General features: G+C 55.1%; 433 protein-coding genes, 13 tRNA genes, 3 pseudogenes and 1 riboswitch (2 of these 450 only partly in view). Of the genes and pseudogenes, 213 read left to right on the forward strand and 236 right to left on the reverse strand.

Annotated elements, in window-relative coordinates; translation table 11 throughout:
* From JY391_RS13715 to JY391_RS13725, 3 genes are all read left to right on the forward strand, one after another.
* Window positions 1-224: the 3' portion of a transketolase gene (locus JY391_RS13715; RefSeq protein WP_211934468.1), read on the forward strand. Its footprint begins 577 nt before the window's first position; 224 of the gene's 801 nt are visible here — the last part of the coding sequence; its start codon lies off the left edge, out of view; it ends in the stop codon at window positions 222-224.
* On the forward strand, window positions 221-1,132 hold the full coding sequence (locus JY391_RS13720; protein WP_211934469.1) for a transketolase family protein: 912 nt from the start codon (window positions 221-223) through the stop codon (window positions 1,130-1,132). The genes JY391_RS13715 and JY391_RS13720 overlap by 4 nt, the downstream gene beginning before the upstream one ends.
* 75 nt (window positions 1,133-1,207) lie before the next feature.
* A complete protein-coding gene (locus JY391_RS13725; RefSeq protein WP_205611848.1) occupies window positions 1,208-1,645 on the forward strand; it encodes a PTS sugar transporter subunit IIA in 438 nt (145 codons plus the stop codon).
* A gap of 42 nt (window positions 1,646-1,687) precedes the next feature.
* Here the strand turns inward: JY391_RS13725 and JY391_RS13730 are convergent, their stop codons facing one another.
* Entirely contained in the window at window positions 1,688-2,836 is a 1,149-nt protein-coding gene (locus JY391_RS13730) for an MFS transporter (protein WP_181821595.1), read from the reverse strand.
* Between the two features lie 313 nt (window positions 2,837-3,149).
* On the opposite strand from JY391_RS13730, the gene ycaC reads away from it, so the two are divergent.
* Complete coding sequence (gene ycaC / locus JY391_RS13735) at window positions 3,150-3,776, forward strand: isochorismate family cysteine hydrolase YcaC (RefSeq protein WP_042288161.1); 627 nt, start codon at window positions 3,150-3,152, stop codon at window positions 3,774-3,776.
* Window positions 3,777-3,849: 73 nt separating this feature from the next.
* Here ycaC and JY391_RS13740 read toward each other — a convergent pair.
* From JY391_RS13740 to lrp, 8 genes and pseudogenes are all read right to left on the reverse strand, one after another.
* Window positions 3,850-4,711, reverse strand: a pseudogene (locus JY391_RS13740) (dimethyl sulfoxide reductase anchor subunit family protein).
* 1 nt (window position 4,712) lies between these two features.
* A complete protein-coding gene (dmsB, locus tag JY391_RS13745; RefSeq protein WP_181821597.1) occupies window positions 4,713-5,330 on the reverse strand; it encodes a dimethylsulfoxide reductase iron-sulfur subunit DmsB in 618 nt (205 codons plus the stop codon).
* Between the two features lie 10 nt (window positions 5,331-5,340).
* Window positions 5,341-7,786 (reverse strand): annotated as a pseudogene (gene dmsA, locus JY391_RS13750) (dimethylsulfoxide reductase subunit A).
* Window positions 7,787-8,020: 234 nt separating this feature from the next.
* The gene (gene serS, locus JY391_RS13755; RefSeq protein WP_042288170.1) at window positions 8,021-9,313 is read right to left on the reverse strand and encodes a serine--tRNA ligase; all 1,293 of its coding nucleotides are present in this window, start codon (window positions 9,311-9,313) and stop codon (window positions 8,021-8,023) included.
* 91 nt (window positions 9,314-9,404) lie between these two features.
* Window positions 9,405-10,748, reverse strand: coding sequence for a replication-associated recombination protein RarA (gene rarA / locus JY391_RS13760; protein WP_042288172.1), 1,344 nt, complete (start codon window positions 10,746-10,748; stop codon window positions 9,405-9,407).
* An 8-nt stretch (window positions 10,749-10,756) separates the two neighbouring features.
* Window positions 10,757-11,368 carry an outer membrane lipoprotein periplasmic chaperone LolA gene (lolA, locus tag JY391_RS13765; RefSeq protein ID WP_042288173.1) on the reverse strand — a complete coding sequence of 204 codons (612 nt, stop codon included), beginning with the start codon at window positions 11,366-11,368 and terminating at the stop codon, window positions 10,757-10,759.
* Window positions 11,369-11,513: 145 nt separating this feature from the next.
* The gene (gene ftsK, locus JY391_RS13770) at window positions 11,514-15,440 is read right to left on the reverse strand and encodes a DNA translocase FtsK (RefSeq protein ID WP_211934470.1); all 3,927 of its coding nucleotides are present in this window, start codon (window positions 15,438-15,440) and stop codon (window positions 11,514-11,516) included.
* Between the two features lie 134 nt (window positions 15,441-15,574).
* Window positions 15,575-16,069: a leucine-responsive transcriptional regulator Lrp gene (gene lrp / locus JY391_RS13775; protein ID WP_000228469.1), complete on the reverse strand. Its 495-nt coding sequence runs from the start codon at window positions 16,067-16,069 to the stop codon at window positions 15,575-15,577.
* Between the two features lie 544 nt (window positions 16,070-16,613).
* On the opposite strand from lrp, the gene trxB reads away from it, so the two are divergent.
* From trxB to infA, 5 genes are all read left to right on the forward strand, one after another.
* Window positions 16,614-17,582, forward strand: coding sequence for a thioredoxin-disulfide reductase (trxB, locus tag JY391_RS13780; RefSeq protein WP_042288179.1), 969 nt, complete (start codon window positions 16,614-16,616; stop codon window positions 17,580-17,582).
* Window positions 17,583-17,696: 114 nt separating this feature from the next.
* Complete coding sequence (cydD, locus tag JY391_RS13785) at window positions 17,697-19,463, forward strand: heme ABC transporter permease/ATP-binding protein CydD (protein ID WP_211934471.1); 1,767 nt, start codon at window positions 17,697-17,699, stop codon at window positions 19,461-19,463.
* Window positions 19,464-21,185, forward strand: coding sequence for a heme ABC transporter ATP-binding protein/permease CydC (cydC, locus tag JY391_RS13790; protein ID WP_211934472.1), 1,722 nt, complete (start codon window positions 19,464-19,466; stop codon window positions 21,183-21,185).
* Between the two features lie 42 nt (window positions 21,186-21,227).
* A complete protein-coding gene (gene aat / locus JY391_RS13795) occupies window positions 21,228-21,932 on the forward strand; it encodes a leucyl/phenylalanyl-tRNA--protein transferase (protein WP_042288185.1) in 705 nt (234 codons plus the stop codon).
* A 295-nt stretch (window positions 21,933-22,227) separates the two neighbouring features.
* Complete coding sequence (infA, locus tag JY391_RS13805) at window positions 22,228-22,446, forward strand: translation initiation factor IF-1 (RefSeq protein ID WP_001040187.1); 219 nt, start codon at window positions 22,228-22,230, stop codon at window positions 22,444-22,446.
* Between the two features lie 73 nt (window positions 22,447-22,519).
* Here infA and JY391_RS13810 read toward each other — a convergent pair whose 3' ends face one another.
* Window positions 22,520-23,428: a LysR family transcriptional regulator gene (locus JY391_RS13810; RefSeq protein ID WP_211934473.1), complete on the reverse strand. Its 909-nt coding sequence runs from the start codon at window positions 23,426-23,428 to the stop codon at window positions 22,520-22,522.
* Window positions 23,429-23,537: 109 nt separating this feature from the next.
* On the opposite strand from JY391_RS13810, the gene JY391_RS13815 reads away from it, so the two are divergent.
* The 3 genes from JY391_RS13815 (at window position 23,538) to JY391_RS13825 (ending at window position 25,327) form a co-directional block, all read left to right on the forward strand.
* Window positions 23,538-24,398, forward strand: coding sequence for a pirin family protein (locus tag JY391_RS13815; protein WP_042288191.1), 861 nt, complete (start codon window positions 23,538-23,540; stop codon window positions 24,396-24,398).
* 16 nt (window positions 24,399-24,414) lie between these two features.
* Window positions 24,415-25,092 carry an isochorismatase family protein gene (locus JY391_RS13820; RefSeq protein WP_042288194.1) on the forward strand — a complete coding sequence of 226 codons (678 nt, stop codon included), beginning with the start codon at window positions 24,415-24,417 and terminating at the stop codon, window positions 25,090-25,092.
* 147 nt (window positions 25,093-25,239) lie between these two features.
* Window positions 25,240-25,327: transfer RNA gene (locus tag JY391_RS13825), tRNA-Ser, on the forward strand.
* 367 nt (window positions 25,328-25,694) lie between these two features.
* Here JY391_RS13825 and clpA read toward each other — a convergent pair.
* The 3 genes from clpA to JY391_RS23790 form a co-directional block, all read right to left on the reverse strand.
* The gene (clpA, locus tag JY391_RS13830) at window positions 25,695-27,971 is read right to left on the reverse strand and encodes an ATP-dependent Clp protease ATP-binding subunit ClpA (RefSeq protein WP_042284842.1); all 2,277 of its coding nucleotides are present in this window, start codon (window positions 27,969-27,971) and stop codon (window positions 25,695-25,697) included.
* A gap of 30 nt (window positions 27,972-28,001) precedes the next feature.
* Window positions 28,002-28,322 carry an ATP-dependent Clp protease adapter ClpS gene (clpS, locus tag JY391_RS13835; protein ID WP_042284844.1) on the reverse strand — a complete coding sequence of 107 codons (321 nt, stop codon included), beginning with the start codon at window positions 28,320-28,322 and terminating at the stop codon, window positions 28,002-28,004.
* A gap of 98 nt (window positions 28,323-28,420) precedes the next feature.
* Complete coding sequence (locus tag JY391_RS23790; RefSeq protein ID WP_217968143.1) at window positions 28,421-28,495, reverse strand: hypothetical protein; 75 nt, start codon at window positions 28,493-28,495, stop codon at window positions 28,421-28,423.
* A 149-nt stretch (window positions 28,496-28,644) separates the two neighbouring features.
* On the opposite strand from JY391_RS23790, the gene cspD reads away from it, so the two are divergent.
* Window positions 28,645-28,866 (forward strand): cold shock-like protein CspD, encoded by a 222-nt coding sequence (gene cspD / locus JY391_RS13840; protein ID WP_042284847.1) that lies wholly within the window; start codon window positions 28,645-28,647, stop codon window positions 28,864-28,866.
* A 106-nt stretch (window positions 28,867-28,972) separates the two neighbouring features.
* Here the strand turns inward: cspD and macB are convergent, their stop codons facing one another.
* Together macB and macA are read right to left on the reverse strand one after the other, a co-directional pair.
* Window positions 28,973-30,919 (reverse strand): macrolide ABC transporter ATP-binding protein/permease MacB, encoded by a 1,947-nt coding sequence (macB, locus tag JY391_RS13845; protein ID WP_042284850.1) that lies wholly within the window; start codon window positions 30,917-30,919, stop codon window positions 28,973-28,975.
* Window positions 30,916-32,034, reverse strand: coding sequence for a macrolide transporter subunit MacA (gene macA, locus JY391_RS13850; protein ID WP_060569857.1), 1,119 nt, complete (start codon window positions 32,032-32,034; stop codon window positions 30,916-30,918). The genes macB and macA overlap by 4 nt, the downstream gene beginning before the upstream one ends.
* 145 nt (window positions 32,035-32,179) lie before the next feature.
* Here macA and JY391_RS13855 point away from each other — a divergent pair, with 145 nt between their 5' ends.
* Window positions 32,180-33,130: a VirK/YbjX family protein gene (locus JY391_RS13855; protein ID WP_211934474.1), complete on the forward strand. Its 951-nt coding sequence runs from the start codon at window positions 32,180-32,182 to the stop codon at window positions 33,128-33,130.
* Here JY391_RS13855 and JY391_RS13860 read toward each other — a convergent pair.
* On the reverse strand, window positions 33,127-34,785 hold the full coding sequence (locus JY391_RS13860; RefSeq protein ID WP_042284856.1) for an ATP-dependent endonuclease: 1,659 nt from the start codon (window positions 34,783-34,785) through the stop codon (window positions 33,127-33,129). The two genes, JY391_RS13855 and JY391_RS13860, sit on opposite strands and share 4 nt — an antisense overlap.
* 403 nt (window positions 34,786-35,188) lie before the next feature.
* Between JY391_RS13860 and aqpZ the strand changes: the two genes are divergently transcribed.
* The 8 genes from aqpZ to JY391_RS13900 all read left to right on the forward strand — a co-directional run bounded on the left by aqpZ (window position 35,189) and on the right by JY391_RS13900 (window position 45,167).
* Window positions 35,189-35,884: an aquaporin Z gene (gene aqpZ, locus JY391_RS13865; protein WP_211934475.1), complete on the forward strand. Its 696-nt coding sequence runs from the start codon at window positions 35,189-35,191 to the stop codon at window positions 35,882-35,884.
* A 167-nt stretch (window positions 35,885-36,051) separates the two neighbouring features.
* The gene (locus JY391_RS13870; protein ID WP_181821610.1) at window positions 36,052-36,951 is read left to right on the forward strand and encodes a LysO family transporter; all 900 of its coding nucleotides are present in this window, start codon (window positions 36,052-36,054) and stop codon (window positions 36,949-36,951) included.
* Between the two features lie 142 nt (window positions 36,952-37,093).
* A complete protein-coding gene (hcp, locus tag JY391_RS13875) occupies window positions 37,094-38,746 on the forward strand; it encodes a hydroxylamine reductase (protein WP_042286186.1) in 1,653 nt (550 codons plus the stop codon).
* A gap of 10 nt (window positions 38,747-38,756) precedes the next feature.
* Window positions 38,757-39,725 (forward strand): NADH oxidoreductase, encoded by a 969-nt coding sequence (gene hcr / locus JY391_RS13880; protein WP_181821612.1) that lies wholly within the window; start codon window positions 38,757-38,759, stop codon window positions 39,723-39,725.
* 131 nt (window positions 39,726-39,856) lie between these two features.
* A complete protein-coding gene (gene poxB / locus JY391_RS13885) occupies window positions 39,857-41,575 on the forward strand; it encodes a ubiquinone-dependent pyruvate dehydrogenase (protein WP_211934476.1) in 1,719 nt (572 codons plus the stop codon).
* 38 nt (window positions 41,576-41,613) lie between these two features.
* The gene (gene ltaE / locus JY391_RS13890; RefSeq protein ID WP_211934477.1) at window positions 41,614-42,615 is read left to right on the forward strand and encodes a low-specificity L-threonine aldolase; all 1,002 of its coding nucleotides are present in this window, start codon (window positions 41,614-41,616) and stop codon (window positions 42,613-42,615) included.
* 10 nt (window positions 42,616-42,625) lie between these two features.
* A complete protein-coding gene (locus JY391_RS13895; RefSeq protein ID WP_060569863.1) occupies window positions 42,626-44,062 on the forward strand; it encodes an SDR family oxidoreductase in 1,437 nt (478 codons plus the stop codon).
* Window positions 44,063-44,153: 91 nt separating this feature from the next.
* Window positions 44,154-45,167: a 3-beta-hydroxysteroid dehydrogenase gene (locus JY391_RS13900; protein WP_042284871.1), complete on the forward strand. Its 1,014-nt coding sequence runs from the start codon at window positions 44,154-44,156 to the stop codon at window positions 45,165-45,167.
* A gap of 83 nt (window positions 45,168-45,250) precedes the next feature.
* Here the strand turns inward: JY391_RS13900 and JY391_RS13905 are convergent, their stop codons facing one another.
* The 15 genes from JY391_RS13905 to gspC form a co-directional block, all read right to left on the reverse strand.
* Window positions 45,251-47,092 carry a chitinase gene (locus tag JY391_RS13905; protein WP_042284873.1) on the reverse strand — a complete coding sequence of 614 codons (1,842 nt, stop codon included), beginning with the start codon at window positions 47,090-47,092 and terminating at the stop codon, window positions 45,251-45,253.
* A gap of 133 nt (window positions 47,093-47,225) precedes the next feature.
* The gene (gene iagB / locus JY391_RS13910; RefSeq protein ID WP_211934478.1) at window positions 47,226-47,666 is read right to left on the reverse strand and encodes a type III secretion system invasion protein IagB; all 441 of its coding nucleotides are present in this window, start codon (window positions 47,664-47,666) and stop codon (window positions 47,226-47,228) included.
* Window positions 47,667-47,790: 124 nt separating this feature from the next.
* Window positions 47,791-50,511: a glycosyl hydrolase family 18 protein gene (locus JY391_RS13915; protein ID WP_060569866.1), complete on the reverse strand. Its 2,721-nt coding sequence runs from the start codon at window positions 50,509-50,511 to the stop codon at window positions 47,791-47,793.
* A 256-nt stretch (window positions 50,512-50,767) separates the two neighbouring features.
* Window positions 50,768-51,565, reverse strand: a complete 798-nt coding sequence (locus JY391_RS13920) for a prepilin peptidase (protein WP_205611828.1) — start codon at window positions 51,563-51,565, stop codon at window positions 50,768-50,770.
* Complete coding sequence (locus JY391_RS13925; protein ID WP_042284884.1) at window positions 51,562-52,047, reverse strand: type II secretion system protein M; 486 nt, start codon at window positions 52,045-52,047, stop codon at window positions 51,562-51,564. The genes JY391_RS13920 and JY391_RS13925 overlap by 4 nt, the downstream gene beginning before the upstream one ends.
* Window positions 52,044-53,180 (reverse strand): type II secretion system protein GspL, encoded by a 1,137-nt coding sequence (gene gspL, locus JY391_RS13930; RefSeq protein WP_211934479.1) that lies wholly within the window; start codon window positions 53,178-53,180, stop codon window positions 52,044-52,046. The genes JY391_RS13925 and gspL overlap by 4 nt, the downstream gene beginning before the upstream one ends.
* A 15-nt stretch (window positions 53,181-53,195) precedes the next feature.
* On the reverse strand, window positions 53,196-54,203 hold the full coding sequence (gene gspK / locus JY391_RS13935) for a type II secretion system minor pseudopilin GspK (RefSeq protein WP_042284888.1): 1,008 nt from the start codon (window positions 54,201-54,203) through the stop codon (window positions 53,196-53,198).
* On the reverse strand, window positions 54,200-54,877 hold the full coding sequence (locus JY391_RS13940; protein WP_042284891.1) for a type II secretion system protein GspJ: 678 nt from the start codon (window positions 54,875-54,877) through the stop codon (window positions 54,200-54,202). Before JY391_RS13940 ends, gspK begins: the two co-directional genes overlap by 4 nt.
* Window positions 54,874-55,254 (reverse strand): type II secretion system minor pseudopilin GspI, encoded by a 381-nt coding sequence (gene gspI, locus JY391_RS13945; protein WP_042284893.1) that lies wholly within the window; start codon window positions 55,252-55,254, stop codon window positions 54,874-54,876. The genes JY391_RS13940 and gspI overlap by 4 nt, the downstream gene beginning before the upstream one ends.
* The gene (gene gspH, locus JY391_RS13950; RefSeq protein ID WP_042284895.1) at window positions 55,247-55,732 is read right to left on the reverse strand and encodes a type II secretion system minor pseudopilin GspH; all 486 of its coding nucleotides are present in this window, start codon (window positions 55,730-55,732) and stop codon (window positions 55,247-55,249) included. Before gspH ends, gspI begins: the two co-directional genes overlap by 8 nt.
* Window positions 55,732-56,181, reverse strand: a complete 450-nt coding sequence (gene gspG, locus JY391_RS13955; RefSeq protein ID WP_082636807.1) for a type II secretion system major pseudopilin GspG — start codon at window positions 56,179-56,181, stop codon at window positions 55,732-55,734. Before gspG ends, gspH begins: the two co-directional genes overlap by 1 nt.
* Before the next feature lie 2 nt (window positions 56,182-56,183).
* The gene (gene gspF, locus JY391_RS13960; RefSeq protein ID WP_200033939.1) at window positions 56,184-57,392 is read right to left on the reverse strand and encodes a type II secretion system inner membrane protein GspF; all 1,209 of its coding nucleotides are present in this window, start codon (window positions 57,390-57,392) and stop codon (window positions 56,184-56,186) included.
* Window positions 57,392-58,870 carry a type II secretion system ATPase GspE gene (gene gspE, locus JY391_RS13965; RefSeq protein ID WP_060569872.1) on the reverse strand — a complete coding sequence of 493 codons (1,479 nt, stop codon included), beginning with the start codon at window positions 58,868-58,870 and terminating at the stop codon, window positions 57,392-57,394. The genes gspF and gspE overlap by 1 nt, the downstream gene beginning before the upstream one ends.
* A 12-nt stretch (window positions 58,871-58,882) precedes the next feature.
* Window positions 58,883-60,811: a type II secretion system secretin GspD gene (gene gspD, locus JY391_RS13970; protein WP_199956276.1), complete on the reverse strand. Its 1,929-nt coding sequence runs from the start codon at window positions 60,809-60,811 to the stop codon at window positions 58,883-58,885.
* Between the two features lie 13 nt (window positions 60,812-60,824).
* Window positions 60,825-61,556 carry a type II secretion system protein GspC gene (gspC, locus tag JY391_RS13975; protein ID WP_042286188.1) on the reverse strand — a complete coding sequence of 244 codons (732 nt, stop codon included), beginning with the start codon at window positions 61,554-61,556 and terminating at the stop codon, window positions 60,825-60,827.
* A 302-nt stretch (window positions 61,557-61,858) separates the two neighbouring features.
* Here gspC and JY391_RS13980 point away from each other — a divergent pair, with 302 nt between their 5' ends.
* Window positions 61,859-63,436, forward strand: coding sequence for an ExeA family protein (locus JY391_RS13980; RefSeq protein WP_060569874.1), 1,578 nt, complete (start codon window positions 61,859-61,861; stop codon window positions 63,434-63,436).
* Entirely contained in the window at window positions 63,436-64,029 is a 594-nt protein-coding gene (locus tag JY391_RS13985; RefSeq protein WP_211934480.1) for a type II secretion system protein GspB, cryptic system variant, read from the forward strand. The genes JY391_RS13980 and JY391_RS13985 overlap by 1 nt, the downstream gene beginning before the upstream one ends.
* Window positions 64,030-64,115: 86 nt before the next feature.
* Here JY391_RS13985 and JY391_RS13990 read toward each other — a convergent pair whose 3' ends face one another.
* From JY391_RS13990 to JY391_RS14000, 3 genes are all read right to left on the reverse strand, one after another.
* On the reverse strand, window positions 64,116-64,739 hold the full coding sequence (locus tag JY391_RS13990; RefSeq protein ID WP_042284916.1) for a helix-turn-helix domain-containing protein: 624 nt from the start codon (window positions 64,737-64,739) through the stop codon (window positions 64,116-64,118).
* Between the two features lie 281 nt (window positions 64,740-65,020).
* Window positions 65,021-65,851, reverse strand: coding sequence for an N-acetylmuramoyl-L-alanine amidase (locus tag JY391_RS13995; protein WP_211934481.1), 831 nt, complete (start codon window positions 65,849-65,851; stop codon window positions 65,021-65,023).
* Window positions 65,848-66,171 (reverse strand): heavy metal-binding domain-containing protein, encoded by a 324-nt coding sequence (locus JY391_RS14000; RefSeq protein WP_042284921.1) that lies wholly within the window; start codon window positions 66,169-66,171, stop codon window positions 65,848-65,850. The genes JY391_RS13995 and JY391_RS14000 overlap by 4 nt, the downstream gene beginning before the upstream one ends.
* Window positions 66,172-66,326: 155 nt before the next feature.
* Here JY391_RS14000 and JY391_RS14005 point away from each other — a divergent pair, with 155 nt between their 5' ends.
* From JY391_RS14005 to artJ, 6 genes are all read left to right on the forward strand, one after another.
* Complete coding sequence (locus tag JY391_RS14005) at window positions 66,327-66,842, forward strand: lipoprotein (RefSeq protein WP_042284925.1); 516 nt, start codon at window positions 66,327-66,329, stop codon at window positions 66,840-66,842.
* A gap of 274 nt (window positions 66,843-67,116) precedes the next feature.
* A complete protein-coding gene (gene artP / locus JY391_RS14010; RefSeq protein ID WP_042284928.1) occupies window positions 67,117-67,845 on the forward strand; it encodes an arginine ABC transporter ATP-binding protein ArtP in 729 nt (242 codons plus the stop codon).
* Between the two features lie 17 nt (window positions 67,846-67,862).
* Window positions 67,863-68,594, forward strand: coding sequence for an arginine ABC transporter substrate-binding protein ArtI (gene artI / locus JY391_RS14015; RefSeq protein ID WP_060569877.1), 732 nt, complete (start codon window positions 67,863-67,865; stop codon window positions 68,592-68,594).
* A 6-nt stretch (window positions 68,595-68,600) separates the two neighbouring features.
* Entirely contained in the window at window positions 68,601-69,317 is a 717-nt protein-coding gene (gene artQ, locus JY391_RS14020) for an arginine ABC transporter permease ArtQ (RefSeq protein WP_199956287.1), read from the forward strand.
* Window positions 69,317-69,985, forward strand: a complete 669-nt coding sequence (gene artM, locus JY391_RS14025; protein ID WP_042284936.1) for an arginine ABC transporter permease ArtM — start codon at window positions 69,317-69,319, stop codon at window positions 69,983-69,985. The genes artQ and artM overlap by 1 nt, the downstream gene beginning before the upstream one ends.
* A 172-nt stretch (window positions 69,986-70,157) precedes the next feature.
* Entirely contained in the window at window positions 70,158-70,889 is a 732-nt protein-coding gene (artJ, locus tag JY391_RS14030) for an arginine ABC transporter substrate-binding protein ArtJ (protein WP_042284939.1), read from the forward strand.
* Window positions 70,890-70,919: 30 nt separating this feature from the next.
* On the opposite strand, the gene rlmC is transcribed toward artJ, so the two are convergent.
* The 9 genes from rlmC to nfsA all read right to left on the reverse strand — a co-directional run bounded on the left by rlmC (window position 70,920) and on the right by nfsA (window position 79,439).
* Window positions 70,920-72,050 (reverse strand): 23S rRNA (uracil(747)-C(5))-methyltransferase RlmC, encoded by a 1,131-nt coding sequence (gene rlmC, locus JY391_RS14035; RefSeq protein WP_211934482.1) that lies wholly within the window; start codon window positions 72,048-72,050, stop codon window positions 70,920-70,922.
* A 77-nt stretch (window positions 72,051-72,127) separates the two neighbouring features.
* Complete coding sequence (locus JY391_RS14040) at window positions 72,128-72,649, reverse strand: YbjO family protein (protein WP_120714883.1); 522 nt, start codon at window positions 72,647-72,649, stop codon at window positions 72,128-72,130.
* Window positions 72,650-72,666: 17 nt separating this feature from the next.
* Entirely contained in the window at window positions 72,667-73,512 is an 846-nt protein-coding gene (potI, locus tag JY391_RS14045; RefSeq protein WP_042284946.1) for a putrescine ABC transporter permease PotI, read from the reverse strand.
* Entirely contained in the window at window positions 73,509-74,462 is a 954-nt protein-coding gene (gene potH / locus JY391_RS14050; RefSeq protein WP_181821651.1) for a putrescine ABC transporter permease PotH, read from the reverse strand. Before potH ends, potI begins: the two co-directional genes overlap by 4 nt.
* Window positions 74,463-74,471: 9 nt before the next feature.
* Window positions 74,472-75,605 carry a putrescine ABC transporter ATP-binding subunit PotG gene (gene potG / locus JY391_RS14055; RefSeq protein ID WP_211934483.1) on the reverse strand — a complete coding sequence of 378 codons (1,134 nt, stop codon included), beginning with the start codon at window positions 75,603-75,605 and terminating at the stop codon, window positions 74,472-74,474.
* 106 nt (window positions 75,606-75,711) lie between these two features.
* Window positions 75,712-76,824: a spermidine/putrescine ABC transporter substrate-binding protein PotF gene (gene potF, locus JY391_RS14060; protein WP_211934484.1), complete on the reverse strand. Its 1,113-nt coding sequence runs from the start codon at window positions 76,822-76,824 to the stop codon at window positions 75,712-75,714.
* A gap of 364 nt (window positions 76,825-77,188) precedes the next feature.
* On the reverse strand, window positions 77,189-77,665 hold the full coding sequence (locus JY391_RS14065; protein WP_042284958.1) for a YbjN domain-containing protein: 477 nt from the start codon (window positions 77,663-77,665) through the stop codon (window positions 77,189-77,191).
* Between the two features lie 88 nt (window positions 77,666-77,753).
* Window positions 77,754-78,656 carry a 30S ribosomal protein S6--L-glutamate ligase gene (rimK, locus tag JY391_RS14070; protein ID WP_042284962.1) on the reverse strand — a complete coding sequence of 301 codons (903 nt, stop codon included), beginning with the start codon at window positions 78,654-78,656 and terminating at the stop codon, window positions 77,754-77,756.
* A gap of 60 nt (window positions 78,657-78,716) precedes the next feature.
* Window positions 78,717-79,439 (reverse strand): nitroreductase NfsA, encoded by a 723-nt coding sequence (gene nfsA / locus JY391_RS14075; protein ID WP_042284964.1) that lies wholly within the window; start codon window positions 79,437-79,439, stop codon window positions 78,717-78,719.
* A gap of 189 nt (window positions 79,440-79,628) precedes the next feature.
* On the opposite strand from nfsA, the gene JY391_RS14080 reads away from it, so the two are divergent.
* Window positions 79,629-79,892, forward strand: a complete 264-nt coding sequence (locus tag JY391_RS14080) for a GrxA family glutaredoxin (protein WP_042284966.1) — start codon at window positions 79,629-79,631, stop codon at window positions 79,890-79,892.
* A 47-nt stretch (window positions 79,893-79,939) separates the two neighbouring features.
* On the opposite strand, the gene JY391_RS14085 is transcribed toward JY391_RS14080, so the two are convergent.
* A complete protein-coding gene (locus tag JY391_RS14085; RefSeq protein ID WP_042284968.1) occupies window positions 79,940-80,317 on the reverse strand; it encodes an inner membrane protein YbjM in 378 nt (125 codons plus the stop codon).
* A 268-nt stretch (window positions 80,318-80,585) separates the two neighbouring features.
* Between JY391_RS14085 and JY391_RS14090 the strand changes: the two genes are divergently transcribed.
* A complete protein-coding gene (locus JY391_RS14090; protein ID WP_042284971.1) occupies window positions 80,586-82,271 on the forward strand; it encodes an aspartate:alanine antiporter in 1,686 nt (561 codons plus the stop codon).
* Window positions 82,272-82,829: 558 nt separating this feature from the next.
* Window positions 82,830-83,621, forward strand: a complete 792-nt coding sequence (locus JY391_RS14095) for a DUF6216 family protein (RefSeq protein ID WP_211934485.1) — start codon at window positions 82,830-82,832, stop codon at window positions 83,619-83,621.
* A gap of 176 nt (window positions 83,622-83,797) precedes the next feature.
* Here JY391_RS14095 and JY391_RS14100 read toward each other — a convergent pair whose 3' ends face one another.
* The gene (locus JY391_RS14100) at window positions 83,798-84,340 is read right to left on the reverse strand and encodes a TetR/AcrR family transcriptional regulator (RefSeq protein ID WP_042284976.1); all 543 of its coding nucleotides are present in this window, start codon (window positions 84,338-84,340) and stop codon (window positions 83,798-83,800) included.
* An 85-nt stretch (window positions 84,341-84,425) separates the two neighbouring features.
* On the opposite strand from JY391_RS14100, the gene JY391_RS14105 reads away from it, so the two are divergent.
* Window positions 84,426-85,634, forward strand: a complete 1,209-nt coding sequence (locus tag JY391_RS14105) for an MFS transporter (protein WP_060569885.1) — start codon at window positions 84,426-84,428, stop codon at window positions 85,632-85,634.
* A complete protein-coding gene (locus JY391_RS14110) occupies window positions 85,635-86,447 on the forward strand; it encodes a Cof-type HAD-IIB family hydrolase (protein WP_211934486.1) in 813 nt (270 codons plus the stop codon).
* A 93-nt stretch (window positions 86,448-86,540) separates the two neighbouring features.
* Here JY391_RS14110 and JY391_RS14115 read toward each other — a convergent pair whose 3' ends face one another.
* Entirely contained in the window at window positions 86,541-87,773 is a 1,233-nt protein-coding gene (locus tag JY391_RS14115) for an MFS transporter (protein ID WP_211934487.1), read from the reverse strand.
* Window positions 87,774-88,072: 299 nt separating this feature from the next.
* Between JY391_RS14115 and ybjG the strand changes: the two genes are divergently transcribed.
* Together ybjG and deoR are read left to right on the forward strand one after the other, a co-directional pair.
* Window positions 88,073-88,681 carry an undecaprenyl-diphosphate phosphatase gene (gene ybjG / locus JY391_RS14120; RefSeq protein WP_211934488.1) on the forward strand — a complete coding sequence of 203 codons (609 nt, stop codon included), beginning with the start codon at window positions 88,073-88,075 and terminating at the stop codon, window positions 88,679-88,681.
* A 71-nt stretch (window positions 88,682-88,752) separates the two neighbouring features.
* On the forward strand, window positions 88,753-89,511 hold the full coding sequence (deoR, locus tag JY391_RS14125) for a DNA-binding transcriptional repressor DeoR (protein WP_042284989.1): 759 nt from the start codon (window positions 88,753-88,755) through the stop codon (window positions 89,509-89,511).
* 39 nt (window positions 89,512-89,550) lie between these two features.
* Here deoR and dacC read toward each other — a convergent pair whose 3' ends face one another.
* On the reverse strand, window positions 89,551-90,753 hold the full coding sequence (gene dacC, locus JY391_RS14130) for a serine-type D-Ala-D-Ala carboxypeptidase (RefSeq protein WP_060569946.1): 1,203 nt from the start codon (window positions 90,751-90,753) through the stop codon (window positions 89,551-89,553).
* A gap of 248 nt (window positions 90,754-91,001) precedes the next feature.
* Here dacC and JY391_RS14135 point away from each other — a divergent pair, with 248 nt between their 5' ends.
* Window positions 91,002-91,628 (forward strand): glutathione S-transferase family protein, encoded by a 627-nt coding sequence (locus JY391_RS14135; protein ID WP_042284991.1) that lies wholly within the window; start codon window positions 91,002-91,004, stop codon window positions 91,626-91,628.
* A gap of 18 nt (window positions 91,629-91,646) precedes the next feature.
* On the opposite strand, the gene JY391_RS14140 is transcribed toward JY391_RS14135, so the two are convergent.
* Window positions 91,647-92,684: a LacI family DNA-binding transcriptional regulator gene (locus JY391_RS14140; RefSeq protein WP_181821670.1), complete on the reverse strand. Its 1,038-nt coding sequence runs from the start codon at window positions 92,682-92,684 to the stop codon at window positions 91,647-91,649.
* A gap of 143 nt (window positions 92,685-92,827) precedes the next feature.
* Between JY391_RS14140 and JY391_RS14145 the strand changes: the two genes are divergently transcribed.
* Both JY391_RS14145 and JY391_RS14150 read left to right on the forward strand, forming a co-directional pair.
* The gene (locus JY391_RS14145; protein WP_042284995.1) at window positions 92,828-93,919 is read left to right on the forward strand and encodes a glycoside hydrolase 5 family protein; all 1,092 of its coding nucleotides are present in this window, start codon (window positions 92,828-92,830) and stop codon (window positions 93,917-93,919) included.
* Between the two features lie 22 nt (window positions 93,920-93,941).
* Window positions 93,942-95,228, forward strand: a complete 1,287-nt coding sequence (locus JY391_RS14150) for an ABC transporter substrate-binding protein (protein ID WP_211934489.1) — start codon at window positions 93,942-93,944, stop codon at window positions 95,226-95,228.
* Here JY391_RS14150 and JY391_RS14155 read toward each other — a convergent pair.
* Together JY391_RS14155 and bssR are read right to left on the reverse strand one after the other, a co-directional pair.
* Window positions 95,225-96,340: a PQQ-dependent sugar dehydrogenase gene (locus tag JY391_RS14155; RefSeq protein WP_042284998.1), complete on the reverse strand. Its 1,116-nt coding sequence runs from the start codon at window positions 96,338-96,340 to the stop codon at window positions 95,225-95,227. The two genes, JY391_RS14150 and JY391_RS14155, sit on opposite strands and share 4 nt — an antisense overlap.
* 128 nt (window positions 96,341-96,468) lie before the next feature.
* Window positions 96,469-96,852, reverse strand: coding sequence for a biofilm formation regulator BssR (bssR, locus tag JY391_RS14160; RefSeq protein WP_042285000.1), 384 nt, complete (start codon window positions 96,850-96,852; stop codon window positions 96,469-96,471).
* Window positions 96,853-97,116: 264 nt separating this feature from the next.
* Between bssR and rimO the strand changes: the two genes are divergently transcribed.
* Window positions 97,117-98,451: a 30S ribosomal protein S12 methylthiotransferase RimO gene (rimO, locus tag JY391_RS14165; RefSeq protein WP_042285002.1), complete on the forward strand. Its 1,335-nt coding sequence runs from the start codon at window positions 97,117-97,119 to the stop codon at window positions 98,449-98,451.
* A 72-nt stretch (window positions 98,452-98,523) separates the two neighbouring features.
* Here rimO and gsiD read toward each other — a convergent pair whose 3' ends face one another.
* The 5 genes from gsiD to iaaA are packed head-to-tail and all read right to left on the reverse strand — an operon-like array spanning window position 98,524 to window position 104,766.
* Window positions 98,524-99,435, reverse strand: a complete 912-nt coding sequence (gsiD, locus tag JY391_RS14170; RefSeq protein WP_042285003.1) for a glutathione ABC transporter permease GsiD — start codon at window positions 99,433-99,435, stop codon at window positions 98,524-98,526.
* A gap of 2 nt (window positions 99,436-99,437) precedes the next feature.
* Window positions 99,438-100,358 (reverse strand): glutathione ABC transporter permease GsiC, encoded by a 921-nt coding sequence (gene gsiC, locus JY391_RS14175; protein ID WP_060569892.1) that lies wholly within the window; start codon window positions 100,356-100,358, stop codon window positions 99,438-99,440.
* A 17-nt stretch (window positions 100,359-100,375) separates the two neighbouring features.
* Entirely contained in the window at window positions 100,376-101,914 is a 1,539-nt protein-coding gene (gsiB, locus tag JY391_RS14180; protein ID WP_060569893.1) for a glutathione ABC transporter substrate-binding protein GsiB, read from the reverse strand.
* Between the two features lie 28 nt (window positions 101,915-101,942).
* Window positions 101,943-103,814, reverse strand: coding sequence for a glutathione ABC transporter ATP-binding protein GsiA (gsiA, locus tag JY391_RS14185; RefSeq protein WP_211934490.1), 1,872 nt, complete (start codon window positions 103,812-103,814; stop codon window positions 101,943-101,945).
* Complete coding sequence (iaaA, locus tag JY391_RS14190; protein ID WP_211934491.1) at window positions 103,801-104,766, reverse strand: beta-aspartyl-peptidase; 966 nt, start codon at window positions 104,764-104,766, stop codon at window positions 103,801-103,803. The genes gsiA and iaaA overlap by 14 nt, the downstream gene beginning before the upstream one ends.
* 184 nt (window positions 104,767-104,950) lie before the next feature.
* On the opposite strand from iaaA, the gene moeA reads away from it, so the two are divergent.
* Together moeA and moeB are read left to right on the forward strand one after the other, a co-directional pair.
* Window positions 104,951-106,186, forward strand: a complete 1,236-nt coding sequence (moeA, locus tag JY391_RS14195) for a molybdopterin molybdotransferase MoeA (RefSeq protein ID WP_211934492.1) — start codon at window positions 104,951-104,953, stop codon at window positions 106,184-106,186.
* Window positions 106,186-106,935, forward strand: coding sequence for a molybdopterin-synthase adenylyltransferase MoeB (gene moeB / locus JY391_RS14200; RefSeq protein WP_211934493.1), 750 nt, complete (start codon window positions 106,186-106,188; stop codon window positions 106,933-106,935). The genes moeA and moeB overlap by 1 nt, the downstream gene beginning before the upstream one ends.
* A 146-nt stretch (window positions 106,936-107,081) precedes the next feature.
* Here the strand turns inward: moeB and fsa are convergent, their stop codons facing one another.
* Complete coding sequence (fsa, locus tag JY391_RS14205; protein ID WP_211934494.1) at window positions 107,082-107,744, reverse strand: fructose-6-phosphate aldolase; 663 nt, start codon at window positions 107,742-107,744, stop codon at window positions 107,082-107,084.
* Window positions 107,745-107,876: 132 nt separating this feature from the next.
* On the opposite strand from fsa, the gene JY391_RS14210 reads away from it, so the two are divergent.
* The 4 genes from JY391_RS14210 to JY391_RS14225 all read left to right on the forward strand — a co-directional run bounded on the left by JY391_RS14210 (window position 107,877) and on the right by JY391_RS14225 (window position 113,606).
* On the forward strand, window positions 107,877-108,776 hold the full coding sequence (locus JY391_RS14210; RefSeq protein ID WP_211934495.1) for a glycyl-radical enzyme activating protein: 900 nt from the start codon (window positions 107,877-107,879) through the stop codon (window positions 108,774-108,776).
* Between the two features lie 4 nt (window positions 108,777-108,780).
* On the forward strand, window positions 108,781-111,213 hold the full coding sequence (locus JY391_RS14215) for a formate C-acetyltransferase/glycerol dehydratase family glycyl radical enzyme (RefSeq protein WP_211934496.1): 2,433 nt from the start codon (window positions 108,781-108,783) through the stop codon (window positions 111,211-111,213).
* A gap of 172 nt (window positions 111,214-111,385) precedes the next feature.
* Complete coding sequence (locus JY391_RS14220) at window positions 111,386-112,201, forward strand: Cof-type HAD-IIB family hydrolase (RefSeq protein WP_211934497.1); 816 nt, start codon at window positions 111,386-111,388, stop codon at window positions 112,199-112,201.
* A gap of 142 nt (window positions 112,202-112,343) precedes the next feature.
* Window positions 112,344-113,606: a DUF1479 domain-containing protein gene (locus JY391_RS14225; RefSeq protein ID WP_211934498.1), complete on the forward strand. Its 1,263-nt coding sequence runs from the start codon at window positions 112,344-112,346 to the stop codon at window positions 113,604-113,606.
* A gap of 55 nt (window positions 113,607-113,661) precedes the next feature.
* On the opposite strand, the gene JY391_RS14230 is transcribed toward JY391_RS14225, so the two are convergent.
* Both JY391_RS14230 and JY391_RS14235 read right to left on the reverse strand, forming a co-directional pair.
* Entirely contained in the window at window positions 113,662-114,576 is a 915-nt protein-coding gene (locus JY391_RS14230) for a DUF4019 domain-containing protein (protein WP_229264054.1), read from the reverse strand.
* Between the two features lie 121 nt (window positions 114,577-114,697).
* On the reverse strand, window positions 114,698-116,290 hold the full coding sequence (locus tag JY391_RS14235; RefSeq protein WP_042285031.1) for an ABC-F family ATPase: 1,593 nt from the start codon (window positions 116,288-116,290) through the stop codon (window positions 114,698-114,700).
* A gap of 219 nt (window positions 116,291-116,509) precedes the next feature.
* Between JY391_RS14235 and ldtB the strand changes: the two genes are divergently transcribed.
* Window positions 116,510-117,430, forward strand: a complete 921-nt coding sequence (gene ldtB, locus JY391_RS14240; RefSeq protein WP_042285033.1) for a L,D-transpeptidase — start codon at window positions 116,510-116,512, stop codon at window positions 117,428-117,430.
* 88 nt (window positions 117,431-117,518) lie between these two features.
* Here ldtB and JY391_RS14245 read toward each other — a convergent pair whose 3' ends face one another.
* Both JY391_RS14245 and mntR read right to left on the reverse strand, forming a co-directional pair.
* The gene (locus JY391_RS14245; protein WP_211934499.1) at window positions 117,519-118,628 is read right to left on the reverse strand and encodes an anion transporter; all 1,110 of its coding nucleotides are present in this window, start codon (window positions 118,626-118,628) and stop codon (window positions 117,519-117,521) included.
* Entirely contained in the window at window positions 118,625-119,098 is a 474-nt protein-coding gene (gene mntR, locus JY391_RS14250) for a manganese-binding transcriptional regulator MntR (RefSeq protein ID WP_042285036.1), read from the reverse strand. Before mntR ends, JY391_RS14245 begins: the two co-directional genes overlap by 4 nt.
* Before the next feature lie 186 nt (window positions 119,099-119,284).
* Between mntR and mntS the strand changes: the two genes are divergently transcribed.
* Both mntS and JY391_RS14260 read left to right on the forward strand, forming a co-directional pair.
* Complete coding sequence (gene mntS, locus JY391_RS14255) at window positions 119,285-119,413, forward strand: manganase accumulation protein MntS (RefSeq protein ID WP_072014953.1); 129 nt, start codon at window positions 119,285-119,287, stop codon at window positions 119,411-119,413.
* A 277-nt stretch (window positions 119,414-119,690) separates the two neighbouring features.
* The gene (locus tag JY391_RS14260; protein WP_211935805.1) at window positions 119,691-121,271 is read left to right on the forward strand and encodes a phosphoethanolamine transferase; all 1,581 of its coding nucleotides are present in this window, start codon (window positions 119,691-119,693) and stop codon (window positions 121,269-121,271) included.
* Window positions 121,272-121,330: 59 nt separating this feature from the next.
* Here the strand turns inward: JY391_RS14260 and ompX are convergent, their stop codons facing one another.
* Window positions 121,331-121,846, reverse strand: a complete 516-nt coding sequence (gene ompX, locus JY391_RS14265) for an outer membrane protein OmpX (protein WP_042285041.1) — start codon at window positions 121,844-121,846, stop codon at window positions 121,331-121,333.
* Window positions 121,847-122,258: 412 nt separating this feature from the next.
* Here ompX and rhtA point away from each other — a divergent pair, with 412 nt between their 5' ends.
* The 6 genes from rhtA to ybiO all read left to right on the forward strand — a co-directional run bounded on the left by rhtA (window position 122,259) and on the right by ybiO (window position 128,912).
* Entirely contained in the window at window positions 122,259-123,146 is an 888-nt protein-coding gene (rhtA, locus tag JY391_RS14270) for a threonine/homoserine exporter RhtA (RefSeq protein ID WP_042285043.1), read from the forward strand.
* 309 nt (window positions 123,147-123,455) lie between these two features.
* Window positions 123,456-123,959, forward strand: coding sequence for a DNA starvation/stationary phase protection protein Dps (dps, locus tag JY391_RS14275; RefSeq protein ID WP_042285046.1), 504 nt, complete (start codon window positions 123,456-123,458; stop codon window positions 123,957-123,959).
* Between the two features lie 364 nt (window positions 123,960-124,323).
* Complete coding sequence (glnH, locus tag JY391_RS14280; RefSeq protein WP_042285049.1) at window positions 124,324-125,070, forward strand: glutamine ABC transporter substrate-binding protein GlnH; 747 nt, start codon at window positions 124,324-124,326, stop codon at window positions 125,068-125,070.
* Between the two features lie 105 nt (window positions 125,071-125,175).
* Window positions 125,176-125,835 (forward strand): glutamine ABC transporter permease GlnP, encoded by a 660-nt coding sequence (gene glnP / locus JY391_RS14285; RefSeq protein WP_042285051.1) that lies wholly within the window; start codon window positions 125,176-125,178, stop codon window positions 125,833-125,835.
* Window positions 125,832-126,554 (forward strand): glutamine ABC transporter ATP-binding protein GlnQ, encoded by a 723-nt coding sequence (glnQ, locus tag JY391_RS14290; RefSeq protein ID WP_042285053.1) that lies wholly within the window; start codon window positions 125,832-125,834, stop codon window positions 126,552-126,554. Before glnP ends, glnQ begins: the two co-directional genes overlap by 4 nt.
* Before the next feature lie 117 nt (window positions 126,555-126,671).
* Complete coding sequence (gene ybiO, locus JY391_RS14295) at window positions 126,672-128,912, forward strand: mechanosensitive channel protein (protein ID WP_181821698.1); 2,241 nt, start codon at window positions 126,672-126,674, stop codon at window positions 128,910-128,912.
* On the opposite strand, the gene rlmF is transcribed toward ybiO, so the two are convergent.
* Complete coding sequence (rlmF, locus tag JY391_RS14300; RefSeq protein WP_200033836.1) at window positions 128,909-129,835, reverse strand: 23S rRNA (adenine(1618)-N(6))-methyltransferase RlmF; 927 nt, start codon at window positions 129,833-129,835, stop codon at window positions 128,909-128,911. The genes ybiO and rlmF overlap by 4 nt on opposite strands.
* Window positions 129,836-130,119: 284 nt before the next feature.
* Between rlmF and mcbA the strand changes: the two genes are divergently transcribed.
* From mcbA to ybiJ, 3 genes are all read left to right on the forward strand, one after another.
* A complete protein-coding gene (gene mcbA, locus JY391_RS14305) occupies window positions 130,120-130,380 on the forward strand; it encodes a DUF1471 family periplasmic protein McbA (protein ID WP_181821700.1) in 261 nt (86 codons plus the stop codon).
* Window positions 130,381-130,492: 112 nt separating this feature from the next.
* Window positions 130,493-130,759, forward strand: coding sequence for a DksA/TraR family C4-type zinc finger protein (locus JY391_RS14310; protein ID WP_042285063.1), 267 nt, complete (start codon window positions 130,493-130,495; stop codon window positions 130,757-130,759).
* Between the two features lie 285 nt (window positions 130,760-131,044).
* Complete coding sequence (gene ybiJ / locus JY391_RS14315; protein ID WP_042285065.1) at window positions 131,045-131,305, forward strand: DUF1471 family protein YbiJ; 261 nt, start codon at window positions 131,045-131,047, stop codon at window positions 131,303-131,305.
* Between the two features lie 116 nt (window positions 131,306-131,421).
* Here ybiJ and ybiB read toward each other — a convergent pair whose 3' ends face one another.
* Window positions 131,422-132,390, reverse strand: coding sequence for a DNA-binding protein YbiB (gene ybiB, locus JY391_RS14320; RefSeq protein WP_060569908.1), 969 nt, complete (start codon window positions 132,388-132,390; stop codon window positions 131,422-131,424).
* 252 nt (window positions 132,391-132,642) lie between these two features.
* On the opposite strand from ybiB, the gene JY391_RS14325 reads away from it, so the two are divergent.
* The 5 genes from JY391_RS14325 (at window position 132,643) to JY391_RS14345 (ending at window position 138,006) form a co-directional block, all read left to right on the forward strand.
* Window positions 132,643-133,179: a fimbrial protein gene (locus JY391_RS14325; RefSeq protein ID WP_211934500.1), complete on the forward strand. Its 537-nt coding sequence runs from the start codon at window positions 132,643-132,645 to the stop codon at window positions 133,177-133,179.
* A gap of 66 nt (window positions 133,180-133,245) precedes the next feature.
* The gene (locus JY391_RS14330; protein ID WP_181821704.1) at window positions 133,246-133,920 is read left to right on the forward strand and encodes a fimbrial biogenesis chaperone; all 675 of its coding nucleotides are present in this window, start codon (window positions 133,246-133,248) and stop codon (window positions 133,918-133,920) included.
* Window positions 133,921-133,949: 29 nt separating this feature from the next.
* Window positions 133,950-136,490 carry a fimbria/pilus outer membrane usher protein gene (locus tag JY391_RS14335; protein WP_211934501.1) on the forward strand — a complete coding sequence of 847 codons (2,541 nt, stop codon included), beginning with the start codon at window positions 133,950-133,952 and terminating at the stop codon, window positions 136,488-136,490.
* 17 nt (window positions 136,491-136,507) lie between these two features.
* Complete coding sequence (locus tag JY391_RS14340) at window positions 136,508-137,497, forward strand: fimbrial protein (RefSeq protein ID WP_200033830.1); 990 nt, start codon at window positions 136,508-136,510, stop codon at window positions 137,495-137,497.
* A 5-nt stretch (window positions 137,498-137,502) separates the two neighbouring features.
* On the forward strand, window positions 137,503-138,006 hold the full coding sequence (locus tag JY391_RS14345) for a fimbrial protein (protein ID WP_042285076.1): 504 nt from the start codon (window positions 137,503-137,505) through the stop codon (window positions 138,004-138,006).
* Here the strand turns inward: JY391_RS14345 and dinG are convergent.
* The 6 genes from dinG to JY391_RS14375 form a co-directional block, all read right to left on the reverse strand.
* Window positions 137,993-140,170, reverse strand: coding sequence for an ATP-dependent DNA helicase DinG (gene dinG / locus JY391_RS14350; protein WP_211934502.1), 2,178 nt, complete (start codon window positions 140,168-140,170; stop codon window positions 137,993-137,995). The two genes, JY391_RS14345 and dinG, sit on opposite strands and share 14 nt — an antisense overlap.
* A gap of 164 nt (window positions 140,171-140,334) precedes the next feature.
* Entirely contained in the window at window positions 140,335-141,693 is a 1,359-nt protein-coding gene (gene rhlE / locus JY391_RS14355) for an ATP-dependent RNA helicase RhlE (RefSeq protein WP_042285081.1), read from the reverse strand.
* 266 nt (window positions 141,694-141,959) lie between these two features.
* Entirely contained in the window at window positions 141,960-142,958 is a 999-nt protein-coding gene (locus tag JY391_RS14360) for a transketolase family protein (protein ID WP_211934503.1), read from the reverse strand.
* Window positions 142,958-143,803 carry a transketolase gene (locus JY391_RS14365; protein ID WP_211934504.1) on the reverse strand — a complete coding sequence of 282 codons (846 nt, stop codon included), beginning with the start codon at window positions 143,801-143,803 and terminating at the stop codon, window positions 142,958-142,960. The genes JY391_RS14360 and JY391_RS14365 overlap by 1 nt, the downstream gene beginning before the upstream one ends.
* Window positions 143,804-143,817: 14 nt before the next feature.
* A complete protein-coding gene (locus tag JY391_RS14370) occupies window positions 143,818-144,567 on the reverse strand; it encodes an SDR family NAD(P)-dependent oxidoreductase (protein ID WP_060569914.1) in 750 nt (249 codons plus the stop codon).
* Window positions 144,568-144,617: 50 nt separating this feature from the next.
* On the reverse strand, window positions 144,618-145,946 hold the full coding sequence (locus JY391_RS14375; RefSeq protein WP_060569915.1) for an MFS transporter: 1,329 nt from the start codon (window positions 145,944-145,946) through the stop codon (window positions 144,618-144,620).
* Between the two features lie 322 nt (window positions 145,947-146,268).
* On the opposite strand from JY391_RS14375, the gene JY391_RS14380 reads away from it, so the two are divergent.
* The 6 genes from JY391_RS14380 (at window position 146,269) to JY391_RS14405 (ending at window position 152,985) form a co-directional block, all read left to right on the forward strand.
* Window positions 146,269-147,192 (forward strand): LysR substrate-binding domain-containing protein, encoded by a 924-nt coding sequence (locus JY391_RS14380; RefSeq protein WP_042285092.1) that lies wholly within the window; start codon window positions 146,269-146,271, stop codon window positions 147,190-147,192.
* 71 nt (window positions 147,193-147,263) lie between these two features.
* The gene (cecR, locus tag JY391_RS14385; protein ID WP_060569917.1) at window positions 147,264-147,938 is read left to right on the forward strand and encodes a transcriptional regulator CecR; all 675 of its coding nucleotides are present in this window, start codon (window positions 147,264-147,266) and stop codon (window positions 147,936-147,938) included.
* Window positions 147,938-148,933 carry a secretion protein HlyD gene (gene hlyD, locus JY391_RS14390; RefSeq protein WP_042285099.1) on the forward strand — a complete coding sequence of 332 codons (996 nt, stop codon included), beginning with the start codon at window positions 147,938-147,940 and terminating at the stop codon, window positions 148,931-148,933. The genes cecR and hlyD overlap by 1 nt, the downstream gene beginning before the upstream one ends.
* Complete coding sequence (locus JY391_RS14395) at window positions 148,926-150,662, forward strand: ATP-binding cassette domain-containing protein (protein WP_199956394.1); 1,737 nt, start codon at window positions 148,926-148,928, stop codon at window positions 150,660-150,662. Before hlyD ends, JY391_RS14395 begins: the two co-directional genes overlap by 8 nt.
* Window positions 150,655-151,788 (forward strand): ABC transporter permease, encoded by a 1,134-nt coding sequence (locus tag JY391_RS14400; RefSeq protein ID WP_042285106.1) that lies wholly within the window; start codon window positions 150,655-150,657, stop codon window positions 151,786-151,788. Before JY391_RS14395 ends, JY391_RS14400 begins: the two co-directional genes overlap by 8 nt.
* Before the next feature lie 90 nt (window positions 151,789-151,878).
* Window positions 151,879-152,985, forward strand: coding sequence for an ABC transporter permease (locus JY391_RS14405; RefSeq protein ID WP_042285108.1), 1,107 nt, complete (start codon window positions 151,879-151,881; stop codon window positions 152,983-152,985).
* Here the strand turns inward: JY391_RS14405 and JY391_RS14410 are convergent.
* Window positions 152,947-153,357 carry a YbhQ family protein gene (locus JY391_RS14410; RefSeq protein WP_042285112.1) on the reverse strand — a complete coding sequence of 137 codons (411 nt, stop codon included), beginning with the start codon at window positions 153,355-153,357 and terminating at the stop codon, window positions 152,947-152,949. The genes JY391_RS14405 and JY391_RS14410 overlap by 39 nt on opposite strands.
* 131 nt (window positions 153,358-153,488) lie before the next feature.
* Between JY391_RS14410 and JY391_RS14415 the strand changes: the two genes are divergently transcribed.
* From JY391_RS14415 to JY391_RS14425, 3 genes are read left to right on the forward strand one after another with little or no spacing between them, the layout of a single operon-like run.
* Window positions 153,489-154,250 (forward strand): endonuclease/exonuclease/phosphatase family protein, encoded by a 762-nt coding sequence (locus JY391_RS14415; protein ID WP_042285115.1) that lies wholly within the window; start codon window positions 153,489-153,491, stop codon window positions 154,248-154,250.
* On the forward strand, window positions 154,247-155,488 hold the full coding sequence (gene clsB, locus JY391_RS14420) for a cardiolipin synthase ClsB (protein WP_042285117.1): 1,242 nt from the start codon (window positions 154,247-154,249) through the stop codon (window positions 155,486-155,488). The genes JY391_RS14415 and clsB overlap by 4 nt, the downstream gene beginning before the upstream one ends.
* Entirely contained in the window at window positions 155,488-156,450 is a 963-nt protein-coding gene (locus tag JY391_RS14425) for a lysylphosphatidylglycerol synthase domain-containing protein (protein WP_181821724.1), read from the forward strand. The genes clsB and JY391_RS14425 overlap by 1 nt, the downstream gene beginning before the upstream one ends.
* Before the next feature lie 51 nt (window positions 156,451-156,501).
* Here the strand turns inward: JY391_RS14425 and JY391_RS14430 are convergent, their stop codons facing one another.
* From JY391_RS14430 to moaA, 6 genes are all read right to left on the reverse strand, one after another.
* Window positions 156,502-157,206 (reverse strand): Bax inhibitor-1/YccA family protein, encoded by a 705-nt coding sequence (locus tag JY391_RS14430; protein WP_042285122.1) that lies wholly within the window; start codon window positions 157,204-157,206, stop codon window positions 156,502-156,504.
* Between the two features lie 50 nt (window positions 157,207-157,256).
* Complete coding sequence (gene moaE / locus JY391_RS14435; RefSeq protein ID WP_060569922.1) at window positions 157,257-157,709, reverse strand: molybdopterin synthase catalytic subunit MoaE; 453 nt, start codon at window positions 157,707-157,709, stop codon at window positions 157,257-157,259.
* A gap of 1 nt (window position 157,710) precedes the next feature.
* Entirely contained in the window at window positions 157,711-157,956 is a 246-nt protein-coding gene (moaD, locus tag JY391_RS14440) for a molybdopterin synthase sulfur carrier subunit (protein WP_042285128.1), read from the reverse strand.
* On the reverse strand, window positions 157,949-158,434 hold the full coding sequence (gene moaC, locus JY391_RS14445; RefSeq protein WP_042285132.1) for a cyclic pyranopterin monophosphate synthase MoaC: 486 nt from the start codon (window positions 158,432-158,434) through the stop codon (window positions 157,949-157,951). The genes moaD and moaC overlap by 8 nt, the downstream gene beginning before the upstream one ends.
* A gap of 2 nt (window positions 158,435-158,436) precedes the next feature.
* On the reverse strand, window positions 158,437-158,949 hold the full coding sequence (gene moaB / locus JY391_RS14450) for a molybdenum cofactor biosynthesis protein B (protein WP_042285136.1): 513 nt from the start codon (window positions 158,947-158,949) through the stop codon (window positions 158,437-158,439).
* 19 nt (window positions 158,950-158,968) lie between these two features.
* Window positions 158,969-159,958 (reverse strand): GTP 3',8-cyclase MoaA, encoded by a 990-nt coding sequence (gene moaA / locus JY391_RS14455; protein ID WP_042285138.1) that lies wholly within the window; start codon window positions 159,956-159,958, stop codon window positions 158,969-158,971.
* A riboswitch (molybdenum cofactor riboswitch) is annotated at window positions 159,946-160,095 on the reverse strand. It overlaps the preceding gene by 13 nt.
* A 267-nt stretch (window positions 160,096-160,362) precedes the next feature.
* On the opposite strand from moaA, the gene yvcK reads away from it, so the two are divergent.
* Window positions 160,363-161,271 (forward strand): uridine diphosphate-N-acetylglucosamine-binding protein YvcK, encoded by a 909-nt coding sequence (gene yvcK / locus JY391_RS14460; protein WP_181821728.1) that lies wholly within the window; start codon window positions 160,363-160,365, stop codon window positions 161,269-161,271.
* Between the two features lie 74 nt (window positions 161,272-161,345).
* On the opposite strand, the gene uvrB is transcribed toward yvcK, so the two are convergent.
* The 5 genes from uvrB to bioB all read right to left on the reverse strand — a co-directional run bounded on the left by uvrB (window position 161,346) and on the right by bioB (window position 167,543).
* The gene (uvrB, locus tag JY391_RS14465; RefSeq protein WP_181821730.1) at window positions 161,346-163,367 is read right to left on the reverse strand and encodes an excinuclease ABC subunit UvrB; all 2,022 of its coding nucleotides are present in this window, start codon (window positions 163,365-163,367) and stop codon (window positions 161,346-161,348) included.
* A 563-nt stretch (window positions 163,368-163,930) separates the two neighbouring features.
* Window positions 163,931-164,617 carry a dethiobiotin synthase gene (bioD, locus tag JY391_RS14470; RefSeq protein ID WP_211934505.1) on the reverse strand — a complete coding sequence of 229 codons (687 nt, stop codon included), beginning with the start codon at window positions 164,615-164,617 and terminating at the stop codon, window positions 163,931-163,933.
* Complete coding sequence (bioC, locus tag JY391_RS14475; protein ID WP_211934506.1) at window positions 164,610-165,365, reverse strand: malonyl-ACP O-methyltransferase BioC; 756 nt, start codon at window positions 165,363-165,365, stop codon at window positions 164,610-164,612. Before bioC ends, bioD begins: the two co-directional genes overlap by 8 nt.
* Window positions 165,349-166,506 (reverse strand): 8-amino-7-oxononanoate synthase, encoded by a 1,158-nt coding sequence (gene bioF / locus JY391_RS14480; RefSeq protein ID WP_211934507.1) that lies wholly within the window; start codon window positions 166,504-166,506, stop codon window positions 165,349-165,351. Before bioF ends, bioC begins: the two co-directional genes overlap by 17 nt.
* A complete protein-coding gene (gene bioB / locus JY391_RS14485) occupies window positions 166,503-167,543 on the reverse strand; it encodes a biotin synthase BioB (protein ID WP_211934508.1) in 1,041 nt (346 codons plus the stop codon). Before bioB ends, bioF begins: the two co-directional genes overlap by 4 nt.
* Before the next feature lie 76 nt (window positions 167,544-167,619).
* On the opposite strand from bioB, the gene bioA reads away from it, so the two are divergent.
* Together bioA and JY391_RS14495 are read left to right on the forward strand one after the other, a co-directional pair.
* Window positions 167,620-168,909: an adenosylmethionine--8-amino-7-oxononanoate transaminase gene (bioA, locus tag JY391_RS14490; protein WP_181821736.1), complete on the forward strand. Its 1,290-nt coding sequence runs from the start codon at window positions 167,620-167,622 to the stop codon at window positions 168,907-168,909.
* Between the two features lie 56 nt (window positions 168,910-168,965).
* Entirely contained in the window at window positions 168,966-169,442 is a 477-nt protein-coding gene (locus JY391_RS14495; RefSeq protein WP_211934509.1) for a kinase inhibitor, read from the forward strand.
* A gap of 45 nt (window positions 169,443-169,487) precedes the next feature.
* Here JY391_RS14495 and hutH read toward each other — a convergent pair whose 3' ends face one another.
* From hutH to hutI, 5 genes are all read right to left on the reverse strand, one after another.
* On the reverse strand, window positions 169,488-171,008 hold the full coding sequence (hutH, locus tag JY391_RS14500; RefSeq protein ID WP_211934510.1) for a histidine ammonia-lyase: 1,521 nt from the start codon (window positions 171,006-171,008) through the stop codon (window positions 169,488-169,490).
* Window position 171,009: 1 nt separating this feature from the next.
* Window positions 171,010-172,695, reverse strand: a complete 1,686-nt coding sequence (gene hutU / locus JY391_RS14505) for a urocanate hydratase (protein ID WP_205611789.1) — start codon at window positions 172,693-172,695, stop codon at window positions 171,010-171,012.
* A 168-nt stretch (window positions 172,696-172,863) separates the two neighbouring features.
* Window positions 172,864-173,589 (reverse strand): histidine utilization repressor, encoded by a 726-nt coding sequence (locus JY391_RS14510; protein WP_211934511.1) that lies wholly within the window; start codon window positions 173,587-173,589, stop codon window positions 172,864-172,866.
* 54 nt (window positions 173,590-173,643) lie between these two features.
* Entirely contained in the window at window positions 173,644-174,585 is a 942-nt protein-coding gene (gene hutG, locus JY391_RS14515) for a formimidoylglutamase (protein ID WP_181821740.1), read from the reverse strand.
* On the reverse strand, window positions 174,582-175,805 hold the full coding sequence (gene hutI / locus JY391_RS14520; protein ID WP_211934512.1) for an imidazolonepropionase: 1,224 nt from the start codon (window positions 175,803-175,805) through the stop codon (window positions 174,582-174,584). Before hutI ends, hutG begins: the two co-directional genes overlap by 4 nt.
* Before the next feature lie 222 nt (window positions 175,806-176,027).
* Here hutI and JY391_RS14525 point away from each other — a divergent pair, with 222 nt between their 5' ends.
* Window positions 176,028-177,311 (forward strand): putative acyl-CoA thioester hydrolase, encoded by a 1,284-nt coding sequence (locus JY391_RS14525; protein WP_060569934.1) that lies wholly within the window; start codon window positions 176,028-176,030, stop codon window positions 177,309-177,311.
* Between the two features lie 87 nt (window positions 177,312-177,398).
* Here the strand turns inward: JY391_RS14525 and JY391_RS14530 are convergent, their stop codons facing one another.
* From JY391_RS14530 to JY391_RS14540, 3 genes are all read right to left on the reverse strand, one after another.
* Complete coding sequence (locus tag JY391_RS14530; RefSeq protein WP_211934513.1) at window positions 177,399-179,663, reverse strand: hydratase; 2,265 nt, start codon at window positions 179,661-179,663, stop codon at window positions 177,399-177,401.
* Between the two features lie 26 nt (window positions 179,664-179,689).
* A complete protein-coding gene (locus tag JY391_RS14535; RefSeq protein WP_211934514.1) occupies window positions 179,690-181,123 on the reverse strand; it encodes an anion permease in 1,434 nt (477 codons plus the stop codon).
* Between the two features lie 83 nt (window positions 181,124-181,206).
* A complete protein-coding gene (locus tag JY391_RS14540) occupies window positions 181,207-182,259 on the reverse strand; it encodes a 4-oxalomesaconate tautomerase (RefSeq protein ID WP_211934515.1) in 1,053 nt (350 codons plus the stop codon).
* 177 nt (window positions 182,260-182,436) lie between these two features.
* Between JY391_RS14540 and JY391_RS14545 the strand changes: the two genes are divergently transcribed.
* The gene (locus JY391_RS14545) at window positions 182,437-183,360 is read left to right on the forward strand and encodes a LysR family transcriptional regulator (RefSeq protein ID WP_211934516.1); all 924 of its coding nucleotides are present in this window, start codon (window positions 182,437-182,439) and stop codon (window positions 183,358-183,360) included.
* A gap of 89 nt (window positions 183,361-183,449) precedes the next feature.
* On the opposite strand, the gene pgl is transcribed toward JY391_RS14545, so the two are convergent.
* Window positions 183,450-184,445 (reverse strand): 6-phosphogluconolactonase, encoded by a 996-nt coding sequence (gene pgl, locus JY391_RS14550; protein ID WP_181821746.1) that lies wholly within the window; start codon window positions 184,443-184,445, stop codon window positions 183,450-183,452.
* Window positions 184,446-184,587: 142 nt separating this feature from the next.
* On the opposite strand from pgl, the gene JY391_RS14555 reads away from it, so the two are divergent.
* On the forward strand, window positions 184,588-185,406 hold the full coding sequence (locus JY391_RS14555) for a pyridoxal phosphatase (protein WP_060569938.1): 819 nt from the start codon (window positions 184,588-184,590) through the stop codon (window positions 185,404-185,406).
* Here JY391_RS14555 and modC read toward each other — a convergent pair whose 3' ends face one another.
* The 4 genes from modC to JY391_RS14575 all read right to left on the reverse strand — a co-directional run bounded on the left by modC (window position 185,407) and on the right by JY391_RS14575 (window position 188,244).
* Window positions 185,407-186,465 carry a molybdenum ABC transporter ATP-binding protein ModC gene (gene modC / locus JY391_RS14560; protein ID WP_211934517.1) on the reverse strand — a complete coding sequence of 353 codons (1,059 nt, stop codon included), beginning with the start codon at window positions 186,463-186,465 and terminating at the stop codon, window positions 185,407-185,409.
* Between the two features lie 2 nt (window positions 186,466-186,467).
* Window positions 186,468-187,157, reverse strand: a complete 690-nt coding sequence (gene modB / locus JY391_RS14565) for a molybdate ABC transporter permease subunit (protein WP_042285202.1) — start codon at window positions 187,155-187,157, stop codon at window positions 186,468-186,470.
* Window positions 187,157-187,930 carry a molybdate ABC transporter substrate-binding protein gene (modA, locus tag JY391_RS14570; protein ID WP_042285204.1) on the reverse strand — a complete coding sequence of 258 codons (774 nt, stop codon included), beginning with the start codon at window positions 187,928-187,930 and terminating at the stop codon, window positions 187,157-187,159. The genes modB and modA overlap by 1 nt, the downstream gene beginning before the upstream one ends.
* 164 nt (window positions 187,931-188,094) lie before the next feature.
* Window positions 188,095-188,244 (reverse strand): AcrZ family multidrug efflux pump-associated protein, encoded by a 150-nt coding sequence (locus JY391_RS14575; RefSeq protein ID WP_000891513.1) that lies wholly within the window; start codon window positions 188,242-188,244, stop codon window positions 188,095-188,097.
* Window positions 188,245-188,372: 128 nt separating this feature from the next.
* Between JY391_RS14575 and modE the strand changes: the two genes are divergently transcribed.
* From modE to gpmA, 7 genes are all read left to right on the forward strand, one after another.
* Window positions 188,373-189,161 (forward strand): molybdenum-dependent transcriptional regulator, encoded by a 789-nt coding sequence (gene modE, locus JY391_RS14580; protein WP_211934518.1) that lies wholly within the window; start codon window positions 188,373-188,375, stop codon window positions 189,159-189,161.
* Window positions 189,162-189,283: 122 nt separating this feature from the next.
* The gene (modF, locus tag JY391_RS14585; RefSeq protein WP_042285212.1) at window positions 189,284-190,756 is read left to right on the forward strand and encodes a molybdate ABC transporter ATP-binding protein ModF; all 1,473 of its coding nucleotides are present in this window, start codon (window positions 189,284-189,286) and stop codon (window positions 190,754-190,756) included.
* 206 nt (window positions 190,757-190,962) lie between these two features.
* Window positions 190,963-191,979: a UDP-glucose 4-epimerase GalE gene (gene galE / locus JY391_RS14590; RefSeq protein ID WP_211934519.1), complete on the forward strand. Its 1,017-nt coding sequence runs from the start codon at window positions 190,963-190,965 to the stop codon at window positions 191,977-191,979.
* A 9-nt stretch (window positions 191,980-191,988) separates the two neighbouring features.
* Window positions 191,989-193,035 carry a galactose-1-phosphate uridylyltransferase gene (gene galT / locus JY391_RS14595; protein ID WP_042285218.1) on the forward strand — a complete coding sequence of 349 codons (1,047 nt, stop codon included), beginning with the start codon at window positions 191,989-191,991 and terminating at the stop codon, window positions 193,033-193,035.
* A gap of 2 nt (window positions 193,036-193,037) precedes the next feature.
* On the forward strand, window positions 193,038-194,186 hold the full coding sequence (gene galK, locus JY391_RS14600; protein WP_042285221.1) for a galactokinase: 1,149 nt from the start codon (window positions 193,038-193,040) through the stop codon (window positions 194,184-194,186).
* The gene (galM, locus tag JY391_RS14605; protein ID WP_211934520.1) at window positions 194,180-195,220 is read left to right on the forward strand and encodes a galactose-1-epimerase; all 1,041 of its coding nucleotides are present in this window, start codon (window positions 194,180-194,182) and stop codon (window positions 195,218-195,220) included. The genes galK and galM overlap by 7 nt, the downstream gene beginning before the upstream one ends.
* 221 nt (window positions 195,221-195,441) lie before the next feature.
* Window positions 195,442-196,194 (forward strand): 2,3-diphosphoglycerate-dependent phosphoglycerate mutase, encoded by a 753-nt coding sequence (gene gpmA, locus JY391_RS14610; RefSeq protein WP_042285226.1) that lies wholly within the window; start codon window positions 195,442-195,444, stop codon window positions 196,192-196,194.
* Between the two features lie 129 nt (window positions 196,195-196,323).
* Here gpmA and aroG read toward each other — a convergent pair whose 3' ends face one another.
* On the reverse strand, window positions 196,324-197,376 hold the full coding sequence (aroG, locus tag JY391_RS14615; protein WP_042285227.1) for a 3-deoxy-7-phosphoheptulonate synthase AroG: 1,053 nt from the start codon (window positions 197,374-197,376) through the stop codon (window positions 196,324-196,326).
* A 316-nt stretch (window positions 197,377-197,692) separates the two neighbouring features.
* On the opposite strand from aroG, the gene JY391_RS14620 reads away from it, so the two are divergent.
* Window positions 197,693-198,085 (forward strand): YbgS-like family protein, encoded by a 393-nt coding sequence (locus JY391_RS14620; RefSeq protein ID WP_060569942.1) that lies wholly within the window; start codon window positions 197,693-197,695, stop codon window positions 198,083-198,085.
* Window positions 198,086-198,197: 112 nt separating this feature from the next.
* Window positions 198,198-199,139, forward strand: coding sequence for a CDF family zinc transporter ZitB (zitB, locus tag JY391_RS14625; RefSeq protein WP_042285230.1), 942 nt, complete (start codon window positions 198,198-198,200; stop codon window positions 199,137-199,139).
* Here zitB and pnuC read toward each other — a convergent pair.
* The 20 genes from pnuC to mngA all read right to left on the reverse strand — a co-directional run bounded on the left by pnuC (window position 199,136) and on the right by mngA (window position 216,381).
* Window positions 199,136-199,855, reverse strand: a complete 720-nt coding sequence (pnuC, locus tag JY391_RS14630; protein ID WP_211934521.1) for a nicotinamide riboside transporter PnuC — start codon at window positions 199,853-199,855, stop codon at window positions 199,136-199,138. The two genes, zitB and pnuC, sit on opposite strands and share 4 nt — an antisense overlap.
* Window positions 199,856-199,880: 25 nt before the next feature.
* Window positions 199,881-200,924: a quinolinate synthase NadA gene (gene nadA / locus JY391_RS14635; RefSeq protein WP_211934522.1), complete on the reverse strand. Its 1,044-nt coding sequence runs from the start codon at window positions 200,922-200,924 to the stop codon at window positions 199,881-199,883.
* Window positions 200,925-201,201: 277 nt separating this feature from the next.
* Window positions 201,202-201,277 (reverse strand) — tRNA-Lys (locus JY391_RS14640).
* 130 nt (window positions 201,278-201,407) lie between these two features.
* Window positions 201,408-201,483 (reverse strand) — tRNA-Lys (locus JY391_RS14645).
* 145 nt (window positions 201,484-201,628) lie between these two features.
* Window positions 201,629-201,704, reverse strand: a tRNA-Lys gene (locus tag JY391_RS14650).
* Window positions 201,705-201,707: 3 nt separating this feature from the next.
* Window positions 201,708-201,783: transfer RNA gene (locus JY391_RS14655), tRNA-Val, on the reverse strand.
* A gap of 130 nt (window positions 201,784-201,913) precedes the next feature.
* Window positions 201,914-201,989: transfer RNA gene (locus JY391_RS14660), tRNA-Lys, on the reverse strand.
* A 164-nt stretch (window positions 201,990-202,153) separates the two neighbouring features.
* Window positions 202,154-202,948, reverse strand: coding sequence for a cell division protein CpoB (gene cpoB / locus JY391_RS14665; protein WP_211934523.1), 795 nt, complete (start codon window positions 202,946-202,948; stop codon window positions 202,154-202,156).
* 9 nt (window positions 202,949-202,957) lie between these two features.
* A complete protein-coding gene (pal, locus tag JY391_RS14670; RefSeq protein ID WP_012905064.1) occupies window positions 202,958-203,479 on the reverse strand; it encodes a peptidoglycan-associated lipoprotein Pal in 522 nt (173 codons plus the stop codon).
* A gap of 34 nt (window positions 203,480-203,513) precedes the next feature.
* The gene (tolB, locus tag JY391_RS14675; RefSeq protein ID WP_211935806.1) at window positions 203,514-204,806 is read right to left on the reverse strand and encodes a Tol-Pal system beta propeller repeat protein TolB; all 1,293 of its coding nucleotides are present in this window, start codon (window positions 204,804-204,806) and stop codon (window positions 203,514-203,516) included.
* Window positions 204,807-204,937: 131 nt separating this feature from the next.
* Window positions 204,938-206,125, reverse strand: coding sequence for a cell envelope integrity protein TolA (gene tolA / locus JY391_RS14680; RefSeq protein WP_042285245.1), 1,188 nt, complete (start codon window positions 206,123-206,125; stop codon window positions 204,938-204,940).
* A gap of 61 nt (window positions 206,126-206,186) precedes the next feature.
* A complete protein-coding gene (gene tolR, locus JY391_RS14685; RefSeq protein ID WP_042285249.1) occupies window positions 206,187-206,615 on the reverse strand; it encodes a colicin uptake protein TolR in 429 nt (142 codons plus the stop codon).
* A 3-nt stretch (window positions 206,616-206,618) separates the two neighbouring features.
* Complete coding sequence (tolQ, locus tag JY391_RS14690) at window positions 206,619-207,311, reverse strand: Tol-Pal system protein TolQ (protein ID WP_082636750.1); 693 nt, start codon at window positions 207,309-207,311, stop codon at window positions 206,619-206,621.
* Window positions 207,308-207,712, reverse strand: coding sequence for a tol-pal system-associated acyl-CoA thioesterase (ybgC, locus tag JY391_RS14695; protein WP_042285256.1), 405 nt, complete (start codon window positions 207,710-207,712; stop codon window positions 207,308-207,310). Before ybgC ends, tolQ begins: the two co-directional genes overlap by 4 nt.
* A gap of 274 nt (window positions 207,713-207,986) precedes the next feature.
* Window positions 207,987-208,280, reverse strand: a complete 294-nt coding sequence (ybgE, locus tag JY391_RS14700) for a cyd operon protein YbgE (RefSeq protein WP_120714852.1) — start codon at window positions 208,278-208,280, stop codon at window positions 207,987-207,989.
* On the reverse strand, window positions 208,277-208,390 hold the full coding sequence (cydX, locus tag JY391_RS14705; RefSeq protein ID WP_042285261.1) for a cytochrome bd-I oxidase subunit CydX: 114 nt from the start codon (window positions 208,388-208,390) through the stop codon (window positions 208,277-208,279). Before cydX ends, ybgE begins: the two co-directional genes overlap by 4 nt.
* Window positions 208,391-208,405: 15 nt before the next feature.
* Window positions 208,406-209,545: a cytochrome d ubiquinol oxidase subunit II gene (gene cydB, locus JY391_RS14710; RefSeq protein ID WP_042285264.1), complete on the reverse strand. Its 1,140-nt coding sequence runs from the start codon at window positions 209,543-209,545 to the stop codon at window positions 208,406-208,408.
* Between the two features lie 15 nt (window positions 209,546-209,560).
* Entirely contained in the window at window positions 209,561-211,129 is a 1,569-nt protein-coding gene (gene cydA / locus JY391_RS14715; protein WP_042285266.1) for a cytochrome ubiquinol oxidase subunit I, read from the reverse strand.
* Between the two features lie 683 nt (window positions 211,130-211,812).
* Window positions 211,813-214,446 carry a mannosylglycerate hydrolase gene (gene mngB, locus JY391_RS14720; protein ID WP_211934524.1) on the reverse strand — a complete coding sequence of 878 codons (2,634 nt, stop codon included), beginning with the start codon at window positions 214,444-214,446 and terminating at the stop codon, window positions 211,813-211,815.
* 12 nt (window positions 214,447-214,458) lie between these two features.
* A complete protein-coding gene (gene mngA / locus JY391_RS14725) occupies window positions 214,459-216,381 on the reverse strand; it encodes a PTS 2-O-a-mannosyl-D-glycerate transporter subunit IIABC (RefSeq protein WP_211935807.1) in 1,923 nt (640 codons plus the stop codon).
* 172 nt (window positions 216,382-216,553) lie between these two features.
* On the opposite strand from mngA, the gene JY391_RS14730 reads away from it, so the two are divergent.
* From JY391_RS14730 to cobO, 11 genes are all read left to right on the forward strand, one after another.
* Entirely contained in the window at window positions 216,554-217,273 is a 720-nt protein-coding gene (locus JY391_RS14730) for a GntR family transcriptional regulator (RefSeq protein ID WP_060568867.1), read from the forward strand.
* A 485-nt stretch (window positions 217,274-217,758) separates the two neighbouring features.
* Complete coding sequence (glmS, locus tag JY391_RS14735; RefSeq protein WP_042285273.1) at window positions 217,759-218,208, forward strand: methylaspartate mutase subunit S; 450 nt, start codon at window positions 217,759-217,761, stop codon at window positions 218,206-218,208.
* Window positions 218,208-219,596 carry a methylaspartate mutase accessory protein GlmL gene (gene glmL / locus JY391_RS14740; protein WP_060568868.1) on the forward strand — a complete coding sequence of 463 codons (1,389 nt, stop codon included), beginning with the start codon at window positions 218,208-218,210 and terminating at the stop codon, window positions 219,594-219,596. Before glmS ends, glmL begins: the two co-directional genes overlap by 1 nt.
* 18 nt (window positions 219,597-219,614) lie before the next feature.
* Window positions 219,615-221,060 (forward strand): methylaspartate mutase subunit E, encoded by a 1,446-nt coding sequence (locus JY391_RS14745; RefSeq protein ID WP_042285278.1) that lies wholly within the window; start codon window positions 219,615-219,617, stop codon window positions 221,058-221,060.
* Window positions 221,060-222,301, forward strand: a complete 1,242-nt coding sequence (locus JY391_RS14750; RefSeq protein ID WP_042285281.1) for a methylaspartate ammonia-lyase — start codon at window positions 221,060-221,062, stop codon at window positions 222,299-222,301. The genes JY391_RS14745 and JY391_RS14750 overlap by 1 nt, the downstream gene beginning before the upstream one ends.
* A 3-nt stretch (window positions 222,302-222,304) precedes the next feature.
* On the forward strand, window positions 222,305-223,675 hold the full coding sequence (locus tag JY391_RS14755) for an acyclic terpene utilization AtuA family protein (RefSeq protein ID WP_060568869.1): 1,371 nt from the start codon (window positions 222,305-222,307) through the stop codon (window positions 223,673-223,675).
* Window positions 223,672-223,992 (forward strand): DUF4387 domain-containing protein, encoded by a 321-nt coding sequence (locus tag JY391_RS14760; RefSeq protein WP_060568870.1) that lies wholly within the window; start codon window positions 223,672-223,674, stop codon window positions 223,990-223,992. The genes JY391_RS14755 and JY391_RS14760 overlap by 4 nt, the downstream gene beginning before the upstream one ends.
* A gap of 163 nt (window positions 223,993-224,155) precedes the next feature.
* Complete coding sequence (locus JY391_RS14765) at window positions 224,156-225,469, forward strand: dicarboxylate/amino acid:cation symporter (RefSeq protein ID WP_042285290.1); 1,314 nt, start codon at window positions 224,156-224,158, stop codon at window positions 225,467-225,469.
* A 117-nt stretch (window positions 225,470-225,586) separates the two neighbouring features.
* Window positions 225,587-226,588 carry a glutaminase A gene (gene glsA, locus JY391_RS14770; RefSeq protein ID WP_042285293.1) on the forward strand — a complete coding sequence of 334 codons (1,002 nt, stop codon included), beginning with the start codon at window positions 225,587-225,589 and terminating at the stop codon, window positions 226,586-226,588.
* A gap of 103 nt (window positions 226,589-226,691) precedes the next feature.
* Window positions 226,692-228,344: a class I fumarate hydratase gene (locus JY391_RS14775; protein ID WP_060568872.1), complete on the forward strand. Its 1,653-nt coding sequence runs from the start codon at window positions 226,692-226,694 to the stop codon at window positions 228,342-228,344.
* A 9-nt stretch (window positions 228,345-228,353) separates the two neighbouring features.
* Window positions 228,354-228,956 carry a cob(I)yrinic acid a,c-diamide adenosyltransferase gene (cobO, locus tag JY391_RS14780; RefSeq protein WP_042285298.1) on the forward strand — a complete coding sequence of 201 codons (603 nt, stop codon included), beginning with the start codon at window positions 228,354-228,356 and terminating at the stop codon, window positions 228,954-228,956.
* A 95-nt stretch (window positions 228,957-229,051) separates the two neighbouring features.
* Here the strand turns inward: cobO and JY391_RS14785 are convergent, their stop codons facing one another.
* Entirely contained in the window at window positions 229,052-229,978 is a 927-nt protein-coding gene (locus tag JY391_RS14785; protein ID WP_211934525.1) for a LysR family transcriptional regulator, read from the reverse strand.
* A gap of 291 nt (window positions 229,979-230,269) precedes the next feature.
* Between JY391_RS14785 and JY391_RS14790 the strand changes: the two genes are divergently transcribed.
* Window positions 230,270-230,557, forward strand: a complete 288-nt coding sequence (locus JY391_RS14790) for a hypothetical protein (protein WP_211934526.1) — start codon at window positions 230,270-230,272, stop codon at window positions 230,555-230,557.
* Between the two features lie 89 nt (window positions 230,558-230,646).
* On the opposite strand, the gene sucD is transcribed toward JY391_RS14790, so the two are convergent.
* The 8 genes from sucD to sdhC form a co-directional block, all read right to left on the reverse strand.
* Window positions 230,647-231,516 carry a succinate--CoA ligase subunit alpha gene (sucD, locus tag JY391_RS14795; RefSeq protein ID WP_042285336.1) on the reverse strand — a complete coding sequence of 290 codons (870 nt, stop codon included), beginning with the start codon at window positions 231,514-231,516 and terminating at the stop codon, window positions 230,647-230,649.
* Entirely contained in the window at window positions 231,516-232,682 is a 1,167-nt protein-coding gene (gene sucC, locus JY391_RS14800) for an ADP-forming succinate--CoA ligase subunit beta (protein WP_042285338.1), read from the reverse strand. Before sucC ends, sucD begins: the two co-directional genes overlap by 1 nt.
* A gap of 117 nt (window positions 232,683-232,799) precedes the next feature.
* The gene (gene odhB / locus JY391_RS14805; RefSeq protein WP_042285342.1) at window positions 232,800-234,020 is read right to left on the reverse strand and encodes a 2-oxoglutarate dehydrogenase complex dihydrolipoyllysine-residue succinyltransferase; all 1,221 of its coding nucleotides are present in this window, start codon (window positions 234,018-234,020) and stop codon (window positions 232,800-232,802) included.
* A gap of 14 nt (window positions 234,021-234,034) precedes the next feature.
* On the reverse strand, window positions 234,035-236,836 hold the full coding sequence (sucA, locus tag JY391_RS14810) for a 2-oxoglutarate dehydrogenase E1 component (protein ID WP_042285345.1): 2,802 nt from the start codon (window positions 236,834-236,836) through the stop codon (window positions 234,035-234,037).
* A gap of 261 nt (window positions 236,837-237,097) precedes the next feature.
* A complete protein-coding gene (gene sdhB, locus JY391_RS14815; protein WP_042285348.1) occupies window positions 237,098-237,814 on the reverse strand; it encodes a succinate dehydrogenase iron-sulfur subunit SdhB in 717 nt (238 codons plus the stop codon).
* Window positions 237,815-237,829: 15 nt separating this feature from the next.
* On the reverse strand, window positions 237,830-239,596 hold the full coding sequence (gene sdhA, locus JY391_RS14820) for a succinate dehydrogenase flavoprotein subunit (RefSeq protein WP_042285351.1): 1,767 nt from the start codon (window positions 239,594-239,596) through the stop codon (window positions 237,830-237,832).
* A complete protein-coding gene (gene sdhD / locus JY391_RS14825) occupies window positions 239,596-239,943 on the reverse strand; it encodes a succinate dehydrogenase membrane anchor subunit (protein ID WP_211934527.1) in 348 nt (115 codons plus the stop codon). The genes sdhA and sdhD overlap by 1 nt, the downstream gene beginning before the upstream one ends.
* Complete coding sequence (gene sdhC / locus JY391_RS14830) at window positions 239,937-240,341, reverse strand: succinate dehydrogenase cytochrome b556 subunit (protein WP_042286197.1); 405 nt, start codon at window positions 240,339-240,341, stop codon at window positions 239,937-239,939. The genes sdhD and sdhC overlap by 7 nt, the downstream gene beginning before the upstream one ends.
* Before the next feature lie 749 nt (window positions 240,342-241,090).
* On the opposite strand from sdhC, the gene JY391_RS14835 reads away from it, so the two are divergent.
* Window positions 241,091-242,374 (forward strand): citrate synthase, encoded by a 1,284-nt coding sequence (locus tag JY391_RS14835; protein ID WP_042285358.1) that lies wholly within the window; start codon window positions 241,091-241,093, stop codon window positions 242,372-242,374.
* Window positions 242,375-242,555: 181 nt separating this feature from the next.
* Window positions 242,556-243,608: an AbrB family transcriptional regulator gene (locus JY391_RS14840; protein WP_200033734.1), complete on the forward strand. Its 1,053-nt coding sequence runs from the start codon at window positions 242,556-242,558 to the stop codon at window positions 243,606-243,608.
* A gap of 26 nt (window positions 243,609-243,634) precedes the next feature.
* On the opposite strand, the gene nei is transcribed toward JY391_RS14840, so the two are convergent.
* From nei to ybgI, 8 genes are all read right to left on the reverse strand, one after another.
* Window positions 243,635-244,426, reverse strand: a complete 792-nt coding sequence (gene nei / locus JY391_RS14845) for an endonuclease VIII (protein WP_211934528.1) — start codon at window positions 244,424-244,426, stop codon at window positions 243,635-243,637.
* 22 nt (window positions 244,427-244,448) lie between these two features.
* The gene (pcp, locus tag JY391_RS14850; protein WP_181821771.1) at window positions 244,449-245,093 is read right to left on the reverse strand and encodes a pyroglutamyl-peptidase I; all 645 of its coding nucleotides are present in this window, start codon (window positions 245,091-245,093) and stop codon (window positions 244,449-244,451) included.
* 9 nt (window positions 245,094-245,102) lie between these two features.
* Window positions 245,103-246,098, reverse strand: coding sequence for a DUF979 domain-containing protein (locus JY391_RS14855; RefSeq protein ID WP_042285370.1), 996 nt, complete (start codon window positions 246,096-246,098; stop codon window positions 245,103-245,105).
* Entirely contained in the window at window positions 246,095-246,823 is a 729-nt protein-coding gene (locus JY391_RS14860; protein WP_042285372.1) for a DUF969 domain-containing protein, read from the reverse strand. Before JY391_RS14860 ends, JY391_RS14855 begins: the two co-directional genes overlap by 4 nt.
* Window positions 246,824-246,898: 75 nt before the next feature.
* Window positions 246,899-247,633 carry a 5-oxoprolinase subunit PxpA gene (gene pxpA / locus JY391_RS14865; RefSeq protein WP_181821773.1) on the reverse strand — a complete coding sequence of 245 codons (735 nt, stop codon included), beginning with the start codon at window positions 247,631-247,633 and terminating at the stop codon, window positions 246,899-246,901.
* A complete protein-coding gene (gene pxpC / locus JY391_RS14870; protein ID WP_042285378.1) occupies window positions 247,623-248,555 on the reverse strand; it encodes a 5-oxoprolinase subunit PxpC in 933 nt (310 codons plus the stop codon). The genes pxpA and pxpC overlap by 11 nt, the downstream gene beginning before the upstream one ends.
* Window positions 248,549-249,205: a 5-oxoprolinase subunit PxpB gene (gene pxpB, locus JY391_RS14875; protein WP_211934529.1), complete on the reverse strand. Its 657-nt coding sequence runs from the start codon at window positions 249,203-249,205 to the stop codon at window positions 248,549-248,551. Before pxpB ends, pxpC begins: the two co-directional genes overlap by 7 nt.
* A gap of 21 nt (window positions 249,206-249,226) precedes the next feature.
* Entirely contained in the window at window positions 249,227-249,970 is a 744-nt protein-coding gene (gene ybgI / locus JY391_RS14880; protein WP_042285382.1) for a radiation resistance protein YbgI, read from the reverse strand.
* Window positions 249,971-250,236: 266 nt separating this feature from the next.
* Between ybgI and JY391_RS14885 the strand changes: the two genes are divergently transcribed.
* Entirely contained in the window at window positions 250,237-251,718 is a 1,482-nt protein-coding gene (locus tag JY391_RS14885; RefSeq protein WP_211934530.1) for an MFS transporter, read from the forward strand.
* Here JY391_RS14885 and JY391_RS24100 read toward each other — a convergent pair.
* The 3 genes from JY391_RS24100 to JY391_RS14895 all read right to left on the reverse strand — a co-directional run bounded on the left by JY391_RS24100 (window position 251,673) and on the right by JY391_RS14895 (window position 253,711).
* Window positions 251,673-251,816 carry a hypothetical protein gene (locus JY391_RS24100; protein ID WP_508617246.1) on the reverse strand — a complete coding sequence of 48 codons (144 nt, stop codon included), beginning with the start codon at window positions 251,814-251,816 and terminating at the stop codon, window positions 251,673-251,675. The two genes, JY391_RS14885 and JY391_RS24100, sit on opposite strands and share 46 nt — an antisense overlap.
* Before the next feature lie 124 nt (window positions 251,817-251,940).
* Complete coding sequence (gene phrB / locus JY391_RS14890) at window positions 251,941-253,362, reverse strand: deoxyribodipyrimidine photo-lyase (protein ID WP_211934531.1); 1,422 nt, start codon at window positions 253,360-253,362, stop codon at window positions 251,941-251,943.
* Between the two features lie 142 nt (window positions 253,363-253,504).
* Window positions 253,505-253,711: a YbfA family protein gene (locus tag JY391_RS14895; protein ID WP_211934532.1), complete on the reverse strand. Its 207-nt coding sequence runs from the start codon at window positions 253,709-253,711 to the stop codon at window positions 253,505-253,507.
* A 308-nt stretch (window positions 253,712-254,019) separates the two neighbouring features.
* Here JY391_RS14895 and kdpF point away from each other — a divergent pair, with 308 nt between their 5' ends.
* The 9 genes from kdpF (at window position 254,020) to potE (ending at window position 265,944) form a co-directional block, all read left to right on the forward strand.
* Complete coding sequence (gene kdpF / locus JY391_RS14900) at window positions 254,020-254,109, forward strand: K(+)-transporting ATPase subunit F (RefSeq protein WP_042285393.1); 90 nt, start codon at window positions 254,020-254,022, stop codon at window positions 254,107-254,109.
* Entirely contained in the window at window positions 254,109-255,788 is a 1,680-nt protein-coding gene (kdpA, locus tag JY391_RS14905; protein ID WP_211934533.1) for a potassium-transporting ATPase subunit KdpA, read from the forward strand. Before kdpF ends, kdpA begins: the two co-directional genes overlap by 1 nt.
* 17 nt (window positions 255,789-255,805) lie before the next feature.
* Window positions 255,806-257,854: a potassium-transporting ATPase subunit KdpB gene (gene kdpB, locus JY391_RS14910; RefSeq protein ID WP_211934534.1), complete on the forward strand. Its 2,049-nt coding sequence runs from the start codon at window positions 255,806-255,808 to the stop codon at window positions 257,852-257,854.
* Window positions 257,855-257,861: 7 nt separating this feature from the next.
* Window positions 257,862-258,428: a potassium-transporting ATPase subunit KdpC gene (gene kdpC / locus JY391_RS14915; protein WP_042285401.1), complete on the forward strand. Its 567-nt coding sequence runs from the start codon at window positions 257,862-257,864 to the stop codon at window positions 258,426-258,428.
* Entirely contained in the window at window positions 258,428-261,115 is a 2,688-nt protein-coding gene (gene kdpD / locus JY391_RS14920; protein WP_211934535.1) for a two-component system sensor histidine kinase KdpD, read from the forward strand. Before kdpC ends, kdpD begins: the two co-directional genes overlap by 1 nt.
* Complete coding sequence (gene kdpE, locus JY391_RS14925; RefSeq protein ID WP_042285405.1) at window positions 261,112-261,789, forward strand: two-component system response regulator KdpE; 678 nt, start codon at window positions 261,112-261,114, stop codon at window positions 261,787-261,789. Before kdpD ends, kdpE begins: the two co-directional genes overlap by 4 nt.
* 279 nt (window positions 261,790-262,068) lie before the next feature.
* The gene (gene speFL / locus JY391_RS14930) at window positions 262,069-262,173 is read left to right on the forward strand and encodes a leader peptide SpeFL (RefSeq protein WP_106875989.1); all 105 of its coding nucleotides are present in this window, start codon (window positions 262,069-262,071) and stop codon (window positions 262,171-262,173) included.
* Between the two features lie 256 nt (window positions 262,174-262,429).
* Window positions 262,430-264,628 (forward strand): ornithine decarboxylase SpeF, encoded by a 2,199-nt coding sequence (speF, locus tag JY391_RS14935; protein ID WP_211934536.1) that lies wholly within the window; start codon window positions 262,430-262,432, stop codon window positions 264,626-264,628.
* Window positions 264,625-265,944 (forward strand): putrescine-ornithine antiporter, encoded by a 1,320-nt coding sequence (gene potE, locus JY391_RS14940; protein WP_211934537.1) that lies wholly within the window; start codon window positions 264,625-264,627, stop codon window positions 265,942-265,944. The genes speF and potE overlap by 4 nt, the downstream gene beginning before the upstream one ends.
* Before the next feature lie 70 nt (window positions 265,945-266,014).
* Here the strand turns inward: potE and pgm are convergent, their stop codons facing one another.
* Window positions 266,015-267,655: a phosphoglucomutase (alpha-D-glucose-1,6-bisphosphate-dependent) gene (gene pgm / locus JY391_RS14945; protein WP_060568893.1), complete on the reverse strand. Its 1,641-nt coding sequence runs from the start codon at window positions 267,653-267,655 to the stop codon at window positions 266,015-266,017.
* Between the two features lie 23 nt (window positions 267,656-267,678).
* A complete protein-coding gene (gene seqA / locus JY391_RS14950) occupies window positions 267,679-268,224 on the reverse strand; it encodes a replication initiation negative regulator SeqA (RefSeq protein ID WP_042285411.1) in 546 nt (181 codons plus the stop codon).
* Between the two features lie 189 nt (window positions 268,225-268,413).
* Here seqA and ybfF point away from each other — a divergent pair, with 189 nt between their 5' ends.
* The 9 genes and pseudogenes from ybfF (at window position 268,414) to JY391_RS14990 (ending at window position 276,045) form a co-directional block, all read left to right on the forward strand.
* Window positions 268,414-269,187, forward strand: coding sequence for an esterase (ybfF, locus tag JY391_RS14955; RefSeq protein WP_211934538.1), 774 nt, complete (start codon window positions 268,414-268,416; stop codon window positions 269,185-269,187).
* Between the two features lie 128 nt (window positions 269,188-269,315).
* On the forward strand, window positions 269,316-269,609 hold the full coding sequence (ybfE, locus tag JY391_RS14960; RefSeq protein ID WP_042285416.1) for a LexA regulated protein: 294 nt from the start codon (window positions 269,316-269,318) through the stop codon (window positions 269,607-269,609).
* Window positions 269,610-269,759: 150 nt separating this feature from the next.
* A complete protein-coding gene (fldA, locus tag JY391_RS14965; protein ID WP_042285419.1) occupies window positions 269,760-270,290 on the forward strand; it encodes a flavodoxin FldA in 531 nt (176 codons plus the stop codon).
* A gap of 203 nt (window positions 270,291-270,493) precedes the next feature.
* Window positions 270,494-270,579, forward strand: a pseudogene (locus tag JY391_RS23995) (fur leader peptide).
* Entirely contained in the window at window positions 270,572-271,018 is a 447-nt protein-coding gene (fur, locus tag JY391_RS14970) for a ferric iron uptake transcriptional regulator (RefSeq protein WP_042285420.1), read from the forward strand. The pseudogene JY391_RS23995 and the gene fur overlap by 8 nt, the downstream one beginning before the upstream one ends.
* A gap of 130 nt (window positions 271,019-271,148) precedes the next feature.
* On the forward strand, window positions 271,149-272,075 hold the full coding sequence (gene tcuR / locus JY391_RS14975) for a tricarballylate utilization LysR family transcriptional regulator TcuR (RefSeq protein WP_042285423.1): 927 nt from the start codon (window positions 271,149-271,151) through the stop codon (window positions 272,073-272,075).
* Window positions 272,076-272,171: 96 nt separating this feature from the next.
* A complete protein-coding gene (gene tcuA / locus JY391_RS14980) occupies window positions 272,172-273,575 on the forward strand; it encodes an FAD-dependent tricarballylate dehydrogenase TcuA (protein ID WP_211934539.1) in 1,404 nt (467 codons plus the stop codon).
* On the forward strand, window positions 273,562-274,701 hold the full coding sequence (gene tcuB, locus JY391_RS14985; RefSeq protein ID WP_211934540.1) for a tricarballylate utilization 4Fe-4S protein TcuB: 1,140 nt from the start codon (window positions 273,562-273,564) through the stop codon (window positions 274,699-274,701). The genes tcuA and tcuB overlap by 14 nt, the downstream gene beginning before the upstream one ends.
* Window positions 274,702-274,755: 54 nt before the next feature.
* A complete protein-coding gene (locus tag JY391_RS14990; protein WP_211934541.1) occupies window positions 274,756-276,045 on the forward strand; it encodes an MFS transporter in 1,290 nt (429 codons plus the stop codon).
* A gap of 39 nt (window positions 276,046-276,084) precedes the next feature.
* Here the strand turns inward: JY391_RS14990 and JY391_RS14995 are convergent, their stop codons facing one another.
* The 4 genes from JY391_RS14995 to nagE all read right to left on the reverse strand — a co-directional run bounded on the left by JY391_RS14995 (window position 276,085) and on the right by nagE (window position 282,129).
* Window positions 276,085-276,417 (reverse strand): ChiQ/YbfN family lipoprotein, encoded by a 333-nt coding sequence (locus JY391_RS14995; protein ID WP_042285432.1) that lies wholly within the window; start codon window positions 276,415-276,417, stop codon window positions 276,085-276,087.
* Between the two features lie 50 nt (window positions 276,418-276,467).
* Window positions 276,468-277,874 carry a chitoporin ChiP gene (gene chiP / locus JY391_RS15000; protein WP_042285435.1) on the reverse strand — a complete coding sequence of 469 codons (1,407 nt, stop codon included), beginning with the start codon at window positions 277,872-277,874 and terminating at the stop codon, window positions 276,468-276,470.
* A gap of 424 nt (window positions 277,875-278,298) precedes the next feature.
* Entirely contained in the window at window positions 278,299-279,966 is a 1,668-nt protein-coding gene (gene glnS / locus JY391_RS15005) for a glutamine--tRNA ligase (RefSeq protein ID WP_042285437.1), read from the reverse strand.
* A gap of 210 nt (window positions 279,967-280,176) precedes the next feature.
* A complete protein-coding gene (gene nagE, locus JY391_RS15010) occupies window positions 280,177-282,129 on the reverse strand; it encodes a PTS N-acetyl glucosamine transporter subunit IIABC (protein ID WP_060568899.1) in 1,953 nt (650 codons plus the stop codon).
* 341 nt (window positions 282,130-282,470) lie between these two features.
* Here nagE and nagB point away from each other — a divergent pair, with 341 nt between their 5' ends.
* The 13 genes from nagB (at window position 282,471) to JY391_RS15075 (ending at window position 290,060) form a co-directional block, all read left to right on the forward strand.
* Window positions 282,471-283,271: a glucosamine-6-phosphate deaminase gene (gene nagB, locus JY391_RS15015; RefSeq protein WP_042285441.1), complete on the forward strand. Its 801-nt coding sequence runs from the start codon at window positions 282,471-282,473 to the stop codon at window positions 283,269-283,271.
* A 59-nt stretch (window positions 283,272-283,330) separates the two neighbouring features.
* Window positions 283,331-284,479 carry an N-acetylglucosamine-6-phosphate deacetylase gene (gene nagA / locus JY391_RS15020; RefSeq protein ID WP_211934542.1) on the forward strand — a complete coding sequence of 383 codons (1,149 nt, stop codon included), beginning with the start codon at window positions 283,331-283,333 and terminating at the stop codon, window positions 284,477-284,479.
* An 8-nt stretch (window positions 284,480-284,487) separates the two neighbouring features.
* Window positions 284,488-285,708 (forward strand): DNA-binding transcriptional regulator NagC, encoded by a 1,221-nt coding sequence (nagC, locus tag JY391_RS15025; protein WP_042285445.1) that lies wholly within the window; start codon window positions 284,488-284,490, stop codon window positions 285,706-285,708.
* Between the two features lie 46 nt (window positions 285,709-285,754).
* Complete coding sequence (nagD, locus tag JY391_RS15030; protein ID WP_042285447.1) at window positions 285,755-286,507, forward strand: ribonucleotide monophosphatase NagD; 753 nt, start codon at window positions 285,755-285,757, stop codon at window positions 286,505-286,507.
* Between the two features lie 252 nt (window positions 286,508-286,759).
* Window positions 286,760-288,424, forward strand: coding sequence for an asparagine synthase B (gene asnB / locus JY391_RS15035; RefSeq protein ID WP_199956448.1), 1,665 nt, complete (start codon window positions 286,760-286,762; stop codon window positions 288,422-288,424).
* 221 nt (window positions 288,425-288,645) lie between these two features.
* Window positions 288,646-288,722, forward strand: a tRNA-Met gene (locus JY391_RS15040).
* Between the two features lie 8 nt (window positions 288,723-288,730).
* A tRNA-Leu gene (locus JY391_RS15045) sits at window positions 288,731-288,815 on the forward strand.
* 23 nt (window positions 288,816-288,838) lie between these two features.
* Window positions 288,839-288,913 (forward strand) — tRNA-Gln (locus JY391_RS15050).
* A 36-nt stretch (window positions 288,914-288,949) separates the two neighbouring features.
* Window positions 288,950-289,024: transfer RNA gene (locus JY391_RS15055), tRNA-Gln, on the forward strand.
* A gap of 15 nt (window positions 289,025-289,039) precedes the next feature.
* Window positions 289,040-289,116 (forward strand) — tRNA-Met (locus JY391_RS15060).
* 44 nt (window positions 289,117-289,160) lie between these two features.
* Window positions 289,161-289,235, forward strand: a tRNA-Gln gene (locus tag JY391_RS15065).
* 44 nt (window positions 289,236-289,279) lie between these two features.
* A tRNA-Gln gene (locus tag JY391_RS15070) sits at window positions 289,280-289,354 on the forward strand.
* A 121-nt stretch (window positions 289,355-289,475) separates the two neighbouring features.
* Window positions 289,476-290,060, forward strand: coding sequence for a hypothetical protein (locus JY391_RS15075; protein ID WP_211934543.1), 585 nt, complete (start codon window positions 289,476-289,478; stop codon window positions 290,058-290,060).
* 7 nt (window positions 290,061-290,067) lie between these two features.
* Here JY391_RS15075 and ubiF read toward each other — a convergent pair whose 3' ends face one another.
* Window positions 290,068-291,243, reverse strand: a complete 1,176-nt coding sequence (ubiF, locus tag JY391_RS15080; RefSeq protein ID WP_211934544.1) for a 3-demethoxyubiquinol 3-hydroxylase — start codon at window positions 291,241-291,243, stop codon at window positions 290,068-290,070.
* A gap of 145 nt (window positions 291,244-291,388) precedes the next feature.
* Here ubiF and miaB point away from each other — a divergent pair, with 145 nt between their 5' ends.
* The 10 genes from miaB (at window position 291,389) to rihA (ending at window position 301,665) form a co-directional block, all read left to right on the forward strand.
* Window positions 291,389-292,813 carry a tRNA (N6-isopentenyl adenosine(37)-C2)-methylthiotransferase MiaB gene (miaB, locus tag JY391_RS15085; protein ID WP_042285454.1) on the forward strand — a complete coding sequence of 475 codons (1,425 nt, stop codon included), beginning with the start codon at window positions 291,389-291,391 and terminating at the stop codon, window positions 292,811-292,813.
* A gap of 154 nt (window positions 292,814-292,967) precedes the next feature.
* Window positions 292,968-294,014: a PhoH family protein gene (locus JY391_RS15090; protein WP_042285455.1), complete on the forward strand. Its 1,047-nt coding sequence runs from the start codon at window positions 292,968-292,970 to the stop codon at window positions 294,012-294,014.
* Entirely contained in the window at window positions 294,011-294,478 is a 468-nt protein-coding gene (ybeY, locus tag JY391_RS15095; RefSeq protein ID WP_060568904.1) for an rRNA maturation RNase YbeY, read from the forward strand. Before JY391_RS15090 ends, ybeY begins: the two co-directional genes overlap by 4 nt.
* Before the next feature lie 118 nt (window positions 294,479-294,596).
* Entirely contained in the window at window positions 294,597-295,475 is an 879-nt protein-coding gene (gene corC / locus JY391_RS15100; RefSeq protein ID WP_042285457.1) for a CNNM family magnesium/cobalt transport protein CorC, read from the forward strand.
* Between the two features lie 23 nt (window positions 295,476-295,498).
* A complete protein-coding gene (gene lnt / locus JY391_RS15105) occupies window positions 295,499-297,037 on the forward strand; it encodes an apolipoprotein N-acyltransferase (protein ID WP_211934545.1) in 1,539 nt (512 codons plus the stop codon).
* Window positions 297,038-297,401: 364 nt separating this feature from the next.
* Window positions 297,402-298,310: an amino acid ABC transporter substrate-binding protein gene (locus tag JY391_RS15110; protein WP_042285462.1), complete on the forward strand. Its 909-nt coding sequence runs from the start codon at window positions 297,402-297,404 to the stop codon at window positions 298,308-298,310.
* A gap of 162 nt (window positions 298,311-298,472) precedes the next feature.
* Window positions 298,473-299,213: a glutamate/aspartate ABC transporter permease GltJ gene (gene gltJ, locus JY391_RS15115; RefSeq protein ID WP_042285465.1), complete on the forward strand. Its 741-nt coding sequence runs from the start codon at window positions 298,473-298,475 to the stop codon at window positions 299,211-299,213.
* Complete coding sequence (gene gltK / locus JY391_RS15120; RefSeq protein ID WP_042285468.1) at window positions 299,213-299,887, forward strand: glutamate/aspartate ABC transporter permease GltK; 675 nt, start codon at window positions 299,213-299,215, stop codon at window positions 299,885-299,887. The genes gltJ and gltK overlap by 1 nt, the downstream gene beginning before the upstream one ends.
* The gene (gene gltL, locus JY391_RS15125) at window positions 299,887-300,612 is read left to right on the forward strand and encodes a glutamate/aspartate ABC transporter ATP-binding protein GltL (RefSeq protein WP_042285471.1); all 726 of its coding nucleotides are present in this window, start codon (window positions 299,887-299,889) and stop codon (window positions 300,610-300,612) included. Before gltK ends, gltL begins: the two co-directional genes overlap by 1 nt.
* Before the next feature lie 117 nt (window positions 300,613-300,729).
* Window positions 300,730-301,665, forward strand: a complete 936-nt coding sequence (gene rihA, locus JY391_RS15130) for a pyrimidine-specific ribonucleoside hydrolase RihA (protein WP_211934546.1) — start codon at window positions 300,730-300,732, stop codon at window positions 301,663-301,665.
* A 39-nt stretch (window positions 301,666-301,704) separates the two neighbouring features.
* Here rihA and JY391_RS15135 read toward each other — a convergent pair whose 3' ends face one another.
* The gene (locus tag JY391_RS15135; protein ID WP_042285476.1) at window positions 301,705-302,187 is read right to left on the reverse strand and encodes a zinc ribbon-containing protein; all 483 of its coding nucleotides are present in this window, start codon (window positions 302,185-302,187) and stop codon (window positions 301,705-301,707) included.
* 213 nt (window positions 302,188-302,400) lie between these two features.
* On the opposite strand from JY391_RS15135, the gene leuS reads away from it, so the two are divergent.
* Genes leuS through nadD form a run of 4 tightly spaced genes read left to right on the forward strand, consistent with a single transcriptional unit; the run spans window position 302,401 to window position 307,262 of the window.
* The gene (leuS, locus tag JY391_RS15140) at window positions 302,401-304,983 is read left to right on the forward strand and encodes a leucine--tRNA ligase (protein ID WP_042285478.1); all 2,583 of its coding nucleotides are present in this window, start codon (window positions 302,401-302,403) and stop codon (window positions 304,981-304,983) included.
* A 14-nt stretch (window positions 304,984-304,997) separates the two neighbouring features.
* A complete protein-coding gene (gene lptE, locus JY391_RS15145) occupies window positions 304,998-305,588 on the forward strand; it encodes an LPS assembly lipoprotein LptE (protein ID WP_060568908.1) in 591 nt (196 codons plus the stop codon).
* Entirely contained in the window at window positions 305,588-306,619 is a 1,032-nt protein-coding gene (gene holA, locus JY391_RS15150) for a DNA polymerase III subunit delta (protein ID WP_211934547.1), read from the forward strand. Before lptE ends, holA begins: the two co-directional genes overlap by 1 nt.
* A 1-nt stretch (window position 306,620) precedes the next feature.
* The gene (gene nadD, locus JY391_RS15155; RefSeq protein ID WP_082636759.1) at window positions 306,621-307,262 is read left to right on the forward strand and encodes a nicotinate-nucleotide adenylyltransferase; all 642 of its coding nucleotides are present in this window, start codon (window positions 306,621-306,623) and stop codon (window positions 307,260-307,262) included.
* Here the strand turns inward: nadD and cobD are convergent.
* On the reverse strand, window positions 307,237-308,322 hold the full coding sequence (cobD, locus tag JY391_RS15160) for a threonine-phosphate decarboxylase CobD (protein WP_211934548.1): 1,086 nt from the start codon (window positions 308,320-308,322) through the stop codon (window positions 307,237-307,239). The genes nadD and cobD overlap by 26 nt on opposite strands.
* A 96-nt stretch (window positions 308,323-308,418) precedes the next feature.
* On the opposite strand from cobD, the gene JY391_RS15165 reads away from it, so the two are divergent.
* The 11 genes from JY391_RS15165 to lipA all read left to right on the forward strand — a co-directional run bounded on the left by JY391_RS15165 (window position 308,419) and on the right by lipA (window position 319,122).
* Window positions 308,419-309,030, forward strand: coding sequence for an adenosylcobalamin/alpha-ribazole phosphatase (locus tag JY391_RS15165; protein WP_042285494.1), 612 nt, complete (start codon window positions 308,419-308,421; stop codon window positions 309,028-309,030).
* Window positions 309,031-309,290: 260 nt separating this feature from the next.
* Window positions 309,291-309,608, forward strand: coding sequence for a ribosome silencing factor (gene rsfS / locus JY391_RS15170; RefSeq protein WP_012904988.1), 318 nt, complete (start codon window positions 309,291-309,293; stop codon window positions 309,606-309,608).
* A gap of 3 nt (window positions 309,609-309,611) precedes the next feature.
* Complete coding sequence (gene rlmH, locus JY391_RS15175) at window positions 309,612-310,079, forward strand: 23S rRNA (pseudouridine(1915)-N(3))-methyltransferase RlmH (protein WP_042285498.1); 468 nt, start codon at window positions 309,612-309,614, stop codon at window positions 310,077-310,079.
* A gap of 29 nt (window positions 310,080-310,108) precedes the next feature.
* A complete protein-coding gene (gene mrdA / locus JY391_RS15180) occupies window positions 310,109-312,010 on the forward strand; it encodes a peptidoglycan DD-transpeptidase MrdA (RefSeq protein WP_211934549.1) in 1,902 nt (633 codons plus the stop codon).
* Window positions 312,011-312,012: 2 nt separating this feature from the next.
* Window positions 312,013-313,125: a peptidoglycan glycosyltransferase MrdB gene (mrdB, locus tag JY391_RS15185; RefSeq protein WP_042285504.1), complete on the forward strand. Its 1,113-nt coding sequence runs from the start codon at window positions 312,013-312,015 to the stop codon at window positions 313,123-313,125.
* Window positions 313,126-313,135: 10 nt separating this feature from the next.
* Window positions 313,136-314,230: an endolytic peptidoglycan transglycosylase RlpA gene (rlpA, locus tag JY391_RS15190; RefSeq protein WP_211934550.1), complete on the forward strand. Its 1,095-nt coding sequence runs from the start codon at window positions 313,136-313,138 to the stop codon at window positions 314,228-314,230.
* A gap of 149 nt (window positions 314,231-314,379) precedes the next feature.
* Complete coding sequence (gene dacA, locus JY391_RS15195; protein ID WP_200033682.1) at window positions 314,380-315,591, forward strand: D-alanyl-D-alanine carboxypeptidase DacA; 1,212 nt, start codon at window positions 314,380-314,382, stop codon at window positions 315,589-315,591.
* Window positions 315,592-315,698: 107 nt separating this feature from the next.
* Window positions 315,699-315,962, forward strand: coding sequence for a DUF493 family protein YbeD (gene ybeD / locus JY391_RS15200; RefSeq protein WP_004100153.1), 264 nt, complete (start codon window positions 315,699-315,701; stop codon window positions 315,960-315,962).
* Between the two features lie 97 nt (window positions 315,963-316,059).
* Window positions 316,060-316,701, forward strand: coding sequence for a lipoyl(octanoyl) transferase LipB (gene lipB / locus JY391_RS15205; protein ID WP_042285513.1), 642 nt, complete (start codon window positions 316,060-316,062; stop codon window positions 316,699-316,701).
* A 294-nt stretch (window positions 316,702-316,995) separates the two neighbouring features.
* Entirely contained in the window at window positions 316,996-317,949 is a 954-nt protein-coding gene (locus JY391_RS15210) for a YbeF family transcriptional regulator (RefSeq protein WP_181821797.1), read from the forward strand.
* Between the two features lie 207 nt (window positions 317,950-318,156).
* A complete protein-coding gene (lipA, locus tag JY391_RS15215) occupies window positions 318,157-319,122 on the forward strand; it encodes a lipoyl synthase (protein WP_042285520.1) in 966 nt (321 codons plus the stop codon).
* Window positions 319,123-319,221: 99 nt separating this feature from the next.
* On the opposite strand, the gene tatE is transcribed toward lipA, so the two are convergent.
* Together tatE and JY391_RS15225 are read right to left on the reverse strand one after the other, a co-directional pair.
* A complete protein-coding gene (gene tatE, locus JY391_RS15220) occupies window positions 319,222-319,425 on the reverse strand; it encodes a twin-arginine translocase subunit TatE (RefSeq protein WP_042285523.1) in 204 nt (67 codons plus the stop codon).
* Between the two features lie 128 nt (window positions 319,426-319,553).
* Window positions 319,554-320,342, reverse strand: a complete 789-nt coding sequence (locus JY391_RS15225) for a deaminated glutathione amidase (RefSeq protein ID WP_211934551.1) — start codon at window positions 320,340-320,342, stop codon at window positions 319,554-319,556.
* A 91-nt stretch (window positions 320,343-320,433) separates the two neighbouring features.
* On the opposite strand from JY391_RS15225, the gene crcB reads away from it, so the two are divergent.
* The gene (crcB, locus tag JY391_RS15230) at window positions 320,434-320,817 is read left to right on the forward strand and encodes a fluoride efflux transporter CrcB (RefSeq protein ID WP_042285528.1); all 384 of its coding nucleotides are present in this window, start codon (window positions 320,434-320,436) and stop codon (window positions 320,815-320,817) included.
* Window positions 320,818-320,871: 54 nt separating this feature from the next.
* Here the strand turns inward: crcB and cspE are convergent, their stop codons facing one another.
* Entirely contained in the window at window positions 320,872-321,081 is a 210-nt protein-coding gene (gene cspE / locus JY391_RS15235) for a transcription antiterminator/RNA stability regulator CspE (RefSeq protein ID WP_000034826.1), read from the reverse strand.
* A gap of 173 nt (window positions 321,082-321,254) precedes the next feature.
* Window positions 321,255-321,818: a lipid IV(A) palmitoyltransferase PagP gene (pagP, locus tag JY391_RS15240; RefSeq protein WP_042285534.1), complete on the reverse strand. Its 564-nt coding sequence runs from the start codon at window positions 321,816-321,818 to the stop codon at window positions 321,255-321,257.
* Between the two features lie 458 nt (window positions 321,819-322,276).
* On the opposite strand from pagP, the gene dcuC reads away from it, so the two are divergent.
* A complete protein-coding gene (dcuC, locus tag JY391_RS15245) occupies window positions 322,277-323,662 on the forward strand; it encodes an anaerobic C4-dicarboxylate transporter DcuC (protein WP_211934552.1) in 1,386 nt (461 codons plus the stop codon).
* A gap of 120 nt (window positions 323,663-323,782) precedes the next feature.
* Here the strand turns inward: dcuC and dpiA are convergent, their stop codons facing one another.
* Both dpiA and dpiB read right to left on the reverse strand, forming a co-directional pair.
* Entirely contained in the window at window positions 323,783-324,460 is a 678-nt protein-coding gene (gene dpiA, locus JY391_RS15250) for a two-component response regulator DpiA (RefSeq protein ID WP_042285538.1), read from the reverse strand.
* A complete protein-coding gene (dpiB, locus tag JY391_RS15255; RefSeq protein WP_211934553.1) occupies window positions 324,429-326,090 on the reverse strand; it encodes a sensor histidine kinase DpiB in 1,662 nt (553 codons plus the stop codon). Before dpiB ends, dpiA begins: the two co-directional genes overlap by 32 nt.
* 388 nt (window positions 326,091-326,478) lie before the next feature.
* On the opposite strand from dpiB, the gene citC reads away from it, so the two are divergent.
* The 10 genes from citC to yldA all read left to right on the forward strand — a co-directional run bounded on the left by citC (window position 326,479) and on the right by yldA (window position 335,054).
* Window positions 326,479-327,555 (forward strand): [citrate (pro-3S)-lyase] ligase, encoded by a 1,077-nt coding sequence (gene citC / locus JY391_RS15260; protein ID WP_181821801.1) that lies wholly within the window; start codon window positions 326,479-326,481, stop codon window positions 327,553-327,555.
* Window positions 327,552-327,848, forward strand: coding sequence for a citrate lyase acyl carrier protein (gene citD / locus JY391_RS15265; RefSeq protein WP_042285548.1), 297 nt, complete (start codon window positions 327,552-327,554; stop codon window positions 327,846-327,848). The genes citC and citD overlap by 4 nt, the downstream gene beginning before the upstream one ends.
* Window positions 327,845-328,753 (forward strand): citrate (pro-3S)-lyase subunit beta, encoded by a 909-nt coding sequence (gene citE / locus JY391_RS15270; RefSeq protein ID WP_211934554.1) that lies wholly within the window; start codon window positions 327,845-327,847, stop codon window positions 328,751-328,753. Before citD ends, citE begins: the two co-directional genes overlap by 4 nt.
* Before the next feature lie 10 nt (window positions 328,754-328,763).
* Window positions 328,764-330,296: a citrate lyase subunit alpha gene (citF, locus tag JY391_RS15275; RefSeq protein WP_042285554.1), complete on the forward strand. Its 1,533-nt coding sequence runs from the start codon at window positions 328,764-328,766 to the stop codon at window positions 330,294-330,296.
* Window positions 330,297-330,299: 3 nt separating this feature from the next.
* Window positions 330,300-330,851, forward strand: a complete 552-nt coding sequence (citX, locus tag JY391_RS15280; protein WP_211934555.1) for a citrate lyase holo-[acyl-carrier protein] synthase — start codon at window positions 330,300-330,302, stop codon at window positions 330,849-330,851.
* A complete protein-coding gene (gene citG, locus JY391_RS15285) occupies window positions 330,823-331,731 on the forward strand; it encodes a triphosphoribosyl-dephospho-CoA synthase CitG (RefSeq protein WP_211934556.1) in 909 nt (302 codons plus the stop codon). Before citX ends, citG begins: the two co-directional genes overlap by 29 nt.
* 24 nt (window positions 331,732-331,755) lie before the next feature.
* On the forward strand, window positions 331,756-333,219 hold the full coding sequence (gene citT, locus JY391_RS15290) for an anion permease (protein WP_205611749.1): 1,464 nt from the start codon (window positions 331,756-331,758) through the stop codon (window positions 333,217-333,219).
* Between the two features lie 115 nt (window positions 333,220-333,334).
* Entirely contained in the window at window positions 333,335-334,141 is an 807-nt protein-coding gene (gene rna / locus JY391_RS15295) for a ribonuclease I (RefSeq protein ID WP_211934557.1), read from the forward strand.
* A 182-nt stretch (window positions 334,142-334,323) separates the two neighbouring features.
* Window positions 334,324-334,734, forward strand: coding sequence for a nucleoside diphosphate kinase regulator (gene rnk / locus JY391_RS15300; RefSeq protein ID WP_060568920.1), 411 nt, complete (start codon window positions 334,324-334,326; stop codon window positions 334,732-334,734).
* A 230-nt stretch (window positions 334,735-334,964) separates the two neighbouring features.
* Window positions 334,965-335,054, forward strand: coding sequence for a small membrane protein YldA (yldA, locus tag JY391_RS23910; RefSeq protein ID WP_275477531.1), 90 nt, complete (start codon window positions 334,965-334,967; stop codon window positions 335,052-335,054).
* A gap of 3 nt (window positions 335,055-335,057) precedes the next feature.
* On the opposite strand, the gene JY391_RS15305 is transcribed toward yldA, so the two are convergent.
* Window positions 335,058-336,296, reverse strand: a complete 1,239-nt coding sequence (locus JY391_RS15305; protein ID WP_211934558.1) for a zinc-dependent alcohol dehydrogenase — start codon at window positions 336,294-336,296, stop codon at window positions 335,058-335,060.
* Window positions 336,297-336,520: 224 nt separating this feature from the next.
* Here JY391_RS15305 and uspG point away from each other — a divergent pair, with 224 nt between their 5' ends.
* Window positions 336,521-336,949, forward strand: coding sequence for a universal stress protein UspG (uspG, locus tag JY391_RS15310; RefSeq protein WP_042285573.1), 429 nt, complete (start codon window positions 336,521-336,523; stop codon window positions 336,947-336,949).
* A gap of 76 nt (window positions 336,950-337,025) precedes the next feature.
* On the opposite strand, the gene ahpF is transcribed toward uspG, so the two are convergent.
* Entirely contained in the window at window positions 337,026-338,591 is a 1,566-nt protein-coding gene (ahpF, locus tag JY391_RS15315) for an alkyl hydroperoxide reductase subunit F (RefSeq protein WP_042286200.1), read from the reverse strand.
* Between the two features lie 241 nt (window positions 338,592-338,832).
* Entirely contained in the window at window positions 338,833-339,396 is a 564-nt protein-coding gene (gene ahpC / locus JY391_RS15320; RefSeq protein ID WP_000052802.1) for an alkyl hydroperoxide reductase subunit C, read from the reverse strand.
* A 375-nt stretch (window positions 339,397-339,771) separates the two neighbouring features.
* On the opposite strand from ahpC, the gene dsbG reads away from it, so the two are divergent.
* The 4 genes from dsbG to JY391_RS15340 all read left to right on the forward strand — a co-directional run bounded on the left by dsbG (window position 339,772) and on the right by JY391_RS15340 (window position 343,601).
* Window positions 339,772-340,518 (forward strand): thiol:disulfide interchange protein DsbG, encoded by a 747-nt coding sequence (gene dsbG, locus JY391_RS15325; protein WP_200033671.1) that lies wholly within the window; start codon window positions 339,772-339,774, stop codon window positions 340,516-340,518.
* 204 nt (window positions 340,519-340,722) lie between these two features.
* Window positions 340,723-341,625 carry a DNA-binding transcriptional repressor CitR gene (gene citR / locus JY391_RS15330; RefSeq protein ID WP_200033663.1) on the forward strand — a complete coding sequence of 301 codons (903 nt, stop codon included), beginning with the start codon at window positions 340,723-340,725 and terminating at the stop codon, window positions 341,623-341,625.
* Between the two features lie 150 nt (window positions 341,626-341,775).
* On the forward strand, window positions 341,776-342,999 hold the full coding sequence (locus tag JY391_RS15335) for a phosphoadenosine phosphosulfate reductase (protein ID WP_211934559.1): 1,224 nt from the start codon (window positions 341,776-341,778) through the stop codon (window positions 342,997-342,999).
* Complete coding sequence (locus JY391_RS15340) at window positions 342,984-343,601, forward strand: IbrB-like domain-containing protein (RefSeq protein WP_042285588.1); 618 nt, start codon at window positions 342,984-342,986, stop codon at window positions 343,599-343,601. The genes JY391_RS15335 and JY391_RS15340 overlap by 16 nt, the downstream gene beginning before the upstream one ends.
* Window positions 343,602-343,675: 74 nt before the next feature.
* Here JY391_RS15340 and JY391_RS15345 read toward each other — a convergent pair whose 3' ends face one another.
* Together JY391_RS15345 and cstA are read right to left on the reverse strand one after the other, a co-directional pair.
* The gene (locus JY391_RS15345) at window positions 343,676-343,873 is read right to left on the reverse strand and encodes a YbdD/YjiX family protein (RefSeq protein ID WP_042285592.1); all 198 of its coding nucleotides are present in this window, start codon (window positions 343,871-343,873) and stop codon (window positions 343,676-343,678) included.
* A gap of 55 nt (window positions 343,874-343,928) precedes the next feature.
* Entirely contained in the window at window positions 343,929-346,034 is a 2,106-nt protein-coding gene (gene cstA, locus JY391_RS15350; RefSeq protein WP_211934560.1) for a pyruvate/proton symporter CstA, read from the reverse strand.
* Between the two features lie 301 nt (window positions 346,035-346,335).
* Here cstA and JY391_RS15355 point away from each other — a divergent pair, with 301 nt between their 5' ends.
* Genes JY391_RS15355 through JY391_RS15365 form a run of 3 tightly spaced genes read left to right on the forward strand, consistent with a single transcriptional unit; the run spans window position 346,336 to window position 348,646 of the window.
* Window positions 346,336-347,055 (forward strand): nucleoside recognition domain-containing protein, encoded by a 720-nt coding sequence (locus JY391_RS15355; protein ID WP_042285602.1) that lies wholly within the window; start codon window positions 346,336-346,338, stop codon window positions 347,053-347,055.
* Window positions 347,055-347,519, forward strand: a complete 465-nt coding sequence (locus JY391_RS15360; RefSeq protein WP_042285605.1) for a YjiG family protein — start codon at window positions 347,055-347,057, stop codon at window positions 347,517-347,519. Before JY391_RS15355 ends, JY391_RS15360 begins: the two co-directional genes overlap by 1 nt.
* A gap of 14 nt (window positions 347,520-347,533) precedes the next feature.
* A complete protein-coding gene (locus tag JY391_RS15365) occupies window positions 347,534-348,646 on the forward strand; it encodes a M20 family metallopeptidase (protein WP_042285608.1) in 1,113 nt (370 codons plus the stop codon).
* A 37-nt stretch (window positions 348,647-348,683) separates the two neighbouring features.
* On the opposite strand, the gene entH is transcribed toward JY391_RS15365, so the two are convergent.
* The 5 genes from entH to entC are packed head-to-tail and all read right to left on the reverse strand — an operon-like array spanning window position 348,684 to window position 353,518.
* Entirely contained in the window at window positions 348,684-349,097 is a 414-nt protein-coding gene (gene entH / locus JY391_RS15370; RefSeq protein WP_211934561.1) for a proofreading thioesterase EntH, read from the reverse strand.
* A gap of 2 nt (window positions 349,098-349,099) precedes the next feature.
* Window positions 349,100-349,855, reverse strand: coding sequence for a 2,3-dihydro-2,3-dihydroxybenzoate dehydrogenase EntA (entA, locus tag JY391_RS15375; RefSeq protein ID WP_042285615.1), 756 nt, complete (start codon window positions 349,853-349,855; stop codon window positions 349,100-349,102).
* On the reverse strand, window positions 349,855-350,712 hold the full coding sequence (locus JY391_RS15380; RefSeq protein ID WP_211934562.1) for an isochorismatase: 858 nt from the start codon (window positions 350,710-350,712) through the stop codon (window positions 349,855-349,857). Before JY391_RS15380 ends, entA begins: the two co-directional genes overlap by 1 nt.
* 13 nt (window positions 350,713-350,725) lie before the next feature.
* Window positions 350,726-352,333, reverse strand: a complete 1,608-nt coding sequence (gene entE / locus JY391_RS15385; RefSeq protein ID WP_211935808.1) for a (2,3-dihydroxybenzoyl)adenylate synthase EntE — start codon at window positions 352,331-352,333, stop codon at window positions 350,726-350,728.
* 9 nt (window positions 352,334-352,342) lie between these two features.
* The gene (gene entC / locus JY391_RS15390) at window positions 352,343-353,518 is read right to left on the reverse strand and encodes an isochorismate synthase EntC (RefSeq protein ID WP_211934563.1); all 1,176 of its coding nucleotides are present in this window, start codon (window positions 353,516-353,518) and stop codon (window positions 352,343-352,345) included.
* A gap of 159 nt (window positions 353,519-353,677) precedes the next feature.
* Between entC and fepB the strand changes: the two genes are divergently transcribed.
* On the forward strand, window positions 353,678-354,649 hold the full coding sequence (gene fepB, locus JY391_RS15395) for a Fe2+-enterobactin ABC transporter substrate-binding protein (RefSeq protein WP_374197232.1): 972 nt from the start codon (window positions 353,678-353,680) through the stop codon (window positions 354,647-354,649).
* 31 nt (window positions 354,650-354,680) lie between these two features.
* Here fepB and entS read toward each other — a convergent pair whose 3' ends face one another.
* Window positions 354,681-355,916 carry an enterobactin transporter EntS gene (entS, locus tag JY391_RS15400; protein WP_042285620.1) on the reverse strand — a complete coding sequence of 412 codons (1,236 nt, stop codon included), beginning with the start codon at window positions 355,914-355,916 and terminating at the stop codon, window positions 354,681-354,683.
* 107 nt (window positions 355,917-356,023) lie between these two features.
* Between entS and fepD the strand changes: the two genes are divergently transcribed.
* The 3 genes from fepD to fepC are packed head-to-tail and all read left to right on the forward strand — an operon-like array spanning window position 356,024 to window position 358,817.
* Window positions 356,024-357,028 carry a Fe(3+)-siderophore ABC transporter permease gene (fepD, locus tag JY391_RS15405; protein WP_181821813.1) on the forward strand — a complete coding sequence of 335 codons (1,005 nt, stop codon included), beginning with the start codon at window positions 356,024-356,026 and terminating at the stop codon, window positions 357,026-357,028.
* Complete coding sequence (gene fepG / locus JY391_RS15410) at window positions 357,025-358,017, forward strand: iron-enterobactin ABC transporter permease (protein ID WP_211934565.1); 993 nt, start codon at window positions 357,025-357,027, stop codon at window positions 358,015-358,017. Before fepD ends, fepG begins: the two co-directional genes overlap by 4 nt.
* Window positions 358,014-358,817: an iron-enterobactin ABC transporter ATP-binding protein gene (gene fepC / locus JY391_RS15415; protein ID WP_211934566.1), complete on the forward strand. Its 804-nt coding sequence runs from the start codon at window positions 358,014-358,016 to the stop codon at window positions 358,815-358,817. Before fepG ends, fepC begins: the two co-directional genes overlap by 4 nt.
* A gap of 57 nt (window positions 358,818-358,874) precedes the next feature.
* Here fepC and entF read toward each other — a convergent pair whose 3' ends face one another.
* The 3 genes from entF to fes are packed head-to-tail and all read right to left on the reverse strand — an operon-like array spanning window position 358,875 to window position 364,222.
* A complete protein-coding gene (entF, locus tag JY391_RS15420; RefSeq protein WP_211934567.1) occupies window positions 358,875-362,774 on the reverse strand; it encodes an enterobactin non-ribosomal peptide synthetase EntF in 3,900 nt (1,299 codons plus the stop codon).
* Window positions 362,771-362,989, reverse strand: coding sequence for an MbtH family protein (locus tag JY391_RS15425; protein ID WP_042285631.1), 219 nt, complete (start codon window positions 362,987-362,989; stop codon window positions 362,771-362,773). Before JY391_RS15425 ends, entF begins: the two co-directional genes overlap by 4 nt.
* 30 nt (window positions 362,990-363,019) lie before the next feature.
* Window positions 363,020-364,222: an enterochelin esterase gene (gene fes, locus JY391_RS15430; protein WP_211934568.1), complete on the reverse strand. Its 1,203-nt coding sequence runs from the start codon at window positions 364,220-364,222 to the stop codon at window positions 363,020-363,022.
* 243 nt (window positions 364,223-364,465) lie between these two features.
* Here fes and JY391_RS15435 point away from each other — a divergent pair, with 243 nt between their 5' ends.
* Window positions 364,466-366,739: a TonB-dependent siderophore receptor gene (locus JY391_RS15435; protein WP_211934569.1), complete on the forward strand. Its 2,274-nt coding sequence runs from the start codon at window positions 364,466-364,468 to the stop codon at window positions 366,737-366,739.
* Between the two features lie 47 nt (window positions 366,740-366,786).
* Window positions 366,787-367,410: an enterobactin synthase subunit EntD gene (gene entD, locus JY391_RS15440; RefSeq protein WP_211934570.1), complete on the forward strand. Its 624-nt coding sequence runs from the start codon at window positions 366,787-366,789 to the stop codon at window positions 367,408-367,410.
* On the opposite strand, the gene JY391_RS15445 is transcribed toward entD, so the two are convergent.
* Together JY391_RS15445 and JY391_RS15450 are read right to left on the reverse strand one after the other, a co-directional pair.
* Window positions 367,407-368,348 carry a transketolase family protein gene (locus tag JY391_RS15445; RefSeq protein WP_042285642.1) on the reverse strand — a complete coding sequence of 314 codons (942 nt, stop codon included), beginning with the start codon at window positions 368,346-368,348 and terminating at the stop codon, window positions 367,407-367,409. The two genes, entD and JY391_RS15445, sit on opposite strands and share 4 nt — an antisense overlap.
* Window positions 368,341-369,171 carry a transketolase gene (locus tag JY391_RS15450; protein WP_042285644.1) on the reverse strand — a complete coding sequence of 277 codons (831 nt, stop codon included), beginning with the start codon at window positions 369,169-369,171 and terminating at the stop codon, window positions 368,341-368,343. Before JY391_RS15450 ends, JY391_RS15445 begins: the two co-directional genes overlap by 8 nt.
* Window positions 369,172-369,553: 382 nt before the next feature.
* Between JY391_RS15450 and JY391_RS15455 the strand changes: the two genes are divergently transcribed.
* From JY391_RS15455 to JY391_RS15490, 8 genes are all read left to right on the forward strand, one after another.
* Window positions 369,554-370,504, forward strand: coding sequence for a sugar-binding transcriptional regulator (locus JY391_RS15455; RefSeq protein WP_042285648.1), 951 nt, complete (start codon window positions 369,554-369,556; stop codon window positions 370,502-370,504).
* 342 nt (window positions 370,505-370,846) lie between these two features.
* The gene (locus JY391_RS15460; protein WP_211934571.1) at window positions 370,847-372,367 is read left to right on the forward strand and encodes an FGGY family carbohydrate kinase; all 1,521 of its coding nucleotides are present in this window, start codon (window positions 370,847-370,849) and stop codon (window positions 372,365-372,367) included.
* A 127-nt stretch (window positions 372,368-372,494) separates the two neighbouring features.
* Window positions 372,495-373,430 (forward strand): D-ribose ABC transporter substrate-binding protein, encoded by a 936-nt coding sequence (locus JY391_RS15465; protein WP_042285653.1) that lies wholly within the window; start codon window positions 372,495-372,497, stop codon window positions 373,428-373,430.
* Window positions 373,431-373,473: 43 nt separating this feature from the next.
* Complete coding sequence (locus JY391_RS15470; RefSeq protein WP_042285655.1) at window positions 373,474-374,094, forward strand: DUF2291 family protein; 621 nt, start codon at window positions 373,474-373,476, stop codon at window positions 374,092-374,094.
* A 1-nt stretch (window position 374,095) separates the two neighbouring features.
* A complete protein-coding gene (locus JY391_RS15475) occupies window positions 374,096-375,661 on the forward strand; it encodes a sugar ABC transporter ATP-binding protein (RefSeq protein WP_211934572.1) in 1,566 nt (521 codons plus the stop codon).
* Window positions 375,658-376,725, forward strand: coding sequence for an ABC transporter permease (locus JY391_RS15480; RefSeq protein WP_042285659.1), 1,068 nt, complete (start codon window positions 375,658-375,660; stop codon window positions 376,723-376,725). The genes JY391_RS15475 and JY391_RS15480 overlap by 4 nt, the downstream gene beginning before the upstream one ends.
* 52 nt (window positions 376,726-376,777) lie before the next feature.
* Entirely contained in the window at window positions 376,778-377,575 is a 798-nt protein-coding gene (locus tag JY391_RS15485) for a glucose 1-dehydrogenase (RefSeq protein ID WP_211934573.1), read from the forward strand.
* 33 nt (window positions 377,576-377,608) lie between these two features.
* Window positions 377,609-378,394: an SDR family oxidoreductase gene (locus tag JY391_RS15490; RefSeq protein ID WP_211934574.1), complete on the forward strand. Its 786-nt coding sequence runs from the start codon at window positions 377,609-377,611 to the stop codon at window positions 378,392-378,394.
* Between the two features lie 164 nt (window positions 378,395-378,558).
* On the opposite strand, the gene JY391_RS15495 is transcribed toward JY391_RS15490, so the two are convergent.
* On the reverse strand, window positions 378,559-380,589 hold the full coding sequence (locus JY391_RS15495) for a choline transporter (RefSeq protein ID WP_211934575.1): 2,031 nt from the start codon (window positions 380,587-380,589) through the stop codon (window positions 378,559-378,561).
* A gap of 126 nt (window positions 380,590-380,715) precedes the next feature.
* Here JY391_RS15495 and betI point away from each other — a divergent pair, with 126 nt between their 5' ends.
* The 5 genes from betI (at window position 380,716) to JY391_RS15520 (ending at window position 386,016) form a co-directional block, all read left to right on the forward strand.
* Entirely contained in the window at window positions 380,716-381,309 is a 594-nt protein-coding gene (gene betI, locus JY391_RS15500) for a transcriptional regulator BetI (protein ID WP_042285669.1), read from the forward strand.
* A gap of 13 nt (window positions 381,310-381,322) precedes the next feature.
* Window positions 381,323-382,795: a betaine-aldehyde dehydrogenase gene (betB, locus tag JY391_RS15505; protein WP_042285671.1), complete on the forward strand. Its 1,473-nt coding sequence runs from the start codon at window positions 381,323-381,325 to the stop codon at window positions 382,793-382,795.
* 13 nt (window positions 382,796-382,808) lie between these two features.
* Window positions 382,809-384,485 carry a choline dehydrogenase gene (gene betA, locus JY391_RS15510; RefSeq protein WP_199956474.1) on the forward strand — a complete coding sequence of 559 codons (1,677 nt, stop codon included), beginning with the start codon at window positions 382,809-382,811 and terminating at the stop codon, window positions 384,483-384,485.
* Window positions 384,486-384,582: 97 nt separating this feature from the next.
* Window positions 384,583-385,698, forward strand: coding sequence for a YbdK family carboxylate-amine ligase (locus tag JY391_RS15515; protein WP_042285676.1), 1,116 nt, complete (start codon window positions 384,583-384,585; stop codon window positions 385,696-385,698).
* Window positions 385,699-385,767: 69 nt separating this feature from the next.
* The gene (locus JY391_RS15520; protein ID WP_042285680.1) at window positions 385,768-386,016 is read left to right on the forward strand and encodes a DUF1158 domain-containing protein; all 249 of its coding nucleotides are present in this window, start codon (window positions 385,768-385,770) and stop codon (window positions 386,014-386,016) included.
* Here the strand turns inward: JY391_RS15520 and JY391_RS15525 are convergent.
* From JY391_RS15525 to JY391_RS15535, 3 genes are all read right to left on the reverse strand, one after another.
* Entirely contained in the window at window positions 385,945-387,570 is a 1,626-nt protein-coding gene (locus tag JY391_RS15525; RefSeq protein WP_211934576.1) for an alpha/beta hydrolase-fold protein, read from the reverse strand. The genes JY391_RS15520 and JY391_RS15525 overlap by 72 nt on opposite strands.
* 109 nt (window positions 387,571-387,679) lie before the next feature.
* Window positions 387,680-388,027, reverse strand: coding sequence for a RamA family antibiotic efflux transcriptional regulator (locus tag JY391_RS15530; RefSeq protein ID WP_042285684.1), 348 nt, complete (start codon window positions 388,025-388,027; stop codon window positions 387,680-387,682).
* The gene (locus tag JY391_RS15535) at window positions 388,024-389,157 is read right to left on the reverse strand and encodes an MBL fold metallo-hydrolase (protein WP_042285686.1); all 1,134 of its coding nucleotides are present in this window, start codon (window positions 389,155-389,157) and stop codon (window positions 388,024-388,026) included. Before JY391_RS15535 ends, JY391_RS15530 begins: the two co-directional genes overlap by 4 nt.
* Before the next feature lie 189 nt (window positions 389,158-389,346).
* On the opposite strand from JY391_RS15535, the gene JY391_RS15540 reads away from it, so the two are divergent.
* The 5 genes from JY391_RS15540 to JY391_RS15560 all read left to right on the forward strand — a co-directional run bounded on the left by JY391_RS15540 (window position 389,347) and on the right by JY391_RS15560 (window position 394,260).
* A complete protein-coding gene (locus JY391_RS15540; RefSeq protein WP_042285688.1) occupies window positions 389,347-389,928 on the forward strand; it encodes a TetR/AcrR family transcriptional regulator in 582 nt (193 codons plus the stop codon).
* Window positions 389,928-390,296, forward strand: coding sequence for an MmcQ/YjbR family DNA-binding protein (locus JY391_RS15545; protein WP_042285689.1), 369 nt, complete (start codon window positions 389,928-389,930; stop codon window positions 390,294-390,296). Before JY391_RS15540 ends, JY391_RS15545 begins: the two co-directional genes overlap by 1 nt.
* Window positions 390,297-390,395: 99 nt before the next feature.
* Window positions 390,396-391,049 (forward strand): oxygen-insensitive NAD(P)H nitroreductase, encoded by a 654-nt coding sequence (gene nfsB / locus JY391_RS15550; RefSeq protein ID WP_211934577.1) that lies wholly within the window; start codon window positions 390,396-390,398, stop codon window positions 391,047-391,049.
* 290 nt (window positions 391,050-391,339) lie between these two features.
* Entirely contained in the window at window positions 391,340-392,911 is a 1,572-nt protein-coding gene (locus JY391_RS15555) for a PglL family O-oligosaccharyltransferase (RefSeq protein ID WP_211934578.1), read from the forward strand.
* A gap of 101 nt (window positions 392,912-393,012) precedes the next feature.
* Window positions 393,013-394,260, forward strand: coding sequence for a mechanosensitive ion channel family protein (locus JY391_RS15560; RefSeq protein WP_060568947.1), 1,248 nt, complete (start codon window positions 393,013-393,015; stop codon window positions 394,258-394,260).
* Between the two features lies 1 nt (window position 394,261).
* Here JY391_RS15560 and JY391_RS15565 read toward each other — a convergent pair whose 3' ends face one another.
* The 8 genes from JY391_RS15565 to JY391_RS15600 all read right to left on the reverse strand — a co-directional run bounded on the left by JY391_RS15565 (window position 394,262) and on the right by JY391_RS15600 (window position 404,026).
* On the reverse strand, window positions 394,262-395,233 hold the full coding sequence (locus tag JY391_RS15565) for a LacI family DNA-binding transcriptional regulator (protein WP_181821829.1): 972 nt from the start codon (window positions 395,231-395,233) through the stop codon (window positions 394,262-394,264).
* Window positions 395,234-395,308: 75 nt separating this feature from the next.
* Window positions 395,309-396,451 carry a Gfo/Idh/MocA family protein gene (locus JY391_RS15570; RefSeq protein WP_211934579.1) on the reverse strand — a complete coding sequence of 381 codons (1,143 nt, stop codon included), beginning with the start codon at window positions 396,449-396,451 and terminating at the stop codon, window positions 395,309-395,311.
* Window positions 396,444-397,469 (reverse strand): sugar phosphate isomerase/epimerase family protein, encoded by a 1,026-nt coding sequence (locus JY391_RS15575; RefSeq protein WP_211934580.1) that lies wholly within the window; start codon window positions 397,467-397,469, stop codon window positions 396,444-396,446. Before JY391_RS15575 ends, JY391_RS15570 begins: the two co-directional genes overlap by 8 nt.
* Window positions 397,470-397,484: 15 nt before the next feature.
* Window positions 397,485-398,720 carry an MFS transporter gene (locus JY391_RS15580; protein WP_211934581.1) on the reverse strand — a complete coding sequence of 412 codons (1,236 nt, stop codon included), beginning with the start codon at window positions 398,718-398,720 and terminating at the stop codon, window positions 397,485-397,487.
* A 195-nt stretch (window positions 398,721-398,915) separates the two neighbouring features.
* Window positions 398,916-399,875 carry a fimbrial protein gene (locus JY391_RS15585; protein WP_211934582.1) on the reverse strand — a complete coding sequence of 320 codons (960 nt, stop codon included), beginning with the start codon at window positions 399,873-399,875 and terminating at the stop codon, window positions 398,916-398,918.
* A 122-nt stretch (window positions 399,876-399,997) separates the two neighbouring features.
* On the reverse strand, window positions 399,998-402,619 hold the full coding sequence (locus JY391_RS15590) for a fimbrial biogenesis usher protein (protein ID WP_211934583.1): 2,622 nt from the start codon (window positions 402,617-402,619) through the stop codon (window positions 399,998-400,000).
* A gap of 19 nt (window positions 402,620-402,638) precedes the next feature.
* A complete protein-coding gene (locus JY391_RS15595) occupies window positions 402,639-403,343 on the reverse strand; it encodes a fimbria/pilus periplasmic chaperone (protein WP_211934584.1) in 705 nt (234 codons plus the stop codon).
* 137 nt (window positions 403,344-403,480) lie between these two features.
* Window positions 403,481-404,026, reverse strand: a complete 546-nt coding sequence (locus JY391_RS15600) for a fimbrial protein (RefSeq protein ID WP_211934585.1) — start codon at window positions 404,024-404,026, stop codon at window positions 403,481-403,483.
* A 271-nt stretch (window positions 404,027-404,297) separates the two neighbouring features.
* On the opposite strand from JY391_RS15600, the gene JY391_RS15605 reads away from it, so the two are divergent.
* The 3 genes from JY391_RS15605 to JY391_RS15615 all read left to right on the forward strand — a co-directional run bounded on the left by JY391_RS15605 (window position 404,298) and on the right by JY391_RS15615 (window position 406,371).
* A complete protein-coding gene (locus JY391_RS15605) occupies window positions 404,298-404,978 on the forward strand; it encodes a fimbrial biogenesis chaperone (RefSeq protein ID WP_229264055.1) in 681 nt (226 codons plus the stop codon).
* A gap of 4 nt (window positions 404,979-404,982) precedes the next feature.
* Window positions 404,983-405,522: a fimbrial protein gene (locus JY391_RS15610; protein ID WP_229264056.1), complete on the forward strand. Its 540-nt coding sequence runs from the start codon at window positions 404,983-404,985 to the stop codon at window positions 405,520-405,522.
* A gap of 240 nt (window positions 405,523-405,762) precedes the next feature.
* Entirely contained in the window at window positions 405,763-406,371 is a 609-nt protein-coding gene (locus tag JY391_RS15615) for a helix-turn-helix domain-containing protein (protein ID WP_211934586.1), read from the forward strand.
* 72 nt (window positions 406,372-406,443) lie between these two features.
* Here JY391_RS15615 and pheP read toward each other — a convergent pair whose 3' ends face one another.
* From pheP to JY391_RS15635, 4 genes are all read right to left on the reverse strand, one after another.
* Entirely contained in the window at window positions 406,444-407,838 is a 1,395-nt protein-coding gene (gene pheP, locus JY391_RS15620) for a phenylalanine transporter (protein ID WP_211934587.1), read from the reverse strand.
* 102 nt (window positions 407,839-407,940) lie between these two features.
* Window positions 407,941-409,914, reverse strand: coding sequence for a PhoX family protein (locus tag JY391_RS15625; RefSeq protein ID WP_211934588.1), 1,974 nt, complete (start codon window positions 409,912-409,914; stop codon window positions 407,941-407,943).
* 122 nt (window positions 409,915-410,036) lie between these two features.
* Window positions 410,037-412,220: a TonB-dependent receptor gene (locus tag JY391_RS15630; RefSeq protein ID WP_211934589.1), complete on the reverse strand. Its 2,184-nt coding sequence runs from the start codon at window positions 412,218-412,220 to the stop codon at window positions 410,037-410,039.
* A gap of 58 nt (window positions 412,221-412,278) precedes the next feature.
* Window positions 412,279-413,364 (reverse strand): YncE family protein, encoded by a 1,086-nt coding sequence (locus JY391_RS15635; protein ID WP_060568954.1) that lies wholly within the window; start codon window positions 413,362-413,364, stop codon window positions 412,279-412,281.
* Between the two features lie 300 nt (window positions 413,365-413,664).
* Here JY391_RS15635 and JY391_RS15640 point away from each other — a divergent pair, with 300 nt between their 5' ends.
* Complete coding sequence (locus JY391_RS15640) at window positions 413,665-414,840, forward strand: coiled-coil domain-containing protein (protein ID WP_211934590.1); 1,176 nt, start codon at window positions 413,665-413,667, stop codon at window positions 414,838-414,840.
* Between the two features lie 189 nt (window positions 414,841-415,029).
* On the opposite strand, the gene JY391_RS15645 is transcribed toward JY391_RS15640, so the two are convergent.
* From JY391_RS15645 to JY391_RS15675, 7 genes are all read right to left on the reverse strand, one after another.
* Entirely contained in the window at window positions 415,030-415,794 is a 765-nt protein-coding gene (locus JY391_RS15645) for an EAL domain-containing protein (RefSeq protein ID WP_211934591.1), read from the reverse strand.
* Window positions 415,795-415,887: 93 nt separating this feature from the next.
* Window positions 415,888-416,475 carry a helix-turn-helix transcriptional regulator gene (locus tag JY391_RS15650; protein ID WP_060568957.1) on the reverse strand — a complete coding sequence of 196 codons (588 nt, stop codon included), beginning with the start codon at window positions 416,473-416,475 and terminating at the stop codon, window positions 415,888-415,890.
* A 26-nt stretch (window positions 416,476-416,501) separates the two neighbouring features.
* The gene (locus JY391_RS15655; RefSeq protein WP_211934592.1) at window positions 416,502-417,197 is read right to left on the reverse strand and encodes a flagellar brake protein; all 696 of its coding nucleotides are present in this window, start codon (window positions 417,195-417,197) and stop codon (window positions 416,502-416,504) included.
* 526 nt (window positions 417,198-417,723) lie between these two features.
* Window positions 417,724-420,873, reverse strand: a complete 3,150-nt coding sequence (locus JY391_RS15660) for a CusA/CzcA family heavy metal efflux RND transporter (protein ID WP_211934593.1) — start codon at window positions 420,871-420,873, stop codon at window positions 417,724-417,726.
* A gap of 11 nt (window positions 420,874-420,884) precedes the next feature.
* Complete coding sequence (locus JY391_RS15665; protein WP_211934594.1) at window positions 420,885-422,147, reverse strand: efflux RND transporter periplasmic adaptor subunit; 1,263 nt, start codon at window positions 422,145-422,147, stop codon at window positions 420,885-420,887.
* 32 nt (window positions 422,148-422,179) lie between these two features.
* Window positions 422,180-422,512, reverse strand: a complete 333-nt coding sequence (gene cusF, locus JY391_RS15670; RefSeq protein WP_211934595.1) for a cation efflux system protein CusF — start codon at window positions 422,510-422,512, stop codon at window positions 422,180-422,182.
* 87 nt (window positions 422,513-422,599) lie between these two features.
* Window positions 422,600-423,982: an efflux transporter outer membrane subunit gene (locus tag JY391_RS15675; protein ID WP_181821841.1), complete on the reverse strand. Its 1,383-nt coding sequence runs from the start codon at window positions 423,980-423,982 to the stop codon at window positions 422,600-422,602.
* 170 nt (window positions 423,983-424,152) lie between these two features.
* On the opposite strand from JY391_RS15675, the gene cusR reads away from it, so the two are divergent.
* From cusR to JY391_RS15690, 3 genes are all read left to right on the forward strand, one after another.
* Window positions 424,153-424,836, forward strand: a complete 684-nt coding sequence (gene cusR, locus JY391_RS15680) for a copper response regulator transcription factor CusR (protein WP_042285734.1) — start codon at window positions 424,153-424,155, stop codon at window positions 424,834-424,836.
* Window positions 424,826-426,256, forward strand: a complete 1,431-nt coding sequence (locus JY391_RS15685; RefSeq protein WP_211934596.1) for a Cu(+)/Ag(+) sensor histidine kinase — start codon at window positions 424,826-424,828, stop codon at window positions 426,254-426,256. Before cusR ends, JY391_RS15685 begins: the two co-directional genes overlap by 11 nt.
* Before the next feature lie 714 nt (window positions 426,257-426,970).
* Window positions 426,971-427,516, forward strand: a complete 546-nt coding sequence (locus JY391_RS15690) for a bactofilin family protein (protein ID WP_157845128.1) — start codon at window positions 426,971-426,973, stop codon at window positions 427,514-427,516.
* A 242-nt stretch (window positions 427,517-427,758) separates the two neighbouring features.
* Here the strand turns inward: JY391_RS15690 and JY391_RS15695 are convergent, their stop codons facing one another.
* Complete coding sequence (locus JY391_RS15695) at window positions 427,759-428,148, reverse strand: HumD family translesion DNA polymerase (RefSeq protein WP_211934597.1); 390 nt, start codon at window positions 428,146-428,148, stop codon at window positions 427,759-427,761.
* A gap of 113 nt (window positions 428,149-428,261) precedes the next feature.
* Between JY391_RS15695 and JY391_RS15700 the strand changes: the two genes are divergently transcribed.
* Genes JY391_RS15700 through JY391_RS15710 form a run of 3 tightly spaced genes read left to right on the forward strand, consistent with a single transcriptional unit; the run spans window position 428,262 to window position 430,965 of the window.
* Complete coding sequence (locus tag JY391_RS15700; protein ID WP_211934598.1) at window positions 428,262-428,624, forward strand: GtrA family protein; 363 nt, start codon at window positions 428,262-428,264, stop codon at window positions 428,622-428,624.
* Window positions 428,621-429,538: a glycosyltransferase family 2 protein gene (locus tag JY391_RS15705; protein ID WP_211934599.1), complete on the forward strand. Its 918-nt coding sequence runs from the start codon at window positions 428,621-428,623 to the stop codon at window positions 429,536-429,538. Before JY391_RS15700 ends, JY391_RS15705 begins: the two co-directional genes overlap by 4 nt.
* On the forward strand, window positions 429,535-430,965 hold the full coding sequence (locus JY391_RS15710; RefSeq protein ID WP_211934600.1) for a glucosyltransferase domain-containing protein: 1,431 nt from the start codon (window positions 429,535-429,537) through the stop codon (window positions 430,963-430,965). The genes JY391_RS15705 and JY391_RS15710 overlap by 4 nt, the downstream gene beginning before the upstream one ends.
* A gap of 45 nt (window positions 430,966-431,010) precedes the next feature.
* Here the strand turns inward: JY391_RS15710 and JY391_RS23795 are convergent, their stop codons facing one another.
* The 46 genes from JY391_RS23795 to JY391_RS15940 all read right to left on the reverse strand — a co-directional run.
* Window positions 431,011-432,918, reverse strand: coding sequence for a tail fiber/spike domain-containing protein (locus JY391_RS23795; RefSeq protein WP_229264057.1), 1,908 nt, complete (start codon window positions 432,916-432,918; stop codon window positions 431,011-431,013).
* Window positions 432,919-432,973: 55 nt separating this feature from the next.
* The gene (locus tag JY391_RS15720) at window positions 432,974-435,475 is read right to left on the reverse strand and encodes a host specificity factor TipJ family phage tail protein (protein WP_211934601.1); all 2,502 of its coding nucleotides are present in this window, start codon (window positions 435,473-435,475) and stop codon (window positions 432,974-432,976) included.
* A complete protein-coding gene (locus tag JY391_RS15725) occupies window positions 435,435-435,854 on the reverse strand; it encodes an NlpC/P60 family protein (protein WP_211934602.1) in 420 nt (139 codons plus the stop codon). Before JY391_RS15725 ends, JY391_RS15720 begins: the two co-directional genes overlap by 41 nt.
* Complete coding sequence (locus JY391_RS15730) at window positions 435,847-436,317, reverse strand: hypothetical protein (protein WP_046401571.1); 471 nt, start codon at window positions 436,315-436,317, stop codon at window positions 435,847-435,849. The genes JY391_RS15725 and JY391_RS15730 overlap by 8 nt, the downstream gene beginning before the upstream one ends.
* Complete coding sequence (locus JY391_RS15735; protein ID WP_211934603.1) at window positions 436,317-436,811, reverse strand: hypothetical protein; 495 nt, start codon at window positions 436,809-436,811, stop codon at window positions 436,317-436,319. The genes JY391_RS15730 and JY391_RS15735 overlap by 1 nt, the downstream gene beginning before the upstream one ends.
* Window positions 436,811-439,753 (reverse strand): coiled-coil domain-containing protein, encoded by a 2,943-nt coding sequence (locus tag JY391_RS15740; protein ID WP_211934604.1) that lies wholly within the window; start codon window positions 439,751-439,753, stop codon window positions 436,811-436,813. The genes JY391_RS15735 and JY391_RS15740 overlap by 1 nt, the downstream gene beginning before the upstream one ends.
* Before the next feature lie 12 nt (window positions 439,754-439,765).
* Complete coding sequence (locus JY391_RS15745; protein WP_211934605.1) at window positions 439,766-440,437, reverse strand: DUF6246 family protein; 672 nt, start codon at window positions 440,435-440,437, stop codon at window positions 439,766-439,768.
* A 57-nt stretch (window positions 440,438-440,494) separates the two neighbouring features.
* Window positions 440,495-441,238 carry an Ig-like domain-containing protein gene (locus JY391_RS15750; RefSeq protein ID WP_211934606.1) on the reverse strand — a complete coding sequence of 248 codons (744 nt, stop codon included), beginning with the start codon at window positions 441,236-441,238 and terminating at the stop codon, window positions 440,495-440,497.
* A gap of 64 nt (window positions 441,239-441,302) precedes the next feature.
* Window positions 441,303-441,854 (reverse strand): HNH endonuclease, encoded by a 552-nt coding sequence (locus JY391_RS15755; protein WP_211934607.1) that lies wholly within the window; start codon window positions 441,852-441,854, stop codon window positions 441,303-441,305.
* A gap of 98 nt (window positions 441,855-441,952) precedes the next feature.
* On the reverse strand, window positions 441,953-442,336 hold the full coding sequence (locus tag JY391_RS15760) for a phage tail termination protein (protein WP_211934608.1): 384 nt from the start codon (window positions 442,334-442,336) through the stop codon (window positions 441,953-441,955).
* Window positions 442,333-442,797, reverse strand: a complete 465-nt coding sequence (locus JY391_RS15765; protein WP_172425260.1) for an HK97 gp10 family phage protein — start codon at window positions 442,795-442,797, stop codon at window positions 442,333-442,335. Before JY391_RS15765 ends, JY391_RS15760 begins: the two co-directional genes overlap by 4 nt.
* A 2-nt stretch (window positions 442,798-442,799) precedes the next feature.
* Window positions 442,800-443,156, reverse strand: coding sequence for a hypothetical protein (locus JY391_RS15770; RefSeq protein WP_032665488.1), 357 nt, complete (start codon window positions 443,154-443,156; stop codon window positions 442,800-442,802).
* On the reverse strand, window positions 443,156-443,329 hold the full coding sequence (locus JY391_RS15775) for a hypothetical protein (protein ID WP_032608741.1): 174 nt from the start codon (window positions 443,327-443,329) through the stop codon (window positions 443,156-443,158). Before JY391_RS15775 ends, JY391_RS15770 begins: the two co-directional genes overlap by 1 nt.
* Complete coding sequence (locus JY391_RS15780; RefSeq protein WP_062937876.1) at window positions 443,329-443,709, reverse strand: DUF7370 family protein; 381 nt, start codon at window positions 443,707-443,709, stop codon at window positions 443,329-443,331. The genes JY391_RS15775 and JY391_RS15780 overlap by 1 nt, the downstream gene beginning before the upstream one ends.
* A gap of 2 nt (window positions 443,710-443,711) precedes the next feature.
* The gene (locus JY391_RS15785; protein ID WP_032668716.1) at window positions 443,712-443,945 is read right to left on the reverse strand and encodes a hypothetical protein; all 234 of its coding nucleotides are present in this window, start codon (window positions 443,943-443,945) and stop codon (window positions 443,712-443,714) included.
* A gap of 32 nt (window positions 443,946-443,977) precedes the next feature.
* A complete protein-coding gene (locus tag JY391_RS15790) occupies window positions 443,978-445,033 on the reverse strand; it encodes a major capsid protein (protein ID WP_104691472.1) in 1,056 nt (351 codons plus the stop codon).
* The gene (locus tag JY391_RS15795; protein ID WP_104691471.1) at window positions 445,030-445,491 is read right to left on the reverse strand and encodes a hypothetical protein; all 462 of its coding nucleotides are present in this window, start codon (window positions 445,489-445,491) and stop codon (window positions 445,030-445,032) included. The genes JY391_RS15790 and JY391_RS15795 overlap by 4 nt, the downstream gene beginning before the upstream one ends.
* Window positions 445,491-446,861, reverse strand: coding sequence for a DUF2213 domain-containing protein (locus JY391_RS15800; RefSeq protein ID WP_104691470.1), 1,371 nt, complete (start codon window positions 446,859-446,861; stop codon window positions 445,491-445,493). Before JY391_RS15800 ends, JY391_RS15795 begins: the two co-directional genes overlap by 1 nt.
* Before the next feature lie 59 nt (window positions 446,862-446,920).
* The gene (locus tag JY391_RS15805) at window positions 446,921-447,097 is read right to left on the reverse strand and encodes a hypothetical protein (RefSeq protein ID WP_164558558.1); all 177 of its coding nucleotides are present in this window, start codon (window positions 447,095-447,097) and stop codon (window positions 446,921-446,923) included.
* 65 nt (window positions 447,098-447,162) lie between these two features.
* The gene (locus JY391_RS15810; RefSeq protein WP_211934609.1) at window positions 447,163-448,158 is read right to left on the reverse strand and encodes a phage minor head protein; all 996 of its coding nucleotides are present in this window, start codon (window positions 448,156-448,158) and stop codon (window positions 447,163-447,165) included.
* On the reverse strand, window positions 448,085-449,554 hold the full coding sequence (locus JY391_RS15815; RefSeq protein ID WP_211934610.1) for a DUF1073 domain-containing protein: 1,470 nt from the start codon (window positions 449,552-449,554) through the stop codon (window positions 448,085-448,087). The genes JY391_RS15810 and JY391_RS15815 overlap by 74 nt, the downstream gene beginning before the upstream one ends.
* A gap of 12 nt (window positions 449,555-449,566) precedes the next feature.
* Window positions 449,567-451,039: a terminase large subunit domain-containing protein gene (locus JY391_RS15820; protein ID WP_211934611.1), complete on the reverse strand. Its 1,473-nt coding sequence runs from the start codon at window positions 451,037-451,039 to the stop codon at window positions 449,567-449,569.
* Window positions 451,039-451,554, reverse strand: coding sequence for a hypothetical protein (locus tag JY391_RS15825; protein ID WP_211934612.1), 516 nt, complete (start codon window positions 451,552-451,554; stop codon window positions 451,039-451,041). The genes JY391_RS15820 and JY391_RS15825 overlap by 1 nt, the downstream gene beginning before the upstream one ends.
* 3 nt (window positions 451,555-451,557) lie before the next feature.
* On the reverse strand, window positions 451,558-451,776 hold the full coding sequence (locus JY391_RS15830; protein WP_049003406.1) for a hypothetical protein: 219 nt from the start codon (window positions 451,774-451,776) through the stop codon (window positions 451,558-451,560).
* A gap of 345 nt (window positions 451,777-452,121) precedes the next feature.
* Window positions 452,122-452,499 (reverse strand): hypothetical protein, encoded by a 378-nt coding sequence (locus tag JY391_RS15835; RefSeq protein WP_211934613.1) that lies wholly within the window; start codon window positions 452,497-452,499, stop codon window positions 452,122-452,124.
* A complete protein-coding gene (locus tag JY391_RS15840; RefSeq protein WP_211934614.1) occupies window positions 452,499-453,206 on the reverse strand; it encodes a phage antirepressor KilAC domain-containing protein in 708 nt (235 codons plus the stop codon). The genes JY391_RS15835 and JY391_RS15840 overlap by 1 nt, the downstream gene beginning before the upstream one ends.
* Before the next feature lie 186 nt (window positions 453,207-453,392).
* Window positions 453,393-453,860 (reverse strand): lysis protein, encoded by a 468-nt coding sequence (locus tag JY391_RS15845; RefSeq protein WP_211934615.1) that lies wholly within the window; start codon window positions 453,858-453,860, stop codon window positions 453,393-453,395.
* Window positions 453,857-454,354 (reverse strand): lysozyme, encoded by a 498-nt coding sequence (locus tag JY391_RS15850; protein ID WP_211934616.1) that lies wholly within the window; start codon window positions 454,352-454,354, stop codon window positions 453,857-453,859. Before JY391_RS15850 ends, JY391_RS15845 begins: the two co-directional genes overlap by 4 nt.
* Entirely contained in the window at window positions 454,354-454,626 is a 273-nt protein-coding gene (locus tag JY391_RS15855) for a phage holin family protein (RefSeq protein ID WP_000781414.1), read from the reverse strand. Before JY391_RS15855 ends, JY391_RS15850 begins: the two co-directional genes overlap by 1 nt.
* Before the next feature lie 288 nt (window positions 454,627-454,914).
* Window positions 454,915-455,460 (reverse strand): KilA-N domain-containing protein, encoded by a 546-nt coding sequence (locus tag JY391_RS15860; protein ID WP_211934617.1) that lies wholly within the window; start codon window positions 455,458-455,460, stop codon window positions 454,915-454,917.
* A gap of 367 nt (window positions 455,461-455,827) precedes the next feature.
* Window positions 455,828-456,442, reverse strand: coding sequence for a hypothetical protein (locus tag JY391_RS15865; RefSeq protein WP_211934618.1), 615 nt, complete (start codon window positions 456,440-456,442; stop codon window positions 455,828-455,830).
* A gap of 143 nt (window positions 456,443-456,585) precedes the next feature.
* Window positions 456,586-456,768: a hypothetical protein gene (locus JY391_RS15870; RefSeq protein WP_211934619.1), complete on the reverse strand. Its 183-nt coding sequence runs from the start codon at window positions 456,766-456,768 to the stop codon at window positions 456,586-456,588.
* Window positions 456,756-457,022, reverse strand: coding sequence for a DUF7740 domain-containing protein (locus JY391_RS15875; RefSeq protein ID WP_063448341.1), 267 nt, complete (start codon window positions 457,020-457,022; stop codon window positions 456,756-456,758). The genes JY391_RS15870 and JY391_RS15875 overlap by 13 nt, the downstream gene beginning before the upstream one ends.
* Window positions 457,019-457,384 (reverse strand): RusA family crossover junction endodeoxyribonuclease, encoded by a 366-nt coding sequence (locus JY391_RS15880; protein WP_211934620.1) that lies wholly within the window; start codon window positions 457,382-457,384, stop codon window positions 457,019-457,021. Before JY391_RS15880 ends, JY391_RS15875 begins: the two co-directional genes overlap by 4 nt.
* On the reverse strand, window positions 457,381-457,671 hold the full coding sequence (locus JY391_RS15885) for a DUF1364 domain-containing protein (RefSeq protein WP_012967712.1): 291 nt from the start codon (window positions 457,669-457,671) through the stop codon (window positions 457,381-457,383). The genes JY391_RS15880 and JY391_RS15885 overlap by 4 nt, the downstream gene beginning before the upstream one ends.
* A complete protein-coding gene (locus tag JY391_RS15890) occupies window positions 457,664-457,969 on the reverse strand; it encodes a hypothetical protein (RefSeq protein ID WP_229264058.1) in 306 nt (101 codons plus the stop codon). Before JY391_RS15890 ends, JY391_RS15885 begins: the two co-directional genes overlap by 8 nt.
* Entirely contained in the window at window positions 457,959-458,135 is a 177-nt protein-coding gene (locus JY391_RS15895) for a protein NinF (RefSeq protein ID WP_211934621.1), read from the reverse strand. Before JY391_RS15895 ends, JY391_RS15890 begins: the two co-directional genes overlap by 11 nt.
* Window positions 458,128-458,490 (reverse strand): phage protein NinX family protein, encoded by a 363-nt coding sequence (locus JY391_RS15900; RefSeq protein WP_211934622.1) that lies wholly within the window; start codon window positions 458,488-458,490, stop codon window positions 458,128-458,130. The genes JY391_RS15895 and JY391_RS15900 overlap by 8 nt, the downstream gene beginning before the upstream one ends.
* A 1-nt stretch (window position 458,491) precedes the next feature.
* Window positions 458,492-458,725, reverse strand: coding sequence for a hypothetical protein (locus JY391_RS15905; RefSeq protein ID WP_211934623.1), 234 nt, complete (start codon window positions 458,723-458,725; stop codon window positions 458,492-458,494).
* Between the two features lie 163 nt (window positions 458,726-458,888).
* Complete coding sequence (gene ninD, locus JY391_RS15910) at window positions 458,889-459,065, reverse strand: protein NinD (protein WP_211934624.1); 177 nt, start codon at window positions 459,063-459,065, stop codon at window positions 458,889-458,891.
* Complete coding sequence (locus tag JY391_RS15915; protein WP_211934625.1) at window positions 459,062-459,499, reverse strand: recombination protein NinB; 438 nt, start codon at window positions 459,497-459,499, stop codon at window positions 459,062-459,064. The genes ninD and JY391_RS15915 overlap by 4 nt, the downstream gene beginning before the upstream one ends.
* Entirely contained in the window at window positions 459,480-459,689 is a 210-nt protein-coding gene (locus JY391_RS15920) for a hypothetical protein (RefSeq protein WP_211934626.1), read from the reverse strand. The genes JY391_RS15915 and JY391_RS15920 overlap by 20 nt, the downstream gene beginning before the upstream one ends.
* 2 nt (window positions 459,690-459,691) lie before the next feature.
* Complete coding sequence (locus JY391_RS15925) at window positions 459,692-459,952, reverse strand: phiTE_015 family protein (RefSeq protein WP_229264059.1); 261 nt, start codon at window positions 459,950-459,952, stop codon at window positions 459,692-459,694.
* Window positions 459,953-459,979: 27 nt separating this feature from the next.
* Window positions 459,980-460,270, reverse strand: coding sequence for a Y16D family protein (locus JY391_RS15930; RefSeq protein ID WP_211934628.1), 291 nt, complete (start codon window positions 460,268-460,270; stop codon window positions 459,980-459,982).
* Entirely contained in the window at window positions 460,267-460,959 is a 693-nt protein-coding gene (locus JY391_RS15935; RefSeq protein WP_229264060.1) for a hypothetical protein, read from the reverse strand. The genes JY391_RS15930 and JY391_RS15935 overlap by 4 nt, the downstream gene beginning before the upstream one ends.
* On the reverse strand, window positions 460,959-461,373 hold the end of the coding sequence (locus JY391_RS15940; protein WP_211934629.1) for an ATP-binding protein. The gene runs 428 nt beyond the window's last position; only the last 415 of its 843 coding nucleotides appear in the window; the start codon falls outside the window, past its right edge — the gene reads right to left on this strand; the stop codon is at window positions 460,959-460,961. Before JY391_RS15940 ends, JY391_RS15935 begins: the two co-directional genes overlap by 1 nt.

Consider the following 461,373-nt stretch of genomic DNA (forward strand, 5'->3'; position numbering starts at 1 on the left):
GCACGTTTGGCTGGCACGTACTGGAGCTGCAGAATGGCAACGATATGCATCAGGTCGCCGACACATTTCTGCTCTCACGTCATTTGAAAGGCAAACCGGTCGCCATCATCGCCCATACCATTAAAGGCTTCGGCGTGAGCTATATGGAAAACAACGGGGGCTGGCACTCTAAAACCCCGACGGCAGAACAATACCAACAGGCAATGGAGGAGTTACGGTCATGAAAGCACCCCGCGACGAGATTGGCAACGCCCTGCTTGCCCTGAAAGCAAAAGGCTATCCCGTTGTCGTTATCGACAGCGACCTTGCGAGTTCAACCCGAACCGACCAGTTTCAGCAGGTCTTCCCCGACGCGTTTTTCGAAATGGGCATTGCTGAAGGCTCCGCCATGAGTTTTGCTACCGGTCAGGCCCTGGAAGGAAATATTCCGTTCTACGTTAATTTTGCGATGTTTGTCACCGGTACCGCCTGGACACAGTTACGCCAGGCCTGCTATGCCAACGCCAATATCAAGCTGGTTGGTAGTCATCCCGGCATGGATGATGGGCCTGACGGCGCTTCGCATCATGCGTTGGAAGACCTGGCGCTGACGCGGGTACTGCCGGGGATAACCATTCTGACGCCGGGTGATGCCGAGGAAATTGAGGCAGCGTTTGAACAAGCGGCTACGATCCACGGTCCCGTTTATATCCGCGTCGCGCGTGAACCTATGCCTGTCCGTGATAAATCTCGCGTCCCCCGCATCACTGACATAGCCGCTGTAGAAGATTCCGGCAACGATTTTGCGATCCTCTACGAAGGCACCGTTCTGGAACAGGCAAGTGAAGGTTACGCACAGTTATGCGCAGCGGGTAAGCGAGGCAAACTGATCCATGTCGCCACGCTGAAACCTTTTAACCGCGAACGCTTTCTGCAACTGACCGCGGAGTGTCCGCACATCGCAACCATCGAAAACCACAGCATAACGGGTGGACTGGGGGGACAAGTTGCAGAAGTGCTGGCTGAGGAAGGCATACCCACGCGCTTAAGCCGACTCGGTACGCGGGACACGTTCACGGAGTCAGGTAACAGTCGCCAGCTAAAAGAGAAGTACGGAATTTCAGCATCGGCGCTGTATCAGGTACTGCGTTAAGGAAGCTCGCGAGTCGGATGGCGCAGCCTGAAGTCATAAGGTCGTCATCCGACATCGCGGAATAAGGAGTTAACGATGAAGCATCCCCTCTTTGTAGCCAGCCAGTTTTATGTACGTTGCCACAGCTGGCAACAGGCCATTATGCTCGCCTGCTCACCGCTGGAGCAGCAGGGACTGGTGACAGCTAATTATGCGCAGGCGATCGTTCGTGAAACCGAAAAGCAAGGCCCGTGGTACCTGTTAACACCCGAGTTTGCCCTGCCCCATGCACGTCCGGAAGAGGGCGTAATCAGTAATGAAACGCATCTGTCGCTGCTGTGTGTAAAAGAGGCGGTGTGTTTTCCGGGTTACCCCGATGTGCGGTTGGTCGTCGTGCTGGCTGCCGTCGACAGTACCCGTCATATCGAAAAGATTCAGCAACTGGTCTGCTGGCTTGAGGAAGCAGAGCGTCTGCAGCAGTTGACTCATATCACCTGTTCGGCGCAGCTGCGCACTGTGCTCGGTTCGGTCTGAACGACCGCCAGCAGAGCAAGTCCGCTGGCGATCACTGCGTCATTAAACGTGAGCCACCGGGTTCGGCGTGTGCCCGGCATTACGCAGCAGCATCAGTAAATAAATAAACGAGACGCTGGCAATCATAATAAACAGCAGATTATCGGAATAATTCTGCATTAACATCGCGGTGAAGGAGGGCCCTAACAGGCTGCCCACGGTGTAGCTCAACAGCAATGCCTGGTTCATCGCCACAAGCTGATGCTGTTCCACTTTTTCACATGCCCATGCCATCGCCACCGGATAGAGGGTAAAACCGGCCGCCCCCAGAATAAACAACGCGGGGGCCATCGCGGCCTGGCTGAGCATCGCGATACTGCCGAGGATCACCACGAAGACCTGAACGCGCAGAACCAACAGGCGACCAAACTTATCGGCCAGACGTCCGATTGGCCACTGTCCCAGGATCCCGGCGCTAACCAGCACCGCCATCCAGAAACCGATGCTGGCGTTGCTGATCCCCTGGTGATTCAAATACAACGGCATCAGACCGTACAGGGAGCCGAGAACAATTCCGGAGATAATACAACCATTCACCCCCAGACGCGCCTGACGCAGCCTGAGCATCGACGTCACAGGCGTGGCGCTGTGTTCTTCCGACTGTTGATTCAGAATACGCGTGAAGAGCAGCGGTAAAATCGCCGCCAGTACCATACCCGTTACCCACGGCAACACATTCATCAGCTCCGTGGACACTTTGCTGACCAACAGTTGACCGAGGAATGTCCCCACGTAGTAAACCATCATATAAGCCGCCAGCAGGCGACCACGATTGCGTGAGGTGCCGCTGCACATCAGCGCACTTTCCACCACCACCCAGATCATGGCGCAGCCCACGCCCGCCACGAAGCGCCAGGCCAGCCAGCTCCAGAATCCGACCATTACCCCAAGCCCCACACAGCCAGCGGCAAAAATCAGCGAAGCAAGGTAATAGCTACGGTTAAACCCGAGATGTTTAATTAAATAGCCCGTCAGTAACGTACCCACCAGATTCCCGGTGAAATAAGACGAACTGATAATGCCCACCTGCCAGGTCGGCAGGTTTTCCTGAGCGAGCCAGAGCGGGACGAGCGTGTTCAGCACCGCGATCGCCAGGGTCAACAAAAGCAGGCCAGACAGCAAAAGCATGACGGGCCGGGTATAGGTGGACATGAGTATAAACCGTGAGGAAGTTCAAATTTCACGCGCATCATGCCACCAACAAAAACATTGTCAATCGGCTGAAACCGCGGCCTGACGGCCCTTTTTATGGTTCGATTCAATTTATTGATTGAGAAAATGTATTCTTACCACAGCGTCCCACTCAGGTGGCTGTTTTTATTGATTTATCGCTAAAAGGCGCCGCGTCGTTTGGTCGAAAAATCTCATAGTCCCACCAACAATTTTTTTTCCGTTCTATGCTTTGAGTGAACCTCCCGCACCCCGTTGGTTTCGGGTGTTTCGCTGACTCTCTCAAGGAGAAGAAATGGCTAAACCTTATGTTCGTCTCGATAAAAATGATGCTGCGGTTCTTCTGGTCGATCACCAGGCCGGATTGCTCTCACTGGTCAGGGATATCGATCCCGATAAATTCAAGAATAACGTTCTCGCCCTCGGTGATTTAGCCAAATATTTCAAGCTGCCGACTATCCTGACAACCAGTTTTGAAACGGGTCCAAACGGGCCGCTGGTCCCCGAACTGAAGGCGCAGTTTCCGGACGCCCCCTACATTGCGCGTCCCGGCAATATCAACGCCTGGGATAACGAAGACTTTGTCAACGCCGTGAAGGCGACAGGGAAAAAACAGTTGATCATTGCCGGTGTAGTCACTGAGGTTTGCGTGGCGTTCCCGGCGCTTTCGGCTATTGAGGAAGGGTTTGACGTTTTTGTGGTGACCGATGCCTCGGGCACGTTCAATGACATTACCCGCCTGTCGGCGTGGGATCGAATGTCGCAGGCTGGCGCGCAGTTAATGACATGGTTTGGCGTCGCCTGTGAGCTTCATCGCGACTGGCGCAATGACATTGAGGGGCTGGCGACGCTGTTCTCAAATCATATTCCGGATTACCGTAACCTGATGACCAGCTACGATACCCTGACGAAGCAGAAATAGAAAACCGGGGTCAACGCCCCGGTTTGGTGAGAGAGCCGGATGGCGTTGTCGCCATCCGGTAATTCCCTGTACGTTAACTGGCTACCGCTACGCCCACGGTCATATGCAGACCGTAGAACACGCCGCGGCCAATCAGTTCACCGACCAACAGCAGAACAAATGCTACCGAAAGCAGCGGTACCGCCGGCTGGTAGCCTTTCAACTGCGGCACAATCCAGCAGCAGAGCGCCACGGTGAGAACAACTATGCGCCAGGCCATCAGCGAACCGTAATCCGGTACCAGCGCCGACGCCTGTTGAATGGAGCTATGGATAGTCGCCAGCTCGGCGCCTTGCATCACCGACATAACCGCGCTCACAACCAGCGCCAGCAGTGAAACCGCAGGCAGCAGACGCATCGCCCAGCCATCGACGTCAGCCACGCAGCAGCAGATAACCGAGCAGCGGCCCCCCCAAAAACAGCGTCAGGAAGAAGCCCATCGGCGTCCAGAGGCTGTACCAGGTCGGTACGGTATCGATGCTGTTATAAACGCGAACCATCATCCAGACAAATATCACGCCCAGAATCATGGTGACGATCAGCCACACTGTACGTAACGCCGGAGAGAGCTTTTTCATCACGGCCAGCAGCCAGCCGATACCGCCAATCGCAAAGAAAACAGAGCCGCTGGCGATTTCATTACTCAGCGCCGACGACCCTACGCGATTCAGCGAATTAAACGCGCGCATCGGCGAGCCGAGGTGCAGCATGGAGGCGATAAAACCAATCCCCATCAGTACCCATAACGCAAACATACAGCGGATCACCCGCTGCTGCGTCTCTGCGCGCAGGTCGCCTTTGATCAGCGCCAGCGCCAGAACGATAAAGCCACCGACTACACACTGCCCGAAGACCGTGAAGATCATTAGCGGCCATTCATGCCATCCACTTCCCATCTTACACCTCCTTCGGATTGGCCAGATAACCCGTGGTGTCTCCCGTCGGGCGGCTGTTGGCGTTAGGTTTGATTACAATATTAGGTTTAGTGAAATGCGCCCCCGGCAGCGGAGCGACAGCGGCCAGATCGCCGTGTTTTTTACGCAGTTCATCAATCGGACCGAAGTCCAGCGCGCGCAGCGGACAGGATTCCACACAGATCGGTTTTTTGCCTTCCGCCACACGGTCATGGCAGCCGTCGCATTTGGTCATATGACCTTTGGCGGCATTGTATTGTGGCGCGCCGTACGGGCAAGCCATATGGCAGTAGCGGCAGCCAATGCACACATCTTCATCGACCACCACAAAACCGTCTTCCCGTTTATGCATCGCCCCGCTTGGGCACACCTTGGTACAGGCCGGGTCTTCACAATGGTTACACGAAATGGACAAATAGTAGGCAAAGACGTTCTGGTGCCAGACGCCGTTATCCTCCTGCCAGTCGCCGCCTGCATACTCGTAGATGCGACGGAAGCTGACGTCCGGGGTTAAGTCTTTATAATCTTTACAGGCCAGTTCGCAGGTTTTGCAACCGGTGCAACGGCTGGAATCAATAAAAAATCCATACTGGGTTGTCATCGGCTACTCCTTACACCTTCTCAACCTGAACAAGGTTCGTATGTGACGGGTTCCCCTTAGCAAGAGGAGACGGACGCTGGGTGGTCAGCACGTTGATACAACCGCCCTGATCGATGCGTTTTGCATCCGGGTCGTACCACGCCCCTTCCCCTAACGCGACGACGCCCGGCATCATGCGCGGCGTGACTTTCGCCTCAATGTGCAGCTCGCCTCGACCGTTGAAAATACGCACCTTATCGCCATTGCTGATACCGCGCTTCTGAGCATCAAGCGGGTTGATCCACATTTCCTGGCGGCAGGCCGCTTTAAGCACCTCAACGTTGCCATAGGTGGAGTGGACGCGAGACTTATAGTGGAAGCCCGTCAGCTGTAACGGATAGTCTTTCGTCAGCGGATCGTTGTAATTCTCAAAGCCCGGGGTGTAGATCGGTAATGGATCGATCACGTCCCCTTCCGGCAATTCCCAGGTCGCAGCTATCTCGGCCAGTTCCTGCGAGTAGATTTCGATTTTGCCCGACGGGGTGGTCAGCGGGTTCGCCTGCGGGTCTTCACGGAAGGCTTTATACGCCACGTGATGCCCTTGCGGATCGCGCTGTTTAAAGATGCCCTGCTTGCGGAACGCTTCAAAGGTCGGCAGATCGGGAATCGCTTTACGCGACTGCTCGTACAGATGACGCATCCACTCTTCCTGCGTGCGCCCCTCGGTGAACTGCGCCTCCACGCCCAGACGCTTCGCCAGCTCGCTGGTCATCTGGTAGATGGTCTTGCACTCAAAACGCGGCTTGATGGCCTGGTCAGCGAAGATAACGTAGGACATGTTGCCGCAGGAGGCATCCAGCGCGAAGTCCATCTGCTCAGAGGCGGTGCAGTCCGGCAGCAGAATATCGGCATATTTCGCCGATGAGGTCATATGGCAGTCAATGACGACAATCATTTCGCACTTCTTGTCGTCCTGCAGGATTTCATGGGTGCGGTTGATTTCTGAATGCTGGTTGATCAGGCAGTTACCTGCATAGTTCCAGATCATTTTAATCGGCACGTCGAGTTTATCTTTGCCACGCACACCGTCACGCAGCGCGGTCATTTCCGGGCCGCGCTCAATGGCATCCGTCCACATAAACATCGAGATACTGGTTTCAACCGGGTTTTCCAGCGTCGGCATACGCTCAAAAGGCAGCGAGTAAGAGCCTTCACGCGCGCCGCTGTTGCCGCCGTTAATACCCACGTTACCGGTCAGGATCGCCAGCATCGAGATCGCACGGGTCGCGATTTCACCGTTCGCGTGACGCTGCGGTCCCCAGCCCTGGCAGATGTACGCGGGTTTCGCGCTGCCGATTTCACGCGCCAGTTTGACGATGCGGTCTGCCGGAATGCCGGTGATCTGCGCCGCCCATTCAGGCGTTTTGGCTATGCCGTCTTTGACCTTCCCCCAGAATATAGGCTTTGTAATGACCGTTTTTCGGCGCGCTGGCGGGCAGCGTTTTTTCATCGTAGCCCACGCAGTATTTGTCGAGGAACGGCTGATCGACCATGTTTTCGGTAATCAGAACATACGCCAGCGCATTCACCAGCGCCGCATCGGTTCCCGGACGAATCGGGATCCACTCATCTTCGCGGCCCGCGCCGGTATCGGTGTAACGCGGATCGATGATAATCATCCGGGCGTTAGACTTCTGTCGCGCCTGCTCAAGGTAGTAGGTTACCCCACCGCCGCTCATGCGCGTTTCACCTGGGTTATTGCCAAACAGTACAACCAGTTTACTGTTTTCAATGTCGGATGGGCTGTTTCCGTCGGCCCACCCGCCATAGGTGTAGTTCAGACCGGCGGCTATCTGGGCTGAAGAGTAATCGCCGTAGTGGTTGAGGTAGCCGCCACAGCAGTTCATCAAACGCGCGACCAGCGTTTTCCCTGGCGGCCATGAACGGGTTAACGTGCCGCCCAACGTCCCGGTACCGTAGTTCAGATAGATGGATTCGTTACCGTACTCTTTGATCAGCCGCTGCATATTGCTGGCGATGATGTCGTAGGCTTCATCCCAACTGATGCGTTCAAACTTTCCTTCACCGCGTTTGCCAACGCGCTTCATTGGATACTTAAGACGATCCGGATTATAAACGCGACGACGCATTGAACGCCCACGCAGGCACGCCCTTACCTGATGCAGACCATCGTAGCGATCATCGCCGGTATTGTCTGTTTCAACGTATTTGATTTCGCCATCCACCACATGCATACGCAGCGGGCAACGGCTGCCGCAGTTCACGGTACACGCGCTCCAGATAACTTTTTCGCTGGCCTGCGCCGGGCTGATGGCTTCGGCGGCGTTAGCGATTCGGGTAAATGGCAGGGTAAACGCGCTGCTGGCCATTGCCAGACCGCCTATGGCCGTCGTTTTTACTAAACCACGACGACTCACCTCAGCTGCCATAACGGCATCGGGGATCTTAGTTTTCATAATGGCTCACTCTGCTTGCTCACAGTAAAAGTGCAAAAATTAACGTTATTATTTGAATATGAATGCGACGCTATATAGTTACATATACAACGAAATAGTAGGATGACAGCGAAAAATGCTGAATTTCATTCGAAGGTAGTATTACTCCGTAGGGAGTATGAATTATTGTCCGGTGTCAAACAGGCACAAAAAAAGCGCCATCAGGCGCTTTTTTAGGGAAGGATGGCGTAACTATCAGCCAATATATTCCAGTCCGTTCATATATGGACGCAGTACTTCCGGCACCTGAATGCGGCCATCAGCCTGCTGATAGTTTTCCATCACCGCAACCAGCGTACGTCCTACCGCCAGACCAGAGCCGTTCAGGGTATGTACCAGACGGGTCTTTTTGTCGGACTTACTGCGGCAGCGTGCCTGCATACGGCGTGCCTGGAAGTCCCAGACGTTCGAGCAGGAAGAGATTTCGCGATAGGTATTCTGCGCCGGGATCCACACTTCCAAATCGTAAGTTTTGCAGGCGCCAAAACCCATATCCCCCGTGCAAAGGATAATCTTACGATACGGCAGACCCAGCAACTGCAGCACTTTTTCGGCGTGGCCGGTCATCTCTTCCAGCGCCGCCATGGAATCTTCCGGACGGACGATCTGCACCATTTCTACTTTGTCGAACTGGTGCATACGGATCAGACCACGGGTATCGCGACCATATGAACCGGCTTCGGAACGGAAGCACGGCGTGTGCGCGGTCATTTTGATCGGCAGTTGATCTTCGTCGATGATTTCATCACGCACCAGGTTGGTCAGCGGCACTTCCGCCGTTGGGATCAGCGCATAGTTGCTGCTGTCCGCTTCTTCTTCCAGCGGACGGGTATGGAACAGATCGCCGGCAAACTTCGGCAACTGTCCGGTACCATACAGCGTGTCGTGGTTAACCAGATACGGAACGTAATTTTCGCTATAACCATGCTGTTCAGTGTGCAGATCAAGCATGAACTGAGAAAGCGCACGGTGCATACGGGCAATCTGCCCTTTCATGACCACAAAACGCGAACCCGTCAGCTTCACGGCAGCGGCAAAATCAAGACCGGTATGCATTTCACCCAACGTGACGTGATCGCGCACGTCGAAATCAAACTCGCGCGGGGTACCCCAGCGGCTGACTTCAACGTTGTCGTTTTCATCTTTCCCCACCGGCACTTCGTCAGCAGGCAGGTTTGGAATGTTCAGCGCGATGTCACGGATCTCAGCCTGCAGAACGTCCAGTTCGGCTTTCGCTGCGTCCAGCTCTTCACCAAGCTTGTTCACTTCCAGACGTAAAGGCTCGATATCTTCCCCGCGCGCTTTTGCCTGGCCGATGGATTTCGATCGAGAGTTACGCTCTGCCTGCAGGTTTTCCGTATTGACCTGCAAAACTTTACGACGCTCTTCAAGAGCGCGCAGCTTATCTACATCCAGCTTAAAGCCCCGGCGTGCCAGTTTTTCAGCGACTGCGTCTGGCTCATTACGCAGCAGATTGGGATCGAGCATGCTTATCCTGTGCTTATCGAATTAAAAGAGGAAATGTGACCACAGCCTGCAGTCACAGGGATACAGTGCCAACATTACCGCAACGCCTGCACTAACGGTAGCGTTTTATAGGGCTATTTTGATCCTGTCCGGCGAGCCAGGCGAGCTTTTCGCCAATCTTGCCCTCAAGACCTCTGTTGGTGGGATGATAATAACGCGTTTGTGCCATTTCCTGAGGAAAATATTCTTCGCCCGCGGCGTAGGCATTCGGCTCATCGTGGGCATAACGGTATTCCTGTCCGTAGCCCATCTCCTTCATCAGCTTCGTCGGCGCATTGCGCAGATGGACAGGCACATCGTAGTCCGGACGTTCTCTGGCATCCGACATGGCCGCTTTGAAGGCGGTATAGACCGCATTACTTTTCGGCGCGCAGGCAAGATACACAATCGCCTGCGCAATGGCGCGCTCGCCTTCTGCTGGACCAACGCGAGTAAAGCAGTCCCATGCGGAAATCGCGACCTGCATCGCACGCGGATCGGCATTGCCGACATCTTCTGAGGCGATAGCCAGGCAGCGGCGCGCAACATACAACGGATCGCCGCCCGCGGTGATGATACGCGCATACCAGTAGAGCGCCGCATCCGGCGCGCTGCCGCGCACCGACTTATGCAGCGCGGAAATCAAATCGTAAAAACGATCGCCCTTATTGTCAAAACGGGCGCTGCGCTCTCCGGCAATCTCGGTCAGCAATGCAGGAAGGAGAACGCGTTTACCGCTGTCGTCGACTTCCGCCATATCAGCCATCATTTCCAGCGTATTCAACGCCCGACGGGCATCACCGTTGACCAGTTCAGCAATCGCCCGACGCGTTTCATCCGGCAGCACGATATCCTGTCCCCCGTAGCCACGGGCTTTATCCTCCATCGCCTGAGTGAGAACCTGTTCGATGTCTCCGGTCGTCAACGATTTCAGCAGATAGACACGCGCACGGGAAAGCAATGCGGAATTCAACTCAAAAGACGGGTTTTCCGTTGTCGCGCCGATAAAGGTAATAGTGCCGTCTTCAATATGCGGCAAAAAGGCGTCCTGTTGGCTTTTGTTGAAGCGATGAACTTCGTCGACAAACAGGATTGTACGACGCCCGGCATTTCGATTTTGCCGCGCGCGTTCAATGGCTTCGCGGATCTCTTTGACGCCGGACGTAACGGCGGATATCCGCTCAACGTCAGCGTCGGCGTAACGGGCAATCACTTCGGCAAGAGTGGTTTTCCCGGTCCCGGGCGGCCCCCACAGGATCATGGAATGCAGATGCCCGGCTTCAATAGCGCGGGGCAAGGGCTTGCCTGCGGCCAGCAGATGCTGCTGGCCGATATACTGCGCTAAATTTTCTGGCCGCATCCGCGCGGCCAGTGGCTGAAAAGTATTATCTGAAAAATCGAGCGACAGATTGCTCACTCATGCCTCTACTTACGTTGGTCGTCTACCGTTACGCCTTGCGGTGGGGTAAAGGTAAATTTCGATGCGTCGACCGCGCCGTTCTGCTGAGATTTCAGCTGGTAACTGCTGCGCTGGTCGTCCTGTTCCACGGCGCTGAACTGATGAATCGTCCCGTCACGTCCCACATTGATGGTGAACTGCTTCAGGTTTCCGTTGCTGGCTTTCGGCGTCAGCACAAAATCATCGCCATTTTGCTTGATATTATACTGCTGCCAGTCGCTGGACTGGTTGCGGGCAATGAGCATAAATGGCGTATTGCCGGTCGCGTCTTTCAGCCAGGTGGCGGTAGCCTGCTCAACGAACGGGTTGTAAAACCACAGGGTTTTACCGTCGGACACCAGAATACTTTCGTCAGGCTGCGTCATATGCCAGTTAAACAGATTGGGACGCTTTACCCACAGATCGCCCTGGCCTTCCTGAACGGCGGTGCCGCTGCCATCTGTCACTTTTTGCGTGAAGCTGGCATGGAAGCTGCTCACTTTATCCAGACGGCTTTTCAGATCGCTCGCGGCATCTGCCCAAACGCTACTGACAACGAACCCTGAAAGCAAAGCACAGGTGATGGCAATTTTTTTCATTGTTATTCCTCAAAATACGTCACTCCCGACCGGGAGTTCCTTCTGCTATCCATTCCAGGCCAAAATTCAGCGTGAGGAAAGAAGATTAAACTGAATTCGTGGTTATTGGCCGGATAGCCTCTTGTGACTTATCCGGCCAACAGAGTTACTCAAAGGGCGGCGGCGCCAGCACTTCACGGTTACCATTATGGCCCTGCTCGCTGACGATCCCCTGCGCCTCCATCTGTTCGATAATTCTCGCCGCACGGTTGTAACCGATACGGAACTGGCGCTGTACCCCTGAGATAGAAGCCTTGCGTTTTTCAGTCACAAAGTTGACCGCCTGATCGAATAACGGATCCAGCTCTTCGCCGCCGTCAAAGCCACCGCCGCCGCCTTCGCTTTCGCTGTCGGACGTAATACCCTCGACATATTGTGGACGACCGCGCGCTTTCCAGTCCTGGACCACGGCATGCACTTCCTGGTCACGAACAAAGGCGCCGTGAACGCGTACCGGCATGGTGGAGTTAGGCCCGGAATAAAGCATATCCCCCATTCCCAGTAAAGATTCGGCGCCGCCCTGATCGAGAATGGTGCGCGAATCAATTTTACTGGAAACCGTAAAGGCGATACGGGTCGGGATGTTGGCTTTGATCAGACCGGTAATCACGTCAACGGACGGACGCTGCGTCGCCAGCACCAGGTGAATCCCCGCCGCACGCGCTTTTTGCGCCAGGCGGGCAATCAGTTCCTCGACTTTCTTACCAACGGTCATCATCAGGTCGGCGAACTCATCGACCAGCACGACAATGTACGGCAGTTTTTCCAGTACCGGGTGCTGAGCGTCCATACTGTCGCCCGGCTTCCAGTATGGATCCGGAATCGGACGCCCCATCCGCGCCGCCTCAGCGATTTTCTCGTTGTAGCCGGCCAGGTTACGCACGCCAAGCGCGGACATCAGTTTATAACGACGCTCCATCTCGTTCACGCTCCAGCGCAACGCATTGGCGGCGTCTTTCATATCGGTCACCACTTCCGTCAGCAGATGCGGGATCCCTTCATATACCGACAGTTCGAGCATTTTCGGGTCGATCATGATAAAGCGCACGTCTTCCGGCTGCGCTTTGTACAACATGCTCAGGATCATGGCGTTAACGCCAACGGATTTACCGGACCCGGTAGTCCCTGCTACCAGAAGATGCGGCATTTTCGCCAGATCGGCCACCACCGGATCGCCGGCAATGTCTTTACCCAACACCACGGTAAGCGGTGACGGATTTTCGCGGAATTTGGCGTTATCCAGAACCTCACGCAAATAAACGGTCTGACGTTTCTTGTTCGGCAGCTCCAGGCCCACATAGGGTTTGCCCGGAATCACTTCGACCACGCGCACCGCGACGGTCGAGAGCGAACGCGCCAGGTCGCGGGAGAGGTTAGAAATACGCGCGGCTTTAACACCCGGCGCCAGGTTCAACTCAAAACGCGTGATCACCGGGCCAGGTGAATAGTTCACCACGTCCGCTTTAATACGGAAGTCTGCCAGGCGTGCTTCGACCAGACGCGCCATCTGTTCCAGCGCAAACGTGTCGACAGGTTCTACTTCGCTCGGCGGCGGCGTCAGCAGATCCAACGACGGCAGCGGCGTAGTCGGTTTTTGCAACGGACGGCTGTCACCGTTACGCATCAACAACGGATGGATCAGGCTTTCCTGAGGTTGTTGCGCGACCGGCTGTTGCGGTTGCTGATAATGCTGCTGCGGCGCGACCGGCTGTTGCGGCTGCTGATAGTGCTGCTGCGGCGCGACCGGCTGTTGCGGCTGCTGATAGTGCTGCTGCGGCGCGACCGGCTGCTGCGGTTGCTGATAGTGCTGCTGCGGCGCGACTGGCTGTTGCGGTTGTTGATAATGCTGCTGCGGCGCGACTGGCTGTTGCGGTTGCGCCGGTTCAGGCATCACGCCCGGTGTAAACAACGGTTCATGCGGCCTTTCATCCACCAGCGCTTTCATTGGCGAAAAGGCAAAATCGTCCAGAGAGAAAGGGTTCGCTCCGACAGGCTGTTCACCGGAATAACGCTGTTGCTGCGAGGAAGCAAACTGACGGGCCAGCTCAGCTTCTGCCGCGGCATCATCATCTTCTGCCTGCTGTGAATCGTGCTGATACGTCTCGCCATAACGGCTCTGCTGCGACTGGGCGAACTGACGCGCCAGTTCGTCTTGCTGCATGGCGTCAATTTCGTCGTCGCTATAGTGCTCGTCATGAAGCTCCGCTTCGCGCGCCCTCTCTTCGGCCATACGCTGGGAAGGAAGCTTGATGCCATACGACGCCAGCTCACGACGCGTCGGGACACGCACACGATTTGGACGCGGCAACTGGGGACCAATACCTTCTTTCACCTGCGGACGCGGCGCTCCGCCGTTCGCCAGGCTAAATACCGGCGCGGCGGCGGCGGATACGCCGGCAGCCTGGGTGGCACCCTTAACCCCAGCGGCGACAGGCGCGACCGCCGCCGATTCAACTGGTGGAACAGCAGCAGAAACCGCGGGTTTTACCGGCTGAGGCTCTTTCACCGGTTCCGGTATCGGCTGATACCATGCGGCTAACTGCTCACGCTCGCGGGCGCGTTTTTCCTCAACTTCTTCAAAATAGTACAGCGGCGGACGAGCGGGTTTTGTCTCTTCAACCACGGGCTCAGGTTCGGCAGTCGGCTGCGTCGCTGTCACGGGTTGATGGGCGTAGTCCGGCTCAGGTTGCTGAACCGGCGGCGGATACGCAACGGGTTGTACTGGCTCAGGCGGTTGCGTCAGCTCCGGCTCCTGCCACTGCGGTTGCGGCGCGGCAGGTTCAACGTAAGGGGCTGTAACCTGCTGTGGCGCGTAATACGACGGATCAGGTTGTACAGGCTGCTGCGTCGGCGCGTAATGTGACGTTGTTTGCGAAGGAGATGGCGTCCGGGACGGATAGCCGTCCGGCGAAGGGGCAATCATCGGTTCGCCCGTCTGCGGGCCGGGAACAGGTTGCCATTCCACGGTCGGCGGGGTCGGGACAGGTTCCGCGCCTGGCACCTGCGGCGTTTGCATCACCGGGTCAGCAGGCGCAGCCCAGGTCTGCGTCGCGGCGGTTGCCGCAGCGGCAGCGGCGACGGGTTCAGTGACGGAGTGACCGTTTAACAGGGGATCGAATTCGTCATAGTCCGGCTGGGTTGCCCGATGCCCCGAGAACAGAACATCGCCAGGATCCGCCGGTACGCCGCGAGCGCTCCAGGCAATGTCATCTTCGTCATCCATACGTTTACCGGAGAACAGCGCCGCATCGGTCTGACGACCATGAGGATTGATAAATTTCTCCGCCAGACGTTTACGCCGCGCCAGCGCGCCACGCAGGATGCGTGCGCGACGGGATTCACGCTGCACACCCTCGGCCTCGTCTTCGTACTCGTCTTCATCGTCATAGTCGTCTTCCACCCAGGTATCGTCACGACGGGTGCGATTGCTGGCGAAAGTCAGAATATTGAGCAGCCAGCCGCCGATTTTTTCAGCGATGGTAACCCAGGACCAGCCGGTAAAAAGCGTTAACCCCGCCGCCCAAATACACAGCAGCGCGATCGTGCCGCCGCTACTGTGCAGCAACGGTTGCAGAGTGGTGCTCAGCAGGCTGCCGATCACTCCGCCAGAAGCAAAATACCAGATATCATCGGCATTAATTGCAGCGAGGCCGCAGGAGGTCAGAATCAGCGCCAGAACGCCGATCAGTCGCAGCGAAACGGCAAAATAGTCGATATAGTCATCGGTGGCCTGGTGCCGCCAGGCAAACCAGCATCCGCCGACAATGATCACCGGGATGGTGTATGCCATGACCCCGAAGATAAAGAATAACGTGTCTGCCAGCCACGCGCCGGGGATCCCCCCCAGATTGTGGATAGGCTCATGCCAGGCCGTTTGCGACCAGCTGGGATCGGAAGGATTGAAGCTGAGTAAGGCGGCCATCAGCCAGACGGCAAAAAGCGCAATAAGGATGAGCAACGCCTCCAGAAGTCGGCGCCCGCTGCTTAACTTTGTCAATGTGACTTCTTTGTCTTCAGTGTATTCCTGGCTCAAAAAAGGCTCTCCAGGTTTCAGGCTTTTCCTGCCCGGTGCTAAAACGGACAACAGCACCGGGTTGCCCCGGCACTGTTGCTGTATGGATTAACAGGAGTGTAATCAAAATACGCCGATTTTGCACCTGTTCCGTATTAGCGTGTCTTAATAACCAGACGATTACTCTGTTTGACTTCTTCCATCACCACATAGGTACGCGTGTCATTTACGCCAGGCAGTCGCAGCAGGGTTTCACCCAGCAGCTTACGGTAGGCTGACATATCCGGTACACGCGTTTTCAACAAGTAGTCGAAATCACCTGAAACCAAATGACACTCTTGAATCTCTTCAAGTTTTTGTACAGCGGCGTTAAATTGTTCAAACACATCCGGCGCGCCACGATTCAGAGTAATCTCAACAAATACCAGAAGTGATGCATCCAGATAATGTGGGTTTAACAGTGCCGTATAGCCCTGAATGAAACCCTGTCTTTCCAGACGACGCACACGCTCAAGACACGGCGTCGGGGAAAGACCCACTCGTTTAGAAAGCTCGACGTTGGAAATACGCCCATCCTTTTGCAGCTCATTAAGAATGTTACGATCGATACGGTCGAGATCTTTGCCAGGGCGCTTCTTGCTATCTACCATTATTATTGTCTCTCTGTATTCCTTCCCTACTCCTGCCTGACTCTATAAACATCATGTTCAGAGTCGATGCCCATCACCACAGACCGAACCCAGAGGGATTAGCGGCGCGCAAGCCTGCGTCCGTGGTGAGAAGACCGTTGCCTGAAGGCAGCTATCGACATCACGAATGGCGTCTGTCCACGCCATGCGTAGATTTCGCTAGCCCGGTAAACATGGTATTTACATGCATGATTATGCAGCACACACATAACACTGTTTTTTTCTTCCTCGAATGTTTTCGCAAAACAGCAGGGGATTGTCAAAGTAAAACATCGATTTTTAGTACAACATGCCAGTTATTCATTGCGAGTGGTGACAATTCGTCATTTTATCACCTTATAACAGACCACTTTTAAGTAGATTTGGTTATACCCTTGCGGCAAAATGGCGCACCGATTGTCCGTCCCTATTACACAAATTGTTAACAAAATCGCTGCACTCTTTTTTTACGCCGGTAAATTCCCTACAATCCTGCCCATTGCCTGCCAACAACTATGGGGATCTCATGGGCACGACCAAACACAGTAAACTGCTTATCCTGGGTTCCGGCCCGGCGGGATATACCGCTGCGGTCTACGCCGCGCGCGCAAACCTGCAGCCGGTGTTAATCACCGGCATGGAAAAAGGCGGTCAACTGACCACCACGACGGAAGTGGAGAACTGGCCGGGCGATCCTAACGATCTGACCGGGCCGCTGCTGATGGAACGCATGCATGAACATGCAACCAAATTCGACACCGAAATTATTTTCGATCACATCAATAAGGTGGATCTGCAAAATCGTCCTTTTCGTCTGACGGGCGACAGTGCGGAATACACCTGCGATGCGCTGATTATAGCGACCGGCGCGTCCGCGCGTTATCTCGGTCTGCCTTCTGAAGAGGCGTTCAAAGGCCGCGGTGTGTCCGCTTGCGCCACCTGTGACGGTTTTTTCTACCGCAACCAGAAAGTGGCGGTTATCGGTGGCGGCAATACTGCCGTTGAAGAGGCGCTGTATCTGGCAAACATCGCCGCTGAGGTACACCTGATTCACCGTCGCGACAGCTTCCGTGCGGAAAAAATCCTGATCAAGCGTCTGATGGATAAAGTGGAAAACGGCAATATCGTGCTGCATACCCACCGTACTCTGGAAGAGGTAACCGGCGACCAGATGGGCGTAACAGGGCTGCGTCTGCGCGACACGCAGAATGCCGACAACATTGAAACCCTGGACGTGGCGGGTCTGTTTGTCGCGATCGGCCATAGCCCGAACACGGCGATTTTCGAGGGGCAACTGGAACTTGAAAATGGTTACATTAAAGTGCAGTCCGGTATTCACGGCAACGCGACGCAGACCAGCGTCCCGGGTGTTTTCGCGGCAGGCGACGTAATGGATCACATTTATCGTCAGGCGATCACCTCGGCGGGTACTGGCTGTATGGCTGCGCTGGATGCCGAACGCTATCTCGACGGTTTAGCCGACGCGTGCAAATAAGTTTTACAAATCAGTAACAAAAGTAAATAAGGCGACTATAAGTCGCCTTTATTTTTGCCGCGTTGTAACATTGCCCTGCCGAAAAATACTGACAACTCACCTGCAAAGCGCGCAATGAATAAAACCCGTCAAAAAGAGCTAACTCGCTGGTTAAAACAGCAAAGCGTCATTTCCCAACGCTGGTTGATGATTTCCCGTCTGCTGGGATTCGTGAGCGGCGTGTTGATCGTCGCCCAGGCCTGGATCATGGCCCGCATTTTACATCACATGATCATGGAAAATATCCCCCGCGAGGCGCTTCTGATGCCTTTTGTTATCCTGGTTCTGGTGTTCGTGCTACGCGCGTGGGTCGTATGGCTACGGGAACGGGTCGGGTTCCACGCGGGACAACATATTCGCTTCGAGATCCGTCGTCAGGTGCTGGATCGTCTGCAACAGGCCGGTCCGGCATGGATCCAGGGAAAGCCTGCGGGCAGTTGGGCCACGCTGGTGCTGGAACAAATTGACGACATGCATGATTACTACGCCCGCTACCTGCCACAAATGGCACTGGCAGTGTGCGTACCGTTGCTGATTGTGGCGACCATCTTCCCCTCTAACTGGGTTGCTGCGCTTATTCTTCTGGGAACCGCCCCACTGATTCCGCTGTTTATGGCGATGGTCGGCATGGGCGCAGCCGATGCGAACCGACGCAATTTTCTGGCGCTGGCGCGTCTGAGCGGCCATTTCCTCGATCGGCTACGCGGCATGGAAACCCTGCGTATTTTTGGACGCGGCGAAGCAGAAACAGACAGCATTCGCGCGGCGTCACAGGACTTTCGCCAGCGCACCATGGAGGTGCTCCGTCTGGCCTTCTTATCTTCCGGCGTACTGGAATTCTTTACCTCGCTCTCAATTGCGCTGGTCGCGGTTTACTTTGGCTTCTCTTACCTGGGCGAGCTGGACTTCGGGCACTACGGCGCGGGCGTGACGCTGACGGCGGGTTTCCTCGCGCTGATTCTTGCCCCCGAGTTTTTCCAGCCGCTGCGCGACCTCGGTACGTTTTACCATGCCAAAGCGCAGGCGGTCGGCGCGGCTGACAGCCTGAAAACGTTTATGGAAACACCCCTTGCTCATCCGGAGCGTGGCGAGGTTGAGCTTTCCACGAAAGAGCCCGTTTCAATTACCGCCGAAAATCTCATCATTACCTCCCCGGAAGGCAAGCCGCTGGCAGGACCGCTGAACTTTACCCTCGTTGCCGGGCAGCGCGCAGTGCTGGTGGGGCGCAGCGGCTCTGGCAAAAGTTCGCTGCTGAATGCGCTGTCGGGGTTCCTGCCGTATCAAGGATCGCTACGCGTCAATGGCGTAGAGCTGCGTGATTTGGTCCCGGAATCCTGGCGCCGGCAGATCTCCTGGGTGGGACAAAATCCCCAACTGCCTGCCGCAACGCTGCGTGAAAACGTGCTTCTGGCGCGCCCGGCGGCCAGCGAGCAGGAGCTGCGCGCCGCGCTCGACAGCGCGTGGGTAAGTGAGTTCCTGCCGCTGCTGCCGCAGGGAATCGACACGCCGGTGGGCGATCAGGCTGGTCGTTTGTCCGTCGGCCAGGCACAACGTGTGGCCGTGGCTCGCGCCCTGCTCAACCCGTGTCAATTACTGCTCCTCGACGAACCGGCCGCCAGTCTGGATGCGCACAGTGAACAGCGGGTCATGCAGGCGCTGAAAGAGGCGTCCAAACGCCAGACAACGCTGATGGTTACCCATCAGCTTGAAGATCTTGCCGACTGGGACACCATACTGGTGATGCAGGACGGACAGATTGTCGAACAGGGTTCCTGGGCCGAGCTCAGCGCAGCGCAGGGCGCGTTTGCGACACTGTTAGCCCATCGTCAGGAGGAGATTTAAATGCGCGCGTTGCTGCCTTATCTGACGCTGTATAAACGTCACAAATGGATGTTAACGCTGGGGATTGCCCTTGCCATCCTCACGCTGCTCGCCAGCATTGGCCTGTTGACGCTCTCCGGCTGGTTCCTTTCCGCCTCCGCGCTGGCGGGCTTTGCCGGTATTTACAGCTTTAACTACATGTTGCCTGCGGCAGGCGTTCGCGGTGCGGCGATTACCCGTACCGCCGGGCGCTATTTCGAGCGTCTGGTCAGCCACGACGCCACCTTCCGCGTATTGCAGCATCTGCGTATTTACACGTTTAGCAAGCTGCTTCCTCTCTCCCCTGCCGGGCTGGCGCGTTATCGTCAGGGCGAACTGTTGAACCGGGTGGTGGCGGATGTGGATACGCTGGATCACCTATACCTGCGGGTTATTTCGCCGCTGGTGGGCGCGTTCGTGGTAATCATGGTGGTCACGCTCGGCCTGAGCGTACTGGATGTTACCCTCGCCTTCACCCTTGGCGGCATTATGCTGCTGACGCTGTTTATCATGCCGCCCGCTTTTTATCGCGCGGGTAAAGCGACCGGACATCATCTCACGCATCTGCGCGGTCAGTATCGCCAGCAACTCACCGCGTGGTTACAGGGTCAGGCCGAGCTAACCCTTTTCGGCGCAAGCGAACGTTATCGCGCGCAGATGGAAGCCACGGAATTGCAGTGGCACGAAGCGCAGCGTCGCCAGTCAGAGCTGACGGCGCTTTCTCAGGCGCTAATGTTGCTGATTAGCGCGCTGGCTATCCTGCTGATGCTGTGGATGGCCTCCGGCGGCGTAGGCGGAAATGCACAACCTGGCGCGCTGATCGCCCTGTTTGTCTTCTGTGCGCTGGCGGCCTTTGAAGCCTTAGCGCCCGTGACCGGTGCTTTTCAGCATCTGGGGCAGGTGATCGCTTCCGCATTGCGCATTACCGAGCTGACGGAGCAAAAGCCGGAAGTGACCTTCCCGGCAAGTGACTTTAGCGTCCCCGCGCGGGTGGCGTTGACCCTGCGTGATGTGTCATTCCGCTACCCGGAGCAGGCGCAAAACGCGCTGGATTCCTTGTCTCTTACGGTCAAACCCGGCGAGTATATCGCCATTCTGGGCCGTACCGGATGCGGTAAATCCACATTGCTGCAACTGCTGACCCGCGCCTGGGATCCGCAACAGGGCGAGATTTTGATTAACGATCTCCCCCTTTCTGCGTTCAGTGAAGCGACGCTCCGCAAAACCATGAGCGTCGTGCCGCAGCGCGTACATCTGTTTAGCGCCACCCTGCGCGACAATCTGCTGCTGGCGGCGCCTGATGCCAGCGATGACTCGCTTGCAGATACGCTGCGTCGCGTGGGTCTGGAAAAACTGCTTGAGGATGCTGGCCTTAACAGTTGGTTAGGAGAAGGCGGTCGCCAGTTGTCCGGCGGCGAACTTCGCCGTCTCGCCATCGCCAGAGCGCTGCTGCATGACGCGCCGTTAATGCTGCTGGATGAACCAACCGAAGGGCTGGATGCGACCACCGAAAGCCAGATGCTGGAATTACTGGCTGAAGTAATGCGTGAAAAAACGGTGCTGATGGTGACCCATCGCCTGCGCGGGCTGGCGCGATGCGATCGGATAATAGTCATGGACAATGGGCAAATTATTGAGCAAGGTAATCACGCAGATCTGTTAGCCATGCAGGGTCGTTATTACCAGTTCAAGCAAGGTCTGTAAGCTATTATTTAACGATCTTATGCGTAGTGGAGTTCTGCTGTCATGCGGCTGGTTCAGCTATCTCGTCACTCAATAGCCTTCCCTTCGCCGGAAGGCGCTCTACGTGAGCCAAACGGTCTGCTGGCGCTTGGCGGCGATCTCAGCCCGGCACGTCTGCTGATGGCCTACCAGCGCGGTATTTTTCCGTGGTTTTCTCCGGGCGACCCGATCCTGTGGTGGTCCCCCGATCCGCGCGCGGTGCTTTGGCCGGAAACGTTTCATCTCAGCCGCAGCATGAAACGCTTTCATAAACGCTCACCTTATCGTGTTACGCTGAACTATGCCTTTGGTCAGGTGATCGAAGGCTGCGCGAACGATCGTGACGAAGGCACCTGGATCACGCCAGCCGTTGTCGAAGCGTATCAGCGCCTGCATGAATTAGGACACGCCCACTCCGTTGAGGTCTGGCGCGACGATGAGCTTGTCGGCGGCATGTACGGCGTTTCGCAAGGGGCGTTATTTTGCGGCGAGTCAATGTTCAGTCGCCGGGAAAACGCGTCGAAAACCGCGCTGCTGGTATTTTGCGCAGAATTTATCCGGGAAGGCGGCAAACTGCTCGACTGCCAGGTGCTGAACGATCACACCCAATCGCTGGGCGCCGTTGAAATCCCGCGCAGAACATATTTGCATCATCTCGACACCTTACGTCAGTTACGTTTACCCAGCCATTTCTGGGTGCCGCGGACGTTATTTTTGCCTCAGACGTGAATGTTTTCGGCACATTTTTTATCAGGGTGTTATAATTGCCGCGCAGAGAAGGTTTAGCCCATTACCCCGCTGCCGTTAAGGATCCATTCGCGTCAGGTAACGCCCATCGTTTATCTCATCGCTCCCTTATACGTTGCGCTTCACGTGCGACTTTGTCGTGTGTTTCAGAAGCAATCCGGAGTAATGCGCCAAATCTCGTTTGCAGCGTTTTAAACGTACAAATCTTTACTTATTTAAAGAACTTCGGCATTATCTTGCCGGTTCAAATTACGGTAGTGATACCCCAGAGGATTAGATGGCCAAAGAAGACAATATTGAAATGCAGGGTACCGTTCTCGAAACGTTACCTAACACCATGTTCCGCGTAGAGTTAGAAAACGGTCACGTGGTTACTGCACACATCTCCGGTAAAATGCGTAAAAACTACATCCGCATCCTGACGGGCGACAAAGTGACTGTTGAGCTGACCCCGTACGACCTGAGCAAAGGCCGCATTGTCTTCCGTAGTCGCTGATTGTTTTCACGCCTCCATGGCGTACAGATGAGAAAAGGTCGGTTTATCCGGCCTTTTTTGTCTACGCTGATTTTCATTCTTCCGTCATCTGCGCATATTCATCTGTTAAGAAATCCACCAGTGCCCGAACGGACGGCAGCAGGCCACGCCGCGACGGGAAAACGGCGTGAATCACTTCCCTTCTCGGTTCCCACCCTTCCAGTAAAGGAATAAGCTCTCCGGCAGCAAGCTGTTCTTTTACCATCAGCATGGGCAGTTGCACGGCGCCGACGCCTGTTACCGCCGCTTCGCGTAGTGCCAGCATGTCGGTGGTAATTAAGCGTGGCGTAAAATGAACCTCCGCCCTGGCGCCTTGTGGGCCATAGAGTTCCCAACGATGAATATGTTTTCCAGCGGAAAGACTCAGTCCTGGCCAGCGGGTTAATTCAGCCGGAGAGACAGGAACGCCCATCCTCGCCGTCAGCGCTGGACTGGCAAAGATGCGATGCGCCCGATCGGCCAGCACCCGCATCACCAGATCGCTGTCCTCAAACGGTCGCGGCCGCACACGGATCGCAACATCCACGCCTTCAGCAACCAAATCGACGCGTCGATTGGTCGCTTCCAGTTGCAGCGTCACCTCGGGGTAGCGGGCCATAAACTTTGCCAGCATGGGACCTACATGGGCATGCAACAGCGTAACCGGACAGGTCAACCTGACCACTCCGCGTGGTTCCACCTGCAATGCGGCGATGGCCTCCTGCGCCGCCTGCGCTTCTATCAGCATCGCTTTGCAATGCTCATAAAACGTCTGTCCGACTTCGGTGACGTTAAACTGCCGTGTCGTTCGTTGAATAAGCCGCACCCCCAGTTGCTCTTCCAGTTGCGCAATCCGGCGACTGAGTTTGGACTTTGGTTCATCCAGTACACGCCCCGCGGCGGCAAATCCGCCCTGCTCGACCACATGCACAAACCACGCAAAATCATTGAGATCCGGCTTCATTCTTATTGTCTCATTTATAGAACGATGAAGACCATTTTAGCGACTACTCCGCTCGTTGTCTTAAATATAAGCTTATTGACATCAAGACAACGCCAATGAGGAGACTACGATGAAACAGGTGACAGGCGTCTATACCGCGCCTCGCCCGCACTGGGTTGGCAATGGATTTCCGGTTCGCTCGCTGTTTTCTTACCAAAGTCATGCGCAGCAGTTAAGCCCGTTCCTGCTGCTGGATTATGCCGGTCCGCACACCTTTACGCCCGGTACTGAAAAACGTGGCGTGGGCGAGCATCCCCACCGGGGGTTCGAAACCGTCACTGTCGTCTACAACGGCGAAGTTGAGCACCGGGACTCTACCGGACGCGGCGGCATTATCGGTCCCGGCGACGTACAGTGGATGACAGCCGGCGCGGGTATCCTGCATGAAGAGTTTCACTCAGATGCCTTTACCCGTAAAGGCGGTGAACTGGAGATGGTCCAGCTATGGGTGAATCTTCCTGCCAAAGACAAAATGGCGGCGCCGGGCTATCAGAGCATCACCCGTGAACAGATTCCCGTCGCCGGATTACCCGATGACGCCGGTACGTTACGGGTGATTGCCGGCGAATACCGGCAATTTACAGGGCCTGCGCATACGTTTTCACCCCTCAACGTGTGGGATATGCGACTTAAGCAGGCGCATCCGGTCACGCTGACGCAGCCGGATGGCTGGAGTACTGCGCTGGTCGTTCTGAAAGGCACGATCACGGTGAATGGCACGACCACAGTCGGTGAAGCGCAGCTGGTGGTGCTCAGTCAGACAGGCGAAACGCTGCACCTGGAAGCCAACAGCGATGCCAGCGTCCTTCTGCTGTCAGGAGAGCCGTTAAATGAGCCGATCGTCGGTTACGGTCCCTTTGTAATGAACACTAAACAGGAAATCGCGCAAGCCGTTCGCGATTTTAACACTGGCCACTTCGGCCAAATCTGAATTGAAGGAGAAGATGATGTCCAGTCCAGCAAATTTTAATGGCGCACGCCCGGTTATTGATGTGAACGATGCGGTTATGTTGCTAATCGATCACCAGAGTGGCCTGTTTCAGACGGTCGGTGATATGCCCATGCCGGAACTGCGCGCCCGCGCGGCGGCGTTAGCGAAAATGGCGACTCTCGCGAAGATGCCGGTGATCACCACGGCCTCTGTTCCGCAGGGGCCGAACGGGCCGCTGATCCCGGAAATTCACGCTAACGCGCCGCACGCCAGGTATGTCGCGCGTAAAGGGGAAATTAATGCCTGGGATAACGCCGGGTTCGTCGATGCTGTCAAAGCGACGGGTCGGAAAACGCTGATTATCGCAGGCACCATTACCAGCGTTTGCATGGCATTTCCGGCTATCAGCGCCGTAGCCGAAGGTTATAAAGTGTTTGCGGTGATCGATGCCTCCGGAACCTACAGCAAAATGGCCCAGGAGATCACCCTTGCCCGTGTCGTCCAGGCGGGCGTTGTGCCGATGGACACGGCGGCAGTGGCATCTGAGCTTCAGGGGACCTGGAACCGTGAGGATGCGGCGGAATGGGCTGAGGTGTATACCCATGTCTTCCCTGCGTATCAACTGCTAATTGAAAGTTACAGCAAGGCGCAGGATGTGGTGAAGCATAACGAAACGCTGGATTCTCAGCGTTAAAAAGCAGCCCCGGCGCCTGCCGTCGGGGCTGCTGCTCACTGTGTAACCAAATAAGATGTTAAGCGTAAATACTGCTTGACCCTTTTCGCGCAACTCCCTATAGTAGCGCCCCGTTGCCCCCCAAGCGGGCAGGCAGCAATACAATATGGTGAGGTGTCCGAGTGGCTGAAGGAGCACGCCTGGAAAGTGTGTATACGGCAACGTATCGGGGGTTCGAATCCCCCCCTCACCGCCATATTTGAGAAAGAGTCCGTACGAAAGTATGGGCTTTTTTTTTCGCATATTGCACACTCCGGGGGGATGAGCCCCCCCGACCGGGAGTCGACAACGGGCGCTGCCCGTTGGACAGACCGGACGCGCAGCGAACGGGCTGCCCGCAGGGCGAGCGAAGCGAGTCAATCCCCCCCTCACCGCCATATTTAAGAAAGAGCGCGTATGAAAGTACGGGCTTTTTTTTCGCCTGTTGCACACTCCGGGGGGATGAGAACTCCCGACCGGGGTCGACAACGGGCGCAGCCCGTTGGACAGACCGGACGCGCAGCGAACGGGCATAAAAAAACCGGGCTTTTTTCACGCCCGGTTTATTCATTATGCAAAAGAGATTAATGCGCTGCTTCCGGCTTGTGCTTCTGCGCACTCTGGAAGCCGTAGGTTAGCTCATTTTTCTCTTTATCCAGTTCGACGGTCACCTGGCCGCCATCCACCAGCGAGCCAAACAGCAGCTCGTTAGCCAGCGGTTTTTTCAGGTTGTCCTGAATCACGCGCGCCATTGGACGTGCGCCCATCGCCCGGTCGTAGCCCTTCTCAGCCAACCAGTTACGCGCGTCCTGACTCACTTCCAGAGAAACGCCTTTCTGATCCAGCTGAACCTGCAACTCGACAATGAACTTATCGACCACCTGATGGATCACCTCGGTAGAGAGGTGCTCGAACCAGATAATATTATCGAGACGGTTACGGAACTCCGGCGTAAACACCTTCTTGATTTCACTCATCGCGTCGGTGCTGTTGTCCTGATGAATCAGGCCAATCGATTTACGCTCGGTTTCCCGCACGCCAGCGTTGGTGGTCATCACCAGCACCACGTTGCGAAAATCCGCTTTACGCCCGTTGTTGTCCGTTAACGTGCCGTTGTCCATCACCTGTAACAACAGGTTAAAGACGTCCGGATGCGCTTTCTCAATCTCATCAAGCAGCAGCACCGCATGAGGATGCTTGATCACCGCATCCGTCAGCAAGCCACCCTGATCAAAGCCAACGTATCCCGGAGGCGCGCCAATCAGACGGCTAACGGTATGGCGCTCCATATACTCGGACATATCAAAGCGCAGCAGTTCAATCCCCAGCGCTTTAGAGAGCTGAACCGTCACCTCGGTTTTCCCCACCCCGGTCGGACCGGCGAACAGGAAGGAACCGACTGGCTTATGCTCGTGTCCCAGACCCGCGCGGCTCATCTTGATGGCTTCGGTCAGCGCCTCAATGGCTTTGTCCTGACCAAAGACCAGCATTTTCAGGCGATCGCCAAGATTTTTCAGCGTATCGCGATCGCTCTGCGAAACGCTTTTCTCCGGAATACGCGCAATGCGCGCCACCACCGATTCGATATCCGCCACGTTGACGGTTTTCTTACGCTTGCTGACGGGCATCAGTCGCGCACGCGCGCCGGCTTCATCAATAACGTCAATCGCCTTATCCGGCAGATGACGGTCGTTGATGTATTTCACCGCCAGCTCCACCGCTGCGCGTACCGCTTTCGCAGTGTAGCGAACGTCGTGGTGTGCTTCGTACTTCGGCTTCAGGCCATTGATGATCTGTACCGTTTCGTCCACAGACGGCTCAGTAATATCGATTTTCTGGAAGCGACGCGCCAGGGCGCGGTCTTTCTCGAAAATATTGCTGAACTCCTGATAGGTGGTCGAGCCAATCACGCGGATTTTGCCGCTGGACAGCAGCGGTTTGATCAGGTTTGCCGCATCCACCTGGCCACCCGATGCCGCGCCGGCGCCGATAATGGTGTGGATCTCATCGATAAACAGGATGCTGTTGGTGTCCTGTTCTAACTGCTTAAGAAGCGCTTTAAAGCGTTTTTCAAAGTCGCCGCGGTATTTGGTGCCCGCCAGCAACGAACCGATATCCAGCGAGTAGAGAGTGCAATCAGCCATCACTTCCGGCACGTCGCCCTGGACGATACGCCAGGCGAGTCCTTCGGCAATGGCTGTTTTACCGACGCCAGACTCCCCCACCAGCAGCGGGTTGTTTTTACGACGGCGGCACAGCACCTGAATGGCGCGCTCAAGCTCTTTTTCACGGCCAATCAGCGGATCGATACCGCCAACGCGTGCAAGCTGGTTAAGGTTAGTGGTGAAGTTCTCCATACGTTCCTCCCCGCCAGCTTGTTCATCGCTATTCGGCTGATTACCGGGGTCAGAAGTCTGACCCGGTTCATCTTTACGCGTACCGTGAGAAATAAAGTTGACCACATCGAGACGGCTCACCTCGTGCTTGCGCAGCAGATAGGCCGCCTGAGACTCCTGTTCACTAAAGATGGCAACCAGTACATTGGCGCCAGTCACTTCGCTGCGTCCGGAAGACTGTACGTGGAAAACCGCGCGCTGCAACACGCGCTGAAAACTCAACGTCGGCTGCGTATCGCGTTCTTCTTCACTGGCAGGCAGAACGGGTGTGGTTTGTTCAATGAAGGCTTCGAGTTCCTGACGGAGCGCCACAAGGTCCACGGAACACGCTTCCAGCGCTTCGCGGGCCGAGGGGTTACTGAGCAACGCCAGTAACAAGTGCTCGACGGTCATAAACTCATGACGGTGCTCGCGCGCTCTGGCGAAAGCCATGTTTAAACTGAGTTCCAGTTCTTGATTGAGCATAGGCACCTCCCCCAATTTTTATGCCTGCATTCAGGCTTTTTCCAGCGTACACAGCAACGGATGCTCGTTCTCCCTTGCATATTTGTTCACCATCGCCACTTTGGTCTCCGCGACCTCTGCGGTAAACACGCCGCAGATGGCTTTGCCCTGATAGTGAACCGCAAGCATCAGTTGCGTTGCACGTTCTACATCATAAGAAAAGAATTTCTGTAACACGTCAATAACAAACTCCATCGGAGTATAATCATCATTGACTAATATCACTTTATACATAGATGGCGGTTTTAGCGCGTCGCGCACTTTATCTGCCGCCAGCTGGTCGAAATCCAGCCAGTCGTTCGTCTTACCCATTGTCAGTCGTCATCTTCGGTTACGGTTACCGGCAGTCTGGACTGCCGCTGACGGGAGCGGATTTGCACTATCAATCTACCTCAAGTAACAGATAACTATCATCTATCACTGGCATCCGCGACATCTGTCACATTACGGCAAATAGCGTTAACTGCTTCAAATTTTTGATTCATTTTTACCCAAACTACCCTGTCAAACGCTTGACGCCTGGCCTGATTTCTCTAAATTGTAGTTTTGAGAGTTGGCGAGGTTTTATACAGCCCCCACTCCACCACCGGTTCATTCCATCTTACTTATAAAGATTCACGAAGGATGTCGAAGCATGGAAACGGGTACTGTTAAGTGGTTCAACAATGCCAAAGGGTTTGGATTCATCTGCCCTGAAGGCGGCGGCGAAGATATTTTCGCTCATTATTCCACCATTCAGATGGATGGTTACAGAACGCTAAAAGCCGGACAGTCTGTCCAGTTTGATGTACACCAGGGGCCAAAAGGCAATCACGCCAGCGTCATCGTGCCCATCGAGGCAGAAGCTGTTGCATAGCTCTACTGTCTCATTGTGTACATCCCGCAGATAAAATGCCAGCCCGATCGGCTGGCATTTTTATTTTGCGTCAGGCAACGCGGGGTTAACCGCCCTACGATGCCGTTTATTCCCGCGCCAGCGCATCTACCGGATCCAGCCGCGCCGCGTTTCGCGCGGGCAGCCAGCCGAACAGGATGCCGGTCACGGTCGAGCACATAAACGCCGTCAACAGCGCCACCGGCGAGAAACCAATCTCCCAGCCCGGCAGGAAAAGCTGCAGCGTAAAGGCAATCAGCATCGACAGGGTAATCCCGAGCGCCCCGCCGACCAGGCAGACCAGAACCGCCTCAATCAAAAACTGTTGCAGCACGTCGCTGGCGCGCGCGCCAACCGCCATGCGAATGCCTATCTCCCGCGTCCGTTCGGTCACCGACACCAGCATAATGTTCATCACGCCAATCCCGCCAACCACCAGCGAAATGACCGCTACCAGCGTCAGGAACAACTGAAGAGTACGTGTGGTCTTTTCAGCGGTTTTCAAGACGCCGTCCATGTTCCAGGTGAAGAAATCTTTTTTCCCATGTCGCAAGGTCAGCAGTCGGGTGAGTTGCTGCTCGGCCTGCGCGCTGTCAAACCCGTCCTTCACCCGCACGGTGATCGAGTTCAGCCACGACTGTCCCATAATGCGCCCGGACATGGTGCTGTAGGGCAGCCAGACGCGAAGAATTTTACTGCTGCCGAACATTGACTGTTTTTCTTCCGCCACGCCAATAACCGTCGCGGGCATATTGCCTACCAGAATCACTTCGCCCACCACGCTCGCTTTATGCGGAAACAACTGACGCCGGGTATTGCTGTCCAGCACCACCACCTGCGCCCGACCGTTAAGCTGTTCACGGTTGAAGGTGTTCCCCTCGCTGAAGGTCATCCCGTATACGTTAAAGTAGTCGCCGCTGACGCCGTTAGCGCTGGCCGCCACATCGGTATTGCCATAGCGCAGACGTAAATTCTGCGACACGGCAGGCGTCGCCGAGGTCACCCACGGCTGCTTCTGGATGGCGCTGAGATCGTCATACTTCAGCGACTGCTGGTATTGCGGGTCGTCGTCGCCAAAATCTTTGCCGGGATAGATATCAATGGTGTTGGTGCCAATGGCGCGGATATCGGCCAGCACCAGTTGTTTCGCCGCGTCACCGACCACCACAATCGACACCACTGACGCGATGCCGATAATAATCCCGAGCATGGTCAGCAAGGTGCGCATTTTATTCGCCGCTAACGCCCGCCAGGACATGGTGAGCGCTTCGCGAAATCCGCTGACAAACTGGCTCCACCCGGATGCCGTTTTCACCGTCGGCTCCTGGATGCCTTTTCCCTGCCGGGGGGACTGCGACGGGGGATTACGCACAATTTCGCCGTCATGAATTTCAATCACCCGCTCAGCCTGTGCGGCAACCTGTGGATCGTGGGTGACGATAATCACCGTGTGCCCGCGATCGCGCAACTGGTGCAGGATCGCCATCACCTCTTCGCCGGAACGACTGTCGAGCGCGCCGGTCGGTTCGTCAGCCAGGATCACCTGCCCGCCATTCATCAGCGCACGCGCGATACTGACACGCTGCTGTTGTCCGCCGGACAGCTGCGAAGGCTGGTAGTCCAGGCGATCGCCCAGCCCGAGCCGCTGGAGCAGTTCCTGAGCGCGGGCCAGACGCTGCTTACGCTCGGTACCGGCATAGACGGCGGGCACTTCGACATTTTGCGCCGCCGTCAGGTGCGACAACAGGTGGTAACGCTGGAAGATAAAGCCAAAATGCTCGCGGCGCAGCTGCGCCAACGCATCGCTGTCTAAAGTCGACACGTCGCGTCCCGCCACCCGGTAGGTGCCGCTGGTGGGCTTATCGAGGCAGCCAAGAATGTTCATCAACGTCGATTTACCGGAGCCGGACGCGCCGACAATCGCGACCATCTCCCCGGCGTTGATTTGCAGAGTGATGCCTTTGAGCACCTCCACCTGCTCCTCACCGGAGGGATAACTGCGACGGATATTGCTCAGCTCAAGCAGCGCCGTCATTGCGCCGCTCCTGGCTTGCCTTCGCCGATAACCACTTCCTCACCCGCTTCCAGCCCTTTGATAATCTCGACATCGGTGTCATTACGCGCGCCAATTGACACTTCCCGCTCGCGGGTTTCGCCGTTACGCAGCAAGGTGATTTTGTAACGGTTATCGCCCACCGGGTCGCCCAGCGCGGAGAGCGGTATAGTCAGCACATTTTTCACGTCGGTGAGCTGGATATGCACCTGGGCGGTCATATCCAGCCGCAGAATGCCTTTTGGGTTCGGTACTTCAAACCGGGCGTAATAGAAAATCGCGTCGTTAACTTTTTCCGGTGTCGGCAGAACGTCTTTCAGCACCCCTTCATAACGGGTTTGCGGATCGCCCAGTACGGTAAACCATGCCTTTTGTCCCGGCCTGAGGTGAATCACGTCCGCCTCAGACACCTGCGCCTTCACCAGCATGGTGCTCATATCCGCCAGCGTCAGGATATTTGGCGCCTGCTGCGCCGCGATAACCGTCTGCCCCTGCAGGGTGGTGATTTGGGTCACTTCGCCGGCCATTGGCGCGACGATACGCGTATAGTCGAGATTGGTTTTAGCGGTATCCAGGGAGGCCTGATTACGCTTGATTTGGGCATCGATGGTGCCGATCTGCGCCTGCTTAACGGCCATTTCCGTCGCGGCGGTGTCGAGATCCTGCTGCGAGACGGCCTGGGTTTTTGCCAACTGCTGTTGTCGGGAGAGCGTGACCCGCGCCAGCTTCAGCTCGGCTTCAGCCTGCTGGCGCTGGGCGCGAAGCTCCATCAGCGTCGCTTCCACTTCTTTGATCTGGTTTTCCGCTTGCTCCGGGTCGATAACCCCCAGCAGTTGATCTTTTTTCACCTTATCGCCAATCGCCACCGACAACGTTTTCAACTGCCCGCTCACCTGGGCGCCGACGTCAACTTTACGCAGCGCATCCAGTTTACCGGTGGCGAGCACACTCTGCTGAAGATCGCCCGGACGGACGATCAGCGTCTGATACGTTGGCACTGGCGCATTAAGCGTCCGCCAGAGGGCAATCGCCCCCAGGATAAGAATGAATATCAGCAGCAGATAGCGCTTTTTAATTTTTTTTCCCTTAATACCCATATTAATCCTGATGGTAGTTTTGCCTGCGAATATCAACCTTATCTAAACAACCCGCAAACGCAAAGGCGCGCGCGGCGGGCATTGACGATTGGTTAAGATTCAGCATGTTTCAATTTTCGCATACATCATGTTGCGGATTTCGATCATGTCACAGATTACTGATAATACCTTCTACCCTTCCGACGTCGCGTCCCCTTTACAATTATTTATGCGCCTGACGCGCGGACAATTACTGCCGGGTAAATTCTGGCGGAAAGCCAGTTTTCGGCGGAAATTCCTTATTCGCTCGCTATTAATGCCGCGGGCAACCAGTCAGTTGTTAGACAATCTGACGCAATGGCCGGAGCTGGACACGCTGTTAACACGCCAGCCGCGCCTGCCGATCCGTCTGCACCGACCGTATATGGCGGTGAATATTAAACGGCACACTGCGCTGAACGCGCTTTGCACGCACTATGAGATGATGCGTAACTTGCTCACCCGCGAGCAGCAGGTCGGTTATTTAAGCCATTACGGCCTCGGTCTGGCACAATTAACCGCGAAAGACGATGCGCCATTCCAGCTGGATTTAGTCAGCCTCGTCTCCCTGGATAAAGAGGGAGAAAGTACGGTCGTGATTCGTGACGCGCAGAAACGTATTCTGGCAGAAATTACGTTTACCTTCTGCTATTTAAACGGAAAACGTACCCTGTTTATCGGCGGCTTGCAGGGGGCGGCAAACGATGTTCCGCATGAAGTTATTCAGCAGGCGACCAAAGCCTGTTATGGCCTCTTTCCGAAAAGGATCGTGATGGAAGCGCTGTGCCAGTTTGCCCGGGTTGCGCAGGTCGAGCAGATTCTGGCGGTCAGCAACGCTGTACATGTCTATCGCAGCTGGCGCTACATGGATAAAAAAACCCAGATGCATGCTGACTATGACGCGTTCTGGTCATCGCTGGGCGGTGAAATGACCGACGCCGGCTATTACGCCCTGCCCTTAACCATTGCACGCAAAAGCGAGGCGGATATCGCCAGTAAAAAACGGGCCGAATACCGTCGCCGCTACGCCCTGCTCGACAGCGTTGTCGAACAGGTGCCCCGCCGCTTTAGCCATTAATCCGCCCGGCCGCGCGCCAGCCACAAGACGCGCGAAAACATTTTGCGCAGTAGCACCGGCACCGCGTCAACGCCGCGCCGTCCGGCCTCTATCGCCACTTCGATGGCTAGATCCGGTTTCGATGAGCGATGGATCGCCTTCGAAATGATTTTACGGATATTCATTGGCACGTTTTCCGGGATCTGCGCCACCCGGTGAAAAACGTCCGAGAAGCCCTGGCGATACATAAAATGTTCCATATCAAGGGCTGGCAGCGCCGTTAAGTGCTCGCGCTCTTCCTCTTTGTCGTTATTCAGCAGACCGCGGACCGTCGCCGCATATTTCTTCCCGGCCTCATCGCCGTCCACCAGTACGTGCCACTCGATCCCCATCCGCCTGGCAAACTTCACCAGCGGCTTCAGCCCGGACTGAGCAAACTCGATCACTTTGATCCCTTCAGCGTCAAAATGGTGGCCGCACTGACGGGCCAGTTCGTTGATCACCCAGGTTTCGGTTTCCCCTTCCACCAGCAACCAGCAGCGGGCAAACAGCGAGGAGGCGCGGTTAAAACGGATGTGGAACGCAATACGACGCCCGTCTTCGGGGCTAAGACCACCTGGCCCTAAACGCCAGGCCGCCACGCGGGAAGATTCACGCACCAGGCGGCAAACGTGCTCGACGGGCGTCAGCGACAGCAGTTCACCGGAGTTGGTGGTGGTGATTCGCTGCAGCGGCAGCAGGTTGAGCAGTTGCCAGGCCACTGAGAGCATGATGGGATGCAGGCGGGTTTCCGGATCTTCCACCAGCAGCAGCGGCCTGGCGTCTTTATGCAGTCTGACGGTGCCCTTCGCCTGCAGCAGCGTCGAGAACAGTCCCAGCAGAATCACCCGGTGGGTCCGCCCGCCGGGTCTGTCGATCATCCGGTTAATAATGTCGAGATAGCGCCAGCTGCGCTGTTCGTTGCTCGAACGACGGCGCATTAACCGGTGCCGCGACTGGGACGTTCCCTGCTCGGTAAAGTAATGCTCCAGCAGTTGCACCATTGCTGACAGCCCCTGGCGGATCTGGCCATCGGTCAGGTTTTGCGGACGCGTCGCCAGTTCGCGAGCCAGAAAATCGAGCTGACGAGCGGTGATCTCGACATCTTTGACGTCAGGCACCGTACCGTTACGGATGCGGCGCATAAACCGCGCGTCGCGCAGGCGCAGCACCGGCATTAAACGCACCAGATGCCGCGCCTGGTCATTAATATTGTCCACCGACAGAGGATGACCGTCGCCGTCAAGGAAACTGCGCAGCGTCATCACGCTGCCGTCATCGGCGCTTTCGCCTTCCAGGCGATAAAAGATGCGCTGATAGCCGTCGCGACACGGCGACCAGCAGGCTTCAAGCGGTCGATAACGCCGCACCCGGTGGCGTCCCGGTTGTGATTCGCGAAAGGTCAGGACAATGTGCAAATGCCGCTCACGGCCATTGACATCGCCAGGCGGGAACCAGAAATCGTCGCGGTCAAAGTGATACAGCTCTGACTCAGGCGAAAGCAGCAGCGTCAGCGCGTCAAGGAGACTGGATTTACCCCAGGCGTTTTCGCCAATCAGCACATTGTTTTGCTCCAGCATTAACGACAGCCGATTGATACCGCGAAACCCAACAATCTCAACGCGTTCGAGAATCATGCTTCCTCCAGACAAATGTCACTTTTCCCTTTAGCTTCTCGCAGTATAACGGCAAATGCGCGTCGCTGACGTGACCCGGGTAAAATTAAGCGTGCTAATAGACTGATTTATGAACAATTAAGAAGATGAATTATGCTCACTGCCAAATTTAAATAGCCGGATTTTTCGCCGTATAAATTCAGATTTTGTTCGCTCACTTTCATCCGAACATACGCTACACTTCAAATAAGATTAATCTGAGCAAGGAATGACGCCTCATTGCCCTACATCAAACGATCTGGATTTATTTAGCTAGAGAATGGACGACGTTCGTTTTTAAAATAGCGCGCTATTTATTGTTTCGTCGTCCTGTAGACGAATATTACTGACACCACGTTTGTGGTTATTTCTTATTGAGGTGGATATGTTCAGAAAATTAGCGGCTGAATGTTTTGGTACATTCTGGCTTGTTTTTGGTGGCTGTGGGAGCGCTGTACTGGCAGCAGCCTTTCCGGAATTAGGCATCGGTTTTGCGGGTGTCGCGCTGGCATTTGGTCTCACCGTATTAACGATGGCGTTCGCTGTGGGGCATATTTCCGGCGGTCATTTTAATCCAGCGGTAACATTAGGCTTATGGGCTGGCGGCCGTTTTCCGGTGAAAGAGGTCATTGGCTATATTATTGCCCAGGTGATCGGCGGGATTATTGCGGCGGCCGTATTGTACCTTATTGCCAGCGGTAAAACGGGCTTTGACGCGGCAGCCAGCGGGTTTGCTTCTAACGGCTATGGCGAACATTCACCGGGCGGCTATTCCATGCTGTCCGCCATTGTCATCGAGATTGTCCTGACAGCCGGTTTCCTGTTGGTCATTCATGGCGCAACGGATAAATACGCCCCTGCCGGTTTCGCGCCCATCGCGATTGGCCTGGCGTTAACCCTGATTCACCTGATCAGCATTCCGGTGACCAATACCTCTGTGAACCCGGCGCGCAGTACCGCAGTCGCGATCTTCCAGGGGGGTTGGGCGCTGGAACAGCTGTGGCTGTTCTGGGTGATGCCGATTATCGGCGGGATCCTCGGTGGGCTTATTTATCGCACCCTGCTGGAAAAACGCGATTAATGATAACAGGCCGGGTAAGCGCGATGCTTCTCCTGGCCTGCAAATACGTTCGATTGTGAACCGGGTGAGCGCCAGCGCCGCCCGGCTTTCTTTTTGCCGCTTTACGGGACAGACTTTATTGGGTAGTGTCGTTGACGCTAAACGATTCTTACAAGGACCGGCTGTTCATGTTTTCTGGACTTCTCATTATTCTGCTTCCGCTGATTGCAGGTTATCTCATTCCGCTGCGGCACAACGCGGCATTAAAACTCATTAATCGCCTGTTAAGCTGGATGGTTTATCTGATTCTCTTTTTTATGGGTATTAGCCTGGCCTTCCTGGATAATCTGGCGAGTAATCTGCTCGCTATTTTTCATTATTCCGCAGTCAGTATTAGCGTTATTTTACTCTGTAATATTGTGGCCTTGCTGTGGCTGGAACGTTCATTACCCTGGCGGCACAATCATCAGCAGGAGAAACTGCCGTCGCGTATTGCCATGGCGCTGGAGTCGCTAAAATTATGCGGCGTGGTGGTGGCGGGTTTTCTGCTGGGACTCAGCGGTTTCTCTCTTTTGCAGCATGCGACCGAAGCCAGCGAATATACCCTGATTCTTCTGTTACTGCTGGTGGGGATCCAACTGCGCAATAGCGGCATGACGTTAAGGCAAATTATTCTTAATCGCCGGGGCATGATTGTCGCCGTCGTGGTGGTCGCCAGTTCCCTGATCGGCGGCTTAATCAATGCTTTTATTCTCGATCTGCCGATCAAAACCGCACTGGCGATGGCGTCCGGGTTTGGCTGGTACTCCCTGTCCGGTATTTTGCTGACGGAATCCTATGGTCCGGTGATTGGCAGCGCCGCGTTCTTTAACGATCTGGCGCGCGAATTGATCGCCATTATGCTGATTCCGGGCCTGGTGCGCCGCAGCCGCTCCACCGCGCTGGGGTTGTGCGGGGCGACATCGATGGACTTCACCCTGCCGGTTTTACAGCGCACGGGCGGGCTGGAAATGGTGCCAGCCGCCATTGTACATGGCTTTATCCTCAGCCTGCTGGTGCCGATCCTGATGGCGTTTTTCTCTGCGTAATACCCCGATGGCGGTAGGTCTCTGCCGCCAAAATTGCGCTAAATCAATCTCCCTGTAAGTTGTATCAGAAATCCCTTTTCTCCTTTCGTGCTCAGGCATAACCTTAAACATGTATATTAAATATAACTTTAAGGGTGTGACCATGTTTTGTGTGCAATGTGAACAAACTATCCGTACTCCGGCAGGAAACGGCTGCTCTTACGCGCAGGGTATGTGCGGTAAAACGGCTGAAACCTCCGATTTGCAGGATCTGCTGATCGCTGCCCTACAGGGTCTGTCTGCATGGGCGGTGAAAGCCCGTGAATACGGCATCATTAATCATGACGTTGACAGCTTCGCGCCGCGTGCGTTTTTCTCTACGCTGACTAACGTTAACTTCGATTCCCCGCGTATCGTGGGCTATGCCCGTGACGCCATCGCCATGCGTGAAGCGCTAAAAGCCCAGTGCCTGAGCGTAGACGCCAGCGCCCATTGCGACAATCCGATGGCGGAGCTGCAACTTGTCAGCGACGATCTCGGTGACCTGCAGCGCCAGGCGGCAGAATTTACCCCGAACAAAGACAAAGCGGCGATTGGCGACAACATTCTCGGCCTGCGTCTGCTCTGCCTGTACGGCCTGAAAGGCGCGGCGGCGTATATGGAGCATGCCCATGTGCTCGGTCAATACGACAACGACATCTACGCGCAGTACCATAAAATCATGGCGTGGCTGGGCACCTGGCCTGCCGACATGAACGCGCTGCTGGAATGCTCGATGGAAATCGGCCAGATGAACTTTAAGGTCATGAGCATTCTCGACGCCGGTGAGACGACGAAATACGGTCACCCCACGCCAACTCAGGTCAACGTGAAAGCCACTGAAGGCAAATGCATTCTGATTTCAGGTCACGATCTGAAAGATCTCTATAACCTGCTGGAGCAGACCGAAGGTACCGGCGTTAACGTTTACACCCACGGCGAAATGCTGCCCGCTCACGGTTACCCGGAACTGCGTAAATTCAAACATCTGGTCGGTAACTACGGCAGCGGCTGGCAGAACCAGCAGGTCGAGTTCGCCCGCTTCCCTGGGCCTATCGTGATGACCTCAAACTGCATCATCGATCCGACCGTGGGCGCTTATGACGACCGTATCTGGACCCGCAGCATCGTCGGCTGGCCGGGCGTCAGTCATCTCGAAGGCGACGATTTCGGCCCGGTGATTGCGCAAGCGCAGCAGATGGCAGGCTTCCCGTACAGCGAGATTCCGCACCTGATCACCGTCGGCTTTGGCCGTCAGACCCTGCTTGGGGCGGCAGATACGCTGATCGACCTGGTCAGCCGGGAAAAACTGCGTCACATCTTCCTTGTCGGCGGTTGCGACGGAGCGCGCGGCGAACGTAACTATTTCACCGACTTCGCCACCAGCGTGCCGGATGACTGCCTGATCCTCACCCTCGCCTGCGGCAAATACCGCTTCAACAAGCTCGAGTTTGGCGATATCGAAGGGCTGCCGCGTCTGGTGGATGCCGGGCAGTGTAACGACGCTTACTCCGCTATCATTCTGGCGGTCACGCTGGCGGAAAAACTGGGCTGCGGCGTCAACGATCTGCCGCTCTCCCTGGTGCTCTCCTGGTTCGAACAGAAAGCGATCGTTATTCTGCTGACCCTACTGTCGCTTGGCGTGAAAAATATCGTCACCGGACCGACCGCGCCGGGCTTCTTCACCCCGGATCTGCTGGCGGTGCTCAACGAAAAATTCGGTCTGCGTTCCGTCACCACCGTTGAAGACGATATGAAGCAGTTGCTGAGCGCGTAAGGAGTAAAAGATGACGATGCCAACCAATCAGTGCCCATGGCGGATGCAGGTCCATCACATCCATCAGGAAACGCCGGATGTCTGGACAATAGCCCTGCTGTGCCATGACTATTATCCGTATCGCGCCGGGCAGTATGCACTGGTGAGCGTGCGTAACGCTGCGGACACGCTGCGTGCCTACACGCTGTCTTCCACGCCGGGCGTCAGCGAGTATATTACGCTGACCGTTCGCCGGATTGACGACGGGGCAGGTTCGCAGTGGTTAACCCGCGACGTGAAGCGCGGCGACTACATTTGGCTGTCCGACGCGATGGGCGAATTTACCTGCGACGATAAAGCAGACGATAAATTCCTGATGCTCGCCGCCGGTTGCGGCGTCACGCCGATCATGTCAATGCGCCGCTGGTTGGCGAAGTATCGCCCACAGGCCGACGTGCAGGTAATTTTTAACGTACGCTCGCCGCAGGACGTGATTTTCGCCGAAGAGTGGCAGCAGTACCCGGTCACGCTGGTGGCAGAAAATAACGCCACTCATGGTTTTGTCGCCGGTCGCCTGACCCCTGCACTGTTGCAGCAGGTACCCGATCTTACCTCGCGTACCGTAATGACCTGCGGCCCGGCGCCGTATATGGATTGGGTCGAACAGGAAGTGAAAGCGCTTGGCGTGACGCGCTTTTTCAAAGAGAAGTTCTTTACGCCGGTGGCAGAAGCCGCTACCAGCGGTCTGAAATTTACCAAACTGCAACCGGCAAAAACGTTTTACGCGCCCGTCGGCACCACACTGCTGGACGCGCTGGAAAGCAACAAAGTGCCGGTTACTGTCGCCTGTCGTGCTGGCGTCTGCGGCTGTTGTAAAACCAAAGTGGTTTCCGGTGAGTATACGGTCAGCAGCACCATGACGCTGTCCGACGCGGAAATCGCCGAAGGCTACGTGCTGGCCTGCTCCTGCCATCCACAGGGCGATCTGGTCCTCGCGTAGTGATACCTTGCCGGAAAGCGTTGCGCTTATCCGGTCTCCCCCTTCAGGCCGGATGCGCTGACGCCATCCGGCCTTTTTGCCATCTTCAACTAAACTTGTAACCGTTATCACATTGAAGGAGATGGAGAACCATGAAACAAACGGTTGCCGCTTTTATTGCAAAAACGCTGGAACAGGCCGGAGTGCAACGCATCTGGGGCGTAACGGGCGATTCCCTGAACGGCCTGAGCGACAGTCTCAATCGCATGGGAACGATTGAGTGGATGTCGACCCGTCACGAAGAGGTCGCGGCGTTTGCCGCTGGCGCGGAGGCCCAGCTTACCGGCAATCTGGCGGTGTGCGCAGGCTCCTGCGGCCCCGGCAACCTGCATTTAATCAATGGCCTGTTTGACTGCCACCGTAACCATGTTCCGGTACTGGCGATTGCCGCCCATATTCCCTCCAGCGAGATCGGCAGCGGTTACTTCCAGGAGACCCACCCGCAAGAGTTGTTCCGTGAATGCAGCCACTATTGCGAGCTGGTTTCCAGCCCTGAGCAGATCCCCCAGGTCCTGGCGATCGCCATGCGCAAAGCGGTACTGAATCGCGGCGTGTCGGTCGTGGTGCTCCCGGGCGACGTAGCGCTGAAACCCGCGCCGGAAGGCGCCAGCAGCCACTGGTATCATGCGCCGATGCCGGTCGTCACCCCCGCGGAAGAAGAGCTGCGCAAACTGGCGCAACTGCTGCGTTATTCCAGCAATATCGCGCTGATGTGCGGCAGCGGCTGCGCGGGCGCCCATCACGAGCTGGTTGAGTTTGCCGCCAAAATCAAAGCGCCTGTCGTGCACGCCCTGCGCGGCAAAGAGCACGTCGAATACGACAATCCATATGACGTGGGCATGACCGGGCTTATCGGCTTCTCGTCCGGTTTCCATACCATGATGAACGCCGACACCCTGGTGCTGCTCGGCACGCAGTTCCCCTACCGCGCCTTCTACCCCACCGACGCCAAAATTATCCAGATCGACATCAATCCGGGGAGTATCGGGGCGCACAGTAAGGTTGATATGGCGCTGGTCGGCGACATCAAAGCGACCCTGACGGCGCTACTGCCGCTGGTGGAAGAAAAAACCGATCGAAAATTCCTTGATAAAGCATTGAACGATTACCGCGACGCCCGCAAAGGACTCGACGATCTGGCGAAACCGAGCGACAAAGCCATCCACCCGCAGTACCTGGCGCAACAGATCAGCCGTTTTGCCGCCGATGACGCCATTTTTACCTGCGACGTCGGTACGCCGACGGTATGGGCGGCGCGTTACCTGAAAATGAACGGCAAGCGCCGACTGCTCGGCTCGTTTAACCACGGCTCGATGGCGAACGCCATGCCGCAGGCGCTGGGCGCGCAGGCTACCGCGCCGGAGCGCCAGGTCGTGGCGATGTGTGGCGACGGCGGGTTCAGCATGCTGATGGGCGATTTCCTCTCGGTGGTACAGATGAAGCTGCCGATCAAAATCGTGGTCTTTAACAACAGCGTGCTGGGCTTCGTGGCGATGGAGATGAAGGCCGGCGGTTACCTGACCGACGGCACTGAGCTGCATGACACCCATTTCGCCCGCATCGCCGAAGCCTGCGGCATCACCGGTATTCGCGTTGAAAAAGCCTCAGAGGTGGATGAAGCCCTACAGCGTGCTTTCGCTATCGACGGTCCGGTACTGGTGGATGTAGTGGTCGCCAAAGAAGAGCTGGCGATCCCGCCGCAGATCAAACTGGAGCAGGCCAAAGGGTTCAGCCTGTATATGCTGCGGGCGATCATCAGCGGGCGCGGCGACGAAGTGATCGAACTGGCAAAAACCAACTGGCTCAGGTAAAACAGAAGGCATTACCCTGACTTTACAGAGGAAATGCCGTGATCGATCTACGCAGTGATACCGTCACCCGACCGGGCCGCGCCATGCTGGAAGCCATGATGGCCGCCCCGGTTGGCGATGACGTGTACGGAGATGACCCTACCGTTAACGAACTTCAGCGCTACGCCGTGGAACTCAGCGGCAAAGAGGCCGCGCTGTTTTTACCCACCGGCACCCAGGCCAATCTGGTCGCCTTGCTCAGCCACTGTGAACGCGGTGAAGAGTATATCGTCGGTCAGGGTGCGCATAACTATCTCTTTGAAGCGGGCGGCGCGGCAGTGCTTGGTAGTATCCAGCCGCAGCCCATTGACGCAGCGGCAGACGGATCATTACCGCTGGATAAGGTGGCGGCGAAAATTAAGCCGGACGATATTCATTTCGCCCGCACGAAGCTACTCAGTCTTGAAAACACCCACAACGGCAAAGTGTTGCCGCGCGAATACCTGAAAGCCGCGTGGGAGTTTACCCGTGAGCGCGGTCTGGCGCTGCATGTCGACGGCGCGCGCATCTTTAACGCCGTGGTCGCTTACGGCTGCGCGCTGAAAGAGATCACCCAATATTGCGACTCGTTCACTATCTGCCTGTCGAAAGGGCTGGGTACGCCGGTCGGGTCGCTGCTGGTCGGCAGCCATGATTACATCAAGCGCGCCACGCGCTGGCGCAAAATGACCGGCGGCGGTATGCGTCAGGCGGGGATTCTGGCCGCCGCCGGGCTGTATGCGCTGAAAAACAATGTCGCTCGCCTGCAGGACGATCACGACAACGCCGCGTGGCTGGCGGAACAGCTGCGTGACGCTGGCGCGGAAGTGACGCGTCATGACACCAACATGCTGTTCGTTCGCGTAGGCGAAGAACGCGCGGCGGCGCTGGGCGCGTATATGAAAGACCACGGTGTGCTGATCAATGCCTCGCCCGTGGTACGTCTGGTCACGCATCTGGACGTCTCGCGCGAGCAGCTTGCCGACGTTGTCGCCCACTGGCGCGCCTTTCTGAACCGCTAAGGAGACAACCGTGCCGCAACGCATTCTGGTGCTTGGCGCCAGCGGATACATCGGTCAACATCTGGTGCAGGCGCTCAGCGCGCACGGGCATCAGGTGCTGGCGGCGGCACGTCGCACCGAACGGCTGGAAAAAATGCAGCTGTCGAACGTCAGCTGCCATAACATCGATCTGAACTGGCCGCGCGCGCTGCCCGCCCTGCTGAAAAACATCGATACCCTGTACTATCTGGTTCACGGCATGGGCGAAGGCGGCGACTTTATCGCCCATGAACGGCAGGTGGCGCTGAACGTGCGTGACGCCCTGCGTGAAACGCCGGTTAATCAGCTGATTTTTCTCAGCTCGCTACAGGCGCCCGAACATGAGCAGTCGGACCACCTGCGCGCGCGACAACTGACGGCAGACACGTTGCGCGAGTCCGGCGTGCCGGTCACCGAACTGCGCGCCGGGATCATCGTCGGCGCAGGCTCCGCCGCGTTTGAAGTGATGCGCGATATGGTCTACAACCTGCCGATCCTCACGCCGCCGCGCTGGGTGCGCTCGCGCACCACACCCATCGCGCTGGAGAACCTGCTGCATTACCTGGTGGAGCTGCTCAACCATCCCACCCGCGAACATCGGGTGCTGGAAGCCGCCGGGCCGCAAGTGCTGAGCTATCAGGCGCAGTTTGAACATTTCATGACGGTCAGCGGCAAACGCCGTCCGCTCCTTCCCATCCCCTTTCCGACCCGTTGGATTTCCGTCTGGTTTCTTAACGTGATTACCTCTGTCCCCCCCACGACCGCGAAAGCGCTGATACAGGGACTGAAGCACGACCTACTGGCTGACGACAGGGCGCTACGCGCGTTGATCCCGCAAAAGCTGATTGCCTTCGACGACGCGGTGCGCAGGACGCTGAAAGAAGAAGAGAAGCTGGTTAACTCCAGCGACTGGGGTTACGACGCGCAGGCATTTGCCCGCTGGCGGCCTGAGTACGGTTTTTTCGCCAAACAGGCTGGCTTTACCGTCAGCACCTCTGCCAGTCTGCAGGCGCTGTGGCAGGTCGTGAACCGTCTCGGTGGCAAAGAGGGATATTTCTTCGGCAATGCGTTGTGGAAAACCCGCGCGGCGATGGATCTGCTGGTCGGCCATCGGCTGGCGAAAGGTCGCCCCGAACATGCGCTTTTACAGCCCGGCGATACGGTGGACAGCTGGAAGGTGATTATTGTCGAGCCGGAAAAACAGCTGACCCTGCTGTTCGGTATGAAGGCGCCGGGGCTAGGCCGCCTCAGTTTTACTCTTGAGGATAAAGGGGATCACCGACAGATTGACGTGCGCGCCTGGTGGCATCCGCACGGGATGCCGGGCCTTTTTTACTGGCTGTTGATGATTCCGGCGCACCTGTTTATCTTCCGGGGAATGGCAAAGAAAATTGCCCGACTTGCAGAACAAATCACAGAAAATAAGTAAAAAGAGACTGTATTGTTTCACGTTTCCCATTGCATACCGACGTAATTCACGGAAGAATGCGCACGACGTTTTTAAAACACAGTGGATTGATATGAAGGTACTGGTTACCGGCGCAACCAGCGGCTTGGGACGAAACGCGGTTGAGTTTTTGCGCAACAAAGGCATCAGCGTCAGAGCCACCGGTCGCAATGAGGCGATGGGAAAACTGCTCGAGAAGATGGGCGCGGAATTTGTCCATGCGGATCTGACCGAGTTGGTTTCGTCACAGGCGAAGGTCATGCTGGCGGGCATCGACACGCTGTGGCACTGCTCAAGCTTCACCTCGCCGTGGGGAACCCAGGAAGCCTTTGATCTGGCCAACGTCCGCGCAACCCGTCGTCTTGGCGAATGGTCGGTGGCGTGGGGCGTGCGTAATTTCATTCATATCTCCTCCCCTTCGCTCTATTTCGATTACCACCATCATCGCGGTATTAAAGAGGATTTTCGCCCTCACCGTTTCGCCAACGAGTTTGCCCGCAGTAAAGCCGCCGGTGAAGACGTGATTAATCTGCTGGCGCAGGCTAACCCGCAGACGCGATTTACGGTGCTGCGTCCGCAAAGTCTGTTTGGCCCCCATGACAAAGTGTTTATCCCGCGACTGGCGCACATGATGCACCAGTACGGCAGCGTGCTGTTGCCCCACGGCGGCAGCGCGCTGGTGGATATGACCTACTATGAGAATGCGATTCACGCGATGTGGCTGGCCAGCCAGGCGCAGTGCGACAGCCTGCCCTCTGGCCGGGTGTATAACATCACCAACGGCGAGCCGAGAACCCTGCGCAGCATTGTGCAAAAGCTGATTGATGAACTGAATATCCACTGTCGGATCCGCTCTGTTCCCTACCCGATGCTGGACATGATCGCCCGCAGCATGGAGCGTTTCGGCAACAAATCCGCAAAAGAGCCCGCACTTACCCACTATGGCGTGTCAAAGCTGAATTTTGATTTTACGCTGGATATCAGCCGCGCCGGGGACGAGTTGGGATATAAACCGGTGGTGACGCTTGATGAGGGAATTATCAGAACCGCAGCCTGGCTGCGCGATCACGGGAAATTACATCGCTAAACCGTTCACCGCCGGAAGGTGACTTATCCGGGCGGCAAAATCGCAAAAAAGCGGCAACCTCTGGTTGCCGCTTTGCGTTTACCTTACAGCGCGGTCCATGCGTCGGACCATGCCAGACCCACGCCGGGTTCATAGTAGGTTGGCGCGTTGTTGCACCAGCCGCTGTACGGGAACGGTTTGCACTGGAACAGTTTACCGTGGTTGTTCACGATGTCCCCTGCGTTGTACGTGCTGTTAGCGCTCCAGCCTGGGTAAGCGCCTTCATCTTCAGACGGCGTCGAGGCCTTTGCTTTCACGTTCAGCAGATAGGATGCGGTGCTGCTCAGTTCGCCATCGCTGACGGTCAGGCTCACTTCGTACTGCTTCGCCGTAGCGGCTTCCGGCGCGGTAAAGGTCACCACCGCTTTGTCTTCGCCGGAAAGGGTCTGACCGTCCTGCGAGCGCCAGGTATAGGTCAGTTTATTACCGTCTTCATCGGTAGAGCTTTCCGCGCTCAGCGAAACCTGCGCCCCCGCTTCAACCGCGCCAACCGGCCCTGAAATAATCGCCACCGGCGCGTGGTTGACCACCACTGGCGCGGTATCGTCTGCCGGCGTGGTATCCGCCGGGGTCGTGTCATCTGGCGGAGTGGTATCCGCAGGCGTATCCTCAGACGGCGTGGTGTCCGCCGGTGTGGTATCGGCAGGTGTGACCGGCGTACCGTCGTCATTCACAATGTTCACGTTATAGAACTTCTGCACGCATTTGGTGTAGTCGCCGTCTTTAAAGGCGCTGAACGGCGTCTGGTAGCCCACCAACTGGCAAGCATAGGTTTTACCGTCTGGCGTGTCCGCGCTCCACCCCCAGTCCTGCTCCCAGTAAATCTTCAGCGCGCCCGCGCCGTATTCGTCGAACTGTTTCATGTTGGCGCAACCCAGCACTTCATCAGCCGGAACAGGTACTTTCAGGTAATTGGCGAACTCTTTGTAGTACTTGATACGGTTCTGCGACTGGGCGATCTCCGTCGGGCCGCCGCATTCCACGCCGCCGTTGATGATCTGGGTGGTCACACCGAAGCCCGGCACCAGACCGTTGGCTTTATCGTGTTCGTTCGGCTGCCAGGTGCCGTCGATCACCTGCAACATGCTCGGCTTCGGCGGCTGCGGGTAGGCAAAGAAAAAGATCGCGCTCGCCAGGTTCAGCCAGGTGTCCGCCACCAGCTCCGGTTTGTCGAGCAGAACACGCACGTCGCCATACATCGCTTCCGAGAATGGACCGTAGTTGTAGTTATAGGACAACTGCTTCGCGCCGCGACCAAAGTAGCTCAGGAAGTCGCCGTCTTTGTCTTTACCGCACGGCCAGGTCTGCCCCTGCCATACGTCCGGGTTACATTCACCGTTATAGCCGCCCTTCTGGCCTTCGCTCCAGCCCATCTCGCGGACGTGAACCAGCGCCTGGCGCCATTCGGCCTCCGGACGCCAGCTTTCATGGCCGCCAGTTTCCTGGGCGAAGTGCGCGAACATAGTCGCCAGTTCTTTACGGCAGATCGCGTCGCTGTCGCGACCGTCGTTATAGGTCTGGCACAGTGCCGGGAATTTACCGACCGCTTTCAGGAAGTTGCTGTAGGTGTACGCCTGCGCGCGCAGCGGGAACAGGTATTCCCAGTCAGACGCTTTCACGATGCCTTCCACGCGCTTGACGTTTTCCGGATTGGCGGCGCGACCCGGCTCGATCAGTTCAACTGAGGCGTTATCGAGGGTGCGAATAGTCTCTTTTACCGACTGCATCAGCGGAAAGTTGGTCAGCTCCTGCTCTTTTTTCGCCAGGTCGCTGGCCTTCATGGTATAAGGCTCACCGCTGGTCGCCTGCAGATTGCTGGCCTGCGCCATAAACGGCGCCACACACGCGCCGGCAATAAGTACACTTAATAATGTCCGTTTGTTCATTTCAGTTTTCCTTGAAGAGTACAATAAGATAATTAATCCCCTGGTTTATTTATTAATCCGTCAATAAATAAGCCCTCCAGTGCGACATTCACTTTTAGAAGAACACGCGTGGGTATTCTTCAAAAAATAAAAGTCATCCGCGGTAAGGTTTTTTTAACTGTTGATATTTATTCCATACCTTGCGCGCGTAGATCATGCGTTGAGGGTAGTTTTCTTTTTTCAGCCCTGCGTTATAAGCGCCAACGGCTTCCCAGTTATTGCCATAGACTTTAACCATGTCGGAAAGAATCGAAGCCCCCACCATAATTGAGGTACACGGCTCGGCAATCAGCCGGTATTCATCAATCCCGTGTCGTTGCAGTTCTGTAAAATGCGAGCTGTTAATTTGCATCAAACCGACATCCCGGGTGCCATCGTGATTTACCCCTACGGCATAGGGATTCATCCCGGATTCAACTTTTGCTATTGCATATAAGAGATAAGGATCCACATGGTAATAATGCGCGGCGTTATCCCAACAGTTAGCGAATACGCTCTGACTGACAATCAGCAGCAAAAATATGATACGTTTCATTTTTTCTCCTGATAAATGGATTAATTGGCTCCTTTTTACGTCCTGTCAGGTGAGAGGAACCACACCCGAAGCGGGGTGTGGTCCAGAGGTGCGGGGAGCGTACTCCCCGCGACCTGCGGTGAAATTATTTGCAGTCGGTTGCTGCGCCTTCCTTCACCCATACATCGCTGTTTGCCGGGTTGTCGCCCATGGTCCACCACTTCGCACGGTACACAGACCCTTCATACGTTGTGGTATCGCCACCGTTGTAGACCACATCGGAACGCCAGTTGAATTTCACCTGGCTGACCAGTTCCCAGGCTTCCGCACCGAAGCCCGGCTGGTTACCCTGCGTCCAGTACTTCGCTTTCCATACCAGATGGTCGAAGCTCACGGTATCGCCGCCGTTGTAGATTTTGCTGGATTCCCATGCCGCGTATTTGCTGGCGTTAGCGTCAACCGGGTTGTCGCAGGAATCTGTTGCGCTACCTTCATCAGACGGCGTGTTGCCTTCATCAGACGGGGTAGTACCTTCGTCTGAAGGGGTGTTGCCTTCATCAGACGGATGGGTGTCTTCCTCTGCCGGAGTCGGTACCGCTTTCGGATTCACAGTCACCTGCACGTTAGACTGTACGCTGGTCTTACCGTCGGACACGATCACGCTCAGGGTGAAGGTGGAGGCGTTTGCCACGTCTGGCGCAGTGATACGCACGTTCGCCGTATCCGTACCGGTTGCGTTCATATCTGCCGGTACGCTCCAGCTGTAGGTCAGCGCATCGCCATCCGGGTCGGTTGCCTGCGCATGCAGAGACAGAGACTCGCCCGCGGTCACGCTCACGGCTTCCATGGCGTTGATTACCGGAGCCTGGTTGGCTTTCGGCGCTTTATTCACTACCTGGACATCCACCGCATTGCTCAGGCCTTTCGCATCAGTGACCGTCAGACGGAATGCCAGAGTTTGATCGAGGGTAACCGCTGGCAGGTTGATGCTGGCTTTAGCGCTGGTGCTGTTGGCAATCGCTACGGTGGCGCCGGAAATCTGCGTCCACTTGTAGGTCAGCGCGTCGCCGTCCTGATCGCGGGAAGCCGAACCGTCGAGCATCACGGTCGCCGGGCCAGTTACGCTCTGGTCAACCGCAGAAGCGACCGGCGCGTGGTTGGTGTTTACCGGCTCAACCGGCGTGGAGCTGCCGCCCATCAGACCTTCGTTCATGGCGTTCAGGATATCGCCGTTATCGGACTCGATAGACCACGCGAACAGACCGCCGAGGTTGTTGTTCAGGACATATTTGCCTTTCGCTTCAACGGAGCGGGCGTTGTCGTAGGTCACCAGCTCGCCGGTAGACTTGTTGAATACATACGGCGCTTCTGCAGCGGTATCGTATTTGTATTCCCAACCCGGTTTGCCCAGCATCTGGTTGACGATCTGACGGTAGTCAACAATGCCGCTTTCCCAGGTGCCTTTCACCGGACCGGTAGCCGTGCCGGTGAACGGGTTGTCGCCAGTGTAGCCGTGAACGCCGGTCCAGCCGCGTCCGTACATCGCCGCGCCAACGACGATCTTGCCAGGCTGTACGCCCTGCTCCAGCATCGCTTTCACTGCGTTATCGGTGGTGTAGTTGGTGTCCGGTTTCCAAGACGCGCCATAAAGTGCGGTCTGGTGGCCGAGATCGGTGTTGCTCCACGCGCCGTAGAAGTCATAGCTCATCAGGAAGATATGATCGAGGTACTGCTGCGCCGTGTTGTAGTCAACGTCTTCAATCTTATCTTTGCCCGCGCCGATTGCGGTGGTCAGCTCGTAGGTACGGCCCGTTTCAGCCGACAGTTCGTTCAGCATCTGACGCAGATCGTGCATCAGCGCGGTGTACGTGGCCTTATCGGTCTGCGGATTGCCGAGTTTGGCGTTCTCACCGCCGCCGCCCGGGAATTCCCAGTCAATATCCACACCGTCGAACACTTTCCAGGTTTTCAGGAACTCTTTTACAGAGGCGACGAAGCGATCGCGCAGGACTTTATTGTCCATCTGGAAAAACGGATCGGACAGCGTCCACCCGCCGACGGACGGCAGAATTTTCAGGTCAGGATGCGCTTTTTTCATCGCCATCAGCTGACCGTAGTTACCTTTGTACGGGTCATCCCAGTTGCTTACGCCCTGCTGCGGTTTCTGCAGCGCCGCCCATGGATCGTGGATCGCCACGGTGTAATCCTGACGTCCCTGGCACGCGCGTTTCAGGGATTCCAGCGCACCAGACGATTTGGCGCTGTCGTTAATACCGTCGCCGCCGCACATTGGAATAAAGCCATACAGCAGGTGGTTGATGTTCGCCACCGGGATTTTATCGGCGGAGAAGTTGCGGTCATAGACGCCCCACTCCGGGAAGTAGGCGCCAACCACTTTATCGGTGTGCTGCGCGAAGGTTTTGTTATTTTCCAGCAGCGGGGTATTCAGCGGCAGCAGATGGCTACCGTCGGTATCCGCCACGATAATCAGCTTACTGGCGCTCTTGGTGCAACCGCTGTCGTTACACAATTCCACCTGTTCCTGATAGCGCCCGCCTTTTTTAACTTTAAAGGTCGCAGAACCAGACGCGCTGCCAGCACCGGTCCAGACGGTTTTACCGTCCAGCAGTACTTTTGCGGAAGTCGGCGCATCGCCGCTCCACACGTTCCACTCCACTTTCACGTCAACGCCGTCGTTATGCACTTTAACGAGGTTGTTATAATCCTGAGCAGCCTGATCCACTTCCACGAGGGCAAATTTATCATTACCGCTGGAAATAGACGGCGTCCCTGGCGCCGCTGCAAATACAGAGCTTGTTGCCGCAGCGACAAACAACGCCAGATATTTTGGCTTCATAAATTTCATTATTAATTCCCGATAACTTTATTTGTGAATATGAAAATAACCATGCCTTCCTTAAAGCATGAACGACAATGAGAAGTACTAATAAATGAATAACGGTATGAACCAGGACGGCTCATTAAAGATTATTAATTATGGACATCCTCCCTATTTATTTGCAAACCATCCTTTTTTTTACCCTTGCATAATAATCTGGGAAACACCCTTCGTCCTTTCATTCCCTCGGCGAAAATAGATGAAAAAATACTTGCAGCGGCACTTAGAATGTGAATTGCCAGGATTGAATAATAAAAATAATTACTCCCGCCAATGAAAGGGCGGGGCCAAAAGGAATTTGTCGGTCGTTGCCCGTGGATTTATATAACAACACATAGATAACGATGCCAGTGAGCGCGGCAAGCAGCAAAATGTACGGCAACGGTTGCCAGCCGCACCAGGCCCCCAGCGCGGCAAACAGTTTACCATCCCCCTGCCCTAGTCCCTCGCGCCCGGTCAACAGGCGACATCCCCAATACACCAGCCACAACGACAGATAACCGGCTATCGCGCCATAGAGGGCGTCGGTTAACGGTAGCGTATGAACACAGGCGTGGAACAACAACCCGGCCCACAACAGAGGCTGGGTTAAACAGTCCGGTAGCAGCAGATAACGGGCGTCGATGAAGGTGAGCGGCAACAGGCCGATCCACAAGATCCACAGCGCGATCAGCGCAGGCAACGAAGGCGCGAAAGCGGCGGTCAGCGCAAAGAAGAGCGCGCTGAGGCATTCAACCATCAACAGACGAAGCGGGATAGCGACCCGGCAGTGGCTGCAGCGTCCCCGCAGACAGCACCAGCTCAACAGAGGAATATTTTCCCACCATGCCAACACGTGTCCGCATGCCGGACAGTGCGAGGCGGGAAACAGCAAATTCCCTGCGTCTTCTTCCTCCAGCAGCATCGGCGGAAGGCGCTCGACCACCACGCCCAAAAAGCTGCCGATGATACTGCCGAACACGCCGCTCATAACGCAAAACCCCAGCGGATAGCCCTCTCTGAAGGCGGTCAGGGCATTCATGCGGCTTTTTTCCAGCTCAGTACCAGCGTCGCCTTGACGCTGCTGGCGCGGTCGACCGGCATTAACGCCATTTTTTCCAGACGCACGCCTGAGGAAAGATTCAGTTCACGCAGCCAGTTTTTCAGTTCAACAACGTTCACCTTCTCAACAACAAGTTCGAGAGACTGCTCATGCTGGCGAATATCCGTCAGCGGCAAATGGATCTCTTTCGCGCTCTCTTCGATCACCTGGCGCGGATTACTGGTTTTTAATACCTTCGCCTGCAAATGATTTTTATCGATCTCTTCGCGCATCCAGCGCAGAGTCTCTTTTTGCCGTAATAATGTCGATTCGCTGTTTTTAATCATAGTGTCCAGCGGGATGATGCCGCCGTAATAGACCGCGGCACAGCACAGCGCCGCGGCGCACAGCGTAAACAGGTTACGCTCGCGCGGACTGTAATTCTGGTAACGCGCTTTCAGTTGGGCAATACGCTCTTTCATTTATATTTCCCGGTGACTATCGCCGTAAAGGGCGCCTGGGTGGAGACGGGTTGCAGGGTAAAATCAAAACTGCCGCTGGCCTGGTTCACAAATGACTGGATCGCCTGCGGGTCCGGTGACGACAGGCTCAGGGTAAGCTGATTTTGCGCCTCGTTATATTCCAGTTGGCTTAATTCCACGGCGGGCACGTTTTTTTTAATTTGCGCCAGGGCGTCAAGTTGTAAAAAGACCCCTTTCGGCTGTTTTTTGAGATTCTGACCAAAATGATACTTAATGTTGGTCTGCTGGCGCAGGCTGGGGAAATAGTGTTGCGCCACCTGAACGATCTCGTCCTGCGCCTGGTTTTCCTGTTGCACCAGCATCCAGGCCATGGCGATCCGCGGGCCAATCATCAGCCCCACGGAAAGCGCCACGGCGGCGGCCAGCATCGCTTTCCCATGCCGGAAGCCGTGCGTGCCGGAGGCTAAAAAGGGACCGTGCAACATATTGGCGCGGCAGGTTTTCCACTGCGGCTGAATCAGCGTCAGAGGATGCTGCCACGCCCGCTGTTCAGTAATGACGACGCCGGACGGGACGTCGCCGTAGCAGCAAATGTCGCCATCGAGATCGCGGGTCAAAAACGGCATCAGGGCGGCATCTGCCTCACAGGCGCTAAACGGCGCGGCGCGCAGCCACCAGCTGTCGCCGCAGGAAACCAGGGTCGCGCCGCCTTCGCTGACGGGCAGTAAAATGGCATCCGGCAGAACCTGAATCACGTTCAGCCCCGCTTTTTCACAAAGCGAAAGCCAGAAGCGCAGACGTTCTGCGTCAATCGCCACCGCGTCCACCTCACGGCCTTTTTTGCGCAGTACCGTCCAGTGCAACGTGTCCACATCGCCAATCAGCGTTTCTTCCGCCAGCCACGAGAACGGCGCCGACTGGATGGAAAGCCCTTTTTTTGGCAGTGTAAACTGGCGAAAGACCAGTTCGCTGGCGGGCAACAGCAGGCAGACGCGCGTTGCCAGCGGACTGTCTGCCAGCGTGCTTAAGGCGGCGCGATTATCCAGAACGTTCACCTGCTGCTGGCCGGAAATACACCACGCAATTTTCCCGTCCTCATTCGCGTCGGGACGAATAAAAAGTACCTGTTTCATTGACTATGACTCTTCTTATTCCATTATTCGGTAGCGGCGTTGCCAGGTCGTAACCTTCCCGGCTTCCTTATCAACGTGCAGTTGGCTGACAACGCGCAGCGTTAAATCATCGGTATTCCCGGTGCTGTTAACCCGGAAATCGTTGCTGTTCACCGCGATAAATTCCTGAACCTGGGTCAGAACTTCTTTGCTCTGCGGGTAGTTTGTTTCTAATTCCTTGCTGAAAGCCTCGACCGACTCCCACCCCTCTTGCGGACGGGAAGCAAGCAAGCGCGACGCGTCATCTTCACTCAGTTTTCCGAGGAACAGCGCCGACAATAGCGTTGCCTGCTCAGGCTTAAGGGTGTTCACATCGACCGTGCCATCGGCGTCCGGCAGGGCGCACAGCAGGGTGCTGGCTTTGGGCCAGGCCGCTGGCGGAAACGCCGGCAGCTGTGTGATCTCACCGATAGTACGCATCATCTGGTTCGCAGGAAGCCGCTCCGGCAGCGCGCCGGCCCACGCATCGTTCTCCTGCCCCTCTTTCGCCGTGATACTGTCACCGTCGAGGTAATCCATCAGTTGTTGATACACCTCTTCTGCGGTCACAGTGCTGACACCACTGTCGGCCAGCAGTTGTTCAATAATTTGCTCTTTTACCGGTTTCGTCGGCAACGCGGCGGCATCTGTGGCCGTCGTCGCTTTTTCTTCCGCCAGCAGGCTGTTGACATTGAAGCAGCGCCGGGCGTCCTCAATCTGGCTGACCACCGTGTAGTATTCCCCTTGGGTTTCCAGCGGCTCGCGCCATTCGCCCTCTGGTGAAAGCCCTTTGCTTTCACCGCTGGTGAGGGTTTGCAGACGATCTTTAATCACCTCATCCTGGCGTTGCATCGCCCAGCGCAACTGCTGCTGGCTCACCTGATATCGCGTTTTCTGCAAATTGCGACAGAACTGCTGGCTGATTTTTGCCGCCAGCGCGGACATCATGACCAACAGGATCAGCACCACCAGCAGCGCGACGCCGCGCTGTTTGTCTGTTTTCATTTTGCCTCTCCGGTCGGTACGGCGGCGGCAGGCGTCGCGGCCTCCGCTGCGGGCGAGGTTGGCGGCGACGCGACGTCCGCTGGCGCTTCCGGCTTTTTCGCTAACTGAATTTCCGGCATCTCCCCGGGGGTGAGAAACACCCAGCGCCAGGTTTCGCCGTTTGTCAGCGTCAGCGTCAGCTCCACGCCGTCTGGCTGGTGAGCGGCGTCCGTCCAGGCGTCCTGCCAATCCTGACGCCAGAAGCGCCAGCGCATCTCTTTCACGTCGTTTAAAATGGGCACCTCTTCCGGTTTGACGCTGGAAGGGCTGTCGATCGCCGGCCAGACGTCGCGCCACAGGCGGTGCTCCTCAAGCCGCCAGCGCACGCGCTCCAGCCGGACATCGCCGCTCAAGGCGCTCAGGGTACTGAGTTCAACGGCGTTCCCATCCTGTCGAAACACCTCCGGTTCATTGCGCGGCGCGCGCGCCTGAAGCTGGAAGAAATCGCGCTCCAGCAGGTTATAGGCGCGCTGTAGCTGGTTGAGCTTCGTCGCCGCGGTGTCCGTTGCCGTCGTGGTGCGCATCGCGCCGTCGAGTATTTGCCATGCCAGGATGCTGATCACCGCGAAAATGGTCAGGGCAATCATGATCTCCAGCAGGGTAAAGCCCTGCTGACGCGGGAGTCGCTTACTCATGGCGTGTCCTCCGGCGGGATGATGCTCAGGACGATCACCGGCTGGCTTTCGTCGCCTTCGGCATAAACCGCAATGTCGTTGGCAAACACCTTGTTGTCTTTTTTCACCCGCTGGATCTGCCAGGTCCAGGTGCGTCCGCCCATCGTTTCGTCGCCTTTTTCAGCGGCATCAGGAAACGGGCGCTTTTCCAGCTGCGCTTCGGCCAGTTGATTTTCCGCCACCCAACTGGCCTGCAGCGTGTCCGCCAGGCCGTGGGTAAAGCGCACGTTCAGCGAAACGGAATTCATCAGCGCCAGCGCCGCGGTGGAGAAAATAACTAACGCCACCATGACTTCCAGCAGCGTCATCCCCTGCTCTTTCATCCTACGTTTAGTCATTATTCTCTACCGACACCGGCGAGGCGCCCTGCGACACCACGCTAAAATGGTGCTGTTTATCGTCACTTTGCAGGGTCAGGCGAAAGCGGGACATCTCCCCGTCGGGTAAAAATATTACCTGCGGTTCGGACGTTACCGTCGCCGCCAGACGCTGTGGCGAAAGGGAGATATGCATCGTTTCCGGAAACTGGCCGTGAGTGTAAATACGCCCGGCGGTGAGCGGTTCCCAGCGCCGTTCGCCATTTTTTTCGGCCGGGGCGACAAGTTGATATTCCGATGGCGTTATGACCAGCCCGATAATAGTGCCGTCCATTACCGCGCGGTCGGAACCGTATTCAACGAGAGATTTCATTTGCTGGCCAAATATATCCGCACCACTGCGCGATGGAATCGTCGACACGACCATCATGGCGCAGCTGGCAAATATCACCAGCGCCAGAATAATTTCCAGCAATGTAAACCCACGCTGTTTTTTCATCACTTATCTTTGTTATCTAACGACCAGTTCGTAATATCATCGGCAGTGTTCGCTTCGGCATCCGGCCCCGGCGAAAAGATATCTACCGCGCCGTGCTCGCCCGGACTGACGAGAATATAATCATTGCCCCACGGATCCTGCGGCAGGCGACGAATATAACCGTCAGTGCGATAGCCGTTCGGAATTGGCGCGATTTCCGGCTTCGTCACCAGTGCCTGCAGGCCCTGTTCGCTGGTGGGATAACGGTGGTTATCCAGCTTGTACATATCCAGCGATCCCTCCAGCGCCACAATGTCGCTGGTCGCCTTCTGGGTATCGGCTTTCTCTTTATTTCCCATCAGGTTTGGCACCACCATGCTTGCCAGAACGCCAAGGATGACGATCACCACCATTAATTCGAGCAAAGTAAACCCGGCCTGACGCGTCAGGTTTTTTCTTTTTACAGACATAATTAACCCACCATATTATTGAGCTGAAGAAGCGGCTGTAATATTGACAGCACGATAAATAAAACCACTGTCGCCATTGTCACCACCAGTGCCGGTTCAAATACCGACAGCGTTAATGTAATTCGATGTTGTAATGCAGATTCCTGGTTTTCCGCTGCCCGATCCATTAATCCGCCGAGTTCGCCGCTCTCTTCGCCGGAGGCGATCATGTACAACATGGTTGGCGGAAATAATTTCGCCTGTTCCAGCGCGTTATATAACGACGCGCCCTGGCGAACCGTGTCCGCCGCCTGCTCCAGCGCCTGCCGGGCATACAGGTTTTCAATCCCGTCCATCGCGATATACATCCCCTCCAGCAGCGGGACGCTGCTGGCCTGAAGGATGCTCAGCGTGCGGATGTAGCGGGCGCTGTTAATGGCGCAGACCAGTTTTTTCAGCGGCGAGCCGTTCACCAGCCAGCGGTGATAAACAAAGCGGTTACTCTCTTTTTTAAGCCAGGCCTTAAAACCGACACCCCCGCCCACCAAGCCGCCGCCGATCACCATGCCGTAAGCCTGCAAAAAGTCGCTCACCGCGATCAGCGTGCGGGTGGTGATCGGCAATTGCTGTTTCATGTGGACAAACTGTTCGATCACCTGCGGCACTACCGCCACCAGCAGTATGGAGATGACCGCAATCGCCACCACCGTCAGGGTGATCGGATACACCATCGCCTGCGACAACTTGCTTTTCATTTTTTGTCGTTGTTCGTTGTACTCCGCCAGCTTTTCCAGCACATCACCCAGATGGCCGGTTTTTTCGCCCGCCATCACCAGGGTGCAGTAAAGCTTGTCAAAGGTGCGGGAATACTGGCTAAACGCGTCGAACAAGGTGTGCCCTTCCACCACCTTTTCGCGGATGTCAGTGACCATCGCCGCCAGCTTTTTGTCTTCCGTCTGTCTGGCAATCGCCTTCAACGCGCTTTCCAGCGGTAGCGCGGCGTTCACCAGCGTCGACAGTTGGCGGGTAAACATCGACAGCACCGGCGTGGCGAGCTTCACCCCTTTTCGGGCGCTTTTCCCGGCGGCCTGTTCGCGGGTAACGGCGATGGTCACCGGCATCAGCTTTTGCTCACGCAGGGTCTGGCGAACCTGTTTCGGTCCGTCGGCCTGCAGCGTGCCGCGCCGGGTTTTCCCGGCGGCGTCGGTGGCGGTCCAGGCATACCATGCCATTATTCGTCTCCTCCGCGCTCGGCGGTGACGCGCATCACCTCTTCCAGCGATGTGACGCCGGAAATCACCTTCAGCAGACCGTTCTCGCGCAGACTCCAGGCCTCTTTAAACATCTGCGTCTCGATGGACATTTCATCCTGGTCTTCGTGGATAGCGCGACGCATGGCGCTGTCGACCACCAGAAATTCATGGATCCCGGCGCGTCCCTGGTAACCGCTCTGGCGGCACTGCTCACAGCCCACTGCGCGATAAATCGCCTTCGGTGGTTTTTCCATAAACGTGAACAGCGCTTTTTCATTGTCTTCCAGCGGACTGCTTTGCCGGCAGTGGGGGCACAACCGGCGAACCAGACGCTGGGCAATGACGCCAAGAAGCGATGAACCAATTAAAAACGACTCCAGCCCCATATCGCGCAAACGGGTAATCGCCCCCGCCGCGCTGTTGGTATGCAGCGTAGACATGACCAGATGACCGGTCAGCGACGCCTGCACCGCGATCTGCGCGGTTTCGCCGTCACGAATTTCCCCGATCATTACCACATCCGGATCCTGACGCAGGATTGCGCGCAGGCCGCGGGCAAAGGTCATGTCCACGCGCGGGTTGACCTGGGTCTGCCCTACCCCTTCCAGCTCGTATTCGATCGGGTCTTCGACGGTCAGAATGTTGCGTTCATGACCGTTGAGCGCCGACAAAATGGCGTACAACGTGGTGCTTTTACCGGACCCCGTCGGCCCGGTGACCAGGATAATGCCGTGCGGACGCGCGATCAGCCCTTTCAGCCTGACCAGTTCCTCCTCGATCAGCCCGAGTTTGTTGATATCCGGCTTAAGATTGCTTTTGTCCAGCAAACGCATCACCACGCGCTCGCCGTACTGCGATGGAATGGTGGAAACACGCACATCCACCGCTTTACGCCCGATCCGCAAAGAGATACGGCCATCCTGCGGCAGACGTTTCTCGGCGATATCGAGCTTTGACATGACTTTGATACGTGACACCAGCAGCGGCGCCAGCTTGCGCGCGGGCTGTAACACCGGGCGCAGGACGCCGTCGACGCGAAACCGGATGCTCAATGTGCGTTCGAAGGTTTCGATATGGATATCCGACGCGCCGTCTTTCACCGCTTCGCCAAGAATGGCGTTGATCAGACGGATCACCGGTGAGTTTTCGTCATTATCAAGCAGATCTTCGTTGTCCGGGATCTCCTCGGTGAGCGCCATCAGATCGATATCCGCGTCCATATCATCAACCAACTGCTGCGACACGCCGCTGTTCTGTTGCCAGATTTTCGCCAGCATTTCGTCGAACGCCTCTGCCGTCACCACCGTTGGGGTGAAGGCATGGCCCAGCGCCCGCCGCATTTCCAGCAACGCAAACGCAGGCGCGTTTTCACGGATATACACTGTGTTGTTATGGATCAGCACGCCGTTATCTTTGGCGAAGCTGCTGCTGCATAACTGTTTGCTGAGTTCGTCCATGCCGCCTCCGCCTTATTCTTTAAACGGGTTGCGGGAGGTGGACGGCATGGCGCGGGTTTTCACTGGCGCGGCGTCGGGAGTCGGAAACGCGGGTAAAACGGCGTTGTCGCCCGGCTCCAGAATACCCAGTTTTTTCTCTTCCATACGCTGCAGCTGACGGGCGCGAACCTGGTCGTATTTCTCTTTCGACGCCGCGCTGTAGTTGTCGTCGTCGCGCAACACGGTGGTATGGATAAACACCATCAGGTTACGCTTAGAGGTATCCTGGGAGGTATAGCGGAACAGTTGTCCAACCAGCGGAATGTCGCCCAGCAGCGGCACCTTCGAAACGTTCTGCTTGGTGACGTTCTCAATAAGGCCGCCCAGTACCACTGTTTGTCCGCTGTGCACCATCACTTCGTTATTGATAGTGCGGGTATTAAACGTTGGGCCTAACGAAGAATCCTCGGTAGAGCTGGCATCCACACTGGAGACTTCTTGCTCGATCTTCATGTGAATCATGTCGCCGTCGTTAATCTGCGGCAGGATCTTGAGTTTGGTACCGACGGTTTTACGCTCAACGGTGTTAAACACATTGTCGCCCGTGGTGGTCTGCGATCCCGACAGCACCGGCACGTCCTGCCCAACGTTAAATGACGCTTCTTTGTTATCCAGCGTCACCACGCTCGGCGTGGACAGAATGTCGTTTTTGCCGTTGGTGGACAGCGCGGTCATCAGCGCGCCAAAGTCGCCGTTGAAGAAGCCGGTCGCCATCCCGGTGAAGCTCACCCCTTTCATACTGCCGTCTTTAATTTGACTGATTGGCAGGCCGGTTGCGCCAAACTGTACCCCGCCGTGTTTCCCCGTCCACTGCACGCCGAGATCGGTTCCCGCGCCATCCTGCACTTCGGCGATGATCGCTTCCACCAGCACCTGCGGACGGCGGATGTCCAGCTTGTCGATCACTTTTTCCAGCGAGTTCATTACGTTAGGCTGGGCGGTAATCACCAGCGAGTTGGTGGACTCGTCGGCGGTAATGTTCAGTTCGTTATTGGCGGTGGCCGTTTTACTTTTCGTGGCCCCCGGCTTGTCCTTCAACTGCTCGCCAATGCCGGTGAGCACAGGCACTACCTTCGCGGCGTTAGCATATTTGAGATAAAAGACACGGGTATTGCCTTCGTTACTTTGCTCGCGATCCAACTGGGCGATCAGCGCGCGCGTACGCGTGCGCGCCTCTTCGCTGCCGCTGATCACCAGGCTGTTGGTTTCATCATCAGAGACCACTTTGGTAGCCAGCTGCGGCGCGTTCTGCCCTTTTTGTTCTTCGTTGTTGAGGTTATTCAACATGTCCGAAAGTTCTTTGGCGGAAGCATAGTGCAGCGGAACGATTTCGCGGCGCTGCACGCCGGAACGATCCACGCGCTGCACCAGATCCACCAGCCGGTTCACTACCGAAGCTTTACCGGTGAGCAGCAGCACGTTAGAGGGTTCGAAATGCACCACGTTGCCGATCCCGGTGGCGTCATTAAGCTGGCGAAGCAGCGGCGCCAGTTCGCGTACCGGCACGTTTTCCATGCGCACCACGCGGGTAATTATTTCATCGCCTTTGCCCGGATTTTGGCTGTCGGCAATCGGCGCGCCTGCGGTTCTTGCCACCGCAGACCGCACCACTTTTATCATGCCGTTATCCATCGGAATAACGGAAAGGCCATACAGGTCCAGGACGCTAAGAAAGAACTGATAATATTCTTCTTCCGTTAATACGTTATACGTACGGACCGATACATTTCCCTGTACGGAAGGATCGACAAGAATCGTTTTATTCAGATTACGACCTACCGTATCGATAAACTCACGGATATCGGTGTTTTTAAAACTGGCGCTAAAATTCGCAGCAAATAGCGACCCGGAGTATAAAGCCAGGGTTGTCAGCGTCACACACGCCCAGGGAAATTTCTTCATGATCGTTCACTTGTTAATTATTTAAAACATTAACCTGAATATTTTCCAGGTGCGTATTCCGTTTCACCACTATTGCCGCCTGTTTCATCGTTGACCAGTTGGCGATAATACTTTTGGCCTGTGCGGCCTGAGTCATGTCAACAGAATTAACTCTTACAACCACATCGCCCTTTTTTAGCCCCATGTCGTGAAAAAAGGGCGAGGCGTCGCGGGGATTAATTTCGTAGCCTTCCAGCTGACCTTTTTCAATATGCGGTTTCAACACCAACCGATCGTTAAGATGCAGGCTTTCCGCGCCTGCGTCCGCGGTAGGTTTTGCCACCGGTCCGCTCTCTACGCCGCCTTTAAAGTAGTCCGGCTTTTTTAGCGCCAGTACTTGCGTAGTACCTTCGTAATTAACCACCACATTATCATTGTTAATTTCCTCAAGGTACGCATCATTAAAGCCCACCAGCGTTTCACCTTCGCGATAACTTTTTTGTCCTGCCGGTGTTTTGATAACGGCAAAAGAGAGCCATTTTTCATCGCTACTGACGATGCCCTCAATTTCTGCGGACAACGGGGTTTTTACTGCCACGGGAGAATTCGCTTGCCAGACGGCAGGCTGAAACAGGGCAAATTCCTTTTCTGTGTCACGCGTATTCCGCACTTTATTTTTGGCGGCATCTAACTTATTCGTAACTTTTCTATAATCTTTATAGACGACATACCCCTGATGCCCGCTAAATATTAGCAAGAGAAACATCACGCAGGGTGCAATCAGTCTGGAATAAAGTTGCATCCTCATTCTTCAACTGCCTTAAATAACACTGAATTTCGCAGCATCGGGCTGCGCCAATATGTGAAATGAATACTACTGAGAAGATTGAACAGCGACCATCTGCAATATCAGCAACTTTACAGGAAAAAATCGTTGACGCTTTTTTAGGTTGATGCTAACCCGAAAAAAATGAGGTTCATTTTCTCCTGTACAGAGTTTGCTCAGCCATCGCCCTTCCTTTATTTTTTCGCCAACGTTTTTGAAAGCCAAGTGCGCCGTGAGTCATCATGTATCTGAACCATTTTAAATTTACCAGCCAGCCGTATGGCAGCGTGACCCGACGTCCGGGGATGTTTTTAATTCCGTATCTCCAGGATATTTTTGGTCTGTTGCTGGCGAAAATAAAGACTCCGGGCATGATGGGCCTGTTTTCCGCCGAGCCGGAATTGCTCAGTGCGTTCATTGAAAATTTGCGCGAACAGCACCCGTGCGCACAAACCCTCAACGCCTTTCCGAAGCTGAGCGGCAATACCCTGCTGTACAAGCTCAATCCGGCCACGCAAACGAGCAAGAATAAATTACACGCCGTGGATGCTGTGCTGCGTCTCTGGCAGGAAGAATCGCCTTCGCGACGCCAGAAAGGCAAGCTGCTGATGATCTCCACGGCGGAAGCGATCAAGGACAACTGCTGGGACGTGCTGGCGATGCTGCTGGTGCGTGCCGAAGAGTCCGGCTTCCCGCTGACCATCCTGCTGACCGGCAGCCCCGAACAAGAGTCACGCCTGCTCAACCACTCCGGGCTGCGCTCACGGGTTCATACCTGCCATACGCTGCGCCCGCTAACCTGCGGCGAATTCCATGCCTACGTCGAGGCGCAGACCGAAGCGCATCAGGCGGAGACGTCGCCGTTGACGCCCGCCCGTGTGCGACGGATGCACGCGCTGACCAGAGGCCAGGTGAGCCAGTTGAACAAGCTGGCGCACCTGGCGATGCTCGCGGCCTGGACCGAACGCGCGGCCACCGTTTCACCGCGTCATTTACGTTTAGCCGCAGGCGAAATCATTCCCGCCAGGCCGCGCGGTCGCCGGTTCGCCGCCATGGGTCTGCTGACCTCGGTGGCGTTCGCCTGCTGCGCCGGGTATTTCTCTTCCGCGCTGACGGCGCATCTTCCCGTCCCCCTGCCGGTGCCTGTCGCCTGGCATAAAACGCAACCGAAGACAGACGGCCCCCGGGAACCGACGATTGAACGCGACGTGGTGAATCTGCCGGACGCCATGCATCAGCTGTACACCATGTGGGGATATGACGCCTCGGCAAACGATGCGTTATGCCAGAACGCCGGACGGGTAAACCTGATGTGCCGGCAGGGAAATGCGTCGCTGGCAGCCCTGGAGAAAGCGGGATATCCGTGGATCGGCGAGCTCAAAACCGGCGATCACCTGAACTATGCCGTCGTGGCGCGGGTAGAAAAAGACACTCTCGATCTGCTGGTCAACAACCGTACCTGGCAGGTGAGCAAACGCTGGTTTAATCAGCATGCCACCGGCAATTACACCCTGCTGCACCGCTTAACGCCGCAGGGGAAAGATGAAATCACCGCCGCCAGCGGCAAAACGGATTTGAACTGGCTGGATCAGGAACTGAGTCAGTTGCTGCACGAGCCCGTCACCCACGCGCAGGGCTGGACTGCCGATCTCGCCAGACGTACCCGCGAATTTCAGGGGAAAACGGGACTGCACGTTGACGGCATCGTCGGCGAAGAGACGCTGATGCAGCTGATGCGTGCCGCCAACAGTACGCCAGGCGTCGTGACGCAAACCGCAACGGTAAATCCACCAGCGAAAACGCAAGGGAAGCCGCAATAATGTCCACCATTTGTCTTGCTGCTCAACGCAGCTTTGCGACCGGCGAGGCGGTCTATTTTTCCTACCGCCTGCCCACTATCCGGAAAAAAGTCTTTCAGACCCTGTTCTGGCTCATGACGCTGTTCGCTTTTGTCGTTGCCGGACTGTATGCGCATATTTACTGGCAGTGCCGACACCCTGCGCCGCCGCCAAAGCCAGTGAAGGTGGTTAACCCCGACGTACACCCGTCTGATATGCATTATGTGTACGTTTCGAAGCCGTTCCCACCGCCAAAACCTGAACCGCTTCCGGCGGCGCAGGCACGTCCTCCTCTTCAGGACGATACGTTGTGGCAAGCCGATGACGACTGGCGGCAGGCGCCTGACGGCGAATTATCCGCTGTGGCGCTGCCGGGTACAGAAAACCAGACGTCGTCTTTGCAGGAACGCTTCCTGCAAGCGCTACAGGAACAAAAAGCGGACTATCAGCAGGGAAAGGTACCGCCTCCCCCCGAGGATGAGACGCTGAATGACTATGACGCCATGCAGAAAACGCGCAAGATGCCGCAGACACCCCAAAATGCCCGGGGCCAACCGCTGCCTGACGACGCCTGATGATTGATATGATGAATGATTTACTGTGCAGAAGGACTAAAAAAGCCTCCACTTCCGTTTCATGAAGGGAGACTCCAGGGAGGATATTAGTATTTTTCAGGCAACGCTTTCATTGTAATTAAGCGTCCCTTTTCTATAACAATATAATTACCTTTTTTCAGATCGGAGAGTATTTTGATGATCGTGCTACGGGCAAAGTTGGTGTATTCCTGAATATAATCATAAACGTTAATATCATAATCATGGTGGGTAATCAGCGCATTGATTTCAATCAGGAACTCACGGATGACGGAATACGCATTGCGGGCGACCAGCATATCATCGCGTTTGCTTAACAGACAAATGTACCAGGATAAGACTTTCGTCAATTCTGGCCATAAATTATTTTCGGTCAAAAGCTGGAAGAACGCCTCTTTCCTGATGGAGCGAACAACCGTGTTAGAGCGCGCCAGACCATACATGTGGGGAGACTGATAGAACATCGCGGAAAGGCCAAAAATGCACTGTCCCTGCAACGTAAACATACACAGTTCGTCCGAGACCCGGCGAAATTCAACCTGCCCGCTAATAATAATATGAATATAATCCGGATCGTCGGTAGTAATTTTCTGCCATTTTTTCAGTTTTCTTTCTTCATACCCTTCAGTGGCGGAAATAATGCACCCCATTTCGGTGTGGGGACGTGTTTTTTTACCGTATATACTTAACATTGTTATACCTTACGCAGAATATTGATAATACGTGTGCTTAACCACCGCAGAAATGCGGCTTATAAACAACTGAATCGTTCCTGGTTCCAAAAAGGCAAGTAAAAGAAATAAAAAAGAGAAGAAATAATAGATTTATAATATTTTGAAAAGCATCCTGAAGACGAAATCAATCATAAATGAGACCAATATAAAGTCAATTAATCATAGATTAATTGACTTTTAACTTAGGATTAATCCCATCAGAAAAACCAGGAGGGGCGGCTCTGTCGCGCAGTCTGCGCCTATCCCTGCCCGTATTTCTCTAACAGCGCCTCGGCAATCGCCTGGGTTTGGGCATCCGCGACGCCATTCCATAGCGACGGGCGGAAATGCATCTGAAAGGCCATGATCACCCGCCGCTGCTCGCGCCCGGTCATATCAGGCGTGACTTCGTAACCATAGCGCGCCAGTAGGTCCAGCACGCTTGCGGGATCGACAGGCGTATGCGGCGCACGTCCGGCAAGATAAAATTCCACTCGCTGCGGGTCCGGCCAGGCGCCTATCCCTTGCTCCGCAAGCTGCTGCCAGGGAAACAGCGGGCCGGGATCGTCCTTACGCTGCGGCGCGATATCCGCGTGCGCCACCACGTTCTGCGGCTTAATGTCGTAACGGGCGACGATCTCTTTCGCCAGCGGTATCAGCGCCTGTATCTGCGCCGGTTCAAATGGCGCAAAGTATTTCTCGCCCGCCGACATCCGCCAGCCGCGGTTTTCCAGCTCGATACCGATTGAGGTGTCGTTGATGCGCGTCGCGCCGCGCCAGAAACTGACGCCTGCATGCCAGGCCAGCTCCTGTTCCGGCACCAGTTGCCAGATACGCGGCTTCCCCCGGTACCGCGGTGGCGCCGACGGGATCAGGTAATGCGAGCTGACATTTTTGTCCGTCAGCGTCGCCAGCGAAGTGTCAAAGTCATCCGCTGTGTAGTGGATCACCAGCACCTTGATGCGTGGATAAGCCGCCTGCGCCTGATGGCGCGTGTCGAGCTGGTATCCGTCTTTGTCGACAATCCCTTTTTCGCTCGCGCAGCCGGTCAGCAGCAGCGCGGCGGCCGCCAGCGACAGTAACGCTCTCATCGGCGCGTTTTTACCGCCGTGCCGCTCACGCTGACCATCAGCATACTGCCGTCTTTGCCCACGGTTTCATAGTCGATATCAATACCGACCACCGCATCGGCGCCCAGCGCTTTTGCCTGATCCCCCAGCTCTTCAAAGGCGATTTCCCGCGCTTTTCGCAGCTCTTTTTCATAGGCGCCGGAACGTCCGCCAACGATATCGCGGATACCGGCAAAAAAATCACGGAAGATGTTTGCGCCTAAAATGGCTTCGCCCGTGACCACACCGCAGTATTCCACGATGCTTTGTCCTTCCAGAGTGGGGGTGGTTGAAAACTGCATAATTACGCTCCTTTACTCAGCCATTGGCAAAATCATAAGGGATCGGGGCATAAGCGCACGATCGCAAAAGCATTATCAGACCGATACACTATTATTGAAAGGTTATAACTGAATAATGTAGAAGACTATTAGCAGAAGCTTATAAGGAAATCACTATGCGCTATTCGAAACTCTCCCTGCTTATCCCCTGCGCGCTGCTTCTCAGTGCCTGCACCACCGTCACGCCGGCCTACAAAGATAACGGACCGCGTGCAGGCGCCTGCGTGGAGGGAGGCCCGGACGATGTGGCTCAACAATTCTATGACTATCGCATTCAGCACCGCAGCAATGACCTTACCGCCCTGCGCCCATACCTGAGCGATAACCTGGCGAAACTGCTGTCTGACGCCAGCCGCGACGGCCAGCATCGTCAGCTTTTGAGCAGCGATCCCTTCTCCAGCCGCGCAACGCCGCCGGACAGCGCAAACGTCGCCAGCGCGTCGACCATTCCGAACCGGGACGCGCGCAATATTCCGCTGCGCGTAGAGCTGAAACAGGGCGAGCAGCGCTGGCAGGATGAAGTATTGATGATTCACGAAGGTCAGTGCTGGGTGATTGACGACGTGCGCTACCTCGGCGGCAGCGTCCATGCGCCAGCCGGAACCCTGCGCCAGTCGGTTGAGAACCGTTAATTTTTGACGTTACAGGCCGGATGGCTGCGCACTGTTTTATCCGGCCTACACGCAGTCCCACATCATTTTTTCCTTTCTCGCGTAAATTGTCTGGCATTCTTCACAGAATGCCGACAATCGTGCTTGCGCCATCTTGCCGCCGCTATTTTGTGCTATGTTTAAGGGGAAATGCGCGCTATATTTAACTTTTAAAGCATAAATATTGCATAACTATTCTGCCAAAGGTACTATCTGCGGCTTCAATAGCTATCAGACGGCCAGTATACGAGTATCAATGAGTATTCAATTAAACGGCATTAACTGCTTCTACGGCGCGCATCAGGCGCTGTTCGATATCACGCTGGATTGCCCGCAGGGCGAAACGCTGGTGTTGCTTGGCCCAAGCGGGGCGGGTAAAAGCTCGCTGCTGCGCGTACTCAATCTTCTGGAGATGCCGCGGTCCGGTACGCTGGACATTGCGGGCAACCATTTCGACTTCCGCAAGACGCCGTCAGACAAAGCCATTCGCGATCTTCGCCAGAATGTCGGCATGGTCTTTCAGCAGTACAATCTGTGGCCGCATCTGACCGTACAGCAGAACCTTATCGAAGCGCCCTGCCGCGTGCTCGGGCTGACGAAAGATCAGGCCTTAGCCCGTGCGGAGAAGCTGCTGGAACGCCTGCGTCTGAAGCCCTACAGCGATCGTTATCCCTTGCACCTTTCTGGCGGCCAGCAGCAGCGCGTCGCCATCGCCCGCGCGCTGATGATGGAACCGCAGGTGCTGCTGTTTGACGAACCCACAGCCGCGCTGGATCCGGAAATCACCGCGCAAATCGTCAGTATCATTCGTGAACTGGCGGAAACGAACATTACTCAGGTGATCGTGACGCACGAAGTGGAAGTGGCGCGGAAAACCGCCAGCCGCGTGGTGTATATGGAAAACGGTCACATCGTCGAGCTGGGTGATGCGGGGTGTTTCGCCAACCCGCAGACCGATGCGTTTAAAAACTATCTCTCTCACTAAGATTCGGGACAACGACAATGAAAAAAGTTCTGATTGCCGCGCTTATCGCTGGCTTTAGCCTTTCTGCAACAGCAGCACAGACCATTCGTTTTGCGACCGAAGCATCCTACCCTCCGTTCGAGTCGATGGATGCGAATAACAAAATCGTCGGTTTCGACGTCGACCTGGCCAATGCGCTGTGTAAAGAGATTGACGCCACCTGTACGTTCACCAACCAGGCGTTTGACAGCCTGATCCCCAGTCTGAAGTTCCGCCGCTTCGATGCGGTTATGGCCGGGATGGACATCACGCCGGAGCGCGAAAAACAGGTGCTGTTCACCACGCCGTATTATGACAACTCCGCGCTGTTTATTGGCCAGCAGGGTAAATTCTCCAGCGTGGATCAGTTGAAAGGCAAAAAAGTGGGCGTGCAGAACGGCACCACTCACCAGAAGTTCATTATGGATAAGCACCCGGAAATTACGACCGTTCCTTACGACAGCTATCAGAACGCGAAGCTGGATCTGCAAAACGGACGTATTGACGGCGTATTCGGCGACACCGCGGTGGTTACCGAATGGCTGAAGGATAATCCGAAGCTGGCGGCGGTTGGCGACAAAGTGACGGATAAAGACTACTTCGGCACCGGCCTCGGCATCGCTGTCCGTCAGGGCAACACCGAGCTGCAGCAGAAATTTAACGCTGCGCTGGAAAAAGTGAAAAAAGATGGCACTTACGAAACCATCTATAACAAATGGTTCCAGAAGTAAGCCTTGATGAACGAATTTTTTCCGTTAGCAAGCGCCGCCGGGATGACCGTCGGCCTTGCCGTTTGCGCGCTGATCCTCGGCCTTGCGTTGGCGATGTTTTTCGCCGTCTGGGAGTCAGTTAAATGGCGTCCGGTCGCGTGGACCGGCTCAGCGCTGGTGACGATTTTACGCGGCCTGCCGGAAATTCTGGTGGTGCTGTTTATTTATTTCGGCTCCTCTCAACTGCTGCTGACGCTCTCTGACGGCTTTACCGTTAATCTGGGCGTCGTGCAGATCCCGGTACAAATGGAGATCGAAAACTTCGACGTCAGCCCGTTCCTGTGTGGCGTAATTGCCCTTTCGCTGCTGTATGCGGCATATGCTTCGCAAACTCTGCGCGGCGCGCTGAAAGCGGTACCGATTGGGCAGTGGGAGTCCGGCCAGGCGCTGGGGCTGTCGAAAGCGGCGATCTTCTTCCGCCTGGTGATGCCGCAAATGTGGCGTCATGCCCTGCCTGGTCTGGGTAACCAGTGGTTGGTGCTGCTGAAGGACACCGCGCTGGTCAGTCTGATCAGCGTCAATGACCTGATGCTGCAAACCAAGAGCATTGCGACACGCACCCAGGAGCCGTTTAACTGGTATATTATTGCCGCGGCGATCTATCTGGTGATCACCCTGATAAGTCAGTACATTCTCAAACGCATTGACCTGCGCGCGACACGTTTTGAGCGGAGACCGGGCTGATGTTTGAGTATTTACCTGAACTGTTAAAAGGGCTGCATACCAGTCTGACGCTGACGGTGGCATCCATTGTCGTTGCGCTGCTCCTGTCGCTGATTTTCACCATCGTTCTGACGCTGAAAACGCCGGGGGTGGTCTGGCTGGTGCGCGGCTATATCACGCTGTTTACCGGCACGCCGCTGCTGGTGCAGATCTTCCTGATCTACTATGGACCGGGGCAGTTTCCGTCTTTGCAGGCGTATCCGGTTCTCTGGCATCTGCTGTCCGAGCCGTGGCTGTGCGCGCTGATTGCGCTATCGCTGAACAGCGCCGCTTACACCACGCAGCTGTTTTACGGTGCGATTCGCGCAATCCCGGAAGGCCAGTGGCAGTCCTGCGGCGCGCTGGGGATGAGCAAAAAAGACACACTGGCGATTCTGCTGCCTTATGCCTTTAAACGCGCCCTCTCCTCGTATTCTAACGAAGTGGTGCTGGTGTTTAAGAGCACCTCGCTGGCTTACACCATTACGCTGATGGAGGTAATGGGTTACAGCCAGCTCATGTACGGGCGCACTTACGACGTGATGGTATTTGGCGCGGCAGGCGTCATTTATCTCATCGTTAATGGCCTTTTGACGCTGATGATGCGCTTGATCGAACGTAAAGCGCTGGCGTTTGAACGCCGGAATTAACCGTTCAGAAAGTGCATAAATCTGAATACAGAAAACGGACAAGTTGCTAACCTGTCCGTTTTTTTTATTTCCCTATAAAATATTTAATCATTTATATTGCATACAAATTCAAATGCTGGCATTGTAATTCCATGCCGCAGAAACGGCGCTTCATCATAACGGGAGTTCAACCATGAAAAAGTTAGTTCTGGCCGCATTGCTTGCCTCTTTCGCTGTCGGCGCGTCTGCCGCAGAAAAAATCAGCTTCGGGGTTTCCGCCACCTATCCCCCGTTTGAATCCATGGACGCCAATAACCAAATCGTCGGTTTCGATCTCGATCTGGCAAAAGCCTTATGTAAGCAGATGCAGGCAGAATGTACCTTTACCAATCATGCCTTTGACAGCCTGATCCCGGCGCTGAAATTCAGAAAATATGATGCCGTCATTTCCGGTATGGATATTACGCCGGAGCGGAGCAAACAGGTCGCCTTTACCCAACCTTACTACGCCAACTCCGCGCTGGTGATTGCCAGGAAAGATGCGTATAAAACCTTTGCCGACCTGAAAGGCAAACGTATTGGTATGGAAAACGGCACCACGCATCAGAAATACCTTCAGGACAAGCACCCGGAAGTCAAAACTGTCGCCTATGACAGCTACCAGAACGCGATTATCGACCTGAAAAATGGCCGTATCGACGGCGTATTCGGCGACACCGCTGTGGTCAACGAATGGCTGAAGAGCAACCCGCAGTTAGGGCCAGGAACAGAAAAAGTGACCGATCCCCAGTATTTCGGCACCGGTCTGGGCATCGCCGTTCGCCCGGATAATAAAGCCCTGTTAGAGAAACTGAACGCCGCGCTGACCGCCATTAAGGCGGACGGCACCTGGCAGAAAATCAACGACCAGTGGTTCCCGCAATAATGATTTACGGCCCGCAATGCGGGCCGTTTTTTATGCATTCCGCACCAGCAGCGTCAGCACTTCATAATGGGCGGTATGAGGGAACATATCGAAAAGCTGCACGCGTTCGGGACGATAACCCGGTAAATCCGCAATGTCTTTTGCCATCGTACGGGCGTTACAACTTGAGTAGATGATAAACGGCGGGGCCATCTCGCTGAGATAATCGCATAGCGCTTTGCCAATCCCGCGACGCGGCGGATTCACCAGCACCAGTTGCGGGGCGCTCTCCTGAGCGGTAGCGAACTGCGTGGAGTCCAGCGCCTGAAAATGCAGATTCGTTAAACCGAGCTCTTTCGCCGACTGCTTCGCGCAGGCAATCGCCTCTGGGGAGATTTCAATCCCGGTTAGCCGCATCTCAGGCGTGGCGCAGTGCAGCCCAAAGCCGCCGACGCCGCAGAACAGATCCCACATATGGTTTACCGGGAGCTGGCGCACCCAGTCACGGGCGGTAGCATAGAGCTGGCTTGCCACCGTCGGGTTGGTCTGGAAAAAACTTTGTGGACGGATCCACAGCGGAACGTCGTTGAAACGCTCCGCCAGCGACGACGTTTCAGTCAGGAAGATCTCCGTCTCCCCTTCCATAATCGCCATGTGCACAGGCTGCAGGTTGACGCTGATGACCTTAAGCTGCGGCAGTTGCGCCTGCAGCGAGGGCAACGCGGCGCGCAGTTGCGCCAGCTTGGTTTCTGAACGCAGCACAAAGCGCAGCATCATGCCGCCATCGTACTGGCTTTCGGTAAGCAATATATATTTCAGCTCGCCACGCTTACGCGCCACGTTGTAGGGCGTTAAGCCCGCCTGGGCAATAAACGGCTTGAGGGCGGCGAAAACGGCAGCAAACGACGGCGGATAAAGCGGACAATCGCAGAGATCTTCCGGCGTGCCGTCGCGGTGTAGCATCCCGAGCAGCGGTTTTTCCACGCTGCCGCTGACCACCATCTTGGCTTTATTGCGAAAGCCTTGTTCCGGCCCGCTGACTGGCGCGCGCCACTCCCCCACCGGGAAACCGGCAAGCAGATTGTTGAGATCGGCTGTTTTGGCGGAGAGTTGAACGTCAACCGGCTGCGTGATCCACGGGCAGGAGCGGCAGCGGCCGGCGTCATAAAGTGCGCAATACATACGAAAACCTTCAGATGTTCGGGGCGACGATTATACACATTATTCGGGCATTTGTAGGTCGCGCCAGGACGCCGTTTTTACTGGAGCTGGAAGAACCGGCGGCTGGTGGCCGGAACAAACAGCAGGCAAAGCACCAACATGTCCGGCAGCTTTTGCATCACCAGGGTATGCAGAATTTCCCGTTTTGACTCACCGGCGATGCTGAATAACTCCGGATACCCGTAGCCTAATGAGGCTGCCCATAAATAGCCCGCGGCGGTCACCTGGGTTAGTAAATAAATCCAGCGCGCCCAGTTGCGCCCTTTTACCAGCGAAAATGCGCACCAGATCTCAATAAACACCAGCACCAGGCTGCTCAAAAAAACCAGCGTCAGACTCCATGTTTGCACGCTGCGATGGATAAATTCGCCAAGCCCCCGAATGCCGAGCGTATTGAATATCATCAGCACGTCGAGGCAACGGATCATTATAATGGCGAGCGCCGCCACCTGCACCAGCGCGGGCACATTTAAACGGGCGTGTGATGAGGACGTTTTTTTGAAGAATCCCAATGTGTGACTTCCCTGAAAAACAGTGCCGCGACATGCGCGGCACTTCACTGGAAATTTTAATTGCTTCAGCCGCGTCTTGCACGCTGGATATCGCGGATTCGCTGTTTTTCCGTGCGCGCCATCAGATACCAGGCGATAAATCCGACAATTCCGACCACCCCGAGGATCAACGTAGCCAGAGCGTTGATTTCCGGGTTCACTCCCATGCGCACGCTGGAGAACACCAGCATCGGCAAGGTCGTCGCGCCGGGACCGGAAACAAAGCTGGCGATCACCAGATCGTCAAGCGACAGCGTAAACGCCAACAGCCAGCCGGAGACGATGGCAGGCATGATCATCGGTAAGGTGATCACGAAGAACACCTTCAGCGGCGTCGCGCCGAGATCCATCGCCGCCTCTTCAATAGATCGATCCAGTTCCCGCAGGCGCGAGGAGATCACCACCGCCACGTAGGCGGTACAGAAGGTGACGTGCGCCAGCCAGATGGTCAACATTCCGCGGTCGGACGGCCAGCCGATGGCGTGGGCGAGCGCGACAAACAGCAACAGCAACGAAAGCCCGGTAATGACGTCCGGCATTACCAGCGGCGCAGTAATCATAAAGGCGAAACCGTTGGCGCCGCGAAAACGACCAAATCGCACCAGAACGACAGCGGCAATGGTGCCCAGGATCACCGCCATTGTCGCCGCGCAGGCGGCTATCGTCAGGCTTAAGCCCACGGCGCTCATCATGGCGTCATCGCGAAACAGCTCGCCGTACCAGCGCGTCGACCACCCCGCCCATACCGTCACCAGTTTAGAGCTGTTAAACGAGTAGATCACCAGCATCAGCATCGGCGCATACAGAAACGTAAAGCCCAGCACCAGAATCACGATGCGCCAGGGCGAACGTATTACCGGCAAATTGTTCATCCGTGGACGCCTCCGCTTTTTTGCTGGTGCTTGTGGAACCACATGATCGGAACGATCAGTAGCAGCAACATCACGATCGCCACCGCAGAGGCCACCGGCCAGTCACGGTTGTTAAAGAATTCCTGCCACAGCACGCGACCAATCATGATGCTGTCCGGCCCGCCGAGCAGCTCAGGAATGACAAACTCGCCGACAGCCGGAATAAACACCAGCATGGAACCGGCAATAATGCCGCCTTTGGTCAGCGGCACGATCACGCTAAAAAAGGTTTTCAGCGGGCGGGCGCCGAGATCGAGCGAGGCTTCCACCAGCGAATAGTCAATGCGCGTCAGAGCGGTGTAGATCGGCAGCACCATAAACGGCAGATAGGCATACACGATGCCGATATAGACGGCCAGGTTGGTATGCAGGATGGTCAACGGCTGGTCGATAACGCCAAGCCACAGCAGAAAGTTGTTTAACACACCGTTATTTTTCAGGATCCCCATCCACGCATAGACGCGAATAAGAAACGAGGTCCACGACGGCAGGATCACTAACAGCAGCAGGATATTTCGCGTCGACGGCTTGCTGTGGGCCACCGCCCACGCCAGCGGGTATCCCAGCAGCAAGCAGCACAGGGTGGAGATGCCCGCGACCTGTAGCGACTGCAAATAGGCGTCAAAATAAAGCGGATCGTCGGTCAACTGCAGGAAGTTACCGAGGTTAAGGGTGATCGCCAGTTGCCCGTCAGCCCACGCCATCAGCTCGGTGTACGGCGGGATCGCCCTCGCCATTTCCGCAAGGCTGATTTTAAAGACGATCAGAAACGGCAGCAGGAACAGCAGGATCAGCCAGACGTAAGGCAGCGCAATGACCAGTTTACGCCCGTGATTCATCTGCACGCGCGCCAGCCACAGCCGCAAACCGCCAGGCTTTTCTCCGCGTGCCGCAGGTTCAAGTGTACTCATTTTCGCTCCTTAAACCGTCAACACCACGCAGCTGTCGGCATCCCAGCACAAACGAACCTCATCGCTCCACGTCGGCAACCCTTTGCGGTAGCGATGGGCGTTCTGAAGCTGAGCGCTGATCATCTGCCCGCTTTTTAAGCGAACGTGGTAAATGGAGAGATCGCCGAGATAAGCGATATGCACCACTTCTCCCACGGCGAAGTTAACGCCATCGGCAGGCGGTTCTTCGCACAGCATGATTTTTTCCGGGCGCAACGCCACATGCACCGGCACGTTGTCCACCACCGAAGCATCGGGATCCACCTTCAGCGGATGCACCAGCCCCGGCGAATCCAGCACCAGGCCATCGTCCTGCCGCGCTTTCAGCACCCCTTCAAACACGTTAACCGAACCGATGAATTCCGCGCTGTAACGGGTGGTCGGATGCTCATAGATCTCCTCTGGCTCACCGATCTGGACAAACTTGCCGCGATTCATAATGGCAATGCGCCCGGCCATGGTCATCGCTTCTTCCTGATCGTGGGTGACCATGACGCAGGTCGCGCCGACGCGCTCGAGTATATCCACCACTTCGAGCTGCATCCGGTCGCGCAATTTTTTGTCCAGCGCCCCCATCGGCTCGTCGAGCAGCAATAATTTAGGCCGTTTTGCCAGGCTTCGCGCCAGCGCCACGCGTTGACGCTGGCCACCGGAAAGCTGATGTGGCTTACGTCTGGCGAACTCCTGCATATGAACCAGCCCCAGCATCTCTTCAACACGGCTGGCGATTTCCGCTTTCGGCAGTTTGTCCTGCTTCAGGCCAAAAGCGATATTCTGCTCGACGGTCATATGGGGAAACAGCGCATAGGACTGAAACATCATATTGACAGGGCGCAGATAGGGCGGGACGTGGGCAAGATCGACGCCGTCCAGCACAATGTGTCCGGCGGTAGGTTGTTCAAAACCTGCCAGCATACGCAGCAGCGTGGATTTCCCGCAGCCCGACGCCCCCAGCAGCGCGAAAATTTCACCTTTGTAGATAGTCAGGCTGACATCGTCGACCGCATGCTGGCCGTCAAAGGATTTTGTCAGGTTACGGATTTCCAGCAGCGGCGTCAGCGCCTTACGGGGTTTCGCCTGCGGGCGAGGTATCGCATCATTCACGGGGTGCTCTCCGGCGTAAATCAAAAATCGTGCAGGCGCCCCCTTTCGGTGCGCCTGATGCCGGGCACGCAATGCGCCACCCGGCCTGTCTCAGACTGACGAAAGGTTACTTACCGCTTTTCACTTTGGTCCATGCGCGGGTACGCACGCGATCGATTTTCGGTTCCTGTACCTTCAGCGTGAACATTTTCGCGCGCACATCGGCGGGCGGATAAATTCCCGGGTTGTCACGCACTTCCGCGCTCACCAGCTTCGTCGCCTCTTTGTTGGCGTTGGCATAAAACACGTGATCGGAGATATGGGCAATGACGTCCGGGCGCAGCAGGTAGTTCAGGAACTGATAGGCTTCCTCTTTGTTTTTGGCGTCGGCGGGCATGGCGAAGACATCAAAGAAGGCCATTGCCCCCTCTTTCGGGATCGAGAAGGAGATATTGACGCCGTTCTTCGCCTCTTTCGCACGATTCGCCGCCTGCCAGACATCGCCTGCCCAGCCAATAGCCACGCAGGTATCGCCGTTCGCCAGATCGTTGATGTATTGCGAAGAGTGGAAATAGCGGATATTCGGGCGCAGTTTGAGCAGCAGATCGGTTGCCGGCCCCGTGTAGTCCTTCGCGTCGGTGCTGTTCGGATCTTTACCCAAATAGTTCAGCACGGTCGCAAACACCTCTTCCGGCGCATCGAGGAAAGAGACGCCGCAGCTTTTTAACTTTTCGAGGTTTTCCGGCTTAAGCACCAGATCCCAGCTGTCCACCGGGGCATCGGCGCCGAGCGCCGCTTTCACTTTTTCGACGTTATAGCCAATGCCGGTCGTCGCCCACATATATGGCATAGCGTATTTGTTTTCCGGATCGTGTTTGGCAACCAGCTTAAGCAGCTCAGGGTCGAGGTTTTTCCAGTCCGGCAGCTTGCTCTTATCCAGCGGCTGAAAAACGCCCGCCGTCAGCTGGCGCTCAAGGAAACTGGCGGACGGCACCACCAGGTCAAAGCCGGTGCTGCCTGCCATCAGTTTGCCTTCCAGCACTTCGTTGGAGTCAAACACGTCGTAGACCACTTTGATCCCGGTCTCTTTTTCAAAATTCGCTACCGTATCCGGCGCGATATAATCAGACCAGTTATAAATATGGAGCGTTTTTTGTTCCGCTGCGAGCGTGCCGGCAGAGACGGCCATCATAGCGCCCGCAACCAGACCCGATAGCCATTTTTTATTTAAGGCGGTCATAATCTCTTTCCTTATGCAAGTTCGTTAACATACGAACCTAAAAATTTGCACTCAAAGCTATGCAAGAATCGTGCATACTTTGTCATCCGGCACACTCAGGAAAGAACGGACGCTCTCCTGGCCGTTATTGCTCGCTGTTACAGCGCATCGCAAGAATAACTTTAGCCAGGTTTTCAGGCCATAGCCCAGATTAAAAAACGCCTTTTATCAATTTTTTATGCAATTTATGTCTATGTGATAAAGCGAATTGGCGGGAAAGGAGGTGAATAATTCTTTAAAGAAAGGTTAAAAGCAGCATAAAAGCGGGTAATACGCAGCCGCACTGGCAGCGACTGCGCTCTGCACGTTATTCCCTGAAGGGATATCAATGCAGAAAATGGATTTCGCCGTTGCTTTTTTGCGCGTCCTCTTCGGCGGTGTAGAGCATCTGGTGCGCCCCCGCTTCAAGAATGACCATCGAAATCTGCTCCTCGCTCTGACGCACGAACCATTCAAACTGCTCGTAGGTGATGCCGCGCATAACGGATAAAGACTGGCAAACCACCAGCTTTGGCAGATTATCGTCCTGCATATCGAGAAACGCTTTAACCGTGAGAGAGCTGGCGTTGATCGCCGACAAATCCGCCGCCAGCGGCAACAACGCAGACGGCCTGACTTCCGCCATAGCGGAAAACAGCAACGTGTTATCAACCAGGTCTAATTTGGCGTCGTAAATGCCGTCGAAGTTTTGCATATGCGGTAAGTGCAGCGCCTGACAGGTATCACATTCAAAAAAGCTCATGCCCAGGTCGTCGAGCCATTGTCGCAACGTATCCAGATCGGGAACGACCAGTGATGTCATAATAATGTGCTACCTCTTACGAAAAAAAATACCGGCACAGCTTACGCAAAAAGCGCGCGTCACGCTACGATCATCAGCGATATTCAGATCAGCCACCCGTTTTCAGACAAAAACCCGGCGTCGCGTGGCGTTCGATCCACTGGATCATTCGTCCGGCGATATCGACACCGGTCGTTTTTTCAATGCCTTCCAGACCAGGCGACGCGTTGACCTCCATCACCAGCGGACCACGTTCAGCACGTAAAATATCCACCCCTGCGACATCAAGCCCCAGCGTTTGCGCCGCTTTTACCGCAATCTCACGCTCCCGGGGCGTAATGTTGGCGATGCAAGCCACTCCTCCACGATGCAGATTCGAGCGAAAATCGCCCTCCTTCGCCCGGCGTTCAATGGCGGCGACCACTTCGTCCCCCACTACCAGACAGCGAATATCGCGCCCTTTTGCCTCTTTAATATATTCCTGCACCAGAATGTGGGCGTTGAGTCCGCGAAAGGCGTCCACTACGCTTTCCGCCGCCTGGCGAGTTTCCGCCAGCACGACGCCGATCCCCTGGGTTCCTTCCACCAGCTTCACCACCAGCGGCGCGCCGCCGACCATATCGATGAGATCGCTGGTGTCATCCGGCGAGTGCGCAATTCCGGTAACCGGCAGGTCGATGCCCTGGCGCGCCAGCAGCTGCAACGAGCGCAGTTTGTCGCGCGCGCGGGTAATCGCCACGGACTCATTGAGCGGATAGCTCCCGAGCATTTCAAACTGCCGCAGCGCCGCGGTGCCGTAAAAGGTGATCGCGGAACCTATACGCGGGATAACGGCGTCATAATGGGGAAGCCGACGCCCTTTGTAATGAACAGACGACGCCGCCGGGTTGATGTTCATATAACAGGAAAGCGGGTCGAGAATATCAACCAGATGACCGCGCTTCATTGCCGCTTCACGCAGGCGTTTACACGAATAGAGCGTTCCGTCCCGGGACAATATGGCAATCTTCACCCTGCACCTCTCTGAATAACCCGTTCAACGTCCCGCGTATCATACACAGCGGCAACATTTTTAGCGCGTAGCCCACCCCTGTTTATGCAAATATTCCAGAATGAACGGACGGTTTTCTTTGATCAGGGTGCGACGAATATGATCGCTCCAGGTATCGCGGCGGTTATTACTGCCACGGGTGAGATAATATTGCGCCAGCTGTTCGTCATAGTCGGCGAGCGCCGCGTGATCCAGCGGCTGGTAGGCATTTTCATGCACCACGATGGCGGCAGGCAGACGGGGTTTGAGATCCGGATTGTCGGCAGGCCAGCCGAGACACAGGCCAAACAGCGGCAGAACGTGTTTTGGCAAATTCAGCAGTTCAGTCACCGCCTCAATATTATTGCGCAGACCGCCGATATACACGCCGCCCAGCCCCAGTGATTCTGCTGCGGTCAGCGCGTTTTGCGCCATCATGGCCGTATCGACGACGCCGAGCAGCAGTTGCTCCGCCAGGCCCAATTGGGCGTCGGGGCAAATTTGCAGGTGGCGGTTGAAATCGGCGCAGAAAACCCAGAATTCCGCGGCCTGGGCTACGTGCTGTTGTCCACCGGTTAACGGCACCAGCGCCTCACGCAAAGCAGCATCGGTGATGCGAATAATCGATGTGCACTGCAAAAAGCTGGAACTGGACGTGGCCTGTGCGCTCGCCAGGATCGCCTCTCGCTGTTCGGGGGTTATCGCCTGGTCGGTGTAATGACGAATTGAACGATGGTGACGAAGCAGATCAATAGTTGGAGTCATGACGTTTTTCTCTGTCTGAGCGGAAAGAATCAGTGTAGACGGCACAGTGTAAAGCGTTCAGCTTTCATCTGCTTAACAGATATAGCTTAAAGATATTAGAGTAAAAGGCGCAACCTACTGTTCAAGCTGAACGAATCACGGCATCATAGCCGCCATTCGCCGTCAGGCTCAGAGTTGAAGGAGAAACATATGTTTACCGTAATTTTTGGTCGCCCGGGTTGCCCATACTGCGTACGTGCGAAAGAGTTGGCAGAAAAACTGAGCAATGAGCGCGAAGATTTTAACTATCGCTACATCGACATTCACGCCGAAGGCATCACCAAAGCGGATCTGGAAAAAACGGTCGGTAAACCGGTGGAAACCGTACCGCAGATTTTCGTCGATCAGAAACACATCGGCGGCTGCACTGATTTCGAAGCCTGGGCAAAAGAGAATCTGAACCTGTTCGCCTGACAGGTTTGCCCGCGCGGATCCATGTCAAACGCCCTCATCCGAGGGCGTTACTGTTTTTTACGCTGACGCGGCCTGAACAGGCTGCTGATGAATAAGAAGCATAAGGCGCCCAGCGCGCACCAGAACACGGCGCTGAATAACCACGCCAACTCCTGCCAAAGCGAACGGGTGGGGGTAAAAAAGAGGCGCATAAGCACCAGACAACAAGGCGCTGCAAGCATCGCACCGAGCAGAGGTTTGATTACCTCCCGACGATGAGAGCAAAAACTGGCAACAGCACCTGGTAGCGTAAAAAACAACAGCCCAATTTCAGGATGCCCGGCTGCCCGAAATGCCCCCTTCATGTTCATCGTCAGAAACACGCAGACGACCACAAAGAGCACAAAACAGCAGACCGCGCCTGCCCAACCTTGTTTATGTTTCAATCGTTTCTCCTGACACTGTCTCTATCGAACACACTTTTCGCCAGTGGCGTCCAGTCAGATAAAGCCGATCAGCAATCCATGCCAAATTACGCCCATACGATTCTTATAGCCGTTGATACGTAATGAGATTAAACTAGCCAAATATATTGTTGTGCTGCTTATATTTGGGCGACGAATATGACACTGCCGCCCTTATTAGATAGCAAAAACAGTAGCGTAAATTATCATTTCTTTCAACAGCTTACTGGTAAACAAGAAGTTAGCCTCCGTGAATATAAACGTCGCCGATTTGTTAAATGGGAATTACATCCTGTTATTATTTGTCGTACTGGCGCTTGGCCTGTGTCTCGGTAAATTGCGCCTGGGTTCCGTCCAACTGGGTAATTCCATTGGCGTTTTAGTGGTCTCTCTATTATTAGGGCAGCAGCATTTCAGCATTAACACCGATGCCCTGAACCTGGGTTTCATGCTGTTTATTTTCTGCGTCGGCGTTGAGGCGGGGCCTAACTTTTTTTCCATTTTTTTTCGCGACGGGAAAAACTACCTGATGCTGGCCCTGGTGATGGTCGGCAGCGCGCTGCTGATCGCCTTAGGGCTGGGTAAGCTGTTTGGCTGGGATATCGGCCTGACGGCGGGTATGCTGGCTGGCTCAATGACCTCCACCCCCGTGCTGGTCGGCGCGGGCGATACGCTGCGACATTTCGGCATGGAGAGCGCAGAGCTGTCCCGCGCGCTCGATAACCTCAGTCTGGGTTATGCGTTGACCTACCTTATCGGTCTGGTCAGTCTGATCGTCGGCGCGCGCTACCTGCCTAAACTCCAGCATCAGGATCTGCAAACCAGCGCCCAGCAGATCGCCCGTGAGCGGGGACTGGATACCGATACCAACCGTAAAGTCTACCTGCCGGTTATTCGCGCTTACCGCGTCGGCCCCGAACTGGTGGCGTGGACGGACGGGAAAAACCTGCGCGAGCTGGGCATTTATCGCCAGACCGGTTGTTATATCGAGCGTATTCGCCGTAACGGCATACTCGCCAACCCGGACGGTGACGCGGTCCTGCAAATGGGCGATGAAATCGCGCTGGTGGGCTATCCGGATGCGCACGCCCGGCTCGATCCGAGCTTTCGTAATGGGAAAGAAGTTTTTGACCGCGATCTGCTCGACATGCGTATTGTCACCGAAGAAATTGTCGTGAAAAACCACAATGCCGTCGGTCGTCGCCTCGCTCAGTTGAAGCTCACCGACCATGGCTGCTTCCTTAACCGCGTGATCCGTTCGCAAATTGAAATGCCGATTGACGACAACGTGGTGCTTAACAAAGGGGATGTTTTGCAGGTTAGCGGCGATGCCCGTCGCGTAAAAACGATTGCCGATCGCATTGGCTTTATCTCCATTCATAGCCAGGTAACCGATCTGCTCGCCTTCTGCGCCTTTTTTATTATTGGTCTGATGATCGGCATGATCACCTTCCAGTTCAGTAATTTTAGCTTTGGCATCGGTAACGCGGCCGGTCTGCTGTTCGCCGGGATCATGCTTGGCTTTCTTCGCGCCAACCATCCCACATTCGGCTATATCCCACAGGGCGCGCTGAATATGGTGAAAGAGTTCGGTCTGATGGTCTTCATGGCCGGCGTGGGCCTGAGCGCAGGTAGCGGTATCGGCAACGGTCTGGGAGCGATTGGCGGTCAGATGCTGGTTGCCGGGCTTATCGTCAGCCTGGTCCCGGTCATCATTTGCTTCCTGTTTGGCGCCTATGTCCTGCGCATGAACCGCGCGCTACTGTTTGGCGCGATGATGGGCGCACGTACCTGCGCGCCAGCAATGGAAATCATCAGCGATACCGCACGCAGTAACATTCCGGCGCTGGGCTACGCGGGCACCTATGCTATCGCGAACGTACTGCTCACACTGGCGGGGACGCTTATCATCATTATCTGGCCTGGCTTAGGATAAAACTGAAGTTACGCCTTAAGTGAAAATTTTTTGCAAATGCGCAGAACTTTTCTTAAAGGCGTCAGTCATAACTAGTGCCACTGCTTTTCTTTGATGTCCCCAATTTGTGGAGCCCATCAACCCCGCCGTTTCGGTTCAAGGTTGATGGGTTTTTTGTTGCCTGGAATGTTGTTGTCTTCAAATCAATGAACGTTGTTCACTTTCTTTCTATGGGTGACGGCAGCAAGACCGGTGAAGAAAACAGGCTGGCGATAGAATGCATGAACACCCGATCGTTTTCCTGACCGCCCTTCCCGCATCTGACCCCATCCACGTACCCGCCGCTCGCAGCATCCAACCTATAAACCCTATTGGTTTTTGCCAGGCTCCGCCCGTTTTTCTGGCCCACACCGATGACAGAACCAGGACAGATAAAATTTGTGAAAAGGTGCATAACCCCGCTCCGCTGCATATCCATATGAAATAATTGCAACAGCTAATCAATTCATAAGCTCTTGAAAATTATGCTCTGGATGGTACAAATTGATTGAAGGATAAAAACAACCCTCTGGAGATTTTATGAGTTCTGTTAGTTCTGCCCCTCTTAACATATTCAATGCCGAATTTTTAAGCTCACCTGCGGCAACAGCCGCTGCATGGATTTCTATCATCGGCGCAGTCATTCTTATATGCAAATTAATAGGTGCACTTTTTCAATACAGAAAATCACATAACGAGATATTAAAAAAATCTGGTGTCCCCGCATTTATACTAAACGTATTCTTTATAACCATCCCCTTAAAAAATTTACCTGCCCCTGGTTGGCCAGAGAAAATAATCACAATCGCGTTTTCATTTATTTTCATACTTGCAGTTTACTTTTTCATGCCTGCACTTATTCAAACTTATAAGACCCCACCCGATACGGCATTACTTTACTGGAAAAAAACTGGCGAAGCATTTTACATATCAAAAAAAATGGCGACATCAGCGACAATATTCGCTCCTGCAAACTGGACTATTTCTGCTGATGACTGCTTACAAAAATCACCAACCAGCACCAAGCAATACAATGCACTTACGATCGAAAACAAAGAAAATTTATGCAGTCTGTTAACCACGCAAGACGGAATAAATTATATCGAAAAATCTATAAAAAAATTTAATAAAGATAAGTTTTTCATGTACTCTTTTGTTCCTCTGACAATGTTTATTTTATTATGGTTGCCATTGGGGTTTATGCTAACAATACACTATTCCAGGAAAGTCAGAAGATACATTTTGAATGAGCAAAAAAAAGCAATCCATTGTGCACATGGTGAATTTAAGACAGAGGGTATCTATGCTATATATCAAGAGTTAGATCGTTAGACGTTTTGCTAATACCCGACACTCTTTGCTCTGCATAATGCTTTATTGCCTCTTGCGACCAAAGCATTTATGCAGATCCGAATGGTCACGATAACTATGGAGACCCATTTTCCGTGGAGTGGTAATAAAGTGTTTTTATAACTTAAAACTCCAGCCAGCGATCCCTTCCGACATGCTTACACTATTCCCGCTATGCGCTTCACCATTAGCAGGATCTCCTCCCGCGACAGGGGCGTGCGGTCGGTCACGAAGTGCAGCGTCATCCCTTCAATAAACGCGTCCAGCGCGCGGGCAGTGCCGGGGGGAAACCACTGTTCCAGCGTACGTTGGCTGCGCTGCATCCAGTTTTGCATCACCGTTTTTAATGCCGGTTTACGGCTGGCGAAGGCGTAAAGCTGGTACATCAACGCCATGTTTTCCGGCGTGGTGACCTGCGAACTGTGGATCATACCGGTAATAGCCAGACAGGCGCCCTGCGCGTCGCTCACGTCGGCAAAGAAGGCCTGATACTGCTCAGACATGGTATCGGTAAACTGACTCAATGCCTCGGTAAGCAGCTCATCGATACCCGAAAAATAGTAGGTTAACGATCCCAGCGGAACACCGGCAATCGCCGCGATTTTGCGATGCGTGACGGCGTGAATGCCGTGCTCTTTTACCGCCTCAAGCGTGGCCGTAATAATTTTCTCTCGCCGCTGTGGGTCGTTAGCACGTCGCACATTTTTTCCTCAGAACGGGTTTATGTACAAATGTACACTTTATTGCTAATGTTGTCTCCTGTCCTTCATTAACGATGTGAACTTAATGACTGCCCTTTCCTCACGTAAAGCCCTGCAACGCCGAACCTGGGCGCTGTTTATGTTCTTCTTTTTGCCCGGCCTGCTGATGGCTTCCTGGGCGACGCGTACGCCAGCGATTCGCGACACGCTCTCCGTCTCAACGGCGGAAATGGGCGCCGTCCTGTTTGGTTTGTCCATTGGTTCGATGAGCGGCATCCTTTGTTCGGCCTGGCTGGTGAAACGATTTGGCACCCGCAACGTGATCCGCACCACTATGTCCTGCGCGGTGTTGGGGATGTTAGTGCTGTGTCTCGCGTTAGGGTTCGCCTCGCCGCTGCTGTTTGCGCTGGGATTAGGCGTGTTCGGCGCCAGTTTTGGATCGGCGGAAGTGGCGATTAACATCGAAGGCGCGGCGGTTGAACGTGAGATGAATAAGACCGTGTTGCCAATGATGCACGGGTTTTACAGCCTTGGAACGCTGGCTGGCGCAGGCGTGGGGATGTTTTTAACCGCTTTTGGCGTGGCGGCCACCACGCACATATTACTGGCCTCTCTGGTGGCCATCGCCCCGATTTTTATTGCTATTCGGGCAATTCCTGACGGCACGGGCAAAAACGCCAGCGACGGTTCAACGCCTCAGGCAAAAGGTGTTCCCTTCTGGCGTGATATGCAACTGCTGCTTATCGGCGTCGTGGTGCTGGCAATGGCCTTTGCCGAAGGTTCCGCGAATGACTGGCTACCGCTGCTGATGGTTGACGGCCACGGCTTCAGTCCGACGTCCGGCTCGTTGATTTACGCTGGCTTTACCCTCGGCATGACCGTCGGACGCTTTGCCGGCGGCTGGTTTATCGATCGCTACAGTCGCGTGGCGGTTGTTCGTGCCAGCGCGCTGATGGGCGCGCTCGGCATCGGGCTGATCATTTTTGTCGACAGCGCCTGGGTGGCGGGCGTTTCGGTCATATTGTGGGGACTCGGCGCATCGCTGGGCTTCCCGTTGACCATCTCTGCCGCCAGCGATACGGGTCCGGACGCGCCAACCCGCGTCAGCGTTGTGGCAACGACGGGTTATCTGGCGTTCCTGGTTGGTCCGCCGCTGTTAGGCTATCTCGGTGAGCACTACGGACTGCGCAGCGCCATGCTGGTGGTGCTGGCGCTGGTGCTACTGGCGGCAATCGTGGCGAGAGCGGTCGCCAAACCGGAATCAACAACGCAAACTGCGACGGAGAAGGGATAAATGGCTATTAAGTTAATTGCTGTGGATATGGACGGCACCTTTCTGAGCGATCGGAAAACCTATAACCGCGAACGCTTTCTGAGGCAGTACGCGCAGATGAAAGCACGAGGGATTCGTTTCGTGGTCGCCAGCGGCAACCAGTATTACCAGCTTATCTCTTTCTTTCCAGAGATAGCCAATGAGATTGCCTTCGTCGCGGAAAATGGCGGCTGGGTGGTCAGTGAAGGTGAAGATGTTTTTAATGGCGAACTGCCGAAAGCGGCGTTTAGCGCCATCGTTGATCATCTGCTGACCCGGCGCGATGTCGACATTATCGCCTGCGGAAAAAGCAGCGCCTATACCCTGAGAACCTATAGCGATGCGATGAAAACGATGGCAGGTATGTACTATCACCGACTCGAATTCGTTGACAGCTTCGACAATATTAACGATGTGTTTTTCAAATTCGGCCTGAATATTTCAGATGACAAAATCCCGCAGGTCCAGCGCGCGCTGCATGAGGCTATCGGCGATATCATGGTGCCGGTCCACACCGGCTACGGCAGTATCGATTTGATCATCCCGGGCGTACACAAAGCCAACGGTTTGCGGTTGCTACAGCAGCGCTGGGGCATTGACGACAACGAAGTGGTGGCCTTCGGCGATGGCGGTAATGATATTGAAATGCTGCGCCAGGCAGGCTTTAGCTTTGCGATGGAACATGCGGGGAAAGGGGTGGCCGCCGCGGCGAAATACCGCGCGGGTTCGAATAACGAGGAAGGTGTGCTGGATATTATTGATAAGGTGTTAAACAACGAAGCGCCGTTTCATTAAGATCTGATGAAAGCCTGATGGCAACGCTTTGCGTCTTACAGCCTGTCAATTTTTGCTCTCCAGGCCAGCGCAACGCCATCAGGCATTATGGCGTTATCCTTCCCGGGTGTTCCCGACCTGTTTATCTTTCAGGAAGATCGCCATCAGCAGCAGCCACAGAATACCGTTAGTGAGGTTAAACAGGCTGAACAATCCGTTTCCACCGCTCAGATAAGCATATTTGCTGACCTCTATGCCGACGGTGAAAATGAGCATTTGCAACATCCCCATCGCCGCGGAAACAGTGCCCTTGCTCATGTCGCTGGCAAACAGGGTCAAACGTACCAGCCCGGCATTCGCCAGACCAATACCAAACGCATAGACGCTCAGCCCGGCGGTCATCCACAGATAAGCATGGGATGAAACCACCGTTGCCGCCGCGGCAAGAATCAGCCCCAGCACAATCGGCCAGCCGCCCATGATAATCAGCGAACGCACCGTGCGGCGGGAAGTCAGACGCGCCAGCACAAGATTTCCGGCAATCAGAGCGCCGAAAATCGGCACCTGCAGCAGGCCATATTGATAACTGCTGAGCTGTTCACCGCTGATAATGATAATCGGCGACTGCGCAATCCAGGCCAGCAGCGGCAAACTGACAAATCCGAGCGCCAGCGCGCCAGCGACAAAGCGCCCGTTCTTCATGACCTGCTGGTAATCACGTCCGAGCGCCTTTAACGAAAGCGGCTCGCCGATGCGCGTCGCCGTTTCAGGCATCGCCCGTTGCAGTCCAAAAAACGCCATCGCCGCCAGTACGGCAAACAGCACAAACATCCCTTCCCACGGCAGAACGTGCACCCAGGCCGCGCCCACCAGCGGACCTAATAGCGGCGCGATCAGCGCGACGTTGGCCATTAACGCGGTGATCTTGATACACACCGCTTCCTCAAACGACTCCTGTATCGCCGCATAACCTACCGCACCAATGAAACATAAACTGATGCCCTGCAAAAAACGCAGCAGGGTGAACTGTTCGATCGTTTGCGCCAGCAGCGTGGCGAGACAGGTGACAATAAACCATACCACGCCAGCTAACATGACCGGCCGACGGCCAATACGGTCCGACAGCGGCCCTAACAACCACTGCAGAAACATGCCGCCCGCCAGGTAGGCGGTCATGGATGTCGGTACCCAGTCAATCCCCGCCTGATACTGCGCCACCACCGCCAGCATGCCGGGTTGAATCATATCGTTACCGATATAGGTTGAGAATTCGTAGAGCACCAGACAGAGGGGGAAAAGCAGCGCCTGACGTCCAAGCCGGGCACCTTGTTGTAAACGGTTTTGCATGCAATCTCATCGCCAGTTAAAAATCGCGCAAAGTGTAATGAAACTGCGCCACCGGAGATAGTGAATTATGCGCAGCGAAAGTAAATTGCGCACATTTTTACCGTCTCATCTCTACCGCCACCGTTGGTTTAAGGTCAGTCTACGTTAGCGGCTTTATCATGAGCGATTAACAGGCGTTAACGTCTTAAAAACACCTCATTTAACAGGTGAATAAGACAATGCCGCTTTACCCGTGGGATCGCCAATTTTATTCTCGTTCCTGCACAGGTTATTACGTCAACGCACTGAGTCTGGAAGTTATGCTGGAAAATATAAACTATTCGTTGTTCACGTTAATTAACGCTACGCCGGACTCGGCGTCCTGGATGATTTCCCTCGCTATCTTTATCGCAAAAGATCTGATCGGTATCGTGCCCCTCGCCGCCGTAGCGCTCTGGCTTTGGGGGCCGCGCGACCAGGTTTGCGCCCAGCGCCAACTGATTGTCAAAATGACGCTGGCGCTGGCGGTAAGCCTGTTGGTCTCCTGGCTGATGGGGCACCTGTTCCCCCACGAGCGCCCGTTTGCGGAAGGCGTGGGCTACCACTATCTTCCCCATGCGGCGGACGACTCTTATCCAAGCGATCACGGAACGGTCATTTTTACCTTTGCGCTGGCGTTTCTTTTCTGGCATCGCCTGTGGTCCGGCGTCATCCTGATGGCGCTGGCGCTCACCATCGCCTGGTCCCGCATTTATCTCGGCGTTCACTGGCCGCTTGATATGCTCGGCGGACTGCTGGCGGGGATGATTGGCTGTCTGAACGCGCAGATGATCTGGCAAAAATACGGCGCGGCTCTGTATCGCGGGCTGCAAAATGCCTATCGGTTCTGCTTTGCCCTGCCCATTCGCAAAGGCTGGGTACGTGACTAAACCAGGGGAAAAAGAGTAATATTAAGCACTCTGCTATCAGCAGCGTGCTTATTTATTCGTCCAGGGGAATTATGGAAACTCGTCGCGATGAGCGTATTGGTCAACTGCTGCAGGCACTGAAACGCAGCGATAAACTTCATCTCAAGGAAGCCGCGACCCTGCTGGGCGTTTCTGAAATGACAATTCGTCGCGACCTGAATAGCCGTAGCGCGCCGGTCGTGCTGCTGGGCGGCTATATTGTGCTGGAGCCCCGCAGCGCCAGCCATTACCTGTTAAGCGATCAAAAGTCTCGCCTGGTCGAAGAAAAGCGGCGTGCGGCGCACCTGGCGGCAGAGCTGGTTCAGCCTCATCAAACGCTGTTTTTTGACTGCGGCACCACTACGCCGTGGATCATCGAAGCGATCGATAACGACACACCGTTCACCGCGGTCTGTTATTCACTGAATACCTTTCTCGCGCTGCAGGAAAAACCGCTGTGCCGCGCCATTCTTTGCGGCGGTGAATTTCATGCCAGCAACGCCATTTTCAAGCCGCTTGACGCGCAGGAAACGTTGAACAATATCTGTCCGGACATTGCCTTTTATTCCGCCGCAGGGGTACATATCAGCAAAGGCGCGACCTGTTTTAACCTGGAAGAATTACCGGTGAAGCACTGGGCGATGTCGATGGCGCAGCGTCATGTCCTGGTGGTGGATCACAGTAAATTCGGCAAAGTGCGCCCGGCGCGAATGGGCGATCTGAAACGCTTTGACGCAATAGTCAGCGACCGCTGTCCCGACGATGAATTTATCCACTTCGCCAAAGCGCAGCGGATTAAGGTGATGTACTAAATCAGGCCGGAGACGGCGTTTCTCCGGCCTTCTGGCGTTTTAAGAGAACCAACTGCCAAACCACTGGTGGAACTTCATCATCACGAAATCCCACATCCGGCTAAAGAAGCCGCCCTCTTCGACGTTTTCCATGACCATTAACGGACGTTGTTCAATGGATTTCCCGTTAAGCTGGAAGTCGATGGTGCCGACAACCTGACCTTTTTTCAGTGGCGCGGTGAGCTGCGGTTCATTCAGGGTAAAACTGGCCTTCAGGTTTTTCAGCTGTCCGCGCGGGATGGTCACCGATCCGGCTTCACCAGCGCCCAGGTTGACTTCACTCTTGTCGCCAAACCAGACGCGCTGGGTGACGAAAGTGGCGTCTGGTTTGATCGGCGTCACGGTCTCAAAGAAGCGGAAGCCCCAGGTCAACAGTTTTTCCGATTCGTTAAAGCGGATGCGATCGGTTTTGGTCCCCAACACCACCGAGATCAGGCGCATATCGCCCTGGGTTGCCGATGCCACCAGGTTATACCCCGCGCCCGCCGTGGTACCTGTTTTCATACCATCAACGTTGAGACTGGAACTCCACAGCAGACGGTTACGGTTAGGCTGGCGGATGTTATTAAAGGTAAACTCTTTTTCTTTATGGATGGCGTACTCTTCCGGCACATCGTGGATCAACGCTTTGCCAAGCAGCGCCATGTCGCGCGCGGTACTGAACTGGCCCGGCGCATCCAGGCCGTGAACTGTCTGGAACGTAGTGTTGGTCAGCCCCAACTTTTTCGCATAAGCATTCATCAGACCGATAAACGACTCCTGGCTTCCGGCGACATAGTCCGCCAGGGCAATACAGGCGTCGTTGCCGGACTGGATGATCACCCCTTTATTCAGGTCAGATACCGCCACCTGATCGCCAGGCTTAAGAAACATGACCGACGAGCCGCGCAGCGCCGGGTTGCCGGTCGCCCATGCGTCTTTACCAATGGTCACCATATCGGTCAACTTAATTTTGCCCGCTTTCAGCGCCTGCCCGACAACGTAGCTGGTCATGATTTTCGTCAGGCTCGCCGGGTCCAGCTTCTCGTCAGCGTTACCTTCCGCCAGCACTTTACCACTGGCGTAATCCATTAAAATCCACGCGCGCGCATCCACGGCAGGCGCGGCAATGGTCTGTTCCGCCGCCATTGCGGTTGGCGCGAAAAGGAATAACAGGGCTGAACCCGCTGCGATATTACGGAGGGAAGAAGATAAATACGTCATAAATGCCACCCGAGTATCCATTCAAAAAAATATACGTCATACCACCGTATAATAAATGCGGTGAGTAATAACGCACTAAGAAGCGTAAGGGAACCGTAAGTTGGTAAAGTTTTTAAAGTTTATGCAATAACGCCCCGTCACGCTGCAACCGGGGCGTTTTTTTTGCAGACTGTTGCGTAAATGTTAGGTTTATCTCACCATGGAAGACGAACGCAGCCCGGAGGCTGTCCATTTTGTGAGGGGTAATTATGATTACGCTGTGGGGTCGCAATAACTCAACCAACGTCAAGAAAGTGTTATGGACGCTCGAAGAACTGGAATTACCGTTTAGCCATATCCTGGCGGGAGGCCAGTTTGGTGTGAATCAGGATCCCGATTATCTGGCGATGAATCCGAACGGGCTGGTGCCTCTGTTGCGTGACGATGAAACGGATCTTGTGCTTTGGGAATCCAACGCAATCGTGCGTTATCTGGCGGCGCAGTATGGACAGAAACGCCTGTGGGTCGATGCGCCTGCGCGCCGCGCTGAGGGTGAAAAATGGATGGACTGGGCGAACCAGACGCTCAGCCCGGCGCATCGCGTGGTGCTGATGGGCCTGGTGCGCACCCCACCGGAGCAGCGCGACCAGGCCGTAATTGATGCCGGCGCCAAACGCTGTGATGAGCTGTTTGCGATTCTTGATGCTGAACTGGCGAATCACACCTGGTTTTCGGGAAATGCGTTCGGCCTGGGCGACATCGCCATCGCGCCGTTCGTCTATAACCTGTTTAACGTCGGCCTGACCTGGACCCCACGCCCGCACCTCGAACGCTGGTATCAGCAGCTTGCCGAACGCCCGGCGTTTCGTAAAACGGTGATGATCCCGGTGAGTTAATACGCGCAATCAGGCCGGTTAAGATTCTTTTCGCCCCGGCCCTTTTCCGGTACGCAGGCTACTGCCGCGTACCTGAAGTTTACCCACCAGCCTGCAGTGCGTCGCGTTATCATCGCCCTGACATAAATATTCCACCGCCATTTTCCCCAGCTCGTTATAGGCCAGCTGAACGCTGGTAAGCTGCGGGGTAAGCTGATGCGAAATGCGCTGATCGTCATAACCGCACACCAGTATATCGTCGGGGATCTTCACGCCCATCGCCGCCAGCGCCTGATAGCAGCCCAGCGTCATCCAGTCGCTGGCGCAAAAAATGGCCTCAGGCGGCTGAGGCAACTGCATCAACGCCTGGGTAGCGTGATAGGTTGCGTTCAGCGACCAGTCTGTCTGGCGAACAAGCTGTTCTTCCAGTGCAATGCCCGCGGCCCCGAGGGTCTGCTGGTAACCTTCCAAACGTAACCGACTGGCGTCCATCCATTCGTCGCCCATGATATGCGCGATACGCGTCACGCCCTGATCGAGCAAATGCTGTGTCACCTGACAGGCGTTAGCCTTATCATCCGGCAAGAAGGTAGGCAACAGAGGACGCGTCGGATCGTACTGATTCAGCAGGACCACAGGCATCTGAACGGCATGTCTGAACGGGGAAAAGTCAAAGACCCGGGTAACCGGACTGGCAAAAATAACGCCCGCGCAGTGGCGCTGGGCAAGCTGTTGCAAAATATGCCGCGCCAGTTCAACGTCATCACCGTAATCATAGACGGTAAGCAGCATGTCATGCTGCCAGGCGGTGCTGCTGGCCTCGCTTAACGCGTCGACAAAGGGGTCGTAGCCCGGCATCCCGCTGACCAGCAGGGCGATTTCCTCCTGCCCTTCCTGGCGATGCGCTACCGTCAGTTTTTGATAACCCAACAGCCGCGCGGCCTGAAACACGCGCTCGCGCGTGGCCTCGCTTAAGCGAATGCTGCGGCTGTTATTCAGAACCAGCGACACGGTAGCCTGTGATACCCCCGCTTCGCGGGCAATATCACTCATGGTTATTTTATTCTTCTTTTGCATATCAACTCCTTCTGCCTCGCCAGACTATACCACACTCTCCCCGGCGTTAATTTGTGAACGCCTTTGCAGATTCCTCGCGCCGTGATTGCATCTGAAATAAAGTTAATAAAAATTAGCTAATAATATTAGCAAGGAGAAAAACGATGCAACAACAATGGACTATTCGCCAGGCGCAGGCATGGTTTGCGCAGCACGGCTGGGCCTGCGGATTCAACTATCTTCCACGGACCGCCGTTAACTGGAACGAAATGTGGCAGGCTGAGACCTTTGATTTACCGGTAATTGAACAGGAGCTGGCGTGGGCGGAACGATACGGTTACAACGCACTGCGTACTAATCTGCCGTATGTGGTCTGGCAGCATGACCGGGACGGGTTGATGGCGCGTATTGACGCTTTTCTCAACGTTGCCGCGCGCCACAATATGCAGGTGATGTTGACGCTGTTGGACGACTGTGGTTTTTCCGGCGACGAGCCGTGGTATGGACCGCAAAAAGCGCCCACTCCCGGCGTACATAACAGCCAGGCCGCCGCCAGCCCGGGCCGGGAGATAGTGATGTCTGCTGACCCGTGGCCACAGGTGGAAGCCTACGTTTGCGATATCATTACCCGTTTCGCCAACGACGGGCGCATCGCCATCTGGGACCTGTACAACGAACCGGGCAACCGTGGCGTGTTCGTCTCCCCCACCGACTATGCGGAAGTGGATGTGGAACTGGAAGAACACGCCCTGCGACTGCTGCGCAAGGTTTTTAGCTGGGCGCGGAGCGCCAGCCCCTCACAGCCGCTGACCGCTGCCGCCTGGCACGTTGAGCATGATGTCTGGGGCACCCTTGAACATCCCATTGACGTTGCCGCAATAGCGCTGTCGGATATCATCAGCTATCACGCCTACGCGCCCGCGGCAACCCAGGCATCGCTTCTGCATACCCTATCCCGCTACGGCCGTCCGGTGCTTTGCACCGAATGGCTTTCCCGCCACACCCAGTGTGTCTTCAGCGAGCAACTGCCGCTGTTCAGCGCCTTCGATACCGGCTGCTATCACTGGGGGCTGGTGCAGGGCAAAACGCAAACCTGGATCCCCTGGCCTGGGGTCAATAAATGCCATCCTGACCCGCAGTCGCTCTGGTTTCACGATGTGCTGAAACCGGACGGCACGCCATGGCGCGAAGAGGAAATGCGCCTGGTGAAACAACTTACTGATTCTCGTCGGCAGCAGCGCAATAGCCGGACATAAATCAACATGGAGAACGTTTACGATGAGAAAATCACTGTTATTTCTGCTGGTTTGCTGCGGTCTGAGCGCCGCCGCCAGCGCCTGGTCCGCTAAACCGGTAGAGATTCGCTTTGCCTGGTGGGGCGGGAAAGTACGTAATCAGGCCACGTTGAAAGCGTTGGACGCATTCGAGGCCAGGTATCCCGGTATTAAGGTGAAAGCGGAATATACCGGTTGGGACGGTTACTATTCGCGTTTCACCACGCAAATGAACAGCGGCACGGAAGCCGACGTTATGCAAACCAACTGGAACTGGCTAACCCTGCTGTCGAAAAACGGCGAGGGTTTTTACGATCTCCGCCAGCTCAGCGGGCCGGTTGGGCTGGACCAGTATTCTCCCGCCTCGCTGGCGACCACCACCGTCAAGGGCAAAATTAACGCGATTCCCGTCTCGGCAAACGTCATGCTGTTTTATTACAACGCGGCGACATGGAAAAAAGCGGGGGTGGCGTTTCCTGAAACCTGGGATGAACTGCTGAAGGCCGGACTGGTTTTCAAACAGAAGCTCGGCGATAACTATTATCCGTTGATCCTTTCAGAACAGGACGGGTTGCTGCTGTTGCGTTCCTGGCTGTATCAAAAATACCAAAAACCCATGGTTGATGAGCAACGGCGCAAAATCGCCTGGAGTCATACGGAGCTGGTGGAAGCCTTTACCTTCTATAAACAACTGACCGACCAGCACGTCATTCCGGATGCCAAAGAGCTGGCGGCCTACGGTAAAGGGGTCTATTACGAAATGAAGCCGTGGATCAACGGCGAATGGGCCGGTATTTATAACTGGAATGTGCTGTATCCAGCGGAATCACAGAATCTCCCTAATCCGTCCGATCTGGTAATGGGGCCATATCCGATGCGTGAAGGCGCAAAAGATGCCGGGCAATTTAATAAAACCGCGCTCATGTTCTCTATTAGTAAACACAGCAAACACCCTCAGGAAGCGGCAATGCTGATCGATTTTCTGATGAGTCAGCCCGAGGGTGTGCTGGCGACCGGGCTGGAACGTGGCGTTCCGCTGAGTGCGGCAGGCGAGAAAATTCTGCGCGACGCCGGCGTATTAAAAGACGACGATCCGGTGGTCACCGGACTCCAGCAGTCCGCGGCGCTACCGAACCACTCGCCGGTTATGCCGTGGCTGGAAGATCCGCAAATTATCGCTCTCTTTACCGCCGCACGGGAAAACATCGACCATGGAAAGGCAACGATCGATGAAGCGGCCAGCGAATTTGAACAGCAGGCTAACCGCGTACTCAGGCGGATTATGCGCTAACTACGCGGGCTAACTTTCCACAGCTCGCCGTCGGACTCGTCGGTCAGAACATACAGATAACCGTCGGGTCCGACGCGCACGTCGCGGATGCGCTGACCCCGTTCACCCAGAATGCGTCCCTCTTCACTGACCTTATCCCCGTCGACGTTCATGACGATCACATCTTCATCCTTCAGCGCGCCGATAAACACCTTTTGCTTCCACTGCGGGAACGTGTTGCTGTTGTAAAACGCCATGCCGCTGACTGCCGGGGAATGCTTCCAGTAAAAAATCGGCTGCTCGGTGCCTTCCACCGTTTCCCCTTTTGCTTCCGGGATCTTAAAGCCACTGTAGTTGATCCCCCATGTAGCCAGCGGCCAGCCGTAATTTTTGCCTTTCTCTGGGATATTGATCTCATCACCGCCACGCGGGCCGTGCTCATTCAGCCACAGTACCTGGCTCCACGGATTCATCGCCATCCCCTGTGGGTTGCGGATCCCGTAAGACCAGATTTCTGGACGCGCCCCCGCCTGGTTGACAAACGGGTTATCAGACGGTACTTCACCCTGCTCAGTAAGACGCACCACTTTGCCCTGAAGTTTGTCGAGATCCTGCGCCGTGGGTCGCTGATTGTTTTCGCCAAGACCAATATACAGATATCCCTTACCGTCAAACACCAGACGGCCGCCGAAATGATTACCGGTGGACAGTTTGGGCATCTGGCGGAATACGGTCTGGAAGTTCTCCAGTCGCGAAAGATCGTCGCTGAGCCGCCCGAAGCCGACCGCCGTGCCTGCTTTACCCTCCGCGTCGGCTTCCGCATAGCTGAGCCAGACACGCCGCGTTTCGGCAAAGTCCGGCGCCAGCACCACGTCCAGCAGACCGCCCTGACCGTTCGCCCAGACCTTAGGGACGCCCGCCAGCGGGTCGGAAAGCCCTTTTCCCGCCTGCCAGTGACGTAGCTGCCCCCCCTTCAGGGTTATCAGCATACCGGTATCCTCCGGCAGGAACGCCAGCGCCCACGGGTGGTCCAGTTTGGTTTGCAATACCTCAACGTTGACCGCGGGGGGGTCGGCCTGCGCTAACGCTGAAAATAACAGTGCGGGGATAAACGGGATAAGCGATAGACGCATAACGCCTCCTTGATGACTCTGGGTTAAAGCGTAGTCAGCAAGGAACATAACGCGGCGATTTTTACAAAAACTTAATATGAAGGGGGAGCATCCTCCCCCTTATTACAGACAGGTTTCCAGAACTGGCTTCAGGCATATTCAGCCGTTGAGTTGGCCTGCAGACTCTGAATGCTCAGCGTTAACGTCGTCAGGCAGTTATCGAGTTTATCTGCGTTGACGGCAATGACAGTCGGACAGTCCTGATGTCCGCTCATCAGGCACACGGCAGCAGCGGCCAGCGCCCCTTCGGCACGGTGCAAAGCATCCCACTCTTCCTGGTCGAGATGCAAAGTGAAGCGCAACGATTCATCGTGCAGCTCACGGTTCAGTTCGAAAAAGTTATCACGTAGATGATCATTCTCGCTGACTGACATGTATCCTTTCGCCTTCCGTAGCTGCAGATACGCAGCGAGGTCTATCCTGGCGTTGATCAGCTTATTCAGCAGATCGGTTCTCAGTCTGTCAACGAACATACTTCGTTCCTCCTTTTTGCAACCATAGTGCAATTTTATAGTATGGTCGTTTTTTGCTCAAAAAGCTGCCGGAGATCAATAATTCACCGGGAATTAACATTATTTACAATGTTAATAATGCATCTGACCTCCCTCAGCAGCGCTGAGCCAGGGCGTTTTCGCCGCCGCTACTAACTAATCTGTCGGGACGCGCACATTCCTGTATAATTTCCGCCACTATGCCGTTAAAATCCCGCGCCATTGATGCAACGTGAGTAAATCAGCATGTCACAAACCCGAAATCCCTCCCTGCAGCCAAAGATTGGTTTTGTCTCTCTTGGCTGCCCGAAGAACCTTGTCGATTCAGAACGTATCCTGACGGAACTGCGCACTGAAGGTTACGACGTTGTCCCGAGCTATGACGATGCAGATATGGTCATCGTTAATACCTGTGGCTTTATCGACAGCGCCGTGCAGGAGTCGCTGGAAGCCATCGGCGAAGCGCTGAATGAAAACGGCAAAGTGATCGTGACAGGCTGTCTGGGCGCGAAAGAAGATCAGATCCGCGAAGTCCATCCGAAAGTGCTGGAAATTACCGGACCGCACAGCTATGAGCAGGTTCTGGAACATGTCCATCATTACGTGCCCAAACCGAAGCATAATCCGTTCCTGAGCCTGGTGCCGGAACAGGGCGTGAAGCTGACCCCGCGTCACTACGCCTATCTGAAAATTTCCGAAGGCTGTAACCATCGCTGCACCTTCTGCATTATTCCGTCCATGCGTGGCGATCTTGTCAGCCGTCCCATTGGCGAAGTACTGAGCGAAGCCAAACGCCTCGTCGACGCCGGGGTAAAAGAGATCCTGGTGATTTCCCAGGACACTTCCGCCTACGGCGTGGACGTGAAACACCGCACCGGTTTCCACAACGGTGAGCCGGTGAAAACCAGCATGGTGAGCCTGTGCGAGCAGTTGTCCAGGCTCGGCATCTGGACGCGTCTGCATTACGTCTATCCGTATCCGCATGTCGATGACGTGATCCCACTGATGGCGGAAGGAAAAATTCTACCGTATCTGGATATTCCGTTGCAGCACGCCAGCCCGCGCATTCTGAAGCTCATGAAGCGTCCGGGTTCCGTTGACCGCCAGCTGGCGCGCATCAAACAGTGGCGTGAAATCTGTCCGGAACTGACGCTGCGTTCGACGTTTATCGTCGGTTTCCCGGGCGAGACGGAAGACGATTTCCAGATGCTGCTCGACTTCCTGAAAGAAGCGCGCCTCGACCGCGTCGGCTGCTTCAAATACAGCCCGGTAGAGGGCGCAGGCGCGAACGCGCTGCCGGATCAGGTGCCGGAAGAGGTAAAAGAAGCGCGCTGGAACCGCTTTATGCAGCTACAGCAACAGATTTCCGCCGAACGCCTGCAGGAGAAAGTGGGCCGCGAGATACTGGTGATCATTGATGAGGTGGACGAGGAAGGCGCGATCGGCCGCAGCATGGCGGACGCACCGGAAATTGACGGCGCGGTTTACCTGAACGGTGAGACCCACGTGAAGCCCGGCGATGTGATTCGCGTTAAGGTGGAAAACGCCGACGAATATGATTTGTGGGGTTCCCGGGTTTAACATTTACCCCCTCACAATTGCCGGATGCGCCATCTATGTCGCATCCGGTCAACACCGGTCCCTTCCCCTCGCTTACCCTTTAATTTTCGGATCCAGCGCGTCCCGCAGTCCATCGCCTAACAGGTTAAACGCCAGTACCGTCAAAAATATCGCCACCGCCGGGAACAGCGCCACGTGCGGCGCGATCACCATATCCGCTCGCGCTTCATTAAGCATCGCGCCCCACTCCGGCGTCGGCGGCTGCGCCCCTAAACCAAGAAACGACAGACTTGCCGCCGAAATGATCGACGTCCCTATGCGCATGGTGAAAAACACCACAATCGACGAAACGGTTCCGGGCAGAATATGGTTGAAGAGGATCGTCGCATCGCTGGCGCCAATGCTTCGGGCCGACTCGATAAATGTTTGCTGCTTCAACACCAGCGTATTGCCACGTACCAGGCGCGCGAAGGCCGGGATCGAGAATATCGCCACGGCGATAATCACGTTAGCAATGCCGCTGCCGAGCACCGCCACCACGGCTATCGCCAGCAGAATGCCGGGAAAGGCGAACAACACATCGCAGATGCGCATAATCAATCGATCCCACCAGCCTTCATAGTAGCCCGCCAGCAGCCCCAGCACCGTACCGATCGCCGCGCCGATCAGCACAGCGAATACCCCCGCCGCGAGGGAGATTTGCGCGCCGACCAGCACCCGGCTGAAGATGTCCCTGCCCAGCGAGTCCACGCCGAACCAGTGCAGCGCCGACGGACCTTCGTTAAGCCGGTCGTAGTCGAAATAATTTTCCGCATCAAACGGCGTCAGCCAGCGGGCAAACACCGCCACCACAATCAGCGCCAGCACAAACAGACCGGCAATCAGCGCCGCATGCTGGCGACGAAAGCGTCGCCAGAATTCGTACCACGGCGTTCGCACCCGCTCCGGTTTCACCAGAGGCATCGCGTTCAATATCGCCTGACGGCGCCAGTGACGTAATCGCATCCTTACTTGTACCTGATAGCCGGGTTAATGGCCGCGTAGAGCACATCCACCACTAAGTTGATAAGAATAAACTCCAGCGAGAATAACAGCACTTCGGCCTGTATCACCGGGTAATCCCGCATTTCCACCGAATCCACCAGCAGACGCCCCAGCCCCGGCCAGTTAAAGACCTTCTCCACCACGATGGAACCGCCGAGCAAAAAGCCAAACTGCAGCCCCATCATGGTGACGACCGGGATCATGGCGTTGCGCAGTCCGTGCTTGAGCACCACCCAGGTTTCACTCACCCCTTTCGCCCGCGCGGTGCGCATGTAATCTTCGCTTAACACATCGACAAAGGACGCGCGGGTAAAGCGCGCCATCACCGACGCCACCGCTGCGCCCAGGGTGATTGACGGCAAAATATAGTGCTGCCAGCTATCAGCCCCCACGGTCGGCAGCCAGCCCAGCCCGACGGAAAACACCTGCATCAGCAGCATCCCCAGCGCAAAGGCCGGAAAGGAGATCCCGGTAACGGCGAGCGTCATGCTGAGACGATCGGGCCAGCGGTTGCGCCAGACAGCGGCGACAATACCTGCGGCCATGCCGAACAGAACCGCCCACGCCATACTGGTGAGCGTCAGCCACAGCGTAGGCATAAAACGGCTGGCAATCTCCTCGGAAACGGGTCGCCTGGAGACCATCGAAAGGCCAAAATCGCCGCGCAACACGTTGGTCATGTAATGCCAGAACTGGACATGCAGCGGCTGGTCAAGCCCCAGTTGCTGACGCACCAGTTCGATGACCTGCGCGTCGGCTTCCGGCCCGGCGATCAACCGCGCCGGATCGCCGGGGAGCAGATGGACGAATAAAAAAACCAGCACCGCCACAATAAACAGCGTCGGAATCAACCCCAACAAACGCTTGAGAATATAGTTAAGCATCAGATTCCCGGGGTGGCTTATTGCAAGTCGGCGTCGTCAAAGCTGAAGCCCGTATCCGGCATAATCCAGAAGCCAGTCAGCTTTTTGTTGTGCGCCGAGACCAGTTTTTCTACCACCAGCGGGATCCACGGCGACGCCTGCCAGAGGATATCCTGCGCCTCTTTATACAGCCGCGCCTTCTCCTGCGGGTCGGTGGTTTTCAACGCCTGCGCCAGATCGCGGTCTACCTGTTGATTGCTGTAAAAGGCGGTGTTAAACAACGTCGGCGGCCAGTTTTGCGAGGCAAACAGCGGCGACAACGCCCAGTCCGCTTCGCCGGTAGAAGCCGACCAGCCGGTGTAAAACATCCTCACCCCGCTCTCTTTCTGCCCCTTACCTTCCACTTCCGCAGCGCGCTGTCCGGCGTCCATCGCCGTCACCTGAACCTTAACGCCCACCTGCGCCAGTTGCTGCTGAGTAAACTGCAGCACTTTCTGGGCGGTACTGTGATTGTGCGAGGCCCACAGCGTGGTGCTAAAGCCGTTCGGGTATCCGGCCTCTTTCAGCAGCTCACGCGCTTTTGCCGGATCGTAAGGCCACGGCGTGTAGGTTTGCGCCCCGGCAATGGACGGCGGTACCACTCCGGTCGCCGGGGTCGCATAGCCAGCAAACGCCACCTTCACCAACGCCTGGCGGTTAATGGCGTAGTTCAACGCTTCACGCACTTTCGGGTTATCAAACGGTTTTTGCGTCACGTTCATGCTGATATAACGCTGCATGATCGACGGGCTGGCCACCAGTTGCAGATTTTTGTTTTTCTCTAGCAGCGCGGCCTGCTCGTAAGGAACAGGAAACGCAAACTGCGCTTCGCCGGTTTGCAGCATCGCCGCGCGGGTATTGTTGTCAGTTACCGGACGCCAGGTAATGGTATCGAGCTTCGGTAACCCTTTTTGCCAGTAACCGGGGAATTTTTTCACCTTCACATAATCGGTTTGGTTCCACGTTTCAAGCGTGTAAGGCCCGGTCCCGACCGGATGAAAGCCGATCTCTTTGCCATATTTTTCCAGCGCTTTCGGCGAAATCATCGCGGTTGCCGGATGCGCCAGAATGTTGATAAACGCCGAGAAAGGCTGCTTCAGGGTAATTTTTACGGTCGCGGGATCAACCACTTCCGTTTTAGCGATATTTTTATACAGGTTATAACGTTTAAGTCGGTTATCCGGGTTGCTGGCGCGATCGAGGTTCGCTTTCACCGCGTCGGCGTTAAAGTCGCTTCCGTCCTGGAACTTCACGCCCTGACGCAGTTTTAGGGTATACACCAGGCCGTCGTCGGAAACGGTGTAGCTTTCCGCCAGCACGTTTTTCAGCTTCATCTCTTTATCCAGTCCAAACAGCCCCTGGTAAAAAGATTTAGCGACCGCCTGCGATAAGGTGTCATTCGCATCGTAAGGATCGAGCGTGGTGAAATTGGAACCTACCGCCACCACGACGTCTTTCGCCGCAAACGCGGGCGTGGCGGCCAGTACGGAGGCCGCGCCGAGAGCCAATAGCCACTGCCGGGGAACGAATGTTGTCATAATTTTTCTCCTGTACCCTGCCTGATTGTTATAAGCGCGAAAGCGCATTTTCTTGTTGCGGACGTGCGACATAGTGCCCTGGCCCGACTAACTGCAATGAAACAGGCGTCACCCTCTCCCCGCGTCGATAAATATTGCTGGGAAGTTCGTCCGATAACAACACGCGTTGCGGTCGTTGCCGCCCGGGGTCAGCCACCGGAACCGCCGCCATCAGCTTGCGCGTGTAGGGATGATGCGGATGTTCAAACAGCGCTGCGCGCGGCCCTATCTCCACAATACGCCCCCTGTTCATGACCGCGACGCGGTGGCTGATGCGCTCCACCACCGCCATATCATGCGAAATAAACAGATAAGCAATGCCCATTTCCCGCTGTAAGTCGAGCAGCAGATTAATAATCTGACCACGAATCGAGACGTCCAGCGCCGAAACCGCCTCATCGGCTATGATCACCTTCGGGTTCAGCGCCAGCGCGCGGGCAATGCAGATACGCTGGCGCTGTCCGCCAGAGAACTCATGCGGATAGCGCCAGGCGTGCTCGGCGCGCAACCCAACCCGTTCCAGCAGCCACGCCACTCTTTTTGCCGCCGCGTCCCCCTCAAGCACCCCATGTACTCTTAGCGGTTCCCCAATGGAATACCCTACGGTCTGGCGGGGATCGAGCGAGGCATAAGGATCCTGAAAGATGAACTGAATATCACGCCGCAAAGACTGCAGCTTGCGGGCAGGCAGGTTATCTATACGCTGCCCCTGAAAAATAATCTCGCCGGACTGGCTTTCCACCAGCCGAAGCAACGCCCGGCCGGTTGTGGATTTACCGCAGCCGGACTCCCCCACCAGCGACAGGGTTTCGCCCGGCCAGAGATCGAAGCTGACGTCTTCAACCGCATGTACTTCCCGCGTCACGCGGTTCAGGATGCCGCTACGCAGGGGAAAACGGGTAACCAGATTGCGCACCTGCAATATTGGCTCGCCGTCCACCACCGTATTCTGATCCGTCGGCGGCTCGCAGGTATCCGGTTCGTCATGGGAAATGAGCGGAAAGCGGCGCGGATAAGGCAACCCTTGCATCGCGCCCAGTGTTGGTACTGCCGCCAGGAGCGTCCGGGTGTAGGGATGCTGCGGCGCACGGAAAATATGCTGAACATCGCCGGTTTCTACCGCCTGGCCCTGATACATCACCAGTACGCGGTCGGCAACATCGGCCACCACGCCCATATCGTGCGTGATGAAAATCACCCCCATCGACATCTCCTGCTGCAACACCTTGATCAGGCGCAGGATCTGCGCCTGTATAGTGACATCCAGCGCGGTTGTCGGTTCGTCGGCGATCAACACCGCCGGGCGACAGGAGAGCGCCATCGCGATCATAACCCGCTGGCGCATCCCGCCGGAAAGTTGATGGGGATAGCGCGACAGAATCGCGTTTGCTTCAGGAATGCGGACCTGATCGAGCATGCGTTTAGCTTCCGCCATCGCCTCTTCCCGCCCTAGCCCCTGATGCAGACGGATCGACTCGGCGATCTGCTCGCCTACGGTAAACACCGGGTTGAGGGAGGTCATCGGCTCCTGAAAAATCATCGCGATATCGGCGCCGCGAATGCGCTGCAGCTGCGAGGCGCTTTGCTCCCCCAGCTCAATCACGTCGCGGTTTCGTCGGCGCAGCAGCATCTGTTCACTGTGCGCTTCTCCGCCGGACTGCTCAAGCAGCCGCATCAGCGACAGCGCGGTTACCGATTTTCCCGATCCGGATTCGCCGACAATCGCCAGCGTCTCGCCGCGCTTGAGGCGAAACGACAGTTCCCGCACCGCCTCGACGCGCTGCTGCTCGTGCCGAAAGGCAACGGTCAGTTTGCTGACCGCCAGTACATCGCTGGCGGCAAGCTCATCACTGTGTGGCAACGGTATCCCCTTGTTCCCGGTAGATTCCGGTGGTTGGTGTATCGCCCGCGTAGCCCCAGGCGCGATACATGCCTTCACTGTTAAAGGGCAACGCGACATTCCCTTCATGATCAACGGCGATCAGCCCTCCGCTGCCGCCCAACGCCGGTAATTTCTCCATCACCACGCGCTCGCAGGCTTCGGATAAACTCAGGCCGCCGTACTCCATCAACGCGGCAATGTCATAGGCGGCCAGCGTGCGAATAAACACTTCCCCGGTGCCGGTACAGGACACCGCCACACTGGCATTATTGGCATAGCAGCCCGCGCCGACCAGCGGGCTGTCGCCCACGCGTCCTGGCAGTTTATTGGTCATGCCGCCCGTCGAGGTTGCCGCCGCCAGGTTACCTTGTAAATCGAGCGCCACCGCGCCAACGGTGCCCATTTTTTTACTTTCATCTAACGGCGCGGCACTATGATCGAGCCGCGTTTCACCGCTGGCGCGCGCGGCCAGAAGCTGTTCCAGACGTGCCGGCGTCGAGAAAATTTCCGGGGAGACACGCGCCATCCCCAGTCCGACAGCAAATGCTTCCGCGCCAGGACCAATCATCATGACATGGGGACTGTGTTCCATCACCAGCCTGGCGGCGAGAATGGGATTACGCAGATGACTGACGCCCGCCACCGCCCCGGCTTTCAGGGTGTTACCGTCCATGACGCAGGCATCCAGTTCATGGGTGGCGTCGCGGGTGTATACCGCGCCGATGCCCGCGTTAAACAGCGGACACTCTTCAAGCAACCGCACGGCCTCCGTCACCACATCCAGTGCGCTTTCTCCTGCTTCCAGCATCGTTTGTCCAACCGCTACGATGTCAGACAACGCCTGGATATAGCGTAACTCCTGCTCGTGGCTCATCTGTGCGCGCGAGATAGCGCCAGCGCCGCCGTGAATTGCAATGACTGCTTTGCCCATGATTATCATCCGTCTTCTACAAATATCAGAATTTCGTAGAGTTATTGATTCGATTTTTGAATATAGAAAGATGCGTTTGGCATGTAAAGGTTCAGGACGCAGGCTACGTCCGAGGGAGCATACAGTCCCCCGCCATTTTCTGACATAATAGACGGATTCGAGTTTGCCCCGCAGGAGTGTTTTCATGGAATTTACCGCCGGACTGATGCCGCTGGAAACGGCGCTTACCAATATGCTGTCGCGTGTGACCCCGCTTACCGCCGTTGAGACGCTGCCGCTGGTGCAGTGCTTTGGTCGCATTCTGGCCACCGATGTGGTCTCGCCGCTGGACGTGCCGGGCTTTGATAATTCCGCAATGGACGGTTATGCGGTACGCCTCGCCGACCTCGCTGCCGGGCACCCCCTGCCCGTCGCCGGTAAAGCCTTTGCCGGTCAGCCGTTTGACGGTGATTGGCCCGCCGGAAGCTGCATTCGCATTATGACCGGCGCGCCGGTTCCCGCAGGCTGTGAGGCGGTGGTAATGCAGGAGCACACAGAACAAACGGACAGCGGTATTCGGTTTACCGCTGACGTTCGCGCCGGGCAAAATATTCGCCGTCGCGGAGAAGATATCAGCCAAAACGCGGTGGTATTTCCTGTCGGTACGCGCCTGACCACCGCAGAGCTGCCGGTATTGGCGTCGCTCGGCATTGCCGGGGTGCCGGTGGTGCGTAAAGTGCGCGTTGCGCTGTTTTCCACGGGGGATGAACTGCAGCTGCCGGGTCAGCCGCTCGGCGAGGGGCAAATTTATGACACCAACCGCCTGGCGGTGCACCTGATGCTGGAACAACTGGGTTGTGAGGTGATCAATCTCGGGATTATTCGCGACGACCCGAACGCCCTGCGCGCGGCGTTTATTGAAGCCGACAGCCAGGCCGACGTGGTTATCAGTTCCGGCGGCGTATCGGTTGGCGAAGCGGATTACACCAAAACCATTCTGGAAGAACTCGGCGAGATCGCTTTCTGGAAGCTGGCGATCAAGCCAGGCAAACCGTTCGCGTTCGGTCAGCTCAGCAACAGCTGGTTCTGTGGCCTGCCGGGCAACCCCGTCTCCGCAGCGCTGACGTTTTACCAGCTGGTGCAACCGTTGCTGGCGAAACTGAGCGGTAACAACGCCAGCGGCTTACCGCCCCGTCAGCGGGTCCGCACCGCCTCGCGTCTGAAAAAAACGCCGGGACGTCTCGACTTCCAGCGCGGCGTGTTACAGCGCAACGCGAACGGCGAGCTGGAAGTGAGCACGACGGGACACCAGGGCTCGCATATTTTTAGCTCCTTCAGTCAGGGAAATTGCTTCATTGTGCTGGAGCGCGAGCGCGGGAATGTGGAGGCCGGCGAATGGGTGGACGTCGAGCCGTTTAACGCACTGTTTGGGAGCCTGTAATGGCGGAACTCAGCGACCAGGAGATGCTGCGCTACAACCGGCAAATCATCCTGCGCGGCTTCGATTTTGACGGTCAGGAAGCGCTGAAGGCGGCCAGAGTACTGATCGTCGGGCTCGGCGGACTCGGTTGCGCCGCCTCGCAATATCTGGCAAGCGCAGGCGTCGGACAACTGACGCTACTGGATTTCGATACCGTGTCGTTGTCCAACCTGCAGCGTCAGACCCTGCACAGCGACGCGACGATCGGGCAAGCTAAAGTTGAGTCTGCGCGGGAGGCGCTGCGACGGATTAATCCACACATTACAATTACGCCGATCAACGCTCTGCTGGATGAGACAGCGCTTAGCGCGCTTATCGCTAAACACGATCTGGTGCTGGACTGTACCGATAATGTCGCCGTTCGCAATCAGCTCAACGCGGGCTGCTTTGCCGCCAGGGTTCCCCTGGTATCCGGCGCGGCAATCCGCATGGAGGGTCAGATCAGCGTCTTTACCTATCAGGAAGGCGAACCCTGCTATCGCTGTCTGAGCCGCCTGTTTGGCGAAAACGCCCTCACCTGCGTCGAAGCGGGCGTCATGGCGCCGCTGATTGGCGTGATTGGCTCGCTACAGGCAATGGAGGCAATAAAACTGCTGGCGCGTTATGGACAGCCCGCACGCGGCAAAATTGTCATCTACGACGCGATGACCTGCCAGTTTCGCGAAATGAAACTGATGCGCAACCCAACCTGCGAAGTGTGCGGGAAATAACATACGTCACGGTGACCCCCCACTGGCGCACAGGGACTCGAGCGTTAGGAAAACGTCGCGCTGTAACCCTGGCGCGCCATGCGCATGTTTGTCTGGACCGGACTGCTATGAGGCCGGATAAGGCTTACGCCCCAGCCGGCCTGGGATCAGATTGCGGTACGACCGAACGCGCTCTGCCAGTCGTGCTCAAATTTGGCGACGGCGGCATCCACTGCCGGATAGCTGATCAACTGCTGCGCAACGTCCAACGGCAGGGTGATCGACTCACAGCCTGCCAGCAGGCAATCCAGCGCCTGACGCGGGGTTTTAAAGCTCGCCGCCAACACTTTCGCCTGAGGAGCGTGCATTTTCAGCAGGTTCTGGAGATCGGTCACGGTCTGGATCCCGTCCCCTCCCTGCGCATCCATGCGGTTTACGTATGGCGCGACATACTCTGCCCCCGCCAGGGCGGAGAGAAGCCCTTGCGCCGCGCCGTACACTGCCGTGCCGAGGGTCGGAATGCCTTCCGCTTTCAGCAATTTAATCGCCGCCAGCCCTTCCGCCGTTACCGGAACTTTGACCACGATATCCGCAATGATCCCACGCAGCTTGCGCGCATCGCTGACCATCCCTTCCGCCGTCGTCGCCATCACCTGGGCAAACAGACGCCCTTGACCGCCCATCGCATCACGTAATTCAGGCAGCAACACCTCCAGCGGTTTTTTGCCTGCGGCGACAATACTCGGGTTGGTGGTCACGCCCGCGAGAGGGAAAATCCGCGCCAGTGCCTTAACGGCCTCAACGTCGGAAGTATCCAGATAAAGTTCCATACCTATTCCTCAAACTGATCGTTAGCTTAAAACCAAGATACCACGGTAAAACCGCCATGTTAGTTGATACACGTCAATATAACTTTCATTCGAAAGTATTTTAATCTTTATACGAAACAAGTGAGGCCGGTTATGATTTTTAATATTCAGCGTTATTCAACCCACGATGGTCCCGGCATCCGCACCGTCGTGTTCCTGAAGGGCTGCTCGCTGGGCTGTCGCTGGTGCCAGAATCCGGAAAGCCGGTCGCGCACGCCGGATCTGCTGTTTGATCCGCGCCTGTGTCTGGAGGGCTGCCAGCTGTGCGCCCAGGCTGCGCCAGCCGTGATCGAACGCGCGCTGAATGGCCTTGTGATCAACCGTGAAAATCTTACCGAAAAACAGATCGCCGCGCTGAAGGATTGCTGTCCGACTCAGGCCCTGACGGTTTGTGGCGAAGAACGGAACGTGGACGACATTATGGCTACCGTGCTGCGCGACAAACCCTTTTACGATCGCAGCGGCGGCGGCATCACCCTTTCCGGCGGCGAACCCTTTATGCAACCGGCGCTTGCCGCTTCGCTGTTGAAAGCCAGCCATGAAGCAGGGATCCATACCGCAGTTGAAACCTGCCTGCATGTCCCGTGGAAGTACATTGCGCCTTCGCTGGAATACGTTGATTTATTCCTCGCCGATTTGAAGCACGTCGCCGAGGCGCCGTTCAAACAGTGGACCGATGGCAGCGCCGCGCGGGTGCTGGACAACCTGAAGCGGGTCGCGGCGGCGGGTAAGCAGATGATTATCCGCGTCCCCCTGATTCAGGGATTTAACGCCGACAAAGAAGCGATCGAAGCCATCACCGATTTTGCCGCCGACACGCTGCGCGTTCGCGAAATTCACTTTCTGCCCTATCACACGCTGGGCATCAACAAATATCACTTACTCAATCAACCCTACAACGCGCCGGAAAAACCGCTGGATGCGCCAGAACTGCTTGCCTATGCGCAGCAGTACGCCTGCGCGAAAGGTTTAACCGCGACTTTACGAGGATAGCCCTATGACGCAACTGAAACTGGACACGCTCAGCGAACGCATTAAAGCGCACAAAACCGCGCTGGTGCATATCGTTAAACCGCCGGTATGTACCGAACGCGCACAGCACTATACCGAAATGTACAAACAGCATCTCGACAAACCGATTCCGGTACGCCGCGCGCTGGCGCTGGCGCACCACCTGGCGGAACGCACCATCTGGATCAAGCACGACGAGCTGATCATCGGCAACCAGGCGAGCGAAGTGCGCGCCGCGCCGATCTTCCCGGAATATACCGTCTCGTGGATTGAAAAAGAAATTGACGACCTGGCGGACAGACCGGGCGCGGGCTTTGCAGTCAGCGAAGAGAATAAGCGCGTGCTGCATGAAGTCTGCCCGTGGTGGCGAGGCCAGACCGTGCAGGATCGCTGCTACGGGATGTTTACCGATGAACAAAAAGCGCTGCTGGAAACCGGCATCATCAAAGCCGAAGGCAATATGACCTCCGGCGACGCGCATCTGGCGGTGAATTTCCCGCTGCTTCTGGAAAAAGGGCTCGACGGTCTGCGTGACAAAGTGGCGGAACGTCGTTCACGCATTAACCTCACCGTCCTTGACGATCTGCACGGCGAACAGTTCCTGAAAGCCATTGATATCGTGCTGGTTGCCGTCAGCGATCATATCGCGCGTTTCGCTGAGCTGGCGCGTAAAATGGCCAGTGAAGAAACCCGCGAGAGCCGCCGCACGGAGCTACTGACGATGGCGGATAACTGCGACGTCATCGCCCATCAGCCGCCGCAAACGTTCTGGCAGGCGCTCCAGCTGTGCTACTTCATTCAACTGATTCTGCAAATTGAGTCTAACGGTCACTCCGTCTCGTTTGGCCGTATGGATCAGTACCTTTATCCGTATTACCGCCGCGACGTGGAGCTGGACCAGAGCCTGGATCGCGAGCATGCCATCGAGCTGCTGCACAGCTGCTGGCTCAAGCTGCTGGAGGTGAACAAGATCCGCTCCGGCTCGCACTCTAAAGCCTCGGCGGGCAGCCCGCTGTACCAGAACGTGACCATTGGCGGTCAGAATCTGGTTAACGGCCAGCCGATGGATGCGGTGAACCCGCTCTCTTATGCCATTCTGGAATCCTGCGGTCGTCTGCGCTCTACCCAGCCGAATCTGAGCGTGCGTTATCACGCCGGTATGAGCAACGACTTCCTCGATGCCTGCGTGCAGGTGATCCGCTGCGGATTCGGGATGCCCGCCTTTAACAATGATGAAATTGTCATTCCCGAATTCATTAAGCTCGGTATTGAACCGCAGGACGCCTACGATTACGCGGCGATTGGCTGCATCGAAACCGCCGTTGGCGGCAAATGGGGCTATCGCTGCACCGGAATGAGCTTCATCAATTTTGCCCGCGTCATGCTGGCGGCGCTGGAAGGCGGCCGCGACGCCACCAGCGGCAAGGTGTTCCTGCCGCAGGAAAAAGCGCTCTCTGCCGGTAACTTCACGGATTTCGACGACGTGATGGCGGCCTGGGATACCCAGATTCGTTACTACACGCGTAAATCGATCGAAATTGAGTACGTTGTCGACACCATGCTGGAGGAGAATGTGCACGATATCCTCTGTTCAGCGCTGGTGGATGACTGTATCGAACGCGCGAAAAGCATCAAGCAGGGCGGCGCGAAGTATGACTGGGTGTCCGGTTTACAGGTGGGCATTGCCAACCTCGGCAACAGCCTGGCGGCGGTGAAAAAACTGGTGTTTGAACAAGGCGCTATTGGTCAGCAGCAGTTGGCGGCCGCGCTGGCGGCGGATTTTGACGGCCTGACCCACGAGCAACTGCGCCAGCGTTTAATCAACGGCGCGCCGAAATACGGTAACGATGATGATTCCGTCGATACCCTGCTGGCACGCGCCTATCAGACCTATATCGACGAACTGAAGCAATACCATAACCCACGCTATGGACGCGGCCCGGTTGGCGGTAACTATTACGCAGGGACGTCATCTATTTCCGCAAATGTGCCGTTTGGCGCGGCGACGATGGCAACTCCGGATGGCCGAAAAGCCCATACGCCGCTGGCGGAAGGGGCAAGCCCGGCCTCCGGTACCGACCACCTTGGGCCAACCGCGGTGATTGGCTCCGTCGGTAAGCTGCCGACCGGTTCGATTCTTGGCGGCGTATTGCTGAACCAGAAGCTGAATCCAGCCACGCTGGAGAATGAATCCGACAAGCAGAAGCTGATGATCCTGCTGCGTACCTTCTTTGAGGATCACAAGGGCTGGCATATTCAGTACAACATTGTCTCCCGTGAAACGCTGCTGGAGGCGAAGAAACATCCGGATCAGTATCGCGATCTGGTGGTGCGAGTGGCTGGCTATTCCGCCTTCTTTACCGCCCTCTCACCGGATGCGCAGGACGATATCATCGCCCGTACCGAGCATATGTTGTAATGCGCTTCTGGCCGGAGAATACGCGTAAGCGTTGCCGTCCGGCCTTATCCCTCTGTCGCCGGAGCGGCTTGCGCTTCTCCGGCCCGTTGCTTTCATTCGAAATAAATTTGTGGTTTCGGTCACATTGTTATTAAAATGTTTCTGGTCGCAGTTTTGAGCCAGGAGCACTTATATGACAGTCAACGTTATCGTCACCGATATGGACGGTACGTTTCTTGATGACGCCAAAAAGTACGATCGTACCCGCTTTATGGCCCAGTATCAGGAACTCAAAAAACGTAATATTGAGTTTGTCGTCGCCAGCGGCAATCAGTATTACCAGCTCATCTCTTTCTTTCCTGAACTCAAGGATGAAATCAGTTTCGTGGCCGAAAACGGCGCGCTGGTGTTTGAGCATGGCAAGCAGCTTTTTCATGGCGAACTGACCCGTCACGAATCACGCATTGTGATCGGCGAACTGCTGAAAGATAAGCAACTCAACTTTGTGGCCTGCGGTCTGCAAAGCGCTTATGTAAGTGAAAACGCCCCCGAAGAGTTTGTCGCTTTAATGTCAAAACATTACCATCGCCTGAAGCCAGTTAAGGACTATCACGACATTGACGACGTGCTGTTCAAGTTTTCGCTGAACCTGGCGGACGAGCAGATCCCTCTGGTGATGGATGCGTTACATACCTCGCTTGACGGCATAATGAAGCCAGTGACCAGCGGTTTTGGCTTTATTGATTTAATTATTCCGGGTTTGCATAAAGCCAACGGTATCTCCCGCCTGCTGAAACGCTGGGCGCTGTCGCCAAAAAACGTGGTGGCGATAGGCGACAGCGGTAACGATGCCGAAATGCTCAAAATGGCGGGCTATTCCTTTGCCATGGCCAATGCCGCCGACAGCATCAAAGCCCTCTCCCGCTACCGCACCGATGACAATAACCATCAGGGCGCGCTAAACGTCATTCAGGCCGTTCTGGATAATACCCCCCCTTTCAACGCCTGATCCCACATGCCGGAGCCCTGCGCTCCGGTTCTCCAGCGTCACCCTAAGCATTCAATTTTTTAAACTTGCATTAACCTATTTATAACTTATAGTGTCACTTGTAATTTAAATTAGTTTCGAATGAAAGCTATGCGAGGTAGTTATGGCCTTTACATTTACAAGCGAGACGTTACCTGTCGATCACAAAGCGGCGATCCGCCAGATGAAAAAAGAACTGCGCGCGCAGCTGGGTGACGTACAACGACTCTTTAATCAATTGAGTGATGCCCTCGCTATCCGGGTAGCCGAGATCAATGACCTTAAAGCGCGGGGAGCTGCAGTCTGGCCTGAGTTGACATATACGGACCTCAACGCGGGCAAGATCACGGCAGAGCAGCGCGAACTCATCAAACGGCGCGGTTGCGCGGTAATTAAAGGCCATTTCCCTCGTCAGCAGGCGCTTGCCTGGGATCAGTCCATGCTCAACTACCTCGACCGCAATCACTTTGATGACGTGTATAAAGGTCCGGGGGATAACTTCTTCGGGACGCTGTCCGCCTCCCGCCCGGAGATCTTTCCGATCTACTGGTCTCAGGCGCAGATGCAGGCCCGACAAAGTGAAGAGATGGCAAACGTTCAGTCTTTCCTTAACCGGCTGTGGACATTTGCCCGTGACGGTAAGCAGTGGTTTGACCCGGACGTCAGCGTGATTTATCCGGACCGCATTCGTCGTCGTCCACCGGGAACCACGTCGAAAGGGCTTGGCGCGCATACCGATTCCGGCGCACTGGAACGCTGGCTGCTCCCGGCCTATCAGCGTGTCTTCGCCAACGTGTTTAACGGTAATCTGGCGAAATACGATCCGTGGGATGCGGCATACCGTACCGACGTGGAAGAATATACCGTCGATAACACCACAAAATGCTCGGTCTTCCGCACCTTCCAGGGCTGGACAGCGTTGTCCGATATGCTTCCGGGTCAAGGTTTACTGCATGTGGTCCCCATTCCTGAAGCGATGGCATATCTCCTGCTGCGTCCGCTGCTGGACGATGTACCAGACGATGAACTGTGCGGCGTGGCGCCCGGCAGGGTACTGCCGGTGTCAGAACAGTGGCATCCGCTGTTGATGGAGGCGCTGACCAGCATTCCGCAACTCGAAGCCGGGGACTCCGTCTGGTGGCATTGCGACGTGATCCACGCTGTCGCCCCGGTCGAAAACCAGCAGGGCTGGGGAAACGTGATGTATATTCCCGCCGCGCCCATGTGCGAAAAGAATCTGGCGTACGCGCACACGGTAAGAGCCGCCCTGGAGAAAGGCGCATCCCCGGGAGATTTCCCACGTGAAGATTATGAAATGAACTGGGAAGGCCGCTTTACGCTGAATGATTTGAATATTCACGGCAAACGGGCGTTGGGAATGGTTTAATACTTACCCTCAATCATTCCGGTTTTCTTCCCGCAGAAAGAAAACCGGAACGCTTTTAATTGACGGAAACCCCGGCCAGTTTCCACTGTTCGTTTTCTTTGTACATAGTGACGGTAATCACCCCCGGCGCGCCATTCCTGAACGTGACTTTGCCCGACAAGGTTCCGACATTGTCGGCAACGCTAATGCTATTAAATGAATAATCGTCAATTTCAGAGAAGTTAATGGCTTTCGTCGCCTGAATAAATTCCTCTTCCGTCATTTTCCGCTGAATAGCATGGGCGCTCGCCCGCCAGGCTTCACCATATTGCTCATTGCGCAGCAGATCGATTTCCGCACGGGCAGCCTCTTTTACTCCGCCCAACGAAACGAAGAGGATTGAAGCGATACCCACGACGACGAGCAATATTGCGCCAATGACGCCTGCGACAACATATTTTCTTTTTTTCTTGTCTGCCAGAATGCCCTGTACCTGCCAACCGGCATTACGGACGATGTCGAAGACGGGATCCATTATTTCTGTTGAGACAAATGTATAACCATAAATTTTGCCCACGCTGCCATCTTCTTTGACGCCCCAGGCACTACCCGTAGAGAATTCCAGTCGCTTACCGAGATGCGCTGACTTGCCAAACGTAAAACCGCCAGCATTAGCATTCCATTCCACGTCGGTAGATGTCTCGCGATAGCGAACCTGTTTTTTGCGTTCATCGAAAAACAGCCGTAGCTCGTACTGTTTCTTCAGACCTGCTTTGCCTAAAATTTCCTGCCATTTGGCATCCACAATATTCCATGTGGCAACGATTTCATTGCCCTCTTCCTGAAGAATAAACGGCTTGTCGTTGTTGGCATTCAGGTTTAATAACTGTGTTTTAAGCGTAGCTAAAGAGACCGTTACTGGCTGATTCATTCTTTCTTCCCTGTCCTTGTTAAAATAAACGGGAAGCATCTTAGCCGGAATGTCGGCCACATTTCATCACTTGTGACACGCTTTCAGATTAACACCACAGCAGGGATTAATGATTTATTTCTCTGTATTTCGCGCGACAGGCGCATTCACTGCGCCTGTCGTGTGAAAGACGACGGGAAAACTATTCGATACCTTTGCTGCGAAGGTAGTCTTCATAACTTCCGCTAAAGTCGATGACGCGTTCCGGCGTAATTTCCAGCACGCGGGTCGCCAGCGAGCTAACGAATTCGCGGTCGTGGGAAACGAAGATCAGGGTGCCCTGATACATCTCCAGCGCCATATTGAGCGACTCGATAGACTCCATATCCAGGTGGTTCGTCGGTTCGTCCATGATCAGAATATTAGGCTTCTGCATCATCAACTTACCAAACAGCATCCGCCCCTTCTCGCCACCGGAGAGCACTTTTGCCGGCTTTTTGATATCGTCCTGGCTGAACAACAGACGCCCCAGAATGCTGCGCACCGCCTGCTCATCGTCACCTTCCTGTTTCCACTGGCTCATCCATTCGAACACCGTCAGATCGTTTTCGAATTCATATTCGTGATCCTGCGCGTAATACCCTATGCGCGCATTTTCAGACCATTTCACGGTGCCGTTGTCCGCTTCCAGATCGCCGACCAGCGTTTTTAGCAGGGTGGATTTACCGACGCCGTTGGTGCCGAGCACCGCCAACTTTTCGCCCACTTCCAGCAGCAGGTTAACGCCTTTAAACAGCGGACCGTTGTCAAACCCTTTGCTGAGGGCTTCCACTTCCAGCGCGTTACGGAACAGTTTCTTGTCCTGCTCGAAGCGGATGAACGGGTTCTGACGGCTTGACGCTTTGACTTCATCGAGTTTGATTTTATCAATCTGACGGGCGCGGGACGTGGCCTGACGTGATTTTGACGCGTTAGCGCTAAAGCGGCTGACAAAAGACTGCAGCTCGGCAATTTGCGCTTTTTTCTTGGCATTATCGGCGAGCAGGCGTTCACGCGCCTGGGTCGCGGCAGTCATATACTCATCGTAGTTGCCGGGATATACGCGCAGTTCGCCGTAGTCCAGATCCGCCATGTGAGTGCAGACCATATTCAGGAAGTGACGGTCATGCGAAATGATGATCATGGTGCTGTCGCGGTCGTTGAGCACCTGTTCCAGCCAGCGAATGGTATCGATATCCAGGTTGTTGGTCGGTTCGTCGAGCAGCAGAATATCCGGATCGGAGAACAGCGCCTGCGCCAGCAGCACGCGCAGCTTCCAGCCTGGCGCGACTTCGCTCATCGGGCCGTAGTGCTGTTCTACGGGGATACCCACGCCGAGCAGCAGTTCACCGGCGCGCGCTTCCGCGGAATAGCCGTCCATCTCGCCATACTTCACTTCCAGATCGGCCACCTTGTAGCCGTCTTCTTCGCTCATTTCAGGCAGCGCGTAAATGCGATCGCGCTCCTGCTTCACTTCCCACAGCTCGCCGTGACCCATGATCACGGTATCAAGCACCGTGAATTCTTCAAAGGCAAACTGATCCTGGCGCAGTTTACCGATCCGCTCGTTGGGATCGAGAGACACGTTGCCGAGCGTCGGCTCAAGATCGCCGCCGAGGATCTTCATAAAGGTGGATTTACCGCTACCGTTGGCGCCAATCAGGCCGTAACGGTTGCCGCCGCCAAACTTGACGGAAATGTTTTCGAACAGCGGCTTACTGCCGAACTGCATGGTGACGTTACTGGAAACTAACACGGACGTATCCTAAAGAAGATGTGACAAACCGCGCATTATGCCACAAGTCTTCAATAAGATCCCGCCCTGCGGTAAACGGCGACGCGTTAAACCGGGGGGAAAAAAATGTGATTTCGTACACATCCGAATTCCCTGTTAGCGGGAATGCACATATAATGCGCTCCCAACACTACAGAATTCTCAACCCAACAGCCTGCCAGGCATTGAATCTCGCATAACATGAATATGAAATTAACAACGTTTTTCGCGGCGGCACTCGCTGTAGTCGGCTTTTGCAGTACCGCTTCTGCCGTGACTTATCCGCTGCCAACCGATGGTAGCCGTCTGATTGGTCAAAACCAGGTTATCACCATCCCGGAAGGTAATACCCAGCCGCTGGAATATTTTGCGGCTGAATACCAGATGGGGCTTTCAAACATGCTCGAAGCAAACCCGGGCGTGGACACCTTCCTGCCAAAAGGCGGTACGGTGCTGAATATTCCGCAACAGTTGATCCTGCCGGACACCGTGCATGAAGGCATCGTCATTAACAGCGCGGAAATGCGCCTGTATTACTATCCGAAAGGCACCAATACCGTGATCGTACTGCCTATCGGTATCGGTCAGTTAGGCAAAGATACGCCGATCAACTGGACCACGAAGGTTGAACGTAAGAAAGCGGGCCCGACCTGGACGCCAACCGCGAAAATGCACGCCGAGTACCGCGCGGCGGGCGAACCGCTGCCGGCTGTCGTACCGGCTGGCCCGGATAACCCGATGGGTCTTTACGCGCTGTACATTGGCCGCCTGTATGCGATCCACGGCACCAACGCTAACTTCGGCATCGGCCTGCGCGTGAGCCACGGTTGCGTACGTCTGCGTAACGAGGACATTAAATTCCTGTTCGAAAACGTGCCTGTCGGTACCCGCGTACAGTTTATCGATGAGCCGGTCAAAGCCACCACCGAGCCAGACGGTAGCCGCTATATCGAGGTACATAATCCGCTGTCTACCACCGAAGCGCAGTTCGAAGGCGAAGAGATCGTACCGATCACCCTGACGAAGGGCGTGAAGAGCATCACCGAACAGGCTGACGTTGACCAGGCGGTTCTCTCCCAGGCCATTGAAAACCGCTCCGGTATGCCGGTTCGTCTGAACTAATCAGTGACCAGCGTTGGGTAGCGGCTTGCGCCCTACCCATCCTGCTGAGTCAGATCATCGGCCCGATAAGCACCGCGCCATCGGGCCATCACAACACCAACAGCAGCCCGTATCCTACCAGTCCCGCCCACACCAGCATCGGCAGCGAATAAAGATGAAAGCGCCACCAGATGCGTCGGTCATTCGCCATCCGTAAGGCAATCAAATTCGCCAGCGAGCCAGGCAACAGGCCAAACCCGCCCACGTTCACCGCCCACGCCAGCAACATCGTCGGCGGCACATAATTCAGCAGCAGGATGGTGCCGGGCACATTACTGATAACCTGCGACAGGCCGATCGCCGTCAGCCACAGTCCCGGTTCAGAGAGCGTGCTGACATGATTAAACGCCCCCTGTAACAGGGGTAGCTGCGTCAGCAAATGAACGTCTATGAACATCGCCATAAACACCAACAGCAGCGTCCAGTCCACGCTCAGCACCACGCGACGCGCCAGCAGCAAAAAACCCACCGCCACAATCGCCAGCCCTACAGGCGCCTGTTTCAGCTCTAACGCCGTCAGAAAGACGAGATACAGCGCCAGACAACTCCACACCAGCCGCGGCTGCCATTCTGGCGACCGCGTTCCGCTGTGAAATTCCAGCGGTCTGTTCGGAAAGCAGAACCAGCATAGTACCAACAACGTCAGCATCATCGCCCCGGCAAGCGGGGCCATCTGCAGGATAAACGCGGCGAATGAAAGCCCGCTGCGTCCCCACATCAGGATGTTTTGCGGGTTGCCGACAGGCGTAAGCAGCGAACCGGCGTTGACTGCCAGCGCTTCAAAGATAATCAGTCGGTTTACCGGAATGGCGCACAGCTTTTTAAGGGTGATGGTCAGCGGAACAACAATAAACAAGGCGACATCGTTAGTGAGAAACGTGGAAAGCAGCGCGGCGGCCAGCACCATAAATATCGCCAGACGGCGCTCTGTCGCCAGCCGTCGGGTCATTTTCCGCCCTGCTACATCGAAATAGCCGCTCAGCTCTACGCCTTTTGTAAGCAGCATCAGGCCGCTCAGGGTAACGATCGTATGCCAGTCAATCGCTGCGACCCAGCTTTGCGGCCTGAAGGGCACGTAAAAACTTAATCCCGCGCCCACAACGAGCAAGAGATGGAAAAAACGGTCGCGTTTCAGCGCCCGAAAAAAAGGCAGGTTCATTCAGAGGCTGTTCCATGCTGCTGCGTAAACGCGCGAAAAGCGTCCAGCGTCTCCTGGCTGACGTGGTGCTCCATCCCCTCCGCGTCACGCCGGGCAATCTCCGGACTCACCCCCAGCACCAGCAGGAAGTTTTCAACGATTTGATGCCGTTCGCGGCTTTCCTGCGCCAGCTTTTCCCCTTCCGGCGTTAAAAAGACGCCGCGCCAGGGGATCATTTCGATCAGTCCTACCGACGCCAGGCGTTTCAGCATTTTCGCCACCGTAGGCTGGGAAACCCCAAGACGCGCCGCCATATCGACCTGACGCGCTTCGCCGACCTCAATGATCAGATCGGAGATTAGCTCCACATAGTCGTCAATCAGTTCGCGACGGTGAGCCTCTCTGACCTGGCGAAACCCTTCGACGTGTTCCTCAACGTTCACTAACTGCGTCACTTTTTTCGTTGTTGGCGTACCTGCGCGACGACTCATTCTGCTTCCTCATTCCTGTGACGCATTGACCGCATCGTTCTGGAGAACGCTCATTGTAAACCAGAGTTGCCCCGGCACAAAAAATTAACGTTTTAGCAATAGCTATATAATATAGCCTGTGCTATATCTGTATGTAATGCAGACACCCTTCACGGATTGAGGGGATCGGTCAGTCAGGAGGTCACAATGAATGAGTTCAAGAGGTGCTTAAGCGTGTTCAGCCATTCTCCCTTTAAGGTTCGGTTAATGCTGCTCTCAATGCTGTGCGATATGATTAGCAGCAAACCGGAACAGGACACCCCGTCAAAAAAATAATGCGGCGTCGCGGTACGCCGCTTCATCTTGCTGTCATGTTCGACGGCTATACTCACCTGCCAGCCAGAATATCCCTTCTTTTTGTCGGATTTGCTAACGTCTTCGCAAAACAATTTCATACTGCCAGTTGACCTTCTGTTTCACAGGCTCTATCTTCTTGCAGCCCTGCCTATATTGCGGCTCGCAGATGCGGACCTCTTCCCCTCTTAACGCACGCTCAGCAGGCGATGACCCTTGGCGCCAGGGTGAGCACATGGCGTTTTTTAGATTGTGGCATATGAATTTAACCCTCAAAGAGACGCTTTTGACGCGCACCCGGGCAATGAGCCCGTGGACAGCCTTTTATTTATTACAGTCTCTGCTGATCAACCTGGCGCTGGGCTACCCGTTTAGTCTGCTCTATACCACGGCCTTTACCTGCATTTTGCTTCTGCTGTGGCGTACCGCGCCGCGTGTACAAAAAGGACTGATTGGCCTCTGCTCGCTGGTGGCGGCGATGTATTTCCCTTTTGGCCAGGCTTACGGCGCGCCGAACTTTAATACACTGCTGGCGCTGCATTCCACCAATATGGAAGAGTCAACGGAAATACTGACCATCTTCCCGTGGTACAGCTATCTGGTTGGCGTGTTTATTTTTGCGCTCGGCGTTATTGCCGTTCGTCGCAAAAAAGAGGAAGTGCAGGCGCGCTGGAACACGTTTGACAGCCTCTGCCTGCTGTTCAGCGTGGTCACATTTTTTGTCGCGCCGCTGCAAAACCTGGCCTGGGGCGGGGTATTTAAGCTCAAAGATACCGGTTATCCGGTGTTCCGCTTTGCAAAAGACGTTATCGTAAACAATAACGAGGTGATTGACGAACAGGCGCGCATGGCGAAACTTGCCAGCATGAAAGATACATGGACCGTCACCGCCGTGAAACCGAAATATCACACCTACGTGGTGGTGATAGGCGAAAGCGCCCGTCGCGATGCGCTTGGCGCGTTTGGTGGACATTGGGATAACACACCGTTTGCCAGCAGCGTTAACGGGTATTTGTTTACCGACTATGTCGCCGCCAGCGGCTCCACGCAAAAATCACTGGGCCTTACGCTTAATCGGGTGGTGGAGGACAAACCGCAGTTCCAGGATAACTTTGTCACGCTGGCGAACCGCGCGGGCTTTCAGACCTGGTGGTTCTCAAATCAGGGGCAAATCGGGGAGTACGACACCGCCATCGCCAGCATCGCCAGGCGGGCAGACGAAGTTCAGTTCCTGAAAAGCGGCGACTTCGAAGCGGACAAAAACACTCAGGACACCGCCCTGCTGAAAATGACCGCTCAGGTACTGGCGACCGAGCGCACCCAGCCGCAGCTTATTGTGCTGCATTTAATGGGCTCACATCCGCAGGCCTGCGACCGGACACTTGGCAAATACGCAACGTTTGTACAGTCGAAAGAGACCTCCTGCTACCTTTATACCATGACGCAGACCGACGACCTGCTTCGTCAACTCTACGATCAACTGCGCAACAGCGGCGACAGTTTCTCGCTGGTGTATTTCTCCGATCACGGACTGGCCTTTAAGGAACGCGGAAAAGAGGTGCAGTATCTGGCGCACGATGACGCGTTCCAGCAAAACTTCCAGGTGCCGTTTATGGTGCTTTCCAGCGATGACAAAGCGCATAAGGTAATTAAAGCGCGGCGCTCGGCTAACGACTTTCTCGCTTTCTTCTCCCAGTGGACGGGTATTCGCGCGAAGGAGATCAAAACCCGCTACCGTTTTATCTCCGAGCAAAAGGCCGGGCCAGTGTACATTACCAACTTCAAGTTACAGAAAGTGGATTATAACCATCTGGGGACGGACATTTTCTCGACGAAGTAACCGGCACAGGCAAAAAAAAATCCGCCCCGATAGGCGGATTTTTTATATCACCGAAGTGATTAGAAGCGGTAACCAACGCCGGCGATCCAGGTGCCAACGTCAACGCTACGAATACGGCTCTGCTCGTAGGAGAAGTCCAGAGCTACGTTTTCGATCGGGTTGAACTGCAGGCCAGCACCGTAGGTGAAGCCGTAGTCGCTGGTGTCATCTTTGTAGCCAGGGTAGTTAGTCTGCTGGAATTTACCGTAGCCAACACCCACAACACCGTAGATGCTTGCCCAGTCGTTCAGACGGTAAGCCGGACCCGCGGTGATGCTGTAGTACTGGGATTTGTTGTAATCGCCCGCACTGTTAGTACGATCTTTTTCAGAGTAAGTGAAGGAACCGATTACGCCCAGCGGGTTGTTGTCCTGCTCATAACGATACTTCAGGTTGAAACCGTTCATTTTGTTCGCTACGCCCTGAGCATCGCTCTGTGCGTAACCGCCGGTAACAGTAGAAGTTGCTGCAGAAGCGGTACCTGCAGTGAAAGCCAGAACAGCGGCCAGTGCTGAAAGACATGCAATTTTTTTCATAACCACCTCAAATGTGCTTCAAATAAGTCCTAAGTTTTAAATATATCAAAAATTGATGAGAAACTCTTTGCGATCCGCGATGTCTAACGGGTCAATTCATGTAACAAAACATTTCCACAACCCGCTATCTCATTCAAATAACATCACTTTTCTGGAAATCCAGCACATTATTACGCGCATAACAACGGACATTCATCCAGATTATTCCTAATCATAAAGTTTATTAATTCATCAATACCCTTTCATTCTACGACGTTTCACGAAAAATTTTTCAACAAAGACTCAACCGTTAAAGGTTTATTCCATTACACTGCCTGTTTTACTTTTCTATACATCACGCGCCCCATCGTGCGGCTGGTTCTTTGCCAGGCTCAACGATGGCGAGTTTTACCGTCCAGTGTCAGGAGAAAGGATGCCAGGGTCTTCACGTAAAATCCCAGTTTGGTTGCCGATAGTCGTACTGCTGATTGCGATGTGCTCCATTCAGAGCGGCGCATCATTGGCAAAATCGTTGTTCCCTCTGGTTGGCGCGCCGGGCGTTACCGCGCTGCGTCTGGCGCTGGGCACACTTATTCTGGTTGCCTTTTTTAAACCCTGGCGTCTGCGCTTTGCGAAAGAACAGCGGCTGCCGCTGCTTTTCTATGGGCTGTCGTTGGGTGGGATGAATTATCTCTTTTACCTGTCGATTCAGACGGTACCGCTCGGCATCGCGGTTGCGCTAGAATTTACGGGGCCGCTGGCCGTGGCGCTGTTCGCGTCTCGACGTCCGGTGGATTTCATCTGGGTGGTGCTGGCGGTACTCGGGCTGTGGTTTTTGCTGCCGCTGGGTCAGGATGTGTCGCATGTCGACCTGACAGGCGCAGCGTTGGCGCTGGGCGCGGGCGCCTGCTGGGCTATCTATATTCTTAGCGGCCAGCGCGCCGGGGCCGAACATGGGCCGGCAACGGTCGCGGTCGGCTCGCTGATTGCCGCCATTGTGTTTGTTCCTCTCGGCGCAGCACAGGCTGGCGAGGCGCTCTGGCACTGGTCGATAATCCCACTGGGACTGGCCGTCGCGGTGCTGTCTACTGCGCTCCCCTACTCCCTGGAGATGATTGCCTTAACCCGACTGCCGACACGAACGTTTGGCACGTTGATGAGCATGGAGCCCGCGCTGGCGGCGGTAGCCGGCATCGTGTTCCTCGGCGAAACGCTGACCGTCATCCAGTTGCTGGCGCTGGGGGCTATCATTGCCGCCTCTATGGGTTCAACGTTAACGATTCGACGCGATACTGAAATTAAAAAAGTTGACGTAAAGTAATTTTACATTTCTGCATGGTTTGCATAATCATGCAGAATATCCTTCCGCTTACCCACACTATTTTCCGCCCTGGCGCTATGTGTTTTACCGATGTTTATTTGCAAGGATTTTCCTGGACTCAGGTTAATATCGCTATGGCGTTACGGAATAATTTTTCATTTGCAACATTATGAATAGCAATGCAATTCCTGATGAACATGGCAATGCGCTATTAAAGCGATAGGGAGAGCCAGAAAAGCAGGATCGATAACCGGTGCTATACTTAGTTTCGTTAATTACCGGGACATAACATCAAGAGGATATGAAATTATGAGTACCGCTAAATTGGTAAAAACAAAAGCGTCCAATCTGCTTTATACCCGCAACGATGTCTCCGACAGCGATAAGAAAGCAACGGTTGAGTTGCTGAATCGTCAGGTTATCCAGTTTATCGACCTGTCTCTGATTACGAAACAGGCGCACTGGAACATGCGCGGTGCTAATTTTATTGCCGTACACGAAATGCTGGATGGCTTCCGTACTGCGTTAACCGATCATCTGGATACTATGGCTGAACGTGCCGTACAACTGGGTGGCGTTGCCTTAGGGACGACTCAGGTTATCAACAGCAAAACCCCGCTGAAAAGCTATCCGCTGGACATCCATACCGTTCAGGATCACCTGAAGGAGCTGGCAGATCGTTATGCTGTCGTGGCAAACGACGTGCGTAAAGCGATTGGCGAAGCGAAGGATGAAGACACCGCTGATATCTTCACCGCCGCGTCACGCGATCTCGACAAATTCCTGTGGTTTATCGAATCTAACATCGAATAATCGCGTCATAAGTAAGACCTCTACAACCCTCGCTTCGGCGGGGGTTTTGCACTTTTATAGTGCAGCGCCCGGCCTCCCTGCCGCAATAAAGTAAATTTATTGTAATAATCACCTCACACAATCGTTAACGAAAGATTGTTTTAACAGCAATATTTACGCTAAATAAGCAGACTGCTAGCGCCACTCCGGTCATGCACTCATTTAGTGCCCCGTTTTGGTGCAAAAAGCGACACTTGCCACGCTGTGTGTGCAAACTTGCGTTGGGGCTTCTTGTGAAAACAAGGGGTTGCAAAACTGGCACGAATCTTTCATTACGCTTACTGTTCTTGCAGGGGATCGCCCCGTGGATAAAAAAGGAAATGCTATGAAGTCTTTATTAAACGTTTCACTGGCTGCACTTACCCTGGCTTTTGCCGTCTCTTCTCACGCGGCGGAAAAAAAACTGATTGTGGCGACTGACACCGCGTTCGTTCCGTTTGAATTCAAACAGGGTGACAAATACGTTGGCTTTGATGTGGATCTGTGGGCTGCCGTCGCGAAAGAGCTGAAGCTGGACTATCAACTGAAGCCGATGGATTTCAGCGGCATTATCCCGGCACTGCAAACCCGCAACGTCGACCTGGCGCTGGCGGGCATCACCATTACCGACGAGCGTAAAAAAGCGATCGATTTCTCTGACGGCTACTACAAAAGCGGCCTGTTAGTGATGGTGAAAGCGAATAACAACGATGTGAAAAGCGTGAAAGATCTGGACGGTAAAGTGCTGGCGGTGAAGAGCGGCACCGGCTCCGTTGACTACGCGAAAGCGAACATCAAAACCAAAGATCTGCGCCAGTTCCCGAATATCGATAACGCCTATATGGAGCTGGGCACCAATCGCGCGGACGCGGTTCTGCACGACACGCCAAACATCCTCTATTTCATCAAAACCGCCGGCAACGGCCAGTTCAAGGCGGTCGGTGAGTCTCTGGAAGCGCAGCAGTACGGTATCGCGTTCCCGAAAGGCAGTGACGATCTGCGTGAAAAAGTGAACGGCGCGCTGAAAACCCTGCGTGAGAACGGCACTTACAACGAAATTTACAAAAAATGGTTCGGTACTGAACCGAAATAAAACAGCCTGAGAGCCAGGCTCTGTAACGCCCGGCAGCGTTTGCCGGGCCTACACTTTTAGCCATCGTACGATCGGCTATTTTCACCACGGTAACAGGAATAACATATGCAGTTTGACTGGAGCGCCATCTGGCCCGCCATTCCGATCCTGCTTCAGGGCGCCAAAATGACCCTGTGGATCTCGATCCTCGGCCTCGCCGGGGGGATCGTCATTGGCCTGCTGGCGGGGTTAGCCCGTACTTACGGCGGCTGGATCGCCAATCACGTCGCCCTTGTGTTTATCGAAATCATTCGCGGCACGCCTATCGTCGTGCAGGTGATGTACATCTACTTCGCCCTGCCGATGGCCTTCCCGGACCTGCGCATCGACACCTTTAGCGCGGCGGTAATCACCATCATGATTAACTCCGGCGCGTACATCGCGGAAATTACCCGCGGTTCGGTCTTGTCGATCCACAAAGGGTTCAGCGAAGCTGGGCTGGCGCTCGGGCTTTCACGTCGCGAAACCATTCGTCACGTGATTATGCCGCTGGCGCTGCGCCGCATGCTGCCATCGCTTGGCAACCAGTTAATTATCAGCATTAAAGACACCTCGCTGTTCATCGTGATTGGGGCGGCTGAGCTGACCCGCAGCGGCCAGGAGATCATCGCCGGCAACTTCCGCGCGCTGGAAATCTGGACCGCTGTCGGCGTGATTTACCTCATCATCACGCAGGTCTTGAACATCGTGCTTCGTAGTCTGGAAAGAAGGATGAAAATCCTGTGATTGAATTTAAAAACGTCTCCAAGCACTTTGGCCCAACCCAGGTGCTGCATAATATCGATCTGAACATCAAACAGGGCGAAGTGGTGGTGATTATCGGGCCGTCAGGCTCCGGAAAATCCACGCTGTTACGCTGCATTAATAAACTGGAGGAGATCACCTCCGGCGATCTGATCGTTGACGGCCTGAAGGTCAACGATCCGAAGGTAGACGAGCGTCTGATTCGCCAGGAAGCGGGAATGGTATTCCAGCAGTTTTACCTGTTTCCTCATCTGACCGCCCTGGAAAACGTCATGTTCGGCCCGCTGCGCGTGCGCGGCACCCGTAAAGAAGAGGCGGAAAAACAGGCGAAAGCGCTGTTGGCGAAGGTCGGCCTTGCCGAACGCGCGCACCACTATCCGTCTGAGCTTTCAGGCGGGCAGCAGCAGCGTGTGGCGATTGCCCGCGCCCTGGCGGTTAAGCCGAAAATGATGCTGTTTGATGAGCCGACCTCTGCGCTTGACCCCGAGTTGCGCCACGAGGTTCTGAAAGTCATGCAGGATCTGGCGGAAGAAGGCATGACCATGGTCATCGTAACCCATGAAATCGGCTTTGCCGAAAAAGTGGCCTCGCGTCTTATCTTCATTGACAAAGGCCGGATTGCCGAAGACGGCAATCCGCAGGCGCTGATTGAAAACCCGCCAAGTCAGCGTCTACAGGAATTTTTGCAGCACGTTTCCTGACGATTCGCCTCCCTTTCGCGCCGAAGGGGAGGTTTTCTACGACTCCTCCCAAATCCAAACCTCATCCCTCCAGCAACTATACTTATTGTTTTGCACAATTTTCTCATTGGAGGAGTCATGCGGTGGATCCTGTTTGTCCTCATTTGTCTGGCGGGGGCGCCCGCCCATGCGGTGACGATTCCCGGCGTGACCGCCAGCCCGGCGGCAGATGCTAAAACTACGCCCGCGCCCGAGCCGGACATTGAACAAAAAAAAGCGGCTTATGCCGCTCTGGCCGATGTGCTGGAAAATGAGGCGTCGCGCAAGGAACTCATTGGCCAGTTGCGCAGCGCCGCCACAACATCCGCGCCTGAGTCCCCCCCCAAAATCGTTCCTCCTGCCGTTGTGGAAGAAAAAACGGTGCTGGAGAATATCACCGACATCAGTCATCGCTACGGTGCGGCCTTCGCCGGGCGCTTCGCCCAGCTTTATCGTAATATCACCGACGCACCGCATAAACCCTTTAACAGCCAGACGTTCACCAACGCCCTCACCCACTTCCTGATGCTGGCGGTCGCCGTGTTCAGCTTTTACTGGCTGATTCGTCGGTGCGCGCTTCCGCTGTATCGCAAAATGGGTAACTGGGCGCGGAAGAAAAATCGTGAGCGCCGCAACTGGCTTCAGCTTCCGGCGATGATCGTCGGGGCTTTTATTATCGATCTGCTGCTGCTGGCGCTGACGCTATTTGTCGGGCAGTTACTGAGCGACAGGCTAAACGCCGGAAGCCGCACCATTGCGTTTCAGCAGAGTCTGTTTCTCAATGCCTTTGCCCTGATTGAGTTTTTTAAAGCGATACTGCGTCTGATCTTCTGCCCGAAAGTGGCGGAGCTGCGTCCGTTTTCAATTCAGGACAGCAATGCCCGGTACTGGAACCGCCGGTTAAGCTCGTTGAGCAGTTTGATTGGTTATGGGCTGATCGTCGCCGTTCCCATTATTTCTAATCAGGTCAACGTGCAGGTCGGCGCAATGGCGAACGTGGCGATCATGCTGTGCATAACGCTGTGGGCGCTGTATCTGATCTTTCATAATAAAAAGGATATCACCGGGCATCTGCTGAACCTGGCCGATCGTTCGCTGGCCTTTTTTAGCCTGTTTATTCGCGCTTTTGCGCTGGTGTGGCACTGGCTGGCAAGCGCCTATTTCATCGTCCTGTTTTTCTTTTCGCTGTTCGATCCGGGGAACAGCCTGAAATTTATGATGGGCGCAACGGTGCGCAGTCTGGCCATCATCGCCATTGCCGCTTTCGTGTCGGGGATGTTCTCTCGCTGGATCGCCAAAACCATTACCCTTTCTCCACACACGCAGCGAAATTATCCTGAACTGCAAAAGCGCCTGAACGGCTGGCTGTCCACCGCGCTTAAAGTGGCGCGTTTCCTGACGGTGTGCGTCGCCATCATGCTGTTGCTGAATGCCTGGGGACTGTTCGACTTCTGGAACTGGCTGCACAACGGCGCGGGTGAAAAGACGGTGGATATCCTGATCCGTATCGCGCTGATCCTGTTCTTCTCGGCGGTGGGCTGGACCGTTCTCGCCAGCCTAATCGAAAACCGTCTGGCCTCCGATATTCATGGTCGTCCGTTACCCAGTGCGCGCACCCGCACGCTGCTGACGCTGTTTCGCAATGCGCTGGCGGTGATCATCAGCACCATCACCATTATGATTGTGCTTTCGGAGATCGGGGTGAATATCGCTCCGCTGCTGGCAGGCGCCGGCGCGCTGGGACTGGCGATTTCGTTCGGGTCGCAAACGCTGGTCAAAGATATTATTACCGGCGTGTTTATCCAGTTCGAAAATGGCATGAATACCGGCGATCTGGTCACCATCGGGCCGCTGACCGGAACGGTTGAGCGGATGTCAATTCGTTCGGTTGGCGTGCGGCAGGACACCGGGGCATATCATATTATTCCCTGGTCCTCGATCACGACCTTCGCCAACTTTGTGCGCGGCATTGGTTCGGTGGTGGCGAACTACGACGTGGACCGTCAGGAAGATGCCGACAAAGCCAATCAGGCGTTGAAAGACGCGGTTAACGCGGTGATGGAAAATGAGGAGGTGCGGGGCCTGATCATCGGTGAGCCGACCTTTGCCGGTATCGTAGGGCTGACCAACACCGCCTTTACCCTGCGCGTGTCGTTCACGACCCTGCCGCTAAAACAGTGGACGGTCCGCTTCGCGCTGGACAGCCAGGTGAAAAAACATTTCGACCTGGCCGGGGTGCGCCCGCCGGTGCAGACGTATCAGGTCCTGCCTGCGCCGACGATGTCGCCGGCGGCAGAAACCGCTTCCGCGCCGCTACCGCCAAACGCCCCGACGCTTTAGCGTTGACGCGCGTTAAAACGGCGGCGCTGGTCATCGTCCATAAAGGTCCAGGCGATAAAGCGACTCTGCTTATTGCCCTGGGCCATCTCTTTTTTCACCACCCTGACGGCGCCGACATCCGTCAGCGCCCGATACAGCGGCGGCAGATTTTCCCCCCGTGACACCAGTGTGGTAAACCACATCACCTGGCGCCCAAAAGCCCGGCTTTCGGCAATCATGGTTTTAATAAACGCCACTTCGCCCCCCTCACACCACAGCTCCTGCTGCTGGCCGCCGAAGTTCAGCGCGTCGTCTTTATCCTGTCCCAGGTTACGCCGTTTACGCTCGCTACCCGCACGCGCGGCGGCGGCAGAGTCATGGAATGGCGGATTGCACAGCGTCGCATCGTATTGCTCGTTTTTATGGATAATGCCGTTAAAGACAGCCGAAGCGGTTTTCTGCCGACGCAAACGTATTGCGCGCGTCAATCCGGGGTTGCCGTTGATAATCGCCTGTGCGCTGGCAAAGGCGCGATCGTTGGTCTCGCTACCGGTAAAGCGCCAGCCGTATTCATGAACGCCAATCAGCGGATAAATACAGTTTGCCCCCACGCCGATATCAAGCAGCGTGGCCGATGAGGGAACGCTGCCCGTGGTTTCAGCCAGCAGATCGGCCAGGTGATGGATGTAATCCGCCCGTCCCGGTACCGGTGGGCATAAAAAACCGTCAGGGATATCCCAGTTCGCCACCCCGTAGTAATGGGCCAACAGCGCTTTATTCAACGCTTTGACCGCCTGCGGATTGGCGAAATCGACGCTTTGTTCGCCCGCGGGTGTTCGGGTCAGAAACTGCGTCAGCTCAGGCGTGACTTTACAGAGCGCGGTCAGATCGTAGCGACTGTGGTGACGGTTACGCGGGTGTAATCCCGGTTTCTGGGGGGCCATAGCTTTCTCCTTTTAACAGCGGCGTAAGATACCCGCATAACGCAATGTGGTAAACCTGTGCAAAGCGAAAACCCGTTCAAATGACCTGATCAGCGTCGTCCTGTGACGGGCATCGCTCAAATCCTCAGAAAATCAGCATGATGTATGTCATTGATTTGTAAAAATACGTCAATTATTATCGTTCAAAAATTGAGCATATCTTCATCAATTTTTTCCGCTGTTTCCGCGACTGTGGCGACCTACACTTAGGAGGCACAACACGTTGTTTCACCAAGGAGCGCATCATGAAAAAATGCCTCGCCTTCCTCCTCGCCACCGCGTTTGCCGGTATAACGTCCGCGGCGTCAGCCGCACAGCCTCTGAGCAGTCCGGATGCCGGACAGTTGCGCGCATCGGGCACCGTTTCCGCCACCGGCGCAACCAACCTGAGCGAACTGGAAGACAAACTGGCGGAAAAAGCGAAGGAGCAAGGCGCAACCGGCTTCGTCGTTAATTCCGCAGGCGGTAAAAATCAGATGTATGGCACGGCCACGATCTATAAATAACCTTCCTTTTATCTCCTCCGGCCCGATGGCGCATGCGTCTTTCGGGCTGATACCCTGCGAATCCGCAGACCCGTTATACTTAATTATCCATCTATCATAAGGAGAACACGCTATGGCCTCCGGTTGGGCTAATGATGACGCCGTAAACGAACAGATCAACAGTACGATTGAAGATGCCGTTGCCCGCGTACGCGGTGAAATTCCGCGTGGTGATAGTCTGTATGAATGTGCAGAATGCGGTGATCCCATCCCTGAAGCACGACGCCAGGCGATACCCGGCGTGCGGCTATGCCTCGCCTGTCAACGGGAGAAAGATTTACATAATGCAACATATGCAGGATATAATCGCAGAGGCTCCAAAGACAGCCAGTTACGCTGACTTTTCTTTACCTGGATCTGTAGAATTTGCCGTTTCGCTTACACTCACGTTAAAACGCAGTCTGCGTGGCAAAACGTGCCGTTAATCACGCTACTGTAAAGCCGACTGCGAAGAAGCGTAAATTCATGCCATGAATTAATTAATAATCAATAAGTTATTTTTCATTCAATTTATTTGATGAAGGCGGTCAATTCTATTCGATTTTCTCTCTCGCCAAAAACCGTGATACTCATCACATCGACGGAACATCGTCTTCCTTAAAGAATAACCTGCGAGAGATTAATAATGAAAAACATCAAATACGCTATTGCTGCTGTTGCCCTGTCCACACTCTCTTTTGGCGCCTTCGCGGCCGAACCCGTTACTGCTGCACAGGCCCAAAGCATGAATAAAATCGGTGTAGTGTCTGCGGATGGCGCAACCACGCTGGACGGCCTGGAAGCGAAACTGGCTGAAAAAGCGACCGCTGCGGGCGCCAGCGGATACAGCATTACCTCCGCCACCAACAACAACAAAATGAGCGGCACCGCTGTTATCTATAAATAATTTCACCCCGTCTGTTTGCCGACAGACACACTGCTCCAACCCTCATTGAACCATTGTTACCCTTGTTTGCCCGTCCGCCACTGGACGGGCTTTTTTTTATCCGTTTTCGCCGTCGCTTAAAACGACTGATTCACCCGAGCCAGGCCTTCTTCCAGCGTTTCAACTTCAGCGGTCGCCACCAGACAGCACGCCATCTGGCGCTTTATTGACGCCGGAACCGGTTCACTTCCGGCAAGACAACGTTCGATCCAGCGCGCGGTGGTTTGCGGATCTTTTGCCGCAGGCAGCGGCACCGGCGCGTCCGGGATATCGCTTTGGCGCTCCTGCAACACCCGAATGCCGCTGCCGTCTATCAGGCTGATTTGCGGACAGCGCTGCGGATTCGCATACACTTCCCCTTCCGTACCGTGCATCAACAGGCCGCGACCGCCGATGTCGCTGAAGAACTTCGCCACCCGGGGGACATATTCGGGATGGGAGACGCTGGAAAGACGCAACGCGGCGTCTTCAGCGAACGGCGTTGCCAGCTTGGCAAGAGTATGCGCGCTGTTGCGAACGCCTAAGCGCCAGCGCATCGCCAGCTGCGTTTCCAGCGGCGGGCACAGCGCCCCGACCGGAATAAATACCGGCTGGTGACCATCCAGTTTTGCCTGCGCCTGCCCGGCATGACGCGTCGGCGGAATGCCCATCAGTTCGAAAATCGTTTCCGTCAGGACACGCGTGGGATCTTCACTGACGCCGTGAACCACCACCGGGAAGCCCAGTTTATGCAACAGTATCGCCAGCAGCGGCGTCAGATTGGCCTGTTTACGCGCGCCGTTATAGCTGGGAATAACAATCGGCATCGGTTTCGCAACGGGCGGGGTGAGCGTAATCGTATGATGCTGCATGGCCTCATAGAATCCGCGCATTTCCGCCTCACCTTCCCCTTTGATGCGCAGCGCGATCAGAATACCGCCCATTTCCAGCTCAGGCACTTCGCCGTTTAGCATCCGACTATACAGGCCGCGCGCCGTGTCCTGGTCCAGATCGCGGGCGTGATTTTTCCCCCGGCCAATCTCTTTAATGATGCTGCGATAATCCATGATGTCTCCCCTGTGACATTTTTTTAACAATATAGCCCTTAACCAGAGACGGCTGATAGCTTTTTATCGCGCTGCCCAATCATCTGTTTTTGAAAAAGTTCTACAAATGCAAGCGCAAGTGCAAATATTTGTGATTATCTCAACACAATCTTCCTGCCCCTCATTCTGCTTAAATATCCAACGCATCAATAGTGAGGACTATCGGTAACAACGTCCAGGCAACGTTTTACCCAGAGAATACCAGGAATGATTATGAACAAGGTGGCTTTAGGCTTAGTGTGCGCGGCAACGGTTGGATGCACTGCATCGGCATTTGCCGCAACCAATGGCGAAGGACAAATTAACTTTACCGGCGAAATCGTGGATTCCGCCTGTCAGGTTGTGAACGGGTTGAGCAACCCGTTAAATGTGCAGTTAGGTAAGGTGTCAAAAACGGTATTTACCGGTGCTGGCTCCACCAGCACGGCAACAAAGTTTGATATTCAACTGACGGGTTGTCCGGAGACTGTCACGTCTGCCGCCATTAATTTCGGCGGAACGCCGGATGCAAACGACAATCGCTCGCTGGCAATCACCCCGGGCGCCGATGCGGCAACGGGCGTGGCCATCCAGTTGCTCGATTCGGCTGAGCAACCGGTGAGTTTATACACGCCTTCCCGCGAATATCCGTTAATGTCAGGAAGCTCGGTCAACGATCTGGAGTTTGCCGCACGCTATATCCAGACTCAGGCGGCTATAACCGCAGGTCCGGCTAATTCCGTTTCAACCTTCACTGTTATCTATAACTGATATTCCCCATCCAGAGGAGTCGCGTTACGTCTGCGCGGCTTCCTCTCTTTACGTTGAGAAACAGGTATGCGCCACGGTTATTTACTGAGCACACTTTTTCTGGTAGCCGCAACGGCACATGCGGGTGTTATTATTAACGGCACTCGCCTGGTTTATCAGGGAGAAAAAAAGGAATCTTCTCTTGGTATTTCAAATCCAGATAGCATGGATTATCTGGTACAGTCCTGGGTAGATTCTGGCAGTAATAATCGGACTAAAGCCCCCTTTTTAATTACCCCGCCTTTATTCCGCCTCGATGCCAATGAGGATAATGTTCTGCGTGTCGTTCGCACCGGTGGAGATCTACCGAAAGACCGCGAGTCCCTGTACTGGTTGAATATTAAAGCGATCCCATCGTCAAAGCGAATTGAAGGGGTTAACACCCTGCAAATCGCCATTAATACACGCATTAAGCTGCTTTACCGCCCGTCAGGCATTAAAGGTAAGCCTGAAGACGTCGCCAATAAACTGGAATGGCGTCGCGAAGGTCACGATGTGGTGGTAAAAAACCCGACCCCATTCTATATGAATTTTCAGAAGGTGACGCTGAACGGCCACAGAGTGAATAAAGCGACGTGGGCGGTCCCTGAGGCCGAAACGCATTTTGCCCTCCCGGCGGAGGCTGACGGAACAGCGTTAACCTATTCCATCATCACTGATTACGGCAGCATTAGCCAGACGTTCACTAAGACCCTGCATTAATAACGTTGTCCTCTGGCGCCATATTTATTATGTATAGTCATCAAAAGCCGTTTTCCTGCCGCTTATTTGCCGCGCTGGTCCTGCTATGTGGACTGGCGGCGGCAGTTTTTGCGCAGCAAACCAGAGCGGATGATTATTTTAATCCGGCGTTACTGGATATTGATAATCCGCAGCAGGGAAAGACGGATTTGTCGATTTATGAAAAAGGTCCCGGCCAGGCGCCTGGCAACTATCAGGTGACAATTTTTATTAATAACAGCAAAGTCGATACCCGTAACGTCACCTTCAATTTACAGACTCACGCGAAAGGAACGCGCACCCTCCAGCCTTGCTTTTCGCTGGATGAACTCAAGACGCTGGGGATTAAGACAGACGCCTATCCTCAGCTTATGACAGAGAGCAAGTGCGCGGACTTAAGCGTTATCCCTGCCGCATCGGCCACCTTCCGCGTACGCAATCAGCAGTTGTTACTCAGCATCCCCCAGTCAGCGTTGGGACAGGTGCCGCGCGGCTATATCGATCCGAAAGACTTTGACGAAGGGATCACGGCCGGTCTGATTAACTACAGCGCTAACGCCAGCCACAGCCATGCGCGGCAACAAAACAGCCAGGACAATAGCAGCCAATACATCAACCTCCGCCCAGGGCTGAATATCGGCGCGTGGCGGGTGCGTAATTATTCCACCTGGAACCGTAATGCCACGGGCGACGATCGTCAGGAGAAATTCTCCTCCGTCTATACCTACGCGCAGCGTGATATTGTCGCCCTGAAAAGCACTTTGACAGTCGGTCAAAGCTCCTCGCCAGCAGACGTCTTTGACAGCGTGCCGTATACCGGCGCGCAGCTAAACGCTGAAAACGAGATGCTGCCCGACAGCGAAAAAGGCTATGCGCCGATTATTCGCGGCACCGCCCACAGCAATGCGCGGGTCGTCGTTCGACAGAATGGCTACGTCATTTACCAAAACACCGTTGCGCCTGGCGCGTTTGAGATTAACGATCTCTACCCTACCGGCAGCAGCGGCGACCTTCAGGTCACGGTCCAGGAGACGGACGGCAGTGAAAACCACTTCGTCGTGCCTTATGCCTCCGTACCGGTTCTGCAGCGTGAAAAGCACCTGCGTTACAGCGTTACCGCGGGTCGCTATCGTTCCTATGACAGTCACGTTGAGAAAACGCCGTTCGCCCAGGGCAGCGCTATTTACGGTTTACCCTACGGCGTTACCGCCTATGGCGGGGTCCAGCACAGCAGCCACTATCAGTCGCAGGCCATCGGCGCCGGGAAAAACCTCGGTGATTTAGGGGCGTTTTCCGTCGATGTTACCCGTGCGAAAGCACTGCTCAAAAAACAGCAAGCCCATAAAGGCCGATCCTGGCGCGTGCGTTACAGCAAAAATTTCGTCGGTTCCGGCACCAACTTCTCACTGGCGGGCTATCGCTACAACAGCAAAGGGTTCTATACCCTCGAAGACACCCTGGAATCCTATACCCAGGCTGACGACGTCTCCGCTCCCCGGCAGCGTCGCGCCCGCACCGAAGCCACCCTTGACCAGACGCTGGGTGAGCGCTGGGGTTCGCTTACGCTCAGTCTGGTGAAAGAAACGTACTGGAGTCAACGCCAGGACATGACGTCAATGAGCGTCAGCTACAACAACAGCTGGCACGACGTAAGCTATAGCCTGAGCTACAGCATGAACAAGAACACCCGCGACAGCGACGACAAAAGCGCCGACCAGAACGATAACCAGTTCGCACTAAGCGTTTCCATACCTCTCGATCGCTGGATACACAACACATGGGCGACGTACAACCTGAACAACACCCGGACAGGCGCCACGCAAAATATCGGCCTTAACGGCACCGCACTGCAGGAGGACAATCTTAACTGGAGCCTGCAGGAAGGGCTGAGCAATACCGGTAGCGGCAGTTCAACCAGTATGAATATGGATTACAAAGCGACTTATGGTGAAGTAAGCGGCGGCGTCAGTCAGGATAAATACCAGCGTACGGTGAATGTGGGACTGCAAGGAGGCATCGTTGCTCATGCCAATGGGATCACATTGAGTCAACCGCTTGGCGAAACCATTGCTCTGGTGAAAGCGCCGGGTGCATATGGCACGCATATTACCAACCAGACAGGGGTAGAAACGGATTTTCGCGGCTACACCGTCGTTCCGTTTGTCACGGCCTACCGTCATAACACCATTTCACTGGATACCGAAACATTGCCGGATGATGCCGACGTGACCCATGCGGCGCAAATTGTCACGCCGACCCGCGGCGCCGTGGTTCGCGCCAGTTTTAACACCCGCACAGGCAACAGAGTGTTAATGACGCTTACGCAAAACGGCAAACCGCTCCCCTTTGGCGCAACGGTTACGACAGGGGATAAGGACAGCGAATTTATTGTCGGCGCTGACGGACAAACCTATCTTTCCGGTCTGCCTCAACATGGACGTCTCGACGTTTCCTGGGGGGACGATACCAGCGAGCACTGCGTCGCTGACTACGCGCTTACGGATGAGAAAAACGAAACCCGCATCATTAACGCTGCCGCGCAGTGTCACTGACCATTAAGGCAATACATATGCATATGATTAAGCATTGTTTTTACCTGGCGATCCTTACCGCTGCCGGGTTGTTTATGCCGCACGCCAAAGCGTCCTGCCACACGCCGGACATGCCAAAACTGATTAACGTGCCTTCGATTTCGGTACCGGTTACGCTCGCCATTGGCGAAACCATTCCCGGCTCAGAACAGACTGTACATGTCGCGGGTAACTGCGATGAGCGTTACGACAGCGGACTGGAAATTATCTCCTGTTATTATGGTTCCGGCGCTGAAATTCCCGGAATGAACGGCGTGTACGATTCCGGCGTGCCCGGTATCGGCGTGGCGCTGATGAATGACAAAGGCCAACGCATCAGCGGTGCTGGCGGGCAACAGTGCGACTCACGCGCCACGCCGATTGCCTATGTCTCTTCTGATGGCTACCAGTCATTTAATTTCGACGTGACGCTTCAACTGGTTAAAACGAGTCATCAAGTCGCATCCGGTACGCTGGTACAGGCGCAAACAACATTTGGCATCGGTATTTATGCTCATGAAGGGATCGGCGATCCCAATACCCTTTCGTACGCCGGTAATGTCATTCTGAAAGAGGTCACCTGCTCGGTGTTGCCGAAAAATCTCACCGTTAATCTCGGTGATTTTCCGGTCAGCGATTTCGTGAGTGTCGGAACATTGTCTACCCCCGCGCAAAGCTTTGACGTGACGGTACACTGCGACAGCACTGTTCAGCCGCAGGTGAAGATAACCAGCGCAAACGGCTATGAATCGGCGTTCGAAGGCGTTCTGAAACTGACGCAGCAGAAAGGAATGGCCACCGGGATTGGCGTCAGGATGCTCTTTGACGGCCATCTGGCCACCTTTGACAGCTATGTTGAAACTGCAAGCCAGGCGATCGCCAACGAAACGTTGACCATACCTTTCCAGGTGCGCTACCAGCAGACCCGCGAGGTCGTCACTCCCGGCCCTGCCAATACCGTGGCGACCATTACCCTCGCCTATAAGTGACCACGATGAAAAAGAGCGCATTGATTCTTGCCCTGGGTGTGATCGCGCAGGCTAACGCGGATGATATTCAGATTCAGATGAACGGTAATATCTTCGCAAATACCTGCATCGTTGACAGCGCCAGCCGCAATCTGACGGTGGATTTAGGCCAGGCGGTTTCCGGTAGCTTTAAAGACATTGGCGACACCGGTGAATGGAAAGACTTTTCCCTGACGGTGACGCATTGCCCGGAATCGCTCACCCTTGCTACAGCTTTTTTTTATGGAAAGCCTGACAGCTCGCACCCGACAAAATTCGCCAATATCGGTAGCGCCAAAGGACTGGCGCTGGAACTCGCGGACCGCCAGGACCATATGCTTATCGCCCCCCAGGCCGCCTTCAGCGCGGTGATCAACCCCAGCGACCGCACGGCCACCTTTCCGCTGGCGGCGCGTTATTACGCTACCGCCATGCCCGTCACCGCCGGCACGTTCAGCAGCGTTGTGCAGGTGACCTTCACTTACCAGTAGGACTGCGCCCCTTAGCACGGATGCTTTTTCTTCGCCCGGCAGCCACTTTTGCCGGGCGTTTTTTTACTTCCGGCACCTCCGGGCGTTCAATGGGGAAAACAGGCAGCGCGTCCAGTAGCCGCTTGCCGTAATTTTTGGTCAACAGCCGCTTGTCATAAATCACCACTTCGCCCCAGCAGCCGTGGCTACGGATCAGACGACCAACCTGCTGGATGAGGTTAAACGATGCCGCAGGCAAGCTCTGCACCTCAAACGGATAACGATTCAGACTTTTTAGCCATTCGCCTTCGGTAATGACCACCGGGCTGTCAATGGGCGGAAAGGCGATCTTATGGATATGCACCTGACTGAGTAATTCACCTTTCAGGTCCAGCCCTTCGGCAAAGGATTGCAGCCCGACCAGCACGCTGCGCTCGCCGCCTTCCACCCGCTTGCGATGCAGTTCCACCAGCCGATAGCGTGGCTGATCGCCCTGCACTAACAGCAGTAACCGCAGGTCGGTAACGTACTCAAGAAAGCGTTGCATCGCCCTGCCGCTGGCGAACAGCACCAGCATGCCGAGGTGCTTTTTGCTTTCGACCTGCTGACGAAAATAGGCAGCCATTTCGGCGATGTGCTGCTCTTCGTTATCAATGAGCGGCTCATAGCGCATCTGCGGAATAACAATTTTTCCCTGCTCAACGTGGTTAAACGGCGAGTCGAGCGCGACAAAGCGGTCTCCCGCTTTTTCCTTCAGACCGCTCATCTCCTGAAGCCGCGAAAAGCTGTTCAACGAGCGCAGCGTGGCGGAGGTGACGATAATATGCGGCACGCTGCGCCAGAGCAGCCGTTCAAGCTGGTCGCTTACCCGGATGCCAACGCAGTGGAACCAGACGAGGATCTGCCCGTCGCGCACCTCCCGCGTCGTCCATTTGGTGACCGGCGCGCCGGAAGACTGCGCCAGCGAAGCCAACCGCCACAGCTTGCTTTGCGCTTCGAACATCCCCAGGGCCCGGTTCATCTGCAGAATCACCCGGTGCAGGCGAACCACATCGTGACTGCCGGTTTTCTCGCTGAGATCGTTTATGAAAAGTTCAGCCAGCCCGCGCAGCGTTTCGGTCAGCTTCGCCAGCCGCTGACAAATCTCCATTACCTCGTCCGGCAGCTCGCCCATCGCGAAGCGATGTTCTGCCTCCTGAGCGGCGGGCATATACAGACTGAGAATGTTATTCAACGAGGCGATAAGTTCGTACAATTCTTCACAGTGGGCGTTCAGGCGCTCGGGGTTTGCCAGCGGCGGCGTGGTCTTGGGACGAAACTGCTCCATGCAGGTCGCCACCAGTTTGGTGAACAAATCCAACTGAAGCCGATACCAGGGGGCGGTGATTTCTGCGCTCATCTCCAGCGCGTCACGGGCGACGTCCGGCAGGTGATGGCCTTCATCCAGCACCAGCAGCAGGTTTTTCGGGTCCGGCAGCACGGCCTCGCTTTCCATCGCCGCCATCACCAGCGCATGGTTAGCCACTACCACTTCCGCTTCCTGAATTTCACGGCGAGCGACAAAGAATGGACATTCACGATAATAATGGCAGTTGCGGTTCAGACAACTGGCTTTGTCGGTACTCAGGCGTCGCCAGAGATCGTCATCAATGGCGATATCGGTATGATCGCGCAGGCCGTCCCAATGGTAGCCGTCAAGGGAGGCTTTCAGCTTCGCGCAGCGCTTTTGTTCTTCCTGATTGTTTGGCGTCAGTTCGTCCTCAAGAAACGCCAGTAAATCCTGCTGACTGGGTTCGGAACTGGCGAGCGCCGCCAGGTTGCGGGGGCACACATAGCGTCCGCGCCCAAACGCGGCGGTAAAGCGGAGATCGGGAATGATTTTGCGCAGCAGCGGCAGATCTTTACTGTAGATCTGATCCTGTAACGCCACGTTGGCGGTACTGACCACCAGCGTCTTTTGCTCTTCGCGGGCGATGGCGATGCCGGGAATGAGATACGAGAGGGTTTTCCCCACCCCGGTTGGCGCTTCAATCGCCAGATGCCGCCCTTCTTCGCCACTCAGCGTTTTTGCCACGTCAGCAATCATCTGTCGCTGCGGCGCGCGGGGGATAAAGTCGGGGATCTGTTCCTGAAGCGCCTTATACCAGGCGGCGATTTGCGCTTTTAGCGCGGCGGTTAATGCCATGAGAAAACCTGAAACACTGTATAAACAGCCACTATTGTGGCACATTTCAGGTTCAGTCAGTACCTTTTTTACCGGTTCTGGAAAGCCGCTCGCAACACGAGTTCAAAGCGCGGGGGTCGGACTGCCGGACAGCGCGGTGAATTGCGCTTATCCGGCTTACGACATTACTGTGCCGGGGTAATCCGGCGCGGGCGGCGCGGCGGACGCGGCTTATCACCCGCCGGTTTGCCTTCGCCGCTGCGCGGTTTGGCTTTCGGCGCGCCGCCGTCCTGACGACGCGGCTGTTGCCCACGGCCCGCTCCCTGACCTTGTCCCTGGCGGCCACGACCGCCACCGCCGCCACGCTGCTGGCGCCCGTTCTGGATGGGCTCCGCTTTGATTGACGGGTCCGGCTCATAACCCGGCGTGGTGATGCGCGGGATCTCTTTCTTCAGCAGTTTTTCAATATCGCGCAGCAGCTTATGTTCATCGACACACACCAGCGACAGCGCCTCGCCGGTGGCGGCGGCACGCCCGGTACGCCCGATACGGTGGACATAATCTTCCGGCACGTTCGGCAGTTCATAGTTCACCACGTGCGGCAGTTCTTCAATATCCAGTCCACGCGCCGCGATGTCGGTCGCCACCAGCACGCGAATATCGCCGGATTTGAAATCAGCCAGCGCGCGGGTACGTGCGCCCTGGCTCTTGTTGCCGTGGATCGCCGCGCTGCGAATGCCGTCTTTATTCAGTTGCTCCGCCAGATGGTTAGCGCCGTGCTTGGTGCGGGTGAATACCAGCACCTGCTGCCAGTTCCCCTGGCCGATCATCTGGGAAAGCAGTTCGCGTTTGCGTTTTTTGTCGACGAAATGAACGTGCTGCGTCACCTGCTCAGAAGCGGTGTTGCGACGCGCCACTTCGATCTCCAGCGGGTTATGCAGCAGCTTTTCGGCAAGCGCCTTGATGTCGTCAGAAAAGGTCGCAGAGAACAGCAGGTTCTGGCGCTTCGCCGGCAGCTTCGCCAGCACGCGACGGATATCGTGAATAAAGCCCATATCCAGCATGCGGTCAGCTTCGTCGAGCACCAGGATTTCAATTTGATCCAGCTTCACCGCATTCTGGTGTTCGAGATCCAGCAAACGGCCCGGCGTCGCCACCAGCACATCCACACCGCCGCGCAGCTTCATCATCTGCGGGTTAATGCTCACGCCGCCGAAGACCACCAGCGAACGAATGTTCAGATACTTACTGTAATCACGGACGTTCTCGCCAATCTGCGCCGCCAGTTCGCGGGTGGGCGTCAGGATCAGCGCCCGTACCGGACGACGGCCCTTGGCATGGGGCTGCTGTGTAATAAGGTGCTGCAACAACGGCAGCGTGAAGCCAGCGGTTTTACCGGTGCCGGTCTGCGCGCTCGCCATCAGGTCACGGCCTTCCAGCACCGCAGGGATCGCCTGCTGCTGAATAGGGGTAGGTTCACGGTAACCCTGCTCGGCAATGGCGCGCAGAATTTCAGGGTTCAAACCCAGGGAATCAAAAGACATAACTACTCCGGACCGCCCCGACCGTTCCCGGTGTCGTTTTCAGGGAGATACTTACAATTTGGAAATGACAAAAACCACAATGTCATGAAGAGGCGGAGTGTAGCAGTTTTTGTGACAGAGCGCATAAATATCCCATCGCTCAGGTTTATACGGTCACGCGGCGGCGCGGAAGTTTTTATCAAACCGGTTTCTGAGTGAATTAATCGACACGGAAACCTTAACCAGAAAGTGAAAAGTACCGCCGCAGAACGCGGCGGCGAAAGCCTTTAACGCAGGTGATGTTTAATTTTATCAACCATCATCGCCGTTGAAATACCGTAACGGTCATGCAGGGTTGGCAACGCCCCGGCCAGCAGAAATTCATCCGGCAGACCAATGGTATCGAGTTCGCAACGCACGCCTTTACGCATCAGCAGCGCGGCGACCGCTTCACCCAGCCCGCCAATGCAGGTGTGGTTTTCCGCCGTGATCACCAGCCGGCCTGGTTTTGACGCCTGCTCAACCAGGGTTTTCTCATCCAGCGGCTTGATGGTCGGGACGTGCAGCACTGCGGCGCTGATATTATCGGCGCGCAGTTTTTCCGCGGTTTCCAGCGCGCGCATGGTCATCAGACCGGAGGAGATAATCAGCACATCGTTGCCATCCTCCAGCAGCTTCGCTTTCCCCAACTCAAACTTGTAGTCATATTTATCCAACACCAGCGGCACTTTGCCGCGCAGCAAGCGCATATAAACCGGGCCGTTATGGTCGGCCATCGCCGGGACCGCCTGCTCAATTTCCAGCGCATCGCACGGATCGATGATGGTCATGCCAGGGATGCCGCGCATGATCGCCAGATCTTCCGTCGCCTGATGGCTGGGACCGTAGCCAGTGGTCAGTCCCGGCAGCGCCGCGCAGATCTTCACATTAAGATGCTCTTCCGCGATGACCTGATGGATAAAGTCATAGGCGCGGCGAGTGGCGAACACCGCGTAGGTGGTGGCGAACGGGATAAAGCCCTCTTTCGCCATACCGCCTGCGGCGCCCATCAGCAATTGCTCCGCCATCCCCATCTGGAAAAAGCGTTCCGGATGGGCCTGAGCGAAAATATGCAGATCGGTGTACTTCGACAGGTCAGCCGTCATGCCGACGATCTCTGGCCGCTCCGCCGCCAGCTTTGCCAGAGCGACGCCAAACGGCGCGGCAACGGTAGCCTGACCTTCATCCGCGATGGAGGCGATCATCGCCGAGGTTTTTAAACGGGGTTTAGGGGTTGTCTGGCTCATTACAGCACTCCTTCCGGTTTGTTGGCATCGAGCACGGCAATGGCTTTCTGCCATTCGTCAGCATCAACGCGAATAAAATGGTTTTTATCGCGCGTTTCGAGGAACGGAACGCCTTTGCCCATCAGCGTGTCGCAGATAATGACCCGTGGCTGTTCGCCGCGATGGCTCTTCGCGTTATCAAACGCCTCGACGACCGCGGCGACATCGTTACCGTCCACCCGCTGTACGTACCAGCCGAAAGCCGCCCATTTTTCATGTAACGGTTCGAAGCCGAGAATTTTGCGTGAGTCTCCGTCGGCCTGCTGCTTGTTAACATCCACGATATTGATAAGGTTGGTCAGCCCGTAGTGCGCCGCAGACATTGCGGCTTCCCAGGTGGAACCTTCATCCAGTTCGCCATCCGACATGGAGTTATACACCCATGAATCGCTCTGCTTTTGCTTCAGCCCCAGCGCCATGCCTACCGCAATAGACAGTCCCTGCCCCAGCGATCCGCCGGACATCTCCATCCCCGGTGTATACGTCGCCATGCCGGACATCGGCAGACGGCTGTCATCTGAACCGTAGGTTTCCAGCTCCGGCTCAGGAATGATCCCCGCCTCCAGCAGCGCCGCATAGTAGGCAATGGCATAGTGACCATGGGAAAGCAGGAAGCGATCGCGCCCTTCCCATTCCGGTTCCTCCGCACGATACGTCATCGCATGGCTAAACGCAGCCGCCAGCACATCGGCGTAGCCCAGCGCCTGACCGATATACCCCTGCCCCTGAACTTCGCCCATGCGCAGGGCGTAGCGCCGAATGCGCCAGGCCGCCGCCGCGACTTTCTGAACTTCTGTCATCTTCATCAGAGTGCCCTCGCTTAATGGATTAACATGCCGCCGTTAACGTCCAGGGTAATACCGGTGGAATAGGAGGAGAGATCGCTGCCGAGGAACAGCGCGGCGCGCGCAATATCGACGGCGTCGCCAAGGCGGTTCATCGGAATGCCTGCCAGAATGTTGGCGGTCATTTCATCGGTCAGCTTCCCGGCGGTGATGTCCGTCTGGATCAGACCCGGGGTGATGCAGTTTACGCGCACATTGTCCGGCCCCAGTTCGCGCGCCATCGCCCGCGCCAGTCCTAATACCCCGGCCTTCGCCGCGCTATAGTGTGGGCCGCCGAAAATACCGCCGCCGCGCTGGGCGGAAACGGAGGAGATGCAGACAATGCTGCCGGATTTCTGCGCGCGCATTAGCGGAATGACCGCCTGCGACATCAGCAGCGTGCCGCGCAGGCTGACATCTAACACTGCGTCATAATTTTCGCGTTTGATATCCATTAATTTAATAGGCTGTGTAATACCGGCATTATTAACCAGCACATCAACCCGGCCATATTTCGCCACAATTTGTTCCATTGCAGCACTGACCTGCGCTTCGTCCGCCACGTTCGCCGCAAGGCCAAGATGCGCATCGCCTAACGATTTTGCCGCCGCTTCACTGGCCTCTTTATTTAAATCAATAATTACAACCTTTGCGCCATTTTCCGCAAATAACTTCGCTGTCGCGAAACCTAAACCGCGAACGGAAGCCGCGCCAGTCACAATGGCGACTTTATTTGTTAATAACATAAATTTACTCCATGACATTACGTCATATTAATTGATAAGAGAAAGATTTATTATTGTGGTTCATCAAGAAACAGAATCACCACTAAACCAATCGCTGCGCAAATACCAAAATAGGTGAAGACAGAATTAAAGCTGCCGGTATTATCAAGTAAAAAACCGGCTACCATTGGGGAAACAAACCCACCGAGATTACCGCCGCTATTAATAATAGAGGAGGCAATAGGATACGTTTTAGCATCAGAAACCGCCATACCATAAGCGGTAAACGCGGGCCAGCCAATATTCAGACACAGGCCGACAAAAAATAATCCTACGCACACTGCCGCGGTGCTTGCCGGAATATTTAGCATGATAAGCATCATTATAACGGTTGAAACGGCGGTAAAAATCATTGTCGGTTTGCGTCGACGCCCGAGTAGTTTATCAGAGATATACCCGCCGCCAATCGCGCCGACAAATCCTCCAATGCAAGGCATACTGGCAACCAGCCCCATACTCATAAAGTCGAAGCCTTTTTCTTTCACCAGATAAAGCGGAATCCAGGTCAACAGGCCATACAGCACGCTGACCATCATAAAATAAGCCAGACAATCGCCGAGAATATTCTTCGACGTAAATAATCCTTTCGCCGTATCTATGGGTGCCATTTTTCTCACCCGGATGAATTTATCCAGCCACGTAAATTTATCCGCAATGACAATATTTTCACGCGTTTGATTATTTTCGCCCTGGCTGGCGTTAATTTCCGCCAGTTCACTCTCTGAAACAAAACGGCTTTCCGAAGGTTTGGTTTTCACCAGCAGATACCAGGCGATGGCTGCCACAATGCCCGGAATGGCGAAAGAATAGAAGACCCAGCGCCAGCCCCAGGTTACCGCTATCCAGACCGCCAACGGTGGAACGATAATCGGGGCAAACATCGTCGCGGCAATATACACGCCCGTCGCTGTGGCTTTTTCTTTGGGCGGAAACCAGCTATTGATGGTCGACGCCAGCCCAACCGGACACGGCCCTTCGCTCAACCCCAGACCCAGGCGCACCAGTTTTAAGCCCAGGACCGAGCTGACGGTGCCCATCAACCAGGTAAATGCGGAAAAACCAAAGATAGATAATGAGACCAACCCGCGCGTGCCACGCTTCGCAATGAAAAAACCGGCCGGAATCTGACTTACCGCATATCCCAAAAAGAACATACTGGCGATCGCACCGGCCTCGAAGTTGTTGATATGAAACTCATCGATGATAAACGGCAGTACGGCGCCGATATTCGTACGATCGGCATAATTAATGGCATACACCAGGAAAATCATCGTTAAAACGACAAAACGATACTTTGTTTTCCTGGTGTCGGTACAGACAACCGTATCTATACGTGACATAGGGTATCCTCTTTATTGTTTTATCTTTTTTCGTGCCCGTCGCCGCAGCACCTTTATTCAGACCTTCAAGGGCAATATAACAACGTGATCAAAAATCGGCATTTAGATAACCTCAATTGAGGTTGAGAAAAATTTGATTCGTGACTGCATTCAAATTAAAGCGATCCTGGAAAACCAATTTTCCAAATTATAAAATGCGATCGGCCTCACAATTCATCACCTTAACCCCCTGATAACGTAGAAAAATCATGCTGAATATTTGCCTAATTGCACGCCAGCTGTTTATCTGTTTCTTCTGATTGCTTTCATCGGGAATAGAATTATGAGCGCCCCCGTCCCCAATAAAACGCTGCCGGTTCCATCTTTGCGTAACATTCAGGCTTTTATCGAAGTCGCCGATACTGGCAGTCTGAATATTGCCGCTGAAAACCTTAACATTACGGCTTCTGCCGTGAGCCATCAGATTGCGAGCCTGGAAAATTATTTAGGTAAAAAATTATTCTCCCGCAGCAGTAAAGGCGTAAAACTGACTACCATCGGCGAGCGCTACCTCAAAGAGGTCTCCGGCGCCTTAAATATTATTGGCCAGGCGACTAACCAGGTGATTCATGACATCCATCAGGACTATTTGCGCATTCATTCGGCCCCCAGCTTTGGCTTACTCTGGCTGATGCCCAGGCTGGATCGCTTTCGCCAGGCGTGGCCCGAACTGAAAATCAGCCTGACCTGCTCCTATGAAAGCATTCAGTTTTCTCGCGACAATATTGACATCGATATTCGTCACGGCCTTTCACAGTGGCCGACACTGGTGGTGAAAACCATCCGTAATGAAAGCGTGTTGCCCTACTCCTCACAGACCTGGCTGGAACATCACCCGGTGAAATCCCCTGAAGATCTGCTGTCGTGCGATCTCATCCATTCCGACAGCACCCTGATTAACTGGAACAACTGGTTCTCCTGGCACAAAGTGCGCGGCTTCAACAAAAATTTTATTTTCAACTTTGACCGCTCCTATATGAGCATCGAAGCAGCAAGAATGGGATTGGGTGTTATCCTTGAAAGTAACCTGCTGGCGGGAGAAAGCCTGCGTAAACAGCATTTGCAGCCGGTCTTCGCAGAGGATGTCAGCATGTCGGTGAATGCCCACCATCTGGTTATGCCGCATACCAGCGAACAAAAAGCAAAAGTAAAAGCGTTTATCGCCTGGATATCCGAGGAGCTCAACGCCGCCGGGTTCCAGATTTAAGCGCGGACTGGACAGAATACAAACAGCAGACTATTTTTAATCAATCGATTGATTAAGAATCAGGTCGCGCGATGACTACCCCCACGATGACAAGCAAAGGCGAACAGGCGAAAAGCCAACTGATCGCCGCCGCGCTGGCGCAGTTCGGCGAGTATGGCCTGCATGCCACGACTCGCGACATAGCCGCCCTGGCCGGACAGAACATTGCCGCTATCCCCTACTACTTTGGTTCGAAAGAGGATTTATACCTCGCCTGCGCCCAGTGGATTGCCGACTTCATTGGAGAACAGTTTCGCCCACACGCCGAAGAGGCGGAGCAACTGTTTAGCCAGCCGGAGCCGGACCGCGCGGCGATGCGCGAACTGATCCTTCGCGCCTGTAAGAACATGATTATGCTGCTGACCCAGGAAGACACCGTGAATCTGAGCAAGTTTATCTCGCGCGAGCAGCTTTCCCCTACGGCGGCCTATCAGCTGGTCCACAAGCAGGTAATCGACCCGCTGCACAGCCATCTGACGCGTCTTATTGCCGCCTACACCGGCTGCGATGCCCACGACACACGCACCATTTTGCACACCCATGCTCTGCTGGGCGAAGTGCTGGCGTTCCGCCTTGGCAAAGAAACCATTCTGTTACGCGCCGGCTGGTCACAATTTGATGATGAAAAAACGGCGCTGATCGAGCAGACGGTGACCTGTCATATCGATCTCATTCTGCAAGGTCTATCGCAAAGGAGTCTGGACTGATGAAAAAACCTGTTGTTATCGGGCTGGCTATCGCGGTGCTGGTCGCCGTATTGGCGGGCGGCGCCTGGTGGTATCAGAGTCGGCAGGATAACGGTCTGACGCTCTACGGCAACGTCGATATCCGCACTGTGAATATGAGCTTTCGCGTCGGCGGTCGGCTTGCCTCGCTGACCGTGGACGAAGGCGACACGATTAAAGCCGGACAGGTGCTGGGCGAACTGGATCACGCGCCGTATGAAAACGCGCTAATGCAGGCGAAAGCCGGTGTGTCCGTCGCCCAGGCCCAGTATGACCTGATGCTGGCAGGCTATCGCGACGAAGAGATCGCCCAGGCCGCCGCCTCGGTAAGGCAGGCGCAGGCGGCGTATGACTATGCGCAAAACTTCTATAACCGTCAGCAGGGACTCTGGAAAAGTCGCACCATCTCCGCCAACGACCTTGAAAATGCCCGTTCGTCCCGCGATCAGGCGCTGGCGACGCTGAAATCCGCACAGGATAAGCTGAGCCAGTACCGCTCCGGTAACCGCGAGCAGGATATCGCCCAGGCGAAGGCCAGTCTTGAACAGGCCCAGGCCCAGCTGGCGCAGGCGGAGCTCGATCTTCAGGACACCACTCTGCTGGCGCCGTCGAACGGTACGCTGCTGACCCGCGCGGTAGAGCCCGGCAGCATGCTCAACGCAGGCAGCACGGTCTTGACCCTGTCGCTCACCCGCCCGGTGTGGGTTCGCGCCTATGTCGATGAGCGAAACCTAAGCCAGGCGCAGCCGGGACGCGACATCCTGCTGTATACCGATGGCCGTCCGGATAAGCCGTATCACGGCAAAATCGGCTTTGTCTCCCCGACCGCAGAGTTTACGCCAAAGACCGTTGAAACGCCGGATCTGCGTACCGACCTGGTGTATCGCCTGCGCATTGTCGTGACCGATGCCGACGACGCGCTGCGTCAGGGAATGCCGGTCACATTGCGGTTCAGCGATGAGGCAGGACATGAATGACGCCGTCATTACGCTCACGGGACTGACAAAGCGTTTCGCGGGCATGGATAAGCCCGCGGTCGCACCGCTCGACTGCACCATTCACGCCGGTTACGTCACCGGACTGGTGGGGCCAGACGGCGCGGGTAAAACGACCCTGATGCGTATGCTGGCGGGCCTGTTGAAGCCCGATGACGGCGCGGCGACGGTGATCGGCTTTGATCCGATCAAAAACGACAGCGCGCTGCACGCGGTACTCGGCTATATGCCGCAAAAATTCGGGCTGTATGAGGATCTCACCGTCATGGAGAACCTGAATCTGTACGCCGACCTGCGTAGCGTCACCGGTGAGGTGCGGGAAAAAACCTTTGCCCGTCTGCTGGAATTCACCTCTCTCGGTCCGTTTACCGGACGCCTGGCCGGAAAACTCTCTGGCGGTATGAAGCAGAAACTGGGGCTGGCCTGTACGCTGGTGGGCGAACCGAAAGTGCTGTTGCTGGACGAACCCGGCGTCGGTGTGGATCCCATTTCCCGCCGCGAGCTATGGCAAATGGTGCACGAGCTGGCAGGTGACGGAATGCTGATCCTCTGGAGCACCTCCTATCTCGACGAAGCCGAGCAATGCCGCGACGTGCTGCTGATGAACGAAGGCGAGCTGCTGTACCAGGGCGATCCGACGCAGCTGACCAAAACCATGGCCGGGCGCAGTTTCCTGATGCATAGCCCGCAGGAGAACAACCGCAAACTGCTTCAGCGGGCGTTAAAGCTGCCGCAGGTGAGCGACGGCATGATCCAGGGCAAATCGGTGCGTCTGATCGTCAAAAAAGAGGCGTCGGCAGAAGACATTCGTCGTGCCGAAGGCATGCCGGACATTGCGATCAACGAAACCGCGCCGCGCTTTGAAGATGCGTTTATCGATCTGCTGGGCGGCGCCGCCACGTCAGAGTCGCCGCTGGGCGCGATTCTGCACACCGTGGAAGGCACGCCTGGCGAAACCGTGATTGAAGCAAAAGCGTTGACGAAAAAATTTGGCGATTTCGCCGCCACCGACCACGTTAATTTCGCCGTACAGCGTGGAGAGATCTTCGGCCTGCTGGGGCCAAACGGCGCAGGCAAATCCACCACCTTTAAAATGATGTGCGGCCTGCTGGTGCCGACCTCGGGTAAAGCGCTGGTACTGGATATGGACTTGAAGGTCAGCTCCGGCAAAGCGCGCCAGCATCTCGGCTATATGGCGCAAAAATTTTCGCTCTACGGCAACCTGACGGTCGAACAAAATCTGCGCTTCTTCTCCGGCGTGTATGGCCTGCGCGGACGAGCGCAGAACGAAAAAATCGCCCGCATGAGCGAAGCGTTTGGCCTGAAAAGCATTGCCGCCCAGGCAACCGACGCGCTGCCGCTGGGCTTCAAACAGCGACTGGCGCTGGCCTGTTCGCTGATGCATGAGCCGGACATCCTCTTTCTTGACGAGCCGACCTCCGGCGTCGACCCGATCACCCGCCGCGAGTTCTGGTTGCACATCAACAGCATGGTGGAAAAAGGGGTGACGGTGATGGTTACCACTCACTTTATGGACGAGGCGGAATACTGCGACCGTATCGGACTGGTGTATCGGGGCAAGCTGATCGCCAGCGGTACGCCGGATGACCTGAAAGCGCAGGCCGCCGATGACGACACGGCGGACCCGACCATGGAGCAGGCCTTCATCACCCTGATCAACGAATGGGATAAGGAGCACGGACATGCGTAATCCGCTTCTCTCCTGGCGTCGCGTTCGCGCTCTGTGCGTGAAAGAGACGCGGCAGATCGTCCGCGATCCAAGCAGTTGGCTGATTGCGGTGGTGATCCCCCTGCTGCTGCTGTTCATTTTCGGGTACGGAATTAACCTCGATTCCAGCAAGCTGCGCGTCGGCATTTTGCTGGAACAGCAGAGTGAAGAGGCGCTGGACTTTACTCACGCGATGACCGGCTCGCCGTACATTGACGCCACCATCAGCGATAACCGTCAGGCGCTGATCGAAAAAATGCAGGCCGGGCGGATCCGCGGTCTGGTGGTTATTCCGGTGGATTTCGCCGAAAAGATGGCGCGCGCCGACGATACCGCGCCCATTCAGGTGATCACCGACGGCAGCGAACCCAACACCGCCAACTTTGTGCAGGGCTACGTGGAAGGCATCTGGCAGATATGGCAAATGCAGCGTGCCGAAGACCGGGGGGAAGAATTTGAACCATTAATTGACGTACAGACGCGCTACTGGTTTAACCCGGCGGCCATCAGCCAACACTTTATCATTCCCGGCGCGGTGACCATTATCATGACGGTGATTGGCGCGATCCTCACCTCACTGGTTGTGGCGCGTGAATGGGAGCGTGGCACCATGGAGGCGCTCCTCTCGACGGAAGTCACGCGCGTTGAGCTGCTGCTGTGCAAACTCATCCCTTACTACTTTCTCGGTATGCTGGCCATGCTGCTTTGTATGCTGGTGTCGGTGTTTATTCTTGGCGTACCCTACCGCGGCTCGTTGCTGCTGCTGTTCTTCATCACCAGTCTGTTTTTACTGAGCACGCTGGGGATGGGACTGCTCATTTCCACCATCACCCGTAACCAGTTTAACGCCGCCCAGGTGGCGCTGAATGCCGCATTCTTGCCGTCGATTATGCTGTCCGGGTTTATTTTCCAGATCGACAGCATGCCGGCGGTGATCCGCGCAGTGACGTATATCATTCCGGCGCGTTATTTCGTCAGTACCCTGCAAAGCCTGTTTCTGGCGGGAAATATCCCGGTGGTGCTGGTGGTAAACGTGCTGTTTTTGATCGCTTCGGCGGTGATGTTCATTGGCCTGACGTGGATGAAAACCAAACGTCGGCTGGATTGATTGTTCGCCTGATGGCGCTGTGCTTATCAGACCTACGGGCATACAGGCCGGAACCGGCATTTACGCCGCCTCCGGCGCGAGGAAAATGAGATGTTTCATCGCTTATGGACGCTGATCCGCAAAGAGTTGCAGTCTTTACTGCGCGAACCGCAGACTCGCGCGATTTTAATTCTGCCGGTGCTGATACAGGTGATCCTGTTTCCCTTTGCCGCGACGCTGGAGGTCACGAACGCCACCATTGCCGTGTATAACGAGGATAACGGTAAACACGCCGTGGAGTTGACCCAGCGTTTCGCCCGCGCCAAAGCCTTCACTCACGTGCTGTTGCTGAACAGCCCGCAGGAGATTCAGCCCACCATCGACACACAGAAAGCGCTGCTGCTGGTCCGCTTTCCGGCGGATTTTTCCCGCAATCTGGACACCTTCCAGCCCGCGCCGATGCAATTGATTCTCGATGGGCGTAACTCCAACAGCGCGCAGATCGCCGCCAATTATCTCCAGCAAATCGTAAAGGTTTACCAGCAGGAACTGATGGAAGGCAAACCGAAGCCGAACAACAGCGAGCTGGTAGTCCGCAACTGGTATAACCCGAACCTCGACTACAAATGGTTTGTGGTGCCGTCGCTGATTGCCATGATCACGACGATCGGCGTAATGATCGTGACCTCGCTCTCGGTGGCGCGCGAGCGCGAACAGGGCACGCTCGACCAGTTGCTGGTCTCGCCGCTCACCACCTGGCAAATCTTTATCGGTAAAGCGGTGCCTGCGCTGATAGTCGCCACGTTCCAGGCGACTATCGTGCTGGCCATCGGGATCTGGGCGTACCAAATCCCCTTTGCCGGATCGCTGGCGCTGTTTTACTTTACGATGGTGATTTACGGACTGTCACTGGTCGGGTTTGGGCTGCTGATCTCCTCGCTCTGCTCAACGCAGCAGCAGGCGTTTATCGGCGTGTTTGTCTTTATGATGCCTGCGATTTTGCTGTCGGGTTACGTCTCGCCGGTCGAAAATATGCCGGTATGGTTGCAGAACCTGACGTGGATTAACCCGATTCGTCACTTTACCGATATCACCAAGCAGATCTATCTGAAGGACGCGAGTTTATCGATTGTCTGGGGGAGTTTGTGGCCGCTACTGGTGATCGCGGCCACGACGGGATCAGCGGCGTATGCGATGTTTAGACGCAAGGTCATGTAGCTTTTTGTCTTTCGCCAGCAGCGATACCACGGCGGGCCCGGCAAGGATAGCGACGCCCGCTAACGCCAGCAGGACATTATTTTGCAGCACACGGGACAACAGCCACAGCACAATCAGCGCCGCGCCGAAATACCAGGTGGTGGTGAGTTCTTCCAGCACGTCGGCCACTTCCCGCCAACGCTGTTCATGATGGCGTTGCAGTGCCAGCATCAGCAGTACGGTGATGCCGTACACGACACATAATCCAAGGCCGACGCGAACCAGCGTGCCGCTCATCCAGCCCATTACCAGCATCGCCACTACCAGTAAATGCAACATTATCTGCCAGCAACTTAACCCCGTTGCGACACGAACACGTTGTTGCCACTTCATGGCTTTTCTCCTGAAGGATTTCCGTCTAATGATTCAGAGTACCGAACTTTACGGAAAATTCCGTAACAACGCACCTTTTTGTGACGACGACTACACTATTTACTCGGGATAGTGACGTTGACAGGAGAATCATGACTCAACACACGGGTAATTTTTCATTCAAAGTGCTCACCATTAATACGCACAAAGGGTTCACCGCCTTTAACAAGCGCTTTATTTTGCCGGAGCTGCGCGACGCTGTGCGCACAGTCGGCGCCGACATTGTGTGCCTGCAGGAAGTGCTGGGCGCCCATGAAGTGCATCCGCTGCACGTTGAGAACTGGCCGGACACTACCCATTACGAATTTCTCGCCGATACCATGTGGAGCGACTACGCCTATGGACGCAACGCGGTATACCCGGAAGGTCATCATGGCAACGCGGTGCTGTCGCGCTATCCGATTGAACACTATGAAAACCGCGATGTGTCGGTCGCGGGCAGCGAAAAGCGCGGCGTGCTGTACTGCCGCATAGTGCCGCCGCAGCTTAACCATCCGATCCATGTGATGTGCGTCCATCTGGGCTTACGGGAAGCGCATCGTCAGGCGCAACTCAAAATGCTGGCCGACTGGGTCAACGCCCTGCCCGACGGCGAACCCGTGGTGGTGGCTGGCGATTTCAACGACTGGCGGCAAAAAGCCAACCATCCGCTGAAAAAAGCGGCCGGGCTGGAGGAGATCTTCACCCGCGCCCACGGTCGTCCAGCGCGCACCTTTCCTGTCAGCCTGCCGCTATTACGACTCGATCGTATTTACGTTAAAAATGCCAATACCAGTGCGCCAACGGCGTTGCCGCTGCGCAACTGGCGTCATCTTTCCGATCATGCTCCCCTGAGCGCGGAGGTCCATTTATGAAGTGTGGCTGGCGTGAAGGTAACCAGATTCAGTTGCTGGAAAACGGCGATCAGTTTTACCCCGCCGTGTATAAAGCCATTGCCGAAGCAGAGCAAAGGATCATTCTGGAATCCTTCATCTGGTTTGAGGACAACGTTGGGAAACAGCTTCATGCGGCGCTGCTCAAAGCGGCCAAACGTGGCGTGAAGGCGGAAGTGCTGCTCGACGGCTACGGCTCGCCGGATCTCAGCGATGAATTTGTGGGTGAACTGACCGCCGCAGGCGTGGTGTTCCGCTACTACGATCCCCGCCCGCGGGTCTTTGGGATGCGCACCAACGTCTTTCGCCGCATGCACCGCAAAATTGTGGTGATCGACGCCAGGGTGGCATTTGTCGGCGGCATTAACTATTCCGATGAGCATATGTCCGACTATGGTCCCGAGGCCAAGCAGGATTACGCGGTACGCGTCGAAGGTCCGATTGTGGCCGATATTTTACAGTTCGAGGTGGAAAATCTTCCAGGGCAGAGCGCGGTACGCCGCTGGTGGAAGCGTCATCACCAGGCGGTAGAGAACCACCAGCCCGGCGAGGCGCAAGCGCTGTTTGTCTGGCGCGATAACGAAGAACATCGCGATGACATCGAACGCCACTACCTGAAAATGCTGACCCAGGCGCGGCGGGAGGTGATTATCGCCAACGCCTATTTCTTCCCCGGATATCGACTGCTCCATGCGATGCGCAATGCGGCGCGTCGCGGCGTACGCGTGAAGCTCATCGTACAGGGCGAACCGGATATGCCGATTGTGAAAGTCGGCGCGCGCCTGCTTTACAACTATCTGGTAAAGGGCGGCGTTCAGGTGTACGAATACCGCCGCAAACCGCTGCATGGCAAGGTGGCGTTAATGGACGACCATTGGGCGACGGTCGGCTCCAGTAATCTCGATCCGCTCAGCCTGTCGCTGAATCTGGAAGCGAACCTGATCATACACGACCGTCAGTTTAACCAGACTCTGCGCGATAACCTTAATGCGATCATCGAGAAAGACTGTAAACAGGTGGATGAGTCGATGGTGCCCAAACGCACCTGGTGGAACCTGACCAAGAGCGTGCTGGCGTTCCACTTTTTACGTCATTTCCCGGCGCTGGTGGGCTGGCTGCCTGCGCATACTCCACATCTGGCGCAGGTTGAACCGCCAGCCCAGCCCGAGATGGAGACGCAGGACCGCGTTGAAGCACAAGATACAGGAGCGAAACCCTAATGGCGAAATCTCATCCGCGCTGGCGGCTGGCGAAAAAGATCCTTACCTGGCTGTTTTTTATTGCAGTAATTGTCCTGCTGGTCATCTATGCCAAAAAGGTCAACTGGGAGGATGTCTGGACGGTTATCCGCGACTACAACCGCGTGGCGCTGCTCAGCGCTGTCGGGCTGGTGATCGTCAGCTATTTATTGTACGGCTGCTACGATCTGTTAGGGCGCGCTTACTGCGGGCATAAGCTGGCGAAGCGCCAGGTCATGCTGGTGTCGTTTATCTGCTACGCCTTTAACCTGACGCTAAGCACCTGGGTCGGCGGCATCGGGATGCGCTATCGACTCTATTCGCGCCTCGGTCTGCCAGGCAGCACCATCACCCGCATTTTCTCATTGAGTATTACCACCAACTGGCTGGGCTACATTCTGCTGGGCGGGATTATCTTTACCTTCGGCGTGGTGCAGTTGCCCGCCCATTGGTATATCGACGAAGGCACGCTGCGCATTCTCGGCGTGGCGCTACTGCTTGTCATCGCCGTGTATATGTGGTTCTGCGCCTTTGCTAAGCGCCGTCATGTCACCATCAAAGGGCAAAAACTGGTGCTGCCGTCGTGGAAATTTGCGCTGGTGCAAATGGCCATTTCGAGCGCCAACTGGATGGTGATGGGACTGATTATCTGGCTGCTGATGGGCCAGGATGTGAACTACTTCTTTGTGCTGGGCGTGCTGTTGGTGAGCAGTATCGCCGGGGTGATAGTCCATATTCCTGCGGGGATCGGCGTGCTGGAAGCGGTGTTCATTGCGCTACTCGCCGGTGAGCATACTTCGCAAGGGACAATCATCGCCGCCCTGCTCGCTTACCGCGTACTGTATTATTTCATACCGCTGCTGCTGGCATTGATTTGTTATCTGGTGCTGGAAAGCCGGGCGAAAAAGCTGCGGGCGAAAAACGAAAAGGCGATGGCGAAGTAGTCTTCTGACGTGCCGAACCTGATGGCGGAACCGCCATCAGGTTCGGTGAGATTACCGGCGGTTGCCGAAGATACGTAACAACATCAGGAACAGGTTGATAAAGTCCAGATACAGCGTCAGCGCCCCGAGAATCGAGTACTTGCGCAGGTTTGAACTGTCGCGCACATCAATCTGCTCGCCAATATTTTTCAGCTTCTGGGTGTCATAGGCGGTCAGGCCGACAAACACCACCACACCAATATAGGTCACTGCCCACATCAGCGCTTCGCTCTTCAGCCAGAAGTTCACCAGCGACGCCAGGATAATGCCTATCAGCGCCATAAACAGCATATTGCCCCAGCCGCTCAGGTCTCGTTTGGTGGTGTAACCCCACAGGCTCATCACGCCGAACATCCCGCCGGTCACCACAAAGGTGCTGGCGATGGACGAATAGGTATAGACGATAAAAATGCTCGACAGCGTCAACCCGGTGAGCGCCGAATAGAGCATAAACAGCGTGGTCGCCATGCCCGCGCTGAGCTTATGCACCATCGCCGAAAGCGCAATAACCAGCGCTAATTGGGCGATAATCAGGCCAAAAAAGGTGATTTTGCTGGAAAAGACGAACATCATGACCGCAGGGGTATTCGCCGCATACCACGCAATAAACGCGGTCAGCAGCAGTCCGACGGTCATCCAGCCGTACACTTGCGCCATATACGTTTGCAGACCGGAACGCGCCTGCACGATTGAATCGGATCGTGGAAATCTGTCCATGAAAATCTCCTGTTAAAAAAGTGACACCTGTATAAGCGTATCACATTCTGCTACCAGCGCTTTGCCGCCTGCTGGTCGCTGTCGCGGGCTTCCACCCAGCGCTCGCCCTCCGGCGTCGCTTCACGTTTCCAGAATGGCGCGCGGGTTTTCAGGTAGTCCATAATAAATTCGCCCGCCTCAAAGGCGCTACTGCGATGCGCGCTGGTGACGCCGACAAACACGATCTCATCGCCCGGCCACAGTTCGCCGATGCGATGGATCACGGTAACGCGCCCCAGCGGCCAGCGCGCGCGCGCCTCTGCCACAATCTCGCCCAGCGCTTTTTCGGTCATGCCGGGATAGTGCTCCAGCGTCAGCGCCTTCACGCTGTCGCCGAGGTTGTGATTGCGGACTTTTCCGGTGAAGGTCACAACCGCGCCGTCTTCGTCACGTTCCGCCAACCACGGGTATTCGTCGCCGACACGAAACGGCGCCGGATCGACCACGATTTTTGTTTCCGCCATCTCAGCCTCCCGTTACCGGCGGGAAAAACGCCACCTCGTCACCCGCGCTTAACGGATGATCAAAGCTGACCAGCGTCTGGTTGACTGCCGCCAGCAGTTTGCCGTCTTCCAGGGCCAGCGCCCAGCGGTCGCTGTTTGTCGCCAGATGCTGGCGCAGCGCCTCAACGGTGGGAAAATCAGCCGCCACGTTCAGCGCATCGGTGCCGACCAGTTCGCGAACCTGGGCGAAGAAGAGAACCTTAATCATGAGAATCCGCCTTAAAATCACCCGATTTGCCGCCACTTTTCGCCAGCAGTCGCACCGGACCAATCACCATATCTTTCTGCACCGCTTTACACATATCGTAGATGGTCAGCGCCGCAACCGACGCGGCGGTTAACGCCTCCATCTCAACGCCGGTTTTGCCGGTCAGACGGCACAGTGACTCAATGCGCACGCGGTTGTGCTCCGGTTCAGCCAGCAGTTGCACTTCAACTTTGCTCAACAGCAACGGATGGCACAGCGGGATCAGCTCCCAGGTGCGTTTTGCCGCCTGGATGCCCGCGATGCGCGCGGTGGCGAAGACATCGCCCTTATGGTGGCTGCCGTCAATAATCATCGCCAGTGTTTCACTGCGCATGGTGACAAAGGCTTCGGCGCGCGCTTCGCGAACGGTTTCCGCTTTAGCGGAAACGTCGACCATGTGCGCTTCGCCAGCGGCGTTAATATGGGTCAGTTGCGACATACTTATTTCTTCAGATGAGGGTGGAAGTTACACGGACGGGTGCGCGCATCAAGCTGCGGAGCAATGATATTATCCCAGGCGGTACGGCAGGCTTTCGTTGAACCCGGCATGGCGAAAATCAGCGTATGGTTGGCCATACCTGCCACCGCGCGCGACTGCAGCGTCGCGGTGCCAATCTCTTCAAACGACAGCATTCGGAAGAGTTCGCCAAAGCCTTCAACTTCGCGGTCAAACAGCGGCAGCAGCGCTTCCGGCGCCTGATCGCCTTCGGTGAGCCCTGTCCCGCCGGTGATCAGCACCACCTGGACGTTTTCGCTGGCGATCCATGCCGACACCTGGGCGCGGATGGCGTAGCGGTTCTCTTTGACGATGGCTTTATCCACCACCTGATGTCCCGCTTCCTGTGCCGCGTCACGCAGAAAATGACCGGAGGTATCTTCCTCCTCACCACGACGATTCGACACCGTAAGAATAGCGATACGGGTCGGGATAAATTCAGCGCTTACCTGACTCATGGAAAACTCCTTTTAGCGATCAACCGCCAATGTACGATAAGTTTTGCGTAATACCGGTGTTGTTCTGATGCAGGAAATGGGTCTGCTTTTTCTCACGCAGCGCGAGAGAAATACGTTCTTCCAGCGCATGCTGCTGCGAGTCTTCGACCAGCAGATCGCGCAGGCTGACGCCGCCGTCGCCAAACAGACACAGATGCAGTTTACCCACCGAAGAGACGCGCAGTCGGTTACAGGTGGCGCAGAAATCTTTCTCGTACGGCATGATAAGGCCGATTTCGCCCGCATAGTCGGGGTGGCAGAAAACCTGCGCCGGGCCGTCGCTGCGCTGGCGCAGCTGGTGGATCCAACCACGACGCAGCAGTTCATCGCGCAGCACCTGGCCGGAAATATGGTGTTTGCGGAAAAGCGCGCTGCCCTCGCCCGTTTCCATCAGTTCGATAAAGCGTAGCTGGATAGGGCGCGTCTGGATCCAGTTCAGGAAGGTATCGAGCTGATGATGATTCACGTCACGCATCAGCACGGTATTGACTTTGACCTTTGTAAAGCCCGCCTCAAAGGCGGCGTCAATGCCCGCCATCACCTGCCGGAATTTGTCCTGTCCGGTAATGGCGTGAAACTGCCGGGCGTCCAGGCTGTCGACGCTGACATTGATGCCCGTCAACCCGGCCTCGCGCCAGGCCGCGGCATCACGCGCCAGGCGATAGCCGTTAGTAGTGACGGCTATCTGGCGAATGGCGTCGTTCTCCCGCACGGCAGCGATGATGTCAGTAAAATCGCGGCGCAGGGAAGGTTCACCGCCGGTCAGGCGCACTTTTTCGGTGCCAAGACTGGCAAACGCGCGGGTAACCCGACGAATTTCATCGACAGAAAGAAAACCGTTATTGGTGACGCCGCCGGGCTTGTAGCCATCCGGCAGACAGTAGGTGCAACGAAAGTTACACACATCGGTAATCGACAAACGCAGGTAATAAAACGTGCGCGCGAAAGCATCGGTCAGTTGTGAGGCCATAGACACCTTTCCAGTACGGGAGGCGCAGTCATTTCTTCCTGCACCCTGGTGGCAACGCGTTTACGCTGTCACGGCCAAAGCGCCATATCAATGTCTTCATTGACCCAGGCGCAGAGGCTAGAGTGTTTTTTAATGATTAGCCGATACTAGCGCGTAAACGACCATTTTGCCATTTACGCCTAACGCTATATAAACTTATATATAGCGTCATGATCGTGCTATTTCGCTACAGAATAAGCGAAAATGGGCTTTTTGCATTGATATACATCATTAGGCAGTAACCGACATCTCGTACTAAAGGGGTAGCTGCGCAGAATTTATTTCTCTCTCCAGCGGGGAGTGAATTGCTGAAAACCCGCGATGTGCGCTACTGTAGCGAGGTAAATCTGACTTCAGGATATTTTATGCGCAATCGTACGCTGGCTGACCTGGATCGTGTCGTCGCTCTCGGCGGAGGGCATGGATTAGGACGCGTTCTCTCATCACTTTCATCACTGGGCTCACGCCTCACCGGCATTGTCACCACCACCGATAACGGCGGCTCGACCGGACGTATCCGCCGCTCGGAAGGCGGTATCGCCTGGGGGGATATGCGCAACTGCCTTAACCAGTTGATAACCGAACCCAGCGTCGCGTCGGCTATGTTTGAGTATCGTTTTGGCGGTAATGGCGAACTTTCGGGTCATAACCTGGGAAATTTGATGTTAAAGGCGCTCGATCACCTGAGCGTGCGGCCTCTGGAGGCGATCAATTTAATTCGTAACCTGCTTAAAGTCGACGCGCATTTAATCCCGATGTCGGAACTGCCGGTCGATCTGATGGCGATCGACGATCAGGGGCATGAGGTGTATGGCGAAGTGAATATTGACCAGTTGCTCACCCCGCCGCAGGACCTGATGCTGTCACCCAACGTGCCCACCACGCGTGAAGCGGTGCAGGCAATTAACGAAGCGGATTTGATCCTGATTGGCCCTGGCAGTTTTTACACCAGCCTGATGCCGATCCTGCTGCTGGATGACCTGGCGCAGGCGCTGCGCCGCACCCAGGCGCCGATGGTCTATATCGGCAATCTGGGGCGTGAACTGAGTCTGCCGGCAGCCAGCCTGACTCTGGTCGATAAACTGGCGATTATGGAGCAGTATGTCGGTAAACGAGTGATTGACGCCGTGGTCGTCGGTCCTAACGTTGACGTCAGCGCCATCAATGACAGAGTAGTGATTCAGGAGGAGCTGGAAGCCAGCGATATCCCCTATCGCCATGACCGCCAGCTATTGCACTGCGCGCTGGAAAAAGCGGTGCAGGCGCTGGGTTAAATCTGGCATGTCTCGATCGCGACCGGCGTAGCGCTTCGCTTTTCCGGTCTGCGACGCTTTGCCTGAATACCGGATTATGACGCGGCGATAAACAGCTCACGCAGTTGATGGAGCTGGTCGCGGATCTGCGCGGCTTCCTCGAACTCCAGATTCTGCGCGTGCTGCATCATCTGCCCCTCCAGCTCGTGGATCTTCTGCTGCAGCGCCTTCGGCGACATATCCATCCCGACGATATCCGCCTTCGCCGTGGAGCGTGACTTGCCCCTGCCCTTCGCTTTGGTCTTCGCGATGTTCTGACCCAGCGCCAGAATATCGACCACTTTTTTGTTCAGCCCCTGCGGGGTAATGCCGTGCTGCTCGTTGTACTGCTGCTGTTTCTCACGGCGGCGCTCGGTTTCGCTAATGGCCTTCGCCATCGACGGGGTGATCTTATCGCCGTACAGGATCGCTTTGCCGTTAACGTTACGCGCCGCGCGGCCAATGGTCTGAATCAGCGAACGTTCAGAGCGCAGGAACCCTTCTTTGTCCGCGTCAAGGATCGCCACCAGCGACACTTCCGGCATGTCGAGCCCCTCTCGCAACAGGTTGATCCCTACCAGCACGTCAAACTCGCCGAGGCGCAGGTCGCGAATGATCTCCATACGCTCGACGGTATCGATGTCCGAGTGCAGATAGCGCACCCGTTCACCGTGTTCCTCCAGGTATTCGGTGAGATCTTCCGCCATCCGCTTGGTTAAGGTTGTCACCAGCACGCGCTCATTGATAGACGCCCGCGCGCGGATCTCTGAAAGCAGGTCGTCCACCTGCGTCGCCACCGGACGCACCTCAATGACCGGATCCAGCAGGCCGGTCGGACGAACCACCTGATCCACCACGTCGCCGCCCGATTTCTCCAGCTCATAGTTGCCCGGCGTCGCGGAAACATAGATGGTCTGCGGGGCCAGCGCTTCAAACTCTTCGAACTTCAGCGGACGGTTATCCAGCGCGGAAGGCAAGCGGAACCCATACTCCACCAGCGTCTCTTTACGCGCTCTGTCGCCACGGTACATGCCGCCAATCTGCGGAATGGTGACGTGCGATTCATCCACCACCAGCAGGCCGTCTGCGGGTAGATAATCGAACAGCGTCGGCGGCGGCTCGCCCGGTCCGCGTCCAGAAAGATAGCGTGAATAGTTTTCGATCCCCGAACAGTAGCCAAGCTCGTTCATCATCTCAAGATCGAACTGGGTGCGCTGGCTGAGACGCTGCTCTTCCAGCAGCTTGTTGTTCGCCAGCAGGATCTTGCGGCGATCGACCAGTTCGTCTTTGATCTCTTCCATCGCCTGCAAAATACGCTCGCGCGGCGTGACATAGTGGGTTTTCGGGTAGATGGTGTAGCGGGGAATGGTCGATTCCACCTGTCCGGTGAGCGGATCAAACAACGACAGCCGCTCCACCTCTTCGTCAAACAGCTCCACACGTAGCGCGATGTCGTCGGATTCCGCCGGGAAGATGTCGATCACCTCGCCGCGTACGCGGAAGGTGCCGCGCTGGAACGCCTGATCGTTACGGGTGTACTGTAGCTCGGCCAGACGACGCAGGATCGCGCGCTGGTCGATCAGCATCCCCACCGTCAGGTGCAGCATCATTTTCAGGTACAGATCCGGGTCGCCCAGACCGTAGATCGCCGACACCGAGGCCACCACCACCACGTCGCGACGCTCGAGCAAGGCTTTGGTTGCCGACAAACGCATCTGCTCAATGTGTTCGTTTACCGACGCGTCTTTCTCAATGAAGGTGTCGGAACTGGGCACATAGGCTTCAGGCTGATAGTAGTCATAGTAAGAGACGAAATATTCCACCGCGTTTTCCGGAAAGAATTCTTTCATTTCGCCGTACAGCTGCGCCGCCAGCGTTTTGTTCGGCGCGAGCACCATGGTCGGACGCTGGAGATCGGCAATGACATTGGCGATGGTGAACGTTTTCCCTGACCCCGTTACGCCAAGCAGCGTCTGATGCGCCAGGCCATCCTCCAGCCCTTCTTCGAGGCGTCGTATCGCCTCTGGCTGGTCGCCTGACGGTTTAAATGCGGAATTCAGTTTGAACGGTTTACTCATGGGCAGCTACCTGAAGCAATGGGCGGGCAGGCTTGTAATTTTACTCGCAGCGCATAATTTTGCCAGTAAAATATACTGGATGAAAAAACAGTAACGACGGAGAAAATTTGTGTTACGCGCCGAAAAGACACAGCGTCAGCGGCGAGAATTTCACCGCTGACAAGATAATCTTCTGACCGGCGGGGTTATCCCCAAACCAATCACTTCGTTAACATTGTCAAGTCGTGTCATGAAAGTTTTATTGCATTCAATGACAGTTCTGCGACAGCTATTGCCTTTATATAACAAATTGAAAAATAAGTAATATTTCACAAAGCCGTCTTTCGCATCAATTTGGCTGGAAGCCGCGTATTCTCTCGCTTACCCTGCGTTTTCTAACTCTAATACACAAGGTTATCCACAGGAATAGTGGATAACTGCTTCCAGCCCACACGGTCTGCCGCCTGGCAATTTCCCCTCGTTGACGGATTTCAGGACAATAAAAAAAAATTATCGCTAAATTTTGATTTTTATCAGCTAACGAAACGGCCTGTCGCAGGCGACATTGCTCGCAAAATCGCCATTTACTCTCCTGTCAAAAGCGTGAGATCCAGATATTGTCCTGTTGCGACGGTTTGCGCTTCAGCGCCAAGCCAGGGGATTTCCCCGATTAAAGGCGCGGGAATAACCCGCGCCAGCGTCGCCATATACTCGCGGTGGCGTTTACCCGGCGGCTGGACGTCATTCGCCACCCAGCCGGCTAACGTCAGCCCGGCCTGCTGAATGGCCTGCGCGGTGAGCATCGCATGGTTAATACACCCCAGCTTCACGCCGACCACTAAAATCACCGGCAGTTGTTCCGCCTGCACCCAGTCGGCAAACGTAACGTCCTCTGTCAGCGGCGTGAACCAGCCGCCCGCGCCTTCCACCAGCACCCACTCCGCGCAGGTTTCCAGCGCCCGTAGCCCGGCTGACATCACATCGGTTTGAATCGGTCTGCCCTCTCCGGCGCTGATGATGTGCGGCGAGGTCGGCTCGGCGAAGGTATAAGGATTCACTGCCGCGTAGTCCAGCGGCAGGCTGCTGCTACGCTGGAGCGCCAGCGCATCGCTGTTGCGCAACCCTTCCGGCGTCATTTCGCTGCCGGAGGCAACCGGCTTATACCCGGCCGTGCGCAGCCCCATTTTGCCTGCCGCCTGGAGCAAAGCGCTACTGGCGACGGTTTTCCCGACCTCGGTATCAGTACCGGTAACAAAATAGCGTTTAATCACGTTCAATAACTCCTGCAAAAAGATGGTAGGTGAGCGGATACTTTCCCTGTTGTTGAGGCCAGGCCAACTGCACTTTTTGCAGTTGCGCACGGGTGAGCACGCGCGGTACACGTCCTTCGTGCAGATGCGTGGCCCCAATCCCCTTCAGCGAACGCATCGCGCTCAGCGCATCGTCAAACCACAGGGTCAACGTGTGCAGATGGCTTTCGCTACGCCAGCCGCGCAGGGCATCGCGCAGCGCCGCCTGCGGTAAGAACCGATTAGCATGGGTTTGGTTATCAACTGCCCGCCATGCCTGATGCAGCTCCGGCAGCGACCCTTTCGCCAGCGTTGTGAACGCCACTCTGCCGCCGGGACGCACCACCCGATAAAGTTCGCTCAGCGCGCCGTGTAAATCGTTGCACCACTGAACGGCGAGATTACTCCAGGCGAGATCGAACGTCGCACTCGCCAACGGCAGCGATTCGATATCTCCGGCAAGATAGTGGTGCGCCGTATTACGCCGCCGCGCCTCGTCAAGCATGGGTGAGGACAAATCCAGCGCGGTGACCTGGCTGCCCTGCTCACGCCAGTAACGGCTCAACCGGCCAGGACCACAGCCGGCGTCCAGCACCTGCCCATAGCTTTGCTGCGGTAACTGCGCCAGCAGCGCGTCCGCGCTCAACCGTTGCAGCGTGGCGTGTTGTTCATAACACGTCGCCGCACGGCCAAACGCCGCCGCGATGGCCTGTTTATTCACCTGCGTCATTTAGCACCTCCAGCAGACGGTCAATGTCTTCACGCTCGTGCGCCTGGGTGAGGGTCAGGCGCAAACGCGCCGTCCCCGCAGGCACCGTTGGCGGACGAATTGCCGTCGCCCAGCAGCCACGGCTGCGCAGGGTTTCCGCCAGATGCAGCGCCCGCGCGTTATCGCCAACGATCAGCGGCTGGATCGCGCTGTGCGATTCCCCCAGTCGGTAACGGCTGCGGTCTACGCCGCGACGAAAGCGTGCGATGAGCGCCGCCAGTTTCGCCCGGCGCGCGTCGCCTTCTTCGCTGCGGATCACCGCAAGGGAGGCCCGGATCGCCTGCGCCTGAGCAGGCGGCATGCTGGTGCTGTAGATCAGGTGTCGGGCAAATTGCAGCAGATAATCCGCCACGGGGGCTGAACACAATATCGCCGCGCCGCTGACGCCAAAGCCTTTACCAAAGGTCACGACCAGCAGTTCTGGTCGCACCTGCTGCCGCCAGCAGCTGCCGCGCCCTTCTTCGCCGCAGACGCCAATGCCGTGGGCATCGTCCACCAGCAGCCAGGCGTTGCGCCGCGCTGCCGCACGCTGGATCTCCGCCAGCGGCGCGCTGTCGCCATCCATACTGAATACGCCTTCAGTGACCACCAGTTGTTGCCCCGGACAGGGGGCATCGAGCAGTCGCGTCAGATGCCGGGTATCGTTATGGGTAAAACGGCGAAGCGGCGCCGGACTAAGGCTTGCCGCCTCCAGCAACGAGGCATGGCTGAGGCGATCGGCGACAATCCGATCGTCCTTTGCCATCAACGCGGCAATGACCGCCTGATTAGCGGCAAAACCTGAGATAAACAGCAGCGCGCGCGGGTAACCCAACCAGTCCGCCAGCTCTTCTTCAACGTGTTGATGCGCAACGGTATAACCGCTGACGTGGCCGGAGCCGCCGCTGCCTACGCCGAAGCGTTCCGCCCCCTGTTGCCAGGCATGAATAATCTGCGGATGGTGGCTTAAGCCCAGATAGTCGTTGCTGGAAAAGTTGAGAAAGCGGCGATCGCCGGTCATCAGCCAGCGGCCCGCGCCCTGCTCAACCGCGTAACGACGACGCAGGGCATCCGCTGAACGACGCGCGTTTAGCGCATCGTCGATTTTTTGCTGCCAGCTCATACCGCTGCCGCGTTGTACCAGGCGTCGGTATCCGGGGTCATCAGCGCCTGCTCCAGCCGCTGCTGCTGCTCGTTATCCCCTGCCAGCACGGCGGTTTGCTGCGGGTTCAGTCCGAGCTTACGGAACAGCTGTAAGTCTTTATCTTCTTCCGGGTTCGGCGTGGTCAACAGCTTGCAGCCGTAAAAGATAGAGTTCGCGCCCGCCATGAAGCACATTGCCTGGGTTTGTTCGTTCATCTGCTCGCGACCGGCAGAGAGACGCACGTACGAGGTGGGCATCATAATGCGCGCCACCGCGATCGTGCGGATGAAGTCAAATGCGTCCACATCGTCGTTATCGGCCAGCGGCGTCCCCTTGACCTTCACCAGCATGTTGATCGGCACGCTTTCCGGCGGAGTGGGCAGATTCGCCAGTTGCAGCAGCAGACCGGCGCGATCGTTCACTGTTTCGCCCAGCCCGACAATCCCGCCGGAGCAGACCTTGATCCCGGCATTGCGCACTTTATCCAGCGTATCCAGACGCTCCTGATAAGAACGGGTGGTGATGATATTGCCGTAGAACTCCGGCGAAGTGTCGAGGTTGTGGTTGTAGTAATCCAGCCCCGCCGCCGCCAGCCGCTGCGCCTGCGCTTCGCTCAGGGTGCCGAGGGTCATACAGGCTTCCAGCCCCATCGCCTTCACCCCCTGCACCATTTGCTCAAGATACGGCATGTCGCGCTCGTGAGGGTTCTTCCACGCCGCCCCCATACAGAAACGGGTGGACCCGGCGTTTTTCGCCTTACGCGCCGAATCCAGTACCTGTTCGACCTCCATCAGGCGCTCTGCTTCCAGCCCGGTTTTATAGCGCGAGCTTTGTGGGCAATATTTGCAATCCTCCGGGCAGGCGCCGGTTTTAATCGACAGCAATGTACTGACCTGCACCTGGCGAGGATCAAAATGCTGACGGTGGATTTGCTGGGCTTCAAAGAGCAGATCCAGCAGCGGTTTTTCAAATAATTCGGTGACTTGCGACAGCGTCCAGCGAGAATGTTTGGTCATAATTTTCTACGTTTTGTTGTGAGAACCGTGTAGACTCGTAAACCTAAATGTTTTTAATTTGGTTTACAAGTCGATTATGACAACGGACGATCTCGCTTTCGATCGGCGCCATATCTGGCACCCTTATACCTCCATGACCTCTCCGCTACCGGTGTATCCGGTCGCGCGCGCGGAAGGTTGCGAACTGATCCTCACCAGCGGCGAACACCTCATTGACGGCATGTCGTCGTGGTGGGCGGCGATCCACGGCTACAACCATCCCGTACTCAACGCGGCGATGAAAACGCAAATTGACGCCATGTCGCACGTGATGTTTGGCGGCATTACCCATGCACCGGCCATCGACCTGTGCCGTAAACTGGTGGCGATGACGCCCGAGCCCCTGGCGTGCGTTTTCCTTGCGGATTCCGGTTCCGTGGCCGTTGAAGTGGCGATGAAAATGGCGCTGCAATACTGGCAGGCAAAAGGCGAATCGCGACAGCGTTTCCTGACGTTTCGCAACGGCTATCACGGCGACACGTTCGGCGCCATGTCAGTCTGCGATCCGGACAACTCCATGCACAGCCTGTGGAAGGGCTATCTGCCGGAAAACCTGTTTGCCCCGGCGCCGCAAAGCCGGATGGGCGGCGAATGGGATGAGCGCGATATGGTGGCGTTCGCCCGCCTGATGGCCGCACACCGGCATGAGATCGCCGCAGTGATCCTCGAACCCATCGTCCAGGGCGCGGGCGGAATGCGCATGTACCATCCCCAGTGGCTGCAGCGCATCCGTAAGATGTGTGATCGGGAAGGCATCCTGCTGATCGCCGACGAGATCGCCACCGGTTTTGGCCGCACCGGCAAACTGTTTGCCTGCGAGCACGCCGGGGTATCGCCGGATATTCTCTGTCTGGGTAAAGCGCTCACCGGCGGCACGATGACCCTTTCCGCCACCCTCGCCACCCGCCAGATCGCCGACACTATCAGCAACGGCGACGCCGGGTGTTTTATGCACGGCCCGACATTTATGGCTAACCCGCTGGCCTGCGCGGCGGCAAACGCCAGCCTGACGTTGCTGGCATCCGGCGACTGGCAGCAGCAGGTGGCGGCCATTGAAGCGCAACTGCGTGCCGAACTGGCCGCGGCGGCAGATTCGCCATGGGTCGCGGACGTACGCGTGCTCGGCGCGATCGGCGTGGTGGAAACCACTCATCCGGTCAATATGGCGGCGCTGCAAAAATTCTTTGTCCAGCGGGGCGTCTGGGTGCGTCCGTTCGGCAAACTCATCTACCTGATGCCGCCGTACATTATCCAGCCGGAGCAACTGCGTTGTCTGACGCAGGCGGTTAACGAAGCTGTGCGCGAAGAAACATTTTTTCGCGTTTAATTGGCGGTAAACTAAAACGTTTCTGGCTAAACTTTTTGGTTAAGGGAGGAATCAGCATGAAACTCATCAGTAACGATTTCCGCGACGGCGATAAGCTTCCGCTGCGTCACGTTTTTAACGGCATGGGTTACGACGGCGATAATATTTCGCCGCATCTGGCCTGGGATGACGTTCCGGCAGGAACGAAAAGTTTTGTCGTGACCTGTTTCGACCCCGATGCGCCCACCGGCTCCGGCTGGTGGCACTGGGGCGTAGCGAATTTACCCGCCGACACCCGCGTTCTGACCCAGGGTTTCGGCTCCGGTCTGGTGGCGCAACCGGACGGCGTGGTGCAGACCCGCACCGATTTCGGTAAAGCAGGCTACGGCGGCGCCGCGCCGCCAAAAGGCGAAACGCACCGCTATATCTTTACAGTTCATGCGCTGGACGTGGATCGTATCGAGGTCGATGAAGAGGCCAGCGGCGCGATGGTCGGCTTTAACGTCCATTTCCACGCGCTCGCCAGCGCGTCGATCACCGCCATGTTCAGTTAACCTGATAACGGATGGCGACGCTAACGTGCCGCCATCCGGTACTCCTTACAGAAAGTCCGGCACTAAACGCAGCAGCGCTTCCTGCGCCAGCAGTTCGGTCGCGCATTCTATGTCCGGGGCAAAGAAACGGTCGTCGGTATAGTGGGCAACCTGCTCGCGTAACGCCGCGCGCGCCTGCTCAAGAAGCGGACTGGATGTCAGTCCGTCGCGCAGATCGATCCCCTGACAGGCCGCCAGCCACTCGACCGCCAACACGCCGCGGGTATTGGCCGCCATCTCCCACAGCCTGCGCCCTGCCGCCGGCGCCATCGACACATGATCTTCCTGATTCGCTGAGGTTGGCAGACTGTCAACGCTGTGCGGATGCGCCAGCGCCTTGTTCTCGCTGGCCAGCGCCGCCGCCGTCACCTGGGCAATCATAAAGCCGGAGTTCACGCCGCCATTTTTTACCAGGAACGGCGGCAGTTGCGACATGTGTTTATCCATCATCAACGCAATTCGACGCTCAGCGAGCGCGCCGATTTCGGCAATCGCCAGCGCCAGGTTGTCTGCCGCCATCGCCACCGGTTCGGCGTGAAAATTACCGCCGGAGATGACATCCCCCTGCTGCGCAAAAACCAGCGGGTTATCGGACACCGCGTTGGCTTCGATCAGCAAAACCTCTCTCACCTGACGCATCTGGGTCAGACACGCGCCCATCACCTGCGGCTGACAACGCAGTGAATACGGATCCTGCACTTTGTCGCAGTTATGGTGCGACTGCGACAGCGCGCTGGTTTCCGTTAGCACATGACGGTACAGCGCCGCCGCGTCAATTTGTCCAGGCTGCCCCCGTGCGGCATGGATCCGCGCGTCAAACGGACGGCGCGATCCCAGCACCGCTTCAGTGGTTAATGCGCCGCAAACCACGGCGGAGGCAAACAGTTCCTGGGCTTCAAACAGGCCGCGCAGCGCGAACGCCGTTGACGCCTGAGTGCCATTGAGCAGCGCTAATCCCTCTTTCGCCGCCAGGGTCAGCGGCGCCAGCCCGGCTTTTTTCAGCGCCTCTTTGGCCGGTAGCCATTCCCCCTGAACGCGCGCTTTTCCCTCGCCGAGCAGAGTAAGCGACAGGTGCGCCAGCGGCGCTAAATCCCCCGATGCGCCCACCGAGCCTTTCGCCGGGATCAGCGGATAGACCTCGGCGTTTACCAGCGCGATCAGCGCCTCGATCACGCACAGACGGATACCGGAAAACCCGCGCGCCAGGCTGTTGATCTTCAGCACCATGATCAGGCGCACCATCGCATCATCCAGCGCTTCGCCAACCCCTGCGGCATGTGACAGCACCAGCGCGCGCTGAAGATTTTGCAGATCGTGATCGGCGATCCGCGTCTGGGCCAGCAGGCCAAAGCCGGTATTAATGCCGTAGGCCGTGCGCCCCTCCGCCACAATCGTGTTCACGCAGGCGACGCTGGCATGAATGCCGTCGATGGCGCTGGCATCAAGCGTCAGCCTGACCGGCTGCCGCCAGACATCACAAAGCTGCGAAAAAGTGAGCTGCCCCGGCGTTAAGGTCAAGGTGTTCATATCAGCGTTTCTCCTGGGTTGCCGCAACCATCGGCAGATTAAGCTGGTGTTCAGCGGCGCACTCAATGGCGATCTCATAACCCGCGTCGGCATGGCGCATCACGCCGGTCGCTGGATCGTTGTGCAGCACGCGGGCGATTCGCTCCGCGGCGTCATCGCTGCCGTCGCACACAATCACCATCCCGGCATGCTGCGAGAAGCCCATGCCGACGCCGCCGCCGTGATGCAGCGACACCCAGGTCGCGCCACTGGCGGTATTGAGTAACGCGTTAAGCAGCGGCCAGTCGGACACCGCGTCGGAGCCGTCGCGCATCGCTTCCGTTTCACGGTTCGGACTGGCAACGGAGCCGGAGTCCAGGTGGTCGCGACCAATGACAATCGGCGCGGAAAGTTCGCCGCGACGCACCATGTCGTTAAACGCCAGTCCGATCTTTTGACGTAACGACAGCCCGACCCAACAGATGCGCGCCGGAAGCCCCTGAAAGCGGATCCGCTCGCGGGCCATGTCCAGCCAGCGATGCAGGTGCGCATCGTCCGCGACGATCTCTTTCACTTTGGCGTCGGTTTTATAAATATCCTCAGGATCGCCGGAGAGCGCCACCCAACGGAACGGGCCGATGCCGCGGCAGAACAGCGGACGAATATAGGCGGGTACAAAACCGGGGAAATCAAAGGCGTTGTCCACGCCCATCTCTTTCGCCATCTGACGAATATTGTTGCCGTAATCAAACGTGGGCACCCCCATCCTGTGAAATGCCAGCATGGCCTGCACGTGCTTCGCCATAGAGCGCTTTGCGGCTTCGACGGTTCCCTGCGGATCGGAAACCGCCTTCTGCTGGTATGTCTGCCAGTCCCAGCCGGAAGGCAGATAGCCGTGCAGCGGATCGTGAGCGCTGGTCTGGTCAGTCACCAGATCCGGACGCACGCCGCGTTTTACCAGCTCGGGCAGCACGTCCGCGGCGTTAGCGCACAGGGCGACAGACACCGCGCGGCCTTCACGGGTGTAGTTTTCGATGCGCGCCAGCGCGTCGTCCAGCGAGGTCGCCTGCTCATCAACATAGCGGGTGCGCAGGCGAAAATCGATACGACTCTGCTGGCATTCAATATTCAGGGAACAGGCCCCCGCCAGGGTCGCCGCTAACGGCTGCGCGCCGCCCATGCCGCCGAGTCCCGCCGTCAGCACCCAGCGTCCGCGCAACTCGCCGTGATAATGTTGGCGCCCCGCTTCGACAAACGTTTCATACGTACCCTGCACAATTCCCTGACTGCCTATGTAGATCCAGCTCCCGGCGGTCATCTGGCCGTACATCGCCAGCCCTTTCGCATCCAGTTCGTTAAAATGTTCCCAGGTGGCCCAGTGAGGAACCAGATTGGAATTGGCGATCAGCACGCGCGGCGCGTTGCGGTGGGTCTTAAATACGCCGACCGGCTTACCGGACTGCACCAGCAGGGTTTCATCGTCCTCCAGCGCAGTCAGCGCCTTAACAATGGCGTCAAAACAGTCCCAGTTGCGGGCCACCCGACCAATGCCGCCGTAGACCACCAGCTCATAGGGATTTTCGGCAACATCCGGATCCAGGTTGTTCATTAACATACGCAGCGGCGCTTCGCTTAACCAACTTTTGGCCGTTAAGGTGGTTCCCCGCGGCGCGCGGATCGTCTGCTGACGGTATTTGCTATATGACATAACACTGCCTCTCCTGAAGGGCCGGACCTGACGATACCGACGTAGGGAATGATTCAGCTATGGCATAAACATATACTTGTCTATACAAGACATAACAAGGCTGAATTTAACAGAAAAGATACATTTTTATCATATTGCGTCAGCAATCACGCTTTCCAGGACGCAGGGTCAGGAAGAGAAATGGCCCTGCAAGCGGTAACGGGAACCGGGGAAAAGCAGCCGCGCGTGGGAGACAATTTGCGTGGCTGACCAGGTGGTACGGCGGATCAACAGGCAGGGTTCGGTTTCGTTGATGGTTAATAACGCAGACTCTTCGGCGCTGGCACGAACCGCTTCCACAATGTGCTCCCCTTCCGTGAGCGGGGCGATCAACGACAGATAAGCGTGCGGCGTGGTCTGGCTGTAATCCTGCGCCAGATAGTCGGGCACCACCTGTGCATTGACGATGCGATCTTCAATTTGTACCGGCAATTCATTTTCGAAGTGCACCATCACGGAATGAAAAATATCGCTGCCTTCGTTGATCTTCAGCGCGGCCGCCTGTAGGGCATTCGCGGGGCTTCTTTCCAGCACCCGCACGTCGCAACGGTGCTGATGCGAACGGGCAGTGATTTCATCCGCGATACTGCGAATCTCGAACAGCGCCGACTGGCCTTTTGGCTCGGCGACAAAGGTTCCAACCCCTTGTAACCGCACCAACAGCCCTTCGTCGGTCAGCTCGCGCAGTGCGCGGTTAATGGTCATCCGGCTGTAGCCGTATTGCGTCACCAGCTCCGCTTCAGACGGAATGCGATCGTGCGGCTGCCAGACGCCGCTGGCGATCTTCTCGCTGATCGCCCGTTTTACCGTTTCATAATACGGCGCGGGTGTCGCGCGGGGTCGAAGGACATTCATGCGTACATTTACCTTTTCATCAAACCAGGATTGACGGAAGCCGTCGCTAATGGCTTATTGCCACCAGTAAACGATCTGCCAGCCAAGCCGCGCCGCAACGCGCGCCGCGCTGCCATCATTATCAAAGCGCGGATTAAATTCAACCATATCCACCGCCTGAAGCTTGCCGCTGCGACAAATCGGCTCTATCAGCCGCAGCAGGGTCGACAGCGGTACTCCCAGCGCGGCGGGTGCTGAAACCGCAGGCATCGCCGCGCCGGGAAGCACGTCGAGATCGACGGTGAGATAAATTTTATCGACCCGTCCGATAAACGCCGCAAGCGTCGCCTGCGCGTCATCGCAATAGAGATCTTCAACTACTGTCACCCGGCGGGTTTGCGCCTCATCCCACAGCGCCTGGGTATTTGCCGCCCGGCTGACGCCAAAGCAGGCATAGTGAAACCCACGCTGCTGCTGGTCGCACAGTTGCGCCAGTTGGCGAAACGGCGTACCAGAACTGGGGCGTCCGGCGAAACGCAGATCCAGGTGAGCGTCAAGATTGATAATTCCGATGCGTTCAGCCGCAAAAGCATCATAAACACCCGCGCCATGCCCGAACGCCGTCTCATGCCCCCCACCGAGTACAAAGGTGCGCACACCCGCCTGCTGGCAGCGATGTACCGCATCCCTTAACGCCTGTTGCGCCCCTTCCAGATCCGCGCCTGGCGCCAGAATATTGCCCATATCCACCAGTCGCTCATGCCCGGCGTGGCAGGCGAGATTCGCCAGCGCTTTACGCAGCGCGTCCGGGGCGCCAGCGGCGCCGGGGCGTCCGTGGTTACGCTTAACGCCTTCATCACAGGCAAAGCCCAGCAGCGCAATCCGGTCACGATAATGCCCGGGCGAAAACGTCCGGCTTATTTCGATGGTCTGACACAGACGCAGCGCATTCGCCGCCTCCGCGCGATCATCACGTCCCTGCCACAGCGCAGGGGAAACGGGTTGCCATTGCGTCATACGATATCCCCCCGAAAGACGCGTTGAAACAGCGGGTTGCGCCCCGGTTCGTACACGATCTCTACCGGATGTTCCGCATCCCAGATCGCGAAATCCGCCCTATAACCGGCCGTAAGTTGACCGTGCGTCGACTGGCGACCCAGCGCGCGCGCGGCGTGGCGCGTAACTCCCGCCCAGGCTTCTTCCGGCGTCAGGCCAAACTGCACGCAGGCCATATTCATCGCCAGGTGCAGGCTGATAAACGGGCTGGTGCCGGGATTAAAGTCGCTCGCCACCGCCATCGGCACGCCGTAGCGGCGAAGCAGTCCAACGGGAGGAGTCTGTTTCTCTTTCAGGAAATAAAACGCCCCCGGCAGCAGCACGCCGACAGTGCCGCTGCGGTGCATCGCCGCCACGCCCGCCTCGTCCAGATACTCAATATGATCGGCAGACAGTCCACGATAGCGGCTGACCAACTGCGCGCCGCCGAGCAGAGACAACTGCTCCACGTGCCCTTTTACCGGTATACCCAGCGCCTGCGCCGCGCGAAGCACCCGTTCGCTTTGCGCAAGCGTAAAGCCAACGCTTTCGCAGAACAGATCGACCGCTTCAAACAGCCCTTTTTGCCATAGCTGCGGCAAAATGACGTCGCAGACAAGGTCGATATAGCCGTCAGGATCGTCGCGAAATTCCTGCGGGGTGGCGTGCGCCGCCAGCAGCGTAGGGCTGATCTCCATCATTCCGTCGGCCGCCAGTCGGGCAGCCACGCGCAGCATCTTTTCTTCGCTGGCGATATCCAGTCCGTAGCCGGATTTTATTTCCAGTAGCGTTACCCCTTCACGGGCTAAACGCTGCATTCTGTCTCTGGCGACGCGGTAAAGCACATCTTCTGTCGCCGTCCGGGTCGCTGACACCGTGGCGTTAATGCCGCCGCCCTGAGCGCTGATCTGCTGATACGAGACGCCGTTCAACCGCTGCTCCCATTCACTGGCGCGGTTGCCGCCAAAAATCAGATGCGTGTGGCAGTCAATCAGACCGGGGGTAACCAGTCGGCCCTCAAGGTTGGCGGTATTAGCATGGCGGGTCGGCAGTTCGGCTTCAGGAATAACAGACAGGATTTTTTCGCCGCGAATAATCAGCGCATGATGTTCAAGTATCCCATACGGGGCGTCGATGTGCGGATCCAGCGTAGCGAGACGGAGATTTCGCCAGACCTTATCCCCGGGTAACTGTTGCGACATGCTTTCTCCACTTGTCTTAGGTTGTATAGACATTTATTTGAGATCGCCGCGGGGAAGTCAATCTTCCGGGTCAAAAATGTTACTTAATTGTGACTTCAAAACGCGAAGAATCCGCTAATGCTGAGTTAAAAAACAACTTTTTGCCTTTTCACCTTCCCGTTTCGTTCAACTTAGTATAAAAAAGCAGGCTTCAATGGACACTTAATTAGCCCGGAGCAACTCGTGAACACATCATCAGTTTCCCGTCTGGCGCTGGCACTGGCTTTTGGCGTGACGCTGACCGCCTGTAGCTCTACGCCACCAGACCAAATCCCTTCCGATCAAACCGCGCCGGGGACCGCCTCGCGCCCGATTTTATCGGCCAGTGAAGCGCAGAATTTTGTCGCGAAAACGTATTTTTCGTCGCTGACGCCAAACACCGCGCCGTGGACGCCGTCGGCAATTACCCTGCCGGCGCAGCCTGACTTTGTGGTGGGGCCGGCAGGAACCCAGGGCGTGACGCACACCACTATCCAGGCGGCGGTCGATGCGGCGATCACAACCCGTACAAATAAACGTCAGTACATTGCGATTATGCCGGGCGACTACCAGGGCACCGTGTACATTCCTGCCGCGCCGGGCAGCCTGACGCTTTACGGTACCGGCGAGAAACCGCTGGACGTCAAAATTGGCGCGGCGATTGACGGTGAGATGAGCACTGCCGACTGGCGCCGCGTCGTCAATCCGGGAGGCAAATACATGCCCGGCAAACCAGCCTGGTATATGTTCGATAACTGCCAGAGCAAACGCGGCGCGACCATTGGCATGATGTGTTCCGCGGTATTGTGGTCGCAGAACAACGGCCTGCAGTTGCAGAACCTGACCGTTGAGAACAATCTCGGCGACAGCGTGGATGCGGGTAATCACCCTGCCGTGGCGCTTCGCAGCGATGGCGACAAAGTGCAGATCAACAATGTGAATATTCTGGGTCGCCAGAACACATTCTTTGTCACCAACAGCGGCGTGCAAAACCGCCTGGTCAACGATCGTCAACCACGTACGCTGGTGACCAATAGCTATATCGAAGGCGACGTGGATATCGTTTCCGGGCGTGGCGCGGTGGTGTTTGATAACACCGATTTCCGCGTGGTCAACTCTCGTACCCAGCAGGAAGCATATGTCTTCGCACCGGCAACCTTATCTAACATCTATTACGGCTTCCTTGCGACCAACAGCCGCTTTACCGCCGCCGGTGACGGCGTGGCGCAGTTAGGCCGTTCGCTGGATGTCGACAGCAATACCAATGGTCAGGTGGTGATCCGCGACAGCGTGATCAACGAAGGCTTTAATCGCGCGACGCCGTGGGCTGACGCGGTGATCTCTAAACGTCCGTTCGCCGGTAACACCGGGGCGCAGGATGATAAAGGCGAGATTCAGCGTAACCTGAACGACACCAACTTTAACCGCATGTGGGAATACAATAACCGCGGCGTGGGCAGTAAAGTGGTGGCAGAGCCGAAGCAGTAACAACGCAGGCCGGATAATACCGGCCTGATGACGCTACGCATAGTAGACCTGCGGGTCGTCACCTCACCGTGACGACCCGTTTTCACATCATGGCGTCAGACGCGCCCGGTTGAAATTAATCAGGCTGCCCGCTTTAATGATTTCACGCTCCTCGGCGGTGAGACTTTCCATATACAGACTGATTTCGCCCACCGGCGCGCCATCACGAATTACCCATGCCGTCATTTTTTCGCCGCAGCGCTCCAGCGCCGCGCGTATGCCGGGGATATAAATATAGTCGTCCACTTCAAACGACGGCGCTTCCACCATTTGCAGCGGCAGCATTCCCCAGTTAATCACATTTGAGCGGTAGCGTTTGGTGGCATATTCCTGCGCAATATTCGCCAGCCCGCCAATCACGCGCTGACAGCTTGCCGCCTGCTCGCGCGCAGAGCCATCGCCGGGCTTCACGGCATAAATTACGCTGCCAATACCGGTTTCAGCCGCAACCACCCGCTCCTGACCGGCGATTTGCCGTATACCCGCAAATACCGAAGCCAGTTCGTCCGTCTCTCCCGCCCGCCGCCGTTTCTCCAGCGCGGCGACCGTTTTGCTTTTGCCCACATATTCCGGGTCGCGGCGCGACAGGGTAAATTCCGCCAGTCCCACCGGATTTGAACGATAAGAAGAGGTTTCGCCGGACGGAATAAGCTCATCGGTGGTGGTGACGTCGTCGAGGATTTTCGCGCACACCTTCAGCAGAATATTATCGGTCAGCGCGCCCATTTCCGGCCAGTCTTTGATATTCGGCCCGTAGATCAGTGGCTGTGCGGTGGCGCCTTTCACAAAGCCCTGATAGACGCGATTCTGGTAGGGCGCAGGATCGAAGCGGTAGGCCGGTACGTTATCCCAGCAGTCCAGCTCCGTTGCGGCGGTAAGCACGCCGCCGTTCGCCGCAGTGGCGGCCACGGAACGCGCGTCCATCAGCGCGACGGCGGACATCTGACCGTTGCCCGGTTTCGATCCCTCGCGGTTGGGGAAGTTACGCGTGGTATGACGAATGCTGAGTCCGTTATTCACCGGCGTATCGCCCGCACCAAAACAGGGACCGCAGAAGGCGGTGCGGATAATCGCGCCAGCGCCCATCAGATCGCTGACCTTCCCCTGCTTCGCCAGCGCCATAAATACTGGCTGTGAGGAGGGATAAACGGACAGCGAGAAGGCGTTGTCGCCGCATGAATGTCCGCGCAGCGCGTTGGCGGCGGCCACCACATTCTCATAGTTGCCGCCGGAACAGCCGGCAATGATCCCCTGCTGCACCTTCAGACGACCGTTTTCGACTTTATCGAGCAGCGAAAGCCCGGCCTTCCCTTGCGCAATGCGCTGCGCGTCAACTTCAACCTGGTGCAGAATATCGCTTAAGTTTTCCTGCAACGTTGCTATTTCATAGACATTGCTCGGATGGAAAGGCAAGGCGATCATTGGCCTGATAGCGCTCAGATCCACCGAGATGCAGCCGTCGTAATAGGCAAGCGGCTGCGGCGCCAGCGGGCGATAGGCCTCTTCGCGTCCGTGCAGGGCCAGCCATTGCTGAATTTCTTCATCGGTCTGCCAGACGGAGCTGAGACAGGTCGTTTCCGTGGTCATGACGTCGACGCTGTTACGGAAATCCGTGGAGAGGTTGCGGATGCCCGGCCCGACAAACTCCATCACTTTATTTTTAACGTAGCCGTTTTTGAACACCGCGCCAATAATCGCCAGCGCCACGTCCTGCGGGCCGACGCCCGGCGCCGGTTTACCGGTCAGCCAGACCGCCACCACGCCCGGATAATCGCAGTCCCAGGTATCATTCAGCAGCTGCTTAACCAGTTCGCCGCCCCCTTCACCAATGGCCATCGTCCCCAGCGCGCCATAGCGGGTATGGCTGTCTGAACCAAGGATCATCTTCCCGCCGCCGGCCATCATTTCGCGCATGTACTGATGGATGACCGCGATGTGCGGCGGCACAAAAATACCGCCATAACGCTGCGCCGCCGACAGGCCAAACAGGTGATCGTCGCCGTTTATCGTCCCCCCGACGGCGCACAGTGAGTTATGGCAGTTGGTCAGGACATAGGGCAGTGGAAACCGCTCCATACCGGAGGCTTTTGCCGTCTGAATAATGCCGACAAAGGTAATATCATGAGAGGTGAGCGCATCAAATTTAATTTTCAGTTTGCGCATGTCGCCGGAGGTATTATGCGCCGCCAGGATCGACCAGGCGATAGTGCCTTTTTTAGCATCGTCTTTACTGACTGCGCCGGAATAGTGTTCTTCAGCAATTATCTCGTTATTGTCGCTGAGATAGATCCCTTTCTCATATAACTTAATCATTACAAACTCCGTACCGCTATGAGTGATTACAGCATGTTCCAGCCGATAAGCAGGTTCCACCACCAGACGCCCAGCGTGATATGAACCAGGAAAGTGATGAATGTCAGCATGGCGCCGACCAGCCACCACGATTTAATGTCGTTATATCCCACGCCGAAAATAACCGGGCCGGCAGCGCCGCCGTAATGAGTTACCATGCCGCCATAGGAGTTGGAAAAAAGCAGCGCCAGCGCGGTTAACATTAATGGCGCGCCAGAGACGTTTGCCAGCATTGCGAAGACCGGCATCATCGCCACAATATAGGCGCTGCCGGAGGCAAAGAAATAACGCACGATAATGCTGAGAAACAGAATGATAAAAAATGCGATATTGCTATGGTTATCAAAGGAAATATTATTTTTGAAAAGTTCTGCCAGCCAGTCAAAAAATTTCACTTTCGATAAAAATGAACTCAGACCAATAATGCCGCCGTACCAGATTAAGGTATTCCAGCCGCCTTTATTTTTGACCACGTCGTCCCAGCTCACCACGCCCAGCAGAAGCATCGCCCCCATTACCACGATAGCGACTGTGGATTCATCAATACCGAGACTTTTACTGAAGATCCATCCCAGCAGGGCAAGTACGAAAATGCTCAGCAGCATTTTTTCGCGCACTTTCATCGGCCCTAAATTCTCCAGTCCCGCCCGGGCGATGGTTTTATTATCTACTTTCTTAATTTCCGGCGGGTACATGAAATAGATAACCAGCGGCGCTAACAGCAGCATCACCATTCCTGGCAGCAAGGCTGCCAGCGCCCATCCGCCCCAGCTGATCTGCAGATGGCAGATGTCGTTGATCATTTTTAGCGCCAGAATATTTCCCGCCATCGCGGTAAAAAACATATAGCTGGTGGTCTTGGTCACCATATACACCGTCATCATCAGGTAATGCCCGACGCGACGCGGACTTTTATCAGGTTCCGATCCCAGCGCCACCGCCACGCTGTTGATAATGGGCAGGACAATCCCCCCTGCCCGCGCCGTATTTGACGGGGTCGCCGGGGCGAGCACCAGATCGAGAAAAACGGTGACGTAGCCCAATCCCAGCGTGGTGTTGCCGATTTTACCGATCAGGATGTAGGCGATGCGTTTACCCAGCCCGGTAGTGACAAAAGCGGCGCTCAGGGTAAAGGCGGAGAACACCAGCCACGTCGTGCCGGAGGCATAACCGCTCAGCACGCTGCTGGTCTTAAACTGACCGGCGCCTAAATTGCCGACCACCACCATTGATGCCGCAACGGCCATCAATAACACGACCGGCTCCGGGAAAGGTTTAATGACCAGCCCGACGATCGCCGCCAGATAAATGCCAAACAGCACCCAGGCCAGCTCGCTTAAACCGGCAGGCGCAGGCAGTAAACCTATCACGCAAGGGATCGCTAATATCGTTATTAGCTTCCATAATGATTTCACATTCATTTTTATGTCCTGATGGATCTGTGCAGAAATAGACAGACGTCTGTTCGACTTTCCTTAATCACAACGAAATGTGTTTTTGGCACTTACGGAAGATAAACGTCTCCGGAAAATATTTTCCTTGCGGTGCGAATAACGGAAGCGCGAAGCGTTGTTGGGTCGTCACTTTGATTACTTAACTGAATATCGAGGCTGCCGCCCGGATGCTCGAGGGTAATTTTGCCGTTGCCGGGGAACGGAATGATCTGACGGGTTACGGTACCGGCAATCGCGCAGCTGCTGGCGATAGCAATCGCGCCGGTTATCGCCAGCGCTTTATGGCAGGCGTGCGGCATGAAATAACGCACATTCAGGGTGCCGCCTTTTTGTGGTGGAGAAATTAATACTGGTTTCGGAATCACCTTATTCGCGACATCGCCCAGCCCCATCGCCAGCCCCGCCTGCAGACGAATAGACTCGATTCGCGCCAGAAGCTGCGCATCGCCGTCCAGTTCCGCCGCCGTTTCATAGCCGGTTTTACCTAAATAGTCGGCGGGAATTATCACTACCGGCATCGCCATATCGATACAGGTGGTTGGCACCGCGTCAAAATAGTTAAGCGGCTGGCCGGTCGGGAAAAGCCTGCCGGTTTTCGCCCCGGCGGCATTGAGGAAAGTCAGCGCGACGGGGGCCGCGGTTCCCGGTACGCCGTCGATTTTGACCGTTCCTTCATAATTCACCGCGCCGTTCGGTGTCTGTACGTCCGCTTCAATAAGGGTATGGGTATTCACGTTGCGGATACGTACCCGGGTGACAGGGGAAGTGGCGGCAGCCAGCCCTTGCTCTATAGCGAACGCGCCGACGGCGCAGAGCATGTTGCCGCAGTTTGGCGTGGTGTCGACGCGCTGCTCATGGACCAGCACCTGGGCAAAGAGGTAATCGATATCGGCATCTGGGGCGGCGGAGCGGCTGACGATGGCAACCTTGCTGGTCAGGGGATTTCCCCCACCGATACCGTCTATCTCCAGTTCATTGCCCGATCCCATAATCGATATTAATACCGCGTCGCGTTGAGCCGTATTCTCAGGCAGATCCTCAGCCCGTAAAAATGCGCCGCGCGAGGTTCCTCCACGCATCATTACGCAGGGTATTTTTTTCACGTCAGTGTCCTCAATAATTATTACGCAAAACAGAATTACACGTGAAAAACGGCCTGGCTAATGACTTTGATTTTCCTATTAGTGACTTTTATTTATTAATCATCCTGCGTGGACTAAAGGTAAACTGAGGCCTGTTCCCGGGCTGGCGACGCCAGCTTTTTTATTTGTGGAGTGGCAATGAAACACCAACTATCAAGTATGAAAGCGTTTGTCACGCTGGCAGAGTCAGAATCTTTTAACAATGCTGCAAAATTACTTAATATTACGCAACCTGCATTAACACGCAGAATAAAAAAGATGGAAGAAGATTTACAGGTAATTCTTTTTGAACGGACAACGCGTAAAGTTACGTTAACAAAAGCGGGCAAAATACTGTTACCGGAAGCGCGGGAGATAATTAAAAAGCTTGATGAAATGCTGTTTAATATTCGAGAAATGAATACACATCAGCGAGGCAGAATCACCCTGTCCTGTATTCCAACGGCGGTGTTCTATTTTTTGCCGCAGGCCATAGGGAAATTTAATGAGTTATACCCCAATATTAATGTGCGCATTATGGAACAGGGCACGCATAATTGCATGGAGTCCGTTCTTTGCAATGAGGCTGACTTCGGCATAAACATGAACAACATCACAAATTCATCGATAGACTTTACCCCGCTGGTGAACGAACCGTTCGTCCTGGCATGTCGGCGCGATCATCCCCTCGCCAGCAGACAGCTGGTTGAATGGCAGGAACTGGTGAATCACACGCTGATCGGCGTGCGCTCGTCGAGCGGAAACCGGCTGCTGATAGAGCAACAGCTGGCGGATAAGCCCTGGAAGCTGGAGTGGTTTTATGAGGTTCGCCATCTGTCCACCTCGCTCGGTCTGGTCGAAGCGGGGCTTGGCGTGTCGGCGCTACCGGGGCTGGCGATGCCGCAGACGCCGCACCCGACGCTGCTCGGCATTCCGCTGGTCGAACCGGTCATCCGCCGCACGCTGGGCATCATTCGTCGTAAAGACGCGGTTCTTTCGCCGCCTGCGGAGCGCTTTTTTAACCTGCTGCTGAAATTATGGACCGACCAGAGCGACCTGCTGTGGCGTCCGGTTTCGGAGTGAGCGCCCCCGCCGGTTGGCGGCAGCGCCCGACACTCCGCATTGTCGCATTTATTCGGCCAGGAAAGTCCTTCCCGGCCCGTTTACGTGGCTTAATACGCGTTAACCACGACCCACATCGGCCCCTGGCCAACCGCATAACGCCCTTTCTCCGTTAATAAACCCTGCACGCCGGAAATTTCATATACCGCGATATGGTGCGATTTCTGTCCGGCGGCAATCAGGTATTTTCCGCTGTGATCGACGTTGAAGCCGCGAGGCTGGGTTTCGGTCGGCTGGAAGCCCTCCTTGCTCAGCACGCTGCCGTCTTCGGAAACGCTGAACACCGTAATCAGGCTGGCGGTCCGGTCGCAGGCGTACAGATGACGTCCGTCCGGCGTAATATGAATGTCCGCCGCCCAACGCGTATCGGCAAAATCAGCGGGCATCATATCCAGCGTTTGTACGCATTCGATCTTGCCATGCGGATCTTTCAGCTCCCAAACGTCTACGGAACTGTTCAGTTCGTTAACACAATAGGCGTACTGCTGGTTTGGATGGAACGCCATATGGCGCGGCCCCGCCCCTTCAACGGTGGTCACTTCCGCCGGTTCCTGCGCCACCAGTTTGCCATCATCGCTCAGGGTGAACAGGCAGATGCGATCCTGCTTCAGCGCAGGTACCCACAGGGTGCGGTTGTCGGGTGAAATATTAGCCGAGTGGCACCCCTCCAGCCCCTCCACTACGTCTACCAGCCCGACCGGCAACCCGTCCTCCAGACGCGTGACGCTGACGTTTCCGGCATTGTACGAGCCGACAAAAACGAAACGCCCTTGATGATCGGTGGAAATGTGCGTCGGGCTGCCCGGCAGCGCGGATTCAGCGGCAAAGGTCAGCGCGCCATCATCCGGCGCAATCCGATAAGCCAGTACGCGGAACTCAGGTCGCACGCCCACGTACAGAAAACGTTTATCCGGGCTGACCACCATCGGCTGAACCTGCCCCGGAACGTCGACGACCTGAACCAGGCTCAACGCACCGTCGTGTTGCAGACGCCAGACATGGATCTGCTGACTCTCTGGGCTGGCGGTATAAACTGTTTGCTTCATGAATACTCCTTGGCTTTTGGCAACTGCTGCAATTTACCAACGTAGACGGTTTTGTCAGTAAATGCTGAATTAATTTGTCCGCTTCCCGTCCCGGTGTACCATTCCGGCAGACGCATTTTTCAACATTTATCTGGATAACGTTATGACTGCACGCGTGATTGCCCTGGATTTGGATGGAACCTTACTGACCCCGCAAAAGACCTTGCTCCCTTCATCGCTCGAAGCGCTCTCCCGGGCAAAGGACGCAGGCTATCAACTTATCATCGTCACCGGGCGCCATCACGTTGCGATTCATCCTTTTTATCAGGCACTGAAGCTGGATACACCTGCAATTTGCTGTAACGGCACCTATTTGTATGATTATCATGCAAAAAGTGTGCTTGAATCCGACCCGCTGCCGGTTAACCAGGCACTGCAACTGATAGATATGCTGGATGAACATCAGATCCACGGCCTGATGTATGTCGACAACGCCATGCTGTATGAACGCCCGACCGGACACGTGATCCGCACGTCGAACTGGGCGCAGACGCTGCCGCCGGAGCAGCGTCCGGTCTTCACGCAGGTGCCTTCGCTGGCCCAGGCCGCCCATGACGTCAACGCGGTATGGAAATTTGCCCTGACCGATGAAGATATTCCTAAACTGCAGCAGTTTGGTAAACAGGTTGAGCAAGCGCTGGGACTGGAATGCGAATGGTCATGGCACGATCAGGTCGATATAGCCCGCAAAGGCAACAGTAAAGGGAATCGCCTGACGCGATGGATCGAGTCTCAGGGCGGTTCGATGGCGAACGTGATTGCCTTTGGCGACAACTACAATGACATCAGCATGCTGGAGGCGGCCGGGACCGGGGTGGCGATGGGCAATGCCGATGACGCGGTGAAAGCCCGCGCCAACGTGGTGATTGGCGATAACACGACCGACAGCATCGCCAAATTTATTTACACTCACCTGCTGTGATCAGGCGGTAATCGACACGCTCTTGATTTGCGCGTACAGCCAGAGACCAGGCTTGATAGCCAGTTCATCTCTGGCCCACGGGCTGATACGCGCCCATAGCGTTTTACCGCCTACTTCAAGCTGCACTTCCACCTGGCCGCAATCGTCAAGACAGGTGATCACCTTCGCCCGCAGAACGTTGCGGATACTGGTCTGCTGCGGTGGTTGCAGTACCAGCGATACATCCGACGCCTGAATGCGAATGCGCAACGTACGGTGTAACGGTTCATCCAGCTTATTAACCCACACATGCTGGTCTCCCAGCGCCAGCGCGGTCATCGCATAGTGTGGATGGTGTTCCAGCACGCTGACCTTGAGCACACTGCTCTGCTGTTCTTTCGGCAGCCACGGGTGCATTACGCTGCTTCCCCATACCTCCTCCAGCGCGCCAAACGCTTTCACCTGGCCGTCTTCCAGCACCATTACGTTATCCGCGAGATGCAGGATCTCATCCAGTGAATGGCTGACGTACAGCATCGGGATGTTAATTTCCTGCGCCAGTCGTTGTAGATACGGCAGCAGTTCACGCTTTCGAGGAATGTCCAGAGAGGCTAACGGCTCGTCAAGCAGCAGCAGTTCCGGGGCGGTCAGTAGCGCCCGGCCTATCGCCACCCGCTGCTTTTCACCGCCGGAGAGGTCGCCCGGCAAACGGTCGAGCAACGATTCGATACCTAATAACGCCACCAGCTTGTCGAACTGTCCGGCCATGCTTTTTGCCATGCCGTAACGCAGGTTGCCGCGCACTTTATAATGCGGAAACAGCCGCGCATCCTGAAACACATAGCCCACCCGGCGCTTTTCCGGCGTCAGGCAGATGCGGCGCTCACTGTCGTTCAGCACCCGCCCATTAAGCATAATACGGCCGGTCTGCGGCGTCGTCAGTCCGCTGATGGCGTTGATCAAGGAGGTTTTTCCCGCGCCGGAGACGCCAAAAATGGCGGTGATGCCGCTGGCGGGCAGCGTTTCATTAATCGTCAGGCGGTGAGTGCCCAGCGTCTGGGTGAAATTGAGTTCCAGCATGATTATTGCCCCGTCCGCGTGCGGCTGATGCGCGCCAGCCATTCGGAGATCAGCAATGAAATCAATGCCAGCACGATGGAGATCACGCAAAGCCGCGCCGCCGCGCTTTCCCCACCGGGCGTCTGGATCAGCGTGTACATCGCCGAAGGAAGGGTGCGCGTTTCGCCGGGAATGTTGGAAACAAAAGTAATGGTCGCGCCAAACTCGCCGAGGGAGCGAGCAAACGCCAGCACCGTACCCACAATAATCCCCGGCAACGTAAGCGGTAAAGTTATAGTGAAAAAGACGCGCCAGCGCCCGGCTCCGAGTGTTCGGGCAGCCTGCTCCAGTCGGGTATCCACCCCTTCCAGCGCCAGCCGGATAGCGCGCACCATCAGGGGAAACGACATCACGGCCGCCGCCAGCACCGCGCCGCGCCAGCTAAAGGCAAAGGTGATGCCGAAGCTGTCATACAACCACTGGCCGATAATTCCGCGACGGCCCATCGAGACCAACAGCAGGTATCCCACTACCACCGGCGGTAAGACCAGCGGCAGATGCAACAGGCTGTCCAACAATGCTTTGCCCGGGAAACGACAGCGCACCAGCAGCCAGGCAAAGAAAATCCCAAACGGCAGACTGAAGAGTACGGCCAGGGATGACACTTTCAGGCTCAGAAGTACGGCCTGCCATTCGGGATCGCTCAGTATCATTACTTCGTCGTAAATCCGTAACGTTTAAAAATAGCTGACGCCTGCGGCCCTTTCAGGTAATCACAAAAGGCGCTGACCGTTGCGTTTTTATGTCCATCCACTATGGCGATGGGGTATTCCACTTTCTGATGTGACGCTTCAGGGAACGTGGCCACCACTTTCACGCCTTTACTGGCGACGGCATCGGAACCGTAAACGATTCCCAGCGGCGCTTCGTTACGCTCCACCAGCGCCAGCGCGCCGCGCACGTCTTCCGCAGGCGCCAGTTTCGGCGCTAGCGTATCCCATGCGCCCAGTTTTTGCAGCGCTTCTTTCGCGTAAATGCCGGCCGGAACATGTTCCGGATCGCCTACGGCCAGACGTCCGCCGTCAAGCAGGCGGGTCCAGTCGGTTTTGTTGTCGACAGTAAAATCTTTTTGTTCGCTTGCTTTGGGCGCGACGACAACCAGGCTGTTCCCCAACAGCGTCTGGCGTGACGCGGTATCTATCGCTTTTTTGTCTACCGCGTAATCCATCCATTTCTGGTCGGCGGAAATAAACACATCTGCCGGAGCGCCCGCTTCGATTTGTCGCGCCAGGGTAGAAGAGGATGCGAAAGAGGAAACCACCTCAACGTTTTTTTCTTTTTTATAAACGGCCGCGATATCCTGCATCGCGTTGGTCAGCGAAGCCGCTGCAAAAACGGTGATTTTGCCCTCACCTGCCAGCGCCTGCCCGGCAAGAGTAAGAGAAAGTGTTGCCCCGGCAACCAGACGTAGCCATGAACGTGCCATTGAAAGCTCCTGTGCGTATCGTTATGTAGCGGACAATATAACGATAATTCCAGCAATTTCCCAGCGGTTATTACTACCCATTCGGGAGGGATCAGGAAAACTATCGGCAGGAAATACGGGAACTTGAGCAAAGAAAAACGCCCGACAGAGCGGGCGTCGGGAAATTAACGGTTTTGTCTGGACTGATCTTTCTGGCCGATGCCGGAGAAAATGTTAAACACTTCACCCAGACCGTAAATCAGCCCCAGGATAATGGCCATTACCACGGGCACCATGATCACGGCGAATACCAGACTTTTCAATAACTCTAACATGGTCATCTCCTGATTCAGTTCTTTAAGTATTCTAACCGCATCATCGAGAAAAGCACTCCCCTTTTGTGCGGTCGTCTATGCGCAGGCGGGGTTTTCCGTCACAATAGTCCTTTTGCCAGGATCGTGTTATGCAAGCCGAAATCCTTCTTACCCTTAAACTGCAGCAAAAACTGTTTGCCGACCCTCGACGCATTTCTCTGCTTAAGCATATTGCGCTTTCCGGCTCCATTAGTCAGGGTGCGAAAGACGCGGGCATTAGCTATAAAAGCGCCTGGGACGCCATTAACGAGATGAACCAGCTCAGCGAGCAGACGCTGGTCGAACGCGCCACCGGCGGCAAGGGCGGCGGCGGCGCGGTATTAACCCGCTACGGACAGCGCCTGATCCAACTCTACGACTTACTGGCGCAGATACAGCAAAAGGCGTTTGATGTTCTGAGCGACGACGATGCGCTTCCCCTCGACAGTCTGCTGGCCGCCATTTCACGCTTTTCCTTACAAACCAGCGCGCGCAACCAGTGGTTTGGCACCATTACCGGCCGCGACCACGATCGGGTGCAGCAGCATGTAGACGTTTTGCTGGCGGATGGCGAAACGCGGCTAAAAGTCGCGATTACCGCGCAAAGCGGCGAACGTCTGGGGCTTAACGAAGGCAAAGAGGTGCTGGTGTTATTGAAAGCGCCGTGGGTGGGCCTCACCCAGGACGACGCCGTCGCGCAGACGGCAGATAATCAGCTTAAAGGGACGATTAGTCATATTGAACGCGGCGTAGAGCAGTGCGAAGTATTGATGACGCTGGCGGACGGTCAATCGTTGTGCGCGACGGTGCCGCTAGAAAACGCCGCAACGCTTGCCCAGGGCGACAGCGTGACGGCCTTTTTTGATGCCGATAACGTCATCATCGCCACGTTGTGCTGAGAAACCGTTCAGGCGTTCTTCTTTGCATTTCGGCTACCGTCAGCGCTCGCGCAAAACGCATTGACATTCCTGTCCGGACAACGTATCCCTGTTATTCATCGCTGCAAAAAATGGGATACTAAATGTCATCGTTGCAAATTTCGCAAGGCACGTTTCGCCTGAGCGACACAAAAACGCTTCAGCTTGATTCCGCTTCGTTAACCGCGGGCGAAAGTTGGGCGTTTGTTGGCGCGAACGGAAGCGGGAAGTCGGCGCTGGCACGCGCGCTGGCGGGAGAACTCCCGCTACTCAAAGGCGAACGCCATTGTCAGTTTACCCGTATCACTCGCCTCTCCTTCGAACAGCTACAAAAGCTGGTCAGCGACGAATGGCAGCGCAATAACACCGACATGCTCAGCCCCGGTGAAGACGACACCGGCCGCACGACCGCAGAAATCATTCAGGACGAGGTGAAAAACCGGTCCCGCTGCGAGGAACTGGCGCTGCAATTCGGCATCTCTCATCTTCTTGCGCGCCGCTTCAAGTACCTTTCCACTGGCGAAACGCGTAAAACCCTGCTTTGCCAGGCGCTGATGTCCGAGCCGGATTTATTGATCCTCGATGAACCGTTTGACGGGCTGGACGTCGCCTCACGCCAGCAATTGTCGGGGCTACTTGAGACGCTGCATCAATCCGGCATCACGCTGGTGCTGGTACTGAACCGCTTCGATGAAATGCCTGATTTTATCCAGTATGCCGGGGTAGTGGCCGACTGCGCACTCACCGAAACCGGCGCGAAAGACGCGCTGTTACAGCAGGCGCTCATCGCTCAGCTCGCCCATAGCGAACGTCTGGAAGGCGTCAGCCTGCCGGAACCCGACGAACCCGCGGCGCGGCATCTTCTGGCCGCAAATGACGCGCGTATTGTCCTTCGTGACGGCGTGGTTTCGTATAACGATCGTCCTATCCTGCATCATCTGAACTGGCAGGTTAACCCCGGTGAGCACTGGCAGATTGTCGGCCCCAACGGCGCGGGAAAATCAACGCTGCTGAGTCTTATCACCGGCGATCACCCACAGGGTTACAGTAATGACCTTACGCTGTTTGGTCGCCGTCGCGGCAGCGGTGAAACCATCTGGGACATCAAGAAGCATATTGGCTATGTCAGCAGCAGCCTGCACCTTGATTATCGCGTCAGCACCACGGTGCGTAATGTCATCCTCTCTGGCTACTTTGACTCTATCGGCATCTATCAGGCCGTTTCTGACCGCCAACAGAAGCTGGCGCAACAGTGGCTGGATATCCTCGGCATCGATAAACAGACTGCTGACGCGCCTTTCCATAGTCTTTCCTGGGGTCAGCAGCGGCTGGCGCTGATTACCCGCGCGCTGGTAAAACACCCAACGTTACTGATCCTCGACGAACCGTTACAGGGACTGGATCCGCTTAACCGCCAGCTGATTCGCCGTTTTGTGGATGTGCTGATTAGCGAAGGCGATACCCAGTTGCTCTTTGTGTCACATCATGCGGAAGATGCCCCTGCCTGTATCACTCATCGGCTGGCGTTTGTCCCCGAGGGCGATCGCTACGTGTATCAGCAGACCCGATTGCGCTAGTTTTCATCCGTGGGCGCGAAAGCGCCCTTTTTTTTCGGACAAAGGCCGCAATCCCTGCCAAAGTTTTTGATTTACAATCGTATAACTGACTACAAACGGTGAAAAACGGTTAGTGTAAACGATTCCACTATTTTATTCCGTGTCACACTTTTCGCATCTTTGTTATGCTATGGTTATTCCATACCATAAGCTTAACGGAGCGAATTATGAGAGTTTTGGTTACCGGTGGTAGCGGTTACATTGGCAGTCATACATGCGTGCAGTTATTGAAAAACGGTCACGACGTCATCATCCTTGACAACCTCTGTAACAGTAAGCGCAGCGTCCTTCCCGTGATCGAACGTCTTGGCGGAAAACACCCGACCTTTGTCGAAGGCGACATCCGCAATGAAGCGCTGATGACCGAGATCCTCCACGACCACGCGATTGATACCGTCATCCACTTCGCCGGTCTGAAAGCGGTGGGGGAATCCGTCGCCAAACCGCTGGAGTATTATGACAATAACGTTAACGGCACCCTGCGGCTGATTAGCGCCATGCGCGCCGCCAACGTCAAAAACATTATCTTTAGCTCCTCCGCCACCGTCTACGGCGACCAGCCGAAAATTCCTTATGTTGAAAGCTTCCCGACCGGCACCCCGCAAAGTCCCTACGGGAAAAGCAAACTGATGGTCGAACAGATCCTGACCGATCTGCAAAAAGCGCAGCCGGAATGGAGCATCGCCCTGCTGCGCTACTTTAACCCGGTCGGCGCGCACCCATCAGGCGATATGGGGGAAGACCCGCAGGGCATCCCGAATAACCTGATGCCTTACATTGCGCAGGTGGCCGTCGGTCGTCGCAACTCCCTCGCCATTTTTGGCAACGACTATCCGACCGAGGACGGTACCGGCGTACGCGATTACATTCACGTCATGGATTTGGCCGACGGTCACGTCGCGGCGATGGAAAAGCTGGCGGGTATTCAGGGCGTACATATTTATAACCTCGGCGCGGGCATCGGCAGTAGCGTCCTGGACGTGGTCAACGCGTTCAGTAAAGCCTGCGGCAAACCCGTTAACTACCATTTTGCGCCGCGCCGCGATGGCGATCTACCTGCTTACTGGGCAGACGCCAGCAAAGCAGATCGCGAACTGAACTGGCGCGTTACGCGCACCCTCGACGAAATGGCGCAGGACACCTGGCACTGGCAGTCTCGCCATCCGCAGGGATACCCGGATTAAGGACGAATCGTGACCCCATTTAACCCTGTCGATCATCCACATCGCCGTTTTAACCCGCTAACCGGACAGTGGATTCTGGTTTCACCGCATCGTGCCAAGCGCCCCTGGCAGGGCGCGCAGGAAAAGCCCGCAGACGAGACGCTGCCTTCTCACGATCCGGACTGCTTCCTGTGCGCCGGTAACACCCGCGTCACTGGCGATAAAAACCCCGATTACACCGGCACTTACGTTTTCACCAACGATTTCGCCGCGCTGATGACCGATACGCCCGACGCGCCGGAAAACCACGATCCGCTGATGCGCTGCCAGAGCGCGCGCGGCACCAGCCGCGTCATTTGTTTCTCGCCCGATCACAGCAAAACCCTGCCGGAACTGAGCGTGCCGGCGCTAACGGAAATTGTGAAAACCTGGCAGACGCAAACCGCCGAGCTTGGCAAAACGTATCCCTGGGTGCAGGTTTTCGAGAACAAAGGCGCGGCCATGGGCTGCTCTAATCCGCATCCGCACGGACAGATTTGGGCGAACAGCTTTCTGCCTAACGAAGCGGAACGCGAAGATCAGCGGCAAAAAACGTATTTCGCCGAACAGGGCTCGCCGATGCTCCTCGACTACGTGCGGCGTGAACGGGCAGACGGCAGCCGTACCGTGGTGGAAACCGAACACTGGTTGGCCGTGGTGCCTTACTGGGCCGCCTGGCCGTTCGAAACCCTGCTGCTGCCCAAGACCCATGTCCTGCGCATTACCGACTTGACCGACGACCAGCGCGCCGATTTGGCGCTGGCTCTCAAAAAACTGACCAGTCGTTACGACAACCTGTTTACCTGCTCCTTCCCCTACTCCATGGGCTGGCATGGCGCGCCATTTAACGGTGAACAGAACGACCACTGGCAGTTGCATGCGCACTTTTATCCGCCGTTGCTGCGTTCCGCGACCGTTCGCAAATTTATGGTCGGTTACGAAATGCTGGCGGAAACCCAGCGCGATCTCACTGCCGAACAAGCGGCAGAGCGCCTGCGTGCGGTCAGCGACATCCACTTTCGCGAATCCGGAGTATAAAAATGAATCTGAAAGAGAACACACTCTCTCTGTTTGCTGAAAAATTCGGCTACCCTGCCACCCACACGATTCAGGCGCCAGGCCGCGTTAACCTTATCGGCGAGCATACCGATTATAACGACGGCTTCGTGCTACCCTGCGCCATCGACTACCAGACGGTCATTAGCTGCGCCGCGCGCGACGACCGTCAGGTTCGGGTGATTGCCGCTGACTACGAAAACCAGATGGATGTGTTTTCGCTGGACGCGCCGATTGTCACCCATGACAGCCAGCAGTGGTCAAACTATGTGCGGGGCGTAGTAAAACATCTGCAAAAACGCGACGCCAGCTTCGGCGGCGCAGATCTGGTTATCAGCGGTAATGTGCCCCAGGGGGCAGGTTTAAGTTCATCCGCGTCGCTGGAAGTGGCGGTCGGCACCGTGTTCCAGCAGCTTTACCACCTGCCGCTGGACGGCGCGCAGATCGCGCTGAACGGCCAGGAAGCGGAAAACCAGTTTGTCGGCTGCAACTGCGGCATTATGGATCAGCTAATCTCCGCGCTGGGTAAAAAAGATCACGCGCTGCTGATCGACTGTCGCTCACTCGGCACTAAAGCGGTTTCCATGCCTGAAGGCGTGGCGATTGTGATCATCAACAGTAACTTCAAACGTACGCTGGTCGGCAGCGAATACAACACCCGTCGCGAGCAGTGCGAAACGGGCGCGCGATTCTTCCAGCAGCCTGCGCTGCGCGACGTCAGCCTCGACGCCTTTAACGCTGTCGCCGCTGAACTCGATCCGCTGGTTGCCAAACGCGTGCGTCACGTGTTAACTGAAAACGCACGTACTGTTGAAGCGGCAAGCGCGCTGGAGAAAGGCGACCTTAAGCGTATGGGTGAACTGATGGCGCAATCTCATGCCTCCATGCGTGACGATTTCGAAATCACCGTACCGCAGATCGATACTCTGGTGGAAATCGTCAAAAAGACTATCGGCGAGAACGGCGGCGTGCGCATGACCGGCGGCGGCTTTGGCGGCTGCGTCGTGGCGCTGATCCCGGAGACGCTGGTACCGGCCGTTCAACAGGCTGTCGCAGAACAGTACGAAGCGAAAACCGGCATTAAAGAAACATTTTACGTTTGCAAACCCTCACAAGGAGCAGGACAGTGCTGAATGAAACACCCGCACTGGCACCCGATGGTCAGCCGTACCGCCTGTTAACCCTGCGCAATAGCGCAGGGATGGTGGTCACGCTGATGGACTGGGGTGCTACCTTACTTTCCGCGCGAATTCCCCTTTCCGACGGCAGCGTGCGTGAAGCGCTGCTGGGATGCGCCAGCCCGGAACACTATCAGGATCAGACGGCCTTTCTTGGCGCGTCAATCGGTCGCTACGCTAACCGTATCGCCGACAGCCGCTATGTTTTTAACGGCGAAACCGTGACCTTACAGCCAAGTCAGGGCGTCAACCAACTGCACGGCGGACCGGAAGGGTTTGATAAACGCCGCTGGCAGATTGTGAATCAAAACGAACGCCAGGTGCTGTTCGCGTTAACTTCAGATGATGGCGACCAAGGCTATCCGGGCAATCTCGGCGCGACGGCGCAGTATCGTCTGACCGACGATAACCGCATCTCTATCACCTATCGCGCCACGGTGGATAAGACCTGTCCGGTCAACCTGACCAACCACGTTTACTTTAACCTTGATGGCGACCAGACCGACGTGCGCCAGCATAAGCTGCAACTCCTGGCGGAGCAGTATCTGCCGGTCGATGAAGGCGGGATCCCCCGTGACGGACTAAAATCCGTCGCCGGTACGTCGTTTGATTTTCGCCACGCAAAAGTCATTGCCAGCGAATTTCTTGCCGATGACGATCAGCGCAAGGTGAAAGGCTACGATCACGCCTTCCTGCTTCAGGCCAATGGTGATGCCCGTACCCCCGCAGCCCGTCTGTGGTCTGCGGATGAGAAATTGCAGATGGAGGTTTACACCTCTGCTCCGGCGCTGCAGTTTTACTCTGGCAACTATTTGGCTGGCACCTCATCACGCGGTCCGGTGCCATATGCGGATTACCAGGGGCTGGCGCTGGAAAGCGAGTTTCTGCCCGACAGCCCGAACCATCCGGAATGGCCACAGCCGGACTGCTTCCTGCGTCCTGGCGACGAATATGCCAGCGTGACGGAATATCGGTTTATTCCGTCCTGACGGTTTCGCTGAAATTGCCCGATGCCAAAAGCGCATCGGGCATACTTTCTCCTCTGCTGACTAATTCCCCGCCACTCAACGACAAAATCGCAACGCAGAGTTCACAAGAACCTTACACTGCCGTCTGATTTTCGCTATGGTTATGCGTAAGCGTTGCTGTTGATCAATAACGGCAATATAATGAGAATTATTATCATTAAACGGTATTAAGGAGTAAGTATATGGCTGTAACGAAGCTGGTGCTGGTACGCCACGGCGAAAGTCAGTGGAACAACGAAAACCGCTTTACCGGTTGGTACGATGTCGATCTGTCCGAGAAAGGCGTGGGCGAAGCGAAAGCGGCGGGTAAGCTGCTGAAAGCTGAAGGCTATAGCTTTGATTTTGCTTATACCTCTGTGCTGAAACGTGCCATCCACACCCTGTGGAACGTGCTGGACGAACTGGATCAGGCCTGGCTGCCGGTTGAAAAATCCTGGAAACTGAACGAACGTCACTACGGCGCGTTGCAGGGTCTGAACAAAGCGGAAACCGCCGAGAAGTACGGTGACGAGCAGGTGAAACAGTGGCGTCGCGGCTTCGCGGTCACCCCGCCGGAACTGACTAAAGACGACGAGCGCTACCCGGGTCACGATCCGCGTTACGCAAAACTGACCGAAAAAGAGCTGCCGCTGACCGAAAGCCTGGCGCTCACCATCGACCGCGTTATCCCTTACTGGAACGAAACCATTCTGCCGCGAATGAAGAGCGGCGAGCGCGTGATTATCGCCGCTCACGGTAACTCCCTGCGTGCGCTGGTGAAATACCTCGATAACATGAGCGAAGATGAGATCCTCGAACTGAATATCCCGACCGGGGTGCCGCTGGTTTACGAGTTCGACGAAAACTTCAAGCCGATCAAACACTACTATCTGGGTAATGCTGACGAGATCGCCGCAAAAGCCGCCGCCGTCGCAAACCAGGGTAAAGCGAAGTAAGCCTGTCTGCTGTCGCTACGCTTGTCGGGCCTGTGGATCGTTGATCTTTCCGGGCCGGATTAGGCGCTTAAGCCACCTCGACAGACGAAAAAGCCGACTCACTGAGTCGGCTTTTTTACAGGAGAAAGATTACCCGCGCCGTGCTTTTACTGCTTCCGCGAGCTGGCGCAGAATGGCGTCAGTGTCTTCCCAGCTAATGCAGGCATCGGTAATACTCTTGCCGTACACCAGCGGTTCACCGCTGTCCGGGTTCTGATTGCCCTCTACCAGGTGGCTTTCGATCATCACCCCCATGATCGCTTTCTCGCCGCCCGCGATCTGCTGGCACACGTCAGCGCCAACGTCCATCTGCTTTTTAAACTGCTTGCAGGAATTCGCATGGCTGAAATCGATCATGATTTGCGCGGGCAGACCGGCCTTCGCCAGCCCTTCCTTCACTGCCGCGACGTGCGTGGCGCTGTAGTTTGGCTCTTTTCCGCCGCGCAGGATGATATGGCAGTCACCGTTGCCGCTGGTATTGACGATCGCCGAGTGGCCCCACTTGGTGACCGACAGGAAGCAGTGCGGCGCGCCTGCGGCATTGATGGCGTCAATAGCGACCTTGATGGTGCCATCGGTGCCGTTTTTGAAGCCTACCGGGCAGGAAAGACCAGAAGCCAGTTCGCGATGTACCTGAGACTCCGTGGTACGCGCGCCAATCGCCCCCCAGCTCATCAGGTCCGCCAGATATTGTGGGGTAATCATATCCAGAAACTCACCCGCCGCAGGCAGACCGCTGTCGTTGATATCCAGCAGCAGCTTACGCGCAATGCGCAGACCATCATTGATCTGGAAGCTGTTATCCATGTGCGGATCGTTGATCAGCCCTTTCCAGCCAACGGTGGTGCGCGGCTTTTCGAAATAGACGCGCATCACGATTTCCAGTTCGTCTTTCAACGCTTCACGCAGCGCCAACAGGCGGCCCGCGTATTCTTTTGCGGCAACCGGATCATGAATTGAGCAAGGACCAATCACGACCAGCAGGCGGTCGTCGTTGCCTTTTAAAATTTTGTGAATCGCCTTACGCGCATGGGCCACGGTATTTGCGGCATTTTCAGTAGCGGGGAACTTTTCCAGCAGTGCGACAGGGGGTAATAACTCGTTGATCTCTTTGATGCGTAAATCGTCGTTCTGATAATTCATGATTCGTCCAGTGTTGCCATACTTATATAAATGAATGCAATCCCTCCAATCTATATCGTCAGTCAGAAAGTGTAAACGCGATTTTACACTTCGAACGGATTAATCCTGGAAATTCGCAAAAAAACACCAGAAAGTAGCGAAAAACGAGATCTAACCTACAATTTTTAATTGTAACTGCTTAGTTTTTTTATTTTTTCAAGATTCTCTACTGGGCCATTACGCCCGGATGGGATCTTAAACTATTGCCTGGTCCTTTCATGGCATATGCACTGTTGGAAGACGTTATCCGACATCTGAACCATAACAGGAGCATCTTATGCAAATGACAAAATTGGCTTCACTGTTTCTTACTGCCACACTCAGCCTTGCCAGCGGCGCAGCGCTTGCTGCCGATACCGGCGCCCAGACGAACAACGGACAGGCCAACGCCGCCGCAGAAGCCGGTCAGGTCGCGCCGGATGCGAAACAAAACGTCGCGCCGAATAACCTCGACGGCACAAACATCAATACCGGTAACACGAACACCAATACCAGCGGCGCCCAGCAGTCCACCGGGACGTCTGCAACCCAGGATGGGATGACCAAAGACGAGGTGCATAAAAACACCATGTGTAAAGATGGTCGCTGTCCGGATGTGAATAAGAAAGTCGAAACTGGCGACGGCACCAGTAACAACGTGGATACCAAAACGGATGGCACCACTCAGTAACGGTAAAACGGGCTGATAACAGGAGAGCTAAGGCTCTCCTTTTTAATTTAATTCGACCAAAAACGGTATGATGTCATACAGTTAACAGAGAATTCATAAAGGGATGACATTCATGGCGCACGCTCACTCTCATTCAACCCCTCATCTGCCTGAAGATAATAACGCACGTCGGTTACTGCTCGCGTTTTGCGTCACCGCGGGATTTATGCTGCTGGAGGTCGTTGGCGGGATTCTTTCCGGCTCGCTGGCGCTGTTGGCGGACGCCGGGCATATGTTAACTGACGCCGCCGCATTGCTGTTTGCCCTGCTGGCCGTTCAGTTTGCCCGCCGCCCGCCGACGTTACGTCATACGTTTGGCTGGCTGAGACTCACCACGCTGGCCGCATTCGTCAATGCGATTGCGTTAGTGGTTATCACTATTTTAATCGTCTGGGAAGCGATTGAGCGCTTCTATACGCCACGTCCGGTAGCGGGCGGCATGATGATGTCCATCGCCGTGGCAGGTTTGCTGGCGAATATCCTTGCGTTCTGGATCCTGCATCGCGGCAGTGAGGAGAAAAACCTTAACGTGCGGGCCGCCGCTCTGCATGTTATGGGGGATTTGCTGGGTTCAGTGGGGGCGATTGTCGCCGCGCTGATAATTATCTGGACGGGTTGGACGCCCGCTGACCCCATTTTATCAATCCTGGTCTCGCTGTTAGTCCTGCGTAGCGCATGGCGTCTGTTGAAAGACAGCGTGAATGAGTTGCTTGAGGGCGCGCCCGTGTCGCTGGATATCACCGCGCTGAAACGCCATCTCAGCCGTGAAATCCCGGAGGTGCGAAATGTGCATCACGTCCACGTCTGGATGGTGGGTGAAAAACCGGTAATGACGCTCCATGCGCAGGTGATCCCACCGCACGATCATGACGCCCTGCTGGCGCGCATTCAGCATTTTCTCGTGCATCACTACCAGATTGCGCACGCCACCATTCAGATGGAGTACCAGCGTTGTGAAGGACCGGACTGCCATCTGAATGAGACAGCGTCCGGCCATACACATCATCACCATTAATGAGACAGCGCGCGTGAGCCTCGTTCGCGTGCGCTGTTAATCCACATCCGACTGCCGTTGAGCGCAATAAAAGTCAGGATCAGATACTCCAGCGACATGGCGTATACGCCCTGAAGCGCGAAGATCACGACGCTAATAACGTTGATCACCACCCATAACAGCCAGTTCTCGACGTATTTTCGCGTCATCAGTATCATCGCCACAATCGACAGTACCATCATGCAGGAATCCCAGAACGGGAAGGCATCCGGCTGAAGATTGGGCATGACCACCTGTAGCCCCAGCGCCTGCATTAGGGTCACAGCGACGCGGGTCAAAAAAGCAAACACCGGATCGATAAACACCGTCATCAGACCAATCGCCACCACACAAACGGCCAGCCAGCCCAGCGCTTTCGGTAACGGTAGCCAGCGGATTTTCAGTTCCGCCTCATTCTGGGTATTCTGCCGCGACCACGCATACCAGCCGTAGATATTCGCCGCAAAGAAAAACAGTTGCAGCAGCAGGCTGGCATAGAGTTGGATCTGAAAGAAAATGATGGCAAATAACGTCACGTTGATCAGCCCGAAAACGTAATTGCTGATCTTTTCCATGCTGGCAAGACCAATGCACAACAGTCCGGCGATGGTGCCTACCGCCTCAATCCATGAAAGATCGTAACCACCGGCGCCGATCGGAATATGTACCAGAATGTTTTGCGTACTAAAAAAGTCCATCTTTCCCCCAGAGCGTTTTTATTATTTACGCACGTAGTGTAGCCGCAAAATCCAGCATGCGGTTTAACGGCAATAATGCCCCTTCTCGCAGCGCCGTATCAACCTGAATCTCATGGGCCTGTCCGCCCTGCTCCAGCCCTTCAGCAATCGCCTTAAGGCCGTTCATCGCCATCCACGGACAGTGCGCACAGCTGCGGCAGGTTGCCCCTTCGCCAGCGGTGGGCGCTTCCAGCAACTCTTTGCCCGGAACGGCCTGCTGCATTTTGTAGAAAATACCGCGATCGGTAGCGACGATAAGTTGCTTATGCGGTAGCGTTTTCGCCGCGTTGATAAGTCGGCTGGTGGAGCCGACGGCGTCGGCCATGTCGACAATCGATTGTGGGGATTCCGGGTGGACGAGGATTGCCGCTTCAGGGTAAAGGCCCTTCATACGGGCCAACGCCTGGGTTTTAAACTCATCATGGACGATGCACGCGCCCTGCCAGCATAATACGTCGGCGCCAGTCTGTTTTTGCACATAGCGACCAAGATGGCGATCCGGCGCCCAGATGATTTTTTCGCCCAAACTATCCAGATGCTCAATGAGTTCAACCGCAATGCTGGAGGTCACGACCCAATCGGCACGCGCTTTGACCGCAGCGGAGGTGTTAGCGTAGACCACCACGGTGCGATCCGGATGGGCATCGCAAAATGCGTTAAATTCCTCGACAGGACAGCCGAGATCGAGCGAACATTCGGCCTGCAGCGTCGGCATCAAAATGGTTTTTTCCGGGCTGAGGATTTTGGCGGTTTCGCCCATAAAGCGTACTCCTGCCACCAGCAGGGTGGACGCAGGATACTTTGCGCCAAAGCGCGCCATCTCAAGGGAGTCTGATATGCAACCGCCGGTCTCTTCCGCCAGTTGCTGGATTTCCGGATCGGTGTAATAGTGCGCGACCATCACTGCATCACGCGCTTTCAGCAGACGCTTGATTTTGTCGCGATAGAATTGTTTTTCGTCAACGCTCAACGGGACAGGTTTTGGCGGAAACGGATAAATCGCTGCTTCTGGGTCAAACATTACGCTCATCTTGCTTTCTCGTTTTTCTCGCTTAACGAAATAACCGATACAGAGCGTACAGGACGCCGAAATCGGCCATATTTGTTTTATATGCTAAACAAGATAGCGGATTGCGTAACGAAAGTCACACCTATTGCGCACCGTTTTGCCGAAGGGTGACGGTGATCCGATCCGGCTTCGCCTCGCCCTTCGGGCCGTCGCTGCAAGCGGCTCCGTTGTCTCACTGCGTTCGAATCATAACATTCTGCACATAGCAAAAAGGCGCCTTTAGGGCGCCTTTTTACATTGGTGGGTCGTGCAGGATTCGAACCTGCGACCAATTGATTAAAAGTCAACTGCTCTACCAACTGAGCTAACGACCCCTTACGGGATTTACTGCTTAATCATTCAGACTGGTGGGTCGTGCAGGATGACTCGGCTTCGCCTCGCCCTTTGGGCCGTTGCTGTCGCAACGTTATCCTTCACGCTTTCTACCCGTTTCCACCGTTAAAATGGTGGGTCGTGCAGGATTCGAACCTGCGACCAATTGATTAAAAGTCAACTGCTCTACCAACTGAGCTAACGACCCTTTAGGGTGTCGCCTGAAGATTTTGACTCGGTACCCATTCAACATGGGTTATCGTGCAGGATGTTTTGGCTTCACCTCGCCCTACGGCGCCGTTGCTGTCGCAACGTTATCCTTCACGTTTAACATCTGAGTTCGACGTTAAAACTGGTGGGTCGTGCAGGATTCGAACCTGCGACCAATTGATTAAAAGTCAACTGCTCTACCAACTGAGCTAACGACCCGAGTGGTGGGTGATGACGGGATCGAACCGCCGACCCCCTCCTTGTAAGGGAGGTGCTCTCCCAGCTGAGCTAATCACCCGATACTGCGCTGGATACTACTGTCTTACTGATGGGTCGTGCAGGATGACTCGGCTTTGCCTCGCCCTACGGCGCCGTTGCTGACGCAACGTTATCCTTCACGTTTAATTATCGCTTTCCACCGTAACGATTGGTGGGTCGTGCAGGATTCGAACCTGCGACCAATTGATTAAAAGTCAACTGCTCTACCAACTGAGCTAACGACCCACTTTTGCGCTGCTTTCGGTTTGTTTGATATCCCGTGGCAACGGCGGCATATATTACTGATTTCAGATTTCAGCGCAACTAAAATTTCGATGTAGATCACTCAACTGCTTATGAATCGCACGACACGACCAGAAATAATTCGATTTCTGGTCGTATGGTGTGCATTACATCGCGCCGAGACGTTTTTGCGCCTGTTTCGCCCCATCAGTACCTGGGTATTTGCTGATAACCTGCTGATAAACCGCTTTCGCTTTCGCAGTATCACCTTTGTCCTGCATGATCACACCGACTTTATACATCGCGTCAGCGGCTTTAGGCGACTTCGGGTAGTTCTTCACCACCGAGGCGAAATAAAACGCGGCATCATCTTTTTTACCCTTGTTGTAATTCAACTGACCGAGCCAGTAGTTGGCATTCGGCTGATAGGTTGAATCCGGGTATTTCTTGATGAAATTCTGGAATGCCGCAATCGCGTCATCCTGGCGGGATTTATCCTGCACCAGCGCAATTGCCGCATTATAGTCGGTATTGGCGTCACCGCTTTGGACCGGCGCGCCAGTGGCTGCCGCCCCTGCATCCGGTGCTGCCGTCGCTGCGCCCGTCGCCGTCCCCCCCTGAGCGCCGCCCGCAGACTGCGCGGCTGCGCCACCGCTGTTCAGACTGTCAATCTGCAGCAGGATCTGCTTCTGGCGTTCAACGACCTGATTCAGCTGATATTGGCTTTCCTGAATTTGACCACGCAGGGAATCGATATCGGCCTGATTATCAGAGAGTTGTTGCTGGAGTTGGGTTAAAAGCTGGCTGTGAGCATTCGAAATACGCTCGAGTTGAGTGACACGGTCTTCGACCGAGCCTGAGCCGACACTACTGATTGGCGCTTGAGCAAAAGCGGCCCAGGGGGCCGCTATGCCAATCAGTAACGACAGACTCAACACATGATGTCTGAAGTTACTGCTCATGCAATTCTCTTAGTAAACCAGTACGGCACGACGGTTTTTGGCATACGCCGCTTCGTCATGACCCAGTACTGCAGGTTTTTCTTTACCGTAAGAAACGATGGAGATCTGGTCAGCAGAAACGCCTTTACCCTGCAGGTACATCTTAACAGCGTTCGCACGACGTTCACCCAGGGAGATGTTGTACTCAGGCGTACCACGTTCGTCCGCGTGACCTTCTACGGTGACTTTGTAAGACGGGTTGCTACGCAGGAAGTTTGCGTGCGCATCCAGCATCGCAGCGAAGTCAGAACGGATATCGTACTTGTCCAGATCGAAGTAAACGATGTTGTTCTGCTGCAGCTGTTGCATTTGCAGACGCGCCTGCTCTTCGGAGGACATGTTGCCGCCGCTGCCGTTTGCATCCATACCAGTGCCGGCACCCAGCATGCCTTCGCTGCCGTCATTGCTGGCGTTCTTGTTGGAAGAACATGCCGCAATAGCCATAACAGGCAGAGCAATCATCAGCCCTTTCAGCACTTTGTTCAGTTGCATTTCAATGATTCCTTTATTAATCAATTATTTATTATCACAGATACGGCGACCAGGCAGGGAATTTAACCTGTCCATCAGTTGCCGGAAGACGCGCTTTGAAACGCCCATCTGTAGAAACCAAATTCAGCACGGATCCCATCCCCTGAGAAGAGCTGTAGATAACCATAGTGCCGTTAGGTGCCAGACTTGGCGTTTCGTCCAGGAACGTTGACGACAGAACCTGTACGCCACCCGCTACCAGATCTTGTTTGGCAATGTGCTGCTGACCGTTAGTCGTGCTTACCATTACCATAAATTTCCCGTCGCTGCTGACATCAGCATCCTGGTTTTGTGAACCTTCCCAGGTAATACGCTGCGGAGCACCGCCGTTGACGCTAACTTTATACACCTGTGGACGTCCGGCCTGGTCAGAGGTAAAGGCCAGGTTCTGGCTGTCCGGGAACCAGGTCGGTTCCGTGTTGTTGCTGCGACCATCGGTTACCTGACGGATCTGACCAGAGCCGATATCCATCACGTACAGGTTCAGACTACCGGTTTTTGACAGGGCAAACGCCAGTTTGCTGCCGTCCGGAGAGAACGCAGGCGCACCGTTGTGACGCGGGAAAGAGGCAACCTGACGCACCGCACCGTTAGATAATGTCTGAATAACCAGCGCAGAACGACCGCTTTCAAAGGTGACATAAGCCAGTTTCGAGCCATCCGGAGACCACGCCGGAGACATCAGCGGCTGCGGGGAACGGTGAACGACGAACTGGTTGTAACCATCGTAGTCAGAGACGCGCAGCTCATACGGGAACTGACCGCCGTTTGTCTGCACAACGTAAGCGATACGGGTACGGAAAGCGCCCTTAATGCCGGTCAGCTTTTCGAACACTTCATCACTGGCGGTATGGCCCGCATAGCGCAACCACTGCTTATTCACTTTGTAAGAGTTCTGGGCCAGTACAGTACCCGGCGCGCCGCCAGTGTCAACCAGTTGATAGGCGACATTATAGGAACCGTCCGGATTCGGCGTTACCTGACCGACAACCACCGCGTCGATACCCAGCGCAGACCATGCCGCAGGCTGAACCTCCTGCGCGGTACCCGGCTGCTGCGGCAGACGGGAGCGATCTAATGGGTTAAATTTCCCGCTGTTACGCAAGTCTGCGCCAACGATGCCGCCGATATCTTCAGGCGCCGCCCCCGGCCCCGCCCACTGGAATGGCACAACGCCAATCGGGCGCGCCGAGTCCACCCCCTGGGTGATCTCGATACGGACTTCTGCGTGCAGCACCGCCGCCCACAGCATCAGAAAACCAAATGCTACTCGTAATGCCTGCTTCATCATATCTCCCTTATCTGGACGGAAAGCCCACGATAATTTAGCAGAATGTTAACAAACTCAAATACACAAAACTACCGAAACCCAGGGACTGCCGACGTTTGTTTTCCCCGCGGTGACGGGGAAAGTTTAGCTTACGGTTTAAAGTCCAGAGGCGCGTTTTTAAACACTTCATACACTGCCTGGCTTGGCGGTTTTGGAATCTTCGCCTGTCGGGCCGCCGCAAGCGCTGCCTGACAAAGCGCCGGATCGCCACCTTCAGACTGAATATCCAGCAGCAGGCCGTCCGGCGCGAGTTTTATCCGCAGCGTACAGGTCTTGCCTGTATAGGACGATGCGTCATAAAACTTGCTCTCGATAGCAGATTTGATCTGCCCGGCATAGTTACTGATATCCGCGCCTGACGCGCCATTATTTTTAGTATTACCACTCCCCGCCGGAGAAGCGTTGTTCCCTTTCGCCCCACCGCCGGTTTTCGGCGCATTCTTACCGGAGCTTAAGTCGCCCAGCAGATCGTCCACGCCTGCTGCTGCCGCGGCCTTTTCCGCAGCGGCTTTTTCGGCGGCCGCTTTTTTAGCCGCTGCCGCTTTCTTATCGGCAGCCGCTTTCTCCGCAGCGGCTTTTTTCTCTGCGGCGGCCTTTTCGGCGGCGGCTTTCTTCTCGGCCGCCGCTTTTTCAGCGGCTGCCGCTTTGGCTGCAGCGGCTTTTTCGGCGGCCGCTTTCTTCTCCGCGTCGGCCTGAGCCTGCTTAGCAGCCTCCGCTTCCGCCTTTTTCTTCGCATCCGCGGCCGCTTTCGCCGCCTCGGCTTCGGCTTTCTTCTTCGCGTCAGCAGCGGCCTTTTTCGCCGCCTCCGCCGCTTCTTTCGCCTGCGCGTCCGCTTTCGCTTTTGCGTCGGCGGCAGCTTTCTTCGCGGCTTCCTCAGCCTGTTTCTGCTGCTCCTGCGCTTTCTTCGCCTCAGCCTCTGCCTGTTTTTGCTGTTCCTGCGCCGCTAAGCGCTCTTTTTCAATCTGCTTAAGCCGTTCCTGTTCCGCAGCCTGCTTCTCGCGAAGCTCTTCCGCCTGCTGTTGCGCCAGTTTTTCACGCTGCTCTTTAGCACGCTGCGCGCTGGACTGTTGCTGCTGCTGACGTTCGTACTGCTGAACCACGGCGCCAGGATCAACCATCACGGCATCGATGGAAGAACCACCGCCGCCGCCGGCTGAAGCCTCTATATGCTCATCGAACGAACTCCAGATCAGCACTGCAAATAAGATGACATGCAGCACCGCTGAAATAATTATCGCCCGCTTGAGCTTGTCGTTTTGTTCGGTTGCCTTTGACACTCTCGGTTCCCAAAAACTGTTCGCCTGTTACACGCTCTTTTCACGCCAGAGAAGCGGATGATCAGATAGGCTGGGTCATTAAGCCGACCGACTTCACACCCGCGCTGTGTAACAAGTTCAGCGCTTTAATTATTTCATCGTAAGGCACGTCTTTCGCGCCACCGATTAAGAAGACCGTTTTCGGATTGGATTCCAGGCGGCTTTTCGCTTCCGCAACAACCTGTTCCGGCGGCAGTTGATCCATACGATCTTTTTCCACTACCACGCTGTACTGCCCTACCCCGGACACTTCAATAATCACCGGCGGATTGTCGTTACTGCTCACCGCCTGCGACTCCGTGGCGTCCGGCAGATCGACTTCCACGCTCTGGGTAATGATCGGCGCTGTCGCCATAAAGATCAGCAGCAGCACCAGCAGCACGTCGAGCAACGGTACGATGTTGATTTCGGACTTCAGGTCGCGACGACCCCGTCCACGCGATCTCGCCATGGTTTACCCCTTGTTGCTCTCGCTAACGGTAAACGCCTGACGGTGCAGAATCGCGGTAAACTCTTCCATAAAGTTGTCGTAATTCAATTCCAGCTTGTTCACACGCTGGTTCAGGCGGTTGTAGGCCATAACTGCAGGGATCGCCGCAAAGAGACCAATCGCCGTCGCGATCAGCGCTTCCGCGATCCCCGGCGCGACCATCTGCAGGGTGGCCTGTTTTACCGCCCCCAGGGCGATAAACGCATGCATAATCCCCCACACGGTACCAAACAGACCGATATACGGGCTGATAGAACCGACGGTGCCGAGGAACGGAATGTGCGTCTCAAGATTCTCAAGCTCGCGGTTCATTGAGATGCGCATCGCCCGGGAGGCGCCTTCAACGATCGCTTCCGGTGCATGGCTGTTAGCCCGATGCAGGCGGGCAAACTCTTTGAACCCGCTATAGAAGATTTGTTCCGACCCCGCCAGACTATCGCGGCGGCCCTGGCTTTCCTGATACAGGCGAGACAGTTCGATCCCGGACCAGAATTTGTCTTCAAACGCTTCGGCTTCACGTGCTGCAGCGTTGAGAATACGGGTCCGCTGGATGATGATGGCCCAGGATGCGATTGAAAAACCAATCAAAATCAACATGATAAGTTTAACCAGAAGGCTAGCCTTCAGGAACAAATCAAGGATATTCATGTCAGTCACTGCTTAAACTCCGCGACAATGGACTTGGGAAGCGCACGAGGCTTCATTTTGAGTGGATCAACGCAAACAATCAGCACTTCTGCTTCATTGAGCACCGTGTTTTCTGCGTTGACAATGCGTTGCGTGAACACCATTGAGGTACCACGCATTGACGTAATTTCAGACTGAACTTCGAGCATGTCGTCGAGTCGCGCAGGCGCATAGTATTCCAGCGTCATTTTACGCACCACGAAGGCCACTCGCTCTGCCAGCAAAACCTGCTGACTAAAGTGGTGATGACGCAGCATCTCTGTACGCGCTCTTTCATAAAAAGCGACATAGCTGGCGTGGTAAACCACCCCACCGGCGTCAGTGTCTTCATAATAGACACGAACCGGCCATCGAAATATATACTTATTCATTCCTGCGGCCTCGTTGTCGGCGCCATCCGCTCATCTCCGTCACTTACGTTTGCAAGTGTCTGGTGACTCGCGTCATTGCCCTCGCGACGCATCAAGAATGCTGTTGTATATCGCGTTGTATTCACTTTACATCCCGGTAATGCAACAAAAGAGAGAACTTTTAAACGTTGCTACTATACGCGCGCTATCAGGGCTTGGGAATGGGGGGAAGTTAAGGGAGAGTAAAAATATATGGGCTTATGCAAGCCCATCGTTCTTTCAGGATGTTTCTTATTCAAAAGAAGAAGAAAAACAGCCCCACGATAAGGACTATGTCGGCCAGCAAAGGGGAGAAGATCCCTTGCCAGTGCACGGCGCGAGGGCGAAAACCAACGCCATGTATGATGCCTGCGCAGACGGCCCACATCAGCAGTAAACCGTGCCAGATTTCCAGCGTACTGGTCTTTGCCGCGAAGCGGGAGGGATCCCAAAACATACATCCTGCTAACACCAGCGCCATGACGAAAGAAAGCGCCCGTAACGGGCGCTTGTCCATTATCGCATACAGCATCGCGATAAGTTTCATCAGTGTTCTTCTTGACCGTTTTTGCTTGCCTCGACGTGCTCAAGGGCCAGCGCGGTGATGATCCCAAATGCACAGGCAAGAAGCGTTCCCAGAATCCAGGCGAAATACCACATACAATTGCTCCTTACTTAGTACAGAGAGTGGGTGTTGCTTTCAATGTGTTCTTTGGTAATACGACCGAACATTTTCCAGTAACACCAGCTGGTGTAGATCAGGATGATCGGCACAAATACCACAGCAACCCAGGTCATCAGGTTCAGCGTCATCTGGCTGGACGTCGCATCCCACATCGTCAGGCTCGCATTCATCATGGTGCTGGAAGGCATCACGAACGGGAACATCGCGATGCCCGCGGTCAGGATGATGCAGGCCAGCGTCAGAGAAGAGAACAGGAACGCCCATGCCCCTTTTTCCATCCGCGAGGTCAGGATCGTCAGCAGCGGCAGTACCACGCCCAGCGCCGGAATCAACCACAGGATCGGTGCGTTGTTAAAGTTCACCAGCCATGCGCCCGCTTCACGAGTCACTTCTTTGGTCAGTGGGTTAGACGCGGCATGGTGATCGATAGCAGAGGTCACCACATAACCGTCGATACCGTACATCACCCAGACACCCGCCAGCGCGAAGCAGACCAGCGTGACCAGCGCGGCGATCTGTGAGGTCGCGCGGGCACGCAGATGCAGTTCGCCCACGGTACGCATTTGCAGGTAGGTCGCGCCCTGGGTGATGATCATCCCAACGCTGATCACGCCTGCCAGCAGACCGAACGGGTTCAGCAACTGGAAGAAGTTACCGGTGTAGTAGAGACGCAGATACTCGTCGACATGGAACGGTACGCCCTGCAACAGGTTACCAAACGCCACGCCAATCACCAGCGGCGGCACAAAGCTACCGATGAACACGCCCCAGTCCCACATGTTGCGCCAGCGCGGATCTTCAATCTTGGAACGGTAGTCAAAACCGACCGGACGGAAGAATAACGATGCCAGCACGAGGATCATCGCCACATAGAAACCGGAGAACGCGGCGGCATAGACCATCGGCCAGGCGGCGAACAGCGCGCCGCCGGCGGTGATCAGCCACACCTGGTTACCGTCCCAGTGCGGGGCGATGGAGTTAATCATAATTCGACGCTCGGTGTCGTTACGACCGAGGAAACGGGTGAGCATGCCCACCCCCATGTCGAAGCCATCGGTAACCGCAAAACCAATCAGCAGAACGCCAACCAGCAGCCACCAGATAAAACGTAGTACTTCATAATCGATCATTTGACGACTCCTGTCTTAGCGTGCCGGCTGAGAAGCCACGGTGGACTGCTCAAAGTGATAGCGACCGGTTTTCAGGCTGCTTGGGCCAAGGCGTGCAAACTTGAACATCAGGAACAGTTCTGCCACCAGGAACAGGGTGTACAGGCCGCAAATCAGGAACATGGAGAACAGCAAATCGCCTACCGTCAGCGACGAGTTCGCCACGGCGGTGGGCAGCACTTCGCCGATAGCCCATGGCTGACGGCCATATTCCGCAACAAACCAGCCCGCTTCTACGGCGATCCACGGCAGTGGAATACCATACAGCGCAGCGCGCAGCAGCCATTTTTTCTCGCCGATGCGGTTACGGATAACGCTCCAGAAGGACAGCGCGATGATCGCCAGCAGCAGGAAGCCGCATGCCACCATGATACGGAACGCGAAATACAGCGGCGCAACGCGAGGAATAGAATCTTTCGTCGCCTGCTGTATCTGCGCTTCCGTCGCGTCGGAGACGTTCGGAGTATAGCGTTTCAGCAGCAGACCGTAGCCCAGGTCTTTCTTCATGCTGTTGAACTGATCGCGAACGGTCTGGTCGGTAGAACCGGCGCGCAGTTGCTCGAGCAGTTCATACGCTTTCATCCCGTTGCGGATACGTTCTTCGTGCTGGACCATCAGGTCTTTCAGACCGATCACCGGCGTATCTACGGAGCGGGTAGCGATAATACCCAGCGCGTAAGGGATCTGGATCGCAAATTTGTTTTCCTGCGAATCCTGATCCGGAATACCGAACAGGGTAAAGGCAGCCGGTGCAGGCTGGGTCTCCCACTCGGCTTCGATGGCGGCGAGTTTGGTTTTCTGCACGTCGCCCATTTCGTAACCGGACTCATCACCCAGAACGATAACAGACAATACAGCGGCCATCCCGAAGCTGGCGGCAATGGCAAAGGAGCGTTTAGCGAAGGCAATGTCGCGGCCTTTCAGCAGATAGTAAGCGCTGATACCGAGGATGAACATCGCACCCGTGACATAACCCGACGCCACGGTATGAACGAATTTCACCTGTGCAACCGGGTTGAGCACCAGTTCAGAGAAGCTCACCATTTCCATGCGCATGGTTTCAAAGTTGAAATCCGACGCGATAGGGTTCTGCATCCAGCCGTTAGCGACCAGGATCCACAGCGCAGAAAGGTTAGAGCCTAATGCCACCAGCCAGGTAACAGCCATGTGCTGGACTTTGCCCAGACGATCCCAGCCAAAGAAGAACAGACCTACAAAGGTGGATTCGAGGAAGAAGGCCATCAGACCTTCGATCGCCAGCGGCGCACCGAAGATATCCCCAACGTAGTGGGAATAGTAAGACCAGTTTGTCCCGAACTGGAACTCCATGGTCAGCCCTGTTGCCACACCCAGAGCAAAGTTGATACCAAACAACTTGCCCCAGAACTTAGTCATATCTTTATAAATCTGTTTGCCGGAAAGGACGTAGACCGTTTCCATAATGGCCAGCAAAAACGCCATACCGAGCGTCAGTGGCACAAAGAGGAAGTGGTACATCGCGGTCAAGGCAAACTGTAAGCGCGACAGTTCGACTATATCTAACATCATGACTCCTTGCTCATCGCATGAAGACTCCGAGAGTGAACCCCGTTAGAAAGGGTCACACGCATGCCCCAATACAAATTTGTTTGCGCGCCTTCACCAGTATCCTTTTTCCGTATAAGGAAACAGAATGGGTGAAAGGTTACAAACATGTTAATAAAAAACTCAAATTGATCCCGCAATTATATTACGCCGCAAAATCCTTACAATAAACAGGTTTTTATTGAGGAAGATTTGCGTTTTTCGACAGTGATCAATTTATAGCGAATTTCTCACTTTTCCATCAATTTGATCGGCGACAATTTATCGCGTTTCCTTATCTTTTTCCAATCATTAAACATTGATTTAAATCAAAAACGCCCTTTTATGTTAACCATGTTTAGATGTGGTGACCGAAGTAAAAAACATGTTGCACATGTGTATCTTTGATTGATTGCGGAGTTACGCCAATAAAATTCTTATATAAAAAGACGGTGTTTTAATTAACGTGGCAGGCCGTTCTGCCAGGGTTTGCTGAGGGGCTATTTTTCGAAGTCCGGGTATCATTTTCATCGCGTCTGAAAAGCCCGCCTTTCATCATTCACATTAATTTTACTTTAAGGTTAATTTGAATTAACACCACAACGTTATTATTGTTAAAATAACAACGCCACGCTAAGCGTGGCGTTGTTCCGATTGCTGACATTTCAGACAAGCTGGTAGCGGAAGGTCCGCGATTGCCCGGGTAAAAACGTCCCGGGAAGGATATCGTCCCGCTCGTGAGCCGAAACGACCTGCTCGCTCATCATCACTTCCGCGCAGTTTGCCACCGTCCGGGTAAAGGTGACGGTGGTATCACTCGACGTGCTGTCCGACGGATTAAACAGGCGCAAAATCAGCGCTTCGCCGTCTTCCGCTTTCTTTAGCGCGCTTATCTGGCAGCCGACGGGCGGCATGGTCAGTAAACTGTAACGCTCAGGTACCGTAAAACGGGCCTTGTTGAGCTTCATCGCGTCCCACGGAATTTTATTGTAACACTGTACCGGCGTCAGCCACGCCCGCGCCTGTTGCGCCACACCCGCAGAGAACGGCGTACCGCTAAAGCTAAACAGACTTAGCCGACAATGCAGGGTTCCCCGCAGTTGTGAATCCGGTACCGGCATTTTGATGCCGGAAGGACGCCCTGGGCGCAGCAGTAAATCCTCTTTACCCAGTAGCCCCACGCCGCGCAAGAGCGTAATGGCGAAGGTTTTTTTCTCCTCGCCCGTCACCTCAAATTCGCGCAAACCTTCCGTAAAGACCGCCAACCCGTTCCGCCCTTCCTGTAACGCAGCATAATTGAGCAGATTCCATACCGGCACAGGCGCCTCTTTCCACCCTTCTTCCCGCCAGTTGGTCATCGCGTCGTCCTCTACCGGACGCGTCACAGAGCCAAACTGGGTATCCGCCAACACCTGATCGGTAGTAAAAGGCGTTGGAATTAATACCCGCACCCGATGATCGTCGGCCTGGTTGTCCAGTGTTATTCCGACATCAATTCGTCTGCTGTTATGGGAAAGCGTCACCGCAATCTCCACCCCTACCCTGCCGCTGCGCTGGCGCAGGGCGCGTTCAGCGAGATCACGCGGAACCGCCAGGTCATAACGGATCAGCGCCTGGCTCTGCCACGCCTCATGGCGGATCTCGCAGTGGGGTTGCACACCGGCCGACGTCAGCCGCCACTCTTCTCTTGCTGGCGAATAATCATATTCATCGCCATCGTCAGAACCTTCTTCCAGCTCCAGCACCCGGTCATAACAGACGCCGCTGTCTTTATCATACAGGCGCAGCGTGCCGTCTTCATTGAGCGAAATTTGCCAGAAAGCGTTCTCCAGCAACGTTTCCGGGGTCGTTTTCGCGGCAAGCTGAAGTCCAGGGGCATTGGCATCAATGTACAGGGTGCGGTACCCCATCGACGGGACGATCTGATGAATCTGGATGTCGTACTCCATAAACGGGTCATAGTTGCCGTAGTGAACGATTTGCCGGTCGATCAGCCCCGGGTCCAGCTCTCGCGCCTCACGAATGAAATAAGGCACAGCGTTCCCTCTGTCATCACGCAGGCTGAACTGGCTGGCGCGCAGGCGAAGGGTGGTATTAATGACCTCTTCGCGCGGCCACGGCATCAGGTTAAACAGCACCAGTTTGTCGGCGTCGCTGTGGGGCATGTTGTCCACCACTTTACGCAGATAAAAACGGATCAGGTTGTCGGCCATGTCTTCCGCCAGCATAAATCGCGCCGCAATTTCGCGGTGCACCGGGTCACTACAGCAACAGCCGATGCTGTCGTGGGCGTGATTCTTTAATATCTCCTTCCACATTTTTTCCAGCAGACCGTGGTGGTAATCAAAACCCAGCGTCCATGCCAGCGTCGCCAGCGGTTCGAGAAGATTGACGATTTTATTTTCGATCCGCGCGTGAGCGATTTTGATGTCCATCCGCGTCGAGCCTATGGTGCGGTGTACGCGCATGTATTTGCCGTCGATAAATTCGCCCTTCAGGGTGGCTAATTGCTCGCGATGGGCCTCAGTGCGTTCAAAGACCTCCTCGAAACGACTCATGACAAAAGTCCGTTGGGGATAAATTTCCCGCAACTTATCCATCACCGCAAAGATATTTTGCTGAAGCGGCATCTGGTCGTGACCGTTAGGCAGCAGGATCTCTTTTGTTACCGATGCCTTTTCCAGCACCTCGAAATAACCGTCGAGTCGTTTACGTAATCCGGCTTCGTCCTCCGGTAAGTACTTACCAATCGCGTAGCCCAGCGGCAGCACCTGCGCCACCACTTCGCTGCCATCGCGACTCTGCCACAGAAACTCGGTTTTATCGGTGCCGTGGCGTTCTGAACAACCGCGCCAGAACAGGGTGCGGGTGATGCCAAAGCCGTTGTAAATATGCGGAAGCTGGCCGGACATGCCAAACGAGTCCGGCAGATATCCAATTTTCATCGGCTCGCCAAAGGCCAGACAGTCACGCATCCCATACATCAGGTTACGCACAATCGATTCACCGGAAACAAGAGTGGTATCCGTCTGGGTATACCACGGGCCGATAATCAGCTTCCCGGCCTGAACCAGTCGTCTGACCCGCTCTTTATTTTCCGGCACCACCGCGAAGTAGTCCTCCAGTATCGCCGTCTGTCCGTCCAGCACGTAATATTTGTATTCGGCATCCTGCTCCAGACGGGTAAGGATCTCCTCCATATTATTGACCAGCAAAATGCGTGATTCTTCGGTGGTGAAATACCACTCACGATCCCAGTGCATATGCGGGGTGATGTGAACACGAGAGACTGCTTTCATCGTCGTTTCCTGTTAGTGAGTGTTTACCGGCACGCGGTCGGTGACGTATTTGCCCTGCTTCACCGCCTGACGACGCCAGAGCAGCAGAATCAGCGTGGAAATCAACGTTCCCGCCAGCGCCGCGCCAAACCAGCCTGCCGCCGCCATGACGCCGCCTAATCCGCCATCATGGAGTAAAAAGAGGGAGAAAATCCCTGCGCCGGGCGTCGACAGCCCAATATTCATGGCGCCAACGATCGCCCCGGTGACCATCGACCCGAGGACAAAAGCGCTAATGACCCGCAGCGGATCTTCTATCGCCATCGGGATAGCCCCTTCGGTGATCCCCGCCAGCCCCAGTAGCCAGGTAGATTTACCGGTTTCGATTTCAAACTCTTTGAATAAACGTGGCGAGAGTAGCGTGGAGGCCGTTACCGTAAAGGCTGAAACCATTTTGACGGAGGCAAAAATGGCGTAAGGCCCGTAAACGCCGTTAGCCATTGCGCCCAGGCAGAAGGCGTAGGCAGCTTTATTCACCGGCCCGCCCAGGTCGAAGGAGCACATAAAGCCGAGGATAGCGCCAAGCAACAGCGCGTTGGCGCCGCTTAAGCCATTCAGCCAGGCCGTCAGCGCGTTGTTGATCCACGCCACCGGCTCGCCAACCACGAACAGCATCAGGCTGCCCGCGCCGAGCGTGCCGATGACCGGGTACAAATAGAAGGTTAAAAACCCGTTGAACTTACTGCTCAGCCGGAGATGATTTTTCACCCAGCGCATCAGGTATCCGGCGATAAGCCCGCCCGCTACCGCGCCAAGAAAGCCGGAACCGATCATATTAGCGGCCAGTCCGGCGGCGAAGCCCGGCGCCAGCGCGGGTTTATCCGCCAGCGAATAGGCGGTATAAGCCGCCAGTACCGGCACCATGAGAATGCCAAGCATTCCGCCGCCCAGTTTACGGTACATCCACAGCCAGGAGTTTTCCTGATCGAAAAGGTGTTGCAGCCCCAGCATCTGCGCCAGCAGTACCGCGACGGCAAGAACGGTGCCGCCCGCGACGATCAGCGGCACGGCGAATGAGATGCCGCTCAGCAGCGCCTGTTTGAGTTCGGTTTTTAGCCCCTTCGCAGGCGGCGCATCCTGCTGAAGCGCGCGCGTTTCACGCTGCGGCAGCACCAGCGCCTGCTGGATCAGTTGCTCCGCATGGCGAATCGGCTCCGCGACCGGTACCGTAAGCGTCGGCAGTCCGGCAAAGCGTTCACTCTCTTTTATGGCCACCTCAGCGGCGAAAATACACGCCGTCGCCGCATTCAGCTGTTCCGCCGTCAGCCTGCCTTCAATGCCGTTAGCGCCCTGCTTTTCGACATACACATTCACGCCCAACTTACGACCCACTTTTTCCAGATACTCCGCGGCCATATAGGTGTGCGCAATCCCCGCCGGACAGGCAGTCACGCAAACCAGCGTTGGCGCCTGCGCCAGCGGCGGTGTGAATGCAGCATGAACCTCGTCGTCCAGCGCCGCCAGCAACGCGTCTGCGCTTTCGGCAGCCATCACCCGTGCCCGCGTCTCGTCGTCCGCCAGACGGGTGGTAAGCGCGGTCAGCAAGTGCATATGCGTACTGCCCGCTTCATTCTGCGGGATGGCTAGCAGAAAGATCAGTTCCACCGGTTCGGGTCCATCGACACCGTCCCACTCAAGTGGTTCGCTGAGGGTCGCTACCGCGAACGCGGCCTCCTTCACAGCGGACGTTTTACCGTGCGGTACTGCCAGCCCTTCGCCCAGCGCGGTGGGACCGAGACTTTCGCGGGAAAAGACCTCCGTTAAAAACGCCTGGGGATCGGCAATCTTACCCAACGCCGTTAGCCGTTGCGCTAATGCGGTGATTGCCTCGTCACGACTGGCGAAGCGGGCATTCAGGCACAGCGCATCGCGGTGGGTTAACGTTGTCAGGTTCATCATGTTCCTCACCCTGTGGTGGTTTTATGCGCGAAGAATTGTGCCAGACGAAATAATACATTTATGTGATCATTTTCACTATTGCGCGATAATTTGTATTAAATTTGTATTATTTACAGCGCCGGGATGTCAGGCATAATGAGCGAATTCGTATTAACCTTCCCGGAAAACCATGAGCCGAAAGCCGCTATACCGCCAGATCGCAGACCGTATCCTTGAGCAAATTCAGCGAGGTGAGTTGAAGCCAGGCGACGCCCTGCCGACGGAATCCGCGCTGCAGGCAACGTTTAACGTCAGCCGCGTCACGGTGCGCCAGGCGCTCAGGCAGCTTACGGAACAGCATATTGTCGAAAGCATCCAGGGTAGCGGCACCTATGTGAAAGCGGAGCGGGTTAATTACGACATCTATCAGTTAACCAGCTTCTATGAGAAGCTCGCTGACCGTAACGTCGACACTCACAGTGAAGTGCGGGTCTTTGAAGTGATCCCGGCAGATGACTTTTTGCAGGAACAGCTTCAGCTTGCCCAGGGCAGCCGCGTCTGGCACGTCAAGCGGGTGCGCTTTATCAAGCAAAAACCGGTAACGCTGGAAGAAACCTGGATGCCGCTGGCCCTGTTCCCGGATCTGACCTGGGAAGTCATGGAAAAATCGAAGTACCATTTCATCGAAGAGGTGAAGCAAATGGTGATCGACCGAAGCGAGCAGGAGCTGATCCCGGTGATGCCCACCGAGGAGATGAGCCGACTGCTGGCTATCGATCCCGGCAAGCCGATTCTGGAAAAAGTCTCGCGCGGATATTTGAAAGATGGCCGGATATTTGAATACAGTCGAAATGCGTTCAATACCGACGATTATAAATTTACCCTGATCGCCCGTCGTAAGCAGCGTTAAAATTTCCCTTGCGCCGCAGGCGATAAATAAAAGTGATGCGCTGCGCGAAAAAACACGTTATACGGCGATAAAAAACAAATCATTAGCATTTGTTTATTTTTATTAACAACCAATAAATGCCGTATCTCAAGCATTTTTTAAATTCCGTTACCTTACTCACAATTCTCTCGCTTTCATTATTTTTCATGAATATTTTTGTTGCTGATTATAAATAAGATTCAGATCACAAAGGTGACATTTCGTTTTTCACCATTATGGTTATATAAATATATTCCCACTCGGAAATAGAATTTAACCACATGATATTTATGGTTAAATTTTATCAGCATCCAGTATCGCCGTTTTACGCATGATTTTTTGAAAATAGATCAATTGCATCGATAACGCCGCCCCAGGACACTCCCTCACTATTAAAGGCCGCCACCCCAGAGGGCGCCATATATCATCATTTTTATTTTTACCCTGAGTCCTGGAGAGGATTACCCATGAAGAAATCAACACTTGTTATTGGCGTCATTGGTGCTGACTGCCATGCAGTAGGCAATAAAGTTCTGGACCGTGTTTTTACTGCCCATGATTTTCGCGTAATCAATCTGGGCGTTATGGTAAGCCAGGATGAATATATTGACGCCGCCATCGAAACCGGCGCCGACGCCATTGTCGTTTCCTCTATTTATGGCCACGGTGACATTGACTGTCTGGGGCTACGCGAACGCTGCATCGAACGCGGTATTGGCGAGATTCTGCTTTATGTGGGCGGAAATCTGGTTGTCGGTAAACATGACTTTGCCGATGTGGAAGCGAAATTCAAAGACATGGGCTTTAACCGTGTCTTCGCGCCAAGCCATGACCTGGAAGATGTGTGCCGGTTAATGGCCGCCGATATTAACCAGCGCCACGGCGTCGCGCAGCGCTGTCTGGAAGAGGCCATCTGATGCAAATCGTCTCTGTCGACATCGGCTCGACGTGGACCAAAGCGGCTCTCTTTGCCAGGGAGGGCGACGCACTCACACTGGTCAATCATGTTCTGACGCCGACCACGACTCACCATCTGGCAGAAGGTTTCTTTGCCAGCCTTAACCAGGTTCTGAACGTGGACGATGCGCGCCCGCTGCTCAACAGCGGCGATGTGACGCTGAAATATTCCTCTTCCGCCAAAGGCGGGCTGGCCGTCGCGGCGATGGGGCTGGTGCCTTCAATCACCCTGGAATCCGCGAAAGTCACCGCCCACTCTGCGGGGGCGAAAATCGCGCAGTACTACGCCTACAAGCTCAACCGCCACGACATTCAGGCGCTGGAAGCCTCGCCGCCTGACATCCTGCTGTTTACCGGTGGAACTGACGGCGGTGAAGAGAGCTACGGTCTGGCTAATGCCCACGCGCTGGCGAACTCGCGTCTGGACTGCGCCATCATCTACGCGGGTAACCGCGACATTCAGGACGAGATCCAGGCGATTCTGGGCCATAAAGATCTGATCACGGTGGACAATATTCTGCCGGATCTCGATCACCCAAACCCGTATGCCGCGCGCAAAGCGATTTGCGACGTGTTCCTGTCACGCATCGTCAAAGGAAAAGGGCTGGATGTGATTGTCGGCGAAACAGGTGAAGAGCCAATGCCGACGCCGTGGACCGTGTATGAACTGGTGAAAGCGATCAGCGATGTCGACAGCGCGTGGAAGGAGTTCATGCTGATCGACATGGGCGGCGCCACCACCGACGTCTACTCCGCCAGCGCCAACACGCTCTCCCCTGACACCGTCCTGCATGGCGTCCCGGAGCCATTTGTTAAACGCACGGTGGAAGGCGATCTGGGCATGCGCGTCTCCGCGGTGGTGGTGGGTGAGAGCACCCGGGATCTGGTCAACGTCGTTTTTGCCCGGCAGCCGCAGCGCCAGGAGGCCTTCTTTGGCTATCTGCGTCATCTGGTGGCCCATCCGGACTACCTGCCGCAGGGGGAGGAGGAGCGTTATTTCGACAGCCTGTTAGCCGGACTGTGCGTCGGCTATGCCGCAGAACGGCATGCCGGCACGAAAAAACAGGTCTGCACCTGCGTGGGCAACGTCGATCTCCAGATGGGACGCGATCTGACCACGGTGCGTAAAGTGGTGGGATCAGGCGGCTGGCTGTCGCGCGCCAGTCAGTTCGACATTCATCACTGGCTTAAGTACCGCGAACTGGACGACGACGGCAGGCGCATTCTTCTTCCCACCCAGTTTGACTATTACCGCGATGCAAAAGGTCTACTCCCGCTGCTGGCGAACGTCGCCAGGATCGATCCCCAGGCCGCGGCACGCACCAGCATTCACTGTTTAACCCTCTAATCCCAAAGGCAGCGACGAATGGAACTTCGAAATAAAAAACTGACCCATGACGAGTTTATGACCGAACGGCACCAGGTGTTGCAGACGTGGTCAACCGGCAAAGATGTCGAACAATTTGAAGATGGCGTGAAGTACCAGCAGACCATCCCGGAGAAAAAACGCTTCTCTCATGCCCTGCTAAAAGCCGATCAGCAGGGAAAAACCCTGAGCCAGCCGCGCGCGGGCGTGGCGTTAATGGACGAACACATTGCGCTGCTGAAAACGTTGCAAACGGAGTGCGATCTTCTGCCCAGCACCATTGATGCCTACACCCGTCTGAACCGCTATGAAGAAGCGGCGATCGGCATTCAAAAATCGATCGAAGCCGGCACCTCAAAACTTAATGGCTTACCGGTGGTAAACCACGGCGTAGCGGCCTGCCGCCGGATGACCGAAGCGCTGGAAAAGCCGATTCAGGTACGCCACGGTACGCCGGATGCCCGCCTGCTGGCGGAAATCGCAATGGCCAGCGGCTTCACCAGCTACGAAGGTGGCGGCATCTCTTACAACATTCCTTACGCCAAGCGCGTCACGCTGGAAAAATCGATCCGCGACTGGCAGTACTGCGACCGCCTGATGGGGCTGTACGAGGAACACGGCATACGCATTAACCGCGAGCCGTTCGGCCCATTGACCGGCACGTTGATCCCTCCGTTTATGTCCCATGCCGTAGCGATTATCGAAGGCTTACTGGCGCTGGAACAGGGAGTGAAATCCATTACCGTGGGTTACGGACAGGTCGGCAGTCTGACCCAGGATGTTGCGGCGATCCAGTCGTTGCGCGAGCTATCCCATGAATACTTCCAGAACTACGGTTTCGATGACTATGAGTTGAGCACCGTGTTCCATCAGTGGATGGGCGGCTTCCCGGAAGATGAATCGAAAGCGTTCGCCATTATCTCCTGGGGAGCGGCGGTTGCGGGGATGGCTGGCGCCACCAAAGTCATTACCAAAAGCCCGCACGAAGCCTTTGGTATTCCTACCGCAGCGGCGAACGTGCAGGGGCTGAAGGCGTCCCGACAGATGCTCAACATGGTCAGCGACCAGAAATTCCCGCCGTGTAAAGCGGTCGAGCAGGAAGTCGAGCTGATTAAGAGCGAAGTGCGCGCGGTGTTGAAGAAAGTCTTTGAACTGGGCAACGGCGACGTGGCGCGCGGAACGGTGCTGGCCTTCGAAGCCGGGGTGCTGGATGTGCCGTTCGCGCCTGCCGCCTGTAACGCGGGCAAAATCCTGCCGGTGCGCGATAACAGCGGCGCGATCCGTGTACTCGAAGCCGGCGCGGTGCCGCTACCGAAAGACATTCTCGCGCTGCACCATGACTATGTTGCCGAGCGCGCGCGCTTTGAAGGACGTAAACCCTCATTCCAGATGGTTGTTGATGACATCAACGCGGTATCCCACAGTCAATTAATAGGAAGACCATAATGAAAATCAAAAAGGCCCTTTTCACCGCTGGCTACTCCTCTTTTTATTTCGACGATCAGCAGGCGATCAAAAACGGCGCAGGTCATGACGGGTTTATTTACACCGGCGCGCCGGTTACGCCAGGCTTTAGCGCCGTGCGTCAGGCGGGCGAATGCGTATCGGTCCAGTTGATTCTGGAAAATGGCGCGGTGGCGGTTGGCGACTGCGCCGCCGTGCAGTACTCCGGCGCGGGTGGCCGTGACCCACTGTTCCTCGCAGAGCATTTTATTCCCTTCCTTAACGATCATATTAAACCGCTGCTGGAAGGCCGTGATGTGGACGCGTTTCTGCCCAACGCCCGCTTCTTCGACAAGCTGCGTATCGACGGTAAGCTGCTGCACACCGCCGTACGTTACGGCCTGTCCCAGGCGCTGCTTGACGCCACGGCGCTGGCCTCCGGTCGCCTGAAAACGGAAGTGGTATGTGACGAATGGCAACTGCCGTGCGTCCCGGAAGCCATTCCCTTATTCGGACAAAGCGGCGATGACCGCTATATCGCTGTCGACAAGATGATCCTGAAAGGCGTTGACGTCCTGCCTCACGCGTTGATCAACAACGTCGAAGAAAAACTTGGCTTCCACGGTGAAAAACTGCGTGAGTACGTGCGCTGGCTGTCGGATCGCATCCTGACCCTGCGCACCAGCCCACGCTATCACCCGACGCTGCACATTGACGTTTACGGCACTATCGGCCTGATTTTCGATATGGATCCTGTACGCTGCGCTGCGTACATCGCCAGCCTTGAAAAAGAGGCGCAGGGGCTGCCGCTGTACATTGAAGGCCCGGTGGATGCAGGTAACAAGCCGGATCAGATCCGCATGCTGACCGCCATCACCAAAGAGCTGACCCGTCTGGGCTCCGGGGTAAAAATTGTCGCGGACGAATGGTGTAACACCTACCAGGACATTGTGGACTTCACCGATGCCGGCAGTTGCCACATGGTACAGATCAAAACCCCGGATCTCGGCGGCATTCACAACATCGTTGACGCGGTGCTGTACTGCAACAAACACGGCATGGAAGCCTACCAGGGCGGCACCTGTAACGAAACCGAAATCAGCGCCCGTACCTGCGTTCACGTGGCGCTCGCCGCGCGGCCAATGCGCATGCTGATCAAGCCGGGCATGGGCTTCGATGAAGGTCTTAACATTGTGTTTAACGAAATGAACCGCACTATCGCGCTGTTACAGACTAAGGATTAACTGATGGCCCGTACTTTTAAGATCTTATCACCGACGGCCATTCTCGGTTATGGCTTCCCGGAAGACAGTTTTCGCAAAGCCATGGAAGCGTCACCGGATCTGATCGCCGTTGACGCGGGTTCTTCCGATCCTGGCCCCCACTACCTGGGGGCGGGTAAACCGTTTACCGACAGGGCCGGCGTGAAGCGCGACCTGCGCTATATGATCGTCGCTGGCGTGAAAAACAACATCCCGGTGGTGATTGGCACCGCCGGGGGGTCCGGCGCGGCGCCGCATCTGGAATGGTGCCGCCAGATAATCCTCGAGATCGCGCAGGAAGAAAACCTGTCATTCTCGCTGGCGCTGATCCCTGCGGATGTCGATAAAGCGATCGTGCATGCGGCGCTGGACAACGGCAAGATCACCGCGCTGGATTTCGTTCCCGAACTCACCCATGAGGCGATTGAAGAGAGCACCTACATCGTGGCGCAAATGGGCGTAGAGCCCTTCCAGCGTGCGCTCGCCGCCGGTGCGCAGGTCGTGCTGGGGGGACGTGCTTACGATCCGGCGTGCTTCGCAGCCCTGCCCATTATGCAGGGATTCGATGAAGGCCTAGCGCTGCATTGCGGGAAAATCCTTGAATGCGCAGCGATTGCCGCCACGCCGGGGTCCGGTTCCGACTGTGCGATGGGGATCATTGACGACAACGGCTTCACCCTGAAAACGTTCAACCCGAAGCGGAAGTTCACCGAAACCTCAGCCGCGGCGCACACCCTGTATGAGAAGTCCGATCCTTACAGCCTGCCGGGGCCTGGCGGGGTGCTGAATCTGAAAGGCTGTCATTTTAAAGCGGTCAACGATGGCGAGGTGTACGTTAGCGGTTCACGCCACGAAACCACGCCGTATGCGCTGAAGCTGGAAGGGGCGCGCCAGGTAGGATTCCGCTGCCTGACCATCGCCGGCACGCGCGATCCGATCATGATTGCCGGAATTGATACCATTCTGGAAGACGTGAAAGCCAGCGTGGCGCAAAACCTCTCGCTGAATGACGACAGCATTCGTATGACGTTTCACCTGTACGGCAAAAACGGCGTGATGGGCAACCATGAGCCGGTCAACACCGCCGGGCATGAGCTGGGCATTCTGCTGGATGTGGTGGCGCCGACCCAGGATATCGCCAACAGCGTCTGTTCGCTGGTGCGCTCTACCCTGCTCCACTACGGCTATGAAAACCGGATCGCCACCGCGGGCAACCTCGCCTTCCCGTTCTCGCCTTCCGATATCCAGAGCGGGCCGGTGTATGAGTTCTCGGTCTATCATCTGATTGAAGCGAGCGACGATCTGCGTTTTGACTTCCGCCTCGAGCAGGTGACGCCAGAAGGAGTAACGGCATGAAATACCCTATTTGCACCCTGGCTCAGGTGATTCGCTCTAAAAATGCCGGGCCGTACGAACTGGTGTTAGATATTTTATTTAAAACACGTGAAGACTATCAGCGGGTTAAACGTTCAGAGCAATTAACGCCGCAGTTAATTGCCGGCCTGTATAACGTGGCGCCTGACTTTATTCATCGCATTGTCTGGTTTGACCCGGCGAATGCGGTAAAAATCGTCATGCCTCGCGATATTATTTCCGGCAATGTTGGCGACAATGATGTTTATGGCGCACAGCAACATGCCCCGCTGTTAAATATTACATTCGACCTTGAGTAATTAATAACAATAACATCCACCGGCGTACAGGGTTTCGCTGTATCACTGTATTCCAGTTTATTTAAATGGTTGGTCACAACAGGCTGGCGTCCGGCTGCTTCTGCGGTGCGTACGCCCCTTCTCCTGCTGCCGCCAACCCTTATCCGTATCCGATGGAGTGAAAATGAAAAAAATAAGTCTGACCAAAATGATCATATTAGGCCTGATTCTCGGCATGATTGCCGGGGTGGCTATTAATAATATGGCATCAGCCGATACTGCAAAAACCTATGCGCAGGAAATTTCTATTTTTACCACCATATTTCTGCGCATGGTTAAAATGATTATCGCGCCACTGGTTATTTCAACGCTGGTGGTGGGTATCGCCAAAATGGGCGACGCAAAGACGCTCGGACGTATCTTTTCAAAAACCTTTTTTCTGTTTATTTGCGCGTCGCTGCTGTCAATTGCGCTGGGTCTGGTGATCGTCAACCTGTTCCAGCCGGGGGCAGGGATTAACTTTGTCGCCCACGATGCGGGCGCCGTAGCCGCCGTCCAGTCAGAACCGTTTACCCTGAAGGTGTTTATTTCCCATGCGGTGCCCACCAGTATCGTGGATGCGATGGCGCGTAACGAGATCCTGCAAATCGTGGTGTTCTCCATTTTCCTCGGCTGTAGCCTCGCGGCGATAGGCGAAAAAGCGGAACCGATCGTCAAAGTGCTCGACTCGCTGGTTCACGTGATGCTGAAACTGACCGGCTATGTCATGCTGTTCGCTCCGTTGACGGTTTTCGCCGCGATCTCCGGCCTGATTGCCGAACGCGGGCTGGGCGTCATGGTGAGCGCCGGGATCTTTATGGGCGAATTCTACCTGACGTTGGGGATGCTGTGGGCAATCCTGATTGGCTTGTCGGCAATGCTTGTCGGTCCGTGCATTGGCCGCCTGACCAAATCCATCCTCGAACCGGCGCTGCTGGCCTTTACCACCTCCAGCTCAGAGGCCGCCTTCCCCGGCACGCTGAACAAACTGGAAAAATTCGGCGTCTCGTCCAAAATTGCCAGCTTCGTCCTGCCGATTGGTTACTCCTTTAACCTTGTCGGTTCCATGGCCTACTGCTCGTTTGCCACTGTGTTTATCGCCCAGGCGTGCAACATTGAGCTGAGCATGGGCGAACAAATCACCATGCTATTGATCCTGATGCTCACGTCTAAAGGCATGGCGGGCGTTCCACGCGCCTCGATGGTGGTGATTGCCGCCACCCTCAACCAGTTCCACATCCCTGAAGCGGGGCTGATCCTGCTGATGGGCGTCGATCCGTTCCTCGATATGGGCCGCTCCGCCACCAACGTGATGAGTAACGCAATGGGCGCGGCGATCGTTGGCCGCTGGGAAGGCGAGCACTTCGGTGAAGGCTGTCGCGGCACCGCGCCCGCGCCGGTTAAGGCCCCCGAGCAGGAACGTCCAGCGACTGAGCCGTCAGAAGTGGCCATGTCCTGATCGCGCAACAATGCCGGATGACGCCACTGCTTATCCGGCCTGCGAATCGCACATTTTTCCAGGCCGGATAAGGCGCAACGCCGTCTTCCGGCGTAATTTGTCGAGCGAGATTGCACCATGAACGTGAAACTTTTTGGCTCAGCTATCATTATCGCCAGCCTGTATTTCAACGCCCCTGTGCTGGCACAGCCTGCACCGGACTATGCCGCGCTGATTGAACAGGCGCACCAGAAATTCAAAAGTAACGCAGACGGAAAAGTCGCCGACTACATTCCTGCGCTGGCAACCTACAGCCCCGCTAATTTCGCCATTACCCTCGCCACGGTGGACGGTAAAATTTACCAGACGGGCGATGTGAAAAAAGCGTTTCCGATGGAATCGCTCAGCAAAGTGTTCACGCTGGCACTGGCCATGGAACAGCATGGCCCGCACGTGGTGCTGGAGAAACTCGGCGCCAACGCGACTGGCCTGCCCTTCAACTCCGGCCTTGCTGTCGAGCTGACCAAAGGCGCGCCGGAGAATCCATTGGTCAACGCGGGCGCTATCAGCACCGTGAGCCTGATTGACGCGAAAGACAAAACGGACCGCTGGAACAAAATTCTCAACAACCTCAATGCCTGGGCCGATGCAACCCTCACCGTCAATGAACCGGTATTCACCTCGGAAATGGAAACCAACCAGCACAATCAGGCACTGGCAGCGTTGATGGCGTCATACGGCAGCCTCTACGGCGATACCGACGAGGCCGTTGAGATTTATACCCGCCAGTGTTCGGTGGATGTCACCGTTGAACAGCTCGCCAAAATGGGCGCGGTGCTTGCCAATAACGGTAAATCCCCCTTCAACGGCAAGCAGCTTCTGAATGCACGCTATGTACCGCAGGTGCTGGCGGAAATGGCGATTGCCGGACTGTATGACGGCAGCGGCAAATGGCTTTATACCGTCGGTATCCCGGCGAAATCCGGGGTGGGCGGCGGCATGGTTGCGGTCGTACCGGGACAATACGCCATTGCCGTCTATTCGCCGCCGCTGGATGAAGCGGGTAACAGCGTTCGCGCACAGCAAACCATCCACTATGTTGCTAACGCCACGCAGGCCAATCTTTTTATGACACGTTAAACCCCGTAGCGGATGGCGCTTGCGCTTATCCGCCTACGACTCGTTCATTTTTTACAGTTCAAACACCGCCATCCGGCAAAAAAACAAAAAGGTGAGAAGTCCTATGTCTAAACCCTTTGTCTGGCAGGAACTCTTTGTACAAAGCAAAGAAAGCACAGAATATGAACTACTCAGTAATCAGCATATTACGGTAAGCGAGCTTGACGGTGAGGAAGTGATCAAAGTGGCGCCGGAGGCGTTAACGCTGCTGGCGCAGCAGGCATTTTATGAAGCGTCATTCTTCCTGCGCGCCAGCCATCTGAAACAGATTGCCAGCATTCTGCACGACCCGCAGGCCAGCAGTAACGATAAATACGTCGCGCTACAACTGCTACGTAATGCCGAGGTCTCGGCGAAAGGCGTACTGCCAAACTGTCAGGACACCGGTACCGCGACGGTAGTCGCCAGCAAAGGGCAACGGATCTGGACCGGCGGCGATGACGCCGAAGCGCTGAGCAAAGGCATTTACACCACCTTTCAGGAGCATAACCTGCGCTATTCCCAAAACGCGCCGCTGGATATGTATCGCGAAGTGAATACCGAGACCAACCTGCCCGCACAGATCGATATTAGCGCCACCCCGGGCAGCGAATACCATTTCCTTTTCGTCAACAAAGGCGGCGGTTCGGCCAACAAAGCCGCACTGTTCCAGGAGACCAAATCGCTTCTGCAACCGGAAAAACTGACCGCCTTCCTGATAGAAAAAATGAAATCACTCGGTACCGCCGCCTGTCCGCCGTACCACATCGCTTTTGTGGTCGGCGGTCTGTCAGCGGATCAGGCGCTGAAGGTCGCGAAGCTGGCCTCGACGAAGTATTACGACAATCTGCCCACTCACGGTAACGAACTGGGGCAGGCGTTCCGCGATACGGCGCTGGAAACGACCCTGCTCAACGCCAGCCGTGAATTTGGTATTGGCGCGCAGTTCGGCGGTAAATATTTCGCTCATGATATTCGCGTTATCCGTCTGCCGCGCCATGGCGGCTCCTGTCCGATCGCGATGGCCCTTTCCTGCTCGGCGGACCGTAATATCAAAGCAAAAATTAACAAACACGGTATCTGGCTGGAAAAACTGGAACATCATCCGGGCAAGTTTATTCCTGAGTCCTGTCGCGTGGAGAACAGCGCACAGACCGTGAAGCTGGAGCTGAACCGTCCCCTGCGAGAAATTCTGCACGATCTGTCCCGACTGCCCGTCGGTACCCGCCTCTCCTTAAGCGGTCCGATCGTGGTTGCCCGCGATATTGCGCACGCCAGAATCAAAGCACGACTCGACAGCGGCGAACCGCTGCCAGCGTACCTGTGTAACCACATTGTCTATTACGCCGGTCCGGCCAGAACGCCGGACAATATGGCCTGTGGCTCGCTCGGGCCAACCACCGGCGGGCGCATGGACGGCTATGTCGACGCTTTCCAGGCGGCGGGCGGTAGCCTGATCATGCTGTCCAAAGGCAACCGCAGCCAGCAGGTTACTGACGCCTGCCACAAACACGGCGGCTTTAATCTCGGCAGCATCGGCGGTGCCGCCGCCTTGCTGGCGCAGCAGTATGTGAAAAGCCTGCGCTGCCTTGAGTATCCCGAACTGGGAATGGAAGCGGTCTGGATGATGGAGGTTGAAAACCTGCCCGCTTTCGTGCTGGTTGACGACAAAGGAAATAACTTCTTCAGTCAGTTTGAGCAGCAGCACCGGTGCGCAACCTGCCCGGCGGGGCACTAAGGAGCGTCTATGGAAACGCGAGCCAACGATGCGCGGCATCGCCAGCGCCAGCAAAAGCTGAAAGAACAGGTCGAGGCCCGGGTCGCAGCGGCCACCGGAAAAAAAGGGATCCTGATTGTTTTTACCGGCAACGGTAAAGGGAAATCCACCGCCGCGTTCGGAACCGTCACGCGCGCTGTCGGCCACGGTAAAACCGTTGGCGTCGCGCAGTTTATCAAAGGCCAGTGGGACAATGGCGAATACAACACCCTGCATCCGCTGGGCGTCGAATTCCACATTATGGGTACCGGGTTTACCTGGGAAACGCAAAACCGCGAGGCGGATATCGCGGCGGCGCTTGTCGTCTGGACAGAAGCGCAGCGGATGCTGGCCGACCCGCAGTACGATCTGGTGGTGCTGGATGAACTCACTTATATGCTGGCGTATCACTACCTTGATACCGACGCAGTGATCGCCGCCATAACGGCGCGTCCGGCGCAGCAGAGCGTGATCGTCACCGGTCGCGGCTGCCACGCGAGGCTGCTGGATCTTGCGGATACGGTCAGTGAAATGCGCCCGGTGAAGCATGCTTTTGACAGCGGTATTCAGGCGCAGGTGGGCATTGACTGGTAGTGAGCGCGCCTGCAGGAGAGCGATCGACACCTGCGGGCGACAGCACGGACCCGGGCCGGATAACGCGATACGCCGCTATCCGGCCCGGGGCATGCTTATCCGGTTTGTTCCCCCTGCCCGCACGCTGCCGACACCACCGACTTTTGTCGCAGCCAGTCACGGAAGACCTGTAAATGTCGTGACTGCGCTTTTTCCTCCCGCCAGGTCATGATGAAGCGGTTGCCGGTTCGCATCGGCACATCGCAGGGAATCACCATATCGCCATTATCCAGATCGTGTTGAATGGCAAAACGCGGCAGCAGCGCCACGCCAAGCCTGGAACGCACCGCCGCAATCAGCATCGACAGCAGATCGAAACGCGGACCTTTGTTGACCCGTGGGTCGGAAATCCCTGACAGCGCAAACCACTCCTGCCAGCCATTAATGCGCGTACTCTGATGCAACAGCGGAAACTCATTCAACAGTTCCTCCACCGCCAGCTTCTGGTTAGGGTGTGAAAGTAAACTGCCGCTACAAACCGGTAATATTTCTTCTTCAAACAGATACTCTACTTCCGGCCACGGCGAACAAAAGTCCTCGCGCATAATGGCCGCATCGTACTCACGATTAAGAAAATCGCCAATATTCGCCAGCGAATGAATATTAACGATAATATCGGGATGACATTTATTAAACTCACGTAGATTTGGGATCAGCCAGTGGGTGCTGAAGGTCGGGTTCACCGCCAGCTCGATAACTTCCACCGTCGGTTGCCAGGTCATAATAGAATGGGTATCACGCTCCAGTTTGTTGAGCGTTTCCTTAACAATACTCAAATAATGCTTTCCGGCAGCATTTAAATAAATCCGCTTTTTTGCGTGATTAAATAATGAGGTATGCAGAAAATCCTCAAGGGCATTGACCTGACGAAACACGGCGCTTTGCGTCAGCGCTAACTCCTCTGCCGCCCGCGTATAGCTCTCGTGACGTGCCACCACTTCGAACGTGACCAACAATTCGGTCTTTGGTAACTTTCCTCTCATAACGTCTTCCATATGCCGCATACAAAAACATTTTAATTAATAAAAAATAAATGCAACCTGCCCCCCGCTAAGCCTGAGAGTTATATTTTATTTTCTACCAGGATGTCATTGATCCACTCCATGATTTATTCACAACGGAGCTGAGCAAATAATGTACGATAATACGCAATGCAGGCCTTAAACACAATTTGACGCGGGGTAATTTCACACAAATAGCGCCAATAAGTTCTCAATAATTTTTCACGTTAACTTGTTTAACAGAGAAAAAAGAGTGTGGGGTAAATCAATATTATGGAGTTATTATTTCAGGAAAATAGACTGCTGTTATTTTTAAAAACGGGACGCTCAGGACGAATCGTTCTAATTAGCGCTTCTCATCAAACGGCGCGCCTGGCGTGTGTCTGCGATAAACCGACCCGGCATGCAAACGACGAGCAAAAAAAAGGCCATCGTAAGATGGCCAACCATGTCGAAAACGGACCGACCCTTCCCCCTTCATCACGGGAAAATGAAGGGCTTGGGCCGTTTACTCTTATCGTGTTCATCCTTCAGGCTGCCTCGTTGTTGGCTGCGGTCTGAAACCCCAGCCGCAGAGTTATCTGCGCGTCCGGGGATTTCATCGCTTGCCGCCGCGATGCAGCTTAAATGATGTTGTTTATGTCATTACCTTACTTGATGACAGCTTTCAGCGCTTCGCCGATATCGGCCAGGCTGCGAACCGTTTTCACGCCTGCGGCTTCCAGGGCTGCGAATTTCTCATCAGCCGTACCTTTACCGCCGGCGATAATGGCGCCTGCGTGACCCATACGCTTACCTTTCGGCGCGGTCACACCGGCGATATAGCCCACAACCGGCTTGGTGACGTGATCTTTGATGTACGCAGCCGCTTCTTCTTCCGCGCTACCGCCGATCTCACCGATCATCACGATCGCTTCGGTCTGCGGATCTTCCTGGAACAGCTTCAGGATGTCGATGAAGTTAGAGCCCGGGATCGGGTCACCGCCGATGCCCACGCAGGTGGACTGGCCGAAGCCGTAATCGGTGGTCTGCTTAACCGCTTCATAGGTCAGCGTACCGGAACGGGAAACGATACCCACTTTACCCGGCTTATGGATGTGGCCCGGCATGATGCCGATCTTGCATTCGCCTGGGGTGATCACGCCCGGGCAGTTCGGCCCGATCATGCGCACGCCCGCTTCGTCCAGCTTCACCTTCACGGTCAGCATATCCAGCGTCGGGATACCTTCGGTGATGGTGATAATCAGCTTAATGCCCGCGTCGATCGCTTCCAGAATGGAATCTTTACAGAACGGAGCCGGAACGTAGATCACAGAGGCAGTCGCGCCTGTTGCTTCTACCGCTTCACGCACGGTGTTGAACACCGGCAGGCCCAGATGGGTGGTGCCGCCTTTACCTGGCGTGACGCCGCCAACCATTTGCGTACCGTAAGCGATCGCCTGTTCGGAGTGGAACGTCCCCTGGCTACCGGTGAAGCCCTGACAGATAACCTTGGTGTTTTTATCGATTAAAACAGACATTATTTCCCCTCCACTGCGGCAACAACCTGCTGAGCTGCATCCGTCAGACTTTTCGCTGCAATAATATTCAGGCCGCTGTCAGCCAGTTTCTTCGCGCCGAGTTCGGCGTTGTTGCCTTCCAGACGCACAACCACCGGCACGTTAACGCCCACTTCTTCCACCGCGCCGATAATACCGTCTGCGATCAGGTCGCAACGGACAATACCGCCGAAGATGTTAACCAGCACGGCTTTCACGTTGTCGTCAGAGAGAATAATTTTGAACGCTTCGGTCACGCGCTCTTTGGTCGCGCCGCCGCCCACGTCGAGGAAGTTCGCCGGTTCGCCGCCGTGCAGCTTAACGATGTCCATGGTGCCCATCGCCAGACCCGCGCCGTTCACCATACAGCCGATATTGCCGTCCAGCGCCACGTAGTTCAGTTCCCACTGCGCAGCCTGCGCTTCGCGCGGATCTTCCTGCGACTGGTCGCGCATTTCGCGCAGATCCGGCTGGCGGAACAGCGCATTGCCGTCAGCGCCCAGCTTGCCGTCGAGGCAGATCAGATCGCCTTGTTTGGTGATAACCAGCGGGTTAATTTCGATCAGCGCCAGATCGCGCTCCAGGAAAATGGTCGCCAGGCCCATGAAGATCCGGGTGAACTGCTGCACCAGTTTGCCTTCCAGACCCAGTTTGAACGCCAGCTCGCGTCCCTGATACGGCATCGGTCCGGTCAGCGGATCGAGTGCCACTTTATGGATCAGGTGCGGGGTTTCTTCCGCCACTTTTTCAATTTCCACGCCGCCTTCGGTAGAGGCCATAAAGACCACGCGACGGGAGCTGCGGTCAACAACCGCGCCCAGATACAGTTCTTTGTCGATATCGGTCGCCGCTTCAACCAGAATCTGGTTAACCGGCTGGCCGTTCGCATCTGTCTGGTAGGTCACCAGGCGTTTGCCCAGCCAGTGTTCAGCAAACGCGCGAATCTCTTCTTTGCTGTTAACAACCTTCACACCGCCCGCTTTACCACGGCCACCAGCGTGAACCTGACATTTTACTACCCACGGACCGGCACCGATTTTCGATGCCGCTTCTTCAGCCTGGCGCGGAGTAGTACAGGCATAACCCACCGGCGCCGGTAAGCCATAGCGGGCAAAAAGTTGTTTTGCCTGATATTCATGTAAGTTCATGTGTTCTGTCCATCCTTCAGGTAATCGTTATCTTTAAACCCGTAGACCAGAGCGGTATCTTTGCCGGACGGCGCTACGCTTAATCCGGCCTACGGGGCAGGTGACGCTAAAAAATGACTATACGTCCAGCAGCAGACGCGTTGGATCTTCCAGCAGCTCTTTAATCGCCACCAGGAAGCCCACGGATTCGCGGCCGTCGATCAGGCGGTGATCGTAAGACAGCGCCAGGTACATCATCGGCAGGATTTCAACCTTGCCCTCCACCGCCATCGGACGATCTTTAATGGCGTGCATCCCGAGGATCGCGCTCTGCGGCGGGTTGATGATCGGGGTGGACATCAGGGAACCGAACACACCACCGTTGGTGATGGTAAAGTTACCGCCGGTCAGGTCTTCTACCGTCAGCTTGCCGTCACGGCCTTTGACGGCCAGCTCTTTAATTTTCTTCTCGATGTCAGCCATGCCCAACGTATCCACGTCACGCAGGACGGGCGTCACCAGGCCACGCGGCGTAGACACCGCCATGCTCACGTCGAAATAGTTGTGATACACCACGTCGTCGCCGTCGATAGACGCATTCACTTCCGGATAACGCTTCAGCGCTTCAACCACCGCCTTCACATAGAAGGACATGAAACCCAGACGGATACCGTGACGTTTCTCGAACGCTTCGCCGTACTGCTTACGCAGATCCATGATTGGCTTCATGTTGACTTCGTTGAAGGTGGTCAGCATCGCGGTGGAGTTTTTCGCTTCCAGCAGACGCTCGGCCACGCGCTTGCGCAGTCGGGTCATCGGGACGCGTTTTTCACTGCGAGCGCCAAGCGCTGGCTGTGCCGCCGCAGCCGCAGCGGGTGCGTTGGACGCTTCTTTCGCCGGCGCTTTCGCCAGATGTTTTTCTACATCTTCACGGGTGATGCGGCCACCGACGCCGGTGCCTTTAATGGCGCTGGCATCCAGGTTGTGTTCGGCCAGCAGGCGACGGATCGCCGGGCTGAGCGCATCGTTGTTTTGCTCTTCCAGAGACGCCTGCTGGCGCTGCGCCGGGGTGGACGCTTTCTCTTCGGATTTCGCGCTGGTTTCTTTACCGGCGCTGTTGCCTTCACGCAGGCGACCCAGGATCTGGCGAGAGGTCACGGTAGTGCCTTCGTCTTCCAGAACCGCATCCAGAATGCCGTCCGCTGATGCCGGTACTTCCAGTACCACTTTGTCAGTTTCGATTTCGACCAGCACTTCGTCACGAACTACGGCATCGCCTGGTTTTTTGTGCCAGGTGGCGACGGTCGCGTCCGCTACGGACTCAGGCAGGTCGGGAACAAGAATATCTACGCTACTCATTATTTATCCTTTATTTAATCGACGTTCAGCGCGTCATTAACCAGATCTTGTTGCTGCTTCTGGTGAACGGACATATACCCTACCGCCGGAGAGGCGGAGGCCGGGCGACCTGCATAACGCAGGGCGGACCCAAATGGAATCACTTCACGGAAATGATGTTGGCTGCAGTACCAGGCGCCCTGGTTGAGCGGCTCTTCCTGACACCAGACAAAATCATGTACGTGAGCGTACTGTTTCAGCACGTCCTGCATCGCCTGATGCGGGAACGGATAAAGCTGCTCGATGCGCACAATGGCGACATCTTTCTGATCGTTCTTACGGCGCTGTTCCAGCAGGTCGTAATAAACCTTACCAGAACACATCACCACGCGCTTCACGCCTTTCGGATCGATATCATCAATTTCGCCAATGGCCGGCAGGAAGGTGCCGTTGGCCAGCTCATCCAGGCTGGAAACCGCCAGCGGATGACGCAGCAGCGATTTCGGCGACATGACCACCAGCGGACGACGCATGCCACGCAGCGCCTGACGACGCAGCATGTGGTACACCTGAGCCGGGGTGGACGGCACGCAAACCTGCATGTTCTGCTCGGCGCAAAGCTGCAGATAACGCTCCAGTCGCGCGGAGGAGTGCTCCGGCCCCTGGCCTTCGTAACCGTGCGGCAGCAGCATCACCAGGCCACACATGCGGCCCCACTTCTGTTCGCCGGAGGAGATGAACTGGTCAATCACCACCTGCGCGCCGTTGGCAAAGTCACCGAACTGCGCTTCCCAGATCGTCAGGGTACGCGGTTCCGCCGTAGCGTAACCGTATTCAAACGCCAGTACCGCTTCTTCAGACAGAACGGAGTCCCATACCCGGAAGCTGCCCTGGCCGTTATGCACATGCTGCAGCGGGGTGTAGGTTGAACCGTTAGACTGATTATGAATCACCGCGTGGCGGTGGAAGAAGGTGCCGCGACCGGAGTCTTCGCCGGACAGGCGTACCGGGATACCTTCATCAACCAGCGTGGCGTAAGCCAGATTTTCGGCGCCGCCCCAGTCGAACAGTTTCTCGCCCGCCGCCATCGCCTGGCGGTCAGCGTAAATTTTGGCCACGCGGGACTGCATCTCAACCGCTTCCGGCACCGTACTGATGCGTTTCGCCAGCTCCTGCAGACGCTTCATCTCCACCTTGTTCGGGTATGCTTCGTCCCACTCGTGGTTGAGGTACGGCGACCAGGTAAAGGAGTGCATGTTCATCGGACGCCACTCTTTCACCACGCATTCGCCGGCGTCCAGCGCGTCACGGTAAAGGTTGACCATTTCGGTCGCGTCTTCCAGCGTGGCGACGTTGTCGGCTTCCAGTTTGTCGGCGTAGATCTTACGCGGGGTCGGGTGTTTTTTGATTTTCTGGTACATCAGCGGCTGGGTTGCGCTCGGCTCGTCGGCTTCGTTATGGCCGTGACGGCGGTAGCATACCAGGTCGATGAAGACATCACGTTTAAAGGTGTTACGGAAGTCCAGCGCCAGACGGGTGACAAACGCCACCGCTTCCGGATCGTCCGCGTTGACGTGGAAGATCGGCGCCTGCACCATTTTACCGATGTCGGTGCAGTACGGCGTGGATCGGGCATCCAGCGGGTTCGAGGTGGTGAAGCCCACCTGGTTGTTGATAACGATGCGAACGGTCCCGCCCACTTCGTATCCCCGCGCTTTCGACATGTTCAGGGTTTCCTGAACCACGCCCTGCCCGGTCACCGCAGCGTCACCATGAATGGTGATCGGCAGCACTTTGTTGCTGCTCGGCTCGTCGAGCCTGTCCAGTCGCGCCCGCACGGAACCGATAACCACCGGGCTGACGATCTCCAGGTGCGACGGGTTAAACGCCAGCGCCAGGTGGACCAGGCCGCCTTCGGTTTCAATATCGGACGAGAAGCCCATGTGGTACTTCACGTCACCGGTACCGAGGTGTTCTTTATGTTTGCCCGCAAATTCGTCGAACAGATCCTGCGGTTTTTTACCCAGCACGTTGACCAGCACGTTCAGACGACCACGGTGGGCCATTCCCAGCACCACTTCACGGGTGCCGCTGTTGCCCGCATGGCGGATCATCTCTTTCAGCATCGGGATTAACGCGTCGCCGCCTTCCAGCGAGAAGCGTTTCGCGCCCGGGAACTTCGCGCCCAGATAACGTTCCAGGCCTTCCGCCGCGGTCAGTTCGCTCAGGAAACGTTTTTTCTCATCGGCGCTAAACGCCGCGCGTCCGGATTCGATACGCTGTTGCAGCCAGCGTTTTTCTTCGGTGCTGGTGATGTGCATGTACTCGGCGCCGATCGGGCCGCAGTAAGTTTGTTTGAGGGCGGAGAGCAACTCGCCCAGCTTCATCGTCTCTTTGCCGCCAGCAAAAGAACCTACGTTAAAGCTTTCCTGGAAGTCGGCCTCGGTCAGATCGTGGAAGGAAGGATCCAGATCCGCCACGGTTTCTTGCTTCCACAGTCCCAGCGGATCGAGATTCGCATGCTGGTGACCGCGGAAACGATAAGCGTTAATGAGCTGCAGGACTTTAACCTGCTTCACATTGGTGTCAGGGTCGGAAATCGAAGAAGAGTAACGTGAGGCATCCTTCGCCAGACGACGGAAATAATCACGCGTTTTTGAATGGAATTGATCCGGTTTGACCCCTGTACCAGGCAACTGCTGGAACGTGGAACGCCAGTTCGCGTCCACAGAGTCAGGATCGGTTAAGAAGTCTTCATAGAGCTGTTCTATCCAGCTCTGGTTTGCGCCAGAGAGGTAAGAAGAGTCCAGCCAGGCTTTCAAAGCGCTGTTCTGCATCGTGATCCCTTAAGCATTTTTATGCTTACTTTCGCCGTAGAAACTACCACGCACACCGAGTGTACGTGCCGGGGTTCACCTGCGAGCTCTTACTGGCCCGCGAAGGAACCTTTAAAAACTGCCATTCATCTTCTGCGTTCAGGCTGCGACGTCGTTGGCTGCCTTGTCTCGTCCTGTACGCCTCGATGACGGGTACTGCAATGTAGCGGTTTTTAAAGATTTCCTGCATCACCGGGGAATCGCTTCCCCGGCGTTTACACGTTATGCACTGCGCTGCAACAGCATCGACTTAATATGGCCGATGGCGCGCGTTGGGTTTAGCCCCTTAGGACACACACTGACGCAGTTCATGATGCTGTGACAGCGGAATACGCTGAATGCATCGCTCATTCCTTCCAGGCGGCTGTCGGTTTCGGTATCGCGGCTGTCGATCAGGAAGCGGTATGCCGCTAACAGACCGGCCGGGCCGATGAACTTATCCGGGTTCCACCAGAAAGACGGGCAAGACGTTGAGCAGCACGCACACAAAATACATTCATACAGCCCATCGAGTTTTTCCCGCTGCTCGGGCATCTGCAAATGCTCGCGCGCCGGAGGATTTTGCCCATTATTCAACAAGTAAGGCTTAATCTTCTCATATTGTGCGTAGAATTGCCCCATGTCTACCACCAAATCGCGGATCACCGGTAACCCTGGCAGTGGACGGATGACAATTTTCTTACCCGGCTGATTCAGCGCCGAAATGGGCGTGATGCACGCCAGGCCGTTTTTGCCGTTCATGTTCAGTCCGTCAGATCCGCAGACCCCTTCACGGCAGGAGCGACGGAAAGAGAGGCTCGGATCTTTTTCTTTCAGCTGCATCAGCGCATCCAGCAGCATCATATCGCGCCCTTCTTCGCCTTCCAGGGTGTAATCCTGCATGCGCGGAGCGTCATCAACATCCGGGTTATAGCGATAAATTGAAAACTCGAGTTTCATTGTCCTGTCTCCGCATTAGTAAGTACGAATCTTCGGCGGGAATGCCGGGCGCAGTTTCGGTTCCATATTGACCTGACGTCGCGTCATGGACTCCGTCTCTGGCAGATACAGGGAATGGCACAGCCAGTTTTCATCATCACGCTCCGGGAAGTCGAAGCGGCTATGCGCGCCGCGACTTTCGGTACGGAAGTTTGCTGAAACCGCCGTGGCGTAGGCAGTTTCCATCAGGTTATCCAGCTCCAGGCACTCAACGCGCTGAGTGTTGAACTCGCTGGAAGTATCGTCCAGACGGGCGTTTTTCAGCCGCTCGCGGATCGCCTTCAGTTGTTCCAGCCCTTTCGCCATCGCGTCGCCTTCACGGAATACCGAGAAGTTGTGCTGCATACATTCCTGCAGCGCTTTGCGAATCACGACCGGATCTTCACCGTCGCGGTTATTGTTCCAGCGGTTCAGACGCGCCAGTGAGGCGTCGATTTCGTCGTCGGTCGCATCGCGCAATGCGCCCTGCTCCGCGATAGACTCCTGCAGATGCAGACCCGCCGCACGGCCAAACACCACCAGATCCAGCAGCGAGTTGCCGCCCAGACGGTTGGCGCCGTGTACGGAAACGCAGGCGATTTCGCCCACCGCAAACAGGCCCGGAATCACCACGTCTTCGCCCTGCTCGTTTACGGTCAGCGCCTGGCCGGTCACTTTGGTCGGGATTCCGCCCATCATGTAGTGGCAGGTCGGGATAACCGGAATCGGCTCTTTCACCGGGTCGACGTGGGCAAAGGTACGGGAAAGTTCGAGAATACCCGGCAGACGGGACTCCAGAACCTCTTTCCCCAGATGATCAAGTTTCAGCTTGGCATGCGGCCCCCACGGACCGTCGCAGCCGCGACCTTCGCGAATTTCAATCATGATGGAACGCGCCACCACGTCGCGACCCGCCAGGTCTTTCGCATTCGGCGCATAACGCTCCATAAAGCGTTCGCCGTGTTTGTTCAGCAGATAGCCGCCTTCGCCGCGGCAACCTTCGGTGACCAGTACGCCCGCACCGGCGATACCGGTCGGGTGGAACTGCCACATTTCCATGTCCTGCACCGGCACGCCTGCGCGAATCGCCATGCCCACGCCGTCGCCGGTATTAATATGGGCGTTGGTGGTGGATTGATAAATACGGCCTGCGCCGCCGGTCGCCAGCACCGTGGCGCGGGCTTTGAAGTAAACCACTTCACCGGTTTCAATGCACAGCGCGGTACAACCCACGATCGCGCCGTCGGCGTTCTTCACCAGATCCAGCGCATACCACTCGGAGAAAATGGTGGTGTGGTTTTTCAGGTTCTGCTGATACAGCGTGTGCAGCAGCGCATGGCCGGTACGGTCAGCTGCCGCTGCGGTACGTGCCGCCTGCTCGCCGCCGAAGTTTTTCGACTGGCCGCCAAACGGACGCTGATAGATACGACCATCATCAAGACGGGAAAAAGGCAGCCCCATGTGCTCCAGCTCCAGAATCGCTTCCGGCCCGGTCTTGCACATATATTCAATCGCGTCCTGGTCACCAATGTAGTCCGACCCTTTGACGGTGTCGTACATGTGCCATTCCCAGTTATCCTCATGGGTATTACCGAGCGCGACGGTAATGCCGCCCTGCGCGGAAACGGTATGGGAACGGGTTGGAAAGACTTTAGAGAGCAGCGCACAGGTTTGTCCGCTCTGGGAAATTTGCAGCGCCGCACGCATACCCGCGCCGCCTGCGCCTATGACCACTGCATCAAATTCTCTGACTGGCAATTTCATTACACACCCCACACCACAACAAATCCATAAATGACGTAAACCACCAGCGCAACGACGATAGCCAGTTGCAGGCCTAAACGAACGGCCAGCGGTTTAACGTAGTCGGTCAACACCTGCCACATGCCGATCCAGGCATGAATCAAGATGGAAAAAAGGGCCAGCAGAGTGAAGACTTTGGTGAAGGCCGATGAGAAGAAACCGGTCCAGACTTCCCAGGTCAGGTCGCCGCTCATGGCGAAAAACCCCACCATGTAGATGATGTATAACGTCAGAACGATAGCGGTAGCGCGGACCAGGATGAAGTCATGTACGCCATTGCGTCCTAATGCGGAGGCGTTGCTTACCATACGAGGACTCCTGCGAGAAGTGAAAGCACGACAGTGATAACGAAAGAGATTTTGGCCGAGCGTTGACCCGCTTCGAATGTTTCTTCCAGATAGCCAAAATCCATTAACATGTGACGCACGCCGCCCACCACGTGGTACGCCAGCGCGGTGAGAATGCCCCACATGATAAATTTAACGAAGAAGCTCCCCATGATGGCGGACGCCTGCTGGAATCCTTCCGGGGAAGAGAGGCTGGTACCCAATAACCACAACAGAATCCCGACCGCCACGAAGGTGATCACGCCGGAAACGCGATGGAGAATGGACGCTATCGCCGTGATTGGGAACCGGATCGTTTGCAGATCCAGATTGACAGGTCTTTGTTTTTTCACATTTCTTATCATGAATAACGCCCACATGCTGTTCTTATTATTCCCTTTAGACTTCGGGTACAGAGGCTCATCCACCTGTAGCCTGAAAGACGACGGGATTTCCTTCCTCCGGTCTGCGTGCGGGTCAGACAGCGTCCTTTCTATAACTGCGCGTCATGTAAAACACTGCTTCCAGATGCTAAAACGACACGTTACAACGCTGGGTGGCTCGGGATTGCAGGGTATTCCGGAGACCTGGCGGCAGTATAGGACGTTCACAAAATCATTACAATTAACCTACATATAGTTTGTCGGGTTTTATCGCGAACAGTGACCTACGTCACGATAACAACATTTTTTTAATTTTTAATCATCTGATTTGACAATCATTAAACAAAGTTGTTACAAACAACACTAGAAAAAGCATATAATGCGTAAAAGTTATGGGGTCACTCTTTAACCTGCAAATAAGTTATGTAACAGTAAGAAGATATTGACCGATCCCTTCAGTACAGTTAATAGTGATAGACAGGTTGAATAATTCGGATTGCTAAGTTGTTGATTTGTTGCTATTTCACCATGAGTTAACTGATTTACCTGCAAGCGCCCATTGCTCTGTACCCTGGTTTTCTCCTCTCACGCAGAGCGGCGAGCCGAATAACAAACCGGTAACAGTTAATTTTATGTTTACACAAACTCATTCCCGCTGCGTCAACGCGGCACGCGTGAAGGACGATGTGTAGAAGACAGATCTCACCTGTGCAGTCTCAAGCAATAAGGCGCTAAGGAGACCGTAAATGGCTGATACAAAGGCAAAACTCACCCTCAATGGTGATGCTGCTATCGAACTGGACGTGCTGAAGGGCACGCTGGGTCAGGACGTTATTGATATTCGTAGTCTGGGTTCAAAAGGCATGTTCACTTTTGATCCGGGTTTCACCTCTACCGCATCCTGCGAATCCAAAATTACGTTCATCGACGGCGATGAAGGGATTTTGTTACACCGCGGCTTCCCGATCGATCAGCTGGCCACCGACTCCACCTACCTGGAAGTGTGCTACATCCTGCTGTACGGCGAAAAACCGACGCAGGCTGAATACGACGAGTTCAGAACCACGGTGACCCGACATACCATGATCCACGAGCAGATCACCCGCCTGTTCCACGCCTTCCGCCGCGACTCACATCCCATGGCGGTAATGTGCGGGATCACCGGCGCGCTGGCGGCGTTCTATCACGACTCGCTGGACGTGAACAATCCGCGCCACCGCGAAATCGCGGCCTTCCGTTTGCTCTCCAAAATGCCGACGATGGCAGCGATGTGTTACAAGTATTCGATCGGTCAGCCGTTCGTTTATCCGCGTAACGACCTCTCCTATTCCGGTAACTTCCTGAATATGATGTTCTCTACGCCGTGTGAAACGTATGAAGTGAACCCGGTGCTGGAACGTGCAATGGACCGTATCCTGATCCTGCACGCTGACCACGAGCAGAACGCGTCCACCTCCACCGTTCGTACCGCAGGTTCTTCCGGCGCCAACCCCTTTGCCTGTATCGCGGCGGGCATCGCTTCCCTGTGGGGACCGGCACACGGCGGCGCGAACGAAGCGGCCCTGAAAATGCTGGAAGAAATCAGCTCAGTTAAACACATTCCGGAATTTGTTCGTCGCGCGAAAGATAAAAACGACTCTTTCCGCCTGATGGGCTTCGGCCACCGCGTGTACAAAAACTACGACCCGCGCGCTACCGTAATGCGTGAAACCTGCCATGAAGTGCTGAAAGAGCTGGGCACGAAAGATGACCTGCTGGAAGTGGCCATGGAGCTGGAACACATCGCGCTGAACGACCCGTACTTCATTGAGAAGAAGCTCTACCCGAACGTGGACTTCTACTCCGGTATCATTCTGAAAGCGATGGGGATTCCGTCCTCTATGTTCACCGTGATCTTCGCGATGGCACGTACCGTCGGCTGGATTGCGCACTGGAATGAAATGCACAGCGAAGGCATGAAAATCGCCCGTCCTCGTCAGCTGTATACCGGCTACGATCAGCGTGATTTTAAGTCTGACATTAAGCGTTAATGCTTTACGCATCCGGCGTCCCCCACGCCGGATGCATGCCAGCGCGCTCCGGCTCTCCCTCCCTGCCGGATGGCCTGTTAACCGCACCATCCCCTCTTTTATTGACCCGCGTTATTTTAATCTGCTCACACTTTCTCTATGATTTCCTGAGATTTCGCTAAACGTTATTCAGGAGCAGGGAATGCCATCTTTGCAGTGGGGCGCCTTATTTGTCTTGTCGTTACTTCTTTCCCTGCTGTTCCTGTACGTTCATCTCCCGGCGGCGCTGTTGCTCGGCCCGATGCTGGCAGGCATTGTGTTTAGTCTGCGCGGGATGCCCCTGAAACTGCCCCGTAGCGCCTTCCTCGCCGCCCAGGCGATCCTCGGCTGCATGATTGCGCAAAACCTTACCGGCTCCATCCTCACCACGCTTGCCCTTCACTGGCCGATGGTCCTGGCGGTGCTGCTGGTTACGCTGCTTTCCAGCGCGGTAGTGGGCTGGCTGCTGGTGCGCTACAGTTCGCTGCCGGGTAACACCGGCGCATGGGGCTCTTCGCCCGGCGGGGCGGCGGCGATGGTCGCCATGGCGCAGGACTATGGCGCGGACATCCGTCTGGTGGCATTTATGCAGTATTTACGCGTGCTGTTCGTTGCGGGGGCGGCGGTGCTGGTCACCCGCCTGATTCTTGGCGACAGCGCAGAGGCCGTCAGCCAGCAGGTGGAATGGTTTCCGCCGCTGAGCGTTAACTTACTGTCTACCCTGCTGCTGGCGGCCATTGCGGGTCTTGCCGGACGGCTGTTGCGGATCCCGTCCGGTACGATGTTGCTGCCGATGCTGGCAGGCGCGTTGCTGCATACCAGCGGGACGATGGTGATTGAACTGCCGGAGTGGCTGCTGGCGATTGCCTATATGGCGATTGGCTGGCGCATCGGTCTGGGCTTCGATAAACAGGTGTTTTTCATGGCGCTGCGCCCCCTGCCGCAAATACTCGCCTCCATCTTTTCCCTGATGGCGATTTGCGCGGCAATGGCATGGGGCCTCGCGCACTACATGCAAATTGATTTTATGACCGCCTACCTCGCCACCAGCCCCGGCGGGCTGGATACCGTGGCGGTGATCGCCGCTGGCAGCAACGCCGATATGGCGCTTATCATGGCGATGCAAACCCTGCGCCTGTTCAGTATCTTGCTGACCGGCCCGGCGGTGGCGCGTTTTATTTCCACCTACGCGCCAAAACGGCCATCACAGCGCTGAAAAACGTCGCGTGACCAGACTGCTCGCTATTTTTGACAGCGCGGACACCAGTAAAATGGGCGCGACGAAAGCGTGGTTTTTTCAATGATCCCGCCACAGCGCTCGCACGTTTCACCGTCACGGTGGAACACATGAAAGCGAAACAGCGCGCCATGGTGTTTATTCTCATCCACCCGCCCACGCGTGGTATAGGACAGGCGTGGAATATCCAGCAGCGCGTGGGATAACGCGTCGAGTTGTTTCGCATTCAACGCGTTCGCTTTGTGACTGCCGTTTAGTCCCACCTGCCAGAGGATCTCGACGCGCAGGTAGTTACCCAGCCCGGCGAGAAATGCCTGATCCAGTAGCAGCCCGGCAAATTGTCGATTGCGAAAACGGGGCGAAAGCAGACGTTCTTTTACCGCTTCAGCCGTCAGACGCGGATCGAGCACATCCGGGCCAACGCGCTGTAAAAAGGGATGGGTAGTAAGTTGCTCCGGCGTCAGCATCTCAATATCCGAGGCGCTGTAGAGCAGAATGGCTTTATCCGCCGTTTGCAGCCGCACGCGCAGCACGCGGGTGTTCTGCGGCGCTTCACCGCTGTCCACCACTCGCCACACGCCGTAAAGCTGATTGTGGCTGTATAACGTCAGGCCGTCGGAAAAATGGGTCAACAGCGCTTTACCGCGCGTTTCCATTTCCGTCACTCGCTGCCCTTGTAGCTGTGATTCAAAGGGTTTTAACTGCGCAAAGGCAAACCAGACGTCCGTCAACGGTTTACCTTTGATCGCCGCCTCCAGGGTATCCGCCGCGCGGCGGATCTCCGGGCCTTCAGGCATGATACTGTCCTTATCGATAGTGTTAGTGGGTTGCGCCGCCCGTCACCACAAGATCCTTTTCGACCTGTAGCGCGGTCTCAATGGCGATTTCCAGTGCCTGACGCACCGTTTCCGCCGCCATGCTGGGCGCGCCCGGATGCGCCGCCGCCTGCTGCGGTAGATAAGGGATATGAATAAACCCGCCCTTCACCTCCGACAGGCCGCTTAATTTATGCAGCAGCCCGTACATGACATGGTTGCAGACAAAGGTGCCGGCAGTTTGCGATACCGACGCCGGCACGCCCGCCTCACGCATCGCGCTCACCATCGCTTTGATCGGCAGCGTGCTAAACCAGGCCGCCGGACCGTCGATCACTATCGGCATATCCACTGGCTGCTGGCCTTTATTATCCGCAATGCGGGCATCATCGACGTTGATCGCCACGCGCTCAACGGTGATATCCGAACGCCCGCCGGCCTGACCAACCGCCAGCACCAGCGCCGGAGAGAGCGCGTCAATCGCCGCATTCAGTACGCTGAGCGATTCGCCAAACACGCAGGGTAACTGGCGCGCAACCACGCGACACCCGCGGATAATTGCGTTGTCGAGGCGCGACACCACTTCCCAGGAGGGGTTAATCTGTTCGCCGCCAAACGGCTCAAAACCGGTGATCAATACCGTTTTCATCCTTCCTCCTTACAGGAACATCAGGAAATACATCAGGAACACGTTGACGATAAGCAGCAACACGCCGGTCGGCACCTGCGCTTTAATCACCGCGTTTTTATCCGGCAGCTCCAGCAACGCGGCAGGAACAATGTTGAAGTTTGCCGCCATCGGCGTCATGAGCGTACCGCAGTAGCCGGAAAACATGCCAATCGCCGCCATCACCGCCGGATTGCCGCCGTGCTGGAGCACCAGAATCGGAATGCCAATCCCTGCCGTCACGATCGGGAAGGCGGCAAAGGCGTTGCCCATCACCATCGTCAACAGCGCCATCCCGAGGGTATACACCGCCACCGCGATAAAGCGGCTGTCAACGGCGAGGTATTCCTGAGTCAGATACGAAATGCCGCTGCCCACGCCTGCGGCGGTGAACAACAGTCCCAGCGTCGCGAGGATCTGCGGCAGAATAAACGCCCAGCCGATGGAGTCGAGCAAACGCCGCGCTTCCTGAATCGGCTGATGGACCTTCTCGTGCGTCATTTTGATCGCCATGCCGAGGCCGATCAGCGAACCTGCGGTCATGGAAAACAGCGTGACCAGGGTAGCGTGGTTACCCGGCCCGAACAGCCCTTCCTGTAAACCGGGAATATGGTTGAACATCAGCACGCCGATCACCGTCACTACCGGAATCGCCAGCGCCGGATAAAACAGGCGGTTGCCGAGACGCGTCGCGCTCTCTTCACGTTGCTCACGGGTACGCTGATGATAGCTGCCGAGCTTTACGCCGCCAAATCCGGCAATCAGCGCCATCAACACCACGGCAATGCCAACGGCGATATTCACCGCGCGCTTGTCACCCACTAACTGATAGGTCCAGTCGCCCAGTAAAAACAGCAGACCGTAGACGCCCCAGAATAATCCCGTCGTCAGCCGTCGCGGGTTGGCTTTGTCCCGCCAGGACATCAGAGCGACAATCAACAGAATAACGCCTGCCAGCCAGTAGAGGTAGCTTTGCTGAAAATTCATTGCGCATCTCCTTTACCCGCGTTCGCCGCACTGGCTTTCGCCATCTCACGTTGCAGATAGTTATCGAGCCGCCACAGGCGCGCGCCGTGGATCAGAAACGCGCAGATCGCCGTGGGGATCCCCCACAGCGCAATGTGCAGCGGTTCAGTCTGGATCCCGCCGGATTCCAGCATAAAGTTGTGCATGAAGATGATCGCGCCGAACGCAACGAAGATATCTTCGCCAAAGAACAACCCAACGTTATCGGTCGCCGCCGACATCGCCCGCAGGCGATAGCGTACCGCGCCAGGCAGTTGGCCGTAATTCTTCTCCGCCGCGCCTTCCGCCATCGGCGCCAGCAGAGGACGCACCATCTGCGGATGGCCGCCGAGGCTGGTCAGCCCCAGCGCCGCCGTCACTTCACGGATAAAGAGGTACACCACCAACAGACGACCCGCGGTGGCGCTGCGAATTTTCGCGATCCACGTCTGGGCGCGTTCTTTGAGACCGTGACGCTCCAGCAGACCGATCACCGCAAGCGGGATCAACAGAATAAACGGCAGATTGCGGGTATTGAGAAAGCCTTCTCCCAGTTTTTCGAGGATCGTGGCGATCGGCATCTGCGCCGCCAGTCCGGTGACGATCCCGGCCACAATGACCACCAGCACCGGGTTAAAGCGTAAAAGAAACCCGACCACAATGACGGCAATGCCCATCAGTGGCCAGAGAGTGATAGCATCTCCCATAATCCATTCCTTGTCTGTTGTGTTTTTGTTGTGTCGTACGTCAGCGCGTCGTCCTCTTTGGGACGACGTCATTGTTTAAGCTGTAATGTGAATACCGCGCGTCGTAAACGCTTCGCGCAGACGTCGGGCAAAAGCGAGTGCGTGCTCGCCGTCACCGTGAATGCACACTGTCTGGGCGACCACGCTGGCCCACGCGCCGGTCACACTCTGCACGCGGCCGCTTTCCACCATCCCCAGCGTTTGCGCCAGCGACTGTTCCTCGTCGTCGATCAGCGCTCCCGGCTGGCTACGCGGCACCAGCGAACCGTCAGGCTGGTAGCCGCGGTCGGCGAATACTTCCTGACGGGTGACAAGTCCGTAACGCTCACCCGCACGGATCAGTTCGCTGCCCGCCAGTCCGACCAGAACCAGCGCCGGGTCGCAGGCATGTACCGCTTTTGCGATCGCGTCCGCAAGCTGCGGGTCTTTCGCCGCCTGGTTGTAGAGCATCCCATGCGGCTTGACGTGACGCAGAACGCCGCCCTCCGCTTTCGCGATCGCCGCCAGCGCGCCGACCTGATACAGCGTCTGCGCGTAGACGGTTTCCGGCGGCAGGGTCATTGCCGTACGGCCAAAGTTTTCCCGGTCGGGAAAGCTGGGGTGCGCGCCAATGGCGACGCCGTTTTTTAGCGCATTTCGCACGCTCAACAGCATGGTTTGCGCATCCCCGGCATGAAACCCACAGGCAATATTGGCCGAAGAGACCAGCGTTAACAGTTCCGCATCGCTTGCGCAGCCTTCGCCGAGGTCCGCATTCAAATCAATGTTCATTGCTCAACCGCCATGTCAGTTGTTCAAGATAGCGCCGCTGGTCCTGGCGCGCTTTCAGCGCGTCTTCCAGCGAACACTGGACAAAATGAATCGGCTGACCGAGCGGGATCTGCGCCAGATGGTACATATCCGCTTCGATAATACAGGCGATTCGCGGATAGCCGCCGGTGGTCTGAGCGTCGTTCATTAATACAATCGGCTGACCGTTGTGCGGCACCTGCACCACCCCGGGCAGCAATCCGTGGGACAGCAGTTCACGTTCGGTGGTGCGTTTTAGCGGCTGTCCCTGCAGCCGGTAGCCCATCCGGTTACTTTGCGGACTGAGGTACCACGGCGAACGCCAGAACGACGCCTGCGATGCCGTATCAAACTCGTGATATTCCGGCCCCGGCAGTGCGCGAAGCCGGTTTCCCCACAGCAGCTGTTTTACCCCCTGGGCGCCGAGAAATTGCCGCGCCGGTGCGCCAATGGCGAGGCGGTCGCCGTCCCGGAGCAGACGCCCTTCGAAACCGCCAATCCCGACTTTCAGGTCCGTACTGCACGACCCCATGACTTCAGGTACGGCAATGCCTCCGGCCACCGCCAGGTAGCTGCGCATACCGTGTTGCGGACGCTTTAACGCCAGACGCTGACCCGCTTTTACCGGCAGTCGCCAGCCTGTCCAGACCGGGTGCTCATCCAGTTTCGCTTCGCATCCTGCGCCGGTCAGGGCAAACCAGCCGTCGGCCTCAAATTCGACCACCAACTGTCCGAGCGTAATTTCCAGCACGGGCGCGTTGGCGTCGTTGCCGACCAGCAAATTGGCGATATGCATGGCGGGTCGATCCAGCGCGCCGCAGTGGCTGATACCGGACTGGCGAAAACCGTGACGGCCACCATCCTGTACCGAAGCGTACATTCCCGCGCGAATAATCTTCAACATACCCCCTCCTTCTGCGGGATAAAGCGCACGTTGTCGCCGGGACGCAGCAGGACCGGTTCACCCTGCGTCGGATCGAACAGTTTCCGCGGCGTGTGTCCGATGAGCTGCCAGCCGCCCGGCGTCGCGAGCGGATAAATGCCCGTCTGCGATCCACCGATCCCGACAGAACCTGCCGGAACGATCAGACGCGGTTCGGCGCGTCTGGGCGTATGCAACGGTTCCGGTAAGCTCCCAAGATAGGGAAAACCGGGTTGGAAACCTAAAAACCAGACCACGTACTCAACCGACGCGTGTAGTTCGACCACCTGCTTTTCGCTCAGCCCACTGTGACGAGCCACCAGAGCGAGATCGGGACCGCCCGCGCCGCCGTAAACCACCGGGATATCAATATTGCGCGAGTCGGGCTCCAGCGCCTCGCTTTCTTCCCACCAGCGCTGCAAACGCTCAATGGCATCCAGCGCCAGGGTTTGCGGCTCCCGCAGGATCACCGTGATATTGTTCATCCCTGGGATAGCTTCAATCACATTTGGCATGTCGACCAGACGCTGGGTCAGTCGCCAGATACGTTTCTGGCTCGCCAGCGTCACGGGGGGTTCCAGCTCCAGTACCACCGCCGTTTCGCCTAACAGATAACAGCGCGCTCGTTGCACTTGCGTTCCTCTTCGTCTTTTTTACGCGGGATTCGGTATGTCAATAAACGTCACATCCAGATCGGTATTTTCATTCAACCAGTCGCTGAGGGCGCGAATACCGCCGCGTTCGGTGGCATGGTGCCCGGCGGCGTAAAAATGCAGCCCCTGCTCGCGCGCTGAATGAATGGTTTGTTCAGAGACTTCGCCCGTAATGAACGCGTCTACGCCAAAGCGGGCGGCGCTGTCGATAAAACTTTGTCCGCCGCCGGTGCACCAGGCGACGCGGGTGACCGTCTCCGGCCCGGTATCGCCGCACCATAACGGTTTACGCCCAAGACGCGCTTCAATCCATGAGGCCAGTTCCAGTCCAGGCACCGGCATCGACAGTTCGCCCCAGGGCACCAAGGGTTCGATCTCCCCCATCACGTTGATGCCAAGCAGGGCGGCAAGCTGCGCGTTGTTGCCCAGTTCAGGATGCGCGTCCAGCGGCAGGTGCCAGCCGTAGAGGTTGATATCATTTGCCAGCAGCGTTTTCAGGCGGTTACGCTTCATGCCGCGAATCACCGGAGATTCGCCCTTCCAGAAATAACCATGGTGAACGATGACCGCATCAGCCTGCAGGCGTACCGCTTCATCCAGCAATGCCTGGCTGGCCGTGACGCCGGTGACGATTGTTTGCACCGTCGCTTTGCCTTCAACCTGTAAACCGTTAGGCGCGTAATCGCTTATCGCCGCGCTGTTGAGTTTCTCGTTGATCAGTTGTTCCAGTTCGGTGTTTTTCATCATCGCTCCCTTGTTCGTCTATGCGATACGTTAAAATAGCCTTCGGGCGTCCGTTCGTCGATAGCCAATTCACTGACACATTAAGAAACAATCCCGTCGTTTTTTAGCGAGAAAAGCGCGCCCTTCCGTGAGCGAATTCATGTATATTTATGCAATCAGACAGCATATTGCAAAAATAATCCTATCTGTATCGACATTGTAACGTTAAGGAACCCCCGCCGCGCGGCGTTTTATCCGCTGGGCGCGCAAGCTATTCTGGTATCACAATGAATAAAGCATCATCTCAACCGCGGGCGATTTATTACGTCGTCGCGCTGCAAATTTGGGAATACTTCAGTTTTTACGGCATGCGCGCCCTGCTGATCCTCTATCTCACCAATCAGCTTAAATACGACGATACCCACGCCTATGCGTTATTCAGCGCTTATTGTTCGCTGGTCTATGTCACGCCGATTCTTGGCGGTTATCTCGCTGATAAAGTGCTCGGTAACCGCATGGCGGTAATGCTTGGCGCTTTTCTGATGGCGGTCGGGCATCTGGTCCTCGGCGCCAGCGAAATTGCCCCCACCTTCATTTATTTGTCGCTGGCAATCATTGTTTGCGGCTATGGCTTGTTCAAGTCGAACATCAGTTGTCTGCTGGGTGAGTTATACCAGCCGGACGATCCACGCCGTGACGGTGGGTTTTCACTGCTATACGCGGCGGGCAATGTGGGTTCGATCGTCGCACCGATCGCCTGCGGGTATGTCCAGGAAGAATACAGTTGGGCGATGGGCTTCGCGCTGGCGGCCATCGGCATGATCGCCGGGTTGATCATCTTCCTTTGCGGCAATCGCCACTTCGCGCACACCAAAGGGGTGAACAAAGCCGCGCTGTGCGCCCGGCCGTTTCTCCTGCCCAACTGGGGCTGGCTGCTGGTCCTGTTGGTTGCCGCGCCGCTGGTCATTACCGTTCTGTTCTGGCAGGACTGGTCGGTTTACGCGCTGATTGCCGCCACCGTCATCGGTCTGGCGGTGCTGAGTAAAATTTATCGTCAGGCAGAAAACCAGAAGCAGCGTAAAGAGCTGGGCCTGATCGTGACCCTCACCGTCTTTAGCCTGCTGTTCTGGGCCTTTGCCCAGCAGGGCGGCAGCTCCATCAGCCTGTATATCGATCGCTTCGTAAACCGCGATATTTTCGGCTATTCGGTTCCTACCGCCATGTTCCAGTCGGTAAACGCCTTTGCAGTGATGCTCTGCGGCGTGGTGCTGGCCTGGCGGGTAAAAGAGAGTATGGGGGGTCGCCGCAGCGTACGCATCTGGGGCAAATTCGCTCTCGGCCTCGGTCTGATGAGCGCCGGATTCTGCATTCTGACCCTTAGCGCCCGTTGGTCCGCAGCCTATGGCCACTCTTCCATGCCGCTGATGATCCTCGGTCTGGCGGTGATGGGCTTTGCAGAGCTGTTTATCGACCCGGTGGCGATGTCGCAGATTACACGTATTGAAATCCCTGGGGTAACTGGCGTATTAACCGGCATTTATATGCTGCTTTCCGGCGCGATTGCCAACTATCTGGCGGGCGTTATTGCCGACCAAACGTCCCAGAGCGCGTTTGACGCCAGCGGCGCGATCAACTATTCCATCAATGCTTATATCGATGTGTTCAGTGACATCACCTGGGGCGCGCTGGCCTGCGTCGGGCTGGTACTGTTGATCTGGCTGTATCAGTCGCTTAAATTCAGAAACCGCCCGCTGGCGATTGAGTCCTGAGTTAACGGGCATGAGTGGCTGGGCGCCGTGACCCGATCGTCTTCGTTAAGGCCGATTACCCGCAACACCCAGCCACGCTCGCTTCCCTGTGCCAGCATGGTGGGGGCAATGCGTAGCGCCGCCTCCCGCTGACCTTCTTTTTTCCCTGCTGACGTCCCTGCAATAAACCTTCCTGTAGCCCCTGGCTATGTCCTTCCAGGCTACCGGGTGACATAAATGACCTTACGCGCCTTTTCTTGCCGCTTCATAGGCGGCAAGCGTCGCCACGCGGGCCTGTTTATGATCGACGATGGGCTGCGGGTAGTTAAGCATGACGCCTGCTTTTTTTGCCCATTTCCACGGTTCGTGAATCGCGTTTCCAGGCACGTCGCGCAGTTCCGGGAGCCACTGACGAATAAACTTACCGTCGCGATCGAATTTTTCCCCCTGCGTTGTTGGGTTAAAAATACGAAAATAGGGTGCGGCGTCAGTACCTGTGGAGGCCGCCCACTGCCAGCCGCCGTTATTGGCGGCGAGATCGCCATCAATAAGCTGCGACATGAAATAGCGCTCGCCCTTGCGCCAGTCGATCAGCAGGTCTTTCACCAGGAAACTGGCGGTAATCATTCGCAGACGGTTATGCATCCAGCCGGTAGCATTAAGCTGGCGCATAGCCGCATCAACAATCGGAAAGCCGGTTTGCCCCGCCTGCCAGGCGCTGAAATGCGCCGCGTTATCCTGCCAGGCTACCTTTTCCGTCCAGCCGATAAATGGGCGGTATTTACACAGCGCAGGGTTCCAGGTCATCAGATGCCGATAAAACTCTCGCCAGATAAGCTCGTTCAGCCAGATGCTGCCCGGCCCGCCGTCCAGTGCGTCAGGCTGTTCGGCGAGCAGGCGGTGCAGACACTGGCGCGGCGATAACCCTCCCGTCGCCAGAGCGGCAGATAAACGGCTGGTGCCGTCGATAGCGGGAAAATCCCGCTGCTGTGCGTATTCACCCGCCCCCTGCTGGCAAAACTGGCGCAGTCGGGCTATCACCGTTTTTTCGTCCACCGGGAAAAGCGTGGTGTCTGCCTCCTGCTGCGGATAGGTAAACACGATTTTTTGACGCCGCTGCGCCAGGGGCGAATTTTCTCGCGCGGCTGGCGCCGCCACACATTCAGGCATGGCCTCTTTCAAGCGCTTAAGCCAGGCATTTTTAAACGGGGTAAAAACTTTATACATTTCCTGATTGCCGGTCATCACCGATCCCGGCGGCAGAATCACGCTGTCGTCAAACCCTTCACATACCACCTCAGGCAGCGCTTTTTCTACCGCCGCATCCCGTTCGCGTTCGTTGACCTCATACTGATAGTTGTAAAAAAGATGGCTGACATCATGCTGCCTGCAGACCGCTTTTACCGTTTCGACGCTGGCGGTAAAGTCGTCCGCTTCGGCGGTGAGCAGCGGGATGCCCTTCTCCGCGAGGGAGGCCTGCAACCCTTCGAGTTGCGCACGGATCACCCCCGCCTGACGCGGCGACATAGTGTGATCTGCCCATTGGCGGGGCGTGGAGATAAAGAGCGCCAGCACGTGCGCATTACGATGGCGACAGGCGGCGGCAAGCGCGAGATTGTCATGCAGACGGAGATCGCGGCGGAACCAGACCAGATGGGTGGGCATAGAACTCCTGTTAAAATAACGCGGTACGTTTCACGATAATGATTTTTATGTCCTTACTGCCGGGTCCTTTAGGCGCTAAGTGTAGACGCAGACATAAAAAAACCGCCACATGACTGTTGGCGGTTTTTTTGTCGGTCAATGATCAGTAAAAATCGCAGGTCGCTTTTTCTGCCTGGTCCATCCACACCGGCTTGTCGCTGGTTTTCGACCAGACGCGGTGCAGGTAGCTGTAAAAACGGGCGCGATCTTTCCAGAACAGCATGATCGGCAGCGCCAGGACTCCCGCCAACACGGCGAAAGTACGGCGTAAGAACACAACATGCGCGGGATAATCTTTATAGAGTCCCATACTTTCTCCCCTTTTATATCTTCGGTGAATTGCACCGTGAAAATGAATTTGGTTATCTGATGAAAATTGTACCGCCTTGCCTGTAATTTTACTACTCATCCGACCACTTATTTTTAGCGGTTTAGGCTTTATTTACCTTCATTACGTAATTAAGTTACATAAAAGTTAAATTAATACTAATCATTAGTTAAATAATGGTCTCTACCATTTTTATACTTTTTTTACACCTTACCCGCCAATTTTTGCGAAATCTTTGCAGGCAGATATTTACCCTTTGATTATCACCATTATGCCACTGGAGGTGCACTGTGAGTGCAGGCGTGATAATCGGTATCGTACTGATTTTCTTATTATTAGGTTATCTGGTATATGCGTTAATCAACGCGGAGGCATTCTGATGGCTGCGCAGGGATTTCTACTTATTGCCACGTTCTTAGCGATGCTGTTCTTACTTGCCAGACCCCTGGGAGTCGGACTGGCGCGTTTGATTAACGATACGCCGCTTCCGGGCACAGCAGGCCTTGAGCGGCTGCTCTGGCGGGCGCTGGGGATTTCCCAACGGGAAATGAACGCCCGGCAATATGTGCTGGCTATTCTCGCGCTGAATGTGTTGGGGCTGGCGGCGCTGTTCGTCATGCTGATGTGTCAACAGCGCTTGCCGTTAAATCCGCAGCAGTTGCCGGGCCTGTCATGGCATCTGGCGCTCAATACGGCAGTAAGTTTTGTCACCAATACCAACTGGCAGGCTTACGGCGGAGAAACGACCCTTAGCTATTTCAGCCAGATGGTCGGCCTGACAGTGCAAAACTTCTTGTCAGCGGCCACCGGGATTGCCGTCGTGTTCGCGCTGATACGCGGATTTGTCCGTCAGAGCGCCAGCACCCTGGGTAATGCCTGGGTCGATCTGGTACGTATTACCGTGTGGATCCTGTTCCCCCTCGCGTTACTCATCGCGCTGTTCTTTATTCAGCAAGGGGCGCTGCAAAACCTGCTACCGTATCAGCCGTTCACCACCCTCGAAGGGGTGCAACAGTCCCTGCCAATGGGACCCGTCGCCTCTCAGGAAGCGATAAAAATGCTGGGCACCAACGGCGGCGGCTTCTTTAACGCTAACTCGGCGCATCCGTTTGAAAACCCGACCGCGCTGACCAATCTGGTGCAGATGCTGGCGATCTTTTTGATTCCGGCGGCACTGTGCTTTGCGTTTGGCGACGCGGCAGGCGATCGCCGCCAGGGGCGAATGCTGCTGTGGGCAATGTCGCTGATTTTTATCGTCTGCGTGGCGGTAGTGATGTGGGCGGAGGTGCAGGGTAACCCGCATCTGCTGCAATACGGCGCCGACAGCAGCCTGAATATGGAGGGGAAAGAGAGCCGCTTTGGCATTCTGGTCAGCAGTCTGTTTGCCGTGGTCACCACCGCCGCGTCCTGCGGAGCGGTCATTGCCATGCATGACTCCTTTACTGCGCTGGGCGGGATGGTGCCCATGTGGTTGATGCAGATCGGTGAAGTGGTGTTCGGCGGCGTCGGCTCAGGCCTCTACGGTATGCTGCTGTTCGTGATGCTGGCGGTATTCATTGCCGGCCTGATGATTGGCCGCACGCCGGAGTATCTCGGTAAAAAGATCGACGTGCGCGAAATGAAAATGACCGCGCTGGCGATTCTCGTTACCCCCGCGCTGGTCCTGCTCGGCAGCGCGCTGGCGATGATGACCGAGGCGGGACGCAGCGGCATGCTTAACCCCGGCCCTCACGGCTTTAGCGAAGTGTTGTATGCGGTCTCCTCGGCAGCCAATAACAACGGCAGCGCCTTTGCCGGTCTGAGCGCGAACTCACCGTTCTGGAACTGTCTGCTGGCCTTCTGCATGTTTGTCGGTCGCTTCGGGGTGATTATTCCGGTCCTGGCGATTGCCGGTTCGCTGGCGGTGAAACAGCGCCAGCCTGCCAGCCCGGGTACGCTGGCGACCCACGACGCGCTGTTTGTCGGGCTGCTGATTGGCACCGTACTGTTAGTCGGCGCGCTGACCTTTATTCCTGCACTGGCGCTTGGCCCAGTGGCTGAACACCTTTCCTTACGCTGAGCACGGAGCACATGACTATGAGTCGCAAACAACAGGCGCTTTTCGAACCGTCATTGGTCGCTCAGGCGCTGATGGACGCCGTGAAAAAATTAAGCCCCCATACCCAGTGGCGCAATCCGGTGATGTTTATCGTCTGGATCGGCAGCCTGCTGACTACCCTGATAGCCATCGCGATGGCTGGCGGGCAGATGCCTGGCAGCGCGCAGTTTACCGGCGCGATCGCCCTGTGGTTATGGATCACCGTGCTGTTCGCTAATTTTGCCGAAGCGCTGGCGGAAGGACGCAGTAAAGCCCAAGCCAACAGCCTGAAAGGGGTGAAAAAAACCGCCTTCGCCCGCAAACTGCGCGAGCCGAAATACGGCGCGCAAAGCGATCGTGTGGCGGCGGACCAACTGCGTAAAGGCGATATCGTCCTCGTGGAAGCCGGCGATATCATTCCCTGCGATGGCGAAGTCATTGAAGGCGGCGCGTCGGTGGATGAGAGCGCCATTACCGGCGAGTCTGCGCCGGTGATCCGTGAATCCGGCGGCGACTTCGCCTCGGTCACTGGCGGGACGCGTATCCTCTCCGACTGGCTGGTAATCGAATGCAGCGTCAATCCAGGCGAAACCTTCCTCGACAGGATGATCGCCATGGTCGAAGGCGCGCAGCGTCGTAAGACGCCAAACGAAATCGCCCTGACCATCCTGCTGATTGCCCTTACCCTCGTCTTTTTGCTGGCAACGGCAACGCTGTGGCCGTTTTCCGCCTGGGGCGGCCATCCGGTGAGCGTGACCGTACTGGTGGCGCTGCTGGTGTGCCTGATCCCGACCACCATCGGCGGATTGCTCTCCGCGATCGGCGTGGCCGGCATGAGCCGGATGCTCGGCGCGAACGTTATCGCCACCAGCGGACGTGCAGTGGAAGCAGCAGGCGATGTGGATGTCTTGTTGCTGGATAAAACCGGCACCATCACCCTCGGCAACCGTCAGGCGTCACAGTTTCTGCCAGCCAGCGGCGTGGATGAACGCACGCTGGCGGACGCGGCGCAGCTTTCTTCGTTAGCGGACGAAACGCCGGAAGGCCGCAGTATCGTTATCCTCGCCAAGCAGCGTTTTAATCTGCGCGAGCGCGACGTGCAGTCGCTGCATGCCACTTTCGTCCCGTTCACTGCCCAGAGCAGGATGAGCGGTATTAACATCGATAACCGGATGATCCGTAAAGGTTCGGTGGATGCGATTCGCCGCCACGTCGAGGCTAACGGCGGGCAGTTCCCGCCTGATGTCGAGCAAAAAGTGGACAGCGTCGCCCGTCTGGGCGCCACGCCGCTGGTGGTCGTGGAAGGCGCACGCGTACTGGGGGTTATCGCGCTTAAAGATATTGTCAAAGGCGGCATAAAAGAACGTTTCGCCCAACTGCGCAAAATGGGCATTAAAACGGTGATGATCACCGGCGACAACCGTCTGACCGCCGCCGCCATCGCCGCCGAGGCGGGGGTGGATGACTTCCTCGCCGAAGCCACGCCGGAAGCCAAGCTGGCGCTGATTCGCCAGTATCAGGCGGAAGGACGCCTGGTAGCGATGACCGGGGACGGCACCAACGACGCGCCAGCGCTGGCTCAGGCTGACGTCGCGGTGGCGATGAACTCCGGCACCCAGGCGGCGAAAGAAGCGGGTAATATGGTCGATCTCGATTCTAACCCCACCAAGCTGATTGAAGTGGTGCATATCGGCAAACAGATGCTGATGACACGCGGCTCCCTGACAACTTTCAGTATCGCTAACGACGTGGCGAAATACTTCGCGATTATTCCGGCTGCCTTTGCCGCAACGTACCCGCAGCTTAATGCACTGAATATTATGCGTTTGCATTCGCCGGATTCCGCGATTCTCAGCGCGGTCATTTTTAATGCGTTGATCATTGTCTTTTTGATCCCCCTGGCGCTGAGAGGCGTGCGCTACAAACCGCTCTCCGCCTCTGCGATGCTGCGCCGCAACCTGTGGATTTACGGTCTCGGCGGTCTGCTGGTGCCGTTTATCGGAATCAAAATCATTGATGTTCTGCTGACCCTGCTGGGTCTGGTGTGAGGGATATATGAATCAACTACGTCCATTCTTGTCGACGCTGATTTTTCTGATGCTGTTGACCGGCGGGGTTTACCCGCTGCTGACCACCACACTGGGACAGTGGTGGTTTGCGCCGCAGGCCAATGGCTCGCTGATTATTGACAATAACATTGTGCGCGGCTCCAGGCTTATCGGGCAAAACTTTACGGCGGAAGGATATTTCCACGGTCGCCCTTCCGCTACCGCCGACATGCCTTATAATCCGATGGCGTCTGGCGGCAGCAACCTTGCCGTCAGCAACCCTGAGCTGGATCAGCAGATCCAGCAACGGATAGCCGCCCTGCGCGCCGCCAACCCACAGGCCAGCGCTACGGTGCCGGTTGAACTGGTCACGGCGTCCGCCAGCGGTCTGGATAACAACCTGAGTCCGGCCGCCGTCGCCTGGCAGATCCCGCGCGTCGCCAACGCGCGCAATTTGCGCGTTGAAACGGTGAGGCAACTGGTCGCAAACTATACCCAAACGCCGCCGATTGGCTACCTCGGCCAGCCAGTGGTCAATCTCGTGGAACTGAATTTAGCGCTGGATAAGCTCTGATGGTTAATGAAGAACCGCTCCGCCCGGATCCCGATCGTCTGCTGGAGCAGACGGCGGCGCCGCACCGGGGAAAACTGAAAATTTTCTTCGGCGCCTGCGCGGGCGTCGGGAAAACCTGGGCAATGCTGGCCGAAGCGCAACGTTTGCGCGCCCAGGGGCTGGATGTTCTGATTGGGGTGGTGGAAACCCACGGACGCAAAGAGACCGCCGCCCTGCTGGAGGGGCTGGCGATTCTACCGCTGAAACGCCAGGCGCATCGCGGGCGTCACATCAGCGAGTTCGATCTCGACGCCGCCCTCGCCCGCCGTCCGGCGCTAATACTGATGGACGAACTGGCGCACAGCAACGCGCCTGGCTCACGTCATCCGCGACGCTGGCAGGACATTGAAGAACTGCTTGAAGCCGGTATCGATGTGTTCACCACCGTGAATGTCCAGCACCTGGAAAGTCTCAATGATGTCGTCAGCGGCGTCACCGGTATCCAGGTGCGCGAAACCGTTCCGGACCCTTTCTTTGACGCCGCCGACGAAGTGGTGCTGGTCGACCTGCCGCCTGACGATCTTCGCCAGCGCCTGAAGGAAGGCAAAGTGTATATCGCCGGTCAGGCCGAACGCGCCATTGAACATTTCTTTCGCAAAGGCAATCTCATCGCCCTGCGCGAACTGGCCCTGCGGCGCACCGCCGACCGGGTGGACGATCAAATGCGCGCCTGGCGGGGACGCCCCGGCGAGGAAAAAGTCTGGCACACACGCGACGCCATTCTGCTGTGCATTGGACACAATACCGGCAGCGAAAAGCTGGTGCGCACCGCCGCGCGTCTGGCGTCCCGGCTGGGCAGCGTCTGGCATGCGGTGTACGTCGAGACGCCCGCCCTGCACCGTTTACCGGAAAAGCAGCGGCGGGACATTCTCAGCGCCCTGAGGCTGGCGCAGGAGCTGGGGGCGGAAACGGCCACCCTTTCCGATCCCCGTGAAGAGAAAGCGGTGGTTCGCTATGCCCGCGAGCATAACCTGGGCAAAATCGTGCTGGGACGCCCACCGGGACGGCGCTGGTGGCACAAAGCGTCTTTCGCGGACCGGCTGGCGAAACGCGCGCCGGAACTGGACGTTATGATTGTCGCGCTGGACGAGTCGCCGCTACGCCCACTCTCCGCCCTGCCGGATACCCGCAGTTTTAAGGACAAATGGCGGGTGCAAATTCAGGGCTGTCTGGTCGCCGTCGCCCTTTGCGCGCTGACGACATTCATTGCCAGCCAGTGGTTGGCGGCCTTCGACGCCGCCAACCTGGTGATGCTGTATCTGCTGGGCGTGGTGGTGATCTCTCTTTTTTATGGCCGCTGGCCGTCGGTATTTTCTACCGTGATCAGCGTGGTCAGCTTTGACCTGTTCTTTATTGCCCCGCGCGGCACGCTCGCGGTATCCGACGTTCAGTATCTGTTGACCTTCGGGGTGATGCTCACGGTGGGTCTGGTGGTGGGGAATCTCACCGCTGGGGTGCGCTACCAGGCGCGCGTGGCGCGTTATCGGGAACAACGCACCCGTCATCTGTATGAAATGTCGAAAGCGCTGGCGATGGACCGCAGCGAGAAAGATATTGCCGTCACCAGCGAGCAATTTATCGCTTCCACGTTTCACGCCCGCAGCCAGATTCTGTTACCGGATGCGCAAGGCAGTCTGACGCCGCTGACCCACGCCAGGGGCATGACGCCCTGGGACGATGCGATCGCCCGCTGGAGCTTTGACAAGGGCCAACCGGCTGGCGCGGGCACCGATACCCTTCCCGGCGTGCCGTACCAGATCCTGCCATTGCGCAGCGCGGACAAAACCTACGGGCTGGCGATCGTCGAGCCGGGAAACCTGCGACAACTGATGATCCCTGAGCAACAGCGCCTGCTGGAAACCTTTACGCTGCTGGTGGCGAACGCCCTTGAGCGCCTGACGCTCACCGCCAGTGAAGAACAGGCGCGTCTGGCCAGCGAGCGGGAAAGCCTGCGTAACGCCCTGCTCGCTGCGCTCTCTCACGATCTGCGCACTCCGCTGACGGTGCTGTTTGGCCAGGCGGAAATTCTCACCCTCGATCTGGCCAGCGAAGGCTCCGCGCACGCGAAGCAGGCCAGTGAAATTCGCCAGCATGTGCTGAATACCACCCGGTTAGTGAATAATCTGCTGGATATGGCGCGCATTCAGTCAGGCGGCTTTAACCTGAAAAAAGAGTGGCTGACGCTGGAAGAAGTGGTGGGCAGCGCGCTGAAAATGCTGGAGCCGGGGTTACTTCACCCGGTCAATCTCTCCCTGCCAGCCCCGCTGACGTTGATCCATGTTGATGGCCCGCTGTTTGAACGGGTCCTGATCAATCTGCTGGAAAACGCCATTAAGTATGCCGGGCCGCAAGCGGAGATCGGCATTGACGCCCATGTCGAAGGCGACCAACTGCTGCTTGACGTGTGGGACAACGGACCGGGGATCCCCGAAGAACAGCAGCAGCCGATCTTCGACAAATTCGCCAGAGGTAATAAAGAGACCGCGGTACCCGGCGTCGGGCTGGGACTGGCGATCTGTCGGGCGATTGTTGAAGTGCACGGCGGCGCCATTGCCGTCTATAATCGCCCCCAGGGCGGCGCCTGTTTTCGTGTTACACTGAAGCAAGAAGCGCCTCCAGAACTTGATGATTTTCATGAGGATATGTGACAAACGTTCTGATTGTAGAAGATGAACAGGCCATCCGCCGTTTTCTGCGCAGCGCGCTGGAAGGCGACGGACTGCGTGTATTCGAAGCGGAAACCCTGCAGCGTGGACTGCTGGAGGCAGCCACGCGGAAACCGGATCTTATTATTCTCGATCTTGGCCTGCCGGATGGCGACGGCATCGATTTCATCCGCGATTTGCGGCAGTGGAGCGCCGTCCCGGTGATCGTGCTTTCTGCCCGCAGCGAAGAGAACGATAAAATTGCCGCCCTTGACGCGGGCGCGGATGACTATCTGAGTAAACCTTTTGGTATTGGCGAACTGCAGGCGCGTCTGCGCGTGGCCCTGCGCCGTCATGCCGCAACCCCTTCCCCTGATCCGGTTGTCCGCTTTTCCGACATCGTGGTGGATCTCGCCGCGCATCTGATTCATCGCGGCGAAAGTGAAATTCACCTTACGCCGATTGAGTTCCGCCTGCTGGCCGTCATGCTCAACAATCCGGGAAAAGTGTTAACCCAACGGCAGCTGTTGAATCAGGTTTGGGGGCCGAACGCGGTCGAACATAGCCACTATCTGCGTATTTATATGGGTCACCTGCGGCAAAAACTGGAGCAGGATCCGGCCCGTCCCCGGCATTTCATCACCGAAACCGGCATTGGCTATCGTTTTATGCCATGAATGGTTATTCATTATTTTTAAATAATTCTAAAAATTAATTTTTAATATACCGCACTGCCATAATAATAATTATGGCGGCATAAGTTTATTCTCACAAAAAATAACAAAATACAAATCTATAACATATAAAACACATTTTGATATCTTATCTGCCATCATGCATAAAAAACGACTAAATATTTTGCGAATGATCGTTTTTTGTTGATCTCCTTCACGGATCGGACTGTTTTCCTGGATAAAATACCCTCACCTTCTACTGATAAAGGAAAGGTAACCAAAATGGAAAACAATAACCGCTTAATGCCCCATATCAGGCGAACAACACATATAATGATGTTTGCCCACCGTAATAGTTTTGACTTTCATTTCTTTAACGCCCGTTAGTCGTTCGACTATGGGCACGTCAGCATACAGGTCTTCCTGACTCGCTGTATCACAGGCCTGCGCCTGTATCTCTAAGTGCTCACACTGCGTAAACCTGAATTTGCCTGTAACCGGACAGGTAAGGTTTTTTGCATCCTAAAAAAAGCAATTCACTGATTTTATTTATCAGGGGATGGACTTTGCTTTTATTCCGGCGCTATCAGTTTCTCATTTGAGAAATTGAGGACCTGCTATTACCTGAAATAAAGAGATGAACATGTCTGAATTAAAAATTGCCGTAAGCCGTTCCTGCCCCGACTGCTTCTCAACGCAGCGTAATATTGTAAATGTGGATGAAACCCATTTTATTGACGTGGCGGCGGTCGTGTTATCGGTCAATGATATTGAACGAGGTAAACTCGAAGAAATTGACGCCACCGGCTACGGTATCCCGGTGTTTGTCGCGACCGAAAATGAAGAGCGCGTCCCGGCGGAATTCCTGCCGCGTATCTCGGGTGTTTTCGAGTGCCATGAAGCCCGTAGCGCCTATTATGGTCGGCAACTGGAAACCGCGGCGAGCCACTATGAAACGCAGTTACGTCCGCCGTTCTTCCGTGCGCTGGTCGATTACGTTAACCAGGGTAACAGCGCCTTTGACTGCCCCGGACACCAGGGCGGCGAGTTTTTCCGTCGCCATCCTGCTGGCAACCAGTTCGTTGAGTATTTTGGCGAAACGCTTTTCCGCGCCGATCTGTGCAACGCTGACGTGGCGATGGGCGACCTGCTGATCCACGAAGGCGCGCCGTGCGTCGCCCAGCAGCACGCGGCAAAAGTGTTTAACGCCGATAAAACTTATTTTGTGCTGAATGGAACGTCATCATCGAACAAAGTGGTGCTCAACGCGCTGCTGACGCCGGGTGACCTGGTGCTGTTCGATCGTAACAACCACAAGTCAAACCATCACGGCGCATTATTGCAGGCGGGCGCCACCCCGGTATATCTGGAGACCGCGCGTAACCCGTATGGTTTTATCGGTGGGATCGACGCCCACTGCTTTGAAGAGCGTTATCTGCGGGAACTGATCGGCGAAGTCGCGCCTCAGCGCGCCCGCGATGCGCGTCCGTTCCGCCTGGCGGTGATTCAGTTGGGTACCTACGACGGCACCATTTATAACACCCGTCAGGTGGTGGATAAGATTGGTCATCTGTGCGACTACATTCTGTTTGACTCCGCGTGGGTCGGCTATGAACAGTTTATTCCGATGATGGCGGACTGCTCACCGCTGCTGCTGGAACTGAACGAAAACGATCCGGGCATTCTGGTGACCCAGTCGGTGCATAAACAACAGGCTGGCTTCTCCCAGACCTCGCAGATCCATAAAAAAGACAGTCATATCAAGGGGCAGTCACGTTATGTGCCGCATAAGCGCATGAATAATGCCTTTATGATGCATGCCTCCACCAGCCCGTTTTATCCGCTGTTCGCAGCGCTGGATATCAACGCCAAAATGCACGAGGGCGCCAGCGGCCGCAATATGTGGATGGACTGCGTGGCGAACGGCATCGACGCCCGCAAGCTGATCCTTGAGAACTGTCAGTATATCCGTCCGTTTGTCCCGGAAACGGTGGACGGGAAACCGTGGCATGCCTGGCCAACGGCGACCATCGCCAGCGATCTGCGTTTCTTCCACTTTGTACCCGGCGAAAGCTGGCACGCGTTCGAAGGCTACGCAGAGCATCAGTATTTTGTCGACCCCTGCAAGCTGCTGTTAACCACCCCGGGCATTAATGCGCGGACCGGCGAATATGACGACTTTGGCGTTCCGGCCACCATTCTCGCCAACTTCCTGCGCGAAAACGGCGTCGTACCGGAAAAATGCGATCTCAACTCGATCCTGTTTCTGCTGACCCCGGCAGAAGACATGGCGAAATTGCAGCAGCTTGTCGCACTGCTGGTGCGTTTCGAAAAACTGCTGGCGTCCGACGCGCCGTTGGCCGACGTGCTGCCCTCCATCTACAAGCAGCATGAAGCACGCTACGCCGGATACAGCCTGCGCCAGCTGTGCCAGGAGATGCACGACCTGTACGCGCGCCACAACGTTAAGCAGTTGCAAAAAGAGATGTTCCGTAAAGCGCATTTCCCACGCGTCAGCATGAATCCGCAGGAGGCAAATTACGCCTATCTGCGCGGCGAGGTGGAACTGGTGCCGCTGCCGGAAGCCGAAGGCCGTATTGCCGCGGAAGGCGCGTTGCCTTACCCGCCGGGGGTGCTGTGCGTCGTGCCCGGCGAAGTCTGGGGCGGCGCGGTGCTGCGCTATTTCAGCGCGCTGGAAGAAGGGATCAACCTGCTGCCGGGCTTTGCGCCGGAGCTGCAGGGGGTCTACATCGAAGAATGTGATGGTCGTAAGCAGGTGTGGTGCTACGTGATCAAAGCGCGACAAGAGCATGACGGTCTGCTGAAAGGAGAAACATTATGAGTAAAGCCAAAGCCAACAAAATGGGCGTGATGCAGCTTACCATTCTGACGATGGTCAACATGATGGGCTCCGGGATCATCATGCTGCCGACCAAGCTGGCGGAGGTCGGCACCATTTCGATTATCTCCTGGCTGGTCACCGCTGTCGGATCCATGGCGCTGGCCTGGGCGTTCGCCAAGTGCGGGATGTTCAGCCGCAAATCTGGCGGCATGGGCGGCTACGCGGAGTATGCATTTGGCAAGTCCGGTAACTTTATGGCCAACTATACCTATGGGGTGTCGCTGTTAATCGCCAACGTGGCGATTGCCATTTCCGCGGTGGGCTACGGGACCGAGCTGTTCGGCGCGACGCTCACGCCGGTGCAGATTGGCCTCGCCACCATCGGCGTTCTGTGGATCTGTACGGTTGCCAACTTCGGCGGCGCGCGGATTACCGGGCAGATCAGCAGTATTACCGTCTGGGGGGTGATCATTCCGGTGGTTGGCCTGTGCATCATCGGCTGGTTCTGGTTCAGTCCGACGCTGTACGCGAACTCATGGAACCCGCATCACGTGCCGTTCTTTACCGCCGTCGGGTCGTCTATCGCCATGACGCTGTGGGCTTTCCTCGGCCTGGAGTCCGCCTGTGCTAACGCGGAAGTGGTGGATAACCCTGAACGCAACGTGCCGATAGCGGTTCTTGGCGGTACGCTTGGCGCAGCGGTGATTTACATTATCTCCACCAACGTGATTGCCGGGATTGTGCCGAACATGGACCTGGCCAACTCCACGGCCCCGTTTGGTCTGGCGTTTGCCCAGATGTTCACGCCGGAAGTGGGGAAAGTAATCATGGCGCTGATGATCATGTCCTGCTGCGGTTCCCTGTTGGGCTGGCAGTTCACCATCGCTCAGGTGTTTAAATCCTCTGCCGATGAAGGCTATTTCCCGAAAATTTTCTCGCGGGTGACTAAGGTCGATGCGCCGGTACAGGGGATGCTGACTATCGTGATTATTCAGAGCGGACTCTCGCTGATGACCATTAGCCCGTCGCTGAACAGCCAGTTTAATGTGCTGGTCAACCTGGCGGTGGTCACCAATATTATTCCGTATATCCTGTCGATGGCCGCGCTGGTGATTATTCAGCGGGTGGCGAACGTCCCGCCAGCGAAAGCGAAAATGGCAAACTTCGTGGCGTTTGTTGGCGCGATGTACAGCTTCTACGCGCTCTACTCGTCGGGGGAAGAAGCGATGCTGTATGGATCGATTGTCACCTTCCTCGGCTGGACGCTATACGGACTGGTATCGCCGCGCTTTGAGCTGAAGAATAAGCACGGGTAAGTTAGCCCCCATCCTGAGACAAAAAAGGCGCCTTACGGCGCCTTTTCATTTGTCGCTAACGCCTGACGCATCAGGCGTTTTTCAGCACTTCGCTGACGATTTCAACCGCTTCTTTTTCGATCTGCTTGCGATGTTCTTCGCCGAGGAAACTTTCGCAATAGATTTTATAGGCGTCTTCCGTACCGGATGGACGCGCGGCAAACCAGCCGTTTTCCGTCATCACTTTCAGACCGCCGATCGCCGCGCCGTTGCCCGGCGCCGCGGTCAGGCGCGCGGTGATCGGATCACCTGCCAGCGTGCTGGCGCTGACCATTTCCGGCGACAGCTTCGACAACGCAGCTTTTTGCGCAGAGGTTGCGCCCGCCTGCAGGCGGTTATAGCTTGGCGCGCCGAAACGCGCCGCCAGTTCGTTGTAGTGTTCCTGCGGGTTTTTACCGGTGACGGCGGTAATTTCCGCCGCCAGCAGGCACATGATGATCCCGTCTTTATCGGTGGACCACGGCGTACCGTCGAAACGCAGGAACGATGCGCCCGCGCTTTCTTCACCGCCAAAGCCAAAGCTACCGTCAAACAGGCCGTCAACAAACCATTTGAAGCCCACCGGCACTTCGACCAGTTTGCGGCCCAGATCGTTGACCACGCGGTCAATCATTGCCGAGGAAACCAGGGTTTTACCCACCGCCACCTCTTTGCCCCACTGCGGACGGTGCTGGAACAGATAATTGATAGCGACCGCCAGATAGTGGTTCGGGTTCATCAGCCCCGCCGGCGTGACGATACCGTGACGGTCATAGTCCGGGTCGTTGGCAAACGCCAGATCAAACTTATCACGTAGCGCCAGCAGGCCAGCCATCGCGCACTCCGAGGAGCAGTCCATGCGGATCGCGCCGTCTTTGTCCAGGTGCATAAAGCGGAAGGTCTGATCCACCTGATCGTTCACGAGGGTCAGGTTGAGCTTGTAATGCTCCGCAATACGCTTCCAGTATTCAATACCGGAACCGCCCAGCGGATCGACGCCCAGCGTCAGGCCCGCTTTCTGAATGGCGGCCATATCAACAATTTCCGCCAGCCCTTCCACAAACGGCTGCACCAGATCCTGCTCTTTGACGTGGCCAGACGCCATCGCCGCATCGAGAGAAATGCGCTTCACGCCCTTCAGACCGTCGGCCAGCAGCGCATTTGCGCGGTCTTCCACCACTTTCGTGACGTTGGTATCTGCCGGGCCGCCGTTCGGCGGGTTGTATTTGATGCCGCCGTCTTCCGGCGGGTTGTGAGACGGCGTGATGACAATACCGTCCGCCAACGCCCCCCCTTTTTTATTGTGAACCAGGATAGCGTTCGACACCGCAGGCGTCGGGGTAAAACCGTTGTTCTCCTGAACAATCACGTCGACACCGTTGGCCGCCAGCACTTCCAGCACCGAGATAAACGCCGGTTCGGACAGCGCGTGGGTATCTTTCCCCACATAGCAAGGGCCGGTGATACCGTTTTTCGCACGTTCTTCGGCGATAGCCTGGGCAATCGCCAGAATGTGCGGCTCGTTGAAGCTATGACGACCTGCACTGCCGCGGTGTCCGGAGGTACCGAACTTCACCGCGTGCTCGGCATTCCCTGCCTCGGGTTTCAGTACATAATATTGCGCCGTCAGTTGGGCGACGTTAATCAAATCACTTTGTTGCGCAGGTTGACCTGCACGGTTGTGGATTGCCATTGCCTGGTCCTTTTATGCAAGCATTAAATTGTTCCGCAAACCTTCTCAATCAATTCCGCCGGGAATTGCATTGACTGCATGATGTGTTCGACCATGCTGCATTTACGGCCGGTGTTGGTGTTCGTGATCACCCAGTACGGCGTGCCAGGCACATGTTTCGGCTTGGTCTGATTGCCGTTTTTCAGCAGCGTCTGTTCATCCGCCGCGAAATAGACGCGAGTGCGACCATGCAGCGAGTCGGTGGCATCGGCAAACGCCTGGTGATCCAGTGAGTAAAGTGTAGACAGCACCAGCATAAAGCGATTCACCGCTTTTTTCTGTTCCGCATATTCATCGGACAGCAGCAGCTCACGCATAGCGCGCACTTTGTCTTTGACGGGATTGACGGGTTTCACTTCTGCGCTCACAGGCTGCGCGGCGCGTGCCTCTTTTGTCGCCGACGCGACGGGCTGCGATGCGGCGGAAAACTTCAACATACGCCGTAAAATGTCGGACGCGCTCTCGCCGATATGCTTGGTGTGGCTGGCAATATAGCTGTAGAGTTCATCATCAACTTCAATCGTTTTCATCTTAATCCAGTGCGGTGTCATAACTGATCTGAATACAAATCGTTGGAATTATAGGAGCAAATCCCAACAGCGGATAGCGTCAAACCTGGCTGAACAAAAAACTCGGAGTAAACCGTATCAGTTGCAGCCCAGTGGCAGAATGGTCAACATAATACCCTAACCCGACAGAGCGAAAAAAAGAACTTTGCCATGAAATTGAATATCCGAGCGCAAACTGCACAAAACCTGCACAATAATTCTCCCATCGTCCTCGTTCACGGTCTGTTTGGCAGCCTGGACAATCTCGGCGTGCTGGCCCGCGAGCTGGTCAGCGATCACGATATCCTCCAGGTTGATATGCGTAACCACGGCCTCTCGCCCCGCGATCCGCTGATGACATATCCGGCGATGGCGCAGGATCTGCTCGACACTCTGGATGCGCAGCAGATCGAAAAAGCCACGTTTATTGGCCACTCGATGGGCGGCAAGGCGGTGATGGCCCTGACCGCGCTGGCTCCGGAACGCATCGATCGTCTGGTGGCGATCGACATCGCCCCGGTAGATTATAAGGTACGACGCCACGATGAGATTTTCGCGGCGATCAACGCCGTGACGGCGTCTCAGGCCACGACGCGCAAGGAGGCGGCTGCCGTCATGCGCGACCATCTCAGAGAAGAGGGCGTGATTCAGTTTCTGCTGAAGTCGTACGTTGACGGCGAATGGCGCTTTAACGTGCCGGTGCTGTGGGATCAGTATCCGCATATTGTCGGCTGGGAGCCGATTCCAGCCTGGGATCGCCCGGCGTTGTTTATCCCTGGCGGCAATTCCCCTTACGTCACCGAGACGTATCGCGACGACCTGCTCGCGCAATTCCCACAGGCGCGCGCGCATGTCATCGCGGGCGCAGGCCACTGGGTTCATGCCGAAAAACCTGACGCAGTGCTGCGCGCCATTCGTCGTTATCTGAACGACAGCGCAAACTGATTAAAAACTCAGCGTCCGCGCGCGATTGCGCGCGCGAACGTTGGCGTGCCCCATCCGCTGATGTATGATGGCGCGCTATCCATCCGGGCAGAGGCCTGGCTGATTGTTTCCCCGAAGTCACCAAAATCATGGCCAAAGAACAAACGGACCGTACGACATTAGATCTGTTCGCGCACGAGCGTCGCCCGGGACGACCTAAAACCAATCCGCTTTCACGCGATGAACAGCTGCGCATTAACAAGCGCAACCAGCTTAAACGCGACAAAGTTCGTGGCCTGAAACGTGTTGAACTTAAGCTCAACGCGGAAGCCGTCGACGCCCTGAATGAACTGGCGGAATCGCGCGACATCAGCCGCAGCGAGCTGATCGAAGAAATCCTGATGAGCCAACTGGCGACGTTGCGACGCCAGGGTTCAGTCTGAAACCCGCACAATTTATCACTATCATGTAGCAGGGAGTGCACTCGCGTGCGTTTGCTATTTCCGCATACCTGACTGTTCTGCTATGATTGCCCTTATCTGTGGGCAATTTGCCCCCACCATTTCAATAAGTTTCAAGAGGTTACTTTACTCATGGCAATCACTGGCATTTTTTTCGGCAGCGACACCGGGAACACCGAAAATATCGCAAAAATGATTCAAAAACAGCTTGGTAAAGATGTTGCCGACGTGCATGACATTGCAAAAAGCAGCAAAGAAGATCTTGAAGGCTATGACATCCTGCTGCTTGGTATCCCGACCTGGTACTATGGCGAAGCGCAGTGTGACTGGGACGACTTCTTCCCGACTCTGGAAGAGATTGATTTCAACGGTAAGCTGGTGGCGCTGTTCGGCTGCGGCGACCAGGAAGATTACGCGGAATATTTCTGCGACGCGTTAGGTACTATCCGCGACATCATTGAGCCGCGTGGCGCGACCATCGTCGGTCACTGGCCGACCGCGGGTTATCATTTTGAAGCGTCGAAAGGCCTGGCCGATGACGATCACTTTGTCGGTCTGGCCATTGACGAAGATCGCCAGCCAGAACTGACCGCCGAGCGCGTTGAGAAATGGGTTAAGCAGATTTCTGAAGAACTGCACCTGGATGAAATCATCAACGCCTGATGACCGTGCGGCGCAAAGACCATTTGCGCCGCATCAATAGACAAAACCAATCAAAATAATTGCTACAAATTTGTAACTTTCTTGCCCATCCCTGTACAATGTGCGGGAGTTATTAGGTGGCGCTCTCATTTCCAGGCAATACCACGTTTTTATTAACATTTGCCCGAGGCTTGCAGTTTTCATTTAAGGATGGCAGTCCTATAATGAGAGGCATTATCTCGAATGCAATTTCTGTCACTTCTCGTATGAAGTGAATCGTTTAGCAACAGGACAGATTCCGCATGACTGACAACAATACCGCATTAAAGAAGGCTGGCCTGAAAGTAACGCTTCCACGTTTAAAGATTCTGGAAGTGCTTCAGGAACCGGATAACCATCACGTCAGTGCGGAAGATTTATACAAACGACTGATCGACATGGGTGAAGAAATTGGTCTGGCGACCGTCTATCGCGTGCTGAACCAGTTTGATGACGCCGGTATCGTAACCCGCCACAATTTTGAAGGCGGCAAATCCGTTTTTGAGCTGACCCAGCAGCATCATCACGATCACCTTATTTGCCTCGATTGTGGCAAAGTGATTGAATTTAGTGATGATTCGATTGAAGCCCGTCAGCGTGAGATTGCGGCGAAGCACGGTATTCGTTTAACGAACCACAGCCTCTATCTCTATGGCCATTGCGCCGAAGGCGACTGCCGCGAAGATGAACACGCGCACGACGGCAAATAATTTTACGCTTGATGAAAGCCAGCCTGCGGGCTGGCTTTTTTGTGGGCGCGATCCCGCCGTTTTCCTTCCCTCCCCGCCCGTGTTGTTTTAATGTAAAAATTCCCTTCCCTGACCTGTCCGGAGAATCGAAATGGAACTTCGCCAGTTACGTTATTTTGTTCGTATTGTTGAAACCGGCAGCATGGGTAGCGCCGCGCTGGATCTCGACATTGGCGTCTCGGCGCTGAGCCAACAAATGACACGTCTGGAAAGTGAACTCGCCATCCGCCTGCTGCAACGAACGTCGCGCGGCGTCACGCCCACTAACGCGGGGCTGGCCTTTTATTCTCAGGCGCAACTGGCGCTACGGCATGCCGACGACGCCATTCTTGCTGCGCGTGAGGCGCGGTTATCCGGCCACGTTAGCGTCGGTATGGCGCCCAGTACGGCATCGGTGTTGGGCATTCCGTTTATTAACGCCATGCGGGAAAGCTACGCTGACGTGCGGCTGCACGTCGTGGAGAGTCTCTCCGGCAATCTTGAGCGGATGATTAACACCCGCCAGCTTGATTTAGCGGTCGTCTTTCAGAAAGAGAAGATCCTGCGCTGGAGCGCGAAGCCGGTTCTGGAAGAGCGGCTGTTTCTGATCGGCCCCCACCCCCTGCTGGCTATATTCCCTGAAGACAACATCATGCCTGCTCAACTGGCGAATATTCCCCTCGTGATGCCCAGTCAGGGCCACGGTCTGCGCGGCAGACTGGAGGCTATCGCACAAGAGCACGCGCTGCAGGTTGATATCGTTGCGGAAATTGACGGTCTGACGCTACTGATGCGGGCGGTCCGCGACGGTCTGGGCGCCACCCTACAACCTGGCGCGGCGATTTCCCGACTGGACCAGGACGACCTGCGCGTGATCGGCGTCCATAATCCGGTCCTCAGCCGTCCCAACTTTCTGGTCAGTTTATCGGATGACGAACTGACCCCGGCGGGGCTGGCAGCTCGCGTCGTGCTGGGTAAAGTGATGCGTGAACTGGTTGAGGCTGACCGCTGGCCAGGCGCCACCCTTTACGTTAACTAAAGAGGGTTTTAGCAGTACCTCATAGCGCCCCTACAACCCATGCGTATACATTTTCATTACAAATTTAACATTTGTTAAAGCGTAATGGAGTCTACGATGGTTGATGTTCTGGTGATTGGCGGCGGCAATGCCGCGCTGTGTGCCGCCTTAACCGCCCGGGAGGCCGGTGCGTCGGTGCTGCTGCTGGAAGCGGCGCCGCGCGAATGGCGCGGTGGCAATTCACAGCACACCCGTAATTTGCGCTGTATGCATGATGCGCCGCAGGATGTGCTGGTCGACCGTTATCCCGAAGAAGAGTACTGGCAGGATCTCTGGCGGGTAACGGAAGGCAATACCAACGAAGCGCTGGCACGACTGGTGATCCGCACCTCTTCGCAGTGCCGTGACTGGATGCGCAAACACGGTGTGAATTTTCAGCCACCGTTATCAGGCGCACTGCACGTTGCGCGTACGAACGCCTTTTTCATGGGCGGCGGCAAGGCACTGGTCAACGCCTATTATCGCAGCGCGGAGGCGCTCGGCGTCACCATCCGCTATAACACGCCGGTACAGGCGCTGCAGTTACATGACGGCGAGTTTGTCGCCGCGCTGGCGGGCGATGAACGCATCGAGGCCAGAACCTGTGTACTCGCCGCTGGCGGTTTCGAGTCCAATCGCGAATGGCTACGGGAAGCCTGGGGACAAAACGCGCGTGGGGAATGGCCCGCCGATAATTTTCTCATCCGCGGCACCCGCTTTAATCAGGGTGTCCTGCTTAAATTTATGATCGATGCCGGCGCCGACATCATTGGCGATCCATCCCAGTCGCACTGCGTGGCGATTGATGCCCGCGCGCCACTGTATGACGGCGGGATCTGCACGCGAGTGGACTGCGTCTCTTTAGGCGTGGTGGTCAACCGCGACGCAGCGCGTTTTTATGACGAAGGCGAAGATTTCTGGCCGAAACGCTATGCCATCTGGGGGCGTCTGGTCGCCCAACAGCCGGGGCAAATTGGTTATTCCATTATCGACAGCAAAGCCATTGGTCACTTTATGCCACCGGTATTCCCCGGCGCGCAGGCCAATACGCTGGAAGAGCTGGCCTGCCAACTGGGGCTGGATGCACAACGTTTTAGCGCTACCGTCAGGCAATACAACCAGGCCTGCCAGCCTGGACACTTTGATCACACCGTCCTGGATAACTGCGCCACCAGCGGGTTAACGCCGCCGAAAACGCACTGGGCACGCCCTCTCGATACGCCGCCTTATTACGGCTACGCCCTGCGGCCAGGGATCACGTTTACTTACCTCGGCCTGAAAGTGAACGAGCGCGCGGCGGTGCATTTCGCCGGAAAACCCAGTCGTACCCTGTTTGTCGCCGGAGAAATGATGGCGGGCAATGTGCTGGGCAAAGGCTATACCGCTGGCGTTGGCATGTCGATTGGCACCACGTTTGGCTGCATTGCCGGTAAAGAAGCCGCCCAGGCCGCACGTAAGGAGGCGCACCATGAAGCAGCTTGAGAAATTAATTATTGAGGCACAAATCATTACCGAACCGGAAGCCGAAGTGGAACGGGTGATGCAGGTTTGTAACGCCTGCCGCTACTGCGAAGGCTTTTGCGCCGTCTTTCCGGCGATGACTCAACGTCTTGAGTTTGGCAAAGCGGACATCAACTACCTGGCTAACCTGTGCCATAACTGCGGCGCCTGTCTGCACGCCTGTCAGTACGCGCCCCCTCATGAGTTCGCCATTAACGTACCGAAAGCGATGGCGGAAGTGCGCCTCGAAACCTATCAGCATTATGCCCGGCCCGCCGCGTTTGGCGCGTTGTATCGCCGGGCGGGCATGACCGTCGCGCTAACGCTGGTCTTTGCGCTGATTTTCTTCCTGTTGTTGGCGATGAGTCTGAAAGGCTCCTTGCTGCACCCGCCGCTGGCTGGCGACTTCTACCAGATATTCCCGCATAACCTGCTGGCCTGGATGTTTGGTTCCGTCTTTATTCTGGCGATGGGGTTGTTGATGGCTGGCGTGATCCGCTTCTGGCGTGAGATCTCCCCCGGCGCGCCGCAGCCCGTGGAGATTGCCGAAGCGACGCACAATGCCCTGACGCTGAAGTACCTCGACGGCGGACACGGCAAAGGGTGTAACGAAGCCGATGATGCCTTTACATTGCTGCGCCGTCGCTTCCATCACTTTACCTTCTACGGTTTTATGCTCTGCTTCGCCGCCACCATGGTGGCGACCGGCTATCACTATTTTGCCGGGTGGGAAGCCCCTTATCCGTTTTTCAGCGTGCCGGTGCTCCTCGGCACCCTCGGGGGGATAGGTCTGATTATCGGTCCTGCGGGTTTGCTGTGGCTGAACGTAAAGCGCTCGCCGCTGCACGGTGACGCGCGACAAAAACCGATGGATCGCGGTTTTATTTTGCTGTTGCTGTTGACCAGCCTGACAGGGCTGGGACTGCTGGCAGGGAGGGATTCCACGTGGATGGGCGTTCTGCTTGCTGTCCATCTTGGCGTGGTAATGGCGCTCTTTTTAACCCTCCCGTACGGAAAATTTGCCCACGGATTTTACCGCTGCGCTTCGTTACTCAAATGGGCTATCGAGAAGCGGCGCGGAAAACAGGCGGGGGTCGCAGGCGACTGACCCGCAACATCTTACCTCAATAACTATTACGATAAGACAGTGGAGAGCAATCCCATGAGCCAACAACCATCGCGCGCCGGCACGTTCGGCGCAATACTGCGGGTAACCAGCGGTAATTTTCTTGAGCAGTTCGACTTTTTTCTGTTTGGTTTTTACGCCACTTATATTGCGAAAACGTTTTTCCCGGCAGAAAGCGAATTCGCCTCTTTAATGCTCACGTTTGCCGTCTTCGGCTCCGGCTTTTTGATGCGTCCCGTCGGGGCGATTGTGCTGGGTTCGTATATCGACAGAATTGGCCGCCGTAAAGGGTTAATGGTAACGCTGGCGGTCATGGGTTGCGGTACGCTGCTGATCGCCCTCGTGCCTGGCTACCAGACCATTGGCGTACTGGCGCCAGTGCTGGTGCTGCTGGGCCGACTGTTGCAGGGATTTTCCGCCGGCGTGGAGCTGGGCGGCGTTTCCGTTTATCTTTCAGAGATCGCCACGCCGGGCAATAAAGGTTTCTATACCAGCTGGCAGTCGGCCAGCCAACAGGTGGCGATTGTGGTGGCTGCGCTGATCGGCTACGGTCTGAACGTCACGCTCGGGCACGATGAAATCTCTGAATGGGGCTGGCGCATTCCGTTCTTTATTGGCTGCATGATCATTCCGCTCATTTTTGTACTGCGCCGTTCGCTACAAGAAACCGAAGCCTTTATCCAGCGTAAGCACCGCCCCGATACCCGGGAAATACTGACCACCATTGCGAAAAACTGGCGCATTGTCACCGCTGGTACGCTGTTGGTGGCAATGACCACCACCACTTTTTATTTTATTACCGTTTATACGCCCACCTACGGCCGTGCCGTTCTGCATCTGAGCGCGCGTGACAGCCTGATAGTCACCATGCTGGTCGGGATTTCTAACTTTATCTGGCTGCCTATTGGCGGCGCGATCTCCGATAAAATCGGCCGTCGTCCGGTGTTGATGGGGATTACTCTGCTTGCGCTCATCACGACCTGGCCGGTGATGCACTGGCTGACCGCCGCGCCGGATTTCACCCGTATGACTCTGGTGCTGCTGTGGTTCTCGTTCTTTTTTGGCATGTATAACGGCGCGATGGTCGCCGCGCTGACCGAAGTGATGCCGGTCTACGTACGAACGGTGGGGTTTTCGCTGGCGTTCAGCCTTGCGACGGCCATTTTTGGGGGGCTGACTCCCGCAATTTCTACCGCGTTGGTTGAGATGACCGGTGATAAAAGTTCGCCAGGATGGTGGCTGATGTGCGCAGCGCTATGTGGTTTCGCCGCGACGGCTATGCTGTTTGTTCGCCTGAGCCGCAGTTACCACCCCGTGGAGAATTAAGCCAGAAAACAGGGGCGGAGACCCTCTCCGCCCCCTGGGTTATTTGGCGCTATTGTTGCTGCGGATTTCCTGCCAGATCTTGTCACAATCGGCTTTTACCGCCTGATCGTTACCGGTACGCGTCGCCTGTATGCACTGCTGGTAATCCAGTACGCGAACGCTTTCCTGACGGGTAAACTGCTCGTGCTGTTTCTCTTTCTTCAGCACCGCTAAAACGCTCTGGCAGGCTTCGATTTTTTCTGGCGATCCCTGCGCTGTATTGATGCAGGCGCTGTACGCCTCTTTCAGACGGCTGTCTTCTTTTGGCGCCGTCGTCGTTGTGCAGGCCACCAGTCCCGAAGCCATCACGGCGATGAGTATCAGTTTTTTCATAGAACAGTCCTCAACGGTGCGGCAGGCGCATGGCCCGCCGCGTATGGGCATTAGAAGATGGTGAACGGGGCAATGACGATAAATTTCACGTCACGCTCATCCTGGAAGATGTTGCCGTAACCACCGCCCCAGCTTGGGATGTTGGAGTGGTTGTCATACTCAGTGAAGTGCAGTTTAAACATGGTGCCTTTGGCGCGTCCGTCCTGCAGGGTATAGACCGCATCCAGACTGTAAGATGATTCCTCGATAGTGCGGTTTTTGTCGTAGTACGCATCAGGATTGCTCTGCCAGGTGGACGGCTTCGCATCCCAGGCATACACATAAGACGCCCCCACTGCCCAACCTGGCAGGTTCCAGTTTTTCAGGTCATACATCGCGCCGAAGAAGACCGCTTTTTCGCCGTTGGCGTTGAAGTCAGAACGGTTATCCCACCAGATATCCAGACGACCGTTGGAGGAAGCATAAGTCGGGGTCATACGCTGCAGGAAGTAACCCTGCTGCCCTTCCGCTTTCACCCAGGTGCCTTCCAGTCGCAGGTCAACCACTTCCGCGACCTTGTAGCCGAAGGTTAACGCCTGCAGCCAGGCCGTACCGTCGTAAATATCGTTTGTGCTACGGTCATCCACTTTGTCACGCGCACCGTAGAACTGGTAGCTGGTCGTCAGCGGGTTGCCGCCTAAATCAAACTTATAGCTGGCTTTCGCGAAGTACTGATCGACATAGCCTTCAGACTGTCCAAATGCCGCTTCCAGCACCAGGTCGTTTTTGAAATCATATTTCGCGCCGACGGAATGAAGGTAATCGACCTTAGTCTTTTTATCGGCCTGATAGAATTTGTCGACCTCGGTGTGCCACGGCGCTTTGTATTCGTTGGCCCACATATAGGAGAAGCTCAGCGCGCCCGCATCGCCGTAGTCAAAGTTCGCCCCGGCTTCGGCTCCCTGATAGGTACCCGGCATAAAGCTCCAGTGCGGTGCTAACAGCGTTTGTCCGGTTGGCTGAATATACCCCGCGCGCGCCCAGGCGGGGCCATACTTAAATTTCGCCGCCGCTTTATACAGGCTTACTCCGCTTTTATCGCCCGAGTAATCTTCGTCGTAGCCTTTATTCTTTTTCGAGAAGGCAATTTCGTTGGGGTGACCGCTGTCGCCGTTTTCCGCCATTTCGATAGCGGTGAAGGCCGCGATATCGAGACCAAACATATCAGCCGCGTAGCCGGACTGGAAATCCAGGTTGGCGTTCCAGGTCGCATGAGAAAGGTTCGTTTTATATTTGTCTTCGTCGGTAACGTCTTTACGATCGCGCTCGCGCTGCCAGTAATAGATCCCGCCCGTCAGGGTGGAGTCATCAAAAAAACCTTCGGCATGAGCGTGTGGAACAACAACCAAGCCCGACATTGCTGTGATACCGGCGATAGCCAGCGCCAGCGCACTACGTTTGCCACTGAACGTACGCATGTGTTAATCCTCTTTGACGTTTTAAAGTGCTGTCGCCAACGGCTAACAGCCAAAAAATAAAAGTGAAAAGTAGCATTGAGAAAGACCTCGCTGACTACAATGAATAGACTATTTTTCGCGACGCGAATTATCAATACCTTTCTGTAACGAGAATGTAAGAGTATGAGCAACCGCACATATTTCATCGCGTTCTGTTACATTTCATTCATTTGATCAAAAAAGCGGAATATCAGAAAAAATTACTTGTTTTCCAGAAAGATGAAATCGGTTACATCACGATAAGCATTGATGAAATCAATTTGTTATGTAAAAAGATTTGTTAAGCAGAATATTTAAGAAACGATAATTAATTCGCTTCGAAAAAAGAGAGTTGAGGGCAAAAAAAAACGCCGCTGAACGCGGCGTTTGAAAGACAAGTTGCGACTTATTCTCCGACTTTCGCCCAGGTGTCACGCAGGCCGACGGTACGGTTAAAGACCAGTTTCTCGGCGGTAGCATAACGGCTGTCCAGACAAAAGTACCCTTCGCGCTCAAACTGAAACGCTTTACCGGCGACCGCCTCTTTCAGCGATGGTTCGGCATAACCCTGTTTGATAACCAGCGATTCCGGATTCATTACGGACAGGAAATCTTCCGCCGCGCCAGGGTTCGGCACGCTGAACAGACGATCGTAGAGACGAATTTCAACCGGCAGCGCATGCGCCGCGCTCACCCAGTGAATCACGCCCTTCACTTTACGGCCATCTGCCGGATCTTTGCTAAGGGTATCGGCGTCGTAGGTACAGAAGATGGTGGTGATAGTGCCTTCGGCATCTTTTTCCACGCGCTCAGCTTTCACCACGTAGGCGTTACGCAGGCGTACTTCTTTCCCCATGACCAGACGCTTGTACTGCTTGTTCGCTTCTTCACGGAAGTCCGCGCGGTCAATCCAGATCTCGCCGCTGAACGGCACTTGACGACTGCCCATTTCCGGTTTGTTCGGATGATTCGGCATCGTGACCTGTTCGCTCTCGCCCTGCGGGTAGTTTTCGATCACCAGTTTCACCGGATCGATTACCGCCATCGCGCGCGGCGCGTTTTCATTAAGATCTTCGCGAATGCAGGATTCGAGCGACGCCATCTCAATGGTGTTGTCCTGCTTGGTCACGCCGATACGTTTGCAAAACTCGCGAATCGCGGCAGCGGTATAACCACGGCGGCGAAGACCGGAAATGGTCGGCATACGCGGGTCGTCCCAACCTTCCACATGCTTGTCGGTCACCAGCAGGTTCAGCTTACGCTTGGACATCACCGTGTATTCCAGATTCAGGCGCGAGAATTCATACTGACGCGGGTGAACCGGAATCGTGATGTTGTCCAGCACCCAGTCGTACAGGCGACGGTTGTCCTGGAATTCTAGCGTACACAGCGAGTGGGTAATACCTTCCAGCGCATCGCTGATGCAGTGGGTGAAGTCGTACATCGGATAGATGCACCACTTGGTGCCGGTCTGGTGATGCTCCGCGAACTTAATACGGTACAGCACCGGATCGCGCATCACGATGAACGGCGACGCCATGTCGATTTTCGCGCGCAGGCAGGCTTTGCCTTCTTCGAAACCGCCGGTACGCATTTTTTCGAACAGCGCGAGGTTTTCGTCCACGCTGCGATCGCGGAACGGGCTGTTCTTACCCGGCTGAGTCAGGGTGCCGCGGTATTCGCGGATCTGCTCTGGCGTCAGTTCATCAACGTAAGCCAGACCTTTGGTGATCAGCTCAACCGCGTAGGCATGCAGCTGATCGAAGTAATCGGAGGAGTAGCGAACCTCGCCAGACCAGTGAAAACCTAACCACTCAACGTCGTTTTTGATCGAATCAACGTACTCGATATCTTCTTTTACCGGGTTAGTGTCATCGAAACGCAGGTTGCACTGGCCCTGATAATCTTGCGCGATGCCAAAGTTCAGGCAAATGGATTTCGCGTGGCCAATGTGCAGATAGCCATTTGGCTCCGGCGGAAAACGGGTATGTACCGTGGTGTGCTTACCACTGGCCAGATCTTCATCGATGATCTGACGAATAAAGTTACTCGGGCGGGCTTCAGCCTCACTCATCGTGGATTCCTCAAAGCGTAAACAACGTATAACGGCATATGATCTTATAAGCCGGACAGACTGACAACCTTTAGTTACGCAAAATACGTCTCAAACGAAAATATGGGGACCATTTGCTGCAAAAAAAAGCGGCGAAGGTTTGCCTCCGCCGCTTAAGGTCGCTGTGATGTTGTCGGAACCCGGTTTTTGCTTTATCCGACCCGGACCTTTTTATTTACCTTTGATTTCATACAGTGGGGTTTGACCCGCCACGACGTGACCTTCGGCTTTCACTACCAGTGCGCTGAAGTCGTCGATGTTGCTGCACACCACCGGACTTATCATGGAGCGCGCGTTCGCGTTCAGATAGTCCAGATCCATTTCCAGGATCGGCTGGCCTGCGGTCACTTCTGCCCCTTCTTCAACCAGGCGTTTAAAGCCCTGGCCATTCAGCGCAACGGTATCGATCCCCATGTGGACCACGATTTCCGCGCCTTTCTCTGTTTCCAGGCAGAATGCGTGGTTGGTATTGAAGATTTTCACGATGGTTCCCGCTGCCGGAGAAACCACGGTTTTGTCCGTCGGTTTAACCGCCACGCCGTCACCGACCGCTTTGCTGGCGAACGCCTCGTCAGGTACCTGATCTAACGCCACCACGTCACCGGTAATCGGGGAAACCAGTTCAGCAATGGTCACCGCATTGGGTACCGCCTGCGGCTTCTGGGCCGGGGTTGCTGTTGCCGCAGGCGCGGCATCCGCCGAGGCTGCGGCAACCGGACCACGCGCAACGACTTTTTTCATCGCGTCGCCAATGGATTCTGCTTTCGCCCCGACAATAACCTGAATGGTTTGTTTGTTCAGTTTCACCACGCCGGACGCGCCCAGGCGTTTACACATTGCATCGCTCACCCTGGCGGAGTCGCCAACGGTCAGACGCAGACGGGTGATACAGGCATCAATGGCTTTCAGGTTATCCGTACCGCCGACCGCTGCGATGTAGCTGGTCGCCAGTTGCGTCAGACCTTCTTCCGTATTGCTGTTCGCTTCTTCAGTCACCACCTCGTCTTCTTTATCTTCGCGGCCCGGCGTTTTCAGGTTAAACATACGAATAACCGCGCTGAACAACAGGAAGTAAATGACGAAGAACGCCAGCCCCATAACCAGCAGCATCCAGACGTTCTGGCTCGCCGCGGGCAGGCTGTACATCAACACATAGTCGATAGCGCCCGCAGAGAACGAGAAGCCCGCGTGGATCCCCAATAGCGTGGCGATAAACAGGCTGATGCCGGTCAGAATCGCGTGCAGGAGATACAGCAGCGGCGCAAGGAACATAAACAGGAATTCCAGCGGCTCAGTCACGCCGGTCAGGAACGCGGTGATGGCGACGGACAGCAGCATACCGCCTACCATCGGACGACGCGCTTTCGGGGCAGCGAAGTACATCGCCAGTGCCGCGCCCGGCAGACCAAACATCATGATCGGGAAGAAGCCGGACATGAACATCCCGGCAGTGCCGTCACCCGCGTAGAAGCGGTTGATATCGCCGTGGAAAACGGTACCGGCAGCGTTGGTGAATTCACCAATCTGGAACCAGGCGATGGTGTTCAGCACCTGATGCAGACCGGTTGGGATCAGCAGACGGTTGATGAAACCAAAAATACCGGAGCCGAGCGCGCCTGCGGACACGATCCATTCACCGCCAGCATGAATAGCATGCTGAACCGGCGGCCAGACGTAGCCGAAAATCGCCGCCAGAACCAGGCAGAAAAAGCCCGTAGCAATCGGCACAAAGCGTTTGCCGCCGAAGAAGCTCAGGAAGTCAGGCAGCTTGATATCCGCCCAACGGTTGTAGACAGCGCCGCCCACCAGGCCGGTAATGATACCCGCCAGCACACCCATGTTGATTTCCGGGTTGATGGTGACCATCGCTTTAGTCAGTACGAAATAACCGACCGCCCCTGCCAGCGCTGCCGCACCCGCGCTGTCTTTGGACCAGCTGGATGCCACACCGATGGCGAAGATCAGCGCGAGGTTATCAAAAATCGCCCCACCCGCCTGCGCGATAAAGGCGACGTTCAGTAAATCTGGTTGGCCGAATCGCAGCAACAGCGCCGCCACCGGCAGCACCGCGATAGGGAGCTGTAACGCCCTACCCAGTCGCTGGAAAAAACCTAGAATGTTCATCTTATTCCCCCTACGAGACCCCGATATGGCCATTCAGGCCGTATTTTTATGTGTGTAGCTCAACTTCTCAGCGTGATGTTCCGGCAAATACGTTGTTAGATCATCTCCTGCAAGAGTGTGTGAAAATTTAATTCGTATCGCAAATTAAAAGCGTGTTTTTTGTGAGTACAGTCACCAAATATCGTTATTATCTCTCCCTGTCACTGGCTAACTTTGAAAACTTATTTTATCATTCAAAAAATCAAGACGGATTGACTCCAATCGCGACAGACCAGGTTACGCTTTAAGGTGCACAGACGCGCAATCCGCCAACGGCTTACATTTACTTTCTGAGGTGAAGAATGAGACTGATTCCCCTGACTACCGCTGAACAAGTCGGCAAATGGGCTGCCCGCCATATCGTTAACCGTATCAATGCGTTCAAACCGACAGCCGATCGTCCGTTTGTGCTGGGTCTGCCGACGGGCGGCACGCCAATGACCGCTTACAAAGCCTTAGTGGAAATGCACAAAGCGGGCCAGGTCAGCTTCAAACATGTGGTGACGTTCAATATGGACGAATATGTCGGCCTGCCAAAGGAACATCCGGAAAGCTACCACAGCTTCATGCACCGTAATTTCTTTGATCACGTTGATATTCCAGCAGAAAACATCAACCTGCTCAATGGTAACGCGCCAGATATTGACGCGGAATGCCGTCAATATGAAGAAAAAATCCGTTCTTACGGTAAAATCCACCTGTTTATGGGCGGCGTCGGTAACGACGGTCATATCGCATTTAACGAACCGGCTTCTTCCCTGGCTTCCCGTACCCGTATTAAAACCCTGACCCACGATACGCGCGTGGCAAACTCCCGTTTCTTCGACGGTGATGTGGATCAGGTGCCTAAATATGCGCTGACCGTTGGCGTGGGGACTTTGCTGGATGCCGAAGAAGTGATGATTCTGGTGCTGGGCCATCAGAAAGCCCAGGCTCTGCAGGCCGCCGTTGAAGGCAACGTCAACCACATGTGGACCATCAGTTGCCTGCAGCTGCACCCGAAAGCCGTGGTGGTCTGCGATGAGCCGTCAACGATGGAACTGAAAGTTAAGACGCTGAAATATTTCAACGAGTTAGAAGCCGAAAATATTAAAGGTCTGTAATGTTGTCTCCGCCCTGCCACTGCGTTCAGGGCGGCATATTTTTGAAATCGGGGGTCGGAATGTATGCTTTAACCCAGGGTCGGATCTTTACCGGCCACGAAATTCTTGATGACCATGCGATTGTTGTCGCCAATGGCCTGATTGACAGCGTTTGTCCGGTGGCGAAACTGCCGCACGGGATCGAACAACGTTCACTGAACGGGGCCATTCTTTCCCCCGGTTTTATCGACGTTCAGCTTAACGGCTGCGGCGGCGTACAGTTCAACGATACCGCAGACGCCGTTACCGTTGAAACGCTGGAAATCATGCAGAAAGCCAACGAGAAATCGGGCTGCACCAACTATCTGCCAACGCTGATCACCACCAGCGACGAACTGATGAAGCAAGGCATTCGCGTTATGCGTGAATACCTGGCGAAACACCCGAACCAGGCGCTGGGTCTCCATCTGGAAGGCCCGTGGCTGAATCTGGTTAAAAAAGGCACCCACAACCCGAACTTTGTTCGTCAGCCGGACGCTGCGCTGGTGGACTACCTGTGCGATAATGCCGACGTCATCACCAAAGTTACGCTGGCGCCGGAAATGGTGCCTGCTGAAGTCATCAGCAAACTGGCGAATGCCGGCATCGTGGTTTCTGCCGGACACTCTAACGCCACGCTTAAAGAAGCCAAAGCCGGTTTCCGCGCAGGTATCCGCTTTGCCACGCACCTGTTTAACGCTATGCCGTACATTACCGGCCGTGAACCGGGTCTGGCGGGGGCTGTTCTCGACGATGCGGACATTTATTGCGGCGTGATTGCCGACGGCCTACACGTTGACTATGCCAATATCCGCAACGCCAAACGTCTTAAAGGCGATAAGCTGTGTCTGGTAACGGATGCGACAGCGCCCGCAGGTGCGAATATTGAACAGTTCATTTTTGCTGGTAAAACAATATACTACCGCAATGGATTGTGTGTGGATGAAAACGGTACGCTAAGCGGTTCATCGTTAACCATGATCGAAGGCGTGCGTAACCTGGTTGAGCACTGCGGCATTGCGCTCGACGAAGTGCTGCGCATGGCGACGCTCTATCCGGCGCGCGCGATTGGCGTAGAAAAACAGCTCGGCAGCATCGCGCCGGGTAAAGTGGCGAACCTGACCGCGTTTACCCACGACTTTAAAATCATCAAGACCATCGTTAATGGTAACGAGGTCGTTACTGAGTAAGAGAAAGTATGACACCAGGCGGACAAGCTCAAATAGGTAATGTTGATCTCGTAAAACAGCTTAACAGCGCGGCCGTTTACCGCCTGATTGACCAGCATGGGCCAATCTCGCGGATTCAGATTGCCGAACAAAGCCAGCTTGCTCCCGCCAGCGTAACCAAAATTACGCGTCAACTGATTGAACGCGGGCTGATCAAAGAAGTCGATCAGCAGGCCTCCACCGGGGGCCGCCGCGCGATCTCTATTGTTACCGAAACCCGCGGTTTCCACGCCATCGGCGTACGTCTGGGACGCCATGACGCGACCATTACCCTGTTCGATCTCAGCAGTAAAGTGTTGGCGGAGGAGCATTACCCGCTGCCCGAACGTACTCAGGAGACGCTGGAACATGCGTTGCTCAATGCAATTTCAGCCTTTATTGACGGCAACCAGCGCAAAATTCGCGAACTGATCGCCATTTCGGTGATCCTGCCGGGCCTTGTCGATCCGGAAAGCGGCATGATTCATTACATGCCGCATATTCAGGTTGAAAACTGGGGACTGGTCGATGCGCTGGAAACCCGTTTTCGCGTCACCTGTTTTGTCGGTCACGACATTCGCAGCCTCGCGCTGGCAGAGCACTATTTCGGCGCAAGCCAGGACTGTGAAGACTCCATTCTGGTGCGCGTGCACCGCGGCACCGGCGCCGGGATCATCTCTAATGGCCGAATTTTCATTGGCCGTAACGGCAACGTCGGCGAGATCGGCCACATTCAGGTTGAGCCGCTGGGCGAGCGTTGCCACTGCGGCAACTTCGGCTGTCTGGAGACCATTGCGGCTAACGCCGCGATCGAACACCGTGTGCAAAACCTGCTCAAACAGGGCTATCAGAGCCGTGTTTCGCTAAATGACTGCAACATCAAAACCATCTGTAAAGCGGCAAACAAAGGCGACAGCCTGGCCTCGGAAGTGATCGAGCACGTAGGGCGACATTTGGGCAAAACTATCGCCATTGCCATTAACCTGTTTAATCCGCAGAAGATTGTGATTGCCGGTGAAATTACCGAAGCGGATAAAGTCCTGTTGCCCGCAATCGAAAGCTGCATCAATACGCAGGCGCTGAAGGCGTTTCGCCAGAATCTGCCAGTGGTGCGCTCTACGCTGGATCATCGCTCCGCTATCGGCGCATTCGCCCTTGTGAAGCGCGCCATGCTGAACGGCATTTTGCTCCAGCATTTGCTGGAAAACTGATGCGCTTTTATAGTATCGGATTCATAACCATTTCCCTGGGTAGTTCATGACCATTAAAAATGTCATTTGTGATATCGATGGCGTGCTGATGCACGATAACGTCGCCGTCCCCGGCGCAGCAGAATTTCTGACCGGCATTATTGAAAAAGGTCTGCCGCTGGTGCTGTTGACCAATTACCCGTCGCAAACCGGGCAGGATCTGGCGAACCGCTTCGCCACCGCCGGCGTCAATGTCCCTGACAGCGTGTTTTATACCTCAGCCATGGCCACCGCCGACTTCCTGCGTCGTCAGGAAGGGAAAAAGGCTTACGTGGTGGGCGAAGGGGCGCTGATCCACGAACTGTATAAAGCCGGGTTCACCATCACCGACGTCAACCCGGATTTTGTGATTGTGGGCGAAACCCGTTCCTATAACTGGGACATGATGCATAAAGCGGCATACTTCGTGGCGAACGGCGCACGCTTTATCGCCACCAATCCGGACACCCACGGTCGCGGTTTTTACCCGGCCTGCGGCGCCCTGTGCGCCGGTATTGAGAAAATTTCCGGACGTAAGCCGTTCTACGTCGGCAAACCCAGCCCGTGGATCATTCGCGCCGCGCTGAACAAAATGCAGGCGCACTCAGAAGAGACGGTGATTGTCGGTGACAATCTACGCACCGACATTCTTGCCGGATTCCAGGCGGGACTTGAAACCATCCTGGTGCTTTCCGGCGTTTCTACGCTTGATGATATTGACAGTATGCCGTTCCGTCCGAGCTGGATTTACCCCTCCGTCGCCGAGATCGACGTTATTTAACGCCAACCGTTGCCTGATGACGTTTCGCTTATCAGGCCTACGGTCAAGCCACGCCGTATCTAATAAAATCACCTAAAAATTGTCGATTCATTAATAAATCCGTTCATTACGTACTCTTTTTTCATCATTCCATAATCGCTGTTGCGTTTTTTCTTTTTTACCCGGCAAAAGTATTGCGCCCTGCTCTCCTTTGCGGCATTTTTTAAATCAAGCACACACAAAATGTATTCAGACAGGGTAACGGAGAAGGTTATGTGTTCAATTTTTGGCGTATTCGATATTAAGTCAGATGCAGGAGAACTGCGGAAAAAGGCGCTCGAGCTGTCACGCCTGATGCGCCATCGCGGCCCGGACTGGTCCGGTATTTTTGCCTGCGACAAGGCCATCCTCGCGCATGAACGTCTGTCCATTGTCGACGTCAACGCGGGCGCTCAGCCACTGTATAACGAAAAGAAAACCCACGTATTGGCTGTCAACGGCGAAATCTACAACCATCAGGCGCTGCGTGCGGAATATGGCGAACGCTATGCGTTCCAGACCGGCTCCGACTGCGAAGTTATCCTCGCGCTGTATCAGGAAAAAGGCCCGGAATTTCTTGACGATCTGCAAGGAATGTTCGCTTTCGCCCTGTACGATACCGAGAAAGACGCGTATCTGATTGGTCGCGACCACATCGGGATTATCCCGCTGTATATGGGTTATGACGAACACGGTAACCTGTATGTTGCTTCGGAAATGAAAGCGTTGGTGCCGGTTTGCCGCACGATTAAAGAGTTTCCGGCGGGCAGCTATTTATGGAGCCAGGACGGTGAGATTCGTCAGTACTATCAGCGCGACTGGTTCGAGTACGATGCGGTAAAAGATAACGTTACCGACAAAGCGGAACTGCGCCAGGCACTGGAAGACTCGGTAAAAAGCCATCTGATGTCAGATGTGCCGTACGGCGTGTTGCTCTCCGGCGGTCTGGATTCTTCAGTGATTTCCGCTATCACCAAAAAGTTCGCCGCGCGTCGCGTGGAAGATCAGGAAAGATCTGAAGCCTGGTGGCCGCAGCTACACTCCTTCGCTGTCGGTCTGGAAGGTTCTCCGGATCTGAAAGCCGCGCAGGAAGTCGCGAACCATCTGGGCACGGTGCACCATGAGATTCACTTCACCGTGCAGGAAGGGTTAGATGCGATCCGCGATGTAATTTATCACATCGAAACGTACGATGTGACCACGATTCGCGCGTCAACGCCAATGTACTTAATGTCGCGTAAAATCAAAGCGATGGGCATCAAAATGGTGCTATCCGGCGAGGGATCTGACGAAGTGTTCGGCGGCTATCTTTACTTCCATAAAGCGCCAAACGCCAAAGAACTGCACGAAGAAACGGTACGTAAACTGCAGGCGCTACATATGTTTGACTGCGCGCGCGCCAACAAAGCGATGTCAGCCTGGGGCGTGGAAGCCCGCGTCCCGTTCCTCGACAAGAAATTTCTCGATGTGGCCATGCGTATCAATCCGGAAGATAAGATGTGCGGCAACGGCAAGATGGAAAAACATATCCTGCGTGAATGTTTCGAATCTTACCTGCCAGCAAGTGTCGCATGGCGTCAGAAAGAGCAGTTCTCCGATGGCGTGGGCTACAGCTGGATCGACACCCTGAAAGAAGTGGCGGCGCAGCAGGTAACCGACCAGCAACTGGAAACCGCCAGCTTCCGCTTCCCTTACAACACGCCAGGCTCGAAAGAAGCGTATCTGTATCGTGAGATTTTTGAAGAACTGTTCCCGCTCCCGAGCGCCGCGGAATGCGTGCCGGGCGGCCCGTCTGTCGCCTGCTCTTCCGCCAAAGCGATCGAATGGGATGAAGCGTTCAAAACCATGAACGATCCTTCCGGACGCGCGGTCGGCGTACATCAGTCGGCATACAAATAAATCTGCATGATGAAATGGGTCCGCAAGGGCCCTTTTTTTGTTCTAAAATCTTGCCCATAAAGTGTTTCATAACCAATAATTGCCGATTATTGCGTCACGCTGTTCGCAACCTAACCAAACAGTCACATTCACGCTGTTTTCGATGAAAAAGAGGTTGACGCTTCAAGGCTCAATACGCATAATGCGCCCCGCAACGCCGATAAGGTAACGCGAAAAAAGAGGGCTACGTAGCTCAGTTGGTTAGAGCACATCACTCATAATGATGGGGTCACAGGTTCGAATCCCGTCGTAGCCACCATCTTTTTTGCGGGAGTGGCGAAATTGGTAGACGCACCAGATTTAGGTTCTGGCGCCGCAAGGTGTGCGAGTTCAAGTCTCGCCTCCCGCACCATTCACCAGTACGCGTTGCACGGATGGGGTATCGCCAAGCGGTAAGGCACCGGTTTTTGATACCGGCATTCCCTGGTTCGAATCCAGGTACCCCAGCCATATTTCTTCGAGTTTGCGGATCACCGCGACGGTCATTGGGGTATCGCCAAGCGGTAAGGCACCGGTTTTTGATACCGGCATTCCCTGGTTCGAATCCAGGTACCCCAGCCATCGAAGAAATACTCTGGCTACGTAGCTCAGTTGGTTAGAGCACATCACTCATAATGATGGGGTCACAGGTTCGAATCCCGTCGTAGCCACCATCTTACGAAATGTCGATGGATTCGGCAGATTCAGAAAAATTTGTTGGGGTATCGCCAAGCGGTAAGGCACCGGATTCTGATTCCGGCATTCCGAGGTTCGAATCCTCGTACCCCAGCCACATTTTTCAGACGTTCCGCTAACGAACGTAAGAAGTACGCCAATTGGGGTATCGCCAAGCGGTAAGGCACCGGATTCTGATTCCGGCATTCCGAGGTTCGAATCCTCGTACCCCAGCCACGTTAAAAAAGCTCGCTTCGGCGAGCTTTTTGCTTTTATGAATTCCGAAAGTCCCAGCCAGCCGTATACATGTTCTGCCTCTGTCGCTAGATTAAGCCACGGCAGATAAAGGGACGTTACGATGAACTACCAGATTTTTCCGTTTATATTTACCCGGACGGCAACGCTGTTCCTTTTTGTTTTCGCCGTCGTGCTAACTTTCTTTGACCTTTCCGCGTTGCTAACCTACCTCATTCTGGTCGGTTTACTCTTTCCCATCGGCATATCAATGCGCCTGCACCAGCTCAACGAAACGGGAGTAGCGCTCACGCTAACGGAGAAAACCCACAATATCACCTACATTCATGGCTTACCGGCGCATGAACAGCGGGTGGTTATTAAAAACCCCTGTTTCTGGTCGAAAAAACGTATCCAGCAATTTTATACCTTCAGCTTTCTTGGGAAGCTAATTTTACAGGGGTTCTGTATCGCGATATTGGCACGCGAATATCTCCTGACAGGAGCAAATGCCGCAACAGACATCGTCGCCCTGCTCATACTTGTGTATATGCTAACGATGTCAGGGAGAAGCGCCTATATGCTATATCGTATCGCCACCCATCGTTGGCGCTGTGAACCCCTGACGACCAGCAGCGGAAGCGTCTGGTATCAGGGATTTTTATTCGAAGGAAACAACAGAGTAACGCTGTTCGAGCGACTACTTTAAGCGCGTGTTACAACCCTAACGCATACTTCAGCGCCTGGCGTTTAACGACACCCGCACGTTCAGCAGCCATCAGGCCGAGGTTGCGCAGCATACGCAGCGGCGGCAGGTTATTACTGAATCCAGCGTAAAACAGATCCATTCCACTCTGCATCATAAAGTTATCCGCCATGCGCCGCATTTGGTAGCGCTTCAACACCGGCTGGCTGGCCCAACGTTCTCCATAGCTGCGCGCATTTACCAGCACATCGATCAGCGCATCGACATCGCGATAGCCGAGGTTCACCCCCTGCCCGGCCAGCGGATGAATGGTATGCGCCGCATCGCCCACCAGCGCCAGGCCCGGCTGAACATACTGCAACGCGTGTCGACGGGTCAGCGGGAACGCACCTGCGGCCAGCGGCGTCACCGGCCCCAGCCGCGCCGGGAAATGTTTTACGATTTCCGCCTGCAACTGCGGCATGCTCAGGGTCTGCAACTGGCGAATACGCGCTGGCGCGTCATACCATACCAGCGACGCCCAGCGATCAAAGAGCGGCAGAAAGGCGCGCGGGCCATCCGGCGTAAACTGCTGCCAGGTACTGTCCCCCGGCGCCTGCTCGCACTGAACGCTGATCAGCATGCATGACTGCGCATACTGCCAGGCGTGAATGCCAATGCCAGCCAGTTGGCGCACCTGTGAATTCGCGCCGTCAGCGCCGACCACCAGCTTCGCCATAATCTGCTCGCCATCTGCCAGCTCCAGTACCTGACTGTCGTGATGACGGTGTAGCGCCGCAAGCGACGCAGGGACTCGCAGGGTAACGTTCGGATGCGCCTCCAGCGCCTGCCACAGCGCCTGCTGCAAAACAGTGTTCTCGACCATATAGCCCAGCAGCGGCAGCTTCAGTTCCGCAGCGTCAAAAACAACGTGGGCATTTTCCCATTCCCAGGTTTCCAGCCGACGATAAGGATGGCTGCGCATCCCTTGTACCGCATCCCAGACGTCCAGGCTTTTCAACAGCGAAACAGACGCGGCGCTGATCGCGGAAATACGCACGTCGGGCCGGCTGTCCGCCGCAAAGGGCGCTGGCGCGGCATGTTCAATCACCGTGACCGTAAATCCGTTCTGCGCCAGTCCCAGCGCCAGCGCGCCGCCGACCATTCCTCCGCCGACAATGGCCACTTCCGTTGGTTGATTTGTCATGGTCATTCATCCTGTTACGTGAATCAGATAAGTTTACAGGATTTTTTACCCCTTGAGGCTGATAACGGTCATACTGGTCACAACCGCGGCAAAGCATTACACTATGCGCCCTGCAATTCAGCCACTATTTCGCAAGAGCAAGTCGATGACCAAAAAACTCCATATTAAAACCTGGGGCTGTCAGATGAACGAATACGATTCATCGAAGATGGCCGATCTGCTGGATGCCACTCACGGGTATCAACTGACCGACGTGGCGGAAGAAGCGGATGTGCTGCTGCTGAATACCTGCTCTATCCGCGAGAAGGCTCAGGAAAAAGTCTTCCACCAGTTAGGCCGCTGGAAGCTGCTGAAAGAGAAAAACCCCGATCTGATTATCGGCGTCGGCGGCTGCGTAGCGTCTCAGGAAGGCGAACATATCCGTCAACGCGCTCACTATGTCGACATTATTTTTGGCCCGCAGACGCTGCACCGTCTGCCGGAGATGATCAACTCCGTTCGCGGCGATCGCAGCCCGGTGGTGGACATCAGTTTCCCGGAAATCGAGAAATTTGACCGTCTGCCGGAACCGCGCGCGGAAGGGCCGACCGCTTTCGTTTCTATTATGGAAGGCTGCAACAAATATTGTACCTACTGCGTGGTGCCGTACACCCGTGGTGAAGAGGTCAGCCGTCCGTGCGATGACATCCTGTTCGAAATTGCCCAACTGGCGGCTCAGGGCGTGCGTGAAGTGAACCTGCTCGGTCAGAACGTTAACGCCTGGCGCGGTGAGAACTACGACGGCACTACCGGATCTTTCGCCGACCTGCTGCGTCTGGTCGCCGCCATCGACGGTATCGATCGCATTCGTTTTACGACCAGCCATCCGATCGAGTTTACCGACGACATCATTGAGGTTTACCGTGATACGCCGGAACTGGTGAGCTTCCTGCACCTGCCGGTGCAGAGCGGCGCGGATCGCGTACTTAACCTGATGGGACGCACCCACACGGCGCTGGAATACAAAGCGATTATCCGTAAACTGCGCGCGGCGCGCCCGGATATTCAAATCAGCTCCGATTTTATCGTCGGCTTCCCGGGGGAAACCACTCAGGATTTCGAGCAGACCATGAAACTGATTGCCGACGTCAATTTTGACATGAGCTACAGCTTTATCTTCTCTGCGCGTCCAGGTACCCCGGCAGCCGACATGGTGGATGACGTGCCGGAAGAAGAGAAAAAGCAACGACTGTATATTCTTCAGGATCGCATTAACCAGCAGGCAATGGCCTGGAGCCGCCGTATGCTCGGCACCGTTCAGCGCATTCTGGTCGAAGGCACGTCGCGTAAGAGCATCATGGAACTGTCCGGTCGTACTGAAAATAACCGCGTAGTCAACTTTGAAGGCACGCCGGATATGATCGGTAAGTTTGTCGACGTGGAAATCACCGACGTCTGGACCAACTCCCTGCGCGGTAAAGTGGTACGCACCGAAGACGAAATGGGCCTGCGTATCGCTGAAACGCCGGAATCGGTCATTGCCCGCACCCGTAAAGAAAACGATATTGGCGTCGGGTTCTACCAGCCTTAACGCCTTCAGGCCCGCTACGCTGGCGGGCCTTGTAATTCTTCTCGCCGCCCCCATTTCTACTGCAATGCTTGCGCCTTTATCCACTGGCGTGAATAATTTCCTTATCAGCCGGTGAACGTTCATCTTCCGGCTACCTATGCATAAGAGGAACAGTTTGAACACAGACACTCGCGAAATTACCCTTGAGCCCGCAGACAATGCCCGCCTGCTGAGCCTTTGCGGCCCGTTTGACGACAACATCAAACAGCTGGAACGCCGTCTCGGCATCGAGATAAACCGCCGTGACAACCACTTTAAACTGACCGGTCGCCCAATTTGCGTTACCGCTGCGGCAGATATTTTGCGCAGTCTGTATGTTGATACCGCGCCGATGCGCGGCCAGATTCAGGACATCGAACCGGAACAGATTCATCTCGCCATTAAAGAGGCGCGCGTGCTTGAGCAGAGCGCCGAAAGCGTGCCGGAATACGGCAAAGCAGTAAACATTAAAACCAAACGCGGCGTCATTAAACCGCGCACGCCGAACCAGGCGCAGTACATCGCCAATATTCTCGACCACGATATCACCTTCGGCGTCGGGCCGGCGGGTACCGGTAAAACCTATCTGGCGGTCGCGGCGGCGGTCGATGCGCTGGAACGTCAGGAAATTCGTCGCATTCTGTTGACCCGCCCAGCGGTTGAAGCGGGTGAGAAACTCGGCTTCCTGCCGGGCGATCTCAGTCAGAAGGTCGATCCGTATCTGCGCCCGCTGTATGACGCGCTGTTTGAAATGCTCGGCTTTGAGAAAGTGGAAAAGCTGATCGAGCGCAACGTGATTGAAGTCGCGCCGCTGGCCTATATGCGCGGACGCACCCTGAATGACGCGTTCATTATTCTTGATGAAAGCCAGAACACCACCATCGAACAGATGAAGATGTTTCTGACCCGTATCGGCTTTAACTCAAAAGCGGTGATCACTGGCGATATCACACAGATTGACCTGCCGCGCAACACGAAGTCCGGGCTGCGTCACGCGATTGAAGTGCTGGCGAACGTCGAAGAGATCAGCTTCAACTTCTTCCACAGCGAAGACGTCGTGCGCCATCCGGTGGTCGCGCGCATCGTGAACGCTTATGAGGCCTGGGAAGAAGCGGAACAAAAACGCAAAGCCGAACTGGCGGCGGAACGCAAGCGTGAAGCGCAGGAGCAAGAGCAGAAATGAATCCGGTGATCCTTGATTTACAGCTGGCGTGTGAAAACAACGCGGGCCTGCCGGACGAAGTCCAGTTTCAGACATGGCTGAATGCGGTAATCCCGCAGTTTCAGGAAGAATCAGAAGTGACGATTCGCCTGGTCGATACCGCGGAAAGCCACGATCTCAACCTGACCTACCGGGGAAAAGATAAGCCGACCAATGTGCTCTCCTTTCCGTTTGACGCGCCGCCGGGTATTGAGATGCCGTTGCTGGGCGATCTGGTTATCTGCCGTCAGGTGGTTGAACAGGAAGCGCAGGAACAGGGCAAGCCGCTGGAAGCCCATTGGGCGCATATGGTGGTACACGGCAGTTTGCATTTACTCGGCTACGACCACATCGAAGACGATGAGGCCGAGGAAATGGAAGCCCTCGAAACAGAGATTATGCTTGCTCTGGGCTATGAGGATCCGTACATTGCCGAGAAGGAGTAGCACTCCTTCATTTTGCAGGCCTGAGACGCGTAGCGCCATCAGGCGATAAATGCCGTCAGCGGCTGAGTTTACGCCTGACGCGCGTTCGATTAACTAACATGAGAACCCATACGACGCCATGAGCGACGACAATTCACACAGTAGTGACACGTTAAGCAACAAGAAGGGATTTTTCTCCCTGTTACTGAGCCAACTTTTCCACGGTGAACCGAAAAACCGTGATGAACTGCTGGCGCTGATCCGTGATTCCGGGCAAAACGAGCTGATCGATGAAGATACGCGCGACATGCTCGAAGGGGTAATGGATATTGCGGACCAGCGCGTTCGCGACATCATGATCCCCCGCTCCCAGATGATTACCCTGAAACGCAACCAGACGCTGGACGAATGCCTCGATGTCATTATCGAGTCCGCCCACTCGCGTTTTCCGGTGATCAGCGAAGACAAAGATCACATTGAAGGGATTCTGATGGCGAAGGATTTGCTGCCGTTTATGCGCAGCGACGCCGAAGCCTTCAGCATGGAAAAAGTGTTACGCCAGGCCGTTGTCGTCCCGGAGAGCAAACGCGTTGACCGGATGCTCAAGGAGTTCCGCTCACAGCGTTATCATATGGCTATCGTCATCGACGAGTTCGGCGGCGTCTCTGGTCTGGTGACCATTGAAGACATCCTTGAACTGATCGTGGGTGAAATCGAAGACGAGTATGACGAAGAAGACGATATCGACTTCCGCCAACTCAGCCGCCACACCTGGACCGTCCGCGCGCTCGCGCCGATTGAAGATTTTAATGAAGCTTTCGGCACCCACTTTAGCGATGAAGAGGTCGATACCATCGGCGGCCTGGTGATGCAGGCGTTTGGTCACCTGCCCGCCCGCGGTGAAACCATTGACATTGATGGTTACCAGTTCAAAGTGGCCATGGCCGACAGCCGCCGTATTATTCAGGTTCATGTCAGAATTCCGGATGACTCCCCCCAGCCAAAACTGGACGAATAAAACCGAACGGGAAGAAGAACTCAATGGCATTTGCCTCTTTACTTGAACGCCAGCGCATTCGCCTGCTGCTGGCGTTATTATTCGGGGCCAGCGGGACGCTGGCATTTTCTCCGTATGACATCTGGCCCGCGGCGATAATTTCGCTTATGGGCCTGCAGGCGTTAACCTTAAACCGACGTCCGCTCCAGTCCGCCGCTGTCGGCTACTTCTGGGGGCTGGGGTTGTTCGGCACCGGTATCAACTGGGTGTACGTCAGCATCGCGCAGTTTGGCGGGATGCCTGGTCCGGTCAACGTCTTTCTCGTGGTGCTGCTCGCCGCTTACCTTTCTTTGTATACCGGCCTGTTTGCCGGGATCCTGGCGCGCCTGTGGCCGGAAACCCGCTGGCTGCGCGTGGCGATTGCCGCACCAGTGGTCTGGCAAATCACCGAGTTCCTGCGCGGCTGGGTTCTGACCGGCTTCCCGTGGCTGCAGTTTGGCTACAGCCAGATTGACGGCCCGCTGAAGGGGCTGGCGCCGGTAATGGGCGTCGAGGCGATCAATTTTATGCTGATGATGACGAGCGGCCTGCTGGTGCTGGCCCTCGTCAGCCGAAACTGGCGTCCGCTGGCGGTGGCGGCGGTACTGTTTGCGCTGCCTTTCCCGCTGCGATACATCCAGTGGTATACGCCGGAACCCGAAAGGGCGACCCAGGTTTCTCTGGTGCAGGGGGATATCCCGCAGTCGCTGAAGTGGGACGAAAGCCAACTGATCAATACGCTGAAAATCTACCTTGATGCCACCCAACCGCTGATGGGGAAATCGCAGCTGATCATCTGGCCGGAATCCGCAATTCCGGATCTGGAAATTAACCAGCAGCGCTTTCTCGGCATGATGGACGATTTGTTACGTTCAAAAAACAGTACGCTCATTACCGGCATCGTTGACGCGCGCCTGAACAAGCAGAACCGTTACGACACCTACAACACGATTATTACGCTGGGTAAAGACAATCCTTACAGCTACGACTCAGGCAATCGCTACAACAAAAACCATCTCGTGCCGTTTGGCGAGTTTGTGCCGCTGGAGTCGATCCTGCGTCCGTTAGCGCCCTTTTTTGATCTGCCGATGTCCTCATTCAGCCGCGGTCCGTATGTCCAGCCGCAGCTGCACGCCCATGGCTTCGCCCTGACGGCGGCCATTTGCTACGAGATCATTCTGGGCGAACAGGTGCGGGATAACTTCCGTCCGGACACCGACTACCTGCTGACCATCTCTAACGACGCATGGTTCGGCAAGTCGATTGGCCCGTGGCAGCACTTCCAGATGGCGCGGATGCGTTCGCTGGAGCTGGCAAGACCGCTGCTGCGTAGCACCAACAACGGGATAACCGCGGTAATTGGCCCGCAGGGCGATGTCCAGGCGATGATCCCTCAGTTTACGCGTCAGGTGCTGACCACCACCGTGACGCCGACCACAGGCTTAACGCCGTATGCCCGTACCGGCAACTGGCCGCTGTGGGCGATAACCGCCCTGTTTGGTTTTGGCGCACTGCTAATGAGCTTGCGTCAACGCCGGAAGTAATCCTGCCTCGTAATCTCGCCGGATGGCGGCCCTGGCCCGTCTCCGGCGTTTCCTTTCTCCTGCTATTCCATTCTGGCACGTCTATTGCTTTGTAATACAAGGCAAACCTGTTTTAAGCCCAACGTGCAACCGGGACGCACCAACGCGGTTCATCGGTAGCACCGAAACAGTGCAATGAAAGATTTTTGCCTCCGGATGGTGCGGCGCACTTCGCAAAAATAAACAATAACGCAGCAATATCTTTACATTCAGCCAAACTAAATGTTAACAAACAGGTACAACACTGCACGCGCAAGTTGCAGACGATAACAACATCACAATGGGTATCAATGCGCCGATGGCGCAGACGATAAAGGAGTTGGATATGCAATTACGTAAGCTAGCCACAGCAATGCTGGTTATGGGGCTGTCTGCCGGTGTGGCGCACGCGGAAGACGCCGCGCCTGCTGCGGGCAGCACGCTGGACAAGATCGCCAAAAACGGCGTCATTGTCGTGGGTCACCGTGAGTCATCCGTACCGTTCTCGTATTATGACAATCAGCAGAAAGTGGTGGGTTATTCTCAGGACTACTCCAACGCCATCGTTGAAGCGGTGAAGAAGAAGCTGAATAAGCCTGACCTGCAGGTGAAGCTGATTCCGATTACCTCCCAGAACCGTATTCCGCTGCTGCAAAACGGCACTTTCGATTTTGAGTGCGGCTCTACCACCAACAACGTTGAGCGCCAGAAGCAGGCCGCATTCTCTAACACCATCTTTGTCGTCGGTACCCGCTTGCTGGCGAAAAAAGGCGGCGACATTAAAGACTTCCCGGATCTGAAGGGCAAAGCGGTGGTGGTGACTTCCGGTACCACCTCGGAGATTCTGCTGCACAAGCTGAACGACGAGCAAAAAATGAATATGCGCATCATCAGCGCCAAAGACCACGGTGACTCCTTCCGCACGCTGGAAAGCGGTCGCGCAGTCGCGTTCATGATGGATGATGCCCTGCTGGCGGGCGAACGCGCGAAGGCGAAAAAACCGGACAACTGGGAAATCGTCGGCAAAGCGCAGTCCGAAGAAGCTTACGGCTGCATGCTGCGTAAAAACGATCCGGATTTCAAAAAATTGATGGATGAGACCATCGCCCAGGCGCAAACCTCTGGCGAAGCGGCAAAATGGTTTGATAAATGGTTTAAAAACCCTATCCCGCCCAAAAACCTGAACATGAATTTCGAACTCTCTGACGAAATGAAGGCCCTGTTCAAAGAGCCAAACGACAAAGCACTTAACTAACAACAATGAAATAGGGCGAGATCTCCTTGCCCTCTCGATTGCTGGTCAGCACGGACAGACTATACGCCTGATGGTCGTTCCCCATCAGGCCTGAAAACCGAAACACGCTGATCAACAATCTTCGAGGGTAGCGCTGCTACCCTTTTTTTTCGGAGTAGATGTATGTCAATAGACTGGAACTGGGGTATTTTTTTACAGGAAGCCCCCTTCGGCAACACCACCTATCTCGGCTGGCTCTGGAGTGGCTTTCAGGTCACCGTGGCGTTATCCATCACCGCCTGGATCATTGCTTTTCTCGTCGGCTCGTTATTCGGCATTCTTCGCACTGTGCCGAACCGTTTTCTTTCCGGTATCGGCACGCTTTACGTGGAACTGTTCCGTAACGTTCCGCTGATCGTGCAGTTCTTTACCTGGTATCTGGTCGTGCCGGAACTGCTGCCGGAAGATCTCGGCATGTGGTTTAAGGCAGAACTGGATCCCAACATTCAGTTCTTCCTGTCGTCAATGATCTGTCTGGGGCTGTTTACCGCCGCCCGCGTTTGTGAGCAGGTACGCGCGGCAATTCAGTCGCTGCCGCGCGGGCAAAAGAATGCGGCGCTGGCCATGGGACTGACGCTGCCGCAGGCGTATCGTTACGTGCTGCTGCCTAACGCTTACCGGGTGATCGTACCGCCGATGACCTCAGAGATGATGAACCTGGTGAAAAACTCGGCCATCGCCTCCACCATCGGTCTGGTCGATATGGCGGCGCAGGCGGGCAAGCTGCTCGATTACTCCGCCCACGCCTGGGAATCCTTTACCGCCATTACCCTGGCATACGTATTAATTAATGCCTTCATCATGCTGGTGATGAACCTGGTGGAACGGAAAGTCCGCCTGCCTGGCAATATGGGAGGCAAATAATGTACGAATTTGACTGGAGTTCCATTGTCCCTTCCCTGCCGTATCTGCTGGACGGCCTGCTGATTACGCTGAAAATCACCCTGACAGCAGTGGTCGTGGGGATTGTCTGGGGCACGCTGCTCGCGGTAATGCGCCTCTCAAGCTTTGCGCCGATCGCCTGGTTTGCCAAAGCCTACGTTAACGTTTTCCGCTCCATCCCGCTGGTGATGGTACTGCTGTGGTTCTACCTGATTGTGCCGGGGCTACTGCAGGATGTGCTGGGCCTGTCGCCGAAAACCGATATCCGTCTGATCTCGGCGATGGTGGCTTTTTCGATGTTCGAAGCGGCGTATTACTCCGAGATTATCCGCGCCGGTATCCAGAGTATTTCCCGCGGGCAGTCAAGCGCTGCGCTGGCGCTGGGGATGACCCACTGGCAGTCGATGAAGCTCATCATTCTGCCGCAGGCGTTTCGCGCGATGGTACCGCTGCTGCTCACGCAGGGCATCGTCCTGTTCCAGGACACCTCCCTTGTTTACGTTTTAAGCCTTGCGGACTTCTTCCGCACCGCGTCCACGATTGGCGAGCGTGACGGCACGCAGGTTGAAATGATCCTGTTTGCTGGCGCCGTCTACTTTGTTATCAGCCTGAGCGCGTCGTTGTTGGTCAGCTATTTGAAGAAAAGGACAGTTTAATGATTACCCTGAAAAATGTTTCGAAATGGTATGGTCACTTTCAGGTGTTGACCGACTGCTCCACGGAAGTAAAAAAAGGCGAAGTGGTGGTGGTTTGCGGTCCCTCGGGTTCCGGTAAGTCAACGCTGATTAAAACCGTTAACGGCCTGGAACCCGTGCAAAAAGGCGAAATTACCGTCAACGGTATAATGGTCAACGACAAGAAAACGGATCTGGCGAAGCTGCGCTCGCGCGTCGGCATGGTGTTCCAACACTTTGAGTTATTTCCACATCTGTCGATCATCGAAAACCTGACGCTGGCGCAGGTCAAAGTGCTTAAGCGCGATAAAGCCCCCGCCCGTGAAAAAGCGCAGAAACTGCTGGAGCGCGTCGGCCTTGCCGCCCACGCCAACAAGTATCCGGCGCAGCTTTCCGGCGGCCAACAGCAGCGTGTGGCGATTGCCCGCGCGCTGTGCATGGATCCGATCGCGATGCTGTTTGACGAACCCACGTCGGCACTCGACCCGGAGATGATCAACGAAGTGCTGGACGTCATGGTCGAGCTGGCCAACGAAGGGATGACCATGATGGTGGTCACGCACGAAATGGGCTTTGCGCGTAAAGTGGCGAACCGGGTGATTTTTATGGACGAAGGGAAAATTGTCGAAGACTCGCCAAAAGAAGCGTTCTTCGCTAACCCGCAATCCGAACGCGCAAAAGACTTCCTTGCGAAAATCCTGCATTGATCCTGACGGCGCGCACGGCAGAGTGCGCGCCATCTCACGCTTTCTTGTTACGCTCCTCGAATCCTTTTCAACCCGGCGTTACCCTTGCCGCAAAAGTAGCGCTTACAAGGAGCAACAATGGCACTTCCGATTTTGTTTGATTGCGATCCGGGTCATGACGACGCTATCGCAATGGTTCTCGCCCTCGCCTCACCAGAACTTGATGTTAAAGCCATTACCGCCTCCGCCGGCAACCAGACGCCAGAGAAAACGCTGCGTAACGTGCTGCGTATGCTGACGTTGTTGAAGCGTACCGATATTCCGGTCGCGGGCGGGGCGGTGAAGCCATTAATGCGCGAGCTGATCATCGCCGATAACGTTCATGGCGAAAGCGGGCTGGACGGTCCGGCGCTGCCGGAACCGGCTTTTGCGCCGCAGCCCTGCACCGCCGTCGAGTTAATGGCGAAAACCCTGCGCGAAAGTCCACAACCGGTCACCATCGTCTCGACCGGTCCACAGACTAACGTTGCGCTATTACTGAATAGCCACCCGGAACTGCACGCCAACATTGCGCGAATAGTGATCATGGGCGGCGCGATGGCGCTGGGTAACTGGACGCCCGCCGCCGAGTTTAATATTTTTGTCGACCCGGAAGCGGCGGAAATCGTCTTCCAGTCGGGCATTCCGGTCGTGATGGCGGGACTGGACGTCACGCACAAAGCGCAGATCCATGCTGATGATACCGAACGTTTTCGCGCCATCGGCAATCCGATCGCGACCATCGTCGCTGAACTACTCGATTTCTTCCTCGAGTATCATAAAGATGAAAAATGGGGATTCACCGGCGCGCCGCTGCATGACCCCTGTACCATCGCCTGGCTGCTGAAGCCGGAGCTGTTTACCACCGTGGAGCGCTGGGTCGGCGTCGAAACGCAGGGTAAGTACACGCAGGGAATGACAGTCGTGGATTACTATTTCCTGACGGGCAATAGACCGAACGCCACCGTGATGTTGGATGTCGATCGCGAAGGGTTTGTGGATCTTCTGGCTGAACGCCTGACGGCTTACGCGTAATGTTTGCCGGATGGCGACACCGCCATCCGGCAGTGCGAATCACGGCTCGAACGGTCTGCGCTGAAACTGATCGTGACCGCATTTTGGACACAGCGGCAGTACGTCTGGCGTATACACGGCTAAATGGAAATGGCATTTTTCACACACCAGGTTGCCTAACCCCACCACCTCGCCGCTGTGATAAACCCCGTGATGGCTGAGATCCTGGAACACCTCACGCCATTCCAACTGTGTTTTGTCGGTAATATCCGCCAGTTCCTGCCACAAGCTCTCTTTAATTACCCGCATAAAGACGCTGTCGGACTCCTCCTCGAGGCTCTCTTCGTAGCTCATGGCGAACTCTTCCAGGTCGCGTCTGACCGCGCGGATCAGTTCGTCCGCCTCGGTTCGCGTTAACTCCCCAGCCTGCAATACCCGCTGCCGCGCCTGTTCCACCAGCAGGTCGATATCGCGTTCGCCGTTACGCAGGCGTTCGCTTAATGACGCCACCAGTTCACGGTAATATTGAGCAACCTTGTTCATCGTTTCGCCTCCTGGGTCGTTAACTGTCTATAATAATAGACGTTATTTGCACACTGCTTTGTAAGATCGCCCGCAGAGTGAGTAAATCAATGCGCGGATTAACCCTGCGAAAGACTGTTTTGACGCGGGCGTTTGGGCTATGCTATGCGGATCTAAAACACCACCTCTAAAGCTACGTTTGTAGCTGTATTGAAAACAGGACCACTGGCTGCCATGCAAGAGCAATACCGCCCGGAAGAGATAGAATCCAAAGTACAGCTTCACTGGGATGAGAAGCGCACATTTGAAGTAACCGAAGACGAGAGCAAAGAGAAGTATTACTGCCTGTCTATGCTTCCCTATCCTTCTGGCCGACTACACATGGGCCACGTGCGTAACTACACCATCGGTGACGTGATCGCCCGTTACCAGCGCATGCTCGGCAAAAACGTGTTGCAGCCTATCGGTTGGGACGCTTTCGGCCTGCCTGCGGAAGGCGCAGCGGTGAAAAACAACACCGCGCCGGCGCCGTGGACTTACGACAACATCGCCTATATGAAAAACCAGCTTAAAATGCTGGGCTTCGGCTACGACTGGAGCCGTGAACTGGCGACCTGCACCCCGGAATACTATCGCTGGGAACAGAAATTCTTTACCGAGCTGTATAAAAAAGGTCTGGTTTACAAGAAGACCTCTGCGGTGAACTGGTGCCCGAACGATCAGACCGTGCTCGCTAACGAACAGGTGATCGACGGCTGCTGCTGGCGCTGCGACACCAAAGTTGAGCGTAAAGAGATCCCGCAGTGGTTTATCAAAATTACCGCTTACGCTGACGAACTGCTGAACGATCTGGACAAGCTCGATCACTGGCCTGACACCGTCAAAACGATGCAGCGCAACTGGATTGGCCGTTCTGAAGGCGTGGAAATCACCTTTGATGTGACCGGTTATGAAGATACGCTGACCGTTTACACCACTCGCCCGGATACCTTTATGGGCGCCACTTACCTGGCCGTTGCCGCCGGTCACCCGCTGGCGCAGAAAGCCGCGGCGAACAACCCGGAACTGGCTGCCTTTATCGACGAATGCCGCAATACCAAAGTCGCGGAAGCCGACATGGCGACCATGGAGAAGAAAGGCGTCGATACCGGCTTTAAAGCGGTACATCCGTTAACCGGCGAAGCGATCCCGGTCTGGGCGGCGAACTTCGTGCTGATGGAATACGGCACCGGCGCGGTCATGGCGGTTCCGGGTCACGATCAGCGCGACTACGAATTTGCCACCAAATACGGTTTAACCATCAAACCCGTCATTCTTGCCGCCGACGGTTCCGAACCGGATCTGTCCGAACAGGCGCTGACCGAAAAAGGCGTGCTGTTTAACTCCGGCGAATTCGACGGTCTGGCCTTTGAAGACGCCTTCAACGCGATTGCCGACAAACTGGCGGCGAAAGGCGTGGGCGAGCGCAAAGTGAACTACCGTCTGCGCGACTGGGGCGTTTCCCGTCAGCGCTACTGGGGCGCGCCGATCCCAATGGTCACCCTGGAAGACGGCACCGTCATGCCAACCCCGGAAGATCAACTGCCGGTGATCCTGCCGGAAGACGTGGTCATGGACGGCATCACCAGCCCGATCAAAGCCGATCCTCAATGGGCGAAAACCACCGTTAACGGTCAGCCAGCGCTGCGTGAAACCGACACCTTCGACACCTTTATGGAGTCCTCCTGGTATTACGCGCGCTATACCTGCCCGCAGTATCAGGAAGGCATGCTGGATTCCAAAGCCGCCAACTACTGGCTGCCTGTGGATATTTACATCGGCGGTATTGAACACGCCATCATGCATCTGCTCTACTTCCGCTTCTTCCATAAGCTGATGCGCGACGCGGGCATGGTGAACTCTGACGAACCGGCGAAACAGTTGCTGTGTCAGGGCATGGTGCTGGCGGATGCGTTCTATTATGTCGGCGAAAACGGCGAGCGTAACTGGGTTTCTCCGGTAGATGCCATTGTTGAGCGTGACGAGAAAGGCCGTATCGTGAAAGCGAAAGACGCGGCAGGCCATGAACTGGTGTACACCGGCATGAGCAAAATGTCGAAGTCGAAAAACAACGGTATCGACCCGCAGGTGATGGTTGAGCGTTACGGCGCCGACACCGTACGTCTGTTCATGATGTTCGCCTCCCCGGCGGATATGACCCTCGAATGGCAGGAGTCCGGCGTTGAAGGGGCAAACCGCTTCCTGAAACGCGTCTGGAAACTGGTTTACGAGCATACTTCACGTGGCGACGCTGCGCCGCTGAACGTTGCCGCGCTGAGTGAAGATCAAAAAGCATTGCGTCGCGACGTACACAAAACGATCGCCAAAGTGACCGATGATATTGGTCGTCGTCAGACCTTCAACACCGCTATCGCCGCGATCATGGAACTGATGAATAAGCTGGCGAAAGCGCCGCAGGAAGACGAACAGGACCGCGCCCTGATGCAGGAAGCGCTGTTGGCGGTTGTGCGTATGCTTAACCCGTTCACTCCGCACGTCTGCTTTACGCTGTGGCAGTCGCTGAAAGGCGAAGGCGATATCGACAATGCGCCGTGGCCGGTGGCTGACGACGCCGCGATGGTTGAAGACTCCACCCTCGTCGTGGTGCAGGTCAACGGCAAAGTGCGTGGCAAAATCACCGTTCCGGTGGATGCGACCGAAGAACAGGTTCGTGAACGTGCGGGTCAGGAACATCTGGTCGCAAAATATCTTGAGGGCGTGACCGTGCGTAAAGTGATTTACGTACCGGGTAAACTTCTCAATCTGGTCGTTGGCTAAGCGCGGGAGGAAGCGTGCGATATCTGGCAACAGTGTTGTTATCTCTGGCGGTGTTAACCACCGCCGGGTGTGGCTGGCATCTGCGTAGCACTACGCAGGTTCCGGACACCATGAAAACCATGATCCTCGACTCCGGGGATCCTAACGGCCCACTGAGTCGTGCGGTGCGTAATCAGTTGCGCCTGAACGATGTTGAGCTGCTGGAAAAAGGCTCAATGCGTAAAGATGTCCCATCGTTACGTCTGGGCGCCGTCAGTATTTCTCAGGATACGGCGTCGGTCTTCCAGGACGGTCAGACGGCTGAGTATCAGATGGTCATGAACGTTAACGCCTCGGTGCTGATCCCGGAACACGGTATTTACCCGATCAACACCAAAGTGTACCGTTCATTCTTCGACAACCCGCAGATGGCGCTGGCGAAGGATAACGAACAGCAGATGATCATCAACGAAATGTATGACAAAGCGGCTGAACAGCTGATTCGTAAGCTGTCCAGCGTAAAAATCGCTGATGTCCGCTCGGTTCAGGAAGAAGAAAAAACTGAAAATACCGCGGCCACACCTGCGGCTTCTTCCTCACGCGTTTCAACCACGCTGGGTAACTGATGATTCGGTTGTACCCTGAACAACTCCGCGCGCAGCTCTCCGAAGGGCTGCGCGCGGCGTATTTATTACTCGGTAACGACCCTCTTTTGTTGCAGGAAAGCCAGGACGCCATTCGTCAGGCAGCGGCAGCGCAGGGGTTCGAAGAACACCATACCTTTTCGCTCGACAACAGCACCGACTGGAATGCGCTGTTTTCACAGTGTCAGGCGATAAGTCTGTTCGCCAGTCGACAGACGCTGTTGCTGTTGCTGCCGGAAAACGGTCCAAACGCCGCCATCAACGAGCAGCTGGCCCACCTTACGCAGTTACTGCATGACGATCTCCTGCTTTTGGTGCGCGGTAATAAGCTCACAAAAGCCCAGGAAAATGCCGCGTGGCTCAGCGCGCTGGCCGATCGGAGCGTGCAGGTCAGTTGCCAGACGCCGGAGCAGGCTCAGCTTCCGCGCTGGGTGGCCGCCCGGGCAAAACAAAAGAATCTGCAACTGGATGACGCGGCAAATCAGCTGCTGTGCTATTGCTATGAAGGCAACCTGCTGGCGCTGGCGCAGGCGCTGGAACGCCTGTCATTGCTGTGGCCGGACGGAAAACTCACGCTACCCCGTGTCGAACAGGCGGTGAACGATGCCGCGCACTTTACCCCGTTTCATTGGGTCGATGCGCTGGTGATGGGCAAGAGCAAACGCGCACTGCATATTCTTCAGCAATTACGCCTGGAAGGCAGCGAGCCGGTCATTTTATTGCGCACCCTGCAGCGTGAACTTTTACTGCTGGTCAACCTCAAGCGCCAGGCCGCCCATACGCCCCTGCGCGCGCTGTTTGATAAACACCGCGTCTGGCAAAACCGCCGTGCCATGACGAGCGAAGCCCTGAACCGACTAAGCCTGACGCAACTGCGCCAGGCGGTGCAGCTACTGACACGTACAGAAATAACGCTGAAGCAGGATTATGGCCAGTCAGTCTGGGCGGAACTCGAAGGTCTTTCGCTGCTGATTTGCCATAAGGCGCTGGCAGACGTTTTTATTGATGGTTGATATGAAATCGTTACAGGCACTTTTTGGCGGCACCTTTGATCCGGTGCATTATGGTCACCTCAAGCCCGTGGAAACCCTGGCCAACCTGATTGGCCTGTCACGGGTGATTGTGATGCCGAACAATGTTCCCCCGCATCGTCCACAGCCGGAGGCCACCAGCGCCCAGCGGAAAACGATGCTCGAGCTGGCCATAGCCGATAAACCGCTGTTCACCCTTGATGAGCGTGAGCTGCTGCGCGATACGCCTTCTTATACCGCGCAAACGCTGAAAGAATGGCGAGAGGAGCAAGGTCCGGATGCGCCGCTGGCGTTTATCATCGGCCAGGATTCACTGCTAACCTTTCCCACGTGGCATGACTACGAAACCATCCTTGATAACACCCATCTGATCGTCTGCCGCCGTCCAGGTTACCCACTGGAGATGGCGCAGGAGCAGCATCAGCGCTGGCTGGAAAAGCATCTGACGCATACTCCGGACGATCTGCACCGGCTGCCCGCGGGAAAAATCTATCTTGCCGAAACACCGTGGTTTAATGTCTCCGCCACCCTTATTCGCGAGCGTCTGGAAAACGGCGAATCCTGCGACGACCTGATGCCGAAAGCAGTATTGGACTATATTAATCTGCACGGTTTGTATCGTTAAGCACATCCGCTAACGCCGCCAGCAGGCGGTCGTTTTCTCCGCTACTGCGTATCGCCACCCGAAAATAACGCGCATCAAGCCCTGGATAATTGGCGCAGCTACGGATCAAAATATGCCGTTCGAGGAGCGCGCGCTGCAGATCCCTTTCACATTTCAGCAGCAGATAATTTGCCCGGCCAGGATAGACGCTCAAACCCGACAGCGCGCTCAACTGCTGATAAACGCGTTCCCCTTCCTCTTTCAGCCACTGCCAGGTCGCCCGCTGCCAGGCGATGTCATCCAGCAGATGTTCTCCGGCAAGCGCCGCAAACGCATTGATCGACCAGGGCATCTGCCGGGCGCGTACTCTGGCGACCGCCTGCTCGTCGCTGTTGACCAGATACCCCAGACGCAGCCCCGGAATGGCATAAAACTTGGTCAGCGAACGCAGCACCCAGATATGCGGGTTAGCCTGCAAGGTGGGAATAAACCCCGGCTCGTCGGGGATGAAATCGAGAAAGGCTTCATCAAGAATCAGTGCGATATTCAGCGCCTTACAGCGTCGCGCAATGGCCTCGAGCAGCGACCGCTCCGGCAGCAGGCCGGTAGGATTATTAGGCGTACAGAGAAACAGGCAGTCATGCTCAGCGCGTAGCGCGCCAAGGATAGCGTCGGTGAGCTGCCAGCCGTCCGCCTCACGCAGGGCGAACAGGTCAATCTGGCATTCGCCGCGGCGTAAGGCGCGAGCGTATTCGGCAAAGCCGGGCGTGACAATCATCGCCCGTCGCGGTTTAAGGCCGTCCACCAACGCGAAAATCGCCTCCGTCTCGCCGTTTGTCGCCAGGATCCAGGATGCGGGGATCTGATGATGTTTCGCCAGCGCCTGATGAAGATGGCGGTACTCAACGTCCGGATAGCGCTCGGCAAGATGAAGATTGTCGACGATGGCGCGTTTTACCGACGCCGGCATACCCAGCGGGTTAATATTCGCGCTAAAATCCAGCAGCCGATCGGCTGAAATACCGAGTAGCTCGGCGGCCTCGCGGGTATTCCCGCCGTGTGCGCTTGAAAACAGAGACATCGTGCCGCTCCTGGCAAAAGACGTTATTTTAAAGAAAACAGCGCGCGCAATCAGGGCCAATATCATGTTTTGCGCGAATACGTTCACGAGGAAAAAATGCGACTCTGGTTAGTTCGTCATGGTGAAACCGAAGCCAATGTAGCCGGTCTGTACAGCGGCCATGCTCCCACGCCGCTGACGGCGCGAGGCATTACTCAGGCGCAGACGCTGAACACACTGCTCAAGCAGGTTCCCTTTGAGCAGGTACTGTGCAGCGAGCTGGAGCGGGCGCAGCATACGGCGCGCTTAGTCTTAGCCGGGCGAGATCTTCCTCTCCTGACCCGCCCCGAGCTGAATGAAATGTTTTTCGGCGACTGGGAAATGCGCCATCACCGGGATCTTTGCGAAGAAGATGCGAGCAATTACGCGGCGTGGTGCAACGACTGGCAAAATGCGATCCCCACCAACGGTGAAGGATTTCAGGCGTTTTCAGGCCGGGTGGATCGGCTGATAAGCCAGCTTGCCGACTACCAGCATCATACACATGTGCTGATGGTCAGCCATCAGGGCGTACTTAGCCTGCTGATTGCAAAGCTGCTTTCTATGCCCGCGACCGCCATGTGGCGCTTTCGCGTTGAGCAAGGCTGCTGGAGCGCCATTGATTTCCACGACGATTTTGCCACACTGCGGGTACTGAACAGCAGAGCGGTATGGCAGCCGGGAGAATGAAAGGTCTGTTTTTTAGCGCCAGACACGCTTCGACCATTGACACCCCCTGACAGGCTGCTATTCTCCGCTGCCAGACTTTTCCCGCCCTTCAGCCCTTTGCAGAAATTGTTTTACAAAAATGGCGATGCATTCTGTTGCATGGGGTGGGATGATAGCCCACTTTCCGCACCTGAGCCGGTGACATTTGTCCCGTACCCGTGTGGGTTCAGGTATACTGACAGACTTATTTGTTTTATGCATTCATGCCCCAGGAGGAAAACTTGCAGGGTAAAGCACTCCAGGATTTTGTTATCGACAAAATTGATGACCTTAAAGGTCAGGACATCATCGCCTTAGACGTTCAGGGCAAATCCAGCATCACTGACTGTATGATTATCTGTACCGGCACCTCCAGCCGCCATGTGATGTCTATCGCCGATCACGTTGTGCAGGAATCCCGCGCGGCGGGCATGCTGCCGCTGGGCGTGGAAGGCGAAAGCGTTGCCGACTGGATCGTCGTTGACCTGGGTGAAGTGATTGTCCACGTGATGCAGGAAGAAAGCCGTCGCCTGTATGAACTGGAAAAACTCTGGAGTTAATGCGTGAAGCTTCAACTTGTCGCGGTAGGCACGAAAATGCCCGACTGGGTACAAACCGGTTTTACCGAGTACCTGCGGCGTTTTCCAAAAGATATGCCTTTTGAGCTTATCGAAATTCCAGCGGGCAAACGCGGCAAGAACGCGGATATTAAGCGTATTCTCGACAAAGAGGGTGAACTGATGCTGGCCGCCGCAGGCAAAAACCGCATCGTCACCCTGGATATTCCGGGTAAACCCTGGGACACGCCGCAGCTGGCAACGGAACTGGAACGCTGGAAGCTGGACGGGCGTGACGTCAGCTTGCTCATCGGCGGGCCGGAGGGCCTCTCTCCCGCCTGTAAAGCAGCGGCGGAACAAAGCTGGTCGCTCTCCGCGCTGACCCTTCCCCACCCGCTGGTTCGGGTGTTGGTCGCCGAGAGCCTGTATCGGGCATGGAGCATTACCACTAATCACCCCTATCACCGTGAGTGATCGTTGAGCTTGAGTAGACTACGCAGCGGATGAAACTACAGAATTCTTTTCGCGACTATACGGCTGAGTCCGCGCTGTTTGTGCGCCGGGCGCTGGTCGCCTTTTTGGGTATATTACTGCTCACCGGCGTGCTTATCGCCAACCTGTACAATCTGCAAATCGTCCGGTATACCGACTACCAGACCCGCTCAAATGAAAACCGCATCAAGCTGGTGCCCATTGCCCCCAGCCGCGGCATTATATACGACCGTAACGGCATTCCGCTGGCCCTGAACCGCACGATTTACCAGATCGAAATGATGCCGGAAAAGGTAGACAACGTGCAGCAAACGTTAGACGCCCTGCGCAACGTCGTGGATCTCACCGACGACGATATCGCGGCCTTTAAGAAAGAACGCGCCCGTTCACACCGTTTCACCTCCATTCCCGTGAAAACCAACCTGACCGAAGTGCAGGTCGCGCGTTTTGCTGTAAACCAGTACCGTTTCCCTGGCGTCGAAGTGAAAGGCTATAAGCGCCGCTACTACCCTTACGGCTCCGCACTCACTCACGTCATCGGCTACGTGTCGAAGATCAATGATAAAGATGTCGAACGGCTGGATAAAGACGGCAAGCTGGCGAACTATGCCGCCACCCATGACATCGGCAAGCTGGGCATTGAGCGCTACTATGAAGACGTGCTTCACGGCCAGACCGGCTACGAAGAAGTTGAAGTCAATAACCGGGGCCGCGTCATCCGCCAGCTTAAAGAAGTGCCGCCGCAGGCCGGGCACGACATCCACCTCACCATTGATTTAAAACTGCAGCAGTATATTGAGACGCTACTCGCAGGCAGCCGCGCGGCGGTGATCGTGACCGACCCACGCACCGGCGGCGTGCTGTCGCTGGTGTCAATGCCCAGCTATGACCCGAACCTGTTTGTCGACGGCATTTCCAGTAAAGACTATTCCGGTTTGCTTAACGATCCGAACACGCCGCTGGTCAACCGCGCCACGCAAGGGGTTTATCCACCGGCCTCGACGGTAAAACCGTATGTCGCCGTCTCCGCGTTAAGCGCAGGCGTGATTACCCGCAATACCAGCCTGTTCGACCCGGGGTGGTGGCAGTTGCCGGGGTCTGAAAAACGCTACCGCGACTGGAAAAAGTGGGGCCATGGACATCTGAACATCACCAAATCGCTGGAAGAATCCGCCGATACCTTCTTCTATCAGGTCGCGTATGACATGGGTATTGACCGCCTGTCCGAGTGGATGGGTAAATTTGGCTACGGGCACTATACCGGTATCGATCTCGCGGAAGAGCGCTCCGGTAACATGCCGACCCGCGAATGGAAAATGAAGCGCTTTAAGAAGCCGTGGTATCAGGGCGATACCATTCCGGTGGGTATCGGACAAGGTTACTGGACGGCCACGCCGATTCAGATGAGCAAAGCGCTGATGATCCTGATTAACGACGGCGTAGTAAAAGTGCCACATCTGCTGATGAGCACTTCCGAAAACGGCAAGCAGGTTCCGTGGGTACAGCCCCACGAACCGCCGGTTGGCGACATTCACTCTGGTTACTGGGAACTGGCGAAAGACGGTATGTACGGCGTGGCAAACCGCGGTAACGGTACTGCGCATAAATACTTTGCCAGCGCGCCGTATAAAATCGCGGCCAAATCCGGTACGGCCCAGGTCTTTGGCCTGAAAGCCAACGAAACCTATAACGCGCATAAAATTGCCGAACGCCTGCGCGATCACAAGCTGATGACGGCCTTCGCGCCTTATGATAACCCGCAGGTTGCGGTCGCCATGATCCTCGAAAACGGCGGCGCTGGCCCGGCGGTGGGGACAATTATGCGTCAGATTCTTGACCACATTATGTTGGGTGACAATAACACCAGTCTGCCAGCTGAAAACCCGGCGGTTGCGGCGGCGGAGGATCAATAACGATGACGGATAATCCGAACAAAAAAACATTCTGGGATAAAATTCATATCGATCCCACCATGTTGCTGATTCTGCTGGCGCTGCTGGTGTACAGCTCGCTGGTGATCTGGAGCGCCAGCGGCCAGGATATTGGCATGATGGAGCGTAAGGTCGGGCAGATCGCCATTGGTCTGGTGATCATGGTGGTAATGGCGCAAATTCCGCCTCGCGTTTATGAAGGCTGGGCGCCCTATCTTTACATTGTCTGCATCATATTGCTGGTGGCGGTTGATGCCTTCGGGGCAATATCAAAAGGGGCACAGCGCTGGCTGGATCTCGGCATCGTGCGCTTTCAGCCATCCGAAATCGCCAAGATCGCCGTTCCGCTAATGGTCGCGCGCTTTATCAACCGCGACGTTTGCCCGCCATCGCTGAAGAATACCGCCATTGCACTGGTGCTGATTTTTATGCCGACCCTGCTGGTGGCGGCGCAGCCTGACCTGGGCACCTCAATTCTGGTCGCTCTTTCCGGCCTGTTTGTGCTGTTCCTTTCGGGCCTGAGCTGGCGTCTGATTGGCGTGGCGGCGCTGCTGCTTGCCGCGTTTATTCCGATCCTCTGGTTCTTCCTGATGCATGATTATCAACGCCAGCGCGTCATGATGCTTCTCGACCCGGAAACCGATCCGTTAGGCGCGGGCTACCATATTATTCAGTCTAAGATCGCGATTGGCTCAGGCGGCCTGAGCGGTAAAGGCTGGCTGCACGGAACGCAGTCGCAGCTGGAATTTCTTCCGGAACGTCATACCGACTTTATCTTCGCGGTACTGGCCGAAGAACTGGGCCTGGTGGGGATCCTTATCCTGCTGGCGCTGTACATCCTGCTGATCATGCGTGGCCTGTGGATTGCCGCCCACGCGCAAACCACCTTTGGTCGCGTCATGGCCGGTGGTTTAATGTTGATATTATTCGTTTATGTCTTCGTTAATATTGGTATGGTGAGTGGTATTCTGCCTGTTGTAGGCGTTCCGCTGCCACTGGTCAGTTACGGAGGCTCGGCGCTGATTGTGCTGATGGCCGGGTTCGGGATTGTCATGTCGATCCATACCCACAGAAAAATGTTATCGAAAAGCGTGTAAGGGGTGCGCAATGCGTAAGCAGTTGCCTGGAGTCTGCGTCGCAGCAGGAATTATGCTGCTCGCGGCATGTACGAGCGATGATGGTCAGCAAGCGACCATCGTTGCGCCGCAGCCAGCGGTATGTAATGGACCGGTGGTGGAGATCGGCGGAGCGGAGCCGCGTTACGAGCCGCTCAGCCCGACCGCTAATCAGGATTACCAGCGAGACGGTAAGCATTATAAGATTGTGCAGGATCCGTCGCGCTTCAGTCAGGCCGGGCTTGCTGCGATTTACGATGCCGAACCGGGCAGCAATCTCACCGCTTCGGGCGAGATGTTTGATCCGATGCAGCTGACGGCTGCGCATCCTACATTGCCGATCCCAGGCTATGCGCGAATTACTAACCTCGCCAATGGCCGGATGATCGTCGTACGCATTAACGATCGTGGCCCTTACGGCAACGATCGGGTGATTTCGCTGTCGCGCGCCGCCGCCGACCGTCTGAACACCTCGAATAACACCAAAGTGCGCATCGATCCGATCGTGGTCGCCCAGGACGGTTCCCTCTCGGGTCCCGGCATGGCGTGTACCACAGTGGCAAAACAAACCTATGCCCTGCCCGCGCGGCCAGACCTGAGCGGCGGCATGGGAAGCGCCTCCTCCGCACCACAGGCTATCCAGCCTCAGGGCGATGTTCGCGCGATCAGTAACGCCACGCTGAAAAGCGAAGACAGCGCTGGCGCGCCGGTAAACAGTAGCGGTTTCCTCGGCGCGCCAACGACCTTAGCGTCAGGCGTTCTGGAAGGCAGTGAACCGACACCGGCTGCGCAACCCACCACTGCCGCGCCGGTAACCGCTCCTGTGAGTGCGCCAACTGCAACGGTACCTGCTGCAGCATCCGGTCATTATGTTGTTCAGGTCGGGGCAGTCAGCGACCAGGGGCGCGCGCAACAGTATCAGACGCGGTTAGCACAGCAGTTTAACGTGCCTGGCCGCGTGACCCAGAACGGCGCCGTGTGGCGAATTCAGCTCGGTCCTTTCGCCAGTAAAGCGGAAGCCAGCGCGCTACAGCAGCGTTTACAATCCGAAGCCCAGCTGCAGTCATTCATCACCGGCGCGCAATAACGTAAAAGCGGCATCTGATTTGTCAATTTCTGTAAGTGACGTTAACAACGTTAACAAAAGTCACCCGGAAAGTCAGATGCCTGCCGGTAGTGCATTTGCTATAGTAAGGCACTTTTTTCAATTCCATCACGGATGTCGTAGTTCAGACCATGAAGACCACTTTTTCCGCTCGTTTCATGCAGCGCATGGCGCTCACCACGGCTCTCTTCACAGCCGCTATCTCAGGCGCGCATGCCGATGACCTGAATATTAAAACCATGATCCCGGGTGTTCCGCAGATCGATGCGGAGTCTTACATCCTTATTGATTACAACTCCGGCAAGGTGCTGGCTGAACAAAATGCCGATACCCGTCGCGATCCGGCCAGTCTGACCAAAATGATGACCAGCTATGTTATCGGTCAGGCAATGAAAGCGGGAAAATTCAAAGAAACCGATCTGGTCACGATTGGCAACGATGCCTGGGCGACCGGTAACCCGGTCTTCAAAGGCTCTTCTCTGATGTTCCTGAAGCCAGGAATGCAGGTGCCGGTCTCACAGCTGATTCGCGGCATCAACCTGCAGTCCGGTAACGACGCCTGCGTGGCGATGGCGGATTTTGCCGCAGGGAGCCAGGACGCGTTTGTAGGTCTGATGAACAGCTATGTGAACGCGCTGGGACTGAAAAACACCCACTTCCAGACGGTACATGGTCTGGATGCGGAAGGTCAGTACAGCTCCGCTCGCGACATGGCGTTGATTGGCCAGGCGCTGATCCGCGATGTGCCGAACGAATACTCGGTGTACAAAGAAAAAGAGTTCACCTTTAACGGCATTCGCCAGCTGAACCGCAACGGCCTGTTATGGGATAACAGCCTGAATGTGGACGGTATCAAAACCGGACATACGGCAAAAGCGGGCTATAACCTTGTCGCCTCCGCGACCGAAGGGCAGATGCGTTTGATCTCCGCAGTGATGGGGGGACGCACCTATAAAGGTCGTGAAACCGAAAGTAAAAAGCTACTGACCTGGGGCTTCCGTTTCTTCGAAACCGTCAATCCGCTGAAAGCCGGTAAAGAGTTCGCCTCTGAGCCCGCCTGGTTTGGCGATACCGATCGCGCCTCCTTAGGCGTGGATAAAGATGTGTATCTGACCATCCCGCGCGGACGCATGAAAGATCTGAAGGCCAGCTATGTTCTGAACAACGCGGAACTCCACGCGCCGTTGCAGAAAAATCAGGTGGTCGGCACCATTAACTTCCAGCTCGACGGCAAAACCATTGAGCAACGTCCGCTGGTTGTGCTGCAGGAAATCCCGGAAGGCAACTTCTTCGGTAAAATCATTGATTACATTAAATTAATGTTCCATCACTGGTTTGGTTAAAAATCGAACACTTGAAAGTGTGATTTCCATCCCCATATACTAAGCATCAGTAAAACTCCCGCCTTGCCGCGGGAGTTGTCATTTTTTTACGTTACGCCGGAGCTGACATGAAAACCAAACTTAACGAACTGCTTGAATTCCCTACGCCTTTTACTTACAAAGTTATGGGGCAGGCGTTACCTGAGCTGGTCGATCAGGTGGTTGAAGTGGTACAGCGCCATGCGCCAGGTGATTACTCTCCGACGGTAAAACCAAGCAGCAAAGGCAATTACCACTCGGTTTCTATTACCATCAACGCCACGCATATTGAACAAGTTGAAACACTGTACGAAGAGCTCGGCAACATTGAGATCGTCCGTATGGTGCTGTAAATCTGTTAACGTTACCCGGCATTGTCCGGGTAACCCCTCTCCTCTCTCACTGTGATATACTTTTTCCCTCTTTTGTTTTCTCTACGGAGATGCTGTTTTGTCTCAGGATAAAATATTGGTCCGCCAGCTCGGCCTTCAACCCTACGAGCCCGTCTCCCAGGCCATGCACGAATTTACAGACACCCGCGATGAGCACACCGCCGACGAAATCTGGCTGGTAGAACATCACCCGGTCTTTACCCAGGGCCAGGCGGGAAAAGCGGAACATGTCCTGATGCCCGGCGATATCCCGGTGATTCAAAGCGATCGCGGTGGACAAGTGACCTATCATGGCCCCGGCCAACAGGTGATGTACGTCCTGTTCAATCTCAAACGCCGCAAGCTGGGCGTCCGGGAACTGGTCACCCTGCTGGAACAAACCGTCGTTAATACGCTGGCGGAAGTCGGTATAGACGCACATCCCCGCGCCGATGCCCCAGGCGTCTACGTCGGTGAAAAGAAAATCTGCTCCCTCGGATTACGTATTCGCCGCGGCTGCTCGTTCCACGGCCTGGCGCTGAACGTAAATATGGACCTTTCGCCATTTTTGCGTATTAACCCATGTGGTTATGCGGGAATGGAAATGACAAAAATATCGCAGTGGGATAAACAAGCCACCACGGAAAATATTCGGCCACGTTTATTGGCAAATATTTTAGCCCTGCTAAATAATCCTCCTCACGAATATATTACTGCTTAACCAATTGATAATAATGACCCACAAATTAGCTGGGTCATTAATCCAGATCTCTTGAAGGCTTTACAAAACCGCCTGGTTTCTATATTTTCATTATCTCTGTGTTTGAATCGTTAACGAAATATTTCGTTTCGTCGTCATTTTATTTTTCATCGACGCGCGTTAATTATTCAATCGTCATTCTTTTTGCAATCATTTTTCGCAATGGCAAGATGAGTAAGGGTGGAGAAAATATATGCAGCTCATAAATATAACTCACGCAATTATTCATAAAACAAATAAATATGGAGTGTGAGCGTGAGTGAGAATAGTCAGCCGAAAGGCCATTGTTACGAACACCGGCCCGAAGATAAACCGCAAATTTTCAGAACGCTAAGAAATATCGACCTGAATCTGTTGACTATCTTTGAGGCTGTTTATGTTCATAAAGGTATCGTTAACGCCGCCAAAATACTCAATCTGACGCCTTCGGCCATCAGCCAGTCTATTCAGAAACTGCGCACTATTTTTCCCGACCCGCTGTTTATTCGCAAAGGACAAGGTGTTACGCCAACCGCCTATGCCACTCATTTGCACGAATATATCAGCCAGGGTCTTGAGTCGATTCTCGGCGCTCTCGATCTTACCGGCTGTTATGACAAACAGCGAACCATTACCATTGGCACCTCGCCGTCCGTCGGCGCGCTGGTGATGCCCACCCTCTACCAGGCGATCAAAACCCGCTTTCCGCAACTGCTGTTGCGGAATATTCCCGTGCATGACGCCGAAGCCCAACTCAGCCAGTTCCAGACCGATTTGATTATTGATAACCACGTCTACAGCAATCGCGTGGTCCAGCATCAGGTTCTCTTTTCCGACAACATTGAACTGGTTTGCCGGCAGAACCATCCATTCCTGACCGGCGCGTCCACCCCTGAGCACGTCGACAATGCGGAACACAGTCTGTTGATGATAGAAGGGCAAAGCTTCACGCTGCTGCGCCAGCGGATCCAGGAGATTTTCCCGAACCGGAAAATCAGCTTCAGCAGCTATAACATGTTCACCCTTGCCTCGCTGATCGCGCACAGCGATCTGGTCGGCATTATGCCAGCCCGTTTTTTCACGCTGTTCAACCAGTGCTGGTCGCTACAGCGGCTGCCGCACCCCGCCCTGAACCGCGAGCAGGTCGACTACTCGCTCCATTACAATCGACTGAGCCTGCGCGATCCCATTCTTGAAAACGTGATTACGGTTATTCGTGATGCTTTTTGAAAAGGAAATGTTGCTGTCGGGTCACAACTGAGGTTGGGCATATGGCACAAAACAACAACTATTTTACATTTTACCGACCACTCAGGCTGCTTTAAGGGCCGTTTCAATGATATACTGCCTGTAGTGAATTCAAAAATAGTTGATAAATACAACATTTCATTGAATTAAAACGCTTTCCTTCGTATTCGCAACTGGAACACGCACGCTATGAGTAAACCCATTGTGATGGAACGCGGTGTTAAATACCGCGATGCCGATAAGATGGCCCTTATCCCGGTCAAAAATGTGGCGACAGAGCGCGAAGCCCTGCTGCGCAAACCGGAATGGATGAAAATTAAGCTTCCAGCGGACTCCACGCGTATCCAGGGCATTAAAGCCGCCATGCGCAAAAACGGCCTGCATTCCGTCTGTGAGGAAGCCTCCTGCCCGAACCTGGCGGAATGTTTCAATCACGGCACCGCCACCTTTATGATCCTCGGCGCAATTTGCACCCGTCGATGCCCGTTCTGTGATGTTGCTCACGGTCGCCCTGTTGCCCCTGACGCCAATGAGCCGGTGAAGCTGGCGCAAACCATTGCTGATATGGCGCTGCGCTATGTGGTGATCACCTCCGTGGATCGTGACGATCTGCGTGACGGCGGCGCGCAGCATTTTGCAGACTGCATTACCGCAATCCGTGAAAAGAGCCCGAACATAAAAATTGAAACACTGGTGCCTGACTTCCGTGGCCGTATGGATCGCGCACTGGATATTCTGACCGCCACCCCGCCGGATGTGTTCAACCATAACCTTGAAAACGTACCGCGTATCTATCGTCAGGTTCGTCCGGGCGCGGACTACAACTGGTCGCTGAAGTTACTGGAACGCTTTAAAGAAGCGCACCCGGAGATCCCGACCAAGTCAGGCCTGATGGTGGGTCTGGGCGAAACGAATGCTGAAATCATTGAGGTGATGCGTGATCTGCGCCGTCACGGCGTTACCATGCTCACTCTGGGTCAGTATCTGCAGCCGAGTCGCCACCATTTGCCGGTACAGCGCTACGTCAGCCCGGATGAGTTTGACGAGATGAAAGCGGAAGCGTTGGCAATGGGCTTTACCCACGCCGCCTGCGGTCCGTTTGTGCGTTCCTCTTACCATGCTGACCTGCAGGCGAAAGGAATGGAAGTGAAGTGATTCAGTAACGAATCGTTACATTTCAGCCATAAAAAAAACCCGCCAGCGTGCGGGTTTTTTCTCGTCAGCATAAAACGGATGAGCATCCTGCTCCGGGCATTACTCTTTATGAGAGAGTTTTTCAGCCTGAACGTTACCGTCTACGTCTCTTTTTGCAGTCGCATCGTCATCGTTCATGGCTTTTTTAAAGCCCTTGATTGCCGTGCCCAGGTCTCCACCCAGCGTGCGTAACTTCTTGGTACCAAACAGCAGAACAACCAGTGCGGCAACCACCAGCAGTTTGGTAATACTAATCTCACCCATAAATACCTTCTCGAATTAAAACAGGCAGCAAAGCGTGCCTTGATAACCGGATAACATTAACGGTCATTTGACGCGCGCACACAATAGCAATCTGTAACAAGGTGAATCAAGCAGTGTTTAAAAAAACGTCATAATAATTGCGGTGGCGCAAATCTGCGATTACGTAACACCGGCAACTGCGCGCGCACCTGGCGGATCCGCGCGGCAGAAATCTCTGCCATGATCAGCGCCGGGCACTCTGCCGCCGCCGCGACGGTTACGCCAAACGGGTCGATAATCCGGCTCTGACCAATATTTTTATTTCCGCACTCACCGGCAGCGACCATATAACAGGTCGTGTCCAGCGCCCGGGCCGCCAACAGCGTTGACCAGTGGTGCTCTTTCAGCGACCCACGAACCCAGGCAGCCGGAAGTACCAGCACGTCAGCCCCTTGTAACGCCTGGGCAATCGACAGCTCAGGAAAGCGCAGATCGTAGCAGGTCATCAGCCCGACCTTAAACCCTTCCACCTCAATCAGCGGCGCAATCGTCTTTCCGGCGTCGACGTTTCGCGATTCCTGTATCGAAAACGCATCGTAAAGATGCAGCTTAGCGTAGCTCGCCACGATTTTCCCTGCGCGCAGCGCCACCAACGTATTCACCGCGCGTCCAGGAAGCGAAGGAACGTGGATAGTCAGGATAGTGGTCAGGGTATTGTTTGCGCTTTCCTGCAAAAGCCGCTGCAGGAACTCCCCTTCCAGTCGCTGGGCGGATTTAACCGATAAATCGGGATCCGCATCATCGCGCGCCAGCAGCGCTTCTGGCAGAACGAGCAGCGAGACGCCGCGTTTGACCGCTTGCGACATCAACGATACGCAGGTTTCTGCGTTTTCTTCCCATACGGGAGTGACGGCAAATTGCCCGGCAGCAGCGAACATACACCCTCCAGTCAGGTTGGTTACACTCGCCAACCCTGGTTATTCAGCGTTACACTCATACCCATTACTCATCAAATAACAGGATTACGCAGTGTTACAACTTCTTTTAGCAGTTTTTATTGGCGGTGGTACAGGAAGTGTAGCGAGATGGATGCTCAGTATGCGGTTTAATCCGGTACATCAGGCGATCCCTGTGGGTACCCTGACCGCGAATTTACTGGGGGCATTTATCATTGGCATGGGACTGGCGTGGTTTAGTCGGATGACCCACATCGATCCTGTGTGGAAAGTGCTTATCACCACGGGGTTTTGCGGCGGGCTAACGACCTTCTCAACCTTCTCCGCGGAAGTGGTTTTTCTGCTTCAGGAAGGACGTGTTGCCTGGGCAATGCTGAATGTGCTGGTCAACCTGCTCGGCTCGTTTGCCATGACCGCACTGGCGTTCTGGTTAGTTACCGCCGCCAGCAGCCACTAAAGATCAAAAAAAACCCGCTGATTAAGCGGGTTTTGAATTCTTGCTGACGTAGGCTTACAGAGCGGTTACGTTTGCAGCAGAAGGGCCTTTGGCACCGTTAGTGATTTCGAACTCTACGCGCTGACCTTCAGCCAGAGTTTTAAAACCATTGGTCTGGATTGCAGAGAAGTGTACGAACACGTCTTTGCTGCCATCTTCCGGAGTAATGAAACCGAATCCTTTGGACTCATTAAACCACTTAACGTTACCTTTAATCTTAGACATCAAAATTACCTTTACATGAAAAATAGACACAAATGCTGTGTCGGGTACCAGTACACCAATTGTGGTACGCTTTGTCCAGTCGAACTTTGGTAAAAAGTGATAAATATCGCGTTATTTTTTAGCATAAGCATATAGCTTATTGTTTTATCTACTTTTTTTAATCACTTATCGCTTCAGAACTGAAAGCGCATCCAGGCAAAATAAACGTTACCATTATTGTAGGTACCGGGGATGTAGGTCATCTGAAACGTTGCCGGTCCGTACCCAATGGACGCCAGCGGCAACAGCACCGGGACAGGAATGTAATTCCAGTTATCGCGCGCCGTAACGCCTGCGGTAAAGCCCAGCCCCAGTCGGAAGTTATCGTCCGGCAGAGGGCGCCATGTGCTTTCCCAACCATAGCCGCCAATGGGCTCCCATTTATTCCAGGAGTCTTTAAAGGCCATGATATACAGGCCATGCCAGTTTCCTTTTTCATCCCAACGTGACTGACCAAAACCGCCGCCCCACGGACGCTCATTATAACGATCGGTTTTTTCTTTATCGTAAGCGAAACGCGCATGCCAGGTGATCGCAGGAATATATAAATCATAATGTTCTGGCTCCCGCCAGGTCTCCGCGACATTGTCGGTAAACGTCGTAAACCATCCTTTCTCTTCAGCCAATGCCTGCTGTTGCAGGCCGGATTGAATAAAAAGAAAAACAATAAGGAAAAAGAATTTTTTAGCCACCATCACAACATTTATTACCCTGCTTAAGTACAGCTTAAATTGTACCAAAAAAAAGTTTAATGGGACCTTAACAGCGGTGATTTAAACCAGAATCAGATTGTTCTAAGATCTATTTTCAGCCAAATAACCTTATTATATTTGGGCATATTTATTGCTGTGTTATCAGCGTGATATCGCTGTTTTTTTGTTCTGCTTCGCGCGATGTTCTCCTGCCCTGCAAATTATTAACATTGATGCATCATAATTTGAACAAATATAAAACAAACACCCATGACAGGGATAAAGGCGGCTGAGATATATTGAACCGGTAGCATTATTGTAAAAAAAGCCGATAACTCAGATTTAATTCGTCTGTTTCTTGATTTTAATCAGCGAGTGTCGCAGGGTTATTCGGCACATTTTTACACCACTTAATTGGTATTTTCTTATTTTCATATCTGGGTGTCCATGCGACAGGGGAAACAATGTTAACAGTGATTGAACTCCTTATTGGAGTAGTGGTTATCGTGGGCGTCGCCCGCTACATAATTAAGGGGTATTCCGCGACCGGCGTACTCTTTGTCGGCGGTCTGGTGCTGTTGATTATCAGCGCGTTGATGGGACATAAGGTTCTGCCTGCCAGTGAATCGACAACGGGTTACACGGCGACCGATATTGTCGAGTACATCAAGATCCTGCTAATGAGCCGCGGCGGCGATCTCGGCATGATGATCATGATGCTCTGCGGTTTCGCCGCCTATATGACCCATATCGGCGCAAATGATATGGTGGTGAAGCTGGCATCCAGGCCGCTGCAGTACATTAACTCGCCTTACCTGCTGATGATTGCCGCCTATTTCGTGGCCTGTCTGATGTCGCTGGCGGTGTCTTCTGCTACCGGCCTCGGCGTACTGTTGATGGCGACGCTGTTCCCGGTCATGGTTAACGTCGGGATCAGCCGCGGCGCCGCAGCGGCAATTTGTGCGTCCCCTGCCGCGATTATCCTTTCGCCTACCTCCGGCGACGTGGTTCTGGCTGCGAAAGCCGCCGAAATGCCGCTCATCGACTTTGCCTTTAAAACGACGTTGCCGATCTCCATAGCCGCCATTATCGGTATGGCGGTAGCGCACTTTTTCTGGCAGCGTTATCTGGATAAAAAAGAAAACATCGCCCATGAAATACTGGACGTGAATGAGATCACCACCACAGCCCCGGCATTGTATGCCATCCTGCCGTTTACACCGATTATTGGGGTACTGATTTTTGACGGTAAGTGGGGACCGCAGTTGCACATCATCACCATTCTCGTGCTGTGTATGCTGATTGCGGCAGTGCTGGAGTTTGTTCGTGGCTTTAATACTCAGAAAGTCTTCTCCGGGCTGGAAGTCGCGTATCGCGGCATGGCGGATGCTTTCGCCAACGTGGTGATGCTGCTGGTGGCCGCAGGCGTTTTCGCGCAGGGTCTGAGCACGATTGGCTTTATCCAGAGCCTGATCTCCATCGCCACGTCGTTTGGTTCGGCGAGCATCATTCTGATGCTGGTGCTGGTCATTCTGACCATGCTGGCAGCGATGACCACCGGCTCCGGTAACGCGCCGTTTTATGCGTTTGTCGAAATGATTCCCAAGCTAGCGCATTCGTCCGGCATCAACCCGGCGTACCTGTCGATTCCGATGCTGCAAGCCTCCAACCTGGGACGGACGATTTCTCCGGTTTCCGGCGTGGTGGTCGCGGTAGCCGGAATGGCGAAAATTTCGCCGTTTGAAGTGGTAAAACGCACTTCCGTACCGGTCATGGTGGGGCTGTTAATCGTGATTATCGCCACCGAAGTGATGGTGCCAGGCACGTCTTCCGCCGTCACTGGCGGCTGATATTATCCGGGGGAGATCAGCGCCGGATAAGACGCGGGGAAATCCCCAGGAGCATAATAACGATGTGACTGGGGTTTTTGAGCGTAGCGAACAGTGAGGCAGCGTGAAGGTTGACGTGTATCACCCGTGGTAAATGCGCTGCGGCCGTCCTACCTTTCCATGCACTATTTCCGCTGTAATCAGATGCCGACTGGCGCAATACTCAAGGTACCGTCTGGCAGTGGTTCGGCTGATGGTCAGCGCCTGAGCGACGGTTTCGGCGGTGTGCTGTACCTGTGGGTCGGCGAACAGCTTCTTCACCGCGTTTAGGGTCAGCGCATCAATTCCGGTTGGCAGATCGTCTTTCGGCTCCCCACGGGCATAAGCATTAAACATCTCATCAATCTGTCGCTGGCTGGCGCTGTCATTACCTTCCAGCATCCGTTTGCGCTGCTGGTAGCGCGTCAGAGTCTGTCCCAGTCGCTCATAAGCGATGGGCTTGATCAAATAGTCAAACGCCCCGCTGCGCACCGCTTCCGATACCGTTTCCATATCGCTGGCGGCCGTGGTAAACACTACGCCGCCAGGATAGTGCGACTCGGTCAGCTCGTGCAGCAGGGTGATCCCTTTCCCGTCCGGCAGGTAATTATCCAACAGAATGAGTCCCGGTCTGAAGCGTTCGATCATCATTCTTGCCTGCGCCAGGTTGCCCGCTAACCAGATCTGGTTAAAACCGGGAATATGGCGGATGTATTCTGCATGCATTTCCGCAAGCAGCATTTCATCCTCAACGATTAATAGGGTTAATGGTTCCGTCATTGTTCTTTTTCACTTTCGGAATAAAGAGAGAAAATAGAGTGCCGCAGGGGGAATTGTCTTCCAGCGTTATTATCCCGCCACAGCGTCTCACATAGCTGGCAATCAGATACAGGCCAATGCCGTGCTCACCCGGCTCATCGGTACGGGTGCTGACACCCTGTTCAAATATTTTGTCGCGAAGCCCCTCTGGCACGCCGCAGCCCTGGTCGGCGACTTCTATCACCACCTCGTCTCCTTCGTCGCTCAGATACAGTTCCACCACGTTATTGCCTTCCGCTGTGCGTAAACTGGCTTCGAAGGCATTATCCAGCAGATTGCCGACAATCGCCGCAAATTCAGTGCTGTCCAGCCCTTGCGGCAGTTGATGCAGTTGGCTGCCAGGGACAATCGTCATTTTAAGCCCCAGTTCACGCGCGCGCTGTACCTTACCAAACAGCAATCCCGCTACCTGGCGGTCGGCAAAGGCGTCGCGCAGACTGTCGATAAGCTGCTGCTGCGCCTGGGACTCGCCCTGCACCATCTCCCTGACCCGATCGTACTCCTTCATCTGTAAAAGGCCATTGAGCGTCGACATCCAGTTAAGATGTTCGTGGCGTAACGTTCTGAGACTCTCTACGTATTGCTTGATCTGGGTTAACTGGGCGTTCAGGGTAGCGATTTCGTCTTTACTGCGAAAGCTGATAATCGCCCCCAGCAGTTCCTCGCCGGAACGGATCGCTTCGCGATTAGCAATCACGCTCAGGCCGTTGAAATTCATCATGACGTCAACGCGTTTTTCAGCAATGCGATCGGTAAAGAAATCGGACGGCGACACCACGTCCTCGATACGCCTGCCTAACCACTGTCGTCCTGGCGAGCGCAGACCAAGCATTTTTCTCGCGCTACGGTTAATCGCCGTGATAAAACCGTCCGGATCCACCGCAATCAGCCCTTCATACACCGAGCTAAACAGCGCCTCCTGCTGGCGCACCACCCGGGCGATCTGCCGGGGTTCCATGCCCATCATCTGACGACGAATATGGGTGGCGAACAGCCACGAAAGTAGCATCAGAACCACCAGCAACAGCACAAACACGCCCGCCATCGGCAGAATAAAGTCCAGCCGCCAGCTGTCTATTTTACTGACCAGATAACCGATGGAGACGACGCCGATAACATTGCCTTCATTATCAAAGATCGGCGTTTTGGCGCGCATGGCATTGCCGATTGAGCCGGTACCAGAGATGAAATAGCTTTCCCCTTTCTCCAGCGCGCCTGGCTTGATGAACTGCATCGGGTAGCCGATTTTTTCCGGGTTCGGGTGATAAAGGCGAACAGAGTTGCGATCGCCAATCACCACGTAGTCAAAGTCCGTGTCGATTTGCAGCTTATCGGCAATGGTTGCCAGTCGCTTGTAATCACGGGTTTTCACCGCCGCAATGATGCTGTCGTTCGCGGCGATGATCTTCGCCTGGTTCATCGCCATATCACGAACGTGGCGGGTCAAATAGTCTTCAAAACTGGCGGAAAAATATTGCGCCAGCGCGGCGATAATGAACACCGAGAAAACCAGAATAAGCAGAAAAATACGCAACGGAAATGCCAGTTGTCGAAAAAAAGAAAACGGCTTTTTATTTTTTTGAACCAACATTGCTGTTCCTTTACCGGCATTATAAACAGAGCACGCACGCTAAATGTAATAAAAATGTTTTACTCCCACGCAAGCGGAATAAGAGTGATCGTTACAGATTCATCACCTTAAATCAATTAAACAACTTAAAACCACATCTCAAATTGTGATTAGAATAATTAAAAAACTTAAAACCATTAAACCCATAAAAACCATCTAAGTGTTTGTGAAATAAATCAAAATTTACCCCCTAAATACTCCTTACGATGTATGTGTTCAGGAGAAAAAGAAATATCTCGTCGCAAAATTTTCTTTTCCTCCAAATGAAAACAAAACGTTATTAAATTGCTTTTTCGTACAACATTCGCCTCAAAACGGCAACAATATAGCTTCTCAGGATGCCTTTACTATGTTTAGTAATAATGTGTTTACACGGGTCAAACGCTCAGAAAATATAAAAATGGCGGCGATCACACAATTCCTGAAAGAGAATGATTTAAGCATCGATACCACCGTGGAGGTGTTTATTACGGTGACCCGTGATGACCGCCTTATCGCCTGCGGCGGCATTGCCGGAAATATCATTAAGTGCGTGGCCATCAGCGAATCGGTACGCGGCGAAGGATTAGCGCTCACGCTGGCGACAGAGTTGATCAATCTCGCTTACGAAAGACATTGCACGCATCTGTTCATTTACACCAAAACGGAATACGAAGCCCTGTTCCGACAGTGCGGTTTTTCGACCCTCGCCAATGTTCCCGGCATCATGGTGCTGATGGAAAACAGCGCAACCCGCCTGAAACGCTACGCAGAATCGTTAACCCGTCTGCGTCACGACGGTAAAAAAATCGGCTGCATCGTAATGAACGCCAACCCATTCACCAACGGACACCGCTATCTGATCCAGCAAGCGGCGGCGCAGTGCGACTGGCTGCATCTGTTTCTGGTGAAAGAAGACACCTCGCGCTTTCCTTATGAAGACCGGTTCGATCTGGTGATCAAAGGCTCGGCGGATATCCCGCGTCTCACTGTGCATCGCGGTTCCGAATACATTATTTCCCGCGCCACATTCCCGTGTTACTTCATTAAAGAACAGAGCGTCATTAATCACTGCTATACGGAAATTGACCTGAAAATTTTCCGTCAGCATCTGGCGCCCGCCCTGGGAATCACCCATCGTTTCGTCGGAACGGAACCGTTCTGTACCGTCACCGCCCAGTATAACCACGACATGCGTTTCTGGCTGGAGACGCCCACCCTTCCCGCCCCACCGATTGAACTGGTGGAAATAGAGCGCCTGTGTTACCAGGAGACGCCCATCTCGGCCTCGCTGGTCCGCAAGCTGCTGGTTAAAAAAGATCTCACGGCTATCGCGCCGCTGGTGCCGCCTGCCACGTTGCACTATCTGCAACAAATGGCTGAACGTCCCGCAAACGGTGCGACAGTCCGCCAAAAGACCCCCGCATTAGTAACAGGTGAAAAATGAAAATAAACCAGGCTGCCGTCGCAGGCACACTTGAGTCGGGTGATGTGATGATCCGCATCGCCCCTCTCGATACGCAGGAGATTGACCTGCAAATCAATAGCAGCGTTGAGAAACAGTTTGGCGAGGCCATTCGCGCCACCATTCTGGCGGTTCTTGCGCAATATGACGTACGCGGCGTGCAAGTGAATGTCGATGATAAAGGCGCGCTGGACTGTATTTTACGCGCACGACTGGAAGCGTTACTGGCTCGCGCCAGCGGCATCCCGGCCCTGCCATGGGAGGATCGCCAATGATTTCCGCGTCTTTACAACAACGTAAAACCCGCACGCGCCGCAGCATGCTGTTTGTTCCGGGCGCCAACGCCGCCATGGTCAGCAACGCCTTTATTTACCCCGCCGATGCGCTGATGTTCGACCTGGAAGATTCCGTTGCGCTGCGTGAGAAAGACACGGCTCGTCGCATGGTTTACCACGCGCTGCAGCATCCTCTGTATCGCGATGTAGAGACCATCGTGCGTGTCAACGCGCTGGACTCCGAGTTTGGCGTCAACGATCTGGAGGCTGTCGTTCGCGGCGGCGCTGACGTGGTTCGTTTGCCGAAAACCGACACGGCGCAGGACGTTATTGAAATTGAAAACGAAATCCTGCGCATTGAAAAAGCCTGCGGCCGCGAACCAGGCAGCACCGGCCTGCTGGCGGCCATTGAGTCACCGCTGGGCATTACCCGCGCGGTAGAGATCGCCCACGCCTCTGAACGCCTAATCGGTATCGCCCTGGGCGCGGAAGACTATGTGCGCAACCTGCGCACCGAGCGCTCGCCGGAAGGCACCGAACTGCTGTTCGCCCGCTGCGCTATTTTGCAGGCCGCACGTTCCGCCGGTATCCAGGCGTTCGACACCGTGTATTCCGATGCCAACAACGAAGCGGGTTTTCTGCATGAAGCCGCGCACATCAAACAGTTGGGCTTTGACGGCAAATCGCTGATCAACCCACGCCAGATTGAACTGCTGCATAACCTGTACGCCCCGACGCAAAAAGAGGTCAACCATGCGCGTCTGGTCGTGGAAGCCGCTGAAGCCGCCGCCCGCGAGGGACTCGGGGTGGTCTCTCTGAACGGCAAGATGGTCGACAGCCCGGTGATCGAGCGCGCGCGTCTGGTGCTCTCCCGCGCAGAACTTTCCGGCATCCGCGAAGAATAAGGCAAAAATAATGACCCAGAAAAACGAACAGTCTCAACGACAGGAACGGGTAACGGCCTGGAGCCGCCGCGCTGAAAGCAACCTGTCCAGCTATAAAAACGCGTCTAAACAGAACCTGCAGGCGCAGAAACCGCGCAACCAAAAGCTGTGCGCAAACCTGGAAGAAGCCATCCGCCGTTCCGGTTTACAGGACGGGATGACCATCTCCTTCCACCATGCGTTTCGCGGCGGCGATCTGACCATTAACCTGGTGATGGACACTATCGCCAGCATGGGCTTTAAAAACCTGACCCTGGCCTCCAGCTCCCTGAGCGACTGCCACGCGCCGCTGGTTGACCATATTCGTAAAGGCGTGGTCAGCCGCATCTATACTTCCGGCCTGCGCGGGCCGCTGGCGGAAGAGATCTCGCGTGGCCTGCTGGCCGAGCCTGTGCAGATCCACTCCCACGGCGGGCGCGTCAATCTGGTGCAAAGCGGCGAGCTGAATATTGACGTCGCTTTTCTCGGCGTGCCGTCCTGCGACCCGTTTGGTAATGCCAACGGCTATACCGGGAAAGCCTGCTGTGGTTCGCTCGGCTATGCCCGGGTCGACGCCGAAAGCGCCAATCAGGTGGTGCTGTTGACGGAACAACTGCTGCCGTATCCGCATAATCCGGCCAGCATCGCCCAGGATCAGGTCGATCTTATCGTTCAGATCGATCAGGTCGGCGATGCCGATAAAATCGGCGCAGACGCCACCCGAATGACCACCAACCCCCGCGAGCTGCTGATTGCCCGCAGCGCGGCGGACGTGATTGTTAACTCCGGCTACTTCAAAGAAGGTTTCTCGCTGCAAACCGGCACCGGCGGCGCGTCGCTGGCGGTCACCCGCTTCCTTGAAGACAAAATGCGCAGCCGCAACATTTGTGCGGACTTTGCGTTGGGCGGCATCACCGCCACCATCGTCGACCTGCATGAAAAGGGGCTGATTCGCAAACTGTTGGATGTCCAGAGCTTCGATCGCAACGCCGCTCAGTCGCTGGCTCGCAACCCGAACCACATCGAAATCAGCGCGAACCAGTACGCAAACTGGGGTTCCAAAGGCGCCTCCGTTGACCGCCTGGACGTGGTGGTGCTGAGCGCGCTGGAAGTGGACACCCAGTTTAACGTCAACGTGCTGACCGGCTCCGACGGCGTGATTCGCGGCGCGTCCGGCGGTCACTGCGACACCGCGGTCGCTGCTGCGCTGTCCATCATCGTCGCGCCGCTGGTACGCGGTCGCATTCCCACGCTGGTCGATAACGTGCTGACCTGCGTCACCCCAGGCTCCAGCGTCGACATTCTGGTGACCGACCACGGCATTGCCGTTAACCCGGCACGACCGGAACTGGCGGAACGCCTGAAAGAAGCCGGTATGAAAGTAGTGCCGATTGCGTGGCTGCGCGAGCGCGCGCAACAGCTCACTGGCGAACCGCGTCCCATCGCGTTCACTGACCGCGTGATCGCCGTGGTGCGTTATCGCGACGGTTCCGTGATTGACGTTGTTCATCAGGTGAAGGAATAAGCCATGCACCTGCTTCCTGAACAGGCCACCCGCCACGCGGTTTCGATTCCCGAGCTGCTCGCCAGCCGGGATGAGAGACAGGCAAGGCAACACGCCTGGCTTAAGCGCCATCCCATTCCACTGGTCTCCTTTACCGTGGTGGCGCCCGGCCCGATCAAAGACAGCGCGCTCACCCGTCGCCTCTTTAATCACGGTGTGACTGCCCTGTACGCGCTGGCGGAGACAACGGGCTGGTTAATCAGGGAGCAGGCTGCACTGGCCTCTGCAAGCGGGCCGGAAGGCATGATCTCCATAGAAGCGCCGGCCCGTGACATCAAGCTCGCGACGATTGAGCTTGAACATAACCATCCTCTGGGACGCCTGTGGGACATCGACGTCCTGACGCCCGGAGGCGAAATTCTCTCCCGTCGCCATTTTGCGCTGCCTGCCCGCCGCTGCCTGCTGTGCGGGCAAAGCGCTGCAGCGTGCGCGCGCGGGAAAACCCATACGCTCTCCGATCTTCTTAACCACATGGAGGCGCTATTACATGCTGCCGATTCCCGATACGCACGGTGAAACCACCGCCCTGCCGCGCACGCTGTTTGATGCTTACGCGCATCTCGCCTGGCGCGCCATGCTGACGGAAGTGAATCTGTCGCCGAAGCCAGGACTGGTCGATCGCCTGAACTGCGGCGCGCATAAAGATATGGCGCTCGCCGATTTTCATCGTAGCGCGCTGGCCATTCAGGGCTGGCTGCCGCGTTTTATCGAATACGGCGCCTGCTGCGCACAGCTACCGGCAGACTCGGTGTTAAGCGGGCTGCGTCCATTAGGTATGGCCTGCGAAGCGGATATGTTCCGCGCCACCGCTGGGGTCAACACCCACAAGGGCAGCATTTTTTCGCTGGGTTTGCTGTGCGCCGCCATTGGCCGCTTACATCAGCTGCAGCGCCCCATTACGCCTGAAACGATCTGCGCCGCCTCCGCCAGCTTTTGCCGCGGCCTGACGACACGCGAACTGCGCAATAACAATCACCAAAAAACCGCAGGTCAGCGTCTTTATTTCCAGTTGGGCTTAACCGGCGCGCGCGGCGAAGCCGAGGCGGGATACCCCTTAGTGATCCGCCACGCACTGCCGCATTACCGCACCCTGCTCGCCACGGGACGCGACCCGGAACTGGCGCTGCTCGACACGCTGCTTGTGCTGATCGCGCGCAATGGCGATACCAACGTCGCCTCGCGCGGCGGGGCGGCAGGTTTGCGTTGGATCCAGCAGCAGGCCACAGCCTTACTGCAAAGCGGCGGCATTCGTAGCGCCGACGATCTCGACCGTCTTCACCAGTTCGATCAGGCGTGTATTGAACGCAATCTCAGCCCCGGCGGTAGCGCCGATCTGCTGATCGTGACGTGGTTTTTAGCTCAACTTTCTCAGGTTAACCATTTAAACACTTATTAAAATTTCCTTTTCGGAGAAGCACTTATGTCTTTATCTAAAGATAATATATGGAAATTATTGGCGCCTCTTATCGTCATGGGCGTCATGTTTCTTATCCCTGTTCCGGACGGTATGCCCCCTCAGGCATGGCACTACTTCGCCGTCTTCGTGGCGATGATTGTCGGGATGATCCTGGAGCCTATTCCGGCTACCGCGATCAGCTTTATTGCCGTCACCATCTGCGTCATTGGCAGCCATTACCTGCTGTTTGATGCCACAGAACTGGCCGATCCTTCCTTTAACGCCGGTAAACAGGCGCTGAAATGGGGGCTGGCGGGCTTCTCCAGTACCACCGTCTGGCTGGTGTTCGGCGCGTTTATCTTCGCGCTGGGCTACGAAGTGACCGGCCTCGGTCGCCGGATCGCGCTGTTCCTGGTGAAGTTCATGGGTAAACGCACCCTGACCCTGGGCTATGCGATTGTCATCATCGACATCCTGCTGGCGCCGTTTACGCCGTCCAATACCGCCCGTACCGGCGGCACCGTGTTCCCGGTGATCAAAAACCTGCCGCCGCTGTTTAAATCGTTCCCGAACGATCCGTCAGCGCGTCGTATTGGCGGCTATTTGATGTGGATGATGGTGATCAGTACCAGCCTGAGCTCCTCTATGTTTGTCACCGGCGCGGCGCCAAACGTGCTGGGTCTGGAGTTCGTCAGCAAAATCGCGGGCGTGCAGATCAGCTGGTTGCAGTGGTTCCTCGGCTTCCTGCCAGTCGGCATCATTTTACTGATCGTTGCGCCATGGCTCTCTTACGTTCTGTACAAGCCGGAAGTGACGCACAGTGCGGAAGTAGCAACCTGGGCGGGCGATGAACTGAAAACCATGGGGCGTCTGACCCGCAAAGAGTGGACGCTGATCGGCCTGGTTCTGCTGAGCTTAGGCTTGTGGGTGTTTGGCGGGAAAGTGATTAACGCCACCGCAGTAGGTTTGCTGGCGGTATCGCTGATGCTGGCTCTGCACGTAGTGCCGTGGAAAGATATCACCAAATATAATAGCGCGTGGAACACCCTGGTTAACCTCGCCACCCTGGTGGTGATGGCAAACGGCCTGACCCGTTCTGGCTTCATCGACTGGTTTGCAAACACCATGAGCGCGCATCTGGAAGGCTTCTCGCCTAATGCGACGATCATTGTACTGGTACTGGTGTTCTACTTTGCTCACTACCTGTTTGCCAGTCTGTCGGCGCATACCGCCACCATGCTGCCCGTGATCCTGGCGATTGGTAAAGGCATTCCGGGCGTTCCTATGGAGCAGTTGTGTCTTCTGCTGGTGCTGTCCATCGGTATCATGGGCTGCCTGACCCCATATGCAACGGGCCCTGGCGTCATCATCTACGGCTGTGGCTACGTGAAATCTAAAGATTACTGGCGTCTTGGCGCAATCTTCGGGGTGATTTACATCGCGATGCTGCTGCTGGTTGGCTGGCCGATACTGGCTATGTGGAACTGATTTTTCCACGCGAGAAAACGGAATAACCCCACCGCCCGCCCGGTAATCATACCCGGCGGGCTTTTTTATGGTTAAATAGAGACTATTCAGTTTTTATATAAGTCCCACGCTCACCATGAAACCAATCTGGCAAAAATCTGTTCTTCTGGCTGCAACCCTGCTTCCTTTTTCATCGGCGTTCGCCGAACCGCTTCAGGCAAAACAGTATGGCGATTTTGATCGCTACGTGCTGGCGCTCTCCTGGCAAACCGGATTTTGCCAGAGCCAGCATGAGCGCAACCGCCGCGAACCTGACGAGTGCCGCCTGCAAAAAGAGACCGCCAATAAGGCTGATTTCCTGACGGTTCACGGTTTATGGCCAGGGTTGCCGAAGTCCGTGGCCTCGCGCGGGGTGGATGAACGGCGCTGGATGCGGTTTGGCTGCGCCACGCGTCCAATCCCTAATCTGCCGGAAGCGCGCGCCAGCCGCAAATGCGCGGCGCCGGAAACCGGCCTGTCGCTGGAAAGCGCCGCCAAACTGAGCGAAGTGATGCCGGGCGCCGGTGGACGCTCCTGCCTTGAGCGCTACGAGTACGCCAAACACGGCGCCTGCTTCGGCTTTGATCCGGATGCTTACTTCGGCACAATGGTGCGTCTGAATAAAGAGATCAAAAGCAGCGAGCTGGGAACCTTCCTCGCCGACCATTATGGTCAACGTGTCAGCCGTAGCGAGTTCGACGCGGCGTTTGCCAGACGCTGGGGTAAAGAAAATAGCAAAGCAGTGAAGCTAAGCTGTCAGGGTAATCCTGCGTATTTAACCGAAATCCAGTTTTCACTGAAAGCCAGTGCCATCAACGCGCCGCTGACGGCAGACTCTTTCGCCCCGCAACCGCATCCGGGAAACTGCGGCAAAGACTTTATTCTCGACAAGGTGGGGTATTAGCCGAGAATTCCGTGAAGCCGTAAGCAACCAGGTAATTGCCTGAATGTGAGCTAAATCACTTCAAAGTGCACGGAAGTCTCAGTATCATCAGGAAAGTTAAACCCTCGCCGCCTGACGGTGAGGGTTTTCTTTTGGGAATCTATACCTGCGGCAAAACGCAGTACTGACGACATGGAGTAAAAATGTCCAGACCAACTATCATCATTAACGACCTTGACGCAGAACGCATCGATCGCCTGCTGGAGCAGCCCGCGTATGCTGATTTACCTATTGCTGACGCGTTAAATGCCGAGCTGGATCGTGCCCAGATGTGTTCGCCAGAAACTATGCCGCCTGACGTCGTCACCATGAACAGTCGGGTGAAATTCCGCGATCTGAGCAATGGCGAAATTCGCGTGCGCACGCTGGTTTATCCTGCGGCAATGACCGACAGTAATACTCAGCTTTCGGTGATGGCGCCGGTGGGCGCGGCGCTGCTTGGCCTGCGCGTCGGCGACAGCATTCACTGGGAACTGCCGGGCGGCGCCTCCACGCACCTTGAAGTGCTCGAACTGGAATACCAGCCAGAAGCCGCAGGCGACTATTTGCGTTAATCCCTCATCTGCATAAGCGATTTTCCGCTTTACCCAGAGGATGCCCTGCATCCTCTTTCCGAAAATCATCCCTTCTTCCTGGTTCATCCTTTCACCGCCCGTTCCATACTTAGAGCCGGTTTCAGTCGGCGTCTTTATCGCCGCCAGTTTGCGCACTGCCCGGTTCCAAAGGGCAAATGAAATAGCCTGACAGGACAGGCTATTAATCGGTTTCACCGGCAGGTACAGTCATGAACGAGACTTTTGCGATACTGCTGGGGTTTTTCGTGATGGCGGCAATCGTCATCGCAGCAGTCCTGTATCTGGAAAAGCGCTGGTAAGGGTCAGATAACGCCGCCTGGCATCGCATTCACCAGCCCTTTCACCGTTTTCTGCGCCGACTCTGCGCTTTGCGCGCCCGGCACCAGGATGACTTTTCGGCACTCTTCCTGACGTTTTTCGAAGATCTCATACCCGCGAGCTGCGTCTTCAAACGGCATATAGTGAGTGACGATTTCTTCCGGCTTGAGCAGTCCTTTTTCCACTAAGGGCAGCAGCTCGCCCAGCCAGGCATGGACGTGAGTTTGCCCCATTTGAAAGCTCAGCCCTTTATCAAACGCATCGCCAAACAAGAAGCCGTGGATGAATCCGGCGTAAACGCCCGGCACGCTGACAATCCCGCCACGCCTTACCGCAGCAATACACTGGCGCAATGCTTTTCCGCTGCTGCCCTCGAGCTTCAGGTTGGTCAGCAGCGTTTCCGTGGTGCTGCCTTTGGCTTCAAAACCCACGGCGTCAATCACCGCATCCACGCCGCGATGCCCCGCGGTTTGCTCAATAATCAGCTCCGCCGCATCGTTATGATCGTCAAAATTAATCGGGATCGCGCCGTAACGCGCTTCGGCGAAACGCAGTCGGTAGGGATGGTGATCGACGATAAAAATTTGCTCGGCGCCCAGCAGCCGCGCGCAGGCGATAGTCAGTAGCCCGACGGGGCCAGCGCCAAAGACCGCCACGCTCGAGCCTTTCTGGATTTGCGCATTCTTCGCCGCCTGCCAGGCGGTAGGCAGGATATCCGACAGAAACAGCGCTTTGTCGTCAGATAGCAAAGGCGGAACCTTAAACGGCCCGACGTTGCCTTTCGGTACGCGAACATACTCCGCCTGTCCGCCCGGCACGCCGCCGTAAAGGTGGCTGTAGCCAAACAGCGCGGCCGGCGGCGGGATCTGTTTTTTATTCAGCGCCGCGCCCTTGCCGGCGTTGGTGTTTTCACAGGCGGCATATTGCTGCAAACGGCAAAAAAAACAGTCGCCGCAGGCGATCACAAAAGGGATCACGACCCGTTCGCCCTTCTTCAGGGTCTTTACGTCGCGACCGGTCTCAACCACTTCTCCCATGAACTCATGGCCAAAAATATCGCCATGCTTAACCTGAGGTATCTTCCCGCGATACAGGTGGAGATCGGAACCGCAGATGGCGGTCGCGGTAATTCGCAGGATGATATCGTCAGGTTGCTCAATAATGGGATCGGGAACATTTTCAACCTGAACATGATGCGGACCGTGGTACGTCAGTGCTTTCATATAACCTCCGGTACAGGGTTTTAAAATCGGCGCATCTCTAAAGGGTAGCCATCAGCGGGAAAAAGCCGTCACGCAGCGCGCCTTTGGGATTATTCCTGGCTGCACGCGCGGGGCATTTTCGCTAAAGAAACAGGACGAAGTGAAAAAGTGCCAGACAAAGAGCAGAAAGAAATATTATTATATGCTTGAATGATTTGAGTATTCATTAACAGGGAGAAACGGGTATGTATAAGACGATCATTATGCCGGTTGATGTTTTTGAAATGGAGCTAAGCGACAAGGCGATCCGCCACGCTGAGTTTCTGGCGCAGCAGGATGGCGTGATTCATTTGTTACATGTATTGCCAGGCTCTGCCAGCCTGAGCCTGCATCGTTTTGCCGCCGACGTTCGTCGCTTCGAAGAGCATCTGCAGCACGAAGCCGAGACCCGACTGCAGACCATGGTCGGGCACTTCAGCATTGATCCGTCACGTATTAAGCAGCACGTCCGCTTCGGCAGCGTCCGCGACGTGGTCAATGAGCTGGGTGAAGAACTGGATGCGGATGTGGTGGTGATTGGTTCACGTAACCCGTCGATCACCACGCACCTGCTGGGATCTAACGCTTCCAGCGTCGTGCGCCATGCAACGCTGCCGGTGCTGGTCGTACGTTAAACTCACCGCTTCATAAACGATAAAGCCCTGCCTTTCGGCAGGGCTTTCTTATTGCAGGTATCGTCTTACTTTCTTTTTATGCCGTTTTCGTGCGGATCAGGTAGTCAAAGGAACTCAGTGACGCTTTTGCCCCTTCGCCGGTCGCGATGATGATCTGCTTGTACGGCACCGTGGTGCAGTCGCCGGCAGCGAACACGCCTTTCACGTTTGTTTCGCATTTCGCATCGATGATGATTTCACCCATACGGTTACGCTCGATGGCGCCTTCCAGCCAGTTGGTGTTCGGCAGCAGACCAATCTGTACGAAAATCCCCGCCAGCTCAACGCTGTGAACATCACCGCTGACGCGGTCGCGATATTCCAGACCAACCACTTTCGAACCGTCGCCTTTTACTTCCGTGGTCTGCGCGTTCAGAATAATGTCGACATTTTTCAGGCTGCGGACTTTATCCTGCAACACCTGGTCTGCCTTCATTTCAGGCGCAAACTCAAGCAACGTAACATGTTCAACGATGCCCGCGAGGTCAATCGCCGCTTCAACGCCGGAGTTACCGCCGCCAATCACCGCGACGCGCTTGCCTTTAAACAGCGGGCCGTCACAGTGCGGGCAGTAAGTGACGCCTTTAGTGCGATACTGATCTTCACCCGGCACATTCATGTTGCGCCATTTCGCACCCGTCGCAATGATGATACTGCGCGCTTTCAGCACCGCGCCGGACGCCGTTTCAATCTGGTGTAACCCGCCTTCAACGGCTGCCGGAACCAGTTTGCTGGCGCTCTGGCTGTCGATCACATCAACATCGTAATCGCTGACGTGCGCCTTCAGCGCGCCCGCCAGTTTCTGGCCTTCGGTTTTCGGTACGGAGATGTAGTTTTCAATGTCTACCGTGTCGAGCACCTGACCACCGAAACGTTCGCCCATCAGGCCGGTACGAATACCTTTACGCGCGGAATAAACCGCTGCTGCCGCGCCCGCCGGGCCGGAGCCGACAATCAACACATCATAAGCGTCGCGCTTGTTCAGTTCTTCGGCTGCGCGTTTTTCTGCGCCGGTATCCACTTTAGCGACGATTTCCGCCAGCGTCATACGCCCCTGACCGAACTCTTTACCATTAACAAAGACCGCCGGTACGCCCATCACGTTGCGATCGGTGATCTCGTTCTGGAAGGTGCCGCCGTCAATCGCCGTGTGCTTAATACGCGGGTTCAGCACCGCCATCAGGTTCAGCGCCTGCACCACGTCCGGGCAGTTATGGCAGGAAAGCGAATAATAGGTTTCGAATTCAAACTCGCCGTCGATATCGCGGATCTGCTCCAGCAGAGACTGCGTTTCCTTCGACGGATGACCGCCGGTCCACAGCAGCGCCAGCACCAGAGAGGTAAACTCGTGGCCCAGCGGAGAACCTGCGAAACGTGGTCCCTGGTCAGAACCTGGGTTGGTAATCAGGAAAGACGGCTTACGCACCGGCAGACTGTTCTCTTCTTTGAACGTCACCTTCGGCGACAGTTCGGCGATTTCAGCCAGTAGTTCCCTGATTTCTGCCGATTTAGCGCTGTCATCCAGCGTGGCAATCAGCTCAACAGGTTTAGTGAGTTTCTCAAGGTAAGCCTTGAGCTGGGTTTTCATATTTGTGTCGAGCATCATTCTTCCCTCTCTGAAAACATCATCATGCAAGCTGCCTTAAACGGGCCGCCTGAATGCAACTTGCGTCATGGTGCTGGAATGAAATGGGCGCAGGCGCGCCCATGACTGAAACAATTTCCAAAGTATTTCGCGTCACAGCAAGGCGGCTAGCCTGAGAATCCCCGGGTGCTTACTGAAGTCAGTGACCGGGGTGAGCAGGCGACGCCAACGCAGCTATGGCGGGAAAGACGACGGAAATTTAGATTTTACCCACCAGGTCCAGGGATGGAGCCAGCGTCGCTTCGCCTTCTTTCCATTTCGCCGGGCACACTTCGCCTGGGTGAGCAGCAACGTACTGGGCAGCTTTGATTTTGCGCAGCAGGTCAGATGCGTCACGGCCGATACCTTCAGCGGTAACTTCGATCGCCTGGATGATACCCTGCGGGTCAACAACAAACGTCGCGCGGTCTGCCAGACCTTCGTCTTCACGCATGTTGTCGAAGTTACGGGTCAGGGCGCCAGTCGGGTCACCGATCATCGCATATTTGATTTTCGCGATGGTTTCAGAGCTGCTGTGCCATGCTTTGTGGGTGAAGTGGGTGTCAGTAGACACAGAGTAAACGTCTACGCCCAGCTTCTGCAGTTCTTCATAATGGTCTGCAACGTCACCCAGTTCAGTCGGGCATACGAAGGTAAAGTCAGCCGGGTAGAAGAAGAACACGCTCCAGCGGCCTTCGGTATCTTTTTCGGTAACTTCGATGAATTCACCGTTTTTGAACGCCTGGTTTTTAAAAGGTTTAATTTTAGTGTTAATCAAGGACATCTGTACTTCCTCCGTGTTTTCGTTGAGTTGTAAGGTAACGAAAAATGACTGACAGGGCTAATGCGTTTCCTTTATCAAATCAATAAGCGTTAGCTAACAACCTTCTCTCACCAACGTGGTGAACCTGAACAATCCAACGTAAAAAGGGCCGCCTTCGCAGGCGGCCCCGTTACCTGAACTACCCGTAGGTAACTTCAGCGCCAGTGAAACTGGCTAAGTGTTGCGCTCTACATTACCTTAACAAAGGCTGTAACAGCGAAAAGGATTACAACACCCTACCGGGAAAAGGGCAATCGTTCCCTCCGAGATGTTGCCTATGGCTGTGATAGGTTTGCCCATCATGCTCGTAACGCATTGGATTTATAAGGAATAAAAATGTTTAAACGCACGCTTCTGCTCACCCTGCTGCCCTTTCTCGCTCATGGCGAAGAGCTTCCGGCGCCGGTTAAAGCCATCGAAAAACAAGGCATTACTATCATCAAGTCTTTCGACGCGCCGGGTGGGATGAAAGGGTATCTGGGAAAATACCAGGACATGGGGGTGACTATCTACCTGACGCCGGACGGAAAACAGGCGATTTCGGGTTATATGTACAATGAAAAAGGCGACAATCTGAGCAATCAACTGATCGAGAAAGAGATTTATGCCCCGGCTGGCCGGGAAATCTGGCAGCGGATGGAAAAAGCCACGTGGCTGCTGGATGGCAAAAAAGATGCGCCGGTGGTGCTGTACGTCTTTGCCGATCCCTTCTGCCCGTACTGTAAACAGTTCTGGCAGCAGGCCCGCCCGTGGGTGGAATCCGGAAAAGTGCAGCTACGTACTTTGCTTGTCGGGGTCATTAAGCCGGAAAGCCCGGCGACCGCCGCCGCCATTCTGGCGGCAAAAGATCCGGCTAAAGTCTGGCATGACTATGAAGCCTCGGGTGGCAAAATGCCACTTAACGTGCCGGCCTCCGTCCCGCCTGAACAAATGAAGATCCTGAATATGCATCAAAAAATTATGGACGATCTGGGCGCAAACGTGACGCCTGCTATCTATTATATGAATAAGGACAATGTGCTGCAGCAGGTCGTCGGTTTACCTGATAACGCGCAACTGGAAACCATGATGAAAAGTCATTAACATTTTGTGGGGTGATTAAAATTAAATTGACCATAATCGCCCTCAATACTTCTTAATTTCTTCTCCAAAAAAAAATGGAATGTGTTACTTTAGCCATACTAAATGTCACTTTAAGTTTGCATTGAAAAATTTTATTCAGTGACAACACCTAAAACATTCATGCAACAGATAATTTCATCTTAGAAATGGAAACAGGAAAAAAACATGGCTAACCTTTACGATCTCAAAAAATTCGATCTTAACCTGTTGGTTATTTTTGAATGTATTTATCAGCATCTCAGCATCAGTAAGGCGGCTGAAACGCTTTACATCACGCCTTCAGCGGTGAGCCAGTCGCTACAGCGGTTGCGGACGCAGTTAAACGATCCGTTATTTATCCGTGCTGGTAAAGGCATTACCCCCACAACAATGGGGATTAACTTGCATCACCACCTGGAAAATAATCTAAACAGTCTTGAGCAGACGATAAATATCATGCATGAGACAGAAATCAGGAAAAGATTTATAATCTATGGCCCCCAACTCCTTATTTCTGAAAGTATTATGGATTTAATAAAGAAAGTTCGTCAGAATACGAACATAGAAATTGAACACCATGATATTCTCACCAGCAAAGAGTCGGCTGAAGATTTATTAGCCTATCGTAAAGCTGACCTGGTCATTTCTTTATATCCAGTGAACAATCGTTCAGTTATTTGCAAACCTTTTAATCCTGTAGATTGCATTCTGGTATGCAGCAAAGATCATCCTCGCATTAATGAAAAGTCCTCCCTGGAAGACATTTTAGAAGAACAATTCACGCTGTTTCTCCATGATGATCCAGGTGTGAAAGAATATCAACTACATCCCGAGAATATTATTAAGGGGAGAAAAATTGGTTTTCGTAGCCAGTCACTAATTGCTATTGCAAACGTTATTTCTTCAACTGACATTATTGGTTTTATACCCAGAGTCATATTCGATTTCTATCAACCATTATTACAATTCAAACGAATCAATTATCCCTTTGCGATCCCACCTGTTCAGCTTTATTACTTATATAACCGTTCCTCAATGAATAATAAGATGTTTTCGGAGATGATTTCACGGATGAATAATGACGCTTAAGATTTTGAGTGCTAAGTATTTGTTATATAAATACTTAGCACTAATACATTCATAATAAATATGAATTTTGCACAATCCCTCAAACGGCCTATCGTATATAATACTTATTGTATTATGTTATTGATATTACCGTTCAGGGATAGGCTTTATATGTCTGTTTATAAGATTCCTTTAGATCAAAACGTTCTTGAAGCCGCAGAAGAACGAATATCATGGACCCTTGAGAATCTTCCACGCGTCTGTGTCTCATTTTCAGGCGGGAAAGACTCCGGGCTCATGCTGCATTTAACTGCACAGCTTGCACGCAAGTTAAACAAAAAAATTAGCATACTGTTTATTGACTGGGAGGCGCAGTTTTCCTGCACCATCGACTATATTGACGCACTGCGCCAGACATATTCCGACGTCATTGAGGATTTCTATTGGGTGGCGCTGCCCCTGACGACGCAAAATTCACTCTCACAATTCCAGCCAGAATGGCAATGCTGGGAACCCAATACCCGCTGGGTGCGCCAGCCGCCGCCGGATGCGATTACCGACCCGGGCTATTTTTCCTTCTATCAGTCCGGGATGACGTTTGAACAATTCGTACGCGAATTCGCCGACTGGTTTTCTAATAAACGCCCGGCCGCCATGATGGTCGGTATTCGTGCAGACGAGTCCTATAACCGTTTTGTCGCCATCGCCAGCCTGAGTAAGCAACGTTTTGCCGATGATAAACCCTGGACCACCGCCGCGCCGGGCGGACACACCTGGTATATCTACCCGATATATGACTGGAAAACCGCGGATATCTGGACCTGGTTCGCACAAACAAAACTGCCCTGCAATCCGCTTTATAACCTGATGTATCAGGCTGGCGTTCCGGCTCGCTATATGCGCATTTGCGAACCGTTTGGCCCTGAACAACGCCAGGGACTGTGGCTGTATCATGTTATTGAACCTGAAAGATGGGCGCTTATGTGCGAACGCGTCAGCGGCGTCAGAAGCGGCGGAATATACGCCGGACAAAACAATCATTTTTACGGGCATCGGAAGATCCTCAAGCCCGACCATTTAAGCTGGCAGCAGTACGCCATGCTGCTCTTGCAAAGCATGCCGGAGAAAACGGCAGAGCATTACCGAAACAAAATCGCCGTCTATTTGCAGTGGTATAAGAAAAAAGGCGACGGGGAGATCCCGGAAACCCAGGCGGGTGATATTGGCGCGAAAGACATTCCGTCCTGGCGGCGCATCTGTAAGGTTTTACTGAATAATGATTACTGGTGTCGGGCGCTCTCTTTCAGTCCGACGAAGCCAAAGAGTTACCAACGTTACAGCGATCGCATGAAAGCAAAACGTAAAGAGTGGGGAATTTTATGCAACAACGACTAACACAGGAACTCACGCACTTTCTTTCTGCGTTGTCCGAAGAAGAGCGCATTAAAGCCATCAACGAATTCAGAATGGCCATTCATCGCGTCAGCCCGTTTCGCGACCAACCGGTAGACTGCGTTTTATGGATCAAAAACGAGCATATCGCGCCCAATGATTACAACCCTAATACCGTCGCGCCACCGGAAAAGAAACTGCTGCTGAAATCCATTGAAGAGGATGGTTTCACCCAACCCATTGTGGTATCTCAGGCCAGTGAAGAAGAGTATGAAATTGTCGATGGCTTTCACCGTCACGAGCTGGGCAAAGGCCGGGCGGCGCTAAAAACACGGCTGAAAGGGTATTTACCCATTACCTGCCTGGAAGGCGAACGCCACGATCGGATGGCGGCCACCATTCGCCATAACCGGGCAAGGGGGCGCCATCAGATCCACGCGATGTCAGAAATTGTCCGCGAACTGGCGTTACTGGGCTGGGACGACGCTAAAATAGGCAAAGAGCTGGGCATGGACGACGATGAAGTGCTGCGCCTGAAACAGATCAACGGTCTGCAGGAGCTGTTCGCCAATCGTCGATTCTCGAAGGCCTGGACGGTGAAATAAGCAGAACGACTGATGCTCAGCATCCTACAAGGCGCAGGAAGTCACAGCCCCAGCCACAGAAGTCAGGATGAGCATCAGCAGCAGCGCGCGCCGCCCTTCCCGCCGTATCGCGCATCCTGACGCTCGCGGAAAAACTCTTCATAGGTCATCGGCGTCTGCTCAGGATGCGTCACCCGCATATGCTCAACATAGTTGTCATAATCCGGTACGCCAATCATCAGCTTCGCCGCCTGCCCCAGATATTTACCGGCTTTCGAAAGCGTATCAAACATCATTCCCCCTTAACAGAAACACCCTCCCCCGGTGCGGGAGAGGGTGATGCATAACTTAGTGCGCGCCTTTCGCCTGCGCGACGATCTCATCCACGTTTTCCGGCATCGGCTCGTACGGCGTTTCTTTCGCCGTCGGCGTGTCCACCTTCAGCGCCGCCAGCGCGGTCTTGATGGAGAACAGCGCCAGCACCACAACCACCACCATAAAGAAGATCGTCAACCCAGCATCCAGACGGTTATTAAATACCAACTGCGCCAGCTGCGATTCGGTGTACTGCGCCGGAATATTACCGCTGTCGATCATCGCCTGGAACTTATTGGCGATCGCCAGGAAGCCCACTTTCACATCCGGACTGAAGGCTTTCTGCCAGCCGGCGGTCAGAGTACAAATCAGCAGCCACGCGGTGGGCACCAGCGCCACCCATGCATAACGCTGGCGCTTCATCTTGAACAACACCACCGCACAAAGCATCAGCGCCATGCCCGCCAGCATCTGGTTGGCGATACCAAATAGCGGCCACAGGGTGTTAATGCCGCCGAGCGGGTCGACAACCCCCTGATGCAGGAAGTAACCCCAGGCCAGTACGCACAGCGCCGTCGCCAGCAGGTTAGCGGGCAGCGAATCGGTACGCTTCAGCCCCGGCGAGATCACGCCCAGCAGATCCTGCAACATAAAGCGTGCAGCGCGCGTCCCGGCGTCCACCGCAGTGAGAATAAACAGCGCTTCAAACAGAATCGCGAAGTGATACCAGAAGGCGACATCCATCATCCCGCCCAGCGCACCGTGGAGAATGTACGCCATCCCCACCGCCAGCGTCGGGGCGCCGCCCGCACGGGAAATGATCGACTGCTCGCCGACCTCGTTCGCGATCTGGTTCAGCGTATCCGGCGTAATCACAAAGCCCCAACTACTGACCACCTGCGCGGCAGACGCTACCACGTCCGTGGTTCCGGCTGGAGCCAGAACCGCCATCGGGCTGTTCATTGCGAAGTAGACGCCCGGATCGATGATGCAGGCGGAAACCAGCGCCATGATGGCCACAAAGGATTCCATCAGCATCCCACCATAGCCGATAAAGCAGGCCTGTCCTTCATTCGCCAACATCTTCGGCGTGGTGCCCGAGGAGATCAGCGCATGGAACCCGGACACCGCGCCGCAGGCAATGGTAATAAACAGGAACGGGAACAGATTACCGGTCCAGACTGGCCCCGTACCGTCAACAAATTTGGTCAGCGCAGGCATGGTCAGGGTTGGGCGCATGATCAAAATCCCTACCGCCAGGCCAACAATGGTGCCGATCTTCAGGAAGGTGGAGAGATAATCACGCGGCGCCAGCAGCAGCCACACCGGCAGCACCGCCGCCACGAAGCCGTACCCCACCAGCATCCAGGTCAACTGTACGCCGGTAAAGTCAAAGTATGGCGCCCAGGTTGGGCTTTCCGCGACCCAGCCGCCGGAGATAATGGCAAACACCAGGAATACCAGCCCAATCACCGACACTTCGCCAATGCGTCCCGGACGGAGATAGCGCAGATAAATCCCCATGAAGATAGCCAGCGGAATGGTGAACGCCACGGTATACGTCCCCCACGGGCTGTGAGTCAGCGCTTTCACCACAATCATCGCCAGCACCGCGAGGATGATCACCATGATCATAAAACAGGCCACCAGCGCAATGACCCCGGCGGTCGGCCCCATCTCCTCTTTCACCAGTTCGCCGAGCGAACGCCCGTCGCGCCGGGTCGAGACAAACAGCACCATAAAGTCCTGCACCGCCCCGGCGAGTACCACCCCGGCCAGCAGCCAGATCATTCCCGGTAGATAACCCATCTGCGCCGCCAGCACCGGCCCCACCAGCGGCCCTGCCCCGGCAATCGCCGCAAAATGGTGACCGAACAGCACTTTTTTGTCGGTCGGCACATAGTCCAGCCCGTCGTTATGACGCACGGCGGGCGTCATGCGCGTCGGGTCAACCGCCAGCACATTTTTGGCAATGTACAGGCCGTAAAAACGGTAGGCAATGAGATAGACGCAGACCGACGCCACCACGATCCATAGCGCGTTGATCTGTTCCCCACGATTTAATGCAATGTAGCCCAGAGCGAACGCCCCCATAACCGAGAGCACTGTCCAGACGAGGTATTTCCCTGATTTATTCATGGTTGTTATCCGTTTGCATGTTCCAGAGAAGTGAGATGTTACATTTTGTTTCTATAACATCTTTTTCAGTTTTAACAACCTGACAACCTAATAAACCTGAACCATCACCTGATATTTACATTGCATTGTTAAGCGGATCACTATCCGCAGGAAAACCGCACAAAAAGTGAAACTTTTTTTACAGCTCACAATTTTTGTTTCCTCACCGTTGTAGCCGCCAATGAAATGATTTGAATCATCTTTTTAATTGCTTACATCGTCAGAATAAGTGGGCTAAACGCATATCTACAAGGAGAAGGAAATGAGTAGTACAGAGGTAAAGGAGCAAAGAACAGGACCCGGCGCGTATTTCGCCCTGGCGTTTGCCGCCGTCTTTTTTTCCGGGTTATTGGGTGGAAAAGAGTGGTATGGGGTCTTTGACTTCACCACGCTCAACGGCGCGTTCGGACGCGTCGTGAGCGGCGTGAGTCAGCAAGGCGACGCGATCACCACCACCACCAGCGCCTTTCGCGGCGTGGGGGGGAACGGCGCGATGGATGGCTTTTTATTCGCATTGGGCCTCATTCCGGCGGTGATGTTCGCCCTCGGCATGATCAACGTTCTGGAGCATTATGGCGCGTTGCGCGCCGCGCGCCGCCTGTTAACGCCCTTGCTGCGCCCGCTGCTGGGGATCCCTGGCAACACCGGACTGGCGATGATCGGCAGCCTGCAAAGCACTGACGTAGGAGCTTCACTGACCCGCAATTTGTCCGATGAAGGACAGATTACGGAAAAAGAGAAAGATATCTTCGCGATGTTCCAGTTTTCCGCCGGCGCAATGATCACCAACTTCTTCTCCTCCGGCGCGATCCTGTTCACGCTGATGGCGATGGACGGTACGCCCGCGGTCCCAACGTCTATCGGCGTTTGCATCATGGTGATGTTCGTAATGAAAATTTTCGGCGCTAACCTGATGCGCCTGATCCTGACGTTCAGCGGGAAAAAAGCCCCTGCCGTCACCGCGGAAAAAGGAGAAGCCTGATGAGCGCCCAAAATGCTAAACCGGTTATTACCGATGTCTTCGTTGAAGGCGCGCGTAAAGGCTGGAACATCGCCACCAGCAGCACATTGCCCAATGTCGTGATGGCCTTCATTATCATCAAGGCGCTGGAGATCACCGGCGCGCTGAAAGGCATGGGCATGGTCTTCGCTCCGCTGATGGGGCTGTTTGGTTTACCCGGCGAAGCCGCCGCCGTACTGATCGGCGGCTGGATGTCGATGGGCGGCGGCATTGGCGTCGCTATCGGTTTGTTCGATAAGGGGATCATCAGCGGCGAACATCTGGCGATCCTCGCTCCGGCTATCTATCTGATGGGCTCGCAGGTGCAATATCTGGGCCGTATCCTCGGGGTGATTGGCACCCAGGCCAAACGCATTCCGCTGATGATCGTCATTTCGATCGTCAACGCTTTTATCGCGATGCTGCTGATGCGCATCATTCTCTGAATTAAGGACGATGTATGGATCTTGAAACGTATTTTGCCGAACTGGAAACCCTGGTCAACGTGGACTGCGGCACCGCCACCCTTGAAGGTGTCGCGCAGGTTGCCGGCATCATCCGCCAGCTCTGGCTGCAGGAGGGCTGGCACGTCGAGTCCGTCGATCTGGGCGACAAGGTCGGTCCCGGCCTGTTTGTCACCAATAAACCGGGCGCCGAAAAATTCGACGTGCTGATGGTCGGGCATATGGACACCGTTTTCCCGGCTGGCACCGTGGCCGAACGCCCGATGAGCCGCGATGAAAACCGACTGTATGGTCCTGGCGTCTCTGACATGAAAAGCGGCCTGCTGAACATCCTCTGGGCAATGCGCACGCTGGCGCCGGAACATCGCGAACGCCTGAGCATCGCGGTCGCCATGAATCCCGATGAAGAAACCGGCAGCGTCTATTCTCACGAATGGATTGGCGAACTGGCGAAAAAATCACGCTGCGTGCTGGTCTGCGAAGCAGCGCGCGCCGACGGCTCGCTGGTGAAGGCGCGTAAGGGAATGGCAGGTTATCACCTGACCTTCACCGGCGTTGCCGCCCATGCAGGTAACGAACCGGAAAAAGGACGCTCGGCGATTACCGCTCTGGCGAACAGTATTGTCGCGATCAATGCCCTCGCCGACAGCCGCGCCGGAACGACGCTTAACGTAGGGGTCATTCGCGGCGGCAGCGCTGCTAACGTGGTGCCGGACAGCGCCTTTGCCGAACTCGACGTACGCTTCTGGCAAAACGACGAAGATGCCCGCGTCCATCAGGCGTTGCAGGAGATGTGCGAGCGCGGCTTCCTTGACGGGGTCACCACCACGCTCGTTCAGGTCAATCACAAACCGGCGATGGCGGCAAGTGAAGCGACGGGCGAGCTGATGGCCCTCGTGGAGCAGGCGGGTAAAGAAGAAGGTATTGCGATTACCTGGCAGGCCGTCGGTGGAGGCAGCGACGCCAACCATACCGCCGCGTTAGGCATTCCGACGCTGGACGGTCTTGGTCCGGTCGGGGCGGGTTTCCACAGCCCGGCAGAATGGCTGGATATCGCCTCGATCGCGCCGCGGATCCGCTTATTACGCCGCATCGTGTCGCAGTTGTAAGCGTCAACCCCTCTCTGCACAGGGAGGGGTATTTATCTTAACCTAGCACCGCGGTTCCCAGCCGACAAGTGCAGCAACGCCGCCCTTGCTCATCAAACACCACAATCTCCCAGCTTTGACTTTGGCGCCCCAGGTGCAGCGGCTGACAGACGCCGCGTACTTTTCCCTGAGAGACCGGACGATGATGGGTGGCACTCAGCTCGGTCCCCACTACGCACTGACCGTCCCGGGTCATCAGATAGCCCGCCATCGAGCCCAGCGTCTCCGCCAGCGCCGCTGACGCGCCGCCGTGCAGCAGGCCAAACGGCTGATGAGTGCGGGCATCGACCGGCATTTCCGCTTCCAGCACCTCATCGCCCAGGCGGGTGTAGAAGATCCCCAGATGCGCCACCATCGTGTTCTGGCTGGTGGCATTCAGTTCATCCAGCGTTAAGTGACGTTTCCAGATCATCGTTATGCTCCCAGCGTCGAACCGCCGTCCACCACGATGTCCTGCAGCGTGATATGGCTCGCCAGATCGGAAGCAAGGAACAAAATGGTATTAGCGATCTCCTGCGGACGAGCGATTTTGCCCAGCGGAATACCGAGCTTAAACTGCTCGCCAAAGCCGCGAATGCGCTGTTGTTCAGCATCGTCGCTAATCCATAACGTGCGCTGCATATCGGTATCAGTGGAGCCAGGCGACACCACGTTACAGCGCACACCGTTACCCGACAGCTCCAGCCCAACGGTCAGCGCCAGGCTTTTCAGCGCCGCTTTTGACGCGCCGTAGGCGCTCATGCCGATACGCGGGGTGTGCGCGGCGTCGGACGCCACGGTGACAATCGCTCCCCCCTGCTGGCGGCGAAACTGCGCCATCGTCTGTTGAAAAAGATTAAACGCCCCACCGACGTTGACGGCAAAGGTTTGCTGCCAGTCGTCGGCGCTCAGCGCATCGGTAGCCCCCATACGCAGGATCCCGGCGGCGTTCACCAGCACGTCCAGTCGTTCGGTTTGCGCCAGTAAACGCTGGCACACCTCGGCCACTTGCCCTGCATTCGCCACGTCCAGCGTTTCGGTGACGAACGGGTAGTCGTCCAGCGCGAATTCACGGTCGAAACCGGTGACCTGTGCGCCCGCTTTCGCAAACGCCAGCGCGGTCGTATAACCAATGCCCTTACCGGCGCCGGTAATCCACACCGTTTTGCCCTGAAAGTCAAACCCGGCCATTACTTCACCTCGCGTGAAAGCAGTGTCCACCAGGCGTCAATCGTCGGATTTTTCGCCAGCATCACGAAGTCGATATCGCCATGTACTTTGCGCCAGCGCGCCGCCAGCGCCATCATCCGCACCGAATCCAGACCGTAATCAATGAGGTTCTCATCATCCATCGGCGTATCGGACTCATCCAGCAGCGGCAGGATCTGGGCGCGCAGCGCATCTTTGCTGGCTGGCACTGGCGCGGGCAGCAGATCCTGCGTCATCACCACCCGGCCGGAACGTCCTGCGACGTACTTCAGCGACATCAGGTGCTCTTCGCGACTAAAGTCCGCCAGCGCGTCCGCCACCATAAACGGCTTGATGTCACGCATAAAGGCGTCGGTGGCGGTGGTCATGCAGCCGATATGCGCGTACACGCCAGTGATAATCAACTGGTTACGCCCCGTCTCTTTCAACATTTGTTCAAGCGGTGAACGGTGAAACGCACTGTATCGCCATTTCACCAGCACCGTGTCAGCCTCATCCGGCGTCAACAGATCCACCACCTTTTGCTGCTCCGGTGAACGGGTCAGGCCCGGCCCCCACATATCATTGAGCAACGCGCGGTCTTCATCGCTCTGCTCTTTCGGCTGGGCGGTGTAATAGACCGGAATGTGATGTGCTTTACAGTATTCCCGCAGGGCGGCGATATTGGCGATAACCTGCGCCATCATCGGGCAGTTTTCCCCCCAGAAGCTGACAAAGTAATCCTGCATATCGTGAATCAACAGCGCCGCGCGCTCGGGTTCAAAGGCCCAGTTCACCTTGTTGGTCGGAATATCCTGCGCGCCCGGCAGCGCGTATGCCTGTAATTTTGGGATTGCCATTGCGTGTTCTCCTTCAGGCCGTGCGCGTAGCCAGCCACTGACGTAATTGTTTTTTATCGACTTTACCGACCGGCGTCAGAGGCAGCGCCTCGACGGTCTCTACACGGTCCGGCAGCTTAAATTCCGCGACGCCCTGCTCGCGCAGGAATCGACGCACCTGGACGGCGCGCAGGGGTTCTTTCACCACCAGATACGCACAGCTTTTCTCGCCCATTAGCTCATCTTCCATGCTGACCAGCGCCGCATGGATTACCGCCGGATGGCGCAGCAATAGGTTTTCGATCTCTTCTGCGGCGATCTTCTCGCCGCCGCGGTTGATCTGATCTTTTTCACGTCCCTGAACGGTGATGTATCCGTCTTTATCGATGGAAATCAGGTCGCCCGAACAGTAAAACCCGTTGGCGTCAAATGCGCTGGCGTTGTGCTCAGGGCTTTTAAAGTAACCGCGGAAGGTATACGGACCGCGGGTCATCAGCCGTCCGGTCTCGCCCTGCGGCAGCGGATTACCGTCGGCGTCCGCTACCCACACTTCGTCATCCGGACACATCGGACGTCCCTGGGTGTTGATGATTCGCTCCGGGCTGTCGTCAAGGCGGGTGTAATTCACCAGCCCTTCCGCCATGCCAAACACCTGCTGGAGCTGACAGCCGATCTCCGCCGGAATACGGGCCGCCAGCGACGCGGACAGACGCGCGCCGCCCACCTGCAACAGTTGCAGCGAGGCCAACTGCGCGTTGCTGCCCCATTCGTTAATCGCCTGAAGCCACAGGCTGACCGCAGGCGGCACCAGCGCCGTGGCGTTAATCTGGTGTTTTTCGATCAGCGGAAAGCACAGCGTGGCGCTCGGATCATCCGCCAGCACCACGGTTCCCCCGGCGAGAAACACGCCCAGCGACCCCGGCGAACTCATCGCATAATTGTGCGCCGCCGGAATCGCGCATAAAAAACGCGTCTGCGCGGTGAAGCGGCAAATTTCGTTGCTGCGGCGCACGCTGTAGTAGTAGTCATTATGGGTTCGCGGGATCAGCTTCGGCGTCCCGGTGGTGCCACCGGAAAGCTGAAAATAAGCCACCTCGTCGGCAGGGGACGGCATGGCGGTAAACGCCTCCGCCGGGGTGTCAATCGCTGCCTGCAGGCAATGTTCGCCGTGATCATTAAGCAGATGCACCACGCGAATAGTGTTGTGCTCCGCCACAAAGGTATTCAGGAAATCATCGCCCGCAAACAGCGCGTGTTGGCGGTCAGCAATCAACAGCGCGGGTTCTATCTGCTTCGCGTAAGCGTTCAGTTCGGTACGCTGATGGCTGAACAGGGCGAGGACCGGCGCCACGCCCAGCTCCAGCAGGGCAAAGAAAGTGATATACAGTTCGGCCACGTTGCCCAGTTGCACCAGCGCGGTTTCGCCCGGCTTGATGCCCTGACGGCGTAAACTGCTGGCGAGATTCGCCGCCGCCTGATTCAACTGGCGATAGCTCAAATGGCGCTCGCCGTCGATCACCGCCGTACTGTCGTTTTGCGCATGGCGGGTCAGAATGTCCGTCAGCGGCAGATCCTGCCAGTACCCTTTTTCACGGTAACGCCGGGCAAACTCGTCAGGCCACCGGGTGAAAGGAATGCTCATCATCGCTCCTTAATGCAATCCAAAAACGTTCAACATGGTGGAGAGCTTGACGCCAGTTTCACGCCATTCCCCCACCGGCGAAGAGGCCGGGACAATTCCTGCGCCCGCAAACAGGCGGACCTTGTTTTTATGCAGCTTCGCACAGCGGATCGTCACCACCCACTCACCGTTTCCGTCGGCGTCGCACCAGCCGACAATGCCGCCAAACAGGTCACGGTCGAACGGTTCCAGTTCAGCGATAAGCTTAATCGCCGCCTGATGCGGGAAGCCGCTCAGCGCCGGCGTCGGATGCAGCAGGCACGCCAACGTCAGGGCGTTTTCTCCGGCGTTCGCCTTACCTTCAAACGGCGTGCCGAGGTGCCACAGCGTCGGGGTGGTAATCAACTGCGGCGAAGACGGCAGGTGCAGTTCACTGCTGCGATCGCGCAGAACGGTTTTCATCGCCTGGGTCACCAGATCGTGTTCATGGCGATCCTTCTCGGATGCCAGCAGACGGTTACCCGCCTCCCTGTCCAGCACGTCATCCGGCTGGCGACGGGCGGAACCGGCTAACGGCAGCGAACTGAAGCGCTCGCCCTCTTTGCGCAGCAGCAGCTCCGGACTGGCGCCGAGCAGCACCCCGCCGTCCTCCAGCGGGACATGGAAGTTGTAACTAACTGGGTTTTGCGCCACCAGACGTTCAAGCAGCGCGCCGCTGTCGATCTCCGCGTCGGCGGTGATATCAATCAGGCGCGACAGCACAACCTTATCAACGTCCGGCGTGGCGGTAAGCGCAGCGGCTCGCGCCACCATACTTTCAAAGGTGTCCTGCTCCGGGATCGCCCTGCGTTCGGTCACATTCAGCGACTGATGACCGGTAAAATAACGCGAGGCCTGCTGTTTTTCCTGTCGCGAGAAGGTTTCCCAGGCCTCCGGGATAAACAACGCGGAAGGCTGGCGGGTATCAAACGGAATAGCGCCGACCATTATCGGATTAGCGATGCCCTGCGCTTTGGCATCGGCGAACAGATTATGTAATTTTTGTTGGAAAGGACTGTCTGGCGAATCGCCGTTGACGGCAGGTTCATTGAAACGGGCGAAGCATCCTGACGTCGTAAAACTGCGGTACGGCGACATAAAGAAAAAGCGATCGGGCGCAAGTGTTGCCATGGTCTGCTGTACTTCCTCGGCCAGTGACGTATCCATATCATCCTCCAAAATGATAAAGGTTTTAATAATGATTATCATTTATATTTTCGGGCGCTAACCTAAAAGCAAACAGGCAGTATGTCAACTCCTGGGGTAGCACAATGTGCGACTAAGGCTTGCATCCCTTATCCTTAATAATGAAAATGAGAAGCATTAATCACTCAGTACAGGAACCGATTAGTGAGACTGTCTTCTCTCCCCACCCTGCTTATTACGCTTGCCGTTTTCGGATTCTCCTCAGCCCAGGCCGCTGACTGGCCGCGCCAGGTCACGGACAGCCGCGTAAGCCACACGCTGGAGCGCAAACCCGAACGCATCGTTTCCACCAGCGTCACGCTCACCGGTTCGCTGTTGGCGATTGACGCCCCGGTCATTGCCAGTGGCGCCACCACCCCGAACAACCGTGTGGCGGACAGTCAGGGCTTTCTGCGCCAGTGGAGCGACGTGGCGAAAGCACGCAAACTGACGCGACTGTACATTGGCGAGCCGAGCGCAGAAGCCGTCGCGGCGCAGATGCCTGACCTGATTTTGATCAGCGCCACCGGCGGCGACTCGGCGCTGGCGCTGTACGATCAGCTGTCAACCATCGCCCCGACGCTTATCATCAACTACGACGATAAAAGCTGGCAGACGCTGCTGACCCAGTTAGGCGCGATCACCGGCCAGGAAAAACAGGCCGCCGCGCGCATTGCCGAGTTCGATAAGAAACTGGCGAGCGTGAAACAGCAGTTAACCCTGCCGCCGCAGCCGGTGAGCGCGCTGGTTTACACCGCCGCCGCCCACACCGCCAACCTGTGGACTCCGGACTCGGCACAGGGCAAGATGCTGGAACAGCTTGGCTTTACGCTGGCGACACTGCCTGCCGGGTTACAGGCCAGCCAGAGCCAGGGCAAACGTCACGACATCATCCAGCTTGGCGGAGAAAATCTCGCCGCCGGGCTGAATGGCCAGGCGCTGTTCCTGTTTGCCGGTGACGAAAAGGACGAGAAAGCGATTTATGCCAACCCGCTGCTGGCGCACCTGCCTGCGGTTCAGAACAAACGCGTTTATGCGATGGGCACCGAATCCTTCCGTCTGGACTATTACAGCGCAATGCGGGTTTTAGACCGCCTCGCCGACCTGTTTTAACGTGTTATTGTGCCTGACGGCGCGTCGCGACTCAGGCACTGGCTGGCTGCTGGCGAAACCGCCGCAGCTCGCTTAACAACAGCATCAACAGTACGCCAATCATCACCAGACCAAACCCGCTGACGCTGGCCGACGCCACGGGCGTCATCACAGCGCCCAGTCCGCCTAATAAGGCCGCGCCAATGGCGTCCCCGGTCACGTTCTGCGCGGTCCACAAACCGTTAATCCGTCCTAACATCTGTTCCGGCGTCTGGGTTTGCAGCAGGGTGTACTGCAACAGCGAACTTATTGCGCTCAGCCAGCCAAACAGCGCCAGGCAGACAACGCCCAGCGCCCAGATGGGCATCAGGGCGAACAGACCGATCGCCAGAAACGATCCCACGGTAGAAAGCAGCATAATCCACCCCGGCCGCACGCTGTGCGCCAGCTGTCCGCTGGTCAACGCGCCAACCGCCGCGCCGAGCGGAATGGCGGCGTACAATAAGCCAATCTGTGCCGCTGACATCTGCCAGCCGATCGCCAACGCCGGATACAGCACGCGCACGGCGCTGGCCATTGTCAGCAATCCGCCGAGCAGCGCGATCCCCCCGATTAGCGGGCTGGCAAGCAAAAAGCGAAATGCCGCAAGCAGCGACGTCAACGGATGCTCACGCGGCTGCGGCGGAGGCGGCAGAGCGGGTAAGCTCAGCAATGGCAACAAAGTTATAAATGTTCCGGCCGCCGCCAGCCCGTAGTTCCACGCCACGCCGCCAGAGGCAAGAAGCAGCCCGCCGAGCATCGGCGAAATCACCGAGCCCAGACGTACGGTCAGCATAGTGATCGCCCCGGCCTGCATCAGGTTTTCGCGCCCGACCAGCGCAGGCGTTGCCGCCAGCAATGCGGTCACGCCGAGCGAGGCAAAGAAACCGTCCCACAAACCGAGCAGATAAATCGCCATCAGTGACGGCTCCGGCAGCATGGCATTCAGGCACAGGCCGATAAAGCCAATGCCGCAGGTGCCGCGCGCCAGCAGGATCACTTTTTTCCGCTCGTAACGGTCCGCCAGCACGCCGCCAACCATCAGCCCGATAAACATCGCGCTGCCGGTCAACGTCACCGAAAGACCGACCTGCCAGGTGGAGTGAGTCATCATCTGGATCTGAACAGGTACCGCCACGCCGAGTAACCCCAGCGAGACGATCGAGATAAAACGGGCGAGGAAGACCGCGCGAAAAGCAGGATGCGTCCTCAACAGACTGAGGTTGAGGAGCCAGGATTGTCGATTCATTACAAAACCTTGATGGGTACTTTTATTATCAATTCCGTGGCTGCACATGGTAACATATTCAAATAAGATCGATAACGATAATTACTATCATTATCAGGGAAGTGGATATGTCATGCTCTGTTTCCGTGACGCGCGCCATTGCCGTGCCCGGATTGTTGTTATTACTGATTGTCGCCACGGCATTAAGTCTCATCATCGGGGCCAAGCCCCTCCCCGCGGTCGTGGTGCTGGATGCGCTTCGCGGCAGTTGCCACAGCGCCGACTGCACGATCGTGCTCGACGCCCGTCTGCCGCGCACGCTGGCGGGTCTGCTGGCGGGGGGGGCGCTCGGCCTTGCCGGGGCGCTCATGCAAACGCTCACCCGTAACCCACTGGCCGATCCCGGCCTGCTTGGCGTCAATTCCGGCGCCAGTTTCGCCATCGTGCTGGGGGCGGCGCTGTTTGGCTTTTCCACACCGCAGGAGCAACTGGTAATGGCTTTTGCGGGCGCGCTGGTGGCGTCGCTGATCGTGGCGTTTACCGGTAGCCAGGGCGGCGGACAGCTCAGTCCGGTGCGCCTGACGCTCGCCGGCGTCGCGCTGGCGGCGGTGCTGGAAGGCCTCACCAGCGGGATCGCGCTGCTTAACCCGGACGTCTACGATCAACTGCGCTTCTGGCAGGCCGGTTCGCTGGATATCCGCAGCCTGCAAACGCTCAAGGTGGTCATTGTACCGGTACTGATCGCGGGAGCGACGGCGCTGATGCTAAGCCGGGCGCTCAACAGTCTGAGTCTTGGCAGTGATACCGCTACGGCGCTGGGCAGCAAAGTCGCGCGCACACAGCTTATCGGCCTGATGGCCATCACCGTGCTCTGCGGCAGCGCCACGGCGATCGTCGGGCCTGTCGCCTTTATCGGCCTGATGATGCCGCACATGGCGCGCTGGCTGGTGGGCGCCGACCACCGCTGGTCATTGCCTGTCACGCTGATCGCCACCCCTGCCCTGTTGCTGTTTGCGGATATCATCGGACGGCTGATTGTTCCCGGCGAGCTGCGGGTCTCGGTCGTCAGCGCCTTTATCGGCGCGCCGGTGCTGATTTTTCTGGTTCGTCGACGCCCGCGAGGTGCCGCATGAGGCATATCTCCCGTCGTCTGTTTATCAGTTGCCTGCTACTGTTGCTTGCCTGCCTGTTAGTCGGTATGTGGAGTCTGCGCAGCGGCGCCGTAACGCTCGAAACCTCGCAGATTATCGCCGCCCTGCTCGGCGATGCGCCGCGCAGTATCACGATGGTCGTCACCGAATGGCGATTGCCGCGGGTATTGATGGCGTTGCTGATCGGCGCAGCGCTCGGGGTCAGCGGGGCGATTTTTCAGTCGCTGATGCGAAACCCCTTAGGCAGCCCCGACGTGATGGGCTTTAACACCGGCGCCTGGAGCGGCGTGCTGGTGGCAATGGTGCTGTTTGGCCAGCATCTGACCGCCATCGCGCTGGCGGCAATGGCGGGCGGTATTCTTACCTCGCTGCTGGTCTGGCTGCTCGCCTGGCGCAACGGCATTGAGACCTTCCGCCTGATCATCATCGGTATCGGCGTACGCGCGATGCTGGTGGCGTTCAACACCTGGCTGCTGTTGAAATCCTCGCTGGAGACGGCGCTGACCGCCGGACTGTGGAACGCCGGGTCGCTGAACGGTCTGACGTGGGCAAAAACCTGGCCGTCCGCGCCGCTGATTATTCTCATGCTGATCTGCGCCGCCCTGCTGGTACGCCGAATGCGTCTGCTGGAAATGGGCGATGACAGCGCCTGCGCGCTGGGCGTCAGTGTCGAGCGTTCCCGCCTGATGATGATGCTGGTGGCCGTGGTATTAACCGCCGCCGCCACCGCGCTGGCAGGACCGATTTCGTTTGTTGCGCTCGTCGCGCCGCACATCGCCCGCCGACTTAGCGGTACCGCCCGCTGGGGATTAACCCAGTCCGCGCTCTGCGGGGCGCTGCTGCTGTTGGCGGCGGATCTCGGCGCACAGCAACTGTTTATGCCGTACCAGCTTCCGGTGGGCGTTGTCACCGTGAGCCTCGGCGGTATTTACCTTATCGCCTTGTTAATTCAGGAGTCCCGCAAAAAATGACCGAATCAGTAGCCCGTTTGCGTGGCGACCAGTTAACGCTGGGTTATGGAAAATTCACCGTTGCCGACAATCTTAGCGTCGCCATTCCGGACGGGCATTTCACCGCGATTATCGGGCCAAACGGCTGCGGCAAATCGACGTTGCTGCGTACCCTGAGCCGCCTGATGACGCCCGTACTCGGACACGTCTGGCTGGATGGCGAGCACATCCAGCGTTACGCCAGTAAAGAGGTCGCGCGGCGCATCGGCCTGCTGGCGCAAAACGCCACCACCCCCGGTGATATTACCGTTCAGGAACTGGTGGCGCGGGGTCGCTACCCGCACCAGCCGCTGTTTACCCGCTGGCGCAAAGAGGATGAGGAAGCCGTTTCGCAGGCGATGCGCGCCACCGGTATTACCCATCTGGCCAACCAGAGCGTGGACACGCTTTCCGGCGGGCAGCGCCAGCGCGCATGGATTGCGATGGTGTTGGCGCAGGAAACGTCGATTATGCTGCTGGACGAACCCACCACCTGGCTGGATATCAGCCATCAAATCGATCTGCTGGAGTTGTTGAGCGAACTGAATCGCGAGAAAGGCTATACCCTTGCGGCGGTGTTGCACGATTTGAACCAGGCCTGCCGTTACGCTACGCATTTGATTGCCCTGCGGGACGGAAAAATTGTCGCCGAGGGCGCCCCTAGCGAGATTGTCAACGCCGGGTTGATTGAGGAAATCTACGGGTTGCGCTGCACCATCATTGACGATCCGGTCGCGGGTACGCCGCTGGTCGTGCCGCTTGGACGTTCAAACAGAGGTTAACGACGAAATGGCTTAGCCGGACAAGGTGCATATGCCCTGTCCGGCTGGCGGGTTTATTTATTCACCCGCCTCAATGCCGTTCAGCTTCCCGGCGATAACCGGACCAATCTTCTCAAACGCCGCAGGAGAAATGATCTCCACATGCGCGCAGTCCTGACCATACACCTCCAGTTCAGCGATCCACGGCGCCCAACTGCCTGTCGGACTCATCCCTGCGGGCAGCGTTTTTTCTGCCACAAACAGGGTCGCTCGCCCGTCAAACGGGACGCTGTGCGCGGTGCTCAGTAACCGTACAGCATCAGCATAGTTGCCTTCGATGGTGCTGAACAATTCACGGGAAGCCTTCCCCTGCTGGGCGGCCAGAAACGCTTCCCGCTCGCGATCGATTTCCGCCAGCACTTCCGGATCCAGCCCGTTGGCCTCTTTTTCCGACCAGTTTTGCGTTTCCGGCGGCCAGGTATCGAGCAGGCCCAGGAAAGCGACCGCTTCACCACGCGCGCGCAGGCGCGACGCAATGCCCTGCGCTAACGTGCCGCCGAGCGAATAGCCGAGTAAGTAATACGGGCCGTGCGGCTGTTGCGCCAACAGTGTCGCCAGATGGCGTTCGCAGACCGCGTCCAGATCGGCACAGGTCTGCATCGGCCCCTGTGGACGGGGAGACTGAATGCCGGTAATCGACCACTGCGAACCGAGATAGCGTGACAGAACGCTAAACTGCCAGGCAAATCCCGACGCCGGATGGAAACAGAACAGCGTGGGTCCCCTGCCTTTACGCAGCGGCAGCAGCGTTTCAAAACCCAGACGCTGGCTCTGTACGTCGTCTTCGGCCTCCAGTAACGCGGCCAGTTGGCCAACCGTCGACGCCACCATCACCTGCCCCGGCGTCACCTGACGCGCGAAAATACGGCTGAGCTGCGCCGCCAGCTTCATCGCCAGCAGCGAATGACCGCCGAGAGCAAAGAAGTCGGCATCAATGTCGTTAACTTCACAGCCCAGCAGTTGGCTGAACGCCCGCGCCACCTGCGTCTCAACCCCCGCCAGCGGCGCACGGCCTTTGGCGCGCGGGGCCAGTTCCGGCATCGGCAACGCTTTTCTGTCGAGCTTGCCGTTGGCGCTGAGCGGCAACTGCGCCAGTTGTAGCAGCACCACTGGCACCATGTGCGGCGGCAATGTCTCGCGCAGTTGCGCCTGTAGCGCCGCAATATCCAGCGGCAGGCCGGACTGTGAAACCAGATACCCCACCAGTTGACGGGCGTCGCCGCCGGTCGCCGCCGCCTGATTAAAGACGCAGGCATGAACCACCGCCTGCTCAACATCAGGCAGCGCCTGCATCACGCGGTCGATCTCACCCAGTTCAATGCGCTGTCCGCGGATCTTGAGCTGATCGTCACTGCGCCCAAGGTACTCCACCGCGCCGTTATCCAGCCAGCGCGCAACGTCGCCAGTACGATACATGCGCTCGCCGGGGGCAAACGGATCGGCGATAAACCGGCTCGCGGTGAGATCCGGTCGCCCAAGATACCCCTGTGCCAGTTGAATACCGGTCAGGTAGAGATCGCCCGCCACGCCAGGCGGAACCGGATGCATCATCGCATCCAGAATGCGCAGCCCTGTGTTCCAGACCGGGAAGCCAATCGGTACGCTACTGCCGGTGACCGCTGCCAGTTCGTCACCCCAGGCGGGATACCAGCTGACATCTACCGCCGCTTCCGTCGGCCCGTACAGGTTATGCAGCGGCGCATGGGTCAGTTGCTCCCACTCCCGGCACAGCTCGGCGGGCAGCGCTTCGCCGCTACAGAAGACGTGTTGCAACGTGGCGCAGCTTTCGCGGGCGCTTTCCGGCGTTAGCGACGCCACAAACGCCGCCAGCATCGACGGCACAAAGTGGGTAGTCGTCACCCCATAATGGGCAAAGAAGCGCTGCATGGCGAGCGGATCGCGGTGTGCCTCCGGCTCGGCCATCACCAGCTTCGCGCCGGCGATAAACGGCCAGAAGAATTCCCAGACCGAGACGTCAAAACTGCACGGCGTTTTTTGCGCCACCACGTCGCTCGCCGTCAGCCCATAATGGTTTTGCATCCACAGCAGACGATTGACGATGGCGGTTTGCCCCACCATCACGCCTTTCGGCCTGCCCGTCGACCCGGAGGTGAAAATGATATAGGCGGTATGGTGCGGCTGAGATAAACCGAGCGGCTGGCCGTCCCCGCCTGCCAGCGGTTCGCTGTAGCAAAGGCTTTCCAGCCCCGGCAGGTCGTTAAAGCGAGCACGCTGTTCTTCACTGGTGATTAGCAGTTTAGGTCGGGCATCTTCGAGCATCATCCGCAGACGATCGTCCGGATAGCCGGTATCCAGCGGCAGCCAGGCCGCACCGGCTTCGACAATGCCATGCAGAGCGAGAGTCAGGAAAACAGAGCGCGGTAACGCCACCGCGACGCTGTCACCCGGTTTCACGCCGCGCTCGCGCAGCAGCGTCGCCAGCGCCACCACTTGCTCGCGCATTTCACGGTAGTTGAACTGATAACGCGCATCCGCCAGCGCCGGGGCATTCGGCGTTCTTTTCGCCTGCTCCGCCACCAGCGCGCTGAGGGTCGTCCGAGGGATCGCGACCTCCGTGGCGTTGACGCTCTCCAGATGCCGCCACTCTGACGGCAGCAGCATGTCGGCATCGCCGCAGCGTAGCGCAGGATTTTCTGCAAACTGTTCAATTATCGCCGTCAGACGCGCGGCGTGCTTCGTCAGGGTCGCTTCATCATAACGCTGGCTGTTAGCCAGCAGCTCGATGCTCAGGCCGCCGTCTTGATCGGGGAACAACGCCAGTTCAAGATCGTTGACCGGACCGGTCGCCAGCGTATGGGTCTGTGCCTGAATGCCCGGAATATCCAGTTGATAATCAAAAACTTTAACATTGAGTACCGGACCAAACAGCGGCTCTTCTCCGGCGGCGCGCCCGCTGTCGCGAACGATCTGCTCTGCGTCGTAGCGCTGATGACGGCGCATTTTTTTCAACTGCGCCGAGAGTCGTTTCGCCAGATCCGCCAGACTTTCTGCGGCATCAATGCGTACCCCAAGCGGTAACACGTTAAGCACCGGTCCGGTCGCCGTCAGAGCTGCCGAACCCATCCGACGCATAAAGATAAAGCCCGCGGCGTACTCCATCCGGCTGCACAGCCTGCCGAGCCACAGCGCCACCAGCGCCAGCGCCAGATCGGTGCGCTGCACGTCAGGGAACTGCGCCGACAGCTGGCGAAACGCCCCTTCCGGCGCGTTCAGCTTCATGCGGACGATCTCTGCCGTTGTCGCGCGTCCCGGCAACGGCGCGGAAGACAGCGACGCGGGCGGCGGCAGTTCCCGGCGCTGCTGAGCCCAGAACGCGCCGTCGCGCTGCCAGGCGTCGCTCTGGCGATACTGCTGATATTCCTCTACAACCTCAGCAAACGGCGTAAACGGCGAGGCGGGCGTGGGTTCATCACGCTGCCACGCGCGGTATATCGCCGCGATCTGACGGGTAATGGCCGGGAAACTAAAGCCATCGACCAGCAAATGATGATAGCGCTGATACCAGTACCAGCGGTTATCCGCTACCCGAATTAACTGATGAAACGCCAGCGGTTTACCGCTGTCCACGCGCAGATTTTGTTGCAGATCCGCCTGCATCAGCGCCAGCGCAGCGTCATGAGGATGGACGGCATCACGCAGATCGGTTATCTGCGGCCCGGCAAAGCGCAGAGAATCATCCACCCACTGCCAGACGTCGCCGTTATCTTCCGTAAAGCGCATCCGCAGCGTGTCGGCCTGTTCCATTCCGGCAACCACCGCGCGCGCCAGCAACGGCGCGTCCAGATGGCCAGTAAGCTCCACATAGTGGGCGACGCTCCAGGCCGACGGCAGCGTTGACAGTTTTTCTGCCATCCAGATGCCGGGCTGAGCGGCGACCAGCGGTAAACGTTGGCTCATAGCGCCTCCTGCGAAACGGCATAATGGTGAGGAAGCAAAGTACGCCAGTGTGTTTCCAGCCACTGCTGACACGCCGCCTGGGACTGAGGCCCGGCTACCACCTGCCAGCCAGCGGGCAGCGCGCACTGCTGCGGCCAGAGGCTAAACTGATGCTGACCATTTTGCAGAATGTAAAACAGTCCCTGCGGGTTATCGAAGGGATTCGTGAATTCCATACTCAACTCCTGTCGTGGAAAATCGCCTGCTTAACGCAGCGGCTGCCAGAGGTCGATAAGCCCCTGCATCAGCCCGCCGCGCCAGCAAAGCGCATCATGTCCGCCGTCAACCTGACGCCAGAAAACCGACTGCTGTGTTGTCTCCAGTTGTGCATAAAGCGCCTGGTTCGCCCGGAAAATCACCGGCTCCCGGACCCCGGCCTCCAGCACAATGCGTAAACCGTTGGCCTGAAGAAGCCCGGCTTTGAGTTGTTCTGTGATAAACCCGTCCTGATGGCCGCCGCGATGGGGCCACCAGTACGAACCGGACTGACTGAGGACGCAGCCGAAGCGCCCGGGCCAGTTCAGTCCGGCGTAGAGCGATGACAAGCCGCCGAAGCTCTGTCCGGCCACCAGCGTGCGATCGGCGCGGTCGCTGAACGGCGCAACGGCGTAAACCTGCGGCAATAATTCTTCCTGCACGGCCAGCCAGAAGTCGGGATTACAGGGAAGCTCGCGGCTGCGGTGAGCGGTATCGATCGCATCAATCAGCACGTACACCGCCTGCGGAAGCAGCCCTTGCTGCGTGAGTGACGTCAGCGCAGGCCAGACCGGCAGACTTTGCGCCCAGAACTGGCCGTCGAGCAACACAGCCAACGGACGCGTTTGCGGCCGATCGTCGCCGGTAGTAAAAACCCACACCCGTCGCGTATTGCCGAGGCGTTTGCTGCGCCATTGCACCACAGCTGGCAGAGAACGGGGCGGCTGCGGGCGATCCCAGCCGGGCTGCGCTGGCGCCAGGGGCATTTCCAGCGCCGACACGCCATGTCCTCGCCCGCCCTGCCAACTTACCGGGTTGAGCGGGTCGGCAATCGCCTGGGGCAACAACTGCCGCCAGCCTTCGCGCAACATGGTCCGATCGGGCGTTTCACCTGCCGCCAGACCGGCAAACACATCGTCACGCGCGGTAGGAATAAAGCAGTAGCTGCCGCGCCAGTGAGCGCCAAGAACTGTTCGCCATTGCCAGACATCCGTTCCGGCAATGCGCTGCATCGACTGAGGCAACTGGTTCTGATGATGGTCGGTCACGCCGGTGATATAGACCCACACGCGCTGAATGGGGGAGCAGGTTTCATCGCCCTGCGGATCGCGCCACCAGAAGGTGACCTGGTAATTGCCGTTGGCATCGCGTGTCCATTCAGGACCGTTTTTTGACTGCCACCAGGCCTCGCTCCCAACCGTTAACGCCGTCACCGTCTTAACCCCATGTTTATTGTGAAATTTTTCATTGATTGATGAAATATATTGATAATATTATTGATAACTATTTGCATTTGCAATAGCGTATTGTCGCGCTGTGGGAAGCGCGAACACGTTTTAACCAACCGCACTGCGTGCTTTTCTGGAATGGAGGGTTTTCGCAGACGCGGGCGATATCGGGCCAGATGCGTCTTTCCGGCAACTGGTACACGTGGCTAAAGAAAAGCAGGATAAACAATGAACAAGAAGATTCATTCACTGGCCTTATTGGTCAATTTAGGGATTTACGGGGTCGCGCTGCCCGCCATGGCAGAAGAGACAACCGACAGCACAACCGCCTCTCATGAAGACACCATCGTCGTGACCGCCGCCCAGCAAAACCTGCAGGCCCCCGGCGTGTCGACCATTACCGCCGATGAAATTCGCAAAAACCCGCCCGCTCGCGACGTCGCCGAAATTATCCGTACGATGCCGGGCGTTAACCTGACCGGTAACTCGACCAGCGGTCAGCGCGGCAACAACCGCCAGATCGACATTCGCGGTATGGGGCCGGAAAACACCCTGATTCTGATCGACGGTAAGCCCGTCACCAGCCGTAACTCAGTGCGACTTGGCTGGCGCGGCGAACGTGACACCCGTGGCGATACGGCCTGGGTACCGCCGGAAATGATTGAACGCATTGAAGTGCTGCGCGGTCCTGCCGCAGCGCGCTACGGCAATGGCGCCGCCGGGGGCGTGGTGAATATTATCACCAAGAAAAGCAGCAGCGAGTGGCACGGCTCGTGGAACACCTATTTCAACGCGCCGGAGCACAAAGACGAAGGCGCGACCAAGCGCACCAACTTCAGCCTGAACGGCCCGCTCGGCGGGGATTTTAGCTTCCGTCTGTACGGTAACCTCGATAAGACCCAGGCCGACGCGCGCAACATTAACCAGGGCCATCAATCAGAGCGTACCGGCACCTATGCAGATACCCTGCCCGCCGGACGCGAAGGGGTCATCAACAAAGATATTAACGGCGTGGTGCGCTGGGACTTCGCGCCGATGCAGTCCCTCGAACTGGAAGCGGGCTACGGTCGTCAGGGCAACCTGTACGCCGGGGATACGCAAAATACCAACACGAACCAGTTGGTGAAAGATAATTACGGCAAAGAGACTAACCGTCTGTACCGTCAAAACTACTCGCTGACCTGGAACGGCGGCTGGGACAACGGCGTCACCACCAGCAACTGGGTGCAGTATGAACATACCCGTAACTCCCGGACACCGGAAGGTCTGGCGGGCGGTACCGAAGGGATCTTCGATCCGAAGGCCGCACAGAAATATGTTGATGCCGACCTGAACGACGTGACCCTGCACAGTGAAGTCAGTATTCCACTGGATCTGTTGGTAAACCAGAACCTGACGCTGGGCACCGAGTGGACCCAACAGCGCATGAAGGACATGCTTTCCAACTCGCAAACCTTTATGGGCGGCGATATTCCGGGCTATAGCAGTACCGATCGCAGCCCGTATTCAAAAGCGGAAATCTTCTCGCTGTTCGCTGAGAACAACATGGAGTTGACCGACACCACCATGCTGACGCCGGGGCTGCGTTTCGATCATCACAGCATCGTCGGCAACAACTGGAGTCCGTCCCTGAACCTGTCACAGGGCCTCGGCGACGATTTTACCCTGAAAATGGGGATCGCCCGCGCCTATAAAGCACCGAGCCTGTACCAGACCAACCCGAACTACATTCTGTACAGCAAAGGCCAGGGCTGTTACGCCACGGGCGCGGCGTCCGGCATCGGCTGTTACATGATGGGTAACGATGACCTGAAAGCTGAAACCAGCATTAACAAAGAGATCGGCCTTGAGTTCAAACGCGACGGCTGGCTGGCGGGCATTACCTGGTTCCGCAATGATTACCGCAATAAGATTGAGGCGGGTACCGCGCCGATGAACCGCACGTCCATCACCAGCAAAGGGAAAACCACTTACACCGATATTTACCAGTGGGAGAACGTACCCAAAGCCGTGGTTGAAGGTCTGGAAGGAACGTTAAACGTGCCGGTCAGTGAAACGGTGAACTGGACTAACAACATCACGTACATGCTGCAGAGTAAGAACAAAGAGACCGGCGAGCGCCTGTCGATTATTCCAGAGTACACGCTGAACTCAACGCTGAGCTGGCAGGTGCATCAGGACGTCTCGCTGCAGTCCACCTTCACCTGGTACGGCAAACAAGAGCCGAAGAAATACGACTACCAGGGTAAACCGGTGACGGGTTCAGACAAACAGTCCGTCAGCCCGTACAGCATCGTTGGCCTGAGCGCCACCTGGGACGTGACCAAGAACGTCAGCCTGACCGGCGGCGTGGATAACGTCTTCGACAAGCGTTTGTGGCGTGAGGGGAATGCCCAGACTACCGGCAGCACGACTGACGTCTCGTATATGCGTGGCGCAGGCGCGTACACGTATAACGAACCGGGTCGTACGTGGTATATGAGCGTAAACACCCACTTCTGATATCAGCACACCCTTCCGCGCGGGCGGAAGGGTGTTATTATCACCCCATGCAAATCACCCATTCTCGTCTCCCCTTCGCCGACCTTACGCTGCACGTCGTCACTTTCGATCCCGCCAGCTTTCAGGAAAGCGACCTGCTGTGGTTCCCTCACTACACGCGTCTGATGAACGCCGGACGCAAGCGTAAAAGCGAGCATCTGGCAGGCCGGATTGCCGCCGTACATGCGTTAAGGGAGTATGGCGTCAAAAGCGTACCGGGCATCGGCGATCGGCGTCAGCCGCTATGGCCGGAAGGGCTGTTCGGCAGCATCAGCCACTGCGGCAATACCGCACTGGCGGTAGTCGCCAAAGAGCCGGTGGGGGTTGATACAGAAGCCTTGTTTTCGCCGCAGACGGCGGAAGAACTGGTAAGAAGTCTCATTTCGGAGGCTGAGCAGGAACGTCTGAAAGCGTGTCGCCTGCCCTTTGAACAGGCGCTGACGCTGGCCTTTTCCGCCAAAGAGAGCGCTTTTAAAGCCACGCCAGCGTCAGAGCAGCATCACGCCGGGTTTCACCACTATGAGATTGTCGACGTGCAGGCAAACCTGCTGCGTCTGCGCCACCGCGCGCTGCGTTGGCGCGTGCAGTGGCATCTCACCCAACAGCATCTGATCACGCTGGCCCGCGGTTAACCGTTGAGCAACTCGCGCGCCTGATTCGCCACAGACTGCGCGTCAAAGCCGTGGTGTTGTCGCATCCAGCGCCGATCCGCCGCCGCAGCGTATTCACCGTCCGGAATACCCAACCGTTTCAGTACCGCGCCGCTGCCCGCTTCTGCCAGCGCCTCCGCCACCAGACTGCCCAGCCCGCCGTTAACGTTATGTTCTTCAACGGTTATTACCGCCTTGCACCCTTTCAGCGCAGCCAAGAGGGCCTGTGTATCGCAAGGGCGGATTGACGGCACGCCGATTACCGTCGCATGGATACCGGCGTCAGCTAACAGCGAGGCGGCATCCACCACTTCATGCACCGTCGACCCTGTCGCCACCAGCGCCAGATCGTCACCTTCGCGTAACGTCACAACCGCGCCAGGCGCAAAGCGATAGTCCTCACCATACAGCTCCGGCAGCGCTTTGCCGTCCATACGGATATACACCGGACCGACATAACCGAGGGCGTAGTCGATGATCTGACGGCATTCGCGCGGAGACGAAGGGGCGAATATCTGGATATTGCCAAACCCCCGCATAACAGCGAGATCGTCGATCGAATGGTGGGTACTGGCCAACGGCCCATAGCTGGCCCCGGCGTTCAGGCCAAACAGCTTCACGTTCGTGTTGTTGTAACAAACATCGACTTTGATTTGCTCGTTAGCCCGGGAAATCAGGAACGGTGCGGCGTTACACGTGACGGCGACTTTCCCGCCCAGCGCCAGCCCTGCCGCCGTACCGACCATGCTTTGCTCGGCGATCCCCACGTTAACCAGCCTGCCGGGAAACTGTTTGATAAACGGGGCAATCTTCGCCGTCGAGGTGGAGTCCGCCACCACCGGCACCAGGTCGACGCCCTTTTCCACGGCATCAATAAATGCCTGAACCATCACGTTCGCGAGGTGTTCTGCATTACTCATCTTTCAGTTCCTCCAGTGCCAGTGCGATTTCTTCGCCTTTCGGTACGCGGTGGTGCCATTCCGGACGTCCCTGAATAAAGGAGATCCCTGCGCCTTTGGTGGTGTTGGCGATAATGACATTGGGTTTACCCGCCTGTTTCAGCCCTTCCAGCGCGGCAACCACCGACGCCATCTCATTGCCTTCACACTCCGTTACCGCCATACCAAACGCCCGCCATTTATCGGCCAGCGGGTCCGTATTCAGGATTTCGCGGGTCGGCCCGGCAAGCTGAAGATTGTTTTTATCGTTAATGATGATCAGGTTATCCAGCCCGTAATGCGCTGCCGCCAGCGCGGCTTCCCAGTTACTGCCTTCTGCCAGCTCGCCGTCGCCGGTAATCAAAAAAATGCGGCGGGCGCTGTTGCTTTTTTTGGCTGCCAGCGCCAGTCCCACCGCAACAGGCAAACCGTGGCCCAGCGCGCCCGTGTTCAACTCAATGCCGGGGGTTTTCTGGCGAACCGGGTGTCCGGGAAGATGGGAGTTGGCATGCTGGTAGGTTTCCAGCCAGTCGACGGGGAAAAATCCCGCTTCTGCCAGCACGCAGTAATAGCACCCCACCGCGTGCCCTTTAGACTGGATGTAGATGTCGCGCTGGTCATCGTCCAGGCGATCCGGCGCGACGTTGAGAATACGGAAGTAGAGCGCGGTCAGCAGTTCAACCTGAGACAAGTCGGCACCGGTATGGCCGCCTGCGGGACTGTTGGCGTTGAGTCTGACAATGTGGCGGCGCACGGCTCGCGCCTTGCGCTCAAGCGTCTGGATATCGTAATTGTAGGGATTCATTTAATACCTCTGAATTTATTTTCAACATGGAATATTTATTCCACCAGGAACTAAAAAAACCAGACATCCCCAGGCGTTGCATGACATGGCTTGTGCCGCTGCAGGATACTCAGGAACATTCTGTCTCCTTACCGCAACTGGATTAACGAACGACATATTCAATTGACTTAATGTGTCACTGAATATATATTCATACTTGATTCTTTATTCAATTATGCGACCTTTTTCTCAGCTTTGTCCAATGCTGTTTTTGAGGATTGGTTAAACTTAGAGCTTTGTCACACTTACCAGCTTTGTCTTTTCGCGTATGATAATACCCTCTAAGATAATGGCGGTACGGAACGTATGTGTCTGGCTATGATGAATTTTTTTGGGGAATACTATGGCAAAGCAGGATGAACAACGGCTATTGGTTAAAATCGCAACCCTTTACTATCTCGAGGGTCGCAAACAGTCCGATATTGCTCAGCTTCTCTCGCTTTCTCAGTCGTTTATCTCCCGCGCAATCACCCGCTGTCAAAAAGAGGGCGTGGTGAAAATCAGCGTCGTTCAACCGTCCAATATTTTTCTTAATCTTGAGAAAGGCATCGAAGAACGCTACGGGTTGAAACAAGCCATCGTGGTGGATACGGAAGAAGATGCCAGCGATCACGCCCTTAAACGCGCCATTGGCTCCGCCGCGGCCCACTATCTTGAAACCCGTTTGCGGCCTAAAGATCTGGTTGGCGTCTCGTCGTGGAGTTCAACCATCCGCGCAATGGTCGACGAAGTCCATACACAAAATCTGAAGGCGGGCGGCGTCATTCAACTTCTCGGCGGCGTCGGACCAAACGGCAACGTGCAGGCTACCATCCTCACCCAAACGCTGGCGCAGCACCTGAACTGCGATGCCTGGCTTCTGCCCTCGCAAAGTATCGAAGGTTCGGTGGAAGAGAAAAACCGGCTTATCGCCAGCAAAGACGTCGCCGATGTGATCTCACGCTTCGATAACGTTGATATCGCCATTGTCGGCATCGGCATTCTCGAACCGTCGCAGCTCCTCAAAACCTCCGGGAACTATTATCACGAAGATATGCTCCAGGTGCTGGCCGATCGCGGTGCCGTAGGGGATATCTGTCTGCACTACTATGACAAAAACGGTCAACCTGTTTTACAGGACGACGAAGATCCGGTGATCGGCATGGCGCTCGACAAAGTGAAAAAATGCCCAAACGTCGTGGCGCTGGCTGGCGGTACCGACAAAGTCGCGGCCATTAAGGGGGCGCTAAACGGCGGCTATATTGACGTTTTGATCACCGACTATCCCACCGCTCGCCAGTTGGTCACCGCCTGAATTCAGCCTCACTGTACTGCCTTTGCGTTGCGATCCTTGTGCGCAGAGGCATTAAAAATCTTTAAATTTCAATAAACTGAAAGGATTCACCTCCACGTAATTTTCACCGGTCTTTGCTATTCTGCCCACTCTCTAAGTGTGATTCTCAGCACAATTGATGATTTTTTCGGTAGCTCAGCCCAACGATTGTGGCTAAGGTATTAAATAAATAATCAATACCGAATATATATTCACAAACAAAAATACGCGACGTCACAGCCAGCCTGATGAAGTAAAACGCGACAACGAGGGATGCCATTCTGCCTTCTACGCCGGGACGCAATGTGACTCAGGAGACAATCTATGTGTACAGCGAAGAAAGGGTTCATTATCGCGCTGGATGAAGGCACCACCAACGCGAAAGCGGTCGCGCTAGACAACAGGGGCAACGTGGTCGCGAAATACTCTCAGCCGCTGGCGATTCAAACGCCGCGGGAAGGCTGGGTGGAACAATCCGGCGAGGTATTGATTGAGGCATCCCTGGACGTGATCGCCAGGGCCATTCAGCATGTCGGCGCAGACAACGTCGTTGCGCTGGCGATCAGTAATCAGCGTGAAACCGCCATCGGCTGGTATCGCGACAGCGGTAAGCCGCTGAATGCCGCGATCACCTGGCAGTGCACGCGCAGCGCGGCCTGGTGTGAGGCGCTGCGCCAGGATAACCAGGAGCCGTTGATTAAAGCCACAACCGGCTTGCCCATCGCCCCGCTGTTTTCGGCCTCTAAAATGCGCTGGCTGCTGGAATCGATACCTGACGGTGCGCGACTGGCGGAACAGGGAAAAATTTGCCTGGGCACCATCGACAGTTGGCTGCTGTGGAACTTAACCGGCGGCGAGGCCTTCTCCTGCGACTTCTCCAACGCCGCCCGCACCCAACTGCTTAACCTGCAAACCGGGCAATGGGATGAGGCGATGCTGGCGCTGTTCGCGATCCCCCGCGTCGCGCTGCCGGAAATCAAACCCTCCAGCGGCCTGTTTGGTCATACCCGCGGCCTGACCGGGATCCCGGATGGTATTCCGGTGATGTCGATGGTTGGCGATTCTCACGCCGCCCTGTTTGGTCATGCGCTTGGCGAACTGGGGTGTGTTAAAGCTACCTACGGCACGGGTTCCTCAGTCATGGCGCCAGTGAAGTCGGCGCAGTGCACTATCCACGCGCTGGCGACCACCATCGCCTGGCATGATGGCGAACGCATTGTTTACGGTCTGGAAGGCAACATTCCGCACACCGGCGACGCGGTTGCCTGGATGGCGGACAGCACCGGACTGAGCGAGCTGCCTGACGACGAGCTGGCGCATGAACTTAACACCCTTCCCGCTTCCGTTGAATCGACCCTCGGCGTTTACTTTGTCCCGGCGCTGACCGGGCTAGGCGCGCCCTGGTGGGATGACAGCGCGCGGGGCGTGATCTGCGGACTCAGCCGCGGGGTAAAGCGAGCGCATCTGATCCGCGCCGCCCTCGAGTCTATAACCTATCAGATAGCAGACGTGGTCGTTGCCATGCAACAGCACGACGATTTCAGCTTAACGGCGCTCATGGTTGACGGCGGTCCAACAAAAAATGACTGGTTGATGCAATACCAGGCGGATCTGTTGGGCTGTCCGGTGATGCGCAGCGATGTGCCGGAACTTTCCGCCATCGGCGCCGCGTTGCTGGCGCGCAAAGCGCTTCACCCTGGCTCGCTGAGCGATCTTAAAGACCTCTTAACCGAGCACAGTACTTTTCAACCCGACATGGCGCGCCACCGTCGACTGCAACAACGATGGCAGGCGTGGCGCCATGCGGTGAACAGAACATTATGGAAACCGGCCTCGTCGGTCTGACGCCTTACCAGGGAATAACGGCTGACTGAATACATTCACTCAACAAAGGAGGACTCCGGCCCATAACAAATCTGGCTTTACGTTGTTTCACCGTACCCGACAATAACAACACAGAGAGAACATTGTCATGAAATTACGTTTAACGCTGTTAACCGCTGCTACCCTGACCGCGTTGTCCTTTGCCGCGCATGCCGTCGAAAAAGGGACAATTATGATTATGGTCAACTCGCTGGATAATCCGTATTACGCCTCTGAAGCGAAAGGCGCCAGCGAAAAAGCGCAAGAATTAGGTTACAAGACCACAATTCTTTCGCACAGCGAAGATGTGAAAAAACAAAATGAGCTCATCGATACCGCCATCGGTAAAAAAGTTCAGGGCATTATCCTTGATAACGCTGACTCAACGGCCAGCGTTGCGGCAATTGAAAAAGCGAAAAAAGCGGGAATACCGATTGTTTTAATCAACCGTGAAATTCCGGTAGATGATGTGGCGCTGGTGCAGATTACCCATAATAACTTCCAGGCCGGTTCGGAAGTCGCCAACGTATTTGTGGAAAAAATGGGTGAAAAAGGCAAATACGCTGAGCTGACCTGTAACCTCGCGGATAATAACTGCGTCACCCGTTCCAAATCATTCCACCAGGTCATCGACCAGTTCCCGGATATGGTCAGCGTCGCGAAACAGGATGCTAAAGGCACGCTGATTGACGGCAAACGCATCATGGACAGCATTCTGCAAGCGCACCCTGACGTGAAAGGCGTTATCTGCGGAAACGGCCCCGTCGCGCTTGGCGCTATCGCCGCCCTGAAAGCCGCTAACCGCAGCGACGTCATTGTCGTCGGCATTGACGGCAGCAACGACGAACGCGACGCGGTGAAAGCGGGTTCGCTGCAGGCTACCGTGATGCTTCAGGCTCAGGCCATCGCAGCGCAGGGGGTGACCGATCTGGATAACTACCTGCAAAACGGCGTGAAGCCCGATAAACAGCGCGTGATGTTCCGCGGCATTCTCATCACTAAAGATAACGCAGATAAAGTCCAGGATTTCAACATCAAGTCCTGATCCCGGGGAGTTGCGCCTCTCACAAGGCGCAGAGGAGAACATTATGTCTAAAAAAGCCTGGCTGGCGCTGGCCGTATTGACCATGGGAGGGTGCCGCATCGTCTCGCAACAGGAACTGGCGGACCTTAAATCTCCCCCTAATCCCCATATGGCCAACATTGACCAAACGTGGCAAAACCAGATTGTCCCGCAGATTGTCGGGCAGGCGCGTCCCGTCGCCGAACTGATGGCGGCGCTGGGCGCGGAAAAAGACATTGACAGCGCCTGTCAAAAGCTGGGCTTTCGTTCTCAGGATGAGAATCCCTGCCTCTTTTACGTCAAGGTAGCAGGAAAGATCAGCCAACTCGACACGGCGTCACGCAGCGGCAAGATGACGGTCGCGGATAAGAGCGGCAGCGATGTGGTCGTCCAGATCGGTCCGACGCTGCGCGGCACGCAGTTGCGCGATGCGTATAAAGGGGCCAGCTACGGTGATTTCAACGACCAGGTGTTGTTCGGCGAATATGGCCGGGCAATTAACGAGCAGGCCGTTAACATGATCCAGGCGGCGCCGCTGAAAACCGGCGAATCCGTCGAGGTGTATGGCGTATTTTCCAGTTGGGATATTCCCCAAACACTGCCTGCGATTACGCCCGCCAAAATCGACCTGGCAGGAGGGGAATAACATGCAGCCGCATAATCGCGTCGCGCCCGACTGCGCTGAGTCTGAAGTGATTATTGAAACCCGTGCGCTGTCGCGCGTTTATCCCGGGGTGGTGGCGTTAGATAATGTGAATTATCGGGTCTACCGGAATAAGGTCAATGTACTGATTGGCGAAAATGGCGCGGGTAAATCGACCATGATGAAAATGCTCGCCGGGGTGGAAACGCCCTCCTCCGGGCAACTGTTTCTTGATGGTCAACCTGTCTCGCTAAATTCGACACATCAGGCGGAGAAACTGGGGATCAGCATTATTTTTCAGGAGCTGAATTTATTTCCCAATATGAACGTCATGGATAATATTTTCATGGCTAACGAATTTTTCCAGAAAGGACGAATCAACGAAAAATATCAGTATGCGTTGGCAAAATCTTTACTGGAAAGACTGGAGCTGGACGTTGACCCTTATACGCCGCTAGGGGAACTCGGCATCGGCCACCAGCAACTGGTGGAAATCGCCCGCGCGCTGTCTAAAGACACGCGAGTGCTGATCATGGATGAACCCACCTCCGCCCTCAGCCAGTCTGAAGTGAAAGTGCTGTTCAACGTGATCGAACAGCTGAAGCGGCGCGGCGTGACCATCATTTATATCTCCCACCGTCTGGAAGAACTGATGGAAATTGGCGACAACATCACCATTTTCCGCGACGGTCGGTTTATCAGCGAACGCCCCGTTCGTGACGCCAGCATTCCGTGGATCATCGAACAGATGGTGGGCGACAAGAAAAAACATTTCGATTACCAGGCCGCGCCACACGGCGACACCGTGCTTGCCGTACAGGGCCTGACCGCGCTTCACCCCAGCGGTGGCTACAAACTCAATGACGTTTCGTTTCGCTTACGCAAAGGCGAAGTGATCGGCATTTACGGTCTGCTGGGCGCCGGGCGCACAGAGTTGTTTAAGGGGCTGGTAGGCCTGATGCCCTGCCAGAGTGGAAAGATAGACCTCAACGGCGAACGCATCGATAACGCCCACTTCCAGTCGCGACTGAAAAAAGGGCTGGCGCTGGTGCCAGAGGACAGACAGGGTGAAGGCGTGGTGCAGATGATGTCGATCCAGTCCAACATGACCTTGTCAGACTTCAGCCTGAAGGGGTTTCGTCGGGCCTGGCAATGGTTGAACCCGCATAAAGAGCAGGCCAGCGTGAAGGAGATGATCCAGCAACTGGCAATTAAGGTCAGCGATCCCGAACTGCCCATTACTTCCCTGAGCGGCGGCAACCAGCAGAAAGTGGTACTGGGCAAGGCGCTGATGACGCAGCCTCAGGTGGTGTTTCTTGATGAACCGACCCGCGGCATCGACGTGGGCGCGAAAACCGACGTCTATCACCTTATCGGCAAAATGGCGCAGCAAGGGTTGGCAGTGATGTTTTCGTCATCCGAACTCGACGAAGTGATGGCGCTGGCGGATCGCATTCTGGTCATGGCCGATGGCCGCATTACCGCCGATGTCCCCCGCGATGCCGTCACGCGCGAGGCGTTAATCGCCGCGTCTACCCCACAAGATTATTCAGGCTGGAATCCATCATGAACCAGAAATATATGATTTATATGTACCTGCTAAAGGCCAGAACATTCATCGCGTTGCTGCTGGTGATTGCGTTCTTTAGCGTGATGGTACCGAATTTCCTGACCACGTCTAACCTGCTGATTATGACGCAGCATGTGGCAATCACCGGGCTTCTGGCCATTGGCATGACGCTGGTGATCCTGACGGGCGGCATCGACCTGTCCGTGGGCGCCGTCGCCGGGATCTGCGGCATGGTGGCGGGCGCGCTGTTGACCAACGGCCTGCCTATCTGGGGCGGTAATATCCTCTTTTTTAACGTGCCGGAGGTGATCCTCTGCGTCGCCCTGTTCGGCATCCTCGTCGGGTTCATCAACGGCGCGGTAATTACCCGCTTCGGCGTGGCGCCGTTTATCTGCACCCTCGGCATGATGTATGTCGCCAGGGGCTCCGCCCTGCTGTTTAACGACGGCAGCACCTACCCCAACCTCAACGGGATGGAGGCGCTGGGCAACACCGGTTTCGCCACGCTGGGCTCCGGCACCCTGTTGGGCATTTATCTGCCTATCTGGCTGATGATTGGCTTCCTGCTGCTGGGTTATTGGATCACCACCAAAACGCCGCTTGGCCGCTATATCTACGCCATCGGCGGCAACGAGTCCGCCGCGCGCCTCGCCGGCGTGCCGATCGTTAAAACAAAAGTCTTTGTATACGCCTTCTCCGGACTGTGCGCGGCCTTTGTCGGACTGATTGTCGCCTCGCAGCTGCAAACCGCGCATCCGATGACCGGCAATATGTTTGAAATGGACGCCATTGGCGCCACCGTACTGGGCGGAACCGCGCTGGCAGGTGGGCGCGGCAGGGTTTCCGGCTCCATTATCGGCGCTTTCGTCATCGTCTTTCTCGCCGACGGGATGGTCATGATGGGCGTCAGTGACTTCTGGCAGATGGTCATTAAAGGGGTGGTTATCGTCACCGCCGTGGTGGTCGATCAGTTCCAGCAAAAGCTCCAGAACAAGGTCATTCTGATGCGCCGCCATGAAGAAAAGCTGGCGGCGGCGCCCTCGGCAAAAACCGCATCAAGCTAAACCGCATCATTCCGCCGGGCGGAGGCTGCCCGGCTTAAACAGGAGAAAAAATATGCAACGCAATTTTCAGGGGAAAACCGTGGTTATCACCGGGGCATGTCGGGGAATTGGCGCCGGCATCGCCGAACGCTTCGCCCGCGACGGCGCAAATCTGGTGATGGTGTCCAACGCGGAGCGCGTCCACGACACCGCAGAGCAACTGCGCCAGCGCTATCAGGCGGATATCCTGTCAATGCAGGTCGATGTGACCGATGAGGCGCAGGTGCAGTCGCTGTACGAGCAGGCCGCCGCCCGCTTCGGGACTGTCGATGTATCCATCCAGAATGCCGGAGTCATCACCATCGACTATTTCGACCGGATGCCGAAGGCGGATTTCGAGAAAGTGTTGGCGGTAAACACTACCGGGGTATGGTTGTGCTGTCGTGAAGCGGCAAAATACATGGTTAAACAGAATCAGGGCTGCCTGATCAACACCTCGTCAGGTCAGGGGCGGCAGGGCTTTATCTACACCCCGCATTACGCCGCCAGCAAGATGGGCGTTATCGGTATCACCCAGAGTCTGGCGCACGAGCTGGCGCCGTGGAATATCACCGTCAACGCCTTCTGTCCAGGCATTATCGAAAGCGAAATGTGGGATTACAACGATCGCGTGTGGGGCGAGATTCTCAGCAGCGAAGAAAAACGCTACGGCAAAGGGGAACTGATGGCGGAATGGGTGAAAGGGATCCCGATGAAACGGGCCGGGAAACCCGAGGATGTCGCCGGGCTGGTGGCTTTCCTTGCCTCTGACGATGCGCGTTACCTTACCGGGCAGACCATTAATATTGATGGCGGCCTGATCATGTCGTAATCCCCGCCGGGGACTATGTGGAGAGAAATCACTATGATCGCAAAAGATTTTGCCCGGCAGTTATTTAACCTCGAAGGGCGCGTCGCCTTCGTTACCGGCGCGGGTAGCGGTATCGGCCAGATGATAGCCTGGGCCCTTGCCAGCGCGGGCGCGCGCGTGGTCGGTTTTGACCTGCGGGAAGACGGCGGGCTGAAAGAGACCGTACAGAATATCGAGGCCATCGGCGGGCAGGCCGTCCTCTACGCGGGCGATGTCCGGCAACTCAGCGACCTGCGCGCGGCCATCGCTTTCACCCACGAACGTTTTGGTCGCCTCGATATCGCGGTTAACGCCGCCGGGATCGCGAACGCTAACCCGGCGCTGGAAATGGAAAGCGAGCAGTGGCAGCGGGTGATTGATATCAACCTGACGGGCGTGTGGAACTCGTGCAAAGCCGAAGCGGAACTGATGCTGAAAAGCGGTGGCGGCGCCATTATTAATATCGCCTCTATGTCCGGGATCATCGTGAACCGGGGCCTTGATCAGGCGCATTACAACAGTTCGAAAGCCGGCGTGATCCATCTTTCGAAAAGTCTGGCGATGGAGTGGATTGAGAAAGGGATTCGGGTCAACTCCATCAGCCCGGGTTATACCGCCACGCCAATGAATACCCGCCCGGAAATGGTGCATCAGACGCGGGAATTTGAAAGCCAGACGCCGATTCAACGTATGGCGAAGGTGGAAGAGATGGCCGGTCCGGCGCTGTTTCTCGCCAGCGATGCCGCGTCGTTTTGCACGGGGGTAGATTTGGTGGTGGATGGCGGGTTTATCTGCTGGTAAACATTCGCCCGCAGCCAGTGAAGACTGCGGGCTTTCATTTTTCTGAATCTCAGCAATGGCCTGAAGCCGGAAAGCGTCAGGCGCCCGCGATTACCCGACTCTTCTCATCTCTTCTTACTGTGTATGTAAACAGTAGGCGTCCTTTTTTCAGAAAACGTTTAGATCTACATGCCGGGAAACAGTACGCCGTTGCCTGGCGCTTCGCGATCCAGATGAATAAAGTTCAGATGGCGTTCATACTGGTCGAGAATATCGGTAATCACCTGCTCTTTGCTGTAGTCCATCAGGTCGTTACCCTGACTGCCTTCCAGCAGGAAAGTTTCCAGACGATAGTAGGTCGATTTACCACTGCGGGCACGGTAGGTGAACCCCGGCACCGCGTACTGCTGCGGCCAGATCTGGTAGATAAAATTCCGTTCGTCGCCCATGTATACCCGCAGATCCAGATGGCCGAGGTTTTCGCCCTCTTCCGGCGGCAGGCTTTTTAGCGCTACCCTGGCACCGCGCAGTGTGAGCTCCTGGGCCACTTCTTCCATCGCCGGGAAGCATACCGTCTCCATCATCTGGCGGGTATAGCGCGTGCCCGGATAGTTCATCAGCCGCGATAAGCGTTTTTTCCAGCTCAGCCGATCCTGTACGCCCATCGGACGCGGCGCGGTGTGTCGGCTGGCGCTTTCCCGGCGATAATCCTCGACCTTCAGCGATTTATACAGCCCGGCCATGACAAAGAATATGACGAAGCTAAACGGTAGCCCCATGATGACCGTGGTGTTCTGCAGCGCGGAAATACCGTTTGTCATCAACATGCCGAGCGTCAGCAGGCCGATGGCGACAGACCAGAAAATGCGCAGCCAGTTTGGCGCATCGCTGTTAATGTCTTTTAGCTTAGTAAAGTTACCCAACACCAGCGCGCCGGAATCTGCGGAGGTCACATAGAACAGCAGGCCTGTGATTGTCGCCACCGAGGCGCTGAAGGTGAACGCCGGATACTGGGCCAGCAGGCTGTAAAATCCACGCTCCGGATGCGCCATCGCTTCGGATGCAAAGCCTGCATCGCCGTGAATAATTTCGTACAGCGCGCTGTTGCCAAACACCGACAGCCACAGCAGGGTAAAGGTGAACGGAATAATCAGCGTGCCGAAAACGAACTGACGAATCGTACGCCCGCGCGAAATACGCGCCAGGAACAAGCCGACAAACGGTGACCACGCCACCCACCACGCCCAGAAAAACAGCGTCCAGTTGTTCATCCACTCGACCGGGCGATCAAAAGCAAAGCTGTTCAACGTCATGCCCATAAAGCGATTCACGTAATCACCCACGTTAAGCACCAGCGCATTGAGCAGGAATGACGTATCGCCCATAAACAGCACAAACAGAATCAGTCCCAGCGCCAGCGCAACGTTCAGTTCGGACAGCACGCGAATGCCCTTATCGACGCCCGAGGTGACAGAAATTGTGGCGATAATCACCGACAGCACTATCAGCGCCGCCTTTGCCGCCATTGAGTCCGGGATATCGAACAGCACGCTAAGCCCGTAGTTCAGTTGCACCACGCCAATCCCGAGGGTGGTGGCGATGCCGAAGATGGTGCCAATCACCGCCGCGATGTCCACGCTGTGTCCTATCGGTCCGTTGATTCGTTTACCAAAGATGGGATAGAGCGCCGAACGAATGGTCAACGGCAGGTTATAGCGATAGCTGAAGTAGCCCAGCGCCATGCCCATCAGCGCATACATCGACCAGCCGGTCAGACCGTAGTGAAACAGGGTCCAGACCATCGACTGGCGAGCCGCTTCGACCGTCTGCCCCGCCCCTTCCGGCGGCTGCATATACTGCGTGACCGGTTCCGCGACCGAGAAAAACATCAGGTCGATACCAATCCCGGCGGCAAATAACATCGCAGCCCAGCTTAGCAGGCTGAATTCTGGTTTGGACTGCTCAGGCCCGAGCTTCACTGAGCCAAAGCGCGAACAGGCGATAAAAATGACGAAGACGATATACAGCGTGGCGGCCAACAGATAATACCAGCCGAAGGTTTTCGATACCCAGTTCAACGTCTTGCCGATCCAGGCGGCGGAGAAATCACTAAAGAAGATCGTGGTCAGGGAAAACAACAAAATCAGCCCGGCGGACGTATAAAAAACAACCGGATTGATTTTGTCTTTTTCTCTGCACGAGGGAAGGTCTGACATCCAGTATCCTCACTTTTATTGCAACTATTTGAAATCAAAGACGTAACAATTAATACACATTTATATTGAACGTTCAATCAAAAACCGTTCTAATAGATAAACAAAACTGATGAATGGAGTCCGAAAATGCCCAAACTGGGGATGCAACCGATTCGGCAACGGCAGCTGATTAACGCCACGCTGGAGGCGATCAATGAGGTGGGAATGCACGATGCGACGATCGCGCAGATCGCCCGTCGCGCCGGGGTTTCGACCGGCATCATCAGCCATTACTTCAGGGATAAGAATGGATTGCTGGAGGCGACGATGCGCGACATCACCAGCCAGCTCCGCCATGCGGTTTTGCATCGGCTGCGTGCGCTCCAGGGCGCCCGTGCCGAACTGCGCCTGCGGGCCATCGTCGCGGGGAATTTTGACGACACGCAGATAAGCCACGCGGCGATGAAAGCGTGGCTGGCCTTCTGGGCCAGCAGTATGCATCAGCCGATGCTGTATCGCCTTCAGCAGGTTGCCAGTAAGCGCCTGCTGTCGAATATCGTCTACGAATTTAAGCGTGAACTGCCGCGCGAACAGGCGCAGCAGGCGGGTTACGGACTGGCGGCGCTGATTGACGGGCTTTGGCTACGCGCCGCGCTGAGCGGCGAACCGTTTAATCTGAGTCTCGCCCAGGCGCTGACCACCCATTTCATCAGTCAGCATTTGCCGAAAGCCACTGACTAAACGAGGAGAACGCATGTCGCGAATGGCAGAACAACAGCTTTATATAGACGGTGGTTATACCGCCGCCGCCAGCGGTCACACCTTCGATACCATCAATCCTGCCAATGGCGATATTCTGGCGACGGTTCACGCCGCAGGGCGTGACGATGTTGATCGCGCCGTAAAAAGCGCCCAACGCGGACAAAAAATTTGGGCGGCGATGACCGCGATGGAACGTTCGCGCATTCTGCGCCGGGCGGTGGATATTCTGCGCGAACGCAATGACGAGCTGGCCAGACTGGAAACGCTGGATACCGGAAAGCCGTTCAGCGAAACCGCCAGCGTGGATATCGTGACCGGCGCGGACGTACTGGAGTATTACGCCGGGCTGATCCCGTCACTGGAAGGCAGCCAGATCCCGCTGCGCGAGTCCGCTTTCGTTTACACTCGCCGCGAGCCGTTGGGCGTGGTGGCAGGGATCGGCGCATGGAACTACCCGATTCAAATCGCGCTGTGGAAGTCTGCTCCGGCGCTGGCGGCGGGCAATGCGATGATCTTCAAACCCAGCGAAGTGACGCCGCTCACCGCGTTAAAGCTGGCGGAAATCTACAGCGAAGCGGGTCTGCCGGACGGCGTATTTAACGTGTTGCCGGGCGCGGGTGCGGAAACGGGCCAGTATCTGACCGAACATCCCGGCATTGCCAAAGTGTCGTTTACCGGCGGGGTTGCCAGCGGCAAAAAAGTGATGGCGCATTCCGCGGCCTCCTCACTGAAAGAGGTCACGATGGAGCTGGGCGGTAAATCGCCGCTGATTATTTTCGAGGACGCCAACGTTAATCTGGCTGCCGACATCGCCATGATGGCGAATTTCTACAGCGCCGGGCAGGTCTGTACCAACGGCACCCGCGTGTTTATCCCGACAAAGATGAAAAGCGCCTTTGAACAGACGATCCTCTCCCGCGTGGCGCGAATTCGCGCAGGCGATCTGTTTGATCCGGCAACTAACTTCGGGCCTCTGGTCAGCTTCGCGCATCGGGAAAACGTTCTGCGCTATATCGAAAGCGGCAAGCGCGAAGGCGCAACGCTACTGTGCGGCGGCGGCGCACTGAAAGGCCGCGACGTTGAACATGGCGCGTGGGTTGCGCCAACGGTGTTCACCGACTGTCGCGACGAGATGACCATCGTACGGGAAGAAATCTTTGGCCCGGTCATGTCAATTCTCACCTATGAGCGCGAAGACGAGGTAATTCGCCGCGCCAACGCGACCGACTATGGTCTGGCGGCAGGCGTGGTCACGCAGGATCTCAACCGTGCGCATCGGGTTATCCACCAGCTCGAGGCCGGGATCTGCTGGATCAACACCTGGGGGGAATCCCCGGCGGAAATGCCGGTCGGCGGCTATAAGCACTCTGGCATTGGTCGTGAAAACGGCGTGATGACGCTGCAAAACTACACCCAGGTAAAATCCATCCAGATCGAGATGGCCCCCTTCCAGTCCGTCTTTTAACCAGGAGGTCTCATTGCATTTTGACTATATCATTATTGGCGCCGGTTCTGCCGGCAACGTACTGGCAACACGACTGACAGAAGACAGCAATACCACCGTTCTGCTTTTAGAGGCGGGCGGCCCGGACTACCGTGCGGATTTTCGCACTCAGATGCCCGCGGCGCTGGCCTATCCCCTTCAGGGGAAACGCTATAACTGGGCGTATGAAACCGAGCCGGAACCGCACATGAATTATCGCCGGATGGAGTGCGGACGCGGCAAAGGACTGGGCGGTTCCTCGTTGATTAACGGCATGTGCTATGTTCGCGGCAACGCGATGGATCTCGACAACTGGGCAAACGAACCCGGACTCGAACACTGGAGCTATCTCCACTGCCTGCCCTACTACCGTAAGGCGGAATCGCGCGATATCGGCGCAAACGACTATCACGGCGGCGACGGCCCGGTCTGCGTGACCACCTCGAAACCCAATGTGAATCCGTTGTTCGACGCGATGATCGAGGCGGGCGTACAGGCCGGTTATCCGCGCACGGACGATCTTAACGGTTACCAGCAGGAAGGCTTTGGCCCGATGGATCGCACCGTAACGCCGCAGGGACGTCGCGCCAGCACCGCGCGCGGCTATCTCGATCAGGCAAGAAAACGTCCTAACCTGACGATAATCACCCACGCGCTGACCGATCACATCATCTTTGATGGCAAAAAGGCGGTGGGCGTGGAGTGGCTGGAAGGCGACGGCACCATTCCGACCACAGCCACAGCGGAAAAAGAGGTGCTGTTATGCGCCGGGGCGATTGCTTCGCCGCAGATTCTGCAGCGTTCCGGCGTTGGCGACGCGGCGTTGCTGAAAGCGTTTGCTATTCCGCTGGTTCATCACCTGCCCGGCGTCGGCGAAAACCTGCAGGATCATCTGGAGATGTACCTGCAATACGCCTGTAAAAAACCGGTCTCCCTGTACCCGGCTCTGCAATGGTGGAATCAACCGAAGATCGGCGCCGAATGGCTGTTTGGCGGCACCGGCATTGGCGCGAGCAACCATTTCGAAGCGGGCGGTTTTATCCGCAGCCGGGACGCGTTTACCTGGCCAAACATTCAGTATCACTTTCTGCCGGTCGCGATCAATTACAACGGCTCGAACGCGGTTAAAGAACATGGCTTCCAGTGCCACGTCGGCTCTATGCGCTCGCCAAGCCGCGGCCACGTCCATCTTAAATCACGCGATCCGCGCGAGCACCCGGCAATTTTGTTTAATTACATGTCGACCGACCAGGACTGGCAGGAGTTTCGCGACGCCATTCGCATTACCCGTGAAATCATCAACCAGCCCGCGCTGGATCCCTTTCGCGGACGGGAAATAAGCCCTGGCAGCGACTGCCAGAGCGACGAACAACTGGACGCGTTTGTGCGCGAGCACGCCGAGACGGCGTTTCATCCCTGCGGCACCTGCAAAATGGGCTTTGATGAAATGGCGGTCGTGGACGGCGAAGGCCGGGTTCACGGCGTGGAAAACCTGCGCGTGGTGGACGCTTCAATCATGCCGCAAATCATCACCGGCAACCTGAACGCGACCACAATCATGATTGGCGAAAAGCTTGCCGATGCTATTCGCGGTCGCGCCCCGCTGGCAAAAAGCACAGCCAGCTATTACGTGGCGGGCGACACGCCGGTACGCCAGGCGCCACGGCGGTAACGGTCTGTATGGTCTGATAACGCGGCGCGTATCAGGCCGCTTCCGAATACCCATAACGCTTCTATACTGAAAAGACATTCCTTTAAAAGAGAACGTTATGCCGTTACCCGATTTTCACGTCTCCGAACCCTACACCCTCGGCATTGAGCTGGAAACGCAGGTGGTTAATCCACCGGGCTATGACCTGAGCCAGGATTCTTCGCGGCTGATTGCCGCCGTGAAAGACCGGGTCACCGCCGGTGAAGTCAAACATGACATCACCGAAAGCATGCTGGAACTGGCGACCGATGTGTGTCACAACATCGACCAGGCCGCCGCACAGTTTTCCGCCATGCAGCAGGTGATTCTCCACGCTGCGGCGGAGCACCACATTGAGATTTGTGGCGGGGGCACCCATCCGTTTCAAAAATGGCAGCGGCAGGAAGTGTGCGATAACGAGCGCTATCAGCGGACGCTGGAGAATTTTGGCTACCTCATTCAGCAGGCGACCGTGTTTGGTCAGCACGTACACGTCGGTTGCGCCAGCGGTGACGACGCGATCTATCTGCTGCACGGGCTGTCACACTTCGTGCCGCACTTTATCGCGCTCTCTGCCGCTTCGCCTTATATGCAGGGTTCTGACACCCGTTTCGCCTCATCGCGGCTGAATATTTTCTCCGGTTTTCCGGACAACGGTCCGATGCCGTGGGTCAGTAACTGGCAGGAATTTGAGGGGCTATTCCGTCGGCTCAGTTACACCAGCATGATCGAAAGTATTAAAGATTTGCACTGGGATATCCGACCGAGTCCGCATTTTGGCACCGTGGAAGTGCGGGTGATGGATACGCCGCTCACCTTGTCTCATGCCGTCAACATCGCGGGACTGATTCAGGCGACCGCGCACTGGCTTTTGACCGAGCGACCATTTAAACACCAGGAACGCGATTACCTGCTGTATAAGTTCAACCGCTTTCAGGCCTGCCGTTACGGGCTGGATGGCATTCTGACCGACGTACATACCGGCGATCATCATAAACTGTCAGAGGACACCCTGCGTCTGCTGGAGAAAGTCGCCCCCTCGGCGGATAAAGTGGGCGCAGGCAGCGCGATCGAGGCCCTGACCCGTCAGGTGAGAAACGGCGGCAGCGAAGCGCAAAAGATGCGGGAATTTGTCGCCGATGGCGGGTCGTTGATTGGTCTGGTGAAAAAACATTGCGAGATCTGGGCGGGGTAACAGGACGGCGTTTGCGTTGTCCGGCGTAATCCCGGACAATGGCTTTTTTAACTCACATTTAACAATGCCATGAAACACCCGCTTGAATCGCTGATGACTGCCGCCGGTATTTTGCTGATGGCTTTTCTGTCCTGCCTGTTGCTGCCCGCCCCGTCTCTGGGACTGACGCTGGCGCAAAAGCTGGTTGACGCCTTTCATCTGATGGATCTCAACCAGCTTTATACGCTGCTGTTCTGCCTGTGGTTTTTAGCGCTTGGCGCTGTCGAATATTTTGTGCTCCGCTACGTCTGGCGTCGCTGGTTTTCGCTGGCCGGTTAAGCCCGTGAAGTCGCGCATGCCGTGCACCAGCGCTTCGCACCACGCGGTGTAGTCATGCCCGCTCGACCACGGATGAAAACTGACCGTGTAGCCCTTTTCTTTGAGTACCTTTTCAAACGCCAGCGTGTTGCGATAAATGCCGCCGTTCGGCCCTTCCTGTTCAAAACGCCCGGCTTGTAGCCAGAAGGTAATCGGGTAGCGCGGCGAGTTCTGATACTGCCGCGTCAGCCAGGCGGGCGCCTCCCCGTGCGGCGCCCACCAGTAGGAGCCGGAAAGACTCAGCACATTGCCAAACAGCCGTGGGTAGCGCAGCGCCACCCACGACGACGCCAGTCCCCCATAGCTGGACCCGGCCAGCACCGTTTTCTGCCGCTGGAGGGATATGCCCCGCTGCGCCAGCCAGGGCGTCAGCTCGTGCGCCATGAAATCGGCAAAGTCCGGGTTTGGCGGCAGCTCTTTTCCACGACGCGGATGATCGAGCGAGTCCACAAATACCACATTGATCGGCGGAAGCTGATGGCGGGCAATCAGACCGTCAACTATCCGGTCGATATGGTAGTCATCAAGGTAGGTTTTACCGTCAAACAGGATCAACGTCCAACGCGCCGGCTGCGCCACTCGCGGACGGTAGAGAGCGATTTCCCGGCGATTGCCTAACCGTTCGCTTTTCAGCATCTGACGGGTAAGCGCGCCGTGCGTCAACGGCTGTGCAGCGGCCTGCGCCGAACAAAAACGCGGCGGGCCAAGATCGATTAACGACGACTGGTTCCAGCGATCGGCATGCTTATCGCCGATCCGCAACGGGTTATAAGGATCGGCCTGCGCGCTGACCAGGATCGCGCGTCGCTGATCGCGGGGCGAACCGCTGACTTTTGGCACATCCGGCGCCAGTTTGTACTGCATAACCGTATCCGCAGGCACAACATAGCTGCGAAACCAGACGTCGGAATGGCCGAGTCGAAACAGCGGATCGTGCTCGCCTGCCGGCGAGCCAAACAGAAAAACGTTTTGCTTCGCGCCGCGCCAGAGAAAGGTGATCCGTTTATGGTTAGCGTCGACAGGTTCGACCAGCGGCGTACCGTAACGCTGCCGATCCTGCCAGAAATCCGCAGTTCCCGCCCCGGCGGCAATCGCTTTTTCCAGCCGCTGTAGCGTCGGGCTGACCGGGGAAATTCGCTGCGTGCGCGGCAGCGGCGTCGTCTCTTTCATCTGCCAGCTAAACTGCCAGCGCGCGCCTTCGTTACCATGCAGCACCAGCGAGGTAGTCTGCTGTACGGGTAACGAAAACAGCAAATGATGCTCGCCATCGTCGGGGCCGTCTTCCAGTAATGTGCGGATACGCCGGTTTTGACCGTCGAGCAGACGGGCATCGGTGACGCCGGACAGCGTTGCGGAAACATAGTTTTCGTTTAGCGGAGGAAGGACAAAACAGACTTCGCCGCTGGCATCAAATTTTCCCTGCTGCTCGCCGTGGAGCGAGGGAGTCGAACAGGACATCGCCTGAGCCGACAGGGTTCCCAGCCCCAGGAGCAAACCACTCCACGCCATTTTCATTGGCTAACCGTTCCTGAAGAAATGTGTCAGCCACGCTAATGTAAATGGGAATGATTTGCAATAAGATTTGTAAGCGGAATGTTACTCCGCCTGTCGCGGCCTGATAACACTATGCCGGGTGTGTCCGGCTGTGGTTCTCTTTGCGGTAGGCGCCCGGCGGCTGATTAAACGTGCGGGTAAAGATGCGGGTAAACGTCTGCTGCGAATCAAAACCGTAGCGCAAACAGATATCGTATACTTTTTCGTCGGATTCGCGCAAATCCCGCGCCGCCAGCAGCAGCTTACGCTCGCGGATGTAGCGCCCGAGACTCTCCCCTTTGTACTGCATAAAAAGACGCTGCAGATGCCACTTGGAATACCCCGCGTGGCGGGCGATATCGTCAATACGCAACGGTTGATTCAAATTTTCATCAATCCATTCGACAATAGTGTCGATTACCTGAGCAGAAATGGTCATTCAGCACTCCTCTCCTGCAAATTGCTCGTGTTCTCCCACCATGCCGTGAACTGTTGCGCCGGATCGTCGAGCTTCACCGGTTCGCCCAGCGTCGGAGTGAGCAGGCGGTAGGGTTTATGACGGCTGGCCAGCGCCAGCCGCTTATAAGGATCATCCCAGGTGTGTTTCGCCAGCACAAAACGTCCGGCATGCCCCGGTAAGATGGCTCTGGCGCGCAGATCCTGTGCCGCCTGAGCGGTTTCCTCCGGCATCATGTGGATGTATTTCCAGTCCGGGTCGTACTGACCGTTTTCCATGATCGCCAGATCGATTGCGCCAAACTGTTCGCCAATCGCCCGAAAGTGCGGGCCGTAGCCAGAGTCGCCGCTGTAGTAAATTTTCTGTTCCGGCGTTTCAAACAGAAAACTGGCCCACAGCGTCTGGTTACGCTTGATGCCGCGTCCGGAAAAATGGCGGGCGGGCAGTACGTGAATATAGAGCCCGTCATCCACCCGCACAGACTGGTGCCAGTCACGCTCCTCAATGATGTCGCCGTTCATACCCCAGTACCGCAAATGCGAACCGACGCCGAGCGGCGTAATCACCCGCTTCACTTTTGGCATCAACGCCTTGATGGTGGCGTAATCCAGATGGTCATAATGATCGTGAGAAATGATCAACAGATCGATCGCCGGCATTGCCTGGGCGGTCCAGGGGTAATCACCGACAAACGCTTTGTTGAGAAAAGAAAACGGCGCCGCGTAACGGCTGAAGACCGGGTCGATCAGAATGCGTTTTCCGCCGAGCTGCAAATACCACGACGAGTGGCCAAGCCAGATCAGCGTGTCCCTGTCGGCGGGCAGAGCTGCAATATCGGTCGCTACCAGCGGTAACGGCTGCGCCGGACGCGCGTTCTCTCGCTTTGCGACCAGGAATTCCCACCAGGCCGCCAGCAGACTTTTATTTCCGGTATAGCCCGGCCCTGGCACCTGATTATGGAATTGCCCATCACGATAATTGACGGACTGTTCAAACTGACTGAGCTGAGCCCCTTGCGGCGCCTGACCGAAGCCAGCATTGAGGACAAACGGTAACGTTGCGGCACTGGCAATGATCATCATAACAACCACACAAACTGTGAGACGCTTCATATCCTGACCTGAAAACGCGCTCCCGTCCGGTAGTCTGCGCGGCTGACTCTTGATTATGAGTGAGTAAGCACTCATTATAGAAATCGGAAATTTCGCGTCAAGACGTTTTTCAATCTTTGACATTCCCCGTTGCGGCGCTGCAAAGGCCGTGTTTCAATTCGGGTTTTAGACTGATAAGGGTAAAATGTAGTGGCTCGTCCGAAGAGTGAAGACAAAAAACTGGCATTACTGGAGGCAGCAACCACGGCAATCGCGCAGTCCGGGATCGCGGCTTCTACCGCCGTGATTGCCCGTAATGCAGGCGTGGCGGAAGGAACATTATTTCGCTATTTCGCGACCAAAGACGAGTTAATTAACGAACTTTACCTCCATCTTAAGCACAGCCTGTGTCAGTCAATGATCGCCAGGCTGGATCGCTCGCTGACCGATGCCAAAGCGATGACCTTTTATATCTGGAGCAGCTATATCCGCTGGGGGCTGGAACAGACGCACGGGCACCGCGCGATACGCCAACTGGCGGTCAGCGAGAAAATCACCAAAGAGACAGAACAAAAGGCCGACGCCATGTTTCCTGAGCTGCACGATCTTTGCCATCGTGCGGTCCTGCCGGTCTTTATGTCAGACGAATATCGCGCCTTCGGCGACGCGCTGTTTTTAACCCTGGCCGAAACCACCATGGAGTTTGCCACTCGCGAACCGGCTCGCGCCAGTGAGTTTATCTCTCTCGGTTTTGAAGCGATGTGGCGCGCCCTCACCCGCGAGGAATTCTGATGAATGATAAAACGCTGTATGATTGCGCGCGCCGTCTGGCGCTGGCTTTTCCGTTTACCGAACATTGCTGGCCGTTTGGCCCGGAATATGACGTCTTTAAAGTGGGCGGTAAGATCTTCATGATTGCCACCGACGTGAACAATCGCAGAGTGATTAATCTGAAGTCCGATCCGCAAAAATCGCTGTTAAATCAGCAGATATACCCGAGCATCACGCCTGGTTACCACATGAACAAAAAGCACTGGATTTCCGTCACGCCCGGCGACGATATCAGCGAGTCGCTGCTGGAAGAACTGGTTAACGATTCGTGGAATCTGGTAGTTGACGGTCTGACGAAGCGCGACCAAAAACGGATCCGCCCGCGCTGATTGGTCGTGACAGACGATAACTGTTTTCGCATTTTCTCACTTATCATCTGCCGGAGAACCTTGTACCCTGCGGGGTAATGAAACAAACCGGGAGTAGTTATGGATATCGTATCAGTTGCCTTAAAACGTCATTCCACCAAGGCCTTCGACCCCAGCAAAAAATTGACCGCTGAACAGGCAGAAAAGATAAAAACGCTGCTGCAATACAGCCCGTCCAGCACCAACTCTCAGCCGTGGCACTTTATTATCGCCAGCACCGACGAAGGCAAGACGCGCGTCGCGAAGTCTGCCGCCGGAAACTATGTGTTCAATGAACGCAAAATGCTCGACGCTTCACACGTGGTGGTGTTCTGCGCCAAAACGGCGATGGACGACGCCTGGCTGGAGCGCGTGGTCGATCAGGAGGAGGCGGATGGTCGCTTCCCGAACGCCGAAGCAAAAGCGGCTAACCACAAAGGCCGCACCTTCTTCGCCGATATGCACCGTAAAACCCTTCACGATGATGCGCACTGGATGGCAAAACAGGTTTACCTGAACGTGGGGAATTTCCTGCTCGGCGTCGCCGCGCTGGGGCTGGACGCCGTACCTATCGAAGGCTTTGACGCTGAGATCCTTGACGCCGAATTTGGCCTGAAAGATAAAGGGTTCACCAGCGTGGTCGTGGTCCCTGTCGGTCATCACAGCGTCGAAGATTTCAATGCTTCACTGCCGAAATCCCGCCTGCCGTTATCCACCACCCTGACGGAAGTGTAACTATTGAGATAAGAATGCCAGGCAGCAGTTCGTTGCTGGCTGGCAAATTATCAGGACATTCCTCATTACTTCCCCGCGCCATAAGTCCTGAACTGGATCAGAGTTTACTCGCGCCCGTAATGGCGAATAAATACACTTATGATTTATTCCCGGGTTTTATCATGTTCCCCACTCACTCTCTTTTTCGCCTGAGTGCGCCGCCCTCACTCAGACTGGTAACACTGGGGTTGGGCTGCCTGTACTGGCTTTTGATCGTTCACATCCCCTGGCCAAACAGGGGTGATTACGGCATGAACCTGCCGATGAATCTGCTGAGCTGGTCGGCAATTTGCCTTCAGGCGCTCATCATCTGGTTGCTACTGAAAGCGGATAAACTGCGGCTTACCCCAACATTTCTGCTGTTACTGGCTGGCGCGATCCTGTTCACCCTCCCTCTGCTTTGGTCACCCCATGCCGGATTATCCATTGCCCTCCCCCGCATCGTCGGCATATGGGGCGGCGTACTGATTTATCTCGCCCTGGTGCAACAGCCTGTACGCGAAAAAGATATCGTCGCGCTTTTTTATCTTTTAGCGTCCGCGGCAATTATTGAGACCGCTATTTCACTGGCCGGGTTTTACTGTCCGGAAATATTACCTTTCCCGCTTAAAGACCTGGCGGTTAATTATAAAGGCTATGCCCCCGGCATTTTCCAGCAGCTGAACGTTACCGCCTCATTTCTGGCAACGGGATTACTGGCGCTTCTTTTTTTGCTGGCCGATAAGCGCCGCTCGTTGCTTAATCCGCGTACTGAACTTGTACGTTTAGCCGTGCTCAGTACATCGTTGCTCGTAATATCCGCTACGCTGGTGCTGTTTCATTCCCGGATCGGCTGGCTTGGCGGCGTATGCGGAATGATTTGCGCCTCGCTCCTGTTCGGTCATCACTCCTTCCGCGACCGCACGACGTTATATCGCCGTTTTCTGATCGTAATTTTGCCCATTGCTGGCTGTATTATGGGTAGCCAGTTGCTTAATCAGTCCGTATCGGATTCGTTAATCCACGAAAGCTCAACCCATCAGCGATACTTAACGCTGGAATATACACTGCGAATGATACTGATACATCCCTGGCAAGGCTGGGGAATGGGAATGTTTGAATCCACGTACCAGCATTTTATGGCTACGCTACCTTTCGCTAACCCCAACAGGGAAATGATGCAGCATCCCCATAACGAAACGCTATTTATTTGGTGGGAAGGTGGCGCGGTTGCTCTGATGGGCGGGCTATCTGTTTTTATGGGATGGATCAGTTTATTTCGTCGACGCAAAAACGTATGGCAGTGGGCAGCGTTGCTGACGACATTGCCAATTTTGCTGCACACGCAGGTCGAATTCCCGCTTTATTATTCAGTGGCGCATTTTTTTGCCATTTTACTGCTTATGTCCGCAGCGGACGGACGTCATTCACGCTGTCAGGTACCTCTTCGTCCCCTGCGCCCCGTTCTCGCCGCCCTCTCGGTGTATGGCATCGTGCTCTCACTACAGCTCTTTCGTACCAGCATAACGCTGGGTAATTTTGAAACCGGCAGACTGAAAGCGCCGGACAGTATCGCACAGTTGGATGTCCCCTGGCTGATGCAGCTGCGCTGGCAACGCGCCCTCTCGCAGTTACATCTGCTGCATTACAATCAATCAGGGGACCTTGCGGAACTCAAGCGGTATGTCGGAGAAAATGCGCAATGGATAACACTGCATATGGAAGAAGACGCCTATAACGATCAGATTGCTATTTTAGCGTTTCTGCGCCGCGACCAGGAAGCGCAAACGTTAAAAGAATATGCGCAGCGTCTGATGCCGTGGGACAAAAGATTCAGGTCGTAACAGGGTTCCATCCTTCCAGTCGCGGGAGCCTGAAGCTGGCAAAATTTGCATAAACTCCGTACAGCGGTCATCATAGGCCGCTGTTTTATAAAGGAGACGTTATGCAGGATTTAATTACCCAGGTCGAAGATTTAGCGGGTATAGAGATGAATCACACCACGTCGCTGGTGATGATTTTTGGCATTATTTTCCTTACCGCCGTGATTGTGCATATCATTTTGCACTGGGTGGTTCTACGCACATTCGAAAAACGCGCCACCGCCAGTTCGCGCCTGTGGCTGCAAATTATTACGCAAAATAAATTATTCCACCGCCTGGCGTTTACCCTTCAGGGGATCATCGTCAATATCCAGGCGGCGCTGTGGCTGCAAAAAGGCAGCGAGGCGGCAGAAATGTTAACCACCTGCGCGCAGCTGTGGATCATGATGTATGCCCTGCTGTCGCTGTTCTCCCTGCTGGACGTGATTTTTAATTTGTCGCAGAAATTACCGGCGGCATCTCAGCTTCCGCTCAAAGGCATCTTTCAGGGAATCAAACTGATTAGCGCGATTATCGTTGGCATTCTGATGATTTCACTGTTAATTGGCCAGTCGCCAGCGATTTTAATAAGCGGCCTGGGCGCGATGGCGGCGGTGTTAATGCTGGTGTTTAAAGATCCAATCCTGGGGCTGGTCGCCGGGATCCAACTGTCCGCCAACGACATGCTTAAGCTGGGCGACTGGCTGGAGATGCCGAAATACGGCGCGGACGGCGCGGTGATCGACATCGGACTGACGACCGTAAAAGTGCGTAACTGGGATAACACCATCACCACCATTCCGACCTGGTCGCTGGTCTCTGACTCGTTCAAAAACTGGAGCGGCATGTCGGCTTCCGGTGGTCGGCGTATTAAGCGCAGCATCAACATTGACGCCACCAGCATTCATTTTCTTGATGAAGATGAAAAAGCGCGCCTGTATAAAGCGCAACTGCTGAAACCCTATTTAGACACCCGTCATCAGGAAATTGACGCCTGGAACCAGCAGCGCAATGCGCCGGAATCCGTATTAAACCATCGCCGGATGACCAATATCGGCACCTTCCGCGCCTATCTGAACGAGTATTTACGTAACCATCCGCGCATTCGCCAGGATATGACGTTAATGGTGCGCCAGCTCGCCCCGGACGATCACGGACTGCCGATGGAAATTTATGCCTTCACCAATACCGTGGTCTGGCTGGAATATGAAAGTATTCAGGCCGATATTTTCGACCACATTTTTTCGGTGGTGGAAGAGTTTGGTTTACGCATTCATCAGTCGCCGACCGGCAACGATATTCGCTCGCTGGCCAGCGCATTGCCGAAATAAGTCAGGTACTGGCGCGCGAAACATAGCGCCAGTTCATCATCACCCTTTCCGTCGGCGCATCCGGATTATCGATCTTATTTAAAAGCAGCTCGACCGCCTTGCGCCCGATATCCCGCGACGGTTGTTCGATGGTGGTCAGTGAAACCATTTCCGCCACTTCCGTGCCGTCAAACCCTACCACGGCGATATCCTCCGGCACCCGCAGCCCGGCCTGTTCAATGGCGCGTAGCGCCCCTGCCGCCAGCGTGTCGGAAACAGCAAATACCGCATCCGGCGGGGTATTCTGGAGTAACGCTTGCATCGCCTTCCTGCCCGCGCCGGAACTGAGATCGCTGGCGTATTCCACCGCCTGGTAATCGAGATCGCGAAGGTGAATGACGCTCTTATAACCACGCTCACGCAGACGGGCGTATTTATAGCTCAGGTCATGGTTGATAAGCGCAATACGCTGCCGTCCGCTGTCGGCAAGCTGACTGACCACATGCTGCGAGGCATCGACGTCGTTAATTCCCACGCAGGAAACCGCGCCCGCATCGGCGTATTCCGCACACTGTACCCACGGCGCATTGCCAATCAGTTCCGCGAGTTCCGGCAGTTTCGAGAAGGCATCCATGGTGATAATGCCGTCGACGATTTTGCCGGACAGCAGACTCAGGCCCGAACGGGAACGTTCGATATCGGAACCGGAATTGCACAACAGAATCCGGTAGCCATTTTTCTCCGCCTCTTCTTCAATGCCTTTGACCACTTCAGCGCAAAACGGATTCGCGATATTAGAGACCATCACCAGAATCATATAACTTCGTGCGGTGCGTAACTGCCGCGCCAGCAGGTTTGGCTGATAGTTACTCTCTTTGATCGCCTGCAGCACCCGCTCGCGGTTTTTCGCCTTCACCGTATCGCTGTTATTGAGCACGCGCGACACCGTAGCCACCGACACGCCAGCCAGCCTGGCGATTTTCTGAATAGACATAACGACGACACATCCTGCGGTTAGCGTTTTGTGCAGGCTATCATAAATTTGTTGCCCGGCGAACCGGGCAACGCGTCATTGTTCAACGCGCACCCAGCGCTGCTGCTGATGGCTTTTCACAATGGCATCAATGATATACATCACGTTTGCGCCGTCATGGAAGGTTGCGAACTGCGGCGCCTCCGGCATCGCGCCCGCCTGTACCGCCCGGTAGAACTGCGCCATCATATTTTTGAAGGCATCCGGCCAGCCTTCAATGTGCCCGCCGGGGAAGTGGGCGCTGTCGGCCACATCGCGGTTCATCAGCCCCGGATCGTCGCTCAGCGCCTGGTTGGCCTGTGCGCGATGGCCGATCCACAACTGCTGCGGGATTTCCTGATCCCACGCCACCGACCGCTCGCTGCCGTTGATCTCAAACGTCAGGCGGTTTTTGCGCCCGGCGCTCACCTGCGAGACGCTAAAGCTGCCTTTGCTGCCGTCGTCAAAGCGGAACAGCACCGAACCAAAATCTTCGGTGGTGACCCGCTTGTCTTCGTACTGCGCGTTTTCGTCTTGAGTGAAGGTCTGATTACCCGCTACGTTAGACTTGCGCGTCGGCCAGACGATGGCGAGATCGGCCATCACCTCCGTAATGCGCCTGCCGGTGACAAACTGCACCGTGTCGCACCAGTGGGAGCCGATATCCGCCACCGCCCGCGACGCGCCGCCCAGCGCCGCATCCACCCGCCAGTTGTAGTCGGTTTCCAGCAGCATCCAGTCCTGCAAATAGCTGCCGTGCGAAGCAAACAGCCGCCCGATGCTGCCCGCGCGCATCATACTCGCCGCCTGGCGCACCATCGCAAACTGGCGATAGACGAAGCTCACACCGTGCACCACGCCCGCCTGCTCCGCCAGCGCCACCAGCTCGCGCGCCTCGTCCGGGGTCATGCACAGCGGTTTTTCGGAAAATACGTGCTTACCCGCACGCAGGATCTTGCGGTTGATCTCCGCGTGCAGATGGTTCGGCGTGCAGTTGTGCACCACGTGCAAATCAGGGTATGCGAGCAGCTCCTCCACGCTGGCGCAGGCGTGCGGCACGTTAAGCTGGCGCGCTTTCTCCTGCGCCCCGGCAAACATACCGTCGCAGAGCGCCACCACCTGCACAAACCCGAGGCGCCTGAGCGCCTCGATATGCGCCGGGCCGATAAACCCGCTGCCGATAATGCCGACGTTAATCATCGTTGCCCCCTGCGGCAAAATCATCAAACGCGCGTCCGGAAACGGGAATGATGTGGCGGCGGATAAACGCGCTGCCCTCCCTGGCGCCGATATCGCCATCCTTCAGGCAGCACTCCCACTCCAGCACCGCCCAGCCGTCGTAGTCGTACTGGGTCAGCTTGCTGAAGATACCTTTAAAGTCAATCTGCCCGTCGCCGAGCGACCGGAAGCGGCCAGCGCGGTTGATCCACGGCTGATAGCCGCCGTACACGCCGCTGCGCCCGCTGGGGCGGAACTCGGCGTCCTTAACGTGAAACGCTTTTATACGCGTATGGTAGATGTCGATAAAAGTCAGATAATCCATCTGCTGCAACAGCATATGGCTTGGGTCGTAGAGAATGTTGCAGCGCGGATGGTTATCCACCAGCGCCAGAAAACGCTCGAAGGTCACGCCGTCATGCAGATCTTCCCCCGGATGCAGCTCAAAGCAGACGTCAACGCCCTGCTCGTCGAAGGCGTCCAGAATCGGAAGCCAGCGGTCTGCCAGTTCCTGAAACGCTTCCTGAAAACGCTGCTCGTTATGCGGCGGCCACGGGTAGAAAAACGGCCACGCCAGCGAGCCGGAGAAGGTGGCATGGGCCTTCAGGCCTAACCGGGAGGACGCCACCGCCGCCTGCTTCAGTTTTTCTGTTGCCCACGCCCGGCGCGCCGCATCGTTACCGCGCACGGACGCGGGCGCGAAATGGTCAAACGCGTCGCTGTAAACCGGGTTTACCGCCACAAGCTGCCCTTCCAGATGGGTCGACAGTTCGCTGATGACCAGCCCATGCGCGGCAAGCTTACTGGTGATGTCATCGCAATAGGCCTGGCTTTCTGCGGCTTTCTCGACATCAAAAATGTGCGGATGGTTACAGGGGATCTGCACCGCTTTGTAACCCTTCGCCGCTGCCCAACCTGCCAGCCCGTCAAGCGTGTTGAACGGCGCGTTCTCACCAATAAACTGCGACAAAAATATGCCGGGCCCTTTTATCGTCCTCATACCCCCTCCTGAACATTACGCCTTGTCATCGTCATACTTAAACGTGAGAAGGAAAATCAGCGCGATCGCCGCGGCAGCCACCGCCGGGATCCACCAGAATGTCACCCACGCCTGCGGCACGGTCTGCCCGGCCACCAGGCGGTTATAGAGCGCGCCGGAAATCTGCGAGCCGAGCAACATGCCGATGCCGTAGGTAAACATTACGATCATGCTCTGGGCCTGACCTTTGACCTTTTCACCGGCGACCCGGTCGGTATAGATAAAGCCGACGACAAAGAAGAAATCGTAGCAGACGCCGTGCAGCAGGATGCCGAGATAGAGCAGGATGCGCCCCTCCTCGCTGACGCCCAGCGCGAACATGGCATAACGCACGAACCACGCCAGCATGCCGATCAGCAGCATCACCTTCACGCCCAGGCGGCGGAACAGCAGCGGGATGACCAGCATGAAGAAGATTTCGGACATCTGCCCGAAGGACATGGCGGTGCTGACGTCGGCAATACCGGCATCCGCCAGATACGAGGCGGTGTAGGCGTAGTAGGTTCCCAGCGGGACGGAGATCAGCATCGCGCAAACGGAGAAGACGAAAAAGTGGCGGGTTTTAAGCAGCGCGAAGGCATCCGCGCAGAAGAGATCGCGCACCCTGACCGGCAGGCCTTTCGCCGGAGCCGGCGTGTGCGGCAGCGTCAGGCTGTAGAGAGCCAGCAGCACGGAGCTTGCCGCCGCCACCTGGAAGATGGTGACGCTGGACGCCACGCCGGTGACGCCGATAAAAATGCCCGCCACGATCCAGCCGATGGTGCCGAACACGCGCACCACCGGGAAAGTTTTATCTACGTTTGCCAGGCTGTGAAAGGCGATATTGTTGGTCAGCGCCAGCGTCGGCATGTAGCAAAGCGTGTAGCCAAACAGCAGGCTAATCAGCAGCGCGCCATTTTCGGCAATCAGCGCGCCCGGTACGAACCACAGGATTGCCGCGCCCGCCAGGTGCATCACCGCCATCACCTTCTGCGAGGCGAAGAAGCGGTCCACCAGCATCCCGAGCACGAACGGCGAAAGAATGGAGGCGATTGGCCCGGCGGAGAACGCATCGCCGATCAGCAAAGACATGTTGTGCCGGGTCATCACCAGGCCGAGCGTGACCGACCAGCTCCCCCAGATGAAAAACTGCAGAAACATCATCAGCGACAGACGCGGCACCAGCAGCCGGTGCTGTGTTATCGCCTTTTCACTACTTTCAGTTGACACCATGATAAGCCTCACCCTTAAAAGTAATCGATTACAAAATGCAACAAACAAAAAGTAATCGATTACAAATTAAAGATCCTGCGGATCGAAACAGAATTGGGAGGGGGGTCACGGTATTTCCTCTCCCCCTGTTCTGCAGGCCATTTTTAAGACGGAGGTTTTATCTCTCTGTCAAAGCGCGTTTAAACTCCGTGGCGTCTACTGATAAGTGATATGTAACGTGGCCGTCGCATTCGCTCTTCCGGCGTGAACGTTATCTTTTGTTTGAATATAGCGCGCGGTAAATGGAAAACTTTCCTGTCCGCCGGCGGATTTTTTTAACGTTAATCTTTCATTTAATTTTAGCGGAGTGCCATTATAAAGCAGTTGCACGCCAATACCTTCGGCAACGCCAGTTTCACCCTGGTTACTTAGCGCCAGTATACTTGTGTTAGTTGTGTCAGCATTCTGAACGCCCTCTAATGTAATTTTAATATTGGCCTCTTCATCGCAATTAAGATTTAAATTCGCCGTGGCCGTTTCTTGTGAAAGAGTGCCTTCAGCGATAAATTGCGAAGCCTGAACCTCTCCCATCGGGAAACTTAATGTATTCGCCGTAGTGACTACGCATGCTATTTTTGTCACCTGCACCGGTGAGGCGAGGTTAAGATAGGAAACAGGGCTTGGGGTGCCGCCATAACCACCATAATAAAATGTACTCAACTGTCCAGCCTTAATACTTCCGGAAGATACGGATCCAGTGACTACAAGACTAACCTCAATACTCTTGATATAGTCTATCGCAGTACCTGCCCAATATATTGGGGGCCAACCGGTAGGATTTTCAGCATAAAAATCACCATGGGTATTATGATAAAGCACCCTGATGCCAATACCCTCAACCCCCGTTTTATACGTATGTTCAACGGACGTAGGGATTCCACCATTAAAAACCATTGTTGTGGCATCGGCGCATCCCGCAGGATCCGTTTGATATTGACCCGGCCCGGGATGTGCAAATTTAGTCTGTATAACCGTACCCACCGGCGTGTCTCGCTGTACCACAACGGGATCCAGCACAATCGATGCCGTAGAATAGGTATTTGTGCAAGCGTGCACGGGGGATACCCCAAATATCAAACAAGCCACAATCAAATAAAAAAGTGAGAAAATACGCATAAAGATTACACTGGTCGTCGACGTTTAAAGTGTCATATTGGTTAAATAAAAATGCCAGACATGCGGTAAATCTATGTCCTGCCTGGTACACGAGAATAATAATGACTTGTGCGTTTCACGCATTAACGGCAGTTCAGAGTCAGTTGCGTCACCACAGCGTTTTCTGCGCTTTCCGGTAACTGATAATTCACGCTACAGCGTTGATCTGCCCCGTCCCCCCATCGTGCGCTTAACGTCCCTTTCGTTGCCAGACCCGACAAATAGACCTGACCGCCATCGCCAGCAATCCCAGCGGAACCATCATCGTCGCGGGACACCGTTGAGCCAAAAGGAATAGCAATATCGTTATGTTTTAAAGTGAGGAGCGCCCGGATGCCAACGCGCGCCTTAAAGGAAGCGCTAACCAGCGCGCCTTTCGTCGGAACAACGTCCACCACGGCCCCATCCAGATCCACTTTATCGCTAAGCGTAGTGGTATCCAGTGCAATACGATTTTTACGGTAGGTTGTTGCGAAAGGCACAACCGCATAACCACGCCAGTCCGTTGAAACTCCCGTAGCATTCTGGATTTTCACCTGCTTAGCGCCTGGCGCTTCAATCAACACGTTCGTATCCCCTAACGGCTGGCTGAAAGTAATTCCATGCCGGTGCGCAACAACGCCACCCGCAATGCCATAAGTCAACTGCCGGGACTCCCCCTTACCGCTGACGTTATAACCCATATTCGAATTGCCATAGCCGCCCTGATGCGAAAGGCCGACGCTGCCGCTATAGCCGGATCCCTGATTAACATATCCTTGCTGAACGCTATAAGTCAGGTTATTTCCTTCAAGTAAGGTTCCACTTATTCCGGTATTTTGCGTAACGCTACCGTGGTTATCTTTACTCATACTCATCGTCGCATACGTCGAGTTACGCCGGGCTGTCCCCTCTGGCGTTAGCCATTTATTCAGAGGTAAAGAGACATTCAGCGCCATTACTTTATCAGCTTCAGGTTGTCCATACGTTTTGCTGTAGCTGTAACTTACGCCAATATTAATATCATGCCAGGTGGTGTTATACCCCAGTTGCACGAGCGTATCTTTACTATCCGTATGCCAGTATGTTTGTTGACTCCCGTTTAGATACATCGACCCCGTCTTTCCCAACTGCTGGGAAATATTGACCTGGATCTTTCCACGTTTCGTATAGTACAGATTGTAATAGTCAAACCAACGCGGACGATCGTTGTCTTCACTTTCTTCCGGATCGTTTTTATAGCCAGACATAGACTGGTAGGTTGTATCCTCAAAGGTATAGTAACCAGAGGTAGAATACCGGTAACCGAGTAACTGAAAGTTCGTTCCCAGATCGTTTAGCGATTTTGCATAAAGCAGGCGTAATGAATGTCCGGAATGCTGGCTGTCATCAATGAGCATACTTTTGGCATGGGTAATATCTGCCGAAACGGCTCCCCATCCGCCCATATTGATCCCTGCTCCTACGGCTTGAGATCTATATCTTTGCGAAATTTGGGTGCCGCCGTACAGCGTTAAGCCGTGCGGTGCCCCCCAAATAATCGTTCCTTGACCGAATGGGCTTTGTTCTTGCTGATCGTTGCTTGTGCGGTAGTTTGCCACCGTCAGAGCATATTTAATGCGGCCTTCACGTTGCAGCAACGGCACCGCAGAATAAGGAACGGTATAGGTGGTTAATGAACCGTCTTTCTCCTTGATCTCAACGGTCAAATCTCCACTTGATGACGTAGGAAAGAGATCGTCGATAGCAAATGCTCCCGGCGCAATATACGTTTGATACAAAACATAGTTGTTTTGCTTAATCGTAACCTGCGCATTGCTTTTGGCAATGCCGCGCACTGTTGGCGCGAAACCTTTCAGGCTGTCTGGCAACATATTATCGTCAGAGGCAATTTGCACCCCCCGAAAGCTGACACTATCAAAAACATCGCCAGTGGTATAGCTATCCCCTATCGTCAATTCTCCTTTAAGAGGAATAACGGCACGCTCAATAAAACTACTCACATGATCCCACTGACTGACGGCTGTTCCGCTGTTGGTATTGCGACTAAAAGTGGAATAGTCGCGCAGACGCCAGGGACCAACGTTAATTCCGCCGTTCAGGCCTAAAAATTGGCTATTATTACTGCTGCCGTTGTCCTTACTGGATGAGCCCGTAAAGGTATAGTTTATTAATAAGGCACTGATCCCCTCGTCCCATTTTTCAGGTGGAATGTATCCGCGCGCGACATTTTTTAAAGCCACCTGAGGCACACTGAGGTCAAGACGTTGATGAGCAAAATCAAACGACGCTTTAGCACCTTCGATTAATGACGAAATGTCCGTACACTGCCCACTCTCTGACTGTTTTTTCTCTTCGGGGAGATTGAGTTCCATGCCCATGTCAGTCAACGATTTTGGCGATAAACAGGCTACCAGCCCCGTCCCATCATCTGATGTTTCTTGCGCTCCAACAGAACGCAAAGAACGGAAATCGACATCGTGGCTGGAAATAAAATCATTATTTAGAAATATATCAACGCGATAAACGCCAGCAGCCTGAACGTTACCGTCTTCAAATCCTGACAGATCGGCTACCCGACCTCTGCCATCGGTCAAAAAGGCAGGGTTGAAATATTCCTCAGCAATGACGTTACCTGAAAATAGGCATGACCCCACCGTTAACGCCAGAGGGGATAATCGCCACCTGTAGAAAGTTTTCGCACATGCTCTTTTGCCCAATTTCATTGCATCTTTCCACACATTGTCACGCTTTACAGAGGACTGACGACGTCAGGGCGCCAAAATCATTGAGGCTCTGAAAGGAAACGATACTGTTGGCTGTCCCGGTAATCGACATCGTCTGGTCGTTCATCGGCTGAACCATCGTGTTACGCTGTTTTTTCCCATCCACCGTAAAATTCACCAGTGTAACGAAGTAAGGCGAAGGGTTTGAAATAGTCAGTTTTCCATCCGTAAACCGGCAGCGTAACATCCCAGGCGCATCCGCGGGTCTGACGGAAAGTTGCTGTGGACGCATAAATAATTTGATCACAGACTGAGTCGCTATTTGTAACGTATTAATGCCCTTTACTTTATTTTCCGTTGAAGGGATTGCTTTATTGTTAAGATAAAAAACAGATTCCCGGTCCTGGGGTAACGAAGGACCATTATAAATAATACGCAGGACATTTATTTTACCGGCCTTCAGAATAAACAGGGGAGGCGTTACGATAAAATCAGAAGATTTTTGCCCTTGTGAATCAGAAACCCATGACTGAACCAAAAATGACTCCTTCACGGCTGAGTTTCTGACATTAATACTGATCTGTTTTTCGCCTATCGGATAAATAAGGCGGGTGGCACTAAGCGAAACGCCAGCGGCCATCGAGATATTTACTGAACTAAAAGACAATAAAAGTGCAGAAATTACACCTTTTACGGGTGTAATCGTTGATACCAAATATTTCATAATACTTCCAAAAAGTGATATTTATGCTGACGGCAGCATAAGCATTTTCAAAACAGAGAAATAAATCCGGATGGAAAAGGTCTGATATATCAATCAAAAAGCTCTCCTGCTCTTCAGAGCCAGGAGAGCGCTTTCTATTAAGAATAGGAGATCTGGAAAGTCGCAACCGCTTCGACCGCACCCGCAGTCGCCGTATCAGCAGACTTTACATAGTCCACGCTAACCGGAATGGAGTTCGTACCGGTAGATAACGTCTGGCTGGAAGATGCTTCGCCTAAATTTAATTTATTACCATCCGGTCCAAACAATTGTAATACCACTCCTGTCGCAGCCCCTGAGCCTGCTGTATTTGCCAGTGCCCCAGCTTGATCCGGCGTTGACTGGCCGTTAAAAGTGACAGTAGCGTTGGTATACGTTGTAATATCACAATCCTCCAGTGCGATATTGAAGGCTTTGGCTTGACCAGAAGCCTCACCTTTCGCGCCCAGACTCGTCAGCGTGACCTGATCTAGCATAATAATGCCATTTTCAGAATCAGAACTCACAGAGCAAGGAGCATCGACTACCGATCCCTGAAACTGAAGCGTTCCGCCGCTAACGGTGGTCGTACTTGCCGCCTGGGCAGCAAATGTAGTACCCGCAATAATAGAGGCAATGGCTAATGAAATAATATGGTTTTTCATGTAAAACTTCCTGAAATTTAATAACTTTGGGGATTAAGCAGTCCTTTTTAATAAAATACCTGCGTGGTGTTTTATCGATGCTAATTCTTACAAATGGCATTTAACGTAACAAATAAAAGAAAATCCAATTCTGGACTTTAAAGTGGACAAAAAAAAGAGAGACGCCAGACAATAGCGGCGATAAATTGAGCACCTCAGTAACAAATGTCTATTGTTACACACTTTCGTTAGATTGCGTCAATGTATTATTAGCCAGTTCTGGAGAGTAGTCTTGTTTAACCTGTGCCGTCTTTTATTAGCCTGCTTTCTGGCAGTTGCCGTTCATAATACTTATGCCACAGTGACTGTGGGTGGCACAAGAGTATTATATGATGGTAGTAAAAAAGAAATCTCTTTTAGCGTTCGTAATCCAGATAACACGCCTTATCTGATACAAGCGGTAATTGACGATTTACAAGGTGGTTTACAGAAACCCCCGTTCATTATTACCCCTCCGTTGTATCGGCTGAATAGCGGAAAAGAAAACCTGATGCGCATCGTGCTAACCGGTTCTCTGCCACAGAATATAGAGTCGATGTACTGGCTTCGTGTCAAAGCCATCCCCTCCGCGCCACGGGAGAAGAACACCTTACAAATCGCCGTTGAAACCAATATTAAGCTTATTTACCGTCCTGAAAAGCTAAAAGGAATGGATGTCGAAACGGAGAGCAATAAGTTAAGTTGGCATATTTCGGGAGATAAACTGGAGGTAAAAAACCCTTCAGCGTGTTTCATTAATTTTAATATGATAGAAATTGCGGGCAAAAAGTTACAGGATGTGTCTTGGGTTTCACCGGAAAGTATCGCCACCTTCAACCTTCCCGAAGGGGTTAAAGCCGGGACGCTTCAGTACAGCATAATCAGCGACTACGGCGCTATAGGGAAAATACATTCCATATCTTTAAATGGTTAACGTTATGACTCTGGTAAAAAACATTATCCTTTCCGCCGTCGTTTCTTTCCTCTCTTCGATGCCATTTCCCGGAACGTCATATGCAAGCGATCCGGTGATGCTGAACATTACAGGGAATATTGTTGCTTCACCCTGCGAAGTCAGTACGGACAGTAAAAATATGACGATAGATCTGGGTGACGGCGTTGACTTACAAACGTCAATGTTAAACGCCGCTGGCTCCGCCTCACACTGGGTTAACTTCAGCGTCTCCTTAGAAAACTGTCCACCAGGCACTTCCAGTGTGACCGCAACCTTTCACGGTACAGCAGACTCAGCGGATCCTGATTCGTTGTATACTAATACTGGCACAGCCACGAATGTTGCAGTTCAGCTCCAGGGAAATGCCAGTGAACCTTATGGGAACGGTAAAACATCAACGCTTAACATCCCCTTAGAGGGTAAACCTACATGGTCATTGCAGGCGCGGGCATACAGTAAAAACGGTGGCGTTACGCCTGGCTCAATTGTTTCCGTTGTCACCATGACATTTACTTATAACTAAAGAATGACGATTAGGCTGGAACCGACCAACGGATTGACGTTTCCAGCGTGGTTTACTGCATTTTTTCACATGGAAGTTAAAGATGATACCAGCCTTATCCTACCTGACGCCTTCCGCTAAGTTTGTAAAGCCTCATTAGTCATAAACAAAACTTCTCAGCTTTGAAGTAAAAAAACATAATTCTGTTAATCTGCTCTACTATTTTTAATAGAAGCGTATCTTTCTGGGACTTTTATCTGTATGAAGCCTGAAGACCAAATCAAAACAATTATCAATGCCATTTCTGATTCGCAGCGGATACGTAACGGACGTCCGCGGCAGCTTATCTCTGTGGATTACCAGCCCGAGACAATGACGTTTTTGCTTCATGAAGGCCTGGTAGCGGCTTATCGCAGCAGCGATCAGCTTTTAATCAAATATATCAAAGCCCCCATGATTATCGGCATGAACACCTTCGTAAATACCAATGCTGATATTTTTTTAAAAGCGTATAACAATATTCGTTATGAAATTATCCCCTCACAGTACGTACTTGAAATCATAGATAAAAACAATCTCTGGAAGGAGGTTTCATATGTGTATATGTACGTCATTAAGCAGCTTCTTCATGCACATAAAGCGTCCGCCGGACTGTCGACGTATGAGTTGATTCGTCTTAATCTGCTGGCGTTCATGGAGGAAGATGAGGATTTACGTCTTAATATCAACGTGAGCGACTACATTCAGGAAAAAACCCGGATCTCCCGTAGCCGAATTATGACGATATTAGGCGACTTACGTACTGGCGGCTTCATCGAAATCAAACGCGGCATTTTGACGCACATCCATAAATTGCCTGACGATTATTAATCGAAGATGCGAATTTCCTGAAGCCAGGTCTCGACCCAATGGCGCGCCAATACCATCGGGCCAGGCCTGTCGTTACTGTGCCTTACGACGCAGCAGCTTAAACGCCACAAACAGGAACACCACCCACACCGGCAGCAGCATCGCTGACAGACGCATCTCATCCATGGTGCACATCAGCACCAGGATCAGCGCCAGGAACGCGATACAGATATAGTTCCCCGCCGGATAGAGCAGCGCTTTAAACTGCGTCTCGCGTCCCTTGCGGCGCATGGCGGCGCGAAAGCGCAGGTGCGCCAGGCAGATCATGATCCAGTTCAGCAGCAGCGTGGCGACAACCAGCGCCATCAGCAGACCAAAGGCCTCTTTCGGCAGCAGGTAGTTGATCAACACCACCAGCGAGGTAATCGCGCCGGAAAGGAACAGCGAATTGACCGGCACGCCGCGACGGCTGACGCGGGTGAGGAATTTCGGCGCGTTACCCTGCACCGAAAGACCAAACAGCATTCGGCTGTTGGAGTACACCCCGCTGTTATACACCGACAGCGACGCCACCAGGATAACGAAGTTCAGCGCCGACGCCACCACGTTGCTGTTCAGATCGTGGAAAATCATCACGAACGGGCTGCTGTCGGATTTCACCTCCACCCACGGATAGAGCGCCAGCAGAACGACCAGCGAGCCGATATAGAACAGCAGAATACGGTACACCACCTGGTTGACCGCTTTCGGTATGCTTTTGTGCGGGTCGCGCGCTTCGGCTGCGGTGATGCCAATCAGCTCCAGCCCGCCGAAGGAGAACATGATCACCGCCAGCGAGAGGATCAGCCCTTTCCAGCCGGTCGCCAGGAAGCCGCCGTGCTGCCACAGATTGTCGAGGGTCGCCCGCTCGCCGCCGTGGCCGGAGAACAGCAGCCACAGGCCAAAGCCGATCATGCCGATAATCGCCAGCACCTTGATCAGCGCGAACCAGAACTCGGTTTCGCCATACAGGCGCACGTTCACGAGGTTAACGGCGTTAATAATGATGAAGAAGGCCGCGGCCCAAATCCATGTCGGCACGTCCGGCAGCCAGTACTGCATATAGATGCCTGCGGCGGTCAGCTCGGCCATGCCCACCAGCACAAACATTACCCAGTAGTTCCAGCCGGAAAGGAAGCCTGCGAACGGGCCCCAGTATTTATACGCAAAGTGAGCGAACGAGCCTGACACCGGCTCTTCAACGACCATCTCGCCGAGCTGGCGCATGATCAGGAAGGCGATGATCCCGGCGATACCGTAACCCAGCAGAACCGCCGGGCCGGCCATCTGAATGGCGGGGCCGATACCGAGAAACAGCCCGGTACCGATCGCGCCGCCAAGGGCAATTAACTGAATATGTCGATTTTGCAAACCACGTTGCAGCGTCGGATTCTGATCCGACGCGGCTTCAGCGCAACCACGGCCTGAAGCGGATGACGCGTCTTTCACGCCCTACCCCTGTCTCTTTTTTAGAAGGGGCACGTTTTAACACTTCATGCTGGAGGTAGCAAGTTTAACGCCGGGCTACCGCATGCGCCCGGCGGATAAACGTTACGACCCGATGATCCCACCGTCCGCTTTGGTAATCACCACCGTTGACGATCGTGGGCGGCCGTTCGGGCTGGCGTCAGGCCAGTTAGAAACGGCGCGCGGATTGGCCGGATCGGTAATATCATCCCCGCCCTCTCCCGGATGCTGAATGTTAATAAACAGCGTGCGGTTGTCCGGCGTAAATGCAATGCCGGTGATTTCGCACCCGCGCGGGCCGGTCAGGAAGCGGCGATACTCATTGGTGCCCGGAATGGTTGCCACCATCTGGTTATTGCCCATCCCCTCGTACGCTTTCTTATTGATGGTGCTGGAGGAGACGTCGGTCTGGATCCACAGGACGCCCTGGTGATCGAACGACAGCCCATCCGGGCTGCCGAACGCCGCGCCCTGCATGGAGCCTTTAGACTTAGGATCGTCGCCGTCGGTGCGTCCTGCCATGACCAGGATATCCCACTTGAAGCGGGCGGCAGCAGGGTCTGCTCCCTCTTCGTGCCAGTGCATAATATGACCAAACACGTTGTTGGCGCGCGGGTTGGCGGCATCGACCGGCGCCTTGCCCTCTTTACCGCGATCGCTGTTGTTGGTGAGCGTACAGTAGACGCTGCCGCTGGCGTGCGGATCGACCGCTATCCACTCGGGGCGATCCATTTTCGTCGCCCCCACCACGTCGGCCGCGAGGCGGGTTTTAATCAGCAGATCGCCCTGGCTTTCGAAGCCGTTGCTTTTATCCAGCCCATTTTGCCCGAAGACCAGCGGCAGCCAGTCGCCGCTCCCCTCCTCGTTGAACCGGGCAACGTACAGCGTGCCGGACGTCAGCAGGTTCATATTGGCTTCACGGTTCGCGGGATCGTATTTTTTGTCCGAGACGAATTTATAGATGTACTCAAACTTCTGATCGTCCCCCATGTAGACCACCACGCGGTTATCGGCGGCGAGCGTGACGGCAGCGCCCTCATGCTTGAAGCGGCCCAAAGCGGTATGCTTGCGCGGCGTGGAGGTGGGATCGTAGGGATCAATTTCTACCACCCAGCCGAAACGGTTGGGCTCGTTAGGGGTTTTATCGACGCTGAAGCGGTCATCCACCTCGTTCCAGCGGTAGGATTCATCGCTGTCGCTGATGCCGTAGCGTTTTTCCAGCGGGTTGAGGTCGGCTTTTTTGACAAAAATATCCGACCAGTTCTCCTCGCAGGTGAGATAGGTGCCCCACGGCGTATGGCCGTTGGCGCAGTTTTGCATCGTGCCCAGCACGCGTTCCCCCTGCGGGTCGGCGGCAGTTTTCATTAAGTCCTGATGCCGCGCCGGGCCGGTAAGCTGCATTGGCGTATTCACGGTAATGCGGCGGGCCAGGGAAGACGGTCGAACCACCTGCCATTCGCCGCCCGTTTTTTTCACTTCCACCACCGACACGCCCATCGCGTTCTGCCCTTTGCGGGCTTTGTCGAGACTCCAGTTCGCCGTACCGTCGGTAAACAGCATTCCGTTGTCGATGTATTCATGGTTCATCGCCAGCAGGCCATGCTCCGGGTTTTGCCCCCCCTGCGGCAGACTGAACCACGCCATGCCGTCGTGGTGCATGCCCGCCTGCACGGCCTGTTCGTCCGTGGTGTTGCTGGCATCCGGCTTAAATGCCGGCATACTGTTTTTGATCCCCGTCGGGTCACCCCAGCGATAGAACGGGCGGGCAATATAGCCTTCCGGTACCCTTACCGTGTCTTCCGTTGAGACAGCGATACTGGTAAACCCAAGCGACACGGCCTTGGCCAGCGCGGAAGGCTTCGATACCGCGGCAACGGCATTTTCGGGTTTGATCAGAAAGGGGAATGAAACGGCAGCTCCCGCAACGGCGCCCGCCTGTAAAAAACGGCGACGGGAGAGAAATACCTCCGCCACCTCAGAGAATACCGGGTTAGCGCTGCGGTTGTTGATATCGTCACGATGTTCTTTTTTAAAAACGGATTTGAGGGGTCTGCCCATAGCGGCTTCCTGTCATTGGCCAAGAGGTAAGGAGTTGGCGAACAGTGTAAGAAGCTTTTGTTACATTTTTATAACAATGAGAGGAGTTGGGGCATCCCTGCCCCGGATAACGAGGTGGAACCTCAGAACTCGTAGCCCACCGAAACCTTAAAGGTTCGCGGTTCGCCCTGCGTGATATAGGTGCCGGAATCGTCCACGCTGGCCCAGTAGTTCTCGTTGGTGACGTTATCAATACCGGCACGAACCACCATTTGATTCTGACTCTGGTTGACAGCAAAACGATAGCGCACGCCGAGATCCAGCGTGGTGTAGTCATTAAGCTTTTTGCTGTTGGCCAGATCGGCATACTGCGAACCGGAGTGATTCACCCGCGCGGTGGCGGTAAGCCCTTCAACCGGTTTAATGTCATACTCCGCGCCGAGTACCGCATAGAAGTTCGGAACACCAATCGCCTCATTCCCCTGATTCACCCCGTTGTTGGTTTTGGTCAGCGTTGCCTGCAGCCAGGTGGCGCTGGCGTTCAGACGCAGCCCCAGCGTCGGTTCGCCGAATACGTTCAGCTCCACGCCGCGGTTACGCTGTTCTGCATCCAGCCCGTAATGTTTGGTTTCACTGTCGAGGATGGCCGTCGGCATTTTTATCTCAAACAGCGCCAGCGAGCCGCCCACGCGGCCAAAGTCCGCCTTCACGCCGACCTCATTTTGCTTAGAATGAACGATGCCGGTGCTCTGACCGTAGTTAACGGCGGTGTTGGGCGCAGTTTTTCCCGGCTGTAGCGCTTCGGTATGGTTGGCGTAGAGCGAGATTTCCTCCCATGGTTTATAAACCACGCCATAGGTTGGCATCCAGCGGCTGCCGTCAAAACCGTCAGCGGGGTTTTCCGCCCCTGTCATTTTGTCATAGCCGCGAATCACCACCTTCTGATGGCGGGCACCGACGGTGAACAACAGTTTGTCGTCGAATACGCCCAGCGTATCGCTCAGCAACCAGCCTTGTGTGCGGGTACGCCCGCTGGTCCGGGGGTCGCTATAATCTCCCCCCTTCCCGTTCGAGTTTGTGCTGTCCGGAGCGGCCACCCCGCCGTTGTGATAAATATTGGTGTACGGATTTTCCGCCGTTTTCGACATTTTCCACGCGATCTTTTCGTTTTTGCTTTGCGCCGAATAACCAACATTCACCTTGTGCGAAACAAAGCCAGTGTCGAACTGCCCGCGAAGGCCAGCCATTCCGCTCACTGTGTCGCTAATGCGATTGGTGTCGAGTCGGCTGACCATGGCCCTGCCGCTCTTGTCCAACAGTTTCGGCGCGCTGTAGATCCCCTCTTCGTGCGCGTGCTGCGCGCCGAGACCGGTATACGCCGTCCAGCTGTCGGTGATGTCGTACTCGCTGCGCCACATCCCGAACGTGTTGTCGATATCGCTGTAGGCCCACTTCTGCGAGAAATTGCGGTTATTGTCCGGAGGGGCAGGAATGAAATCGACCACGGAGATATTGACGCTGGTCGGGCTGCCGTGGAAGGTTTTTTTCTGATAGCCCAGATCCAGCGAGGTGCGGAAATTGTCGCCTTTGTAATCCAGACCGGTGGAGAGCAGCGTGGTACGGCGGCGGTCATCAGTAATGGTCGTTTCACCTTCGCGGTGTACCAGGTTCACGCGCGCGCCGAACTGGTCGTTGTCGCCAAAGCGACGGCCTGCATCGAGCGTGGCGCCAATCTGTGAATCGGAGGTGTAGTCCACGCCCACTTTCGCCTGCGGCGCGTCGCCCGCATGCTTTGGCTCAAGGTTGATCATCCCGCCCACGCCGGAGCTTGCCGCGCCGTTCATCAGGGCATTTGCCCCTTTGAAAATTTCAATGCGCTCGACCATCTGGGCATCCACTACCTGACGCGGCAGCACGCCGGACAGTCCGCCAAAGGTCATGTCATCGCCGTCAAACTTCAGGCCGCGAATGCGGAAGGTTTCGGCGCTGTTGCCGTACCCCTGAACGTACTGTACGCCCGCGTCGTTAGCCACCACGTCAGCAATGGTTTTTGCCTGCTGATCCTCCACCAGCTTCGCGGTGTAGCTGATGATGCTGAACGGCACGTCCATGGCGTTCTGCTGACCGAGCATCCCCAGCCTGCCGCCGTTAGCAACCTGACCGTCAAGAAACGCGGGCATCGGCGTGTCGCCGCCGGGAACGAAGTCGCCGCGCGTGGCCGCCTGCACTACGATGGTGTCTTCCGGGTTAACCGCCTTTTCTGCCGCCCATGCGGAGACTGAGAGCGCGCTGACCGTCAGCGCCAGAGCTGTTTTGGTGTTGTTCATGTGAATGCCATAGAAATAAGAAAAACGGTGCCGGACAGCATCCTGCCCGGCCTTGTTATTATTTGTTCAGCGCAATGCGCACCACGCTGTCCGGCGCGTCGGTGGAATGGTCTTTATTGAATTTTTGCTTTACGGTGACGTAAAGGGTCTGACCATCCGCAGAAAGCAGCAGGCTGTTGGGATTCGGCGGCAGATCCCAGCTTTTTTTCAGGCGGTAATCGGTCGCGTTGAGGCTAAGCAATTTTCCGGATTCACGCTGGGTAATGTAGATCTCGTTACGTTTCGGGTTGAACGTCACGGCTAAGGAATCCCCCACGTCCAGTTGCTTCAGCACTTTGCCGCTGTGGATATCCAGCACCAGCGTGGTTTTGGCTTTCGAGTTGTCGGTAACGAACAGACGACCGGTTTGCGGATCTTCCGCCATATTCAGCAGCAGAGCCGGTTTGTCGCCCAGTGGCTTCCAGCGCTTCTCGACGCGCTGATTGCGTGGGTTGATCACCAGGATCTCGCCGCCGCCGTTCGCGGCATAAATACGCTGCGTGGTGTCTGAGTAGTGCAATCCGGTCATCCATTTACCGGTGTTTTTGATGCGGGTTTTCAGCTTCAGCGTACCGGCGTCCACCACCCAAATCACTGCCGGATCGGCAACCGCGCCCACATACAGCAGTCCGTTATGCAGTAGCACCTGACGGGCGCCGTAAGGGAAGCCTTCCGGGTTACGCTCCGGGAACAGAATCCGGTTTTTGACTTTGCCGTCTGCGGTATTGATTGCGCTCAGCCCGCCGTCCAGCGAATTTGTGACATAAACCGTTTTCCCCTCCGCTGACATCGCCATACCGAAGTTTTTCAGATCGGTATGGCTGCGACCCAGTGTTTGCAGAGTGTTAGCATCCAGCTTATAGACCACGCCGCCCTGCACGTCCTTAAAGCCTTCTGCGCTGGCGACGTACAGCGCATCGCCTGCCGGGTTTAGCGCCATTTCGTACAGGCCATCCGCCAGATCGCGCTTAATAAGATCCGTCGCAGCCGCTGACGCGGCCACATGTTCTGTCGTTGCCGGGGTCGCGGTGGCCGACGGCGTCGTGGCGCAGCCGGTTAACGCCGCCGCGATCAGCAGCGCGAGGACGGTGGTGGTCTTTTTCATGCCGGGTTCCTTACCGAAAGAGGCAATGCATTAAAATAATAAAGAGAATGAGAACTATACTTATTCTCTTTTTCATCGCAAGCAAATTTCGCTTAAAAAAGCCCCTTTTTGAAACAGGGGTTCGGAATGTGAGGAGTCCCACCGAAAAATGGGCGAATCGAGAATTTCTGCGAATTATTCTGGACGAAAAGGCATGACAGACCACAAAATGCAGATTGCTGTTTTTTCCATAAATATCAAAAGTATGACTTAACCTAAATCGCGTCATTCTTGGGATGGTTATGCCAGGCTACGGGTGTCATGAATAAGATCATTAAACGACTCGAAATCGTTAAAAGCGCTATCGAACTTGAAGATCAGCAGATTATCCAGCAGCAGCTTGTGCATTTAAAACAAGAGGCTGGCGATCCTGCTCTTTACGCCATTGCCCTCGCCATTGAATCGGGTCGATTCAGCGATGCCATGCGCGACATCGCCGCCTGGCTGCAAAATCAACGTGCCCTCACCCATTGGCAGGACCCGGCCATTGCCGCCAGCAAGCTGGAGCTTAAGGCGCTGGAAGCCCAGTTGCGCGAGCTGATCGACACCCGTAATACCCGCATTCAGATCCTCGACGAATTTAATGACCAGTATCACCTGCGTCTTGGCCCATTGATGAGCCGGATTCTGGCGTTGCGCCAACAACTGGCGGCCAGCGCCCGGCGCAAACAGGAAGTGGAACGTCAACGGCGTGAAAAGGATTATCGTGCCTGCCAGCAGTATATTTCGCTGGCTATCGAAAGGTTAGCGCAGCTCAAACTGCAATGGATGGCGATAAGTTCAACCTCCCGCGAAGCCGTAACAGTGCGAGAGCGTATTCAGCAGCAAACGGAACTGATTGCCGATCTGCTCGCTGAAATCCGCGAGCTGGAAAGCGACGCCACCCACCATGATGACGGCGCGGCCCGTCAGGCGCAGGAAGACGCGGCCCATGAATATCAGGAATACCAGGAACAGCAGCAGGACGCCCTGCACCGTTTTGCCCGCGACCAGCGTCTTTCCGCGGACGAACGCAATGAGCTTAAGCGCCTTTGGCGACAAGCCAGCCGCCTGTGTCATCCTGACGTGGTCGCCGATGATCTTAAAGAGAAGGCGCATCAGATAATGGTGAAGCTTAACCTCGCGCGGCAGAATGCCGATCTGGCGGCAATTCGTTCGCTGCTTTCGCAGTTGCAAAGCGGTCTGGAGCCGATGATGGCCAGCGACAGGCTGAATAATCTGGAACATTTGCAGAAAAAAATTCGCCAGTTGCGCAGCCAGATAGAAGCGTTACTGAAAGAGATTGCGGAACTGGAAGCGGAAAACGCCTGGCGTCTGGCGACATCGGTACAGGACAAAGAAGCGTATTTCGCTGAGCAGGAGCGCGCATTAGCTGCGCTTCGCGATACGCTGGAAGTGCAGGTAAAACACGTCGAGCAGGAACTGCTGGCAGGTTAACCGCAACGTTTTGTCGGTGTGTTACAAAATCCCTGCTGTTGGGTTGAAGCCCCGATAAGCGCCTTAATTGGCTTTAAGAAAACGTTTTAAGCGGCATACGGCTTAGCGCAACTCTACGCAGAATCCCTCAGTGATGCAGAGGGATTTTTTTCCGTGGAGTCATCTGAACGCACAGCCATTTACTCTGTACTATGAATAACGTTTTAATAAGGCCGGGATCGCCTCCGGCGGGATCGGCGGTGAAAAATAAAATCCCTGGGCTTTATCGCAGCCCATCCCAATCAGCCAATCGTTTTGCGCTTCCTCTTCGACGCCTTCCGCCAGAGCCTCAACCCCAACGTTATGCGCCAGAGAAATGATCCCCTCCACCAGTTGCGCCGATCTCGCCCCTTCCGGCACCGCCGCAAGAAACGATTTATCCATCTTTAAGGTGTCAAAGGGATAGCGCAGCAAATAGTCAAGATTGGCGTGTCCGGTGCCAAAGTCATCCAGCGCGAAGGTGATCCCCAGCGCCTTCAGCTCACGCATATTTTTCGCCGCGATCTGGCATTCGTACAGAGGCTGTGTTTCCGTGACCTCAATTGCACAACGCCGCGGGTCCAGACCGTATTTCGCAAGATTATGCTGGACCCGCGCGGGTAATTGCGGGTCACATAGTTCAAGGGCCGAGAAATTGATCGACAATGACAGGTATTCAGGCCAGCCTGCCGCCGTCTCCCACGGCGTTTTCGTCACCATCTCTTCCACGGCCAGGAACTGACCGCTGTTTTCTAACAGTGAAATAAACATATCCGGCGGCACCATTCCCATTTCCGGGCTGTTCCAGCGCATCAACGCCTCGAATGCGCAAATGCGTCCGGTGCGCAAATTAAAGATCGGCTGATATACCATATAAAGCTGCTGAGTCTGTTTCGCGCCTTTTAAGGCTTTCAGCACGGCGCCGGAATCTGCCACTTTTCCCTCCTGATGTTATCCTTCCATTGGGTACCACGCCGCGCGCATCACCTTCGCGAAGTCGTGCCTGAACCAGGAATATTACAGGCAAACTTACGACAGGAAGGATAAGCGATGGTTGAATCTGACTATCAATTTATTCAGTTCCGCAGAGTTTGCCAAACCCAGCTTCACAATAATTTTCATCTTATGCGTCTGGATGGTTTTGTAACTCAGGCTGACCAGGCTTGAGATCTCCTGCGGTGAATAACCGCCCACCAGTAAACGGAGAACCTGCTGCTCGCGGTCGGTCAGTCTTTTTTGTGAACGAAATAACTGCGGGCTCCAGTACTCGCTCGCCAGTGTGGCCAGTCGTCGGTAATCCCGTAGCGGTGATTTATCCGTCAATACGATGGCCTTTTCAACATACAATAACTCGGTGCACAGTTTTGCCAGACGACTGTCAGCGATAACCACCACCGTATTGTCGTGAACGTTAAATCTGTTTTTATTTAAATAATTCACAAAGTCCGCACAGGCGTGTTTGTGGCTGGTGAGATTAAAAATCATCGTACGATGGCGATAACGCGCGGCGTTATTGACCATAACCCGCCAGGGGACAGGCGTGACTTCAACATGTTTACTTTTTAAATAGTCAGAGATGCCCTGACCCACAAAATCTCCACATCCACTCATTAACATGAGAGCCTCCCTTCTGGTTTAAATTTTTATAAACTTTTAAGCTTATTACTCAACAAAATATTAATGATGACTTTTTCGACCCCGGACTCCTCACGAGGATGTTTGAATTGAAATTTGCAGGAGATTTGTTGACTGGCATAAAGCTGATTATTTTCGTCAAATTCTTGTATGGGTACGACGTTGACCACTCTGAGATCCAGGTGGAGCGAACCGAACTGTTCAAATTCAAGCAATGCCCCTTTGATTAGCGCGTCTTTATACAGAAATCGCGTATTCACACTCGGTGACATTAGCGCACAGCCGCCGCGGGAGATATTTTTGATTTGTAGACTGTAATTTTCGCCGTTTTTATAACGACCCAGACAATAAAAATGCTGGCCTTTCAGAAAGGAAAAGCGCTGATGTTGCCGACGTTGCACAAAAAAAATGACGTCAGGAATGTAATACGCCAGTCCGCCCTTCATTTTAGCCGTCAGCGAGGGACTAAACCTGGCGTTAAACTTAATAATGCCTCTTTCGCTATGCAGAATGAAATGCTGGATCGAAGAAGGAATAACCTCGCTGCGTTCAACAATAACGAAATAATCAAAGTCCACCTTTTCCAGCTGCGTGACCACACTGTTTTCCTTGAATTTCAACTCCAGCTTGGTTTTTCTGAGAAGTTCTTCACGAATAATGGCCACGATTTCAAATTTATTTTCCTTTGCCATTCCAAATCCCATAGTAAATCCTTATTTTTCGTAATCCAGATACTTCTCATTTTTTAAAATAAAAAAAAGAAGGAGAATTTTTCTGACTGATAGTTTTTGTTTACCATAAGGGATTCTCTTTCAGATATTTCGCACGATATAAAGTTTTTAGCTATTTTTATTGATTAATTGATTTGTAAAAACATTCAGTGAAGTGTAAAACTGGCCCACTTTATGCGTGCAAAAATCCCTACTTAACGAAAATTTCATTACAAAAAGGGATAATTCTGCTAAAAAATGCAGCACCATGAAATAAAAAAATAGACGAGGGGAACGGCTTTCAGTACGCGATAAACATCGCTGTTTTTCTGCGCAACACGCTGGTGAATATGTTCTCAGTCACGTCGAACGGAATTAATCCGCTCTTTCAGGAGAAAATAAATACAAAAAATGATGAAAAAAACGCTTACAGGAGAGGAAAACAGCGAGGGATTTCATTCAAACGAAATGAAGGTATCCGACCGGTGCGGTGACACCGGGCCGGATAATGTGAATAAGATTATCTCCTCCCTGCGGCGTGATGCCTGCGCAACCACATCAGCTTATAGGCGGCGGGAATAATAAACAGCGACAATAGCGGCGCGGTAATCATCCCACCAATCATTGGCGCGGCGATGCGGCTCATCACCTCTGACCCGGTCCCTGTGCCCCATAAAACAGGCAGCAGACCGGCAATGATAACCGCCACGGTCATCGCTTTCGGCCGCACCCGGAGTACCGCGCCGTGATAAAGCGCATCGTCGAGCTTCTCTGCCGTGAAAGTCTGCGGATTATTCAGCGCTGGCTCGGCCTCTATGGCATGACGCAGGTACATCAACATCACCACGCCAAACTCAGCGGCGACGCCGGCAAGGGCGATAAACCCGGTCCCCGTCGCCACCGACAAATGGAACCCCATCCCGTAGAGAAACCAGATCCCGCCCACCAGCGCAAACGGCACGCTGGTAATGATTAACAGCGCCTCGCCAACGCGACGGAACGCCAGGTACAGCAGAACAAAAATGATCATCAGCGTCATCGGCACCATCATTTTAAGCTTATGATTCGCCCGCTCCAGCAGTTCAAACTGTCCGGAAAACGCGACGCTGGTGCCGGGCTTCATCTGCACATTTTTCGCAATCGCCTGCTTAAGATCGTTCACCACGGAAACCATATCCCTGTCGCGGGCGTCGATGTAGATCCAACTGGTGGGGCGCGCATTTTCCGTTTTTAACATCGACGGGCCGGACGTGATGTTGACCTCCGCCACATCAGCCAGCGTGATTTGCTGTTTTAACGGCGTCAAAATCGGCAACTGCCGTAGCGCCTGCGGGCTGTCGCGATAGTTCTGCGGATAACGCAGATTAATCGGATAGCGGGCGATGCCCTCCACGGTCTCCCCCACCATCGCCCCGCCGATCGCAGAGGAGACGAACAGCTGTACGTCGCCGACCGTCATCCCGTAGCGCGCCGCTTTTTCCCGATCGATGTCGATATGGAGATAACGTCCGCCTTCCAGACGTTCCGCCAGCGCAGAGGTTACCCCCGGTACAGTTCTCGCGACGTTCTCGATCTGTTCGGCCATCGCGTCAATATCCGCCAGCACGTTGCCGGACACTTTGATGCCAATGGGACTTTTGATCCCGGTGGAAAGCATATCGATGCGGTTACGAATCGGCGGCACCCACAGGTTTGCCAGCCCCGGCAGACGAACGGTCTGGTCCAGTTGCTCAATGATTTTTTCCATCGTCATCCCCGGACGCCACTGATCCTGCGGCTTAAGCTGAATGGTGGTTTCCACCATTTCCAGCGGTGCGGAATCCGTTGCGGTTTCTGCTTTGCCGGTTTTGCCGAAAACCCGCGCCACTTCCGGCACGCTCATAATCAGCTTATCGGTTTTCTGCAACATGCTGGCCGCTTCCGCCGCCGAGATCCCCGGTAGCGTGGAAGGCATATACAGCAAGTCGCCTTCGTTAATCTGCGGTAAGAACTCGCCGCCCACTTTGCCGAGCGGCCAGACAACCGTCAGGACAGAAAGTAGCGCCAACAGCAGCGTGGTTTTCGGCCAGCGCAGCACGTTCAGCAGCAGCGGATGGTAAAGACGGATCAATAAGCGGTTCAGGGGATTGCGGCTTTCCGCCGGAATATTGCCGCGGATCCACAGCCCCATCAGCACAGGAATCACCACAATCGCCAGCAGCGCCGCACCGGCCATTGCCCAGGTTTTTGTGAACGCCAGCGGCCCGAACAGACGCCCTTCCTGGCCTTCCAGGGTAAAGATAGGGATGAAAGAAAGGGTAATAATTAACAGACTGATGAACAACGCAGGTCCCACCTCGACGGAGGCCTGCGTAATCACCTGCCAGCGCGTCTCGTTATCGATGTTTTTCCCCGGATGCTGATGCGCCCACTCCTCCAGCCGTTTATGGGCGTTTTCGATCATCACAATCGCAGCGTCGACCATTGCGCCAACGGCGATAGCGATACCCCCAAGCGACATGATATTGGCGTTAAGCCCCTGAAAATGCATCACAATAAATGCAATACACAATCCCAGCGGCAAAGAAATGATCGCCACCAGCGCGGAACGCAGGTGCCAGAGAAACAGCGCGCAGACCAGCGCCACGACAATGAACTCTTCCAGCAGCTTATCGCTAAGATTGTCGATGGCGCGGTCAATCAGCCCACTGCGATCGTAGGTTGTTACGATCTCCACCCCTTCCGGCAAACTGCGTTTCAGGGTGTCCAGCTTGTTCTTCACGGCGGAGATAACCTCGCGCGCATTTTTCCCGGAGCGCAGGATCACCACCCCGCCCGCCACTTCGCCATCGCCGTTCAGTTCGGCGATCCCCCGGCGCATTTCAGGACCGATTTGCACTCTCGCCACATCGCGCAGATACACCGGCACGCCGTTTTCATTCGTCTTCAGGACGATATGATTGAAATCCTCCAGCGATTGCAGATAGCCGCTGGCGCGCACCATGTATTCCGCTTCCGCCAGTTCGACCGACGACCCGCCCGCCTCTTGATTTGACGTGCCCAGCGCGGCCTTTACCTCCGCCAGGCTGATGCCGTACTGGGCAAGTTTCATCGGATCAATGACCAGCTGATATTCTTTCACCACCCCGCCGACCGAAGCCACCTCCGACACGTCGGGAATCGTTTTAAGTTCATATTTCAGAAACCAGTCTTGTAACGAACGCAATTCGGCCAGATCGTGCTTACCGCTGCGATCGACCAGCGCATATTCAAAGATCCAGCCAACGCCTGTGGCGTCCGGCCCCATTTCCGCGCTCACTCCGGTGGGAAGTTTTCCCTGCACTTGATTAAGATATTCAAGCACTCGCGAACGCGCCCAGTACGGATCGGTGCCGTCTTCAAAAATGACGTACACATACGAATCGCCAAACTGCGAGAAGCCTCGTACCGTTTTGGCGCCCGGCACGGACAGCATCGTGGTCGTTAACGGATACGTGACCTGATTTTCCACGATTTGCGGCGCCTGCCCTGGGTAACGCGTTTTGACAATCACCTGCACGTCGGAGAGATCGGGTAGCGCGTCCACTGGCGTATTCACAATGGTCCAGGTTCCCCAGACGCCAAGGAAAAGCGCGCCAATGACGATCAGAAAACGGTTGGCGACCGAGCGGCGGATTATCCATTCAATCATCTGCGTTCTCCTCAGTGCGCATGCGCGGCGGGCGTGGATGTGTCAGGAGTGGACGCCGCTCGCATTCGATCCAGCGCGCCAGCGATATTCGCTTCGGAGTCAATCAAAAACAGACCGCTGGAAACCACGTTTTCCCCTTCTTGCAAGCCGGAACGGATTGCCGTTAATCCCTGCGATGACTGGAATACCGACACCCGTTTCGGCACAAAGCGCCCTTCGTTATCAACCGTAATCACCCGCTGTTCGCTGCCGGTGTCGATCAGCGCTTTTGTCGGGATCAGCAGCATTGGCTCGCTTTGGCTGTTAAGGCTAAGGAAAGCGTTCATGCCTGGCTTCAGCGCTTCGTCGGGGTTGTCCACTTCCAGACGCAGTTGCAGGGTACGGGTTGAGGCATCCGCACTCGGCAACAGCGTCCATTTGCGGAAGGTGAAATGCATGTCGGGACGGGCCGGTATGGTCAGGGAAAACTGCGAGGCGTCTTTAATCAGCCACGCAATGGACTCCGGCACGGCAGCCGTTACCCAGACCGGATTCATTCCCTGAATCTTCGCCACCACGTTATCTTTGCTGATGTTCATTCCGGCGCGTAAATCAAAGGCGGTAATCACGCCGTCGATCGGCGCGGTGAGGGTGAAGCGGGTCTGAATCTTGCGGGTGGTAATCAGGCGGCGAAGATCCGCTTCCGGCATGCCGGCCAGCCGCAGGCGTTCAAGGATCCCCTCAACCTGGCTGGCGGTTCCGCCTGTCTCCTTCAGCAGCAGATACTCACTTTGCGCTTCCACCCAGTCAGGAATGGTCAGCTCAAGCAGCGGCGCGCCCTTTTTCACTTTATCGCCGACGGTCAACTGCCAGACTTTTTCGATAAACCCGGCGGCGCGCGCCTGCATAATCGCATACTGATATTCGTTGTAGCTGACGTTCGCCGGGAAAGTCTGCGCAAAGGTCAGCGCCCCCCGGCGAACGACCCCGGTTTTCACGCCGAGATTTTGCGTCTGTGTGGGGTCAATCCGCACGCCCGGCGCGGCGGCGTTTGCGCTTTCTTCATCGGCGTATTTCGGCACCAGGTCCATATCCATAAAGGGCGATTTCCCCGGCTTGTCGAAGCGGGTATTCGGGTACATCGGGTCGTACCAGAACAGCACCTTGCGGGCGTCGTTTTGTGCGGTAGACGACGCATCGTCAGGCCCGCGATCGGCTGTGAAATATGCGTAACCGCCCACGGCGATAAGTCCGCCAGCCAGCATGCTGCCGATAATCAGCGCGATATTTTTCATGAGGTCATGCCCAACGTTGAAATAAAGAAAAATTACTGACGCTTAATGTCCTGCAATAACGAAAGATTCCCCTGCTGGACAAAATGAAAGGTGACGCTATCGCCTGGCGTGATCCCGTTAAGCTGCGTTTGCGGCGTGAGGGTAAAGCGCATGGTCATGGCCGGCCAGTTCAGCGCCGGGATCGGCTCGTGCGCAATGGTGACCTTCTTGCTTTCCCCGTCTATGGCTTTGACGACTCCCGTTGCGCTCACCACCGGGCTGTGTTCAGCGGCAATCATCCCGTCATGATGATGTTCACTGGCCTGAACATGGGCTGCCAGCACAGAGAAAACCGTTATTACGACTGCTTTAAAGAGATTGTTCATAAGTCACCTTTCAGAAGGAGTGAATTTTGCCGGACGGCGACTGGCGCCTGAACCGGCTACAGGAGGCCTGGCCCGCTGCCGGGGGATTTATTCCACCCAGCCGCCGCCGAGGGCGGTATACAGTTTGATTTCGTTAACCTGGCGGGCGTAATTGAGGTCCAGCAACGTTTGTTGGGTTGAAAACAACGAACGCTCCGCGTCCAGCACGTCGATGTAACTCACCGCACCGTGGCGATAGAGCGCTCTGGCGCGTTGCAGGGTAATGTGCAGCGACGCGAGGTAGCGTTGCTGGCCGCGAATCTGCCCGGCCAGACTCTGGCGCAGCGCCAGCGCGTCAGCGACCTCTTTAAACGCGTTCTGGATTTTTTGCTCGTAATTGACCACCGACTGCTGTTGACGGATCTCGGCCAGATCGAGACTGGCCTGATTACGACCGGCATTGAAAATCGGCAGCTCCACCTTTGGGATGAAGCTCCACATGCCGCCCGCCGCGCTGAATAAGTTCGTCAGATCGCTGCTGCTGCCGGAAATGCCGCTGGTCAGGCTAATGGAAGGGAAAAACGCCGCCCGCGCCGCGCCAATATTGGCGTTCGCCGCCATCAGCGTATGCTCTGCCTCCATAATGTCCGGTCGTTGCAATAAGATGTGCGACGACAGCGCAGGCGGCAGAGTTACAGCATGGAGATCGCCCTCGCCAGCGGCGTTTTCCTCCGGTAGCCGGGCATAGGCGCCCAGCAGAAGCTGTAACGCGTTATTGGCCTGCGCCAGTTCCCCCTGACGTTTGGCGATGTCGCTGCGGGTGCTTTCAATAACGCCGCGCGCCTGTTCCAGCGCCAGCACATTACTGGTACCGGTGACCAGTTGCTTTTCCACCAGCGCATAAGAACGCTGATAATTGCCTAACGTTTCTTCGGCAACCCGAAGTTGAGCCGCCGCAAGACGCTGACTGAAATAGCTTTGCGCCACGTTCGAAACCAGCAAAATATGGACCGCCCGACGGGCTTCTTCGCTGGCAAAAAAGTTCTGCCGGTCGGCTTCGCTCATGTTTTTCAGCCGACCAAAGAAATCCAGATCAACACTGAGATTCAGTCCCGCGTCGTATTCGCGGCTGGTTCCGCTGTCGCCCTTGAGATTTCCGCTCCAGCTTCCGCTGCCTTCTGCGTTCAACTGCGGATAGCGGTCGGCGTCGGTGACCCGGTACTGCGCCCTCGCCTCCTGCACTTTCAGCGTCGCCATGCGTATATCCCGGTTATTACGCAACGCCTCGCTAATAAACGTTTTGACTTGAGGATCAACAAAAAACTGCCGCCAGCCGCTGTCCTGATAGTTCGCAGGCGCGGTCATCAGACGGTTGTGGCTCAGCGAAAACTGCTGCGGCACCGGTAAGGCCGGGCGCTGGTAGTCCGGCGCCAGCGAGCATCCTGCCAGCAGCAGCGCCGTGCTGAGGGTAAAAAACCTGAATGTGCACATAAGCCTGATTAACATGAGGAAAGATGCGGGTAACTTTACCTGGCGCTCTCTGTTCAGTCGGTGACAGCAAAATGACAAAGCTGTCATTTTCCCGGAAGGCGATTGCTATCCGATCTGACTTCTCTAGAATTGGGAGACGCCACGTAAACAGGCGGCGGAAGGAGGATGCGTTGAAGATACTGATCGTCGAAGATGAGAAAAAAACCGGGGAGTATCTGACCAAAGGGCTGACGGAAGCGGGCTTTGTGGTCGATCTTGCGGATAACGGCCTGAATGGCTATCACCTGGCGATGACCGGCGACTACGACCTGCTCATTCTCGACATTATGCTGCCCGACGTTAACGGCTGGGATATTGTGCGTATGCTGCGCGCTGGCGGAAAAGGGATGCCAATTCTGTTACTCACGGCGCTCGGCACCATTGAACACCGGGTGAAGGGACTGGAATTAGGCGCGGACGATTATCTGGTTAAGCCGTTCGCCTTCGCCGAGCTGCTGGCGCGCGTCAGAACGCTGCTGCGGCGCGGCGCCGCGGTGATTGTTGAAAGTCAGTTTCAGGTGGCGGACCTGAATGTCGATCTGGTCAGTCGCAAAGTCAGCCGGAGCGGAATGCGGATCACTCTCACCAGCAAAGAGTTTACCCTGCTTGAGTTCTTTCTCCGTCACCAGGGCGAGGTACTGCCGCGCTCGCTGATCGCCTCCCAGGTGTGGGATATGAATTTCGACAGCGACACCAATGCCATCGATGTCGCCGTGAAACGTCTGCGCGGCAAGATTGATAATGACTTCGAACCCAAACTGATTCAGACCGTGCGCGGCGTGGGCTACGTGCTTGAGGTGCCGGATGCGCAGTAAGCGACCTTTTTCCCTGGCGACACGCCTGACTTTTTTCATCAGCCTTGCCACAGTCGCCGCTTTCTTTGCCTTCGCCTGGATCATGATCCAGTCGGTAAAAGTCCATTTTGCCGAACAGGACGTGAACGATCTCAATGAAATTAGCGCCACGCTGGAGCGCATACTCAGCCATTCCGATGAACCGGAATCCCGGCGGCTGGAGATTGTGCAAAATGTGGTTGCCGGTTATTCAAACGTCCTCATTGCGCTGGAGGACACCCGCGGGCGGGCGCTTCTGCATTCGCCTGGCGCGCCGGACATCCGGCAATTTCTCGCCACCGCCGAGCCGGACAACACCGTTCCCGGCGGCAACGTGTGGCTGATCAACGGGCCAGCGAAGCAAATGACCGGACACGGCACCCACGCCAGCTGGCGCATGATCCGCCTGCCGGTCGGTCCGCAGATTGATGGTAAACCGGCATATACTCTGTACATGGCGTTGTCGATCGACTTTCACCTCCATTATATTAACGATCTGAAAAACAAGCTGATCATGACCGCGTCGATCATTAGCCTGGTGATCGTCTTTCTGGTTTTATTCGCGGTCTATAAAGGACACGCGCCGATTCGCCGCGTTAGCCGACAGATCCAGAACATTACCTCGAAAGATCTCGACGTTCGCCTTGACCCGCAAAATGTCCCCATTGAGCTGGAACGACTGGTGCTCTCTTTCAACCACATGCTGGAACGTATTGAAGATGTCTTTACCCGCCAGTCTAATTTTTCTGCCGACATCGCGCATGAGATCCGCACGCCCATCACCAACCTGGTGACGCAGACGGAGATTGTTCTTAGCCAGCCGCGAACACAAAAGGAACTGGAAGAGGTGCTCTATTCCAGCCTTGAGGAACTGAGCCATATGGCAAAAATGGTCAGCGACATGCTGTTCCTGGCCCAGGCGGACAACCACCAGCTTATTCCAGAGAAAAAAGCGCTTAATCTGGCCGAGGAAGTCAGTAAGGTGTTCGACTTTTTTGAAGCGCTGGCAGAGGAGCGTGGCGTCACGCTGCGCCTTGAGGGCTGCCCGTGCCATGTTTTCGGCGATCCGGGAATGTTGCGCAGAGCGCTGAGCAATTTATTATCAAACGCGTTGCGTCATACGCCTGGCGGCGAAACCGTCATCGTCAGGCTAAAAGAGATTGACGATCGGGTACGCATTGAGGTTGAAAACCCGGGAACGCCGGTTGCGGCGGAACATCTGCCGCGTCTGTTTGATCGTTTCTATCGCGTGGACCCCTCCCGCCAGCGCAAGGGCGAAGGCAGCGGCATAGGCCTGGCGATCGTCAAGTCGATTGTGACGGCGCATCATGGAAAAGTGTCGGTGACGTCTGACGCCCGCGCGACCCGCTTTACGTTGAGTTTGCCGAAAGCGCTGCGCTGACAGGTCGCTACCGGTGGCGTCAGCGCTAAGAATCCTCCTAAATCAAAGGAGGCAATGGCGGTTAATTTTTAACCCACACAAAATTTTAACATTCCATACACATAGTGATATTGCCCGGCGGGCGATGTCCAACATGTCACGGCTCCTGACGTCACGGTTTTTCCTCCGCCCGCCTTTTCGTCAACCTATGACCACGCCAATGCGGTTACGCTAAATAATTCCACCTGGCGCACAATTTTTATTCTTCTTTGAAACAAAAAATCCGAAAAAAAGGAATGTCTGGTCGCTGACTATTTATCCGGCAAATTATTAACAGAATAGCGTTATTACCGTCAGAATTTTGTGCGTGTCCGATCACGGTCATTATTGTTAATCGCACGTTGTCATTTTTTAAATCGATAGAATTCAAATTATTGCAAAGCAAAAAAGGTCATTCTTATTTTTTATTGTGCATTAATTCACTGAATGTTACCGTCCTGACACCGATGAACAGCGTTCAGGATAATCAGGGAGGTTCGGTGAAGGTTTATGCATTATAACCTCCTGTGGCTTATTTGGGGGCTTTGGCTGTATCTCATTATTCATTATGGCGTGGGTGATCAACATTTTTACCTGACGATAAAATCGCGATGGAAAGTGATTGCCATAATTATTTTAACCTGTGGTTTATTTTATGCTGTTTATTTAATTTTATCATCGACGGGGATCAGAACCATGTTCAAACGCAAAGAGCAAAACACCACGTTTGCCGACACTCATGCAGACATCAACATCGCCTCTTCTCTTAACCCTTCTCAGGTTTCTTACCTCGGCGACGATGTGGAATTGACGGTAAAACCGACGCAGCAAAGCCCGCTGGAACCGTCGGTCGCCGTTATCCCGGAAACCTGTATTATTAAGGGCGAGCTTAACTCCACCAGCGATATTCACGTAAATGGCCGCATTGACGGTGTTATTCGCTCTGAAAAAACCGTTCATATTCTGAAAAGCGGTCACGTTGAAGGGGATATTATAGCCTATGCCATTGCTGTCGACGGCGTTCTGAATGGCAATTGTATCGGCGGCGAAGTCAGCATTAATGCGCAGGGAATGGTAAATGGTCAGGTAAAAAGTGACTCACTGGCCATTCATAAAAATGGCCGTTTTTACGGTAACTCTTTACCGCGCAGCGACGAAGAAGCGCAAAAAAATGAATTTATCAGCGCCATGGATGCGGTAAAAGAAAATACCATCGACCTGGCCAGTTTTTATAAAGAGTGACAGGAAGATATTCGCGCCGGATGGCGGCTTTGTGCTGTCCGGCCTGAATACCGTCAGGTAAACGCGCCAGGAAATGGCGCCCCCTGCAGGATTCGAACCTGCGACCGACGGCTTAGAAGTTCCTCGGACTATCTAGGATAACAACAACTTACCCCATCACCACTGCGCTCACACGTCCCACCTTCGCAAAACATGTAAAGCCTTGCAAACCGATGCAAAGCTTTACGTGTCTCATTTCTGTCTCACTTCACCGGGCAATCATCAAACTCACCAGAACGCGCATCGTTGATGATGTACGTTATCACCCCAAACAAATGCGACTCATCATCAAACAGGCTGGTCGGCTTTGGTATCTCCTCTGCCGATCCAGTCTCAAGATTAATCAGATGTGGTTTAGGGTAGCGTTTGTATCGCTTCACCCTGAACTCATTATCTACAGAACAAACCAGTAACGAGCCATCAAACGGCGTCAGTGAACTGTCAACGACGAGCAAAGCGCCGTACATGATGCCTTCTCGCCAGTACGTTTGCCCTGCCCGCATGAAGTACGTTGCTGATGGTTTGCTGATTAACGTCTCGTCGAGCGAAACGCGCCGCTCAACGTAGTCTGCTGCTGGCGATGGGAATCCCATGATGCACCTCCGATAGATACTGTATATTAATACAGTATTACTGATCGCCGGTGTCGATCAATACCGATTGTGGTGCTACACTTCAGACCTTTCCGAATCCACTGATTTCTATCATGTTAAAGTTATTTGCTAAGTACACAACTATAGGCATTCTGAACACGCTAATACACTGGGTCGTGTTTGCTGTCAGCATCTACGGACTGCATACAAATCAGGCTCTTGCTAACTTTTCTGGGTTTGTCATTGCTGTTTCTTTCAGCTTTTATGCCAATGCAAAGTTCACATTCAATGCCGCGACCACAACACTACGATACATGCTGTATGTCGGTTTTATGGGAACAATGAGTGCGACTGTTGGCTGGGTTGCCGATATGTGCGGATTACCACCAATTGTTACTCTGGTCACGTTTTCCGCTATCAGCCTTGTGTGCGGTTTCATCTATTCAAAATATATCGTCTTCAGGGATGCAAAATGAAAATCTCTCTGGTCGTTCCGGTCTTCAATGAGGAAGACGCAATACCTATTTTCTATAAAACAGTTCGAGAGTTTGAAGAACTTAAACCATACGATGTTGAGATAGTTTTCATCAATGACGGAAGCAGAGACGCAACGGAGTCGATCATTACTGCTCTGGCAGTAACCGATCCGCTTGTCGTTCCGCTCTCATTCACCCGTAATTTCGGCAAAGAGCCTGCGCTTTTTGCTGGTCTTGACCACGCAACTGGTGATGCAGTAATTCCGATTGACGTCGATTTGCAAGACCCGATTGAGGTTATCCCTCACCTCATTGAGAAATGGCAAAATGGTGCAGACACGGTGCTGGCAAAGCGCTCTGACCGCTCAACGGATGGTCGCCTTAAGCGCAAAACGGCTGAGTGGTTCTATAAGCTGCACAATAAAATCAGCAACCCCAAAATTGAAGAAAATGTTGGTGACTTTCGGTTGATGAGTCGCGAGGTAGTCGAGAACATCAAGCAGATGCCTGAGCGCAACCTGTTTATGAAAGGGGTCTTGTCATGGGTTGGTGGCAAGACTGATTTAGTTGAATATGCTAGAGCTGAACGTGTTGCAGGTGATTCGAAATTCAACGGCTGGAAGCTTTGGAATCTGGCTCTGGAGGGAATTACCTCGTTCTCAACATTCCCTCTGCGCATATGGACTTATATCGGGTTAGTGGTAGCTGGACTAGCATTTCTGTATGGCGCATGGATGATTTTTGACACTCTCGCATTTGGAAATGCTGTACGTGGATACCCCTCACTTCTGGTGTCCATACTTTTTCTTGGAGGAATACAACTAATCGGTATCGGCGTACTTGGAGAGTATATAGGGCGCATTTACATTGAAACAAAATCAAGACCTAAATATATTTTGAAGGCGAGAAAATGAATTTCAATTTAATAAAGTTTAATTGGTGGGTATTTGCTGCTGGTTTACTGTATATTCTTCCATTAATACTTTCTAGTGTTGATTACACAGACGATATAGGAAGATCAGTTTCTGGTTATGGATGGGGTATTGATGGAAGGTTTATGTCAACCTTAATTATGCAGATGCTGTCATTTAATCAATGGATTGCTCCTATTTCCCCATACACACAGATTTTAGCAGCGGTTATCACATGCTTGACTGGTATTATTTCTGTTAAGGCCATTTATAAAAAAGAGGAATGTGTTTATTTTTTATCGCTAATTTTACTAACGTCTCCTTTCTACCTAGAGAATCTATCCTATAAGTTTGATTCGCTTTCAATGGCTTTGTCTATATTGCTTTCGGTATTTCCATTACTTTTTATAGGAAAAAGTTATTTTATACCTATTTCTGTAGCTTCGCTTACTCTATCTCTGGCAATGTACCAGACTTCTGCAATGGTATATTTTTCCATTGTATTATGTTATTTCATTTATAGAGAGCCAGAGTTATCTTTTAGTGAGTTTGTAAAGGTTTCATCTTCAGCTTTTGTATCTTTCTTGCTTTCATTTTTAATATATTCATCAATATTGAAGTGTGTTGCTGGCGATGTTGCAAGAAGTGAGTTTTTATCTTTAGATGGCGTATTTATCAATACCATTCTTTTTCGTACGCATGCTTATTACGATTTTTATTCTTATTTGTTAAATAGCGGATATAGTTTAGCATTTCTTCCATTTGCGATTGTTGTGATTTACTCGTATTTTTCAAATTTAATATTCGGTAATGAATCAATCATTAGACGGATATTACTATACCCTTTGTTTACTTTGATGCTGTTGGTTCTAACAATGCTCCCAAACATTGTACTGGAAGAGCCATGGTATACAGCAAGAACCATGATTGCATTTCCCTTCTTAATATTTGGTCTTTCTGTGATATGTGTTAAACACGCACATAAATTAGTTGTATTCACTTCCATTTTTATACTTTACATCTATGGATATAGTATTTCAGCGGTGTACTCCAACGTTCTAAAAGACAATGATAAATATGACGACTTTATAACAACAAGTATAACTGAAGCAATAATTTCAAATTCTGAGTCAGGCACTAACAATGTTATTATTATAGGTAGATCAGAATACCCACAAAAAACAAGAAACCTTTATCAGGTTTATCCCATACTTTATAAGCTTGCTCCACTTTACTCAACCCAGGACTGGTCGTGGGGTGTTAGAAACCTATCTCGTTACACATCGTTAAATTATGTTTATGATGCAAGAAAAAGACAAGAGGCATATGCTAATTTATGCAAAAATGAAATCATTAAAACAACTTCATTATACACATTAAGAAAAAGTAACGAGTACTATTTGGTTGATTTCAATAAAACAAAATGCTAGATAAAAACTATCCACCTAGATAGGCCTAGGTGGATAGTTGTATTGTTACGATGTCCTTATGCGAACATTATTCCCTGATCTATAGAAGGCACCTACTCCAACCCCATAGTTTTGCGGTGTATCATCTGGGATATCTCTGTAGATATACCCCCTAAGAATATTTCCGCTATCATATTCATAATTATTTACCATTGAGTGACCACTAACAGACCTAGGGAGGTTAGATGTGGAATTATCAATGACCCTGGTTCTTGATCCATCAGTATAAACTGAAAATTGACCAGCGCAGTCAATAAGTTGTCCATCTATTGTCACTTTGCCAGCGTTGTTAAGAACTTTTAATGCTGACAACTTTGGGCCATACGTTGCAGATGATGGATTTGGTGCTATATTTTCATCAGTAGCTCTAATTGTACCTGAGAAATATAAATCCATTGCCCCTTCCTCACCATTAACGAGTATGGCTGAGTCATCGGATTTTAACCATCCAGCGCCAGTTATCTTAATTCCAGAAAATATGTTGTTAACTCCGTACCCACCAGAACCACCGAGAGCAATTATCGAAGCTCGTTTAAAAACATCAAACCACATTCCTGATACTGTCAGCCATGAAGTTTCTAGCATATGGAATGCTATACGACAATACTCAATTTTACCGCCAATAAACGAATTTCCGAAGTTTGGTCCACAAGCCACTGCCGCACCTCGATAATCATATACATCATCTTCGTCAAAATCAGTTTCCCCATGATAACCAATATCATTGAAATAGCAGCCTATGAAAATACTATCTGACAATGTAAATCGTGAAAGGATGCCATTTTCTTTAAGAGTGGTAAACTGGCATAGTGTGACCCGCATTAAACCAGCCATATCAGAACGCAGACCAATTAATGCATCTCTAAAAACACAGGCCGTTATCTCATGATTATGATAAGCAACTGTTTGCTGTGACCTGTCTCCATATTCAATACACGTGCAATTTGAAGCTGAGCCATCAATGTCAATATACGAAATAGATGTCTGCTTTTTCTTTCTCACATCGACAATAGGCTCTGCATATCCAATAGTATGGTCATCTGCTAGCTTAAGTGTAGATTTAAGATTTAAACCTGATGAAGAGTAAGCCCACGCAGATTTGATGCCTGTGAGAGCCTTGTTATCTTGCATAACTACAGGTGTCTTAATGAACAAATACCTGTCTACCAGCACCTCAACCCCGTACGGACTGTTCAGAGCTTTATTTATTGGTATAGCGTTATCGGTTTCAGGGCCTGGCTTAGCTCCGTAAAAAATCGCATTCAGAGGTCCATTGAAAGTTCCAGCATATAACCCATCCCTCACAACCTGACCTACCGCTCCTGTATTAATGACAATACCATCATCTGGAGTTAGGTTTCTATTGCTGTAATATGTGAAACGTCCCCCAGCTAAATCGCCAGTTTCGAATCCGTATTTTGCTATAATAATTGTTCCGTCTTCGAAAACATCTCCTGTTTCGGCAGCAATATCTACGTATCTGTACCCTAATCCTCCGATTAATTCATATCCGTCCTCTTTTGCCAGGTCGGATCTCAAAGATGCATCACCTACACTCACCCATGCACCCACACCAACACCACCTGTTGTTTCTGGTGTTGACCCTGCCGGTACATCCTTCGGTAAATCTCCATCCCATCGGTAATACTCGCCCGTTGCTTCAAGGCGAAGAACCTGATTAGGAAGAGTTAATGTATTTCCGTCTTCGAAGCTGTCGATGGTGATGTAACCGAATGCAGAAATAGCCTGCTGAGCAATCCAGCGCAGACCTTCGATGGTGTAATGCTTATTGCCAAATCTGTCTTCGTACTCACGCTGCATTGAGGTGACGAACTCGTCAATTTTCCCTGCGTTAAATTTCAGGTCGCGCGGAGATTCACTTGGTACTGGCAGATTAGTAGGTTGGGTAGCCATATTTTTTCCATAAAAAACCCGACACTAAGGTCGGGTTGTGGTGACGGGAATTGTGTTATGGGTAAATCAGATCGCTATACTCAGCGAGTGTTATTGCTGTACCACCTTGTCCATCAGGTTGTTTGGCGGTAATTGTCCATTGTCCTGCGTCAAGTTCCTCTGAGGTGGCAATCACGTATCTTGATGGCGACTGCACATCGAAGCCGTCGTAAAAGTTGAGTGATATATCAGGAATTTCGGCTGTAAAACCAAAAGCAGTATCTGTTCTCGCAGATGCGGGATAACGCGCTGTTGTGGCGCCCATTGAGTCCGTAACCTGAACATACATCGCTCCTGAAAAGTTAATCCTTTCACTGGTTTCGAAGTTGTTACCGTTGCGAGAAACGATATATCCGGCCTGCTGATTGGTATCGTAGGTATCAGGAACCTGAACCATGTCACCGATATTCACCCACTCACCGTCTGCCATAGCCGTGATAGCCATAGTCATCCTGGAATAGATGAGTCGCTTACACTCTCTCAATGCTCGTTCATTAGCCTGAAACCTGTTCCTGATAGACATCATTTCGAACTTCTTTGCCTTTGTTGGCATACCTTCCACGATACTGTTGCCAACAATACGATACCGAACGAAGTCCTGTTTGTTGGTATCCGGGTTACGGAACTGAACTTCAACACCGTCGTATCCACCAGGTAGTGTCATATCGTATGACAAAGAATATCGGTCTGGTTTGGTGTTTGAACGGTTGAATATGGTTGCAGCAGAGGTTTTCTTGCTGTCTCTGGTAAATGAAAGTACCCCATTGTCGTCATAAACCACAACGCTTGCTGCATCACAGATGGTTTCCATTCTGCTACCGAGAGACACGTCCTCATCATCGAACGTGTAATCAAAATAACCGAGACGCGGGTCGATGGCGTCGATTTCGGCCTGTATCTGGTATAGCCCGTAAATATCAATGCTCGATTCAGGCTGTTCACCGACAATCAACCAGTTGTGGAGTGCGATGTCAGCGAAACGACGCGATGGTCGAATGGTGTAATCCACCTGACGTGTCGTCATGTTGTAACTGATGACGTGCCTTGTTATCAGTGCGTTATACTTCCTGTCACGGCTTCCTGTGGCATTTTCCGTTGCGCGGACACGAATCATCACAAGTGTATCATCAGGATGGACAACATTATTCCTGATGTTTACCGCGTGGATTTCTTCAAGTTGAAGTTTGCTGTCATTAGTGCTGTTATCAACTCGCCTTATAGATACAGCATATCGACCATAACCAGCCACAGGTGTGATTTTGAATGTTCTGTAATAAGTCCTTGAGACTCCCTTTGAACCAGCACTAAGTTGATAGGTGAGCGTTTGCTCCGTTCCGGGTATTTGTTGATTATCTTCATCAACTTGCCATAAACTCACCTCAAACGTAGCAACTTGCGAACCTACAAAACCTCCCTGAACATGGGCCCATAACTGGCTGGAAGGAATTGGAGAAATGAATGGCCCTACGATAAGATAGCCATTGTCGTTTAGGACGAATTTTGTAGTATTAATTGTTGCACTTTCAACTGGTACCGATGTACCTGATAATCTGTTAAAAGTAAAAGTGTAATAGTACGTTGGGTTTACAATAGCACCGTCATTTGTTTCTTCAAAAGCAGAAAGGTTGGCAGTTATGGTTACATCTTCAGTTCTGGTTCCATCTGGAACAGGATATGTGACATTGATGGTAAAAGTCACGGGATGTGGCAGTATTAGGCCAGTGAAATAATCGAAATCTGCTTGCTTTACTATTTTTATCGCAATTTCACCGCCTGCATAAACCCCACTTATGACAGTGTTTGCACTTGCAGTTTCAACTGGAATCCCTTCATTTTCATTTGGGCCTGGCAATTCCTGACCATCAACGTCATCAAATTGGTAGCCCTCTGTTACTGACGGGATAACTTCTCCTGGCTGATAAATGATATATGAAGCGCCAGCCATTGAGCCCAGATTAGTTTCAGAAAACCTTACAGACGAAATATCATAAACGCCAAGCCCAAAGTTCATCATCTCCGTTACATACTTTATTCCTGAATTATCTTGCCCGCCAACTACGTATTCAAACATTGACTCCTGAACAAGATCCGGAAAAGAACGGATTTGACCAAAGTTATCAGGTTTGGCCTCTCCATTGCGGGCGATATTGGCTTGCCCCTTCAGACTATTATTTGAAGATGTTTTACTGTTTCCAGCGGCTGCGCTGGCGTTTGGTTTTGGCATCAACCCTGCCAGAACCTTCTGGGTGAACTTGATAGGGTTGAAGTGTTCGAGTGGATTAAGGATTGTACCGATAAGATCGCCACTCTTTGGCTGGTCAAAGATGATTACCCGGTCATTCTCCTGTAGTGGAAATGCAAGTTCATCATCTGGTCCAAGTTCATTTCCATTTACTCGAATGCGAATATCCCGGTGAAAACTCTCCTGCTCTAACCATTCCGAAAAAACGGTACCAGCGGTGACAATTGCCCGGTCTTTAGGAAGGCCAGGAACACGTTGGATTTCGATCACCGGCATAAGAATAGAACTCCACTTTGGTGAATAGTTTCTGAATAGTGCGTATTGCATCTGACCTGACGTGGCCGTTTTCACCGCGGCTATGTAGCGCTCTACCATCAATAATCAGACCGACATGGACTGGATTACTTCCTACCCACGCGACGAATATCCCGTCATCCATGAAAGAATCAGTACGACGCCAGAACACAACATCGCTGTCGTAACAGGTAAGGAAGTCTCTGCCGCTTTCGTAGTCAGGAGTCTGGTGTATCTCGATTCCGAGAACGTGCCGGTAGTACAAAACTACCAGCCCCCAACAATCCGCAGCATCGAAAGAGCATGCTCGGTTACACCACGGGATGCCGGTTACTCGTAAGAGAAAGTCGTCTTTAGACATTCTGAAGCCCCGGATATTCTTCTACGGTGTAGAGACGGCCGACATTACGGTTGAGGGGATTGATGCGCGTCAGACTGCATGTAACGTCCTTGTCATCCATAGAACAGTCAGACACATAGAGCGTCCATGTTTTAATGGCTGTGCTCATATCTGCGGAATCAAACACCTGGTAGGTTGCGGAGATCGGAGTTATGCGCGCGTGTGCCTTCCATAGTTTCAGCTTCTGCTTAAAGTCCTGCGCCAGTCGGCTGAACTTAACCGTGCTGTCGAGTACCGGTGTATTGCTCTGCTGACTTTCCGTCAGTTCCATCCGGCACGGCGTGAACACCTGACCGCCGAGCGTTTTTGGGAATATCTGGTTATTCACCAGACGCACATACCCGAACGTCTCGTTGTAGAAGGTTATGGTTTCATAAAGGATTCGGTTCGGTCTCTGGCTTTGAAATTCTCGCAATGTAGGCATTATGACAACCTCGGGAGACTTTCCGGATCGCGTCCGTCAGGATACCCGGTCACGATAATGTCCAGCCATGAAGCCCACGGCGGGGGCAGTTCAATGATGATGTCATCAAAGTCGTCATCTGAGTTAACCAGTTCACGCGCAATAACGTCACCACTCCATGTGAAGGTAGAACCCGTTTGTGACCACGACGGCCAGGCGATGAAGTGCAACTCCTGCACCTCAACACCTGTATCGCCCGTTCCGGTACCGACAGGCATCGTGAACCACTGATTGCAGTTGTCCAGGTAGTTCGGGCTGCGCAACCATTGCATGAAAGCCCTGTGCTGGTCACGCGTGAATATCCATGTGAGCGAGAACGAAGTTTTCAGGTCATCTGTCAACTTCTGGAATATCGGCGCTCCGACCGTTGGCTGGTCTGTGCGAAAACCAGTGTCGGTGGTCGGAGACTTTCCTTTTTGCGCCAGCGGTAGCCAGTCTGGATAAAGTATTGGCATTATTCCCTCGCTTTACGTGGTGCCTGATGGTTCTGCTGAATGGCCTGGCCAATGCGCCCACCCTGATTGATGTCAGCGACGATCATGTCAATGGTCACTCCGTTTCCATCCTGAGAAGCCTGAGCGTCTACCGTTGCGCCAGTATAATTTTGAATGTTTATGTAGACAGGAACAGACTCACCTCCTGAACCGGATGTCATCTGCTTATTGCTTATAACCCGACCATTATCACCCGGTATCATGTACTGCTTACCGGTACTGGCCCGGTAGATTTCAGGCATACCGCCCTCACCTACCTGATACATCGAACCAGCGGCAACAGGACCACCGTTTTTACGCTTACCTGCCAATCCTCCGGCCAGAGCCATCGCCGCGACAAGAGCCGCTATACCAATAGCTGCTGCACCACCGAAAGAACCGATTGATGCGACAGCTGCAGCAGGTGTCCAGACTGCCATCGTTGTAGTGGCAGCTGCAGTGCTTGCAGCAGTGGTTGTCGCTAAACCAGCAGTTTGCGCCGCAGTGGTCGTGGCAATTGCCGAGGTTTGTGCTGCAGCACCCATCGCAGCAGATTTAACCCAGTCAACACCCATCTGAACAAAGCCGTTGATCAGGCTATTCAGCGCATTGCTGGCGAGTGACTGCATTGCCTCTTGCGCTGACATGCTTCCTGTCAATATCCCGGTAAAAGCGTTTGAGGCATTACCAGCCAGTGATTCAAAACTTGCTGCCAGCATCTGATTACCGGTATTTTGATTTCTCCATATTTCCCACTGTGCAGCGATGCGTTGCTGCTCATACAGAGTGTCGGCCTCATTACGTAAGGCCAAAGCATTCTGGTGAGTAAGCAACCCCTGCTGCTCAAACTGAGCGATCAGTGCTAGCTTTTTGGCATTCTCGTTCGCAAGTTGCTGTACAGGGTCAATTCCACCAACCGCTTCCTGTTGCGGTGAGACTGCTTGCTGGGCGCGAATTTTCGACAGATTGGCTTGATGAGTTGCCTCAAGCCTTTCCTGAGTCTGGTTGAATTGCTCCTGGCTGATTTTCTTAGCTGAAAGAGCTGTATTCAGATCCTGAACGTCCTGCTTGTAACGAGCATTCTCAGCGTTTTCTGGAAGCAGTTTTTCAGCAGCGGCCTGCGCTTTTATGGCGTTGGCGGTATCCCATTTAGCCGCGGCATACTGTCTCGCCTCCGCGATTTGCGCTTGAGTAGCCCCCTTCCCAAGTGACTGCTCGGCATTAAGCATGGCCTGCTCTCTGCTCAGTTCATTGGTAGAACCGGCGGCAAGTTCTGCCTGCTGTTTCAGGTTTGCCAGTTTCTGAGCAATAGTATCGGCCTGAGAAGCTCCTTTCTTCTGAGTTGACTGGAGAGTTTTCTGTGCCTGCGTATTTTTGTACGTGGCTGCAGCGTCATCTTCCATCTGCTTAGCGTGCGGATCGTCCTTCGCAAAACCGGCATCTTCGGCAGCATATTGCGCCTGCAACCGCGCGCGGGCCTCTCCCTGCAGTTTTGACAGGGCAAGGTTTCGCTCAGACTGCTTGATGAGGTTCTTCTGCCCAGCGGTAAGGTTGTCGACCTCTTTTTTCATTCCTGAGAGGTTGATCTGCGCCTCGCCAGCCACTCGCACCAGCTCGGTGAGAGGCCCAAGGAAAGTCCTTATTGCATCAGCTCCAGACTTTGTCGAACTTTCAGTACTCTGGAGTTCAAGAACCAGTCGTTGCAGAGCTTCTGGGGTTGGGTTGTTCGCTACATCTGATAGTTGCTTGCTTAACTCGAAGGCGCGCTGCTCAGATACGCCAAACTTATCCGCAAGCGTGGTTACGGTGTTCTGGATCGCGTTAGCATTAACCGTGAACTTCGCCCCTGCGTTCCTAGCCTGCTCCATGGCTTCCGAGTATGTGTCAGCTGTTGCCCCGACGGTAGAAAGGTTTTTGTTGAATTCATCGATGGACGCAATGCCACCAACGAAAGAAGTCTTCAGTTTGTCGGTGAATCCAACGATAGAATTGGAAGCATCGTTGATAGATTTTGGAATCTTCGCTATTGCAGCGTTGTACTCAATCATTGCCTGATTTCTCAGGATGGTTGCTGCTTCTGCATTTACTCTTGCCAGATTAGCGTATTTATCAGATAAGGCTGCTACCCCGTTCTGAGAGACGGTAATGACCTTGTCCATCGCTTCAGCTGCGTCTTTCAGCGCGTCAATAGCATTCTTGCCTCCGTTAAGCGAAGTTATCAGCACGCCTGCTATAACGGAACTAAGCGCAATCACAGCCCCAACTACAGCACCGCCAGGACCGAATGCGCCAGCAAGCTGCGACCCCTGCTGTGAAAACGCAACCAAGGCATTTTGTCCGCCTTGAACCTGAACGATGAAATCCTGAACCTGATACCCAGCCTGCTGCATGCTGGACTTCCAGCCTTTGTTGCTACCCATCGAAGTATCAGCAGCACCTTTCATGTCAAAGAGTCGACCGGTCAACTCTCCAATCTTCTGCTTCTCTTCGTCAGTCGCTTTCGACCCGGCACGTAACTGGGCAGCAAGAACAGCAGCACTGCGAGCGCCATTCTCTTGCGCCTCATCCAGAACGGCCAACTGGTTACCCAGAGCCTCAATAATTGATTCTGCGCGACTGAATTCGCTACTGGCTCCGCCTGTTCCGCTGCGAGCCTCTTCCATAGCACGGGCTATGCCGCTAACGTTGGTATTCAGCTTGCGCAGTTGGTTATCCATTGAGTTTGCATAACCAGCTAGTTCAGTAAACGCGGATCCGGTTTGTGAAGTGCTCTGATCGAGGTTATCCATTCCCTTTCCGGATTGCTTGGCTGCAGCATCCAGTTTATCCAGAGCATCAATGGCCTGTTTCCCACCCTGCAGCAGCGGCTCAACGTCGGCGCTGATTTCATAAACGATGCTACCGGCGTTCTTCTCACCTGCCATGTCATTCTCCGGTTATTTCTTTGCTTTTGCCCTTCGTGCGGCCTGCTTAGCAAGGTACTCGTCAGCGATGCTATCGTACTCTTCGCGAGTGAAGCCTTTCTGGTCCGGGTATTTCGCCGCCAGCAGCATCTGGAATTCGGTCATCGTTAACTGAGAGGCTTCTGCTCGGTTCATTTCAAAGTGACTGCGCGCAGCGCTGATGTAGTCGAAGGCTTTGAATTCGTTCGTTCTCGCGCCTGTTTCGTGGCGCTGCAACTGCCGCACCCTGGCTTTGCCGACAACGCCGTGCTGCATTAGATGCTGCGCCAGCACTATGATATCGTTCTTCGGCATCTGACCAGGTCGGTAGACGACACAATGACGCCACCCTTTCCATTCGCCAATCATCGGGGTCAGATCATCATCACAGCACGCTTGCATAACTAGCATGCATGTTGATAACAACTTCTCTGCAGCTCGATTGAATGAAGGTGATAACCATTCAGGAAATCGCCCAAGCATGCCTGCGCATACCTCAATAAGATGAGCAACTTCATTGCCGTGGATGATAGCGTACGCCTGCACAATCTCTTCCGGAGTACCAATCCTCGCCATGGCCTCGAATGAAGGCCGGAGCAGGTAGTCTTTCCCTCCTTCTCGGCTATCACTGATTGAGAGTTCGCCAATATCTGTTAAAGCGTTCATAGGCATTCCAGTAAACGGTCATTGTCAAGGGCAGCACGCCGCCCTTTGGAATGTCCGTTAGGTAACGGTAACTGTATGCACGGCCACAAAGTTTCCGTCTTCGGTGTTGATGATGATCTGCGCGCTGCCGGTAGCTACTCTGTTCACCGTAACTGTGGTTCCTGAGGCTGTTGCCGTTGCCTTTGTCGCATCGGTAGTCGCTACAGTGAAGTCTTTGTTGGTTGCGCCGGTTGGTGCGATGTTCACCGTGAATGTGCTGGTACCGCCAGCCGCTCCAGTGCTGGTAGTAGGGGTAACCGTCACACCAGTCACCGCCACCGCTGTCACTTCGTTAACTTCGATGGTGCTGGCATCGCCCACTTTGAACTCGGTAGAGAACGTGACGATATCGTTGGTACCGCCGTCAGAACTCAGCGCTGTGATGTTCATGTAGCCGATAAATTCCACCGGGCCGTAGTCCATACGCACCCAGATCCCAGGCTGGCGCTTAGCCTTCAGTTCGTCAGCGAAATACTTGATGAACTTGCCGACGCCGTACTGATCCAGCTTGTCCTTTTTGCGGACCTCACCCTCGAAGCTCAGGGTAAAATCACTGTTGGTGATGATGGTTTCGACATAACCGCCGCCGTCATCCGCATCAGAGGTTACCGAGTTTGGGTTGAAATCGAAGCCTTTTGACGTACCGGCCGCCAGCGCCTTCCACTCAGCTTCGAGTGGTTTGACGTCCGGGCAGCCGTCACTCACTTCCAAAACAACAGCCCCACCAAACAGGCGTTCATTTGAGTTTTGGCAATTAGCCATTATTTAGTCCTCTTTTGGCATAAAAAAAGGCCGCCAATCGGCAGCCTGTTTAGGTCGGTGGGCCTTATCGCCCGTGGTTTTCATGAAAACCTAATTCTTTTTGCTTCTTTAGCCTTGCAGCATAAGCAAGCTCTGGAGTTTCGTGATATCCAAGATGGTATCTGATGCCATTGGCCCTTATCGCCGCCTGCCACAGATCTTTATCCTTTCTATACCAGACTCCAATGTAGCCAGATGTATTGTTTTCAGGACGGCTCTTATTCCTCTCATTTTCGAGCATGGATACGTTTCGCAGGTTCAATATCCTGTTATCCGTTTTAACTCCATTAATATGGTCTATTTCCGCCGATGGCCACTCGCCATAGAACAATGCCCATATGACTCTATGAGAAAGATACGATCTATCCTGAATTTTTAAACGCAGATAACCTCGGTTGCTTACAGTTCCCGCCGACCTCCCGCAGAAGTCGCGCATGAAATTCACATAACCGGCTTTGCTTTTGAACGTTTCCGCTGGACGTTCTTTCCATATCAACTCACCAGTATTTGGCTCATAGCTGAAAAGTTCACGGAGACGAGAAATAGGCAGGTCATCACGACCCTTATTCGCTTTCATAAAAACCTCACAGTAGGTTTCACAGATGAAGGTGCGCGGCAACAGAGTCTGTGTTCTCCGCTTTCGACTGGCCGGTCTAGCCGCGCATTGGAATTATATCACTCTCCATAGGTGCAGGCGAACTGGAGGCGAAAGACTATCCGACCTTCTGCCGTGAGCACCGGCGCAGGGATTGCGCCCATGTTCTGGATGTAGCCGACGCACTCGTCAGCCATGGGGTTGGACTGGACGTAATCGACGATGCGCTGTACGGCGTTTAGCGCGTCTTTGCGCTTATCTTTTGCGCCTACAACGTCGACAAGTACGTGATACTCAGATCCGAGGTCAGTCCGAATATTCGACCCGCCGTTAGGCCTGAACACCATGATCGCCTTCGACAAATCGCCCGGGTCGTCGTACATCAGCTGCTGCACCGTGAAGCCGGTCGTTAGCCCCGCGTCGCCGAACATGTTTCGCACGCGCTCGTGCATCATGGGTGTCATAGCGAAAGCTCCTTGCGCATCACCGCGTCAACGTTATCGCGCTCGTCATTCGCGCCCTTGGTCAGGAATTGCGGTTCACCATGCGGATCCCAGTAGTTGCCAGTTCCGGTGCCGCCGCCGAACTCTTTCGGTTTCTGCGGGCCGAACTCAGACCGGTTACTGGTCACTCCAAAGTGCGCGCGCGGCTGGCCTTTCAGCTTGCCTGACGCTTCGTGGACGTAAGCGGCATAGTTGGCTGAGTAGCCGATGCGCCCAGTAATGAACACGCCGCCTGCGTCGATTTCCCGAAACTGACTGTTAATCAGCGTGGAGGTGTCGATCGGGGTGTAATATGCCGCCCGGGTGCCGATAAGCATCATCGCCGACTGCAACGCGCGAATTACCTTACGGCCCTTAACGTCGTTGATGACATCGTTCAGGTGCTTCTTCGCCTGGCTGATGCCCTTCACTTTTATGCCCATGGCTACACTCCCGTAATTATCGCCCAGTCATCTTCCAGGCCGTCGAGAGTGTCGTTCCAGCGCGTCACGTGACGGACCTCATCAGCACCTGCTACGACCGGATCCTGCTCAGCGCTAACACCAATCAGGATGTAGTCGCCCTCATCAGCTAACGCATACGCAGTAAAGAAGGTGTTTTTTACGACAACCTCTTTACCAATGGAGCCGAGCTTTGCAGACAGGCCGCCGATGTAGTCGCACATGATGGTTTCTGGCGGTTCGTATGGGTCGACAGGATCGCCCCACTCGTCATTACCGCCCGCGCCCTTACGCCATATCGTGCACGGCTTGTTGTATGACCATGAAGCAGTAGACGACATCAGCCCTCCTTCCAGCGCAGCACCTTCGCGCCGGTCGCCCGGATGCGCGGGCAGTTGATGAACCACTCACCGTCCGATTTCACGTAGCCGGTAGTCTCCCGCCCGGTGTCGGTCATCACCCATACACGGGTAAACGAACGCGGCAGACCTTGCTTAACTGATTTGTACGTCATCAGCAGCCCCCGACCACCATGAACAGGCCCACGCTGTTACCGGCGCTGATAGGCAGTTCACCAGTGCAACCGCTGGTATCGAGCCGGGCCAAGGAGTCGCGCAACCAGGTAATGCTGTCATCACCGTACTCAAACGAGCGGGACGCACCAGACGGCGCACCCTGCGATTTGATGCGGCGCGCGCCGGACGACGTAGCCATAAGCGCGGCGGCGTACATCAGGATCAGCTTCGAGGTGCAGTCGTCATACCCTGCGCCATCGAGGCACGGGATAATCTTGTTCACCACGCAGAGGATCGGATCCAGCAGCGCGCCCGGGATGGAGTAACCCAATTCACCGAGGAACGCCTGCACGTCTGCCGCTGTGATTGGGTCAGCCATGGTTATTTCGCCTTTTTCGATTTAGCGGAGGTGTCAGCCTGCTCTGCGGTTTTATCGTCAGCGCTAGGCGTGGCAACTTCAAGCTCCTGCTCTTCAACTTCGCCCACCACCGATACGCGACCAGCGAAAGCCGGTGGAACGTCAATCGCAACGAACTCATGACCTACTGGCAGTTGCTGGAATACGCCGTTAATTGTTCCCCAGCAGCCAGTCTTCTCGACCTTTAACTTTTTCATGCTCTCTCCCGTAGAGAAGGGGCCGAAGCCCCTTAACCCTGTGCGTTGAACACTTTAGAGCGACCGTTGAAATCGCGCTTGATTTGAAGACCGACAGCACTCCAGACCAGAGTGTTGTAGTTGTCGAACGGATTCTGACGCGGGATCATGAAGGTACCCACTGGCGCGGCGATGCGCGTCTTGATGTACTGCGAATTGCGTACGTAGGCAATGAAGTGGTTACCGGTCAGCTTAAAGGTCTGGTTGAACGACTCGATGCGACCGTAGCGCAGAATGTATTCCAGCACCGTGCCTTCTTTGAAGCCGGCAGCATCTGAATATGGGCGGTTCAGGTTGCGCATAATGTCAGGCGATGCCCACATCTTAACCTTCTCCTGCACGTAGTTATCATCCAGAAGTTTGGCGAACGGGCCGGTGAAGAATGCCACTGATTCATCAGGAGTTGAGGTGGTCAGGTCAATATTCAGACCGGATGCACTCAGATCCACTTGGTTGGTGTTGGCGTGGTTGGTGATACCTGCGCCAACATAGCCTTTCACCTTCACTTTCGCATCGCCTGACAACATGTAGTCAGCCATGTCTTCACGGATAGCCGCAACGTGCGCTTCCTGATCGTCAGCCATCGCATCGAGGTTTTCCGACTGCATGCCGTTCCACTCACGCCATTCACGGCTGTAGCCGGTGTTGAAGATCGGGATTGGGTCACCAGCTTCGTCGTAGATGACTTTATCCAGTTCTTCCGGAACGTGGCCCGTCAGTGTGCGATGAACCTTACCAGCATCACTGGAAACGCGATACAGCGCCGCAGTTTTACCGATAGAGATCGGCGTACCGAGACCGAGCAGATCATCCAACAGGCCGTTGCCTTCGTCATTACGGAAGACTCGGGTGGTGATGTTGTCCACTTCACGCCAGTAGTCTTTGGAGATCAGCGCGGCCTGGTTAACTTCCAGCGCGCCGCCATACTGGGCGGAAATAGTGTTCTGGTTAATGTTGAAGGACTCACGCTGCATAAGCAGTTGATTCCATGCCTGCTTCACCTGGTTGTGCTCGGTGATCAGCTTTTTGTTGAATACGATCATGCTCATGCGGTTGCTTTCCCTGATTTGCGAACTTTCACGAGTTGAGCTTCAGCGCCAACGGTGATTTTTTCGCGTGAATAAAATAGGACCTGGTCGGTGGCTGGTGTGGTTGACTTGGCCAGCGTGCCGTCACCGGAAGAAACCAGTCCTTCATTTTCCAGCAGCACTTCCCCGGCTTTGACGCGCATGTGGTAGTCAACATCGTCTTCACACATGATCGCCGCGCCAGTATCACCAGCGGGAACCGCGTCTCGGATATCGCCGCCGCCGATATAGTTGTGCTGCATGGCAAGCGCCACACCAGGGCCGCCAGCAGTGGCGTGATAAATGAATTGCCCACTTGTATCAAGTTCAACAAGAGAGCCAGGGAGAATGGCGACTTTGCAGATCGCCTCAATTACCTGAGGGTCATTCTTACGGGCCGGGCCCGCGATTACGGTATGGAAACGAGGTGCGAGAGCCATTATTCAGGTGCCTCCATGTTAAGGATTTCACTCTGAGCGCCATTCCCCTGGAATGCAGGGTTCAGACCGGTGCTGGTCTGGCACTGTGAGTACAGGTCGTTCAGCGCGTCACCGGACAGGGAGTTAACCGCTGCTTCGGTCATGAACGAGAATTTCGCTTTAACCGCATCGCGCTTGGTCTTCAGTTCGCTTTCAGCGTTCGCCTGCAACTGAGTTTCCAGCTTGCTCAGCTTTTCGTTCAGCGGGGTGAGCGCCGCATTAACAGCCGCGGTGATCACATCAGAGTTAATCTGAGCCTGGTCAGGATCGCCGCCGCCTTCTTTCTTCTGCATCTGCTGGTTGTAGGCATCCCAGACCTGATCGTCGGTCAGCCCGTCGGTTTTAACGCCTGCGGCATTGAGCGCGGCGATCATCTTCTCTTTCATCGGGTTTGTTTCTCCGTTGGTTTTGACTTCGTACTCAGTTGGTTTGCGCACGACTTCTACTGGATCGCCGACAAGCGTTACGACCTTGTCAGAGATGAGGTACTTCTGGTCGAAGAGCTTCGGCTTGACGTTCTCGCCGTCCTCTTCGTAAACAAAATGGTCAGGCCAGACACTGACGACGTAGCGCCACTTTTTGTCGTCCTGCTTGATGGACATGCGCAGCGCCTGGTAGATGTCGTCGAATGACATCTCTGAAGCGTTGCTGATAAAGAACTTCACCTTGTTCCACCAGCCGTCTTTCATGCTGTTGGCGGCATCGACGAGGCTCGTCGTTTCAACATCAGCCTCTTGCCCGTCAGCGTTGACGAACATGCCAACACCTTCTTCAGGCGTCCCGGCTCCGGGCTCGTCGAGCAGGATCGCGATGTGGTCGAACTGCATGTTGTGAGCGACCCAGGAGTATTTCTTCTGCTTCGACTCACCTGCCTTCTGCTCTTTGTTCAGCAGCAGACCGGTGGAGACATGAATCGGATCGGCGTTATTGCCGGAAATCATGTCGTCCAGGCGCTGAATAAGGCGCTTACCGTCAGGCTTGGTATCTGCCACAGCCTTATTGACGTAAACGTCCATCACGACCTTATCGTTGGCCTTGCTGACGTTCTGAGCCCATGCCCCGGCGTAGTAATCGTTGACCGCCTGCGGGTCGTTGGCGCTGACGTATTTGCCGTTCACCATCGGGTGGCCTATCGGCATTAACTTGCGCTCCATCGTCTGGTAGCTGTTGTTAATCTCCTCCGCCGGGTACAGCCCGCCATTCATCACGATGTCATCGACGATCGGAACCGCACCACGAATGACGTAGTGTTCCTGGCCGTTGATGGTGGTCGTTGAGATGTTGGAGGCGTTGATGGCGAGGGATTTAACGTGGATGCTGGATAGCTTCACGTTGCGTCCTCATTGGTGGATTTCAGGCAATAAAAAAGGCCGCCGTGGCGACCTTGTTATTATTTTTTATAGCTTACTAGTTCGATACCATCCTTGGGGTATCGTTTCTTTAATTCGGAAATTAATGCTGATTCGGTGTCACCGTTAATCGTCAGAAAAGCTATGTGCGTTCGGTGCTTAGCTTTAGTGACTGGCTGCACTCTATCAAAGCGAATATCTTTAAATTTTGATTGCATGTCATTTTCCATTTAATTAAGGAGTCGTTAATTAATAACGGCAAAAATAACATGAACTTTATTGATTATTTACCCCAGTCTTTTCTCTCTTTTGCAAGCTTATCCGCCAGCCCCTCGTTGAAGATGCTGCCGTCGTCGTTGAGCAACACCGGAATCTGGCTGCAATAGCAGTTGTACCGGTTGCCGTTCTCGGCGTAGAAGTCCCGCACCTCTTCGGTGGTGTAGACCTTACCGTGACGGCTGGCGTGCCAGGTACGCGTCGTTGGCTTGAGCGCTGACAGCCACAGCAGGCCGGTATTCAGCCCCAGCCGGTCAGCAGCCCAGTCCGTTTCATTCCACTGAGCCTGCCGCAGCGCGCCGACCTGCTCAGTCTGAGCGATGGTCTTGGCCTTCGACATCGACACATCGAGCCGCTTGCTGATAACGCTGGCCGTCTCGCGAGGATTCACGCCGCGCGCTACCGCATCGGTAATGATGTTGGTCAGGTCGCCGCGGGCTGTATCGCTAATTACCTTCCAGTCACTGAACGTTGTCAGCCTGGCCGCCGATATCTGGTTCAGATAACCGGGGCTGCTTAAAAGCTGCTGTAACGTCGTCTGGCTGGCATACACCTGCGACTGCTGCGAGAGATTGTTGAAGGCCTCAAGTGTGCCGCGCTGCGCTTCTGCAACGACGTAATCCATCGCCCAGAGGTTTTGCTCGCCACCATCCAGCAGGTAATCGTCGAGAATGCCCTGCACCGCCTCAAGCAGGTCCGCCAGCTCCTGCGCCGACATGTCGTAGATGAACTTACCGGCGTTGACCTGGTATAGCTGCATGTCCGCGCCGTTGTCGTGGCAAAGAAAGTGCCAGTTATGGCTGTTTACCTCACGCTCTCGCCCGGTCAGGCGATGGTCGAACAGAGTTTTCAGCGCGCGCTTGATGCCGAGATACCGACTCTCGATATCCCGGAACATCGCGGTTACCTTCTTTGATGATCGGGTCGGGTCAACTTTGCTGCGCGGAACTATCGGCAGCCCCACCTTTGCCGTCTGTTCTGGTGTCATCGGCCAGTGGATCATCGGTAGTCACCTTTTCTTCCGGTTTCGGTGGTTCTTTTGGCTCCGGCAGCGGGTCAAGCCCAACAACTTCGCGCAGCTCATTGCCTGTAATAGGCGGCTCACCGCCATAGAAGCCAGTGGTTTTCTGCACGATGTCGGCCAGCTTGGATGCGTTCTCGATCTTCTCTTTCTCACCTGGCGCCAGAAGGTCGCTCCATGAGATGGTGACCTCGCCTTTGGTTGGCGGGTCGATAATCCCAAGCGTCCAGAAGCGCTCCAGCAGCGCAGTTATCCGGTCTGTCAGGAAGCCATTGCGACGCGTGTTGCGTCGGATAGCCCAGTCTGTTTTGTCCTCGTCGCTCGCCAGTCTCCCGGTCTGCTGACCGAACAGGATGGTGAATGGGATTTGCACTGAGGCGGCCAGTTCATTCGCGGTAACTTCCCACGTTGGCCCCGGGTCGCCAGGCGTGACGCTCAGAACGTGCATCTGCCCGGCCTGCATCACGGCGGCAGCATCGGTGCCACGGTTAAGCTTGTTGACCTTGTCGCCCATCGCTTCGCCGAGATCGGCATAGCCAGCCTTCTTAGCCTGGTCTGCCAGCGTGTTCATGTCGGTTTCTTTGCTGAATTCGACGGCAATCTGACGACTGGCGTTCTTCAGGAAGCCCTCGGCACCACCGCCAGAAATCTTCTCGATATCGAGGCCTTTGTTGAAACCAGCCTCCAGCAGCGGGATGCCGGAAAGCACATTGTCGTCTTCAGATCCTTCGCAGAACAAGATAACGCGGCTCGGGTGTACTGGTTCGCCGCGCATCGGACCGACAAAAGGCTCATCACCGACCGGCTGCTCATTGAAGTTGAACATCTTCGGCTGGCCGAACGTTTCTGACTGACGGTCGTTATCCCATTCGGCGACTGTTAACTGCGGCTCCCATACGGGGATAAGCTTTACCAGCGCTGACTCGCCGAGTCGTTTTACTAAAGCCTTGTCGACTTCCTGATCCCAGTTCCGATTGTCTTTCACCTGTAGCAGGAGCGCTGAGTAACGCCCAACCATATTGCGGCGGTCGGCATCCTTCACCTTCGGCCACAGCTTCTTCATGAGCTTGGTGACTTTCTTTTCCCAGGCGTTTGTATTCTTCGCCTCCTGAGCTTCATCACCGTCAACAATGACCGGATAGTCTTGCCAGCAACCATCCAGCAGGCGATGCACCACAGCGAAGCCAGCAGCGTTGCGGCGGTACATGTTGTAGAAGTCGTTGAAGGTGATTGTGCGCGGGTAGCCAAATTCCTGGTAAAGCGTCGGTCGCTTCGTGTTGCCGCCACCGATGCCGATGGCATTCAGGTAATTCGCTCGCCTCATTTCAGTGGCGAGGTTATTCACAGCCAGTTGAAGGCCGTTATCTTGTTCGCTCACTGGCGATGCTCCTTAGAAGAATACTGTGCCGACCTGCTTGCGGTTGTTCTTCGTCACAGCGAAGTAACGGAAGCTATCGGCACCGTGCGAAGTGGCGTCATGGAGAGGTTTGTCTTTCCAGCAGCCGCGCTTGTCGTCCCACTCCTTCCGGTAGCCCTCAAGGTGAGAGATACCTTCCGAGCATTTCTCCTCATCGAATACGCATTTCGGGAGGATTTCACGCGCCGACTCAATGCCGGTATCGATGCCAGCTTTCGGCACCACTTTGAAATTCAGTGAGTACATCTGACCGTCGATTTCGTACCCTTCGCGCGCCAGCTCTTTGCGTGACTTCGCATCAGCTGCGAACTCGCGGTTTTCGATGTCGTGCGGCCCCCAGTGTTCGCCGTACTCATAGCCGCGGTCTTTCAACACCTTCATGTAGTGCCTCAGCCCCTCGCCGGAGTTTTCGTAGTAGTCGATGATGTGGAACTCTTCGCCGACCTCACGAACGAACCATATCGCCGTGGAGTCACCCACACCGATATCCCAGAACGTGTGTACCGGGAGGTGCGAGTTATCAGGGATTTGGCCGATCCGCTTGTTGGTGTACAGCCAGCGGAACTGCTTGGCATAGTAAGCGCCCTCGACCGACTGCTGGAACGCCTCGGCCGGAATGGTCGGGTATTCGCGCTTCATGTCATCGCCGAGCGTTTTCTCTTTGGCGTAGTACCAGGCTTTCTGGCGTTCGTTGACGACTACGCCGTGCTTCGCTTCCATTTCAGCGAAGTACTCAAGCAGGCGCACCGGCAACGATTCGACCGGGTCGATTGCGTACTGCGGGTTCTTCCACCAGGAGAAAAAGAAAAACTTCCAGTCCAGCGCTGAAAGTGGCTTACCCTGGAGCAACGCCTTCTCTGCCGTCTGGCAGTAATCGAAGAAGTAACCCGCCCGGCCCTCTGCCGTGCTCTCGATAGTAGCGAAGCATCCAGTCGATACCGCCTCAAACGCACCAGTGACGATCTCACGGGCTTTGTCTGGATACTTGGCGCATATCTTCCCGAACTCTGAAACGTGCAGGTAGCGCAGCGTGCCACCACGAAACGACGTGCTGACGTATAGCGATCCGCCCTTCTTAAAGACCAGCTCACCGGAAGAGTCATTGCTGGCCGGGTTGGCAGCCTTTATCTCTGCCGGCAGCTTATCGTATGCGTACTTAACCTTTTCGCGGAACAGGCGCTTTGCGTCATTCAGCGTATGGGCAATCAGCGCGCACTTGGCCGACTCGAACAGGGCTGCGTCGAGCTGGATGATGCATACCTCAGTGGTAAATCCGAGCTGACGAGCTTTCAGGATGATGTTGCGGGTGTGGATCCCCTCGAAGTATTCCCGCTGTTCAGACGTCATCCTGAAGCGCGTGGGCTTACCTTCTTTGTCGGTGATCCAGTAAAGGTTATTCAGCCGCCAGTCTTTATCAGCCAGCAGCTTGAGGTGCTCAGGTTTCATTACGCCCCCTGAGACAATGAATCCATCAGGTTAGACAGGTCATCAACCGTCTTATTGCCTTCCTCGGTTTCGAGGTTGTACGCCTTGCGCTCAGCGTTTATCACTTTGATTTGAGCATCAACACCGGCAGTGATCGAGCGAGACATTGAGGCGTGGTTTTCTTCCGTGATATCTGCATCTTCGAGGAAGTCGCGGAGCTTATTGGTAATGCCGCGCCATGCCGCCAAACTTGCACGATGAGCCATGACTACAGCGGCAGCCTCATCGGAGGCCTGGTCAATAATCTGCTCATCAGTAACCACTGGTGACTGGTTACCGTCTTTGGTTACCGACTTGGTTACCTTGGCCTTGGTTGCCGCCCTGACCTTTTCTGTTAGGTCGCGCTGCCATCCTTCTTTGTTTGCTCTCTTCAGGATGGTGGCATGGTTAACGCCATGCTTTTCGCCGATGGCCCTTACTGACAATGAACCAGCCCGGTAAGCCGATTCAATGGCCTCCCAATCTGGTTTGCTCATTGGTTACTCCGTTGTTTGTTCTTCTGGCTGCTCGGTCTGCTCAGCCGGCACTGGCGTGAACTCCACGCGCTTTACATCAGCCGGAGCGAAATACAGCCACTGGCCTGTCTCCGTCGCCAGCGGAACAAAGCCGTTCACCAATTCAGGCTGACGTCGTGACATCTTGCCCGTGAAGGTTTCGCCTGTTTGGGTTGTTAACGTGATTTGGTAGATGTCGGACATAATTACCTCTTTGCCTTGTCGCAGCTGTTGCCCTGTTTCTCAGAAGTGCTTAGCCACTTACGGCTTACCCGTCAGCAAGATGTGATCACCATCCTTGCGGGGTTACACAGATCATTATCGAAGCCCATCAGTGAAGAGCTTCTGTAATGACTCTGCTTCTTCTACCACAGCGCAGATTAGCTGATATGAGCGCAAACCCCGCATTGATTGAATATGGTATTGAGCGGGTAAATCGCGGTATGCCCTGTTATTGATTAACACCACCCACTATCACGGGGATGTTCCGCTATAGCGGCGTGGTCTTAGTTAAGGTGGTGAGACGGCGACAGGACGGCGCGGTGTTGATTACTTAATGAGGGTTGCAGCGTATTCGATAAGGTAGAGCTTTGGCGCAAGCCAGATTTTCAGCCAGTCAAAGTTGAACCAGAATCCGACAAACATAATGATAGAAGCTAATGCCCCGCAAACTATGTACAAAAAGGCAAAGAAATCAGCACCTGAATGCCCTTCCGCTATTTCCCATGCCTTTTTAACCGTTAACAGAAATCCCATTACCGTAAGAATTGCTATCGCCTGAAACATCAGGCTACTTACTGCATTCCATACCAGTAATTGATGGATAACATCAGGAACCTGCGCCTGACTGAAAGATACTGCCGCATCTATACCATTACTGGCCTTTTGCAGCAGGTCCGCGAGAATCTTATTTGCTTGTTCGTTCATTATGCTGCTCCTTGCATTTTGCTGGCTGCCAGTTGCCCGGCAATCCACTGGATTCCTTTAGGCGTAAACTTCACCTGAGTGAATGCATGACCATTTCCAGCCTCACCAGTTTTCACGGTGAAACGACCTGCATCGAGGTGCTGTGCGTATGGCGTCATCTTTCCTGCCAGTCGGTACATGATTCCGTTATCGAGCAGGAACAAGCGGAAGTCACTTTCTTTCACCTTCAGAAGCTTTGCAGCCTCGCGGAAACCAATAAGACCCGACGCCTCTACGTAATGGTCGACGAACTCCGCTTTAGGAGCCGCAAGAGCAAGCTTGCTCTCCAGTACAGCCTTCTGTTCAGCAAGGTCTGCCGCGAGCCTCAATGCTTCAGGCAAGCTTTGTGGAATTTGTGGTCCGTGCATCACTTTGAGCTTTGCCAGCACAGAACGGCGTACTGCTTTGGACTCTCGCATACCTATCAGGGTCATTTGCTCCATATTGAGCATATAACCCTTAACAGCTCGCCGTGCACCCTGCGAGGTGGTCGCGTAAAAAGTTTCCTCGACCCCTAAATCATCTATTTCATCCACAACGCGGGAAAGGAAGTGACGATTTTCAACCTCAGGCTGCCCAAACTCTATTCGTGCTGGGTTAATGATGTTGTTCAGGAAGTCCAGGCTACTCATGGACACTTCTGCTTCTACTGCAATCAGATTGGTCATTGCGTTTACCTTATAAAAATGAGCCTCGTTGCCCAGAAACACCGCCCACAGAGAAGCCGCCGCTTATAACGGTGATTCTCCGAAGCTCATTTCTGTAAGACTCTGTGACTTAATCGCGCCGGGCATGGCGCTCAGACACAAAAAAACCCGACCGAAGTCAGGCTGTTCTGTATAGGGGGTGACGAATCATTTCAGGCACTGCGTCCTGATGTATTCCTGCAATGTTCTTAGCGCTGATTGGTCGCTGGTAATCCCATCTCTGACACCGAGAACGTTTCGTCCAGCAACTGGAGAGAGTTCGACGGTGGCATCATTGCCCACGCCGGAGGCGCTGGAGGTTTCGGTTGTGGCTGGCACTGGACACTTGCCTTTGACGAGCACCCTGCCACCATTATCAAGCTTGCGCTTAAGAGAATCGTTCTGAGCCTTAGCATCAGCAAGCTCCTTTGTGTATTTGGCATCCAGTGCCGCTACGTCTCGCTGCCTGGTCTGCATGTCATTGATGGTGGCATTTGCCAGAATGAGTTGCTCTTTGGCTTTGTCTCGCTCGTCTTTGTAGGTTATGGCGTTGTCGCGGTAGTGGTTAGCAGTCCATCCCAGCGACACAATGATGCAGACTCCAAAAGCGATGATGATTGCGGCTATCCTGCTCACTTGTCACCCCACATACAGACTTCACGCTCAATCTCTCGTCTGGTGATAAGCCCTTTCCACTGCTTTCCGCCAGCATACGTCCAACGGCGTAATTGTTCGCACGCGCCTTTAATGTCACCCTGGTTGATTTTGTGCAGTAGTGTTGAGGTCTTGAAGTTTCCGGCACCAACGTTGTAGACGAACGAGTAAAGCGCACCGCGAGTTGTTTCGGGGATTGGTACTTTGATATACGGGTTAATTTGCCTGGCGACCATGTTCAGGTCTTTATTCAGCAGCGCCTTACACTCAGATTCTGTGTAAGTCTTGCCGATCATGATGTCGTTCCCGGTATGCCCGTAACAAACTGTCCAAATACCAACAACATCGCGGTATGGCTTATATCTGACCCCCTCAAGACCATCATTACCAGTTGGCCCAGTAATCAGTGCAGAAGCTATTGCGATAGCCCCACCACCAACGGCTGCCAGTACGCTTTTTCGAAGGGTGCTGTTCATCAGATTTCCTTTGGTGCTTTCTGACCGAGTTCGGCGATAACCGTGGCTGTAGCTGATGGATTTCTGGAGTCGGTTTTATTCAAAATGTCCTGCAGTATCTTCGTTCGCTTCATTTGCTCACGCTTGTTGAGCCGGTAAGTCAGAACGCCGAGGATAATGCTGAACGCGACGCCAATGATGAAGCCCCAGTCCTGTAGAGAAAGACTGGCAAAGAAAGCCGCAAGACCAGCGCTACCGTATGAAGCATTGCTGTATCTTTCGTCCATCTTCATTTTCTCACCCCCTGAGTGCGGGGATCTGTTCAATTTAGGAATTAACGTGGTTGTTGAGTGAACAAATCCAGGATACGTTTATCAGTAACGTGGTTTGCTCGTGGGAAGTGCATGGGCAAATCAGGCAGGAGACTGTTAGCGCAGTCTCTTGCCACCCATCTTCACGAAGCCCAGCCAAGCGCTGGGTTTTCTTTTGGTCATTATCAAGCGCCCAGCTATAGACGCTTTGTAATGAAGAGCCGTTGTGAAAGTGACTCTCGATTATTTACAGGTCAGCTCGTTAATCTCTCATGCAGCTTTACCTTCCATTAAAGCAACCATGTCAGGATCCATCTGGTCTATAATCCGCTCACGCGCTGCATTGAGAAGTTGTTTACGCCCACCAACACCCCATTTATTCATTACCTTGGCGCAGGAGCTTACTTCTTTGGTCTCCATATCGATAAGCAGGTCAAGGCGATTAAGACGATTCATATTTCCAAGTCCACTCAAGACCGCTTCGCGAAATGTTTCATATACGCGAATTTCAAATTCCGGCTTAATCCATGCTGCGTAACGTATGGCAAGTAATTCTGAAGCCCAAACACCCGGCTCATCGCCTCCTCTGATAACTTTAAGTGCTTGATTATCTTCCAGGGGACAATTTTGTCCTTTGCCAACAAGTGCGATTACAAATCGCTTCACTGAGCCATTTCGAATGAATTTGCTCGGCTTTTGGGATTCTGTAGCTTCGCCCTTTAATACGGCTGCAGCATGCAGATCGTTAAGGTTGTAACGGCCTTCAGCGTCAACTCTAACAGATACACCGTTTACTATTACTGTTGGGTATTGCATAGCGATTTACCTTTTAGAAAGTGAGCCTGTCTCACAGAAAAGCCGCCCGAGAGAGGTCGCCACCTATAACGGCATTTCTCAGGCTCGCTTACTGAAAGGCTCTCGTTGATATGCGCGTGAGATGCGCAGAAGATGTGAAAACGCCCTTATCCCCGTAACCACGAAAGTTAGAGGGTATCTGTATGTGTTCTGGTGTTTGGTGATGAGGGCGCTTTCAGAAATGTCGTGCCAGAAATGCAAAAAGCCCCGAGCGGTTAACTCAGGGCTTCTTTTTTGTTTTGCTGCTCTGTTCGCTTTTGCTCCGAGCATACAGAAACTGTACTGCTTATATTTCCCGAAAGCAAGTAATTTACAAAATTATTTCAGATTATGCCGCTATCAATGGAATTTCTTTCTCCAGTTCACGCCTGAGAGCGTAAAACATTTCTGAATCCAGAACGTTTTCACACCAGACTACTCGCTTACGACAATACTGAATATCTACTCCTGTTACATGCGAAATAAGCCTGGCGATATCTTGCGTGCAATTGCGATTGCAATATCGCTTAATAGCTACATCGCGGACGGGGCTTTCACGGTGAAACGTCTTGACCATCACACGTTCAACGAAAGCAGCATCATCGGATTCTTTGGCGAGAGCGATGATGTTGCTGAACGATGATTGAGGGATGACCAGTTCGCGAGCTTTCTTGTACAAAGCTTCTCCACGCAGTCCATCATCTTCGTAAAGGCGCATGACGACAGACTCAATCTGCTTGGCCTTATCATCACTCCACTGGCTACGAATCATCAGGCGACCAATAACGTTTATTGCACCGCCTGGTGAATCATCACCGGCATTGACCTTGCCCCATACTTGAAGCATGTAGTGAACCCATGCTTTCTGGCGTGAGTTGATGGTTTTCTTTGGATGCTTCCATACGCGGCGGAAATGAGCATCGTCGATGAAGTTGACCATGCTGAACATCGGAGTTATTCGCATCAGTAATCCGCTCCCTTGCAGTGACACCAGATTTCAAACATGCGTTTCACCACTTCCCGGCAATATAGCCCATCGGTATCTCTGGTCAGGTCGTACCGGTCGCCATGCTTTAGCCGCATATAGCATTCGAATGCTCTGTTCATTTAGGCCGCCTCCGGACCGTCTGGCTTATTCAGCCCTAAGCGGTTAACTAGCTCACGGCGACGTTCTGCCAATAAGCTCACAGCTCGTTCCGCATCTGCAATCTGCGCATCAATATCCTTGAGCTTCTCCATGTCTGCGTGACGCTGCCATTTCACTTGCTGGATGTTAGTTACTGAGCACATACGGGTTCTCCTACTAAGCTGTCTAACTGGCGACGCATCATCTTCAGTGCTCCATCAGGGAATGGCTGACGGGCTAAACCTGCGAAGATGGCGCGGATTTTCTTGTCGCGGATGCGCTTGAGTAACTCGGTTACTGTTGCGCGGATGGTGGCGTTAATCTTCCGGTCTTCAAGCTGTGCGAATCGTACGGATAGCTCCACTGTGACCAGAGCATCCAGATATTCTTCACAGACCTCTCTGCTTATGTCTGTCATGCTGCCTCCGATAGCTCTGTAATCTTGATTTCAACCTGGCCGCCCTTAACTTTTGCTGCACGAATCACGCGAATATCATCAAACTGCTCGTCGTCCTCTGCGAATGAGGCGTGGACAAGTGAGTCGAGGAGACATTTCAAAATGTTGTCGATATCTCTGCGCCGGGAATCTGGCACTGCGGCGATGATTTTGATGCGGAGTCGTGATTTGGTGAGGATGTCTAGGTTGAGGCTTTTGATAATCTGGATAACTTCTTTGCGGTACTGCTGGCCTTTCTTGCTGATGTAATACCTGCTTCCTTGCCGTCGCCAGTATGTGTTTACGCTGGGAGGCCATGGAAGGATGAGGTTATACTCATTCATGTCTTTATCTTCCCCTCCTTGCGCAGAATATCCTGTGTACGCATTACGCCTTCCAGGTGGTAAATCTTTGCAAATTCATGGTCGATGTTATGCGTTCTGCGGTCTATCTCGTCATGGCAACTGCTACACGCCCATGCTGCGAGAAGGTCATCAGGCTTCATGCCGGTACCGCATAATCCTGCCATTCGGTAATGTGCCAGGACGGTTGTTTCAGGGTTGTGATTGCAGACACCGTAGATGCGCACCTGGCATTCTCTACCTCGTGCTTCTTTTCTAAGGTTAGCCATTGGTCAGCTCCTTCTGTCGCTCATCTTCGTGAGAGAAGTCTTCTCCGTCGATAGGCATGAGTTCATCACTGTAAAAATAAGAGTAACCACCTGAAGGCATGTTTGTATAAATCGATACATCGCCTTTAACTAACCAACCAGGCGTGTCATCGCGCCATCCATGCTTACCTGCACCAGGAAAATTAAAAACATATCCGTTTGTAACTTTTTCGATTAACTCGACGCATCTGCCGATTTCGGGTTTGTTTTCTGAAAAAATGACTATCGCGATGCCACCTGCACGTAACTCACTCATCATCTTCCTCCGTCAAAAATCCGTTAGGGTCGCGATACGCTATTGCCATTGAGGCGCATTTCTCACAAACGTGAGTCTCATCGTCGGATAACTCCTTCGTGCACCCTGCGCACAACGTTCGACGTATGCTCTGCTGCTCGTAGGATTGGGCTTCGTGGGGGCTAAGCATTGACTTGCTCCTGCATAAGGAGAAACGTAATCATCGCCGCACGGAGAGGATTTTTCTGATAATTTGTACCGCATGTACGGTTAAGGTTGGCTGTATGGCACCAGGTTGTCTGAGGTTCGGTGCTATTATCGCCATCAAACTCAATAGAAATTCTGTTCTTTGTGATAATCGGCCAGGCCGACTCGGGAGAATTGCAATAATCGGGAAGGTCGTATGTTTGAATGCCATTTGAGCCATATAACCACCCTCCTGTCGCGTTGTCAGGATGAGAAGGTCTTACGTGCCATGCGCCATTCATGACGATATCTGCAACGCGCTTGTTAATTTCGAAATCTGATAACTGTGAATACTCCATATCAATGTACCCTCGCTGCTGTGGTTTCTTCCGGCATGCCACCCTCGATTAACCTGATGAGGATTGTCTTGTCGCCAATGTCCACGCAGATAGCCTTATCGTCATCTGCGAATGTTGTCGCTTCCAGATAGTCGAGCATGAGGTTGAATATCACGTCCCAGTGGTCGATACCGTCACTGGACATATCCTCAAGCAGGTCATGTAATCTGTCGGCGTAATCGTCTGCTGAACTCATTGCCATATCCTCTGTTGATACTGACTCCTACCCTTTGGCTCGCTGGTGTACTCTGGAAGCAAGGCTCCAACTATCCACAGGCGTGGGTCAGCGCTTAGGTGTTTTGTGGTCTTTACGTTGCGGGAGTGGTAGAGAGTGATGAGTTGGTTGGCTTCGTCGGTAGTCATTGGCGGGTGGTAGAAGTATGTTCGTCTTGCCACACATCCTCCTTTGTCTCAGGTAGTGGGAAGTCGCCTACCGGTGACCTTTCGCACCGTATGCACCACCGATTCCAGTACGGTTGCCCTGGTCGAAATCGATAGTCGTCTTTGCGTTCTCCGCATCTTTCGCATCGAATCATGCCGCGTCTCCGAATCTGGCTTTCCACTCCAGTGCTAATCTGGCTTCGTCAGACCACTTAACGCCATGCTCTGTGCCGAATGCCTGAATAAGTTCCAGAAGCTCTCCGAACTCACTCACGCGCATCTTGCTGGTTGACTGGCCTATCACCACGAATCCATTGCCGGAAAGGTTAGGCACGACTTCCTGCTGCTTTAACGCCGCGGTGAAAATGCACTTCCAGCTTTCAGCATCCAGCCATCGACCATGCCATTCGACCTGACGCGAGACATCACCCAGGCAAGCCCAGAGCATTTTGTTTTGCTGGATGCTTCTGGTTCTGTCCTGGATGGTCACGATGATTGGTTTGTCGTAGGAGGGTAAAACTTGCTGTATGGCTTGAATGGCGTTCTGCTGATGAATGGGGTTTCTTAGTTCAAACGTTAGTTTCTTCATCTCCTACCCCTACATAAGGTTTTGGGAGTGGCATATACGCAACGATCGGCTTCATGTCGAAATGAAATCGACCACCAACAACCTGCATAAAATTACTGATATGCGCTGTCACCATTTTCCCATCGTCCAACTGAACCAACCAATCTCCATATGGAATGTCCTCAATTTTGCTTACTGGCTTCCAATACATACTCACTCCTTCACTTTAATTCCGGCTGCCTCTAATGAAGATTCGACATCGTCTGCATACATAACCAGCGTGTTGTATTCACCTGGAAATGTTTTAGGTAACTCAATCTCGATAGCTGCTCGAGATGCCTGCCAGCCCTTCCATGCCATATGTGGCACATAATCGCGATAGCAGTTGCGCTTTTCGTCCCATATCAGGTCATCTGGCGTGAACTGCATAACCTCTAACGCCCATTGCTCGAAAGCCTTTCTTGATTCGTCCATATTCCTCTCCATCAGCGTGCTGGAGTGTTAGTAAATGTCTTCACTGAAAAGCTCATCATTCGGCCACGTTTTGATGCGCGCGATATTTAGCTGTCCAGCAGATTTTGCTACTTCCAAGGCCTCTTTTCTGTCCATGAATACACCGAACTGGTCGATGAAGCCTTGCACTTCGGACTGCCTGACAAGGTGTTCGCAATGAGGAGCCATGTTTTGTCGCATCACTGGACAGAAGTGCCTAACTCCAACAAATACCATCGCGTTACCGCCAAGTTTTGATTCGTATTTATTGGCTGCAAATACCACTCGCCTGTGAGTCATGACGCTCGCACCTCTCTCAATCTCTGGTTAATAAATGCAGTCAGTGGGTTGGCTAAGCCAAACGTAAACGGTGCTGACTTCCGATACATCCACACCTTCTCGCGGCCTAACCATTCACGGTGTAGCTCACCCTGCTTACTGATCGACGCAAGGATTTGCGATACGGTGGTGATATCCAGCCCCAAATCCGCAGCGACGGCAGACGATGTGCCGGACCTCTCTGACTCGAACCATCCGAGAATTGACTCAATGCGCTTGTGGTGAAGCTCAGTAAGCCGATAGCGATTAATGCCGCCTTTGGCGTTGTAGCTTTCTAACTGGCCTGATGCGGTGAGTTCACGGAGTAACTGAGTGATTCGGGATTTTGGTATTTTGGTGAGCTTCTGGAGTTCTGCTGCTGAGGTTGGGTAGTTGGTTTCAAGGTGGTGAAGTATTTTTTCTCTTGCGTTCATGATTGCTCCCGGAGTTTCTTCTCCTGGCTTCTTTGATTCAAGCCATGCTGTAAGCGAATCCTCATCTGCGAAGTAATAACCATCCTGGATTTTTATTACCTCACCTGAATCGACAAGCTTTTTTAAATGCCATGTCAAAGTTCGCTGAGGGATGTTAAGTGCTTTGAATATGTCTTTGCGGATGGTAACTGGTCGGCTTTTTATGAAGGATTTGATGGATGATGATTTGTCTTTCATCACTTGCTCCTGTAGCTATCCCAGGTGAATGCGAGTGTGCATCCACCTCCGTCGTTCATTCGGTCTATGACGCGCTCACCAATGAATGCCGATAGCTCATCTTTGCTCTGATTGCTTATCAGGATGGTTGGCTTCATGCGCTCGTAGCGGGTGTTGATGATTTCGAACATAATCATCTTTTCCGCCTCACTCCCGAACTGCACACCAACCTCATCGATAATTAGCAGGTCAGGCTTAGTGAACTGGCGAATAACTTCTTCCTCTGTGCGGGTGGAGTTTTTCGACCATGTTGATTTATATTCACGCGCGATTTTCAGCGCTGTGGTGAAAGATGCAGAACTTTGGTGCTCTGTAATCGCGTGCCGCGCAATTGCCAGGGCAAGATGGTTCTTCCCCGTTCCAGGTTTACCGCAC

This window comes from Citrobacter sedlakii (assembly GCF_018128425.1).
Classification (GTDB): Bacteria; Pseudomonadota; Gammaproteobacteria; order Enterobacterales; family Enterobacteriaceae; genus Citrobacter_A; species Citrobacter_A sedlakii.

Excerpts from the sequence above, each read along its gene's own strand:
- JY391_RS13720 (WP_211934469.1), top strand. The coding sequence starts at position 221 with ATGAAAGCACCCCGCGACGAGATTGGCAACGCCCTGCTTGCCCTGAAA.
- JY391_RS13725 (WP_205611848.1), top strand. The coding sequence starts at position 1,208 with ATGAAGCATCCCCTCTTTGTAGCCAGCCAGTTTTATGTACGTTGCCAC.
- JY391_RS13730 (WP_181821595.1), bottom strand. The coding sequence starts at position 2,836 with ATGTCCACCTATACCCGGCCCGTCATGCTTTTGCTGTCTGGCCTGCTT.
- ycaC (WP_042288161.1), top strand. The coding sequence starts at position 3,150 with ATGGCTAAACCTTATGTTCGTCTCGATAAAAATGATGCTGCGGTTCTT.
- dmsB (WP_181821597.1), bottom strand. The coding sequence starts at position 5,330 with ATGACAACCCAGTATGGATTTTTTATTGATTCCAGCCGTTGCACCGGT.
- serS (WP_042288170.1), bottom strand. The coding sequence starts at position 9,313 with ATGCTCGATCCCAATCTGCTGCGTAATGAGCCAGACGCAGTCGCTGAA.
- lolA (WP_042288173.1), bottom strand. The coding sequence starts at position 11,368 with ATGAAAAAAATTGCCATCACCTGTGCTTTGCTTTCAGGGTTCGTTGTC.
- lrp (WP_000228469.1), bottom strand. The coding sequence starts at position 16,069 with ATGGTAGATAGCAAGAAGCGCCCTGGCAAAGATCTCGACCGTATCGAT.
- trxB (WP_042288179.1), top strand. The coding sequence starts at position 16,614 with ATGGGCACGACCAAACACAGTAAACTGCTTATCCTGGGTTCCGGCCCG.
- cydD (WP_211934471.1), top strand. The coding sequence starts at position 17,697 with ATGAATAAAACCCGTCAAAAAGAGCTAACTCGCTGGTTAAAACAGCAA.
- cydC (WP_211934472.1), top strand. The coding sequence starts at position 19,464 with ATGCGCGCGTTGCTGCCTTATCTGACGCTGTATAAACGTCACAAATGG.
- aat (WP_042288185.1), top strand. The coding sequence starts at position 21,228 with ATGCGGCTGGTTCAGCTATCTCGTCACTCAATAGCCTTCCCTTCGCCG.
- infA (WP_001040187.1), top strand. The coding sequence starts at position 22,228 with ATGGCCAAAGAAGACAATATTGAAATGCAGGGTACCGTTCTCGAAACG.
- JY391_RS13810 (WP_211934473.1), bottom strand. The coding sequence starts at position 23,428 with ATGAAGCCGGATCTCAATGATTTTGCGTGGTTTGTGCATGTGGTCGAG.
- JY391_RS13815 (WP_042288191.1), top strand. The coding sequence starts at position 23,538 with ATGAAACAGGTGACAGGCGTCTATACCGCGCCTCGCCCGCACTGGGTT.
- JY391_RS13820 (WP_042288194.1), top strand. The coding sequence starts at position 24,415 with ATGTCCAGTCCAGCAAATTTTAATGGCGCACGCCCGGTTATTGATGTG.
- clpA (WP_042284842.1), bottom strand. The coding sequence starts at position 27,971 with ATGCTCAATCAAGAACTGGAACTCAGTTTAAACATGGCTTTCGCCAGA.
- clpS (WP_042284844.1), bottom strand. The coding sequence starts at position 28,322 with ATGGGTAAGACGAACGACTGGCTGGATTTCGACCAGCTGGCGGCAGAT.
- cspD (WP_042284847.1), top strand. The coding sequence starts at position 28,645 with ATGGAAACGGGTACTGTTAAGTGGTTCAACAATGCCAAAGGGTTTGGA.
- macB (WP_042284850.1), bottom strand. The coding sequence starts at position 30,919 with ATGACGGCGCTGCTTGAGCTGAGCAATATCCGTCGCAGTTATCCCTCC.
- macA (WP_060569857.1), bottom strand. The coding sequence starts at position 32,034 with ATGGGTATTAAGGGAAAAAAAATTAAAAAGCGCTATCTGCTGCTGATA.
- JY391_RS13855 (WP_211934474.1), top strand. The coding sequence starts at position 32,180 with ATGTCACAGATTACTGATAATACCTTCTACCCTTCCGACGTCGCGTCC.
- JY391_RS13860 (WP_042284856.1), bottom strand. The coding sequence starts at position 34,785 with ATGATTCTCGAACGCGTTGAGATTGTTGGGTTTCGCGGTATCAATCGG.
- aqpZ (WP_211934475.1), top strand. The coding sequence starts at position 35,189 with ATGTTCAGAAAATTAGCGGCTGAATGTTTTGGTACATTCTGGCTTGTT.
- JY391_RS13870 (WP_181821610.1), top strand. The coding sequence starts at position 36,052 with ATGTTTTCTGGACTTCTCATTATTCTGCTTCCGCTGATTGCAGGTTAT.
- hcp (WP_042286186.1), top strand. The coding sequence starts at position 37,094 with ATGTTTTGTGTGCAATGTGAACAAACTATCCGTACTCCGGCAGGAAAC.
- hcr (WP_181821612.1), top strand. The coding sequence starts at position 38,757 with ATGACGATGCCAACCAATCAGTGCCCATGGCGGATGCAGGTCCATCAC.
- poxB (WP_211934476.1), top strand. The coding sequence starts at position 39,857 with ATGAAACAAACGGTTGCCGCTTTTATTGCAAAAACGCTGGAACAGGCC.
- JY391_RS13900 (WP_042284871.1), top strand. The coding sequence starts at position 44,154 with ATGAAGGTACTGGTTACCGGCGCAACCAGCGGCTTGGGACGAAACGCG.
- JY391_RS13905 (WP_042284873.1), bottom strand. The coding sequence starts at position 47,092 with ATGAACAAACGGACATTATTAAGTGTACTTATTGCCGGCGCGTGTGTG.
- iagB (WP_211934478.1), bottom strand. The coding sequence starts at position 47,666 with ATGAAACGTATCATATTTTTGCTGCTGATTGTCAGTCAGAGCGTATTC.
- JY391_RS13915 (WP_060569866.1), bottom strand. The coding sequence starts at position 50,511 with ATGAAATTTATGAAGCCAAAATATCTGGCGTTGTTTGTCGCTGCGGCA.
- JY391_RS13920 (WP_205611828.1), bottom strand. The coding sequence starts at position 51,565 with ATGAATGCCCTGACCGCCTTCAGAGAGGGCTATCCGCTGGGGTTTTGC.
- JY391_RS13925 (WP_042284884.1), bottom strand. The coding sequence starts at position 52,047 with ATGAAAGAGCGTATTGCCCAACTGAAAGCGCGTTACCAGAATTACAGT.
- gspL (WP_211934479.1), bottom strand. The coding sequence starts at position 53,180 with ATGAAACAGGTACTTTTTATTCGTCCCGACGCGAATGAGGACGGGAAA.
- gspK (WP_042284888.1), bottom strand. The coding sequence starts at position 54,203 with ATGAAAACAGACAAACAGCGCGGCGTCGCGCTGCTGGTGGTGCTGATC.
- JY391_RS13940 (WP_042284891.1), bottom strand. The coding sequence starts at position 54,877 with ATGAGTAAGCGACTCCCGCGTCAGCAGGGCTTTACCCTGCTGGAGATC.
- gspI (WP_042284893.1), bottom strand. The coding sequence starts at position 55,254 with ATGACTAAACGTAGGATGAAAGAGCAGGGGATGACGCTGCTGGAAGTC.
- gspH (WP_042284895.1), bottom strand. The coding sequence starts at position 55,732 with ATGAAAAAACAGCGTGGGTTTACATTGCTGGAAATTATTCTGGCGCTG.
- gspG (WP_082636807.1), bottom strand. The coding sequence starts at position 56,181 with ATGTCTGTAAAAAGAAAAAACCTGACGCGTCAGGCCGGGTTTACTTTG.
- gspF (WP_200033939.1), bottom strand. The coding sequence starts at position 57,392 with ATGGCATGGTATGCCTGGACCGCCACCGACGCCGCCGGGAAAACCCGG.
- gspE (WP_060569872.1), bottom strand. The coding sequence starts at position 58,870 with ATGGACGAACTCAGCAAACAGTTATGCAGCAGCAGCTTCGCCAAAGAT.
- gspD (WP_199956276.1), bottom strand. The coding sequence starts at position 60,811 with ATGAAGAAATTTCCCTGGGCGTGTGTGACGCTGACAACCCTGGCTTTA.
- gspC (WP_042286188.1), bottom strand. The coding sequence starts at position 61,556 with ATGTTTCTCTTGCTAATATTTAGCGGGCATCAGGGGTATGTCGTCTAT.
- JY391_RS13980 (WP_060569874.1), top strand. The coding sequence starts at position 61,859 with ATGTATCTGAACCATTTTAAATTTACCAGCCAGCCGTATGGCAGCGTG.
- JY391_RS13985 (WP_211934480.1), top strand. The coding sequence starts at position 63,436 with ATGTCCACCATTTGTCTTGCTGCTCAACGCAGCTTTGCGACCGGCGAG.
- JY391_RS13990 (WP_042284916.1), bottom strand. The coding sequence starts at position 64,739 with ATGTTAAGTATATACGGTAAAAAAACACGTCCCCACACCGAAATGGGG.
- JY391_RS13995 (WP_211934481.1), bottom strand. The coding sequence starts at position 65,851 with ATGAGAGCGTTACTGTCGCTGGCGGCCGCCGCGCTGCTGCTGACCGGC.
- JY391_RS14000 (WP_042284921.1), bottom strand. The coding sequence starts at position 66,171 with ATGCAGTTTTCAACCACCCCCACTCTGGAAGGACAAAGCATCGTGGAA.
- JY391_RS14005 (WP_042284925.1), top strand. The coding sequence starts at position 66,327 with ATGCGCTATTCGAAACTCTCCCTGCTTATCCCCTGCGCGCTGCTTCTC.
- artP (WP_042284928.1), top strand. The coding sequence starts at position 67,117 with ATGAGTATTCAATTAAACGGCATTAACTGCTTCTACGGCGCGCATCAG.
- artI (WP_060569877.1), top strand. The coding sequence starts at position 67,863 with ATGAAAAAAGTTCTGATTGCCGCGCTTATCGCTGGCTTTAGCCTTTCT.
- artQ (WP_199956287.1), top strand. The coding sequence starts at position 68,601 with ATGAACGAATTTTTTCCGTTAGCAAGCGCCGCCGGGATGACCGTCGGC.
- artM (WP_042284936.1), top strand. The coding sequence starts at position 69,317 with ATGTTTGAGTATTTACCTGAACTGTTAAAAGGGCTGCATACCAGTCTG.
- artJ (WP_042284939.1), top strand. The coding sequence starts at position 70,158 with ATGAAAAAGTTAGTTCTGGCCGCATTGCTTGCCTCTTTCGCTGTCGGC.
- rlmC (WP_211934482.1), bottom strand. The coding sequence starts at position 72,050 with ATGTATTGCGCACTTTATGACGCCGGCCGCTGCCGCTCCTGCCCGTGG.
- potI (WP_042284946.1), bottom strand. The coding sequence starts at position 73,512 with ATGAACAATTTGCCGGTAATACGTTCGCCCTGGCGCATCGTGATTCTG.
- potH (WP_181821651.1), bottom strand. The coding sequence starts at position 74,462 with ATGAGTACACTTGAACCTGCGGCACGCGGAGAAAAGCCTGGCGGTTTG.
- potF (WP_211934484.1), bottom strand. The coding sequence starts at position 76,824 with ATGACCGCCTTAAATAAAAAATGGCTATCGGGTCTGGTTGCGGGCGCT.
- JY391_RS14065 (WP_042284958.1), bottom strand. The coding sequence starts at position 77,665 with ATGACATCACTGGTCGTTCCCGATCTGGATACGTTGCGACAATGGCTC.
- nfsA (WP_042284964.1), bottom strand. The coding sequence starts at position 79,439 with ATGACTCCAACTATTGATCTGCTTCGTCACCATCGTTCAATTCGTCAT.
- JY391_RS14080 (WP_042284966.1), top strand. The coding sequence starts at position 79,629 with ATGTTTACCGTAATTTTTGGTCGCCCGGGTTGCCCATACTGCGTACGT.
- JY391_RS14095 (WP_211934485.1), top strand. The coding sequence starts at position 82,830 with ATGAGTTCTGTTAGTTCTGCCCCTCTTAACATATTCAATGCCGAATTT.
- JY391_RS14105 (WP_060569885.1), top strand. The coding sequence starts at position 84,426 with ATGACTGCCCTTTCCTCACGTAAAGCCCTGCAACGCCGAACCTGGGCG.
- JY391_RS14110 (WP_211934486.1), top strand. The coding sequence starts at position 85,635 with ATGGCTATTAAGTTAATTGCTGTGGATATGGACGGCACCTTTCTGAGC.
- JY391_RS14115 (WP_211934487.1), bottom strand. The coding sequence starts at position 87,773 with ATGCAAAACCGTTTACAACAAGGTGCCCGGCTTGGACGTCAGGCGCTG.
- ybjG (WP_211934488.1), top strand. The coding sequence starts at position 88,073 with ATGCTGGAAAATATAAACTATTCGTTGTTCACGTTAATTAACGCTACG.
- deoR (WP_042284989.1), top strand. The coding sequence starts at position 88,753 with ATGGAAACTCGTCGCGATGAGCGTATTGGTCAACTGCTGCAGGCACTG.
- dacC (WP_060569946.1), bottom strand. The coding sequence starts at position 90,753 with ATGACGTATTTATCTTCTTCCCTCCGTAATATCGCAGCGGGTTCAGCC.
- JY391_RS14135 (WP_042284991.1), top strand. The coding sequence starts at position 91,002 with ATGATTACGCTGTGGGGTCGCAATAACTCAACCAACGTCAAGAAAGTG.
- JY391_RS14140 (WP_181821670.1), bottom strand. The coding sequence starts at position 92,684 with ATGCAAAAGAAGAATAAAATAACCATGAGTGATATTGCCCGCGAAGCG.
- JY391_RS14145 (WP_042284995.1), top strand. The coding sequence starts at position 92,828 with ATGCAACAACAATGGACTATTCGCCAGGCGCAGGCATGGTTTGCGCAG.
- JY391_RS14150 (WP_211934489.1), top strand. The coding sequence starts at position 93,942 with ATGAGAAAATCACTGTTATTTCTGCTGGTTTGCTGCGGTCTGAGCGCC.
- JY391_RS14155 (WP_042284998.1), bottom strand. The coding sequence starts at position 96,340 with ATGCGTCTATCGCTTATCCCGTTTATCCCCGCACTGTTATTTTCAGCG.
- bssR (WP_042285000.1), bottom strand. The coding sequence starts at position 96,852 with ATGTTCGTTGACAGACTGAGAACCGATCTGCTGAATAAGCTGATCAAC.
- rimO (WP_042285002.1), top strand. The coding sequence starts at position 97,117 with ATGTCACAAACCCGAAATCCCTCCCTGCAGCCAAAGATTGGTTTTGTC.
- gsiD (WP_042285003.1), bottom strand. The coding sequence starts at position 99,435 with ATGCGATTACGTCACTGGCGCCGTCAGGCGATATTGAACGCGATGCCT.
- gsiC (WP_060569892.1), bottom strand. The coding sequence starts at position 100,358 with ATGCTTAACTATATTCTCAAGCGTTTGTTGGGGTTGATTCCGACGCTG.
- gsiB (WP_060569893.1), bottom strand. The coding sequence starts at position 101,914 with ATGACAACATTCGTTCCCCGGCAGTGGCTATTGGCTCTCGGCGCGGCC.
- iaaA (WP_211934491.1), bottom strand. The coding sequence starts at position 104,766 with ATGGGCAAAGCAGTCATTGCAATTCACGGCGGCGCTGGCGCTATCTCG.
- moeA (WP_211934492.1), top strand. The coding sequence starts at position 104,951 with ATGGAATTTACCGCCGGACTGATGCCGCTGGAAACGGCGCTTACCAAT.
- moeB (WP_211934493.1), top strand. The coding sequence starts at position 106,186 with ATGGCGGAACTCAGCGACCAGGAGATGCTGCGCTACAACCGGCAAATC.
- fsa (WP_211934494.1), bottom strand. The coding sequence starts at position 107,744 with ATGGAACTTTATCTGGATACTTCCGACGTTGAGGCCGTTAAGGCACTG.
- JY391_RS14210 (WP_211934495.1), top strand. The coding sequence starts at position 107,877 with ATGATTTTTAATATTCAGCGTTATTCAACCCACGATGGTCCCGGCATC.
- JY391_RS14215 (WP_211934496.1), top strand. The coding sequence starts at position 108,781 with ATGACGCAACTGAAACTGGACACGCTCAGCGAACGCATTAAAGCGCAC.
- JY391_RS14220 (WP_211934497.1), top strand. The coding sequence starts at position 111,386 with ATGACAGTCAACGTTATCGTCACCGATATGGACGGTACGTTTCTTGAT.
- JY391_RS14225 (WP_211934498.1), top strand. The coding sequence starts at position 112,344 with ATGGCCTTTACATTTACAAGCGAGACGTTACCTGTCGATCACAAAGCG.
- ldtB (WP_042285033.1), top strand. The coding sequence starts at position 116,510 with ATGAATATGAAATTAACAACGTTTTTCGCGGCGGCACTCGCTGTAGTC.
- JY391_RS14245 (WP_211934499.1), bottom strand. The coding sequence starts at position 118,628 with ATGAACCTGCCTTTTTTTCGGGCGCTGAAACGCGACCGTTTTTTCCAT.
- mntR (WP_042285036.1), bottom strand. The coding sequence starts at position 119,098 with ATGAGTCGTCGCGCAGGTACGCCAACAACGAAAAAAGTGACGCAGTTA.
- mntS (WP_072014953.1), top strand. The coding sequence starts at position 119,285 with ATGAATGAGTTCAAGAGGTGCTTAAGCGTGTTCAGCCATTCTCCCTTT.
- JY391_RS14260 (WP_211935805.1), top strand. The coding sequence starts at position 119,691 with ATGAATTTAACCCTCAAAGAGACGCTTTTGACGCGCACCCGGGCAATG.
- ompX (WP_042285041.1), bottom strand. The coding sequence starts at position 121,846 with ATGAAAAAAATTGCATGTCTTTCAGCACTGGCCGCTGTTCTGGCTTTC.
- rhtA (WP_042285043.1), top strand. The coding sequence starts at position 122,259 with ATGCCAGGGTCTTCACGTAAAATCCCAGTTTGGTTGCCGATAGTCGTA.
- dps (WP_042285046.1), top strand. The coding sequence starts at position 123,456 with ATGAGTACCGCTAAATTGGTAAAAACAAAAGCGTCCAATCTGCTTTAT.
- glnH (WP_042285049.1), top strand. The coding sequence starts at position 124,324 with ATGAAGTCTTTATTAAACGTTTCACTGGCTGCACTTACCCTGGCTTTT.
- glnP (WP_042285051.1), top strand. The coding sequence starts at position 125,176 with ATGCAGTTTGACTGGAGCGCCATCTGGCCCGCCATTCCGATCCTGCTT.
- ybiO (WP_181821698.1), top strand. The coding sequence starts at position 126,672 with ATGCGGTGGATCCTGTTTGTCCTCATTTGTCTGGCGGGGGCGCCCGCC.
- rlmF (WP_200033836.1), bottom strand. The coding sequence starts at position 129,835 with ATGGCCCCCCAGAAACCGGGATTACACCCGCGTAACCGTCACCACAGT.
- mcbA (WP_181821700.1), top strand. The coding sequence starts at position 130,120 with ATGAAAAAATGCCTCGCCTTCCTCCTCGCCACCGCGTTTGCCGGTATA.
- JY391_RS14310 (WP_042285063.1), top strand. The coding sequence starts at position 130,493 with ATGGCCTCCGGTTGGGCTAATGATGACGCCGTAAACGAACAGATCAAC.
- ybiJ (WP_042285065.1), top strand. The coding sequence starts at position 131,045 with ATGAAAAACATCAAATACGCTATTGCTGCTGTTGCCCTGTCCACACTC.
- ybiB (WP_060569908.1), bottom strand. The coding sequence starts at position 132,390 with ATGGATTATCGCAGCATCATTAAAGAGATTGGCCGGGGGAAAAATCAC.
- JY391_RS14325 (WP_211934500.1), top strand. The coding sequence starts at position 132,643 with ATGAACAAGGTGGCTTTAGGCTTAGTGTGCGCGGCAACGGTTGGATGC.
- JY391_RS14330 (WP_181821704.1), top strand. The coding sequence starts at position 133,246 with ATGCGCCACGGTTATTTACTGAGCACACTTTTTCTGGTAGCCGCAACG.
- JY391_RS14335 (WP_211934501.1), top strand. The coding sequence starts at position 133,950 with ATGTATAGTCATCAAAAGCCGTTTTCCTGCCGCTTATTTGCCGCGCTG.
- JY391_RS14340 (WP_200033830.1), top strand. The coding sequence starts at position 136,508 with ATGCATATGATTAAGCATTGTTTTTACCTGGCGATCCTTACCGCTGCC.
- JY391_RS14345 (WP_042285076.1), top strand. The coding sequence starts at position 137,503 with ATGAAAAAGAGCGCATTGATTCTTGCCCTGGGTGTGATCGCGCAGGCT.
- dinG (WP_211934502.1), bottom strand. The coding sequence starts at position 140,170 with ATGGCATTAACCGCCGCGCTAAAAGCGCAAATCGCCGCCTGGTATAAG.
- rhlE (WP_042285081.1), bottom strand. The coding sequence starts at position 141,693 with ATGTCTTTTGATTCCCTGGGTTTGAACCCTGAAATTCTGCGCGCCATT.
- JY391_RS14360 (WP_211934503.1), bottom strand. The coding sequence starts at position 142,958 with ATGAGCCAGACAACCCCTAAACCCCGTTTAAAAACCTCGGCGATGATC.
- JY391_RS14365 (WP_211934504.1), bottom strand. The coding sequence starts at position 143,803 with ATGAAGATGACAGAAGTTCAGAAAGTCGCGGCGGCGGCCTGGCGCATT.
- JY391_RS14370 (WP_060569914.1), bottom strand. The coding sequence starts at position 144,567 with ATGTTATTAACAAATAAAGTCGCCATTGTGACTGGCGCGGCTTCCGTT.
- JY391_RS14375 (WP_060569915.1), bottom strand. The coding sequence starts at position 145,946 with ATGTCACGTATAGATACGGTTGTCTGTACCGACACCAGGAAAACAAAG.
- JY391_RS14380 (WP_042285092.1), top strand. The coding sequence starts at position 146,269 with ATGAGCGCCCCCGTCCCCAATAAAACGCTGCCGGTTCCATCTTTGCGT.
- cecR (WP_060569917.1), top strand. The coding sequence starts at position 147,264 with ATGACTACCCCCACGATGACAAGCAAAGGCGAACAGGCGAAAAGCCAA.
- hlyD (WP_042285099.1), top strand. The coding sequence starts at position 147,938 with ATGAAAAAACCTGTTGTTATCGGGCTGGCTATCGCGGTGCTGGTCGCC.
- JY391_RS14395 (WP_199956394.1), top strand. The coding sequence starts at position 148,926 with ATGAATGACGCCGTCATTACGCTCACGGGACTGACAAAGCGTTTCGCG.
- JY391_RS14400 (WP_042285106.1), top strand. The coding sequence starts at position 150,655 with ATGCGTAATCCGCTTCTCTCCTGGCGTCGCGTTCGCGCTCTGTGCGTG.
- JY391_RS14405 (WP_042285108.1), top strand. The coding sequence starts at position 151,879 with ATGTTTCATCGCTTATGGACGCTGATCCGCAAAGAGTTGCAGTCTTTA.
- JY391_RS14410 (WP_042285112.1), bottom strand. The coding sequence starts at position 153,357 with ATGAAGTGGCAACAACGTGTTCGTGTCGCAACGGGGTTAAGTTGCTGG.
- JY391_RS14415 (WP_042285115.1), top strand. The coding sequence starts at position 153,489 with ATGACTCAACACACGGGTAATTTTTCATTCAAAGTGCTCACCATTAAT.
- clsB (WP_042285117.1), top strand. The coding sequence starts at position 154,247 with ATGAAGTGTGGCTGGCGTGAAGGTAACCAGATTCAGTTGCTGGAAAAC.
- JY391_RS14425 (WP_181821724.1), top strand. The coding sequence starts at position 155,488 with ATGGCGAAATCTCATCCGCGCTGGCGGCTGGCGAAAAAGATCCTTACC.
- JY391_RS14430 (WP_042285122.1), bottom strand. The coding sequence starts at position 157,206 with ATGGACAGATTTCCACGATCCGATTCAATCGTGCAGGCGCGTTCCGGT.
- moaE (WP_060569922.1), bottom strand. The coding sequence starts at position 157,709 with ATGGCGGAAACAAAAATCGTGGTCGATCCGGCGCCGTTTCGTGTCGGC.
- moaD (WP_042285128.1), bottom strand. The coding sequence starts at position 157,956 with ATGATTAAGGTTCTCTTCTTCGCCCAGGTTCGCGAACTGGTCGGCACC.
- moaC (WP_042285132.1), bottom strand. The coding sequence starts at position 158,434 with ATGTCGCAACTGACCCATATTAACGCCGCTGGCGAAGCGCACATGGTC.
- moaB (WP_042285136.1), bottom strand. The coding sequence starts at position 158,949 with ATGAGTCAGGTAAGCGCTGAATTTATCCCGACCCGTATCGCTATTCTT.
- moaA (WP_042285138.1), bottom strand. The coding sequence starts at position 159,958 with ATGGCCTCACAACTGACCGATGCTTTCGCGCGCACGTTTTATTACCTG.
- yvcK (WP_181821728.1), top strand. The coding sequence starts at position 160,363 with ATGCGCAATCGTACGCTGGCTGACCTGGATCGTGTCGTCGCTCTCGGC.
- uvrB (WP_181821730.1), bottom strand. The coding sequence starts at position 163,367 with ATGAGTAAACCGTTCAAACTGAATTCCGCATTTAAACCGTCAGGCGAC.
- bioC (WP_211934506.1), bottom strand. The coding sequence starts at position 165,365 with ATGACGCAGGTGAATAAACAGGCCATCGCGGCGGCGTTTGGCCGTGCG.
- bioF (WP_211934507.1), bottom strand. The coding sequence starts at position 166,506 with ATGAGCTGGCAGCAAAAAATCGACGATGCGCTAAACGCGCGTCGTTCA.
- bioB (WP_211934508.1), bottom strand. The coding sequence starts at position 167,543 with ATGACCAAACATTCTCGCTGGACGCTGTCGCAAGTCACCGAATTATTT.
- bioA (WP_181821736.1), top strand. The coding sequence starts at position 167,620 with ATGACAACGGACGATCTCGCTTTCGATCGGCGCCATATCTGGCACCCT.
- JY391_RS14495 (WP_211934509.1), top strand. The coding sequence starts at position 168,966 with ATGAAACTCATCAGTAACGATTTCCGCGACGGCGATAAGCTTCCGCTG.
- hutH (WP_211934510.1), bottom strand. The coding sequence starts at position 171,008 with ATGAACACCTTGACCTTAACGCCGGGGCAGCTCACTTTTTCGCAGCTT.
- hutU (WP_205611789.1), bottom strand. The coding sequence starts at position 172,695 with ATGTCATATAGCAAATACCGTCAGCAGACGATCCGCGCGCCGCGGGGA.
- JY391_RS14510 (WP_211934511.1), bottom strand. The coding sequence starts at position 173,589 with ATGAATGTCCTTCGACCCCGCGCGACACCCGCGCCGTATTATGAAACG.
- hutG (WP_181821740.1), bottom strand. The coding sequence starts at position 174,585 with ATGACGCAATGGCAACCCGTTTCCCCTGCGCTGTGGCAGGGACGTGAT.
- hutI (WP_211934512.1), bottom strand. The coding sequence starts at position 175,805 with ATGTCGCAACAGTTACCCGGGGATAAGGTCTGGCGAAATCTCCGTCTC.
- JY391_RS14530 (WP_211934513.1), bottom strand. The coding sequence starts at position 179,663 with ATGATTAAGTTATATGAGAAAGGGATCTATCTCAGCGACAATAACGAG.
- JY391_RS14535 (WP_211934514.1), bottom strand. The coding sequence starts at position 181,123 with ATGAATGTGAAATCATTATGGAAGCTAATAACGATATTAGCGATCCCT.
- JY391_RS14545 (WP_211934516.1), top strand. The coding sequence starts at position 182,437 with ATGAAACACCAACTATCAAGTATGAAAGCGTTTGTCACGCTGGCAGAG.
- pgl (WP_181821746.1), bottom strand. The coding sequence starts at position 184,445 with ATGAAGCAAACAGTTTATACCGCCAGCCCAGAGAGTCAGCAGATCCAT.
- JY391_RS14555 (WP_060569938.1), top strand. The coding sequence starts at position 184,588 with ATGACTGCACGCGTGATTGCCCTGGATTTGGATGGAACCTTACTGACC.
- modC (WP_211934517.1), bottom strand. The coding sequence starts at position 186,465 with ATGCTGGAACTCAATTTCACCCAGACGCTGGGCACTCACCGCCTGACG.
- modB (WP_042285202.1), bottom strand. The coding sequence starts at position 187,157 with ATGATACTGAGCGATCCCGAATGGCAGGCCGTACTTCTGAGCCTGAAA.
- modA (WP_042285204.1), bottom strand. The coding sequence starts at position 187,930 with ATGGCACGTTCATGGCTACGTCTGGTTGCCGGGGCAACACTTTCTCTT.
- JY391_RS14575 (WP_000891513.1), bottom strand. The coding sequence starts at position 188,244 with ATGTTAGAGTTATTGAAAAGTCTGGTATTCGCCGTGATCATGGTGCCC.
- modE (WP_211934518.1), top strand. The coding sequence starts at position 188,373 with ATGCAAGCCGAAATCCTTCTTACCCTTAAACTGCAGCAAAAACTGTTT.
- modF (WP_042285212.1), top strand. The coding sequence starts at position 189,284 with ATGTCATCGTTGCAAATTTCGCAAGGCACGTTTCGCCTGAGCGACACA.
- galE (WP_211934519.1), top strand. The coding sequence starts at position 190,963 with ATGAGAGTTTTGGTTACCGGTGGTAGCGGTTACATTGGCAGTCATACA.
- galK (WP_042285221.1), top strand. The coding sequence starts at position 193,038 with ATGAATCTGAAAGAGAACACACTCTCTCTGTTTGCTGAAAAATTCGGC.
- gpmA (WP_042285226.1), top strand. The coding sequence starts at position 195,442 with ATGGCTGTAACGAAGCTGGTGCTGGTACGCCACGGCGAAAGTCAGTGG.
- aroG (WP_042285227.1), bottom strand. The coding sequence starts at position 197,376 with ATGAATTATCAGAACGACGATTTACGCATCAAAGAGATCAACGAGTTA.
- JY391_RS14620 (WP_060569942.1), top strand. The coding sequence starts at position 197,693 with ATGCAAATGACAAAATTGGCTTCACTGTTTCTTACTGCCACACTCAGC.
- zitB (WP_042285230.1), top strand. The coding sequence starts at position 198,198 with ATGGCGCACGCTCACTCTCATTCAACCCCTCATCTGCCTGAAGATAAT.
- pnuC (WP_211934521.1), bottom strand. The coding sequence starts at position 199,855 with ATGGACTTTTTTAGTACGCAAAACATTCTGGTACATATTCCGATCGGC.
- nadA (WP_211934522.1), bottom strand. The coding sequence starts at position 200,924 with ATGAGCGTAATGTTTGACCCAGAAGCAGCGATTTATCCGTTTCCGCCA.
- cpoB (WP_211934523.1), bottom strand. The coding sequence starts at position 202,948 with ATGAGCAGTAACTTCAGACATCATGTGTTGAGTCTGTCGTTACTGATT.
- pal (WP_012905064.1), bottom strand. The coding sequence starts at position 203,479 with ATGCAACTGAACAAAGTGCTGAAAGGGCTGATGATTGCTCTGCCTGTT.
- tolB (WP_211935806.1), bottom strand. The coding sequence starts at position 204,806 with ATGAAGCAGGCATTACGAGTAGCATTTGGTTTTCTGATGCTGTGGGCG.
- tolR (WP_042285249.1), bottom strand. The coding sequence starts at position 206,615 with ATGGCGAGATCGCGTGGACGGGGTCGTCGCGACCTGAAGTCCGAAATC.
- ybgC (WP_042285256.1), bottom strand. The coding sequence starts at position 207,712 with ATGAATAAGTATATATTTCGATGGCCGGTTCGTGTCTATTATGAAGAC.
- cydX (WP_042285261.1), bottom strand. The coding sequence starts at position 208,390 with ATGTGGTATTTCGCCTGGATTCTGGGAACGCTTCTTGCCTGTGCATTT.
- cydB (WP_042285264.1), bottom strand. The coding sequence starts at position 209,545 with ATGATCGATTATGAAGTACTACGTTTTATCTGGTGGCTGCTGGTTGGC.
- cydA (WP_042285266.1), bottom strand. The coding sequence starts at position 211,129 with ATGTTAGATATAGTCGAACTGTCGCGCTTACAGTTTGCCTTGACCGCG.
- mngB (WP_211934524.1), bottom strand. The coding sequence starts at position 214,446 with ATGAAAGCAGTCTCTCGTGTTCACATCACCCCGCATATGCACTGGGAT.
- mngA (WP_211935807.1), bottom strand. The coding sequence starts at position 216,381 with ATGAACCTGACAACGTTAACCCACCGCGATGCGCTGTGCCTGAATGCC.
- JY391_RS14730 (WP_060568867.1), top strand. The coding sequence starts at position 216,554 with ATGAGCCGAAAGCCGCTATACCGCCAGATCGCAGACCGTATCCTTGAG.
- glmS (WP_042285273.1), top strand. The coding sequence starts at position 217,759 with ATGAAGAAATCAACACTTGTTATTGGCGTCATTGGTGCTGACTGCCAT.
- glmL (WP_060568868.1), top strand. The coding sequence starts at position 218,208 with ATGCAAATCGTCTCTGTCGACATCGGCTCGACGTGGACCAAAGCGGCT.
- JY391_RS14745 (WP_042285278.1), top strand. The coding sequence starts at position 219,615 with ATGGAACTTCGAAATAAAAAACTGACCCATGACGAGTTTATGACCGAA.
- JY391_RS14750 (WP_042285281.1), top strand. The coding sequence starts at position 221,060 with ATGAAAATCAAAAAGGCCCTTTTCACCGCTGGCTACTCCTCTTTTTAT.
- JY391_RS14755 (WP_060568869.1), top strand. The coding sequence starts at position 222,305 with ATGGCCCGTACTTTTAAGATCTTATCACCGACGGCCATTCTCGGTTAT.
- JY391_RS14760 (WP_060568870.1), top strand. The coding sequence starts at position 223,672 with ATGAAATACCCTATTTGCACCCTGGCTCAGGTGATTCGCTCTAAAAAT.
- JY391_RS14765 (WP_042285290.1), top strand. The coding sequence starts at position 224,156 with ATGAAAAAAATAAGTCTGACCAAAATGATCATATTAGGCCTGATTCTC.
- glsA (WP_042285293.1), top strand. The coding sequence starts at position 225,587 with ATGAACGTGAAACTTTTTGGCTCAGCTATCATTATCGCCAGCCTGTAT.
- JY391_RS14775 (WP_060568872.1), top strand. The coding sequence starts at position 226,692 with ATGTCTAAACCCTTTGTCTGGCAGGAACTCTTTGTACAAAGCAAAGAA.
- cobO (WP_042285298.1), top strand. The coding sequence starts at position 228,354 with ATGGAAACGCGAGCCAACGATGCGCGGCATCGCCAGCGCCAGCAAAAG.
- JY391_RS14785 (WP_211934525.1), bottom strand. The coding sequence starts at position 229,978 with ATGAGAGGAAAGTTACCAAAGACCGAATTGTTGGTCACGTTCGAAGTG.
- JY391_RS14790 (WP_211934526.1), top strand. The coding sequence starts at position 230,270 with ATGGAGTTATTATTTCAGGAAAATAGACTGCTGTTATTTTTAAAAACG.
- sucD (WP_042285336.1), bottom strand. The coding sequence starts at position 231,516 with ATGTCTGTTTTAATCGATAAAAACACCAAGGTTATCTGTCAGGGCTTC.
- sucC (WP_042285338.1), bottom strand. The coding sequence starts at position 232,682 with ATGAACTTACATGAATATCAGGCAAAACAACTTTTTGCCCGCTATGGC.
- odhB (WP_042285342.1), bottom strand. The coding sequence starts at position 234,020 with ATGAGTAGCGTAGATATTCTTGTTCCCGACCTGCCTGAGTCCGTAGCG.
- sucA (WP_042285345.1), bottom strand. The coding sequence starts at position 236,836 with ATGCAGAACAGCGCTTTGAAAGCCTGGCTGGACTCTTCTTACCTCTCT.
- sdhB (WP_042285348.1), bottom strand. The coding sequence starts at position 237,814 with ATGAAACTCGAGTTTTCAATTTATCGCTATAACCCGGATGTTGATGAC.
- sdhA (WP_042285351.1), bottom strand. The coding sequence starts at position 239,596 with ATGAAATTGCCAGTCAGAGAATTTGATGCAGTGGTCATAGGCGCAGGC.
- sdhD (WP_211934527.1), bottom strand. The coding sequence starts at position 239,943 with ATGGTAAGCAACGCCTCCGCATTAGGACGCAATGGCGTACATGACTTC.
- sdhC (WP_042286197.1), bottom strand. The coding sequence starts at position 240,341 with ATGTGGGCGTTATTCATGATAAGAAATGTGAAAAAACAAAGACCTGTC.
- JY391_RS14835 (WP_042285358.1), top strand. The coding sequence starts at position 241,091 with ATGGCTGATACAAAGGCAAAACTCACCCTCAATGGTGATGCTGCTATC.
- JY391_RS14840 (WP_200033734.1), top strand. The coding sequence starts at position 242,556 with ATGCCATCTTTGCAGTGGGGCGCCTTATTTGTCTTGTCGTTACTTCTT.
- nei (WP_211934528.1), bottom strand. The coding sequence starts at position 244,426 with ATGCCTGAAGGCCCGGAGATCCGCCGCGCGGCGGATACCCTGGAGGCG.
- pcp (WP_181821771.1), bottom strand. The coding sequence starts at position 245,093 with ATGAAAACGGTATTGATCACCGGTTTTGAGCCGTTTGGCGGCGAACAG.
- JY391_RS14855 (WP_042285370.1), bottom strand. The coding sequence starts at position 246,098 with ATGAATTTTCAGCAAAGCTACCTCTACTGGCTGGCAGGCGTTATTCTG.
- JY391_RS14860 (WP_042285372.1), bottom strand. The coding sequence starts at position 246,823 with ATGGGAGATGCTATCACTCTCTGGCCACTGATGGGCATTGCCGTCATT.
- pxpA (WP_181821773.1), bottom strand. The coding sequence starts at position 247,633 with ATGAACATTGATTTGAATGCGGACCTCGGCGAAGGCTGCGCAAGCGAT.
- pxpC (WP_042285378.1), bottom strand. The coding sequence starts at position 248,555 with ATGTTGAAGATTATTCGCGCGGGAATGTACGCTTCGGTACAGGATGGT.
- ybgI (WP_042285382.1), bottom strand. The coding sequence starts at position 249,970 with ATGAAAAACACCGAACTGGAACAACTGATCAACGAGAAACTCAACAGC.
- JY391_RS14885 (WP_211934530.1), top strand. The coding sequence starts at position 250,237 with ATGAATAAAGCATCATCTCAACCGCGGGCGATTTATTACGTCGTCGCG.
- JY391_RS24100 (WP_508617246.1), bottom strand. The coding sequence starts at position 251,816 with ATGCTGGCACAGGGAAGCGAGCGTGGCTGGGTGTTGCGGGTAATCGGC.
- phrB (WP_211934531.1), bottom strand. The coding sequence starts at position 253,362 with ATGCCCACCCATCTGGTCTGGTTCCGCCGCGATCTCCGTCTGCATGAC.
- JY391_RS14895 (WP_211934532.1), bottom strand. The coding sequence starts at position 253,711 with ATGGGACTCTATAAAGATTATCCCGCGCATGTTGTGTTCTTACGCCGT.
- kdpA (WP_211934533.1), top strand. The coding sequence starts at position 254,109 with ATGGCTGCGCAGGGATTTCTACTTATTGCCACGTTCTTAGCGATGCTG.
- kdpB (WP_211934534.1), top strand. The coding sequence starts at position 255,806 with ATGAGTCGCAAACAACAGGCGCTTTTCGAACCGTCATTGGTCGCTCAG.
- kdpC (WP_042285401.1), top strand. The coding sequence starts at position 257,862 with ATGAATCAACTACGTCCATTCTTGTCGACGCTGATTTTTCTGATGCTG.
- kdpD (WP_211934535.1), top strand. The coding sequence starts at position 258,428 with ATGGTTAATGAAGAACCGCTCCGCCCGGATCCCGATCGTCTGCTGGAG.
- speFL (WP_106875989.1), top strand. The coding sequence starts at position 262,069 with ATGGAAAACAATAACCGCTTAATGCCCCATATCAGGCGAACAACACAT.
- speF (WP_211934536.1), top strand. The coding sequence starts at position 262,430 with ATGTCTGAATTAAAAATTGCCGTAAGCCGTTCCTGCCCCGACTGCTTC.
- potE (WP_211934537.1), top strand. The coding sequence starts at position 264,625 with ATGAGTAAAGCCAAAGCCAACAAAATGGGCGTGATGCAGCTTACCATT.
- pgm (WP_060568893.1), bottom strand. The coding sequence starts at position 267,655 with ATGGCAATCCACAACCGTGCAGGTCAACCTGCGCAACAAAGTGATTTG.
- seqA (WP_042285411.1), bottom strand. The coding sequence starts at position 268,224 with ATGAAAACGATTGAAGTTGATGATGAACTCTACAGCTATATTGCCAGC.
- ybfF (WP_211934538.1), top strand. The coding sequence starts at position 268,414 with ATGAAATTGAATATCCGAGCGCAAACTGCACAAAACCTGCACAATAAT.
- ybfE (WP_042285416.1), top strand. The coding sequence starts at position 269,316 with ATGGCCAAAGAACAAACGGACCGTACGACATTAGATCTGTTCGCGCAC.
- fldA (WP_042285419.1), top strand. The coding sequence starts at position 269,760 with ATGGCAATCACTGGCATTTTTTTCGGCAGCGACACCGGGAACACCGAA.
- fur (WP_042285420.1), top strand. The coding sequence starts at position 270,572 with ATGACTGACAACAATACCGCATTAAAGAAGGCTGGCCTGAAAGTAACG.
- tcuR (WP_042285423.1), top strand. The coding sequence starts at position 271,149 with ATGGAACTTCGCCAGTTACGTTATTTTGTTCGTATTGTTGAAACCGGC.
- tcuA (WP_211934539.1), top strand. The coding sequence starts at position 272,172 with ATGGTTGATGTTCTGGTGATTGGCGGCGGCAATGCCGCGCTGTGTGCC.
- tcuB (WP_211934540.1), top strand. The coding sequence starts at position 273,562 with ATGAAGCAGCTTGAGAAATTAATTATTGAGGCACAAATCATTACCGAA.
- JY391_RS14990 (WP_211934541.1), top strand. The coding sequence starts at position 274,756 with ATGAGCCAACAACCATCGCGCGCCGGCACGTTCGGCGCAATACTGCGG.
- JY391_RS14995 (WP_042285432.1), bottom strand. The coding sequence starts at position 276,417 with ATGAAAAAACTGATACTCATCGCCGTGATGGCTTCGGGACTGGTGGCC.
- chiP (WP_042285435.1), bottom strand. The coding sequence starts at position 277,874 with ATGCGTACGTTCAGTGGCAAACGTAGTGCGCTGGCGCTGGCTATCGCC.
- glnS (WP_042285437.1), bottom strand. The coding sequence starts at position 279,966 with ATGAGTGAGGCTGAAGCCCGCCCGAGTAACTTTATTCGTCAGATCATC.
- nagE (WP_060568899.1), bottom strand. The coding sequence starts at position 282,129 with ATGAACATTCTAGGTTTTTTCCAGCGACTGGGTAGGGCGTTACAGCTC.
- nagB (WP_042285441.1), top strand. The coding sequence starts at position 282,471 with ATGAGACTGATTCCCCTGACTACCGCTGAACAAGTCGGCAAATGGGCT.
- nagA (WP_211934542.1), top strand. The coding sequence starts at position 283,331 with ATGTATGCTTTAACCCAGGGTCGGATCTTTACCGGCCACGAAATTCTT.
- nagC (WP_042285445.1), top strand. The coding sequence starts at position 284,488 with ATGACACCAGGCGGACAAGCTCAAATAGGTAATGTTGATCTCGTAAAA.
- nagD (WP_042285447.1), top strand. The coding sequence starts at position 285,755 with ATGACCATTAAAAATGTCATTTGTGATATCGATGGCGTGCTGATGCAC.
- asnB (WP_199956448.1), top strand. The coding sequence starts at position 286,760 with ATGTGTTCAATTTTTGGCGTATTCGATATTAAGTCAGATGCAGGAGAA.
- JY391_RS15075 (WP_211934543.1), top strand. The coding sequence starts at position 289,476 with ATGAACTACCAGATTTTTCCGTTTATATTTACCCGGACGGCAACGCTG.
- ubiF (WP_211934544.1), bottom strand. The coding sequence starts at position 291,243 with ATGACAAATCAACCAACGGAAGTGGCCATTGTCGGCGGAGGAATGGTC.
- miaB (WP_042285454.1), top strand. The coding sequence starts at position 291,389 with ATGACCAAAAAACTCCATATTAAAACCTGGGGCTGTCAGATGAACGAA.
- ybeY (WP_060568904.1), top strand. The coding sequence starts at position 294,011 with ATGAATCCGGTGATCCTTGATTTACAGCTGGCGTGTGAAAACAACGCG.
- corC (WP_042285457.1), top strand. The coding sequence starts at position 294,597 with ATGAGCGACGACAATTCACACAGTAGTGACACGTTAAGCAACAAGAAG.
- lnt (WP_211934545.1), top strand. The coding sequence starts at position 295,499 with ATGGCATTTGCCTCTTTACTTGAACGCCAGCGCATTCGCCTGCTGCTG.
- JY391_RS15110 (WP_042285462.1), top strand. The coding sequence starts at position 297,402 with ATGCAATTACGTAAGCTAGCCACAGCAATGCTGGTTATGGGGCTGTCT.
- gltJ (WP_042285465.1), top strand. The coding sequence starts at position 298,473 with ATGTCAATAGACTGGAACTGGGGTATTTTTTTACAGGAAGCCCCCTTC.
- gltK (WP_042285468.1), top strand. The coding sequence starts at position 299,213 with ATGTACGAATTTGACTGGAGTTCCATTGTCCCTTCCCTGCCGTATCTG.
- gltL (WP_042285471.1), top strand. The coding sequence starts at position 299,887 with ATGATTACCCTGAAAAATGTTTCGAAATGGTATGGTCACTTTCAGGTG.
- rihA (WP_211934546.1), top strand. The coding sequence starts at position 300,730 with ATGGCACTTCCGATTTTGTTTGATTGCGATCCGGGTCATGACGACGCT.
- JY391_RS15135 (WP_042285476.1), bottom strand. The coding sequence starts at position 302,187 with ATGAACAAGGTTGCTCAATATTACCGTGAACTGGTGGCGTCATTAAGC.
- leuS (WP_042285478.1), top strand. The coding sequence starts at position 302,401 with ATGCAAGAGCAATACCGCCCGGAAGAGATAGAATCCAAAGTACAGCTT.
- holA (WP_211934547.1), top strand. The coding sequence starts at position 305,588 with ATGATTCGGTTGTACCCTGAACAACTCCGCGCGCAGCTCTCCGAAGGG.
- nadD (WP_082636759.1), top strand. The coding sequence starts at position 306,621 with ATGAAATCGTTACAGGCACTTTTTGGCGGCACCTTTGATCCGGTGCAT.
- cobD (WP_211934548.1), bottom strand. The coding sequence starts at position 308,322 with ATGTCTCTGTTTTCAAGCGCACACGGCGGGAATACCCGCGAGGCCGCC.
- JY391_RS15165 (WP_042285494.1), top strand. The coding sequence starts at position 308,419 with ATGCGACTCTGGTTAGTTCGTCATGGTGAAACCGAAGCCAATGTAGCC.
- mrdA (WP_211934549.1), top strand. The coding sequence starts at position 310,109 with ATGAAACTACAGAATTCTTTTCGCGACTATACGGCTGAGTCCGCGCTG.
- mrdB (WP_042285504.1), top strand. The coding sequence starts at position 312,013 with ATGACGGATAATCCGAACAAAAAAACATTCTGGGATAAAATTCATATC.
- rlpA (WP_211934550.1), top strand. The coding sequence starts at position 313,136 with ATGCGTAAGCAGTTGCCTGGAGTCTGCGTCGCAGCAGGAATTATGCTG.
- dacA (WP_200033682.1), top strand. The coding sequence starts at position 314,380 with ATGAAGACCACTTTTTCCGCTCGTTTCATGCAGCGCATGGCGCTCACC.
- ybeD (WP_004100153.1), top strand. The coding sequence starts at position 315,699 with ATGAAAACCAAACTTAACGAACTGCTTGAATTCCCTACGCCTTTTACT.
- lipA (WP_042285520.1), top strand. The coding sequence starts at position 318,157 with ATGAGTAAACCCATTGTGATGGAACGCGGTGTTAAATACCGCGATGCC.
- tatE (WP_042285523.1), bottom strand. The coding sequence starts at position 319,425 with ATGGGTGAGATTAGTATTACCAAACTGCTGGTGGTTGCCGCACTGGTT.
- JY391_RS15225 (WP_211934551.1), bottom strand. The coding sequence starts at position 320,342 with ATGTTCGCTGCTGCCGGGCAATTTGCCGTCACTCCCGTATGGGAAGAA.
- cspE (WP_000034826.1), bottom strand. The coding sequence starts at position 321,081 with ATGTCTAAGATTAAAGGTAACGTTAAGTGGTTTAATGAGTCCAAAGGA.
- dcuC (WP_211934552.1), top strand. The coding sequence starts at position 322,277 with ATGTTAACAGTGATTGAACTCCTTATTGGAGTAGTGGTTATCGTGGGC.
- dpiA (WP_042285538.1), bottom strand. The coding sequence starts at position 324,460 with ATGACGGAACCATTAACCCTATTAATCGTTGAGGATGAAATGCTGCTT.
- dpiB (WP_211934553.1), bottom strand. The coding sequence starts at position 326,090 with ATGTTGGTTCAAAAAAATAAAAAGCCGTTTTCTTTTTTTCGACAACTG.
- citC (WP_181821801.1), top strand. The coding sequence starts at position 326,479 with ATGTTTAGTAATAATGTGTTTACACGGGTCAAACGCTCAGAAAATATA.
- citD (WP_042285548.1), top strand. The coding sequence starts at position 327,552 with ATGAAAATAAACCAGGCTGCCGTCGCAGGCACACTTGAGTCGGGTGAT.
- citE (WP_211934554.1), top strand. The coding sequence starts at position 327,845 with ATGATTTCCGCGTCTTTACAACAACGTAAAACCCGCACGCGCCGCAGC.
- citF (WP_042285554.1), top strand. The coding sequence starts at position 328,764 with ATGACCCAGAAAAACGAACAGTCTCAACGACAGGAACGGGTAACGGCC.
- citX (WP_211934555.1), top strand. The coding sequence starts at position 330,300 with ATGCACCTGCTTCCTGAACAGGCCACCCGCCACGCGGTTTCGATTCCC.
- citG (WP_211934556.1), top strand. The coding sequence starts at position 330,823 with ATGCTGCCGATTCCCGATACGCACGGTGAAACCACCGCCCTGCCGCGC.
- citT (WP_205611749.1), top strand. The coding sequence starts at position 331,756 with ATGTCTTTATCTAAAGATAATATATGGAAATTATTGGCGCCTCTTATC.
- rna (WP_211934557.1), top strand. The coding sequence starts at position 333,335 with ATGAAACCAATCTGGCAAAAATCTGTTCTTCTGGCTGCAACCCTGCTT.
- rnk (WP_060568920.1), top strand. The coding sequence starts at position 334,324 with ATGTCCAGACCAACTATCATCATTAACGACCTTGACGCAGAACGCATC.
- yldA (WP_275477531.1), top strand. The coding sequence starts at position 334,965 with ATGAACGAGACTTTTGCGATACTGCTGGGGTTTTTCGTGATGGCGGCA.
- JY391_RS15305 (WP_211934558.1), bottom strand. The coding sequence starts at position 336,296 with ATGAAAGCACTGACGTACCACGGTCCGCATCATGTTCAGGTTGAAAAT.
- uspG (WP_042285573.1), top strand. The coding sequence starts at position 336,521 with ATGTATAAGACGATCATTATGCCGGTTGATGTTTTTGAAATGGAGCTA.
- ahpF (WP_042286200.1), bottom strand. The coding sequence starts at position 338,591 with ATGCTCGACACAAATATGAAAACCCAGCTCAAGGCTTACCTTGAGAAA.
- ahpC (WP_000052802.1), bottom strand. The coding sequence starts at position 339,396 with ATGTCCTTGATTAACACTAAAATTAAACCTTTTAAAAACCAGGCGTTC.
- dsbG (WP_200033671.1), top strand. The coding sequence starts at position 339,772 with ATGTTTAAACGCACGCTTCTGCTCACCCTGCTGCCCTTTCTCGCTCAT.
- citR (WP_200033663.1), top strand. The coding sequence starts at position 340,723 with ATGGCTAACCTTTACGATCTCAAAAAATTCGATCTTAACCTGTTGGTT.
- JY391_RS15335 (WP_211934559.1), top strand. The coding sequence starts at position 341,776 with ATGTCTGTTTATAAGATTCCTTTAGATCAAAACGTTCTTGAAGCCGCA.
- JY391_RS15340 (WP_042285588.1), top strand. The coding sequence starts at position 342,984 with ATGCAACAACGACTAACACAGGAACTCACGCACTTTCTTTCTGCGTTG.
- JY391_RS15345 (WP_042285592.1), bottom strand. The coding sequence starts at position 343,873 with ATGTTTGATACGCTTTCGAAAGCCGGTAAATATCTGGGGCAGGCGGCG.
- cstA (WP_211934560.1), bottom strand. The coding sequence starts at position 346,034 with ATGAATAAATCAGGGAAATACCTCGTCTGGACAGTGCTCTCGGTTATG.
- JY391_RS15355 (WP_042285602.1), top strand. The coding sequence starts at position 346,336 with ATGAGTAGTACAGAGGTAAAGGAGCAAAGAACAGGACCCGGCGCGTAT.
- JY391_RS15360 (WP_042285605.1), top strand. The coding sequence starts at position 347,055 with ATGAGCGCCCAAAATGCTAAACCGGTTATTACCGATGTCTTCGTTGAA.
- JY391_RS15365 (WP_042285608.1), top strand. The coding sequence starts at position 347,534 with ATGGATCTTGAAACGTATTTTGCCGAACTGGAAACCCTGGTCAACGTG.
- entH (WP_211934561.1), bottom strand. The coding sequence starts at position 349,097 with ATGATCTGGAAACGTCACTTAACGCTGGATGAACTGAATGCCACCAGC.
- entA (WP_042285615.1), bottom strand. The coding sequence starts at position 349,855 with ATGGCCGGGTTTGACTTTCAGGGCAAAACGGTGTGGATTACCGGCGCC.
- JY391_RS15380 (WP_211934562.1), bottom strand. The coding sequence starts at position 350,712 with ATGGCAATCCCAAAATTACAGGCATACGCGCTGCCGGGCGCGCAGGAT.
- entE (WP_211935808.1), bottom strand. The coding sequence starts at position 352,333 with ATGAGCATTCCTTTCACCCGGTGGCCTGACGAGTTTGCCCGGCGTTAC.
- entC (WP_211934563.1), bottom strand. The coding sequence starts at position 353,518 with ATGGATACGTCACTGGCCGAGGAAGTACAGCAGACCATGGCAACACTT.
- entS (WP_042285620.1), bottom strand. The coding sequence starts at position 355,916 with ATGAATCGACAATCCTGGCTCCTCAACCTCAGTCTGTTGAGGACGCAT.
- fepD (WP_181821813.1), top strand. The coding sequence starts at position 356,024 with ATGTCATGCTCTGTTTCCGTGACGCGCGCCATTGCCGTGCCCGGATTG.
- fepG (WP_211934565.1), top strand. The coding sequence starts at position 357,025 with ATGAGGCATATCTCCCGTCGTCTGTTTATCAGTTGCCTGCTACTGTTG.
- fepC (WP_211934566.1), top strand. The coding sequence starts at position 358,014 with ATGACCGAATCAGTAGCCCGTTTGCGTGGCGACCAGTTAACGCTGGGT.
- entF (WP_211934567.1), bottom strand. The coding sequence starts at position 362,774 with ATGAGCCAACGTTTACCGCTGGTCGCCGCTCAGCCCGGCATCTGGATG.
- JY391_RS15425 (WP_042285631.1), bottom strand. The coding sequence starts at position 362,989 with ATGGAATTCACGAATCCCTTCGATAACCCGCAGGGACTGTTTTACATT.
- JY391_RS15435 (WP_211934569.1), top strand. The coding sequence starts at position 364,466 with ATGAACAAGAAGATTCATTCACTGGCCTTATTGGTCAATTTAGGGATT.
- entD (WP_211934570.1), top strand. The coding sequence starts at position 366,787 with ATGCAAATCACCCATTCTCGTCTCCCCTTCGCCGACCTTACGCTGCAC.
- JY391_RS15445 (WP_042285642.1), bottom strand. The coding sequence starts at position 368,348 with ATGAGTAATGCAGAACACCTCGCGAACGTGATGGTTCAGGCATTTATT.
- JY391_RS15450 (WP_042285644.1), bottom strand. The coding sequence starts at position 369,171 with ATGAATCCCTACAATTACGATATCCAGACGCTTGAGCGCAAGGCGCGA.
- JY391_RS15455 (WP_042285648.1), top strand. The coding sequence starts at position 369,554 with ATGGCAAAGCAGGATGAACAACGGCTATTGGTTAAAATCGCAACCCTT.
- JY391_RS15460 (WP_211934571.1), top strand. The coding sequence starts at position 370,847 with ATGTGTACAGCGAAGAAAGGGTTCATTATCGCGCTGGATGAAGGCACC.
- JY391_RS15465 (WP_042285653.1), top strand. The coding sequence starts at position 372,495 with ATGAAATTACGTTTAACGCTGTTAACCGCTGCTACCCTGACCGCGTTG.
- JY391_RS15470 (WP_042285655.1), top strand. The coding sequence starts at position 373,474 with ATGTCTAAAAAAGCCTGGCTGGCGCTGGCCGTATTGACCATGGGAGGG.
- JY391_RS15475 (WP_211934572.1), top strand. The coding sequence starts at position 374,096 with ATGCAGCCGCATAATCGCGTCGCGCCCGACTGCGCTGAGTCTGAAGTG.
- JY391_RS15480 (WP_042285659.1), top strand. The coding sequence starts at position 375,658 with ATGAACCAGAAATATATGATTTATATGTACCTGCTAAAGGCCAGAACA.
- JY391_RS15485 (WP_211934573.1), top strand. The coding sequence starts at position 376,778 with ATGCAACGCAATTTTCAGGGGAAAACCGTGGTTATCACCGGGGCATGT.
- JY391_RS15490 (WP_211934574.1), top strand. The coding sequence starts at position 377,609 with ATGATCGCAAAAGATTTTGCCCGGCAGTTATTTAACCTCGAAGGGCGC.
- JY391_RS15495 (WP_211934575.1), bottom strand. The coding sequence starts at position 380,589 with ATGTCAGACCTTCCCTCGTGCAGAGAAAAAGACAAAATCAATCCGGTT.
- betI (WP_042285669.1), top strand. The coding sequence starts at position 380,716 with ATGCCCAAACTGGGGATGCAACCGATTCGGCAACGGCAGCTGATTAAC.
- betB (WP_042285671.1), top strand. The coding sequence starts at position 381,323 with ATGTCGCGAATGGCAGAACAACAGCTTTATATAGACGGTGGTTATACC.
- JY391_RS15515 (WP_042285676.1), top strand. The coding sequence starts at position 384,583 with ATGCCGTTACCCGATTTTCACGTCTCCGAACCCTACACCCTCGGCATT.
- JY391_RS15520 (WP_042285680.1), top strand. The coding sequence starts at position 385,768 with ATGAAACACCCGCTTGAATCGCTGATGACTGCCGCCGGTATTTTGCTG.
- JY391_RS15525 (WP_211934576.1), bottom strand. The coding sequence starts at position 387,570 with ATGAAAATGGCGTGGAGTGGTTTGCTCCTGGGGCTGGGAACCCTGTCG.
- JY391_RS15530 (WP_042285684.1), bottom strand. The coding sequence starts at position 388,027 with ATGACCATTTCTGCTCAGGTAATCGACACTATTGTCGAATGGATTGAT.
- JY391_RS15535 (WP_042285686.1), bottom strand. The coding sequence starts at position 389,157 with ATGAAGCGTCTCACAGTTTGTGTGGTTGTTATGATGATCATTGCCAGT.
- JY391_RS15545 (WP_042285689.1), top strand. The coding sequence starts at position 389,928 with ATGAATGATAAAACGCTGTATGATTGCGCGCGCCGTCTGGCGCTGGCT.
- nfsB (WP_211934577.1), top strand. The coding sequence starts at position 390,396 with ATGGATATCGTATCAGTTGCCTTAAAACGTCATTCCACCAAGGCCTTC.
- JY391_RS15555 (WP_211934578.1), top strand. The coding sequence starts at position 391,340 with ATGAACCTGCCGATGAATCTGCTGAGCTGGTCGGCAATTTGCCTTCAG.
- JY391_RS15560 (WP_060568947.1), top strand. The coding sequence starts at position 393,013 with ATGCAGGATTTAATTACCCAGGTCGAAGATTTAGCGGGTATAGAGATG.
- JY391_RS15565 (WP_181821829.1), bottom strand. The coding sequence starts at position 395,233 with ATGTCTATTCAGAAAATCGCCAGGCTGGCTGGCGTGTCGGTGGCTACG.
- JY391_RS15570 (WP_211934579.1), bottom strand. The coding sequence starts at position 396,451 with ATGATTAACGTCGGCATTATCGGCAGCGGGTTTATCGGCCCGGCGCAT.
- JY391_RS15575 (WP_211934580.1), bottom strand. The coding sequence starts at position 397,469 with ATGAGGACGATAAAAGGGCCCGGCATATTTTTGTCGCAGTTTATTGGT.
- JY391_RS15580 (WP_211934581.1), bottom strand. The coding sequence starts at position 398,720 with ATGGTGTCAACTGAAAGTAGTGAAAAGGCGATAACACAGCACCGGCTG.
- JY391_RS15585 (WP_211934582.1), bottom strand. The coding sequence starts at position 399,875 with ATGCGTATTTTCTCACTTTTTTATTTGATTGTGGCTTGTTTGATATTT.
- JY391_RS15590 (WP_211934583.1), bottom strand. The coding sequence starts at position 402,619 with ATGAAATTGGGCAAAAGAGCATGTGCGAAAACTTTCTACAGGTGGCGA.
- JY391_RS15595 (WP_211934584.1), bottom strand. The coding sequence starts at position 403,343 with ATGAAATATTTGGTATCAACGATTACACCCGTAAAAGGTGTAATTTCT.
- JY391_RS15600 (WP_211934585.1), bottom strand. The coding sequence starts at position 404,026 with ATGAAAAACCATATTATTTCATTAGCCATTGCCTCTATTATTGCGGGT.
- JY391_RS15610 (WP_229264056.1), top strand. The coding sequence starts at position 404,983 with ATGACTCTGGTAAAAAACATTATCCTTTCCGCCGTCGTTTCTTTCCTC.
- JY391_RS15615 (WP_211934586.1), top strand. The coding sequence starts at position 405,763 with ATGAAGCCTGAAGACCAAATCAAAACAATTATCAATGCCATTTCTGAT.
- JY391_RS15625 (WP_211934588.1), bottom strand. The coding sequence starts at position 409,914 with ATGGGCAGACCCCTCAAATCCGTTTTTAAAAAAGAACATCGTGACGAT.
- JY391_RS15630 (WP_211934589.1), bottom strand. The coding sequence starts at position 412,220 with ATGAACAACACCAAAACAGCTCTGGCGCTGACGGTCAGCGCGCTCTCA.
- JY391_RS15635 (WP_060568954.1), bottom strand. The coding sequence starts at position 413,364 with ATGAAAAAGACCACCACCGTCCTCGCGCTGCTGATCGCGGCGGCGTTA.
- JY391_RS15640 (WP_211934590.1), top strand. The coding sequence starts at position 413,665 with ATGAATAAGATCATTAAACGACTCGAAATCGTTAAAAGCGCTATCGAA.
- JY391_RS15650 (WP_060568957.1), bottom strand. The coding sequence starts at position 416,475 with ATGTTAATGAGTGGATGTGGAGATTTTGTGGGTCAGGGCATCTCTGAC.
- JY391_RS15655 (WP_211934592.1), bottom strand. The coding sequence starts at position 417,197 with ATGGGATTTGGAATGGCAAAGGAAAATAAATTTGAAATCGTGGCCATT.
- JY391_RS15660 (WP_211934593.1), bottom strand. The coding sequence starts at position 420,873 with ATGATTGAATGGATAATCCGCCGCTCGGTCGCCAACCGTTTTCTGATC.
- JY391_RS15665 (WP_211934594.1), bottom strand. The coding sequence starts at position 422,147 with ATGAAAAATATCGCGCTGATTATCGGCAGCATGCTGGCTGGCGGACTT.
- cusF (WP_211934595.1), bottom strand. The coding sequence starts at position 422,512 with ATGAACAATCTCTTTAAAGCAGTCGTAATAACGGTTTTCTCTGTGCTG.
- JY391_RS15675 (WP_181821841.1), bottom strand. The coding sequence starts at position 423,982 with ATGTGCACATTCAGGTTTTTTACCCTCAGCACGGCGCTGCTGCTGGCA.
- JY391_RS15685 (WP_211934596.1), top strand. The coding sequence starts at position 424,826 with ATGCGCAGTAAGCGACCTTTTTCCCTGGCGACACGCCTGACTTTTTTC.
- JY391_RS15690 (WP_157845128.1), top strand. The coding sequence starts at position 426,971 with ATGTTCAAACGCAAAGAGCAAAACACCACGTTTGCCGACACTCATGCA.
- JY391_RS15695 (WP_211934597.1), bottom strand. The coding sequence starts at position 428,148 with ATGGGATTCCCATCGCCAGCAGCAGACTACGTTGAGCGGCGCGTTTCG.
- JY391_RS15700 (WP_211934598.1), top strand. The coding sequence starts at position 428,262 with ATGTTAAAGTTATTTGCTAAGTACACAACTATAGGCATTCTGAACACG.
- JY391_RS15705 (WP_211934599.1), top strand. The coding sequence starts at position 428,621 with ATGAAAATCTCTCTGGTCGTTCCGGTCTTCAATGAGGAAGACGCAATA.
- JY391_RS15710 (WP_211934600.1), top strand. The coding sequence starts at position 429,535 with ATGAATTTCAATTTAATAAAGTTTAATTGGTGGGTATTTGCTGCTGGT.
- JY391_RS23795 (WP_229264057.1), bottom strand. The coding sequence starts at position 432,918 with ATGGCTACCCAACCTACTAATCTGCCAGTACCAAGTGAATCTCCGCGC.
- JY391_RS15720 (WP_211934601.1), bottom strand. The coding sequence starts at position 435,475 with ATGCCGGTGATCGAAATCCAACGTGTTCCTGGCCTTCCTAAAGACCGG.
- JY391_RS15725 (WP_211934602.1), bottom strand. The coding sequence starts at position 435,854 with ATGTCTAAAGACGACTTTCTCTTACGAGTAACCGGCATCCCGTGGTGT.
- JY391_RS15730 (WP_046401571.1), bottom strand. The coding sequence starts at position 436,317 with ATGCCTACATTGCGAGAATTTCAAAGCCAGAGACCGAACCGAATCCTT.
- JY391_RS15735 (WP_211934603.1), bottom strand. The coding sequence starts at position 436,811 with ATGCCAATACTTTATCCAGACTGGCTACCGCTGGCGCAAAAAGGAAAG.
- JY391_RS15740 (WP_211934604.1), bottom strand. The coding sequence starts at position 439,753 with ATGGCAGGTGAGAAGAACGCCGGTAGCATCGTTTATGAAATCAGCGCC.
- JY391_RS15745 (WP_211934605.1), bottom strand. The coding sequence starts at position 440,437 with ATGAACGCTTTAACAGATATTGGCGAACTCTCAATCAGTGATAGCCGA.
- JY391_RS15750 (WP_211934606.1), bottom strand. The coding sequence starts at position 441,238 with ATGGCTAATTGCCAAAACTCAAATGAACGCCTGTTTGGTGGGGCTGTT.
- JY391_RS15755 (WP_211934607.1), bottom strand. The coding sequence starts at position 441,854 with ATGAAAGCGAATAAGGGTCGTGATGACCTGCCTATTTCTCGTCTCCGT.
- JY391_RS15760 (WP_211934608.1), bottom strand. The coding sequence starts at position 442,336 with ATGACACCCATGATGCACGAGCGCGTGCGAAACATGTTCGGCGACGCG.
- JY391_RS15765 (WP_172425260.1), bottom strand. The coding sequence starts at position 442,797 with ATGGGCATAAAAGTGAAGGGCATCAGCCAGGCGAAGAAGCACCTGAAC.
- JY391_RS15770 (WP_032665488.1), bottom strand. The coding sequence starts at position 443,156 with ATGTCGTCTACTGCTTCATGGTCATACAACAAGCCGTGCACGATATGG.
- JY391_RS15775 (WP_032608741.1), bottom strand. The coding sequence starts at position 443,329 with ATGACGTACAAATCAGTTAAGCAAGGTCTGCCGCGTTCGTTTACCCGT.
- JY391_RS15780 (WP_062937876.1), bottom strand. The coding sequence starts at position 443,709 with ATGGCTGACCCAATCACAGCGGCAGACGTGCAGGCGTTCCTCGGTGAA.
- JY391_RS15785 (WP_032668716.1), bottom strand. The coding sequence starts at position 443,945 with ATGAAAAAGTTAAAGGTCGAGAAGACTGGCTGCTGGGGAACAATTAAC.
- JY391_RS15790 (WP_104691472.1), bottom strand. The coding sequence starts at position 445,033 with ATGAGCATGATCGTATTCAACAAAAAGCTGATCACCGAGCACAACCAG.
- JY391_RS15795 (WP_104691471.1), bottom strand. The coding sequence starts at position 445,491 with ATGGCTCTCGCACCTCGTTTCCATACCGTAATCGCGGGCCCGGCCCGT.
- JY391_RS15805 (WP_164558558.1), bottom strand. The coding sequence starts at position 447,097 with ATGCAATCAAAATTTAAAGATATTCGCTTTGATAGAGTGCAGCCAGTC.
- JY391_RS15810 (WP_211934609.1), bottom strand. The coding sequence starts at position 448,158 with ATGATCCACTGGCCGATGACACCAGAACAGACGGCAAAGGTGGGGCTG.
- JY391_RS15820 (WP_211934611.1), bottom strand. The coding sequence starts at position 451,039 with ATGAAACCTGAGCACCTCAAGCTGCTGGCTGATAAAGACTGGCGGCTG.
- JY391_RS15825 (WP_211934612.1), bottom strand. The coding sequence starts at position 451,554 with ATGAGCAAACCAGATTGGGAGGCCATTGAATCGGCTTACCGGGCTGGT.
- JY391_RS15830 (WP_049003406.1), bottom strand. The coding sequence starts at position 451,776 with ATGTCCGACATCTACCAAATCACGTTAACAACCCAAACAGGCGAAACC.
- JY391_RS15835 (WP_211934613.1), bottom strand. The coding sequence starts at position 452,499 with ATGAACGAACAAGCAAATAAGATTCTCGCGGACCTGCTGCAAAAGGCC.
- JY391_RS15840 (WP_211934614.1), bottom strand. The coding sequence starts at position 453,206 with ATGACCAATCTGATTGCAGTAGAAGCAGAAGTGTCCATGAGTAGCCTG.
- JY391_RS15850 (WP_211934616.1), bottom strand. The coding sequence starts at position 454,354 with ATGAACAGCACCCTTCGAAAAAGCGTACTGGCAGCCGTTGGTGGTGGG.
- JY391_RS15855 (WP_000781414.1), bottom strand. The coding sequence starts at position 454,626 with ATGAAGATGGACGAAAGATACAGCAATGCTTCATACGGTAGCGCTGGT.
- JY391_RS15860 (WP_211934617.1), bottom strand. The coding sequence starts at position 455,460 with ATGCAATACCCAACAGTAATAGTAAACGGTGTATCTGTTAGAGTTGAC.
- JY391_RS15865 (WP_211934618.1), bottom strand. The coding sequence starts at position 456,442 with ATGCGAATAACTCCGATGTTCAGCATGGTCAACTTCATCGACGATGCT.
- JY391_RS15870 (WP_211934619.1), bottom strand. The coding sequence starts at position 456,768 with ATGTGCTCAGTAACTAACATCCAGCAAGTGAAATGGCAGCGTCACGCA.
- JY391_RS15875 (WP_063448341.1), bottom strand. The coding sequence starts at position 457,022 with ATGACAGACATAAGCAGAGAGGTCTGTGAAGAATATCTGGATGCTCTG.
- JY391_RS15880 (WP_211934620.1), bottom strand. The coding sequence starts at position 457,384 with ATGAATGAGTATAACCTCATCCTTCCATGGCCTCCCAGCGTAAACACA.
- JY391_RS15885 (WP_012967712.1), bottom strand. The coding sequence starts at position 457,671 with ATGGCTAACCTTAGAAAAGAAGCACGAGGTAGAGAATGCCAGGTGCGC.
- JY391_RS15890 (WP_229264058.1), bottom strand. The coding sequence starts at position 457,969 with ATGATGAGTGAGTTACGTGCAGGTGGCATCGCGATAGTCATTTTTTCA.
- JY391_RS15895 (WP_211934621.1), bottom strand. The coding sequence starts at position 458,135 with ATGCTTAGCCCCCACGAAGCCCAATCCTACGAGCAGCAGAGCATACGT.
- JY391_RS15900 (WP_211934622.1), bottom strand. The coding sequence starts at position 458,490 with ATGGAGTATTCACAGTTATCAGATTTCGAAATTAACAAGCGCGTTGCA.
- JY391_RS15905 (WP_211934623.1), bottom strand. The coding sequence starts at position 458,725 with ATGAGTTCAGCAGACGATTACGCCGACAGATTACATGACCTGCTTGAG.
- ninD (WP_211934624.1), bottom strand. The coding sequence starts at position 459,065 with ATGATTCGATGCGAAAGATGCGGAGAACGCAAAGACGACTATCGATTT.
- JY391_RS15915 (WP_211934625.1), bottom strand. The coding sequence starts at position 459,499 with ATGAAGAAACTAACGTTTGAACTAAGAAACCCCATTCATCAGCAGAAC.
- JY391_RS15920 (WP_211934626.1), bottom strand. The coding sequence starts at position 459,689 with ATGTATTGGAAGCCAGTAAGCAAAATTGAGGACATTCCATATGGAGAT.
- JY391_RS15925 (WP_229264059.1), bottom strand. The coding sequence starts at position 459,952 with ATGGACGAATCAAGAAAGGCTTTCGAGCAATGGGCGTTAGAGGTTATG.
- JY391_RS15930 (WP_211934628.1), bottom strand. The coding sequence starts at position 460,270 with ATGACTCACAGGCGAGTGGTATTTGCAGCCAATAAATACGAATCAAAA.
- JY391_RS15935 (WP_229264060.1), bottom strand. The coding sequence starts at position 460,959 with ATGAAAGACAAATCATCATCCATCAAATCCTTCATAAAAAGCCGACCA.